This window comes from Aeromicrobium panaciterrae, from assembly GCF_031457275.1.
GTDB lineage: Bacteria > Actinomycetota > Actinomycetes > Propionibacteriales > Nocardioidaceae > Aeromicrobium > Aeromicrobium panaciterrae_A.
This window is the reverse complement of record NZ_JAVDWH010000001.1, coordinates 448413-902190: the sequence shown is the minus strand read 5'-3', so window position 1 is coordinate 902190 and position 453778 is coordinate 448413. Positions and strand designations below refer to the sequence as shown.

Annotated in this window: 450 protein-coding genes, 32 tRNA genes, 1 other RNA gene, 1 pseudogene and 1 riboswitch (2 of these 485 only partly in view); of the genes and pseudogenes, 180 read left to right on the top strand and 304 right to left on the bottom strand. The window is 64.2% G+C overall.

The window, feature by feature from the left end; all coding sequences use genetic code 11:
- A protein-coding gene (locus tag J2X11_RS04685; protein WP_309967226.1) for a DUF4349 domain-containing protein crosses the window boundary here: on the top strand, positions 1–368 show its 3' end. It extends 616 nt beyond the left edge of the window; 368 of the gene's 984 nt are visible here — the last part of the coding sequence; its start codon lies off the left edge, out of view; its stop codon occupies positions 366–368.
- Here J2X11_RS04685 and J2X11_RS04680 read toward each other — a convergent pair.
- The 9 genes from J2X11_RS04680 to J2X11_RS04640 all read right to left on the bottom strand — a co-directional run bounded on the left by J2X11_RS04680 (position 365) and on the right by J2X11_RS04640 (position 8804).
- Entirely contained in the window at positions 365–709 is a 345-nt protein-coding gene (locus J2X11_RS04680) for an MmcQ/YjbR family DNA-binding protein (RefSeq protein ID WP_309967224.1), read from the bottom strand. The two genes, J2X11_RS04685 and J2X11_RS04680, sit on opposite strands and share 4 nt — an antisense overlap.
- 31 nt (positions 710–740) lie before the next feature.
- Entirely contained in the window at positions 741–1154 is a 414-nt protein-coding gene (locus tag J2X11_RS04675) for a VOC family protein (RefSeq protein WP_309967222.1), read from the bottom strand.
- A gap of 19 nt (positions 1155–1173) precedes the next feature.
- Complete coding sequence (locus J2X11_RS04670; protein ID WP_309967220.1) at positions 1174–1620, bottom strand: hypothetical protein; 447 nt, start codon at positions 1618–1620, stop codon at positions 1174–1176.
- Between the two features lie 31 nt (positions 1621–1651).
- Positions 1652–3784, bottom strand: coding sequence for a DEAD/DEAH box helicase (locus tag J2X11_RS04665; protein WP_396127868.1), 2133 nt, complete (start codon positions 3782–3784; stop codon positions 1652–1654).
- Positions 3785–4029: 245 nt separating this feature from the next.
- Positions 4030–4105, bottom strand: a tRNA-Ala gene (locus J2X11_RS04660).
- A 42-nt stretch (positions 4106–4147) separates the two neighbouring features.
- Positions 4148–4930, bottom strand: coding sequence for a divisome protein SepX/GlpR (gene sepX, locus J2X11_RS04655; protein ID WP_309967216.1), 783 nt, complete (start codon positions 4928–4930; stop codon positions 4148–4150).
- Between the two features lie 249 nt (positions 4931–5179).
- Positions 5180–5734 carry a GNAT family N-acetyltransferase gene (locus J2X11_RS04650; protein ID WP_309967214.1) on the bottom strand — a complete coding sequence of 185 codons (555 nt, stop codon included), beginning with the start codon at positions 5732–5734 and terminating at the stop codon, positions 5180–5182.
- Between the two features lie 46 nt (positions 5735–5780).
- Positions 5781–7421: a molybdotransferase-like divisome protein Glp gene (gene glp / locus J2X11_RS04645; protein WP_309967212.1), complete on the bottom strand. Its 1641-nt coding sequence runs from the start codon at positions 7419–7421 to the stop codon at positions 5781–5783.
- A gap of 9 nt (positions 7422–7430) precedes the next feature.
- Positions 7431–8804 carry a UTP--glucose-1-phosphate uridylyltransferase gene (locus J2X11_RS04640; RefSeq protein WP_309967210.1) on the bottom strand — a complete coding sequence of 458 codons (1374 nt, stop codon included), beginning with the start codon at positions 8802–8804 and terminating at the stop codon, positions 7431–7433.
- 25 nt (positions 8805–8829) lie between these two features.
- Between J2X11_RS04640 and J2X11_RS04635 the strand changes: the two genes are divergently transcribed.
- Positions 8830–9393, top strand: a complete 564-nt coding sequence (locus tag J2X11_RS04635) for a 5-formyltetrahydrofolate cyclo-ligase (protein ID WP_309967208.1) — start codon at positions 8830–8832, stop codon at positions 9391–9393.
- A 9-nt stretch (positions 9394–9402) separates the two neighbouring features.
- On the opposite strand, the gene J2X11_RS04630 is transcribed toward J2X11_RS04635, so the two are convergent.
- From J2X11_RS04630 to J2X11_RS04620, 3 genes are read right to left on the bottom strand one after another with little or no spacing between them, the layout of a single operon-like run.
- The gene (locus tag J2X11_RS04630; RefSeq protein WP_309967206.1) at positions 9403–10593 is read right to left on the bottom strand and encodes a C40 family peptidase; all 1191 of its coding nucleotides are present in this window, start codon (positions 10591–10593) and stop codon (positions 9403–9405) included.
- Between the two features lie 44 nt (positions 10594–10637).
- The gene (locus tag J2X11_RS04625) at positions 10638–11675 is read right to left on the bottom strand and encodes a hemolysin family protein (protein WP_309967204.1); all 1038 of its coding nucleotides are present in this window, start codon (positions 11673–11675) and stop codon (positions 10638–10640) included.
- On the bottom strand, positions 11672–13024 hold the full coding sequence (locus J2X11_RS04620; RefSeq protein ID WP_309967202.1) for a hemolysin family protein: 1353 nt from the start codon (positions 13022–13024) through the stop codon (positions 11672–11674). Before J2X11_RS04620 ends, J2X11_RS04625 begins: the two co-directional genes overlap by 4 nt.
- 102 nt (positions 13025–13126) lie before the next feature.
- Between J2X11_RS04620 and J2X11_RS04615 the strand changes: the two genes are divergently transcribed.
- Genes J2X11_RS04615 through mscL form a run of 3 tightly spaced genes read left to right on the top strand, consistent with a single transcriptional unit; the run spans position 13127 to position 14496 of the window.
- Positions 13127–13432: an FmdB family zinc ribbon protein gene (locus J2X11_RS04615; protein WP_309967200.1), complete on the top strand. Its 306-nt coding sequence runs from the start codon at positions 13127–13129 to the stop codon at positions 13430–13432.
- Positions 13433–13484: 52 nt separating this feature from the next.
- The gene (locus tag J2X11_RS04610; protein ID WP_309967198.1) at positions 13485–14069 is read left to right on the top strand and encodes an SAF domain-containing protein; all 585 of its coding nucleotides are present in this window, start codon (positions 13485–13487) and stop codon (positions 14067–14069) included.
- 49 nt (positions 14070–14118) lie between these two features.
- Positions 14119–14496, top strand: a complete 378-nt coding sequence (mscL, locus tag J2X11_RS04605; RefSeq protein ID WP_309967196.1) for a large conductance mechanosensitive channel protein MscL — start codon at positions 14119–14121, stop codon at positions 14494–14496.
- Here mscL and J2X11_RS04600 read toward each other — a convergent pair.
- From J2X11_RS04600 to J2X11_RS04590, 3 genes are all read right to left on the bottom strand, one after another.
- The gene (locus tag J2X11_RS04600; RefSeq protein WP_309967194.1) at positions 14493–14681 is read right to left on the bottom strand and encodes a hypothetical protein; all 189 of its coding nucleotides are present in this window, start codon (positions 14679–14681) and stop codon (positions 14493–14495) included. The genes mscL and J2X11_RS04600 overlap by 4 nt on opposite strands.
- Positions 14662–15564 (bottom strand): NAD-dependent epimerase/dehydratase family protein, encoded by a 903-nt coding sequence (locus J2X11_RS04595; protein ID WP_309967193.1) that lies wholly within the window; start codon positions 15562–15564, stop codon positions 14662–14664. Before J2X11_RS04595 ends, J2X11_RS04600 begins: the two co-directional genes overlap by 20 nt.
- 108 nt (positions 15565–15672) lie before the next feature.
- A complete protein-coding gene (locus J2X11_RS04590) occupies positions 15673–16452 on the bottom strand; it encodes an HAD-IIA family hydrolase (RefSeq protein WP_309967192.1) in 780 nt (259 codons plus the stop codon).
- A gap of 65 nt (positions 16453–16517) precedes the next feature.
- On the opposite strand from J2X11_RS04590, the gene J2X11_RS04585 reads away from it, so the two are divergent.
- A tRNA-Arg gene (locus J2X11_RS04585) sits at positions 16518–16594 on the top strand.
- Positions 16595–16632: 38 nt separating this feature from the next.
- Here J2X11_RS04585 and J2X11_RS04580 read toward each other — a convergent pair.
- Positions 16633–17475: a universal stress protein gene (locus tag J2X11_RS04580; protein ID WP_309967190.1), complete on the bottom strand. Its 843-nt coding sequence runs from the start codon at positions 17473–17475 to the stop codon at positions 16633–16635.
- 235 nt (positions 17476–17710) lie between these two features.
- On the opposite strand from J2X11_RS04580, the gene J2X11_RS04575 reads away from it, so the two are divergent.
- The 3 genes from J2X11_RS04575 to cofC are packed head-to-tail and all read left to right on the top strand — an operon-like array spanning position 17711 to position 21889.
- The gene (locus J2X11_RS04575; RefSeq protein ID WP_309967188.1) at positions 17711–18697 is read left to right on the top strand and encodes a TIGR03557 family F420-dependent LLM class oxidoreductase; all 987 of its coding nucleotides are present in this window, start codon (positions 17711–17713) and stop codon (positions 18695–18697) included.
- Positions 18698–18726: 29 nt separating this feature from the next.
- A complete protein-coding gene (locus J2X11_RS04570; RefSeq protein WP_309967185.1) occupies positions 18727–21252 on the top strand; it encodes a bifunctional FO biosynthesis protein CofGH in 2526 nt (841 codons plus the stop codon).
- A 1-nt stretch (position 21253) separates the two neighbouring features.
- A complete protein-coding gene (gene cofC, locus J2X11_RS04565; protein WP_309967183.1) occupies positions 21254–21889 on the top strand; it encodes a 2-phospho-L-lactate guanylyltransferase in 636 nt (211 codons plus the stop codon).
- Here the strand turns inward: cofC and cofE are convergent.
- Genes cofE through J2X11_RS04540 form a run of 5 tightly spaced genes read right to left on the bottom strand, consistent with a single transcriptional unit; the run spans position 21886 to position 27461 of the window.
- Complete coding sequence (cofE, locus tag J2X11_RS04560; RefSeq protein ID WP_309967181.1) at positions 21886–22836, bottom strand: coenzyme F420-0:L-glutamate ligase; 951 nt, start codon at positions 22834–22836, stop codon at positions 21886–21888. The two genes, cofC and cofE, sit on opposite strands and share 4 nt — an antisense overlap.
- Entirely contained in the window at positions 22833–23801 is a 969-nt protein-coding gene (gene cofD, locus J2X11_RS04555; RefSeq protein ID WP_309967179.1) for a 2-phospho-L-lactate transferase, read from the bottom strand. Before cofD ends, cofE begins: the two co-directional genes overlap by 4 nt.
- Before the next feature lie 21 nt (positions 23802–23822).
- Positions 23823–25178 carry a dihydrolipoyl dehydrogenase family protein gene (locus J2X11_RS04550; protein ID WP_309967176.1) on the bottom strand — a complete coding sequence of 452 codons (1356 nt, stop codon included), beginning with the start codon at positions 25176–25178 and terminating at the stop codon, positions 23823–23825.
- A 38-nt stretch (positions 25179–25216) separates the two neighbouring features.
- On the bottom strand, positions 25217–26437 hold the full coding sequence (locus J2X11_RS04545) for a S8 family serine peptidase (protein ID WP_309967175.1): 1221 nt from the start codon (positions 26435–26437) through the stop codon (positions 25217–25219).
- Between the two features lie 55 nt (positions 26438–26492).
- Entirely contained in the window at positions 26493–27461 is a 969-nt protein-coding gene (locus J2X11_RS04540; protein WP_309967174.1) for a 1-aminocyclopropane-1-carboxylate deaminase/D-cysteine desulfhydrase, read from the bottom strand.
- A gap of 41 nt (positions 27462–27502) precedes the next feature.
- Between J2X11_RS04540 and J2X11_RS04535 the strand changes: the two genes are divergently transcribed.
- Positions 27503–28312: a DUF1707 SHOCT-like domain-containing protein gene (locus tag J2X11_RS04535; RefSeq protein WP_309967172.1), complete on the top strand. Its 810-nt coding sequence runs from the start codon at positions 27503–27505 to the stop codon at positions 28310–28312.
- Here the strand turns inward: J2X11_RS04535 and J2X11_RS04530 are convergent.
- Positions 28305–28757, bottom strand: a complete 453-nt coding sequence (locus tag J2X11_RS04530; RefSeq protein ID WP_309967170.1) for a PGPGW domain-containing protein — start codon at positions 28755–28757, stop codon at positions 28305–28307. The two genes, J2X11_RS04535 and J2X11_RS04530, sit on opposite strands and share 8 nt — an antisense overlap.
- Positions 28758–28826: 69 nt before the next feature.
- On the opposite strand from J2X11_RS04530, the gene J2X11_RS04525 reads away from it, so the two are divergent.
- Complete coding sequence (locus J2X11_RS04525) at positions 28827–30134, top strand: cyclopropane-fatty-acyl-phospholipid synthase family protein (protein WP_309967167.1); 1308 nt, start codon at positions 28827–28829, stop codon at positions 30132–30134.
- Complete coding sequence (locus J2X11_RS04520; RefSeq protein WP_309967165.1) at positions 30131–30934, top strand: DUF1295 domain-containing protein; 804 nt, start codon at positions 30131–30133, stop codon at positions 30932–30934. The genes J2X11_RS04525 and J2X11_RS04520 overlap by 4 nt, the downstream gene beginning before the upstream one ends.
- 13 nt (positions 30935–30947) lie before the next feature.
- On the opposite strand, the gene J2X11_RS04515 is transcribed toward J2X11_RS04520, so the two are convergent.
- Complete coding sequence (locus J2X11_RS04515; RefSeq protein WP_309967163.1) at positions 30948–31637, bottom strand: metal-dependent transcriptional regulator; 690 nt, start codon at positions 31635–31637, stop codon at positions 30948–30950.
- A 54-nt stretch (positions 31638–31691) separates the two neighbouring features.
- Between J2X11_RS04515 and J2X11_RS04510 the strand changes: the two genes are divergently transcribed.
- Both J2X11_RS04510 and J2X11_RS04505 read left to right on the top strand, forming a co-directional pair.
- Positions 31692–33032 (top strand): cryptochrome/photolyase family protein, encoded by a 1341-nt coding sequence (locus J2X11_RS04510; RefSeq protein WP_309967160.1) that lies wholly within the window; start codon positions 31692–31694, stop codon positions 33030–33032.
- Between the two features lie 13 nt (positions 33033–33045).
- Positions 33046–33753 carry a hypothetical protein gene (locus J2X11_RS04505; RefSeq protein WP_309967158.1) on the top strand — a complete coding sequence of 236 codons (708 nt, stop codon included), beginning with the start codon at positions 33046–33048 and terminating at the stop codon, positions 33751–33753.
- Here J2X11_RS04505 and J2X11_RS04500 read toward each other — a convergent pair.
- Complete coding sequence (locus tag J2X11_RS04500; protein WP_309967156.1) at positions 33750–34418, bottom strand: DedA family protein; 669 nt, start codon at positions 34416–34418, stop codon at positions 33750–33752. The two genes, J2X11_RS04505 and J2X11_RS04500, sit on opposite strands and share 4 nt — an antisense overlap.
- Positions 34419–34540: 122 nt before the next feature.
- Positions 34541–35185, bottom strand: coding sequence for a pyridoxamine 5'-phosphate oxidase (pdxH, locus tag J2X11_RS04495; protein ID WP_309967155.1), 645 nt, complete (start codon positions 35183–35185; stop codon positions 34541–34543).
- Between the two features lie 36 nt (positions 35186–35221).
- On the opposite strand from pdxH, the gene J2X11_RS04490 reads away from it, so the two are divergent.
- Both J2X11_RS04490 and J2X11_RS04485 read left to right on the top strand, forming a co-directional pair.
- Complete coding sequence (locus J2X11_RS04490; protein ID WP_309967154.1) at positions 35222–36328, top strand: citrate synthase 2; 1107 nt, start codon at positions 35222–35224, stop codon at positions 36326–36328.
- Between the two features lie 61 nt (positions 36329–36389).
- Positions 36390–37295, top strand: coding sequence for a hypothetical protein (locus J2X11_RS04485; protein ID WP_309967152.1), 906 nt, complete (start codon positions 36390–36392; stop codon positions 37293–37295).
- A 160-nt stretch (positions 37296–37455) separates the two neighbouring features.
- On the opposite strand, the gene J2X11_RS04480 is transcribed toward J2X11_RS04485, so the two are convergent.
- The 5 genes from J2X11_RS04480 to J2X11_RS04460 form a co-directional block, all read right to left on the bottom strand.
- Positions 37456–38250, bottom strand: coding sequence for a transglutaminase-like domain-containing protein (locus tag J2X11_RS04480; RefSeq protein WP_309967150.1), 795 nt, complete (start codon positions 38248–38250; stop codon positions 37456–37458).
- Between the two features lie 12 nt (positions 38251–38262).
- Positions 38263–39378: a hypothetical protein gene (locus tag J2X11_RS04475; RefSeq protein ID WP_309967149.1), complete on the bottom strand. Its 1116-nt coding sequence runs from the start codon at positions 39376–39378 to the stop codon at positions 38263–38265.
- 32 nt (positions 39379–39410) lie between these two features.
- Complete coding sequence (gene meaB / locus J2X11_RS04470; protein WP_309967147.1) at positions 39411–40382, bottom strand: methylmalonyl Co-A mutase-associated GTPase MeaB; 972 nt, start codon at positions 40380–40382, stop codon at positions 39411–39413.
- A gap of 170 nt (positions 40383–40552) precedes the next feature.
- The gene (scpA, locus tag J2X11_RS04465; protein ID WP_309967144.1) at positions 40553–42742 is read right to left on the bottom strand and encodes a methylmalonyl-CoA mutase; all 2190 of its coding nucleotides are present in this window, start codon (positions 42740–42742) and stop codon (positions 40553–40555) included.
- A complete protein-coding gene (locus J2X11_RS04460; protein WP_309967143.1) occupies positions 42739–44553 on the bottom strand; it encodes a methylmalonyl-CoA mutase family protein in 1815 nt (604 codons plus the stop codon). Before J2X11_RS04460 ends, scpA begins: the two co-directional genes overlap by 4 nt.
- Positions 44554–44709: 156 nt before the next feature.
- On the opposite strand from J2X11_RS04460, the gene J2X11_RS04455 reads away from it, so the two are divergent.
- Positions 44710–44856 (top strand): hypothetical protein, encoded by a 147-nt coding sequence (locus J2X11_RS04455; RefSeq protein WP_309967141.1) that lies wholly within the window; start codon positions 44710–44712, stop codon positions 44854–44856.
- A 4-nt stretch (positions 44857–44860) separates the two neighbouring features.
- On the top strand, positions 44861–45967 hold the full coding sequence (serC, locus tag J2X11_RS04450) for a phosphoserine transaminase (protein ID WP_309967139.1): 1107 nt from the start codon (positions 44861–44863) through the stop codon (positions 45965–45967).
- Here serC and J2X11_RS04445 read toward each other — a convergent pair.
- The 3 genes from J2X11_RS04445 to J2X11_RS04435 form a co-directional block, all read right to left on the bottom strand.
- Positions 45964–46482 (bottom strand): gamma carbonic anhydrase family protein, encoded by a 519-nt coding sequence (locus tag J2X11_RS04445; protein ID WP_309967137.1) that lies wholly within the window; start codon positions 46480–46482, stop codon positions 45964–45966. The two genes, serC and J2X11_RS04445, sit on opposite strands and share 4 nt — an antisense overlap.
- Positions 46483–46501: 19 nt before the next feature.
- Positions 46502–47968, bottom strand: a complete 1467-nt coding sequence (locus tag J2X11_RS04440) for an NCS2 family permease (RefSeq protein ID WP_309967136.1) — start codon at positions 47966–47968, stop codon at positions 46502–46504.
- Between the two features lie 71 nt (positions 47969–48039).
- Positions 48040–49047, bottom strand: coding sequence for an NHL repeat-containing protein (locus tag J2X11_RS04435; protein WP_309967134.1), 1008 nt, complete (start codon positions 49045–49047; stop codon positions 48040–48042).
- A gap of 59 nt (positions 49048–49106) precedes the next feature.
- Here J2X11_RS04435 and J2X11_RS04430 point away from each other — a divergent pair, with 59 nt between their 5' ends.
- Positions 49107–49514, top strand: a complete 408-nt coding sequence (locus tag J2X11_RS04430; protein ID WP_309967132.1) for a DUF2530 domain-containing protein — start codon at positions 49107–49109, stop codon at positions 49512–49514.
- Positions 49515–49517: 3 nt separating this feature from the next.
- Here the strand turns inward: J2X11_RS04430 and J2X11_RS04425 are convergent, their stop codons facing one another.
- Positions 49518–50261 (bottom strand): DUF3027 domain-containing protein, encoded by a 744-nt coding sequence (locus J2X11_RS04425; protein ID WP_309967130.1) that lies wholly within the window; start codon positions 50259–50261, stop codon positions 49518–49520.
- A gap of 58 nt (positions 50262–50319) precedes the next feature.
- Between J2X11_RS04425 and J2X11_RS04420 the strand changes: the two genes are divergently transcribed.
- The gene (locus J2X11_RS04420; RefSeq protein WP_309967128.1) at positions 50320–51741 is read left to right on the top strand and encodes an MFS transporter; all 1422 of its coding nucleotides are present in this window, start codon (positions 50320–50322) and stop codon (positions 51739–51741) included.
- On the opposite strand, the gene J2X11_RS04415 is transcribed toward J2X11_RS04420, so the two are convergent.
- Genes J2X11_RS04415 through J2X11_RS04390 form a run of 6 tightly spaced genes read right to left on the bottom strand, consistent with a single transcriptional unit; the run spans position 51738 to position 59558 of the window.
- Entirely contained in the window at positions 51738–52133 is a 396-nt protein-coding gene (locus J2X11_RS04415; protein ID WP_309967126.1) for a cold-shock protein, read from the bottom strand. The two genes, J2X11_RS04420 and J2X11_RS04415, sit on opposite strands and share 4 nt — an antisense overlap.
- 36 nt (positions 52134–52169) lie before the next feature.
- On the bottom strand, positions 52170–53171 hold the full coding sequence (locus tag J2X11_RS04410; protein ID WP_309967124.1) for a YihY/virulence factor BrkB family protein: 1002 nt from the start codon (positions 53169–53171) through the stop codon (positions 52170–52172).
- The gene (locus J2X11_RS04405; protein WP_309967123.1) at positions 53168–53545 is read right to left on the bottom strand and encodes a type II toxin-antitoxin system PemK/MazF family toxin; all 378 of its coding nucleotides are present in this window, start codon (positions 53543–53545) and stop codon (positions 53168–53170) included. The genes J2X11_RS04410 and J2X11_RS04405 overlap by 4 nt, the downstream gene beginning before the upstream one ends.
- A 21-nt stretch (positions 53546–53566) precedes the next feature.
- Positions 53567–55162, bottom strand: a complete 1596-nt coding sequence (locus tag J2X11_RS04400) for an AMP-binding protein (RefSeq protein ID WP_309967122.1) — start codon at positions 55160–55162, stop codon at positions 53567–53569.
- A 47-nt stretch (positions 55163–55209) separates the two neighbouring features.
- Complete coding sequence (locus J2X11_RS04395; RefSeq protein ID WP_309967121.1) at positions 55210–56088, bottom strand: hypothetical protein; 879 nt, start codon at positions 56086–56088, stop codon at positions 55210–55212.
- A 2-nt stretch (positions 56089–56090) separates the two neighbouring features.
- Complete coding sequence (locus tag J2X11_RS04390) at positions 56091–59558, bottom strand: hypothetical protein (RefSeq protein WP_309967119.1); 3468 nt, start codon at positions 59556–59558, stop codon at positions 56091–56093.
- A gap of 115 nt (positions 59559–59673) precedes the next feature.
- Between J2X11_RS04390 and kynA the strand changes: the two genes are divergently transcribed.
- Complete coding sequence (gene kynA, locus J2X11_RS04385; RefSeq protein ID WP_309967117.1) at positions 59674–60519, top strand: tryptophan 2,3-dioxygenase; 846 nt, start codon at positions 59674–59676, stop codon at positions 60517–60519.
- On the opposite strand, the gene J2X11_RS04380 is transcribed toward kynA, so the two are convergent.
- From J2X11_RS04380 to J2X11_RS04320, 13 genes are all read right to left on the bottom strand, one after another.
- Positions 60516–61241 carry an acyltransferase gene (locus tag J2X11_RS04380; RefSeq protein WP_309967115.1) on the bottom strand — a complete coding sequence of 242 codons (726 nt, stop codon included), beginning with the start codon at positions 61239–61241 and terminating at the stop codon, positions 60516–60518. The two genes, kynA and J2X11_RS04380, sit on opposite strands and share 4 nt — an antisense overlap.
- Before the next feature lie 86 nt (positions 61242–61327).
- On the bottom strand, positions 61328–62956 hold the full coding sequence (gene groL, locus J2X11_RS04375; protein WP_309967113.1) for a chaperonin GroEL: 1629 nt from the start codon (positions 62954–62956) through the stop codon (positions 61328–61330).
- A gap of 174 nt (positions 62957–63130) precedes the next feature.
- On the bottom strand, positions 63131–64393 hold the full coding sequence (locus tag J2X11_RS04370) for a hypothetical protein (protein WP_309967111.1): 1263 nt from the start codon (positions 64391–64393) through the stop codon (positions 63131–63133).
- On the bottom strand, positions 64390–64785 hold the full coding sequence (locus J2X11_RS04365; RefSeq protein ID WP_309967109.1) for a hypothetical protein: 396 nt from the start codon (positions 64783–64785) through the stop codon (positions 64390–64392). The genes J2X11_RS04370 and J2X11_RS04365 overlap by 4 nt, the downstream gene beginning before the upstream one ends.
- Complete coding sequence (locus tag J2X11_RS04360; protein WP_309967107.1) at positions 64782–64967, bottom strand: hypothetical protein; 186 nt, start codon at positions 64965–64967, stop codon at positions 64782–64784. Before J2X11_RS04360 ends, J2X11_RS04365 begins: the two co-directional genes overlap by 4 nt.
- Positions 64964–66781, bottom strand: a complete 1818-nt coding sequence (locus J2X11_RS04355) for a hypothetical protein (protein ID WP_309967105.1) — start codon at positions 66779–66781, stop codon at positions 64964–64966. The genes J2X11_RS04360 and J2X11_RS04355 overlap by 4 nt, the downstream gene beginning before the upstream one ends.
- Positions 66782–66890: 109 nt before the next feature.
- On the bottom strand, positions 66891–67091 hold the full coding sequence (locus tag J2X11_RS04350; protein WP_309967103.1) for a cold-shock protein: 201 nt from the start codon (positions 67089–67091) through the stop codon (positions 66891–66893).
- Between the two features lie 70 nt (positions 67092–67161).
- The gene (locus J2X11_RS04345; protein WP_309967101.1) at positions 67162–67440 is read right to left on the bottom strand and encodes a ubiquitin-like small modifier protein 1; all 279 of its coding nucleotides are present in this window, start codon (positions 67438–67440) and stop codon (positions 67162–67164) included.
- A gap of 18 nt (positions 67441–67458) precedes the next feature.
- A complete protein-coding gene (gene thrC / locus J2X11_RS04340; RefSeq protein ID WP_309967099.1) occupies positions 67459–68721 on the bottom strand; it encodes a threonine synthase in 1263 nt (420 codons plus the stop codon).
- Between the two features lie 10 nt (positions 68722–68731).
- Positions 68732–68840, bottom strand: a riboswitch (SAM riboswitch).
- Positions 68841–68917: 77 nt separating this feature from the next.
- A complete protein-coding gene (locus J2X11_RS04335) occupies positions 68918–69364 on the bottom strand; it encodes a hypothetical protein (RefSeq protein ID WP_309967098.1) in 447 nt (148 codons plus the stop codon).
- Positions 69354–70142, bottom strand: a complete 789-nt coding sequence (gene otsB / locus J2X11_RS04330; protein WP_309967096.1) for a trehalose-phosphatase — start codon at positions 70140–70142, stop codon at positions 69354–69356. Before otsB ends, J2X11_RS04335 begins: the two co-directional genes overlap by 11 nt.
- 7 nt (positions 70143–70149) lie before the next feature.
- A complete protein-coding gene (locus J2X11_RS04325) occupies positions 70150–70668 on the bottom strand; it encodes a LytR C-terminal domain-containing protein (protein ID WP_309967094.1) in 519 nt (172 codons plus the stop codon).
- Positions 70669–70679: 11 nt separating this feature from the next.
- A complete protein-coding gene (locus J2X11_RS04320) occupies positions 70680–70976 on the bottom strand; it encodes a DUF3263 domain-containing protein (RefSeq protein ID WP_309967091.1) in 297 nt (98 codons plus the stop codon).
- A gap of 53 nt (positions 70977–71029) precedes the next feature.
- Between J2X11_RS04320 and J2X11_RS04315 the strand changes: the two genes are divergently transcribed.
- The 4 genes from J2X11_RS04315 to J2X11_RS04300 are packed head-to-tail and all read left to right on the top strand — an operon-like array spanning position 71030 to position 74702.
- Complete coding sequence (locus tag J2X11_RS04315) at positions 71030–72010, top strand: Gfo/Idh/MocA family protein (protein WP_309967089.1); 981 nt, start codon at positions 71030–71032, stop codon at positions 72008–72010.
- Between the two features lie 23 nt (positions 72011–72033).
- Positions 72034–73461, top strand: coding sequence for an alpha,alpha-trehalose-phosphate synthase (UDP-forming) (locus J2X11_RS04310; RefSeq protein WP_309967087.1), 1428 nt, complete (start codon positions 72034–72036; stop codon positions 73459–73461).
- 9 nt (positions 73462–73470) lie between these two features.
- On the top strand, positions 73471–74073 hold the full coding sequence (locus J2X11_RS04305) for a GNAT family N-acetyltransferase (protein WP_309967086.1): 603 nt from the start codon (positions 73471–73473) through the stop codon (positions 74071–74073).
- On the top strand, positions 74070–74702 hold the full coding sequence (locus J2X11_RS04300) for a hemerythrin domain-containing protein (RefSeq protein WP_309967084.1): 633 nt from the start codon (positions 74070–74072) through the stop codon (positions 74700–74702). The genes J2X11_RS04305 and J2X11_RS04300 overlap by 4 nt, the downstream gene beginning before the upstream one ends.
- A 2-nt stretch (positions 74703–74704) precedes the next feature.
- On the opposite strand, the gene J2X11_RS04295 is transcribed toward J2X11_RS04300, so the two are convergent.
- Entirely contained in the window at positions 74705–75172 is a 468-nt protein-coding gene (locus tag J2X11_RS04295) for an Lrp/AsnC family transcriptional regulator (protein WP_309967082.1), read from the bottom strand.
- Positions 75173–75306: 134 nt separating this feature from the next.
- On the opposite strand from J2X11_RS04295, the gene ald reads away from it, so the two are divergent.
- On the top strand, positions 75307–76416 hold the full coding sequence (ald, locus tag J2X11_RS04290; protein WP_309967080.1) for an alanine dehydrogenase: 1110 nt from the start codon (positions 75307–75309) through the stop codon (positions 76414–76416).
- Positions 76417–76427: 11 nt separating this feature from the next.
- On the opposite strand, the gene J2X11_RS04285 is transcribed toward ald, so the two are convergent.
- Positions 76428–77645 (bottom strand): MFS transporter, encoded by a 1218-nt coding sequence (locus J2X11_RS04285; protein WP_309967078.1) that lies wholly within the window; start codon positions 77643–77645, stop codon positions 76428–76430.
- Positions 77646–77682: 37 nt separating this feature from the next.
- On the opposite strand from J2X11_RS04285, the gene J2X11_RS04280 reads away from it, so the two are divergent.
- The 5 genes from J2X11_RS04280 to J2X11_RS04260 are packed head-to-tail and all read left to right on the top strand — an operon-like array spanning position 77683 to position 82235.
- The gene (locus J2X11_RS04280) at positions 77683–78825 is read left to right on the top strand and encodes an MFS transporter (protein ID WP_309967076.1); all 1143 of its coding nucleotides are present in this window, start codon (positions 77683–77685) and stop codon (positions 78823–78825) included.
- Positions 78822–79511 carry a uracil-DNA glycosylase gene (locus tag J2X11_RS04275; protein ID WP_309967074.1) on the top strand — a complete coding sequence of 230 codons (690 nt, stop codon included), beginning with the start codon at positions 78822–78824 and terminating at the stop codon, positions 79509–79511. Before J2X11_RS04280 ends, J2X11_RS04275 begins: the two co-directional genes overlap by 4 nt.
- A 59-nt stretch (positions 79512–79570) precedes the next feature.
- Complete coding sequence (locus tag J2X11_RS04270) at positions 79571–80479, top strand: zinc metalloprotease (protein WP_309967073.1); 909 nt, start codon at positions 79571–79573, stop codon at positions 80477–80479.
- Between the two features lie 35 nt (positions 80480–80514).
- Positions 80515–81645, top strand: a complete 1131-nt coding sequence (locus tag J2X11_RS04265) for an AI-2E family transporter (protein WP_309967071.1) — start codon at positions 80515–80517, stop codon at positions 81643–81645.
- Positions 81646–81647: 2 nt separating this feature from the next.
- On the top strand, positions 81648–82235 hold the full coding sequence (locus J2X11_RS04260) for a DUF2867 domain-containing protein (RefSeq protein ID WP_309967068.1): 588 nt from the start codon (positions 81648–81650) through the stop codon (positions 82233–82235).
- A gap of 1 nt (position 82236) precedes the next feature.
- On the opposite strand, the gene J2X11_RS04255 is transcribed toward J2X11_RS04260, so the two are convergent.
- A tRNA-Thr gene (locus J2X11_RS04255) sits at positions 82237–82312 on the bottom strand.
- A 67-nt stretch (positions 82313–82379) separates the two neighbouring features.
- Here J2X11_RS04255 and J2X11_RS04250 point away from each other — a divergent pair.
- Together J2X11_RS04250 and J2X11_RS04245 are read left to right on the top strand one after the other, a co-directional pair.
- On the top strand, positions 82380–83543 hold the full coding sequence (locus tag J2X11_RS04250; protein WP_309967066.1) for an amino acid deaminase/aldolase: 1164 nt from the start codon (positions 82380–82382) through the stop codon (positions 83541–83543).
- Positions 83536–84831, top strand: coding sequence for a D-arabinono-1,4-lactone oxidase (locus J2X11_RS04245; RefSeq protein WP_309967063.1), 1296 nt, complete (start codon positions 83536–83538; stop codon positions 84829–84831). Before J2X11_RS04250 ends, J2X11_RS04245 begins: the two co-directional genes overlap by 8 nt.
- Here J2X11_RS04245 and rlmB read toward each other — a convergent pair.
- Both rlmB and cysS read right to left on the bottom strand, forming a co-directional pair.
- Positions 84828–85772, bottom strand: coding sequence for a 23S rRNA (guanosine(2251)-2'-O)-methyltransferase RlmB (gene rlmB / locus J2X11_RS04240; protein WP_309967061.1), 945 nt, complete (start codon positions 85770–85772; stop codon positions 84828–84830). The two genes, J2X11_RS04245 and rlmB, sit on opposite strands and share 4 nt — an antisense overlap.
- A gap of 1 nt (position 85773) precedes the next feature.
- A complete protein-coding gene (gene cysS, locus J2X11_RS04235; protein ID WP_309967059.1) occupies positions 85774–87183 on the bottom strand; it encodes a cysteine--tRNA ligase in 1410 nt (469 codons plus the stop codon).
- Positions 87184–87286: 103 nt separating this feature from the next.
- Between cysS and J2X11_RS04230 the strand changes: the two genes are divergently transcribed.
- Entirely contained in the window at positions 87287–88528 is a 1242-nt protein-coding gene (locus tag J2X11_RS04230) for a peptidase C39 family protein (protein WP_309967057.1), read from the top strand.
- On the opposite strand, the gene J2X11_RS04225 is transcribed toward J2X11_RS04230, so the two are convergent.
- Positions 88529–90019, bottom strand: a complete 1491-nt coding sequence (locus tag J2X11_RS04225) for a molybdopterin-dependent oxidoreductase (protein ID WP_309967056.1) — start codon at positions 90017–90019, stop codon at positions 88529–88531.
- A 56-nt stretch (positions 90020–90075) separates the two neighbouring features.
- On the opposite strand from J2X11_RS04225, the gene ispF reads away from it, so the two are divergent.
- Positions 90076–90552 carry a 2-C-methyl-D-erythritol 2,4-cyclodiphosphate synthase gene (gene ispF, locus J2X11_RS04220; RefSeq protein WP_309967054.1) on the top strand — a complete coding sequence of 159 codons (477 nt, stop codon included), beginning with the start codon at positions 90076–90078 and terminating at the stop codon, positions 90550–90552.
- Positions 90553–90619: 67 nt separating this feature from the next.
- Here ispF and J2X11_RS04215 read toward each other — a convergent pair whose 3' ends face one another.
- Positions 90620–91105, bottom strand: a complete 486-nt coding sequence (locus J2X11_RS04215) for a CarD family transcriptional regulator (protein WP_309967052.1) — start codon at positions 91103–91105, stop codon at positions 90620–90622.
- A 186-nt stretch (positions 91106–91291) separates the two neighbouring features.
- Here J2X11_RS04215 and J2X11_RS04210 point away from each other — a divergent pair, with 186 nt between their 5' ends.
- Positions 91292–91822 carry a hypothetical protein gene (locus J2X11_RS04210; protein WP_309967050.1) on the top strand — a complete coding sequence of 177 codons (531 nt, stop codon included), beginning with the start codon at positions 91292–91294 and terminating at the stop codon, positions 91820–91822.
- A gap of 60 nt (positions 91823–91882) precedes the next feature.
- On the opposite strand, the gene phoU is transcribed toward J2X11_RS04210, so the two are convergent.
- Positions 91883–92530 (bottom strand): phosphate signaling complex protein PhoU, encoded by a 648-nt coding sequence (gene phoU, locus J2X11_RS04205; protein WP_309967048.1) that lies wholly within the window; start codon positions 92528–92530, stop codon positions 91883–91885.
- Positions 92531–92662: 132 nt separating this feature from the next.
- Here phoU and J2X11_RS04200 point away from each other — a divergent pair, with 132 nt between their 5' ends.
- Both J2X11_RS04200 and J2X11_RS04195 read left to right on the top strand, forming a co-directional pair.
- Positions 92663–93799 (top strand): sensor histidine kinase, encoded by a 1137-nt coding sequence (locus J2X11_RS04200; protein WP_309967046.1) that lies wholly within the window; start codon positions 92663–92665, stop codon positions 93797–93799.
- A complete protein-coding gene (locus J2X11_RS04195; RefSeq protein WP_309967044.1) occupies positions 93796–94476 on the top strand; it encodes a response regulator transcription factor in 681 nt (226 codons plus the stop codon). Before J2X11_RS04200 ends, J2X11_RS04195 begins: the two co-directional genes overlap by 4 nt.
- A 93-nt stretch (positions 94477–94569) precedes the next feature.
- Here the strand turns inward: J2X11_RS04195 and J2X11_RS04190 are convergent, their stop codons facing one another.
- The 4 genes from J2X11_RS04190 to mshA are packed head-to-tail and all read right to left on the bottom strand — an operon-like array spanning position 94570 to position 97723.
- Positions 94570–95313 carry a phosphoglyceromutase gene (locus J2X11_RS04190; RefSeq protein WP_309967042.1) on the bottom strand — a complete coding sequence of 248 codons (744 nt, stop codon included), beginning with the start codon at positions 95311–95313 and terminating at the stop codon, positions 94570–94572.
- Positions 95314–95331: 18 nt separating this feature from the next.
- A complete protein-coding gene (locus tag J2X11_RS04185) occupies positions 95332–95997 on the bottom strand; it encodes a DsbA family oxidoreductase (protein WP_309967040.1) in 666 nt (221 codons plus the stop codon).
- Positions 95994–96473 (bottom strand): type III secretion system chaperone family protein, encoded by a 480-nt coding sequence (locus J2X11_RS04180; protein ID WP_309967038.1) that lies wholly within the window; start codon positions 96471–96473, stop codon positions 95994–95996. The genes J2X11_RS04185 and J2X11_RS04180 overlap by 4 nt, the downstream gene beginning before the upstream one ends.
- A complete protein-coding gene (mshA, locus tag J2X11_RS04175) occupies positions 96470–97723 on the bottom strand; it encodes a D-inositol-3-phosphate glycosyltransferase (protein ID WP_309967035.1) in 1254 nt (417 codons plus the stop codon). The genes J2X11_RS04180 and mshA overlap by 4 nt, the downstream gene beginning before the upstream one ends.
- An 83-nt stretch (positions 97724–97806) precedes the next feature.
- Between mshA and J2X11_RS04170 the strand changes: the two genes are divergently transcribed.
- Complete coding sequence (locus tag J2X11_RS04170; RefSeq protein WP_309967033.1) at positions 97807–98550, top strand: SDR family NAD(P)-dependent oxidoreductase; 744 nt, start codon at positions 97807–97809, stop codon at positions 98548–98550.
- A gap of 52 nt (positions 98551–98602) precedes the next feature.
- Here J2X11_RS04170 and J2X11_RS04165 read toward each other — a convergent pair whose 3' ends face one another.
- Both J2X11_RS04165 and J2X11_RS04160 read right to left on the bottom strand, forming a co-directional pair.
- Entirely contained in the window at positions 98603–100222 is a 1620-nt protein-coding gene (locus tag J2X11_RS04165) for a DHA2 family efflux MFS transporter permease subunit (RefSeq protein ID WP_309967031.1), read from the bottom strand.
- Complete coding sequence (locus J2X11_RS04160; RefSeq protein WP_309967030.1) at positions 100219–100680, bottom strand: MarR family winged helix-turn-helix transcriptional regulator; 462 nt, start codon at positions 100678–100680, stop codon at positions 100219–100221. The genes J2X11_RS04165 and J2X11_RS04160 overlap by 4 nt, the downstream gene beginning before the upstream one ends.
- 161 nt (positions 100681–100841) lie before the next feature.
- On the opposite strand from J2X11_RS04160, the gene typA reads away from it, so the two are divergent.
- On the top strand, positions 100842–102710 hold the full coding sequence (typA, locus tag J2X11_RS04155) for a translational GTPase TypA (protein WP_309967028.1): 1869 nt from the start codon (positions 100842–100844) through the stop codon (positions 102708–102710).
- Between the two features lie 3 nt (positions 102711–102713).
- Here typA and J2X11_RS04150 read toward each other — a convergent pair whose 3' ends face one another.
- The 3 genes from J2X11_RS04150 to J2X11_RS04140 are packed head-to-tail and all read right to left on the bottom strand — an operon-like array spanning position 102714 to position 105862.
- A complete protein-coding gene (locus tag J2X11_RS04150) occupies positions 102714–103337 on the bottom strand; it encodes an alpha-ketoglutarate-dependent dioxygenase AlkB (RefSeq protein WP_309967026.1) in 624 nt (207 codons plus the stop codon).
- Between the two features lie 39 nt (positions 103338–103376).
- On the bottom strand, positions 103377–104951 hold the full coding sequence (locus J2X11_RS04145) for an ABC transporter permease (protein WP_309967023.1): 1575 nt from the start codon (positions 104949–104951) through the stop codon (positions 103377–103379).
- Positions 104948–105862: an ABC transporter ATP-binding protein gene (locus J2X11_RS04140; protein WP_309967021.1), complete on the bottom strand. Its 915-nt coding sequence runs from the start codon at positions 105860–105862 to the stop codon at positions 104948–104950. Before J2X11_RS04140 ends, J2X11_RS04145 begins: the two co-directional genes overlap by 4 nt.
- Positions 105863–105903: 41 nt before the next feature.
- Between J2X11_RS04140 and J2X11_RS04135 the strand changes: the two genes are divergently transcribed.
- Entirely contained in the window at positions 105904–106224 is a 321-nt protein-coding gene (locus J2X11_RS04135; protein ID WP_309967019.1) for a hypothetical protein, read from the top strand.
- Here J2X11_RS04135 and J2X11_RS04130 read toward each other — a convergent pair.
- From J2X11_RS04130 to J2X11_RS04120, 3 genes are all read right to left on the bottom strand, one after another.
- Positions 106197–106475 carry a DUF2516 family protein gene (locus J2X11_RS04130; protein WP_309967017.1) on the bottom strand — a complete coding sequence of 93 codons (279 nt, stop codon included), beginning with the start codon at positions 106473–106475 and terminating at the stop codon, positions 106197–106199. The two genes, J2X11_RS04135 and J2X11_RS04130, sit on opposite strands and share 28 nt — an antisense overlap.
- Before the next feature lie 82 nt (positions 106476–106557).
- On the bottom strand, positions 106558–106992 hold the full coding sequence (locus J2X11_RS04125) for a hypothetical protein (protein ID WP_309967015.1): 435 nt from the start codon (positions 106990–106992) through the stop codon (positions 106558–106560).
- A complete protein-coding gene (locus J2X11_RS04120; RefSeq protein WP_309967013.1) occupies positions 106989–107399 on the bottom strand; it encodes a helix-turn-helix domain-containing protein in 411 nt (136 codons plus the stop codon). The genes J2X11_RS04125 and J2X11_RS04120 overlap by 4 nt, the downstream gene beginning before the upstream one ends.
- A 206-nt stretch (positions 107400–107605) precedes the next feature.
- Between J2X11_RS04120 and J2X11_RS04115 the strand changes: the two genes are divergently transcribed.
- Entirely contained in the window at positions 107606–108115 is a 510-nt protein-coding gene (locus J2X11_RS04115) for a hypothetical protein (protein ID WP_309967011.1), read from the top strand.
- A gap of 49 nt (positions 108116–108164) precedes the next feature.
- On the opposite strand, the gene J2X11_RS04110 is transcribed toward J2X11_RS04115, so the two are convergent.
- Positions 108165–109094: an asparaginase gene (locus J2X11_RS04110; RefSeq protein WP_309967009.1), complete on the bottom strand. Its 930-nt coding sequence runs from the start codon at positions 109092–109094 to the stop codon at positions 108165–108167.
- Between the two features lie 69 nt (positions 109095–109163).
- On the opposite strand from J2X11_RS04110, the gene J2X11_RS04105 reads away from it, so the two are divergent.
- On the top strand, positions 109164–110252 hold the full coding sequence (locus tag J2X11_RS04105; RefSeq protein WP_309967007.1) for a mannose-1-phosphate guanylyltransferase: 1089 nt from the start codon (positions 109164–109166) through the stop codon (positions 110250–110252).
- On the opposite strand, the gene manA is transcribed toward J2X11_RS04105, so the two are convergent.
- The 4 genes from manA to J2X11_RS04085 are packed head-to-tail and all read right to left on the bottom strand — an operon-like array spanning position 110212 to position 115203.
- Entirely contained in the window at positions 110212–111447 is a 1236-nt protein-coding gene (manA, locus tag J2X11_RS04100) for a mannose-6-phosphate isomerase, class I (RefSeq protein WP_309967005.1), read from the bottom strand. The two genes, J2X11_RS04105 and manA, sit on opposite strands and share 41 nt — an antisense overlap.
- A 26-nt stretch (positions 111448–111473) precedes the next feature.
- Positions 111474–113423: a DEAD/DEAH box helicase gene (locus J2X11_RS04095; protein ID WP_309967003.1), complete on the bottom strand. Its 1950-nt coding sequence runs from the start codon at positions 113421–113423 to the stop codon at positions 111474–111476.
- A 44-nt stretch (positions 113424–113467) separates the two neighbouring features.
- The gene (locus tag J2X11_RS04090) at positions 113468–114901 is read right to left on the bottom strand and encodes a sugar transferase (protein WP_309967001.1); all 1434 of its coding nucleotides are present in this window, start codon (positions 114899–114901) and stop codon (positions 113468–113470) included.
- Between the two features lie 56 nt (positions 114902–114957).
- Entirely contained in the window at positions 114958–115203 is a 246-nt protein-coding gene (locus J2X11_RS04085; RefSeq protein WP_309966999.1) for a hypothetical protein, read from the bottom strand.
- Between the two features lie 175 nt (positions 115204–115378).
- Here J2X11_RS04085 and J2X11_RS04080 point away from each other — a divergent pair, with 175 nt between their 5' ends.
- On the top strand, positions 115379–116791 hold the full coding sequence (locus tag J2X11_RS04080; protein WP_309966997.1) for a tyrosine-protein kinase domain-containing protein: 1413 nt from the start codon (positions 115379–115381) through the stop codon (positions 116789–116791).
- On the opposite strand, the gene J2X11_RS04075 is transcribed toward J2X11_RS04080, so the two are convergent.
- Genes J2X11_RS04075 through J2X11_RS04065 form a run of 3 tightly spaced genes read right to left on the bottom strand, consistent with a single transcriptional unit; the run spans position 116792 to position 118756 of the window.
- Complete coding sequence (locus J2X11_RS04075) at positions 116792–117334, bottom strand: arsenate reductase/protein-tyrosine-phosphatase family protein (protein ID WP_309966995.1); 543 nt, start codon at positions 117332–117334, stop codon at positions 116792–116794.
- Positions 117331–118269 carry a CAF17-like 4Fe-4S cluster assembly/insertion protein YgfZ gene (gene ygfZ, locus J2X11_RS04070; protein ID WP_309966993.1) on the bottom strand — a complete coding sequence of 313 codons (939 nt, stop codon included), beginning with the start codon at positions 118267–118269 and terminating at the stop codon, positions 117331–117333. The genes J2X11_RS04075 and ygfZ overlap by 4 nt, the downstream gene beginning before the upstream one ends.
- On the bottom strand, positions 118262–118756 hold the full coding sequence (locus J2X11_RS04065; protein WP_309966992.1) for a heme-binding beta-barrel domain-containing protein: 495 nt from the start codon (positions 118754–118756) through the stop codon (positions 118262–118264). The genes ygfZ and J2X11_RS04065 overlap by 8 nt, the downstream gene beginning before the upstream one ends.
- A gap of 95 nt (positions 118757–118851) precedes the next feature.
- Between J2X11_RS04065 and J2X11_RS04060 the strand changes: the two genes are divergently transcribed.
- Positions 118852–119967: an LCP family protein gene (locus tag J2X11_RS04060; RefSeq protein WP_309966990.1), complete on the top strand. Its 1116-nt coding sequence runs from the start codon at positions 118852–118854 to the stop codon at positions 119965–119967.
- 64 nt (positions 119968–120031) lie between these two features.
- The gene (locus J2X11_RS04055; protein ID WP_309966988.1) at positions 120032–121099 is read left to right on the top strand and encodes an LCP family protein; all 1068 of its coding nucleotides are present in this window, start codon (positions 120032–120034) and stop codon (positions 121097–121099) included.
- Position 121100: 1 nt separating this feature from the next.
- Here the strand turns inward: J2X11_RS04055 and J2X11_RS04050 are convergent, their stop codons facing one another.
- The 3 genes from J2X11_RS04050 to J2X11_RS04040 form a co-directional block, all read right to left on the bottom strand.
- Positions 121101–122894, bottom strand: coding sequence for a DUF4012 domain-containing protein (locus tag J2X11_RS04050; RefSeq protein ID WP_309966986.1), 1794 nt, complete (start codon positions 122892–122894; stop codon positions 121101–121103).
- An 88-nt stretch (positions 122895–122982) separates the two neighbouring features.
- Positions 122983–123570, bottom strand: a complete 588-nt coding sequence (locus J2X11_RS04045) for an LPXTG cell wall anchor domain-containing protein (RefSeq protein ID WP_309966984.1) — start codon at positions 123568–123570, stop codon at positions 122983–122985.
- A gap of 190 nt (positions 123571–123760) precedes the next feature.
- A complete protein-coding gene (locus J2X11_RS04040; RefSeq protein WP_309966982.1) occupies positions 123761–124690 on the bottom strand; it encodes a beta propeller repeat protein in 930 nt (309 codons plus the stop codon).
- Between the two features lie 114 nt (positions 124691–124804).
- Between J2X11_RS04040 and J2X11_RS04035 the strand changes: the two genes are divergently transcribed.
- Genes J2X11_RS04035 through J2X11_RS04015 form a run of 5 tightly spaced genes read left to right on the top strand, consistent with a single transcriptional unit; the run spans position 124805 to position 129978 of the window.
- On the top strand, positions 124805–126670 hold the full coding sequence (locus J2X11_RS04035) for a nucleoside-diphosphate sugar epimerase/dehydratase (protein WP_309966980.1): 1866 nt from the start codon (positions 124805–124807) through the stop codon (positions 126668–126670).
- Entirely contained in the window at positions 126667–127797 is a 1131-nt protein-coding gene (locus J2X11_RS04030) for a DegT/DnrJ/EryC1/StrS family aminotransferase (RefSeq protein ID WP_309966978.1), read from the top strand. Before J2X11_RS04035 ends, J2X11_RS04030 begins: the two co-directional genes overlap by 4 nt.
- The gene (locus J2X11_RS04025) at positions 127797–128405 is read left to right on the top strand and encodes a sugar transferase (RefSeq protein ID WP_309966976.1); all 609 of its coding nucleotides are present in this window, start codon (positions 127797–127799) and stop codon (positions 128403–128405) included. The genes J2X11_RS04030 and J2X11_RS04025 overlap by 1 nt, the downstream gene beginning before the upstream one ends.
- The gene (locus tag J2X11_RS04020; protein WP_309966974.1) at positions 128402–129040 is read left to right on the top strand and encodes a NeuD/PglB/VioB family sugar acetyltransferase; all 639 of its coding nucleotides are present in this window, start codon (positions 128402–128404) and stop codon (positions 129038–129040) included. Before J2X11_RS04025 ends, J2X11_RS04020 begins: the two co-directional genes overlap by 4 nt.
- The gene (locus J2X11_RS04015; RefSeq protein ID WP_309966973.1) at positions 129037–129978 is read left to right on the top strand and encodes an NAD-dependent epimerase/dehydratase family protein; all 942 of its coding nucleotides are present in this window, start codon (positions 129037–129039) and stop codon (positions 129976–129978) included. Before J2X11_RS04020 ends, J2X11_RS04015 begins: the two co-directional genes overlap by 4 nt.
- A gap of 72 nt (positions 129979–130050) precedes the next feature.
- Here J2X11_RS04015 and J2X11_RS04010 read toward each other — a convergent pair whose 3' ends face one another.
- The 4 genes from J2X11_RS04010 to J2X11_RS03995 form a co-directional block, all read right to left on the bottom strand.
- On the bottom strand, positions 130051–130347 hold the full coding sequence (locus J2X11_RS04010) for a DUF1416 domain-containing protein (RefSeq protein WP_309966972.1): 297 nt from the start codon (positions 130345–130347) through the stop codon (positions 130051–130053).
- Positions 130347–131195: a sulfurtransferase gene (locus J2X11_RS04005; RefSeq protein WP_309966970.1), complete on the bottom strand. Its 849-nt coding sequence runs from the start codon at positions 131193–131195 to the stop codon at positions 130347–130349. The genes J2X11_RS04010 and J2X11_RS04005 overlap by 1 nt, the downstream gene beginning before the upstream one ends.
- 47 nt (positions 131196–131242) lie before the next feature.
- Entirely contained in the window at positions 131243–131710 is a 468-nt protein-coding gene (locus tag J2X11_RS04000) for a DUF4395 domain-containing protein (protein WP_309966968.1), read from the bottom strand.
- A 251-nt stretch (positions 131711–131961) separates the two neighbouring features.
- Positions 131962–132369, bottom strand: a complete 408-nt coding sequence (locus J2X11_RS03995) for a TlpA family protein disulfide reductase (protein ID WP_309966966.1) — start codon at positions 132367–132369, stop codon at positions 131962–131964.
- A 62-nt stretch (positions 132370–132431) separates the two neighbouring features.
- Between J2X11_RS03995 and J2X11_RS03990 the strand changes: the two genes are divergently transcribed.
- Complete coding sequence (locus J2X11_RS03990; protein WP_309966964.1) at positions 132432–133628, top strand: glycosyltransferase; 1197 nt, start codon at positions 132432–132434, stop codon at positions 133626–133628.
- On the opposite strand, the gene J2X11_RS03985 is transcribed toward J2X11_RS03990, so the two are convergent.
- Positions 133610–134362: an FkbM family methyltransferase gene (locus J2X11_RS03985; RefSeq protein WP_309972280.1), complete on the bottom strand. Its 753-nt coding sequence runs from the start codon at positions 134360–134362 to the stop codon at positions 133610–133612. The two genes, J2X11_RS03990 and J2X11_RS03985, sit on opposite strands and share 19 nt — an antisense overlap.
- A 140-nt stretch (positions 134363–134502) precedes the next feature.
- Between J2X11_RS03985 and J2X11_RS03980 the strand changes: the two genes are divergently transcribed.
- The 7 genes from J2X11_RS03980 (at position 134503) to J2X11_RS03950 (ending at position 143753) form a co-directional block, all read left to right on the top strand.
- Positions 134503–135669: a glycosyltransferase gene (locus J2X11_RS03980; protein WP_309966962.1), complete on the top strand. Its 1167-nt coding sequence runs from the start codon at positions 134503–134505 to the stop codon at positions 135667–135669.
- Positions 135666–136745, top strand: a complete 1080-nt coding sequence (locus tag J2X11_RS03975) for a glycosyltransferase (protein ID WP_309966960.1) — start codon at positions 135666–135668, stop codon at positions 136743–136745. The genes J2X11_RS03980 and J2X11_RS03975 overlap by 4 nt, the downstream gene beginning before the upstream one ends.
- Positions 136742–138085 (top strand): O-antigen polysaccharide polymerase Wzy, encoded by a 1344-nt coding sequence (gene wzy, locus J2X11_RS03970; protein ID WP_309966958.1) that lies wholly within the window; start codon positions 136742–136744, stop codon positions 138083–138085. Before J2X11_RS03975 ends, wzy begins: the two co-directional genes overlap by 4 nt.
- A complete protein-coding gene (locus J2X11_RS03965; protein ID WP_309966956.1) occupies positions 138082–139344 on the top strand; it encodes a lipopolysaccharide biosynthesis protein in 1263 nt (420 codons plus the stop codon). Before wzy ends, J2X11_RS03965 begins: the two co-directional genes overlap by 4 nt.
- On the top strand, positions 139341–139922 hold the full coding sequence (locus J2X11_RS03960) for an acyltransferase (RefSeq protein ID WP_309966954.1): 582 nt from the start codon (positions 139341–139343) through the stop codon (positions 139920–139922). The genes J2X11_RS03965 and J2X11_RS03960 overlap by 4 nt, the downstream gene beginning before the upstream one ends.
- A complete protein-coding gene (locus J2X11_RS03955; RefSeq protein WP_309966952.1) occupies positions 139919–142021 on the top strand; it encodes an acyltransferase family protein in 2103 nt (700 codons plus the stop codon). The genes J2X11_RS03960 and J2X11_RS03955 overlap by 4 nt, the downstream gene beginning before the upstream one ends.
- A 94-nt stretch (positions 142022–142115) precedes the next feature.
- Positions 142116–143753, top strand: a complete 1638-nt coding sequence (locus J2X11_RS03950) for a tyrosine-protein kinase domain-containing protein (protein WP_309966950.1) — start codon at positions 142116–142118, stop codon at positions 143751–143753.
- Here the strand turns inward: J2X11_RS03950 and J2X11_RS03945 are convergent.
- Both J2X11_RS03945 and J2X11_RS03940 read right to left on the bottom strand, forming a co-directional pair.
- Positions 143688–144482, bottom strand: coding sequence for a hypothetical protein (locus tag J2X11_RS03945; RefSeq protein ID WP_309966948.1), 795 nt, complete (start codon positions 144480–144482; stop codon positions 143688–143690). The two genes, J2X11_RS03950 and J2X11_RS03945, sit on opposite strands and share 66 nt — an antisense overlap.
- Before the next feature lie 37 nt (positions 144483–144519).
- A complete protein-coding gene (locus J2X11_RS03940) occupies positions 144520–144804 on the bottom strand; it encodes a MoaD/ThiS family protein (RefSeq protein WP_309966946.1) in 285 nt (94 codons plus the stop codon).
- 98 nt (positions 144805–144902) lie between these two features.
- On the opposite strand from J2X11_RS03940, the gene J2X11_RS03935 reads away from it, so the two are divergent.
- Genes J2X11_RS03935 through mshD form a run of 3 tightly spaced genes read left to right on the top strand, consistent with a single transcriptional unit; the run spans position 144903 to position 147914 of the window.
- Positions 144903–145625: a winged helix-turn-helix transcriptional regulator gene (locus J2X11_RS03935; RefSeq protein ID WP_309966944.1), complete on the top strand. Its 723-nt coding sequence runs from the start codon at positions 144903–144905 to the stop codon at positions 145623–145625.
- A gap of 13 nt (positions 145626–145638) precedes the next feature.
- Positions 145639–147063, top strand: coding sequence for a carboxyl transferase domain-containing protein (locus J2X11_RS03930; protein ID WP_309966943.1), 1425 nt, complete (start codon positions 145639–145641; stop codon positions 147061–147063).
- The gene (gene mshD / locus J2X11_RS03925; RefSeq protein ID WP_309966941.1) at positions 147060–147914 is read left to right on the top strand and encodes a mycothiol synthase; all 855 of its coding nucleotides are present in this window, start codon (positions 147060–147062) and stop codon (positions 147912–147914) included. The genes J2X11_RS03930 and mshD overlap by 4 nt, the downstream gene beginning before the upstream one ends.
- Here mshD and J2X11_RS03920 read toward each other — a convergent pair whose 3' ends face one another.
- On the bottom strand, positions 147915–148961 hold the full coding sequence (locus J2X11_RS03920; RefSeq protein ID WP_309966939.1) for an alpha/beta hydrolase: 1047 nt from the start codon (positions 148959–148961) through the stop codon (positions 147915–147917). It lies immediately after the preceding gene.
- 159 nt (positions 148962–149120) lie between these two features.
- Here J2X11_RS03920 and J2X11_RS03915 point away from each other — a divergent pair, with 159 nt between their 5' ends.
- The gene (locus J2X11_RS03915; RefSeq protein WP_396127867.1) at positions 149121–151160 is read left to right on the top strand and encodes an RNA degradosome polyphosphate kinase; all 2040 of its coding nucleotides are present in this window, start codon (positions 149121–149123) and stop codon (positions 151158–151160) included.
- Here J2X11_RS03915 and J2X11_RS03910 read toward each other — a convergent pair.
- Complete coding sequence (locus J2X11_RS03910; RefSeq protein ID WP_309966937.1) at positions 151157–152227, bottom strand: hypothetical protein; 1071 nt, start codon at positions 152225–152227, stop codon at positions 151157–151159. The genes J2X11_RS03915 and J2X11_RS03910 overlap by 4 nt on opposite strands.
- A 54-nt stretch (positions 152228–152281) precedes the next feature.
- Between J2X11_RS03910 and J2X11_RS03905 the strand changes: the two genes are divergently transcribed.
- The 5 genes from J2X11_RS03905 to pstB all read left to right on the top strand — a co-directional run bounded on the left by J2X11_RS03905 (position 152282) and on the right by pstB (position 157255).
- Positions 152282–153163 (top strand): NUDIX hydrolase, encoded by an 882-nt coding sequence (locus J2X11_RS03905; protein ID WP_309966935.1) that lies wholly within the window; start codon positions 152282–152284, stop codon positions 153161–153163.
- 122 nt (positions 153164–153285) lie between these two features.
- Positions 153286–154380 carry a phosphate ABC transporter substrate-binding protein PstS gene (gene pstS / locus J2X11_RS03900; protein WP_309966934.1) on the top strand — a complete coding sequence of 365 codons (1095 nt, stop codon included), beginning with the start codon at positions 153286–153288 and terminating at the stop codon, positions 154378–154380.
- Positions 154381–154451: 71 nt separating this feature from the next.
- Entirely contained in the window at positions 154452–155396 is a 945-nt protein-coding gene (gene pstC, locus J2X11_RS03895) for a phosphate ABC transporter permease subunit PstC (protein ID WP_309966932.1), read from the top strand.
- On the top strand, positions 155396–156454 hold the full coding sequence (gene pstA, locus J2X11_RS03890) for a phosphate ABC transporter permease PstA (protein ID WP_309966930.1): 1059 nt from the start codon (positions 155396–155398) through the stop codon (positions 156452–156454). Before pstC ends, pstA begins: the two co-directional genes overlap by 1 nt.
- 21 nt (positions 156455–156475) lie before the next feature.
- Positions 156476–157255, top strand: coding sequence for a phosphate ABC transporter ATP-binding protein PstB (gene pstB, locus J2X11_RS03885; RefSeq protein ID WP_309966928.1), 780 nt, complete (start codon positions 156476–156478; stop codon positions 157253–157255).
- A 164-nt stretch (positions 157256–157419) separates the two neighbouring features.
- On the opposite strand, the gene J2X11_RS03880 is transcribed toward pstB, so the two are convergent.
- From J2X11_RS03880 to J2X11_RS03870, 3 genes are all read right to left on the bottom strand, one after another.
- Positions 157420–158433 carry an inorganic phosphate transporter gene (locus J2X11_RS03880; protein WP_309966926.1) on the bottom strand — a complete coding sequence of 338 codons (1014 nt, stop codon included), beginning with the start codon at positions 158431–158433 and terminating at the stop codon, positions 157420–157422.
- A gap of 3 nt (positions 158434–158436) precedes the next feature.
- Entirely contained in the window at positions 158437–159054 is a 618-nt protein-coding gene (locus J2X11_RS03875) for a DUF47 domain-containing protein (protein ID WP_309966923.1), read from the bottom strand.
- 83 nt (positions 159055–159137) lie between these two features.
- Complete coding sequence (locus tag J2X11_RS03870) at positions 159138–159290, bottom strand: hypothetical protein (protein WP_309966921.1); 153 nt, start codon at positions 159288–159290, stop codon at positions 159138–159140.
- Positions 159291–159445: 155 nt separating this feature from the next.
- Here J2X11_RS03870 and J2X11_RS03865 point away from each other — a divergent pair.
- Positions 159446–159518: transfer RNA gene (locus J2X11_RS03865), tRNA-Lys, on the top strand.
- A 10-nt stretch (positions 159519–159528) separates the two neighbouring features.
- Positions 159529–160014, top strand: a complete 486-nt coding sequence (locus tag J2X11_RS03860; protein WP_309966919.1) for a GNAT family N-acetyltransferase — start codon at positions 159529–159531, stop codon at positions 160012–160014.
- Here the strand turns inward: J2X11_RS03860 and J2X11_RS03855 are convergent, their stop codons facing one another.
- Entirely contained in the window at positions 160015–160362 is a 348-nt protein-coding gene (locus J2X11_RS03855) for an ArsR/SmtB family transcription factor (protein ID WP_309966918.1), read from the bottom strand.
- A 95-nt stretch (positions 160363–160457) separates the two neighbouring features.
- On the opposite strand from J2X11_RS03855, the gene J2X11_RS03850 reads away from it, so the two are divergent.
- Together J2X11_RS03850 and pip are read left to right on the top strand one after the other, a co-directional pair.
- A complete protein-coding gene (locus J2X11_RS03850) occupies positions 160458–161804 on the top strand; it encodes an FAD-dependent oxidoreductase (RefSeq protein WP_309966915.1) in 1347 nt (448 codons plus the stop codon).
- A gap of 25 nt (positions 161805–161829) precedes the next feature.
- Positions 161830–162786, top strand: coding sequence for a prolyl aminopeptidase (gene pip, locus J2X11_RS03845; protein WP_309966912.1), 957 nt, complete (start codon positions 161830–161832; stop codon positions 162784–162786).
- On the opposite strand, the gene J2X11_RS03840 is transcribed toward pip, so the two are convergent.
- Genes J2X11_RS03840 through J2X11_RS03825 form a run of 4 tightly spaced genes read right to left on the bottom strand, consistent with a single transcriptional unit; the run spans position 162783 to position 166244 of the window.
- Positions 162783–163241: an SRPBCC domain-containing protein gene (locus J2X11_RS03840; protein WP_309966910.1), complete on the bottom strand. Its 459-nt coding sequence runs from the start codon at positions 163239–163241 to the stop codon at positions 162783–162785. The two genes, pip and J2X11_RS03840, sit on opposite strands and share 4 nt — an antisense overlap.
- On the bottom strand, positions 163238–164014 hold the full coding sequence (locus tag J2X11_RS03835; RefSeq protein ID WP_309966908.1) for an SDR family oxidoreductase: 777 nt from the start codon (positions 164012–164014) through the stop codon (positions 163238–163240). The genes J2X11_RS03840 and J2X11_RS03835 overlap by 4 nt, the downstream gene beginning before the upstream one ends.
- Entirely contained in the window at positions 164011–165168 is a 1158-nt protein-coding gene (locus J2X11_RS03830; RefSeq protein WP_309966906.1) for a sulfotransferase family protein, read from the bottom strand. Before J2X11_RS03830 ends, J2X11_RS03835 begins: the two co-directional genes overlap by 4 nt.
- Positions 165165–166244 (bottom strand): DUF1214 domain-containing protein, encoded by a 1080-nt coding sequence (locus J2X11_RS03825; protein ID WP_309966904.1) that lies wholly within the window; start codon positions 166242–166244, stop codon positions 165165–165167. Before J2X11_RS03825 ends, J2X11_RS03830 begins: the two co-directional genes overlap by 4 nt.
- Positions 166245–166325: 81 nt before the next feature.
- On the opposite strand from J2X11_RS03825, the gene J2X11_RS03820 reads away from it, so the two are divergent.
- Both J2X11_RS03820 and J2X11_RS03815 read left to right on the top strand, forming a co-directional pair.
- The gene (locus tag J2X11_RS03820; RefSeq protein WP_309966902.1) at positions 166326–167111 is read left to right on the top strand and encodes an SDR family NAD(P)-dependent oxidoreductase; all 786 of its coding nucleotides are present in this window, start codon (positions 166326–166328) and stop codon (positions 167109–167111) included.
- Between the two features lie 41 nt (positions 167112–167152).
- Positions 167153–168094 (top strand): sensor domain-containing diguanylate cyclase, encoded by a 942-nt coding sequence (locus J2X11_RS03815; protein ID WP_309966900.1) that lies wholly within the window; start codon positions 167153–167155, stop codon positions 168092–168094.
- Here J2X11_RS03815 and J2X11_RS03810 read toward each other — a convergent pair whose 3' ends face one another.
- On the bottom strand, positions 168095–168496 hold the full coding sequence (locus tag J2X11_RS03810) for a VOC family protein (protein WP_309966897.1): 402 nt from the start codon (positions 168494–168496) through the stop codon (positions 168095–168097).
- A gap of 65 nt (positions 168497–168561) precedes the next feature.
- Here J2X11_RS03810 and J2X11_RS03805 point away from each other — a divergent pair, with 65 nt between their 5' ends.
- Genes J2X11_RS03805 through J2X11_RS03790 form a run of 4 tightly spaced genes read left to right on the top strand, consistent with a single transcriptional unit; the run spans position 168562 to position 171470 of the window.
- A complete protein-coding gene (locus tag J2X11_RS03805; RefSeq protein ID WP_309966895.1) occupies positions 168562–169269 on the top strand; it encodes a lysoplasmalogenase in 708 nt (235 codons plus the stop codon).
- A complete protein-coding gene (locus tag J2X11_RS03800) occupies positions 169270–170016 on the top strand; it encodes a lysophospholipid acyltransferase family protein (RefSeq protein WP_309966893.1) in 747 nt (248 codons plus the stop codon). It abuts the gene before it with no gap.
- The gene (locus J2X11_RS03795; RefSeq protein ID WP_309966891.1) at positions 170016–170855 is read left to right on the top strand and encodes an alpha/beta fold hydrolase; all 840 of its coding nucleotides are present in this window, start codon (positions 170016–170018) and stop codon (positions 170853–170855) included. The genes J2X11_RS03800 and J2X11_RS03795 overlap by 1 nt, the downstream gene beginning before the upstream one ends.
- A gap of 18 nt (positions 170856–170873) precedes the next feature.
- Positions 170874–171470 (top strand): RDD family protein, encoded by a 597-nt coding sequence (locus J2X11_RS03790; RefSeq protein ID WP_309966888.1) that lies wholly within the window; start codon positions 170874–170876, stop codon positions 171468–171470.
- Here J2X11_RS03790 and J2X11_RS03785 read toward each other — a convergent pair whose 3' ends face one another.
- The 12 genes from J2X11_RS03785 to J2X11_RS03730 all read right to left on the bottom strand — a co-directional run bounded on the left by J2X11_RS03785 (position 171471) and on the right by J2X11_RS03730 (position 185232).
- Positions 171471–172295: an exonuclease domain-containing protein gene (locus J2X11_RS03785; protein WP_309966886.1), complete on the bottom strand. Its 825-nt coding sequence runs from the start codon at positions 172293–172295 to the stop codon at positions 171471–171473.
- Positions 172296–172335: 40 nt separating this feature from the next.
- Positions 172336–173028, bottom strand: a complete 693-nt coding sequence (locus tag J2X11_RS03780; RefSeq protein WP_309966884.1) for a gamma-glutamyl-gamma-aminobutyrate hydrolase family protein — start codon at positions 173026–173028, stop codon at positions 172336–172338.
- On the bottom strand, positions 173025–173792 hold the full coding sequence (locus J2X11_RS03775) for a 3-oxoacyl-ACP reductase (protein WP_309966882.1): 768 nt from the start codon (positions 173790–173792) through the stop codon (positions 173025–173027). Before J2X11_RS03775 ends, J2X11_RS03780 begins: the two co-directional genes overlap by 4 nt.
- Before the next feature lie 30 nt (positions 173793–173822).
- Positions 173823–175184 (bottom strand): aldehyde dehydrogenase family protein, encoded by a 1362-nt coding sequence (locus tag J2X11_RS03770; protein ID WP_309966879.1) that lies wholly within the window; start codon positions 175182–175184, stop codon positions 173823–173825.
- A gap of 120 nt (positions 175185–175304) precedes the next feature.
- Positions 175305–176666 (bottom strand): glutamine synthetase family protein, encoded by a 1362-nt coding sequence (locus tag J2X11_RS03765; protein WP_309966877.1) that lies wholly within the window; start codon positions 176664–176666, stop codon positions 175305–175307.
- A gap of 28 nt (positions 176667–176694) precedes the next feature.
- Positions 176695–177420 carry a FadR/GntR family transcriptional regulator gene (locus J2X11_RS03760; RefSeq protein WP_309966875.1) on the bottom strand — a complete coding sequence of 242 codons (726 nt, stop codon included), beginning with the start codon at positions 177418–177420 and terminating at the stop codon, positions 176695–176697.
- A 66-nt stretch (positions 177421–177486) separates the two neighbouring features.
- Entirely contained in the window at positions 177487–179940 is a 2454-nt protein-coding gene (locus J2X11_RS03755) for a GcvT family protein (protein ID WP_309966873.1), read from the bottom strand.
- Complete coding sequence (locus J2X11_RS03750) at positions 179937–180836, bottom strand: phosphotransferase (protein WP_309966871.1); 900 nt, start codon at positions 180834–180836, stop codon at positions 179937–179939. The genes J2X11_RS03755 and J2X11_RS03750 overlap by 4 nt, the downstream gene beginning before the upstream one ends.
- Positions 180837–180882: 46 nt before the next feature.
- The gene (locus J2X11_RS03745; protein ID WP_309966868.1) at positions 180883–181695 is read right to left on the bottom strand and encodes a GntR family transcriptional regulator; all 813 of its coding nucleotides are present in this window, start codon (positions 181693–181695) and stop codon (positions 180883–180885) included.
- A gap of 25 nt (positions 181696–181720) precedes the next feature.
- Positions 181721–183295, bottom strand: coding sequence for an amino acid permease (locus J2X11_RS03740; RefSeq protein ID WP_309966866.1), 1575 nt, complete (start codon positions 183293–183295; stop codon positions 181721–181723).
- A 131-nt stretch (positions 183296–183426) separates the two neighbouring features.
- Positions 183427–184059: a hypothetical protein gene (locus J2X11_RS03735; RefSeq protein ID WP_309966865.1), complete on the bottom strand. Its 633-nt coding sequence runs from the start codon at positions 184057–184059 to the stop codon at positions 183427–183429.
- 39 nt (positions 184060–184098) lie between these two features.
- A complete protein-coding gene (locus tag J2X11_RS03730) occupies positions 184099–185232 on the bottom strand; it encodes a peptidoglycan-binding domain-containing protein (RefSeq protein ID WP_309966863.1) in 1134 nt (377 codons plus the stop codon).
- Between the two features lie 107 nt (positions 185233–185339).
- Here J2X11_RS03730 and J2X11_RS03725 point away from each other — a divergent pair, with 107 nt between their 5' ends.
- Together J2X11_RS03725 and J2X11_RS03720 are read left to right on the top strand one after the other, a co-directional pair.
- Entirely contained in the window at positions 185340–186131 is a 792-nt protein-coding gene (locus J2X11_RS03725) for an exodeoxyribonuclease III (protein WP_309966861.1), read from the top strand.
- Between the two features lie 63 nt (positions 186132–186194).
- Complete coding sequence (locus J2X11_RS03720) at positions 186195–187442, top strand: nucleotide sugar dehydrogenase (protein ID WP_309966859.1); 1248 nt, start codon at positions 186195–186197, stop codon at positions 187440–187442.
- A 10-nt stretch (positions 187443–187452) separates the two neighbouring features.
- Here the strand turns inward: J2X11_RS03720 and J2X11_RS03715 are convergent, their stop codons facing one another.
- Genes J2X11_RS03715 through J2X11_RS03695 form a run of 5 tightly spaced genes read right to left on the bottom strand, consistent with a single transcriptional unit; the run spans position 187453 to position 191531 of the window.
- Positions 187453–188742 (bottom strand): cyclopropane-fatty-acyl-phospholipid synthase family protein, encoded by a 1290-nt coding sequence (locus J2X11_RS03715; RefSeq protein ID WP_309966857.1) that lies wholly within the window; start codon positions 188740–188742, stop codon positions 187453–187455.
- Positions 188739–190097: an FAD-binding oxidoreductase gene (locus J2X11_RS03710; protein ID WP_309966855.1), complete on the bottom strand. Its 1359-nt coding sequence runs from the start codon at positions 190095–190097 to the stop codon at positions 188739–188741. The genes J2X11_RS03715 and J2X11_RS03710 overlap by 4 nt, the downstream gene beginning before the upstream one ends.
- Before the next feature lie 9 nt (positions 190098–190106).
- Positions 190107–190532, bottom strand: a complete 426-nt coding sequence (aroQ, locus tag J2X11_RS03705) for a type II 3-dehydroquinate dehydratase (protein ID WP_309966853.1) — start codon at positions 190530–190532, stop codon at positions 190107–190109.
- Positions 190529–191200: a pirin family protein gene (locus J2X11_RS03700; protein WP_309966851.1), complete on the bottom strand. Its 672-nt coding sequence runs from the start codon at positions 191198–191200 to the stop codon at positions 190529–190531. Before J2X11_RS03700 ends, aroQ begins: the two co-directional genes overlap by 4 nt.
- Positions 191181–191531 (bottom strand): metallopeptidase family protein, encoded by a 351-nt coding sequence (locus tag J2X11_RS03695; protein WP_309966849.1) that lies wholly within the window; start codon positions 191529–191531, stop codon positions 191181–191183. The genes J2X11_RS03700 and J2X11_RS03695 overlap by 20 nt, the downstream gene beginning before the upstream one ends.
- A gap of 67 nt (positions 191532–191598) precedes the next feature.
- Here J2X11_RS03695 and J2X11_RS03690 point away from each other — a divergent pair.
- Positions 191599–191674 (top strand) — tRNA-Glu (locus J2X11_RS03690).
- A 20-nt stretch (positions 191675–191694) separates the two neighbouring features.
- Here J2X11_RS03690 and J2X11_RS03685 read toward each other — a convergent pair.
- The 30 genes from J2X11_RS03685 to J2X11_RS03540 all read right to left on the bottom strand — a co-directional run bounded on the left by J2X11_RS03685 (position 191695) and on the right by J2X11_RS03540 (position 202535).
- Positions 191695–191765, bottom strand: a tRNA-Cys gene (locus J2X11_RS03685).
- A gap of 19 nt (positions 191766–191784) precedes the next feature.
- Positions 191785–192231 (bottom strand): HNH endonuclease, encoded by a 447-nt coding sequence (locus tag J2X11_RS03680; RefSeq protein ID WP_309966847.1) that lies wholly within the window; start codon positions 192229–192231, stop codon positions 191785–191787.
- 30 nt (positions 192232–192261) lie between these two features.
- Complete coding sequence (locus J2X11_RS03675) at positions 192262–193455, bottom strand: RtcB family protein (RefSeq protein ID WP_309966845.1); 1194 nt, start codon at positions 193453–193455, stop codon at positions 192262–192264.
- Between the two features lie 118 nt (positions 193456–193573).
- Positions 193574–193644, bottom strand: a tRNA-Gly gene (locus tag J2X11_RS03670).
- Between the two features lie 4 nt (positions 193645–193648).
- Positions 193649–193721 (bottom strand) — tRNA-Thr (locus J2X11_RS03665).
- Positions 193722–193795 (bottom strand) — tRNA-His (locus J2X11_RS03660).
- A 2-nt stretch (positions 193796–193797) separates the two neighbouring features.
- A tRNA-Arg gene (locus J2X11_RS03655) sits at positions 193798–193869 on the bottom strand.
- A gap of 45 nt (positions 193870–193914) precedes the next feature.
- Positions 193915–194232, bottom strand: coding sequence for a WhiB family transcriptional regulator (locus J2X11_RS03650; protein ID WP_309966843.1), 318 nt, complete (start codon positions 194230–194232; stop codon positions 193915–193917).
- 35 nt (positions 194233–194267) lie between these two features.
- A tRNA-Lys gene (locus tag J2X11_RS03645) sits at positions 194268–194340 on the bottom strand.
- 95 nt (positions 194341–194435) lie between these two features.
- Positions 194436–194507: transfer RNA gene (locus J2X11_RS03640), tRNA-Gln, on the bottom strand.
- Between the two features lie 5 nt (positions 194508–194512).
- A tRNA-Asn gene (locus J2X11_RS03635) sits at positions 194513–194585 on the bottom strand.
- A 16-nt stretch (positions 194586–194601) separates the two neighbouring features.
- Positions 194602–194673: transfer RNA gene (locus J2X11_RS03630), tRNA-Phe, on the bottom strand.
- Position 194674: 1 nt separating this feature from the next.
- Positions 194675–194749 (bottom strand) — tRNA-Val (locus J2X11_RS03625).
- Positions 194750–194821, bottom strand: a tRNA-Ile gene (locus J2X11_RS03620). It abuts the tRNA gene before it with no gap.
- 1 nt (position 194822) lies between these two features.
- Positions 194823–194895 (bottom strand) — tRNA-Pro (locus tag J2X11_RS03615).
- Positions 194896–194899: 4 nt separating this feature from the next.
- Positions 194900–194973 (bottom strand) — tRNA-Leu (locus J2X11_RS03610).
- Position 194974: 1 nt separating this feature from the next.
- Positions 194975–195051, bottom strand: a tRNA-Gly gene (locus tag J2X11_RS03605).
- A gap of 78 nt (positions 195052–195129) precedes the next feature.
- Positions 195130–195201, bottom strand: a tRNA-Glu gene (locus J2X11_RS03600).
- A gap of 1 nt (position 195202) precedes the next feature.
- A tRNA-Glu gene (locus tag J2X11_RS03595) sits at positions 195203–195277 on the bottom strand.
- Between the two features lie 4 nt (positions 195278–195281).
- A tRNA-Asp gene (locus tag J2X11_RS03590) sits at positions 195282–195354 on the bottom strand.
- 1 nt (position 195355) lies between these two features.
- Positions 195356–195442: transfer RNA gene (locus J2X11_RS03585), tRNA-Ser, on the bottom strand.
- Between the two features lie 4 nt (positions 195443–195446).
- Positions 195447–195531 (bottom strand) — tRNA-Ser (locus tag J2X11_RS03580).
- 5 nt (positions 195532–195536) lie between these two features.
- Positions 195537–195607 (bottom strand) — tRNA-Lys (locus J2X11_RS03575).
- Between the two features lies 1 nt (position 195608).
- Positions 195609–195693: transfer RNA gene (locus J2X11_RS03570), tRNA-Tyr, on the bottom strand.
- A gap of 254 nt (positions 195694–195947) precedes the next feature.
- Positions 195948–196019: transfer RNA gene (locus tag J2X11_RS03565), tRNA-Trp, on the bottom strand.
- A gap of 86 nt (positions 196020–196105) precedes the next feature.
- A complete protein-coding gene (locus J2X11_RS03560) occupies positions 196106–196228 on the bottom strand; it encodes a hypothetical protein (RefSeq protein ID WP_309966841.1) in 123 nt (40 codons plus the stop codon).
- Positions 196229–196335: 107 nt separating this feature from the next.
- Positions 196336–198867, bottom strand: a complete 2532-nt coding sequence (locus J2X11_RS03555; RefSeq protein WP_309966838.1) for an AMP-binding protein — start codon at positions 198865–198867, stop codon at positions 196336–196338.
- Entirely contained in the window at positions 198864–199886 is a 1023-nt protein-coding gene (locus J2X11_RS03550) for an ABC transporter ATP-binding protein (RefSeq protein ID WP_309966835.1), read from the bottom strand. The genes J2X11_RS03555 and J2X11_RS03550 overlap by 4 nt, the downstream gene beginning before the upstream one ends.
- 79 nt (positions 199887–199965) lie before the next feature.
- On the bottom strand, positions 199966–201447 hold the full coding sequence (locus tag J2X11_RS03545; RefSeq protein ID WP_309966833.1) for an ABC transporter permease: 1482 nt from the start codon (positions 201445–201447) through the stop codon (positions 199966–199968).
- 74 nt (positions 201448–201521) lie between these two features.
- On the bottom strand, positions 201522–202535 hold the full coding sequence (locus tag J2X11_RS03540) for an iron ABC transporter substrate-binding protein (RefSeq protein ID WP_309966831.1): 1014 nt from the start codon (positions 202533–202535) through the stop codon (positions 201522–201524).
- Positions 202536–202702: 167 nt separating this feature from the next.
- Between J2X11_RS03540 and J2X11_RS03535 the strand changes: the two genes are divergently transcribed.
- Positions 202703–203290 carry a hypothetical protein gene (locus J2X11_RS03535; RefSeq protein ID WP_309966829.1) on the top strand — a complete coding sequence of 196 codons (588 nt, stop codon included), beginning with the start codon at positions 202703–202705 and terminating at the stop codon, positions 203288–203290.
- On the opposite strand, the gene J2X11_RS03530 is transcribed toward J2X11_RS03535, so the two are convergent.
- The gene (locus J2X11_RS03530) at positions 203287–203871 is read right to left on the bottom strand and encodes a hypothetical protein (RefSeq protein WP_309966827.1); all 585 of its coding nucleotides are present in this window, start codon (positions 203869–203871) and stop codon (positions 203287–203289) included. The two genes, J2X11_RS03535 and J2X11_RS03530, sit on opposite strands and share 4 nt — an antisense overlap.
- Positions 203872–203992: 121 nt before the next feature.
- Here J2X11_RS03530 and J2X11_RS03525 point away from each other — a divergent pair, with 121 nt between their 5' ends.
- Together J2X11_RS03525 and J2X11_RS03520 are read left to right on the top strand one after the other, a co-directional pair.
- Complete coding sequence (locus J2X11_RS03525; protein WP_309966825.1) at positions 203993–204532, top strand: TetR/AcrR family transcriptional regulator; 540 nt, start codon at positions 203993–203995, stop codon at positions 204530–204532.
- Positions 204532–206661 carry an MMPL family transporter gene (locus J2X11_RS03520; RefSeq protein ID WP_309966823.1) on the top strand — a complete coding sequence of 710 codons (2130 nt, stop codon included), beginning with the start codon at positions 204532–204534 and terminating at the stop codon, positions 206659–206661. Before J2X11_RS03525 ends, J2X11_RS03520 begins: the two co-directional genes overlap by 1 nt.
- Positions 206662–206731: 70 nt before the next feature.
- On the opposite strand, the gene J2X11_RS03515 is transcribed toward J2X11_RS03520, so the two are convergent.
- The 6 genes from J2X11_RS03515 to J2X11_RS03490 all read right to left on the bottom strand — a co-directional run bounded on the left by J2X11_RS03515 (position 206732) and on the right by J2X11_RS03490 (position 210888).
- Positions 206732–207637, bottom strand: coding sequence for an ABC transporter substrate-binding protein (locus J2X11_RS03515; RefSeq protein WP_309966820.1), 906 nt, complete (start codon positions 207635–207637; stop codon positions 206732–206734).
- 23 nt (positions 207638–207660) lie between these two features.
- Entirely contained in the window at positions 207661–208341 is a 681-nt protein-coding gene (locus J2X11_RS03510; protein ID WP_309966818.1) for an ABC transporter permease, read from the bottom strand.
- Entirely contained in the window at positions 208338–209024 is a 687-nt protein-coding gene (locus J2X11_RS03505; RefSeq protein WP_309966816.1) for an ABC transporter permease, read from the bottom strand. Before J2X11_RS03505 ends, J2X11_RS03510 begins: the two co-directional genes overlap by 4 nt.
- A complete protein-coding gene (locus J2X11_RS03500; RefSeq protein ID WP_309966814.1) occupies positions 209021–209833 on the bottom strand; it encodes an ABC transporter ATP-binding protein in 813 nt (270 codons plus the stop codon). The genes J2X11_RS03505 and J2X11_RS03500 overlap by 4 nt, the downstream gene beginning before the upstream one ends.
- 111 nt (positions 209834–209944) lie before the next feature.
- Positions 209945–210367 carry a rhodanese-like domain-containing protein gene (locus J2X11_RS03495; RefSeq protein ID WP_309966812.1) on the bottom strand — a complete coding sequence of 141 codons (423 nt, stop codon included), beginning with the start codon at positions 210365–210367 and terminating at the stop codon, positions 209945–209947.
- Between the two features lie 11 nt (positions 210368–210378).
- Entirely contained in the window at positions 210379–210888 is a 510-nt protein-coding gene (locus tag J2X11_RS03490) for a cysteine dioxygenase (protein WP_309966811.1), read from the bottom strand.
- 176 nt (positions 210889–211064) lie between these two features.
- Here J2X11_RS03490 and J2X11_RS03485 point away from each other — a divergent pair.
- The 4 genes from J2X11_RS03485 to J2X11_RS03470 all read left to right on the top strand — a co-directional run bounded on the left by J2X11_RS03485 (position 211065) and on the right by J2X11_RS03470 (position 212902).
- Positions 211065–211141 (top strand) — tRNA-Asp (locus J2X11_RS03485).
- Positions 211142–211264: 123 nt separating this feature from the next.
- Positions 211265–211338: transfer RNA gene (locus J2X11_RS03480), tRNA-Phe, on the top strand.
- A 161-nt stretch (positions 211339–211499) separates the two neighbouring features.
- Positions 211500–212357 (top strand): SDR family oxidoreductase, encoded by an 858-nt coding sequence (locus J2X11_RS03475; protein WP_309966809.1) that lies wholly within the window; start codon positions 211500–211502, stop codon positions 212355–212357.
- Positions 212354–212902: a carboxymuconolactone decarboxylase family protein gene (locus J2X11_RS03470; protein WP_309966807.1), complete on the top strand. Its 549-nt coding sequence runs from the start codon at positions 212354–212356 to the stop codon at positions 212900–212902. Before J2X11_RS03475 ends, J2X11_RS03470 begins: the two co-directional genes overlap by 4 nt.
- Here the strand turns inward: J2X11_RS03470 and J2X11_RS03465 are convergent.
- Entirely contained in the window at positions 212899–213288 is a 390-nt protein-coding gene (locus J2X11_RS03465) for an arsenate reductase ArsC (protein WP_309966806.1), read from the bottom strand. The genes J2X11_RS03470 and J2X11_RS03465 overlap by 4 nt on opposite strands.
- Positions 213285–213941 carry an MIP/aquaporin family protein gene (locus tag J2X11_RS03460; RefSeq protein WP_309966805.1) on the bottom strand — a complete coding sequence of 219 codons (657 nt, stop codon included), beginning with the start codon at positions 213939–213941 and terminating at the stop codon, positions 213285–213287. The genes J2X11_RS03465 and J2X11_RS03460 overlap by 4 nt, the downstream gene beginning before the upstream one ends.
- Before the next feature lie 90 nt (positions 213942–214031).
- Here J2X11_RS03460 and J2X11_RS03455 point away from each other — a divergent pair, with 90 nt between their 5' ends.
- Both J2X11_RS03455 and J2X11_RS03450 read left to right on the top strand, forming a co-directional pair.
- Positions 214032–214373 carry an ArsR/SmtB family transcription factor gene (locus tag J2X11_RS03455; protein ID WP_309966804.1) on the top strand — a complete coding sequence of 114 codons (342 nt, stop codon included), beginning with the start codon at positions 214032–214034 and terminating at the stop codon, positions 214371–214373.
- 9 nt (positions 214374–214382) lie between these two features.
- The gene (locus J2X11_RS03450; protein WP_309966803.1) at positions 214383–215138 is read left to right on the top strand and encodes an SDR family oxidoreductase; all 756 of its coding nucleotides are present in this window, start codon (positions 214383–214385) and stop codon (positions 215136–215138) included.
- Here J2X11_RS03450 and J2X11_RS03445 read toward each other — a convergent pair.
- The 3 genes from J2X11_RS03445 to J2X11_RS03435 are packed head-to-tail and all read right to left on the bottom strand — an operon-like array spanning position 215135 to position 217114.
- Positions 215135–215677 (bottom strand): dihydrofolate reductase family protein, encoded by a 543-nt coding sequence (locus J2X11_RS03445; protein WP_309966802.1) that lies wholly within the window; start codon positions 215675–215677, stop codon positions 215135–215137. The genes J2X11_RS03450 and J2X11_RS03445 overlap by 4 nt on opposite strands.
- Complete coding sequence (locus tag J2X11_RS03440; RefSeq protein ID WP_309966800.1) at positions 215640–216218, bottom strand: hypothetical protein; 579 nt, start codon at positions 216216–216218, stop codon at positions 215640–215642. Before J2X11_RS03440 ends, J2X11_RS03445 begins: the two co-directional genes overlap by 38 nt.
- Positions 216215–217114, bottom strand: a complete 900-nt coding sequence (locus tag J2X11_RS03435) for a sterol desaturase family protein (protein ID WP_309966799.1) — start codon at positions 217112–217114, stop codon at positions 216215–216217. Before J2X11_RS03435 ends, J2X11_RS03440 begins: the two co-directional genes overlap by 4 nt.
- A gap of 74 nt (positions 217115–217188) precedes the next feature.
- Here J2X11_RS03435 and J2X11_RS03430 point away from each other — a divergent pair, with 74 nt between their 5' ends.
- A complete protein-coding gene (locus J2X11_RS03430; protein WP_309966798.1) occupies positions 217189–217800 on the top strand; it encodes a TetR/AcrR family transcriptional regulator in 612 nt (203 codons plus the stop codon).
- Positions 217797–218597: an SDR family NAD(P)-dependent oxidoreductase gene (locus J2X11_RS03425; protein WP_309966797.1), complete on the top strand. Its 801-nt coding sequence runs from the start codon at positions 217797–217799 to the stop codon at positions 218595–218597. Before J2X11_RS03430 ends, J2X11_RS03425 begins: the two co-directional genes overlap by 4 nt.
- Here the strand turns inward: J2X11_RS03425 and J2X11_RS03420 are convergent.
- On the bottom strand, positions 218594–218914 hold the full coding sequence (locus J2X11_RS03420; protein ID WP_309966796.1) for a DUF2834 domain-containing protein: 321 nt from the start codon (positions 218912–218914) through the stop codon (positions 218594–218596). The two genes, J2X11_RS03425 and J2X11_RS03420, sit on opposite strands and share 4 nt — an antisense overlap.
- A 119-nt stretch (positions 218915–219033) precedes the next feature.
- Here J2X11_RS03420 and J2X11_RS03415 point away from each other — a divergent pair, with 119 nt between their 5' ends.
- Positions 219034–220122 carry a Glu/Leu/Phe/Val dehydrogenase dimerization domain-containing protein gene (locus tag J2X11_RS03415; RefSeq protein WP_309966795.1) on the top strand — a complete coding sequence of 363 codons (1089 nt, stop codon included), beginning with the start codon at positions 219034–219036 and terminating at the stop codon, positions 220120–220122.
- A gap of 50 nt (positions 220123–220172) precedes the next feature.
- On the opposite strand, the gene J2X11_RS03410 is transcribed toward J2X11_RS03415, so the two are convergent.
- The 3 genes from J2X11_RS03410 to purF all read right to left on the bottom strand — a co-directional run bounded on the left by J2X11_RS03410 (position 220173) and on the right by purF (position 222980).
- On the bottom strand, positions 220173–220346 hold the full coding sequence (locus tag J2X11_RS03410; RefSeq protein WP_309966794.1) for a DUF3073 domain-containing protein: 174 nt from the start codon (positions 220344–220346) through the stop codon (positions 220173–220175).
- Between the two features lie 103 nt (positions 220347–220449).
- Positions 220450–221493, bottom strand: coding sequence for a phosphoribosylformylglycinamidine cyclo-ligase (purM, locus tag J2X11_RS03405; RefSeq protein ID WP_309966793.1), 1044 nt, complete (start codon positions 221491–221493; stop codon positions 220450–220452).
- Positions 221493–222980, bottom strand: coding sequence for an amidophosphoribosyltransferase (purF, locus tag J2X11_RS03400; RefSeq protein ID WP_309966790.1), 1488 nt, complete (start codon positions 222978–222980; stop codon positions 221493–221495). Before purF ends, purM begins: the two co-directional genes overlap by 1 nt.
- Before the next feature lie 85 nt (positions 222981–223065).
- Between purF and J2X11_RS03395 the strand changes: the two genes are divergently transcribed.
- The 4 genes from J2X11_RS03395 to J2X11_RS03380 are packed head-to-tail and all read left to right on the top strand — an operon-like array spanning position 223066 to position 227215.
- Positions 223066–223755, top strand: a complete 690-nt coding sequence (locus tag J2X11_RS03395; RefSeq protein WP_309966788.1) for a ZIP family metal transporter — start codon at positions 223066–223068, stop codon at positions 223753–223755.
- A gap of 37 nt (positions 223756–223792) precedes the next feature.
- Entirely contained in the window at positions 223793–224242 is a 450-nt protein-coding gene (locus J2X11_RS03390) for an SRPBCC family protein (RefSeq protein WP_309966786.1), read from the top strand.
- A gap of 48 nt (positions 224243–224290) precedes the next feature.
- A complete protein-coding gene (locus J2X11_RS03385) occupies positions 224291–225856 on the top strand; it encodes a long-chain-fatty-acid--CoA ligase (RefSeq protein WP_309966784.1) in 1566 nt (521 codons plus the stop codon).
- A 39-nt stretch (positions 225857–225895) separates the two neighbouring features.
- A complete protein-coding gene (locus tag J2X11_RS03380; protein ID WP_309966782.1) occupies positions 225896–227215 on the top strand; it encodes a glycoside hydrolase domain-containing protein in 1320 nt (439 codons plus the stop codon).
- Here J2X11_RS03380 and J2X11_RS03375 read toward each other — a convergent pair.
- The 4 genes from J2X11_RS03375 to J2X11_RS03360 all read right to left on the bottom strand — a co-directional run bounded on the left by J2X11_RS03375 (position 227212) and on the right by J2X11_RS03360 (position 231199).
- Entirely contained in the window at positions 227212–227754 is a 543-nt protein-coding gene (locus J2X11_RS03375; protein ID WP_309966779.1) for a hypothetical protein, read from the bottom strand. The two genes, J2X11_RS03380 and J2X11_RS03375, sit on opposite strands and share 4 nt — an antisense overlap.
- An 88-nt stretch (positions 227755–227842) precedes the next feature.
- Positions 227843–228229, bottom strand: a complete 387-nt coding sequence (locus J2X11_RS03370) for a sterol carrier family protein (RefSeq protein ID WP_309966776.1) — start codon at positions 228227–228229, stop codon at positions 227843–227845.
- Positions 228196–230454, bottom strand: a complete 2259-nt coding sequence (purL, locus tag J2X11_RS03365) for a phosphoribosylformylglycinamidine synthase subunit PurL (protein ID WP_309966774.1) — start codon at positions 230452–230454, stop codon at positions 228196–228198. Before purL ends, J2X11_RS03370 begins: the two co-directional genes overlap by 34 nt.
- A gap of 34 nt (positions 230455–230488) precedes the next feature.
- Positions 230489–231199 (bottom strand): hypothetical protein, encoded by a 711-nt coding sequence (locus J2X11_RS03360; protein ID WP_309966773.1) that lies wholly within the window; start codon positions 231197–231199, stop codon positions 230489–230491.
- Between the two features lie 84 nt (positions 231200–231283).
- Here J2X11_RS03360 and J2X11_RS03355 point away from each other — a divergent pair, with 84 nt between their 5' ends.
- The 3 genes from J2X11_RS03355 to J2X11_RS03345 are packed head-to-tail and all read left to right on the top strand — an operon-like array spanning position 231284 to position 233306.
- Positions 231284–232000, top strand: a complete 717-nt coding sequence (locus J2X11_RS03355) for an ABC transporter ATP-binding protein (protein ID WP_309966771.1) — start codon at positions 231284–231286, stop codon at positions 231998–232000.
- Positions 231997–232725, top strand: a complete 729-nt coding sequence (locus J2X11_RS03350; protein ID WP_309966769.1) for an ABC transporter permease — start codon at positions 231997–231999, stop codon at positions 232723–232725. The genes J2X11_RS03355 and J2X11_RS03350 overlap by 4 nt, the downstream gene beginning before the upstream one ends.
- Positions 232722–233306 (top strand): TetR/AcrR family transcriptional regulator, encoded by a 585-nt coding sequence (locus J2X11_RS03345; protein ID WP_309966766.1) that lies wholly within the window; start codon positions 232722–232724, stop codon positions 233304–233306. The genes J2X11_RS03350 and J2X11_RS03345 overlap by 4 nt, the downstream gene beginning before the upstream one ends.
- On the opposite strand, the gene J2X11_RS03340 is transcribed toward J2X11_RS03345, so the two are convergent.
- The gene (locus J2X11_RS03340; RefSeq protein WP_309966764.1) at positions 233303–233935 is read right to left on the bottom strand and encodes a hypothetical protein; all 633 of its coding nucleotides are present in this window, start codon (positions 233933–233935) and stop codon (positions 233303–233305) included. The genes J2X11_RS03345 and J2X11_RS03340 overlap by 4 nt on opposite strands.
- 39 nt (positions 233936–233974) lie before the next feature.
- Here J2X11_RS03340 and J2X11_RS03335 point away from each other — a divergent pair, with 39 nt between their 5' ends.
- Positions 233975–234430, top strand: coding sequence for a hypothetical protein (locus J2X11_RS03335; protein WP_309966762.1), 456 nt, complete (start codon positions 233975–233977; stop codon positions 234428–234430).
- Positions 234431–234449: 19 nt separating this feature from the next.
- Entirely contained in the window at positions 234450–235277 is an 828-nt protein-coding gene (locus tag J2X11_RS03330; protein WP_309966760.1) for a DMT family transporter, read from the top strand.
- A gap of 1 nt (position 235278) precedes the next feature.
- On the opposite strand, the gene J2X11_RS03325 is transcribed toward J2X11_RS03330, so the two are convergent.
- Genes J2X11_RS03325 through J2X11_RS03315 form a run of 3 tightly spaced genes read right to left on the bottom strand, consistent with a single transcriptional unit; the run spans position 235279 to position 237907 of the window.
- On the bottom strand, positions 235279–236139 hold the full coding sequence (locus J2X11_RS03325; protein WP_309966758.1) for an Fpg/Nei family DNA glycosylase: 861 nt from the start codon (positions 236137–236139) through the stop codon (positions 235279–235281).
- 39 nt (positions 236140–236178) lie between these two features.
- Positions 236179–236634, bottom strand: a complete 456-nt coding sequence (locus tag J2X11_RS03320; RefSeq protein ID WP_309966757.1) for a hypothetical protein — start codon at positions 236632–236634, stop codon at positions 236179–236181.
- Between the two features lie 52 nt (positions 236635–236686).
- Positions 236687–237907 carry an Nramp family divalent metal transporter gene (locus tag J2X11_RS03315; RefSeq protein WP_309966755.1) on the bottom strand — a complete coding sequence of 407 codons (1221 nt, stop codon included), beginning with the start codon at positions 237905–237907 and terminating at the stop codon, positions 236687–236689.
- A gap of 73 nt (positions 237908–237980) precedes the next feature.
- Here J2X11_RS03315 and J2X11_RS03310 point away from each other — a divergent pair, with 73 nt between their 5' ends.
- Both J2X11_RS03310 and J2X11_RS03305 read left to right on the top strand, forming a co-directional pair.
- Positions 237981–238301, top strand: coding sequence for an ArsR/SmtB family transcription factor (locus J2X11_RS03310; protein ID WP_309966753.1), 321 nt, complete (start codon positions 237981–237983; stop codon positions 238299–238301).
- The gene (locus J2X11_RS03305; protein WP_309966751.1) at positions 238298–239035 is read left to right on the top strand and encodes an SRPBCC domain-containing protein; all 738 of its coding nucleotides are present in this window, start codon (positions 238298–238300) and stop codon (positions 239033–239035) included. Before J2X11_RS03310 ends, J2X11_RS03305 begins: the two co-directional genes overlap by 4 nt.
- A 92-nt stretch (positions 239036–239127) precedes the next feature.
- Here J2X11_RS03305 and J2X11_RS03300 read toward each other — a convergent pair whose 3' ends face one another.
- The 3 genes from J2X11_RS03300 to J2X11_RS03290 all read right to left on the bottom strand — a co-directional run bounded on the left by J2X11_RS03300 (position 239128) and on the right by J2X11_RS03290 (position 241197).
- Positions 239128–240516 carry a DEAD/DEAH box helicase gene (locus J2X11_RS03300; protein WP_309966748.1) on the bottom strand — a complete coding sequence of 463 codons (1389 nt, stop codon included), beginning with the start codon at positions 240514–240516 and terminating at the stop codon, positions 239128–239130.
- Positions 240517–240685: 169 nt separating this feature from the next.
- Positions 240686–240964 (bottom strand): GNAT family N-acetyltransferase, encoded by a 279-nt coding sequence (locus J2X11_RS03295; protein ID WP_309966746.1) that lies wholly within the window; start codon positions 240962–240964, stop codon positions 240686–240688.
- 14 nt (positions 240965–240978) lie between these two features.
- Positions 240979–241197, bottom strand: coding sequence for an SCO4848 family membrane protein (locus tag J2X11_RS03290; protein WP_309966743.1), 219 nt, complete (start codon positions 241195–241197; stop codon positions 240979–240981).
- Positions 241198–241253: 56 nt separating this feature from the next.
- Between J2X11_RS03290 and J2X11_RS03285 the strand changes: the two genes are divergently transcribed.
- Genes J2X11_RS03285 through J2X11_RS03275 form a run of 3 tightly spaced genes read left to right on the top strand, consistent with a single transcriptional unit; the run spans position 241254 to position 243876 of the window.
- On the top strand, positions 241254–242534 hold the full coding sequence (locus tag J2X11_RS03285; RefSeq protein ID WP_309966741.1) for an MFS transporter: 1281 nt from the start codon (positions 241254–241256) through the stop codon (positions 242532–242534).
- An 11-nt stretch (positions 242535–242545) separates the two neighbouring features.
- Entirely contained in the window at positions 242546–243316 is a 771-nt protein-coding gene (locus J2X11_RS03280; RefSeq protein ID WP_309966739.1) for an HD domain-containing protein, read from the top strand.
- A 14-nt stretch (positions 243317–243330) separates the two neighbouring features.
- On the top strand, positions 243331–243876 hold the full coding sequence (locus J2X11_RS03275) for a YdeI/OmpD-associated family protein (protein WP_309966736.1): 546 nt from the start codon (positions 243331–243333) through the stop codon (positions 243874–243876).
- A gap of 9 nt (positions 243877–243885) precedes the next feature.
- Here the strand turns inward: J2X11_RS03275 and J2X11_RS03270 are convergent, their stop codons facing one another.
- From J2X11_RS03270 to J2X11_RS03240, 7 genes are all read right to left on the bottom strand, one after another.
- Positions 243886–244422, bottom strand: coding sequence for a hypothetical protein (locus tag J2X11_RS03270; protein WP_309966734.1), 537 nt, complete (start codon positions 244420–244422; stop codon positions 243886–243888).
- Positions 244423–244447: 25 nt separating this feature from the next.
- Positions 244448–245119 carry a phosphoribosylformylglycinamidine synthase subunit PurQ gene (purQ, locus tag J2X11_RS03265; protein WP_309966732.1) on the bottom strand — a complete coding sequence of 224 codons (672 nt, stop codon included), beginning with the start codon at positions 245117–245119 and terminating at the stop codon, positions 244448–244450.
- Positions 245116–245358: a phosphoribosylformylglycinamidine synthase subunit PurS gene (gene purS, locus J2X11_RS03260; RefSeq protein ID WP_309966730.1), complete on the bottom strand. Its 243-nt coding sequence runs from the start codon at positions 245356–245358 to the stop codon at positions 245116–245118. Before purS ends, purQ begins: the two co-directional genes overlap by 4 nt.
- A gap of 182 nt (positions 245359–245540) precedes the next feature.
- A complete protein-coding gene (locus J2X11_RS03255) occupies positions 245541–246056 on the bottom strand; it encodes a hypothetical protein (protein WP_309966728.1) in 516 nt (171 codons plus the stop codon).
- Between the two features lie 10 nt (positions 246057–246066).
- Positions 246067–247623, bottom strand: coding sequence for a long-chain-fatty-acid--CoA ligase (locus J2X11_RS03250; RefSeq protein WP_309966726.1), 1557 nt, complete (start codon positions 247621–247623; stop codon positions 246067–246069).
- A 71-nt stretch (positions 247624–247694) separates the two neighbouring features.
- Positions 247695–248366: a hypothetical protein gene (locus tag J2X11_RS03245; RefSeq protein ID WP_309966725.1), complete on the bottom strand. Its 672-nt coding sequence runs from the start codon at positions 248364–248366 to the stop codon at positions 247695–247697.
- A 66-nt stretch (positions 248367–248432) separates the two neighbouring features.
- Complete coding sequence (locus J2X11_RS03240) at positions 248433–248981, bottom strand: RNA polymerase sigma factor (RefSeq protein WP_309966723.1); 549 nt, start codon at positions 248979–248981, stop codon at positions 248433–248435.
- A gap of 22 nt (positions 248982–249003) precedes the next feature.
- On the opposite strand from J2X11_RS03240, the gene J2X11_RS03235 reads away from it, so the two are divergent.
- Positions 249004–249906, top strand: a complete 903-nt coding sequence (locus J2X11_RS03235; RefSeq protein ID WP_309966721.1) for a serine/threonine-protein kinase — start codon at positions 249004–249006, stop codon at positions 249904–249906.
- Here J2X11_RS03235 and J2X11_RS03230 read toward each other — a convergent pair.
- The 5 genes from J2X11_RS03230 to J2X11_RS03210 form a co-directional block, all read right to left on the bottom strand.
- Positions 249903–250766 (bottom strand): phosphoribosylaminoimidazolesuccinocarboxamide synthase, encoded by an 864-nt coding sequence (locus tag J2X11_RS03230; protein ID WP_309966719.1) that lies wholly within the window; start codon positions 250764–250766, stop codon positions 249903–249905. The two genes, J2X11_RS03235 and J2X11_RS03230, sit on opposite strands and share 4 nt — an antisense overlap.
- 148 nt (positions 250767–250914) lie before the next feature.
- On the bottom strand, positions 250915–252336 hold the full coding sequence (gene purB / locus J2X11_RS03225; RefSeq protein ID WP_309966717.1) for an adenylosuccinate lyase: 1422 nt from the start codon (positions 252334–252336) through the stop codon (positions 250915–250917).
- Positions 252333–253589, bottom strand: a complete 1257-nt coding sequence (gene purD, locus J2X11_RS03220; RefSeq protein ID WP_309966715.1) for a phosphoribosylamine--glycine ligase — start codon at positions 253587–253589, stop codon at positions 252333–252335. The genes purB and purD overlap by 4 nt, the downstream gene beginning before the upstream one ends.
- Positions 253590–253611: 22 nt before the next feature.
- A complete protein-coding gene (locus J2X11_RS03215) occupies positions 253612–254895 on the bottom strand; it encodes an adenylosuccinate synthase (RefSeq protein WP_309966712.1) in 1284 nt (427 codons plus the stop codon).
- Between the two features lie 79 nt (positions 254896–254974).
- Complete coding sequence (locus tag J2X11_RS03210) at positions 254975–255508, bottom strand: CGNR zinc finger domain-containing protein (protein ID WP_309966710.1); 534 nt, start codon at positions 255506–255508, stop codon at positions 254975–254977.
- Positions 255509–255547: 39 nt separating this feature from the next.
- Here J2X11_RS03210 and J2X11_RS03205 point away from each other — a divergent pair, with 39 nt between their 5' ends.
- Together J2X11_RS03205 and J2X11_RS03200 are read left to right on the top strand one after the other, a co-directional pair.
- The gene (locus J2X11_RS03205) at positions 255548–256504 is read left to right on the top strand and encodes an EamA family transporter (protein WP_309966708.1); all 957 of its coding nucleotides are present in this window, start codon (positions 255548–255550) and stop codon (positions 256502–256504) included.
- A gap of 12 nt (positions 256505–256516) precedes the next feature.
- Positions 256517–257404, top strand: coding sequence for a diacylglycerol/lipid kinase family protein (locus J2X11_RS03200; RefSeq protein ID WP_309966706.1), 888 nt, complete (start codon positions 256517–256519; stop codon positions 257402–257404).
- On the opposite strand, the gene J2X11_RS03195 is transcribed toward J2X11_RS03200, so the two are convergent.
- The 8 genes and pseudogenes from J2X11_RS03195 to J2X11_RS03160 form a co-directional block, all read right to left on the bottom strand.
- The gene (locus J2X11_RS03195) at positions 257401–257814 is read right to left on the bottom strand and encodes a DUF3151 domain-containing protein (RefSeq protein WP_309966704.1); all 414 of its coding nucleotides are present in this window, start codon (positions 257812–257814) and stop codon (positions 257401–257403) included. The two genes, J2X11_RS03200 and J2X11_RS03195, sit on opposite strands and share 4 nt — an antisense overlap.
- 33 nt (positions 257815–257847) lie before the next feature.
- Entirely contained in the window at positions 257848–258492 is a 645-nt protein-coding gene (bluB, locus tag J2X11_RS03190; RefSeq protein WP_309972277.1) for a 5,6-dimethylbenzimidazole synthase, read from the bottom strand.
- Positions 258489–259511 (bottom strand): annotated as a pseudogene (gene fbaA / locus J2X11_RS03185) (class II fructose-bisphosphate aldolase); the annotation flags it as partial. The pseudogene fbaA and the gene bluB, both read right to left, overlap by 4 nt.
- A gap of 61 nt (positions 259512–259572) precedes the next feature.
- The gene (locus J2X11_RS03180) at positions 259573–260043 is read right to left on the bottom strand and encodes a GNAT family N-acetyltransferase (protein ID WP_309966702.1); all 471 of its coding nucleotides are present in this window, start codon (positions 260041–260043) and stop codon (positions 259573–259575) included.
- The gene (locus J2X11_RS03175) at positions 260036–260641 is read right to left on the bottom strand and encodes a TrmH family RNA methyltransferase (protein WP_309966699.1); all 606 of its coding nucleotides are present in this window, start codon (positions 260639–260641) and stop codon (positions 260036–260038) included. Before J2X11_RS03175 ends, J2X11_RS03180 begins: the two co-directional genes overlap by 8 nt.
- Entirely contained in the window at positions 260638–261282 is a 645-nt protein-coding gene (pyrE, locus tag J2X11_RS03170) for an orotate phosphoribosyltransferase (protein WP_309966696.1), read from the bottom strand. The genes J2X11_RS03175 and pyrE overlap by 4 nt, the downstream gene beginning before the upstream one ends.
- Positions 261283–261286: 4 nt before the next feature.
- Positions 261287–261967 (bottom strand): class E sortase, encoded by a 681-nt coding sequence (locus J2X11_RS03165; RefSeq protein ID WP_309966694.1) that lies wholly within the window; start codon positions 261965–261967, stop codon positions 261287–261289.
- Between the two features lie 195 nt (positions 261968–262162).
- Positions 262163–263329: an MFS transporter gene (locus tag J2X11_RS03160; protein WP_309966692.1), complete on the bottom strand. Its 1167-nt coding sequence runs from the start codon at positions 263327–263329 to the stop codon at positions 262163–262165.
- 40 nt (positions 263330–263369) lie between these two features.
- Here J2X11_RS03160 and J2X11_RS03155 point away from each other — a divergent pair, with 40 nt between their 5' ends.
- Positions 263370–264521 carry a pyridoxal phosphate-dependent aminotransferase gene (locus J2X11_RS03155; RefSeq protein ID WP_309966690.1) on the top strand — a complete coding sequence of 384 codons (1152 nt, stop codon included), beginning with the start codon at positions 263370–263372 and terminating at the stop codon, positions 264519–264521.
- A gap of 103 nt (positions 264522–264624) precedes the next feature.
- Positions 264625–265062 (top strand): MarR family winged helix-turn-helix transcriptional regulator, encoded by a 438-nt coding sequence (locus tag J2X11_RS03150; RefSeq protein WP_309966688.1) that lies wholly within the window; start codon positions 264625–264627, stop codon positions 265060–265062.
- Here J2X11_RS03150 and J2X11_RS03145 read toward each other — a convergent pair.
- Positions 265040–265549, bottom strand: a complete 510-nt coding sequence (locus J2X11_RS03145) for an Lrp/AsnC family transcriptional regulator (RefSeq protein WP_309966686.1) — start codon at positions 265547–265549, stop codon at positions 265040–265042. The genes J2X11_RS03150 and J2X11_RS03145 overlap by 23 nt on opposite strands.
- Before the next feature lie 121 nt (positions 265550–265670).
- On the opposite strand from J2X11_RS03145, the gene hppD reads away from it, so the two are divergent.
- The 6 genes from hppD to J2X11_RS03115 all read left to right on the top strand — a co-directional run bounded on the left by hppD (position 265671) and on the right by J2X11_RS03115 (position 272272).
- Positions 265671–266870 (top strand): 4-hydroxyphenylpyruvate dioxygenase, encoded by a 1200-nt coding sequence (hppD, locus tag J2X11_RS03140; RefSeq protein WP_309966684.1) that lies wholly within the window; start codon positions 265671–265673, stop codon positions 266868–266870.
- 9 nt (positions 266871–266879) lie between these two features.
- Positions 266880–268058 (top strand): homogentisate 1,2-dioxygenase, encoded by a 1179-nt coding sequence (locus J2X11_RS03135; RefSeq protein WP_309966682.1) that lies wholly within the window; start codon positions 266880–266882, stop codon positions 268056–268058.
- Positions 268058–268771, top strand: a complete 714-nt coding sequence (locus J2X11_RS03130; RefSeq protein WP_309966679.1) for a hypothetical protein — start codon at positions 268058–268060, stop codon at positions 268769–268771. Before J2X11_RS03135 ends, J2X11_RS03130 begins: the two co-directional genes overlap by 1 nt.
- Complete coding sequence (gene fahA / locus J2X11_RS03125) at positions 268768–269919, top strand: fumarylacetoacetase (RefSeq protein ID WP_309966677.1); 1152 nt, start codon at positions 268768–268770, stop codon at positions 269917–269919. The genes J2X11_RS03130 and fahA overlap by 4 nt, the downstream gene beginning before the upstream one ends.
- A gap of 211 nt (positions 269920–270130) precedes the next feature.
- Positions 270131–271246: a GGDEF domain-containing protein gene (locus J2X11_RS03120; RefSeq protein WP_309966674.1), complete on the top strand. Its 1116-nt coding sequence runs from the start codon at positions 270131–270133 to the stop codon at positions 271244–271246.
- A gap of 21 nt (positions 271247–271267) precedes the next feature.
- Positions 271268–272272: a crotonase/enoyl-CoA hydratase family protein gene (locus J2X11_RS03115; protein ID WP_309966672.1), complete on the top strand. Its 1005-nt coding sequence runs from the start codon at positions 271268–271270 to the stop codon at positions 272270–272272.
- Here the strand turns inward: J2X11_RS03115 and J2X11_RS03110 are convergent.
- Complete coding sequence (locus J2X11_RS03110) at positions 272269–273135, bottom strand: class I SAM-dependent methyltransferase (protein ID WP_309966670.1); 867 nt, start codon at positions 273133–273135, stop codon at positions 272269–272271. The two genes, J2X11_RS03115 and J2X11_RS03110, sit on opposite strands and share 4 nt — an antisense overlap.
- A gap of 119 nt (positions 273136–273254) precedes the next feature.
- On the opposite strand from J2X11_RS03110, the gene J2X11_RS03105 reads away from it, so the two are divergent.
- Entirely contained in the window at positions 273255–273941 is a 687-nt protein-coding gene (locus tag J2X11_RS03105) for a winged helix-turn-helix transcriptional regulator (RefSeq protein WP_309966668.1), read from the top strand.
- 10 nt (positions 273942–273951) lie between these two features.
- Here the strand turns inward: J2X11_RS03105 and J2X11_RS03100 are convergent, their stop codons facing one another.
- Complete coding sequence (locus tag J2X11_RS03100) at positions 273952–279762, bottom strand: EAL domain-containing protein (RefSeq protein WP_309966665.1); 5811 nt, start codon at positions 279760–279762, stop codon at positions 273952–273954.
- Positions 279763–279986: 224 nt separating this feature from the next.
- Here J2X11_RS03100 and J2X11_RS03095 point away from each other — a divergent pair, with 224 nt between their 5' ends.
- Entirely contained in the window at positions 279987–281720 is a 1734-nt protein-coding gene (locus tag J2X11_RS03095) for an AfsR/SARP family transcriptional regulator (protein ID WP_309966663.1), read from the top strand.
- 10 nt (positions 281721–281730) lie between these two features.
- Positions 281731–282687 (top strand): lysylphosphatidylglycerol synthase transmembrane domain-containing protein, encoded by a 957-nt coding sequence (locus J2X11_RS03090; RefSeq protein WP_309966661.1) that lies wholly within the window; start codon positions 281731–281733, stop codon positions 282685–282687.
- 19 nt (positions 282688–282706) lie between these two features.
- Here J2X11_RS03090 and J2X11_RS03085 read toward each other — a convergent pair whose 3' ends face one another.
- The 5 genes from J2X11_RS03085 to J2X11_RS03065 all read right to left on the bottom strand — a co-directional run bounded on the left by J2X11_RS03085 (position 282707) and on the right by J2X11_RS03065 (position 287208).
- A complete protein-coding gene (locus J2X11_RS03085) occupies positions 282707–283306 on the bottom strand; it encodes a VOC family protein (protein WP_309966658.1) in 600 nt (199 codons plus the stop codon).
- Positions 283307–283359: 53 nt separating this feature from the next.
- Positions 283360–283740, bottom strand: a complete 381-nt coding sequence (locus tag J2X11_RS03080) for a DUF779 domain-containing protein (protein WP_309966656.1) — start codon at positions 283738–283740, stop codon at positions 283360–283362.
- Positions 283741–285264: an acetaldehyde dehydrogenase ExaC gene (exaC, locus tag J2X11_RS03075; RefSeq protein ID WP_309966654.1), complete on the bottom strand. Its 1524-nt coding sequence runs from the start codon at positions 285262–285264 to the stop codon at positions 283741–283743.
- Positions 285265–285327: 63 nt separating this feature from the next.
- Positions 285328–286611: a GAF domain-containing protein gene (locus J2X11_RS03070; protein WP_309966652.1), complete on the bottom strand. Its 1284-nt coding sequence runs from the start codon at positions 286609–286611 to the stop codon at positions 285328–285330.
- Positions 286612–286668: 57 nt separating this feature from the next.
- Positions 286669–287208 (bottom strand): DUF1697 domain-containing protein, encoded by a 540-nt coding sequence (locus J2X11_RS03065; RefSeq protein ID WP_309966650.1) that lies wholly within the window; start codon positions 287206–287208, stop codon positions 286669–286671.
- A gap of 136 nt (positions 287209–287344) precedes the next feature.
- On the opposite strand from J2X11_RS03065, the gene kdpF reads away from it, so the two are divergent.
- The 7 genes from kdpF to J2X11_RS03030 are packed head-to-tail and all read left to right on the top strand — an operon-like array spanning position 287345 to position 295847.
- Complete coding sequence (gene kdpF / locus J2X11_RS03060) at positions 287345–287434, top strand: K(+)-transporting ATPase subunit F (protein ID WP_309966648.1); 90 nt, start codon at positions 287345–287347, stop codon at positions 287432–287434.
- Positions 287435–287443: 9 nt separating this feature from the next.
- The gene (gene kdpA, locus J2X11_RS03055) at positions 287444–289102 is read left to right on the top strand and encodes a potassium-transporting ATPase subunit KdpA (protein WP_309966646.1); all 1659 of its coding nucleotides are present in this window, start codon (positions 287444–287446) and stop codon (positions 289100–289102) included.
- Entirely contained in the window at positions 289099–291096 is a 1998-nt protein-coding gene (gene kdpB, locus J2X11_RS03050) for a potassium-transporting ATPase subunit KdpB (RefSeq protein ID WP_309966644.1), read from the top strand. Before kdpA ends, kdpB begins: the two co-directional genes overlap by 4 nt.
- A gap of 3 nt (positions 291097–291099) precedes the next feature.
- Positions 291100–291675, top strand: a complete 576-nt coding sequence (gene kdpC / locus J2X11_RS03045; RefSeq protein WP_309966642.1) for a potassium-transporting ATPase subunit KdpC — start codon at positions 291100–291102, stop codon at positions 291673–291675.
- A 26-nt stretch (positions 291676–291701) separates the two neighbouring features.
- Entirely contained in the window at positions 291702–294209 is a 2508-nt protein-coding gene (locus J2X11_RS03040; protein WP_309966639.1) for a sensor histidine kinase KdpD, read from the top strand.
- Entirely contained in the window at positions 294206–294895 is a 690-nt protein-coding gene (locus J2X11_RS03035; protein WP_309966637.1) for a response regulator transcription factor, read from the top strand. Before J2X11_RS03040 ends, J2X11_RS03035 begins: the two co-directional genes overlap by 4 nt.
- A 4-nt stretch (positions 294896–294899) precedes the next feature.
- Positions 294900–295847, top strand: coding sequence for a DUF389 domain-containing protein (locus tag J2X11_RS03030; protein ID WP_309966635.1), 948 nt, complete (start codon positions 294900–294902; stop codon positions 295845–295847).
- A 12-nt stretch (positions 295848–295859) separates the two neighbouring features.
- Here J2X11_RS03030 and J2X11_RS03025 read toward each other — a convergent pair whose 3' ends face one another.
- From J2X11_RS03025 to J2X11_RS03010, 4 genes are all read right to left on the bottom strand, one after another.
- Entirely contained in the window at positions 295860–297863 is a 2004-nt protein-coding gene (locus J2X11_RS03025) for a fatty acid desaturase (RefSeq protein ID WP_309966634.1), read from the bottom strand.
- A gap of 79 nt (positions 297864–297942) precedes the next feature.
- The gene (locus J2X11_RS03020; protein ID WP_309966632.1) at positions 297943–299214 is read right to left on the bottom strand and encodes a helix-turn-helix domain-containing protein; all 1272 of its coding nucleotides are present in this window, start codon (positions 299212–299214) and stop codon (positions 297943–297945) included.
- 586 nt (positions 299215–299800) lie between these two features.
- On the bottom strand, positions 299801–300313 hold the full coding sequence (locus J2X11_RS03015; protein ID WP_309966630.1) for a PaaI family thioesterase: 513 nt from the start codon (positions 300311–300313) through the stop codon (positions 299801–299803).
- Positions 300310–300912: a TetR/AcrR family transcriptional regulator gene (locus tag J2X11_RS03010; protein ID WP_309966628.1), complete on the bottom strand. Its 603-nt coding sequence runs from the start codon at positions 300910–300912 to the stop codon at positions 300310–300312. The genes J2X11_RS03015 and J2X11_RS03010 overlap by 4 nt, the downstream gene beginning before the upstream one ends.
- A gap of 36 nt (positions 300913–300948) precedes the next feature.
- Between J2X11_RS03010 and J2X11_RS03005 the strand changes: the two genes are divergently transcribed.
- The 4 genes from J2X11_RS03005 (at position 300949) to J2X11_RS02990 (ending at position 306803) form a co-directional block, all read left to right on the top strand.
- Positions 300949–304029 (top strand): MMPL family transporter, encoded by a 3081-nt coding sequence (locus J2X11_RS03005; RefSeq protein WP_309966626.1) that lies wholly within the window; start codon positions 300949–300951, stop codon positions 304027–304029.
- 9 nt (positions 304030–304038) lie between these two features.
- The gene (locus J2X11_RS03000; protein WP_309966625.1) at positions 304039–304398 is read left to right on the top strand and encodes a hypothetical protein; all 360 of its coding nucleotides are present in this window, start codon (positions 304039–304041) and stop codon (positions 304396–304398) included.
- A 58-nt stretch (positions 304399–304456) separates the two neighbouring features.
- Complete coding sequence (locus tag J2X11_RS02995; protein ID WP_309966624.1) at positions 304457–305518, top strand: hypothetical protein; 1062 nt, start codon at positions 304457–304459, stop codon at positions 305516–305518.
- Positions 305519–305666: 148 nt separating this feature from the next.
- The gene (locus J2X11_RS02990; protein ID WP_309966621.1) at positions 305667–306803 is read left to right on the top strand and encodes a tyrosine-type recombinase/integrase; all 1137 of its coding nucleotides are present in this window, start codon (positions 305667–305669) and stop codon (positions 306801–306803) included.
- Positions 306804–306817: 14 nt separating this feature from the next.
- On the opposite strand, the gene J2X11_RS02985 is transcribed toward J2X11_RS02990, so the two are convergent.
- Positions 306818–306893, bottom strand: a tRNA-Thr gene (locus J2X11_RS02985).
- 96 nt (positions 306894–306989) lie between these two features.
- Between J2X11_RS02985 and J2X11_RS02980 the strand changes: the two genes are divergently transcribed.
- On the top strand, positions 306990–307277 hold the full coding sequence (locus J2X11_RS02980; protein ID WP_309966618.1) for a chorismate mutase: 288 nt from the start codon (positions 306990–306992) through the stop codon (positions 307275–307277).
- Positions 307278–307322: 45 nt separating this feature from the next.
- Positions 307323–307844, top strand: coding sequence for a DUF937 domain-containing protein (locus J2X11_RS02975; protein WP_309966616.1), 522 nt, complete (start codon positions 307323–307325; stop codon positions 307842–307844).
- A gap of 6 nt (positions 307845–307850) precedes the next feature.
- Here J2X11_RS02975 and J2X11_RS02970 read toward each other — a convergent pair whose 3' ends face one another.
- From J2X11_RS02970 to topA, 6 genes are read right to left on the bottom strand one after another with little or no spacing between them, the layout of a single operon-like run.
- Positions 307851–309383, bottom strand: a complete 1533-nt coding sequence (locus J2X11_RS02970) for an alpha/beta hydrolase (RefSeq protein ID WP_309966614.1) — start codon at positions 309381–309383, stop codon at positions 307851–307853.
- Complete coding sequence (locus J2X11_RS02965; RefSeq protein ID WP_309966612.1) at positions 309380–310525, bottom strand: DNA polymerase III subunit delta'; 1146 nt, start codon at positions 310523–310525, stop codon at positions 309380–309382. The genes J2X11_RS02970 and J2X11_RS02965 overlap by 4 nt, the downstream gene beginning before the upstream one ends.
- The gene (tmk, locus tag J2X11_RS02960) at positions 310522–311163 is read right to left on the bottom strand and encodes a dTMP kinase (RefSeq protein ID WP_309966610.1); all 642 of its coding nucleotides are present in this window, start codon (positions 311161–311163) and stop codon (positions 310522–310524) included. Before tmk ends, J2X11_RS02965 begins: the two co-directional genes overlap by 4 nt.
- Before the next feature lie 10 nt (positions 311164–311173).
- Positions 311174–311590 carry an MmcQ/YjbR family DNA-binding protein gene (locus J2X11_RS02955; protein ID WP_309966607.1) on the bottom strand — a complete coding sequence of 139 codons (417 nt, stop codon included), beginning with the start codon at positions 311588–311590 and terminating at the stop codon, positions 311174–311176.
- 9 nt (positions 311591–311599) lie between these two features.
- Positions 311600–312754: a low temperature requirement protein A gene (locus J2X11_RS02950; protein WP_309966605.1), complete on the bottom strand. Its 1155-nt coding sequence runs from the start codon at positions 312752–312754 to the stop codon at positions 311600–311602.
- Positions 312755–312759: 5 nt separating this feature from the next.
- Positions 312760–315435: a type I DNA topoisomerase gene (topA, locus tag J2X11_RS02945; protein ID WP_309966603.1), complete on the bottom strand. Its 2676-nt coding sequence runs from the start codon at positions 315433–315435 to the stop codon at positions 312760–312762.
- A gap of 111 nt (positions 315436–315546) precedes the next feature.
- Here topA and J2X11_RS02940 point away from each other — a divergent pair, with 111 nt between their 5' ends.
- On the top strand, positions 315547–316758 hold the full coding sequence (locus tag J2X11_RS02940; protein ID WP_309966601.1) for an MFS transporter: 1212 nt from the start codon (positions 315547–315549) through the stop codon (positions 316756–316758).
- Here the strand turns inward: J2X11_RS02940 and J2X11_RS02935 are convergent.
- The 3 genes from J2X11_RS02935 to J2X11_RS02925 form a co-directional block, all read right to left on the bottom strand.
- A complete protein-coding gene (locus J2X11_RS02935; protein WP_309966599.1) occupies positions 316755–318254 on the bottom strand; it encodes a DUF7059 domain-containing protein in 1500 nt (499 codons plus the stop codon). The two genes, J2X11_RS02940 and J2X11_RS02935, sit on opposite strands and share 4 nt — an antisense overlap.
- Before the next feature lie 65 nt (positions 318255–318319).
- The gene (locus J2X11_RS02930) at positions 318320–320725 is read right to left on the bottom strand and encodes a sodium-translocating pyrophosphatase (protein WP_309966597.1); all 2406 of its coding nucleotides are present in this window, start codon (positions 320723–320725) and stop codon (positions 318320–318322) included.
- Between the two features lie 91 nt (positions 320726–320816).
- Positions 320817–321179, bottom strand: coding sequence for an anti-sigma factor antagonist (locus tag J2X11_RS02925; protein WP_463675071.1), 363 nt, complete (start codon positions 321177–321179; stop codon positions 320817–320819).
- Positions 321180–321246: 67 nt separating this feature from the next.
- Here J2X11_RS02925 and J2X11_RS02920 point away from each other — a divergent pair, with 67 nt between their 5' ends.
- Complete coding sequence (locus J2X11_RS02920; protein WP_309966595.1) at positions 321247–323538, top strand: DEAD/DEAH box helicase; 2292 nt, start codon at positions 321247–321249, stop codon at positions 323536–323538.
- Here the strand turns inward: J2X11_RS02920 and J2X11_RS02915 are convergent.
- The 8 genes from J2X11_RS02915 to ssd form a co-directional block, all read right to left on the bottom strand.
- Entirely contained in the window at positions 323535–323885 is a 351-nt protein-coding gene (locus J2X11_RS02915; protein WP_309966593.1) for an Rv3654c family TadE-like protein, read from the bottom strand. The two genes, J2X11_RS02920 and J2X11_RS02915, sit on opposite strands and share 4 nt — an antisense overlap.
- Complete coding sequence (locus J2X11_RS02910) at positions 323882–324235, bottom strand: TadE family type IV pilus minor pilin (protein WP_309966591.1); 354 nt, start codon at positions 324233–324235, stop codon at positions 323882–323884. Before J2X11_RS02910 ends, J2X11_RS02915 begins: the two co-directional genes overlap by 4 nt.
- On the bottom strand, positions 324232–324549 hold the full coding sequence (locus J2X11_RS02905) for a DUF4244 domain-containing protein (RefSeq protein ID WP_309966589.1): 318 nt from the start codon (positions 324547–324549) through the stop codon (positions 324232–324234). The genes J2X11_RS02910 and J2X11_RS02905 overlap by 4 nt, the downstream gene beginning before the upstream one ends.
- On the bottom strand, positions 324489–324680 hold the full coding sequence (locus tag J2X11_RS02900; RefSeq protein ID WP_309966587.1) for a DUF4244 domain-containing protein: 192 nt from the start codon (positions 324678–324680) through the stop codon (positions 324489–324491). Before J2X11_RS02900 ends, J2X11_RS02905 begins: the two co-directional genes overlap by 61 nt.
- A gap of 119 nt (positions 324681–324799) precedes the next feature.
- The gene (locus J2X11_RS02895) at positions 324800–325414 is read right to left on the bottom strand and encodes a type II secretion system F family protein (protein ID WP_309966586.1); all 615 of its coding nucleotides are present in this window, start codon (positions 325412–325414) and stop codon (positions 324800–324802) included.
- A gap of 80 nt (positions 325415–325494) precedes the next feature.
- Positions 325495–326283 carry a type II secretion system F family protein gene (locus tag J2X11_RS02890; RefSeq protein ID WP_309966584.1) on the bottom strand — a complete coding sequence of 263 codons (789 nt, stop codon included), beginning with the start codon at positions 326281–326283 and terminating at the stop codon, positions 325495–325497.
- 5 nt (positions 326284–326288) lie between these two features.
- The gene (locus J2X11_RS02885) at positions 326289–327431 is read right to left on the bottom strand and encodes a TadA family conjugal transfer-associated ATPase (protein ID WP_309966583.1); all 1143 of its coding nucleotides are present in this window, start codon (positions 327429–327431) and stop codon (positions 326289–326291) included.
- A gap of 94 nt (positions 327432–327525) precedes the next feature.
- Complete coding sequence (gene ssd, locus J2X11_RS02880) at positions 327526–328563, bottom strand: septum site-determining protein Ssd (RefSeq protein WP_309966581.1); 1038 nt, start codon at positions 328561–328563, stop codon at positions 327526–327528.
- Positions 328564–328667: 104 nt separating this feature from the next.
- Here ssd and J2X11_RS02875 point away from each other — a divergent pair, with 104 nt between their 5' ends.
- Positions 328668–329465 (top strand): HAD family hydrolase, encoded by a 798-nt coding sequence (locus J2X11_RS02875; protein ID WP_309966580.1) that lies wholly within the window; start codon positions 328668–328670, stop codon positions 329463–329465.
- Positions 329466–329759: 294 nt separating this feature from the next.
- Here the strand turns inward: J2X11_RS02875 and J2X11_RS02870 are convergent, their stop codons facing one another.
- Positions 329760–330476, bottom strand: coding sequence for a Fic family protein (locus J2X11_RS02870; RefSeq protein WP_309966578.1), 717 nt, complete (start codon positions 330474–330476; stop codon positions 329760–329762).
- Positions 330477–330525: 49 nt separating this feature from the next.
- Between J2X11_RS02870 and J2X11_RS02865 the strand changes: the two genes are divergently transcribed.
- A complete protein-coding gene (locus J2X11_RS02865) occupies positions 330526–331206 on the top strand; it encodes a class I SAM-dependent methyltransferase (RefSeq protein WP_309966576.1) in 681 nt (226 codons plus the stop codon).
- Between the two features lie 29 nt (positions 331207–331235).
- On the opposite strand, the gene J2X11_RS02860 is transcribed toward J2X11_RS02865, so the two are convergent.
- From J2X11_RS02860 to aepX, 4 genes are all read right to left on the bottom strand, one after another.
- Entirely contained in the window at positions 331236–332681 is a 1446-nt protein-coding gene (locus tag J2X11_RS02860) for a tyrosine-protein kinase domain-containing protein (protein ID WP_309966574.1), read from the bottom strand.
- Between the two features lie 167 nt (positions 332682–332848).
- Positions 332849–333982: a phosphonoacetaldehyde reductase gene (locus J2X11_RS02855; RefSeq protein ID WP_309966571.1), complete on the bottom strand. Its 1134-nt coding sequence runs from the start codon at positions 333980–333982 to the stop codon at positions 332849–332851.
- Positions 333979–335118 (bottom strand): phosphonopyruvate decarboxylase, encoded by a 1140-nt coding sequence (gene aepY / locus J2X11_RS02850; protein WP_309966569.1) that lies wholly within the window; start codon positions 335116–335118, stop codon positions 333979–333981. Before aepY ends, J2X11_RS02855 begins: the two co-directional genes overlap by 4 nt.
- The gene (gene aepX / locus J2X11_RS02845; RefSeq protein ID WP_309966567.1) at positions 335115–336425 is read right to left on the bottom strand and encodes a phosphoenolpyruvate mutase; all 1311 of its coding nucleotides are present in this window, start codon (positions 336423–336425) and stop codon (positions 335115–335117) included. The genes aepY and aepX overlap by 4 nt, the downstream gene beginning before the upstream one ends.
- Before the next feature lie 138 nt (positions 336426–336563).
- Here aepX and J2X11_RS02840 point away from each other — a divergent pair, with 138 nt between their 5' ends.
- Positions 336564–337937: an O-antigen ligase family protein gene (locus J2X11_RS02840; protein WP_309966565.1), complete on the top strand. Its 1374-nt coding sequence runs from the start codon at positions 336564–336566 to the stop codon at positions 337935–337937.
- Here J2X11_RS02840 and J2X11_RS02835 read toward each other — a convergent pair.
- Complete coding sequence (locus J2X11_RS02835; RefSeq protein ID WP_309966563.1) at positions 337934–338815, bottom strand: LicD family protein; 882 nt, start codon at positions 338813–338815, stop codon at positions 337934–337936. The genes J2X11_RS02840 and J2X11_RS02835 overlap by 4 nt on opposite strands.
- 108 nt (positions 338816–338923) lie before the next feature.
- On the opposite strand from J2X11_RS02835, the gene J2X11_RS02830 reads away from it, so the two are divergent.
- Together J2X11_RS02830 and J2X11_RS02825 are read left to right on the top strand one after the other, a co-directional pair.
- A complete protein-coding gene (locus J2X11_RS02830; RefSeq protein WP_309966560.1) occupies positions 338924–339697 on the top strand; it encodes a TylF/MycF/NovP-related O-methyltransferase in 774 nt (257 codons plus the stop codon).
- Positions 339694–340416 carry a class I SAM-dependent methyltransferase gene (locus tag J2X11_RS02825; RefSeq protein ID WP_309966558.1) on the top strand — a complete coding sequence of 241 codons (723 nt, stop codon included), beginning with the start codon at positions 339694–339696 and terminating at the stop codon, positions 340414–340416. Before J2X11_RS02830 ends, J2X11_RS02825 begins: the two co-directional genes overlap by 4 nt.
- Here the strand turns inward: J2X11_RS02825 and J2X11_RS02820 are convergent.
- The 8 genes from J2X11_RS02820 to J2X11_RS02785 are packed head-to-tail and all read right to left on the bottom strand — an operon-like array spanning position 340390 to position 347515.
- A complete protein-coding gene (locus J2X11_RS02820) occupies positions 340390–341658 on the bottom strand; it encodes an MATE family efflux transporter (protein WP_309966556.1) in 1269 nt (422 codons plus the stop codon). The two genes, J2X11_RS02825 and J2X11_RS02820, sit on opposite strands and share 27 nt — an antisense overlap.
- Positions 341655–342833 carry a glycosyltransferase family 4 protein gene (locus J2X11_RS02815; protein ID WP_309966554.1) on the bottom strand — a complete coding sequence of 393 codons (1179 nt, stop codon included), beginning with the start codon at positions 342831–342833 and terminating at the stop codon, positions 341655–341657. Before J2X11_RS02815 ends, J2X11_RS02820 begins: the two co-directional genes overlap by 4 nt.
- A complete protein-coding gene (locus tag J2X11_RS02810; protein ID WP_309966552.1) occupies positions 342797–343600 on the bottom strand; it encodes an SGNH/GDSL hydrolase family protein in 804 nt (267 codons plus the stop codon). The genes J2X11_RS02815 and J2X11_RS02810 overlap by 37 nt, the downstream gene beginning before the upstream one ends.
- A complete protein-coding gene (locus tag J2X11_RS02805; RefSeq protein WP_309966550.1) occupies positions 343600–344343 on the bottom strand; it encodes an SDR family NAD(P)-dependent oxidoreductase in 744 nt (247 codons plus the stop codon). Before J2X11_RS02805 ends, J2X11_RS02810 begins: the two co-directional genes overlap by 1 nt.
- Positions 344340–345698 (bottom strand): class I adenylate-forming enzyme family protein, encoded by a 1359-nt coding sequence (locus tag J2X11_RS02800; protein ID WP_309966548.1) that lies wholly within the window; start codon positions 345696–345698, stop codon positions 344340–344342. Before J2X11_RS02800 ends, J2X11_RS02805 begins: the two co-directional genes overlap by 4 nt.
- Entirely contained in the window at positions 345695–345928 is a 234-nt protein-coding gene (locus tag J2X11_RS02795; protein ID WP_309966546.1) for a phosphopantetheine-binding protein, read from the bottom strand. The genes J2X11_RS02800 and J2X11_RS02795 overlap by 4 nt, the downstream gene beginning before the upstream one ends.
- A gap of 53 nt (positions 345929–345981) precedes the next feature.
- Positions 345982–346827 carry an SAM-dependent methyltransferase gene (locus J2X11_RS02790; protein ID WP_309966545.1) on the bottom strand — a complete coding sequence of 282 codons (846 nt, stop codon included), beginning with the start codon at positions 346825–346827 and terminating at the stop codon, positions 345982–345984.
- A 19-nt stretch (positions 346828–346846) separates the two neighbouring features.
- The gene (locus J2X11_RS02785) at positions 346847–347515 is read right to left on the bottom strand and encodes an acyltransferase (protein WP_309966543.1); all 669 of its coding nucleotides are present in this window, start codon (positions 347513–347515) and stop codon (positions 346847–346849) included.
- Between the two features lie 136 nt (positions 347516–347651).
- Here J2X11_RS02785 and J2X11_RS02780 point away from each other — a divergent pair, with 136 nt between their 5' ends.
- On the top strand, positions 347652–348620 hold the full coding sequence (locus tag J2X11_RS02780) for an NAD-dependent epimerase/dehydratase family protein (RefSeq protein WP_309966541.1): 969 nt from the start codon (positions 347652–347654) through the stop codon (positions 348618–348620).
- A gap of 4 nt (positions 348621–348624) precedes the next feature.
- The gene (locus J2X11_RS02775) at positions 348625–349851 is read left to right on the top strand and encodes a glycosyltransferase family 4 protein (RefSeq protein WP_309966539.1); all 1227 of its coding nucleotides are present in this window, start codon (positions 348625–348627) and stop codon (positions 349849–349851) included.
- On the opposite strand, the gene J2X11_RS02770 is transcribed toward J2X11_RS02775, so the two are convergent.
- From J2X11_RS02770 to J2X11_RS02760, 3 genes are all read right to left on the bottom strand, one after another.
- Entirely contained in the window at positions 349840–350823 is a 984-nt protein-coding gene (locus J2X11_RS02770) for a GDP-mannose 4,6-dehydratase (protein ID WP_309966536.1), read from the bottom strand. The genes J2X11_RS02775 and J2X11_RS02770 overlap by 12 nt on opposite strands.
- Positions 350820–351806: a GDP-mannose 4,6-dehydratase gene (gmd, locus tag J2X11_RS02765; RefSeq protein ID WP_309966533.1), complete on the bottom strand. Its 987-nt coding sequence runs from the start codon at positions 351804–351806 to the stop codon at positions 350820–350822. The genes J2X11_RS02770 and gmd overlap by 4 nt, the downstream gene beginning before the upstream one ends.
- Positions 351807–351868: 62 nt before the next feature.
- On the bottom strand, positions 351869–353884 hold the full coding sequence (locus tag J2X11_RS02760; RefSeq protein ID WP_309966530.1) for an acyltransferase family protein: 2016 nt from the start codon (positions 353882–353884) through the stop codon (positions 351869–351871).
- Positions 353885–353984: 100 nt separating this feature from the next.
- Here J2X11_RS02760 and J2X11_RS02755 point away from each other — a divergent pair, with 100 nt between their 5' ends.
- Complete coding sequence (locus tag J2X11_RS02755) at positions 353985–355445, top strand: GuaB1 family IMP dehydrogenase-related protein (RefSeq protein WP_309966526.1); 1461 nt, start codon at positions 353985–353987, stop codon at positions 355443–355445.
- Here the strand turns inward: J2X11_RS02755 and J2X11_RS02750 are convergent, their stop codons facing one another.
- The 4 genes from J2X11_RS02750 to J2X11_RS02735 form a co-directional block, all read right to left on the bottom strand.
- Entirely contained in the window at positions 355446–356204 is a 759-nt protein-coding gene (locus J2X11_RS02750; RefSeq protein WP_309966524.1) for a class I SAM-dependent methyltransferase, read from the bottom strand.
- A 61-nt stretch (positions 356205–356265) separates the two neighbouring features.
- Positions 356266–356781, bottom strand: a complete 516-nt coding sequence (locus J2X11_RS02745) for a TetR family transcriptional regulator (RefSeq protein ID WP_309966521.1) — start codon at positions 356779–356781, stop codon at positions 356266–356268.
- A 37-nt stretch (positions 356782–356818) separates the two neighbouring features.
- Entirely contained in the window at positions 356819–357115 is a 297-nt protein-coding gene (locus J2X11_RS02740; RefSeq protein WP_309966518.1) for a hypothetical protein, read from the bottom strand.
- Positions 357112–357456: an ArsR/SmtB family transcription factor gene (locus tag J2X11_RS02735; protein ID WP_309966516.1), complete on the bottom strand. Its 345-nt coding sequence runs from the start codon at positions 357454–357456 to the stop codon at positions 357112–357114. Before J2X11_RS02735 ends, J2X11_RS02740 begins: the two co-directional genes overlap by 4 nt.
- Positions 357457–357602: 146 nt before the next feature.
- On the opposite strand from J2X11_RS02735, the gene J2X11_RS02730 reads away from it, so the two are divergent.
- On the top strand, positions 357603–359441 hold the full coding sequence (locus J2X11_RS02730; RefSeq protein WP_309966514.1) for a phosphoenolpyruvate carboxykinase (GTP): 1839 nt from the start codon (positions 357603–357605) through the stop codon (positions 359439–359441).
- Between the two features lie 4 nt (positions 359442–359445).
- Here the strand turns inward: J2X11_RS02730 and bsaP are convergent, their stop codons facing one another.
- Both bsaP and bioB read right to left on the bottom strand, forming a co-directional pair.
- Entirely contained in the window at positions 359446–359625 is a 180-nt protein-coding gene (gene bsaP, locus J2X11_RS02725; protein WP_309966511.1) for a biotin synthase auxiliary protein BsaP, read from the bottom strand.
- On the bottom strand, positions 359622–360617 hold the full coding sequence (gene bioB, locus J2X11_RS02720; protein ID WP_309966508.1) for a biotin synthase BioB: 996 nt from the start codon (positions 360615–360617) through the stop codon (positions 359622–359624). Before bioB ends, bsaP begins: the two co-directional genes overlap by 4 nt.
- 76 nt (positions 360618–360693) lie before the next feature.
- On the opposite strand from bioB, the gene J2X11_RS02715 reads away from it, so the two are divergent.
- From J2X11_RS02715 to J2X11_RS02680, 8 genes are all read left to right on the top strand, one after another.
- Positions 360694–361965 carry an adenosylmethionine--8-amino-7-oxononanoate transaminase gene (locus J2X11_RS02715; RefSeq protein ID WP_309966505.1) on the top strand — a complete coding sequence of 424 codons (1272 nt, stop codon included), beginning with the start codon at positions 360694–360696 and terminating at the stop codon, positions 361963–361965.
- Positions 361962–363077, top strand: coding sequence for an 8-amino-7-oxononanoate synthase (locus J2X11_RS02710; protein ID WP_309966501.1), 1116 nt, complete (start codon positions 361962–361964; stop codon positions 363075–363077). The genes J2X11_RS02715 and J2X11_RS02710 overlap by 4 nt, the downstream gene beginning before the upstream one ends.
- The gene (gene bioD / locus J2X11_RS02705; protein WP_309966498.1) at positions 363074–363748 is read left to right on the top strand and encodes a dethiobiotin synthase; all 675 of its coding nucleotides are present in this window, start codon (positions 363074–363076) and stop codon (positions 363746–363748) included. The genes J2X11_RS02710 and bioD overlap by 4 nt, the downstream gene beginning before the upstream one ends.
- Positions 363749–363854: 106 nt before the next feature.
- Positions 363855–365453 carry a M4 family metallopeptidase gene (locus J2X11_RS02700; protein WP_309966495.1) on the top strand — a complete coding sequence of 533 codons (1599 nt, stop codon included), beginning with the start codon at positions 363855–363857 and terminating at the stop codon, positions 365451–365453.
- A 185-nt stretch (positions 365454–365638) separates the two neighbouring features.
- Positions 365639–365977: a DUF485 domain-containing protein gene (locus tag J2X11_RS02695; protein ID WP_309966492.1), complete on the top strand. Its 339-nt coding sequence runs from the start codon at positions 365639–365641 to the stop codon at positions 365975–365977.
- Positions 365974–367605, top strand: coding sequence for a solute symporter family protein (locus tag J2X11_RS02690; protein ID WP_309966490.1), 1632 nt, complete (start codon positions 365974–365976; stop codon positions 367603–367605). The genes J2X11_RS02695 and J2X11_RS02690 overlap by 4 nt, the downstream gene beginning before the upstream one ends.
- A 119-nt stretch (positions 367606–367724) precedes the next feature.
- A complete protein-coding gene (gene acs / locus J2X11_RS02685) occupies positions 367725–369701 on the top strand; it encodes an acetate--CoA ligase (RefSeq protein ID WP_309966488.1) in 1977 nt (658 codons plus the stop codon).
- 36 nt (positions 369702–369737) lie between these two features.
- Positions 369738–370130: a phage holin family protein gene (locus J2X11_RS02680; RefSeq protein WP_309966486.1), complete on the top strand. Its 393-nt coding sequence runs from the start codon at positions 369738–369740 to the stop codon at positions 370128–370130.
- Here the strand turns inward: J2X11_RS02680 and J2X11_RS02675 are convergent.
- From J2X11_RS02675 to nth, 5 genes are read right to left on the bottom strand one after another with little or no spacing between them, the layout of a single operon-like run.
- Positions 370127–370948: a hypothetical protein gene (locus tag J2X11_RS02675; RefSeq protein WP_309966483.1), complete on the bottom strand. Its 822-nt coding sequence runs from the start codon at positions 370946–370948 to the stop codon at positions 370127–370129. The two genes, J2X11_RS02680 and J2X11_RS02675, sit on opposite strands and share 4 nt — an antisense overlap.
- A 16-nt stretch (positions 370949–370964) precedes the next feature.
- Positions 370965–372137, bottom strand: coding sequence for a MarP family serine protease (locus J2X11_RS02670; RefSeq protein WP_309966480.1), 1173 nt, complete (start codon positions 372135–372137; stop codon positions 370965–370967).
- Positions 372134–372793, bottom strand: coding sequence for an NUDIX hydrolase (locus tag J2X11_RS02665; protein ID WP_309966476.1), 660 nt, complete (start codon positions 372791–372793; stop codon positions 372134–372136). The genes J2X11_RS02670 and J2X11_RS02665 overlap by 4 nt, the downstream gene beginning before the upstream one ends.
- The gene (locus tag J2X11_RS02660) at positions 372790–373398 is read right to left on the bottom strand and encodes a TlpA family protein disulfide reductase (RefSeq protein ID WP_309966473.1); all 609 of its coding nucleotides are present in this window, start codon (positions 373396–373398) and stop codon (positions 372790–372792) included. Before J2X11_RS02660 ends, J2X11_RS02665 begins: the two co-directional genes overlap by 4 nt.
- Positions 373395–374099, bottom strand: coding sequence for an endonuclease III (gene nth, locus J2X11_RS02655; RefSeq protein ID WP_309972274.1), 705 nt, complete (start codon positions 374097–374099; stop codon positions 373395–373397). The genes J2X11_RS02660 and nth overlap by 4 nt, the downstream gene beginning before the upstream one ends.
- A 124-nt stretch (positions 374100–374223) precedes the next feature.
- Here nth and J2X11_RS02650 point away from each other — a divergent pair, with 124 nt between their 5' ends.
- Positions 374224–374901, top strand: a complete 678-nt coding sequence (locus J2X11_RS02650) for a Crp/Fnr family transcriptional regulator (RefSeq protein WP_309966470.1) — start codon at positions 374224–374226, stop codon at positions 374899–374901.
- Positions 374902–375062: 161 nt separating this feature from the next.
- On the opposite strand, the gene J2X11_RS02645 is transcribed toward J2X11_RS02650, so the two are convergent.
- Genes J2X11_RS02645 through J2X11_RS02625 form a run of 5 tightly spaced genes read right to left on the bottom strand, consistent with a single transcriptional unit; the run spans position 375063 to position 377867 of the window.
- Entirely contained in the window at positions 375063–375830 is a 768-nt protein-coding gene (locus tag J2X11_RS02645; RefSeq protein ID WP_309966467.1) for an MBL fold metallo-hydrolase, read from the bottom strand.
- The gene (locus J2X11_RS02640; RefSeq protein WP_309966463.1) at positions 375827–376645 is read right to left on the bottom strand and encodes an NUDIX hydrolase; all 819 of its coding nucleotides are present in this window, start codon (positions 376643–376645) and stop codon (positions 375827–375829) included. Before J2X11_RS02640 ends, J2X11_RS02645 begins: the two co-directional genes overlap by 4 nt.
- A gap of 2 nt (positions 376646–376647) precedes the next feature.
- Positions 376648–377109: a RidA family protein gene (locus tag J2X11_RS02635; protein WP_309966460.1), complete on the bottom strand. Its 462-nt coding sequence runs from the start codon at positions 377107–377109 to the stop codon at positions 376648–376650.
- On the bottom strand, positions 377106–377261 hold the full coding sequence (locus J2X11_RS02630; protein WP_309966457.1) for a DUF4177 domain-containing protein: 156 nt from the start codon (positions 377259–377261) through the stop codon (positions 377106–377108). The genes J2X11_RS02635 and J2X11_RS02630 overlap by 4 nt, the downstream gene beginning before the upstream one ends.
- Positions 377262–377306: 45 nt before the next feature.
- Positions 377307–377867, bottom strand: a complete 561-nt coding sequence (locus J2X11_RS02625; protein ID WP_309966454.1) for a hypothetical protein — start codon at positions 377865–377867, stop codon at positions 377307–377309.
- Between the two features lie 108 nt (positions 377868–377975).
- Here J2X11_RS02625 and J2X11_RS02620 point away from each other — a divergent pair, with 108 nt between their 5' ends.
- Together J2X11_RS02620 and J2X11_RS02615 are read left to right on the top strand one after the other, a co-directional pair.
- Positions 377976–378941: an ArsA-related P-loop ATPase gene (locus J2X11_RS02620; RefSeq protein ID WP_309966450.1), complete on the top strand. Its 966-nt coding sequence runs from the start codon at positions 377976–377978 to the stop codon at positions 378939–378941.
- A 50-nt stretch (positions 378942–378991) separates the two neighbouring features.
- A complete protein-coding gene (locus J2X11_RS02615) occupies positions 378992–380137 on the top strand; it encodes an ArsA family ATPase (protein ID WP_309972272.1) in 1146 nt (381 codons plus the stop codon).
- Here J2X11_RS02615 and J2X11_RS02610 read toward each other — a convergent pair.
- Positions 380134–380394 carry a WhiB family transcriptional regulator gene (locus tag J2X11_RS02610; protein WP_309966446.1) on the bottom strand — a complete coding sequence of 87 codons (261 nt, stop codon included), beginning with the start codon at positions 380392–380394 and terminating at the stop codon, positions 380134–380136. The two genes, J2X11_RS02615 and J2X11_RS02610, sit on opposite strands and share 4 nt — an antisense overlap.
- Positions 380395–380566: 172 nt before the next feature.
- Between J2X11_RS02610 and J2X11_RS02605 the strand changes: the two genes are divergently transcribed.
- Positions 380567–382765 carry a transglycosylase domain-containing protein gene (locus tag J2X11_RS02605; protein WP_309966443.1) on the top strand — a complete coding sequence of 733 codons (2199 nt, stop codon included), beginning with the start codon at positions 380567–380569 and terminating at the stop codon, positions 382763–382765.
- A gap of 4 nt (positions 382766–382769) precedes the next feature.
- Here the strand turns inward: J2X11_RS02605 and J2X11_RS02600 are convergent, their stop codons facing one another.
- Positions 382770–383231 carry a GatB/YqeY domain-containing protein gene (locus J2X11_RS02600; RefSeq protein ID WP_309966441.1) on the bottom strand — a complete coding sequence of 154 codons (462 nt, stop codon included), beginning with the start codon at positions 383229–383231 and terminating at the stop codon, positions 382770–382772.
- Between the two features lie 39 nt (positions 383232–383270).
- Here J2X11_RS02600 and J2X11_RS02595 point away from each other — a divergent pair, with 39 nt between their 5' ends.
- The 3 genes from J2X11_RS02595 (at position 383271) to J2X11_RS02585 (ending at position 385272) form a co-directional block, all read left to right on the top strand.
- Positions 383271–384185, top strand: coding sequence for a metallophosphoesterase (locus J2X11_RS02595; RefSeq protein ID WP_309966438.1), 915 nt, complete (start codon positions 383271–383273; stop codon positions 384183–384185).
- Between the two features lie 16 nt (positions 384186–384201).
- Positions 384202–384275, top strand: a tRNA-Pro gene (locus tag J2X11_RS02590).
- A gap of 259 nt (positions 384276–384534) precedes the next feature.
- The gene (locus J2X11_RS02585) at positions 384535–385272 is read left to right on the top strand and encodes an MFS transporter (RefSeq protein WP_309966434.1); all 738 of its coding nucleotides are present in this window, start codon (positions 384535–384537) and stop codon (positions 385270–385272) included.
- Positions 385273–385275: 3 nt separating this feature from the next.
- Here the strand turns inward: J2X11_RS02585 and J2X11_RS02580 are convergent, their stop codons facing one another.
- Positions 385276–387234, bottom strand: coding sequence for a hypothetical protein (locus J2X11_RS02580; RefSeq protein ID WP_309966431.1), 1959 nt, complete (start codon positions 387232–387234; stop codon positions 385276–385278).
- A gap of 113 nt (positions 387235–387347) precedes the next feature.
- Between J2X11_RS02580 and J2X11_RS02575 the strand changes: the two genes are divergently transcribed.
- Positions 387348–388340 (top strand): hypothetical protein, encoded by a 993-nt coding sequence (locus J2X11_RS02575; protein WP_309966428.1) that lies wholly within the window; start codon positions 387348–387350, stop codon positions 388338–388340.
- On the opposite strand, the gene J2X11_RS02570 is transcribed toward J2X11_RS02575, so the two are convergent.
- From J2X11_RS02570 to J2X11_RS02530, 9 genes are all read right to left on the bottom strand, one after another.
- A complete protein-coding gene (locus J2X11_RS02570; protein WP_309966424.1) occupies positions 388337–389371 on the bottom strand; it encodes an aspartate-semialdehyde dehydrogenase in 1035 nt (344 codons plus the stop codon). The genes J2X11_RS02575 and J2X11_RS02570 overlap by 4 nt on opposite strands.
- Entirely contained in the window at positions 389368–390648 is a 1281-nt protein-coding gene (locus tag J2X11_RS02565; protein WP_309966421.1) for an aspartate kinase, read from the bottom strand. Before J2X11_RS02565 ends, J2X11_RS02570 begins: the two co-directional genes overlap by 4 nt.
- A 124-nt stretch (positions 390649–390772) precedes the next feature.
- Entirely contained in the window at positions 390773–391501 is a 729-nt protein-coding gene (locus J2X11_RS02560; protein ID WP_309966418.1) for a flavodoxin family protein, read from the bottom strand.
- Positions 391502–391553: 52 nt separating this feature from the next.
- Positions 391554–392165 carry a recombination mediator RecR gene (gene recR / locus J2X11_RS02555; RefSeq protein WP_309966415.1) on the bottom strand — a complete coding sequence of 204 codons (612 nt, stop codon included), beginning with the start codon at positions 392163–392165 and terminating at the stop codon, positions 391554–391556.
- Positions 392166–392191: 26 nt separating this feature from the next.
- A complete protein-coding gene (locus tag J2X11_RS02550) occupies positions 392192–392815 on the bottom strand; it encodes a TetR/AcrR family transcriptional regulator (RefSeq protein ID WP_309966412.1) in 624 nt (207 codons plus the stop codon).
- 5 nt (positions 392816–392820) lie between these two features.
- Entirely contained in the window at positions 392821–394620 is a 1800-nt protein-coding gene (locus J2X11_RS02545; RefSeq protein WP_309966409.1) for an N-acyl-D-amino-acid deacylase family protein, read from the bottom strand.
- 20 nt (positions 394621–394640) lie between these two features.
- The gene (locus J2X11_RS14480) at positions 394641–397316 is read right to left on the bottom strand and encodes a chorismate-binding protein (protein ID WP_309966406.1); all 2676 of its coding nucleotides are present in this window, start codon (positions 397314–397316) and stop codon (positions 394641–394643) included.
- Positions 397273–399153 carry a DNA polymerase III subunit gamma and tau gene (locus J2X11_RS02535; RefSeq protein ID WP_309966402.1) on the bottom strand — a complete coding sequence of 627 codons (1881 nt, stop codon included), beginning with the start codon at positions 399151–399153 and terminating at the stop codon, positions 397273–397275. Before J2X11_RS02535 ends, J2X11_RS14480 begins: the two co-directional genes overlap by 44 nt.
- 42 nt (positions 399154–399195) lie before the next feature.
- Positions 399196–400188, bottom strand: coding sequence for an alpha/beta hydrolase (locus J2X11_RS02530; RefSeq protein WP_309966399.1), 993 nt, complete (start codon positions 400186–400188; stop codon positions 399196–399198).
- 118 nt (positions 400189–400306) lie between these two features.
- Between J2X11_RS02530 and J2X11_RS02525 the strand changes: the two genes are divergently transcribed.
- Together J2X11_RS02525 and J2X11_RS02520 are read left to right on the top strand one after the other, a co-directional pair.
- The gene (locus J2X11_RS02525; RefSeq protein WP_309966396.1) at positions 400307–401485 is read left to right on the top strand and encodes an acyl-CoA dehydrogenase family protein; all 1179 of its coding nucleotides are present in this window, start codon (positions 400307–400309) and stop codon (positions 401483–401485) included.
- Between the two features lies 1 nt (position 401486).
- A complete protein-coding gene (locus J2X11_RS02520; RefSeq protein ID WP_309966393.1) occupies positions 401487–402620 on the top strand; it encodes an acyl-CoA dehydrogenase family protein in 1134 nt (377 codons plus the stop codon).
- Between the two features lie 4 nt (positions 402621–402624).
- Here J2X11_RS02520 and ffs read toward each other — a convergent pair.
- Together ffs and J2X11_RS02510 are read right to left on the bottom strand one after the other, a co-directional pair.
- Positions 402625–402721: signal recognition particle sRNA small type (gene ffs / locus J2X11_RS02515), an RNA gene on the bottom strand.
- Between the two features lie 56 nt (positions 402722–402777).
- On the bottom strand, positions 402778–403263 hold the full coding sequence (locus J2X11_RS02510) for a peptidoglycan-binding domain-containing protein (protein WP_309966390.1): 486 nt from the start codon (positions 403261–403263) through the stop codon (positions 402778–402780).
- A gap of 123 nt (positions 403264–403386) precedes the next feature.
- Between J2X11_RS02510 and J2X11_RS02505 the strand changes: the two genes are divergently transcribed.
- Positions 403387–403471 (top strand) — tRNA-Ser (locus J2X11_RS02505).
- A gap of 80 nt (positions 403472–403551) precedes the next feature.
- Here J2X11_RS02505 and J2X11_RS02500 read toward each other — a convergent pair.
- Positions 403552–404040, bottom strand: a complete 489-nt coding sequence (locus J2X11_RS02500; protein WP_309966388.1) for a VOC family protein — start codon at positions 404038–404040, stop codon at positions 403552–403554.
- Between the two features lie 33 nt (positions 404041–404073).
- A complete protein-coding gene (locus J2X11_RS02495) occupies positions 404074–405372 on the bottom strand; it encodes an MFS transporter (protein WP_309966384.1) in 1299 nt (432 codons plus the stop codon).
- Positions 405373–405410: 38 nt separating this feature from the next.
- Between J2X11_RS02495 and J2X11_RS02490 the strand changes: the two genes are divergently transcribed.
- Entirely contained in the window at positions 405411–405884 is a 474-nt protein-coding gene (locus J2X11_RS02490) for a PaaI family thioesterase (RefSeq protein ID WP_309966381.1), read from the top strand.
- A 49-nt stretch (positions 405885–405933) separates the two neighbouring features.
- On the opposite strand, the gene J2X11_RS02485 is transcribed toward J2X11_RS02490, so the two are convergent.
- The 6 genes from J2X11_RS02485 to hisC form a co-directional block, all read right to left on the bottom strand.
- Positions 405934–407175: an HNH endonuclease signature motif containing protein gene (locus tag J2X11_RS02485; protein WP_309966378.1), complete on the bottom strand. Its 1242-nt coding sequence runs from the start codon at positions 407173–407175 to the stop codon at positions 405934–405936.
- A gap of 77 nt (positions 407176–407252) precedes the next feature.
- Entirely contained in the window at positions 407253–408617 is a 1365-nt protein-coding gene (locus tag J2X11_RS02480; RefSeq protein ID WP_309966375.1) for a dihydrolipoamide acetyltransferase family protein, read from the bottom strand.
- A complete protein-coding gene (locus J2X11_RS02475; protein ID WP_309966371.1) occupies positions 408617–409591 on the bottom strand; it encodes an alpha-ketoacid dehydrogenase subunit beta in 975 nt (324 codons plus the stop codon). The genes J2X11_RS02480 and J2X11_RS02475 overlap by 1 nt, the downstream gene beginning before the upstream one ends.
- Entirely contained in the window at positions 409588–410733 is a 1146-nt protein-coding gene (gene pdhA / locus J2X11_RS02470; RefSeq protein ID WP_309966367.1) for a pyruvate dehydrogenase (acetyl-transferring) E1 component subunit alpha, read from the bottom strand. The genes J2X11_RS02475 and pdhA overlap by 4 nt, the downstream gene beginning before the upstream one ends.
- 354 nt (positions 410734–411087) lie before the next feature.
- On the bottom strand, positions 411088–412410 hold the full coding sequence (locus J2X11_RS02465) for an alpha/beta hydrolase (protein WP_309966365.1): 1323 nt from the start codon (positions 412408–412410) through the stop codon (positions 411088–411090).
- Between the two features lie 60 nt (positions 412411–412470).
- A complete protein-coding gene (gene hisC, locus J2X11_RS02460; protein ID WP_309966362.1) occupies positions 412471–413529 on the bottom strand; it encodes a histidinol-phosphate transaminase in 1059 nt (352 codons plus the stop codon).
- A gap of 42 nt (positions 413530–413571) precedes the next feature.
- On the opposite strand from hisC, the gene J2X11_RS02455 reads away from it, so the two are divergent.
- From J2X11_RS02455 to J2X11_RS02420, 8 genes are all read left to right on the top strand, one after another.
- Positions 413572–414513, top strand: coding sequence for an EamA family transporter (locus tag J2X11_RS02455; protein ID WP_309966359.1), 942 nt, complete (start codon positions 413572–413574; stop codon positions 414511–414513).
- Between the two features lie 35 nt (positions 414514–414548).
- The gene (locus tag J2X11_RS02450; RefSeq protein ID WP_309966355.1) at positions 414549–414932 is read left to right on the top strand and encodes a phage holin family protein; all 384 of its coding nucleotides are present in this window, start codon (positions 414549–414551) and stop codon (positions 414930–414932) included.
- Complete coding sequence (locus tag J2X11_RS02445; protein ID WP_309966351.1) at positions 414929–415417, top strand: low molecular weight protein-tyrosine-phosphatase; 489 nt, start codon at positions 414929–414931, stop codon at positions 415415–415417. The genes J2X11_RS02450 and J2X11_RS02445 overlap by 4 nt, the downstream gene beginning before the upstream one ends.
- Before the next feature lie 50 nt (positions 415418–415467).
- Positions 415468–416346: a fructosamine kinase family protein gene (locus J2X11_RS02440; RefSeq protein ID WP_309966348.1), complete on the top strand. Its 879-nt coding sequence runs from the start codon at positions 415468–415470 to the stop codon at positions 416344–416346.
- 38 nt (positions 416347–416384) lie between these two features.
- Complete coding sequence (locus J2X11_RS02435; protein ID WP_309966345.1) at positions 416385–417077, top strand: response regulator transcription factor; 693 nt, start codon at positions 416385–416387, stop codon at positions 417075–417077.
- Positions 417074–418450 (top strand): sensor histidine kinase, encoded by a 1377-nt coding sequence (locus J2X11_RS02430; RefSeq protein ID WP_309966342.1) that lies wholly within the window; start codon positions 417074–417076, stop codon positions 418448–418450. The genes J2X11_RS02435 and J2X11_RS02430 overlap by 4 nt, the downstream gene beginning before the upstream one ends.
- Before the next feature lie 71 nt (positions 418451–418521).
- The gene (locus J2X11_RS02425; protein ID WP_309966340.1) at positions 418522–420102 is read left to right on the top strand and encodes a trypsin-like peptidase domain-containing protein; all 1581 of its coding nucleotides are present in this window, start codon (positions 418522–418524) and stop codon (positions 420100–420102) included.
- A 99-nt stretch (positions 420103–420201) separates the two neighbouring features.
- Complete coding sequence (locus J2X11_RS02420; RefSeq protein WP_309966337.1) at positions 420202–421116, top strand: DMT family transporter; 915 nt, start codon at positions 420202–420204, stop codon at positions 421114–421116.
- On the opposite strand, the gene J2X11_RS02415 is transcribed toward J2X11_RS02420, so the two are convergent.
- Positions 421097–421786, bottom strand: a complete 690-nt coding sequence (locus J2X11_RS02415) for an aspartate/glutamate racemase family protein (protein ID WP_309966333.1) — start codon at positions 421784–421786, stop codon at positions 421097–421099. The two genes, J2X11_RS02420 and J2X11_RS02415, sit on opposite strands and share 20 nt — an antisense overlap.
- A complete protein-coding gene (locus J2X11_RS02410) occupies positions 421783–423648 on the bottom strand; it encodes an anthranilate synthase family protein (RefSeq protein ID WP_309966330.1) in 1866 nt (621 codons plus the stop codon). Before J2X11_RS02410 ends, J2X11_RS02415 begins: the two co-directional genes overlap by 4 nt.
- A 51-nt stretch (positions 423649–423699) precedes the next feature.
- On the opposite strand from J2X11_RS02410, the gene J2X11_RS02405 reads away from it, so the two are divergent.
- On the top strand, positions 423700–424905 hold the full coding sequence (locus J2X11_RS02405) for an ArgE/DapE family deacylase (RefSeq protein ID WP_309966328.1): 1206 nt from the start codon (positions 423700–423702) through the stop codon (positions 424903–424905).
- A gap of 135 nt (positions 424906–425040) precedes the next feature.
- Here J2X11_RS02405 and J2X11_RS02400 read toward each other — a convergent pair whose 3' ends face one another.
- The 16 genes from J2X11_RS02400 to J2X11_RS02325 all read right to left on the bottom strand — a co-directional run bounded on the left by J2X11_RS02400 (position 425041) and on the right by J2X11_RS02325 (position 444221).
- Positions 425041–426660: a metallophosphoesterase family protein gene (locus J2X11_RS02400; protein WP_309966325.1), complete on the bottom strand. Its 1620-nt coding sequence runs from the start codon at positions 426658–426660 to the stop codon at positions 425041–425043.
- Positions 426570–428690, bottom strand: coding sequence for a HelD family protein (locus tag J2X11_RS02395; RefSeq protein ID WP_309966322.1), 2121 nt, complete (start codon positions 428688–428690; stop codon positions 426570–426572). Before J2X11_RS02395 ends, J2X11_RS02400 begins: the two co-directional genes overlap by 91 nt.
- 97 nt (positions 428691–428787) lie before the next feature.
- Entirely contained in the window at positions 428788–429531 is a 744-nt protein-coding gene (locus J2X11_RS02390; protein WP_309966319.1) for an enoyl-CoA hydratase-related protein, read from the bottom strand.
- 7 nt (positions 429532–429538) lie between these two features.
- Positions 429539–430702, bottom strand: coding sequence for an acyl-CoA dehydrogenase family protein (locus J2X11_RS02385; RefSeq protein ID WP_309966316.1), 1164 nt, complete (start codon positions 430700–430702; stop codon positions 429539–429541).
- Positions 430699–432663 carry an acetyl/propionyl/methylcrotonyl-CoA carboxylase subunit alpha gene (locus J2X11_RS02380; protein WP_309966313.1) on the bottom strand — a complete coding sequence of 655 codons (1965 nt, stop codon included), beginning with the start codon at positions 432661–432663 and terminating at the stop codon, positions 430699–430701. The genes J2X11_RS02385 and J2X11_RS02380 overlap by 4 nt, the downstream gene beginning before the upstream one ends.
- Positions 432660–434252: an acyl-CoA carboxylase subunit beta gene (locus tag J2X11_RS02375; protein ID WP_309966310.1), complete on the bottom strand. Its 1593-nt coding sequence runs from the start codon at positions 434250–434252 to the stop codon at positions 432660–432662. Before J2X11_RS02375 ends, J2X11_RS02380 begins: the two co-directional genes overlap by 4 nt.
- Positions 434252–435424 (bottom strand): acyl-CoA dehydrogenase family protein, encoded by a 1173-nt coding sequence (locus J2X11_RS02370; RefSeq protein ID WP_309966307.1) that lies wholly within the window; start codon positions 435422–435424, stop codon positions 434252–434254. Before J2X11_RS02370 ends, J2X11_RS02375 begins: the two co-directional genes overlap by 1 nt.
- Positions 435421–437172, bottom strand: coding sequence for an acyclic terpene utilization AtuA family protein (locus tag J2X11_RS02365; protein ID WP_309966303.1), 1752 nt, complete (start codon positions 437170–437172; stop codon positions 435421–435423). Before J2X11_RS02365 ends, J2X11_RS02370 begins: the two co-directional genes overlap by 4 nt.
- The gene (locus J2X11_RS02360) at positions 437169–437960 is read right to left on the bottom strand and encodes a TIGR03084 family metal-binding protein (protein ID WP_309966300.1); all 792 of its coding nucleotides are present in this window, start codon (positions 437958–437960) and stop codon (positions 437169–437171) included. Before J2X11_RS02360 ends, J2X11_RS02365 begins: the two co-directional genes overlap by 4 nt.
- Positions 437957–438514, bottom strand: coding sequence for a TetR/AcrR family transcriptional regulator (locus J2X11_RS02355; protein WP_309966296.1), 558 nt, complete (start codon positions 438512–438514; stop codon positions 437957–437959). Before J2X11_RS02355 ends, J2X11_RS02360 begins: the two co-directional genes overlap by 4 nt.
- 121 nt (positions 438515–438635) lie before the next feature.
- Positions 438636–439451, bottom strand: a complete 816-nt coding sequence (locus J2X11_RS02350; protein WP_309966293.1) for a hypothetical protein — start codon at positions 439449–439451, stop codon at positions 438636–438638.
- Between the two features lie 156 nt (positions 439452–439607).
- The gene (locus tag J2X11_RS02345) at positions 439608–440423 is read right to left on the bottom strand and encodes a hypothetical protein (protein ID WP_309966290.1); all 816 of its coding nucleotides are present in this window, start codon (positions 440421–440423) and stop codon (positions 439608–439610) included.
- 121 nt (positions 440424–440544) lie between these two features.
- On the bottom strand, positions 440545–441357 hold the full coding sequence (locus J2X11_RS02340) for a hypothetical protein (RefSeq protein ID WP_309966287.1): 813 nt from the start codon (positions 441355–441357) through the stop codon (positions 440545–440547).
- A 129-nt stretch (positions 441358–441486) separates the two neighbouring features.
- Complete coding sequence (locus tag J2X11_RS02335; RefSeq protein ID WP_309966283.1) at positions 441487–442308, bottom strand: hypothetical protein; 822 nt, start codon at positions 442306–442308, stop codon at positions 441487–441489.
- A 160-nt stretch (positions 442309–442468) separates the two neighbouring features.
- Positions 442469–443266 carry a hypothetical protein gene (locus J2X11_RS02330; RefSeq protein ID WP_309966281.1) on the bottom strand — a complete coding sequence of 266 codons (798 nt, stop codon included), beginning with the start codon at positions 443264–443266 and terminating at the stop codon, positions 442469–442471.
- Positions 443267–443435: 169 nt separating this feature from the next.
- Positions 443436–444221, bottom strand: a complete 786-nt coding sequence (locus tag J2X11_RS02325; RefSeq protein ID WP_309966278.1) for a hypothetical protein — start codon at positions 444219–444221, stop codon at positions 443436–443438.
- A 181-nt stretch (positions 444222–444402) separates the two neighbouring features.
- Here J2X11_RS02325 and J2X11_RS02320 point away from each other — a divergent pair, with 181 nt between their 5' ends.
- Complete coding sequence (locus J2X11_RS02320) at positions 444403–445905, top strand: hypothetical protein (protein ID WP_309966275.1); 1503 nt, start codon at positions 444403–444405, stop codon at positions 445903–445905.
- 9 nt (positions 445906–445914) lie between these two features.
- Here the strand turns inward: J2X11_RS02320 and J2X11_RS02315 are convergent, their stop codons facing one another.
- On the bottom strand, positions 445915–447042 hold the full coding sequence (locus J2X11_RS02315) for an alpha/beta hydrolase (RefSeq protein WP_309966272.1): 1128 nt from the start codon (positions 447040–447042) through the stop codon (positions 445915–445917).
- A 107-nt stretch (positions 447043–447149) separates the two neighbouring features.
- Here J2X11_RS02315 and J2X11_RS02310 point away from each other — a divergent pair, with 107 nt between their 5' ends.
- Positions 447150–447917, top strand: coding sequence for a sulfite exporter TauE/SafE family protein (locus tag J2X11_RS02310; RefSeq protein ID WP_309966269.1), 768 nt, complete (start codon positions 447150–447152; stop codon positions 447915–447917).
- Positions 447918–447926: 9 nt separating this feature from the next.
- Here J2X11_RS02310 and J2X11_RS02305 read toward each other — a convergent pair whose 3' ends face one another.
- On the bottom strand, positions 447927–448583 hold the full coding sequence (locus tag J2X11_RS02305; RefSeq protein ID WP_309966266.1) for an SIMPL domain-containing protein: 657 nt from the start codon (positions 448581–448583) through the stop codon (positions 447927–447929).
- Positions 448584–448713: 130 nt separating this feature from the next.
- Between J2X11_RS02305 and J2X11_RS02300 the strand changes: the two genes are divergently transcribed.
- Positions 448714–450201 carry a flavin-containing monooxygenase gene (locus J2X11_RS02300; RefSeq protein WP_309966263.1) on the top strand — a complete coding sequence of 496 codons (1488 nt, stop codon included), beginning with the start codon at positions 448714–448716 and terminating at the stop codon, positions 450199–450201.
- On the opposite strand, the gene J2X11_RS02295 is transcribed toward J2X11_RS02300, so the two are convergent.
- Entirely contained in the window at positions 450192–450665 is a 474-nt protein-coding gene (locus tag J2X11_RS02295) for a winged helix-turn-helix transcriptional regulator (RefSeq protein ID WP_309966260.1), read from the bottom strand. The genes J2X11_RS02300 and J2X11_RS02295 overlap by 10 nt on opposite strands.
- Before the next feature lie 88 nt (positions 450666–450753).
- On the opposite strand from J2X11_RS02295, the gene J2X11_RS02290 reads away from it, so the two are divergent.
- The 3 genes from J2X11_RS02290 to J2X11_RS02280 are packed head-to-tail and all read left to right on the top strand — an operon-like array spanning position 450754 to position 452819.
- Complete coding sequence (locus J2X11_RS02290; protein WP_309966256.1) at positions 450754–451251, top strand: PaaI family thioesterase; 498 nt, start codon at positions 450754–450756, stop codon at positions 451249–451251.
- Positions 451252–451294: 43 nt separating this feature from the next.
- Positions 451295–452614, top strand: coding sequence for an ATP-dependent 6-phosphofructokinase (locus J2X11_RS02285; RefSeq protein WP_309966253.1), 1320 nt, complete (start codon positions 451295–451297; stop codon positions 452612–452614).
- Positions 452615–452657: 43 nt separating this feature from the next.
- A complete protein-coding gene (locus tag J2X11_RS02280; RefSeq protein ID WP_309966251.1) occupies positions 452658–452819 on the top strand; it encodes a hypothetical protein in 162 nt (53 codons plus the stop codon).
- Here the strand turns inward: J2X11_RS02280 and J2X11_RS02275 are convergent.
- On the bottom strand, positions 452793–453551 hold the full coding sequence (locus tag J2X11_RS02275) for an SDR family oxidoreductase (RefSeq protein WP_309966249.1): 759 nt from the start codon (positions 453549–453551) through the stop codon (positions 452793–452795). The genes J2X11_RS02280 and J2X11_RS02275 overlap by 27 nt on opposite strands.
- Position 453552: 1 nt before the next feature.
- A protein-coding gene (locus J2X11_RS02270) for an SDR family NAD(P)-dependent oxidoreductase (RefSeq protein ID WP_309966246.1) crosses the window boundary here: on the bottom strand, positions 453553–453778 show its end. 575 nt of this gene lie beyond the right edge of the window; 226 of the gene's 801 nt are visible here — the last part of the coding sequence; its start codon lies off the right edge, out of view; it ends in the stop codon at positions 453553–453555.

The following is a 453778-nucleotide window of genomic DNA, read 5'->3' as shown; positions in this document are numbered from 1 at the left end:
CACTCAAGGTGTCGATCAAGCGTCTCCAGAAGATCATGGCCGACGCGACGACGAGCGGCGAGCTGATCAAGGCCGAAGGCGCACTCACCCAGCGTCAGGAGCAGCTCGAGAGCCTGGCGGCGCAGCGGACGTCCATCGCCGACCAGGTGCAGCTGTCGACGCTCTCTATTGAGCTGTCAGAGAAGGCCAAGGCCGACAGCGTCTCCCCCGGCGGTTTCAAGGGTGGGGTGATCGACGGCTGGAACGCATTGGTCTCGACGCTCAACAACATCGTCGAGTTCGTCGGGATCATGCTCCCTTGGGCCGCAATCGCTGTGGTGCTCTACGGCGCCTACCGGCTCATCGCTCGTCGCCGCGAGTGGAACTAGCGACCTTCTAGGTATTCACGCGCCAGGAACTTGGGCACGCACATGCGCCAGGCATCGATGACCAACTCTTCCATCTCGTCGACCTCGAGCATGGCCATCCGGGCGGCCACCCACTGATAGCGCATGTCGCTGGGGTGCGGCATCAGGAAGGTGTCCGGTCGGTTGGCCACGAGGTCGGCCCGTTCCTCCTTGGGGAAGCCGAACCCCATGAACTCCTCGTCGCGTGAGAACGCTACAAACACCAAGCTGCCCACGCGGAACTTGATCCGGTCACGCACCAACACTTCGTACGCGCGTGGCAGCGTTTCGGCGAGCTGACGCACATCCTCCACTGTCACCATGTCGGCGAGCGTACGACGCCGAGGCGACAATTCAGGAACCGAGGATGTTGACCATCCAGGCGATGCCGAACTTGTCGGTGAACATCCCGAAGGTGTCGCCCCAAGGCACCTTCTCCAGCGGCACACCCGGTGTGCCACCGGCAGACAGGCCATCGAAGTAGCCGCGCAGCTCTGCCTCGTCGTCACCGCTGAGCGAGATCTGGATGTTGCCGCCGCCGGGGCTCTGCTCCACGTGCTCCGGGGTGTCGGCGAGGAACAGCGTGAGTCCACCCGGCGTGACGATCGAGGCGTGCATGACGAGCTCGGCTTCGCTCGTGTCGGCCATGCCGGGGGTATCGCCGAACGTGTTGATCTCCAACTCGCCACCGAAGACCGAATGGTAGAACTCGGCGGCTTCCTTCGCGTTGTCGCGGAAACTGATGTAGGGGTTGAGCTTGGTGGCCATGTCGTCTCCTCGAGTCAGTTCAGCCAGTCTCGTCGATGACCGGCTCGGGCACCAGCGTCCAGACGCTCATAAGCCCCGTACGGATCTCGCTCCACCACGTCGGTGGTTTCGGCTTCCTGACCTTGTCCGGGCGAAGCTCGTCGGCACCATCGCGGTCAGGGGTGGCGGTGCAGGTGTTGGCGCGCAACGACTCATCCGCGTAGATCACCCACGCTTCGCCGACCGCTGGCACTGGTTCGTACCAAAGCTCGTCGAAGGCAATCCACGTACGCGCGTCGAGGTCTGGACCGCTCCACACCTCGCGGACAACGAACAGGTAGGCGTCACCACGCTGCTGGACGATCGTCCCAGCGAAACTGGAATAGGGCTTCTGCTCGGAGAACGGCACGCAGCTGAGCGCTGACGCAGGCGCCGGCACAAGCAACGGCGCAAGGAAGATCAGCGGAACGAGCCAGCGAGCTCTCATGCTTGAGTATGTCGCCGGCATCGCGATCGTCTCAGGCTGACAGTGCTTCGGTCAGCAGGGCAACGAGTGCCTCAAGCTGCAGGTCGGTCGAGTCCGAGAGCTCCTCGTCCGAACCATCGAGCGCGCGAGCCGCGAGTCCGGCCTTGCTGTCGATGAGCTCGGCGATCTTGGGATCGAGCGTCTGCGAGGCAATGATGCGCCACGCCGTGACGGGCTCGGCCTGGCCGATGCGGTGTACGCGGTCGATCGCCTGGGTCTGCTCGGCATCTGTCCACGAAAGCTCGGCGAGCACGACGTTGGAGGCGGCCTGAAGGTTGAGGCCGACACCCGCAGCAGTCAGCGAGCAGACGGCGATCGCGACGTCTGGATCGTTGGTGAATGCGTCGATGGCCTTCTGACGTGCCGTAGTGCCCTGGTTGCCACGGATCGAGATGTACTTGATGCCGCGCTTGTCGAAGGTCGCCTCGGCGGTGTCCATGACATCGATGTGCTTGGCGAAGAAGACGACCTTGCCAACGCTGTGCGCGAGCTGCGCCGTGTAGTCGGCAGCCAGCCCTGCCTTGGCCTGACCGATGCGTCGCATCATGCTGAACACGTTCTCGTCGGTCTTGCTCGACGAATCCTCGCGCTCCCAGGTGGCAACACGGCGTACGAGCTCGTGATCGATGCCCTCGACCGTGATGCCTTCCTTGCGAGTGGCCAGCGCGCTTTCGTAGCGAGCAACCATGCGCTTGGCGAGCTGGCGCTCGGCTTCCTTGATCGAGCGCCCGGCCTCGTCGTCCAGCTCAACCGGTATGTCGGCGATGCGGCGGGCGGGAATGTCGGCGGCGACGTCGATCTTGCGACGGCGAACGATGCCGAGGTCGATCACGGCGTTGCGGGCGGCTGGGTAGAACCCAGGATCGACCGGAGTCAGACCGGTCTCCTCCAGAGCATGCATCAACTCGGCACGCGGCTTCTTGCTGTCGATCCAGCCGAGGTACTCCCAGATGGCCAGGAAGTCGTCGATGTCGTTGATCAGCGGTGTACCGGTCAGCGCCATCAGCAGCGGGCGGGCTGTGCGGGAGCGGATGCGGTCGGAAAGCTCGAGCACGTGCTGGGAACGCTGCGAGGACTTGTTCTTGATGAAGTGCGCTTCGTCAAGCACCATCCCGCGGAACCCGAGGTCGCCCAGCCAGCCCACGTGACGGTCGAGCACCTCGTAGTTGACGATGACGATGTCAGCGAAGCCGTCGATGTTGTCGCCGTCGCCGTGGATCACGGTCGCCTTGTGGCGAGGCGTCCAGGTCTCGGCCTCGCGGGCCCAGTTGGTCTTGACGACGTTGGGCACAACGACGAGCAGTGGGTAGGCCTTGGCAGCCTGGGCTGCGAGCAGCGCCTGAGCAGTCTTGCCGAGGCCGGGCTCGTCGGCGAGCAGGAACGTACGGTGACCGTCGGATGCGGCATCGACCAGCTGCGACTGGTGGCGCATGAGCTCGAGACCCGCGGGGACGTAGTTGGAGTCCACGTAGGGATCCGGAAGGTCCATGCAGGCCGACGCTCCGCCTGCGGCGCGCTCGAAAGCGTTGAGCAGCGGCTGGAGCAGCTCCCACGTACCGAGTCGGCGGGCTTGGACCTTCTGTGACTCGGCGGCCGAGAAGTCAGGCACCACGAACGGGTTGGCAAGCTGTCGGGTGATCACTGACTTCGGGACAACTTGGCGTTCGGCAGCGCGGGACGTCGGCGTGGGTTCAGCGACAACCTCCGGCTCCTCCTCGAGCTCGGCGCCGGTGGCGCTCATCATCTTGCGCTTGAGCTCCTTGGCACCGTCGGAGATGACAGCGTTCTCGCCGAGGAGCGACATCAACGAGGTGTCGCTGGCCGCGGTCCTGGCCAGGATCGTGCCGATCCCGTCGAGGCGCTTCAGCAGCTCTGCGCGCTGGGACTCACTGATCGTGGCGTCGCCGCGTACGCGGGAACGCTCTTCGCGCGCCAAGAGCGCTACGGCTTGGAACTTGGTGCGAAGGGTCGGCGAAACGCGACCGGTCTGCGCACCGGCTTCGACCTCACGTACGGCGCGGGCGAGGACGGACATGATGTCCTGCGGTCCGCGGGCTCGCCGCTGACCTTGACCTGCATTGCGCTGGCGTGGTGTTGCCACGTTCCTCCTTGTGCCCGGCTCCATGCCGGGCGCACTGCTGAGCTCTGTCACGATCCGAAATGGATCACGACGTTTGCGCTCGAGGCGCCGAAGTGCCTGACGAGCATCGATCAGCTTGACCTTGATCGAGTCATGACTCTGACCTGCGGTGGATCACCCGATGTTCGACATCGTGACCTCGTAGACACGAGGTGCAGGCGGCTCAGCCGCTGGTAAGTCACACAATACCGCTCCACGCCGACGGATACGACACAGCGGGGCCTTTTGATTGGTGGAGCATAGGAGATTCGAACTCCTGACCTCTTCGATGCGAACGAAGCGCGCTACCAACTGCGCCAATGCCCCTACGGCGGGCAACTTTAGCACCGGCGCCGGACGAAGCAGCGGTCAGTGACCGACGGCGCGACGTTCTTCGTCAGCACCTTCGCGGCCGGGCATCTCAACGTCCTCGCCCTCGATGTGACCTGACGTCCAGGCGCCTGCTGCGCCGAAGTCGATCGTGCGAACCGTGCGTCCGGCGCGAGGCTTCGTGACGTACGTCGGAAGGGTGACAGGGAGCGGATCCCATAGCGCTTCGCCGGTCGTCGACACGCTTGGAACGGCGATCACAATCTGATCGTCCAACGCATCGGTCTCGAGCGGGACATCTTCCATCACGTGCTTGCGACCCGGGTTGATGTCCTCGAACTGGCCCGAGACGGTGATCGTGTCCTCGGACTCCATCACGGCCTGACGAGCTGAGCGGCTGATGCCCAGCTCGGTACGAACCTGTAGACGGCACGCCACGAGCCACGCAACGATCAGCGCAGCGGGGGCAGCGATCGAATAGATCGGGATGACACCAACACCTGCGACAGCACCGACGATGGCGGCAAGCGCGAGCAAAGTCAGCAGCGTGCGACGACGGCGAGCAGCCGCGACACGAGCGGCTTTGCTCGAGATCTTGGGGGCGGTAGGCGCCTCCACGGCGGCCTTGATGACCGGCTCGCTCACTTTGAGCTCAGGCTCTGCGGCTTCTTTGGGGCGATTGATGACGCGGCTCAGGAATCCAGAGGACTCAACCGAGGCGTTCTTGGTGGCTTCGTCGTAACGGCGCAGCGCGAGCGGCACGAAGTACGCCGCCCACACGGCGACGACGAACGCGATGATCAGCCCACTGCTTGAACCCACGTGCAAAACGGTATGCCGTGAGCGCTCCCGAACGGGGCAGCCGTGGCCGTGTGTCGGCTGAGAACTTGTGTGACTGGTGTGACAGACGGGTGATTCCGGGGGGTGCCGGTTAAGCGAGCGGCGTATCCGCGCCCGATCAGGCAAGGCAGAGGAGGGAGGCGCACCGGGGTTGTGCGACGACCGACGATAACGCCGCCGGGCGGGATGCGGGGCGGCGCGAGTCAGGCAACTTCCCCCGGAATCACTCGTCTAGTCGGGCGGAGTGGGTCCAAGGCGAGAAAGTACGCCGTCTTGGGCGTCCTCGGCCAGCACCTGGAAGACCCGATGATCGCGCCAGGCTCCGGAAATGTGCAGAAATCTCGGGGCCAGCCCGATCTCGGTGAAGCCGAGTTTTTCGACGATCCGCAGGCTGGCAGCGTTCTCCGGACGGATCGCGATCTCCACTCGATGCAAACCCGTTGTGGTCAGCAGATGGTCCGTCACCAGCGCGACGGCGGTCGGCGTAATCGATCTGCCCGCATGTGACTTGGCAACCCAGTAACCCATGCTGGCCCAGCGAGCGGACCCCCAGGTGATGCCGTTGACGGTCAGCAGGCCGACCATTTCGTCGTTCCAGGTGACGGCGAACGGCATCGCGTAACCCTGGCGTGCCCGGCGGCGCAAAGTGCCAATCATTCCGGCGTACGAGGTCGCGGCCGGCCCAGCTTCGCGCGGGAGCGTCGCCTCCCACGGTCCGAGCCAATCAACGTTTTCGGCACGCAACTTTGCCCAGGTACGAGCGTCCCGGCGACGAAGCGGCCGCACCCCGACAGCACCGTGCCGCAGAACAACCGGCCAACCCGGACTCAAGCTAGTAGGGCCGATCCAGAACGAGAGTGCGGACCGTGTCGCCAAGGTTGAGGGCGGTCTGGTCCTCCCCGACGATGATCAGCGCATTGGACTGAGCCAACGATCCTGCCAAATGCGAGCCGTCACCCGCGATCGGTGTGACCTTCGCACCGCGGTGAGTGACCTCGAAAACGCCACGTACGTACTGGCGCACGCCCGGAGGTGATTGCAGATCAGACGCCAGAACTGCGTGCACCATCGGGCGCCGGTAGGGCGTGCGGCCCATCATCCGGCGGATTGCCGGGAGGACGAACACCTCGAACGAGACGTACGCCGAGACCGAGTTGCCAGGCAGCGTGATGATCGGGGTCTGCTCGTCGAAGACGCGACCGAAGCCTTGCGGCATGCCCGGCTGCATTGCGACATCAACGAAGTCGACCGTGCCGAGAGCGGACAAGGTCTCCCGTACGACGTCGTGCTCGCCCTTGCCGATGCCGCCGCTGGTCACGACGAGGTCAGCGCGTACGAGTTGCTCAGACAAAACCCGGCGGAACGCCTTGGGGTTGTCGTCAACCGCGCCGACTCGGTAGCAAATCGCGCCAGCCGCGCGCACGGCCGCGGCGAGCATGTAGCTGTTGCCATCGTTGATCGAGTCGTAGTCGAGATGAGTGCCAGGTTCGCGAAGCTCGCTGCCAGTCGAGATGACGACGACACGAGGACGAGGACGGGCCTTGACCCGCGGTGAGCCGAGCGCGGCCAGCAGGCCGATCTCGCGCGGTCCGAGGACGGCACCCTCTTCGAGTACCCGATCGCCAGTCTTGACGTCACTGCCTTGGCGACGGATGAACGCACCCGGAGTGGTCGACGCAAGGATCTCGACCCGGGCGTTGCCGTGGTCGGTCTGCTCGTACGGGATGACTGCATCGGCACCGCGAGGGATAGGCGCACCGGTCATGATCTTGACCGCGGTTCCAGCGCTGATGGCGAAGGGCTTGGCCGATCCTGCAGCGATCTCACCGACGACCGGAAGCACGATGGGGTTCTCGCGACTCGCGCCGATGACGTCCTCAGCTCGTACGGCGTAACCGTCTGTCGCGGAGTTGTCGAAGCGCGGCAGGTCAGATGGACTGACGAAGCCTTCGAGCAGCGGAAGACCCAGCGACTCAACGAGCGGCTGGTCGTACGCGCCCAACGGACCGATGCCACGCAGGACCTTCTCGAGATGCTCCTCGACGGTCAGCAATCCCTCTTTGATACTGGCTGGTCGGGCTCGTCCGGTGTCGACACGATTTGACGGTGCAGCCGGCTCCGGGTCCTCGGGCTCTGGCTCGACTGGCGCCCCACCACTGCGAGCGAGGTCGGCAGCCGTCGGAGGCGGGCCACCCAACGTCGGGGTCGGTTCGGGTTCGGGCTCTGGTTCTGGCTCTGGTTCCGGCCCTACCTCTTCAACAACAGCCTCGGCGGTTTCCTCGGGCGGAGGTTCCTCATCGGGCGGCGGCTCATCGGGGATGGGCACGTCTGCCGGAGGTACGTATGTGGACACCTGCTCGGTGCGCTCGATGTCGTTCGGCTCGTCCTCTTCCGGCTCTACCTCATGAGGGGGAAGAGGGTCCAACGGAAGCATGTTCTGCTCCGACCCACCTTCGGTCTCCTCTGGGGACATGCGGTCAGCCTAACCGTCACCGAGGCGTGTGGACGGAGCAACAGTCTCGGGCACGCCGGTGTCCTCAAGGGCCACATCGCCGCTCACGGCGACTCCGGGTCCGAATGTCCAGTCGCCGCGGACCGTCAACGAGCGCGCGTCAAGCAACGATGGCGGCACCGGCAGACGGCGATCAAAGTCGGTGATCGTTGAGTAGAAGCGCCGATCGAGATCGACCAACGGCGCTTCGCCAGACGTCCGCAGCCGGAAGTCATCGCCGAGCTCGTACACATCCGATTGCAGCAGAAGCAGGTCGTTGGTCGTCTTGACCGGCAAGAACCGAGACCGATCCACCTCAATCGCCGTGGCTCCGTCGAACACCTCGACCGCGGCACCCATCGCGCACTCGATCTGAATCACCTTCGGCGACGATTCATCGGTCGGGTCGACCGTCTTTTCGTTGCGGATCAGCGGTAGCCCGAGGATGCCGTGGCGCTCTTGGAGAGTCGCACGTACGACTTCGAGGTCGAGCCACAGGTTGTTGGTGTGGAAGTACGTATGGCGCTTCGGGTCATCGGCGAGCGCGACGTCCTCTGCAGCGATCTGCGCTGTGTCCCGCAGTACGAGTCGCCCGTCGCTCTTGCGTACGACGATGTGTCCACCCTTGACGTCCGCAGGAGTACGTCGGCACACCTCAGCGGCATACGGCGCACCCGACGCGGCGAACCACGCCATCATCGCGGGATCGGGCGCCGCTCCAAGGTTGTCGGCATTCGAGACCGTCGCGTACCGGAAGCCGCGATCGATCAGGGCGTCGAGGATGCCTGACACCTCGAGCGCGGTGTAGAGGTCGCCGTGACCTGGAGGACACCACTCAAGACTTGGATCGGCAGGCCAGTCGACCGGCGTGAGGTCGTCGGCGCGGAGCTTGGGCTCGCGGTTCTGCAGGAAGTCGATCGGCAGACCGTCGACCGCGAGGTCGTCGTACGGCGCCAACGCCCCAAGAGTGTCCTCGCGGGTGCGGAAGCTGTTCATGAACAGCAGCGGTACGGGCACGCCCAGCGACGCTCGCAGCGATCGAACTTGTCCCACGATCACGTCCAGGAAGGTCAAGTCGCCGTGTGCGCGAAGCAGCGTCTTGGCTCGGTCGAGTCCCATGCCGGTGCCGAGCCCGCCATTCAGCTTGATGACTGCGGTCACTGAAGCGGCCGCGCGGCTGGCATCTTCATCGTGCGAGATCTTGCTCGCGTGGGAGATGTCGACCAGCGGCTCGACATCCGCCTCACGGATCAGACCGGTCGCTCCATCCGCGAGCTGGGCGTAGAAGTCTGAGAACACATCGATCGCATGTTGTGGCACGTCGGCTTCTGCCATCCGTCGCTGTGCCTGCTCCAGTCCGTTCATCGGGTCAAAGGGTAGCGTCAGCCGCGTGACGAAGGACGAGTTGCGCACGGACCTCCTGCGGCGTCGCCGGGAGATGAGTGATGACGTACGCGCCGAGGCCGCCGAAGCCATCGCGCTGCACGTTCTCGCTGCGCCGATCATCTCGTCCGCGCGGCGGGTCGCTTGCTATCTCTCCATGGCGACCGAGCCCGGCACCGCTCCGCTGATCGAACGGCTGCTCGCACGCGGCATCGAAGTGATCGTGCCGCTCAGCCTGGCCGATGGAACGCTCGATTGGGCTGTGTACGACCCCGCCGCCACAACCACGGTCACCACACTCGGCATCGCCGAGCCAGAAGGCTCATCGCTTGGTTCGGCAGCAATCGAGGACTGTGCGCTGATCTTCGTTCCGGCCCTCGCAGTCGACCACGCTGGCATGCGACTGGGTCGAGGCGCCGGCTATTACGACCGCGCGCTCGCAGGCACCACCCGGCCAACCTGCGCCGTGGTGTTCGCGCACGAACTGATCGAGTCCGTGCCGCACGAGCCGCATGACGTACCGGTCAACATGGCCGTCACCCCGAACGGGATTTTCCACGTTCCCGAATAAGAGATGTCTCTAAGAAGCCGGGCGTGACGCGAGGTCTGGCTTGATCCAGTAGTTGATCGAGACGATCTCGACATCGCGGCCAGGTCGCGGCGCATGAATCATCTGCCCACCGCCGAGATACATCGCGACGTGATAGATCGACTTCGGGCCGCCGTCGCTCCAATAGAGCAGGTCACCGCGCACGATCTTGCTGACCGGCACAGCTTTGGTGCTCGTGTACTGGGCACCCGCGTAATGCGAGAGCGATACCCCTGCGGCACCCCAGGCGCGCATCGTCAGCCCTGAGCAGTCCCACGATCCAGGCCCGGCTGCACCCCATTTGTAGGGCTCGCCGAGTTGCGCCTTGGCGAATGCGATGGCCCTCTCGACCTTGCTGCCCGATGGCGGCGGTGGGTTTGGCGGAGGTGGTGGAGGCGGAGTCGTATGCGTGGGCGTCGGAGTTGGCTTCGGATCAGGTCCGGGCCGCGGCGGGGTGCTGGGGCCCGACTCGTCGAGCTGCTCGTCGATCTCGTCCTGAGCCTCAGTGACGTCATCGACCGTGGTGCCGCTGGCCTCGGCAAGTTGGACCAGCAGGCTCTGACGTTCGCGCTTCGCAGTCGATGCCGCGCGCTCTGCCGTGGCGATGGCCTGCTCGATGTTCGCCTTCGCGTCCTTGAGGTCAGACGTCGCCTTGTTCTGCGCGTCGAGCGCTTCCTGAGCCTCGCGGGCGGATGCGTCGAGTACGACCTTGCGCGCGGTGAGCGTCGCAACCTTGGCCACAGTTGCTTCGTTGGTGCTGGCGTAGGCCGATGCTCGTTCCAACAGTTGCTGGGGACCAGCACTGCTGAACATTGCCGACAGCCTCGACACCGAGGATCCCGATTGCAGCTGCTCAACTGTCATAGCTGCGACGACGAGTTCCTGCGCCTGAAGCTTCTTACGCGCGATCGCGACCTCGGCACGATGCCGCGATACGGCCTTCTTGGCTGCCTCAAGCTCGTACTTCGCACCGTTGAGTCGTTCGGACGCCGCAGCCGACCGGGCATACAGATCGTTGAGCTGCTGGCGGGACTCGACCAGCTGAACCTGGAGCTCACTCACCGTCGGCTTGTCCGCACGCGCGCTCACAGTGCCCACGCAAATCGTACTCGCGAGTGCGAGGACGAAAGCGATGGAGAAGCCGACAACTCGGCTGCGCCATGCGAGGGGGAAGACACGCATGGGTTCAACGGTAAACCCGATATACAGATAGCGGAACCGAAACGTCAGCCTTGCGCGCTGCTGCGGATCTCGCCGACGAGCTCTTCGAGCACGTCCTCAAGCATGATCACGCCGAGCACATTGCCGGTTTCATCTGCGACGCGAGCCATGTGGGAACCACGTGACTGCATCGTTCGGAGCGCCTCGTACAGGCCGGATCCAGCGATGACGGTGGCCAGCGGACGTACCCACTTGTCGGCGATCGGTTCGAGGCGTGATGCCTCATCCGTCTCGAGGACGTCCTTGATGTGGAGGTAGCCCGTGACGTCGCCCTCGGCGTCTGACACTGGGAACCGGGAGAAGCCGGTTTCGGCGCATGCCTTCTCGATGTCGACCGGGGTGGCGCTCGGTTTGATCGTGACGAGACCGTCTCGCGGGAGCAGCACTTGGTCGATCGTGCCCTGCGAGAACTCGAGCGCACCCGACACCAACCCGTACTCGTGGGCGTCCAGCAGTCCTTCACGACGCGACTCCTCGACCAGCCCGGCCACCTCATCATGCGAGAAGGTCGAGGCAACTTCGCTCTTGGACTCGACCCGCAGCGCCCGGATGATCAGATCGGCGGCGCCGTTGAGAACCACAACGAACGGCCGAAGGATCGCGACAACGGCAAGCATGAACGGTCCGAGTACGAGCGCCGCCCTCTCGGGCCCGACGAGAGCAAGGTTCTTGGGCACCATCTCGCCGAGGACGACGTGCAGGAAGACGACGATCGTCATGGCGATGACAAACGAGATCGGGTGGACCAGACCGTCTGGGACGTCGAGACCCTCGAATGCTGGCTCAAGCAGGTGGGCAATCGCGGGTTCACCAACGGCACCGAGTCCCAGTGAGCAGATCGTGATGCCAAGCTGGGCTGCCGCGATCACCAGAGTCAGGCTTTCGATGGCTCGCAGAGCCATCCGCGCCGAAGCCGATCCGGCCTGGACACGTGGTTCAAGCTGCGTACGTCGGGCCGAGATCAGGGCGAATTCAGCGCCGACGAACAAGGCATTGAGTGCAAGGAGCACCACAGTGAGGGCGATCGCGAGTCCGGGGTTCATGACTGCTCCCCCTCGGACTCAGCGGTCAGCGACACCCGGTCGATGCGACGACCTTCCATACGGTCGACCCGAAGGGTGACCTTGAGCTGTTCGGGCTCGTCGTCGTCCTCGCCGCGGCGTTCGAGATGAAGTACGACCTCATCGCCACGTTCGGCGATACGTCCGAGCTCAACGTGGATGAGACCAGCGATGGTCTCGTAGTCCTCGCCCTCGGGAAGAGCGATGTCGGTCTGCTCTTCGACCTCGTCGGGACGCAGCAGTCCGGACAGCGACCAGGTGCCGTCCCGTCGGTGGCGACTGCGAGCTGACAAACGGTCATGCTCGTCGGCGATGTCACCGACGATCTCCTCAACCAGATCCTCGAGGGTGACAACACCGTCGGTGCCGCCGTACTCGTCGACGACGACCGCCATCTGCATGCCCTGCTCGCGCAGCAGCGTCAGCAATGGGTCGAGCTCAATGCTGTCGGGGACAGTTGCCGCGGGGTCGGCGAGATCCGAAACGCGTACGTTGCGGCGGCGATCAGGTTCAACGCTGACGGCTTGCTTGACGTGCACGATGCCGAGAATGTCGTCAGGGCTGCGACCGATCACTGGGAACCGTGAGTGGCCGGTCTGCCGGGCCGCATCGATGACGTCGAGCGCCGAGTCCTTGCCCTCAAGGAAGTGCACGCGCACTCGCGGCGTACGAACATCTGCGGCGGTCCGGTCGCCGAACGCGATGCTGCGGGCAACCAGGTCAGCGGTCTCGTCGTCGATGGCACCCTGCTGGGCCGACCGGAGCACGAGAGATCTCAGCTCCAGTGGCGATCGTGCCGAGCGGAGCTCCTCTTGCGGCTCGACACCCACCGATCGCAGGATCCCGTTGGCAACCTTGTTGAGCCCACGGATCGGCCAGAGCATTGCTCGGGTGAAGGCTCGCTGGAACCACTGCGTACGGGCAGCAACCTGTTGCGGAATGGCGATGGCCAACTTCTTGGGCACCAGCTCGCCCAACAGCATCGTGACGATGGTGCTGAGCGTCAGAGCCACGGCGTATGAGATGCCGCGCAATGCGCCGCCCGTCAGACCCAGCTCCTCGAGCGGATCGTGCAGGATCTTGCCCAGCGCTGGCTCAGCCAGGAAGCCGATCGCGAGGTTGGTGATCGTGATGCCGAGCTGCGCACCGCTGAGCTGGGTCGAAAGCGTGCGCAGCGCAGCGAGCGTGCCCTTGGATCTCTTGTCGCCGGCCTCGGCAGCACGTTCGATGGTTGCCCGGTCGACTGTGACGAGCGAATACTCGGCGGCACCGAACACGCCGCAGCTCAGGACGAGCAACAAGGACAGGGCCAGTAGGAGCCACTCAGTCAACGCGGCGCTCCAAGACAGTGCTCCAAAACTGTGCCGTCCGAAGAAGTGGTCACGATGCGGCAACTGTACCCTTGGTATGCAGTCCAAACTCAGGAGCAGGCCGTGCCCAGGTACCAATATCAGTGCACCGATTGCGGTGAGCCGCTGGAAATCCAGCAGAGCTTCACCGACGATGCGCTGACCGAATGCCCCGCGTGCGGCGGTCGCCTGCGCAAGGTCTTCAACGCCGTCGGTGTTGTGTTCAAGGGCTCGGGCTTCTACGTCAACGACAGCAAGTCGAAGTCAAGCACCACTTCGACCGCATCGACGTCCTCTGACAAGCCCGCCGCGAAGTCCTCCAGCGACTCGTCGACGACCACCACAAAGGCCGCTCCCGCCAAGAAGTCTGGCTCCGACTCAGCCGCCTGATCCCTGTGGATCGCTGGCTGCAAGACGGCCTCGATCTTCCTAGAGTCCGGCGATGGACTCCATCCGTCGCTTCGTCTTCCTGCACCACCGTCTGCTCGCTGCGATCTGCACCGGCCTCGCCGTACTCGCCGGGCTGAGCGCCGTACGACAGTCACCTGGAGGCGTCAGTGTCGTCGTTGCGCGTTATGACCTCGCCAGCGGTCACATTGTCGAGAAGTCAGACGTACGCGTTGCCACGCTCACGAACGCACCCGACCACGCGCTGACCAGCTCACGGGCTATCGGTCGACGCGTCGCTGGGCCCATGCGTGCGGGTGAGCCGTTCACGGACTACCGCGTGCTCAGGCCAGACGCACTCGATGGATACGGCGAGGGCGCCGTGCTCACCAGCATTTCGATCCCGGACGCCGATGGATTGACCGGGCTCCAAGTCGGCGACCGCATCGACGTCGTCGCCGTCGATCCGAATGGTGAGTCCAAGGCCGAAGTGGTGGCCCGAGACGTCGAGGTAGTGACGATTCCGTCGGGTGAGGAGAGCGATGCCCTGGCGCTCGGAATTGTCACGACCGAGAAGGTTGCACTCGACCTGGCGTCGGCGGGACTCGAGTCACGGTTCACGGTGATGCAGTCCTCATGACCGCTCGTTAGGGTCGAACTCACAACTCAACTCCCATCGGAGGGCAACCATGATTCAAGGCTTCAAGGATTTCGTGTTCCGCGGCAACATCGTCGACCTCGCGATCGCCGTCGTCATAGGCACGGCGTTCGCTGCACTGGTGAAGGCATTCACCGAGTCGTTCGTCAGCCCCCTGATCGCGCTCATCGGCGGCGGCGGTCCCGTCGGCATGTCGCTTGAGGTGGACGGACAGTACTTCACGTTCGGTGCGTTCATCACCGCGATCATCACGTTCGTGCTGACTGCCGCGGTCGTCTACTTCGCCATCATGGTGCCGCTCAAGGCCCTGCAGGAGCGTCGCGCTTCGGGCGAAGAGCCCGAGCCGGAGGTCGTACCCGAAGACATCGCACTGCTGCGCGAGATCCGGGATGCGCTCAAGTCTCGCTAGCCGTGGTGGGGCGGGACGTCCCTGAGGTATTCCTCGTCGGAGGTTGGGGCGGAACGTTCGCCCCAACCTTCGTCTGTGTCGTCGACAGAGGTGTCCGGAAGGACATCGCCGAGCAGTTCGGCGGCGCGACGACGGCGCGCAACTTCTTCTTCGGTCAGTTCAGGCTCAGACTCGGGCGAGGGCATCGAACCAGTCCGGAGTCAGCTTGGGGTAGGTCGGATGCCAGCCCGTACGGTCGCTGAACAGCTGCGAGCTGATGCGCTGGGACCGGGTGAGGATCTCGAGCTTGTCGGAGCCGAGACGCTCGACCCACTTCGGCAGGAAGTGACCCTGCTTCTGGCCTGCGGCCTGGGCAATGGTGTCGACATAGTCGCCACGCTGAACAGGCTCAGCGCCGACGTTGTAGATGCCACCAGGCGCGGACAGCGCGTGCACGACGGCTGAGCCAACGTCAGCCGGATGGATGACGTGCATCCACGAAGTCTTGGCGCCCATGCCGATCGCCTTGCCAGCACGAGCTCGGCGGAACATCCAGGCGGTGTTGCGGTCATCGCCGGTGACGAGTCCGAAGCGCAGGCTGACGGACGTACCGCCCTTCTCGGCGAAACGGGCCATGCGGTGCTCGGCGACCACAACAGGTTCGGTGGCACCGGTGAGGTCGATCGGGCTGTGCTCGTCGATCCACTCATCGCCGTTGTCGGCGTAGATGAAGCTGAGGCTTTGCTGGACGATGCGCTCCACGCCAGCCTCGCGTGCTGCGATGGCGACGACCTTGGAGCCGACGACGCGAATGCGTTCGACTTCCTTGAGCGAGCCCGGCCGCAGCGCGGCGGTGCCGACCGGCACCTTCGTGGCGAGATTGGCCACGGCATCGCAGCCACGCATCCCGGCGACGAGAGCATCGCCGTCGTAGACGTCGCCGCGACAGGGCTCGGCGCCTGCAGCAGAGATCTGGGCAGCCGATTCTGCCGTGCGGGCAAGACCAATGACAGTGTGTCCCGCTTGGTGCAACGCGTCGATGGACGATCGGCCCATCACTCCGCTTGCACCCGTGAGGAAGACCTTCACGTCACTCCTTTGAGTGGTTGGTGCCTCCGGACCGGCGGTGGTGCCACCTGCCCGAATGGTTACGGAATGATAACAATGCCTGCAATAGGCGTCATCTTGTAGCGCGTCTCAGCCTTCGATGAGCGGCGTGACATCGGCAATCGAGTCGAAGACATGAGTCGGCCTGAACGGGAAGCGGTCGACCGCTCCAGCTGCCGTCGAGCCAGTGAGTACGAGGATCGTTCGCAGTCCAGCCTCGAGTCCGGAGAGCACGTCAGTGTCCATCCGGTCGCCGATCATCACGGTGGTCTCGGAGTGCGCTTCGATCTGGTTGAGTGCGCTGCGCATCATCAAGGGGTTGGGCTTGCCGACGAAGTACGGATCGACGCCGGTCGCCTTCGTGATGAGAGCTGCGACGGATCCGGTCGCTGGCAGCGATCCCTGCGGTGAGGGGCCCGTCGCGTCGGGGTTGGTCGCGATGAAGCGCGCACCGTTCTCGATGAGCTGGATCGCGCGAGTGATCGCCTCGAACGAGTACGTGCGCGTTTCGCCGAGCACGACGTACTCGGGATCCTGGCTCGTCATGACGTAGCCAACGTTGTGAAGGGCGGTCGTCATTCCGGCCTCACCGATCACGTATGCGGTGCCTTCGGGACGCTGCTCGCTGAGGAACTTTGCGGTCGCCAGCGCTGAGGTCCAGATTGCCGATTCGGGTACGTCGATGCCAGCCAGTCGCAGCCGGGCGCACAGGTCGCGCGGGGTGAAGATCGAGTTGTTGGTCAGTACGAGGAACTTGCGTCCGCTCTTCTTCAGCCGCTCGATGAACTCGGGCGCGCCGGGGATCGCCTTCTCCTCATGGACGAGCACACCGTCCATGTCTGTGAGCCAAGACTCGATGGGCTTCGTCATACCTCCATTGTCCACCCGTATGCGGGGTTCGATGAAATCGCGCGTACTCGATAACCTGACCCAGCGCCCTCGTAGCTCAGTTGGATAGAGCGACCGCCTCCTAAGCGGTAGGTCACAGGTTCGATTCCTGTCGAGGGCACCAAGAGCCGGCCATTGAGCAGCGCTCCTGCAAAGCGCGAGTCACGCCCCCTGGTACGACTCGGCCACGACAGCAACGGGGCAGTGGGTCCGCTTGAGGATGTCCGAGGCGAACGGCCGCGAAAGCGACAACGGTGTCGGATGGTGGGGCCGTCCCACGATGACGAGGGAAGCACTTTCGGTTGCCCGCAGGACGGCGTCCTCCGGAGTCTCGCGTCCGTACACCTCGAAGATCGTGACGTCCGGGAACTTCACTCGCCAGGCAGCGAGAATCTCCGTGATCTTGGCCCGCTCCCGATCCGCCTCGTCAGGTGCCGTTCCCGGTTCGATCGCATGCAGAACGTGCAACGACGCGTGGTGTGCGCTCGCCTGCTCAAGAGCGAACAGCATCGGGCCATCGGCTGCGGTGTCACCCGCGAGGGTGACGACTATATCGCCCGAGTAGGTGTCCGATCCTGCGTGCTCGGGAACCACGATGACGGGGCAACGAGCATGCAACGCGAGGTGGCCGGAGACCTTCGTCCGCATCAGTCGCTCGTACCACGGGACGTCGTCGGAGCCGAGGACGATGAGCCGTGCTTCAGTCGACGAATGGTCGATCGCACGTACGGGTTCGTCCGTCGACAAAATGTAGTCGACAGTCAGCCCGGGCGCTTCGCGCACGATGTAGTCGCGCGCTTCGTCCAGCACGACCTGCCCGGACCGGCGTAGGTCCTCAATCACTTCGTAGCCAGCGTAGAACTCGGCCGACTGTGCCGGCACACCCACGGAGTGGACAACCCACAGCGGGCTTTCGGTCGCGCTCGCTTGACGGATCGCGACCGCCAGGGCGCTGGGCTGCTTGTCGACGATGCCGACGACAACCGGCTTGATTTCGGTGTTCATGACGACCTCCAACGTTCGAATGAGTACCTCCACGATCTGAGGTCAAGCCATCCGATGACACGGCCACACGACCACCGTTCATGGGACCAACGTCCCCTGCGTGACAATTGAGCGGAAACCGAGGCGCGCGGTGCTACCGACACATGAAATCGGCCTAAGGGGCCGCATTGCGCTGCCGTAGGCGATGATGGAAACTGAAACACGTTCTACTTGGCGATGATCAGGGAGATTTTCCATGGCACCGGTGCACGTCGGCTACGCAGCGATGAGCGAGCAGTTCCACCCCACCGAGCTCGTTGACCTGTGCGCCTACGCCGAAAACGGCGGCTTCAACGGCGTCATGGCTGCCGACCACTTCCAGCCGTGGGTCCCGGCTCAGGGCCATGCTCCCTACATCTGGAACGTGCTGACTGCGGCAGGCGAACGTACACGCGGCGATATCGGCCCCGGTGTCATCTGCCCCTCGTTCAAGACGCATCCCGCGATGGTCGCCCAGGCCTCGGCAACGCTGGCCGCGATGTACCCCGGCCGCCACTGGCTCGGGCTCGGTTCGGGCGAAGCGCTCAACGAACACATCGTGGGCGGCTACTGGCCCGAGGCGCCCGAACGGCTCAGCCGCATGTGGGAAGCCATCACGATCATCAAGAAGCTTTTCACCGGCAAGGACGTCAAGCACAAGGGCGAGTACTTCACGCTGGAGAAGACCCGCCTCTGGACCCTCGACGACCCGCCGCCGATCTACGTCGCAACCGCGGGTCCGATCACGGCCAAGCGAGCCGGCAAGGAAGTCGACGGCATCATCACCCCGGGCGCCACGACCGAGAAGGTCGCCGGACTCCTCGGCAAGTTCGCCGATGGTGCCCGCGAAGCCGACAAGGACCCGGACACCATGCCCAAGGTTCTTCAGCTGCACCTGTCGTGGGCGCCGACGTACGAAGAGGCGCTCGAGAACGCGATGACCGAGTGGCCCAACGGTGGAATGAAGTTCCCCAAGGGCGACATCCGTTCGCCGTACGACCTCCAGGAGATGGCCAAGATGGTCCGCCCCGAGGACTTCGAGGGCCGGATGCTGATCTCCGAAGACCCCGATGCGCACCGCGCCGAGATCCAGAGGTTCCTCGACGAAGGCATCGACACGGTCTACCTCCACAATGTCGGACGCAACCAGCGCGAATGGATCGACGTGTTCGGCAAGGACGTCTTGCCGAACCTGCACCGCTGAGATTTCACGCCACCAGTGATGATTGAGCCATGACCGCGCAGCCCACTGATCGCGAGATCACCCGCGCCGTACGGCGTGCTGTCGCGGGCAAGTCGATCGACGCGAACGAGGCGGCTGGGCTGCTCAGCGCTCGCGGAGAGTTGCTGGCCGAGCTGATGGCCGCCGCCGTACGCGTACGCGATGCCGGTCTCGAAGCCGATGGTCGACCTGGCGTCGTCACGTACAGCAAGAAGGTCTTCATCCCGCTGACGCGTCTGTGCCGCGATCGGTGCCACTACTGCACGTTCGCGACGACCCCCAACCGTCTGCCTGCGCCGTTCCTGTCGCCCGATGAGGTGCTCGACATCGCCCGCAAGGGCGCGGCAATGGGCTGCAAGGAAGCGTTGTTCACGCTCGGCGACCGTCCCGAGGATCGCTGGGATGATGCCAAGGAATGGCTCGAGGCAGCGGGATACGACAGCACGCTCGAATACGTACGCGCCATGTCGATCCGGGTGCTCGAGGAGACGGGATTGCTCCCCCACCTCAACCCCGGCGTCATGAGCTGGAAGGAGATGTCCCGGCTCAAGCCAGTCGCTCCTTCCATGGGCATGATGCTCGAGACGACGAGCCGCCGACTGTTCGAGGAAAAGGGCCAGGCGCACTACGCCAGCCCCGACAAGGACCCGGCCATTCGCATCCGCGTACTTGAAGACGCCGGCCGCCTCAACATCCCGTTCACGACCGGACTGCTGATCGGCATCGGCGAGACACTCGAGGATCGCGTCGAGAGCATCTTCGAGTTGCGCCGCATCGCCCGGACGTACGGCTCGGTCCAGGAAGTCATCATCCAGAACTTCGTCTCCAAGGACGACACGGCGATGCGCGGTACGCCGGACCTGCAGGTCGAGGAATACCTCGCTGCCATCGCGACGACCCGCATCCTGATGGGTCCGTCGATGCGCGTGCAGGCGCCGCCCAACCTGGTCGACCTCGAAGACTGCCGTTCGCTGCTGGACGCTGGAGTCGACGACTTCGGCGGCATCAGTCCGCTGACGCCGGATCACGTCAATCCGGAACGTCCCTGGCCCGAGCTGACTGCCCTGACCGAACTGTGTGCCGAGCAGGGCTTCACGCTGACTGAGCGGCTCACGGCTCACCCGCAGTTCCTGTCCGAGCCGTGGCTCGACCCTCGCCTCCTCCCGCACGTCGATGCGCTGGTCGGCGAGAACGGCCTGGCCAATCCGGCCGCGCTGGCCGAAGGGCTGCCGTGGCAGGAGCCCGATGGCGGCTGGTCCCCAACCGGCTGGCTGTCGCAGGGACGTACCGAGCTCCACACCGAGGTCGACACCATCGGCCGTACGACTGACCGACGCAGCGACTTCGAGGACGTCTACGGCGACTGGTCAGTACTTCGCGACGGACAAGCGAGCCGTGAAGGTGCCGCCTTGGTCGGCATCGGTGACGGCGGATTCAGCAACGCGATGCGTGCGGCCGAACGCGACCCCGCCGGGCTGTCGGATGCCGACGCTCTGGTGCTAATGACGGCCGAGGGGCCGCGGCTCGATGAGTTGGCCAGATATGCCGATGACCTGCGCAAACAGGCGGTGGGCGATGAGATCACCTACATCGTCAACCGCAACATCAACTTCACCAACGTTTGCTACACCGGCTGCCGCTTCTGCGCCTTCGCCCAACGCCGTACCGACGCCGACGCGTACACGCTCTCGCTCGACGAGATCGGCAATCGCGCGACAGAAGCCGTCGCGCTCGGGGCGACCGAGGTCTGCATGCAGGGCGGCATCCACCCCGACCTGCCGGGCACCGCGTACTTCGACATCGCTGCCGAAGTGAAGCGCCGCGAACCGAGCCTGCATGTCCACGCATTCAGCCCGATGGAGGTCATGAACGGTGTCAGCCGTACCGGCCTTTCCGTTCGCGACTTCCTGATCAAGGCCAAGGAGTCCGGCGTCGACTCGCTCCCCGGCACTGCTGCCGAGATCCTCGACGACGACGTCCGCTGGATTCTGACCAAGGGCAAGCTGCCGACGTCAGAGTGGATCGACGTGATCCGTACGGCTCACGAAGTAGGCCTGCCGACGACCTCGACGATGATGTACGGCCACGTCGACCATCCGGGTCATTGGGTCAACCACCTGCGCACTCTGGCCAACCTGCAGCGCGAGACGGGTGGTTTCACCGAGTTCGTGCCGCTGCCGTTCGTGCACCAGTCCTCGCCGATCTACCTCGCCGGCGTCGCCCGCCCGGGACCGTCAGTCCGGGACAACCGCGCAGTGCACGCGATGTCGCGCATCATGCTGCACGGACTGATCGACAACATCCAGTGCTCGTGGGTCAAGCTCGGCCCCGAGACGTGCACCCAGGTGCTGCAGGGCGGCGTCAACGACCTCGGCGGAACGCTGATGGAAGAGACCATCAGCCGGATGGCCGGCAGTACCAACGGATCGCGCAAGTCGATCGAAGAGCTCGAGCAGATGGCTGCGCTGGCTGGTCGCCCCGCAGTACAACGCACCACGACGTACGGCCGAGTCGCCGTGGTCCCGGTCGGAGCCTGACATGTTCACGGTGATCATGCCGATCAAGCCGTGGGACGGAGCCAAGTCTCGGCTGCACGCGGAGGCTGACGCGCGCCGAGCGCTGGCTCGAGCGTTCGCGCAGGACGCCCTAGACGCCGTGCTTCGTACGCCCGAGGTGAGTCGCGTCGTCGTGGTGAGTGGCAGCGAAGAGGTCCGCGAGTATGCCCTCAGAATCGGCGCAACCCCGATCGCGGAGCCAGAAAGCGCCGGGAGCGATCCGCTTGGCACCGCCGTGAACCTTGGCGCTGCCTGGGCAATCAAGAATCATCCTGACGATGCCCTGGCCATCATCCCGTCAGACCTGCCAGCTTTGACCTCCAGCGAGCTCAGCTCCCTTCTTTGCGAGGCAGTCACGCATCCAAGGGCGTTCGTCCCAGATACCAGCGGAGAGGGCACAACGGTCCTCACGAGTCAGCGGCCTGATCTTCTGCGCCCCAGCTACGGACTTGGTTCGGCCGAGCGCCACCGCTCGTACGGTGCGGTCGAACTGTTGGCTCCCGCGGCACTGCGCCGGGACGTCGACGAGTTCCACGAACTGCTCGAGGCTCAGACGCTCGGCGTCGGCGCCCACACGACTGCCGCACTGACGAAGGTCAGCACCCGCGCCTCGGCCTAGACGACTGTGATCGTCACGTCCTGGCCGATCGCACGGGCCAGGATCCGTAGCCGCTCGGCCAGCACGCCGGCTTCGATGAAAGCCGCCGGCGACGCGTTCAGTGGACGCACTTCGATCGAGCGATCGGTGAGTTCAGCGTCCGCCAGCGTCAGGTCGACGCCTTCGCGGGCCATCGCAAGCAGGTCGTCGTCTGCTTCAGCTGACGGGAAGCCGCGAGTATCACCGCGCCCTGCAGCGACCAACACGGCATCGCGAGCTCCGAGGCCGAACATGTCGTCGCCTTCGTCGCGGATCAGTGCCGCCGCACCTGGGGCTTCATTGCGGATCCACTCACCGGGCAGCCCGCGTACGACCACGACCGGTTGACCCCCGAGCTTGCCGGCGACCAGGTCGGCCGCGCCAGCGATCTCGTCGGCCACTGCCGGAGCCGTGACAGCAAGAACGTTGCCGTACGAATCCTCAACGCCCTCGAACGACAGAACGGGGGCGATGCCAGCGGCGCCGATCGCGATGTCGGTCTGACCGATGCGCCAGGCCCGACCAACCGTGTCGGTGATGATGACGCCGACCTGGACTCCCGTGAGGCTGACAAGTCCAGCGCGCAGCTCCCTCGCAGACTGGTCCGGGTCGTCAGGCAGCGGGATGACCAGACCCTGCTCGAGGTTGGAGGCGTCGATTCCGGCAGCGGCCAGAGTCAGTCCGGAATAAGTGCGCACGATGCGAGTCGGTCCGCGCCGGGCAACGACCCGATCGGTCTTCGCTTCTAGTAACGACTCGCGATCACCGCTAGTAGCCAGCCCAGCCGCCTTGCTGACCACTTTGCTGGTCACAACGACGACATCGCCATCGGCGAGGGGCTCCGTGAGGTGATCGACGATGATCGCGGCCAGGTCGTCACCGGGCACGATCTCGCCGATGCCCTCGACCGGCCAGGCGCGAAGCGTCACGCGAACGCCAGAGTGTCTCGGGCCAACTGAGCCGTCGTCGCGTCGTCGTTCATGTAGAGCGGCACGGCCTTGGCGCGTATGCCGGCTTCCTCGATCGAGACAACGGCCGCTTCGTCGGAAGTGTCGACCAGCCACGCGTCGAGCACTCCCCCAGTGCTGCGCGCACCGAGGTGCCGGGCAACGGCTCCGGCGCTGATCTCGATGCCGAGTCCTTCGAGCAGCTGATCGGCCATTCCGCGTACGGCCGCGGTGCCGATGATGGGCGAGACTCCGACGACGGGCGCCTTGGTCGTACGTACGGCTTCGGCGACCTCATCGACCGAGAGGATCGCGCCGATCGAGACGATCGGATTGGACGGCGGAAGGATCACCAGGTCTGCGCCGTGAATCGCGTCGATGACGCCAGGACCAGCCTTCGCAGCTTCGGCTCCGCGGAACTCCAGCTCACGTACGGGAACCTTGGCGCCGAGCCTGATCCAGTACTCCTGGAAATGGATTGTGTCGATGCCATCGGCGCCGTCAACGCCAATGTGAGTCTCGACCTCTTGCTCCGTCATGGGCAGCAACCTGACGCCCGGCTGCCAGCGCTCGCAAAGTCGCGCGGTGATCTCGGCGAGGCCAACGCCTTCATGCAGCAACTTGGTACGGATCAGATGTGTCGCGAGATCGCGATCGCCGAGGCCGAACCAAGTCTCTTCGCCGTACGCGCCGAGCTCTTCCTTCGCATTCCAGGTCTCGTCGGTACGTCCCCAGCGTCGCTCGGGGTCAATGCCGTTGCCCAGCGTGTACATGACGGTGTCGAGATCGGGGCACACGCGCATACCGAACAACCAGATGTCGTCGGCCGTGTTGCCGATGACCGTGATCTCATCGTCGGGAGCCTTGGCGGCCAGCAGGCCTGAGAGGAATCTGGCGCCGCCGACTCCGCCCGACAGCACGACGATTTTCATGGGCGGAGTTCGCATGGGGCCATTCTGCCCCGGCGCCTACAGCGCTGACTCGATGGCTCTGTAGAACGTCGGGTACGCGTAGATCGTGTTCTTGAGCGTCTCCACCGGGATCTCTGCCCGAACCGCGAACGCCAGCGCTGACAGCGTCTCTCCACCCGTCGGACCGGCGCTTGTTGCACCGACAATGACTCCGCGGTCGTCGTCAATGATGAGCTTCAGGAGTCCCTCATTGCCGACGGAGTGGAGCCAGCCGCGACTGCTCGCCGCGATGTCGCCGGACCCGACTCGTACGTGGATGCCCTGGTCGCGAGCCTGCTTCTCAGTCAAGCCGACTCCACCCACTTCTGGATCGGTGAACGTCACGCGCGGGAAGCTCGTGTCGTACGAGCCGAGCTCTTCGCCGAGGATCGCCTTGACCACCCGCTCTGCGTGATACATCGAGACGTGGGTGAACGCTCCGCGGCCGACGATGTCGCCAATGGCCCACAGACCACCAGAACCCGTGTAGCTAGTGACCTGCATCGAGTCGTCCACCGTGAGGAAGCGCTCAACCTCGACGCCGACGGTGTCGAGCCCGACGTCATCGAGTCGCGACTTGCGGCCGGCGGCGACCAGGAGCTGATCAGCCTCGTACGTTTTCTCGCCACACGTCACGGTGAACCGCGTGCCGTCGTGGTCGACACGATCGATCGTGATGCCGGCGTGCACGGCGATGCCCTCGGCCTCGAATACCTTGGCCAGCAGCTCCGACGACTCGGGCTCCTCGGGCGCCAGGATGCGTGGCGCACCCTCGAGGACCGTGACTTGCGAGTCGAATCGCGAGAACGCCTGGGCGAGTTCAAGGCCGATCGCGCCGCCACCGATCACGATCAGCGATGCCGGCAACGACTCGGCGCTCACGGCTTCGCGGTTTGTCCAAAACGGCGTATCGGCCAGGCCAGCGATCGGAGGCACGGCAGCTGTGGTGCCGGTGTTGAGAACAACACCCTTCGAGGCCACGTACGTCTCGCCGTCGACCTCGACCGTGCGATCAGCCACGAGACGACCATGACCACGTACGAGCGTCGCCCCAGCATCGGTGACCCGCTTGGCGGCCACCGTGTCGTCCCAGTTGTCGGTCGCCTCGTCCCTAATTCGTTTCGCGACCATCGCGAAGTCCGGAGTGACGGACACTCCGCCTGCCAGCTTCTCGACCCGTCGCGCCTCAGCGAGGGTGTTCGCGGCGCGGATGAACATCTTCGAGGGGATGCAACCCCAGTAGGGGCACTCGCCGCCGACGAGCTCAGCCTCGACAGCGACGACCTTCAGGCCGGCACCGGCGAGCCGCGCGACCACGGCCTCGCCTCCTGGTCCAAGACCAACGACAACGACGTCACACTCATGAGAGGCCATGGCCTCATCCTCCGGCATGTACGCCAGAGGCGCCACGGCTAGTTTGCGCCGGCCAGCATCCTGCTGGGGCTTATCAGTCCGTAGCCATAGTCGTTGTCTCGACCAGACCTGCCGAGATCAGTCGCAGTGCTCTGCAGTCGCGAAATGATCGAGGCCTGACTGAAATGACCACCGAGACGGGCGATCTCCAGAGCAGCAGTCGCCGCGACGAACGGTGTGGCCATTGAGGTGCCAGACAGCGTGCAGTACCGCTTGCCGGGAGTGCACCCGAGATCAGAGTTTGCCGACGAGATCATGGTTGAGACGATCGCGCTGCCGGGTGCGACGACATCGACCCAGCTGCCACAACTCGAGTAGCTCGCAACGGTGCGATCCTTCGAGATTGCGCCGACGCCAAGGACTCCAGGGTAGGCCGCTGGATAGGACGTCGGTGTGCCGAGCAGTCCACAACCCTCGTTGCCCGCCGCAGCGATCACGACGACATTGAGCGACTGTGCGTACGAGACGGCTTCCTTGATCGCAGTGTCATTCTGCGTCGAGCCAAGAGAGAGGTTGATGACCTTGGCGCCCTTCTTGGCTGCCCAGATGATTCCGCTGGCGACTCCGGCGTTGTCGCCTTCGCCGGTCGCGTCGAGCACACGCACGGGCAGGATCTTCACCCGAGGGGCCAGCCCGGCTCCGCCTACGTCGTTGTTGGCGTTGGCAGCGATGATTCCGGCGACGTGGGTGCCATGACCATTTGCGTCGTTGGCGCTCGTACCGGGCGCAATGAAATCGCGGCCGGAGAGCACCCTGCCCTTGAAGTCGGGGTGCGAAGCGGACACACCGGTGTCAACAACCGCGACAACGACGCCAGTGCCCTTCGAAGTCTTCCAGCGGCTCTCGGCGTTGAACAGGTCAAGACCCCACTGGTACTTCCGGTAGGGGTCGTTGCTGGCGGCCATCTTCACGGGGTGCGCCATGTCGACGCCAATGGTCGACGGCTTCTTGAGGGCCGCGACGATGAGCTCGAGCGCATTCGCACCTGAGGTTGCCCGGACCGAGCTGATCGACGGAGCGCCGCCGGTATCGGTTGTGATGACAACCTTCAGCGGGTCGGCGCTAGTTGCCGTGGCCAAGATTGAGCGAGCCTGCGCGAGGAGATCGCTGACGGGGTCAGCCTGCGCGGAAGCGCCCGTCGCGGCGACCAGGGTCGACACGACAACGCCCGCCACTGCAACGCGACGACATACGGTTTTGAACGTGCGAGTCAGATGCACTGACAGTCCCCTCGGTTTCCTGTGTGGGGGTTTAACGACCCGTCGTCGGGCTGGGTTACGCGACGGGTCGCGGCCCGTGGGTGTTGAGGTAGAGAATCGGGCCGGGAATATTGCCCTCGAGGATCGCTGCCAGCGCCTTTGCGGTGTAGACCGGTTCGAGTTCCAAGCCCGCGACGCGCTCGGCCAGTGCGAGCGCATTCGCGCCCTCTGGCGTCGTGGCGCCGTACGTCTCGCCCATCCACTTCGACGTTGCCGTCAGGTCGTCCGGTCCGATGACCACCTTGCCGATATCGGCTCCCCGTGACCGCATCAGATCGGCCGTTTTGGTCGCCAGTCGACTGGTGGTGACCGCATCGAGCCTGAATGAGTCGTTGACGACGGCCCCAAAGACCCGCGTCGAGAGTCCGGCGAGGCGGAAACCGAGAGCCAGTCCCGCAACCGTGCCTCCCGATCCGACAGCAGAAACGACGGTGGCGGGCTCGGGCAGTTCACCAGCAGCAACCTGTTCGGCGATCTCGAGCGCCACCTCGACGTACCCCAAGCTTCCTACCGGGGATGAACCACCGGCCGGCAGGTAATACGGCATCCGGTGGCGCGCAAGGATCATCGGCGCCGCGAGCTTGAGGCGGGCCACCGATGGATAGCGATAGATCGTGGCGCCGGATGCATCGAGACGGGCCGTCTGCTCTCGTACGTGGTCATCGATCGGCTGGTCGACGAGTCCGAGGACGGTGTGGAGTCCATGCTCGCGTCCGTACAACGCTGCCGCGAGACCCCAATGCGTCCCAATGCCGCCGACCGTGAACATCGTCTTCTTATTGCGACGGTGTGCCTCCGGAATGATCCACTCCAGCTTGCGGACCTTGTTGCCGCCCCAGCCCCCGTCGCCGAACGCGGCTTCGTCCTTCAGCCACACCTCCTGGGAGACACCGAGACCGTCGAGGCGGCGTACGGGCGTCGGGCTGGTGCCGAGGCTGACATACGGCAGATCAGCCGCGGGATAGAGGGCGCCGAGTCGAGACATCTGCTCACCTTATGGCCGAAATTGGCGATATCGTGCCTGCCATGGCGGGAACCCGAGCGAGTGACGCCGACCGCGATCTGTGTCTCAACGAGATCGAGTCGGCCTTCGCGGATGGTCGCATTGACGATGCAGAGCGCGAAGCCCGTACGCAGGCCGCGCTGCAGGCCAAGACACTCGACGAACTTGCTCACCTCACGTCAGATCTCCGACCGCTGGGCGCAACGCGGATCAACAATCCTCTGTCGACGGCGTCGGTTCCCAAAGGTCTGCTGACCAAGATTCTGATTGGCGCACTCATCCCCGCCATAGCGTCGATCATCATCTGGATCGCGTCGTCGTCTGGCAATGACTCTCAGACTGCGGGCCCATCAACCGACACCAGCGAACCCAATCTCAACAACCAGCCGAACGGCCTGCTCAAGCTCCACACCGCCGCCGGCTTCAAGAAGTTTGTCGCGGCCACTCGCTCGGCGTTCGGCACGACCACAGTCGAGTCAGCAGCGATCTACCCCGACTACGCGAGCGTCAATATCGTCGTTCCCGACAACCCGCGACGCACCGAGCGCTGGTCGTTCAGGGAGGGCTACGACGGCGACCCGAGCAAGTCGACGCGTCAGGGCGAGGACACCGTCGTCGACATGGCGGCGATCAACATTCCGGCGCTCATGGACGCGGTCAAGCGCGCACCCGACGAACTGAACGTCAAAGAGGTCCAGTCGATCTACATCGTCCTGGACGAACGCGACGAACTCCCGGCGATGACGGTGTACGTCTCCAACGAGTACAGCGAGTCTGGCTACTACGTGTTCACCCTCGAGGGCAAAGAGACGTTCCGCTACCCGTTCAAGTGAGATGCAAGCGCCAGCGGTTGACGCTGAATGCGATCAACGCCCAGGTCGCCAGTGCTGAGGCCCACAGACCGAACGCTGCTGCCCGCCCACCAGGCAGCTCGGGTCCGAATCCGATGTTGACGAGCTCGAACTCGGGAATGTTGACGCCGTGCCACCACACGAATCCAAGCGCGGCCAACCACACACCGCCGAGCGTGCTCATGACGATGCGCGGAACGGTCGCGACCCCGTACTTAGCCGCGTCAATGGCTCGCTTCTCGACGAACCCACGCGCATTCTGCGCCCAGACGTGGCGGCGCGACAGCAGCGCAACCCCTCCGGCGACGATCAACATCCCGGGGCCTGGCAGCGGCATCAGGATGATGCCGAGAGGTATGAGAATCCACCCGAGGATCTCGAGCCCCATGCCGCGCAACCACGTGGTCACGGCGCTCCCGAGGCTCATGCCGTAAAGCATGCCAGCCCATGACAATTTGAGATGGCGCAACCCCGAGGCCCGCGAAACACTTGTCTCGTGAACAAAGCTGCCGCGCTCCTGAACCTCGCCGAAGAGACGCTCGGTCTCACGTTGCCGATCCGCCTTCGAGCGTGGGACGGCAGCGAGGCCGGAGCACCAGGCGCACCCGTTGTCGTCATCCGCAACAAGCGGGCTCTCCGTCACGTGATCTGGAAGCCAGGCGAGTTGGGCGTTGCACGCGCGTACGTCCAAGGCGATCTCGACATCGAGGGCGACCTCGGCGAAGGACTGCGCACGATGTGGGCCGCTGTACGCGATGCGCGCGCCGCCGACGGCTCGGCCGGGAGACCCAAGATCGGACCCAAGCAGGTGGCCAAGGCTGCGGCACTGGCCGTGCGACTTGGCGCGATCGGACGTCGACCACCCGCGCCTGCTGCCGAGTCCAACCTGACCGGCGAGCTGCACAGCAAAGAGCGCGACCAAGCAGCGATCTCGCACCACTACGACCTGTCGAACGATTTCTACGAGCTGATCCTCGACCCCAACATGGCCTACTCCAGCGGCTTCCACGTCACTCCGGAGATGTCACTGGAGGAGGCGCAGACCGCCAAGCTCCACCTGATCTGCCGCAAGCTCGGGCTCGAGCCCGGTATGCGGATGGTCGACATCGGGTCGGGCTGGGGATCGCTGACCCTGTTCGCGGCCGAGCACTACGGCGTGCACGTCACCGGCGTGACCCTCTCGTCGGAGCAGCGCGACTACGTCATGAAGAAGGCCGCCGAGCGCGGGCTCGAGGATCGGGTCGAGGTCAGCCTCCGACACTTCCGCGACCTCCGCGAGTCGGGCGTCAACGACAACGGCATCGATGCGATTGCGTCGATCGAGATGGGCGAGCACGTCGGCGACAAGGAGTACGTCGTCTTCACCGAGTCGATCCACCGCTACCTGCGTCCAGGCGGCCGCGTGCTGATCCAGCAGATGTCGCGCAGCAACGATGCGGTCGGCGACCGTCCGGGCGGCGGGCCGTTCATCGAGACGTACATCGCGCCAGACATGCACATGAAGCCCCTCGCCAAGACGATCGGACTGATCGCTGACGCCGGCCTCGAGATCCGCGATGTGCAGGCCATGCGTGAGCACTACCCGCAGACCGTCGCAGGCTGGGCCGACAATCTCAAGAACAACTGGTCAACGGCCGTCGCCCTGATCGGTGAGGAGAACGCGCGGGTCTGGCGTCTCTATCTTGTCGGCGGAGCGCTCGCCTTCGAGGAGAACCGCATGGGCGTCGACCAGATCCTTGCGGTCAAACCGAGTGCGAACGGCGTCGCTGGCATGCCGACGTCACCACTAGCGTGGCTGGCATGATCCCCAACGACCTGTCCCAATCCTTCACCAGCCTCGCTGCCGGTCTGGGCGTTGTCGTCGCGTTCATGGGGGTCGGCCTGGCGATCGCGCAGCGCAAGAAGAAGCTGACCGTCGTCGACACCATGTGGGGCATCGGCTTCGTTCTCGTGGCCGCCGAGACCGTTTTGGTGGCCTCAGGTGGGGACGGCGACCCATACCTTCGCTGGATTCTGCTCGCGATGACTGCTGTGTGGGGATTGCGTCTCTCGTGGCACCTGCACCGCCGCAATGCCAACGCGCCCGAGGATCCCCGGTACGCCGAGCTGGCCGCAGCCGACGGCCGATCCTTTGCCCAGGTCGCCCTCCTGCGGGTGTTCCTGCCACAGGGCATCGCAATGTGGCTCGTCGCGACGCCGATCATGGTCGGGGCCAACAACGAGGACATCGTCTGGTGGGTTGTCGCCCTCGGGCTTGCCATCTTCACGCTTGGAAACGTCTTCGAAGGCGTTGGTGACGCCCAGCTTGCCGCGTTCAAGAGCGATCCCGCCAACAAGGGCAAGCTGATGGACCAAGGCCTGTGGCGCTACACCCGCCACCCCAACTACTTCGGCGACGCCTGCGTCTGGGTCGGCATCTGGATCGTCGCTGCCAGCTCCTGGGCAGGTCTCGCGACCGTCATCAGCCCCATCGCCATGACGATCTTCCTGACCAAGGTCACCGGAGCAGCCCTCAATGAAAAGGGCATGAAGAAGAGCAAACCCGGCTACGACGAGTACGTACGTCGAACCAGCGGTTTTGTCCCATGGAAGCCGAAGGCTTAGCTCGAAACGAAACTCAGCTGGAGACGAAGATGTGCGATGCCGACTCTTCGTCGATCTCGGCAGTCTCACCCTGACGCGCGACGATCACGCCGTCGTGACCCTGTGAGACGAGAACGTCGTTGCCGGGTAGCGCGCCAACGCGACGCAGCACTGACATGACCTCAGTGTCCTTCTGAAGCTCTTCGACGATGCGGCGGACGACAAGGCGTACGGGTTCGGTGGAGCCGATGATTGCCTTGGTCATGGGCACGACACCATCAAGGAATTCGGTGTCCTCGCCAGTCTCGCCAAGCTCGGCCAGTCCGGGAATCGGGTTGCCGTACGGCGACTCGTTCGGGTGATCGAGCAGTTCGACGAGACGGCGCTCGACCTGCTCGGACATCACGTGTTCCCAGCGGCAGGCTTCTTCGTGCACGAACTCGATCTCGAGACCGATGATGTCGGTGAGCAGGCGCTCCGCGAGACGGTGCTTGCGCATCACCCGAGTGGCGAGCTGACGTCCCTTGGGAGACAGCTCGAGGTGACGGTCGCCCTCGACGGTGAGCAGCCCGTCACGCTCCATACGGGCGACGGTCTGACTGACCGTCGGTCCGCTCTGATGCAGGCGCTCGGCAATACGTGCACGAAGAGGGACGATGCCCTCCTCCTCAAGCTCGTAAACCGTACGGAGGTACATCTCTGTGGTGTCGATGAGGTCGCTCACGGATTCATTGTTTCACGTCGTGCGCGACGAGCATGCAGCCATGAGGATAGGAGCGTGCCGACTTCCGTGATGTGGTTCCGCAGCGACCTGCGTCTGCAAGACAATCCAGCACTCACAATGGCCAGTCTTGCCGGGCGGCAGGACGGAGTCGTCCCACTATTCGTTGTTGATGAGACGCTCTGGATCCAGAACGCCCGAGCCGCCTACCTCGCACGTTTGCTCGGCGACTTCTCGCAACGCATCGACGGGCTGCATGTCGTGCGAGGCGACCCCCGCACCGAGGTCAGCCGGGTCGCGCAGGAGGTTGGAGCCGACAGCGTGCATGTTGCAGCGGCGTTCACCCCGTACGGAGCTCGTCGCGATGACGCCGTCGAGCGCTCCCTGGCCACGCACGGTGTTCGGCTGGAGCGAACGGGCTCGCCCTACGCGGTCGCACCTGGACGGGTGACCAAAGACGACGGGACTGGGTATCGCGTATTCACGCCGTTCTTCCGCGCCTGGCAGAAGCACGGGTGGCGCGCTCCGGACACTGCCCTGGATGAAGTGAGCTGGATCCATCCCGACGGTGGCGTGAGCATCCCCGAAACCCCCGTTCAGGACGGAATGCGTCTTCCGCCGTACGGCGAAGACGCGGCGCTCGCGCGTTGGCGGCAGTTCCTGGACGAGGATGTCGCCGAGTACGACTCGGCACGAGACCTGCCCGGCAGAGACCGCACTTCGCGCATGTCGGTGCACCTCAAATGGGGCACGATCCACCCACGCACGATGCTCGCCGACCTCGCTCAGCTCAGGTCGAAGGGTGCAGAGGCGTACGCACGCGAATTGGCCTTCCGCGAGTTCTACGCCGACGTGCTGCACCATCGCCCCGACTCCGCGTTCGGCTACTACAACCGCGCGTTCGAGCAGATGGAGTACGACGAACCCGGCGAGGCTCTCGCAGCGTGGAAGCAAGGCCGCACTGGATTCCCGATCGTCGATGCCGGAATGCGCCAGCTGCTCTCGGAAGGATGGATGCATAACCGAGTCCGCATGATCGTCGCCAGCTTCCTCGTCAAAGACCTGCACCTCGAGTGGCAGCACGGCGCTCGACACTTCATGGACCAGCTCGTCGATGGCGACCTCGCATCCAATCAACACGGCTGGCAGTGGGTCGCAGGCTCGGGCACGGACGCATCGCCGTACTTCCGCGTCTTCAACCCGACGACACAGGGGAAGAAGTTCGATCCGGACGGTGAGTACGTACGTCGCTGGGTGCCGGAGCTTGCCGATGTACCCGCCAAGAACGTGCACACCCCGTGGGAGCTTGATCCACCGCCGGCCGGCTATCCCGCTCCGATCGTCGACCACTCGGAGGAGCGGATCGAGTCGCTCCGACGCTACGAGGTCATTCGCTGAGTAGGTTGACTGCATGGTCACGATCTCGACCCAGTTCAACGGACCCGATCGCACGGGCAATGGCGGGTATGTCGCCGGGCTGATCGCCAACGAGCTGGGCGGCGATGGCCCGACAACGTCCAAACTGCGCATTCCACCCCCGCTGGCAACTCCCCTCTCCTGGGAAAGCAGCGACGCGGAGACTCGCCTGCTGACGGCCGGCGGAGCAGTTGTCGGCGAGGCGAGCAGCGGCGAGTTCCGACGCGATCCCCCGCCCTGCCCGACACACAAGCAGGCGAAGGCCGGACTCGCGGCATACCCGGGCTTCCACAACCATCCGTTCGATCGGTGCTTCACCTGTGGCACCAAACGCGATGAGGGTGACGGGCTGCGACTGTTCACCGGCCCGTACGCCGATGGCAGGACATCAGCACCATGGACGCCGCATGCGGCCTTCGGTGGAGACGACGGCGCCATCGACGTCCCAGTGATGTGGGCCGCGCTGGACTGCCCCGGCGGCTGGGCGGCGGACTTCACTAGCAACTCGATGGTTCTCGGATTGATGACCGCCGAGGTCACTCGCCTGCCGGTTGCGGGAGAGCCCTGCATTTCGGTGGGCAGCCTGTATGAACGGGACGGCCGCAAGTTCTTCACCGACACTGCGCTCTACACGGCAGAGGGCGAACTACTGGGTCACGCCGAGCAGGTGTGGGTCCTGATCGACCTGGCCAACTTCTCCTAGTAGCCGTGCACGTCACCGATCAGCGGCGCGAACGTCGACCGGTACGGTCGCGCACCGGTCGAAAGCTCGAGGGACGCTACGTCCGGAGCGGCAGCCACCGGACGTACGCCCACGACGGCGCGAATGATCAGCACCGGGACCACAGCCAGTGCAAGGAGCACCAGCAACAACCATGAGGCGCGACCGAAGGTGTCGGTCGTCACCGAGGTGACCGTCGCGACAACCGATCCACCGCCGACATACGCGGCCGCCCAGGTCGCCGAGCCGGCCAGCGACGCGGGTGCGAAGCGGCGGTACTCGAGCCCGGCTGCGCCTGCCGCGGCCGGCGTCAGTGTGCGAACGATCGGCACGAGGCGGGTGAGGAACACCGCTGATGCGCCACGACGTCGCAGCATCGAGGTCGCGCGATCAAAGTGGCGAACGCCGAGGCGACGAACGGGCTTGGTGTCGCGGAGCTTGTCGCCGTACCGACGGCCGAGCAGATAGCCGACGTGATCGCCCATGCTCGCGCCGATCATCACTGCCAAACCCAGCAACAGCATGTCTGTGGTGGAGCGCATCGAGGCCGCGAGTACGACAACGGCCGTCTCGCCGGGCAGCACGATGCCGAGACCCAAGCCTGACTCTGCGAACGCTAGAGCAAACCCGATGGCAAGCGTGATCATGACTCCTGACATGCCTCCACGATGATCGGGCGACGCGTCCAGTCTCCGACTCGCATGCGGCCGGAAGGTGAACACGCATTGACGAATTCGACGGCTCTGTGCGCACCAGAGTCAGACCTGAGTCAGGGAGCAAGCCGGGTGCGACTCCAGCTCGTACCAGCCCGCAGGTACAGCAACCGGTCATGCAGTCGGTCCTCGCGACCCTGCCAGAACTCGATCGACTCAATCTCGATGCGATAGCCGCCCCAGTGGTCTGGCCGGGTGACTTCACCGGCGCCGTATGTCTCGGCGACGTCCGCGTAGAGAGCTTCAAGTGCGGCTCGATCCTCGACAACAGATGACTGCGGTGAGGCCGCGGCGCTCAACTGTGAGCCACGCGGCCGGGAATGGAAGTACCTTTCCGAATCCGCCGCAGCGATCCGAGACACCGTTCCCTCCACCCGCACCTGTCGCTGAAGCGGGTGCCAGAGCATCGCTGCAGCGGCGCGCGGGTTGGACTCCAGCTCACGGCCCTTGCGCGACTCGTAGTTGGTGAAGAACGTCAGTCCCGATTCGTCGACGCCCTTGAGCAGCACGATGCGTACGGACGGGTGGCCGTCGGATGTCGAGGTAGCGAGTGCCATCGCATTGGGCTCATGGATCTGCGCGGCCAAAGCATCGTCGAACCATCGGCCGAACAGGTTCAGCGGATCGTCGCCGGCAGCAGTCTCAGCGAGACCGTCGCGGGCATAGGACTCACGCATTCGAGCCAAATCAGGGGACTCCATGTGCCCACCGTAGTTGCGCAGGGCAGAATGCAGAGCATGACTGAAGTGCACCATGGACTAGAAGGCGTCGTCGCATTCGAGAGCGAGATCGCCGAGCCGGACAAGGAAGGGTCAGCGCTGCGCTATCGCGGCGTCGACATCGACGACCTGGTCGGCCGCGTACCGTTCGAGAAGATCTGGGGCCTGCTGGTCGATGGGTCGTACGAGCCGGGCCTGCCGCCCGCCGAGCCGTTCCCCATTCCGGTGCACTCCGGCGACATCCGCGCAGACGTACAGAGCGCAATCGCGCTGACGGCTCCCGCCTGGGGCCTCAAGCAGCTGTATGACATCGACGACGTTCAGGCACGTGAGGACCTTGCCCGCACCGCGGTCATGGTCCTTTCGTATGTCGCGCAGGCCGCTCGCGGAGTTGGCAAGCCGATGGTTCCGCAGTCCGAGATCGACAAGAACGACACGATCATCGGCCGCATGCTCACCCGCTGGCGCGGCGAGGTCAACCCCGATCACGCGAAGGCCATCGACGCGTACCTCGTGTCGGCTGCCGAGCACGGCATGAACGCCTCGACCTTCACGGCACGCGTCATCGCCTCGACAGGTGCCGACGTCGCAGCCGCGCTGTCCGGTGCTGTTGGTGCCATGTCCGGACCGCTGCACGGTGGTGCGCCTGCCCGCGTACTGACCATGATCGAAGAGGTTGAGAAGTCCGGCGACGCCACCGCCTACGTCAAGAAGCTCCTCGACGACGGCGAACGCCTCATGGGCTTCGGCCACCGCGTCTACCGCGCCGAGGACCCGCGTGCTCGCACGCTCCGTCGTACAGCCAAGGAGCTCAAGGCTCCTCGCGCCGAGGTTGCCATCGCACTCGAGGAGGCTGCGCTCAAGGAACTCCGCGAGCGTCGTCCCGACCGCGTGCTCGAGACGAACGTCGAGTTCTGGGCCGCGATCGTCCTCGATTACGCAGAGGTCCCGCCGCCCATGTTCACCGCGATGTTCACGTCAGCCCGTACGGCTGGTTGGAGCGCGCACATCCTCGAGCAGAAGCGCACCGGCCGCCTCATCCGTCCGTCGGCGATCTACACGGGTCCGCCGACCCGCAAGGCTGACGAGGTTGAGGGCTGGAACCCAGCCTGGGCGAACGCCTGATCGCACTGATCTCGATCAATAGGGATCAGTCGCCGCCACCTACTGCCCTTATGCTGGGGCCGTGAAGACGAAGTGGCTGACGGTGTTTGCCGGCGCAGTCACGGCGGTCGTCCTGGTGAGCCTGGCAATGGGCTTCGCCGCACCGGACGGTTCTGTGGGCGACAAGCCGACAGCGAGCAGCACTCCATCGGCCAGCGAAACAGCAACGTCCAAGCCCAAACCCACGGCCGATCCCGCGCCAGATCCTGCCCGAGCAGCACTGGCTCCTGAGTCCGTACGCGGTGTGTGGCCAGGCCGTCCGGGCAAGGCGTCCGTCAAGGGCAAGAAGGTCAACTGGTGCCCTGCCGTACGTATCACCGGCGAAGCAGATGCCGTTCGCGTGTTTGGCGCCAAGGCCGTCGACGCAGCGGCGTGCGAGGCAGTCCGGTTCGTGTTCGAGAAGCGCTACTCACGACTGTCCCTCCCCCGCCAGTCGTACAAGCCCTCCAACTTCGACTTCGTCCTACCGTCACTCAGCTCGACCACCGCGACCCAGATCTACCAACCGCGCATCAATGCCTTCGTCGCCAACCCCGGAAGCACGGCGGCTCGCGACGAGCTGGGACTGGTGCTGCTGCGCGGTGAAGGCAAGCGCGGCAAGTACGCGTCCGCCGGACTGGGCCGCGTCTACTACGGCAAGGCCTACACAACGCGGGGCTATCGTGGCCGCGCGGCGTGGATCAACCCGAAGTGGTCGACCGTGTCGATCAGCGTCGACTACAGCAAGGCGCAACCCCGCATTGCGGCCAAGTTCACGGCCCAGGCATCAGTCCCCGTCTTCAACACTGCGAAGAAGCGCGACGAGATGCTGACGGTTGCGACGTCGGCGACGTACTTCTTGCGACACGGCGGTGGCACCGCCTGGTCGATCGGCGGTTGGACCGTCACGACCAACACGCTCGGGTTCTTCCCGCTCCGTGTGAACTAGTTGTGAACTCTGCCGTCTCGGCTTGACTTAACCCGCGCAAGTTAGTTACGAAGGACTAGAGGGTCCTAGTTCCTACGAGTTACTTCCTCAAGAGGTAGGTCCCAAGGCGGCGCGGGGGCGCTCCCAGTTCCCGCGTCGCCACTACCAAGTTCGTTAGCGCTCAGCGCAACTCGACCAGCCGTGACACATCGTCGCGAGGCAGCTCGTCGACAACGGCAATCACCTGCATCGACAACAGGTCGACGCGCGCCCAGTGCTGGGACAGGAATGCCGTCTCAGATGCATCCTGACCGGTGGCGATACGAAGCAGGCTCTGTCGAGGCGCCAATCCCGTGGCGTCGACGACATGCCAGGCATCCTCGACATATGCCTCCGCAACCGCATGGAAGTCCATGGGGGTGAGCCCAGGCGCGTAGACCGAGGCCAGTCGAGCTGGCACGTCCAGGCCGCGAAGGAGAGCCACTACGAGGTGCGCGTAGTCGCGACACACGCCCTCACGCGCCAACATCGTCGCAACCGCGCCGTCGGTGTGAAGGCTGACGCCGGGCACGTACGAGAGGTGCGAGCCGACCCAGCTGGTGACAGCGTCGAGGAGCGCCTTGCCACTGACGCCAGCGAACTCGGCCCGAGCGGTGGAGAACAGCGTGTCCGACTCGCAGTAGCGGCTGGGGCGGCGGTACTCGATCAGGTCGAGCTCGTCGACGGGCGCGGAATCGGCCTGGCCAATGGCGACAGCCGAGTAGTCGATCGTCATCTTGCCGGCGGGACCGGTCAGGCGATGCAGCCTGGTGCCGTGGCGACCGATGAGCTCACGCACCTCCAGCTCACCGCCGCCAGAGTTGATCGAGAACGTCTCGGACTCGAGGTTGGCGCCTTGGGCGACGGCAATCGAGAAGATCAGGTCAGCGGAGTCGTGGAGCTCGAGCTCGAGATGGGCTGAGACGGATCGCTTCACGACCTCAGCCTTTCACATTCCTGAGGGTGCCTTCGACAGCGCGGAGCTGACGCGCACGACGCCGGCGCCGTACTTGTCGTCGAATGCCTTCTGCAGTCGCCCACCCTCGTCGAGGATCACGTCCACGTCGACGTGGTCATCGCCAGAAGATGTCGAGAGCACCAATCCCTTCGCCATGTCCCGCGTCTCCTGCTGGATGCGTTGGAGCTCTGCTTCGGTGTGCGTGGCCTTGCTGACGCACAGTGCGCCCTTCCAAACCGTACGCATTGCCTTCTCGGCACCCTTGACGTCCTTGGTCACCCTGACGTTGAGGATGATCTTGTTCGGATCGTTCTCGGTTCCCTCGTTGAACTGCTGATCAATCCACACCTCTGAGTAGCCCGGGAGCTTCTCGGCGAACGGTGCAGCGCGTTCCACGGCGTACTCATCGAGTTTGGGCCGGTCCTTGGGGAACCAACCTCCGTCCGGTTCCAGGCATGGAGTCTTGAAGTCGCGCTCTAACGCGTCCGCTGGGACCTCGCCCTCGAACTGCTGAGGTTCCAGCGGAGGACGGGTCAATGTGAAGTCACCGTCGACATAGATGCCATGGACGACGTACACCCCGTAGGTCGTCTGCGAACGTCTGCTCTCACCTGTGACTTTGTCCCAGCTCCAGTTCGGTATGTCCGGGCCGTCGCACTGTGGAGGCATCGACAGCCTGATCCCTCCCATGCATAGCTGCGGACCATGACCTTGGCCGAAGGTGCCGCCGTCTTCGAGGACGGATGCTCGCGCGAGGTACTCCTGCGTGCCACATGTGCCGACCGGTCGAGGCAGCGTCGTGAGTTCGAAGGTGTCACCAACGTCCTTGCCTTCGAAGCAGAAGTCACCGAACTGCGCCCCGACCTCACCGGCCGCGCCCCAGACCTTGGCCCAGTCCCAGTTCGTGATGACGGGACCCTCGCATTGCGGTGGCGCTGACTCGCGTACCGGGCCGGTGCAGAGAATCGGCCCGTCGCCGGCTGGCACATCAGTCACGGTGGCGCGGTCGATCGTCCGCACCGCGCCGTCCTTGGCAGGAGGGTCTGACGACTCCGACCCACACGCAGCCAGCAGCGCGAGCATCAACACGACCGACAGAGTCCGCATACCTGAGTATGTCTGCCGTACGCGAATCGTCTCTAGGAGTCGTACGCCTCGAGGATCTTGTCGGCGGCAGTTGCGGCGGGCATCTCGCCGGACAGGACGGCTTCGCGAACTTCCTCGCGGACCTTGGCCACGGCTTCGTCGTTGCGGAGGCGCTGGTCGAGCTCATCGCGTACGAGCGCCCAGGTGAAGTCGAGTTGTTGAGCGGCACGCTTGGCCGCGAGTCCGTCATCGCCGAGGGACTCGCGGTGCTCGAGCACGCGGGACCAGACCTTGTCGATGTCGATGCCCTCAAGCGCCGAACAGGTGAGGACCGGGGGGACCCATTCCTTGGAACCGCTGAAGACGAGGCGCATGGCTCCGGCGAGATCCTTGGCTGCGGCGTTGGCCTCCTGCTTGCGATCGCCGTCGGCCTTGTTGACCGCGACAACGTCGACGATCTCGAGGATGCCCTTCTTGATGCCCTGGAGCTGGTCGCCGGAACGGGCGAGGGTCAGGAACGTGAAGGTGTCGACCATTCCAGCTACCGTGATCTCGGACTGCCCGACACCGACTGTCTCGATCAGGACGACATCAAAGCCAGCTGCCTCGAGGACCGTCATGGCCTGCCCTGTCGCTCGCGCGACACCGCCGAGGGTGCCGGCACTGGGCGAGGGACGGATGAACGCATCTGGGTTGACCGCGAGCTTGGCCATGCGGGTCTTGTCACCGAGCACCGAGCCGCCGGTACGCACGCTCGACGGATCGACAGCGAGTACGCCGACGCGGTGACCCTGCTCGACGAGGTAGGTGCCGAGCGCTTCGATGAACGTGGACTTGCCGACACCGGGCACGCCGGAGATGCCAACACGTACGGCTCCCCCGGCGTCAGGGTTCAGCAGACCAAGCAACTCACGCGCCTGAGCGCGATGGTCAGTGCGACTCGACTCGACGAGCGTGATGGCCCGCGAGATCGCCGCCCGCTTGCGCGCGCGTACGTCCTCGGCGAGCTGGGCGACATCGACCACTAGGACGTGCCTCTCAATTGGTGGCCGATCAGGGAGCGTGGCATCCGCGCCCGGCTGGCAAGGCAGAGGAGGGAGGCGGACCGGGGTTGTCCGTCGACCGACGATAACGCCGCCAGGCGGGATGCGGTGCCGCGCGAGCCGGCCATCGAATTGGGAGGCATGTCCTAGGTCTAAGCGCCGCTCTTGAGGTTCTGTCGGAGTCGTTCGAGCAGGTCGAGCGCCGAGTCGGCGATCACCGTGCCGGGCAGGAACACCGCGGCCGCACCCATCTCCTTGAGCGTCTCGACGTCATCGGGCGGGATGACGCCACCGATCGACACCATGATGTCTCCGCGACCGAGGTCCTCGAGCGCCTGCTTCAACGCGGGCAACAGCGTGAGGTGACCCGCGGCAAGCGATGAGACACCGACGATGTGGACATCGGCGTCGACTGCCTGCTGGGCTACCTCTTCAGGTGTCGAGAACAGTGGGCCTACGTCAACGTCGAAGCCCATGTCGGCGAAGGCTGTGACGACAACCTTCTGACCGCGATCGTGTCCGTCCTGGCCCATCTTGGCGACGAGGATGCGGGGGCGACGGCCCTCGGCCTTCTCGAAGTCCTCGGTGGCCTTGACCACCGCGGCGACATTGCCGGCCTGGCCGGCTTCAGCACGGTACACACCTGAGATCGTACGGATGACTGCTTGGTGACGCCCGTAGACCTTCTCGAGTGCGTCGGAGATTTCGCCGACCGTCGCCTTGGCACGCGCAGCGTTGACCGCGAGTGTGAGCAGGTTGTCGTCGAGCGAGCCGTCGCTGGTCGAACCGCGTTCGGCACTCTTGGTCAATGCGGCGAGGGCAGCATCGACGTCATCCTGGTTGCGCTCGGCACGCAGACGCTCGAGCTTGGCGATCTGCGACGCGTACACGGCCTTGTTGTCGACCTTGAGTACGTCGAGCGGGTCCTCGTCGGCGAGGCGGTACGTGTTGACGCCGATGACGGCCTGCTGGCCGGAGTCAATGCGGGCCTGCGTACGAGCCGCGGCTTCTTCGATCCGCATCTTGGGGATGCCGGCCTCGATCGCCTTCGACATACCGCCGGCCTTCTCGACTTCCTGGATGTGAGCCCAGGCGCGGTTGGCGAGGTCGTGGGTCAGCTTCTCTACGTAGTAGGAGCCGCCCCATGGGTCGATGATGTCGGTCGTGCCCGACTCCTGCTGCAGGAGCAGCTGAGTGTTGCGGGCGATGCGGGCGCTGAAGTCGGTCGGCAGAGCGATCGCTTCGTCGAGTGCGTTGGTGTGCAGCGACTGCGTGTGTCCCTGAGTCGCCGCCATTGCTTCGATCGCGGTACGGCCGACGTTGTTGAACACGTCCTGCGCAGTGAGCGACCAACCGGAGGTCTGGCTGTGGGTGCGCAGGCTCAGCGACTTGGCGTTCTTGGGATTGAAGTCCGAGACCAGGCGGGCCCAGAGCGCGCGAGCCGCACGCATCTTGGCGATCTCCATGTAGAAGTTCATGCCGATGGCCCAGAAGAAGCTCAGGCGAGGAGCGAAGGCGTCGATGTCGAGGCCGACATCGAGACCTGCGCGGATGTACTCGACACCGTCTGCCAGCGTGTACGCGAGCTCAAGATCGTTCGTCGCTCCGGCTTCCTGGATGTGATAGCCGGAGATCGAGATCGAGTTGAAGCGCGGCATCTTCTGCGCCGTGTACGCGAAGATGTCGGAGATGATCCGCATCGACGGTGCCGGCGGGTAGATGTAGGTGTTGCGCACCATGAACTCTTTGAGGATGTCGTTCTGGATCGTGCCCGACAGCTTCTCGGGCGGAACGCCCTGCTCCTCAGCAGCCACGATGTAGAGCGCCAGGATCGGCAGCACGGCACCGTTCATCGTCATCGAGACACTCATCTCGTCGAGGGGGATGCCCTCGAACAGCTTGCGAGTGTCATAGATCGAGTCGATCGCGACACCGGCCATGCCGACGTCGCCGACGACGCGCGGGTTGTCGGAGTCGTAGCCGCGGTGGGTCGCGAGGTCGAAGGCGACCGAGAGGCCCTTCTGACCGGCCGCGAGGTTGCGGCGATAGAACGCGTTGGACTCCTCCGCCGTGGAGAAGCCGGCGTACTGGCGAATCGTCCACGGCTGAGTTGTGTACATCGCCGGGTAGGGACCGCGAAGGAACGGCGTCAGGCCGGGCAACGTGTCGAGAGCATCAAGGCCCTCGAGGTCGTCGGCGGTGTAGAGCCCGTCGACATCGATGCCTTCCGGCGCGGCCCACGGCTCTGAGCCATCGGTGGCGTTCGCGTACGCCTTGGCGTCAGCCTCGTACGGCTGCTCGGGATCGAGGGGAAGGCCCTGGAAGCTCTTGGGAATGCTCATGCGCCCAGCTCCTGTCGGATCGAGCGGAGGAACGCGAGCGCGTCATCTCCGACGGCGGCGGTGGCATCGACGTCGAGGCTGCTCTTGCCAGCCACCACGACGTGCTTGGCGCCAGCTCCGCGAAGTGCGGTGACGAGGTCGGCGCCCCACGCGTCATACGCGGTGGCGTTGCCTGTCAGGCAGACGACCGGAACGTTGCCTGCCGAGTTGTAGGCCGCGATGATCTCGTCGACACCTTCGGTGGGTCCAGCGGTGACCGTGTCGACACCACCGGCGGCGAAGAGGTTGGCGGCAAACGTTGCGCGTGCCGTGTAGGCCGCAACAGTGCCCATCGTCGCCAGGAAGACAGGAGTCGCTGCACGGTCATCGCGCATCGCTTCGAACTCGCCGCCGTAGCGGTGTACGTCCAACACTGCGTCATTCAAACCGGGGGCGTACGGACGACGCTCGGGCAGCGTCTCGTGAAGGTTCGGGAACTCCGAGACACCTGTGATCGGCTGCTTGCGCTTGGCGATGGCCAGCGCCCGCTGCGACACGGTCGCCTCAACGTGCGTGCGTACGACTACGAGGGCGGCATCGAGGCTGTCGGTCGCATCGATCTCGCCGAACAGTGCCCAGGCGGCACGGGCTGTGTCGTCCGTGAGCTTCTCTACGGCGTACGAGCCGCCAGCTGGATCGGCGACCTCAGCGACGTGCGACTCGCTGATCAGCAGGCTCGAGGTGTTGCGAGCGATGCGGCGGCTGAACGCGTCGGGCAGTCCGAGACGCTCGTCGAACGGCAGGACCGTGACGGATGCGGCGCCACCGACGCCAGCAGCGAAAGCGGCCACGGTTGTGCGGAGCATGTTCACGTACGGGTCGTACTTCGCCATCATCGGACGCGAGGTCACGGCGTGCTGGAGCTGACCGGTCGCGGCACCACCGCTGAGCTCGACCACTCGGTTCCAAAGGCGACGCGCGGCGCGGAACTTCGCGATCGTCGGGAACTGTTCACCAGTCGCGGCGTAACGGAAGTCGATCAGGCCAGCGGCCTCATCAACTGAGAAGCCGGCCTCGACCAGGAGGCGGAGGTACTGCGCGCCAGCGGCCAGTGAGTACGCGAGTTCCTGGACGTCCGATGCACCGGCGTCGTGCACAGCAGTCGCATCGACCGTCAGCGCGCGGGCGCCAAGCGGCCCAGCAATGCGAGCGACCTCAACTGCCGACTCGAGGTTTGTGTCGCCGCGTCCACGGAAGGCCGCACCGATCGGATCGGCACCAAAGCTCGTGCCGGGGGCCGGGGTGATGGACCGTTCGGAGATGACCGTCGCGAATGCCTTCGCGGCTTCGACGGGCTCATGAGGTGCATCAAGCGCGATAGGAGCGAGGTCGAGGAACACCGCTTCGAGGACGGTCGCCAACGACTCGATCGGTACGCCGCCACTGCCGACCCTGATCCACAGCGAGTTGACGCCGTTCTCGAGGTCGGTGATGACGTCCTGCCGGGTCCGCTCAACATCCGGATCGGCGAACCAGGCGCGTACGTCCCAGCCTTCAAGCTCGCGGGTTGCGGTGCTGCCGCGCGTAAACGGGGCCTGTCCAGGGAGTCCGGGATCGGCAAGATCAGCCGTGAGCGATGCGGTGCCAAGAGGCGTCACCGTGATCCCATCGAGCGTGGAGGTTGCAAGAACCTGCCACACGTCAGAATCAGGCGCGTCCTCGCCGAGGCGACGTGACTTGCGCAGAACTGCGGCGGTCTCTTTCTCCCACTCAGATGGCTCGTGTGAGATGCCGTCCGCGAGGTCGACTTCAATTGCTGGTGCGTCCGACATAAGGGGCATCGTATGAGTTGGCACACGTGCGCGGCCACCAGATGTGACCAATGTGACGGACATGTTTCTCGCATTCGCGTCATATCTCGCGACCTGGTTCGTCCTAGGTGTAACTCGGGGTGACACTTTCGCTCCGGCACGCCCGAAAGGACACGCATGCCTTACGCCGCCGTACTGGCCGCGCTCATTGCCCTGATCGCCGTCGCGGTCGTCTATCGCCAGCGCACTCCGGCGCGCTCCGCGCGACACCGCGCCGATGTCGAGGTACCCAACCTGTGGCAGGCGTGGCGCCTGAGAGACTGATCCCGTGAAGATCCCCGCAGAGCTGCTGCCGAAGGACGGACGATTCGGGTCCGGCCCTTCCAAGGTGCGCACCGAGGCGCTCAACGCCCTCGCTGCGACCGGCGTGACGCTCATGGGGACTTCGCACCGCCAGGCACCTGTCAAGAACCTCGTGGGAAGTATCCGCGAGGGCATTGCCGACCTGTTCACACTCCCTGACGGCTATGAAGTCGTGCTGGGAGTCGGCGGATCGCATGCGTTCTTCGATGCAGCGACGTTCGGGCTGATCCGCGAACGCAGCCAACACCTGGTCCATGGTGAGTTCACCAGCAAGTTCGCCAAGGCTGTTGCTGCGGCACCATTCCTTGCCGATCCGGATGTACGCGAGAGCGACTTCACGACACACCCCGAGCCGGTCGCCGTCGCGGGCGTCGACACGTACGCCTGGGCACACAACGAGACCTCGACGGGCGTCATGGTGCCGGTCCAACGCGTCGCTGGTGCTGATGACGGAGCACTCATCGTCATCGATGCCACCTCAGGTGCCGGCGGGCTGCCCGTCGACATCGCGGAGACCGACACCTACTACTTCGCGCCCCAGAAGACGTTCGGTTCGGACGGCGGCCTGTGGCTCGCGCTGATGTCCCCCGCTGCGATCGAGCGTGCGGAGGCGATCAAGGCAAGCGGCCGACACATACCTGGCTTCATCGACCTGCCGATCGCGATCGACAACTCGCGCAAGAACCAGACCTACAACACGCCTGCGCTCGCGACCCTGCACCTGCTGGATCAACAGATCCAGTGGATGCTCGGCGAGGGCGGGCTCGATTGGGCCGTCAAGCGCACAACCGACTCGTCGACCCGCCTGTACGAGTGGGCGGAAGCCTCGACGTACGCGACGCCATTCGTCACCGATCCGGCAGACCGCTCGCTGGTGGTCGGCACAATCGACCTGGATGGCGTTGACGCCTCCGCGATCACCGACGCATTGCGAGAGAACGGCATCGTCGACATCGACGGCTACCGCGGTCTCAACCGCAACCAGCTGCGGATCGCGATGTTCCCTGCGATCGAGCCCGAGGACATCAGCGCGCTGACGGCCTGCATCGACTACGTGGTGGACAACCTCTAGCCGACGACGTTGCCATTGCGGTGCAGCTCGCGGTGCTCTTCGTAGATCTCGGAGTTGTGGTGCAGCGCGGCGACTTCGTCGTCGCTCAGCTCGCGACGAACCTTTCCCGGCACGCCTGCGACAAGGGAGCGCGGCGGTATGACCGCGCCTTCCGACACCAGCGCACCAGCCGCAATCAGCGACTCCGCGCCGATGACGGCGCCGTTCATGATGATCGCGCCCATGCCGACCAGTACGTGGTCCTCGACTGTTGCTCCGTGGATCACGGCGCCGTGACCGACGGAGACGCCTTCGCCGAGCAGTACGGGCTTGCCCTTGTCGACGTGGAAAACGCAGTTGTCCTGCACGTTCGACCTCGCACCGATCGTGATCGGCTCGTTGTCGGCGCGCAGGACAGCTCCGTACCAAACACTTGCCCCATCGCCGATCACGACTGATCCGGCGAGGGTTGCGTTGGGTGCCACCCACGCGCTGTCGGCAACCTGCGGAACCTGGTCTCCAAGAGCGATGTGCATGGCACCCAACATAGAACCTCTAGGTCAACCAGCGGGTGATCGGATCGATCGCGAAGTAGACGACGAACAGAATCGAGATCAGCCACATCAGTGGGTGAATCTCAGTGATCTTGTTCTTGACCAGTTTGATCACGACGTACGCGACGAAGCCTGCGCCGATACCGGCCGTGATCGAGTAGGTGAACGGCATCAGCGCGATCGTCAGGAACGCCGGGATCGCGATGTCCGAGTCATCCCAGCTGATGTTCTTGACCTGGCTCATCATCAGGAAGCCGACGAGGACCAGGGCAGGAACTGCCGCTTCGTTGGGGATGTGCTCGACCAGCGGGACTGCCAGTGTCGACAGCAGGAACAGCACACCGGTGACGACCGAAGCGAGGCCCGTACGAGCGCCGTCGCCAACTCCCGAAGCCGACTCGATGTATGACGTGTTGCTCGAGATGCCCGCAGCGCCACCAGCCGCAGCGGCGATGGAGTCGACGATCAGGATCTTCTGCGCACCCTCGGGCGTGCCGTCCTTGTCGTTGAGATCCGCTTCCGCACCAATGGCGGTCATCGTGCCCATCGTGTCGAAGAAGTCAGCCAGCAACAGCGTGAACACCAACAGCGCAGCCGTCACAGCACCAGCGCGATCGAAGCCGTCGAACAGGTTGAAGTCACCCAGCAGGCCGAAGTCAGGCTTCGCGAAGACCTTGTCGGGCCATTCAGGAACGTTCAGGTTCCAGCCCTTTGAGGTGGGATCGCCAAAGCTAGGCGCCGTGTCAGTGATCTTCTGGATGATGCCGGCGATGATCGTCGTGGCGATGATGCCGATCAGGATGGCACCCGGGATGCCACGCGAGTAGAGCGAGATCATCAGCAACAGGCCGATGATGAACACCAGCACGGGCCAACCGGAGAGGTCGCCACCGATACCCAGGTTCACCGGAGGCGCGGCGAGACCACTCGTGCGTACGAAGCCTGCGTCAACCAGACCGATGAACGTGATGAACAGACCGATACCGACGGCGATCGCGGTCTTGAGCTGTCGCGGAACGGCGTCGAACACTGCTTTTCTGAAGCCAGTCAGCACCAGGACCAAGATGATCAGGCCCTCAAGGACGACGAGACCCATCGCGTCCGCCCACGTCATCTGCGACGCGACCGAGAACGCGACGAATGCGTTGAGTCCAAGTCCGGTCGCGAGTGCGAGCGGGAAGTTGGCCACGACGCCCATGAGGATCGTGAGCACACCTGCGACCAGCGCTGTCACGGCCGCGATGGTCGCGAATCCTGAGCCCGGCTCGGAGCCGCCACCGAGGAAGTTCCCGTCCACGTCAGCGACGTTGGACAAGATGATCGGGTTGAGCACGATGATGTACGCCATCGTCAAGAAGGTCACGGCACCGCCGCGTACCTCTCGCCCGATGCTCGACCCGCGCTCGCTGATCTTGAAGTAGTTCTCCAGCGCGCTACCGCCGCTGGGCTTTTTGGTCGTACTTGTCATCGCCGCCCTCTGCTCTCAATGGGAGTGTGTGCCCGAGGCCTATCGACAACGGAGCATGCCAGAGGAAGGCCTTAGTCCGATACGACTCGACGAGAACGTTTTGCACGAATCGCCACACCAACACCCAGGATCACAGCAGCCCCCACAGCACCGAACACGAACAGCATCGGCTCAACGGGCAGATCATCACCCTGCTCTGGAGTCGGCTTGGAAGCGTCCGTCGGCGTCGGCGTCGGCTCGGGAGTGGCCGAGGGGATGGGCACACGAATGAGCTCCGAATCGGAGCCCTCGCTGCCGACAAGCAATGAGCGGGCCTCGGCCGCAATCGTCTCACCCTGCTTCTGGTCCGGCGTCCGGACACCGTTGAGCAGCGTCCCCTTCGCCGCATCAAACAGATACATCGAGGCGTACGTACGCATGACCGCGTACTTGCCGTCTGACGTGTAGGTCGCGTCAGTGACAGCCGACGGTCCGGTGCCCTTCTGAGCGACCGCGAGATTGGTGCGATCGGTCGACAACGTAGTCGGCAGTTTGTAGATCGTGCCGCTGAGCAGTGCCTTGCTCACCAGGAGCTTGGCCCCGGTCACTGGATGGACCAGCAGCGCCTCAACGTTGTGCGAGTCGGCGTCATACGAGATCGGGTAGCGCGATGCCACGACCGTGTGATTGCCGGGCCCCTGTTCAGGCAATGCGTACAGGGCAGCGTCCTTGCGGCGTTCGAGGTTGTCGCCGGTGTCAGCCACCCACAACGTGCCTTCGCTGTCGATCGCCAGCGCCTCGGTGTCACTCAGCGTGCCGCCCTCGACTCGGGTCACACCGACTGTACGACCGGTCTTCAGCTCGATGGCGAAGATCAGCGGATCGTTGCCCGAGTCGTTGATCGTGTAGACGATGCCGTCGTACGAGCGACTCACCGCAAGCCCGCTCGACTCGGTGATCCGCGGATCGTTCATACGACTGACGACCTGCGGTTCGGCCTCGGCTCCGTCGGCACGACGAGCCAGGGAGCTGACGATCACGACTACGAGCAACAGGACGAGCAGTCCCGGGATCAGGAGTCGGCGGTAGCGTGGATTCATTGCCGCCAAGCATGACAGGACGCACCGGTGGCGCCGATCCCGGCGGGTAGTGTGGAGACGTGACAGACAAAGACGACTGGGTGATCCGTCAGGGCGACGGTCCCGAGACCATCGAGCGCAAGATGGGGCATCGCGAGATCGCCCGCCTCGATCGTGCCGCTCGTCGCCACGAGTTCGGTCGCCCCGAGATCACCGAACTCGAGATCGGCAGCAAGACCCACCGGGTCGCCGAAGTCGAGCCGATGGATGTTGACGGCGTACGCACCATGACCGTCGGCACGATCGTCTGGGGCGTTGTCGCCGTCGCACTGCTGCCGTTCCTCGGCACGCTCGACAAGGACAACCACACCTGGTGGTTGTGGACCGCGGTCGCCGGATTTGGCCTCGGCCTGATCGGCATCGAGTACTGCCGTCGCCGCCGCAACGCCCTGCGTATGCAGCCGGGGCGTCGCCGCCGCGTTGACTGAGTCTTAGAACTCGTCGATATCTGCGCCGACAGTGTCGAACACTGTCGGGGGAAGCTCCTGAGGAGCTGCCGAACGGCTCAGCCGGGCGCCTGAGTGCGCACCGCAGCCGTGATCGAACGACACGGCGCGACCATCGTCATTGGCCATACCGTTGGCGCATACGCCGAAGCGTTCGGCGAGCGGTCCAGCCAGGCTGACCATGAAGCCGCACGAGATGCACGAACCGGCGGCTTGCTGAGCGATCGGAGCATCGGGGCCCTGGTCGCCTTCGTGCCAGCGGTCAGCCGCCATTTCGCGGCCCTCGAACGACAGAGTCCATTCGCGGCCGAGGCCAACCTCGCGGGCGAAGAAGCGATCCGCGGTCTGCTCTTCGCCGTCACCTGCAGTCCAGGTCGGAACCAGTCGTACGTCGTCCTCGTCCGGCGGGAGCACGTCGCCGGGGCTGAGGTCGCCCGGACGAATGCGCTCACGGTAGGGAGTCCATACCGGCGCGACGATCGCGTCATCGCCGGGAAGCAGCACCACATCGTTGATCGTGATGGCGTCTGAGTCAGGTGAGCGCGACAGGCTGACTGACCAGTACCAGCCGACGTAGCCGGGCTTGGTGCATCCGAAGTGGTGCGAAACCATGCCGTTCTCGTCCTCGACGGCACGCTGGTGCTCGCCTACGACGCCGGCGTCCGCGACCTCGTCGACGGCAGCGCGCGCGACATCGATCGCGGCAATGAGCTTCTCGTCGACGGACATGCGTCCATTGTTCCATGGCCCACCGTGCGCGCTACCCGCGGTGAGGCAGGATGAAGATATGGACGAGCAGGACGAGCCGCAGTCACCCGTCCACCCTCCTGCGCCCATAGAACCGCCCGAGTCGCGTCTCTCCCGATCCGCACGTATCGCTGGCAAGGTCTCCACCCGTACGGCCCGAGCTGTTGCTCAGGGCAGCACCACGGCATTCACCGGCGCCCGACGATTCACCCACGCCGGTGGCGCAGGTGAGAGCGGTCTTTCGCGACTGCTCGAGCTGCATGCCTTCAACACGGCAGGTGATGCGGCGATCGCCGTATCGCTGGCTGGCACGCTCTTCTTCACGGTCCCGACCGACGACGCAGCTGGACAGGTCGCGCTGTTCCTCGTGCTGACGATGCTCCCGTTCGCGATCGTCGCACCGCTGATTGGCCCGTTCCTCGACCGGTTCCGCCGCGGTCGCCGTTGGGCGATCGGTGCCACCCTCGCCGTACGCGCGTTCTGCTGCTGGGTGCTCGCCGGAGCGGTCGTCGACGAATCCCCCGCGTTCTACTTCGCCGCGCTCGGCTGCCTGGTGGCATCCAAGGCGTACGGCGTCACCCGTGCCTCCGCAGTGCCACGCATCCTGCCGCCAGATTTCACGCTGGTGAAGGCCAACTCACGTATCTCGCTGACCGGTACGGCTGCCGGAGCGATCTCAGCGCCCATCGCGATCGGCGCCGCGGCCATCGGAGCCCCCTGGGCGCTGCGCTACGCGGCACTCCTGTTCGTGATCGGCACCATCCTGGCGATCTTGCTGCCGCCGCGAGTCGACTCGAGCGAAGGCGAAGAGCCGGTCGATCTCGCCCACATCGCCGCGTCGGCCAAGAAGAAGGGCATCAGCATCACTCGCGGCGTCGTCAATGGGCTTCGCAGCAACGCTGGCCTGCGACTGCTGTCCGGGTTCCTGACAATCTTCATGGCGTTCACTCTGCGCGAGCCACCCGAGTCGATGGGATGGAGCGGCAGCGCGACCATCCTGCTTGGGCTCGTCATTGGTGGTGCCGGATTCGGAAACGTTCTTGGTGTCCTCATCGGTTCATCCGCCCGCTCCCGCAAGCCGCAGAACGTCGTCATCGCCGTACTGATCCTCGACGTTGCCGTCGTCAGTGTCGTTGCCGTCCTGTTCACGTGGTGGACCGTCGTGATCTTGGGCGTGACGATCGGCCTGTGCCAGTCACTCGGCAAGCTGAGCCTTGATGCGTTGATCCAGAACGACGTACGCGAAGAGGTCCGCACGAGCATGTTCGCCCGGTCCGAGACGCTGCTTCAGCTCTCGTGGGTCATCGGTGGTCTGATCGGCATCGGCCTGTTCACGATCGATGCCACACCACGGGTTGGCCTGCTCGCTATCGCCGCGATTCTGCTCGGCTGGCTCGCATTCGTGCTCACGCGAGCGCGCAACGAACCAGCGCCACGCGCGAGCGAGCCCGCTGAGCTCTAGAGCTCGAGCTCGGTGGCGACTGCGCGGAGAACCTGAGCCGCCGGCTTCGAGACCTTGTTGTCGGGGTGGCGACCGTGACGGTAGCCCTCACCGATCTTGTCGAGCATCTTGATGAGGTCCTCGACGATGACCGCCATGGCCTCGGGATCCTTGCGACGGGCCTGCGACTGTGACTTCGACACCGACGTGACGGGATCGAGAAGACGTACCTGGAGAGCCTGGTCTCCACGGCTGCCCTGCACGATGCCGAACTCAACGCGGCTGCCAGCTTTGAGCGTGTCAACGCCGGCGGGCAGGGCGTCAGAGCGGACGTAGACGTCTTCGCCCTCGTCCTGGCTCAGGAACCCAAAGCCCTTTTCAGCGTCGTACCACTTCACTTTGCCCGTAGGCATGGCATTTCCTCACGGTTGTCGGTGTGTGCCCTAAGCCTAGTCGGACAGCGGCGGCTTCGGCTTGCGGTCCTCGAACGTGACCTCCACCGACTGGAATCCCTTGTGTCGCTGCGACTTCGCGTATGCCGCGTACGCCTTCTGATCTGCGTCCGTGAGCACGACGTTGTCAGTGAACGGAGTGAGCAACGCGCGCGGGTAGAGCTTGCGAGCCGTGACGACGTTGACCTCGAGTCCGAGGACAGCCATGACGGCCGCCAAGAAGATGAACGCCATGAGACCGAGCACCAGCGCGAACGTCGAGTTCATCGAGCTGGCCTTGTTGATCACGTTCTCCACGAAGGATTGGCCACCGACCTGCAACAGCTGCCATAGAAGAGCCGTCGTGGCCGCCCCAGGAAGAACTGACCGCCACGAGCCTCGTCCACCGCTGACCAGCCGGAACAGGGCACCGAAAATCAAGACGCTCAGCAAGAAGCCCACGATCTTGATTGCAAACGTGATCTCTCTCGAGACCCCAACGCCGATCTGGTCGGGGTTGCTGAACAACGTCGTGATGACAGCGATCAAAAGGATGCCCAGTCCGCTGGCGGCGAGGAAGAAGATGCTCCGCAGGCGCAGCAGGAATGGGTTGGCGCGACTGTTGCGCGGAACCGACCACGCGATGTTGGCAGCATTCTGGGTGGCCTGACCCAGGCCCATCGAGCCATATAGCGCCGCCAGCGAACCGATCACAATCGCCCCCGTGCTGCCGTTCAGGCCGTTGGGGCGTCCGAGCGCATCACCGACGATCGGGAACTGACTCAGCGCGGAGTCGAGCAGGCGGTCACGCAGATCTGGATCGTCCTGCAGGACGAAGCCGAGAATCGAGGTCGAGATCAGCAGCAACGGGAAGATTGCGATGAAGGCGTAGTAAGAAATGATCGCCGCGAGGTAAGGCCCCTGGTCATCGAAATATTTGTAGATGACGGCAATCGGAAATCCGAGGATTGCGTGCTTGCGCTGGAATGCGTCGATGCGGCCAATACGGGGCTCAGTCACGGCAGGTGTGGTCCCAGCGCTGAGACGAGTGCAGTGAATCGCGGTTCGTCGAGGACGGCGCCCTCGCGTCGTACATCGGCAGGATCCACGACAAGGAAACGATCCAGACGGACCTCGCTCGGTCGACCCTTGGAGTCCCAAGGTCCTGACCCGAGGTTGTACCAATAGCGGCCAGCAACTGCCTCGTCCGCCATGTCGCGATCGTGATCCACCGAGGTCATCATCAACCCGATGAGCTGGTCACCCTCGCGTGAGATCAGCACGACCGGCCGATCCTTGCCCTGAGTGGGATCGTCCTCGTACGCAACCCAGGTCCACACGACCTCGCCAGGATCGGGCTGCCCATCCGGATGCGGGTCGTACGTGATGTTCACGCAGTCAGCCTAGTGGCGTCGTCATTCGAACTCGGGCAGCTCGCGTTTCATGACCTTGCCGGTGGGGTTGCGCGGAAGCTCGTCCAGGAACATCGTCTTGCCCGGTACGGCGAAGCGAGCAACATGCTCTTTCGCGTACGTTTTGATGTCGTCCTCGGTGAGTGACTTGCCGTCCTTGACCACGACATACGCAGCCAGCACCTGGCCGAATTTGTCGTCGTCGATGCCGGTGACGACCACGTCAGCGACGTCGGGATGATCGATCAGCGCGTCTTCGAGCTCGCGCGGGAAGACGTTCTCACCGCCGGAGATGATCATGTCGTCGTCACGGCCCGACACGAACAGTCGTCCGTTCTCGTCGAAGTGACCGAGGTCGCCGGTGCTCATCAGCCCATCGCTGAAGGCCTTGGTATTGCCGTCGGTGTAGCCGCCGAACGGCATGTCGTTGCCGACGTGGATGACGCCAGTCTCTCCACGCGGCACTTCCTTGCCCTCAGCGTCGAGGATGCGGACGGTCGTACGGAATGGCGGGACGCCTGCCGTACCCGGCGCTTCGCGCAGATCGGTCGGGCTGGCGATCGTGACCCATCCGGTCTCGGTTGCGCCGTAGAAGTTGTAGACCGAGTCGGTGAACGTGTCCATGTAGTGGTTCGCCAACTCACCAGCGAGCGCTGATCCGCTGCTCGCAGTGATCTTGAGCGACGAAACGTCAGCCTTCTTGATCACCTCGGGATCGGCGTCGACCATGCGCTGCATCATCAGCGGGACGACGACAAGCGCATCGGCCTTCTGCTCCTCGATGTCCTTGATGACACGGGTCGGCTCGAATCGGCGGCGTAAGACGTATGTGGGCGCCAACGAGAGACCGAAGCCGAAGTTGATGAGGCCCCACGAGTGGAACAGCGGCGCCGCGAGAACGATCGTGGCGTTGCCGCGGTAAGGGATCGCGCCGAAGAATGAGACGAGCGGCTTGAGATCTGCTGGCTCCTCGCGGCGCGCTCCCTTGGGGAGACCTGTGGTGCCCGACGTGAAGATGACGACCTGACCGTTGCGTGCCGGCTTCGAGTGACCCTTGGTGGGCTGGTCGGCGCTGATCGCCGCGACAGAGGGCAGGCCAGCCGGCGCATCGTCGTCAGCCCAGGCGAGGATCACCTTGTCCTGATCGACGTCGCCGGCGACCTCGAGGAACTCCTGATCCACGATCACCAGCGAGGCGTTCTCCCGCTTGGCAAGTTCGCCGAGCTGCGAGCGGCTGGCCATGGTGTTGAGCAGGAGCACACGTCCGCCGGCCTGCATGATCGCGATCATCGCGATCAGCATGTAGCGGTGGTTGCGGCACAGCAGTGCGACTGAGTCGCCCGCCTCGATCCCGCGGTCCTTCAGCGCCTGCGTGAGCTGATTGATCTGCGCAGCGAACTCCGACCAGGTCAGTTCGCCTGCATCGTCGATGATGGCGAGTTGGCGGGGGAAGCGCTTGGCAGCGGCGTTCACACCAGACGGGAAGCCCGGCCCCCACTTGACTAGCTGAAGACCTGCGCCCAGCATCTTGTGCGGCAAGATCGGCTTCATCATGCCGATCTGACGGAAAACCTTGAGCGTAAATCCCAGTTCAGTCATGCGTTCCAACGTATATGACGCCGTACCTCGGGTACGGACGGATGCAGCTAGTCCTTGCTGGTGCCGGCGATGAATGAGCCAATCGGGGTGGTGAACGCCTGCCCGTTGGCTTCGATGTAGAAGAAGTACGAGACCTTCACCGTGCGCGACGTTGTCCCGGCCGACAGCCAGTCGAGGTGGCATTGACTCCGGCTGGGGTCGTCATCGTCCTGGCTCAGCGGCTCGCACGGGTAGGGCGAGTAGTCGGACTCGTCTCCTTGCATGATGTTCACCGTCACCGTTGCGTCGGCGGGTTCAATCGCCGTCGCCTGGAACCGATACACATACCCTGCTCCAGCGATGCGGGCGACTTCGCCCACGGCGTCTGGCGGCGAGAGCACCGGTTCTGTCGTCTCAATCGGCGTCGGTGTTGATTCCGTCGGCGAGGGAGTCGGGGTCGGCTTTGTCGGCAGACTGGGCCCCTTGGGTTCGCCGTCAACCGTCACGATGATGGTGTGGCCCTTGATCCAGCTGCCACCGGTGGCGAAGGAAGGTGTCAACTTGTATGCCCCCGGCGCCCGTGGGATCCACACAACGGTCGCTGTCTGCAGCCCCTGAGGCTCATAGGGCCCTTCAGTCTCGCTCGCCAACCCGGATCGAGTGATCTTGTCAGTCGTCAGAGTGGGACCTGCACCGCCGCCAACCTTCGCCACTTCCACTCTCACTGAGGTGGCGAATTCCCCCCGACCGACGTGCAGGAGCAGATTGAAAGGTCCCTTGGGGACGTGCTGCTTGGTGATCGGCTGATCGAACCAGATCGCCACGTCCTCCGACGGCGGCGGCACGAACTTCGCGACAGCACCTCCCACCCCTGCCACGACGACCGCACCGATGGCGATCTTCGAGACGAGTGCGTTCGACACACCTGACAGGAAACCCAGAGCCACGGCTACTTCACCACCATGTAGTAGAAGTCGCTCGGACGGTCGTCATCGACGAACGCCGGAAAACTGCCGCCCTTCTTGTCAAACTCGAACACCAGGTTCGTGTCCTTGAAGCACGGGGAATTGACCTGCACGTTGAGGTACTTCGGGTCGTCCTTCGGATAGCTGGGTTCCAACGTCTGTGCGCTTGGCGGGAATGCTCGACTGTCGGGCAGCACGGGGATTCGGATGGACGCTCGCTGCTTCTTGGCACCCGGCACGGTCTTCAGCGTCGACCGAATGGGGCGCAGTGTGTACAGAACCTTGTCACCGTCGACACCACCATCAAGAAGGACGCGAACGTTTGCGGTGATGGGGCAGGTCTGTAGGGACGTGAAGAGGCTTGTTGGAGTCTCGATGATGATCTCCGGCGTGGTGTCGGTGACCGGCTCGCTCGCTGTCCCCGGCGGCAGCCCGTACGGGAGTTCCATCGCAGCACCGACTTGGCCCGAGTAGAAGGTGTTCATCTTGTCCGAGAGTGCGCGCGCGACGGCTTTTGCGACCAGGTTGCAGGCCGAGATGCCACCTCCCGCCTCCTTGGAGCGGCGCGAGTCATCTACGAGCTTCTGGATGCCGTTGGCACCCAGGCCGTCAGCCAGCCCACCGGCAGTCGACATGCCTTCGACAGTCTCTTCGTCCAGCGTCAACGTGTCGCAGGCGGCGCCGACGCCGGGGATCTGCCGCATTGCCACCTCAATGCCAGTAGCGAGCCAGGCTTCGGCCTCACCGTTGGCGATTGCGCGAGCAGCCTGCGAGGTCGGAACGGTCGGCGGCAGGCCGGTGTAGTACGTGATCACGGCCTGAACGACCACCGTCACGACCGTCGAGCAAGCTTTGTACGCATCCGCGCCGCCCGACTTGATCGCCACGCATACCGGGTTGAACTTGGCGATGGCCTCGACGAAATCCGTGCGCATTTGGTTGTAGAACATCGAGATGAGGTCGTAGTAGGTGATCAGCAGCTCGTTGAGGGCCTTGGTCGCGCCCTTCAGGTCGTCTGCGAAGTAGTAGCCAGCGGCCGCGCCGATGACAGCGCCAGCCGGGCCACCGACGGCAAAGCCGACCGCGAACCCGAACAGCACGGCCGTCGCCTGGCAGGCCAGCCCGCATTCGGCTTCCTTTTTGGCCTTGGCAGCGTCCGACGAGGCCTTGAAGATCGCGTCAGCCTCCGGGTCCAGACAGTGCACGACGTTGGTCTCTTCGCCCCAATCCCTGATCGCGATCGCCCGGTCGCTGACGTTGGCATTGATCCTGTACGACTCGTTCTTGACGATCTTGGTCGCGACCTTAGGCTCGCCGAAGATCTGTTCCGCCACGGGCTTCTCCACATACGGCGCGGAGCCCGGGAACATCCGATATGAAGACGTGTCCGGGTAGTCGAGAATCGAGAAGCACTTTCCACGCGTGGCTTCCTTGGGAAAACTCGTGTCGATGCCCGGTTTGACGCTCGCCGTTGGCTTGACCTGAATCCATTTCTTCTCGTCGGCCATGTCGATCTTGATGCTGTTGGATGCGATGCCAATCGAGTATTGGTTCCCCGTTTGCCCGTTGTCGAGGCACTTGTCGAGGCACTGATTGTCAGTTGCCACCGCCCGTACATAGAGCGTGGTCAGGAGATTGTGGTCAGAAGCCATGTTCGCTTTCGCGAGCTCCAGCGACAGCGCATCGTCGAAGGACAAGCCCTGATCGTCGCCGTCCGTTCCCGGAAGTTTGGCGTCGCGCCATTTGTAGGGGTTGACCTTGGTCTTCGTGCCCTTGTTCTCGGCGACAAAGAACACACCTGGTGGGTGCAGGGAGGTCGTATTCTGGCTGATCGGGAACAGGCTGAACTGATAACTGATTCGCTTGACTTGTTCAGACGCAGCAGCCTCCAGCGTCACCGGAAGGTCGCTGCGGAGCTGAATGGTTTGCGTCACGCTCGGGTCGTCCGAGACGGGCTCAGGGGTGTACCCGGTCACCTCGTCGAACCCCGGAACACTGCTCCCACCGGATGAGATCGCGTCACCCACGGCGCCGATATCGCCCAGGCTCGCCTTGATGCTGAGCGACCCCTTGGTGGCGTTGACGGTGCCATCTTGCGGCAGCGGCCCGGGCGACCGGCAGCCCTCATTCGAGTCGGTACCGTTCCACTGATCAGGGTTTGGCATGTTCTTACGGCAGAACGTTCCGCTTGCGGCTTGTGCGGCCTGCGAACCGTCGAACGACCACACCCGTACGTCGAGTTGATTCCATTTGGTAGTCGACATATAGGCCGTCACAGAGTTGATCGAACCGCTCTGGAGATAGTTGCCTTGTCCGGCTGGGTATCGCTGCCATTCGCCCCGGTCGACCGACACATAGGCGTACGGCCTGTCGACGGACTTCTCGGTCATGAGTAGGCCGTTGACGATCTTGGCATCGCCGGTCCATCCGAGCGATGAGCAGTCGTCGGGGATCGTGATCGAAACCGGGATCGCCGCAGTCAGACCCAGTTCAGAGCTGTACGCCATCAGCGACGTCTTGCCGATCGGCAAGCCGGACGTCTTGAACGGCTTGCCCTTCTCGAGCGATCCAATCTGCAGGTAGCCGGGCTTGAGCGGAGTTGTCGCGAACAATGCGACCTTCCCGTCACCGACCGAATCCTTGAGCGTCACCGTCGCGGCACAGTCCTTGACCGTCGCCGTGATCCCCGCCTTGTCAGCAAGGGAGCCGGGCTTCTTTGCATTGAGCTTCTTGGTTGCATCGGCAGCTGACGGGAACTTGTAGTCGATGACCGTGCCGGGCGCGTAGGGCAGCGAGAGGGACTTGCTGGTCGGCACCGGGTTCAAGTTCTTGACGCCAACGCCGAGTCGGGATGCGAGCTGCTTCGGGGTCTCGCCGGGCGATGGCGACAGCGAGGCTCGCTTCATGCGCTCGGAGTTTGGCTTCTCAACGCCGTCGACAACGACAGTGGGCGGCTTCTCGTACAGATCCTCGGCGCGATCAAGAGCCGGGACGACGAACGGTGCCGCGACCGAGATCTTGCCGTCGGCGGCGATCAGGCGTGCCGTGAGGACGTGCTGACCAGCCGTCGTGGGCACGTAGTCGAACTCAGTCGACGTCACGTCGAAGACGGGCGCACCTTTCGGCTTGTCGCCCTTTTCGGGCGACCAGCTCAAGTATGGGCGACCGTCATCCCAGACCTCGAACGTCTTCACGTCGAGTCCGGTCGGTGCCTGGATCTGGAAGGTGACCTTCTCCGCACGCTTCACGAGCGGCGAATCGACCGGCGTCAGGCTCGACGGGAAGTCGACTGGGAGCGCCTTCGACGTGTCAGTGACCGAGTCGTTCGGAAGGAACTTGTTCTTGGCGGTGATGCCAACCGTCACGATCAGCGCGAGGGCAACGATGACGGACACGATGGCGACGATCGGGCTCGACAAGAACCCGGCTCGCTTCGACGCGACGCCAGCCATCCCCACTCCTGTCGTCGGTCCCCTGAGCCACAGGCTATGGATGCAGTATGGCGCTCAGTAGTAGGGAATTCCCCCGATTCGTCGTGTTGAACGCAGCACGGCATACCGTGGGGAAATGAGTGAGTCCTTCAGGCCGATCGAGGATGGGGTCGCGACCGACCTGCGCGGCGAGATGACGTACGCGAGTTACCTGCAACTTCCGACCCTGCTTTCGGCGCAGCAGCCGGTGTCCGACCATCACGACGAGATGCTGTTCGTGATTCAGCACCAGGTCACTGAGCTGTGGCTCAAGCAACTGATCCATGAGCTGCGATCCGCCATTGCACTGATTGCGGCTGACGACCTGCCGCCGGCCCTCAAGCGTCTCGCTCGAGTGAAGGCGATCCAGCGACAGATGTTCGAGCAGTGGGCAGTGCTCGAGACGCTGACGCCGATTGAGTACGCGCAGTTCCGCGACAAGCTCGGCAAGGCGTCTGGCTTCCAGTCACCGCAGTACCGCACGGTCGAGTTCCTGCTCGGCAACAAGAACCCGCAGATGATCAAAGTCTTCGAACACGATGAGTCGCTGCGCTCAGCGCTGCAGGCGGACCTCGACGCACCCAGCCTGTACGACGAGTTCCTGCGATTCCTCGCGCGACGCGGCCATGCCGTACCGAAGCACGTGCTCGAGCGGGACGTGACGCAGCCGTACACCGCCGACCCTGGCGTGATCGAAGTCCTTCGAAAGATCTATGACTCCCCCGACACCTACTGGGATGCCTACGAGATGAGCGAGGAGCTCGTCGACGTCGAGGGCAGCTTCCAACTGTGGCGATTCCGCCACCTCAAGACCGTCGAGCGGATCATCGGCTTCAAGCGCGGAACGGGCGGCTCATCCGGAGTGAACTTCCTCCAGAAGGCACTCGAGCTCACGTTCTTCCCCGAGCTCCTCGACGTTCGAACGCACATCGGCGCCCCTTAGGGCGTGTCTGCCTCGGTCCAGCCCACGTTTTCTCGCACGACCCGGGCAGGAATACCGGCCACCGCTGCATAGTCGGCGATTTTCTGCCCGCGGACCATGCTGAGTTGACCAACCACGACGCCATCGCCAATGTCGGAGTGACCGGTGACCACCGCGTCCCGACCCAGCCATACGTGACTCCCGATGCGAATGTGCGCCCCAAATGGATTGATGCGCTCTCCCGTTGTGCGGTCCTCGAGGCGATGCATGTCGTCAGTGGCGACATAGACATTGGCCGCCCACAACTGGTCTGGGCCGGCGACGATGCTGCCACCGTTGCGCGCGTCAATGACGGCACAACGAGTCGCCGTGACGGGTCCGTGAAGCACCACGGTTGATTCGGCGCCGCAATACATCTCTCCCGCCGTCAGCTTCACGTTCTGATCGATGAAGACGATGGCATCGTCTCCTCCGATCAAGAGGGATCTGAACAGGTGCATTTCTGAGCCAATGGCGATCAAGACGTTGCGCACAGGGATCATCGTGAGTGTCTCGATGATCTCGTCGGCGAGGTTGGCTCCCTCCGCGAAGTAGAGCGCGTTGCCGTCCTCGTGCCACCAGTCGGGGAAAGGGTCCATAACCCGTCGCCACGTCGCAGCACTGAGCGCGTCCGCGTCGACACCCGCGACGTGCAGGCGTTTGCGGTGTTCGGCGGTCATCTCCTCGCCGCGGGTCAATTCCACCGCCGCATCATCGCAGACGGCGGGGTCCGCGAACGACGAAAGCCCCGAACCTTTCGGTCCGGGGCCCTCGTTGTGTTGCTGAGTTCTTAGAACCCCATACCGCCCATGTCGCCCATGTCGGGGGCGCCACCGGCCGCAGCGGGCTCCGGCTTGTCGGCGACAACTGCCTCCGTCGTGAGGAACAGTGCGGCGATCGAGGCTGCGTTCTGCAGCGCCGAGCGCGTGACCTTGGCGGGATCGATGATGCCGGCCTTGATCATGTCGACGTACTCGCCCGTGGCCGCGTTGAGTCCGTGGCCCTGCTTGAGTCCGGCAACCTTCTCTGCGACAACTCCACCTTCGAGACCGGCGTTGATCGCGATCTGCTTGAGCGGAGCCGAAGCAGCGACACGCACAATGTTGGCGCCAGTCGCTTCGTCACCTTCGAGGCTGAGCTTCTCGAACACTGCGGCAGTTGCCTGCACGAGTGCAACGCCACCACCGGCGACGATGCCCTCTTCGACAGCAGCCTTCGCGTTGCGGACAGCGTCCTCAATGCGGTGCTTGCGCTCCTTGAGCTCGACCTCAGTTGCCGCGCCGACCTTGATGACAGCAACGCCGCCGGCCAGCTTGGCGAGACGCTCCTGGAGCTTCTCCTTGTCGTAGTCGGAGTCGCTGTTCTCGATCTCGGACTTGATCTGAGCAACGCGGCCCTGGATCTGCTCCTCGGAACCGGCGCCTTCGACGATCGTCGTCTCGTCCTTGGTCGTGACGACCTTGCGAGCCGTGCCGAGCAGCGTCAGGTCGGCGGTCTCAAGCTTGAGTCCAACTTCCTCGCTGATGACCTCTCCACCCGTGAGGATGGCGATGTCGGCCAGCATGGCCTTGCGGCGGTCACCGAAGCCGGGAGCCTTGATGGCAACCGACTTGAACGTGCCACGCATCTTGTTGACGATCAGGGTCGCGAGAGCCTCGCCCTCGACGTCCTCGGCGATGATGACGAGGGGCTTGCCCGACGCCATGACCTTCTCGAGGATCGGGACCATGTCCTTGACCGTGCTGATCTTGCCGTTGTAGATGAGGACGTAGGGGTCCTCGAGCACAGTCTCCATACGCTCGGGGTCCGTCACGAAGTAGCCCGACAGGTGACCCTTGTCGAAGCGCATGCCCTCGGTCAGCTCCAGGTCGATGCCAAACGTGTTGGACTCTTCGACTGTGATGACGCCTTCCTTGCCGACCTTGTCCATGGCTTCGGCGATGATCTCGCCGACCGTGGTGTCAGCAGCGGAGATCGAGGCAGTAGCAGCGATCTGCTCCTTGGTCTCGACGTCCTTGGCCATGCCGAGCAGCTGGGCGCTGATGGCTTCAACAGCGGCCTCGATGCCCTTCTTGAGGCCCATCGGGTTGGCGCCGGCTGCGACGTTGCGCAGACCTTCGCGAACGAGTGCCTGGGCGAGAACGGTGGCCGTGGTGGTGCCGTCGCCTGCGACGTCGTCAGTCTTCTTGGCGACTTCCTTGACGAGCTCGGCGCCGATCTTCTCGAACGGGTCCTCCAGCTCGATCTCCTTGGCGATGCTGACACCGTCGTTGGTGATCGTGGGGGCTCCCCACTTCTTCTCCAGGACGACGTTGCGTCCCTTGGGGCCGAGGGTGACCTTGACGGCGTCAGCGAGCTGGTTCATACCGCGCTCGAGGCCGCGACGGGCTTCCTCGTTGAAAGCAATGGTTTTTGCCATGTGTACGTTTCTCCGAATGGTTGTCCACGTGGGGGTCAGGCGATGCCCGCGACGGACGGCAGCGACGTTTGGCGAACCCTTCTCGCCTTGGTGCACAGCCTCATCGGTCTGACCCGTTGATCTAGCACTCTCATCATACGAGTGCTAATCAACGTCGCGCAATCAGGTGTGGCTTCAAGCAGAGAACAGCAGGAACAGACCGGTGAACGTGTACGCGACCATGAGCACGAGCAACGCGAGCTGTCCGGACAGGCGATGCGCTTTGGGAAGCAGCGCGAGCGCGCGATCGTGCGCCGCGATCACTGCGATCACATGGCCCGTCACCACCGCCGCCACCTTGAGGAACGCCAACGTGTCGACGTGCTCTGACAGGAAGTACGCCGTCGCGGGGTCGCCGAGAGGCTGCCAACCGCGGCCAAGGGGATCCAGCATCGCGATGAACGCGGACTGTCCCTTCTCGAGAAGGTACGTCGCGTAGTGGGCGACGATGTAACCGACGACGATCGGCACCAGCGTGTGGGCGAGCAGCCCTGGCAGTGCGCGTCGACGCTCGGGGGTCAGACCGCCGCTCGCGCGAGTCGCAAGAGTGAAGAGGATGCCGACCAAGGCACAGAAGCCGATGAGCGTTGCGGATTGCTCCAGAACACTTGGCGCCTTCTTCTGCCAGAACGTCGACGAAGAGAAGCTGTCGTACGCGGTCGATCCCAGCAGCGTTCCGAGAACTGCGACCAGCCCAGGTGCGACGGGAACCGTCGGGAGCGTGCGCAGTGGATTGTGCAGTGCGAAGCGACCATGACGTACGAACGGCGACAGCTTGGAAACGACCGCGCTGTAGACATCGAACGGATCGGCGCGATCGAACCACGTTGGGCCGAACAGCCATCCGCCGATCAACATCGCCCCGATGTAGATCGCGACCCACAGCCGTACCGAGGTGACATCGGCCGGATCTGGCGAAGCGAGCTCGAGCCACGCGAAAGCCATCAGTCCAGCGGCTGCCGGCCAATAGCCGAGCTTCGCCGGGTAGGTACGACGCCCATCGCCAAGCCACGACTGGATCGTGCGCCACGGCGAGAGGTCTCGCCAGACATGGCCAAACAGCAGCGCCAACGGCACCAGGCCCACCCAGGTCAGGATGTACAGCCAGCCCAGAGAAGCGTTGGTCTCGTTCGACGGCCCGCCGAACAAGGCGAGCAGGAACCACGCGGTCAGCACGAGTCCAACGACGGCTAGCCATGGACGGCGCACGGGAGGCTCCGCAGCCTCCGGATCGACGTCAGGCTTGGTGAACCGCGGCTGCTTCCACTCGACGACCAGCAACGCGAACGACAGTACGAGCGCCCACGAGGCGCCGACCATTGCGAACATCAGCGGGATCGGAAGATCGGTGGCACCGCCACCAATGCCGTGCTGCGCCAGCTCGGAACCGAGAGTCACGGGCGTGCGACGAGCTCCACGACGGTCACGTCGAGATGGTGCGCCTCGACAGCGACCTGGCCCGGCGTCTCGATCGTGAAGGTGAACGTCTTGTCGTCACCAGCCGCAACCTCGTACTCGTGCTCAGGATCGGAATGAACGTGAATCTCTTCCACGGCATCGCTGACGACGTGCAGGGTGATCGGCTCGCCAACCTTCACGTCAACCTTTTCGTCGAGAGGTAAAACCTCACCATTGGCGATCTCGATCTCAACCGTGACACCCTTCGGCGCCTCAGTGGTCGCGCTTGGCGTGGGCTCCGTTGTCGCAGTGGCTTCACTCGAGGGCTCACTCGTACTTCCGCAACCGGCAAGGGTCAGGGCCAGTAACAAGGCAGCAGCAGCTGGCTTCATTCATTTCCTTCAGGTTCAGGCTCGAAGGCACGCTCGATGAGCTCTCGCTCCTCACGCTCGTCCACTCGGTCCTTGCGGGCTATGTAGAGCACGACTCCCACCACCACGACGGCTGGGATGATCGCGGGGATCGCCAGCAGCGCGACGTGGTGGGCCAGCAGAACCTCGCCGGCAGGAGTCATGACGTCAGCGTAGGCGCACGGTCGTTCACTGCCTCGTGCTCCTCGATCTTTCGAGCGACGCGCGAGACCGCGATGCTGATGCCGAGGATGATGGCGAGGCTGCAGAACAGCACGACTCCATTGGCGATACCCCACACGAGTGGCGAGGTGTCGCCCTTCCGCTCGCGCTGGAGGATGTCGATCTCGGGTACGAAGTCGCGGGTGAACGAGGCTTCAGCCGGAAGTTCCTTCGCCTTCAACGGCGCATCGGCAGGCAGGAAGATCGGTACGGCTGCGAGCGTCCTGCCGTCCTGCAAGCGCAACAGCGTCTTCCAGTTGCCACCCACTGGCACAGGCTTGGTCGATTCCCAGGTGTTGTCACCCGTGCGACGGAGCTGATCTGTGACGATGCCGCCGCCCTGCCATGCCGTGATCTGGACCCACGTCGGATCCTTGTCAACCAGCGTGGACGGGTCGATCGTGACCTGGGCAGTCACCTCACGGTTTTCAGGCGTCCCCACCTCGGTGAGGGTGAAGTCAGCAGATGCGTTCTTGGGCACGGTGGCATTCAGGCCGTTCGCTACAGCGAGACCCGTGACCAGCACGGAGCCGACGATGATCGTTCGAGCGACCTTCTTGGTGGGCAGCTTGCCCTGGAGACCGAGCGCGAACAGCGCGCCACAGAGTCCCGAAGCAATGGCAACCGGTATCGCCATGGCCAGTCCCTCGGCCCACATGTCCTGGGTCCACGGGAAGGCGAAGACGCGATCGTTCCAGAGCTTCTCGATCACGAGACCGACGGTGCCGATCAACAGTCCGCCGACAGCACCGAACCACAAGGGCTTTTCCTTGAGCTTGGTGAAGGCGAGTAGCTCGATCAGGACCGCGCTGCCGAGGTAGAGCGGGAACACGTGGTGCGCCTCGCCCATCACGTCAGTCACGACGAACGACACGATGCCGCGCATCAGCAGGAAGAACACAGCTGCCGCGATTGCAGCGCCGGGGCCGACGTACAGGCGAGCGGCGACCAGCGGGATGCCGGCAGCGGCAACGATCATCAGCGGTGCGAACACCATGCGGAACTGGGCGATGCCGAAGTCGAACTCGCCCTGGAACACCGACAGACCGATCAGCAGCGAGCCGAACGCGACAGAGACCAGGATCGTGGACAGCCATGTGGGAAGAGCATTGCCCTTCTGCGCCATGGCAACTTCTGCCTCACGGTGCAGCAGGATGATGCCGGCGGTCGACAGACCTGCGCCACCGATCAGCATCAGGTGCGTCGGACCCCAGAGGGTCACGTCCTGGCCGAAGAGGCGGTGCCACACGTCATCGAGCGGGAAGCCGATGAGCGCGTACAGACCGCACGCGGCGATGAAGATGCCGCTGACCGGGGCGTACCAGGTGCGGGTGATCTTGACTGCGGCGACGCCGGGCTTCTCACCGTCACGCGGGAACACGACGGCGGACATGCCAGCGATGAAGAGTGCGAAAAGTCCGTACAGGATCAGGTAGTGCGCCGGGTTGGCGAGGGGTCCAGCGTCGCGGCCGCGTCCTGCGTGGAGGCTGACATCCCACATGAAGCCGAGCAGGGCGACGATCAGCGAGCTGCCGACGAACACCGTCGGGATGGTCGACCAGCCGGGCTCGCCGTTGCGAACCCCGAGGCGGTCACCGATCTTCTGGAACCAGTCAATGCGGTGGGTGCGGTGCGCCCAGGCGATGGCCAGCAGGACCAGCGTGACGAGGCCGGCAGCGATGGACAGGCCGATGACCTGACCCAGCTCGGCGCCGCCTACAGGAGCGGTGATGGGCTCGGAAGCATGAGGAAACATACCGAGAGTATGCGCATAGGTTATGTGACATTGCAAGTGTCACATACGTCACGTCAGCGTGTCTGAGCGCGAAAAAGCCCGGCCCGCAGGCCGAGCTTTTGCGCGGACGTTACTGTCCGAGAACTTCGTGGGCCTCTCGACCCTTGGGCCCATCGACAATCTCGAACTCGACCTTCTGGCCGTCTTCGAGAGTCTTGTAGCCGTCGGATGCGATCTTGGACCAGTGGACGAACACGTCGTCCTGGCCCTCGACCTCGATGAAGCCGTAACCCTTGTCAGCGTTGAACCATTTGACGGTGCCCTGCACCATGCCGCCACTCCCACCTGATGCTTCGGAGGCCCATCTGCCGAGGCCTCGTCATGCGCAGAGCCTATACGGCTCAGGCGCCTCCGGCCACGGCGGGGATTATGGAAACTTGCGCGCCGTCGGGCGTCTTCGTGGCGAGTCCGTCAGCGAAGCGCACGTCTTCCTCGGCTACGTAGATGTTGACGAAGCGGCGAAGCTTGCCGTCCTCGTCGACCACACGCGCCTTGATCCCGGGGAAGCTGGTCTCCAGCGAGTCGATGACCTCGGTCAGCGTTGCGCCCTCAGCGGTGACCTGTGACTGGTCGCCGGTGTAGCTGCGGAGGATCGTCGGGATTCGTACGTTGATGCTCACTGGTGCTCCTTGATGGTCTTAAGCGATGCCCGCGGCGACGAAGGCGTCGTACGTAGGCGCGATGGTGGCTGCAGGTCGGACAAGGTCGGCGACGGCGTCGAGCGTCTTGAGTCCGTGACCGGTGTTGATGACGACGGTCTCAAGCTCGGTGTCGAGCACCCCTGTCTCAACGAGCTTCTTGAGCACGCCGATCGTGGTGCCTCCGGCCGTCTCGGTGAAGATGCCCTCAGTGCGTGCCAGCAGGACGATCGCGTCGCGTACTTCGTCATCCGTGATGTCAGCGACAGCTCCACCAGTTTCGCGGCAGATGTCGAGTACGTAGATGCCGTCAGCGGGGTTGCCAATCGCGAGTGACTTGGCGATCGTGTCGGGCTTCTGCGGACGCACGACGTCCCAGCCCTCGCGGAACGCCTCGGACACCGGCGAGCATCCGGTCGCCTGGGCGCCAAACACCTTGTAGGGCTTGTCCTCGACGAGTCCGAGCTTGATCAGCTCTTGGAACGCCTTGTGCACCTTGGTCAGCTGCGAGCCTGAGGCGACGGGGATGACGATCTGGTCCGGCAGGCGCCAGCCGAGCTGCTCGGCGATCTCGTAGCCGAGGGTCTTGGAGCCTTCGGCGTAGAACGGGCGGACGTTGACGTTGACGAACGCCCAACCGTCCTCTTCGCCGGCGATCTCGCTGGCGAGCTTGTTGACGTCGTCGTAGTTGCCGTCAACCGCGACGAGGTTCTCGGTGTAGACGGCCGAGTTGATGACCTTGGGCGTCTCGAGGTTGCTGGGAATGAACACGACCGTCCGGATGCCAGCGCGGGCTCCGGCCGCGGCGACGGCGTTGGCGAGGTTGCCGGTCGACGGGCACGCGAACACCTTGCTGTGGAACTCGCGGGCGGCGCTCAACGCGCACGCAACGACACGGTCCTTGAAAGAGTTGGTCGGGTTGGTGCTGTCGTCCTTGACCCAAAGGTTCTTGAGGCCGAGCTCAGCGGCGAGGTTGTTGGCCTTGAGGAGCCGCGTGTAGCCGGGCTCCAGGTTGGGGCTCAACTCGATGTCGTCGGGGACGGGGAGGAGAGCTTTGTAGCGCCAGATGTTGGCGGGGCCGGCTTCGATCTGCTCGCGTGTGATGGCCGGGAAGTCGTACTTGATCTCCAGCGGGCCAAAACACTCGTGACACGCGTAGTGCGGTCCGAGCTCGCGGGTGGTGCCACACTCTCGGCACACCAACTCGACGGCATTGCCGAAGGCTCCGTCGCGGATGGTCTTCGCTTCTGCGGTGATGCTCATTCTCGTCCTCCAGTCATCTTTCCCGGATCCGAGTCCGGGACGGATTGAGCACCTGGTTCATCTTGAACTGGTTGCTGGGGTGTCGTCGGGCCGTGTCCCTGTACCCCTCTTGATGAGTGGCTTCAGCGTACGTGGGCGTCTCACGATGTGTCCACTTGGTCCGGATCATGAGACGTGCCGTCTCAGTGAGCGGCTATTACTTGGGGCGGGAGAAGCGAGTCGTCGGCGGCGGGTAGTTGCCGTCCGCCAGATTCGCGAGACGCTCAAAAGGGTTGTACGACGAGTGATCGCCGGCAATCGCGTACGAGATGCCGACGAACAAGAAGTAGAACGGCAGCATGACGACGCCGAACACGAACGCGTACTGCGTGCAGTGTCGATCCTCGTGCTTGAGCAGGACCGGCCGGTCTGTGAAGTACTCCAGATCGTTCTTGCTCGCGATGACGCTGCCGACCGTGAACGCGCTGGCGACCGGGAAGTTGAAGCGGTAGCCCGTCGCCAGGTACGTACCGCGACCCCGCTTGGTGATCGTGGCACCGCCGATCTTGGCGACGACGAAACCGAGCAGAGTGCTCAGGTTGATCCAGTTGAGAACCGTGCGCACCCGAGTCCAGAACGTGTGGGGCAACAACTCAGAACTCATCTGCCAACTCCTCCAGCCAGGCGGCGATCTCGTCGGGTCCGTTCAGCACGACGTCCGCGCGCGACACAAGGGCATCCTGCTCCGACGACGCCGAACAGATCAACAGCCCGTCCAGACCGGACCGACGGAGCTCATCCACCGCATCAAATGCCGGAACGTCGCCGAGGTCATCACCGGCGAAGATCACGTGCTGCGCGTTCATCTCGTCGACCAAGGCCTTGAGCGCGCTCCCCTTGTCGACTCCTGCGACACGCAGCTCGATGACCTGGCGTCCGGGTTCGACGGCGAGATCCAGCTCGGCAGCCAGTTCGGACAGCGGCCCCGCGAGCTTGGCGAGCAAGTCGGGATCAAGTCCACGGGTATGAATCGCCACCGCTAGACCTTTGTCCTCCAGTCGTACGTTGTCGCCACCGCGCTCTGCCAACCAACCCGGCAGGCGCTCAAGAAGCCGCGCAATCGCCACGGGTCGCTCGATCGGAGCTGGCGCACCGTCTCCCGCATTCCAACGCTCGGCGCCGTACTGACCCAGGATGATCAGCCGGTCCAGCCCGGCGAATCCGACGAAGCCGCCCAGCTCGAGAGCCTGCTCGACCGGCCGCCCGGTGATGATCGCGACCTGACCCAGCACGGGGCCGAGTCGTCCAAGAGCGGCAACAGAGCGCTCGTGCGCGTACGCCTGCGTCGGGTCATCGACGATGTGCGCCAACGTCCCGTCAAAGTCGAGAGCAAGAAGCGTCCCTGCGGGATCGTTGACCACGGCCTCGCGAAAGGTGGTCACACCACCATCATTGCGGGCCGGACAAGATGATCGTCAGGCGGTCGGTACGCATGGGATCGACGCGAGGCATGACTCGATCGATGCCAACGTCCTTCGCCAGCTGCTCGGCCTGGTCCTGAAGACCTTCGGGGTAATAGACGGTGTTCTGGCCAATTGATCCTTGCCAGTTGCCAATTCCACCGACGGTCCATCCGGCGTCCTCAACCTTGGTCTTGAACGCGCCTGCAGCGCCGGGAGTGCCGGTGTTGTTGAGCACCGAGACGGGAGTGTCACGCGCGACAGTCGGCTCAGTCTCGGTCGGAGTGGGCGTCGGAGTGGGTGTCGGCTCCGTTGTCTCAGTCGGCTCAGGTGCTGGCGTGGTGGCCGATGCGCTCGGCGGCGTGGCCGTGTCCTTCGAACCGTCATCGGCGTCGATGAGCAGCCAACCGAGTCCAGCGACCGCGGCAAGCAATGCGGCGACCGTGAAGACGATGAACCAACTGGATGGGACGTAGGCGTTGCGGCTCGGTGTTCTGCGATGGTCCATGGGACGCACCGTCAGAGATCGATGCCCAGGCGCCGGGCAGATCGACTGCGCTGCCGTCCGGCCCGGAGCCGACGCAGGCGCTTGACCAGCAGCGGATCAAAGGCGAGAGCGTCCTCGCGGTCGATCAGCGCGTTGAGCACCTGGTAGTAGCGGGTCGCCGACATATCGAACTTCTCGCGGATCGCCTGTTCCTTGGCACCGGCGTACTGCCACCAGAGACGCTCGAGCGCCAGGATCTCGCGGTCGCGGTCGGACAACGACTCGGCAGCGGCTGTGCTGGCCGGGCTGGTCTTTTCCACTGCGCTCATGCTGTGCATCTTAGTGCACAAATCACACTGATGTCATTTGACATAGTGAAGTCATGTCGACCAATCCGCGCACCATCCGCTGGGGCATTCTTGCCACCGGACGCATAGCCGAGCACTTCGCGAAGGACCTCGCGCTCGTAGAGGGCAGTGAGCTGGTCGCCGTCGGGTCCAGGCGCCTCGAAGCAGCCACCGAGTTCGCCGAGCGATTCGGCGGCGTACGCGCCCATGGTTCGTACGAGGCACTCGCCGCTGATCCCGAGGTCGACGTCATCTATGTCGCTACTCCACACAGCCGTCACCTCGAAGACGTGATGGTGTGCCTCGAGGGCGGCAAGCACGTGCTCTGCGAGAAGTCGCTGGCCATGAATGCCGTCGATGCCGAAACGATGATCAGCGAAGCACGATCGCGCGGGCTGTTCTTTGCCGAGGCAATGTGGACGCGCACCAACCCCAACACCCGCAAGATGCTCCAGCTGATCAAGGACGGTGCGATCGGCACACCGCTACAGGTACGAGCGGAGCTCGGTTTTGCGGCCGAGGCCGAGAAGGTCCGCATGTGGGATCCGGCCCTGGGCGCCAGCGCGTTGCTCGACGTCGGCATCTACCCGGTGACGTTTGCGTACCTCGTGCTCGGCGAGCCGACCAGCATCGTCGCAAACGGGGTTCTGTCCGACCAGGGCTTCGACCTCAATGCCGGCGCAACGCTGACGTACGCCAGCGGCGCAGTCGCCAATCTCGCGTGGAACCAGGTCTCGCACTCCGACAACCGCGCATCGATCGCCGGCGATCTGGGTCTGATCGAGGTACACCCGGCCTTTCACGAGACGACTGGCTTCACGTATTCGAAGGGCGAGCTGCTCGAGACGTACGAGGAACCCGTCACGGGTCGCGGCTACTCGCACGAAATCGCCGAGGTCGCGGACTGTCTGCGCGAAGGGCATACCGAATCGGCACTACTGCCTCAGGACGAGTCGCTCGCGATCATGAAGCACATGGACGAGATCTTGCGCCAGCTCGGCGTAACGCCACGGTGACTTAACACCGATAGGGTTCCCGTATGGCGTCTGGCCTCGCAGAATTCGTGGTTATCGCCAATCGCCTGCCCGTGGACCGGATCACTGGTCCGGATGGGGAGACGACATGGCGCAAGTCGCCCGGCGGACTGGTCACTGCCCTTGAGCCGGTCATCCGTCGCAAAGGTGGCGCCTGGATCGGCTGGCACGGCGCAGCTGGCGAGAAGCTGAGGCCCTTCGAACACGAAGGCATGAACCTCGTACCCGTTCCGTTGTCAGAAGAAGAGGTCGAGGAGTACTACGAAGGCTTCTCGAACGCGACCCTCTGGCCGCTCTATCACGATGTCGTCGCGCCTCCGGAGTTCCACCGCGAGTGGTGGGACGCGTACGTACGCGTCAATCAGCGCTTCGCTCAGAAGGCCGCAAAGATCGCCAAGAAGAACGCCGTCGTCTGGGTGCAGGACTACCAGCTCCAGCTGGTGCCGACGATGCTCCGCGAACTGCGGCCCGATCTGCGGATCGGCTTCTTCCTGCACATTCCGTTCCCTCCGACTGAGCTGTTCCAGCAGCTCCCCTGGCGTCGCCAGATCCTCGAGGGCCTGCTCGGCGCCGACCTTGTCGGTTTCCAGATGCCCGGTGCTGCACAGAACTTCATCCGTCTCGTACGCCAGCGCGTCGGCCACAAGACGCACCGCGACACCGTCTATCTGCCGGACGGTCGCACTGTGCTTGCACAGGCGTACCCGATCTCGATCGATGCGGCCGGTTTCGAAGAGCTCGCCCGTACGCCGGAGGTCATCGCTCGGGCTGCCGAGATCCGCGAGAGCCTGGGCAACCCCAAGGTCGTCCTGCTCGGCATCGATCGACTCGACTACACCAAGGGCCTGCGCCAGCGCCTGCGCGCGTTCGGCGAGCTCATCACCGAAGGTGCGTTGGACGTCGACGACGCCGTCTTCATTCAGGTGGCGACACCATCTCGCGAACGGGTCGGCCAGTACATCCTGCTGCGCGACGACATCAACCGACTCGTCGGTCGCATCAATGGCGACGTCGGCCGCATCGGGCAGCAACCGGTCACCTATCTCCACGCTTCCTATCCGCGCGAGGAGATGGCCGCGCTCTACCGCGCCGCCGACGTCATGGTCGTGACGCCGTTGCGTGATGGCATGAACCTCGTCGCCAAGGAGTACGTCGCCTGCCGGTACGACGAGAAGGGCGCCCTGGTGCTGAGCGAGTTCGCGGGCGCGGCCTCCGAGCTCAAGTCGGCCTATCAAGTCAATCCGCACGACATCAATGGCATGAAGCAGATGCTGTTGGCGGCGATCAACGCCGATCCACGCGAAAACGCCCGCCGTATGAAGGCGATGCGTCGCCAGGTGATGGAGAACGACATCGACCTGTGGGCTGCCAACTTCCTGCGCGAGCTCAATGCCGTACGTGATCCGCACGCCAAGAACCCCCGCCCGGTTTAGGTTGAACCCATGAGTCAGTGGGACGAGACGCCCAACCTCGTCGGTGACCATGTGCGGCTCGAGCAGCTGCAGCCGCACCACGCCGAAGGGCTGCTCGCGGCGTCAGATGATGACGAGGTCTTCACCTGGCAACTGTTCGCTCGGCCGACCAACCTGGACGAGGCCAAGGCACTCATCGAGCTCTACCTCGGGCGGCCCAACACCCGCTCGTGGGCCCAGGTCGATCAGCGCACCAACGAAGTCGCCGGGCTAACGACGTACTACGACATCGATCCGGCGCGGCGCACGGTGGCCATCGGCTCAACTTGGTTGGGGCGGCGCTTCTGGCGTACGGGGATCAACACCGAGTCCAAGCTGCTGCTCCTGCGCCATGCCTTCGACGCGCTCGACTGCGCCCGGGTCGTGTGGCACGTGGACATCAGGAACGAACGTTCGCAGGCGGCTGTCACCCGCATCGGTGGCGTACGCGAAGGCGTGATGCGCAAGCACATCATTCGCCGCGACGGATCGTGGCGCGACACCGTCCTGTTCTCCATGACCGACGACGAGTGGCCCGCGGCCCGTGACGCGCTCGTGTTCAAACTGTCCGCAAACGGGAAGGTTCAGACATGACCGAACACCTGACCATGAACACGATCATCCATGCAGCCTTCCGGCGAGACATGAAGCGTTTCGGTGACGCGCTCGCAGCCTTCGCGCCAGGCGATCAGAAACGTGCCAGCGACCTCGGTCGGGCCTGGGACAACTTCGCGTACCAGCTTCATCACCACCACGACGACGAGGAGACGATCTTCTGGCCGGCGTTCGAGAAGGTTGGCGTCGACCCCAAGCTCGTCGAGGAGCTAGAGGGCGAACACGACCGTATGAGCGCGGCGCTGGTGGGGGCCGAGGGCGCCATGAAGGTGTTCACCACCGACCCCTCACAGACCAGCCTCGATTCCGCGCGGGGAGCTATCGCCGAGCTGCAGGTCGTCCTCGATGAGCACTTGAAGCACGAGGAGCGCGACCTGGAGCCGTGGTCCGCGACGCAGATGAAGAAGCCCGAGCTCAAGGCCGCACAGGCAGCTGTGCGCAAAGCGCACAAGGGTGGCGCCGGCACGTTCGCATCCTGGCTTCTCGACGGAGCCGACGCAGATGCCACGGCAGCACTGAAGCGCGAGTTCCCAGCGCCGGTCCTCGTCGTGCTGACCCGGGGCCCGGGTCGCCGCTATCGCAAGGAGATTGCGCCGATCTGGAAGTAGCGTCAGTCGGCGAGCTGGCCGCGCTTGTGCTGGAAGATCAGATTGGTTTCTGTCAGGGCGACTTCGGGTGCCGCGCTGAGCTTGTCGACGACGAACGCGCGCAGATCCTCGGAGTCGCGCGCCGCTACGTGAACGTGGAAGTCGTCGGCGCCGGCGAGGAAGTAGACGTTGAGCACTTCAGGCATCGCCGCGAGACGGTCGGAGAACTCGTTGATCGATCCTCTGGCGTCGGCCCGCAAGCGTACGGCGATCATCGCCTGTATGGGTCGACCGAACCAGGCCGGATCGACTTCAGCATGGAAGCCGGCGATGACTCCGCGATCAATCAGACTCCGGAGACGGACGAGACAGGTCGAGGCTGCAACGCCAACCTTTTCGGCGAGAGCGTTGTTGGCCAAGCGGCCCTCGGCACGCAGCGCTTCGACGATGCGGTGATCGAGGTCATCCAGCTCTCGAACATCCTTCGGCATGCGTACCCCTTGATCGGCTCATTGCGTATGAATCACGTGTCAACACCCATCCTAGCGAATGTTCTTCGGGCAGTTGCACGACAAACCGCAGTTCCTTCACGATAGGACTACCGAATCGTTCTGAGGAGCAACCCATGTTGGTCGGCGTTCCCCGCGAGATCAAGAACAACGAGTTCCGCGTCGCCATCACCCCGGCCGGCGTTCACGAGTTCACCCGCCGTGGCCACGACGTGGTCATCGAGAAGGACGCCGGCATCGGATCGTCGATCACCGATGACGAGTTCGTCGCTGCCGGCGCCAAGATCCTCGCCACCGCCGACGAGGTCTGGGAGACCGCCGAGCTGGTGCTGAAGGTCAAGGAGCCCATCGCCGCGGAGTACAGCCGGATGCGCAAGGGCCAGACGCTCTTCACCTACCTTCACCTCGCCGCTAGCCGCGAGTGCACCGACGCTCTTCTGGCGTCGGGCACGACGTCCATTGCCTACGAGACGGTGCAGCTTGCCGATGGTTCGCTGCCGTTGCTCGCCCCCATGTCGGAGGTTGCAGGCAAGCTCGCTCCGCAGGTTGGCTTCTATCACCTGATGCGTCGTGGCGGCGGCCGCGGCGTGCTGCCCGGCGGAGTCCCCGGAGTGCACCCGGCCAATGTCGTCGTCATCGGCGCTGGCGTCTCTGGCGTCAACGCCGCACACGTCGCCCAGGGCATGGGAGCTCGCGTCGAGATCCTCGACCTGAACGTTGCTCGCCTTCGTCAGGTCGATGCCATGTTCGGTGGCACCGTCACCACAGTGGCGTCCAACTCCTACGCGATCGAGAAGGCCGTACGCGAGGCCGATCTCGTGATCGGCGCCGTGCTCGTACCTGGCGCCAAGGCCCCAACTCTCATCAGCGATGACCTCGTAGCGACGATGCGTCCCGGCTCCGTGCTGGTCGACATCGCGATCGACCAGGGCGGCTGCTTCGAAAGCTCGCGCGCGACAACGCACGATGACCCGACGTTCAAGGTCCACGACTCGGTCTTCTACTGCGTCGCCAACATGCCGGGCGCAGTTCCGCACACGTCGACGTACGCGCTGACGAACGTGACGCTCCCCTACGCGGTCGCTCTCGCCGACAAGGGTTGGAAGCAGGCAGTCACGGACGACGCCGCACTTGCCGGTGGCCTCAGCACGCACGAGGGCAAGCTCGTCAACGGTCCCGTCGGCGAAGCGCTCAACATCGAGGTCACTCCTCTCGCCCAGCTCTAGAACACAGTGCTCTAGACGTTGACCGGGATGGCGTTGCGCAGTGCGCGGTTCGCCGTCACGGCCAGCAGCACGGCGAGCCCGGCGGCACTGATCGTCACGGCAAAAGCTGCGGTGTGACCGTGGTCGTCAGCCAATCGGCCGGCGATCGAGGCGCCCGCGGCATAGCCGATGCCGGTCGCTCCCGCGAGCAGGGTCATCGCGGTGCCGACCCGGTGCAATGGCACGAGGATGCCAGCCAGCGCGAAGTTACTGATCATGTACGGCGCTACCGCAAAGCCGAGCAACGCGATCACGCCGACCAGCGAGGCGATCGAGTCGACCAGCAGCAGCGGAGCCGACAGAACCAGCAGGGCAAGGGCAGCGACGAGCATGCGCGTGGCGTACAGGATGCGTTCGGGCAGCGCGGTGATCGCGAGCCCAGCAATCACGCTGCCGATGCCCAACGTTGCGTGGATCAGGCCGACGAGTCCCGCCTGGCCTTCTGACTCGGCAAGCACCGTGCTGCCGGTTTGCAGGCTGCCGAAAATGACGCCAATGCTGAACTGGGCGATGACCAGCACGAAGAACGCGATCGTCCACATCGCGCCCGCCCCTCCACCGCCATGGGTGGTCTGTCGCGCCACGAGGTCGGACGTCGGATGCAGGGCAAACCACGTACCAAATACGCCGAGCAGAACGGCGGCGACGAGCATTGCGCCCGCTGGCTCAGCGAGGATCGCAAGGACACCGATGAGTGCCGGACCGAGGACGAACGAAGCCTCGTCAGCTGACCCCTCGTACGAGAACGCCGCGTCGACGAGTCGGCGCTGGTCTTCCTCCTCCGACGTGATCGGCCGCCACCGTACGCGCGCCAACGGCCCGACCTGCGGGATCGCGAACCCGGTGATCGCCGCCATGGTCAGGATCGCCGGCATCGAACCGAACCGATCACTGGTCACGATGACGATCCCGGCGAGACCGAGGGCTCCCGCAATCGACTGGACGAGCACGACCGGACGCTGGCCGATCCGATCCGCCAGCGCTCCGGCGAGCGGCGATCCGATGGCGTTCGCGACTGCCAGCACTCCGGCAGCGCCTCCGCCGAGGCCGTAGCTGTCGGTCGCAGTGCTGACCAGGATCAGGGTGCCGATCTGGCTCATGGCAAGCGGGATCCGCCCGAGGAAGGCTACGACGATGTAGGCGGGCCCGACGATGCGCAACAGTGCGCGGTAGGAGGCGATGGCTGACACAGCCCGGGCAGTCTATCCGCGTGGATAGGGTCGAGGCATGCCACTGACTCGAGCGCGAAGGTCAACGTTCGCGTTCTTCGCGCTCAATGGGTTTTCGCTCGGCATGTGGGTCGTTCACATCCCAGAGATCCTCGACCGTACGGGCGCCGACAAGGCGACTCTTGGCTATCTCTTGCTGCTCATGGGTGGCACCGCTCTGGTCGGTATGCAGGTGGGCGGGCGACTCATCGACAAGGTCGGAAGCCGCCCGGTGACTGTCGCCGCCGGGCTCGCCCTCAGTGCTGCACTGATTGGACCAGCGGTGGCGACCAGCGTCACCGCCCTGGCTGTGGCGCTAGGTGTCTTCGGCGCTGCCAACGGGATCATCGACGTCGCCCAGAACGCGCAAGCGGTCGAGGTTGAGCGCGCGTACGGACGACCGATCATCAGCGCCTTCCACGCGTTCTTCTCTCTGGGCGGACTGGCCGCATCGCTGGTCGGTGGCGTACTGATCGCTGCCGACGCCGACATTCGGCTGACCCTTGGCGTTGCGGCGATCGCAGGAATTGTTGTCACGTTGGTGGCTCGACTGGGACTGCTCCGTTCTGCACCGGTGGCACCAGCACAGGCCGACGTGAAGCGCGCGCCATGGACCGGCCGCGTGATCCTGTTGTCACTGCTCGCCTTCGTGCTGCTGCTGTCCGAAGGCGTGGCGTACGACTGGAGCACGGTGCACCTGCACGACTCGCTCGACGCCAGCAAGACCGTGGCGGCGTGGGCGTTCGGCGCATTCTCAGTGACGATGACGGCCGTACGACTGCTCGCAGATCGGATCGTTGGTCGAATTGGCGCCGCCGCGTACGTTCAGCGCGCCGCGCTGGTCGGTGCCGTCGGACTGCTGGGTGCGGCGCTGGCGCCGACGCCATGGGTCGCGATCGTCGCCTGGGCTGTCTTCGGCATCGGGCTCGCCGGCTGCGTGCCGCAGTTCTTCAGTGCCGCAGGCAATATCGATCCGGCCGCTTCGGGTACGTACTTGGCTCGGGTCACCGGCACTGGTTACCTCGGACTGCTCGCCGGTCCTGCCGTTATCGGCATCCTCACGAACTGGGTATCTCTGACGACCGCGTTCGCCGTACCGGTCATCGGTTGCCTGCTCGCTGGGCTGCTGGCCCCACGAGCTCTGCGGAAGGTGGCGGGATGAAGCCGCTGTCTGAGCTCATGGACCCGGAATGGGCGGAGGCCCTCGAACCTGTCGCGGCCAACATCGAGGCGATGGGTCAGTTCCTCCGGGAGGAGATTGCGGCTGGCCGCTCCTACCTTCCTGCTGGTGACAACATCCTGCGCGCTTTCGCTGAGCCGATGGCCAACGTCAAGGTGCTGATCACCGGTCAGGACCCTTATCCGACTCCTGGACACCCGGTTGGGTTGTCGTTCTCGGTGGCTCCGGACGTACGGCCACTGCCACGAAGTCTGACCAACATCTTCAACGAGCTCCACGCAGACCTCGGCATACAGCCGTCACAGTCTGGCGATCTCAGCCCGTGGGCCAAGCAGGGCGTGCTGCTGCTCAATCGCGTGCTGACCGTACGACCCGGCACTCCGGCGAGTCATCGCGGCAAGGGCTGGGAGGCCGTCACGGAGCAGGCAATTCGTGCACTGGTGGCGCGTGACCAACCGCTCGTCGCCATCCTGTGGGGCCGGGACGCCCAGGGACTCAAGCCGATGCTCGGCACCATCCCGACGATCGAGTCGGTCCACCCAAGCCCGCTGTCAGCATCGCGCGGGTTCTTCGGCTCCAAACCCTTCAGCCGCGCCAACGAGCTGCTCGACGCACAGGGCGCAGAACCCGTTGAATGGGCACTCGCACCTGATCCAACCTCGGCGTAGATTGATCCAAAACCACGTCCTGGGGGGACCACATGCGCAATCGTTCGATGATTCGTTGGATGTCAGCAACAGCCTTGGCCGCCGGCTTCTTGGCCGCCACCACAGGCCCGCAGGTTGTCTCGGCCGCACCATCTCCAGGCGCAGCTGAATGCCTCCCGAGCGGCGCGCGGGTCGCTGAGGGCAGCACCGCAAAGGAGCCCGAGCTCTACCCGAAGAACGAGGCCAATGCGTACGGCGTTCTCAAGGACGCCCCGCGTCTCCCCAATGGAAGCGTCGAGATTCCAACGGTTTTCCACGTCGTCTCTGATCACACACTTTCCAGCACTGAAAAGGCGCGCTGGACGACGATGATCAGTGACCAGATGCAGGTCTTGAACGACGCCTACTCAGGCGCGACCGCCGCGGACGCCGCGGACTCGCCTTTCAGGTTTGACCTCTCAAAGATCACGTGGACCACAGACGCCTCCTGGTACACCGTCGTTCCCGGCAAAAACGAGCGCGACATGAAGAAGGCGCTGTACGAAGGCGACTCCAAGACGCTCAACGTCTACTCCGCCAACATCGGCGGAGGCCTGCTCGGCTGGGCGTACTTCCCCAAGGGCTACAACAACGGCCGCGACTTCATCGACGGCGTCGTGATGCTCGATGAGTCGATGCCTGGCGGCACAGCAGGCAAGTACTCGCTCGGAGACACGCTGACTCACGAGGTCGGTCACTGGCTGATGCTGGAGCACACGTTCAAGAGCGGCTGCGCAGCCTCGGGCGACTACGTCGCTGACACGCCGCGCGAGGCAACTCCGCAATTCAACTGCCCAATAGGCGCAGACACGTGCACAGCGCCTGGCGTCGACCCCATCCACAACTTCATGGACTACAGCCAAGACTCCTGCATGGACATGTTCACGCCGGGACAGGTCGAGCGCATGAACGACGCGTGGATCAACTTCCGTGCGGGCGGCGCAGGCTAGGTCCCGGGTTCGCCTCATACCCCTAGTCTGGGAACGTGAGCGAGAAGCAGATACGTGACCGCGGTGTCGTCATCGACGAAGGCCTCGGAGTCATGCAGAAGTGGGGCTGGCGCATCGTCGTGCTCGCTGCCGCTGGCTTGGTGCTGGGCTGGATCATCGGTCACACCTGGGTCGTGATCTTCCCGGTCGCCCTGGCTTTGATCGTCACGACGATTCTGGGACCACCTGCCGCTTGGCTGCGCTCGAAAGGGTGGCCAGCCGGGCTAGCCGCCATGGCGATCGTCCTCGGCTTCATTGGCGCCATCGTCGGCGTCATCGCGATCCTCACCCCACAGGTCGCCGGCCAGGCCAGCGAAGTCGCCGCCAGTGCGTCGGACGGTTTGCAGAAGGTACGCGACTGGTTGACTGGCGAACCGCTCAACCTGTCCGAGGGACAGATCACCCGGGCGATCGAAGCCCTGCAGGACAAGGTGCAGTCGAGCGCGACGTCCATCGGCTCCGGCATCTTCTCGACAATCGGCGCAGCGACCTCCGCAATCGTCAACTTGATCCTCGTGCTCATGCTGACCTTCTTCTTCGTCAAGGACGGCCACAAGTTCCTGCCGTGGGTCAAGGTTGTCGCCGGTCAGCGCGCAGGCGGACACATCGTCGAGGTTGCGAACCGCGCATGGGCCACGCTCGGCGGCTTCATCCGGGTCCAGTCACTCGTTGCGTTGATTGATGCAGCGATCATCGGCGCGGGCCTCGCCATCATCGGCTCGCCGCTGGCCATCCCACTGGCCGTCGTCACGTTCTTCGGCGCGTACATCCCGATCATCGGTGCGTTCGTCAGCGGTGCACTCGCGGTCTTGGTCACCCTCGTCACCAACGAGCCCAAGGATGCGCTGATCGTGCTGATCATCGTCGTCGCCGTACAACAGCTCGAAGGCAATGTCCTGTCGCCCATGCTGCAGGGCAAGACCATGAACCTGCACCCCGCAGTCGTACTCCTCGGCGTCGCCGCGGGTGGCACGCTCTTCGGTATCACCGGCGCCTTCCTCGCTGTTCCGGTTGTCGCAACGACCACGGAGATCCTGCGCTACCTCAACGAACGCATCGACGACTCCGTCGCGTGGAACGCACCGGAGAACGATGACGACGCCGCCGAGATCCTCGAAGAGTCCTGAGTGTGAGGCTGCCTCGCTCCGCCCATGACGAGCAGGGCTGGCGTGTTGCCGAGATCGCTCCAGACTTCGAGGTTGAGGACGTTTGGGCGCTCCCTGTCCACGGTGGCCCCGATGACTTCGCGCAACTGCTCGAGGTCATGACTCACCTGAGCTCCGACGACAGCCCGTCTCGAATCAGCCGAGTTCTGTTCGGCGTCCGCTACAAGCTCGGCGAGTGGTTCGGCTGGGACGAGGACGACAAGCTGCCGATACCCGGCGACAACGAGTCCTCCCTGATGAGCCGATTGCCTGCGGATCTGCGCGGTACGACCGACGGCTTCGACTCCGGTTCGCTCCCGTTCGACCCGCTCTACCGAACAGATCGCGAGTCCGCCGCCGAGATCTCCAACAAGACAGTGCACGCGATGATGCACCTCGGTTGGGTCGACAAGGGGCACGGCGACCACCAGGGCCAGATGGCGGTCCTGGTGAAGCCTCGTGGCCGCTTCGGCAAGGTCTACATGGACCTCATCAAGCCGTTCCGCTACTTGATCGTCTATCCAGCGCTGATGCGCCAGATCGAACGCGCCTGGGACACGCGCGACAGGTAGTTGGAGCCCCCGACAGGAGTCGAACCCGCGACATTCTCATTACAAGTGAGACGCTCTACCAACTGAGCTACAGGGGCATGGACCCTAAGGTCCGACGACCATCGTAGTGGAGGCCCCGAACCACCCGCGCGGCATACTGTCTAGGTGCCAGAACCGTTCGACCGACTCCTCAAAGCCACCGCCGATCTCGACACTCCATTCGCAGTTGTGGACGAGCCCGCGGTGTGGGCGAACGCCGACGATCTCGTACGCCGAGCAGCTGGTGTGCCGATCCGAGTCGCAAGCAAGTCCGTACGCGTTCGATCAATCATCGATCGCACTCTGGCTCGCAAAGGCTTTGCCGGTGTCATGTCCTACTCGCTCGCCGAGTCCAACTGGTTGGTCGACAACGGCATCGACGACATCCTGCTGGCCTACCCGACGACCAGCGCGTCGGCACTCAAAGAGCTCGTCGCCGACGATCGCAAGCGTGCGGCGATCACCGTCATGGTCGACAGCACAGAGTCCCTCGACCACATCGACAGCCTGCTCGGCGCGGACCATCCCGCGATCCGGGTCGCGATCGACGTCGACTCATCGCTCAAGATCGGACCAGCGCACCTCGGCGTTCGTCGCTCCCCTGTTCACCATGCCGGCGAAGCTGGCGTGCTGGCCAAGGCAATCGCAGGTCGCAAGGGCTTCGACCTGGTCGGCGTGATGTTCTACGACGCGCAGATCGCCGGACTGCCTGACACCTCGCCCGCCGTACGGCTCGTCAAGAAGCGTTCCAACTCTGACCTGCTCGAGCGCCGCAGCAAGGTGATCGCCGCCGTCAGCGAGCACGCCAAGCTCGAGATCATCAACGCTGGCGGCACCGGCAGCCTTGAGGTCACCGGCGCAGATCCTGCGATCACCGAGCTGACCGCGGGCTCCGGGCTGTTCGTACCGACGCTGTTCGACGGCTACGACGCCTTCGAGGCACGGCCCGCGGCGTACTTCGTGCTTTCTGTCGTACGCAAGCCAGCGCCTGACATCGCGACGTTGTTCGCCGGTGGTTACATCGCCTCCGGTCCGACCAACAAGAACCGCCAGCCGGAGCCGACCTGGCCCGAGGGCCTCAAGGCCATCAGCACCGAAGGTGCCGGCGAAGTTCAGAGCCCAGTGAAGGGCAAGGCCGCGCGCGATCTGAGCATCGGCGATCGAGTAGTGATGCGCTACGCCAAGGCTGGCGAGATGTGCGAACGATTCAACGAGATCGCCATCGTCGCGGCTGACGGCCGCATCGAACGCGTACCGACCTATCGCGGAGAGGGCAAGAACTTTGGCTGAGCACTGGCAGAACTGGGGCCGCAGCGTCGAGACGCATCCGGAGCGCATTGCGCACCCCACGTCGACGGCCGAAGTGTCTTCGCTCGTACGTGAGGCCGTCGCGGCTGGGATCAAGATCAAGGCAGTCGGCGCAAGCCACTCGTTCACCGCGATTGCGGCAACCGACGGAATCCTGCTCCGCCTGGATCGCATGAACAAGATCATCAGCCACGATCCGGCGACGGCTCGCGTTCGGGTGCAGGCCGGTGTCTCGCTGCACGAGCTCAACCCTCAGCTCAATGCGCTCGGACTCGCGCTGCCCAACCTCGGCGATGTCGACCCTCAGTCCGTGGCTGGTGCGGTGTCGACTGGCACTCACGGCACTGGCGACAAGTTGTTCGGCATCTCCAAGACAGTGGTCGGCGTGCAGCTTGTGACTGGCGACGGCGAGGTGCTTGAGATCGACGAGTCGCATGCCTGGTTTGGCGCATCGCGCGTCACTCTCGGCGCGCTCGGCATCCTGACCGAAGTCACCCTGCAGTGCGTACCGGCCTTCCTCCTGCACGCTCGAGAGGAGCCGATGGCCCTGCCCGAGGTGCTTGAGGGCATCGACGACCTGGTCGGCAACAACGACCACTTCGAGTTCTACTGGTTCCCGCACACCGAGAAGACCATGATCAAGCGCAACAATCGCGTGCCCGAGGGCACCGCGCGCAAGCCGATCGGCAAGTTCAAGCACTGGCTCGACGACGAGTTCCTCAGCAACACCGCCTTCGAAGGCATCAACCGCATCGTCGCCCGCAAGCGGAGCTGGATCCCGAAGGTCAACAGCATCGCCGCTTCGACGCTCAGCGCTCGCGAGTACGTCGACGACTCCTACAACGTGTTCGTCTCGCCGCGCACCGTACGGTTCCGCGAGTCCGAGTTCGCCATGCCGCGAGAGGCACTCGGTGATGTCCTCGCCGAACTGAAGAAGTGGTTCGGCGCCGGTCACGAGAACATCTCGTTCCCGATCGAGGTTCGCTTCACCGCCGCCGATGACGTCTGGATGTCGACCGGTCACGAACGCGACAACGTCTATGTTGCCGTGCACCAATACGTACGAAGCGACTACACGGACTACTTCGCTGCAGCGCAAGACATTTTCAGGTCATATGAGGGCCGCCCGCACTGGGGCAAGATCCACACGCTCGACTCGTCGTATTTCGCGCAGCGCTACGCGAAGTTCAACGACTTCGTTGCGATCCGCGACCAGCTCGACCCGCAACGGACGTTCAGCAACGAGTACCTCGACCGCGTTCTGGGTTAAGCCCGTGCTTGGGCGATCGCGTAGAGCGCGATACCCGCAGCGACACCAGCGTTGAGCGACTCCAGGCCTGTCGACATCGGGATCGAGACCAGCTCATCGCAGGTCTCGGAGACGAGCCGTGACAGCCCCTTGCCCTCGCTGCCGATCACTACGACGACGGGTCCGTCGATCATCTGTGAGTCGGGCAGGTTGACATCGCCGTCGGCAGCCAAGCCGATGACCATCATGCCCTCGTCCTGAAACGCCTTGAGCTGACGCGTCAGGTTGGTGACGCGAGCAACGGGCACGCGGGCAGCGGCACCGGCTGACGTCTTCCACGCCGAGGCCGTGATGTGCGCAGCCCGACGCTCGGGGATGACAACGCCATGGGCGCCGAAGCCGGCGGCGGAGCGAATAACGGCTCCGAGGTTGCGGGGATCGGTGACTCCATCGAGCATCACAATCAGTGCCGGCTCGCCCAGCTCTGCGGCGTTGCGCGCAAAGATGGCCGGGTCGGCGTATTCGTACGCGTTGAGCTTGGCTGCGATGCCCTGGTGAACGGCTCCACCGGTCAGCTTGTCGAGCTCGATGCGACCAATCTCCAGCAAGCTGATGTGCTGTTCGGCGGCGAGCTTGAAGATCTCGCGGATGCGATCGTCGCGCTCGGTGCCCTCAGCGACATACAGGGCGTGGATCGGCACAGTCGCGCGCAGCAGCTCGACGACCGGGTTGCGTCCAGCCACCCACTCGGCGGCATCGCCGGTCTTGCGCTTGGGACGCGCGGCTTCACGCTTCTGCGTCGCGTTCTTCATCTTGTAGATCTTGTGGTTGGGGCGATCCTCGGCGCGCGGCGTCGGTCCCTTGCCCTCGAGGCCCTGGCGGCGACGGCCACCTGATCCGGCCGTGGGGTTGCCCTTGCCGGTCTTCTTGATCGCGCCCTTGCGCTTGCTGTTGCCCGGCATGTCAGTCACCCTTCACGGACCAGCGCGCACCCTGCGGCGTGTCCTCGATGTCGATGCCGGCAGCGCTGAGCTGGTCGCGAACTCGGTCCGCGGCAGCGAAGTCCTTGTTGGCCCGCGCCTCCTGGCGCTGCTCAAGCAGCCCGCCCACGAGGGAGTCGATCACCTGCGCGTACGCAGCATCGTCACCCCCACGATCCCACGTGGAGGCCAAGGGATCCAAACCGAGAACGTCGAGCATGCCTCGTACGGCAGCAAGAATGCCCACCAGCGATGAAGTGTCACCGCTGCCGATCACCTTGTTGCCGTCGGCGATCACGGCCTGAAGAGCGGCCAGAGCGGCTGGCACAGAGAGGTCATCGTCCATTGCAGCTGCGAACTCGGGGCTTGGGGAACCGAGCTCGCCGGGACCGACCAGCTCAGCAGCACGACGCACGAAGCCCTCAATGCGGGCGAAGGCCGTGGCCGCTTCGGACAGCGACTCCTCGGAGAACTCGACGATTGAACGGTAGTGCGACGCGGCGAGGTAGTAGCGCAGGTCGATCGGACGTACGCGCTTGACGACTTCGCTGACCAGCAACGTGTTGCCGACGGACTTGCTCATCTTGGAACCCGACAGGTTGAGCATCGCGTTGTGCATCCAGTTGCGCGCGAACTTCTGACCCGCCGCTGACGACTGGGCCAGCTCGTTCTCGTGGTGCGGGAAGCGCAGGTCGAGACCGCCGCCGTGGATGTCGAACTCGTGGCCGAGGTACTTCGCCGCCATCGCCGAGCACTCAAGGTGCCAGCCGGGTCGGCCGCGTCCCCACGGCGTCGGCCAGGACGCGGACTCGGGGTCGCCTTCCTTGTGGCCCTTCCACAACGCAAAGTCGCGGGCGTCGCGCTTGCCCTCCGGCGGTGCGTCCTCGGCGGCCTGCATGTCGTCGATCTTCTGGTTGGACAGCTCGCCGTACGAGGGCCACGACCGTACGTCGAAGTAGACGTCACCGGATCCGTCCTCAGCCGCGTAGGCGTGACCGCGCTCGATGAGCGTCTGCATCATCTCGATCATCTCGGGCACGACGCCGGTGGCGCGGGGCTCGTACGTCGGCGGTACGCAACCAAGCACCTCGTACGCCGCGTGCAGCGCGCGCTCGTTCTCATAAGCCACGGCGAACCACGGCCGCTCCTGCTCGACGCCCTTGGCGAGGATCTTGTCGTCGATGTCGGTGACATTGGCGACGATCGTGACCTCGAGCCCGGAGTGCTCAAGCCAGCGACGCAGTACGTCGAACACGACCTCTTTGCGAATGTGGCCGATGTGCGGCGGGCCCTGCACGGTGAGTCCGCAGTGATAGACCGAAACCCTGCCGGGATGCACGAGATCCAGCTCGCGGACCTGTCGCGTTGCGGTGTCGAAGAGCTGGAATGGCACGGGTCAACCTTATCGGCTCCGGCCTCGTGATCCCGCCGCTGTTTCGCGGGGCGACCGAGTCACTTCTATCCCATTGGCCACATCCGTCACCTACGATGGATCGATGGCCCACTTCCCCAGGCTCGTACTTGCGGCTGCCCTGTGCCTCTCGGCGCTGGCGGCTGCTCCCGCATCGGCTGCAGAGTCCGACCAGGCGTCGTTCGCCCGATGGACCAGCTCGACCGACTTCGCCGCCGGCACCTCGGTCGCCCTCTCCGCCGGCTCAGGCTCGATGACCCTGGGCGAAGAGACCTCCACGATCACGTACGACGATCCGCGAGTGACCGGCGGCGCCAGGAGCTATCGCACCGGCGCGTGGACGTCACCCTGGCAGGACGCCGGCTTCGACGCCCGCACCCTCATCCCTTCGTGGAGCATCAAGACCCCGGGTCGCACCTGGGCCAGGATCGAGGTCCGCGTACGCAGCGCGGCAACGGTCGGCAGCTGGGACACGGTCGCGCGCTACGCCACCGGCACGGACGACATCAAGCGCACGTCCTACACCTCGCAGACCGATGATCTCGCCAAGCTGTCGACCGACACGATCATCGCCAACAGCGGCAAGACGTTCACCGGCTGGCAGGTTCGAGTCCATCTGATGCAGAGCGTCACCACCACGGCGAAGCCCACGCTTTTCGCCGTCAATGGCGTAGCCGCCACCTATGCAACGCGCTCGACCAGCACGAGTGCAACCACCATGACATCAACGAAGGACTTGTCGGTGCCGATGTCGTCGCAGATGACCCACAGCGGACAGCACCCGCAGTGGGGCGGGGGCGGGGAGGCCTGGTGCTCGCCGACTTCCACCTCGATGATCATGCGCTACTTCGGTGCCGGCCCGACCCCGGCCGACTACGACTGGACTCGCTTCGCGGAGGGCTACGTCAACCACGCCGCCCGCTACACGTACGACTATCGCTATGAAGGCACCGGCAACTGGCCGTTCAACACGGCCTACTCCGCGGGCTACTCCCTCGACAGCTTCGTCACGCGGCTCACCAACCTGCGCGATGCCGAGGCCTTCATCAAGGCAGGCATCCCGCTCGTGGCGTCAATTGCGTTCAAATCGGGCGAGCTCACCGGTTCCCCCATCTCGTCGACGCCGGGTCACCTGCTGGTGATTCGCGGCTTCGCCGCAGACGGCAGGGTCATCACCAACGACCCGGCGGCGTCCAAGAACTCCACCGTGCGAAGGGTCTATTCGCGCTCGCAGTTCGAGAAGGCGTGGCTCGGAGGCAGCGGCGGCGTCGTCTACGTCATCCGCCCGACGAGTCGCGCGCTCCCCAGCGACACAGCGCGCTGGTAGCTAGACGACCTTGACGCCGATTCCCGGGTAGCCGGTGGCTCCGTCGGGCAGGACGCCGGCGAATTCGCCCGTCTGCGGCTCGCCGTTGTTGTTGATCGCGCGCGCTTCGATCGTGTGATCGCCCTTGTCCGCATCCCACTGAAAAGCCCACTGCACCCAGGTGTCGACGTTGGGCACCTTGGCAAGCGTTGCCTTCTGCCAATCCCCGCCATCAATGCGGACCTCGACTCCGCTGATGCCGACATTGGGCTCCCAGGCGACTCCGGCGACATTGACCTTGCCGGCCGAGGCCTGCCCGCGTGGCAGGTCGATGCGCGCCTGAGTCTTGATCGGAGCCTGGTCGGCCCAGCCCCTCTGACTCCAATAGGCCTCGAAGTCGGCAAAGCGGGTGATCTCCCAATCTGTGACCCACTTGGTGGCAGACACGTATCCGTACAGACCGGGTACGACCTGGCGGACCGGGAAGCCGTGCGGGATCGGCAGCGGCTCACCGTTCATCGTCAGCGCAAGCAACGCGTTTCGGCCATCAGTCAGCGCCTCAAGAGGGGTGCCGCAGGTCCAGCCGTCCTCCGACGTCGAGAGCAACGCATCTGCACCCGGCTTGATCCCCACCTCGTCGAGCAGGTCCTTGATCGGGACACCGCCCCACGTGGTGTTGCCGATCAGGTCGCCGCCGACGCGGTTGGAGACGCAGCAGATCGTGATCCAGGCGTCCGCGAGGCCCCGATCGAGCAGGTCTTGGTAGGTCAGGGTGATCTCGCGGTCGACCATCCCGTGAATGCGCAATCTCCACTCGTTCGGGTCGATCAGCGGTGGCGTGAGCGAGGTGTCGATGCGATAGAACTCGTCGTTCGGAGTGAGCCAGCGGGGTTGATCCTTGGCACCGAAGTCGACACCTGAAGGCACCGCGACATTGCGAGACGGGACTCGCAGAGCTGTACGCGCACGCTCGATCTGTTGCCGGCGACGTCGCCGCGAGCCGAGCAGCTCACCAGCTCCACCGGCAATGACAGTCGCCACCCCGATGATGGCAGCCGTACGCAGGAAGTCGCGGCGGCCTGAAGCTGGCTCGACCTCAGCTCGATGCAGCACCGCCAGGACGCTGAGCACCACGGCCCCAGCGATGACGCAGACAACCACGCCGACACCGTACGCATACGGTCGACCGACCATCGCTGCGGAAGCCGCGACCACCAGCACGCCGATCAAGGCGAGGGACCACGCGCGACGAGCGCTCCACCACAACCCGGCCAGCCCACCCAGCAGGAGGATCGCAACGAGCACAGATGCGACGGCCAGTGGTTTGTCGTTCTTGCCGACGACGCTGATGATCCCCTCGGCGATCCCACCAGGAGTCAGCTTGATGACGGTCTGCCCCAGCGCCAACACGGGCGACTCACGCAAGTTGAACACCGCAGCGAGCGCCTCGCTCACTCCCACCGCGGCCGCAGCCGCGAGCATTCCGCTGGCTAAACCTCGTCGTGGAGTCACCTGTCCATTGTCGCCGCCACAGCCACACCCCGCTTGGTGTACGGCATGATCAACGTGTGAGCTCTCCTCGAATCGGCGTTGGCACCGACGTACACAAGCTCGTGCCAGGTCGTACGTTGTGGCTCGCCGGACTCGAATGGCCCGACGAGGATCAGGGGCTTGAGGGGCACTCCGACGGAGACTGCGTTGCTCACGCGATCGTCGATGCCGTCCTCGGCGCCGCGGGCCTGGGAGACATTGGCAGCCACTTCGGCAGTGCCGAGCCCGAGTGGGCAGACGCTGCCGGGACCGACTTCCTTCGCGAGACAGCCCGACGCGTACGAGCCGCAGGTTGGAGCATCGGCAACGTCTCAGTGCAAGCGATCGGCAACCGGCCCAAGATCTCGACCAAGCGCGAGCAGGCCGAGCGCGTACTCAGCGATGCGATCGGTGCACCCGTGTCACTCTCGGCGACCACGACTGACGGTCTCGGGCTGACTGGTCGAGGCGAAGGCATCGCCGCGATCGCGACCGCAATCTTGTTCCAGGCCTGACACCAGGTCCCCGGAAACGACGAAACCCCCGACTCGAAAGTCGGGGGCCTCGTACGGGTGCTTTGGGTCAGGAAGCGAGAACTTCGTCGAGACGAATCTCGGCCTTGTCCTCGTTGGTCTTCTCCGCGAGCGCAAGCTCGGAGACCAGGATCTGACGGGCCTTGGCCAACATGCGCTTCTCACCGGCAGACAGTCCGCGCTCGTGATCGCGGCGCCACAGATCGCGTACGACCTCGGCAACCTTGAGGACGTCACCGGAGTGAAGCTTCTCGAGGTTGGCCTTGTAGCGGCGCGACCAGTTGGTCGGCTCTTCGACATGCTCGGCGCGCAGCACGTCGAAGACGCGCTCCAGACCAGCCAGGTCGACAACATCGCGAACGCCGACCAGGTCAACGTTGCGGGCCGGGACGCGGACGATCAGGTCAGTCTGGGAAACGATCCGGAGAACCAGGTAATCGTGGTCCTCGCCCTTGATCTGTCGGGTTTCGATGTCTTCGATGACTGCAGCACCGTGGTTTGGGTAAACAACGGTTTCGCCGACAGTAAAAGTCATAGAGAAAGTACCTTTCCTAGGTGACAAGGATAACATGCGCAGCCGACAGCGCTCGGGCCCGTTTCTTGGTATGAGACCCGTAGCAGACGCTCTTGCCAGAGGTCAAAGTCACCATTTGGAAGACGCTCCGATACGATCGGCGCGACGACTTTGGATCGATGTCCGACCAACGAAAGCAGGCAACCAGTGAGCTCCGTACGACGTCGCCTCGCGGCCACATTCGCCGCTACGACTCTCCTGGCCCTCAGCGCCTGCGGCTTTGAAGCGCAGACCAACCAGCAGTACCAGGCCGGCGTCGGCGCCAACGAGCATGGCGATGTCGACATCCTGAACGCGCTTCTCGTTGCGAACGAGGATGGCTCGGCGACAGTGTCGGCCGGCTTCGTCAACAACACGGGCGACGAGCAGGGTCTCTCCAACGTCACGGTCACAACTTTGGATGGCAAGGAGTTGCCCGTTCGCGGTCTGCGTTCGCTGCTGCCTCTGGCCGACAAACAGCTCGCCACTCTCGGAGGAGCCTCCGACGCTGGTGGCTTCACGGTCACCGATGGCGCCGAGGCTGGCTACTACGTCAAGGCGACGTTCACCTTCACCGACTCAGCCCCGGTCACAATCGAAATCCCTGTCGTCGCGCGTACAGCCGACTACGACAAGGTCACCGGCGGCACGCCCGGCGGAGAGCCCGAAGCCGAAGAGACCGAAGAAGCCGCTCACTAACCACAACGGGCCCCGACCACGGCGTACGTGGTGAGGCCCGAGGGTGCTGCAGAGGTTGGTCTAGGTGAGCTGGCCCTGGCCAGTCACGAGGTAGACGACGCGACGCGCCATCGACACCGCGTGATCGCCGATGCGCTCGTAGTAACGACCCAGCAGTGCCAGGTCGATGGCCGGCTCGACACCGTGCTGCCACTCGACGTTGAGGACCGAACGAAGGAGCTCGCGGCGGAGCTTGTCCATCTCGTCGTCCTCGGCCTCGAGCTCGGCGGCAGCCTTGACGTCACGGTTGGCGACGATGCGCGACGCTGAGTCGATCATCGAGTCGGCAACCGAAGCCATGGCCGCGATCGTCGGATGAAGCTTGACCGGCACCGCCGAGTCGGGCATGCGACGGCGTGCGACCTTGGCAACGTGGACGGACAGATCGCCCATGCGCTGCAGATCGGTCAGCATGCGCAACGTCGCGACGAGCTGGCGGAGGTCGGTGGCGACTGGTTGCTGAGTTGCCAGCAAGAGGAGCGCACGCTCCTCGATCATTTCGGTCGCCTCGTCGATGTCCTTGTCTCCGGCGATGACTGCTTCGGCGACGTTGCCGTCGGCCTCAAGCAGCGCGCGCGTTGATTCGGCGACGGCCTTACGTACGGAACCCGTCAGGCTCACCAAGTCGTCGACGATGGCATCAAGCTGTTCGTAATACTGATCTCGCATGCCCCTACTTTAGGCAAACGGGATGAACGGACGGCGACCTACGGTGAACGCGCCGTGAACAGGGTCTGAAGGTCGCTTCGGTATTGGCCTGCGGAGACAAGAAGTTCGAGCTCTTCACCCTACGATCGATATGTGGATACGAGCGCAGGGTTTCTGATCGCGGGAGTGATCGGTGCTGTCATCGGTTCTGCAATCACATTCATGTGGCGATTCAGCGAAAGACGTCAGAACACGATGGTCGAAACAGTGCCCGTCATCCCCGCCGGTGTCGAAGCAGTCCTTGCCGTGCTGCCTTCCTCATCGGTTCTGATCGACACCTCCGACACCGTGGTGCAGGCCTCGGCGCCGGCCCACGCAATGGGCATCGTTCACGAGGATCGCCTCCAGCCCGAAGAGCTGATGACCCTTGTACGCCAGGTGCGTCGTGACGGTCAGGTGCGCCAGGCCGACATCTCCCTCCAGCCCAAGCGGGGCACGACTTCATACATTCACGCGCGAGTTGCTCCGCTCGGTTCCCGACTGATCCTTGTGCTCGCGGACGACCGCACCCGCGAGCAGCGTGTCGAGACCGTACGCCGGGACTTCGTCGCCAATGTCAGCCACGAGCTCAAGACACCGATCGGCGCTCTCAACCTGCTGGCTGAGGCCGTCGCCGAGGCCAAGGACGATCCCGAGGCCGTCGTACGTTTCTCCGACCGCATGCACACCGAGAGCGAGCGACTGACCCGCCTGGTGCAACAGATCATCGATCTGTCACGACTCCAGAACGACCTGCTGAGCGATGACGCCACCATCATCAAGGTCGGCGAGCTCATCTCCGAGGCCTGCGAGCATTCCGCGACGGACTCGGAGAAGAAGGACATCGAGATCGTCACGAACGTCGAGTCCGAGCTCTACATCCACGGCGATCGCGCCCAGCTACATGCAGCGGTCAGCAACCTCGTGGAGAACGCCGTGACCTATAGCCCAGAGGGCTCACGGGTCACCGTTTCCGCGACACACGAAGGCGAAAACATACGGATAACGGTTGCTGACAACGGCATCGGCATCCCCAATGACGAGCTCGACCGCATCTTCGAGCGCTTTTACCGCGTCGACCCGGCAAGGGCACGCGCCACCGGCGGCACAGGACTCGGCTTGTCGATCGTCAAGCACGTCGCCGCCAGCAACGGCGGCACCGTGGAAGTGTGGAGCGAGCCCGGTCTGGGTTCGTCCTTCACGCTCGTGATGCCGGCATACACCCAGGAACTTGATGAGGAGCAGCAGTGACGAAGGTATTGGTCGTCGAGGATGAGACGAGCTACAGCGAAGCGTTGTCGTACGTACTCCGCAAGGAGGGCTTCGAGGTGGCCATCGCCGAGACCGGCCCTGATGCGCTGACGGAATTTGACCGCAATGGCGCGGACATCGTGCTGCTCGACCTCATGCTGCCGGGCCTCTCCGGCACGGAGGTATGCCGCGCGATCCGTCAGACGTCATCGGTACCGATCATCATGGTCAGCGCCAAGGACACCGAGGTCGACAAGGTCGTGGGCCTCGAGCTGGGCGCCGATGACTACGTCACCAAGCCCTACTCACCTCGCGAACTCGTCGCCCGCATCCGCGCAGTTCTCCGCCGCGGCACCACCGACGACGTCGACGAGAACGCGTCACTCGAGCTGGGTCGCGTACGTATGGATGTCGATCGCCACCTCGTCACGATCGACGGCGAAGTGACCCGATTCCCGCTCAAGGAGTTCGAGCTCCTCGAGTACTTCCTGCGCAATCCCGGGCGCGTGCTCACCCGTGGTCAGCTGATCGACCGCGTGTGGGGTGCCGACTACGTGGGCGACACCAAAACTCTCGACGTACACGTCAAGCGGCTGCGCGCCAAGATCGAGCCCGACCCCACGAACCCGGCAACGCTGACGACAGTCCGCGGCCTGGGCTACAAGTACGATTCCTGATCCCGAGCCCTGCGAGGGATGTCAGGAATCGGGTTGAGCATCGCGGCGTAGCCGCCAGGTCCGAAACACTGGCGAGACGACGACGCGACTCGCCTAGCGGCCCTGGTTGGCTACGGCTGCGATCGCGGCTTCGGCGGCCTTCGGGTCGAGGTACTTGCCGCCCTTGACGGTCGGCTTGAGATTTTCGTCGAGCTCGTAGACGAGCGGGATGCCGGTCGGGATGTTGAGGCCAACGACAGCTTCTTCGCTGAGCCCGTCAAGGTGCTTGACGAGCGCACGCAGCGAGTTGCCATGAGCTGTGACGAGAACGACCTTGCCGCCGAGCAGGTCGGGGACGATCGAGTCGTACCAGTACGGCAGCATCCGGTCGAGCACCTGAGCCAGCGCTTCGGTACGCGGCAGCAGCTCATCGGGCAGGTCGGCATAGCGCGCATCTGACGCCTGGCTGAACTCGTTGTCATCGGGCATCGGCGGTGGCGGGGTGTCGTACGAGCGACGCCATTCCATGAACTGGTCTTCGCCGTACTCCTCGAGCGTGGCCTTCTTGTCTTTGCCCTGCAGCGCACCGTAGTGGCGCTCGTTGAGACGCCACGAACGACGTACGGGGATCCAGTGACGGTCGATGCCGTTGAGCACGATCTCGGATGTGCGGATCGCGCGACGCAGCAGCGAGGTGTGCGAGACGTCAGGGTTGAGTCCCGCCTCGGCGAGGAGCTCAGAGCCGCGCGCAGCCTCCGCGAGTCCTTGCTCGTTGAGGTCGACATCGACCCAGCCGGTGAAGAGGTTCTTGGCGTTCCACTCACTGTGGCCGTGACGCAGCAGGATCAGGGTGCTCATGCGATTGAGCCTAGCGATTCAGCCGACGTCGGATTCATCGGCCTTCCACTCTTCGTAGATCCGGCTCAACGCTTGTACGTAGTCGTTCTGCGAGTGCACGCCCTCGAGCTTCCAGGTGTTCTCGACCACGACGTACGGGAGCTGTTTGATGCCGAGCCCCTTGCCGGTCTCCACCTGCATGCGTACCTCGTCGGAGTATTCGGTGCTCGCCAACAGCGCCTCGGCCGTTTCGAGCTCGAGGCCCACGAGCGCAGCTCGGGTGGCCAGCACGAACGGGTCGCCGATGTCGGCGCCCTCGAGGAAGTGCGCTCGCCACAACTGGTGCGCCAGATCGCGCTGGACGCCGGGTCCGTCCTCATCAGCCCAGGTCAGCAGCCGCCAGGCATCAAAGGAGTTGGCTTGAATCGCCTCGTCGAAGTTGAGATCGATACCGGTGATGCGCGCACCGGCTGTGACCTGCACATTGATGAACTCAGCCTTGTCGAGGCCACCGAGTCGCTCGGCCATGGCATCCATCAGTGGTCGGCCAGAGCTGGGCTCATCCGGCTCGAGCTGGAAGGCGCGCAGAGTCAGCTCGATGGGCTCGCCGGTGAGGATCGACACCATCGCTGCGGCGCGCTCGAAACGCGTCGATCCGACGTACGACCACGGATCGGTGATGTCCGCGAAGATCTGTACTTTCATGGGCGCAGGTGCTTGAACGCGTCGAGGTTGCGAGTGGACTCCCCGCGCGACTCGCGCCACTCCCATTCCTTGCGGATCGAGGAGGCGAAGCCGAGCTCGAGGATCGTGTTGAACGACTCGTCGGCGTACGTCAGCACGGCACCGAGCACGCGGTCGAGCTCTTCGACGGTGATCGCCGAGAGCGGTAGGCGTCCGTCGAGGTAGATGTCGCCGGCAGAGTCAACGGCGAACGCGACGGCGTACATCTTGAGGTTGCGCTCGAGAAGCCAGCGATAGACGGCCTGATGGTTCTCGTCGGGCTTGCGGCAGACGAAAGCGTGTATGCCGAGCGCGTGGCCGCCGATCTCGAGTCGGCACGTGGTCTGCAGCTTGCGCTCGCCCGGCAGCGTGATCTCGAAGACTCCGGGGCTGTGCTCCGTGAACACGAGATCCGACGCCGTGAGCGTCTCGATGATCGTTGCCCGTGCGTCAGTCATACGGGCGACTTCGCGTAGGCGGCGATTGCGTCTGCGTAGACCTCGAGGGTGCGTTCGGCGGTGACATCCCACCCGAACGACTCAGCGTGATGTACGGCCTTGTGGCTCATTCCTTCGCGCAGCTCTGCATCCACGAGCAAGGGGTGCAGCGCCGAGGCGTAGTCGGCGGGATCGTGCCCGTCAACAAGTACGCCTGAGACTCCATCGGAGACAGCGGTGGGCAGTCCGCCGACCCGAGCAGCGACGACTGGAGTGCCGCAGGCCTGGGCCTCGATTGCGACGAGTCCGAACGACTCGTTGTAGGACGGCACACAGACGACGCTCGCGGCGGCGTACCAGTCAGCGAGCTCGGACTGGCTGACGGTCGGGATGAACCGGACGACATCGTCGAGGCCGAGCGAGGTGCTCAAGTCGGACAGCGCGGTGGGATGCTCCAGGCCGCTGCCGGAAGCGCCGCCGACGATCGCGACGACGAGCCGGTCGCGCAGGCCGGGATCCCGCTCCAACATCACCGCCGCGGCGTTGAGTACGACGTCGGGTGCCTTGAGTGGCTGAATGCGCCCAGCGAACAGGAGCAGTGCAGCATCCGAAGGGATGCCGAGCATCTTGCGGGCGACGTCCTGACGGCCGGCTTTGAACACCTCAAGGTCGACCCCGGGGTGCACGACGGCGACCCGATCAGGATCGGCGTCATACAGCTCGATCAGCTCACGGCGCTCTTCCGACGTATTGGCGACCAGCTGGTCGGCGAGACGAACGATCTCCTCCTCGCCGTAGACGCGGCCAATCGGCTCAGGCGAATCGCCCTCAGCAAGCTGAGCGTTCTTGACCTTCGCCATGGTGTGCATCGTGTGTACGAGAGGTACGCCCCAACGTTCGCGGGCGACAGTGCCTACCTGCCCCGACAGCCAGTAATGGGAGTGGACGAGATCGAAGTGCCCCGGCTCGCGCTCGACCTCGGCACGCAGGACATCGCGTACGAAGGAGCACAGCTGTGACGGGAGGTCGTTCTTCTCCAGCCCCTCGAATGGACCGGCTGCAACGTGATGGACGCGGATGCCCGGCTCGGGATCGGCGACGGGTTCCTGATGGCGGGAAGTGGCGCGGGTGAAGATCTCAACCTCGACGCCTCGGGATGCCAGCTGTCGCGAGAGTTCGAGCACGTACACGTTCATTCCGCCCGCATCACCGTCACCCGGCTGATCGAGCGGGGATGTGTGTGCCGACAGCATCGCAATGCGCTTGAGCATGAACACCCGCCTTCCGCCTCCATTCTGACAGTTCGGGCCAACGCCGTCCTCAGGCGTCCGTCTGCAACGCAGTGTCTGTAAAGATGGGGGATATGAAATCTGCCGTCGTGACCGGAGCCAGCAGCGGTATCGGAGCGGCCTCCGCGCGGGCCCTTGCCGCCGCGGGATATCACGTCATCTGTGCCGCCCGTAGGCTCGACCGGCTCAACGACCTCGCAAGCGAGATCAAGGGCACGGCCATTGAGTGCGACATCACCGATGCGTCTCAGGTTGCCAACCTGGCAGCCCAGGTCGGCCCGACCCTCAATGTGCTGGTCAACAACGCCGGAGGCGCCCTCGGCGCCGACCCGGTCATCGAAGGCGACCCCGAGCAGTGGCGTCGCATGTACGACATCAACGTCATCGGCACGATGCAGGTCACGAAGGCGCTGGCTCCGGCACTGATCGCCAGCGGCGCCGGCACGATCATCAACATCGGCTCGACCGCCGGTCGCTGGGCGTACGAAGGCGGCGGCGGCTACACAGCGGTCAAGCACGCTCTTGCCGTGGTGACCGAGACGCTACGTCTTGAGCTCAACGGCCAACCCGTACGCGTCTCCGAGATCGCGCCCGGCATGGTGCACACCGAGGAGTTCTCCCTCGTACGTCTTGGCGACCAGTCCAAGGCCGATGCCGTTTACGCCGGTGTCGCCGAACCGCTCCTCGCCGAGGACATCGCCGACGCCGTGCAGTGGGTGGCAACTCGCCCCCAGCACGTCAACGTCGACCTGATGATCGTGAAGCCGATCGCCCAAGCTGCGGCGCACAAGGTGCATCGCGAGAGCTGACATACGAAAGGCCCCGCCGGCTGACCGGCGAGGCCTCTCGAGGTGCTGATCGTCAGTGCATGACGACGGGCACGACATCAGTTGAGCCGTCCTCGTCATCGAGCAGGTGCGCGACTTCACGCTTGCGCGGCAGGAAGAACACCGGGATCAACGTGATCACCAGGGCAGCGAAGGCAACCAGGTACGACGTCTGGAAGGCGTCGGCGAGGTCCTGGAATCCCTTTTGCAGGGTCGCGCCGGACACGTTGAGTGCCTCAACGAGCCCCTGACCCTTGTCGGTGTGCGAGCTGGCTGCGAGCTGAGCAGCCGTCAGGCCACCGTCGACTCCGGGGAGCTTCTCGGATCCCGCGAGCACGTCGTGGCTCTTCATGGCGTTGGTGAGGACGACGGAGATCGTCGCGATACCGGTTGCACTCGCGACCTGCTGCGTCACGTTGAGCAGCGTCGAACCGCGAGCCACATCGGCTTCCTTGAGCGTCTTGAGCGCCGAGGTGAACAGCGGCATCATCGTCGAGCCCATACCCAGGCCGGTCACGAACAACCACGCCATGATCTGCACGTTCGAGGTTCCCGGATCGGTGCTCTGCGACAGACCGGCCAGACCGATCAGGATGCCGAGGAATCCGAACGGAACGATGCGACCAACCGGGATCTTGTCGGTGAGCGCACCAGCGATCGGCATGGTCAGCATGGCGCCGATGCCTTGAGGCGCGATGAGCAGTCCGGCCTGCTTGACCGAGTCGCCGTTGACCTGCTGGAAGTAGGTCGGCACCAAGAGCAGCGCACCGAAGAACGCCGAGGCGAACAGGAACATCGTGATGATCGAGATCGTCAGATTGCGGTTCTTGAACAGACGCAGATCGAGCAGCGGGTGCTTCGGACGGAATGACCACACGACGAAGGCGATGATCAAGGCAGCGCCGATGATCATGGGGATCAGCACCTTGTTGGCTGCGACCGTGCCCTCACCCGGGATGGACGAGACACCGTAGAGGAACGTGGCGAGGCCCGGCGACAGCAGGAACATACCGACGAAGTCGAGCGATTCGCTCGGCTCGGGAGCGTCCTTCGGGAGGACGTTGAACGCGTAGATCAGGCCGATGATGCCGATCGGCAGGTTGATCAGGAAGACCCAGTGCCACGACGCCGCGTCGATCAGGACGCCACCGAGGATCGGGCCCATGATCGGACCGAGCAGCATCGGAATGCCGAGGATTGCCATCAGGCGACCCATGCGGTGCGGACCGGCTGCCTTGGTCATGATCGTCATGCCCAGCGGCATGAGCATGCCGCCACCGAGGCCCTGCAGAACGCGGAAGCCGATGAGGGCTTCGATGTTCCAGGCCGTCGCGCACAGCAGCGAGCCAATCGTGAACAGCGCGATCGCCGTCAGGTAAAGGCGCTTGGTGCCAAAGCGGTCAGCGGCCCAACCGGTCAGCGGGATCACTGCTGCGAGCGCCAGCATGTACGCCGTCGCAGTCCACGCAACGGTGGAATAGGCGAGCGGCTCACCATTGCCAGACAGCTCGGTCTGGAAGGTGGGAAGGGCGACGTTGACGACTGTCACGTCAAGGATCGACATGATGGCGCCGATGACGACGACACCTGCGATCTTGAGAAGCTCGGGGGTGATCTTGTCGTCGTCGGAAACTGTGTCGACTGGGGAAGTCATGAGTTCTCCTGAGAGGTCGGTCGCAGGGCCTCGCCCGCGAGAATCGGTTGAAGTGCGTCGTGAAGCTGATCGGCTTCAGCTGAACTGAGGCGAGACACCATCGCGCGGAGTGCGGTCCTGCGTGCCTCGAGGTGCTGGTCGGCGACATCGTGGCCAGCCTTGGTGATCGTGACGAGCTTGACCCGACGGTCGTTCTCGTCTTCCTTGCGCTCGACGAGCCCCATCTTCACGAGCTGGTCGATATTGCGGCCGGTCGCCGCGACCGACAGCCGAATCTGCTCGGCTATCTGGTGGATGGGGAGCGGGCCGACTGCCTGCGCCAGGACAAACACAGTCTTGGCTTGGCTGATCGAGAGCTCGAGCTCGACGAGTCGGTCGATGCCCTGCGCTTCCGCACTGCTCATGCAGCGCATGAGGAACTGCTGGAGCGCCTCTTCGAGTTGAATGTTCGTGGTCACCGAAAAATACTAACAGAGACGCAACTATTGCAGACCCAGCACTATTGTTAACACGCAATGAACAACGGATGACGCGATTCGTCGCCAAGGGTGCTGCACCCGTAGAATGGGCAGGCTCCATCTTGTTTCGAGCATCCCCCACGCATAGGACTATTTTTCGCATGCCCATTCGCTCTGACCTGCGCAACGTCGCAATCGTCGCCCACGTCGACCACGGCAAGACGACGCTCGTCGACGCCATGCTCCAGCAGCAGGGTCACTTCGACGAGCACCACCAGCTCGCCGAGCGCGCCATGGACTCGGGAGACCTGGAACGCGAAAAGGGCATCACGATCCTCGCCAAGAACACCGCGGTCCGCTACAACGGTCCCGGTGCGCCCGACGGCGGCGTGACGATCAACATCATCGACACCCCTGGACACGCTGACTTCGGTGGCGAGGTCGAGCGCGGCCTGTCGATGGTCGACGCGGTCATTCTGCTGGTCGACGCTTCCGAAGGCCCGCTCCCCCAGACACGCTTCGTGCTTCGCAAGGCACTTGCCGCCAAGATGCCCGTCGTCCTGGTCGTCAACAAGGTCGACCGCCCTGACTCGCGCATCGCCGAAGTCGTCGACGAAACGTACGAACTGTTCCTCGACCTGCTCGAGGATGGCGCCAACCAGGACGCCCTCGACTTCCCCGTCGTGTACGCCTCGGCACGTGCCGGTCGCGCTTCGCTGACGCAGCCTGAAGACGGCGGCATGCCCGACAGCGACAACCTCATCCCGCTGTTCCAGACCATCATGGAAGCCGTCCCTGCCCCGGAATACACCGAGGGCGCGCCGCTCCAGGCTCATGTCACCAACCTCGACGCTTCGCCGTTCCTCGGCCGCCTCGCACTCGTGCGCGTCTTCGAGGGCACCCTCAAGAAGGGCAGCCAGGTTGCGTGGATGAAGCAGGACGGTACGACCGAGAAGGTCAAGATCACCGAGTTGCTGGTCACTCAGGAGCTTGAGCGCGTACCCGGTGAGAGCGCCGGACCCGGTGACATTGTCGCCATCGCCGGTATCCCGGACATCACGATCGGCGAGACCCTGGCAGATCCGGACAACCCGGTTGCGCTGCCGCTCATCACGGTCGACCAGCCCGCCATCTCGATGACGATTGGCACGAACACATCGCCGCTCGCCGGTCGCGAGAAGAACACCAAGGTCACCGCTCGTCTCGTCAAGGACCGCCTTGACCGCGAGCTCATCGGCAACGTGTCGCTCAAGGTCCTCGAGACCGCGCGTCCCGACGCCTGGGAAGTTCAGGGTCGTGGCGAGCTCGCGCTGGCCATCCTGGTCGAGCAGATGCGCCGCGAGGGCTACGAGCTCACGGTCGGCAAGCCGCAGGTCGTCACGCAGGAGATCGACGGCAAGGTGCACGAGCCGATGGAGCGCCTGACGATCGACGCACCTGAGGAGTACCTCGGCACGATCACCCAACTGCTCGCCGTACGTCGCGGTCGCATGGAACAGATGATCAACCACGGCACCGGTTGGGTCCGTATGGAGTTCATCGTTCCGGCACGTGGCCTGATCGGCTTCCGTACCGAGTTCCTCACCGATACCCGCGGTACCGGTATCGCGCACCAGACCTTCGAGAAGTACGAGCCGTGGGCCGGCGAGATCTCGACCCGCCCGTCGGGCTCGCTCGTGTCTGACCGCGCAGGTGCTGCGACGTCGTACGCGATGACCAACATCCAGGAGCGCGGCACGCTGTTCATCGAGCCGGCGACCGAGGTTTACGAAGGCATGATCGTCGGCGAGAACTCACGCGCAGACGACATGGACATCAACATCGTCCGCGAGAAGAAGCAGACCAACGTCCGCTCCAACGCAGATGAGTTCGAGAAGCTCGTTCCGCCGCGCAAGCTGTCGCTTGAGCAGTCGCTGGAGTTCTGCCGCGAGGACGAGTGCGTCGAAGTCACCCCCGGCAACGTTCGCATCCGCAAGATCATCCTCGACGCGACTGAGCGCGACCGGGCCAACCGCCGCGCCAAGAAGTAGCGCTCAGAGCACTCCGCGGGGGCGGAACTGAACGCTGATGCGTGGCCCCACGGGGCGCGCGGTCTTGAGGATCGCGTGTTCCCAGGTGCGCTGGCACGAGCCACCCATCACGACGAGATCTCCGTGGCCCAGCGCGAAGCCGATTGCCTCGCCGCCTCCTCGCGGACGTAGCGACAGGCGACGAGCAGCGCCGAGCGAAACGATCGCGACCATGGTGTCTTCTGTACGACCGCGACCGATGCGGTCGCCGTGCCAGGCGACGCTGTCCTGCCCGTCGCGGTAGTAGCAAAGCCCCGCTGTCGCGAAACGCTCGCCGAGCTCGTCCTCGTAGTGGTCGCTGAGCAACTCGCGGGCCTCGGTCAGCAGCGGGTCGGGCAAGGCGTCATCGCGACCGTAGGAACACACGAGGCGCGGAACGTCGACGACGGAGTCGTACATCTCTCGTTGCTCAGCTCGCCACGGCACCTCGGACTGCAGCCGGAGGAACAGGTCGTCGGATCCGGCAATCCAGCCCGGCAGGACGTCGACCCAGGCTCCGCGCGTCAGGACCGTGCGACGAGGAGCGAGCGCGCGAATTTCAGGCGTGACACCCGCGTCGAGCAGCGAACCCTGGAAGTACGCGTCCATGCTGAAAGCGTACGCCTATTCGAACGTATGTTCTAGCCCTCAGTGAACGTCGCGATGTCGGAACAACCACTGGCCAGCGGCACTCGCCAGCACAGCAAGTGCGCCGATCACGAGGACCGGGGCCCATCTGACGTCCTCGGCAGGAGTAAGAGCCAAGTGGTCAAAGGGCGAAAGCGCGGCCAACCAGTCCGGCAGTTGAAGCACCGCGCCGAACATCAGCACAACGAAGCAGAAGCCGAGCGAAACCCAGGCGAACGGCGCCAATCGCGAGGAGACTCCGTACAGGAGGCGCGCTATCCCACCCAGGAGCAGAACTGGCGCGACGTACGGGATTGTGGCTACGAAATACGTGCTGATCGCTCCCCCATCACCGGTGACCAGGGCGTACCCAAGGCCAAGGCCGAGCCCTCCAAGCAGAACGCCGCCCACCGCACCAAGCACGGTCATGGCGACATGGCTCCACAACCAGCGACTCCGAGGCAACGCGGTAGCCAACAGCCCCTCGACACGACCGGCATCCTCCTCGCCGCGCGGGCGCAGGGCCGATGAGATGACAAGACCACAGGCGAGGAGCGCAATCATCCCAATCGCGGTGGCGTAGAACGACTCCGTGAGGCTCGGTCCAGACCCGGCGCCGAAGACATCCTGTGAGAACTCGGAGTCTCCAAGCAGGTCCTCGACATCGTCACCGATCGATCCATAGCTGAGTCCCATCAGCAAGAGCCCCAGACCCCACCCGATAATCGACCCGCGCTGCAACCGCCAGGCCAGACCGGTCGACGACCTGAGCCCGCGCCCCGCACGCGCCGGCCCGGGTCGCGCAGCCCAGACTCCCGAGCCGACGTCTCGACGCGAGAAGATCCAGATCGCCGCGGCAATGGGTACGCCCGCGCCGAGGACAAACAGGGCGATCGGCCACCACACCTCGCCGGCGAAAGCGCGCATCGCCTGCGCCCATCCGATCGGGGAGAGCCAGGAGAGCGCGCCATTGCCAACGTCGCCAACGGCTCTCACCACGTATGACACACCGATCGCGGCGCCAGTGATCCCGTACATGGATCGCGCACCCTCGGTGAGCTGGGCCGCCAACAACGCGACACCCGCGAAGACGATGCCGCCGAGAGCGAGAGACACACCCAGCGAGACACATCCGGCAACGTCCAGTCCAACCGTCAGCAGGCTGACCGTGGTGAGGATGCCAAGCAGAACATTGGCCCCGATCGCCACAATTGCCGCGGCAATCATCGGAGCAGTGCGGTCCACAACAGCCGAACGAATGAGTTCGTCCCGGCCCGATTCCTCCTCGGCCCGGGTGTGGCGTCCGACGATGAACATGCTCATGAGGCCCGCCACGATGATGCCAAAGGCGACCGACTGCCACGCGACTTGACCACCCAACGTGTTGAGCGCGCGGTCCGGGCCAAGCATGGCGATGAAGGCGGCGTTGCCCCCGATGCTCTCCGCGGCCTTGTCCAGGTCGGCCTGGGTCGCGTACAGACCCTCCGTACTGACCGCCTGCGAGTAGTACAGCAATACTCCACCGACGATCCATGCTGGCAACATGACTCGGTCACGCCGGAGGTAGAGCCGCAAAAGCGTACGTACGCCGGTCATGACGACTCGACTTCTTCCACGGCTTCGATCTCGTCGCCGTAGTGGCGCAAGAAGAGTTCCTCGAGCGTCGGCGGCTGGCTCGTCAGCGACTGGATGTCGAACTGACCCAACTGCGCCAACGCGGCGCCGAGCTTCGGGGTATCCACTTCAAAGTTGGCTCGGTTTCCTTCAACCGTTACGCCGTGAACGCCCTCAAGCGCATCAAGCCCAATCGGAGGGCGGCTCATCTCAGCAGTCACGGAGGTACGCGTGAGGTGTCGCAGCTCGGACAGCGTTCCCGACTCAACAGTCTTGCCGGAGCGAATGATGCTGACGCGATCGCACAGGCGTTCCACCTCAGCGAGGATGTGGCTCGAGAGCAGGACAGAGTGGCCCTCGTCCTTGAACTCGTCGACGCAGTCAGTGAACACAGACTCCATGAGTGGGTCGAGGCCGGAGGTCGGCTCGTCGAGGATCAACAGCTCGACGTCAGCGGCGAGCGCGGCGACGAGGGCGACCTTCTGCCGGTTGCCCTTGGAGTAGGTGCGCGCCTTCTTGGTCGGGTCGAGCTCAAATCGCTCGATCAGCGCATCGCGGCGCGTCGTGTCCAGGCCGCCACGAAGTCGCCCCATGAGGTCGATGACCTCTCCGCCAGACAGGTTGGGCCACAGGTTGACGTCACCGGGCACGTAGGCGAGGCGTCGATGCAGTGCGGCGGCGTCACTCCAGGGATCCTGGCCGAAGAGCGTGACTCGACCTTCGTTCGCGCGAAGCATTCCGAGCAGCACCCTGATCGTGGTCGACTTGCCGGAGCCGTTTGGCCCGAGGAAGCCGTGGACCTCGCCTTGGGCGACCTTGAGGTCGAGCCCATCGAGCGCCGCGAACTGTCCGAACCGTTTGACGAGTCCGGAGATGTCAATGACAGAGTCCATGAGCCCGACTGTACGCACGGCGTCGCCACTAGAGTCGTCCCATGTCAGCGGAAGCGTGGGACGAAGTTCTTGACACAATCGACCATCTAGCCGTTGACCCCGAGGCGGTACTGGACGGATCCGTCGAGCAGGCGTTCGCCACTCTCATTCTCAAAGGCATTGAGAACGGGACGGTCGACGGCGAACTGCATGTCGACGACACCGCCCGTTGGCTCTGCGCGATACTCGTGGCGCACCGCGCCGCCCGGGATGCTCATCCCGATGTCGCGGCTGACGACGATCTCGCCGTCCTCCGGCTCATCGTGACACGGTGGCTACACCCGCACCGACTCGCTCAGCGCGAGTCCGAGCCTCGCACCTGAGCCAGGTAGACAAACGCCGCGACAGTACCGATCAGGCTGAGGAGTCCCAGCGGCCTGAAGCCGTCGACCACGTGTCCGGCAACCGCCAAGCACAGGATGATGAGCCAACTCCGCTTGGGCAACGTCTCGATGTAGGTGAACTGCGCCGACGGCCGACCCACACAGTCGACCAGTGCGAACGCCTTGGCTGCGAACAGCGCAACACCAATGATCAGGGACAGTCCGTTCTGGACTGCGAACAAGTCAGGCACGGAAGCAGGCTACCGGGCGCACCCTTGGGGAAAAGCAGAACGGACTCCCCCGAAGGGGAGCCCGTTCTTGTGGTGGCGTGAATCAGGCCTTGGGAGCCGTCTTCTTCGCCGGAGCCTTCTTGGCAGCCGGAGCCTTCTTGGCCGGAGCCTTCTTGGCGGGAGCCTTCTTGGCGGTCACCTTGGTGACGGTCGCCTTGGCGTCCTCGACGAGACCCTCAACACGCTTCTGAGCGTCATCCGCGAAGCCCTTGGCCTGCTTGGTGACGTCTTCGACGGTGCCGTCGACGGTCTTCTTGATGTCGTCAACCTTGAGGCCCTTGGCCTTGTTGACGAGCTCTTCGCCCTTCTTGGCGAGGTCGGCGTACGCGCTGGTGGCAGTACCAACAGCGGTCTGCGCGAAGCCCTGGGCCTGCTTCTGCAGGTCGGCAACGTCAAGCTTCTTGAGCGTCTCGGGCAGAGCCTTCACGTCTTCGACGATGGACTTGACCTGAGCGTTGATCGTGTCAGTGATAGTCATATTTTCTCCTGGTTTGCTTCGGTCACGGTTGCGACCAATTGGGTGTCAGTGGCTTCATCGGTTCCGACAAAGGATCGGTAGATGTCGAGCAATGCCGTCTTCTGACGCTCGGTGAGACGGGAGTCGAGGGCTATGGCGTCCTCCACCATCCGCGCTCCGCTCTCATCGGCATCGAGGATGCCGGCTCGAACGTAGAGCGACTCAGCCGAAATACGCAGCGCCTTGGCAATTTGCTGCAGAACCTCTGCCGACGGTCGACGCAGACCTCGTTCGATCTGGCTGAGGTACGGATTGGAAACATCCGTGAGTTCAGCCAGCTGTCGAAGCGACATCTGTGCCTGACCCCGCTGCTCACGCAGGTAGTCGCCGAGTCCTTCGACGGTCTTCTGCATGCTCAACTTGGCCATACCTCCATAGTGCTTGCAATAGTTAGCAAATGCAAGCAGATCGGCTTGCGACATGGGTCACATTGAGGTCATCACTGCAGGTCAACGCCGTGGCGAAAAGAATTCCGAGAAAAGTTGTAAGGACCTGTGGGGTCTGTGGCTCCTACCTACAAGCAACACCACAGACCAACTGAAACAGCAGCTCACACTCACCCACAGGAGAAGTCATGAACCGCACCATCCGCAACCTCGTCATCGCAGTCCCGCTCGCCACTGTTGGCTTCACAATGGTCGGCGCCACGGCTGCCACCGCTGGCCCCAACGGCCCGGTCATCATCATTCAGCCCAACGGTGGAGACCCCGAGCCGCCCAAGCCGAAGCCGCAGGACAAGGCTCCCGTTCCTCAGCCCAAGGGTCCGCAGGACAAGGCACCCGTTCCTCAGCCCAAGGGTCCGCAAGACAAGGCGCCGGCGCCTCAGCCCCAGGCTCCGCAGGCTCCTGACACCGACACGGCCGAGAAGAAGGAAGCCAAGGTTGTCGCGGTCGACAGCGCCAAGGGCTCGCCTGACTCGATCGACCGCAGCGAAGACCTGTTCGCAGGTGAAGCATTCGAGACTGAGCTGGTCGCCGACGACACCGACAACGGTGGACTCGACATCACCTGGCTGCTCGTCGGTGGCGGAATCGTGACCGCCTCGGGCATCGCGTTCGCAGCCAGCAAGCGCGCCAACGCCTGAATCTCGGGGAAGGGTCCCACTCCGCAAGGAGTGGGGCCCTTTGTCGTACTCAGAACGTCGTACGAACTTCTCCGACGGGGTGTCCGCCGCCGAGTACCTGAGGCCGCTCCGCCAACACTGGGGCGCTCAGCCCCGCGAGTTCGAGGGCGCGCGCCATCACGGCGTACAGCGGACGCTCACCGCCATCCTCGATCTTGAGGGCGAATGCCTCGCCATCTGGCTGGGCCACGACGAACACGCTCTCCGCGCCGGACTTCGCGATCAGCTGCGGGAACGCCCGTACTAGGGCGAGTTCCGCACGGTTAGTGCCACTCACGAATTCAGGGTGAGCCTTCATCGCGGCTGCCAGCGTCGCCTCAGGAGTGCCCGGAGCACCCGCAGCGATCCGGCCGACAGCTCTGGCGAGTTGTACGAGCGGGGTCGCGAGCAGCGGGGCTCCGCACCCGTCAACACCGATCACCGACGGCGGGCCCTCTGTCAGCTCGGTGAAGGTCTCAGTGATCACGACTTGCAACGGGTGCTCAGGGGCAAGGTACGTGTCGGTCGGCCAGCCGTTGGTCACACAGGTGAGGAGCATTGCGGCGTGCTTGCCGGAGCAGTCCATGCAGATGGGCGCCCGTACGCCACCCGCGCGGATGTAGTCCGCGTGCACCTTCGGATCCAATGGATAGGACGGAGGCGTCTGGAGCGCCGACTCGTCGAGTCCAGCCAGGGCGAGGATCTCGCGTACGCCATCGAGGTGGAACGATTCGCCCGAATGGCTCGCCGCCGCGAGTGCCAGCAGCTTCCCGTCGAGTGGCAGGCCAGCCCGGAGCATCCCAAGAGCCTGAATCGGCTTGTTGGCTGAACGCGGAAACACCACCGTGCTGGGATCGTCGATCGACCACACAACTTCGCCTGCAGCATCGACGCGTACGGCGACCCCACGATGACGGCTCTCGACCAAACCGGACCTGACGACTTCTGCGAGGACTTCCACCCCGTCACCCTATGAGATCCGCGGCAATCACGATCATGAGCGGGCTGAGCCAGTCGCTACAGTGACGACGTGCCGGCAACCGAGAACTCTGCGCTGACCTCCTTCCACGCGGTGATCCCCGCGGGTGGAGCCGGCACCCGACTGTGGCCACTCTCCCGAGCGTCTCGGCCCAAGTTCCTGCTCGACCTCAACGGATCAGGACGATCGCTGCTTCAGCAGACGTGGGATCGGTTGGTCGACCTCATCCCCGCCGAGCGCATCCACGTCGTGACAGGCGCGGCCCATGCAGGTGCCATCGGCGAGCAGCTCCCTGACCTCACCTCACTGATTGTCGAACCCTCACCGCGTGACTCGATGCCAGCGATCGGGCTAGCAGCCGCCATCATCGGCGCGAAAGACCCCGACGCTGTCATCGGATCGTTCGCCGCCGATCACGTCATCGATGACCAAATTGCCTTTGCTGAAGCAATCCGGCAGGCGGTCGCAGTCGCCGGACAGGGCCTCATCAGCACGATCGGCATCACTCCGACGGGACCGTCGACGGCTTTCGGCTATATCGAGGCAGGTGCTCTGCTCGACGTCGAAGGAGCCACCTCCGCTCGGGCGATCACCCGTTTTGTTGAGAAGCCCGATGAGGCGACTGCTGCCGCGTACGTTGCAGATGGCGACCACAGTTGGAATGGCGGCATGTTCGTCACCCGCACCAGCGTTCTCCTCGACCATCTGGCCCGCCTCCAGCCTGGGCTCCATGACGGACTCACCCGCATTGCGGCCGCTTGGCAGCAGCCCGACCGCCAGGAAGTGCTCGAGAACGTCTGGCCAGCGCTGACCAAGATCGCGATCGACCACGCCATCGCCGAGCCGGTGTCACTCGAGGGCGGTATGGCGATGGTGCCCGGCTCGTTCAGCTGGGACGACCTCGGGGACTACGCGGCGCTTCAGGACATCGGAGTCACCCCGGCGCCCGGCACAGTCTGGGTCGACGCCGACGGTCTCACGATCGCCGAGGACGGCACGACCATCGCCGTGGTCGGCCTGCATGACGTCATCGTCGTACGCACAGTCGATGCGACTCTGGTGACAACCCGCGAACACGCTCAGCGGGTCAAGGACGTTGTCAGTGCCTTGAAGGACCGCGGCCGCGACGATCTCGTTTGAGCTCACGCTCGACGAACGGCGGTACGAGGTCGATCAGCTCGCCAACCACGGTTTCCGACGTCGGCTGATAGGCCTGCGCGACCTCGCCGGTGCCCACGATCGTCAAAGCGCCATCCTCAGGTCCGGCGTACACCGAGTCGCCGCGCGACATCGAGAGCCGCTCTCCTGCGGCGTTGACCAGCTCGACCTCACCACCGGTGCAGACCAGGATCCGCCTGTCAGCGGGAGGCAGGGGCGTGTCATCGCTGTATCCCTCCGAGCACTGGCTCACCGCCAGGGCGAACTCTTCGACATCCGGGCTGAACACATCAGTTGAGAAGCCGAACGGCTCAGGCGTGACACGCGCCAGCCGGGACATACCGGTGCCGAGGCAACGTACGAGTCCGACAGGGTCGAGAGATTTGTTGGTCAATCCGGCTCGCAGCACGTTGTCCGACGACGCCATGACTTCCAGGCACATGCCCTTGAGGTGCGAGTGGATGATGCCGGTGCCGAGGAAGGCTGCCTCACCAGGCTGGAGCGTGAGCCGGTTGAGCATCATCGAGATGATCACGCCGACGTCCTCTGGAAAATGCTCGGCAATCTCCAGAGCCGTGACGTAGGCGCGCTTGATGTCGATGCCTTGATCCGTCAGCGACTGGCAGGCCGCGCGGACCTCCGCCAACTCTGCCGCCGACGGCGGGTCGACGAGCAGCTGCTCCACCAGCTTGACGATGCCAGGGAAGCCAGGCGATGCGTTGAGGCTCTCGGTGAGCCGCTGCGTGACAGGGGTGTTGATGCCACTCAAGACGCGCAGGATCTCGGCGGTGGGCCGGAATCCGACGAGTGTGTCGAACGTCGTCAGCGCGTACGCCATCTCGGGCTTGTGGTGAGGGTCCTTGTAGGTCCGCTCCGGAGCATCGAGAGGGACGCCCGCGGCCTCTTCGGCCTCGAATCCCTCACGAGCCATCTCGCGATTGGGGTGCACCTGCAACGACAGCGGTCGGTCCGCCGCCAGAAGCTTCACGAGGAATGGCAGGTCCCCCGCTCCATCGGCAAGGGACGCGCCCTTGTCATCGGTCGACGGCGCAAGCGGGTGGGTGCCGATCCACACCTCAGCGACAGGTCCACCGTTCGGCTCGTCACCAAGAAAGCGCGGAATGTCTGCCGTTGATCCCCAGTCGTAGCCGCGGGACGCGTTGACGAGGCGGAACATCAGACCATCCTAGGGAGAAGCGTTTGCTACTTGTGCCGCGGCTTGCGGGACTTCTCGGCGACCTTCTGTTCGTACGGGTTCTTCTCGCCGTCCTTACTTGTTCTTCTGGGGGCACCTCCCGCGGACGAAGTCCGTGGGGGATTGTCGTCGGCCTTCTTGGCATACGGCTTCTTTGAGCTTGTGGGGGCCCCTCCCGCGGACGAAGTCCGTGGGGGATTCTTGGCCGGCTGACGGCTGCCGCCCTGCTTCTTCTCGTACGGGCGCTTGCTGCCGTGCGACTCGCTGGTGCGGGCCCGCGGCGGAGCACCGTCGTCGAGCTGCAGCTCAATGAGCTTGCCGGAGATACGGGTGTTGGCCAGCGCTTCGAACACGGCGCTGGGGAGATCGGCGGGCAACTCGACCAGCGAGTGGTCCGTCAGCAGCGTGATCTTGCCGAAGTCCGAACGCTTGAGGCTGCCCTCGTTGGCCAGTGCGCCGACGATCGCCGACGGGCCGATCTTGTGACGCTTGCCGACCGACACGCGATAGACCGCGGATCCCTCTGCGGGCAGTCGGTCACTGCGGTCGAACCCTGCAGGCTTGCGACGCGCGTCGCCGTCTCGGCCCCAGGAGCTGTCTCGCTCGCGAGGAGCCGACTTGGGCGGATCGGGACGCAGGAAGAACTCCTTGTCCGACTGGCTCATGATCGCCAGGGCCGCCGCTGCATCGGTCATGGACACATCGTTCTCGGCGACGTACTCCTCGACCAAGGTGCGGAACGCGTGGAACTGGGGCGAACCCATGCTCGACGTGATCGCCTGAGCGAAACGTCCGGCCCGGCTCTCGTTGACTTCCTCGGCCGAGGGGACGGACATCTCCTCGACGGGACGGCCTGAGACCTTCTCGATCGCCGAGAGCATGCGACGCTCGCGTGGAGTCACGAACAGGATCGCCTCGCCGGTACGGCCGGCGCGGCCCGTACGGCCGATGCGGTGAACGTAAGCCTCGGTGTCGTGCGGGATGTCGTAGTTGATGACGTGCGTGATGCGCTCGACGTCGAGTCCGCGAGCTGCGACGTCAGTCGCGACGATGATGTCGATCGCACCGGACTTGAGCTGCGACACCGTGCGCTCGCGCTGAGCCTGCACCAGGTCGCCGTTGAGCGCAGCGGCCGAGTATCCGCGGCCACGCAGCTTGTCGGCGATCTCCTCGGTGGCGGACTTCGTACGGACGAACACGAGCATGCCGTCGCCCGTCTCGACTTCGAGAAGACGCGTCATGGCGTCGAACTTGTGGTGATGCGAGACCTGGATCCAGCGCTGGCGGACCGTCGTGGTCGACGTCGTTGCCTTGGGCGTTGCGATGTCGACGGGATCGTGGAGGTACTTCTTGGCCAGCGATCGAATCTGCTTGGGCATGGTCGCCGAGAACAGCGCGACCTGTTTGTACTCCGGAGTGTCAGCGAGAATCCGCTCGACGTCCTCCGCGAAGCCCATGTTGAGCATCTCGTCGGCCTCATCGAGAACGAGGTACTCAAGAGACGTCAGATCGAGGCTGCCGCGCTCGAGGTGATCGATAACGCGCCCAGGGGTGCCGACAACGATGTGCGCACCCTTCTGCAGTCCCTGCAGCTGGAAGCCGTAGCCCTGGCCGCCGTAGACCGGAAGCACTCGGATGCCCGGGAGGTTGGCGGCGTACGCCGCGATGGCCTCGCAGACCTGGAGCGCGAGCTCACGAGTCGGGGCCAGGACGATCGCTTGGGTCTTCTTGTTCGTGGGGTCGATGCGCTGCAGGATCGGCAGCGCGAACGCTGCGGTCTTGCCTGTGCCGGTCTGCGCCAGACCCACAACATCCTTGCCCTCGAGCAAGGACGGGATGGCACGTTCCTGGATGGGTGTCGGCGTCTCGTAGCCCAGGGAAGACAACACGCGTACGAGCGGTTCGATCAATCCGAGGTCTGCGAACGTCGGGGATTCGCGAACCTCGTCGTCAGTCATGGAGACAAGGTTATCGGTGCAATGCCCTAAGCAACGAATTCAGACTAGTAGGCACCGTGGGCACGAACGACAGCTCGGAACGTCTTCCAGAGGATCAAGATGTCGCCGACAATCGACCAGTTCTCCACGTAGTAGAGATCGAGACGCATTGTCTCTTCCCAGTTGAGGTCAGACCGCCCCGAAATCTGCCACGGGCCGGTGATGCCAGGGCGAACGAGCAGACGACGTCGAGCATCAGCGGCGTAGCCCGACACCTCTGAAACCAGCGGAGGGCGCGGACCGACCAGGCTCATGTCCCCCTTGATGACGTTGACCAGCTGCGGGAGCTCATCAAGCGAGAACCGACGCAGCACCTTGCCGACGCGCGTCACGCGCGGATCGTCGCGCATCTTGAACATCACGGCGTTGCCGGTGTCGGGTGTGAGCTCATCAAGCATCTCGTCGGCACCGTCGACCATCGTGCGGAACTTGATCATTCCGAAGGTCTTGCCATCACGGCCGACGCGCTCTTGGACGAAGAACACACCTCCGGGGCTCGACACCTTGACGGCAATGGCGACGGCCACAAAGATCGGCGAACACATGAGCAGCAACGTCCAGCCGCCGACGCGGTCCAGCGTGCCTTTGGCCCATCGAGCGCCGCCTCGGTAGGCCGGCTTCTCAACGTGCAGCAACGGAAGTCCGGCGACAGGGCGGATATGGACTCGCGGCCCCGCGATGTTGGCCAATGATGGCGCCACGATGATCTCGATGTCGTGCCCCTCGAGATCCCAGCCGAGCCGGCGCACCATATCGGGGTGGGTCGCGTCCGAGGAGGTGACAATCACCGCGTCCGCGTCCACGGATGCTGCCGCTGCCCTCAGCGCGTCAACGTTGCCAACCGCGGGCAGGCCTCCGACGCCACCGTTTGAATCTGGTCCCGTCAGGCACACGCCGACGAGCTGATAGCCGAACCCCTCGTTGCGACCGAGCACGGCTGCAAGGTGTTCGACGGACTCCCTGTTGCCGACGACGATCGCGCGGTGGGTCATCTGACCCGACTGGCGCTGGACCTGGAGCCACTGGCGCCACGCCCACCGACTGAGAGCGAGCATCAGCAAACCGAACGGCAGTGCGACAACGACGTACGTACGTGGGGGCGAGATTGCGGCTACGTAGCCGAAGAAGGCGAGGAACGAGAACATCACCAGAGTGGAATTGAGGACCCGTTTGTACTCTTCGGCGCCTCCGCCGAGGACGCGCGGGTCGCGGGTGCCAGCGAGCGTCAACACGATGTGCCACAGCCCAAGGGTGACGATTGACGTCGCGAGCCATTTGGTCTCGTACGCACCACTGGGATCGTTCCAATGTGGCTTTGAGGCCCACACGATGTGCGCAGTGATGAAAACCCACGTCAGGATGACGAAGTCCGAGAGCACCAAGATCTGGCCATAGCGGCGCTGCCAACCGGTACCGGTCTCGCGACTTGCGGAACTCACCGCCACCTCCCGCTCCTGCCTATCAAGGACCGAAGCGGTCGATCCCACTTGCGGATTCACGCCTGGGAAGGCCGCCCGACGCTACGTCGCTTGGTGGCGACTGCAAGCCGAGAGAGACCAAAGAGAGCGGCCGCCATGGCGACGCTGCCCAACCCGAGCACCCACCCACCGTAGCCGTCGGGCCCGCTAATTGTCGCGGGGGAGTGGCTGATCAGCACTGCCGCCACGGGCAGCACAGCAACAACGATGGTGAGGGCAAAGGCGGCAAGAACGCGACCGACTCCGATTGGTGTGTAGTCCATGCACCATCTCTCCAAAGTTGACTGCAAAAGTTCACGCAGAGTTTGCTGGTGTAAAGGTGAAACGAGCGTGTGGGACCAGAGTTACGCGATGTCTCTCCGTGAACCGGCAATTTGAGCGGCATTCATGTGGCATGCTCGTGCCGTTCCGAAGACGTCGAACCGCGAAGGAGACGCAGTGTCGCCCCATCAGCTCGGCCGACGCTGGCCCTCCATCGTCGTGCTCACTCTTCTCGGAATTGCCGTCGCTGTGGGATTGCTGTCGACGGCGACACAGCGCTATTCCGCGCACGCTGATGTGCTCATCGCGCCACCTCCAGCCGAGAGCACCCATGCTGTGGACTCACGGACGGTTGCGTCCTACGGACACGTCCTGGGCGGCCGTACGATCGCGGGCCGCGTCGTCAAGAGCCTCGGCCTCTCCGACAGCGTTGCTGCAACGGATCGTCGCCTCCACGCCAGAGTCCTGAAGAACACCTCTGTTCTGCGTGTGACGGCTGAGGACTCCAACTCACAGACCGCCGCCCGTATTGCTCAGGAGTCGGCTGAGCAGTTCGTCAGCTGGCTCGAAGACAACCAGGCTGCCAACGCCGCCAATGAAGGCGCCGGCGACGAGAACGGTGCCACCACCAGCACAGCGCTGACCGCCAGCGTTGTCGAAGACGCAGCGACGCCATCGTCCGCGTTCTATCCGTCGCGCCCGATGTGGCTCGCGATCGGCGCAGGCCTCGGCTTGCTGGCTGGCCTGCTGTTCGCCACCTGGCGTGAGCTCGCCGATCGAAGTGTCCGGACACCCACAGAGCTCGAGGAGCTCGCCGGAGCACCCGTACTCGGAGCAATGGCCTACGACAGGGCCGCAGCGAGCACGCCGCTGATCACATCCCTCGGCACGCACCACCCGCGGTTCGAGGCGGTACGCATCCTGCGCACCAACCTTCAGTTCCTCGACGTGGATCGCGACCACAAGGTCATCACCATCACGAGCTCCCTGGCTGGCGAGGGCAAGTCCACCACGGCCTGCAACCTTGCGATCGCACTCGCGCAGACCGGAACTCGAGTCGTGCTGGTCGAGGGCGACCTGCGTCGTCCACGTGTCAGCGAATACCTCGGCATCGAGAAGTCCGTCGGACTTACCACTGTTCTGGTCGGTCGCGTTGCGCTTGATGCCGCTCTGCAGCAGGCCGGAACGCCGGGCCTGGATGTCCTCACGAGCGGTGCGTTGCCTCCCAACCCTTCGGAGATCCTCCAGACCAAGGCCATGACGGCCCTCGTCGCCGAGCTGCGCCACCGCTACGAGGTCGTGCTGATCGATGCGCCGCCGCTGCTTCCCGTCACGGATGCATCGCTGCTGGCATCGATCTCCGATGGCGCGATCCTTGTCGTACGACACGGCTCCACCGGTCGCGAACAAGTGCGAACAGCCACCGAACGCCTGCAGGCCGTCGGCGCCAGACTTCTGGGCACTGTGCTCAGCATGAGCCCGGCGCGCGAGCTGAGCCGCTACGGCTATGGATACGGCTATGGCTATGGCCCGGAGTACTTCTCCAAGACGGCAACCGGCGGACAGCGCAGGGGCGCACGCCGAAGTTGATCAGATATGGGCGAGCGTGTTGAGGCGTGAGCCGACAGTATGCGCGGCCCCGGCAATCTGATCGGCCGTCTTGCGATGTACTTCAGGGCTCCGGCGATAGGGGTCACCGATGTCGATGTCGGCTGGCGCCAGGCTGCGCTGACGTGCCGCCTCGGCAACGAGTTCGGTCGGGTAGGCCCCTTCGACCTTTTCGCACAGCGCAGCGAACTCAACCAGCGTGAACGTACGCCGCAGGGCACGCGGGTTGAGTGCGAGCACCTCTGAGCGGTGCGCCTTGGTCGCAGTGAGGATCAGATCCGCAGAGTCGACAAGGTAGGAGTCGATCGCATGCGACCTGAACTTGCCCGGCGAGTGACCGAATCGCATGAGCTCCATTGCAGCCATCGCGTCCATTGGCTGGCGGTCCCAACCTTGAACGCCCGCACTCGCGACTTCGAACAGTTTGGGATCGAGCTCTGCGCGCAGCAGCACCTCGATCATGGGGGAACGGCAGATGTTGGCGGTGCAAATGGCAAGGATCGCGAAACGCCGATGGCCCGTCAACGTAGTACCGGTCGTACGTGCAACCCGGCCTCCGGGTCGACAATCAACTCTTGACCAGCGGCAACACCGTCGACGAGCAATTCGGCTGCGGGATCGACATTGCGTTTGACCAACGCCAGCGCGATCGGGCCGAGCTCATGGTGGCGCGCAGTTGAGCCGATGGAGCCCACGCGTACGCCGTCCAGCGTGACATCTGAGCCGACGGGCGGCAGATGGTTGACCGAGCCGTCGAGGTGCAGTCGCACCAGCCGCCGAGGCGGTCGCCCCAGCGTGTGCACTCGAGCGACGGTCTCCTGGCCGCGGTAGCAACCCTTGTCGAGGTGCACCGCGATGTTCAGCAGGCCGGCTTCGTTGGGGATCGTCAGCTCGTCGGTGTCCATGCCGACACGAGGCAGCCCTGCCTCGATGCGCAGCGCCTCCCAGGCCCAGAGTCCGACTGGGTCGCCCAGCTCGGAGGGAAGAGTGTTCAAGTCCGCTCGAGGCACGATCTTCCAATCGAGCTGCGGGAGGCCGATGACCGCCCACTCAGCCGTGGCCAGCGCCACCTCAACGCGCATCATGAAGCGCATCCGATCGAGGAAGGCCACGAGAGCAGCTCCCGCGCCCGGCTCGGTGTGCGCCCAGAACGTCTCGCCATCGTCGACGCCGGAGAAGCCGTGCTCGATACGCCCCTGCGGCGACAGCAGCAGCACTTCAGCGTGTACGCCGGGCTCCAGACCTTCGAGGTACTGCGTCGTCAGGGAGTGGAGCCAGGTCAGCCGGTCGGGGCCGGTGACCGTGACGACGTCACGGTGCGAGAGGTCGACGAACGTGCCGCCTTCGATCAGGCGACGCTGCTCCCCCGCAATGGACCCGTAGTGCGCGGCCACGAGGTTGTCAGGCGCGTTTCCGCCGACTGCACCGGGCAACGACAGGAGTGGGCTTGCGTCAGACACGCTGCAACCGTCCCCAAAGGTGGGACTGCATCTCTTGTCCCTCAGCAGCCATGTCGTAGGCGTACATCAAGTCACCCTCGACGAGCCCGTACATACGCTGGCCCGCGGTGTAATCCTTGGCGGTCGACGTACGCGCGACGACGTCGGTCGAAAGCGTGAGACGGGCGCCGTCGATCGTGCCGTACCAAATCTCAGCGAAGCCAGTGGCGTGCGCGAGGACGAACTCAACCTGACCCTCACCAACTGGGCGGAGGAAGCCAGTCTCGAGGGCTCCAGGGCGTACGCGCTCCCCAGCTTCGTCGGTGATCCAGGTGCGGCTGAAGTAGTGCAGAAAAGGCCTGGTGTCGTGGGCAAACACGACGTCCTGCTCGAACGAGAACGGCTTGATCGTGGGGTACTCGCCCTGCCCGTTGCCGTGCCACGGACCGAGCAACCACGCCATCGGCATGAGGTCGGGGTGGAGGTCAGACGGAATCTCGAACGGCATGAGTTCGATTCTATCGGCCATCTGGGTGGGCACGATTGGTCGGACTTGCGATGACCCGGCAGAATAGTCGGGATACCCCCTGGAACAGGAGCATGATGGCTAGCAGACGAGAGCGTCGCTACGGCGAGGCTGGCAAGCGTCGTGCTGGCGGCCAACCGTTCCGACGGCGTCATCGCAAGCTGTTGATCACGCTCTTCACGCTCCTGATCGTCGTCCCCATCGTGGGCGGCGCTTCTTACGCTTACATGCTCAACTCCAAGCTCAACAACGTCTCCAAGTTGCCGAGCTCCAAGGACACCAACCGTCCTGACCCAGACAAGGGCAAGTCGCTCAACATCCTGCTGCTGGGTTCAGACAAGGGCAAGAAGATCTCGGGACAGCCGTCGGGCACCTCGATCGGTGAGGACGCCAAGGCCGACGAATGGCCCATCGGCAAGTACCGCAGCGACACCCTGATGATCGTGCACATCTCGTCCAATCGAAAGCACGTCTACCTGACCTCGATCCCTCGTGACACGTTCACGACGATCTACGACGCCGACGGTCGCCCGCAGCACCAGGGCAAGATCAACGCGGCGTTCTCCGAGTTCGGACCCCTCGGTGCGATCTCGACGATCGAGCACCTGACCAACCTCCGTATGGAGCACCTGGCGATCATCGACTGGGCTGGCTTCCGCGAGCTCTCATCGGCAGTTGGCGGCGTCCCCGTCACGATCCCGAAGGCCTTCTACGATCCCAAGCAGAAGATCCAATGGGAAGCCGGACCGCAGGTCCTCGAAGGCAAGCTGGCTCTCGCCTACGTCCGTACGCGCTATGGCCTTCTCCGCGGCGACTTCGATCGCATCGCTCGCCAGCAGAACTTCCTGCGCGCACTGATGAAGAAGATCCTCGACAAGGGGACGATGACCAACCCGGTCAAGCTCATCAACACCGTCAGCGCACTCACCGAGAACCTCACGGTCGATGCCGAATGGTCGGCCGGCGACATGCGCGGCCTCGCGCTCTCCCTGCGCGGCACCGAGGCCAAGGACGTCAGGTTCCTCACCGCCCCCATCGCCGGTACCGAAACGATCGCGGTCTATGGCAGCATCGTGCGGCTCAATGAGCAGAAGGCGCTGCAGCTATGGGATGCCCTGCGGAAGGACTCGGTCTCGGCCTACATCAAGGCCAATCCTGACGATGTCCTGCCGGCCCCCGATGAAGTCAGGTGACTGCGGAGCCTCACCGTTCCGCAGTCGTTGAATCCAGACAACCCAGACACCAGGAGACCCGCTGATGGGCGAACACACCGCTGGAGCCGATGAGGCCGTCGACGGCGCCGAGGACAGTCGTGGGTTCTTCCGGCGTCACAGCTGGCTGACGGCATTCCTCGCCCTCATCACCGTGCTGGCCCTTGCGGTAGGCGTCTTCGCGTACATGCTCAACCACAGCCTCACCAACATCGAACGCGTCCCAGTGACGCTCAACGAGTCCGTACGGCCCGCGCCGGACGACAGCGAAGCACTCAATATCCTTCTGCTCGGCGCCGATGCGGGCTCGGAGCGCAATCCCGGTGGCAACTCGATCCTCGAGGACGCAGCCTCCGGCAAATGGCCGACTGGCAAGTACCGCAGCGATGCCACGATGCTCGTGCACATCAGTGCCGATCGGAAGACCACGTACATCGCGTCGATCCCTCGCGACAGCTACGTCCCCGTCTTCGATGACACCGGTCGCCAGCGTGAGAACACCAAGATCAACGCCGCACTCTCGCTCTATGGTCCCTCGGGCGCCATCTCGACCGTCGAGAACCTCACGGGCCTTCGCATCGACCACCTCGCGATGGTCGACTGGGACGGCTTCGAAGACATCACCAACGCACTTGGCGGAGTCAAGATCACCACCGCCTCGGAGGGCACCCGCGAGCTCAACGGCAAGGAGGCGTTGAACTACGTACGCGAGCGCTACAGCGTTCCCGGCGGCGACTTCGGTCGCGTCAAGCGTCAGCAGAACTTCCTGCGCTCGATGATGATCGCAATCCTGGATCGCGGCACCCTGACCAACCCGCTCAAGCTCCGCAGCACTCTCAGCGCGATCACCAACAACATCGCCGTAGACGAGGACTGGTCCAACTCCAGCATCCGATCACTGGCCATCTCGATGCGCAGCACGCGCGCCAATGACGTCACGTTCATGACGATCCCCACCAACGGCACGGGCACCGACCCAGTCGCCGGCAGCATCGTCAACGTCGACTACGAGCTCAGCGACCAGCTGTTCCAAGCGATGCGCGATGACACAGTCGGGGCATTCGTCGACAGCAACCCAGACCTGCTGCTGGGCTCACCGACCGAAGTCGACTGACCTACTTGCAAGCGGACGGCGTCACAACGTCGTTGCGAGCACTCACGATTCCCGGGGTGGTCGAGAAGATGACGTCGCCCGGTTGATTGGGCCCGGAGATCATTGCGGTGGTCACCGAGATGGTTTCGCCAGGCTTGACCTGAAGCGTTACGCGGGTGACGTTGCGACCCTTGAATGTGTCGCCGTAGACCGTCTGCTTCTTGTTGTTGACCCGAACCTCGGTAAACCCGCCGCCGAACGGTGAGTAGAAACGAAGGTTCAGGCTCATCGTGCCCTTGGGAGTCGCCGAACCGTTTCCGGTGACTGACTCAGGGAGATCCTTGGCATCGGACGGCGCGTTTGAGGTGACCTGGGTGGTCGACGTGAGTTCCTGAATATTGTCTTCGAGGCACTTGGTGGCCGTGACCCTCGTCGAGTAGTTGAGGTAGTACTCCATCTTCGTTGCAGCGGCGTCGCTGAAGTAGAGGCCAACGCGCGGCGTCTTGCCGTCATCGCCGAGGAACGCGCCTGACAGGTCAGATGGAGCGATCAAGCGCTGCTCATCCTTGTGCGACGACCACACCATGATCCGGTTCTCGCTCGCGCCCTTCACCATTCCGGAGATCACCAGCCGCGACTCACCGCGACCTGACTTCACGACATTGAAGACCTTGCGCGCGGCATATTCGAACGTGTCATTCTGCCGCGTGGAGTCTGGGTAGAAGCGATAGATCGCGTTGAGCAGCACCTCGACGGCATTCTCGGGCGTCAGGGCCGCGCCGTTCTTGAGCTTGACCGGGCCGGTGCCCGCAAGGATGAAGCTCATTGCGACCGGGTCGACAGAGATGACTCCGTCGACGTTCTTGTTGAGACCCTTCTTGACCATCGCGCGGGTGATCTGTGCCGTACGAGGAAAGTCAGGAGTGAGGTTGGCGTTGCGGAGGTCGGTCACCAGCGCAGACGAGAACACGTCCTTCTCGTCCTCGGTCATCGGGACAACAGGCTCCTCAAACGGGAGTAGATCCTGGATGGCTCCCTGGAATCCCATCGACAGCTTGCCCTGCTTGGCGGTGAGGATCGCGTACGAGCCAGCAATGCCGCCCGTCGCACGGATCTCCGCGTTGCTCTGGATCAGCAGGAGGTAGCGGCGGGTCTCATCCTTGCCGAGCATCGACGGAAGCAGGCGAGCCGCGAGGGTCGCCGACTTGGATGCGTTTCGGGCCTCGCCAACTTTGGCCTGGATGGACGAGACCGGTCCGCGCAGCGGGACAAGCAGGGAGCCGGCGTTGATGTCACGAATCTGCTTGTTGGCTTTGGCGATAGCGTCAGATGCGTCCGAGACCGACGGCCCGATCTCCTCGATGGCGTTGATGTCGACTTTGCCGTCATGCGGGCTGTAGGTGTTGAGGTTGATCTTTGAGGACAGATCGACGACGGGCGGGAGAGCCTCCCGGGCGATGGTGTCGATCGCGACAGACACGTCCTGCACCGCGGACACGTTCTTGCCGAAGAACGGGACCTTGGCACCCAGCCGCCAGAGAACTCCGTCGGTTGAGCTCTTGGCACGGTCAGCTGAGTCGGCGAGTGCGGCCATCGTCGTCTTGGCTGCCACGTCATCGCCCGCAATGATCTGGTTCTGCAGGACCTGCGCCTGGTTGGCAGCAAGCCTCAACGCCGAACTCGCGCGCGCAGCCTGCCATCCGAAGAGGATGAGCACCGCCGTCAGAAGACCGGCGAACGCCCAACCGAAGTGTGCGCGGGTGATCTTGCGGTACCACGGACGGTGCTTCCGCGATCGATAGGCCGACTGGCTCATTGAACTCCGAACGGGTTGTCGCGGGCGACCATAAAAAGAATCGTGCACGTCCCGATAGTCGGGACGTGCACGATTCTACGTACCAGTCTTAGTGGCTCGACTGACGACGGCGAGCCATGTAGGTGACGCCACCGCCAACAAGAACCAGTCCGCCGCCGAGCAGGATCAGCGACAGGTTGGATCCACCGGTGTCGGGCAGCGAACCGCTGTCATCGCCACCGAGGGGAAGCAGGGTGACCGTGGCAGATGCACTGGCTTCCTGAATCGCAGCCTGAAGGGTGCTGGCGCCGCTGCCGGTCGAGTAGAACGCAGGAGCGGTGGTCGCATCGTCGGTGGACGCGGTCTGTCCGTCGTCGTATTCGCACGTGGCGGTGATCGGCGACTTGAACTTCTTGGTCACGACCTTGGTCTTGTAGGAGCCAGAGAACGATGTTCCGCTGCCCTGCTGCACAGCGGGCTCGCCCGGTGCGCGACCGTCGTTGTATGTGATGGTCCAGTCGCACTCGACCGAGCCGGAGTCAGCCGTGTAGCTGAACGTGTTGCCGCCGACAAGAATGTTGTCGTCGAGCGTGAGCGTGATCGGGGGATCTGAGTAACCCGCGTTTGCCGAGCCGGCGGAGAGCAGGGTCGCTGCTCCCGCGATCACCGCGGCGGCAATCAGCCTGATCTTCATCATCCGCACTCCAAAAGGTCCGAGTTTTGTTGAGTCCAAGCGGTGGATAAACCGCCGTGACTCCCTACATAGATCACGTTATGTTCTGGCTAACGACCTGCTGTGCAGTTCGTTATGGGAAAACTCTAGCGTAGAAACGCGATCCTGCGGTCACCAAGGGGTGTTCCCGGTCACTATCTGATACGGACTGCGTTCAAGCGCGCTTCCAAGTCTTTCCGAGATCGACGCTGGTCAGCACGTTATCGCCGACCAAGGCATACAACTGAGCGGTTGAGCCGACGAGCGAAGTCACCACTTCGGCCTTGCTGACGCACTTGCCGGGGGTCCAGACACCTCCGGCATCAGTCGTGACGTAAAAACGCGAAGTGCACGCCCCACCAGGCGCAATGGCATATCCGTCATAGAGGCCACCGAACAGTCCGGCCGTCACGCCGTCCAGGCTGCCGAGCGTCACCCACCTCTGGCCGTTGTCGTCCGTGCCCAGCACCAAATCGTTGTCGCACAGCACCTTGGCGTTGCGATCGCTGAGCGGCGCCAGCGAGATCACGGCACATCCCGGCTCGGTAGCTCCGTCCGGGGACACCACTCCCGTTCCAGGGGCGTCAACAAACCATTCGTCGGCGATCTTCGACCTCTGCCACGACCGCCCTCCATCATCAGTCTTAAACCCCCGGGACGTGCACTCGTCGTCGCTGGCCACCACCGTGAATTCGGTGGGTGAGTCCGCTTGAAACGACAGGATCGTACGTACGGTTTGCGGGGCGTCCCCTGGATTCGAACCTTCCGAGGAGCCGAGGAGGGGAAGCGCTACTTCGCTGAACTTCTCTCCCCCGTCAAGCGACAAGTCAATGCGGGGCCTTCCGTCAGCGGTGCATTGACCGCGCGTCACCCGGGCGAGGTATCCACGCTGCGACTGTACGAGCGTGACGGCGCCATTCGCCTCAGTCGGTGGAGCTGAACTGCTCGATGACGGTGTCGGAAGATCTCCTCGCGCTACAGGGGCCGCCAGCAGGTTTCGCTGCAGCACGACGAACAACGCGATGTTCGCGATGACGAGAGCGCTGAGTCCTGCAATTGCCACACGGCGTTTGGCTTGCTGGCCCAGCCAGCCTCTTCTCGACATGCCTCATGTTAGCGAGGGCGGACCTGCCCAAGTGCGTCCAGCCGAGCCACCCAAGTCGGTAGAGTCCGTCAAGGTGGGCCGCACTGGCCCGCGAGGCAATTCGGAGGGGGTCGCGTGCGAGCCAGCTTTCTCGTAGCGCTTCGCGGTCACCGCCTGCCCGTCCTGATACTGGTCGACTCGATCGGGTGGATGGCAGCGATCTACTTTGCGACTGCGTTGCGCTTTGAAACGCTGACAACGGCTCCGCGCATCAACATGGAGGGGGTCGGGACACCGATTCCGCTCTTCGGCGTTCTGCTCGTCGGCAGCGTGGCCATCTCGACGCACATCCTGATCGCCTGGATGCTGCGCCTCCACCATGGTCGGCGAGCGTTCGGCAGCTTCGAAGAACTCTTCTTGTTGGCGAGTGTTCTCGTAGCGGCCAGCATCGCAGCGACGGCCTTCAATGTCCTCAGCGAGCCGCCGTACATCCCACGATCAACGACCATCATCGCCACCTTCATCGCCCTGGTGCTGTGCGCCTGGCCGCGAGCTCTCTGGCGGGTGCTCATGTCGCAGGGCAAGCCCGGCCCATCCGGCGCCGTGTCCACACCGGCGATCATCGTGGGCGCGGGAGACGCGGGGCGCCAGTTGGTGCAGTCCATGCAGCGAGACCGTGAACAGCGATGGAAGCCAGTCGGCTTCATCGACGACGACTCGAACAAGAAGCACCTCCGCTACCGAGGACTCGACGTGCTCGGGACCACCGACCAACTCGCGCGAGTCGCATCGCGTACCGGCGCAAACACCGTCATCGTCGCGATTCCCAGCGCCAGTTCGGGGACGATCAGCCGCATCAACGATGTCGCTGTTGTTGCGGGTCTCAGCGTCAAGGTTCTGCCGAGCGTGGGCGAGCTTCTTGCTGGCGTCCACCACACGGCCGTCAGGGACCTGGAGCCAGAGGATCTGCTGGGTCGACACCAGATCCAGACCGATCTAGCCTCGATCGCCGGCTACCTCAGCGGTATGCGCGTGCTCGTGACGGGAGCTGGCGGTTCCATCGGCTCCGAATTGTGCCGGCAAATCGTCCGGTTCGGCCCCGAGTCGCTGGTCATACTCGATCGCGACGAATCAGCACTCCACTCGCTACTGCTGTCGATGCACGGACGAGCCGACCTCGAGTCGCGCACTGTCGTACTTGCCGACATCCGCGACGGAGAACGTATGCGGCAAGTGTTTGCTGACCACCGACCCCAGGTCGTGTTCCACGCGGCCGCGCTCAAGCACGTCAACCTGCTCGAAGGTCAGGCCTCCGAGGCGGTCAAGACCAATGTGTTCGGCACCCTCAACGTGCTCGAGGCATCGACAGAGTTCGCGGTCGAACGTTTCGTCAACATCTCCACTGACAAGGCCGCCGACCCGATCAACGTGCTGGGCTACACCAAGCGCATCGCCGAGCGATTGACAGCTGGATTCGCCACGAAAACGTCCGGTATCTACATCAGCGTTCGGTTCGGCAACGTCCTCGGTACAAGCGGATCAGTGCTGCGCACGTTTGCCGCACAGATCCAGCTGGGCGGTCCAGTGACCGTGACGGATCCCGCTGTGACCCGCTATTTCATGACAGTGGATGAAGCAGTCCAGCTCGTGATCCAAGCGGCAGCGATCGGTCGCAACGGTGAGGCACTCGTGCTCGACATGGGTGACCCGGTCCGGATCGTCGAAGTCGCCGAGCGCTTGATCGAACAGTCCAACACCTCCGTCAACATCGTTTTCACCGGGCTGAAGCCAGGCGAGAAGCTGCACGAGAAGCTGTTCGGCTCCGGTGAGGTCGATGACCGACCTGTTCACCCTCTTGTCTCGCACGTCTCCGTCCCGCCAGTCACCGCGGCCGAAGCACTGGACCTTCGCCTCGACATGGACAACAGGGCAGCCGTTGACTCAATCGCGGCGATGTCGGCACAACTGGCGATGCCCGATCAGACCAAGGTCCGCCCGTGACTCGTATCCACCTCTCAAGCCCGGACGTCAGTCCACTTGAGGAGCGTCACGTCGTGGACGCCATCCGATCGGGTTGGGTTGCGCCGACAGGTCCAGACGTCGACTCCTTCGAACGCGAAATGGCCGACCGCCTTGGCATGGAGCACGCCGTTGCTCTCAGTTCCGGCACGGCGGCCCTCCACCTCGTGCTCGTCGCGTGGGGCGTCGGTCCCGGCGACTTCGTCCCGACGGCAGCGCTCACCTTCGCAGCGACCGCCAATGCGATCGCATACACGGGCGCTACCCCGGTGTTCGTCGACTGCGTCCCGTCGACCGGCAACATCGACCCCGAACTACTCGACCAGACGATCCAGCGACTGCGCGACGAAGGCAAGAACGTGCCAGCCATCGTGCCCGTGGACATCCTGGGCAAATGCGCCGACTACGACGCCATCGCCGCAATCGCCGCCAAACACGGACTCAAGATCCTGTCCGACTCCGCTGAATCGATGGGCGCGCGGTCAGGCGACACCCTCGCCGGATCGTTCGGAGACGCCGCAGTGCTGTCGTTCAACGGCAACAAGATCATGACGACATCCGGCGGCGGGATGGTTCTGACCCGCGACCCCGACCTCGCCGACCGACTGCGCTTCCTGTCAGCTCAGGCACGAGAGCCAGCAGTCCACTACGAGCACCGCGAGATCGGTTACAACTACCGACTCTCCAACCTGCTCGCCGGACTCGGTCGGGCTCAACTGGCACGACTCGACGAGATGCTCACTCGTCGACGAGCCGTCCGCGAGACGTACGTATCGCTCTTTGACACTGTCCCGGGCGTCGAGATCTTCCAGCGCGAGGGCGATGACGAGGACAACTGCTGGCTCACAGCAATCCTGGTCGACAGCAATGTGACGGGGTGGCCGACCGAGCAGCTGCGGAAGGCTCTCGAGGCAGAGGACATCGAGAGTCGGCCGTTGTGGAAGCCCTTGCACCTCCAGCCCGCTTTCGCCGGATCACCCCAAAACATCAACGGCGCAGCGGAGACCCTCTTCGAATCGGGACTCTCCTTGCCCAGCGGGTCATCGCTCAGCACCGATGACATCGCCCGAGTGACAACCGCGATCCTCGAATTCCTGGGCGAGGTCTGATGCGTCCCCATCTCACCAAGCGAGTCCTCGACCTGTCCCTTTCCACGGTCGCGCTCGTGCTCTCGTTGCCCATCCAGGCCATCATCGCGTTGCTGATCTGGGCTCGCATGGGGACGCCGGTGCTGTTCCGTCAAGAGCGCGCAGGGATCGGCGGCGCTCCATTCACCATGATCAAGTTCCGCACCATGCTGCCCGCACCGGTTGGCGCCAGCGCCGGTTTCGATGACGCCAATCGACTGACCCGGCTTGGCGCCCTGCTGCGCGGCTCGAGCCTGGATGAGCTCCCTACGCTTTTCAATGTGCTCAAGGGCGATATGTCGATTGTCGGGCCGCGGCCTCTGCCAACTGAGTACTCCGTCCAATACACGCCAGATCAACGGCGACGCGAGGAAGTACTTCCGGGCATCACGGGCCTGACGCAGGTCGGTGGGCGCAACACGTTGTCTTGGGCCGAGAGGTTCGACCTCGACGTCCGCTATGTCGACTCTCAGAGCCTGAAGCTCGACCTGTCGATTCTGTTGAAGACCATCGGAGTGTTGTTCCGGCGCGAGGGGCCTGCCTACGGCGGCGGCGTCACCAGCGCACCATTTGAAGGTGAGCGCCCATGACACTCGATCTGGTCATCGTGGGATCAGGTGGCTTTGGACGCGAGGCGGCCGATGTTGTCGACGCCATCAACGCGGTCAGTCCGACATGGAACGTGGTCGGCTTCGTCGACGACTCGCCCACCGAGGAAAACGTGGCGCGCGTGGGTCGGCGAGGAAGTCAGATTCTCGGCCCACTCAGCGGAATCGGTGACTACGCTCCCGGTGCCCACTGTGTGATTGGCGTAGGCAACCCCACCACACGTCAAAGACTCGCTGCCCTTGCTGGTGAAGCAGGGATGGTCCCAGCCACGCTGGTCCACCCGACGGCCGTGATCGGCGCCAACTCCATGATTGCCCCCGGCTCCGTGATCTGCGCTTTCGTCGCGGTGGGGTCCGACGTCACGCTGGGTTCTCACGTACATCTGGACCGCGGCTCCCACGTCGGCCACGACTCCGTCCTGGAGGACTTCGTGACAGTGCATCCGGCCGCCGTCATCTCAGGAAGCTGCCATATCGGCACCGGTGTCGAACTCGGCACCAACTCCACACTCATCCAGGAGATACGGGTGGGGGCGCACGCGACCGTCGGTGCCGCAGCGTGTGTCGTGCACGATGTACCCACCAACGTGACCGTCAAGGGGGTTCCGGCGCGATGAAGGTTCTCATCACCGGCGGGGCGGGCTTCATCGGATCCAACCTTGTCGAGACCCTGATCTCGCGGGATCCCTCCACCGAGATCGTCGTTCTCGACGACCTGACAACTGGCCGCAAAGACAATCTTCAGGGGCTTGACGTCACGTTCCTCGAAGGGTCAATCCTTTCGATGGACCAGCTTGCTGAGGCTGTCGATGGCGTCGACGCGGTCGTACATCTCGCGGCCATCGGCAGCGTCGCACTTTCCGTCGAGCATCCACGTCGCGCTCACGACGCCAATGCGACCGGCACTCTCAACGTCCTCGAAGCCGCGCGGCTCGCCAACGTCAACCAGGTGATCGTGGCGTCATCCAGCTCGGTCTACGGCAGCAATGAAGCCATGCCGAAGTCAGAGTTCGACTGGACGAGACCCATGAGTCCGTATGCGGCTAGCAAGCTCGCCACCGAGTCGTATGCGATCGCGTACGGCCACTCGTACGGCATCAAGACGTTGGCGCTGCGTTTCTTCAACGTCTACGGACCTCGCCAACAGCCCGACCACGACTATGCGGCGGTCATTCCTCGATTCCTCGACGCCGCTCTTCATGGAGAGCGACTCACGATTCACGGCGACGGACTCCAGTCTCGCGACTTCACGTATGTGGCATCCGTCTGCGACGCCATCGCGCTGTCGCTGGAGAAGTCGCTTCACTTCGACCAACCGATCAACCTCGCCTTCGGCACCAACACCACTCTTCTTGAGCTGGTCAGTGAGATCGAGTCGATTCTGGGTCGTCAGCTCACGGTCGAACACACACCACTTCGACCTGGGGACGTCCGAGCGTCACAGTCCGACGGGAAGCGCATCCGAGAGCTGTTCCCCGAGCTGCAGCCAGTGCCGCTGCCCGAAGGGCTCAAGGCGACGGCGGCGTGGCTGGCATCGAACCAGCCTCTCGACTGAAGCTGCGCAGGAACCAGCGAACGCCCTCCCCACACACGGTGGAAAGGGCGTCCCTGGACTAGCTACAAACGATCAGACGGCGACAAGCACCTCTGCGACGATGCCCTTGGCAGCGGTCACGGCGTTGTCGACCGAGACTGACTTCGGGGCAAGCGTGCGGAGCGTCCAGTCACCCGGGCCGGCAAAGAACCGGAACTGACCCGTGGCGGAGGTCGGAACCTCAGCGGTGAACTCGCCCGTACGGTCGAGCAGACGAACGTACGCGTTGCCGACGGGCTCGCCGTCACGCGTGACGACACCCTGGATGACGGCTTCGTTGGCGACGTCAACGCCTTCGAGGCTCGGTCCGCCTCGGATCGCGCCGCACATCAGGCGACACCCGGCTCGTCGCCGAGGGCGACAGGCACAGCGCGCAGAGCGCCGTATTCGGTCCACGATCCGTCGTAGTTCTTGACGTTCTCGTGACCCAGGATCTCCTTGAGTACGAACCACGTGTGCGAGCTGCGCTCGCCGATGCGGCAGTAGGCAATGGTGTCCTTGGCGTCGTCGAGACCGGCTTCGGCGTAGAGCTCCTTGAGCTCTTCGTCGCTGCGGAAGGTGCCGTCGTCGTTGGCAGCCTTGCTCCACGGCACGTTGCCGGCAGTCGGGATGTGACCGCCGATCTGAGCCTGCTCCTGCGGCAGGTGCGCCGGAGCGAGGAGGCGCCCGGCGTACTCGTCAGGGCTGCGTACGTCGATGAGGTTCTTGGTGCCGATGGCAGCGATGACCTCGTCGCGGAACGCACGAATGTCAGCGTTGGGCGCCTTGGCGACGTACGTCGTCGCGGGACGCTCGGCGACCTCGGTCGTCAACTCACGGCTGTCGAGCTCCCACTTCTTGCGACCGCCGTCGAGGAGACGAAGGTTCTCGTGGCCGTAGTACTTGAGGTACCAGTAAGCGTAGGCGGCGAACCAGTTGTTGTTGCCGCCGTAGAAGACGACGGTGTCGTCATTGCTGATGCCCTTGGACGACAGCAGCGCGCCGAGGCGATCGCCGTCGATGAAGTCGTGGCGGACGCCATCCTGCAGGTCCTTGCGCCAGTCGATCTTGACTGCTCCGGCGATGTGACCCTTGTCGTAGGCGTCAGCGTCTTCGTCGACCTCGATGAGAACGACGTTGGAGTCGGAGAGGTGCTCTTCGACCCAGTCAGCTGTGACGAGCGCGGATTCGCGGCTCATACGGTTCCTCCATTGGTGTGTGATGCGTGAGTGTTACGGGACGTTTGTCAGGCACTGACCGGCGTGAACCGGCGCAGCAGAAGGTAGAGCTCGCAGCCCAGGCAGAAGCCGAGGACCGAGTTGAGCAGTGCTGCGATGAGCGCGAATGCCGTGGCCACGAGCCCGACCGTGGTGGCACCGGCCAAGAAGGCGACCAGTGCTACTGCGGTGAACGCGAAACCGACGAGCTGCGCGAAGCGCGGCGGACGGGAGTCCTCGAGCTCGGCGGGAGCGCCGATCCGGGGACGGATGAACTTCTTGAAGAAGATCGAGTAGGGCGAGCGACCAAGTCCGACGAACGCCGCGGTGGCGAACACAGCAACCTGGACAGCCAGCAAGATCTCGCGCGCCGGCGAAGGCAGTACGAGAACCAGTGCGACAACGACGGCGGTGATGCCGGCGGCGACGCGCAGACCGCGCGGATCGACCTGAGTCGGTGCGGACTGCTGTCTTGCGACGGTGTCTTGGGAAGACATGTAACTGCTCCTGGGCATTCGGGGGTCACGGCCGGTGGTCCGGGCTGGTGACGGGCTGACGGGGATGAAGGGTCAGCGCATACGACACAGCGACGAGCACATGCAGCAGTTGTCCACTGCCCTGCGTCGCGTGAGATGTGTCGTCTGGAACATGTCATCCAGAGTAGGGAGGAAATGGCCGCAATCCTCGATTCGTCCCGACATATGGACACCCGTCCCATATCGCGAGATTCGTACGTGGGGAGTGTGGCTCAGACCACAGCGTGATTGAGCGCCGCGAGTACCTGTTCACGCCGCGGAAGGCCCGAAGCGCGACGGGTGACCCGACCCTTGGCATCGAGAACCAACACTGTCGGCGTACGCAGAATGTTGAGCTTTCGGGTCAGCTCAAGCTGCTCCTCGGCGTCGATTTCGATCGTGACAACGCCCGGGGTCTTGGCTGCGATGTCGGTCAGGAGTACGCGCGTTGCTCGGCAGGGTGCGCAGAATGCGCTCGAGAACTGAACGAGCGTTGCACGCTCACCGAGGGGGGCACCGAGTTCACCGACGCCGAGCCGCTCACCGTCGGGCTTCGAGGCAAACCGGCCATTCTTCAGCTGCAGTACGACAGCGATGACGACCGTCAGCGCAAGCGCCGCAATCAGGACGAGGGGACCCACACTCCAAGCGTACGTGGCAGTTCACAGGCGTCCCGATCTGTGAGATGACTAGGCTCACGACGGTGACGACCCAACCCGCGACTGCCTTGAGGATCGCTGTTGTCCTCAAGACAAACGAGGGTGGCTTGTGGATCCTCCCCCACCTCCATGAAATGAGCCGCCGCGGACATCACCCAGTCGTGGTGATCCCGTCAGGCGATGGTCGCCTGAGACGGGAGCTGGACGAGGCCGCGTTCACCGTCGTGGAGTCTCAGTTCAACTTTCGGCTGCGGCCAACCCCATCGACCCTGCTCGGACTGAGGCGCCTCCGAAAGCAGCTCCGGTCACTCAAGCCAGACGTCCTTCACTATCACCTGTACGCATCCGCACTCGCGACTCGACTGGCGACCGTGCGGATGGGCGTTCCCCGAGTTCACATGGTGGCCGGACCGCTCTACCTCGAGTCAGCCCTGATCCGATTCTTCGAACGGATTCTGATGCGTCTTGACACCGTCATCGTGGCTGGCAGCGAATACACCGCCCGCGTCTACCGAGGCCTCAGTCGCAAGGGTCCTTCGGTCCAGACCGTCGCGTACGCGATGCAGGCAGGCCAGTTCAGACCGGCCATTCCGTCCGATCGAGCGGCAGCGCGTGCCACTCTCGGCCTCGATGAGGACACCACTCTCTTCGTCATGGTCGCGTACGTCTATGCGGCAAAGCGGATGACCCACAAGGGACGCGGGATCAAGGGCCACGACATCCTTCTTGAAGCCTGGCAAGCAGTGTCGGCCAGCCGCCCATCTGCGCATTTGCTGCTGGTGGGTTCCGGATTCGACGCTGCGGGCGAAACGCTTCGCCAGGAACTCATCGAGCGATTCAACATTCAGGACGACCCGACTGTGACCTGGCTGAGCACGCTGTCCGACGTACGGCCGTACTACGCCGCGGCAGATGTCTCAGTGAGTCCGTCACTGTCGGAAAACCACGGTGCCGCGCGCCAAGCATCAGCGTCGGGAGTGGCGAGTCTCGTCAGCGATGCCGGAGGACTTCCCGAAACAGTCGACCCGGACTCCGGCTGGATCGTGCCCGCCGGCGACGTCGAAGCACTCGCACAGAAGATGTCGGAGGTGGCGTCGCTCGGCCCACAACACCTTCGTGCGTGGGGCCTACGAGCCGCAGCCCGGGAGGCTCGGAACTTCGATCCCGAAACACTCGCCAAGGCGTTGGTCGACCTGTTGGAGGAAACCGCTCAGCCCAACGGTCAGCTGCGGCGTCCGTAGAGGGTGTCGCGCACCCATGGCCGCGCATCATCAGCCCGGCGTTGGACATCGAAGCCCCAACTCTCCAAAGCTGCCTCGACCTCTGTTGAGGAGCGAAACTCCTCACCGTCTCCGCGGTCGGCCCTGAAGTCGTGACACCCGATGATCACGAGCGATGCGCGTCTCGCGGTCTGGTCCATACCGCGAACAGCGAGCTTCTCGGCACCCTCGATATTCATTCGCACCATGTCGACGCGTGCGAGACCTTCGGACAGCTCATCGAGAGTTACTGCCTTGACAGTGACCCCAGCGTCGGCGGACGTCACGACATTGTTGGACAAGATTCCGTCCACCCCGTCGTCAGAGATCGTCAACACGCCGGGAGCATCGGCGACCGCAGCGTTCACGAGCGAAACGTTGTCGAGTTTGTTCAGCTCGACGGCGCGGGCGAGGAACTCGAAAGTTCCCGGATGAGCTTCTATCGCAATCACCCGACCAGTCGGACCCACCATGCGGCTCAGGACGACTGTGTCGGTGCCACATTCAGCGCCGACCTCGATGACGGTGTCTCCAGGAGACGGCGAGCCGGCCCAAAACCAGACGTCACGAGAATCCCTGTTCCTGATGGACCACGGCGCCCCACGAGGGGTCGGCGAGACCACCGAAGTTCCTCGATAACGGTGGACCCAGCCTCCGGTTAGCCTGTCTCGATGAACGTACGCAAACTCACGACGTCGACCTGCGAGGTATAGCATCCTGACGACGCTGACGGCCACGTCTTTCATACGCGCGAGCATGGCGGCACAGTAGCCCGATTCGCGTGCCTCACGCGGCCTGGTGCCCCAGACTGAGGTTCCCCACCGTCCCGTCCACCACGAGCGGAAAGTCCAACCACGTGAGCGAACCGGATGCCCGGCCCGTCACCGTGTTTGTCGAGTCCCGATTCGTGCGTGGCGCGGAGGGCGCAGTCCTGACCAACGAGTCCATGCTCGCAGGCGACGGGTGGACTCGGACTCTTCCGCAGGGCACCAATTTGCGGCTGGCGGGACGCATCACCAAGAGCACGGGATCCGGCAAACATCAGCTGTCAGGCGAGTTCGTGGCACTGCCGTACTACGTGAACGCTCGCGCGATGGTTGTCGTGCTGCCTCGCCTCGCCTGGACGATTTTTCGCCTGACGTTCACGTCGTCCGCAATTGTCGTCAAGCAGCCCGGGATCATCGGCATCCTCGCGGTTCTGGCAGCCACAGTGCGTCGACTGCCCATCGTCCTGCAGGTTGTTGGTGATCCACGCGATGTACTCCATTCGGGCGTGATCGGTCGACCAGCGCGTTGGATGTCCATTCCCGCCGTCGCGGCCACGCGTTGGTGTGTCAGGCGCGGCGATGTCGTGCGCTACGTGACAGATGAGTATCTGCAGAAGAACTATCCGCCGAACAAGGACGCCGTCGCCGTCGCATGTTCCGACGTTGTGGTCCATCCGCAGCCCATCCGGGCGGAAGAACCCCGCAACGCACGCATCATTTCCGTCGGCACGCAGCAAGTCGCATACAAGGGCCACAACTACCTGATCGAAGCCGTGGCATCGCTGATCGGCGACTATCCGGACATCGAGCTTGTACTCGTCGGCGAGGGCATCTACCAACGAACCCTCCGGCGTCAGTGTCGCGACCTCGGCATCGAGAACCGGGTGAGGTTCACCGGTCAGATTGCTCACTCAGAAATACGGGCTGAGCTCGATGCCAGCACCATCTTTGCCATGCCGTCACTTGCGGAAGGGATGCCGCGCGCCTTGATCGAAGCGATGGCACGATCTCTTCCATGTGTCAGTACTCGAGTGGGCGGAATTCCCGAGCTCTTGCCGGAGCATTGGTGCATCCCACCCGAGAACGCCTCCGTACTCGCGGATCGCATCGGTGAACTCCTTGCGGACGAAGATCTGCGCGAGGTTGAGGGACGGCGAAACCTCGAGCGTTCGCATAGCTTCTCCGGTGAGCACCAGGCGACGCTACTGGATACGTGGACTGACGCTGTCGGAGCGGTTTTGAGGACTCAGGCATGACGCCCCCGGCACGGCAGGTTGTCCACATCCTCGGCGCGCTCGACGTTGGCGGAGCCGAAACCAGGGCGCTTGAGCTCTGCCAGGCGTTACCCGCGTCGGAGGTCTCGCAGACGTTCGTATGCCTCTCGGGAAGAAAGGGAGAACTCGCCCCGCAGTTCCTAGCGGCTGGTGCGAAGGTGATCCCGTTGCGGATCTCGTGGCGACCTTCGTTCGTGATTCAGCTCTTCTTGATCTTTCGGCGACATCGCCCGGCCGTGGTCATGTCCCACGTCTCCCTGACCAGCGGCGTCATTCTTGCGGTCGCGTGGGCAGCCAGGGCTGACCAGCGGATCGCCCGTATGCACAGCACCGGCGACAGCCACGACACTGGCATGTTGCGCCGGGCATACCGATACCTGGCCGCAACGCTGCTCGGTGTGACAGCGCAACAAATCTCGGGCGTGACCCAGTCCTCCCTGGATTGGGTGCAACAGCACGGTGCAACACGTCGGCGGATCGCCGCCCGCAGCGTGGTCATGCCGAATGCCATCGACCTCGACCGATATCGCCCCCCTTCCACACCGCCTCCACTCGGCCCAGGTGGCACAGTCCTGTACCTCGGTCGCGCCTCACCTGAGAAGAACCGAGCTCATCTCGTCCCGATCCAGCGGGAGCTGCTCACGCTGGGCCCGTGGAAGACACTCGTGGCAGGCGAAGGCGGATCGGACGACCTCAGCAAATCGTTACCTGAGGGTCTGCAGCTGCTGGGCGCCCGCTCCGATGCGCCAGACCTTCTGCGTCAGGCGAACGTGCTGGTACTGCCGTCATTCCGGGAGGGTCTTCCGGGCGTGATTCTGGAGGCACTGGCAACGGGAGTCCCTGTTGTGGCGAGTGACTTGCCGACGATCCGCGAGCTTGCGGAGACGATGCCCGGTATCTGGCTCGTGTCGCTCGACGAACCGGTGCACGTATGGGCCGAGGCGATTCAGATTGCCGCGAGGTCGGCCGATGCCGCGACGCTTCGCGGATCGATGGTGGACTCCCAATTCGACCTCAAGAAGAATGTCTCGGTGTGGCGGGACGCGTGGTCGGCATGACGACCGACGCAATTCAGGAAAGGGATCTCGGGGCCGGGCCTCGGGTGATTGCCGGGCTTGCCATCGCGCTCCTCGCATCGATCTTCATCGCGACCGGGCCAAGTCACGGCATGGGCACTCTCGCCATCGGTTTCTGCATCACGTGGATAGGGCTTCTGTTTACGGTCTGGTCACCCAAGCGTGGCCTCGTCGAGGGTCGCGGCGTCTACCTGATCGTCTTCGGCCTGTTCCACGGAGGCCTGGTCATTGCCACTGCGCTCATCGGGGAAGAGGCATTCCTCAACCGATTCGAGAGCGGTTGGATCACGGCACGCAACCTCGAGCCAGCCGTGACGATCGTGTGCTTCGCGATGATTGCCTTCACCGTCGGAGCGTTGTGCGCACCCCAGATCAAGCTGCCACTCCGCGCGGCGGACGGCGCGTCAATCGAGACGCGGCTCACCGTTGCGGGCGCCGCACTGCTGGTGGCAGCCATCCTCTTGCTGATGCCGGTCGTCATTGGCGACAACATCTTCACACTGTCGTACGACCAGATCTTTGCGCTGGGTACAGGACGAGGATTCGCGTACGGACTCGGATTCCTGACCGCTGGGTGCGGACTTCTCATCGCTGCAGACGGCAAAGCTCGCACGGCCGGCTGGGCCGCATTCGTCATCGTGGCGCTGATCCTCCTGCCGATCGGATTCCGCGGGCCCGTTCTGTTCGCGGCCGCGCCGCTGGTCGTCATCGAGGGCCGGAGGCGGCATTTCAACCTTCTCTTCGTTCTTCCGGCGGCGATCGCGACCCTCACGGTTGCCAGCATCATCAGACAGACTCGGCTCGGTGGAATTCAAGCGCTCCTGAACCCCACTGACGTCGGTGTCGCCCCAATGCAGGGTCTGGCTGAGCTGGGCTACAGCATCAAACCGGTCGTCGTCGTCCAGGAGTGGATGGCAGGCGGGGAGCCACCCCACCACGGCGTGACGCTCATCGCCCCCATGCTTCGATTCGTTGAACGCCTAGCGGGCGGCCATCCGCCGACTCCTGACTTTCGGCTGTTCAACGTCGAGATCCTCCAGCGTGCCGGACCGATCGGCGGTTCACCCGTTGCCGAGGGGCTCCGCAACGGCGGCCCGCTCTTCGTGCTGTGCTTCATGGCCGCCATCGGGTTGGTCATCGGAATACTCGACCGTCTTCCGGACACAACCCTCGGCTCGGCGATCATCGTGATGACGCTGACGCCGTTGATGGCGAGTGTCCGCAACGACTTCGCGCCCGTGCCAGCTCGGTGGATTGTTGGCGTCATCGTCATCGGCTTGATCCTGTTGTGGCCACCACCCCGGCAGGCGCAAGAACCATGACGACCAACAAACGGCGCCAAGCTGTCACGTCTCTGATGTCCGGCACCGTCGTCCAGGTTGCGGCCAATGCGTCCGCAGCCCTGTTGAGCACTGTCGTGCTGCCGGCGGCAGATCGTGGACTCATGGTCGTAGCCCTAGCCATCCCAACCCTGATCTCGCCGATCCTGACTCTCGGTACTGGCAACGCTCTACGGAGCATCCTTCCGCGCTCGCCCGACTCCGAAGCGATGGGAGTCGTCGCGGCCTACACCCGGCTCAGCGTTGCGTCATCCGTGTTCGGTGCGCTGATCGCGGCAGTTCTGTGCATCCCGCTCTCATACCTCACTGACGACGCGCTCCGGTCCGGTCCCTTTGTCCTGGCGATCTCGGTGTCCGTCTGCGTCCTCGTGGCCACGCAACAAATCACCGAGGCTTGGTACTCGCAGGGGAAGTTCCGTATAGGAGCCCGCTGGGCCGCCTCCGCTGCCGTCGTCGGCCTCGCTGGAGTCGTGCTCGGTTGCCTTGCACACGCGTCTGCCTCAACCCTGGTGCTGCTGCAGGCTCTCTTTTCGGGCGCATCCGTCGCCGCGAGCATCGTTTACGGTCGCCAACACGGCGTCCTGGCTGTGGGCTCACCCGCTCGACTCCCCTACTCGCAACTGGTCGCCACAGGAGCGCGTTCCCTGGGCCACCCGATCGGTATGGCCCTGCTGATGCGCTCGGATCGCATCATCCTGGCGTCAGTGGCCGGGCCTCAAGCCGTCGCGACGTATGCGCTCGCTGCGACAGTTGCGGAGACGGTACGCATCGGTCCCACGGCCGTGGCCCAACTACTGACGAATGACATCGCCACTCGGCGATCCGACCTTTCGATCGTCCGCGCACAACTAGGTGGTCTCGCGGCCGTCACGATCATGGGAATCCCACTCGTCGTGGCCGCGCACTTCCTCTTCACCCCAGTATTCGGCGATGAGTACGCGGCTTCAGTCGGTCTGCTGGCCATCTTGATGGCGGCGGAGTGGGGCTTCTCACTGTTCATCTTTGCGGTGCGCGGATTCATCGGCGGCGGATGGGTATCAGAGGTCTCGTTCGTCGGCCTGCTCGCCGGGCTCGGCTCGGTTCCCGCGTACCTGCTCGGTGCACGGCTGGGAGACGCGACTGGGTGCGCGTGGGCGTGCGTCGCGCTCTACACCGTCGTCGGAGCTTTCGCGACCCTACGGCTTGCCCGCAAGCATCCGACGAAGTTTGATGTCGTCGCCCCCACAGGAGGCCCTCAATGATCCGTCGCTTCACGCCGACCCTGGTACGCACAACTCGTCGCTTGACCCGCCCAACGGGGCTCTTCCTTCGCCGCACCAAGCTGCGACTGTCCCACGAAGGCGTCGAGCTGACGGGTCGAGTCCGGATCCAGCGCCGGACCAGGATCGAGCTTGCCCGAGACGCATACTTGCGGATCGGCAACGCCCACGTCGGCAGCGACGTCTACCTCGTGGCGAGCCGCGGCGCCCGGCTGGAACTTGATGGATTCTTCATCGGACACCATGCAGTGATATCTGCACAGGAACGCGTATCTATCGGCCGCGGAACAGGCGTCGGCGAGTACGCGATGATTCGAGATTCGAACCATGACCCGAAGCACCCGATCGAGGAGATGCGGTTCGTTGTCAGCCCAGTCACGATCGGCGAGAACGTGTGGATCGGATCTGGCGTGAGCATCATGCCGGGAGTCACGATCGGCGACAACGCCATCGTCGCGGGATCTGCCGTGGTGACCTCCGACGTACCACCCAACACGACCTACGCAGGCGTGCCTGCGCGCAAGATTCGTGACACCGGCATGACCCCGCGAACCGCATGACCTCAAGCGACCAGCCGACCGACCTGCCCGACCCGTCGAACAGCGGCGACCTGCCGCGGCTCGACTACGTGCAGGGAATTCGCGGCTTCTCCGCCTCCGTCGTCGTCGCCACCCATGCTGGAATCCCGTTCGCAGGCGGCTTCGTGACGATGGACGTGTTCTTCGTACTGTCCGGATTCGTGATCGCACGGCTCTTGCTGCACGAGCGACAACGGACCGGGCGAATCTCCCTTCGAACCTTCTACAAGCGACGAGTCGCGCGGCTTCTCCCGGCGCTGGTGGTGTGCGTGATCGTCACGCTCATCGCGAGTGCGGTGCTGCTGAGCCCGCTGGGACCCCAACGTGTCGCCGCCATCACCGGACTCGCCTCCATCTTCTCGGTCGCGAACCTTGTACTTCCCTTCATCTCTGGCGGGTACTTCCAGTTCGAGGCGGACCAGAACGTCTTCCTGCACATGTGGTCGCTCTCGGTCGAGGAACAGTTCTACGCCGTGTTTCCATGGCTGCTGACTCTCGGGTTGGCCGTAGGAGCAACCCATGGACGCCGGGTTCGCAACGCGAAGGTACTGATTGGCTGCCTGGGCCTCCTGTCGTTCATCGCCTGCCTGGCCATGGCGTACGTCGCGTCGCAGGGGACGTCGCTCGCGGCGTCCATGCACAACATCACGTACTACTCCTCCGTCTCGCGAGCCTGGGAATTCGCAGCCGGCGGCCTGCTGGCGCTGTGGTGGCACCGGATCGAACGAGTCAGCCCGCGGGTGCTGTTGAGCGTGGCCACGACGGCACTGCTGGCGTATGTCGTGCTGTTCTTCGCATACGACACCACGATGGTCTTCCCGAGCGCTCTCGCCCTCCTCCCTGTCGCGATCGGAGTGGCGCTCATCGCTGTAGGCGCGGCCGGAGACACCTGGGTCCGCAGACTGTTCGAACTCAGACCCTTTGTATGGGCGGGCGATCGCTCCTACTCCTGGTACTTGTGGCACTGGCCGATCATCGTGATCGCAACAGCACTCCTGCCGGGGCGATGGTGGATTCCCCCGCTGGCAGCTCTCGCCTCAATCTGGGTCGCCAAGATCTCGTACGACCACGTCGAGCGTCGGTATCGTGCGCGATCAATTGTTGATCCGCTTGGTCGACGCACGAGCGCCTGGACGTGGCGATCACTGGGAACGCTCGCGCTTGTCGGCGCCATCACGGCCGGCATCATCTTTGGCGGCACACGCTCTCAGTGGGGCGTGCCTGCCGCACAGGCGATGGACTCGCAGGTCACGCCACTGCATCTCGACAGCCGCATCGGCTGCAGCTCTGACGTGCCGCTCGCACAACGGGCACGTACGGACTGCATGCTCAGCCACGGGGGCCGAGCGAAGGTCTATCTTCTCGGTGACTCCACCGCCGGCCAGCTTTCTGACGTACTCGCGCAGACAACCAAGAGCGCAGGCGTCGACCTCCTGTTGGGTGCCAGGTCGGCCTGTCCGTTCATGGATGTCAACGTCGTCTCTGACGGCATGGAGATGACTGAGTGTCGTACGTACGTCAGATCTGCCTTGAGCTGGCTGAGCGAACAACCTCCCGGCACAGTCGTGCTCTCGCTCGGCGGGACCACCTTCCTCAACGGCGAGAAGTACGCGTTCGAAGGTCACGACGGCAAGACAGCGCAGTCTCAGAGCAAGCGGCTAGAAGCGTATGCCGCCGGGCTCGCCGATACGTTCGCCAACCTCCGTGCGGACGGCCACCGGGTGATATTCGTCCAACCCGCCCTGCGGTTCAACTATCCCCACGGCGATCCCTGGTTGGCACAGTCCTGTCCGCTCGCGAGAATCGCCATTGATGCGCCATCATGCGGCCTCACGATCGATCGCCGCGTAATGCTCGCGGAGCGACAGCCCGCGATCGACGCGTTCAACCTCGTGCCCGAGGCAGATCGACCCGAGTCAATCGACCTGGTTGATCAGCTCTGTCGTAAGTCAGAGTGTTCGACCTACCGAGACGGTCACTGGATCTATCGCGACGCCTCTCACCTCTCAGTGCCAGCCAGCATGACTCTGGCCCCGCTGTTCACGAGCCTGCTGACTTCCTCGACAAAGGATTCGCCATGAAGCCGCCCGAGACTCGTTCCTGTCTTGCACTGGAGTTCCGCTACTGTGACCGAGATGTTCGCATGACCGCTCGAACGTTCTCTGGGAGGGTTTCATGGGATTGATCCAGTACCTTCGGATCGCCCGACGCCGATGGATCACCATCGCGGTCGTGCTGCTCATATGTACGGGCGCCGCCGCGTTTCTCACGTCGCGCGCCACACCCATGTATGCCTCGTCAGCACGTCTTTTCGTGTCGACCCAGGAGTCGGACTCGAACAGCGCCTACTCGGGCAACCTCCTGTCGCAGTCCCGCGTCAAGTCGTATGCGGACCTCCTCACGGGTGAAGAGATCTCGCGCCGCGTGGTTCAGAAGCTCAACCTCAACGAGTCGCCCCGAGCACTTGCGAGCCAGATCACGGCGTTCGCCCGGCTCGACACCGTCGTACTCAGCATCAGCGTCACGGATGCTGATCCCGATCGCGCGCAGCTTCTGACACAGACCATCGCCGAAGTCTTTGTGGGCTACGTCAAGGAGCTCGAGACGCCAGACGGCAAGAGCGCAGCGCCGGTCAAGGCAACGATCGTCGACAGGGCAACGACGCCAGATCAACCCATCAGCCCGCAGCCGATTCGCAATCTGATCGTGGCGACGATGCTGGGCCTCCTTCTTGGTGTGGCCCTGGCCGCCATCCGCGATGTGCTGGATCAGTCCACGACAACGCCTGAGGAACTGGCCACGAGGACCGGCGGCGCGCCACTCCTCGGAAACGTGCACTACGACCGAGGGGCGGGGAAGCGGCCACTCATCAGCGCGCTCGACACCCATTCGCCGCGAGCTGAGTCCTATCGCGTACTCCGCACCAACCTTCAGTTCGTCAAGCTCGGCGGAGCCAGCAAGGTCTTCGTGGTCACGAGCGCTGTGCCCGGCGAAGGCAAGTCGACGACCACGATCAACCTCGCGCTCAGCCTGGCCGAGTCCGGCAAGCGCGTACTCCTTCTTGAGGCAGATCTGCGCCGGCCGCGGGTCATGACGTATCTCGGGATCGAGGGTGCCGTCGGTCTGACCACGGTTCTTGTCGGCGAAGTCGAATGGCAGGAAGCGGTTCAGCAATCGCACGGAGTGGATGTCATCACCTCAGGCACCATCCCGCCGAACCCGACCGATCTGCTGCAATCCCCAGAGCTACGAGAGCTTCTCGTTCAGCTGCGCCGGTCGTACGACATCGTGCTGATCGACGCACCACCTCTTCTTCCTGTCGCAGACGCGGCCGTACTCGCTCCCGTGACGGATGGCGCGATCCTCGTGGTCCGTCACGGTTCGACCACACGCGGTCAGGTCAGCGGTGCTGTTGAGCGCCTGCGTTCAGTCGGTGCACGCCTGGCCGGCACGGTGTTCAACATGACGCCCGTCTCCCGTCGCGGCCGCGAGGGCTATGGCTACGGATACGGCTACGCACCTGACCAGCTGACCCGGGCAACCACGGAGTCCTCGGAAGCGGATGCCGAGGCAAGCCTGTCGCGCAAGCAGCGCCGAGCAGCCCGCAAGGCAGACAAGGCCGCCGCCAAGGCTGAGGCCGAGCCAGGCTTGTCGCGCAAGGAGCGCCGCGCCTCACACAAGGCCAGTGCCAGCGACGAGACTGACGTACTCGAGTCTGAGCCCGTATCGGCTGAACTCGGCCATCACTCAAAAGCCGGGGGCGCCAATCAGCTGGCCGGCGATGTAGACGATCGGCGCAGCGAGCGCGACTGACAGCGCACCGGGAAGGCCCCACCCGGCAGCCGGGTGAGAATGTCCCTGCGCCCATTCACGACCGAGCACCTGACCAAGGATCGCGAACACCGCCGCGGTAGCTCCAAGAGTCAGCCCAAGCACCCAGGTCATGGTGGTGTCGACGTTGAGCACGACAGCCGCACCTGCGCCTGCGCCGGCCACGGTCGCGAGTGAGCCGCATACCCAGCGGTCGATCGGCAGGAGCCACACCAAGAGACCAGCACCCACTCCCGCGGCGCCAACGGCAACAACTTCTTCCTGGCCAAACGACTTGACTGCGCCGATCCATGCCACGGTCAAAGCCGCACAGACGCTGAGCGCCACGGAGTATGAGGCCGTCGAGACCAGCTTCGTACGGCCATCGGTGCGAAGCATCTGTGTGGCCAGCGTCAGGAAGACGCCCACGACGATCGCCGGCATGATCGACGCGATGATGCCGTTGTCGGCGTGGCCGAACACCTTGGCGGAGGTGCCGTCGGCGCCCTCGAGTGCGCCCGGCCACATCGTCAGGGCAGTGGCGACCAGACCAGCACCAGCAACAGGTACGAAACGTGGCACCTCGACGTCACTAACAGGTCCGGGTGCCAGCGCGATGAGCAACTGGACCACCACGACAACAGCTGCAACCAGCCACGGATCCGTGAAGGCTGCAAGCGTCAGCAGTCCCGCAAGAGATGAGGACAGCAGCGTTGAGGCGACGTTCGGCACCCCCGAATGATGGCAGGTCAGGGTCTCGCGGCGCCGGTCAACCTCCAGCAAAGGCCGGGAGAAGTTCGACCGTGTTGCCAGCAAACACTCGTACGTCTGAGTGCTCCCGTGATCCGACCGGAGTGCCGTCGATCAGGATCGAGCACGCGTCGATGACGTCCTCGAACCGGTCACTGTCTCGGTGTCTGCGAGTGATCTCCGCCAGGACGTCCGCGAGGGATCCGGCTGCAACGGTCTCCTCGGCAAGGCCTGCTGCCGAACGAGCCGACGCCCAGTAGCGCACTGTGACGTCGTTCTCATCTGGTGGAAATTGTTCTGACACATGTCGTATTGTTGAGCATGCAACGAGGCCACGGTGATTCACCATGGCCCTTTTTCATAGGCAAAAGCGGTAATTCCAGCGAACACTGGAGGTAGCGGATGGCGCACCTGCTCCTGCTGACACGCAGCAAGCAGTCCTCGGTAGAGGTCCTGCCTGCACTCGCCCTGCTCCCGCACCACGTCAAGATCCTTCCCGCTGAGGCCAGCGCGTTGCTCGATGCGCCTCCGTGCGACGCCGTGATTGTCGACGGCCGCCAGGACCTTGCGCAGGTTCGCAGCCTGACGCGCGTGATTCGTACGACCGGCATCGAATGCCCCCTAATCCTGATCCTGACCGAGGGCGGACTTGCCGTTGCGGCAGCCGACTGGGGCATGGACGACGTCATCCTCACCACAGCTGGACCCGCCGAGCTCGAGGCGCGTCTGCGACTCGGTATCGGCCGCGCCGCCGCCGGGCGTGACGGTGACACCGAGAACCACGTGATCTCCTCGAGCGGCCTGGTCGTCGATGACGCCAGCTACACCGCCAAGCTGGAGAACCGCAGCCTTGACCTCACGTTCAAGGAGTTCGAACTCCTCAAGTTCCTCGCTCAGCATCCGGGCCGGGTCTTCACCCGTCAGCAGCTGTTGCAGGAAGTGTGGGGCTACGACTACTTCGGTGGCACACGCACGGTCGACGTCCACGTACGTCGCCTGCGCGCCAAGCTTGGCGTCGAGCACGAGACGTTGATCGGCACAGTGCGCAACGTTGGTTACCGCTTCGTCGCAACCAAGGCCGAACCCGCGCGCGACAACGAGGACGCCGACTCCGCAACCGTCTAGTCTTGGAGGCCTGATGGCCCACCTGACTGCGCACGGCCTGCTCGAGCTCGTACTCGATGAAGGCTCCTTCGAATCGTGGGATTCCCCCATCGATCACAGTGGACTCGATCCGCAGTATCGCCAAGAACTGGTCGCGGCCGCCGAGCGATCCGGGACCGATGAGTCGGTACTGACCGGCCGAGGCTTGATGCGCGGTCGACCCGTCGCGGTGCTCGTCAACGAGTTCCGTTTCCTCGCCGGCTCGATTGGTCGCGAGGCCGCGCAGCGGATCGTGTCGGCCGTACGCCGGGCCACCGCTGAAGGCATCCCCGTACTCGCGACGACCGCCTCGGGCGGCACCCGTATGCAGGAGGGCACCCCCGCGTTCGTCCACATGATCGACATCTCGCGGGCGATCATGGACCACCGCGCAGCGGGCCTGCCGTACCTCATCTACCTGCGTCACCCCACGACCGGCGGAGTCTTCGCCTCCTGGGGATCGCTGGCACACATCACGATCGCCGAGCCCGGCGCCCTGATTGGATTCCTCGGCCCCAAGGTCTACGAGCTGCTCGAAGGCAAACCGTTCCCGCCCAACATCCAAACCGCCGAGAACCTCGCTGATCGAGGCATCATCGACGCCGTCGTACTGCCCGACGAGCTGCCGCTGCTGATCGATCGCGCCCTCGGCCTGCTGGTCGACGCACCAACTCCGCAGACGCGCGAGCGCCGTAGTGGCGAGGTGTACCGGATCCGAAGCGCGTGGGATGCCATTCAAATCACTCGAGCGCCCAAGCGCGCCGGCGTACGCGAGGTGCTGCGCTACGGAAGCGATGCGACCGTTCGGCTGCAGGGCACCGAGAAGGGCGAGCGCGACAGCGCGATGATCGTGGCCTTCGCTCGGCTCGACGGACAGCCCTGTGTCGTGATCGGTCAGGACCGAACGACCCAAACCCGTTTCAAGCCGATGGGGCCCGCAGCTCTGCGTGAAGCCCGGCGCGGCATGCGGTTGGCCAATGAGCTCAAGCTGCCGCTGGTGTCGTTCATCGACACCCCCGGGGCGGAGCTTTCGCCTGAGGCCGAGCAAGGCGCAATTGCCGGCGAGATCGCGCGATGCATCAGCTGGATGTCGACGATGCGAGTGCCGACGGTGTCGGTGCTGCTCGGACAGGGTTGCGGTGGCGGCGCGCTCGCGCTGCTGCCAGCCGATGTCGTCATCGCTGCCGAGAACGCTTGGCTGTCTCCGTTGCCTCCGGAGGGTGCGAGCGCAATCGTGCACGGCGACCTTGAGCACGCAGCCGAGATGGCAGAGGTTCAGCGCATCGGTGCAATCGACCTGCTTGAGGCTGGCACCGTGCACCACATCGTGCCCGAACCTCCCGGTGATACTCCCGAAGCGTTCGCCAAGGCAATTGCCGCCGAGTGCGCAGCACAGCTCCGCGACCTCCGGATTCGATGAGTACCTCTCGTTTGCCGGGATTTGGCGATCTCGCGGAGAGCGCAGCGGCCGTCGATGGTGTCGCACCCTTCAATGAGGCGACGCTGCTCGCGCTTCGAAACCGCGACTCAGCACGTGTGCTCGTGCTGCGAACAACCCCTGAAGGAGCGCTGATCGGCGCCGCCTACGCCTCTGGTGACGCGCCCGTTGAGGTCGTCGTCGATCCAGCTCACCGTCGTACTGGCATCGGTCGAAGCATCGTCGAAGAACTAGTCGCCGACGGCGAGTCAGAGTTCTGGGCACACGGCGATCTGCCTGCAGCGCAGGCGCTCGCAGCCTCCGCAGGCCTGGAAGTCGGGCGTACGTTGCTCGCTCTTCGGCTCGATCTGGTCGAAGCCCCGACGGAGATCGTGCCCGACGGGATCACTCTGCGTACGTACCGAGACGAGGATCTGGACGCGATCGTCGCGGTCAATGCTCGAGCCTTCGCCTCCCACCCCGAGCAGGGATCGATGGATCGTGCTGACTTCGAGCGACGCGCGAGCAGCGACTGGTTCGATCCGGCCGGGCTATTCGTGGCCGAACGTGCCGGGCAAGTCGTCGGCTTTCACTGGACCAAGGTCGAGCAGGGCATCGGAGAGGTCTACGTCGTCGGCATCGACCCAGATGCCCAAGGCGGCGGGCTCGGCAAGGCGCTGACCGCTCGCGGCCTACGCCACCTGTACGAGTCAGGGTTGCGCATCGTCGACCTATACGTCGAGGGCGACAACAGCCCGGCGCTCGCGGTCTATGAAGGTCTGGGCTTCACACCTCACGCGAAGGACGTCATGTATGTACGTCCGCACGTCGCGGACGCTCACTCGCACGAGTGACTAGCTGAGACCCCGCTGCAGGGCGGTCGCCATGCGGCGCACGGCTCGAGGGGCCGAAGAGCCCAGCCCAACCATGTTCACGAATCCGTGGATCAGGCCGTCCTCGCAGACATACTCAACCGGCACTCCTGCCGCCGCCATCTTGTCGGCATACGCCTTGCCCTCGTCCAGCAGCGGATCGAACCCCGCCGTCACGACGTACGCCGGCGCAGCTCCCGACGGATCATGGTGAAGTGGCGAGAGGCGCTTGTCCGTCTTGTCCTCGTCACCTACTAGGTAGTTGTCGTCACCGAGTTCGATGAACGCCTTCGTGAGGAAGTAGCCCTCAGAGTAAAGACGCCGACTCTCGCTATCAGTGCTGAGATCGGTGCGCGGGTAGATCAGCAGCTGAAAGGCAGGATCGGCCACACTCTGGTCCGTACTCGCGTATTGAGCGACGCTCGCTGCCATGTTGCCGCCCGCGCTGTCGCCGCCGACTGCAATACGAGTGGCGTCGATGCCCAACCCCTGGGCGTTCTCGGTGATCCATTTCCAGGCCGCCCAGCAGTCGTCCCATGCGGCAGGGAACGGCGCCTCAGGAGCGAGTCGATAGTCGACCGACACGACACGTACCTGTGCATCTTCAGCGAGGACTCGACACACTGCGTCGTGGCTGTCGAGGTCACCGTAGATCCAGGCCCCGCCGTGGAAGTAGACGAGCGCAGGCGCCGGTCCCTTGAGACCGCGAGGAGTGTAGAACCTCAGAGGCAACGGTCCGCCGGGGCCATCGATCGATCGGTCAGTGACAGCGCCAATCGGCTGGTTGCCACCCGTCAGCTTCGCGCTGGTCAGGACCTGGCGCCGACCTTTGCTGATCGAAAGGGTCTCCACCGCAGGACCTTCGAGCCGCTGCAGCTTCAAAAGGAACTGAATCTCTGGATCGAGGGTTCGTCCGTTGATGACGACAGGGGCGCCCGCGAGCCTTCGGAGGACTGGTCGAGGAAGCTTCAACACAGCGCGGGCAGTACTGCCCTTCGCGCCGTCGATCACCTGATGTGCGATGGACATGGCGCACAAGTTAGCGCATGGACGTGTTCAATTTGCGTTCACCTTGGTCTGTAACGATGAACTGTGGAATCACACGACATTGCGATCGCTGACGTCGAAGCTCCGGCGTCACCTGACGAGTTCGACGTCGACCCTCCGTACGAGGCGGCGGACGCTGACCTGCCCGACGAGCGGTTCCTCGATCGCGAGCTTTCCTGGATCGCGTTCAACGCACGCGTGCTTGAGCTCGCACGCGACGAGGCCATTCCGCTGCTCGAGCGCGCGCGCTTCCTGGCGATCTTCGCGAGCAACCTCGACGAGTTCTTCATGGTGCGCATCGCCGGGCTGAAGCGCCGCATCGCTGCCGGCGTCGCTGTGCCGTCGGCTAGCGGACTCAGCCCACGCGACGTCCTAGCCAGCAGCTTGGCCGCGAGCCAGGAGCTCATGGTCGAGCATGCGGAGGCCTTCCACGCCGAAGTCCTTCCGGCGCTCGCCGACGAAGGAATCCACCTGCTGCACTGGAGCGCGCTCAGCTCGTCGGAACGCGACGCGATCAGCCAGCAGTACCGCGAGCGCATCTTCCCGGTGCTCACACCGCTGGCGGTCGATCCAGCCCACCCGTTCCCGTACATCTCGGGCCTCTCACTCAACCTCGCGCTCCTGATGCGCAATCCCGACACGGGCAAGGATCACTTCGCGAGGGTCAAGGTCCCGCCGATCATCAACCGCTGGATGGAGGCTGAGCCGGGCCGGTTCGTCCCCATCGAAGAAGTGATCGCAGCTCACCTCGACTTGCTGTTTCCCGGTATGGAGGTCATCGCCAAGCACGTATTTCGGGTGACCCGCAACGAGGATCTCGAGGTCGAGGAGGATGACGCCGAGAACCTGCTCAAGGCCCTCGAGCAGGAGTTGTTGCGTCGCAAGTTTGGACCGCCCGTACGTCTTGAGGTCGAAGAGTCCATCGACCCCGGCGTACTTGAGTTGTTGGTCTCGGAGCTCGGCATCAAGGAGGCAGAGATCGTCCGCCTCCGCGGCCCGCTCGATCTGCGCAGCCTCAACGAGATTGCCGACCTCGATCGCCCCAAGCTGCAGTTCGACCCGTTCGTACCCGGTACCCACACCCACCTGGCCGAGGTCGAGACCTCCAGTCCCGCAGATCTGTTCAGCGCTTTGCGCAAGCGCGACGTGCTGGTGCACCACCCGTACGACTCGTTTGCGACCAGCGTCCAGCGCTTCATTGAGCAGGCCGCCGCAGATCCGCGCGTACTGGCGATCAAGCAGACGCTCTACCGAACCTCCGGAGACTCACCGATCATCGACGCGCTCGTCGATGCAGCCCGCGCAGGCAAGCAAGTCCTCGTGATCGTCGAGATCAAGGCGCGCTTCGACGAGCAGGCCAACATCCGTTGGGCCCGCAAGCTCGAACGGGCAGGCTGCCACGTGGTCTACGGACTCGTCGGCCTCAAGACCCACTGCAAACTGTCACTCGTCGTACGTGACGAGCCCGACGGCCTGCGCCGCTACGCCCACCTCGGCACCGGCAACTACAACCCCAAGACAGCACGGCTCTACGAAGACTTCGGCCTGCTGACCTCGGATCCCGACATCGCGAACGACCTGAGCGACCTGTTCAACAACCTCTCGGGGTTTGCGAAGCGGTTCTCCTACCGCAAGCTCATGGTGGCTCCGCAGGGTCTCCGCGACGGCCTCATCGAGCGGATCGACCGAGAAATCAGCAACCACCGGGCAGGGCTCCCATCTGGGATCCGGATCAAGTCCAACTCAATCGTGGACGAGACAGTCATCGACAAGCTCTATGAGGCGTCGCGAGCTGGCGTCAACGTCGACCTGGTGGTGCGAGGCATTTGCACGCTCCGGCCGGGTGTGGCCGGCTTGAGCGAGAACATCCGCGTGCGCAGCATCCTCGGACGATTCCTTGAGCACAGCCGCGTCTACTGGTTCGCCGGCGCTGGTCAACCCGAGGCATGGATTGGGTCAGCTGACCTGATGCACCGCAACCTGGACCGTCGTGTCGAGGTGCTCGTACGCATACCGTCGGCCGAACACATTGCCCAGCTGGGCGACCTGCTCGAGACCAGCGCGTCCGATGACACCAAGTCCTGGCACCTCAGCGCGGACGGCATCTGGAACCTGCACGACGGAATCGATCTGCAGACGACGCTGACCGATCAGGCTCGTTCCAGGCGCTCGCGCTCCTAGCTCGGACAGCTGGCGAACAGCACGGGCCCGAGTCCACCCATATAGCTGGCGGTCACCGGGTCGTGGTCGAACTGCAACGTCGCGGTCGAACCGTCGACTCGCGAACCCGTCAGCTGGAGCGAGTCCTCAACGCGGCCGCTGCCCCCAATGAACGCTCCTCTGGCCAGCGCCTTTCGGGTCGTGAGCTGAGCGGCGGCCTGTGATGGCGAGTCGAATCCCATGGCGAATTTCAGCTGCTGCTTGTTGGTCGACAGATCCGTGAGGCCTCGACCCGCGAAGGCGAAGTCAGCGAGCTGGCCGGCACGCGCAATCGCCGCCGATGCCTGGGCCTGTACGTCGGCTGACTGCTTCTCGAGCGACGCTCCGCTGCAAGCGAACGGGCCGCTCTGGATGAGCGCTGCATCGGAGCCCGCGAGCGCTTGTGCCACCTTGGCAGCCGGGCTGACACTCAGCAGCGACGGCTCGTCGCGGTCGATGGTCTGCAGGACCGTCATGACGTATGTCGGTCGATCTGCTGCGACGACAAGATGCTTGCCAGGAACGATCGCGATCGACGCGAGCGCCGAGGACAGATCGCCGGTGGTCGGTGTCGACTCCGACGCATTCCACACGCGGCCGTCCTGCTGGTAGCCAAGCTTGCGCAGCGCACCACGCACGTCGGACAGCGAGACCGACGAATCAAAACGTCCGACCATCGCAGCTCCGTCAGCTGCCTGCCCGAACACTTCCCATTCCAGATCGGCGACCGACCATCCGAACAACGAATGCATCTCTTCGACAAAACGCCCGATCACCGAGCGGGTCGAGAGGTCACGCAGTGCTGCGTCGTCATTGAGGGTCGCTCGTCCTGCGGCTGTGGATGCGTCACCGACATCAAGACGTTCACGAATATTGGCCCAGTCAGTGAAACCCGCGACCAGCGTGTCAGCCGGCAAAGAGTCCACCGCCGAGGTCAGGGACGAACGAGTATCGCCAACGCGACCCGAGACCCAGTAGCCTCCCGCCAAGGCCACACTGATCACCAGCAGAGGAGCAAGGACCCATGAGAGGACGAATCGCAGACGCATCGGGGCCACTCCTCCTTCACCAGTCAGTCACTTCCTCAGGGGACAATACGGCCCATGGCGAGTGAACAGGCGACGAAGGCCGCCGGTGGCGTGGTGTGGCGCAAGCGCCCACCCTCCGGCCGAGTCGAACCGCGCGTCGACCTTTTGCTCATTCACCGTCCGTCGTATGACGACTGGAGCTTCCCCAAAGGGAAGACCGACGACGGCGAATCCCTGCAAGCGACCGCGACGCGTGAGATCGCCGAGGAGACCGGTGCCCGCGTGCGTCTGGGTCATCCTCTGGGCGAGCTCAGCTATCCGGTGGCCGGCGGGCTGAAGTCCGTCACGTACTGGTCGGCTCGTGCCGTGGGCGAAACTGAGCCGTTCGTACCCAACAAAGAAGTCGATGAGATCCGCTGGGTCGGCGTGCGGGAAGCACGAAAACTGCTGACCTACGATCACGATCGCATTCTGCTCAAGTCATTTGTCGATCTGCTCGACAGCAAGGCCCACCGCTCCCGCACCCTGATCGTTCAGCGTCATGGCAAGGCTGCGGCGCGATCAGCGGACATCGACGATCTCGAGCGCCCGCTGACGTCAGTGGGCTCCGAGCAGGCCCAGACACTGGCGCCGATACTCGCCGCTTACGGTGTCGGCCGGGTCATCAGCAGCCCCGCGCTGCGGTGCGCGCAGACCGTGGAGCCGTACGCGCACTCGATCAGTACCTTCATCGAGATCGACGACCGTATCGGCGAGGACACGACGTTCGCCCAGGTGCAGCGATCGGTCGCTGCGACGCTGGATCGCAAACGCCCTGTTGTGCTTTGCACGCACCGGCCGACCTTGCCGTGGATCTTCGAGGCCATCGGCACGGAATCGTATGATCTGGCGCCCGGCGAGGGCGTCGTGATTCACCACCGCAAGGGCACCGTCTTCGCGGTCGAAAAACTCGCCTGAAATACGAGCGACGAGCGTTACGGCACCGTTCACCGTGCGTTCACCTCGGTTCCGACGTCGATACACCTGCGACTTCTAACGTCCGGAGGGTCAAGCAAGAATCCCAGAGAGGGAACCTCCCCGTGAACCGCACATTCCTCCGTAGCTCCGCAACAGCGGCCGCTGCACTCACGATCGCCCTGAGCCTCACGGCCTGTGGCGCCGCAAACGAAGATCCTTCCGAAGGTGGCAGCGACTCGAAGGTCTCTGGCACCCTGAACGCTGGCGGATCCAGCGCCCAGGAAGCCGCTGTGGCCGCCTGGAAGAAGGAATTCCAGACCACGAACCCTGACGTCACCGTCAACTACGACCCGGTTGGTTCGGGTGGTGGCCGCGAGCAGTTCCTCGCTGGTGGCCTCGCACTCGCTGGCTCGGACGCTTACCTCGATGACGAAGAGCTCGCCACTGCCAAGGAAACTTGCAAGGGCGACATCGTTGAGGTTCCTGTCTACGTGAGCCCCATCGCTGTCATCTACAACCTTGATGGCGTTGACAAGCTCAACCTGTCGGCCAAGACGATCGGCTCCATCTTCGAAGGCAAGATCACGAAGTGGAACGACCCGGCCATCACCGCTGACAACCCGGATGCAGATCTTCCGGACAGCGACATCACGGCCGTCCACCGCTCGGATGACTCGGGCACGACCAAGAACTTCACTGACTACCTCGACAAGGCTTCCGATGGCGGCTGGACCGGTGGAGTCGTGGAGACATGGCCCGTCAAGGGTGGCGAGGCAGCCGAAGGCACCTCGGGCGTTGTAGCAGCCGTCACCGGCGGTCAGGGCACGATCGGCTACGCCGACGAGAGCCAGGCCGGCGACCTCGGCAAGGCCAGCGTCAAGGTGGGCGACGAGTACACCGACCCGACGCCTGAGGCCGCTTCCAAGGTCCTCGACTCGGCAGCTCCGGTTGACGGTCGCGGCGACACCGACATTGCGATCGACATCGACCGCAAGACGGAAGAAGCTGGCGTCTACCCGATCGTCCTCGTGTCCTACCAGATCGCATGCCAGAAGTACGACGATGCAGCTCAGGCTGAACTCGTCAAGGCATGGCTGACCTACGTAGCCAGCGAAGACGGACAGGCAGCCGCTGCCAAGAGTGCCGGTTCGGCACCGCTGAGCAGCGACTTCAGCAGCAAGGTCCAGGCCGCGATCGATACGATCTCCGCAGCCTGATCTAGAGTGCGGCCGTCCGGTCCCGACCGGGCCGGGCGGCCGCACCCACTCTTTCTTGAAAGGCACAACCTGTGACCAGCACGCTGACTCCCAGCAAAGCCCCGGTAGTACGCCGTCTCGGTGACCGGGTCTTCTCTGGCTTGTCGACTGGAGCGGGAGTCTTCATCCTGCTTGTGCTCGCCGGCGTCGCGGTGTTCCTCACCGTCGAAGGCATCCCGGGCATTCTGGCCAATCCCGACGAGGTCAAGAGCGGCAAGGAGTTCCTGCCGTACGTTTGGCCCCTCGTCTTTGGAACCCTCCTCGCTGCGACCCTGGCACTTCTCATGGCAGTGCCGGTCGCAATTGGCGTCGCCTTGTTCATCTCGCACTACTCGCCCCGCCGTCTAGGCGCGACACTCGGCTACTTGATCGACCTGCTCGCCGCCGTGCCCAGCGTTGTCTACGGCTTGTGGGGTATTCAGTTCCTCGCCCCGCACATGGTGCCCCTCTACAAGTGGCTCGGCGACAACCTCAGCTTCATCCCGTTCTTTGAGGGCCCACCCTCTGCCACTGGTCGCACGATCATGACCGCCAGCGTCGTGCTGGCCGTGATGATCCTTCCGATCATGACGGCAATCTGCCGTGAGATCTTCCTGCAGACGCCGCGCCTCCACGAGGAAGCCGCTCTGGCCCTCGGCGCCACGCGCTGGGAGATGACTCGGATGGCGGTCTTCCCCTACGCCCGCTCCGGCATTGTGTCCGCAGCGATGCTCGGCCTGGGTCGCGCGCTAGGCGAGACACTCGCCGTCGCGATGGTCCTCTCGGTCACGGTTGGCACCGTCTCGGCCAACCTCATCAGCAGCACCAACCCAAGCACCATCGCCGCCAACATCGCGCTGAGCTTCAAGGAGGCGAGCGGACTGTCCGTCAACGCCCTGATTGCCAGTGGTCTGGTGTTGTTCGTGATCACCTTCCTCGTCAACTTCGCCGCTCGAGCGATCGTTGAACGCCGGTCCGAGTTCTCCGGAGCCAACTGATGACCACCACGATCAACCCTGTAGACGTCACCGCAGAGCTCCGCGCGGCGCAGTTGCCGACCTGGGCGCCAAAGGGTGTCCTCGCGCTGGCAGCAGTCGCGGGACTCGCCACACACTTCCTCGGTGACAGTGCGCTACTGACAGTCGCCGTCACCTGGTCCATCTGCTACCTCCTGCCCGTGTGGTCGCTGATTGTTGAGGGCACCCGCAAGGCCACCGACCGGTTTGTGACCGTCCTGGTCACATCGGCATTCGCTCTTGCGCTCTTCCCGCTTTTCAGCATCCTGTTCACAGTCGTGAGCAAAGGCACCAAGGTCCTGTCTGCTGAGTTCTTCACCTACTCGATGCGCAACGTGGTCGGCGAAGGCGGAGGCATCTACCAAGCCATGGTTGGCACCCTGCTGATCACCGGTGCAGCCACAGTGATCTCGGTCCCGATCGGCCTGTTCGCCGCGATCTACCTCGTCGAGTACGCAGACGGCAACAGGCTCTCCCGCTGGGTCCGCTTCCTGGTCGACGTCATGACCGGCATCCCCTCGATCGTTGCGGGACTGTTCGCATACGCCCTGTTCGTCCTATTCTTCGGCGAAGGCGTACGGATGGGCATCGGCGGTTCAGTTGCCCTTTCGGTGCTGATGATCCCGGTAGTCGTTCGGTCCTCCGAGGAGATGCTGAAGTTGGTCCCCAACGAACTGCGTGAGGCGTCCTATGCGCTCGGTGTGCCCAAGTGGCGCACCGTCGCGAAGGTCGTGCTCCCCACAGCGCTCGCGGGCATCGTCACCGGAATCACGCTCTCGATCGCGCGAGTTATCGGCGAGACGGCACCGCTGCTGATCATCGCCGGAATCACCGATTCGGTGAACTTCAACTTGTTCGAAGGACGTATGGCCACGTTGCCCGTGTTCACGTTCTCCTCAATCGCCAACCCCGGCATCCCGCCGCAGTTCAGCATCGATCGCGCCTGGGGAGCCGCCCTCGTGCTTCTGCTCATCGTGATGCTCCTCAACTTGATCGCCCGCCTCGTCTCCTACTTCTTCTCGCCCAAGGGCGAGCGCTAACCGCGCGAAAGGACCACTCACATGGCCAAAAGCATTGATGTCGCAGATCTCGACATCTACTACGGCGACTTCCTCGCCGTAGAAGGTGTCACCATCCCGATCCCCGCGCGCTCCGTAACCGCCTTCATCGGTCCGTCGGGCTGCGGCAAATCGACCTTCCTGCGTTCGCTCAACCGCATGCACGAGGTCATCCGTGGCGCACGTGTCGAGGGCAAGGTGCTGGTCGACGGCCAGGATCTCTACGCACCCGACATGGACCCGGTGAACGTACGCCGCATGATCGGCATGGTGTTCCAGCGCCCGAACCCGTTCCCGACGATGTCGATCTACGACAACGTCCTCGCCGGGCAGAAGCTCAACAGCAAGCGCATGAAGAAGGCCGAGTCCGACGACATCGTCGAGCGTTCGCTGCGCAGCGCCGGACTGTGGACTGAGGTCAAGGATCGTCTCGACCGTCCCGGTTCAAGCCTTTCGGGTGGTCAGCAGCAGCGTCTGTGCATCGCCCGCGCGATCTCGGTCGAGCCGGAGATCCTGCTCATGGACGAGCCGTGCTCCGCACTTGACCCGATCTCGACGAGCGTCATCGAGGACCTGATCCACGAGCTCAAGGAGAAGTACACGATCGTGATCGTCACGCACAACATGCAGCAGGCTGCACGAGTGTCGGACGAAACGGCGTTCTTCAACCTGTCAGGTGTCGGCAAGCCCGGACGTTTGATCGAGACAGGTCGTACCGAGGCAATCTTCAGCAACCCACAGGACCCGGCCACTGAGGCCTACATCCAGGGACGGTTTGGCTGAGCCAAGCGAGCTCTGCGAGCGCGCGCGAAGCCAGGTTTGGGGGTCCCCCCACGCATGCTTCGGGCGGGATGACTCCCGACGTAAGTGCGTAGGGGGCGCGTGCCGCGGCGAAGCCGCCAGGAAGGTCGAAACCAGGTGACCGGGTAGTCCCAGCGTGAGTCAGCTCAGTTGCCAGGAATGACGAAGTGCAGCACGAAGTAGCAGAGAGCGCCGACTGAGGCGGCCGCCGGGATCGTGATGATCCAGGCCGTGACGATACTTCTCGCCACTCCCCACCGGACCGCGCTGAAGCGCTTCGTCGCACCGGCACCCATGACGGCTGACGTCATCGTGTGAGTCGTCGAGACGGGCGCGTGCAGCCCGATCGCCATGCCGTACAGCACGACGGCTGCGGTGGTCTCAGCAGCGAATCCACGAGGCGGGTCGAGCGCGATGATGCGGCGGCCCATCGTGCGCATGATACGCATACCGCCGGACATCGTGCCCAGCGAGATCGCACCGGCCGCGGCGAGAATGACCCAGAGTGGGATGTCGTCGCCCGTGTGCTCGCCGCCAGCGATCAGCGCCAGCACGATGACACCCATCGTCTTCTGCGCATCCTGCAGACCGTGACCCAGCGAGAGCGCTGCAGCGGAGACCGTCTGCGACATACGGAATCCGCGGTTGACGGTGTGGGGGTTGGCCTTACGGAAGATCCACATGATCGCGAGCATGATCAGGAATGCTCCACAGAAGCCCATTGCGGGGCTCATCAGCATCGGGATCGCGACCTTGTCGATGACCTTGTCCCAGTCGACGGATACGCCCGCTGCGAGGCCGACGCCGATCAGGCCACCGATGAGCGCATGGGATGACGACGACGGGATGCCGAAATACCAGGTGATGAGGTTCCATACGATGGCGCCGACGAGTGCGCTGAGCACGACCGTCAAGGCGTGATTGGCCGTCAGGCCATCAAATCCGGTGAGAATGTCCTTGATGGTCTTGGCCACCCCGACACCAAGCAATGCTCCGACGAAGTTGAGGATCGCGGCCATCGTCAATGCGATGCGCGGTGTGAGCGCACGCGTCGACACCGAAGTCGCGATGGCGTTCGCGGCGTCGTGGAAGCCGTTCGTGTAGTCGAAGAAGAGCGCTATGGCGACAGTCGTGATCACCAACGCCAGGGTGAGGTCCACGACTCAGGACTCCTTGACGGCGATCTGCTCCACCGTGTTGGCGACGGACTCGAGCGCGTCGATGGCGTGTTCAAGGGAGTCGACGACGTCCTTGAGCTTCAGCACTTCGAGGGACTTGTAGCTGCCACTGAAGAGCTTCGCGACGGCGCGACGGTATGACCGGTCGCCCTGGTTCTCGAGACGGTTGATCTCGATCCAGTACTCGTCGAGGTCCTTCATGGTCCGCAGCTTCGGCATCGCCTCAGCGGTGAGCTGGGTCGCGCGCTGCAACACCTCGACCTGAGGTGCGAAGTCGGACGGCAGATCGCCAAGCTCGTACAAGCCGACCAGGTCGACCGTTTCTTCCATGAAGTCCATGACGTCATCGAGGCTGCTGGCGAGGCGGTAGATGTCCTCGCGGTCGAACGGCGTGATGAACGTGCTGTTGGCGCGCTTCACGATCTTGTGGGTTGTTTCGTCGGCCTGATGCTCAGCTTCACGCATCTGCTCGCCGAGCGCGACCTTGTCAGTGTCCGCATCAAGCATCTGTGCCAGGAGGTTTGCTCCGGTCACGAGATGGGCTGCCATCTCGGAGAACAGATCGTAGAACGATGTCTCAGTTGGTCGAATGCGAAAACGCACGACAAACTCCCGTCAGTGCTGGATAGGGCACGCCCATGCTAGATGCACAACGAACTGGAGTGTCAATCGCGGGTACCACTTTGTCAGCCAGCTTGGGCGATGCCGAGGAGTTCGTCGACTTCTCGCTGCGACAGATGACCTTCTTTGGCAGATGCCGCGATCATGAGTCGACTCGTCAGCTCGATCTCGTCGAGTGCCTGGTCGTCGCGAAGGCGACTGTCCAAGGGCTCTGGCATCCGTGCTCTCCCGGTGATGAGTTGCTCCGTCACGAAACGGCAATCCTATCCGCGATGTAGTTCACGACCGCCTCGTCATCCCCTGAATTCGAGGCTAGTCGTTACAACGTCCCCGCGCAGGACTTTCAAGATTGGACTGGCAGACTTGGGCCGCAGGGCCTTTAGCTCAATTGGCAGAGCAGCGGACTTTTAATCCGCGGGTTGTGGGTTCGAGTCCCACAGGGCCCACGTGAATGCGGTGGACGTCCGGCTGCGCGCCCTTCAGCAGGGCGACTGGCAAGCGGTGCGCCAGATCTACGCTGACGGAATCGCCACGGGCAACGCAACCTTCGAAACCGACGTGCCGCCGGCAGATGTCCTCGATTCGAAGTGGCTGCCCGGACAGCGTTGGGTCGCAGAGTTGAACGGGACGGTCATCGGCTGGGCGTCGATCTCACCCACCTCCGCCCGCGACTGCTACCGGGGAGTCGGCGAGACCTCTGTTTACGTCGACGTCGCCAGCGCCGGTATGGGAGTGGGCTCGGCGCTCGTTCGACATCAGGTGGCAGCTGCCGAGGTCGCCGGACTATGGACGCTCCAGACGTCAATCTTTCCTGAAAACATTGCCAGCCTCGCGATTCATCATGCGGCGGGCTTTCGAGACGTTGGGCGACGCGAGCGAATCGCTCACCTCGACGGGGTCTGGCGCGACACGATCCTTCTGGAACGCCGCGCTGGCTTCTGATCAGGCTTGAAGCGTGTCCGCCAGCGACGGCAAAGCGCCTGGAACGAGCGCGAAGTAGGCCCACCGACCACGCTTCGCACGGGTCAGCAACCCTGCCTCGACAAGAATCTTGAGGTGATGCGACACAGTCGGCTGCGACAGGTCGAGGGGCTCATTCAGGTCGCACACGCAGGCTTCGCCGTCCTGAGTGGCGGCGACCAACGAGAGCAGTTTGAGTCGAGTCGGGTCGCTCATTGCCTTGAACTTGATAGCCAAGGAGGTCGCCTCATCGTCACTCATGACCCCACTCGTGATGGGTGAGCAGCAGGTCGAATCCGTTGTCTCGATGACGGTCAGTGCTGTCGGCATACTCCAATGCTAGCCCATACATTGACATTCTTCGATGTTTGGGTAGAGTCGCATGCATCGACAAACGTGAATGTATGAACCCTCAAGGAACCCTGATGCCTCACCAGATCACCACCGAACTGCCCGTCGTCGTCATCGGCGCCGGACCATCCGGCCTCGCCGCCGCCGCTCATCTCCGCAGCCGGGACGTCGACGTCCTCGTACTCGAGTCCGGTCCAGCTGCAGGTGCCACAGTCAGCCAATGGGGGCACGTGCGCCTGTTCTCTGCCTGGTCCGAGCTCATCGATCCGGCCGCTGAAAAGTTGCTGATCGACGCTGGGTGGACCGCGCCAAGCGCCAAGCGCTACCCGACGGGAGCCGAATGGGTCGCCGACTACCTGCAGCCACTCGCCGAGGCGTTGGGTGACTCGGTGCGCTTTGGCACCAAAGTGACCTCAGTGGCCAAGCAGAGCCGTGATCGACTCGTCAGCTCCGGGCGGGACGAAGCACCGTTCACGATTCATACGAGGACAGTTGACGGCGCTGGCCACATCCAAGCCCGAGCAGTAGTCGACGCGTCGGGGACCTGGACCGGGCCGAACCCACTCGGAGGTGACGGTGTCACGGCAATCGGGGAGGCCGAGGCAGCAGATCGCATCAGCTACCGCATCCCTGACCTCCGGAATGAGTCCGATCGCGCCCGCTACGCCGGAAAGCACGTAGTGGTCGCCGGCACTGGCGCATCCGCCAAAGGTGCGCTGATCGGACTGACCGCCCTGGCCAAGGACGAGCCCGAAACGCGGGTGACCTGGCTCGTACGTCGCGCCACCGTCGGCGCGGCATTCTCCGGCGGCGGTCAGGACGAACTTCCCGAGCGCGGTGCGTTGGGTCAACTTGCACAGGCCGCGGTCACCGAGGGCCCGGTGACGACTCTCAACGGATTCCGCACGGCCGAGATCGGCCACGGCCCGGACGGCCGCCTGCGCATCGAGTCGTTCGACGGCCAGGTCGTCGACGGCATCGATGAGGTCATTGTGCTCACCGGATTCCGACCAGACCTCGACATCTTGTCCGAGATCAGACTGGATCTCGATCCCGTGCTTCAGGCTCCGCGGCAGCTCGCACCACTCATCGATCCGAACGAACACTCCTGTGGCACGGTCTATCCGCACGGCGCCAAGGAGCTCGCTCAGCCCGAGGCCGGCTTCTATCTCGTGGGCATGAAGTCGTACGGCCGCGCCACGTCATTCCTGGCACTCACTGGGTTTGAACAGACTCGGTCCGTAGCTGCGGCAATCGCCGGTGACCACGAGGCGGCCGCTCGGGTCGAACTGACCCTGCCAGAAACGGGCGTTTGCGGAGGCTCCGGCCTGTTCGACGATGACTCCGCAGACGCAGGTGGGTGCTGCGGTACCGCTTCCGAGCCAGAACTCCTCACACTCGGACGCCCAGGCGTTCAGTAGGGACCCCATCGTTAGGGTTTTGCGTATGCGCACCTTCTACCCCGACATCGAACCCTTCGACTCTGGATTGCTCGACGTCGGCGACGGTCAACAGATCTATTACGAGGTGTCGGGGAACCCTGACGGCAAGCCTGCGGTCTATCTCCATGGCGGGCCAGGTGGCGCATCGAGCCCAGATCAGCGGCGTTGCTTCGATCCGTCGAAGTACCGCATCGTTCTGTTCGACCAACGTGGCTGCGGCAACAGCCTGCCGCACACCAGCGCGCCAGATGCCGATCTCAGCGCCATCACGACCTGGCACCTCGTCCAGGATATTGAGACGCTGCGCGAGCACCTCGGCATCGACCGCTGGCTCGTATGCGGCGGATCCTGGGGCTCCGCCCTGGCTCTTGCTTACGCCCAGAAGCATCCGGCCGCTGTGAGCGAGCTCGTGCTGCGTGGCATCTTCACCCTCCGCAGGAGCGAACTCGACTGGTTCTACGAAGGCGGCGCGGCCAACGTCTACCCCGACCTCTGGGAGGGATACATCGCGCCGGTCCCTGAAGTCGAGCGTGGGCATCTCATTGAGGCCTACAGCCGCCTACTCAACAACCCCGACCCCGCGGTCCACGTACCTGCCGCCAAGGCCTGGTCGCGCTGGGAATCGTCGACCATCACGCTTCTCCAAGACACTGAGCTGATCGATCACTTCACCGAAGATGCCTTCGCCGTGGCGTTCGCTCGTATCGAGAACCACTTCTTCATGAACGACGGTTGGTTCACCGACAACCAACTGGTGACCGAATCGGCCAAGCTCAAGGACATTCCTGGCGTGATCATCCAGGGTCGCTACGACATGTGCACGCCAGCGACGACGGCCTGGGATCTACACCGAGCCTGGCCGGAAGCGGAGTTCCGCATGATCCCTGACGCCGGGCACGCGTTCACCGAGCCTGGGATTCTGGACGCGATCATCGAAGCAACAGACCGCTTCGCGAGCTAGCGCGCTGCGTACAACGCTTCGGCTCGAGCCTTCAACGAGGTGGCCACGGAGTCGAAGCCGGCCTTGACCCACTCACCGGTCGTCTCCATAACCAGGTCAGCGAGCTCTCCGACGAAGGTGTCGGTCGTGTAGTACTCGCACGTGTCCGGACCCGTCTCGGCGATGTACTGATCGCGCTGCGCGTGAATCCCCTGCATTTCCTCGCCCGTGTCATAACGCAGGTGATGTGGCGGGTCCACGACGCGAATGAACTCGCGGTTGATGAACGTGGAGTCAGAGCCGTCGACCTGAGGAAGCGTCAGGTCGATCCGATCACCGAGCTCCAGAGTGGTTTCCGCAGCAATTGTGTACGGATTCCACTCTGGATAGCTCGGATAGTCGACCAGCACGTCCCACACGAACGCCGCCGGCGCGTTGATCTGCACCGTCACGGACGTCACGAGATGGGTGGTCATGCCGGCATGTGCTCCCCACCGTTGACATCCAGGGTTGCGCCAGTGACTTCGGACGCGTACTTCGAAAGCAAGTAGAGGATGCCGCCGGCACAGGCTTCATCCGTCGGGATCCGGCCGAGCGGGTTGCGCGACGCGATGTCGTCGTACACCTCCTGCTCAGTGATGCCCTTCTCTTCCGCCGTCATCGTCAGGTAGAACCGGACGCCGGGTCCGTCGAGCCAGCCGAGGATCGCCTGGTTGACGCGGATGCCCTTGCCACCGAGCTCGAGTGCCATGTACTGCGTGGCACAGCCCATTGCCGCCTTCGAGATGGCGTAGCCGCCTTCGCCCTGAAGCGGTACGCGCGTCGACATCGTGCCGACGTTGACGATCGATCCACCATCGGTCATGTGCGGGACGGCAGCACGGGCCATGTTGAGCGATCCGAAAAGGATGATGTCCATCGCACGACGAAGGTTCTTCTCTTCGGTGTCGAGCAGATCCGTGAAGCCGGGGTGACCGTACGCGCTGTTGACCAGTCCGCTGATCTTGCCGTACTTCTCGACAGCCGCAGCCATGACAGCTTCGACCTGATCGGTCTTGCGAACATCGCACTGCACGGCGATCGCGTCGCCTCCCGCTGCCGTGATCTCCTTCAGCGTCGCGTCCATGACGTCGGCGGAGCGCGCCGACATGACGACCTTCGCGCCTTCCTTGGCTGCCCGGATGGCCAGCTTGGCGCCAAGCCCGGCTCCAACACCTGAAATAACGACGACCTCGTCTTTGAGGATCACGGTGCAATCTCCTTCTGATAGAACGCGAAATCTTGCTCCAGCCCGGCTTCGGTGAGTCCGAAGTCCTCGGCTGTGTATGTGTGGGAGCCGTGACGCTGCTCCTCGTTGCGGGCCATGTAGGCCTCCAACGCTTCGCGGTCGGCTGGGAGGCCGAGTTCGCCCATGACTCGTGTTGCTGTGTCGACGGGGTTTTTGACGACTTCGAGGAAGTCGACGTCGATGAACCGTTCGGGTCGCTTGGCACGTACGTCGGAGAACTGCGTCAGAGCCGAGACGAAGCGATCACGCCAGTAGGGGCCGACATCTTTCGGATCGACATCGTTGCTGTACTGGGCGGAGATCGCGCAGACCATCGAGGCGTACGACGGCACAGCCTTGGTCGGCGAACGGTGCGTCATGATGATTTTGCAGCCGGGGAACGTGTCGAGCACGGTGTCGACCGCAGTCAGGTGGTGCGGCGACTTGAGCATCCACGGCTGGCCGTGGCGCTCGGGGCTCTGCCACTGCAGGACCTGCAGCCACTGCTTCAGATCCTGGTAGGCCGGAGCCTGATCGAACTCGCGCAGCCAGAGCCCATAGGTCGGGATCCAGTAGAACGAGTCGAAGCTCATCGAGGTGAACGTGCGGTCCATCAGGATGACGTCCTCTTCAGGACCGTCCCACTCGATCGTGTGGATGTCGCCGAAGTCGGGCGCCATCTCGAGGAACATCTCGTAGCGATCGCGAGCACGCTTCGTACGGATCTCGGCAGCGGGGCTTTCGCCCGGGAACGGCAAGGGGTACGACGTCTCCCACGACAGCGTCGAGGTGACCTCCGGCGACGATGCAAGCAATCGATGCAAGAGCGTCGAACCCGTACGCGGTAGTCCGCAGATCTCCGCGGCGACCGTCACCTCTTCTTCAAGGATCTCGGGGTTCTCGACCTGCAACTGCTTGAGACGCAGTCGATCGGCCAGCGATGCGATGAAGCGACTCTTGGTCAGGGCCAGACCCATCTCGGAGAGCTTGGCCTCGTCGGCCAGTGCCTTGGTCAGCACGGTCAGCGGCTCGACGAACCACTCGTCGCCGTAGTCGCTGAGTCCGGTCTTGACGCGCGCGGCGTCGAGCAGCCCCTGAACATCCAGGGCGGTCGCAGTCTCGGCTGCGGTGGTCATGAAGCCTCCAGATCAATAACAGTGCAGGTGGGGAGCGGGTGCTCACTGGCACCGAGCCAGCGCAGCAGCGCCGTGCCGGTTTCGTGGCCGCACGTGTCGATCCAGTTGCCGTAGCCCGGATCGCGCTCGGCCACAACGATCGTCAGCGTGCCGTCATCGTTGAGCTTGGCGCTGTGCTTGTTGATGGTGATCTTGCGCTCCCAGTCGAGCGATTCCATCCACCAGTTGTCGAGCTGGAAGTTCCAGTAGGGGCACTCGGGGACCTCGGTCTCGATGACCCACGCCTGACCGGGCTTGAGCGTCCAGTAGCCGTGCGCGTAGAAGATCTCGGGGTCGCCGCCAGCCTTCTGAAAGAACTCCTGGCCGAAGTCAGGCATCTCGTTGGGCCGCTCCATGAACATCTCTGTCCAGCCGGCGAACATCGCGGCGGTTCCATGGAGTGAAAACGCAGCCGTCTGGAGCGCCTTGACGAAATGGTCCGGGTTGAGTTCCTTACGCTGGATCGGCTCGCCGACCCGCTCAATCGTCCACTGGCCGGGAACCTCAGTCGCCCGATCCATGTACGTCTGACGCACCACAAGACCGGTCGAGTCCGGCTCGAGCGGCAGCCAGTTCTTGTCGTGCGGTTCGGCGCTGACAATGATCTCCACCGTGCCGTCAGGCTCGATGACGAGGTCCTTGTCGCCAAGCTCACCAGTCGACGCCATGGTGCCGTCGATTGCGTAGCGGTTGGCCTTCGAACCGATACTGAAGTAGTAGATGCTGCCGCGAGTGCCAGTGATCTTGTACGTACGGTCTCCGCGGATGTTGGCCGACAAATAGACGTTGTCCGGGTTGTCGGCGCCGAGCTTGACCCGGTCGAGCTCATGCAGTCGCGGGAAGTCGGGATCGGCGTTCTCGATCGTCGTGTACATCATCTGGCGCAGAAGGCGCGTCAGATAGCGATAGCCCTCCGCCCGATCAAGCGGCGTGGACGGTGCTTTGTCTCGCAGGATGACCTCGCCAGCCTGCTCCAACGCACGGCAAAAATCGGTCCAAGCCTTGCCGGAGACCACCTCCGCGGCACCGTCGCCCATGACACCTCCAAGGTGAAATCTAGAACACGTTCTACCAGTTCCCCGTGTCAAGGACAACCACTCGGTAGAGTTCGGGACCTCATGACCAATGAACTTTCAACAGACTTTGCAGACGCAACTGGTGCCGCCCTCGTCGTCGGCGGCAGTGGTGGTCTGGGTGCTGCGATCGCTGAGATGCTCGCCGCGCGCGGCAGCGACGTAGCGGTGACCTATCGGAGCAACAAGGACGCCGGTGAATCCGTCGCCGCGGCAGCCGCCAAGCACGGCGTACGTACGTCCGCCCACGCTCTCGACGTAACCTCGGCCGAGGCCTGCAGTTCCGTTCTTGCGGAGGTTGCAACGGTTTACGGCGGCATCCACACCCTCGTCTATGCCTCCGGTCCGCACGTTCCGATGGTCCACCTGTCGAAGGTGTCCCCTGCCGACTTCGCCGAGCAACTCACCCAGGACGCGGTTGGCTTCTTCAACGTCGTTCACCCGTCGCTGGCGCGGCTGCGGGAGACCAAGGGGTCGATCGTCGCCGTCACGACGGCAGCAACGGCGCGGTTCCCCGTACGCGATGGGCTCTCGTCAGCGCCAAAGGGTGCCGTCGAACAACTCGTACGCGGGATTGCCGCAGAGGAAGGCCGATTCGGCATTCGCATCAACGCCGTGGGGCCCGGCATGCTGACGGACGGTATGGCCGCACGACTCATCGAATCAGGCGAGCTCGATGACAACGCGCTTGCGATCACCCGCAACAACATCCCGCTCCGGCGCTTCGGCAATGCCGCCGACATCGCCGAAGCCGTGTGCTTCCTGGCGTCGGATCGCGCAGGCTTCATTACCGGACAGAAGCTCGACATCGATGGCGGCTACACCGTCTGATTCCCCGAGCGGTGGCCCACCAGCTCAGCCACAATGAGTACGTGGAAACTTGGGCACAGGTCGACGGCGCTGATCACTTCAGCATGTCTGCACAGCGCATCGTCGATTACCTCAACGCGCACACACCCATGAGCGACTGGTCGGTGTCACGCGTCGCTGGCGGCGAACAGGTCCACGTCCACGTTCACGACGAAGGCCTACTCGAGGTCGGGCAGCGCGTGCCGTGGGACGAAACTTTCTGCATTCGCATGCTGCGCGGCGCATCCCGCTTTGTGATCGATTCCCATGACGACCCCGGCTACGCGGATCACCCTGACGCAGTCGGCATTCGCGCGTATGCCGGATTCCCGATCAAGGACGATGACGGCAGCACGTTCGGCACCTTGTGTGGAGTGGGTGCCGAGCCGATCGCCAGCATCGAATCGGTCGACACCGAGCTCATCGAGCTGATGGGCGAGCTGTTGTCATCTCAGCTCGCGATGTCACGCAGCGCAGACCGCGAACGCCGAGCGGCGGAGATCGCGGAGGCCCTCGCCCAACGGGATGCCCTCACCGGCCTCACCAACCGCCGCGGCTGGGACATGTTCGTCGCGGATGCTCAGCAGCGGGTCGACGCCTATGCCGATCCCATCGCTGTAGCCGTGATCGATCTCGACGGGCTCAAGGCGCTCAACGACAAGCGAGGGCACACGGCTGGTGACGAGCTCATCCGACGAGCGGCCAACGCATTGACGGCGGTCGCTGGTTCGGGCGATCGGATCGCTCGCTATGGCGGTGACGAGTTCGCAGTGCTGTCCAACAATGTCGCGGTCGATGAGCTGCCCGTCCATTTCGGGATCTTCATGGATGCGATGGCGGGTCACGATGTCCAGGCGTCCATGGGGTTCGCCTCGACCGGCCCCGGAGAAAGCGTCGTGGCCACGTTCGCGAAGGCAGATGCCGACATGTATGCCAACAAGCAAGCGCGGTCGGTCAGCCGCTAGTCACTGAGGCGCGTAGTCGTCCGACACCTCGAGGTCGCCACGCAGGATGCAGAACTCGTTGCCCTCAGGATCTTTGAGCGTCATCCAACCGCGCCCGTCAGGTAAACGGTGATCCTCAAATTCAGTTGCGCCAAGAGCCAGGACTCGCGCGATCTCCTCGTCTCGGGTGACATCGATTGGGCGGAGATCGAAGTGCAGACGGTTCTTGATCTCCTTCGTTTCGGGCACTTCGATGAACAGCACCCGTTGGCGGCCATCGGCCGAGAAGATCATGCATTCCTCGTGACCAGGCAGGTTGGGATCGGCCGGATCTTCGCTCATGTCGAGCACTTTGGCCCACCACGCGGACTGCTCGTACGCATTCCGCGAGTCGACGGTCGTATGAGAGATACGCGAGGTCATGGCTCCACGGTTGCACAGTCGCCCGTACCGCCTCAAGGAGCAATCTGAGCGGTAGCGTGATCCCCATGACCGCTTTGAAGAGTCCGTGGATCATCGCTTTCGGCGTGATGACCGTGGTCCACCTCGTACTCAACGGTGCCGAGGCTGACCCCTGGGACAGCATCTCCAAATGCGTGCTCGCTCCCCTGCTCGTCGCCTGGGTGATCGAGCAAAAGGGTCCGCGACTGCTGGCTGCCGCATTGGTGTTCTGCTTCTTCGGCGACCTCTTCCTTGAGTTCGAGGACCTGTTCATCGTCGGCATGGCGGCGTTCGCACTCGGCCACATCTGCTTCATCCGGTTCTTCATCTCCCGCGGCGCGATGGGACAGCTCAAGCGCAAACCGTGGATCCTCGCGATCTACACCGTCGCGGGCATCGCGATGATTGCATACGCCTGGAGCGGACTGGAGGACGGGCTCAAACCGGTCGTACCGATCTATGCCGCGCTTCTCGTCGGCACCGCCGCCACCTCGATGGCAACGGATGTTCGAGCAGGTATCGGCGGCCTGCTGTTCCTGCTGTCCGACGGGATCATCCTGCTCGGAGAGGCCGATCGCATCGACAAGGACGCGGTTGCAAGCGGGCTCGCGATCATGGCCCTCTACATTGCGTCAATCTTCTTCCTCACCTCCGGCGTCCTGAACCGCGAGAAGGCAACGATTGCGGCCGGACCCGGCTTCGATCCGACCATCCGCACAGACTGTTGGCCGGTCTTCCCCGACGCCAAGTCCTAGATGACCTACCGGGTCGTCAATCGCATCTTCGCGACGCTGTTCACGGTGATGGGTTACCGGTTCGACGTACGCGGTGCTGAACACATACCGGCGACTGGCGCCGGGGTCATCGCGGGAAACCACATCGGCTTCCTCGATTTCACGTTCATCGGGTACGCCGCCCGCGATCGCGATCGACTGGTCCGATTCATGGCCAAGCGGTCAGTGTTCGAGTCCCGCCTCGCGGGGTGGTTGATGCGCAAGATGCGCCACATCCCGGTGGATCGACGCGAAGGTTGGCGCGCCTACCGTCAAGGTCTGCGGCTGATCGACGAGGGCGAACTGGTGGGCGTGTTCCCGGAGGCGACGATCAGCCGGTCCTGGCTGCTCAAGCCGTTCAAACGAGGTGCCGCGGGACTGGCGGTGCACGGCCAAGTGCCCATCATTCCCGTCGTCGTATGGGGAGGTCACCGCATCCTCACCGTCGACGGTCACCGATCGCTGCGGAGGCGTATGCCGGTCACGGTCAGCGTCGGCGAGGCGCTCACACCCGGCGAGGGCGAGTCGATCGACGAGCTTTCGGCTCGGCTGCACATCGCTATGGAGGCGCTTCTCGACGAAGCCATAGACACCTATCCGGCCAAGCCACGCAACGATGCAGACCGTTGGTGGATGCCGTATGACCGTGGCGGGAGTGCGCCAGACCCCGAGACGGCGGCCATCCTCGATCGCGAAGCAGTTGCACGTATCGGCGATACGTTTGAGTAATGACCTTCGATGAGACCACGCCGGTGACGGTCGGCGAGATGACGTTCGACGTACGGTTCGACGGGCCCGAGGACGGCACGCCCGTCATGTTGCTGCATGGATTCCCAGAGACCTCGCTGTCGTGGTCGGCCATCACGCCGCTGCTCGTCGCATCCGGGCTGCGGGTCATTGCGCCCAATCAGCGCGGCTATTCGCCAGGCGCGCGGCCACTCGAGGTCGCCGACTACGCCACCGACGTGCTCGCTGACGACGTCGTCGCGATCGCTGACGCGCTGGGCCTCGGAACGTTCCATCTCGTCGGTCACGACTGGGGTGGCGCAGTGGCTTGGGTGGCCGCGGCCAACCACGGCGACCGGCTGGAGTCGCTGACGGCGGTATCCGTTCCACACCTTGCGGCGTATGGTGCAGCTCTCGTCGGCGATCCGGACCAGCAGCAGCGTGCGTCGTACATCGGCCTGCTCCGCCAGGAGGGCAAGGCCGAACATCTCCTCCTCGAGAACGACGGCGAGCGCCTGTTCGCGATGTACGGCGATGCCGTGCCTGCCGATCAAGCCTCCGGCTACGTCGCTCATCTCTCCGAGCCGGGAGCCCTGACCGCGGCACTCAATTGGTACCGGGCGATGGGTGCCGATCTCGCCTCGCTGCCGGCAGTGACCGTCCCGACGACGTACGTGTGGAGCGATCAGGACCTGGCGATCGGTCGCGTACCGGCCGAGCAGTGCGCTGAGTTCGTCGATGCGGACTACCGGTTCATCGAGCTCAACGGCATGACCCACTGGATCCCCGAACAATCGCCCGATGTGCTCGCTGCCGCAATCATCGCCCGCGTCCAGGGTTGACCCTCTAGGTTGTCTGACGTGACTCAGCCGCCAGAGAACCAGCAACCGGACCCCAGCTACCCGACGTACCCGAGCTATCCGGGGGCCCCGCCGGAGGGCGGATTCCCGCCACCGCCGCCCCAGTACGGCGCCTACCCACCGCCTCCCGGTCAGTACGGCTACCCGACCGGTCAGGTCCGCTTTGCCAGTTGGCTCGAACGATTCGGTGCGTTGATCCTCGACTCCCTTCCGGGAGTGGCGATTAGCTTCGCCGCAGCAGCGATCTTCGGCGAACCGTTCACCGTGACGGTGGACAGCGCAGATCAGCTGCACTTCGAGTCCGACAGCACCGCAATCCTCGCAAGCTATGGCCTCGGGTTTCTGTGGATCATCTTCAACTCGATCTACCTGCAGGGCACGACCGGTCAAACAATTGGCAAGAAGGTGCTCGGAATCGCCGTCTACCGTGCCGGCACGAATCAGCCAACCGGCTACGGCCTTGCCATTGGGCGCTACTTCGCCCGGTTCCTCGACCTGCTTCCCTGCTACCTCGGTGTGCTGTGGCCACTGTGGGACAACGAGAAGCGCACGTTCGCCGACATGATCTGCGGCACCCGGGTCTACAAGATCAACTGATCACTCGGCCGAGCGGTTGGTCAGGGCTGAAGCCAGTGGCCAACCGTTCGGGTCATCGAGAGTGCGGCCGACGGTGCGGGCGTACGAGTTCCAGTCCTCGACGCGATCGGCGTACCAAGAGCGCTGACGCTGCATGAGCTCGACGAGGCTGCTCGCGGCAACGTGCGGGTGCCGAAAGCCGATCTCGTAGGCAACACCCCTCGCTGCCTTGGCGTCAGCTGCAGCGTCATGCGCGTTGTCGAGGGACACCGAGTAGTAGGCCGCGACATCGGTGAGCTTGCGTGACCCGAGCGTCCCTCGCTGGATGCCCCAGTCGATGACGTACGGATCGACCACGAGGAGTCGGTCCCAGTCGGGCTGGGTGACGCCCCACCGCGTCGCTTCCGCGTGAAGCATCGACAGGTCGTAGGCGGCGTTGAAAACCACGAGGCCGATGCCCCTGTCGATCAGCGACTGAACCCACTCGGCGACGATCGCGATGCCAACTGCCGGAGCTGGAGCGTCAGCGAGGAGTACGTCGGTGATGCCGTGGACCTCAGCCGATGAAGCGGGGATCGGCATGCCGGGGTTGATCAGCCCGTTGATGTCTGGACCTCGGTCGGCGATCAGCGCATAGCTGAGGACCCGATCGTTGAGCGGGTCGATACCTGTCGTCTCGAAGTCGAGTGAAGCGAGTGCGACCTGGTGCCAGCCGTCATGGTCTCCGCGCGGAGGTGGCTTGGGTTTGCCGTCGGGCGTCAGGCGCTTGATGACGATCGCCGCCGCGACTCCTGCGGCAATGCCGACTGCTGCGACGCCCACTGCTGCAAACCTGTTGATGCGCACCTGACCTCCTGACCTCAACGGTACTGAGCCGGCCGGACATTCACTGGGAGGCTGCGTCGACCAGACTTCTGAAGAGCCCGGCGTCCTCCCGCGTTTCGGGGTGCCATTGCACCGCAAGCCAGAACGGCCGGTCCTGACGCTCAATCGCCTCGAGCGTGCCGTCGGCGGCATGGGCCGATGCGATGAATCCGGGGTGTTCGCGTACGCCTTGGTGGTGGTGGCAGGAGACCACGCCCAGCTCTCCGATTGCACCGGCCAGCTTCGTACCGGGCACGACATCGACCGCGATCTCGCCGTACTCGTCCCCGCCGGGCGAGTGTCGTTCGTCGCCGACTGCGTCGGGCACATGCTGGACGAGCGATCCGCCGCCGTGCACCGCCATCAGCTGCATGCCTCGGCAGATGCCGAGCACCGGCAGCCGGGCCTCCCAAGCGGCGTCGAGCAGCGCAAGCTCCCAGGTGTCCCTGTCGGGACGCCAACCTTCGGTGCGCTCGTGCGGCTCGGCTCCGTACTGCCACGGATCAACATCTGCACCACCAGCGATGACGAGGCCGTCTAGGCGTCCCACCAGGGCCAATGCCGCGTCGGCATCGGATGGCGGCAGGAGTACGGCGACTCCGCCCGCTGCCTCGATCGTCTGCGCGTAGACCGCGTGCAACACGTCAGCCTTCTCGTCCCACACTCCCCACCGGGACTGCTCCCGGTACGTCGTGACTCCAATCAGTGGCTTCACAGCGGCGTGACGTATGCCCCGGAGATGCCGCCATCGACGAGGAACGTCGAGGCGGTGATGAACGAGGACTCATCCGAAGCCAGGAACAGCACAGCGTTCGCCATCTCCTCAGGTTCGGCGAAGCGGCCAACCGGTACGTGGACCAGTCGACGTGCGGCTCGTTCAGGATCGCTGGCGAACAGTTCCTGGAGCAGCGGGGTGTTGACCGGGCCCGGGCACAGGGCGTTGACGCGTACGCCTTCACGGGCGAACTGCACGCCGAGCTCACGCGACATCGACAGCACGCCACCCTTGGATGCCGAGTAGGAGATCTGCGAGGTGGCCGCACCCATCACCGCGACGAAGGACGCCGTGTTGATGATCGAGCCCTTCTTCTGCTCAAGCATGTAGGGCAGCGCGGCCTTGCAGCAGAGATAGACGCTGGTCAGGTTGACGTCCTGTACGCGCTTCCACGCCTCGAGGTCGGTGTCGAGGATCGAGTCGTCCTCCGGAGGACTGATGCCCGCGTTGTTGAAAGCGATGTCGACCGAGCCGTACGTGTCCTTCGCGGTCTTGAAGAGCGCGTCGACCTGATCCTTGTCGGTGACGTCGACGTGTACGTACGTGCCACCAAGCTCTTCGGCAATGCCGGGTCCCTTGGCGTCGTCGAGGTCGCCAATCACCACGTTGGCGCCTTCCTCGGCGAAGCGTCGAGCGGTCGCCAGGCCGATGCCCGAGCAACCTCCCGTGACGACTGCTGTCTTGCCTTCGATGCGTCCTGCCATGTTCTGAGTCCTTCTAGTCGTTGGAGAGGTCTAGTCGTTTGAAAAGAAGACGTTCTTCACGTCGGTGAACGAATGTGGTGCGTCGGGTCCGAGCTCGCGGCCGAGGCCCGACTGCTTGAAACCACCAAACGGTGTCCAGTAGCGCACCGAGGAGTGCGAATTGACGCTGAGGTTGCCGGCCTCGACACCACGCGAGACCCTCAGCGCGCGACCGAGGTCGTGAGTGAAGATCGAACCCGAAAGGCCGAACTCTGTGTCGTTGGCAAGGCGGATCGCTTCTTCTTCGGAGTCGAACGGCATCACCGCGACGACGGGACCGAAGACCTCTTCACGCCAGATCCGCTGTTGCGTGTCACCCGCGAGTACGACCGTCGGCGCGAACCAGAAGCCGGGCCCGTCGGGAACGGAGCCGCTGAATGCAACCTCCACCTCGTCGACGAAGCCCTGAACGGTCGTCTTCTGCGCAGCCGAGATGAGCGGGCCCATCTCGCTCGTCCGGTCGGACGGGTCGAGCACCTTGACGCCCTTGACTGCCGGCTCCAGCAGCGAGACAAACTCGTCGTATGCGGACCGCTCGACCAAGATCCGCGATCGTGCGCAGCAGTCCTGCCCGGCATTGTCGAAGACCGCCGACGGTGCGGAGGCCGCCGCTTTGGCCAGGTCGGCGTCTGCGAAGACGATGTTGGCGCTTTTGCCCCCCAGCTCGAGCGTCACGCGCTTAACCTGGTCGGCAGCGCCGGCCATGATCTTCTTGCCGACTTCTGTCGATCCTGTGAAGCAGACCTTGCGTACGGCCGGGTGCGTCACGAACCGCTCACCGACGACTGAACCCTTGCCCGGAATCACGCTGAAGACACCCTCAGGCAGTCCTGCCTCGAGTCCCAGCTCGCCGAGGCGGATAGCGGTGAGCGGCGTTAGTTCAGCGGGCTTGAGCACGACGGTGTTGCCGGCAGCCAGCGCTGGACCGAATCCCCAGCCCGCGATCGGCATCGGGAAGTTCCAGGGAACGATGATCCCGACGACGCCGAGCGGCTCGTGGAATGTCACGTTGATACCGCCGGCGACTGGAATCTGGTGTCCGGTCAGCCGTTCGGGAGCAGCCGAGTAGTAGTTGAGGACATCGCGTACGTTCCGCGCCTCCCACGTGGCATTGCCCCACGTGTGGCCGGAGTTGCGCACCTCCAGCTCGGCAAGCTCGTCGACGTGTTCGTCGACCAAGCAGGCAAAGCGGCGCAGCAGCGTCGCCCGCTCGCCCGGCGGTAGATCGCGCCAGGCCGGGTAGGCATCCGCAGCCCGCTCGATCACGGCGTCGGTCTCTTCGAGCGTCGCGAGATGGATCTCCGTGACCTGTTCTTCCGTCGCCGGATTGACGACGGTGTACGTACTACTCACTGGCTTCCTTTCCTCTACAAGTTCAGTTTGCGCCCCGACCATGGGCCGAGCGAAGCGAGGCTAAGCGCCCACGCGAAGCGTGGCAGCGACGAAGTCGCTGGGCGGGCGGAGCCCGGCGCGCTACATTCTTTCGAAGCTGCGGCGCAGCTCCCAATCGGTCACAGCGGCGTCATAAGCGGCGAGCTCAACGTCGGCCATGTTGGTGTAGTGCCGGACGACATCGTCGCCAAGCAGCAGACTTGCGAGCTCGGATTGCGCAAACGCGTCGCGAGCTTCGCGCAGGGTCGTCGGAACCTTGGGCTTGTCGGACTCATACGCGTTGCCGGTTTGCTCCGGCTCGAGCTTGAGACCCTTCTCGATGCCATAGAGGCCACCGGCGAGCATGGCGGCGAGCGCGAGATACGGGTTGGTGTCCCCGCCGGGCACCCGGTTCTCGAGGCGTGCGCTCGGACCGTGGCCTACGAGGCGTACGGCGCAGGTGCGGTTGTCGAGTCCCCAGGCGACCGTCGTAGGCGCGAACGAGCCACCAGCGAAACGCTTGTACGAGTTGATGTTGGGCGCATAGAGCAAGGTGAAGTCGCGCATCGTCGCGAGGATGCCAGCGATGAACTGGTCGTACGTGGCGCTCCTCTTGTCCTTCTCCCAGAACACGAGCTCGCCGTCCTTGCCGCGCAGCGACAGGTGGACGTGGCAGGAATTGCCCTCACGCTCGTTGTACTTCGCCATGAACGTCAGTGCCTGTCCATGCTGCGCGGCGATCTCCTTGGCGGCCGTCTTGTAGACCGCATGGTTGTCGGCCGTCACCAGCACCTCGTCATAGAGGAAGCCGATCTCGTGCTGACCAAAGTTGCACTCGCCTTTGGCACCCTCGACGTTCATGCCGGCGTCGTACATCGTGTTGCGGATCTCCCGCAGCAGCGGCTCGACCCGGGTCGTGCCAACGATCGAGTAGTCAACGTTGTACTGGTTGGCGGCGGGCAAGTCCTGGTAGTTGGTACGCCAGGCCTCTTCGTACGTCGTGTTGAACAGGATGAACTCGAGCTCAGTGCCAGCCAGCGCGGTGAAACCGGCGGCGGCTGCCTTGGCGAGCTGGTCCTTGAGGATCGTGCGCGGCGACTGGACGACCGGTTTGTGGTCGAGCCACACCAGGTCGCACTGAACCATCGCAGTGCCCGGCAAATGGCCCAGCAGACGGATCGTGTCGAAGTCGAGAGCGAACTCCATGTCGCCATAGCCCTTGTCCCACGACGACATCTCGTAGCCGTCGACCGTGTTCATGTCGACGTCGACGCTCAGGAGGTAGTTGCAGCCCTCGGTGCCGTCCTCGATGACGTGGTCGACGAAGTAGTGGCCGTGAAGCCGCTTGCCTTGCAATCGACCCTGCATGTCGGTGAACGCGACGATGACGGTGTCGACCTCGCCCTCCGTGATCTTGACGCGGAGTTGCTCGAGCGAGAGGAGCTTCGGGTGTCGTGTCGTCATGCGCACTTCCCTTTCATAACTGGCGCCTTCACATCAGGCCTCGGAGCAGAGCAGCCGTGTCGTCGCAGTGGCTTTCCATGATCCGCCTGGCACGAGCACCGCTGCCGGCGAGAATCGCCTTGGCGATGGCGTCGTGCTGCTGACGCGAGTGATCGATGTTGCGGTCAAGCAGCGGGATCGCGTCGAGCATGTCGTGCAGGCAGATCTGGACGTTGGTGACCGCATCGATCAGCAGCGCGGAGTCCGACAACGATGCGATCGCGAGGTGGAACTGCGAGTCAGCCTGCCGGTGCAGCGCTTTGCTCGACGCGGTGTTGACCTTGTCGAGAGCGGCACGCAGCATCGCCTCCTGCTGGTCGGTGAGCGTCGTCGCTGCAGCAGCCTGCGCGGCACCGGGCTCGACGATGCGACGGAAGTCGAGCGCGTCGAGGAGCTCCTCGCGCGGACGGGCGAGCATGCGTGAACCTGGTTCGCCGGGACGGAAGTCGACGACGGTGCCGCCTCCCCTACCGCGGCGGGTCGTGACCAAGCCGGCCTCGCGAAGGGCAGCGATCGCCTCGCGCAGGGTGGCGCGCGAGACGCCAATACGTTCGGCAAGTTCTCGCTCGGGCGGCAGGGTTGAGCCATCTGCGTAGATTCCGAGACGGATCGACGTGGCGAGTTTTTCGACACAGGACTCGAACGCGTGGTGCCCACGGACCGGTCGGAGGACTGCGTCGGCGAGGGCGTCGTGCTCCAGCAACTGCTCCGTCATCTCGCCTCCTTGCGCTTTAAGGTCTGATTTCGAACCTTATAGTCCGGCCGAGCCCGGTGTCCAGACTCAGGCAGGTCGGATCTTGTCGCCCGCTGGGTCGAAGAGCGGCTTGAGCGACACCCGTACTGGGATTCGCCGACCGCCTACATCCAGTTCGTACGCCCCCTCACGAACGTACGCCGGATCGACAATCTGTCCTGACAGTCCATTGATCCAGGCCAGTCCGACTCCCGAGCCGATCGTCGCCCCCCACGAGCCAGACATCGCCTGACCAGCAGCGATGCCATCGCGTACGAGGAGCTCGCCGCCCCAGATCATGACGCTTGGGTCGTCGCAGGCGAAGGACACGATTCGGCGTGAGGCGCCGGTGGCTTTGGCCTTCTCGACAGCGGCGCGACCGATGAAATCGATGTCGGTGGCGAGCTTGCAGGTGAACGACAGTCCGGCCTCGACGGGGTTGATCTCGGGCGTCAACTCACGACCGAAGGCGCGATAGCCCTTCTCGAGTCGCATCGCCTCGATCGCGTAGTAGCCCGCATCGACGATCCCGAAGGCTGCACCCTCAACCTTGATCGCCTCATAGACCTGCAGCGCATCGTCGTTCTTGATGTAGAGCTCCCAGCCGAGCTCGCCGACGTACGTGATCCGGGTGGCCCGAATCGTTGCGCCAGCTAGCTGGATCTCCCGACTCATGCCGAACGCGAAACCGTCCTCGCTCAGGTCAGCATTCGTGAGCCGACTCAGGAGCGCTCGTGAATGCGGCCCCATCACGCCCAGAACCGATAGCCGGTCCGTGACATCGGCAACGTGTGCGTCCAGCCCGGCGGGGATGTTGCGGCGTATCCAGTCCTGGTCTCGCTCGGTGGTCGCCGAGCTGCTGACGAGGAAGTACTCGTCCGCGGCAACCCGGGTGACCGTCAGGTCCGACTCGTAGCCTCCCCGCGAGTTGAGCAGTGCGGTGTAGACCGTCTCGTCGTTCGCCACAGCAACGTCGTTGCTGCAGATCCACTGCAGGGCCGCTTCAGCATCAGCACCGTGCACGACGTATTTGGAGAACGAAGTCTGGTCGAACACCGCGACGGCCTCTCGGCATGCCTTCTGCTCGGCCGCCGACCATGGGAGCCAGTTCTGCTTGCCCCACGCGTATTGGATGACCGAATCCACGGCCGGCGGAGCAAAGAAGTTGGCGCGCTCCCAGCCCATCTTGCTGCCAAATCCCGCGTTGGCGTCGCGCAACCGCTCGTACAGGGGTGACGTACGTAGCGGTCGCGCCGTGTCGAACTCCCGATTAGGCCACGGCACGGCGTAGTGCAGACCGAGGACCTCCGCTACCCGAGCGCGGAGGTACTCCTTGTCGTTTTGGAACGGAGCAAACCGGCGGATGTCGACGGCCAGCAGATCGACACTCGGCTCGCCTTCGAGGATCCACTCGGCCAGGGCCCGACCAGCACCTCCTGCGGACGCGATGCCGACTGAGTTGAAGCCCGCGCCGACGAAGAATCCCCGGAGGCTCGGCGCTTCGCCGAGGATGAATTGGTTGTCGGGCGTGAAGCTCTCCGGCCCGTTGTAGAACTTGCGAATGCCTGTCTCGTGCAGCACCGGGATTCGCTCCAAGGCGCTGTCCATCAGGATCTGGAAGTGCTCCCAGTCCTCGCCGAGCAGCTGGAATTCGAACGGGTACGGGATCTCATCGGGAGCGACCCATGGTTTTGCGACAGGCTCGAAGCCGCCGACTACGAGTCCGCCGACTTCTTCCTTGAAGTACGTGTAGCCGTCGGGGTCACGCAGGATCGGCAGGTCGGGGCGCACACCCTCGATCTGGTCCGTGACGACATAGAAGTGCTCAGCGGAGTGCAGCGGAACGCTGACGCCGATCTTCGCGGCAAGATGGTGAGCCCACTGACCTGCACAGTTGACGACGATCTCGGCTTCGATGTCGCCTTGATCCGTACGCACGCCGGTCACTGCGCCGTCCTCGACGAGCACCTCAAGGACGCGCACGTGCTCGACCACGGTCGCGCCACGCCTACGGGCGCCGCGGGCAAGCGACTGAGTGACATCTGTGGGGTTGGCCGTGCCATCGCCGGGAAGCCAGAGACCGCCGACGAGATCCTCAGTGGCAATGAGCGGCCAGCGCTCACCTGCCTCCTCGGGCGTCAGCAGCTCGCACTCGAGGTTGTATGCCGTCGCGGTCGCGGCAGTACGGCGGAGCTGCTCCATCCGGTCCTCCGTACGGGCAACCGTGACGCCTCCACAGCGCTTGAACCCCGCGCTCAGTCCCGTCTCGGCCTCGAGCTGCTCGTACAGCGATGCGGAGTACTGCACCAGAGTCGTGCCCGACTGCGTCGCTCGAAGTTGGCCGACAAGTCCCGCGGCGTGCCAGGTCGTTCCGGACGACAGCTCTCCCTGCTCGAGCAGCACCACATCAGACTCACCGTTCAGAGTGAGGTGATAGGCCACGCTCGTGCCGACAATGCCGCCACCGATGATGACGATCCGGGCTCGACTGGGAATGCTCATGACGCCGCCGCCTCGAGCCAGGTTGCGAACTCGGGCGAGCGGAAGTCAGCGACCGCCTTGTCGAATCGCTCTTGCCCCCAGCCGTAGAAGTCGAAGTCGTCGTCCCGGGTCTCTGCCTGGATGAAGCCCCACAGCGACCATCCATAGCGGGACGTCACCGCCCTCAAGCGCGTGCGCGCGAGCAGCGCCGGCGATTCACGGCCGACGTACGCGGTCACCAACTCGGCGAGGTGGTCATCGTCGAGACCGCACTCCGTCCAGCAGTTGCCGAGCTCAAAGTACGGATCGTTGTTGCCGGAGTACTCGTAGTCGATCAGCCAGAGCTTGCTGCCGTCGTCGACGATGTTGCCGGCGAGCAGGTCGTTGTTGCAGGGCACCGACTCGACTGGATTGACCGAAAGCGCGCCCTGGATACGCGCGAAGTCTCTGCTGAAGTCCTCGTAGCCGTCCGGGATCTTGAACCCTCGATCGACACAGGTGCGAAGGTAGGTCGACTGCCGCACGAACATGTCGAAGTCGTTCTGAAAGCGCGGTCCGGAGTGCAGCGTGCGCAAGGCGATTGCCACGCGGTCCAAAGCGCCGGCTGTTCGCAGGTCGACATCGGTGAACGTGCGTCCCTCGATGAAGCCGATCACCAGCAACCCGAGGTCGGGCCGAAAGTCGACGTACGGCGCGCCCACCCCTGACGCCTCCGCGGCGCGGGTGTTGAAAGCCTCCGCCTCGCGATCGATGTCGAGCAGAGCCGAGTCGCTCAGGTTAAGCCTGGCTACGAACACACCATCAGGCGTGGTGACCTTGAGATTACGGTTGGTCAGCCCGCCCGACAGATCCTCAATTGTGCGTGGATTGCCTGCAAGCGCAGGGACCTGGTCGAGCAGTGCCTCCAGGTCCGTCATACGCGGAGCCTATCGATGCCGGCCGCTAAAGGTCTAGACGTAACGGTCACGTGAGCTCGACTCTGAGCTCGGTCGCGACCTGCGAACCGACACCGGTCTGAAGGCTGATGCGGGTGCGATCCGAGCGATAGCGATCGCGTGCGTATTCGACGACAACCCCGGCCGCAGTGGACGCCTTGCGCGTGACGAGCATCAGCGCCGTCCCAGGCTTCACCTCGAGCAGCGATGCGTGCTCGGGCGTCGAGATCTCGGGCTCGAGCGACTCCACCGCAGAGTCCGGGGCCAGGCTGTATGCACTGCGCATCAGCTCGTAGAGAGAGCCGGTCAACTTGTGGTCGAGCAGACCCGGGAACAGGTGCGCGGGGAGGTACGTCTCCTCCAGCGCAAGGGGCTCCCGTCGGGCCGAACGTACGCGTACGATCTCGATCGCCTGCTGACCCCGCGACACCTCGAGCCCGTCTGCGACATCAGCATCGGCCTCGACCAAGCGGGCGCGGATGACCCGCGCACCGGCCCGTACGTTGGCTCGCCTCATCTGCTCGGTGAACCCGGGCAATCCGGTGAGATCGACCTCAATGCGCGGCTCGCGGATGAAATTTCCGCCTGACCGGCCACGACGGCGTTCGATCCAACCCTGCTGTGCCAGCGAGCCGAGCGCTTGGCGAAGCGTCATTCGGCTCACCCCGAGGGCAGCAGCAAGACTTTCTTCTGGCGGGAGCTTGTCGTCCGGTCGCAGCTTGCCGGCCACAACGCGGGCCAGCAGCCACGAAGAGATGCGGGCATGTGAGGGTTCATCGGCTGTGGCGTCGAGGTCTGGCTTGTCACCCAGCGCCTCATCGTCGACAGCGAGAACCCTCACATGCCCGTCCTCGTCCTACCTCCCGCTACTGATCCTTGAAAGCCTCGATGACAGCCTCGTCAATCGTGTGCTTCGGACCGGTGAACCACTTCTTCGCCGACAGGTGCCACCACAGCGTCAGGAGGAGAAGCGCACCACCCGTCAGGATCGGCGCATAGTTGACGAACTTCCAGGAGAAGTTGTCATTCCACGGGGCCGCAGCCGGAGTGAACGGCAGGACGAAGTAGACCGAGATGACAGCGATCTCGGCGACCGCAACGAGGTTCATCCACTTGTACTTCTTGCCGTTGTTCCAGCTGCCGGGCTTGAACTCGTCACCCATCTTCCAACGGAGCCAGATCGGGATCAGGAACGCGAGATAGAGGCCGATCACCGCCACCGACACGACGGCGTAGAAGGCGATTGGGACGATGAGTGGAGCGTCCTTCGTGCCCAGGTTGACCTCGACCAAGGCGGGAAGGGTGATGAGCACACCAATGACCGCGACGAGGATAACGGCATTCGCCGGTACCTTCGCTGCAGTGACCTTCGACCAGATCTGCGATCCAGGAATCGCGCCGTCGCGACTGAACGCGAAGGTCATGCGCGATGCACTGGTGAGACAAGCGATCGTGCAGAAGAACTGCCCTGCCACCGAGATCGCCAACACCGTGACGTGCCACCCCTGACCAAGTGCCTGTCCGAAGATCAGGTCCACGCCGCCACCACCAGCAGTCACGGCGTCCTTGTCCTGAACCGCAAACAGGAATGCCAGAAGAAGGATCCAGCCACCCACGGCGGAGTAGAAGATCGAACGCCAGATTCCCTTGGCTGCTGCGTCAGAGGCATCGTGCGTCTCCTCAGACAGGTGAGCCGAAGCGTCGAAGCCAGTGATCGTGTACTGCGTGAGCAAGAACCCAAGCGGGAGGACGAGGAACCAATAGGTATGACCGCTCGTCGCCGCCTCGGCATAGCCTGAGTTGTTGACCTTCCCGCCAAACACCTCGCTGATTGCGAGGTGCGTCTTCGGGACAATCGCGAGAATCAACACGACAACCGCGACACCAGCCACGTGCCACCACACCGAGATGTTGTTGACGATCGCCAGCAGGTGCCCACTGAAGATGTTGAGTAGGGCAGCAATAGTCAAGATGATCACGAACAGTACGAACACGCGCTTGAGGCTGTAGTCGTCCGCCCATCCGCTGCTCAGAGTTCCGAGCGTGAGATCAAGGAATGTTGCGCACCCATATGCCACCGACGCGGTGACGGCAAGGAGGCCAATGAGGTTGAGCCAGCCGGTGAAGAAGCCTGCCGCTGGCCCGCCCATCTTGGAGGCCCACCAGTAGATTCCGCCCGAGGTCGGATAGGCCGAAACCAATTCCGACATGGTGAAGCCGATGATCAGGATAAAGATCGAGATGATTGGCCAGCCCCACGAGATGGCCACTGGGCCACCGTTGTTCCAAGCTTGGCCGAAGGTCGTGAAGCAACCCGCCAGGATCGAAATGATCGAAAAGGAGATCGCGAAGTTCGAGAAACTCGACCAGGAACGATTGAGCTCCTGCTTGTAGCCAAGCCTGGCGAGGTGTTGTTCATCCGCGCTGAGTTGATCCGCCATGTAAGTGCACCCAACTTTCAGTGAAGTTGCTGCATGCTAGCGCGGGCGTTGCCTTTGCATCTAGACCTTTGATGCACAAGTTACGAGCCGGACACACGACGGAATCAGTCGCGGCGCGCACCAAATACTCGCTATTCGTCAGCCGGCTTCGAAACAGCCTTCCGCAGCTGATCGCGTTCGTTCTTGAGACGCTTGACCTGGTTCTTGCGGCGCGCCAACCACAGGCTCATGGCCGTCAGGGCAAGCGCGGCCGCCGCTCCGATGATGACGCCAGCAAGCGTTCCAGCGCGGAAATTGGGTGCGTCGACGTCCATGATGCGTTCGCCGGCATGTGCCGCCTTGCTCGTGCCGAGCACGACCGAGAGGGTCAGCCAGTTGGGCGCCGCGAGCAGCAGCGCAATGAGGGTGACAATGATCCGCCAGGTCCAATTGAAGAACCGGCGACGGATCTGGAACAGGAGCAGCAACGGTACGAAGGTGAACACGAATCCGTAGAACAGACCCCACAACGTGCCATCCGTGAAATCACCCTTGACCTGGTCGGCGACCCGTTGCGCCCACCAGCGCGGGAAGAACGCGGCGGACACGCGGAACGCGATGAAAGCAGCGACGAGGGCGACCATGACCAGCACGATCCTCAGGACCCAGTTGGGCCCGTCACCCTCTGGGGCGTTGATCCGATCAGCAGGTTGGGCCCCAGCGGGAGCCTCCTTGTGAGGCTCGTCCTTGCTGGGCTCTGGCTTGGCGACCTCGTCCTGAGTCATGGCCACATCATGGCATCACCGCCTCGCGGTCGCCACGGCTCAGACTCCGGCGAGGACCTGCCATTCAGACTTTCCGACTTTGCCGGTCTGCTCCAGACCCGCATCAGCTTGAAGCTTCTTGACCGCATCGATCGTGACCGCCCCGAAGTAGCCGTTGCGATCTGCGGGTGCCAATCCGAGGGCGAGCTGCAAGAACGCCGTCGCCTTGCCGACTGACTTCTCGCGCAGCGTCGAGTCTCCGTAGTGCTCGAGCCCGTACGCAGCTGCTTCCTCCGCGGTGTAGCCAGCCGTGACGTCATCCGTCGCCTTGGACGGGAAGAGCGATGCCCATGTCGGGTCGTCCAACGTTCCGGTGATCGGCAGGTCGTGCGCCAGCTGATAGGCGCGGATTGCGACACGCGTGTCCGCGTCGAAAACCTTGGTCTGCTTGACCTTGAGAGCCGCCTGGGCTGACACCACGGTCGAGGCCTTCGACCCGAGTTGGATGAGCGTATTGGGGTGCTTGCGGACCGGAGTTGTGGTCGCGGGGCAAGGCTTGGTGTTTGGGGTCGACCGGATCACAGCGGTCGCCCCCGCGAAGACGATGCAGGGGCCGTAGTCCGTCGGCTGCAGCTCCCCGGTCCAGAACGAGGTGTTGCCGCGAGTGCCGTTCCAGCTGAACGAGATGTGGATGTGGTCGGTGTGGCCCGAGCTCTCGCGCCACCCGTCCGACTCGCGATAGACGGCCCAGATCTTCTTGTTGTAGATCACGTACATGATCCCGAGACGCTTGGCCTTGGCACCATGGTTCGCCGTGAGCCACGCAAGGAAGTCAGCCGCGGCCTTCTTCTCACTGGCGTCATTGACGTTGACCATCCAGTCCCACGCGCGGCCATCCGCATGCTCGGACGTGCCTTCGTTGCACTTGCGCGCGGTGTTGCCAGCGCCACCCTCCTGATAGGTCTCGAGAACGAGCGCGCGGAGTTTCCTGATGCCTGGCGGGGTGCTCGGCTGGCACGAGATCTGCGGTACGTACTTGGGAGTTGCGTCGAGCGCCGAGGGCAGCGTGACCGGGGCCTTGAGGCCCTTGGGGCTGGTTGGGAACGTGACCGGCGGGCTTCCGGCGGCCTCAGCGGAGACGAACATGCCAAGGCACAGGACCGTACTGAAGGCGATCAGAAGCAGTCGGCGCATGGGTTCCCTCCTCCGCATCGACCTTCGATGATACGCACCATTAGTCACTTCTGTAACAGGAACGATCGGGAGACGAAGAGGTCGGAAGGCTGGGATAGGTTCGAACCGTGCGAATCGCGACCTGGAACGTCAACTCCATCCGCAGCCGCATCGACCGTGTTGTCGCTTGGCTCGAGGCCAACGATGTCGATGTCTTGGCCATCCAGGAGACCAAGTGCCGCGAAGACCAGTTCCCCGGCCTTGAGTTGTCGGCCCTGGGCTACGAATACGTGCATTTCGGCCTCAATCAGTGGAACGGCGTCGCGCTGATCTCACGTGTCGGCCTCGAAGACGTCGCCATGTCATACGCCGACGACCAGCCGCACTTCGGTGATCCGGCACATCTCGAAGCTCGCTCGATCGGGGCGACCTGCGGAGGAGTTCGAGTCTGGAGCTTCTACGTGCCCAACGGCCGTACGCTCGACGACCCCCACTACACCTACAAACTCGCCTGGCTCGAGCGATTGCACGCAGCCTCCAGCCAGTGGCTCGCCGACGACCCGCAGGCGCAGATCGCGATGGTCGGTGACTGGAACGTTGCACCTACCGACGAAGACGTCTGGGACATGTCGGTCTTCGAGGGCCACACCCACGTCTCGGTTCCCGAGCGCGAGGCGTTCCAGGCGATCGTCGACGCGGGATACGCCGACGTCGTACGGCCCCACACGCCCGGCCCGGGTGTCTACACCTACTGGGACTATCAGCAGTTGGCGTTCCCCAAGAAGCGCGGACTGCGCATCGATTTCATCCTGGCGTCGCCAGCGCTGGCCGCTCGCGTCGATTCCGCGTTCATCGACCGCGAAGAACGCAAGGGCAAGGGCCCCAGCGACCACGCCCCCGTGGTCATCGACATCAGCTGACGCACCCCGTCCTGCGATAGCCTTCGGCAACGCAGCGACGAAGGAACTCCGTTGTCCCTAGACATGGCAATCATCGGCCTCGGGTACGTCGGACTTCCGCTTGCCCAACAGGCGTCCCGATCCGGACTTCGGGTCGCTGGCTTCGACATGGACAAGGCCATGGTCGACTCACTCAACAGCGGCGTGAGTCACGTCGACGACCTCTCGGATGACGACGTCGCCGAGATGATGAAACGTGGCTTCACTGCCTCTGCCGACGAGAGCGTGCTCGCCGAGGCGGATGCAATCGTCATCTGCGTCCCGACTCCGCTGTCGGTCGAAGGCGAGCCCGATCTCGCTGCCGTCACCGCGGCAACAGCCTCGATCTCCCGCCATTTGCGGTCCGGTCAGCTGGTCGTGCTGGAGTCGACGACGTATCCGGGTACGACGGACGAGGTGGTGCGCCCGATCCTGGAGCAGGGCGGTCTCGTCGCGGGCAAGGACTTCCACCTCGCCTTCAGCCCCGAGCGGGTCGACCCGGGCAACCCGACGTACGGCATCGCCAACACCCCAAAGGTCGTCGGTGGCCACACGCCCACCTGCACCGAAGTCGCGACCGCGTTCTACGGCCGCTTCATCGACACGGTTGTCCCGTCGAAGGGGACGCGTGAAGCCGAGATGACCAAGCTGCTCGAGAACACCTACCGCCACATCAACATTGCGCTGGTCAACGAGATGGCTCAGTTCTGCCACGACATGGACATCGATCTATGGGAGGTCATCCGCAATGCTGCGACCAAGCCGTTCGGGTTTCAGGCGTTCTATCCCGGGCCCGGCGTCGGTGGCCAGTGCATCCCAATCGACCCCAACTACCTGTCCTACAAGGTCCACGCGACCCTCGGTCGACCATTCCAGCTCATCGAGCTGGCGCAGACCATCAACCTGCAGATGCCGTCGTACATCGTCGATCGCATCACCAGCCTGCTCAACGACGAAGGCAAGCCTCTTCGCGGATCGACCATTCTGCTCCTGGGCGTGACGTACAAACCCAACATCGCCGACAAGCGGGAGTCGCCCGCGATCCCTCTGGCTCAGTTGCTGCTGGACAAGGGGGCGAACCTGGTCTTCCACGACCCGCACGTAGAGGAATGGGCACCCAACGGGACGAGCGTCCCGCGCGCGACCGATCTCGACGAGGTGCTGGCAACCGCGGATCTATCGGTCCTGCTGCAGAATCACCACGAGTACGACCTCGCCTCGATCGCAACAACGGCCAAACGCCTATTCGACACCAAGGGCGCCATCGACCATCCCTCGGTCGAGCGACTCTGAGGCCGTACGGTCAGCTCAGCCAGTCGGGCCTCAGCGGCCAGTCGGCGTTCCCCATCTCGTCGGCCTTGACCGCGAGCACGTGATGGAGCTCGATTTCGTTGCGCTCGAATGCCAGCCGCGAGCCAGCCATGTAGATGCCCCACACCTTCGCGCGACCGAGACTGACTTCCTCGAGCGCCTCATCCCAGTGTTCGACGAGGTTGTCGCACCAGCCATGGAGGGTCATCGCGTAGTGCTCGCGCAGATTCTCGACGTGACGCACTTCGAGGCCGACGTCCTGAGCTGCCGTCGTGATGCGGCCAACTCCGTTCAGCTCGCCGTCGGGGAACACGTACCGGTCGATGAACGCACCCGTCGACATCGTCTTGTTGTGGGGGCGAGTGATGCAGTGGTTGAGGATGCGGCCGCCGGTCTTGACGTGATCTCGCATGAACGTGAAGTACGACGCGTAGTTCTTGACGCCGATGTGCTCTGTCAGCCCGATCGAGCTGATGGCGTCGAAGCCCGTCTCTGTGACGTCGCGATAGTCCATGAATCGCACCTCGGCCAAGTCCTCGAGCCCCTGGCGCTTGATCTCCTCCTGAGCCCAGCTCGCCTGCTCCTGTGACAGCGTCACGCCGAGCACTTTGACGCCGTAATGCTTCGCAGCGTGGCGGACCATGCCGCCCCAGCCGCAGCCGATGTCGAGCAGTCGCTGCCCCGGCTGGAGGTTGAGCTTGCGGGCGACGAGGTCGTACTTCTCGTACTGCGCCTCCTCGAGCGTTGATTCGAGCGTCGGGAACACCGCGCAGGTGTAGGTCATCGACGGGCCGAGCACGAGCTCGTAGAAGCGGTTGGACACGTCGTAGTGGTGGTGGATCGCCTCGGCATCGCGCTTCTTGTTGTGCCGCAGCCCCTCGAGCGCACGCCGCCATTTGGGCAGGTGCTCTTCCTCTGGCGGTGGCGGCGGCTTGAGATTGCCGAAGCCGAGACTGCGAATGATCTGCAACATTTCGGGCGCCGACGGCATCTTGAAGCGGAGCTGGCTCATCATCAGCACCATCGCGTCATACGGATTGCCTGGGTGCACGCCCTCGAGCTCGAGGTCACCCGAGACGTACGCGCGAGCGAAGCCGAGATCGCCAGGCGACGTCATCAGGTACGCCAGGCCTCTCTCGTTCAACAGACGAATCGTGATGGGGGCGTCCTCCGGTCCACCGACACTGCCGTCGAATGCCTCGAAGCGGAACGGCAGCCCGTCCTTCATCAACCTGCCGAGTGCGTCGGCGATCGAGAGTCGTATGCCTACATCTGTTGTCATGAGTTCCTCACCGCTTTCTCGTACAGAGTGCTGAGTCGTCCCTCGGGGTCGTAGCGACGACGCGCAGCGGCGAGGGTCTCGCCGCCATACATCTGCTCGAAGGTGTCCTGGTCATAGAACGCCTCGGAGTACAGAGACTTGTGTCCGCCCAACTTCTGGACGGCTTCCTCGATCCGCCGGTTGACCGAGCCGGGCTCGGCGTCGGCCGGGACCTCGACGGTGCCCCAAAAGCCAGCATTGACATAGGTTGCCCCGGGATCGAGCGGGTAAACGGGCCAGGCGCGAGTTGTTCGCAGCGGGCACAGCCACACGGGCCGCATGCCGACCTCGGCATCGAACCACTCGAGGAACTCTGGAAGCCGGTCGACCGGCACCTCGATGTCCTGGATGACGCGCTCGCGGCCCGGCACCTTCTTGATGCGATCGATCAACCGGCTGAGGCCGACCTTCTCGTCGAGTGCCACGATCCGGTGATAGACGTCGCTACGTCGCCAGCGTCGTGGCCAGATGCGACGTAGCCAACGGTTCTGCGCACCGAACGCACCCGAACACCAGAACCAGTCGGTGTCCCAGCGCCAGATGTACTGCTCCATCGTCACGGCGTCGGTTTCGCGCCGCTGGATCGATTTGTAGTAGATCTGCTGGCCTGTGTAGTCGCTCGGCCTGCGCTGCACATCGTTCGTGAAGTTAGCGAGCGTCAGGTAGATCTCGTCCGGGCTGAACGCCGTGCCGTCGAGGCCGTCGACCCGCACGCCCTCCCACTCACCGGAGTCGGCGATCGCCTCAATCGTCTTGACCGCGGACGCGGCGTCGGCCATCCGTATGTGGCGCAATGCGGCACGAGCCGGCACCTTCTCGAGCTTGATCTTGAGCCGAGTCGTGTAGCCGAGGCTGCCGTACGAGTTGGGGAACGCGTCGAACAGATCCGCGTGATCGTTGTCCGGAGTTGCCGTGATGACCTCGCCGGAACCGGTGAGAATGTCCATCTCGAGCACTGACTCATGCGGCAGTCCGCTGCGAAATGACGTTGACTCGATGCCAAGGCCCGTGACCGCTCCACCGAGGGTGATCGTCTTGAGTTGAGGCACGACGTACGGCATCAGCCCTCGCGGCAGGGTTTCGGCAACCAGATGCTCGTACGTGCACATCCCCTGCACATCAGCCGTCAGCGCATTGATGTCGATCTCGATCACGCCGTCGAGTCCGCTGACATCCAGCCCACTGATCGAGGAATCGCGAGGGCGAAACAGGTTGGAGGTCTTCTTGGCGAGGCGTACGCGATCGCCGGCCGGGATGCGTCCGAATGATTCCCCGAGCCGGTCAACAGCGGTGTGATGCGCTTGCCAACCCCTCACACCTGAAGATTACGACTGTTTGAGAAATCTCAAAGCGGCGGCGTAGCCCTCAAGGCCCATGCCGACGACTACAGCGACCGCGATGTCGCTGAGGTAGGACTTGTGACGGAAGGTTTCGCGCGCGTAGACGTTGCTGAGGTGCACCTCGACCAGCGGACCGGCGAGCTGGCTCGCGGCATCGCGTACGGCCACTGAGGTGTGGGTCCAGGCGCCAGCGTTGAGGATCACGGATGCACCGGAGTCGGCCGCATCGTGGAGCCAGCCGATCATCTCGGATTCGGTGTCGGTCTGACGAACTTCGACGTCAAGTCCGGTCTCCTCGGCAACTTCCGCGCAGCGCGCGACCAGGTCGCCGTACGTCGCGGTGCCGTAGATGTCAGGCTCGCGTACGCCGAGACGACCGAGGTTGGGTCCGTTGAGGACGAGGACGTTCATGAGCTCCCCAGCTGCCAGATCAGTGCTTCGCCACCGTCTTCGGCAGCACTCAGATCGTACGCGCGTTCGTCCGTCAGACGCGCCTCATCGCCGCCGGTCAGAGTGGTGTCATCGAGCCGGATCGAGCCTTTCGTGACGTGGACAAGGCTCCTCGGGCTGGCTGGCACGGTGATCGAGTCGCCTGCTGCGAGTCGAACGACGAACAGTTCTGCCGCCGCATGGACGCCGATCACAGGTGTCAGCCCACGAGGCTCGACCACGGCGTCGACGTACTCCGGTTTGGCGTCATACGACGACCGCAGCATCATCTGTACGAAGACGAGCGGCTCATCTTGCGAGGCGTTCTGCTCCGTGTGCTGCACGCCGGTGCCTGCGCTGAGTCGTTGCGCCGTGCCAGGGCGGACCACTCCGCGATGACCGGTCGAGTCGGCATGCATCAGAACGCCCTCAAGAACCCAGGTCACGATCTCGACATCAGCGTGGTGGTGCTGGTCGTAGCCCTCCGCCGGGTCGATGGTCTCGGTGTTGATCGCGATCAGCGGTCCGAATCCGATGTTGTCGGGGTCGTAGTGCGCACCGTACGAGAAGCTGTGCCGGGTCATCACCCCGTCACCGTCGGTTTGGTAGCGCTCGTCGGCGCGGCGGATCTCACGCATAACCGAGCTCATGCAGTCGATCGTCTTCGATACCGAAATGGTGCGCGATCTCGTGCACCACCGTGATGCCTACTTCTTCGATCACGTCCGCCTCGGTGTCGCAGATCGCCAGCGTCGGGTTGCGGTAGACGAAGATGCGATCCGGCATGGCGCCGCCGTACGTACTGTCGCGCTCCGTGAGCGGGATCCCGTCGTACAAACCGAGCAGATCGGGCTCGTCGGCTGGCGCGTCATCCTCGATGAACAGCACGACATTGTCGAGCAGCGCAGCCAACTCAGCCGGTACCGCAGCGAATGCGGCCTCGACGAGCTCGGCGAACCGATCCTCGCTGATCTCGACCATGCCTCCATCCTGCCCGATCCGGTTTGGGAGCCACCTTGCTCACCCACTATGCTGGACTGGTTTTCTGGCCCCCATCGTCTAGCGGCCTAGGACGCCGCCCTTTCACGGCGGTAGCACGGGTTCGAATCCCGTTGGGGGTACCAAAGTTTCAACGCCAACTTCGAGTTCCTGACCGGATTCGAACCGGTGTCTACGGCTTTGCAGGCCGTCGCCTTGCCTCTCGGCCACAAGAACCAGCGCACCGACACGCGCCTCAGTCGAGTGCTGCCAACTGGGCGCGCGTCGGTACGTACGGACTGAACCGCAGCGGCATACCCGCTTCGGTCGGCGTGCGGTCACCCTTGCGGTTGTTGCACCGCTCGCATGCCGCGACGGTGTTGATCCATTCCCAAAGGCCACCGCGCGAGGCGGGCAGAACATGATCGACCGTCTCGGCGCGACCTCCGCAGTACGCGCATTTGTGCCGGTCGCGTTGAAGCAGGTTCTGACGAGACCAAGCTGCATCTCGATAGAGCCACTTCGCAGCGACGTACCGCACCAGCCGAATCACACTCGGCCATGGATGCGGGCCGATCATGCGATCGGCCCGTCCCTCCTCAACAATTGCGACCTCGCGGAAGAGCATCCGGACAGCGTGCTTGAACGGCACGCTGCCCAATCGCTCGTAGGAGGCGTTCAGGAGCGCTACTTGAGTACTCACCGTCAACCTCCTTTCACTAGTTGAAACGGTTCATCCCTTGACGCACATCAACGTCTGGAGACGAGCGACCACCTCTACGAGGTCGGTCTGCGCCTCCATCACTGCCTCGAGCGACTTGTAGGCGCCCGGGATCTCGTCGACGACGCCGACGTCCTTGCGGCACTCGACACCGGCTGTCTGTGCAACCAAATCTTCGACGGTGAATGTCTTGCGCGCCTTTGTCCGCGACATACGCCGTCCCGCGCCATGCGACGCCGAGCAGTAGCTCTGGGTGTTGCCCAGTCCCCGCACGACATAGGAGCCCGTTCCCATCGAACCGGGGATCAGGCCATACTCGCCCGACTTCGCCGAGATCGCCCCCTTGCGGGTGACGATCAGGTCCACGCCGTCGTACGTCTCCTCGCTGACGTAGTTGTGGTGCGCACTCACCTGCTCGCCAAATGAGACCTCGCGGCCCAAACGACCGAAGTACTCACGGACCACTCCCTGGAACAGAGCCATCATCACGGCACGATTGCGCGCTGCGTAGTCCTGCGCCCAGTACAAGTCGCGCAGGTAGGCATCCATCTGCGGAGTTCCAGCGAGGAACACAGCCAGATCACGATCTGGCAGATCGAGATTGTGCTCCAAACCCTTGGCTCCGTTGATGTGTCGCTCGGCGACCTCCTTGCCGATGTTGCGCGAACCCGAGTGCAGCATCAGCCACACTCGACCATCGCCATCGACGGTGAGCTCGATGAAGTGGTTGCCACCTCCGAGCGTTCCCATCTGCTTCATGGCCCGCGACTCACGGTCTTGCACACCAGGGTGAAGGTCGCGGAAGCCCGCCCAGAACGCATCCCAACCGACACCTACACCGGTGTCGGGTGCACTCTCGTGAGCCGAGAAGCCGACCGGAATCGTCGCCTCGACCGCAGCACGAAGAGCGCCCAGGTCATCGGGCAGGTCGGCAACAAACAAGTCCGTCAGAACTGCCTGCATGCCGCAGCCGATGTCGACGCCAACAGCTGCTGGCGACACGGCGTTCTTCATCGCAACCACCGAGCCAACCGTTGCGCCCTTGCCGAGGTGGACGTCCGGCATGACACGGAGCCCGTGGACCCATGGCAGCCGAGAGATGTTGCGCAGCTGGTCTAGAGCAGCGCTCTCCACCTCTTCGGGCGAGGCCCACATGAGCGTCTCGGCTCCTGCGCCCTCGAGCGCAACTGGAAATGTCGTGGCCATGGGCCACCTCCTTCTGTTGATTGATCGTTGATGTATCTCTTGAACGTGCCTCCACCTGGACTCGAACCAGGCAGTCCGGCTTCGGACGCCGGGCGGTAGATCCACTACTGGAGGCCGGAACGGATGACGAGAATCGAACTCGCTCCTCGGACATGGAACGCCCGCGTGCCGCCACAACACTTCATCCGCATCGAGCCGGTGGAGAGAGTCGAACTCTCGACTTCCTCTTTACGAGAGAGGCACTCTGGCCACTGAGTTACACCGGCTGGGGTGTCCGACCGGATTCGAACCGGCGCCGTCTCCGTCACAAGGAGATGTGCTGCCGCTACACCACGGACACAGCACGCTCGGGAGGAATCGAACCTCCGTCTCCGACTTCGTAGGCCGGCGTCGTGTCCTCTGGACCACGAGCGTAGGTGGCTGCTGGGACCGAGTCCCTTTCGCGCGCAGCCTGCACGGTCAGGCGACGGCCATCTTGGATGGCCGTCCCCGACGCTTCACACCGGACTGAGGAATGCCCTCCGCCAGGAGAACGCCACCCCAGACACCGGTCTCGGCCCGAGCCATGGCGATGGTGCGGCACAGGGTCCGCACGGCGCAGCCATCGCAAATCGCGGTAGCTGCTGCCAGGGCTTCATCATCGGCAGGGAAGAACATGTCCGGATCGATGCCGGCACATGCCCATGCAACGTTCGGCGTCGGGTGCTCGTAGGCGCCGTTCACCGCAGTCGTGTTGAGGATCAGCGCGAACTGCTCCTCCTTGCGTTCCTTCTTCATGTGCCGTCACCTCCTTCAAATGTTTGGTGGCACAGTGCCTCGCCCGGGATTCGAACCCGGAGCCCACGGAGTAAAAGTCCGCTGCACAGCCAGTCGTGCTCGCGAGGCGAAATGGTTGCGGGGCCACGAGTTGAACGTGGACCGACGGGCTTATGAGACCCATGGCGTCTCCCGACACCCGCATTGGTTTTTGACGTGCTGAGCTGCGGATCGAGGAGTTGAACCTCGGTCTCCCGATTCAGAGCCGGGCATCCGTGCCACTGGACCAATCCGCATTGAGCTGCTCGACCAGGACTCGAACCTGGGCGCATCCGGGTAACAACCGGCCGCTCTGCCATCTGAGCTATCGAGCATTCGCCCGAAGGCCAGTGGGTCCGCGAGGAATCGAACCTCGCCCTGCCGGGATTCAACCGGCCGCGCCGCCTACAACGCCTCAGACCCGTGGTCGGCTGAGAGGGACTCGAACCCCCGCTCCACTCCTTGTAAGAGAGCTGCTCTGCCACTGAGCTACCAGCCGTCTGCCCGGCCAGAATCGAACTGGCGTTTCCTCGATATCAGCGAGGTGACCTGACCATTGGTCGACAGGCAAGTCCGGGTGGAGGGACTCGAACCCCCGATCCCCTGCTCCCAAAGCAGGTGGCCTAGCCGCTGGCCTACACCCGGTAAGTACTCGCCCGGGGATTCGAACCCCGATCCTCCGGTTTCTGAGACCGGCGCCTCTGCCAGTTGGGCTAGGCGAGCGTGGAGCAGATACCGGGACTCGAACCCGGGGCCTCGACCATGGCAAGGTCGCGCTCTAACCAACTGAGCTACATCTGCGTGGAGCGACAGGGAGTCGAACCCTGCGGAGTCTTCTTGCAAGGAAGTCTTGGACCCCGGTCCCCGCCCCGTCGTACGTACCTCGTGCGGGGGTCGAACCCGCCATCTCCTGGTTGAGAACCAGGCGTCCTGCCGCTAGACCAACGAGGCGTGGCACCGTGGACGAGGATCGAACTCGCGCGGCCCGGATTGAAAGTCCGAATTGGCAACCAACAGCCACCACGGCACAGCGCTCCGTACGGGACTCGAACCCGTGATCTTCCGCTCGACAGGCGGGTGTCCACTCCACTGGACCGACAGAGCTTGGCGGAAGACGGTGGAGTCGAACCACACACCGTGAGGTGCCTCCCGGTTAGCAACCGGGCGCACCGCCACCGGTGCATCGTCATCCACAGCGGAGGCAGAGGGACTCGAACCCCCAAGCGATTCGCACCGCCAGCCGTTTTCAAAACGGTGTCCTCGTCCAGCCGGACTACCTCCATATGTGCCCCACCAAGGAATCGAACCTTGCTCTCCGGATTAAGAGTCCGGAGCATCACCGCAATGCTTGCGAGGCGTGGTGCGCCGGGCAGGGCTCGAACCTGCATACCCCGAAGGGACCTGGGTTACGGCCAAGCGGGCTACCAATTGCCCAACCGACGCATGTGCCGCGGCGCTGGCTTCCCATTTGTCTCCAAGCGGGCCACCGCGGCTGGCAGGTCGCCGCTCCCTCTCGGGTCCGGTGCCTGCCTGATGCTGTTCACTCTTGAGTTCGCTCCCACTCCCTGACGGGTCTGGGCTGGATGGTGTTCTTCACGGCCTTGTGACGGTGAGCCCGGTGCCACTTTGCTCGTCAGCCTCTCGGCTGGCTCGCGGGTCCGGTGCCCGTGAAGTCCTGTCTCAATGAAGTTGTCTTGCATGGGCGGAGAGAATCGAACTCCCTTCGGCGGTTTTGGAAACCGCTGCCTCGACCAGTCGGCTTCGCCCATTCGTACGCGTTTGGACATGCAAAAGGGCCGCCCCATGAGGTGGTCTCCTCGCTGGAACGGCCCGTATGTCGGGTGCGAATATGCACCTACATACGGAGCTCCTGAACGAGGGACAGCCGCTTGTGGCTGCCGTTCACCGGCGAGGGCTCAATCCCGACGCGCTGCGCAAAGGCAGCACGAAGCTCACGATCGGCTGTCAAGCCGATCATGCATTCTGTGCTGCGATACGTACTCACGGATGAGACCTCTCAGATGTGGGGCGGGCTTGCCCTCTGACATCAACGGTAGGTGCTGACCGGTGATTCCTCCAAGCGAATTAACTCACTGCCGCGAAAGTCCTCGCCTGGAACAGAGCTCGAAGGTTTCGCATCCGATCAACCAGGCCCTTCCATGCGAACTGGTACGCGAGGCCCATCGCGATCGAGGCCAGCACCGCGAGCGCCGGTACGCGGTCTTCGAGGTACGGGTAAATCTGCCAATGCGTCAGGTAGATGTAGAGCGACGCAGCCGCAATGATGCCGACCGCTCGAGAGGCCGACCGAGGCATGCGGACCGCAGGCACCCAGATCAGTAGCAGGATGCCCGCGACAATGACTCCTTCGCGAAGAAGGTCATCGAAGAAGCCGACCGTTGCGACAGCAGCGAGGACCGAGACGGCGGCCCGCTGCAGGTGGGTGCGGGCGACCGCAACGACCCATCCGAGCATGAAGCACCAGAGCACGATCAACGGCGTGTAGCGCTCAGTCGCTCCCGCCTCGACGCCGGTTACGGCGTAGCGGACAGCCAGCGAGCCCACCAAGACCGCCATCGCAAACATGAACGGTGAGCGACGCTCGGTCCTATGAAGCCACGGGATCGCCAATGCGGCGAGGGCTATGAGCTGGGTCCAGATGATCGCCTCGAGGAACCAGAACTGCCATTGGACAGTCCACTGGTCACTGCCGACCAAACCGTTGAGGAAGAAGACGGTGCCGGGCTCGTACGTGCCGATCACCAGCGCTACAGCGCCGATCCAGACCATGCACGGCAGAGCCAGCTGCACCAACGATCCGACCCCGGACCTGAGCGTCTCGACTCCGCCTCGGCCGAGCTGGAACCGCGCGAAGTTGTAGCCGACCACAGCGAGCAGCAAGTGCGCCCCGCCAGGAACCGTCCAGAGGTTGCCGTGGGTGCCGACGATCAGCAGAATCGCGACGGCACGCAGCAGGATCGACATCTCCACACGTGTGCCGCGACGACGGCGCGACGGCGCCTGGACCAGCTCGGCAATCGTTCGACGATGCCAGTCCGAGGGAAGATCGATACCTTCGCCGGCCAGTTTTGTGGAGAGCTCGACGTACGACAGGGAGTCGCCCCGCAGGCTCGTGAAGCTGTCACCCGGTGCCGCATCGGGCCGCGCCAGCAACTCGGCGTACATATCGCGCACGACGTCGAGGCGGCTTCTGCACTTGTCCGATGCGCGCGCCGGTGTTCCAGCCGAGTCAAGCAGTCGGGCCTGGCGTCCAAGCGCGGCGTAGTCAGTCTTGCCGTTCGAGGTGCGCGGCATGTCTCGCAGTCGCCCAACACTCACGACGTGCTCTGGCAGACCACAGCGTTGCGCCACAACTGTGCGCGCATGTGCGACGTCGGCGTGCCAGTCCACGAATGCGTGGACGCGGTCGCCCACCGACACACACCGAGCGGAAAGCTCTTCGCCGAGCAGTGCGCATTCGACTTCGTCGAGATCAATCCGCAGTCCGAACACCTTGGAGATGCGACTGCGTCGACCGACCCATTCGTAGGATCCGTCGGCGTGTTGCCGCGCGAGGTCGCCGGTACGCAGCTCACTCAGCTCCGGCCCGTTCGCGAGGTCGGCCTGGGAAGTCGCGTAGCCCATCATCACGTTGGGCCCGCTGTAGACGAGCTCACCGACGGCGTCGTCCGTGGACTCCGGAACGTGGGCCAATCGGAACGACCCGCCGGGCACTGGAACGCCCAGCGCCGCAGGACGCTCGAGAGCAAGATCCGACGGCAGATAGGCCATCCGTGCGGTCGCCTCGGTCTGCCCATACATCGCGTAGAAGTCCCAACCACGTTCGCGACCGAGCTCGGCGTACGCGGCGATGCGCTCAGGAGCGAGTCGTCCGCCCGCCTGCGTGACGTGGCGCAGGGACGGCAGGTCGCGATCGGCGAAGTCCGTCGAGTCGAGCAGGTCGAACGTGTATGGCACGCCGGCGAACGATGTGGCCTGCTCCTCTGCGGCGAGCGTCCAGAGACATTCATCGACAACGGACAGGTCGGTGATCACCAGGCCAGCCCCACTGAGAACGTGGCTGTTGACCACCGAAAGTCCGTAGCAGTAGTGCATCGGCAAGGTTGTGATCGCGCGATCACCCTCACGGATGTCGAGGTACTCCGCGATGCAGCGGGCGTTGCTGACGACGTTGTCGAGCGACAGCCGGACCAGCTTGGGCGAACCCGTCGTGCCCGATGTCGACATGAGCAGCGCGAGGTCAGGGTGCAGCTCATGGCGCGAGTCTTCGCGGCGCTCCACAAAGCTGCCGTGCGCCGGATCGAAAACGACGTCCGGGTCGTACGCGTCGACGATCGAGTCGAGATTGACCGGGCTGTCTCCTGGCACGAGGAGCACGGCGTGTCCATGCGACATCGCTGCGAGGTACGCGGTCAGCGCTTCTGGCGTATTGGCTCCGCCGACGACGACGAGGCGCTTTTCGCCCGCGAGGACATCGCCGACAGCATCGATGCGGTCACCGAGTTCGGCAAACGTGACCGTGTTGCCGGGGGTGATCAGCGCTGGACGGTCGCCATTCGCACGAAGCGTGCCGAATGCATTGCTGGTGGTGATCACTGCGGTGCCGCCCCCAGCACCGAGCCAGTGCCACGGATCGAAATGCCGACAGCATCGCCGACTGCCGGCACGTCGGTGCCGGGTACGCGCGCTTCTACAGTCAGGGCGCTGTCGACGAGGATCAGCCGGACCGTGGCGTCATGACCGAAGAAGCTGACGTCCTCGACGATTGCCCGTACACCCGCCGTGCCGAGTACGAGCTGCTCAGGTCGTACGAGGACCTGAGCGGTGCCGCTCGACGTACCGGCCGGGATGCTGATGTCTCCCAGCGGAGTGCTGGCGACCTGCCCGGAGATCGCTGCGGGCAGGATCACGACGCTGCCAACGAAACCGGCGACCGCGGCGTCTACTGGTGCGCGGTAGAGCTCCTCGGGGCTCGCCAACTGGGCAACCCGACCGTCGCGCATGACGGCTACCTGGTCCGCGAGCGCCAAGGCTTCGTCCTGATCGTGCGTCACCAGGATCGCCGTCGCGTCCGCCGCCCGGAGCGCGCGGATGACCGCCTTGCCGGTCTCGACTCGCAGACCAGCATCGAGGGACGAGAAGGGCTCGTCCATCAGCACCATCGACGGGCGAGGCGCGAGTGCACGAGCCAGAGCGACGCGCTGCTGCTGGCCACCCGAAAGCTCATGCGGAAAGCGGCGCTTCAGTGACGGATCGAGATCGACCAGCTCAAGCATCTCGTCAACGTCGAATCCGCGGCGCCGCACACCGAACGCGATGTTGGCTGCGACGTTGAGGTGCGGGAACAGCGCACCCTCCTGCGGCACGTAACCAATGCCGCGGTGTTGCGGCGGGATTCCCCGGCCGCCGGTGACCAGGGAGGTGCCACCGAGGCTGATCGATCCGGCATCGGCGTCGAGGAAGCCCGCGATGATGCGGAGCAGTGTTGTCTTGCCGCCACCCGACGGGCCAAGCGCGGCGACGATCGATCCGTTCGGGATCTCGAGGTCGACCTGATCGAGTACGAGCTGATCTCCGAACGACTTCGAAACACCTCTGATCTTCAAACCGCTCATGCCTCCGCCTCCGTAGGAAAGGGCACGGTACGGAGGATCCGGCATGATCCCTGCCTCATGATGAGCTCGCTCCGCTCGCTCATGCCCCCACCCCCAAGGCTGGGCGGCGAGCCAGCAGATACGTCGCGGGCAGGGAGATCAGCACCATGAGCAGTGCGTACGGCGCCGCAGCTCCGTAGGCGACCGAGGAGGAGCTGGTCCAGAACTCGGTGGCGAGGGTCGTCGTTCCAATCGGCGACAGCAGCAGCGTCGCCGTGAGCTCGGTCGTCACAGCGAGGAAGACGAGCGCACAACCGGCGCCGATGCCCGGTGCGATGAGCGGAAGGGTGACGCGACGAGCAGTCGCGATCCGACCCATGCCCAGCCCGTGCGCGACGTCTTCGTAGACGGGCGGAGACTGCTCGGCCGCCGACCGCACGCTGACCAACGCTCGCGGGAGGAACATGATCGCGTACGCGGCGACCAGCAGCAGGTAGGTCTGATAGATGCCCGGCACGTAGCGGATCGACACCGTGACAAGTGCGAGCGCGACGACGATGCCGGGAAGAGCATTGGCCGTGTACGCACTGCGTTCGATCGACGTGGAGATCCTCGTACGGTGGCGCACCGAGAGCCATGCGACTGGCAGGGCGATCAGCACCGTGATCACTGCAGCGGCCAAGCCGAGCCCGATCGATGTGCCTGCCGCAGTGAGGATTTCGCCGACCGGGAAAGCCGTTGACGAGCCGACGACGAGCCAATGGATCAGGCTGTAAATCGGGACGCCCAATGACGCAGCCGACAACGCGACCAGCATCAGGAGTACGGGGACCCGGCGAGCGCCCAGTCGCACCGGTACGACATCCCTCTTGGCACCACTGCCGACGCGCGCGAGCCGACGATTGGATCGCAGACGCAGGTCCGCCATCAGCAACACCAGGCAGCACAACACGAGGACGGCCGCGATGACATTGGCGCCCGCGCTGTTGAACGACGACTTGTATTGGTCGTAGATCGCGGTCGTGAACGTCGGGAAGCGGAGCATCTGAAGGGCACCGAACTCAGACAGCATGTGGAGCCCCACCAACAGAGCACCGCCGATCATGGCGGGTCGCAGCTGCGGGAGGACGACTCGAACGAAGGTCCAGCCGGGTCCGAAGCCGAGCGACCGGGCTACTTCCTCCATGGCCGGGTCGAGTCCGCGAAGCGTGGCAGCGGTCGGCAGGTAGACGAGCGGGAAGTACGAGAGGGTCACGATCACCAACGCACCGGTGTAGCCCTCAACATCGGGTGTCAGCGAGGACCAGCCATAGCTGTTGACGAAGGCCGGGATTGCGAGAGGCGCTGCCGCGAGCACGTGCCACAGGTTGCGGGCGGGTACGTCCGTACGTTCGACGACCCACGCACAGCCGACGCCGAGCACCAGGCTCAGCAGGCAGCCACCAACGACGAGCCGCGACGTGTTCCAGAGGAGTTCGCCCATACGTGGGCGTACGAGCAGGTCCCACATTTCCTGGCCACCGAGAGAGGCCGCGTAGACGATGACGTAGCCGAGCGGGATGAGGGCGAACGCTGCCACCACGGCGGAAATGACGACAAGGGAGGGAGGAGCGCTGCTCCGCCTTCCCTGCCGTCGAGTTGCCACGAGCGTGTCGATCAGAGGAACCCGGCGTCTTGGAGCATCGCGATGACGTCGGGACCGTTCAACGCGGAAAGGTCGACGACCGGCGGATCGAGCTCCGACAGCGGCTTGACGCCACGGCCCAGGTCAACCGCCGGGTTGAGCGGGTACTCGAGCGCATAGCTGGCCGCGAGGGCCTTCTGCCCTCCCTCGCTCGCGAGGAAGGCGACGAACTTCTGCGCGTTGGCCGAGTGCTTGCTCGCCTTGAGAACTCCTGCACCCGAGACGCTGAGGAAGGCGCCAGGGTCCTGGTTGCCGAAGAAGTGAAGGGCCGAGTCATTGCTGTTCTCGCCCGATTCCTCCTGGTCGCGGTACCAGTAGTAGTGGTAGATCACGCCGGCGTCGATCGTGCCGGCGTTGACTTCCTTGAGGACGACATTGTTGCCCTGGTAGACCGTGCCGTTCGCCTTGAGGCCTTCGATCCACGCCTTCGTGGCCTTCTCACCCTTGAGCTGAAGGACGGCACTGACGATCGCCTGGAAGTCGGCACCGGTCGGAGAGAACGAGACCTTGCCCTTCCACCTCGGGTCGGCGAGATCGAGGAGAGATTTGGGCAGGTCTGCTTCGTCGACCTTGGCCTTGTTGTAGACCAGCACGGTCGATCGTGCAGTGAATCCCATCCACTGGCCGCTCTTGGCTTCGTACTGCGCGGGAACCAGTTCCAATGTCGAAGCATCGAGCTTGGCGAACAGGCCCTTGCTCTCAACCAGCGACATGGCCGGGGAGTTCTCGGTGAGGAAGACGTCGGCGGGCGACGAGCTGCCCTCCTGCACCAGTTGGTTGGCGAGCTCGAAATCACTGCCATTGCGGAGCTTGACCTTGATGCCGGTCTTCTTGGTGAACGCTGGGGCGAGATCCTGGAGCAGTTCTTCGTGCTGAGCGTTGTAGACCGTAATCGACGGTGCGTCGTCACCACCACATGCGGTGAGCATGGGCACGGTCAATGCTGCGACCACTGCAATTGCAAGGGTTTTGAGCCTCACGTACATCTCTCCTAAGCGTCAGGTGTGCCTAACCTTAGTAGAACGCCGGGGGTGCCTCCAAGCCAACCCTGTGTGAGATGGATCTAGGCGCGAGAGCGCCGCGACCAAACCAGGCGATGTGCCGTGGCGAACCACCTGCAAGAGATTCACAAGATCACAAAGAGGTGTACGTCATGCATGACTCCTTGCCAGAAATCGTCCGGCATTCCCACCGCACATTTGCCGATGAGATCGATGCCTCCGCCCATTCGACCTACGGCAAGGCAAGGACTGGCGACCTTGTTCAGAAGGCCGACGCATTCCTCATCCACGCCTGCCGGCACGTATCGTCTGTGTGCGCAGTTGTCCTCCCGACCGCAAGAAGGCGCCTTCCGGATGGCAAGCAGCGGGTCAAGGAATATGTGCATCAGCTCCGTCGTCTGGAGCGAGCCATCGCCCAGGCCAAGGGGCGCCTCTACGGTCAGTCGCGCTCAGTCCATTTGCCGTGGGCTGGCGTGTGGGCTCAGCTCTGCAGCGAGTTCAGGGAGCTGATGGCCCTTGAGCATCGGTTGATTGGTGACCTTGCCGTCGCGGTGGGTCCTCGTCTCGGTGGCCGCATCGCCTCACGCCTCCTGTCTGCCGAGGCATCCGGCCTGACCAGGCCGCACCCAAATTCTCCCCACACTGGCCCACTCTCGGGCATCGTCCGACGCATATGGATGCGGGCCGACACCTTCTGGGACCTGGCCGAAAACCGAATCGTCCTGAAGGCCGTCAACTAGGCCGACGCACGCGTTCTCCTGATGACGGCCATGCCGGCTGTTGTCAGGACTGCGCAAAGCACCAGCCAGGCGAGCGTGAGTGGACTTCCGCCATCGGGAAGTGTCGATGTCGCCCCGAGCTCAGCGCCCTCGGCAGAGGGCGTACCCGCTGCCGGGACCGACGCCGAGAACGAGTTGAGCTGCAAGACGGACGTCAGCGGTCGAGATGCAACCACCTGTTCATTGCCTGAGGTCGAGGACTCGGAGAGCGAGTCGTCGCCGTCGGAGCCACCTTCAGACCCCGGATCCGTCGGGCTAACCGCGCCGCCGGTGAGGGCCTGGTCCACACCTGAGACCAACGGAAGATCGCTCAGCGAGGTATGCCCGCCAAAAGTCGAATCGACGACTGAACTCAGTTGTCCAACCGGGCCGGCGACCTTCGGCGCGACAGCGGGCGACTGAGCCGGTGACGCGACCGCATCCACCGTCTTCTCGACAGTGTTGAGCAAGCCTGGCGAGTCATCGGAGGCGTAGGCCGGGGCGGCGATGACCGAGACCAAGAACGCGAGCACGAGGACAAGCGACCGGTTGGCAGTACGCATGGTGTTCCTTGCATGTGGTGGGAGTGCCTGAATCGTAGGCGTGTGGATGCCTTCGACGCCGGTGAATTCCCACATATCGAACACTCTTGACATGTTTGTGAGTGGTCACTAACTTAATTCCATGGCAACCGGAAAGCGTATGAAGGCAGCGGATCGCCGCATCCTGATCCTCGAGGCAGCTCAAGAGGAGTACGGCCGCGCAGGTATGCACGCCACCTCCGTCGAGGTCATCGCAGATCGGGCCGGAGTCTCCCAGCCGTACATCTTCCGGCTGTTCGGAACCAAGAACGACCTGATGGCCGCCGTGATCGAGCACCACACCGCAAAGCTGCGCCAAGCCTTCCGTGACGCTGTCGACCAGCGCGACCCCGAAACCTCCCCACTCGAGGCAATGGCGCTGGCGTACCTCGGCTTCATGAACGAAGACGTCAACTCCCTGCGCTGCCAGCTTCACACCTGGGCAGCCGCATCCGACCCGGCCATCAAGGACGTCGCCCAACGCACGTACCGCGAGATCTGGGAAGACATCGCTGAGTTGAGCGGTGCCACTGCTGACGAAGTCCGCGACTTCATGGGTCACGGAATGTTGCTCACCGTTCTTGCCTCACTCGACCTGACAGACCTGTTCGGCGACCCCCTCGCCGTAGTAAAGGAGTACTGATGTTTGCTGCACTCGCTCGTCTCGCCAACACGTATCCACGACGGGTACTCGCCATCACCGTGCTCTTCTTCGCTGTTGCCGGAGCGCTGGGCGGCCCAGTCGCCTCGCTGCTCAACAGCGACAACGACTCGTTCTCCGACACCGGCGCCGAGAGCGCGAAGGCGCTCGAACGGATCGAGAAGGCCTCAGGCGAGATGGCATCACCGGACCTCATCGCCGTCATGCCCGCCAAGGACACCGCGGCACTCGACGAAACGCTCTCGATCCTGAAGTCCGAGAAGAACGTCGCCCAAGTCGCTGGCGGACCCGACTCCGGTCCCGCGTTCGTCTCCAAGGACGGCAGCAAGACGTATGTCGTCGCGATCTACAAGTCGCACGGCGACCCCGACAGCACGACCGAGCACCTTCGCGACGAACTCGGCGAGGTCGATGGCGTCACGATCGGCGGATTCGGTCCGGCCTACCAGCAGGTCAATGAGCAGGTCGAAAGCGATCTGGTCAAGGCCGAGCTGATCGCCTTCCCACTGCTGTTCCTGGTGTCACTGTGGGTGTTCCGATCCGCTGTCGCCGCACTCCTGCCCCTCCTTGTCGGCGGCATCACGATCGTTGGCTCACTGCTGGTGGTCCGCGGCATCAACGAGTTCGTCGACATCTCGATCTTCGCGCTCAACCTGATCACCGGTCTCGGACTCGGTCTCGCGATCGACTATTCGTTGTTCCTCGTCTCGCGCTATCGAGAAGAGCTCGTACGTACGGGGCCCGGACCTGAGGCGATCCGCCGTACGATCGCCACTGCAGGTCGTACCGTCGTGTTCTCGGCGGTCACCGTCGCCGGCGCCGGACTCGCACTGCTGGTGTTCCCTCTGCGCTTCCTCTACTCGATGGGCATCGGCGTATCGATCGTCGCGCTCATGGCCGCAGCTGTGTCAGTCATCGTGCTTCCCGCTCTGTTCGCCGTGCTGCAGCACCGCGTCAACGCCGGCTCTCCCAAGCGTTGGCAGCGTGCACAGGCTGCCGAGATCGCGGCCGAGAAGCACGGCTTCTGGTACCAGCTTTCGAAGTTCGTCATGCGCTTCCCGATCGCGATCGCACTGACCGGTACGGCAATCCTGCTCGCGCTCGGATCACCATTCCTCGGCGTGAAGTTCACCGGCGTCGACGCGACAGTGTTGCCGAAGGATGCGTCGGCCCACGTGGTCGACACGACCCTGCGGACCGAGTTCGTCGGCGCTGAGTCCCTACCGATCATCGTCGCCTTGCCCGCCGCCGAGTCAGACACTGCCGAAGTCACCGCGTACGCCAGCCAGCTGGGCGAACTGGACAGCGCAGCGGCCGTCAGTGAACCCCGCTACCGCGGTGGCGACACCTGGCAGATCGACGTCAGCTCGAAGTTCCCGACGATGGACGAGAAGTCGCTCGACCTTGTGACCGAGATCCGAGAGCTCAAGGCGCCTGAGCCCGTGTTGGTGGGTGGTGCAGCCGCAGAGCAGGTCGACCAGGTACACGCGATCAAGGCTGGCGTTCCGCTCGCGATGCTGATCCTCGTCATCGTCACGTTCATCACCCTGTTCCTGATGACTGGATCGGTCGTGCTCCCGATCAAGGCTCTGATCATGAACGTCCTGACCATCACCGCGACGTTCGGCATCTTGGTGCTGATCTTTCAGGAAGGCCGATTCCAGGGACCTCTCGACTACGTAAGTCAGGGCGCCCTCGAGTCGACGCAGCCGGTGTTCCTGTTCGCGGTCGTCTTCGGCCTCTCCACCGACTACGCGGTTTTCCTGCTGACGCGTATCAAGGAAGCCCGCGACGCCGGTGCCGGAGAGCGCGAGTCGGTGGCACTCGGCCTGCAACGTACGGGTCGCATCGTCACCGCGGCGGCGCTGCTGTTCGCCGTCGCTCTCGGCTCGTTCGCGACGTCGGAGATCATCTTCATCAAGCAGCTCGGTATCGGTACGGCTGCGGCAGTCCTGATCGACGCAACCATTGTCCGCGCGATGTTGGTTCCATCGCTGATGGCCCTGCTCGGCAAGCGCAACTGGTGGGCACCGAAACCGCTGCGCAAGCTGCACGACCGCATCGGCCTCTCCGAGGGCGAGCCGGATGAGCTCGAGCCCGTGAAGGTCTAGTTCTGGAACGCACGAACGGCCCGACACGAGCCAGATACATGCTGTGGTCGGGCCGTTCGTGATGTGAGCCTTAGATCAGGCCCTTTGCCGTCAGCCATTCCTTGGCGAGAACCGCGGGAGCCGTCTTGTCGGGGCCCTGGTTCTTGCTGTTGAGGTCGAGCAGATCAGCAGTGGTGAGCTGTGCCGAGATGGCGTCCAGGACGTCCTCGACCGTGTCCGTTGCCTTGTCATCGTTGATCAGCGGGATGACCTGCTGAGCGGCGATGAGGTTCTCGGGATCCTCGAGGGTCACGAGCTTGTTGGCGAGGATCGACGGAGTCGTCGAGTAGATGTCAGCCACATCGATGTCACCATCGAGCAGCGACTTCAGCGTCTTGGGACCGCCGCCGTCACCGATCGGGACGAACTTGATGCCCGTGATTCCGTAGACCTTTTCGAGTCCGGGGATGCCGTAAGCGCGCTCCTTGAACTCCGGATTGGCGCCGAGCGTCAGACCCTTCACATTCTTGAGGTCAGCGATCGTCTTCACGCTGTTCTCTGATGCGAACTCGGGCGTGACATTGAGCGAGTCCTTGTCTTCTGCCTTCGCAGCGTCAAGCACCTCGAGGTTGTCGGGGAGGGCATCGTCGAGAGCATCTTCGATGTCTTCTTCCGACGTCGCAGTCGCCTTGGGGTCAAGGTAGGACAGCAGGTTGCCGGAGTACTCAGGCAGCAAGTCGATCTCGCCATTCTTGAGCGCCGGAATGTACGCCTCGCGGGCGCCGATGTTGAGCTTCTTGGTGACCTTGATGCCCTTGGCCTCGAGACCCTGCGCATAGATCTCAGCGATGATCTCGTTCTCGGGGAACGCCGCCGATCCGATCGTGATCGAGTCGGACGCAGCCTTGTCGCCGTCGGTCGGATCGCTGCCACACGCGGCAAGCGAAAGACCCAGAGCAGCGACTGCAGCGCCAACGGTGAGTTTCTTGATGGACATTTTTCTCCTTGGTGGGGGTTGGGTTAAGCAGAGGTGGGACTGAGAGCTGGGCGGGAGCCGAGCACGGCACGCTGGATCAGGACGAAGATTCCGTCGAGTATCAGCGCGAGAACGATGACCACGACAGAGCCTGCGACAACGCGTGGGTAGTCGGAAAGGGCAAGGCCGTCGATCAAGTAGCGGCCGAGTCCGCCAGGACCGGGGACGAACGCGGCAACCGTCGCCGTGGCGACGACCTGGAGCGTGGCCGAGCGGAAGCCGCCGACGATCAAAGGGAGGGCCAATGGCGCCTCGACCTTGGTGAGCACTTGCCACTCGGTCATCCCGATCGCGCGGGCAGCGTCGATCGTCTGGCGATCCACCGACTCAAGTCCTGCATAAGCGCCAGCGAGCAAAGGTGGGATCGCGAGGAGCACGAGCGTGAAGATCGCCGCCTTGATGCCGATCCCGGTGAACAGCGACGCGTACGTCAGGACACCCAGCGTCGGCAAGGCCCTGAGCACACCCGAAGAGACGACGGCGAGACCGCGCAAGCGTCCGGTGTGACCGATCCACAGACCGATCGGAATTGCGATCGCCGCGGCGATGACGACGGTGAGTCCGGTGTAGCCGAGATGCTGAACCAGACGGTGCGGAACACCGTCTTCGCCCGACCAGTGCGCGGAGTCCGAGAACCAGTCGATCGTGTCGTTGACAACGCTCATGCGCGACCACTCCGCAAGCGCACCGAGATCGGGGCGCGGGTGGGAGTCCGAGCGGCTCGCACCCATGGCATCAACAGTCGTCCGGCCAACACGAGCAGCGCGTCGAACAAGAGTGCAACGGCGACGATCCCGACGACCCCGGTCAAGATCTCAGGGTTGTTGTCTGTGCGGTAGCCCTCGGTGAACAACGAGCCGAGATTGCTGACGCCGATCAAGGCCCCGACGCTCACAAGGCTCACGGTGCTCACCGCGACTACACGCAGACCCGCGAGCAGGACGGGACCGGCCAGCGGAAGCTCGACGCGGAAGGCCCTGCCCACAGCCGAGAATCCCGACGCCGTTGCGGCATCAAGCACCGCCGGTGCCACCGACTCGAACGCGTCTGCCGATGACCGCACCATGATCGCGACGGCATAGACCGTCAGTGCCACGACGACGTTGATCGGATCCAAAAAGCCGGTGCCAATGATGCTGGGCAAAATCAGGAAGAACGCCAGCGACGGGATGGTGTAGAGGATTCCGCTGACGCTGAGTATGAAGCCCCGGAGCCTGCGGTGCCGATTGGCGTACCAGCCGATCGGCAATGCGATGAGGAACCCGAGCAGGATCGGCAAGCCGCTCAACCACAGGTGGTCGAGTAGCAGGTCGATGACCTTGTCCCAGTTGGCGTTGAGCCACTTCATGGGTTGAGCACTCCGGTGACTTTGCCCGTCTCGTCCACGACGATGCTCGTGCCGTCGCGGTCCTCGACGTGCAGTTTGCGGTGCCCCTTGTCGAGACCCACGAAGCTCCGTACGAAATCGTTGGCTGGCTCGGCAAGGATTTCGGCGGGCGAACCAACCTGCGCGATGTGGCCGCCCGTCTTGAGGATGACGACCTGGTCGCCAAGCAAGAAGGCTTCATCGATGTCGTGCGTGACGAAGACGATCGTCTTGTCGAGCTCACGCTGAAGCCGAAGGAGCTCCTGCTGCAGCTCGTCGCGGACGATCGGATCGACGGCACCGAACGGCTCGTCCATCAGCAGGATGTTGGGATCGGTCACGAGACCGCGAGCAACACCTACGCGCTGCTGCTGACCTCCGGAGAGCTGCGTCGGGTACTTCGTCGCGACCGACGCATCGAGGCCAACTGTCTCGAGCACCGCGTACGAACGCTCTCGCGCTTCCTTCTTGTCGACGCCATTGAGACGCAGCACTGCGCCGACGTTGTCGATGACCTTGCGATGTGGGAGCAGGCCGGCGTGCTGCATCACGTATCCGATGCTGCGGCGCAGCTGGACGCGGTTGCGGGTCGCGATGTCGACGTCGTCGATCAGCACCTGACCTGCGGACGGCTCAACCATCCGGTTGACCATGCGAAGGAGTGTTGTCTTGCCACATCCGGACGAGCCAACGAACACGGTCGTGGTCTGCGAAGGGAGAACGAGGCTGAAGTCGCTCACCGCTTCCGTCCCGTCAGCGAACGTCTTGCTGATGGAGCGGTATTCGATCATGCGGTCCTCCGCGTTACGCACAGTGTGGGCAGGGGCGTTGGTAGGCAATCAACAGACTCGGGACAGTCTTGCCCGTGTCTGGTCAGTCGGCAATGCGAATGGGCAGTCATCTCAGGGCGAGGTTGGCGCCGCGACGACATGCTCGACAGCCGTCGGACCAGCCACAACGGGCAGCCCGGCGTCACGCCAGGCGTGGATGCCGCCTGCGATGTCACTCGCCGGAAGCCCCAGCGATGTGAGCGCTGATGCCGCCAACGATGAGGTGTAGCCCTCGGTGCAAACCACGATCCACTCCTGACCAGCCTGCGCGAACGGCAGGCTCGCGCCTGACTCGGGATGCAGACGCCATTCCAGATGATTGCGTTCAACTACGACAGAACCAGGAATCTCTCCATCTGATTCCCGTTGCCACTCAGGTCGTATGTCAACGATCAGCGCTCCAGAGGCAACGCGCTCGGACGCCTCGTGCGGTTCGAGGCGTTCGATTGAGGCACGCGATGCTTCGAGAAGTTCGTCGACGGACGCATACGTCATGGCACGCTCCGTCATTTCACAGCGTGCAGTGTCGGGGCGGGCTCTTCGGGATCGTCGGTCCAGACCGAGGCGAGCTTGATGAGCTGGCTGCCCTCAGTGTCGTAGTAGTTCATCAGCGAGAGGGGCGGCGAGTACGCGTGCACGCTCACGGCTGTTTCGGCAGCGATGTTCCGCACGTCGTGCACGTAGTGCTCACCGAAGACGACGGTGTCGCCCTCGGTTCGAGGCGTCTCGGCCAGCTTCTCGACGCCGGGAGTCCAGATCGTCTCGCTCAGTTCACCGCTGACGACCGTGAAGGCGCCCGAGGAGCCGCCGTGGTCGTGCAGTTGGGTGCCTTGGTCCGTCGTCCAGCTGATCAACCAGATGTCGATCTGGTCGTCGCGGTGCAGGCGTGCGTGCCACCGCTCGTCGGCGTCCGCCTCGACGGCATAGTGGCCGGCACGAACATCCTCAGCCACACAGCTCGTCCACTCCACCAGCTGCGCAAGTGAGAGTGGGGACGGAATGGCGTGTGCGGTCATGCCTTCATACAAGCCATTTCCGCCTGTGCTGTGGGAACGGTTCACCCTTCGGACGTCTGCGACAAAAGTGGTCGTGATGAGGTAACGGCAGGCCTTCAACGGGACACCAACCCGTTTTGTTTCGTCGACCGCCGGTGCGTTACAGTTGCGTCTGCTCCTTCGCGGAGTTGCCACGAGGCCCCGTGGCGCAGTTGGTTAGCGCGCCGCCCTGTCACGGCGGAGGTCGCCGGTTCGAGTCCGGTCGGGGTCGCCACCTTGAAGCTCCCCGCATCTGATGCCAGATGCGGGGTTTTTCTTGCCCCAATCCGATTTCTGACGGGTCAAGTCAGTGCGATAAGGTGATCGTCGCCCTCTCCGCCGTTACGGGGGAAGGCACGGCCAGGTAGCTCAGTTGGTACGAGCATCCGCCTGAAAAGCGGAGGGTCGCCGGTTCGACCCCGGCCCTGGCCACAAAACAGCGGGCCACAGGCTCCGAATGCGGGTCACGACACAACGTCGTGGCCCGCATGTTTTTGTAGCCAGGGCCGGGTCGAGCGGCCGTGTGCCTGGTGTCCCATAGCAAACTGGGACATACGTACGACTTCTGGGTGAATCTCCTTTAGGATCGAGCCATGACTGACATCTCCGGCAAGCTCGTGCTCGTCACCGGCGCAGCCAGCGGTATCGGCCGTGCGACCGCTGAGGTCGCCGCCGAGCGTGGCGCGCGAGTCGTGCTGACCGACATCAACCCCCTCGACGAGACCATCGCGACGATCAAGGCCGCTGGCGGAGACGTCGCGTATGCGAAGTCGCTCGACATCACCGACGTCGACGCCGTGATGGCATTCGCCCAGGAAGTCCATGACGCCCACGGTTCAGTCGATGTCGTCATGAATGTCGCCGGCATCTCGGCCTGGGGCACTGTCTCCGCGCTCGAGCACAAGCACTGGCGCAGCATGGTCGAGGTCAACCTGATGGGCCCGATCCACATCATCGAGGCCTTCGTGCCTGCAATGGTCGATGCCGGTCGAGGCGGCCACCTGGTCAACGTCTCGTCAGCTGCCGGACTCATTGGTATGCCGTGGCACGCGGCGTACTCGGCCAGCAAATTCGGCCTGCGCGGCGTCTCCGAGGTACTGCGCTTCGATCTACGACGTCATGGCATCCGGGTCAGCCTGGTCTGCCCAGGCGGCGTCGACACAGGACTGACCGAGACGATCGAGGTTGCCGGCGTCGACAAGGCCGGCAAGGCATTCAAGAAGGCACAGGCGCATTTCAAGAAACGTGCGGTGACGCCCAACCATGCTGCCCGGGCGATCCTGCGGGGCGTGAAGCGCAACCGCTACATGGTCTACACGTCGCCCGACATCTTCCTGGCCTTCACGCTGCAGCGCGCCTTCCCGCCGGGCTACTCCCTGGCGATGCGCATCTTCAACAAGGTTGCCAACAAGGTTCTGCCCGAAGCCGAGAAGGCGCGGGCGATCCGATGAGCGAACCTCGCATCACATCAGGCAACTGGCGCCAGACGAGCCCGTTCATCAAGGGGTTCAGCAAGCTGGCTGGCAGATCGATGGGTACTGAGCCACCGCAGGTGTTCCTGGTGCTCGGCCGCACCAAGCGGCTGTTCTGGGGATGGCTGATGTTTGCCGGCGGTCTAATGCCGGGCGGCAAGCTGCCTCGTCGCGAGACCGAGCTGATCATCCTCCGCGTCGCGACCCTGGCCGGTAGCGCGTACGAGCGCGCCCACCACGAGCGCATCGGCGCACGGGCCGGCGTGACGCCGGAGGATCTCGCCGCTGTCACCGTTGGCCCGACTGACAAGCACTGGAATGCTCGTGAGGTTGCGCTGCTGACCGCTGTCGACGAACTCCACGACAAGAAGGACCTCAGCGATGCCAGCTGGGCCGCGCTCCGTGAGCATCTCGACGAGCGACGCTCCGTCGAGTTCCTGCTCCTGACTGGCCACTACGAGATGCTCGCAACGGCGCTCAACACCCTGCGGATCGAGCCCGACCCGCCCCGCAAGAGGCGTTAAAGCGAGGCGATCAAAGCCTCGACTCGCCCCTTGATCTCGTCGCGAATCGGCCGTACGGCCTCGACACCCTGACCGGCCGGATCGTCGAGCACCCAGTCCTCGTAGCGCTTGCCGGGATAGAACGGGCACTCGTCGCCGCAGCCCATCGTGATCACCACGTCGGCCGTCTGGACAGCACTGTCCGTCAAGAGCTTCGGCTGCTCGGTCGCTATGTCGATGCCAACTTCAGCCATCGCTTCAACCGCCGCAGGGTTGACCGAATCCGCGGGCTGCGATCCTGCCGACAGTACCTCGATGCGCCCCTCACCCAGATGCTGCAAGAAGCCCGCAGCCATCTGTGAGCGGCCAGCGTTGTGGACGCATACGAACAAGACCGTTGGTTTCACGGCATCTCCTTGAGTGATCGTGCGAGAACGATAGCGATGGCGCCCCCCAGCAGTTGTGCGAGCACAAACCACGGGACGTCTTCCCAACGGATCCCCGAGAAGGAGTCCGTGAGTGCTCGAGCGATCGTCACGGCTGGGTTTGCGAAGGACGTGGACGAAGTGAAGAAGTAGGCCGCGCCGATCCAGGCCGGCACAGCCACGGCGACGACCTCGCGAGATGCCAGCAGGACGACCAGCACGAGACCCGCGGTGGCGATGATCTCGCCGAGCCACAGCCCCGCTTCGGACCGATCACCGTCGAAGGTCGAGACCAGCGATCGGTCGTACATCGCGTGGGAGATCAGAGTGCCGAGCGCGCCCCCGGCGACCTGAGCGACGACGTACGCGCCAGCGAGACCGACGGACAGGTCTCGGCGTACAAGCATCACGGCGCTCACGACCGGGTTGAAATGGGCGCCACTGATCGGCAGGAACAGCGCAATGAGGACACCGAGGGCCAGCACCGTCGCAACGGCGTTGATCAGGAGCTGGAGTCCGATGTCAGCCGTGAGTCGTTGGGCGGCAATGCCAGAACCAACGACGGCCATGATGAGGATGGCGGTCCCCACGAACTCGGCGAAGACCGCCCTCCTCGAGTTCAGCAACAACCGCATTCGCAGCCACCCATGACACTGTCCTTTCATCGACGTTGTTCGATGTAAGCGTGCCCTGCTATATTGATGTTTGTCAATACAGGAGGCGCGATGAAGACCGAGCTGTTGCCCGTGGTCGAGAACGTGAGCTGCTGCAGCGACCTGCCCTCAGCACTCTCGACAACGGATGCCGAAGCCAAGGCCGCCCGGTTCAAGGCGCTCGCCGATCCCACTCGCGTGCAGCTGCTCCACCTGGTCGCCGGCGCCGGTCGCGACGAAGCGTGCGTATGCGACCTCACTGACACCGTGAAACTGTCCCAGCCCACCGTCAGCCACCACCTGCGCATCCTCGTCGACGCTGGCCTGTTGACGCGCGAGCGCCGAGGCACGTGGGCTTGGTACCGCGTTGCCGACGAAGGGCTGCGCACGTTGAAGGCGGATCTCGAGCTCTAATGTGGGGGCATGGACCTCGGACTCGCTGACCGTACGTACATCCTCACCGGAGCGACCGGCGGGCTCGGCCTTGCCACCGCCAAGGTACTGGTCGCCGATGGCGCGAAGGTCGTCATCTCCTCGCGATCTCCGGAGTCCGTCGACCGTACCGTTGCCGAGCTCGGCGCCAATGCGACAGGCGTCGCGTCGGACAACTCGGATCCCGAGACCCCGGCACGACTGATTGCAGCTGCCCGCGACACGTTCGGCGGCCTCGACGGCGCGCTGATCAGCGTCGGCGGCCCGCCAGCGGGACTGCTGATGGAGCGCACCGAGGATGAATGGCGGGGCGCATTCGAGTCTGTGTTCCTCGGCTCCATCAGGCTGGCCACCGCAATCGCGACCGAGCTTGAGGACGGTGGCTCCATCGCGTTCGTTCTGTCGTCCTCAGCCAAGATGCCCGTCGCCAACCTCGCCATCTCCAACGGGCTCCGACCTGGCCTCGCGATGGCTGCCAAGACACTCGCAGACGAGCTCGGGCCGCGCGGCATACGCGTCAACGGCCTCTTGCCCGGGCGGGTCGACACCGATCGCGTACGTGAGCTCGACGCCCTCGCCGCTGATCCAGTTGCAGCACGCGCAGCCAACGAAGCCGCGATCCCACTTCGCCGGTACGGCAAGCCCGAGGAGTTCGGCCGAGCCGCTGCCTTCCTGCTCTCACCCGCGGCTGGCTTCATCACCGGCACGATGCTCCCTGTGGACGGCGGGCTGATCCGCGGCCTTTAGGCAGGTACGTAGCTCAGTGCCACCGCTCCCGACTCGTACTCCTTGCTTCCGATGAGCTTCAACTCAACGTGCTCAGCGAGCCCCTCAAAGAACCTTCGACCATGGCCCGCGAGCTCGGGCTGCACAAAGAACTCGTACTGATCGATCAGCCCGAGCTCCGCCAACGCCATCGGGAGAGTCACGCCGCCGGTGTATATCGCGTCGCCCGGCTGCTGCTTGAGGTCCTGCACAAATGCGGCGAGATCCCCGCGCACGAGCTCCGAGTTCCAGTCGACACTCTCCAGAGTGCTCGACACGACGTACTTCTTGGCCTCGTTGATGGTCTTGGCGAACGGCTCCATCCAGGCAGGTCTGCCTGGTGGTGTTGGCCCCCGCCAACCAGCCTCCATCAGCTCGTATGTCACGCGGCCGAACAGCAGCGCATCGGCGCGACCGATCATCTCGGTGGCGAACCGGTGCATGTCCTCGGTCGGCGAGAGTGCCGTGTGATCACAGCACCCGTCAAGGGAGAGGTTGATGGAGTACCGGAGAGGTCTCATGTCGTAAAACTACCGTCGAAGCGACGTCACGGGCGGCCAGTGCGCCGTGCAAGTAGAGCGGGAACAGCCACCACGGCACCCCAATCACGTCTGGCTGCAGATAGCTGAACTCGCCGACTGCTGACAGCGCCGCCTCGCCGAGCACGCCGCCGACCGCGATCAAGATTGCCGAGCCGAGGACGATCGCGGGCTCGCCGCGACGTACGACTCGGATCGCCCACGTTGCGAGCAATGCCAACGCGTACGCGACGGAGTACTTCTGATCGACAAACCCCGAGATGAGGTACACAGAGGTGACGATCGCGAGGCTCGCCATCACCCCGTTGCTGCTCGTCGAGCGTGGCGCTACGCCGTTGACACGCAGGCTCGTGTCGAGCATCGAGACCGTCGCCAGCAGGAAGGTCAACGGCACGATGATCGTCTGGCCAAGAACCTGCGGATCCCAGTGATAGACGAGCGTGTCCGTACGAACGTGAAACAGCTGATCGCACAGCGTCAGGAAGATCGCCGAGACACCGGCGACCAGAGCGAACCGCTTCACGCGTTGGACATCTCGCGAGGCTGCTCGGCCTCCGAACGCTTCTCGCCCGGGTGCCAGCCCGGCGGCATGAAAACGTAGCCGAGCTTGTCGCGCCAGCGGGTCGCGTTGTGCACGTCGCGGAACAGCTCAGCGAACGCGCCGTACTGCAGTCGCAGCACGTTGTAGGTGTCGACAGGCACCGTGAGTCCGTACGTCGGGCGGTGAAGCTCCTTCTGGAACGTGCCGAACATGCGGTCCCAGATGATGAAAATGCCGGCGTAGTTCTTGTCGAGGTACTCCGGATCGCTGCCGTGATGCACGCGGTGGTGCGACGGGGTGTTCATGACGAACTCGATCGGCGTCCACAGGAAGCCGATGCGCTCGGTGTGGGTGAAGAATTGATAGATCAAATTGAACGAGAACGCGATGTAGAGCGTCCACGGCTCGAAGCCCAACAGCGGGAACGGCAGCCAGAAGAGTGCATCGGCCCACGGGTTCCACTTCTGACGCAGCGCGGTGGAGAAGTTGAAGTACTCGCTCGAGTGATGTGCCTGGTGCGCCGCCCAGCCGATGCGTACGCGATGGACGAAGCGATGGTTGAGATAGAACGACAGGTCGAGGCCCAGGATCAAGGCGACCCAGTACCACCAGGTGTCGGTCGGGAGGTGCCACGGTGCGATGTAGACGCTCGCTGCGACGAACACGACCAGCGTGCCGGCTTTGAAGAGTGCACTCGACACCAGTGAACCAACGCCCATCAGGATGCTCGTGCGGGCGTCCTTGCCTTCGTAGCCGCGCAAGTCCTCGTCATCGGTCTCAAGGAACTTGAACGCGGCGAGCTCGATGAGCAGGGTCAGCACGAAGAACGGCGCTGCGACGATCGTCGGATTCTTGAGTGGGTCAAGCAGTTCGTTCATTGATTCACTCTCTCGCGGTATATGACTCGTGGGTAAGTTACCACAAGTTCATACAATGCCGCTAGACTCTTTTTGTGGCCAGACCGAATGCAGGCACCAAGGGTGTCCCCCGCCTCGACCGCGAGAGTCAGATCCTTGAGATCGCCTCCGCACAATTCGGTACGGACGGGTTCGCCGGCACGTCGGTTGCCACCATCGCCGAGAAGGCCGGCATCTCCAAGCCGCTGATCTACAACTACTTCGGCTCCAAAGAGGGCCTGTACGAAGCATGCCTCGACCGAGGCGGCGCGATCGTGGCCGAGGAGATCGAGCGGATCGCCCGCGGCGACGCCGTCGGTATCGAGCGCGGTATGCAGACTCTCGGCGGCATGTTCACACTTCTTGAGCCCCAGCCCTACTTGTGGCGCCTGTTCTTCGATCCGACGGCGCCTAGCACCGGCCCGATCGCAGACTCCGTCGCCTTGTACGCCGACCGCATCGGCAAACTCGCCGAGGAAGGCGTTGCCGAGCTCATGACACTCGCCGGCAATACCGATGAGCTCGATATCTCCGCGATGACCACCGTCTGGCTCGGCATCGTGGATTCGCTGATGGACTGGTGGCTCGACCATCCAACTGAAACAGCTGAGCAGATGATGCAGCGCTGTATGCGACTGCTCGCCGCACTCTTTGGGGACAGCGAATGAAGCTTGCAGGTCAGACCGTCGTCATCACCGGCTCGTCGAGCGGTATCGGCGCCGAAGCCGCGCGGAAGCTCGCCCGCCTTGGTGCGACCGTATGCCTGCTGGCCAGGCGGGAGGATCAGCTCGCCGAGGTTCGCGAGAGCATCGAGGCTGAGGGCGGCGTGGCTCATACGTACGCGGTCGACCTTTCGGATCCTGACGCTGCAGACACCGTCGCCAAGCAGCTGCTCGCCGAGCATCCGCGGATCGACGGACTGATCAACAACGCGGGCCGCTCGATTCGCCGACCGATTCTCGACTCGGTCGATCGCGCCCACGACTACGAGCGCACGATGGCGATCAATTACTTTGGCGCCGTCAGGCTGACACTCGCCTTGGTGCCCCGTTTCGTGGAGCAGGGCCACGGACACGTTGTCATCTCGTCGAGCATGTCGACACAGGTTCCGATCCCGTTGTTCTCCGCTTACCTCGCCAGCAAGGCGGCCCTCGAGTCGTTCACCCGGTCGCTGACCGCTGAGCTCGGCCACAAGGGCATCACGTCAACCGTCGTCTACTTCCCCATGGTCCGCACCGAGATGTCGACGGCCACGCACATCTATCAGGCCATGCCGATGTTGAGCGCCAACAAGGCGGCCAACTGGCTCGTCAAGGCAATTGTCGACAAACCGACACGAGTCACCAGCTTCGCCGGCACGATGGGCGAGCTCGGCATGGCCGCACTCCCGGGCGTTGTCACCAAGGCATCTCAGCCGCTCTTTCGGCGCATGGACAAGTCACTGGCCAAACGCGTCAAGGACTAGGACTCTTTGACCTGATTCATCCGGATGATCAGGTACGCCGGCAGCGCGACGGCCACGCCGACTGCGCCGAGCAGGAGGGCAATCCATCCGCGACGCACCTTCTTGGTCACCGCTTCGTAGACGACCCACAGGAAGAGCGCTGCGTACGTCAGCAGGATGTCGGTGGCGACGCCCGAGGCGACGGGAGTTCCGAACATGTCGTCGATCGCGTCACCGAAGGTGAGGTCCTTGACCTCAGGCGCCAGGATCACGACGAACAACACGATGAAAAGGGCTGCGATGCCGAGAAGTCCGGCCTTGAAGGTTCGCTCAGTCATGGGGTCAATGTAGGGCTTGGAACACGCGTAGAATGTGTTTCGAACCACACCACCCCGTGGTTCGAACGATGGATGTGCCCACCAACGCACATTCGCCACTTCTACAAGAGAGCACTACCGTGACCGACTCCAGCACCCCACCGTCAGCCTTTGGCACCGAGCACGAGCAAGTCGTGTTCTGCCACGACGAAGCATCCGGCCTCAAGGCCATCATCGCGATCTACTCCACCGCCCTGGGCCCAGCGCTCGGCGGAACGCGCTTCTATCCGTACGGCTCAGAGCAGGAAGCTCTCGCCGACGTCCTCAATCTTTCGCAGGGCATGGCCTACAAGGCGGCTCTCGCGGGTCTCGATCTCGGTGGCGGCAAGGCCGTCATCATTGGTGACCCGAACACCCTCAAGTCTGAGGCCCTGCTGCGCGCGTACGGACGCTTCGTGCAGTCGATCAACGGCCGCTATTACACGGCGTGCGACGTCGGCACGTTCAGCCCCGACATGGACATCATCGCCCGCGAGTGCGACTTCGTGACCGGTCGAACTGTCGAGCACGGCGGTGCCGGTGACTCGTCGGTCCTCACCGCCTTCGGTGTCTACCAGGGCATGCGCGCGAGCGCGTTCCACGTATGGGGCGACGCTTCGCTCGCCGGCAAGACCGTCGGCGTGGCCGGCGTCGGCAAGGTTGGCCGTCACCTCGTTGGGCTGCTTCTCGAGGAGAAGGCGAATGTCGTCGTCACCGACGTCTACGCACCCGCCGTCGAAGCGCTCAAGGAGAAGCACCCCGAGATCCGGGTCGTCGCCGACACGGCAGCGCTCGTCCGGGAGCCGCTCGACATCTACGCACCGTGCGCGCTGGGCGGCGCACTCGACGACGAAGTCGTGGGTGTCCTGTCGGCCAAGATCGTCTGCGGTGCTGCCAACAACCAGCTCGCCCACGAAGGCATCGACAAACTGCTCGAAGAGCACGGCATCACGTACGCGCCCGACTACTGCGTCAACGCAGGCGGTCTCGTACAGGTCGCCGACGAGCTCGAAGGCTTCAACTTCGACCGCGCCAAGGTGCGGGCAGCGAAGATCTACGACACGACGCTTAGCGTGCTTGAGCACGCCAAGAGCGAAGGCGTGACACCGGCGGTGGCTGCCGATCGCGTGGCGGAACAGCGCATGCGCGAAGTAGGCCGACTGCGTTCGGTGTGGCTGCCTAAGTCCTAGGCGCCGCGCTGCGAAGCTAGGCAAGATCGTTTGGGAACGACCCGGTGGCTTTAAGAAGCTGCCGGGTCTTCTCGTTCGACCATGTCGACATACTGCGCCGGAATCGGTTCGCCCGATTCGCCGTGGAGCTCGCGCTGCAGATTGTTGAAGTCCGTCTCTGGTGTGCGGTACTTCAAGTCGCGCGCAACTTTGGTCTGTTTGGCTTTAGCTCGGCCGCGCCCCATGGGTCCGACCCCCTCGCAGAAAAATAGTCAGTTTGTCGTGCTGACAAGCCTACCTAAGTCCTTAAACAATCCCGGCATCGGCCCCCACCCGCGTGCCTCAGTGTTAAACGAGGTTTACGGTGCCGCCGTCGCCATGGATGCCTGCCTCGGACACATCGCCTGCAATCCAAGCGTCAACGCCCCGGTCAGCGAGCAATTGAATGGATGCATCGGCTGCGTCAGGGGCGACGATCGCGACCATGCCGACGCCCATGTTGAGCGCGAGATCGAGATCAGCCTGCGCCACTCCGCCGACTTCGCCGACCAGGCCGAAGATCGGTTGGGGTGTCCAGGAGGAGCGGTCGAAGCGTACGGAGACCGTGTCGGGCAGCACGCGAGCGAGGTTGGCTGCGAGCCCGCCGCCGGTGATGTGCGACATCGCGTGCACCTCGAGCTCGGCGGCAAGCGCCAGGCACGGCAGTGTGTAGAGCTTGGTCGGCGTCAGCAGTTCTTCGCCGAGCGTGCCTCCGAGCTCGGGCACCTCGCGGTCGAGCTCCCAGCCAGCTTTGTCGAAGAAGACGTGGCGAACGAGCGAGTAGCCGTTGGAGTGGAGCCCGCTCGAAGCCATGCCGATGACGACGTCGCCGGGGCGTACGAGCTCAGCGCCGAGGAGCTTGTCGGCCTCGACCACACCAGTGGTGGAGCCGGCGATGTCGTACTCGTCGGGCGAGAGGAGTCCTGGGTGCTCAGCGGTCTCGCCGCCGAGCAATGCGGTGCCACTCTCGGCACATGCCTGAGCAATGCCCTTGACGATGTCGGCGATGCGCTCGGGCACGACCTTGCCGCAAGCGATGTAGTCAGTCATGAACAACGGTTCGGCGCCACATACGACAAGGTCGTCGACCAGCATGCCGACGAGGTCGAAACCGATCGTGTCGTGCTTGTCCATGCGCTGGGCGATCTGCACCTTGGTGCCGACACCGTCGGCCGAGGTCGCGAGCAACGGCTTGTCGTACGACTTCAGCGCCGACGCATCGAAGAGGCCAGCGAATCCGCCGATGCCGCCGACAACCTCGGGGCGGCGGGCCTTCTCGACCCACTCCTTCATCAGCTCGACGGCGCGGTCGCCTTCGGCGATGGAAACTCCGGCGCTGGCGTAAGACGTCATCAGATGACCTCGAGGGGCAGGGTTTCCTGCACCTCGAGCAGGTGCTTGCCGATCAGGTCGTCCTCCGGCAGCGCGACGGGGTAGATGCCGTCGAAGCAGGCGCGGCAGAGGTTGTCCTTTTTGACGTTGGTCGCTTCGACGAGCTGGTCGAGCGAGATGTACGCAAGCGAGTCGGCACCGATCGACTTGCGGATCTCGTCGACCGAGATGCCGTTGGCGATGAGCTCGGCACGAGACGCGAAGTCGATGCCGTAGAAGCACGGCCACTTCACCGGCGGCGACGAGATGCGTACGTGCACCTCGGCAGCTCCGAACTCGCGCAGCATGCGTACGAGTGCGCGCTGAGTGTTGCCGCGGACGATCGAGTCATCGACGACGACGAGTCGCTTGCCGGCGATCACATCGCGCAGCGGGTTGAGCTTGAGTCGAATGCCGAGCTGACGCAGCGTCTGCGACGGCTGAATGAACGTGCGGCCGACGTACGAGTTCTTGACCAGACCGTGACCGAACGGAATGCCCGACTCCTCGGCGTAGCCAATTGCGGCAGGCGTACCGGACTCAGGCACCGGGATGACCAAGTCCGCATCGACGGGGAACTCGCGAGCCAGCCGGCGGCCGATCTCGGCACGGACCGAGAAGACGCGCTGGTCAGAAATCGTGGTGTCAGGACGGGCGAGGTAGACGAACTCGAAGAGGCAGCCCTTGGGCTCGGCCTTGGCGAAGCGTTCGCTGCGCAGTCCGTTCTCGTCGATCGCGATGAACTCACCGGGCTCGATCTCACGGATGTAGGAGGCGCCGACGATGTCGAGAGCGGCGGTCTCGCTGGCAACGACCCAACCGCGCTCGAGACGACCGAGCACGAGGGGGCGGATGCCCTGGGCATCACGCGCTGCGTAGAGCGTGTTCTCGTCCATGAAGACGAGGGAGAAGGCACCGCGAAGTTTGGGCAGCACCTCGAGCGCTGCTTCTTCTACCGAGCGATCGGGGAAGGAGGAGAGGAGCGTGGCCATGACCGAGGTGTCGCTGGTCGCGGTCTCGCCCTTGCTGGCGCCGCCCGCAAGACCTTCGCGCTGGCGCACCATCTCGATCAGTTCGGCCGTGTTGGTGAGGTTGCCGTTGTGGCCGAGGGCGACCGAGCCCTGAGCGGTCGGACGGAACGTCGGCTGCGCGTTGTGCCACACGCTGGAGCCGGTCGTGGAGTAGCGAGCGTGGCCGATCGCGAGCTCGCCCTTGAGCGAATCGAGCGTCGACTCGTCGAACACCTGGGAGACGAGCCCCATGTCCTTGTAGACCAGGATCTGCTTTCCATTGCTCACCGCGATGCCGGCAGATTCCTGCCCTCGGTGCTGCAAGGCGTACAGGCCGAAATAGGTCAGCTTGGCGACCTCTTCACCGGGAGCCCAGACGCCGAAGACGCCACAGGCATCCTGGGGTCCGGCGTCCTGGGGATCGATGTCGTGGGTGAGGCGTCCATCTCCGCGGGGCACGTGCTCAAGTGTACGGGCAACCCCGCCTCAAGACCCACTTGCCGCGCATCCCGCGGACACTCCGCGAAGCATCTAGCGTGGTGCTGTGACGAAGGCCCTGTTGTACGGACTGGCGACCGCGCTGCCACTGGTCATCGGCGCGGCAATTGGTCTGCGCTGGAGGATCCCGCGACCTGCCCTTGCCGCCCTGATGGCCTTCGGCGCCGGCACGATGATTGCGGCCGCCTCGGCTGAGCTGTTCGAGCCTGCTTTTCATGCCGTCGCTGCGTGGCACGCCGGTCTTGCTCTGCTTGCTGGCGCCGGGACGTACGTCGTCGCCGACCATCTGATTGACAAGAAGTTGGGCACCGCCGCAGTCGGCTGGGGCCTGATGCTTGGCACTCTTCTCGACGGCATCCCCGAGAACACAGCTTTGGGCGTCTCTATCAGCGAGGCGGGTGGGGTCGTCCTGCTCGTCGCGATCGCGGTCGGCAACACCCCTGAGGCGATTGGCAGCGCCGCCAAGATGCGCGAAGCAAGCGGAGGTAGCTGGCAGCGAGTCATGACGTTGTGGGCCGCGACTGCCGTGATCCTCGTGATCGTGACGGTGGCTGCGAATGGTGCCGGTGACTCGATCGGTCCAGGCCATATCGCGACCGTCCAGGCGTTCGCCGGCGGCGCCACCATCGCCGTCCTCGCCGACACACTCATGCCCGAGGCCTACAAAGACGGCGGCTGGTGGGTCGGGCTCGCGACCGCGCTCGGCTTCTTCGTCGCCTTCGTCCTGGGAGGTTGAACCTGCCGAGATGCGTGCGTACCGGTTGAATGGACGCATGAGCTCAGACCAGATCACCGTCGAACGTACGATCAACGCTCCGGCAGACCGCATCTTCGCGCTGCTGTCGGATGCGGCGAAGCACTCCGAGATCGATGGGTCTGGCACGGTCCAGGGCACTCGCCAGGACTCACGCCCTCTCAAGCTCGGCACCAAGTTCGGCATGTCGATGCACATGGGCGTTGGCTACAAGACGTCGAACGAAGTCATCGAGTTTGAGCAGGATCGCCGTATCGCTTGGAAGACGACCGGCGCCAAGGGCCTGGTCGGTGGCCGCATCTGGCGCTACGAACTGGAACCCGTCGACGGCGGCACGCTGGTCAAGGAGACGTGGGACGTCTCGCAGGACAAGCAGAAGTTCTACCTCAAGCACAGCCGAATGGCTCCGGCCGCGAAGGTCGGCATGCGCAAGACCCTCGAACGCATCGCACATACCCTCGAGCCCTAAGTGTCCTCTAGGCTGTCGTGATCCAGGTCACACCGCCGAGGAGCACGCATGACGTTCACAGTTCCGCCAGCCACTTTCCTCCCCGACTTCCTCGCCTTCCGGGCGAGCGACAGCCCCGACAGGCCGTGCTGGATCTTCGGCGAACGCACGTGGTCGTGGTCTGAGGCTTGGGACTCCGTACGCCACGCTGCCGGCGCCCTCAAGGCGGACGGCGTGCAACGCGGCGACCGAGTCGCGATCCTCGACAAGAACAACCCCGTAGTCCTCCAGGTGCTCCTCGGCGGCTGCCACCTCGGCGCGGCAACCACCGTCGTCAACTGGCGTCTGGCCGGCGACGAGCTCGACTACGTCATCAACGACTGTGGCGCGGAAGTCGTCTTCGTGGGTCACACGCTGCTCGAGCAGTTCGACCTAGTGCGCGACAAGCTCGAGAACGTTAAGAAGGTCATCGTCGTCGGTGGTGAGAACGACGAGTACGAAGCCTGGCTCGCAGCTGGCTCGCCGACCGACCGCCAGCCTGACGTTGAGCCCGATGACATCTGCGTCGTGATGTACAGCTCCGGCACAACCGGCCGCCCCAAGGGCGTGATGCTCAGCCAGCACGCGATGGTCGAGCACAGCATCAACGGCATCGGCGACACCACGTACGAAGACGACGACATGGCGCTGGTCGCGATGCCGATGTTCCATGTGGGCGGTACCTCGTACGCACTCCTCGGACCAGTGGTCGGCATCCCCGGCTACATCATCAGCGAGGTCGACGCGATGCAGTTGGCCGGCGGCATCATGGCCGGCAGCACCCACGTGTTCCTGGTGCCAGCGGTCGTCGCGGCACTGATCGCAGCCGGACCCGATGCGATGGCACTGTTCAGCAAGCTCAAGGGATTCGGCTACGGCGCCGCTCCGATGCCGCTGCCGATCCTGCGTGAGGCCATGAAGGCTTGGCCCAACACGGAGTTCCAGCAGGTCTACGGCATGACCGAGTTCGGTGGCGTCATCACCGTCCTCAACGATGCCGCGCACCGCGACGAGTCCCACCCGGAGCGCCTCGTGTCGGCCGGCCTGCCGGTCGCCAAAGCCGAGCTGCGCATCGTCAACCCGTCGACCCTCAAGGACGAGCCGGTCGGCGAATCCGGTGAGGTCTGGTTCCGCACACCCCAGGCAACGGCTGGCTACCTCGGCAAACCTGAGGCGACGGCCGAGCTGATCACACCGGACGGCTGGGTGCGTACGGGCGACCTGGGCCGAGTCGACGAGGACGGCTATCTGTTCATCGAGGACCGGCTGAAGGACATGATCATCACAGGCGGCGAGAACGTCTACTCGCCCGAAGTTGAGCGCGTACTCGCGGAGCATCCCAGCGTCGCGGAAGTCGCGATCATCGGCGTTCCGCACGACAAGTGGGGCGAGACCGTCAAGGCCGTCGTCGCGTTCAAACCGGATCAGGCTGTCGAGCCGGAGGAGCTCATCGCGTTCGCCAAGGAACGCCTTGCGGGCTACAAGGCGCCTTCGTCGATTGACATCGTCGAGGCCCTGCCGCGCAACCCGTCGGGCAAGATCCTGAAGCGTGACCTGCGCAAGCCGTATTGGGCTGACAGCGACCGACAGGTCTGACATCCCAGCGAAATCCTTCGCGCGAGTTACCCTTTTTGGATGCGCCTGGTTACTTCCCCAACCGCGCGGAAGCTGCTGACCGTTATTTCGGTCGGCCTCGCCGCGACTCTCATGACGCCCACGGCCGCCGTTGCGGCTGACCCGCCTGCGCCCGGAAACTTCAAGGGATACGGCTTCGACGCGTGCGTCGCGCCGAACCAGAAGGTCATGGATGCGTGGAACCTCAAGTCTCCGTTCACGGCGATCGGCATCTACATCTCCGGCAACTCTCGCTATTGCGGCGACGCGTACCAGCCCAATTTGAGCAAGGCGTGGGTTGCCCAGAATGCCGACAACGGTTGGCGGTTCATCCCGATCCACGTCGGCTATCAGGCGCCCTGCTTCAAGAACAACCCCAAGTCCAGAGTCCAGAAGAAGAAGATGTCGACCACGGTGTCGACGGCGCGGTCACAGGGCGTCGCTGACGCCAACGAGACCATCGCTGCGCTCAAGAAGTACGGATTCGGCTCCGGAAGCGTCTCCTACCTCGATATCGAGTGGTACGCGCGTACGACGGCCTGCGACAACATCGTGCTTCAGTTCGCCGATGCATGGACCGAGCGCCTTCACGATGAGGGCTACAAGTCGGGCCTCTACTCCAGCGGCTCGGCTGCCATCAAGGCCTTCGATGAGGCTCGCATCGCCGGGAGGGGCTTCACCTTCCCCGACCACATGTGGATCGCCTGGACCAACAAGGTGGCCAACACCGACGGGGGCTCTTTCCTGAGCGATTCAGGTTGGAACAACCATCAGCGCATCCACCAGTTCGACAACGGTGTGGACGCCACCTATGGCGGCTACACCGTCAACATCGACTGGGACTTCCTCGATGTCGGCAAGGGATCTGTGGCCACCAAGAAGATCATGCCGTGCGACGTGAACATCACCTTCTCCTCGTACCCGAAGCTCGAGCTCGGCTCGAAGGGCACCGCTGTCTCCGCACTGCAGTGCCTGCTGACACGGCGAGGATTCCCAGCGACGGTCAGCGGGACCTTCACCACCAACACGCTCGACGCGCTTCTCGCGTTCCGCAAGAGTCGCGACTGGCCCAAGAAGACCTATACGACCCGACCCACCTGGACCGCTCTGCTTGCGTACGGCTACACGCCTCGCGTACTCAAGCAGGGGTCAATCGGTGAGTCCGTGTGGCGCCTCCAGCGAGCCCTGACCGCCGCCGGACTCAAGCCTTCGCTCAACGGCATTTATGACCCCAAGACGGTCACCGCCGTGAAGACGTACCGCGAAAACAATGACCTCCCGCGGTATTCGACGACCGAGTCGACCGTCTGGACCCTCCTGCAGCGCGGCAGGACTGCCTAGCCGTTGCTGATGCGGAGGAACTCTTCCATCGGGATCTGACCACTCATGTAAGCCTGCACGGCCTGCTGCCGACTGGTCTGAGCGGGATGCGTGACCGTGGTGCTCTCGTTCCGTTCCGGATGCCACCTCGACTGAATCCGTGACTCGCCAAAGTCCAGGAGTCCACCATCAGCCGGCACACTCGTCGGGGTCGGTGCGGACAGCTCGTCACGCCACGGGTCTTGAACCCGGGCCGGCGCGCGCCACGGATCCGCGTCACGAGCCGAGTGCCACGATTCGGGTGCGCGTACGGCAGACGCGGGTACGTAAGCGGCGGGGATGAACCCGAGCGTCTCAAGAATCTGGGCGACGTACTGGCGGGCGCTGATCTGACCCTGCGCGTACGCGACGAGCACCCGCACCCCGTCTGCGTTCGCGGGGTAACCGCTGTCGACGGAGTTGCGCAGAGCCTTGACTACTGCGTCGCGGCGGCGGCCAATCAGGCCGGAAAGCATGGCCGACCAGCGGTGGGCCGGATCGTCAGAATGGTCGCGCATCATGGCAGTTGCAAAGTCCCCTGTAGGCCTAGATCGTTACGACTGGCCCACCCGTCCCCCGAGCGTCCGTTGCCGCAAAGCCCACCCTAAGTCATCCCGGGTCAAGCGGAAACAGCTGAGAGAGATCGGATCTTTCGCCAGACGCGCGTTTGGTGGCAGAAGCCCAATCGAGTTGTCCTCGTCCCAGGGCGATCCACGTCTGAGCATCCATCTCAACAACGGCTGGCGGCGTCCCTCGGGTATGCCGCGCTCCTTCGATGCACTGCACGGCGGCGAATGGCGGGACCCGCACCTCAACGCTGTTACCGGGAGCCTTGGCCACCAGCACTGCGATCAGGTGCATTGTCGCCGCCTTGAGATCGGCGCGATCGGTAGAGCCACCGTCGAGACGTGCGCAGACCGCAGCGAACTCCTCACGACCGAGGGGTACGGGGCGGCGAGCCATCAGGCCAGAGCGGCCGGAATGGTTGCCTGCCACGCGGTGCGGAGCTCATTGACATCAATGCTGAGCTGTCCGACTACTTCGAGTGAAGTGCCGCCGGTACGGCCGACCGATGCCAGCTCGACACCGTGCTTCTCGGCGAGGCTGACGAGCTCTTCGTGCCGCTCTTCGCTGACGACGACCATTGCTCGCGCCGACGATTCGCTGAACAGCTCGACGAACGGGTCATCGAGCTCAACTCTTACGCCAACACCGTTGCGGAACGTTGCCTCGGCGAGTGCAACCGCGAGGCCGCCATCAGACAGGTCGTGGGCCGACTCGACGACGCCGGTCTTGGCGGCTTCGACCATCAGCGAGGCGAGCGCCTGCTCGGCGGCGAGGTCGACGACCGGCGGGTTGCCACCGAGGTGATCGTGGACGACTCCCGCCCATGCCGAGCCGGAAAGCTCTTCGCGGGTCTCGCCGAGGACGAGCACGTGCGAACCGTCACCGGTGAATCCCTGCTTGATGCGCTGACGTACGTCCTCGATCACGCCGAGAATGCCGACAACGGGCGTCGGCAGGATCGGGTTTTCGCCGGTCTGGTTGTAGAACGAGACGTTGCCACCGGTGACCGGGATGCCGAGTACTTCGCACGCATCCTTGAGTCCGTGGGTTGCCTGCTCGAACTGCCACATCACATCGGGATCCTCCGGCGAACCGAAGTTGAGGCAGTCCGTGACGGCCAGCGGCAGCGCGCCGGTCACCGCAACGTTGCGGTAGGACTCGGCGAGCGCGAGCTGAGCGCCAACGTACGGATCGAGCTTCGCGAAGCGACCGTTGCAGTCGGTTGACACGGCGACGCCAAGGTTGGTCTCGGCGTCGATACGAATGACGCCCGCGTCCTCCGGCTGGGCCAGCACAGTGTTGCCCTGTACGTAGCGGTCGTACTGATCGGTGATCCACGACTTGTCAGCCATGTTGGGTGACGTGACGATCGCGACGATCTGGTCACGCAGCTCATCGCCGGTGGACGGTCGGGGCAGCCTCTCGGCGCCATCAGCCTGAAGCGCGTCCTGCCAGTACGGGCGGGCGTACGGGCGGTTGTAGGTCGGACCATCGTGGGCCACTGATCGCGGCGGCACGTCGACGACGGTCTGGCCGTGCCAATCGATCACGAGGTGATCACCATCGGTGACCTCGCCGACGACGACAGCTTCGACATCCCACTTGGCGCAGATCGCCATGAACTCGTCGAGGTGCTTGGGCTCGACGACCGCCATCATGCGTTCCTGTGATTCGCTCATCAGGATCTCTTCGGGCGAGAGGGTCGAGTCGCGCAGGGGAACCGTGTCGAGCTCGACGTGCATTCCGCCGCTGCCCGCCGACGCGAGTTCGCTGGTAGCGCATGAGAGTCCGGCGCCGCCGAGGTCCTGGATGCCGTTGACGACCTCGGCCTTGAACAGCTCGAGGGTGCACTCGATCAGCAGCTTCTCCATGAACGGGTCGCCGACCTGGACGCTGGGACGCTTCGCCGGACCATCGGCGTCAAACGTCTCAGAGGCGAGTACGGAGACGCCGCCAATACCGTCGCCGCCCGTACGAGCGCCGTACAGGACGACCTTGTTGCCGACGCCGCTCGCGAACGCGAGGTGCAGGTCTTCGTGACGGAGTACGCCGACGCAGAGAGCGTTGACGAGTGGGTTGCCGAGGTAGGACTCGTCGAAGACAACCTCGCCACCGATGTTGGGCAGGCCGAGGCAGTTGCCGTAGCCACCGACGCCAGCGACGATGCCGGGCATGACGCGGCGGGTGTCCTCAGCGTCGAGCGGGCCGAAGCGCAGCGGATCCATGACGGCAATCGGTCGGGCACCCATCGCAAGGATGTCGCGGACGATGCCACCGACTCCGGTCGCCGCACCTTGGTAGGGCTCGACGTATGAAGGGTGGTTGTGCGACTCGACCTTGAACGTGACGGCATAGCCCTGGCCGATGTCGATGACGCCGGCGTTCTCACCGATGCCAGCAAGGGTCTTGCCGAGCGGAGTCTCCTGCGGCAGGTCGCCGAACTTCTTGAGGTGCACCTTGGACGACTTGTAGGAGCAGTGCTCGCTCCACATCACGGAGTACATCGCCAGCTCGGCGCCCGTGGGTCGGCGACCGAGGATCTCGCGGATGCTGTCGTACTCGTCCGACTTGAGACCAAGCTCAGCCCACGGCTGGGGCTTGTCGGGGGTGGCTGTTGCTACGTCGACGGTGTCCAGGCGGGGGGCTTCGGTCACACCCCGATCCTATCGGTGGCTCAGCGCACAGCCCTCACTCGGATCCTTCGAGTGCCGGCGTACGTCGGCGCCCGCCCGGGAGTCGGCCTGCCAGCGAGCTGAGCGGCTCGACTGCGCCACTCAGAATGTTGACCGCAGTGTTGAGGTTGGGGATGGCATTGCCCAGCGCTTCAAGCCTTGGAACGATCGCATCGAAGGTCGTACCAAGGTCGATCAGCTGGTCGAGAGTGCCGCCGGGAGCAAGCAACTTCTCGAGGATTCCGTCCTCGGCAAGCAGCTGCTCGAGCAGTCCGCCCTCTGCGAGTACGCGATCGATCGCGCCCTCTTCGGCCAGGAATCGGTCGAGCGGACCGCCGGGCGCCAGCAGTCGATAGAGCGGCCCGTCCTCGCCCAGAGCTCGGTCCAGCGGACCGCCGGTCTCGAGGAGTCGTACGAAGGGACCGTCCTCGTCAGCCATGCGATCCAGGAGTCCGTCGCGGGCAAGAGCCTTGCCGATCGGACGGTCTTCGGCGGTGAGGTCGGCCAGCGTACGGGCCAGACCGACGGGCCCACGCTCATCAGCCAGCAGCTTGCTGAGCTGGTCGAGCAGTCCGTTCTCGCCGAGGAGCGCGCCGAGTCGGTTGGCGTAGCCGCCTTCGCGCAGGATCGGTCCGTTCGGTGACGCGAGTTGGCCGAGAGCCAGAGTTGCCTGGGTGCCGGCAACCGCAACACGTACGGGAAGGAAGGCGAATTCGCGAAGGTCCATGCCCCACAGCGTATGACGATGACATCGCCGATGTCGCATAAGCCCTCAGTTGACGAGAACACCCGGCCGACTTATATTCAACGTATGTTGAATAATGCCATCGAGGTCTCGAACCTCACGGTCATCCGGGGTGGCAAGACAGTTCTCCCCGGTCTCGACCTGTCGGTCCCCACGGGATCGGTCACCGGACTCCTCGGTCCGAGCGGAAGCGGCAAGACGACGCTGATTCGCGCCATTGCCGGCATCCAGATCGTCGCCAGCGGCGGCGTCACCGTGCTCGGCGAGCCGGCCGGCACCGCCCGCAACCGCGCCCGAGTCGGCTACGTCACGCAGGCGAGCTCGGTCTATCCCGACCTCACGGTGCGCCAGAATCTCGCGTACTTCAGCTCCCTCGCCGGCAAGGACGGCGGAGCGATCACCTCGACCATCGCCGACGTCGGGCTCACGTCTCGAGCCGACACGTTGACCGGTGTCCTCTCCGGCGGCGAACGCATCCGCGTCTCGCTGGCTGCCGCATTGCTGGCGGATCCCGAGCTCTACCTTCTCGACGAGCCGACCGTGGGCCTCGATCCAGTTCTCCGCCGCGATCTGTGGGGAATGTTCCGGGGGCTCGCAGAAGACGGCAAGACTCTGCTCGTCTCAAGCCACGTGATGGACGAGGCTGGCCGTTGCGACCGGGTACTGCTGATGCGCGACGGAGTGCTCATCGCCGACGCCACACCCGACGAGCTTCGTGCGCAGGCTGGAACGAACGATCTCGAAGAAGCGTTCCTCGTACTCGCGGAAAGGGACGTGGCATGACGCGTACTTTGGCGACGGCGAGGCGCGTCCTCCATCAGCTCAGCCACGATCCCCGCAGCATCGCTTTGATGGTCCTGCTGCCATCGGTCCTGTTGACGTTGTTCAAGTACATCTACGACGGGCAACCGGGGATCTTCGACCGGGTCGGCCCACAGATGCTCGGCCTCTTCCCCTTCATCGTCATGTTCCTCGTGACCTCGGTGACGATGGTCCGCGAACGTACGTCGGGCACCCTCGAGCGGTTGCTGACCACTCCTCTCAAGCGGGGCGAGCTGATCGGCGGCTACGCCATCGCCTTCGGGATCGCCGCGCTCGCCCAGGCCTTGGTCAGCTCAGCGGTGGCGATCTGGCTCCTCGATCTCAACGTGCAGACACCGTGGGCGATCATCCTGTTCGCCGTGGTTGATGCCGTACTCGGTACCGCCCTGGGTCTGCTGATGTCAGCCTTCGCACGTACGGAGTTCCAGGCCGTCGAGTTCATGCCTCTCGTGGTCGTGCCGCAGATCCTGCTGTGCGGTCTCCTCGCACCTCGAGACTCATTGCCGAAGGTGCTCAACTGGATCTCCGACGTCCTGCCGTTGAGCTACGCCACCGACTCGTTCTCTGAGCTCGCCCACAGCGACGTCTGGTCCAGCACCCTCAGCCGCAATCTCGGCATCCTCGTGGGTTGCTGCGCCGTAGCGATCGCTCTCGCCTCCCTGACGCTGAGGCGTCGCACCCCGTGACGGCTCCACGCCGACGCGGTCGACCGAGCGCCGAATCTGCCGGCGACACCAAGCAAGCGATCCTCGACGCGGCACGTACGCAGTTCGCGGCCAAGGGTTTCGCCGGGGCATCGATGCGGTCGATCGCGGCCGACGCGGGCGTCGATGCGAGCCTGATCAGCCACTACTTCGGCGACAAGGCGCGGTTGCTCGTCGCGACAATGCAGCTGCCGGTCAACCCGGTGGAAAAGATCGCATCGGTGGTCGAGGGCGGACCGGACGGCATGGCCGAACGCCTGTTGCGTACGTTCCTCAGCGCCTGGGATCCGCACCGCGACGCGTTCAGCGCGATGATCCGTACGACGCTGGGATCCGGGGACGGGCAGGCGCCGATGATCCAGCTGGCCCGAAACGTACTCATCACCTCGTTGCTGGGCGTGCTCGAGGGTGACGACCGCGAGCTCCGGGCCAACCTGATCGCCGGACAGCTGATCGGCATGGCGACGATGCGTTATGTCGTGCGCATGGAACCGCTCGCAGACGCGCCGATCGACGACGTCGTACGCCTGTATGCCGCGCCGATGCAGCAGCTGATCGGTTAGATCGAGCCGGCGATCGAGCCGATCACCGAGAGCACGGCGACCACCACGGAGATCGGGATCAGCCAGAGCGCGGCGACTGCGACGGTGACCGTGGTGCCGATCTTGGGCGGGCCGAAGTAGCGCGCCCGGGGCAGGTCACCGATGCCCTCGATCCAACGACCGGTCATTGCCACACCGGACCAGACACTCTTCAGCCGCTCGAAGATGCGCCATCCGCCGGCTCCGGCGATGCTCGTGATCGCCCCGCGGGTCTCCTCGACCTTGTCGGTCAGGCTGATCATGATGCCGAGTTCAGTCGCCAACTTGTCCGGCTCCTCGACGGCTTGAAGGATCCGCCGGCGCCGCCCCCAGAAAGCGGACGTTACGACCAGCATCGCCAGACCCGCAGGCAGCAGCACCCACCGGATGCCGCCATCAGCCAGTAGTCCCAGCACGATCGTCGTGAGGATGAACGGGATCGGCAGGATCATCAGGAGCGCGGTTGGGATGCGGAGGAGGGTGACCGCCAGCACGATGACTCTGGCCGCCTTCTTTGCAGCCTCACCGGTCTGATCGTCAACCTTCGCCGCCAGGTCCCCCACGGCGGTGTTGGCTCGCCCGCCGAGTGATTTGACCTGCCGAAGCTTCATGTCGCCATTTTAGGGAGGCTCCCAAGTAGTCTGCGGCGCATGGAACTTCTTGCATCGAAGTGGAAGCTTATTTTCCTAGTTGGCGGCGTGGCCGGATTGGCGATCTTTGCCTTCTTCTTGGACTACAACACCTTGCAAATGTCGTCGGACGCCAAGGACTTCGCCAGCACGCTCGGCGATGACGAAAGCCTCGCTCTGACGGCCAACATCTGCGACATGATCTTCGCCCTCTCGTACGGAGTGCTGGGTGTCTTCGCATTCAACAAGCTCGCGTCAGGTGGGGTCGCCCTCCTCGGCACGTTGCTGGCCATCGGCGCATCTCTCGCTGACGAGATCGAGAACGTCCTGGTGTTCCTCAACATCAAGTCCGACTCGCTCACGAATGGCGACGTTGACCTGATGACCACAGTCGGCGCGATCAAGTGGACGCTGGCAGCTGCCGCCATTCTTCTGCTGATCGTGGTTGCCGTACGCGCGCGCTCACGCAAGGAGTAGTGCGTCGTAGTCTTCTGACGTGGCCATTGTCTTCTCGCTGATCTCGGCGTTGGCATATGGCATCTCGGACTTCCTCGGCGGCATCTTCGCCAAGAAGGCATCGCCCTGGCAGGTCGCGGTCGTCGGACAGACGTCGTCTGGCTTCTTCAGCCTGATCGCTGCTCTGTTCATCAGTGGGTCGCCCACCAGCCGTGACATCGCCTTCGGCGCATTGGCCGGGCTGGGCGGTGGGTTCGGTGTCGTGTTCCTCTACCGCGGTCTGGCAACGGCCCGTATGGGAGTCGTCGCTCCACTTTCGGCGATCGGCACGGCGTTGCTGCCCGTCGCCGTCGGGCTTGGCACCGGCGATCGGCCATCCCAGCTCGCGGTGTTCGGCATCATCTGCGCATTCCCCGCCATCGCACTGATCTCTCGAGTCGTCGACGACAACCCCGCACATCGCGGCGGAGTCGTCGACGGCATCCTGGCCGGTGTCGGGTTCGGTGCGCTCTTCGTCTTCCTCGGCCAGGTCGGCGACGACGCTGGTCTCTACCCGCTCGCGGCGTCGCAGGTGACGTCAGTGCTCGCCGTCATCGTGATGGCGACGATCCTTCGACAGGGATGGGTTCCGCGCGATCGCGGTTCCTGGAAGGCCGTGACTATGGGGCCACTCGGTGCCACCGCACAGGGGGCGTTCCTCTATGCCACGCACCACGGACTGCTCTCAGTCGTATCCGTGATCTCGTCGCTCTACCCGGCCAGCACGGTGCTGCTCGCCGCGGTACTGCTGCGCGAGAAGATCCACGGCTGGCAAGGAGTCGGCCTGGTCTTCGCGGTTCTGGCGGTCGCCCTGGTCGCGGCCGGCTAACTCACTTGAGGAACTTGCTCGTCGACCGATCTTTGAGCGGCTTGCCACCGGTCTGACACGTCGCGCAGTACTGCAGCGATGACGTTGCGTACGAGACCTCGCGCACCGCGTCACCGCACACGGGGCACGCCTCGCCGGTGCGTCCGTGCACGCGCATCCGTGTGCGCTTGTCGTCCTTGAGGTCGGACGCCGGCTTCCCGCGAGCCTCCTCCACCGCCTCCGAGAGCACGTCGTGAAGAGCGGCTTCAAGCCGTACGATCTCGTCCTCATCAAGGCTGTCCGCGATGGCGAACGGTGAGAGTTTCGCAGCGTGCAGGATCTCGTCGCTGTATGCGTTGCCGACACCGGCGATGATCTTCTGATCCCGCAGCAAGCGCTTCACCTGCATTTTGCGGCCGAGAAGCGGGCGGAGCTCGAACCCTGGCTCGAGCGGATCCGGACCGAGAGCCGCGATGCCTGGGACATCGGACGGCGACCGTACGACGTACATCGCGAGACCCTTGCGCGTGCCGGCCTCCGTCACGTCGAAGCCGACGGTCGGTCCATCGCCTTTGTCGAGCCGCACGCGGGCGGCGATGTTGCTGGCGCCGAGCTTGAGCTTGGTGTCCGGGAGCTTGTCTGACCAGCGCAGCCAGCCTGCCTTGGCGAGGTGCACCACGATGTGGATGCCGTCGACGTCGATATCGATGAACTTGCCGTGCCGAGTGACGTCGGTGATCGTCAGTCCCGGCAGTGAGGTCACCGGGGGATCAAAAGTCTTGAGCACCGAGAACGACGCCAGCTCGACACCGACTACGACCGAACCCACTGCCTCGGCACGCAGGAACTCGATCAGTCCATTGACCTCAGGCAACTCGGGCATGACCCAATCATCGTGCCAGTGGCCGAAGTTCTGAAGTCTTCAGTCGTTGCTGCATTCCCCGAGCACGTACCCGTAGTCGTCGTCGCCAGCTGCGGAGACCTTCTTGTAGATCGGGCCGCCCAACTTCGCGGCGTAGCGGGTCGCCCCATTCGCTGACCAGAAGGTCGCGTACTTGCCACCGGAGTAGCACTCTTCGACTTCCCACGAGCTTTCTCCAGCGGCTTCGGGGCATCCGTTGTACGTAACCGGCAGCACGGCTCCGGTCTTCCAGATCTTCAGACAGGCTGTGACGGCGGGCTTGGGCTTCGGAGCCGCCGACGTAGGCGGCGCGGGTGTCGGGGTTGGTGTCGGAGTCGGCGTCGGAGTCGGTGTCGACGTGGGAGTGACCGTGGTTGCCGTCGCGCTCGCGGTCTCCTCGGCCTTCGGAGTTTCGTCGCTGTCGCAGGCCGCGACAAAGCCGACTAGCAGGACCAAGGCAGAGAGCGTGCGGATCATCGTCGAACGCTACCGCGCAGGAGCCTCGCCGCGGGTAGGGATTTCAACCAAGTCAGCCAGTGAATGTCAGCCAGAGCAGCGCGACGTTCAGCGCAATCACAATCGCTGCAACGAGGCATGCGGCTGCAGTCGTGAGCCGGCGATTGACGTACTCGCCCATCACCTCGGTACGCGCAGTCAGCAGAACCAACGGGATCAGGGCGAATGGGATGCCGATCGACAGGATCACCTGCGAGATCACCAAAGCGCGACTGGGCTCGGCGCCAATGGCGAGTACGACGAGCGCCGGGATCAACGTGACCACACGACGTACGAGCAGTGGCAACTTGATGCCAAGGAGCCCGTTCATGACCTCTGCTCCGGCGGCACTGCCGACGGAGGTCGAGGCGAGACCCGAGCCGAGCAGCGCTACCGCGAACAGCAGGGCGACTCCGGCGCCGAGCTCTGAGGTCACCACGTTGTGAACGCCCTGAAGAGTGTCGGTTCCGGGCAGGCCGTTGAGGCTGGCCGCCGCGACAACGAGCAGCGAGAGGTTCAGCAGACCGGCGAGGATGAGGGCCAGCACCACGTCGGTACGTGTCGCCGACAGCAGCTGACGAACCGTGAGCCCCTCACCGCGGCGCCCAAGGCGGGTGATCGTGAGGCTGGAGTGCAGGTAGATGACGTGCGGCATGACCGTCGCGCCGATGATGCCCGAAGCAAGCAGGACGCTGTCCGCGCCGTCGAAGGTCGGAATGAGGCCCTTGGCGAGCGGTCCCGGCTCCGGTGCGTTGACGAACAAGCCTGCAAGGAAGCCGACCGCGATCAGCGCCAGGAAGCCGACGATGACTCGCTCGAGTGCGCTCTGACCGCGAAGGTCGCCGATCCGGAGGATGACCATGGCCACGGCTGCGGTGATGATCGCGCCGACCACGAGCGGCAAATCGAACAACAGGTTGAGGGCGATCGCGCCACCGACCACTTCAGCGAGATCAGTCGCGATCGCGATGGCTTCTGCCTGCAGCCAGTACGCCAGGCGTGGAGCTCGCGACAGCTGTTCACCGACGTGGGTTGCCAGCGACTTGCCGGTGACCATACCGAGCTTCGCCGACAGGTATTGCACCAGTACAGCCATGACATTTGCCATCACGACGACCCACACGAGGGTGTAGCCGAACTCCGAACCCGCAGTCACGTTCGTCGCGACATTGCCCGGGTCGACATACGCGACCGCCGCAATGAATGCCGGACCCAGCAGGGTGACGCGTCGCACCACCGGAGTCCTGGAAACCATGGTCACCGAGCCTAGTTGGCGGTGAAATCAGTGTGGACATCGGCTATTGGTTGCTCTAGAGTAACCGTTACTCATGAGCAACCAAGCCAGAAGCGAAGCCGCATTCGACGCGATGGGCGACCCCATGCGTCGACGCATCGCCGAGACCCTCGGCAACGGCGCGCTGCCCGTCGGCGAGCTCGCGGATCGCCTGCCGATCGGCCGTCCTGCGGTCAGCAAGCACCTCAAAGTGCTCGAGTCAGCAGGCATCGTCGAGCACACCAGCATCGGCACGCGCAATCTGTATGCCCTTGCACCCGGCGGCCTCGCACCGCTGCAAGTGTGGATCGCCAAGACCTGGGATGACGTCCTCTCGGAGTTCGTGAAGCACGTCGAGAACGGAGAACGCACATGACCATTGCGCCCGTCGTACGCAATGTCATCGTCTCGGCATCAGCAGACGTCGCCTATGCCGCGTGGACTGACCGCATCGGCGAGTGGTGGCCGCTCAGTCGTCACTCGGTGTACCAAAAGGACAATACGGTCGCCTGGATCGACGATCAGATCGTCGAGACCGCTTCCAGCGGCGAGAGCAATGTGTGGGGTCGAATCCTGGAGTCCAACCCTCCCGGCAACCTGAGCTTCACCTGGCACCCGGGCCGCGGGCCTGAGTCGGCCAGCACGGTTGCCGTCGACTTCGTGCCGATCGCAGACGGTCGCACCCTCGTACGACTCACGCACTCAGGCTGGGAGATCTTCGACGAGCCCGCAGATGCGCGCGACGAATACCGCAACGGGTGGCCGACCGTACTTGCCGGTTTCCGTGACTCGGTACCTGCCGGCGAAACGGACAACCAAGACGTATGGCTGGTGCTCGAGCACCGACCGGGCAACGTCGTCGCTGGGCCGGTGTTCGGCCATCCCCTGTTTGCCGAGCACCTTGCGTTCGTCGGGAGTATGAAGGACAAGGGCGTACTGATTGCCGCCGGTCCACTGCCCGACGATCCCGGTGTCGGCCAGACGATCATCAAAGTGCCTGCCGCCGACGCAGCGCGCTACGTCGAGGCGGCACACGACGACGGTGCCGTCAGGGGCGACCTTCTGGTGCTTCGCGTACGGCCGTGGAACGTGATGGTCCCAGGCGGGTAGCCGGCGGTGTCGGCGTAGAGCTTCATGAACCCACTCCGCCTCGCCCGAAGAACGCCACCTCCGAGGAGGTGGCGTCTTCATGTTGCTGAGGTCTAGCTGGCGTAGCTGCGGTTGCGTCCGCCGGAGGATCCACCGGATCCGCCGCGACGGCGCTGGCCGTTGCCGTTGCCACTGGGACGACCGCCACCGTTGCCGCGGAATCCGCCCTGCGGGCGACCGCCGCCGCGGTTCTGACCGCCACCGTTGTTGGTGGCAGTACGCGCACCGGCGCGGACCGACGACGGATGCGGAGCATCCGTACCGGCGCCCGACAGGTTGGCGACCGTCATGGGAGACGGGGCCGTACGAGCTTCGTGGTGACGAGCTGTGACGCCCGCCTTGTTCTGCAGAGCCATGACATCGCGCAGGGCTTCGGGTGTCGTCATCGTGACGACTGCTCCGGACTCACCCGCACGAGCCGTACGGCCCGAACGGTGCTGGTATGCCTTGTGCTCGGCAGGCGCGTCGTAGTGGACGACCAGGCCGATGCCATCGACGTGGATGCCGCGAGCGGCGACGTCGGTGGCGACGATGACGCTGGCCTTGCCGCTGCTGAAGGCGGCGAGGTTGCGCTCACGGTGACGCTGCGAAAGGTCACCGTGCATGTCGACGGCTTCGATGCCGTTCATCGTGAGCTGCTTCGCGAGGCGCATGGCACCGCGACGCGTACGGGTGAAGACGATGCTGCGCGGGTTGGCGCGGAGCAGGTCGAACGCCGTCTTGGACTTCTCAGTCGCAGCGCTGACGAGGACGTGGTGCTCCATCGTGTCGACGTGGCTGTCAGCCGAGTCAACCTCGTGGAGGACGTGCTGCGGCAGGTGGCGCTTGACGAGCTTGTTGACGTCACCGTCGAGCGTCGCCGACAGCAGCAGTCGCTGGCTGTTGGGAGGCGTCTTGGCGAGGATCGCGTCGATCGGCTTGAAGAAGCCGAGGTCGCACAGGTGATCGGCCTCATCGAGAACGGTCACCTCAATGTCGTCGAGCGAGATGCAGCGACGATCAAGCAGGTCGGTCAGGCGGCCCGGCGTGGCGATGACGACGTCGACGCCGTTGCGCAGGGTCGTGATCTGCTTGTTGATCGGGACACCGCCGTAGACGGTGGTGAGGCGAAGGCCCATCTTCTGGGCGAGAGGCTCCATGGCCGAGCGCACCTGGGTGGCCAGCTCACGCGTGGGCAGCAGGATCAGTGCGCGGGGAGCCTTGGAGCGGCTCGTACGACCAGCGAGGCGGACGAGGACGGGAAGGCCGAAGGCCAGCGTCTTGCCGGATCCCGTGCGGGCCCGGCCAAGCACGTTGCGACCCGCGAGCGCGTCGGGGATCACCGCGGACTGGACCGGGCTGGGGTTGACGATGTCCTGGCGAGCCAGCGTCGACACGATCGACGCGGGCAGGTTCAGGGAAGAGAAGGTAGTCAGCGCAGGGCTGACGGCGTTGTTGCTCACAGAGAAGTACTCACAGACGTTTCGGAAAGATTGCCCGAAAGTCCATTTCGCGCGGGATCGCGCTACTTCGCCGGGCAGAACAACGCTTTCAACAGCGTGTTCACGTATTCACATACTACCAGTGAGGCGCCTTCACCAACGAATTCTGAGGCCGTACGTGACGCGACTCTCAGGCGAGGAGATCGGCGTATTCGGCGTGCTTCTCGATGAATCGAGACACGTACGGGCACGTGGCGATGACCTTCTTGCCCTTCGCGCGTACGTCGTCGAGCGCGCCGGTGACGAGCTGGCTCGCCAGTCCCTGGCCTTCGAACTCATCGAGGATCTCGGTGTGCGGGAACGTCACGACGTCACCGCTGACGAATGCCTTGGTGAACCCCGCGAAGGTGCCATCGACATGGATCTCGTATTGATGCTCTTGGGCATTGAACTCGACGCTGTTGCTCATGGCTGGTTCAACGCTCAAACGAGCGTGAGGATTCCAAGCACGCCAACCGCAGCCGCGAGGCTCAGCGAGATGCTGATCAGAATCACGTGGACCCGCAGGAACGTCGTGGCCTTGCCGTCAGCGTCGCGAGAGCGCTCATCCTTGAGAACGCGGCGCAGGAACGGCGGCCAGATGATGATGCTCCAGACAGCGGAGGCAATCAGAAGCATCGACCAGGCGAGGGGGAGATCCATGGTGCCAATCCTTCCGCACTGGAACATATGCAGTCCCCGCAGGGTTGAATCACTTCATGACGCGTCAGCGGATCCACCCAGCCTGGTTCGTCGCGGCTGCGGCGTTCCTTGCGCTGATTGGTGCCGCCGGATTCCGCGCCGCACCCGGAGCGCTGTTCGTACCGCTGCACGACGAGTTCGGCTGGTCGACCAGCGTCATGTCGCTCGCGGTGAGCATCAACCTCCTGCTGTACGGCCTCACGGCTCCCTTCGCGGCAGCGCTCATGGACAAGTTCGGTATCCGCAAAGTCACCACCGTCGCGCTGATCATGGTGGCCCTGGGCAGCGGCCTGACCGTCTTCATGACCGAGTCCTTCCAGCTCCTCATCACCTGGGGTGTGCTGATCGGCCTCGGCACCGGATCGATGGCGATGGTCTTCGCCGCGACGATCGCCAACCGCTGGTTCGTCGAGCGTCGCGGCTTGGTCATGGGAGTGCTCACGGCTGGAGGTGCGACGGGACAGCTCGTCTTCCTGCCGATCGTCGCCGCTCTCGCCAACCACGTTGGCTGGCGTACGGCATCGCTCGTGATCGCTGGATCGGCGCTGGCCGTCGTACCCCTCGTCATTCGCTTCATCGGCGACTTCCCTGAAGACCGCAAGCTCGCTCCGTACGGTGCGCCAGCTGATTGGGTGCCACCCGTTCGCGAGACCGGCGGTTCGGCACAGCGCGCAATCGATGCCCTGCGCGAGGCATCACGTACGCGGGCGTTCTGGGCTCTCGCTCTGGCCTTCGCGATCTGCGGGGCCACGACGAACGGCCTCGTCGGCATCCACTTCATTCCCGGTGCCCACGACCACGGCATGTCCACGACGACCGCGGCTGGCCTGCTCGCCGTTGTCGGCATCTTCGACATCGTCGGCACGATCGCATCCGGTTGGTTCACCGACCGCTACGACCCGCGGCTGCTGCTCGCTGGCTATTACTTGTTCCGCGGCGTCGGCCTCCTCCTTCTCCCGGTGCTGTTGTCGCAGAGCGTGCGGCCGAGCATCGTCATGTTCGTGGTGATCTACGGACTCGACTGGGTCGCGACCGTACCTCCGACCGTTGCACTCTGCCGTGAGTACTTCGGCGAGCAGGGCACGATCGTGTTCGGCTGGGTGTTTGCCGCGCACCAGCTCGGAGCCGCAGCTGCTGCTCTGGGTGCAGGCGTCATCCGCGACCAGACGGGCAGCTACACGCTGGCCTGGATCAGCGGCGCTGGACTGTGCGTGATTGCCGCGGTGCTCTCGTGGATGCTCGGCTCGAGCAAGAAGCGCCAGTCCAACAGAGACGACCTCGTACCCGTCCCCATGTGAAACCATGACGCATGTCCCAACCTGATCCGGAACGCCTCGGCGGCCTCGCATGGACCATCCGCACGCAGGGCGCCATGACCAAGTCCGAACGTCGCGGGTTGCTTCGCGAAATCATCAAAGGCCAGGGCGAGTACGTTGCTGGGAGGCTCAAACTCCTCACGGGACGCACCTCGGCAGCAGCGAAAGCGCTCGAGGCCTCCGCGTTCACTCCGCCCGACAGCGTCTTCGCCCGACAGGCCGAAGAGGCAGCGCTCGAGCAGAGCAGCGCCGTGATCGGGCATGGCTACCGGACTTGGGTGTTTGGCAGTGGCCTGGCGGCCCTCGACAAGGTCGAGCTCGATCCCGAGCTGTTCTATGTCAGCAGCTTGCTCCACGACCATGGCGTCGACTCGGTCGTGAAGGGCCAAGACTTTGCGATCCGCAGCGCAGAGCGCGCCGCACGCTGCGCCAGCGAAGCAGGGGTCGATGCCGCCAGAAGCGACATGGTCGGCGACGCGATCACCGTTCACCCCACGGCCGGAGCCACCGTTGAGAAGGACGGCGCGCTCGGCGTGTACGTAGGGGCTGGCGCGGCCTATGACCTGATCGGCCTCCGCGCCCCTGACCTGTCGAAGAAGTTCCGCACCGACGTGATCGAGGCCTACCCGCGAGCCGGCGCCGCGAAAGCGTTCAAAGCCCTCGTCGCAGCCGAGTCCAAGGCCGTACCTCTGGGCCGGTTTGCGCAGCTCCATCGCTGCGGCTTCAATCAGCTGATCCAACTGGCACCCCACCGTCCCCTCTAGAAGTCAGGTCTCGCGTGGACGTCCTCGACTTTCCCGACGCTGACGCGTGGTCAGCCTGGCTCGAACAGAACCGGGAAGACCACACCGAGGCATGGCTGCGAATCGCCAAGAAGAACTCCGGCCTCCAGACGATCTCCATCTCGGATGCCCTCGACGTCGCGCTGACACACGGGTGGATTGACGGCCAGCGACGGTCGAACGACGAGGTGTCGTTCCTTCAGCGCTACTGCCCGCGCCGGCCCACCAGCTCGTGGTCCCAGGTCAACGTGCAGAAGGTCGAGGCTCTGACAGCGGACGGGCGGATGCGACCCGGCGGCATTGCTGAGGTCGAGAAGGCCAAAGCGGATGGTCGATGGGACGCTGCGTACGAGTCGCAAGCGAACGCCGAGCCACCACCCGATCTGGTGGCTGCGCTCGAAGGCAATCCGAAAGCGAAAGCAGCGTTCGAAGCGCTGGGAAGGACGGAGCGCTACGCGATCATCCTGCAACTGCTCAAAGCGCGAACCTCAGAAGGCCGAGCCAAGATCCTCGACCGCGAAGTCAGCAAGCTGTCGCCGTGACGGAGGGTCTCAACGCAAAGTTGTGACCACCTGGGACACGACAGTCACCTCTTGCGAGCTGCCTCGCGTAGTGATCCACGCCGGGGGTGGCTCGTCGCCGGTGGCAATCCCCTGGCCTTCCAACGCAATCCCCAACGAGTACCTGGGCGCGTAGCGAACTTTGATGGTCAACTTCGCCTCGCATGCGCCATTGACGGGTTCGGCAGTTGCTGGAATGTACGCCTCTTTGAGTGGCGTGTAATCGAACTTGGAGGTCGGACCGGAGACCACCAACTGAGTCGTGTGCGGCGGGTTGAGCGGTACACAACCCTTCGCGGTGGCTTCGTACGTCTCGACGCCTCCAACATCGCGGATGGTCACATGCAGGATGTGGGTCTTCGGGTCACCGTCGGCTGGAACGTAGGTGTCAGCAATCTCAGGTGCGGGGCTGGGCGTGGCTGCCGTCGCGGATGGGGACTCGCTGGGCTTGGCTGAGTCGCTGTCACCACCGCAGCCGCTGAGAACAACGAGGGCGAGTATCCCGGCGGCAATTCCAACGCGGCGCATGGCAGGACACTAACGCCTCGAACGATCAGGCAGAGGTCAGTGACTTCAGAGCTGAGGTGAAGAGGCCGAGCCCGTCGACGCCCGGACCGGTCAGTTCTTCAACTGCATGCTCAGGGTGCGGCATGAGACCGACGACGTTGCCGCGCTCATTCGTGATGCCGGCAATGTCGTTGACCGAGCCGTTGGGGTTCACGTCGACGTAGCGGAAGACCACACGACCCTCGCCTTCAAGGCGTGCGACAGTCTCAGCGTCGGCGACGAATCCGCCCTCCCCGTTTTTGAGCGGGATGACGATCTCCTGGCCGACGCTCAGGTCGGAGGTCCACGACGTATCGACGTTCTCGACCTTGAGTGTCTGATCGCGGCAGATGAAGTGGCGGTGATCGTTTCGGATCAGCGCGCCGGGGAGCAGGTGTGACTCGCACAGGATCTGGAAGCCGTTGCAGATGCCGAGCACCGGCATACCGCCGTTTGCTGCAGCGATGACCTCAGTCATCACCGGCGCGAAGCGTGCGATCGCTCCACAGCGGAGGTAGTCGCCGTACGAGAATCCGCCGGGCAGGATGACGGCGTCGACGCCTTTGAGGTCGTGGTCGCCGTGCCAGAGGGCTACGGCTTCGCCACCGGCAATCGTGACGGCCCGCTGCGCGTCAGTGTCGTCGAGCGATCCCGGGAAGGTGACGACGCCGATCTTCACTCGGCCACCCGCACTGCGTAGTCCTCGATCACCGGGTTGGAGAGCAGCGTCTCGGCGATCTTGTGGACCTCTGCGAGCGTGGCTTCATCAGCAGCGGCAACCTCGAGCTCAAAGCGCTTGCCCTGGCGTACGTCGGTCACCGCGGCAAAGCCGAGACGCGGCAGAGCGCCGTGCACCGCCTTGCCCTGCGGGTCGAGGATCTCGGGCTTGGGCATGACATCAACGATGACGCGGGGCATGGCCCCAGTCTAGGGCGTGTCTCTCCATTGGCCGCCGAGAGGGAGCGTGGCATCCGCGCTCGGCTGGCAAGGCAGACGACTGAGGCGCAACGGGGTTGTGCGGCGAAGGAGGATAACGCCGTCAGACGGGATGCGGGGCCGCGCGAGCCGGCGGTGAATGGGGAGACACGCCCTGTGACAGGTCAGCGCGTGACCTTGCGCGCCTGGCGCTTCTTCTTCACCACACGCACGGTCTTGCGACTGCCCTTGTAGATCCGGATACCGAACCAGATCGAGAACCCGACCAAGGTCACCGTCGCGATGATCGGAATCAACCGACGAGCCCAGTCGTCGGACAGCCAGCGACCCGAGACGACGATGTAGGAGACGACCAAACCGGTCAAGTTGACGAGGTACTTCGACAGGTTCTTCACCGCCAGCGAGCGGAGCACACCCCAGGACACCTTCTTGGCGCTGCCCTGGGCCTTTTTGCGGAGGGCAGCGAGCGTCTGCTCCTCTTCCTTCTGTTCCTGCTTCTGCATCACCGAGCGGTACGCGATGATCCCGCGCTCGAGCTGGCGCGCCTTCCACGCAACCTCGGCATCATGCTTGGAGGCGTAGTGGAAGTCGTCGCCGCCGAACTTGCAGTTCAACGGATCCGGGCACTCGTTTGGGCGCCCGGTGTCCGGGTTGATGTGGAAGGTGCCGCTGTCTGTCACTGGTACGGGATCAGCTGAGCTCGCGCTTGAGGATCTTGCCGGTCGACGTCATGGGCAGCTCGTCGATGAAGACGACCTCGCGGGGGTATTTGTACGCCGCGAACTGCTCCTTGCCCCATGCCACCAGGTCAGCCTCGGACACATCGTCGTGGTCCTTGTTCTTGACGACGTACGCCTTGATCTCTTCGCCGTGCGAGTCGTGCGGGACACCAATGACGGCCACCAACGACACGGCCGGGTGCTCCATCAGGATCTCTTCGAGCTCTCGCGGGTAGACGTTGAATCCGCCACGAATGATCATGTCCTTCGAACGGTCGACGATGTAGTAGAAACCGTCCTCATCCTTCTTGGCGAGGTCGCCCGAGCGGAACCAGCCGTCCTTGATCGCTTCATCGGTCGCGTCGGGTCGGGCGTAGTAGCCCTTCATGATGTTGTGACCCTTGATCGCGATCTCGCCGACGGCGTCGGGGCCGTCCTCGACATCGGTCCAGTCGTCGTTGATCAGCTTCATCTCGACACCCGGGATCGGCAGACCGATCGAACCGACGCGCGGCTCCTGACCGAAACGCGAGAACGACGCCACCGGCGACGTCTCCGAAAGGCCGTAGCCCTCGAGGATCGTGACGCCGAAACGCTCCTGGAACTGCTTGTGGATGTCTACCGGCAATGCCGCGCCACCGGCAACGGCAACGCGGAGGTTCTCAGCCAACTGCTTCACGTCGACGCTCTCGTCGAGAGCGGCGAGCAGTCCCCAGTACATCGTCGGCACGCCAGCGAAGAACGACACCTTCTCCTTCAGCATCAGGCCAAGCGCGGCCTGAGCATCGAAACGCGGGAGCATGACGACCGTGCCGCCGTACGCGAAGCCGCCGTTCTGGATCACGGTCTGGCCGAATGAGTGGAACAGCGGCAGCACGCAGAGATAGGTGTCGGGGCTCGACGCATTGGCACCGAAGAGTTCGGCTCCCATCAGCGCGTTGTCGCGCATGTTGCGGTGGCGGAGCTCGGCGCCCTTGGGCTGACCCGTCGTACCGGATGTGTAGAGGATGACGGCGGTGTCGTCGTCATCCGTCTCGACGGTGTCGAAGGTCGGAGGCTGCTCAGCGACTAGCGGCGAGAAGAACTCCGGCGGGCTCAGCGGTGCCGGCTGTGCGGAGTCGAGCTTGATCAGGAAGAACTCGGTGCACGAGTCAGTCGCCTGAAAGCCCTCCCATGCTGCGTCGCCGATCGGCAGGTCAGGCGTGCCCTCGAACGCGAAGTAGGCCTTCGCGTTGCTGTCGTTCAGGTGGTACGCGACCTCGCGACCCTTGAGCAGGATGTTGAGCGGCACCACGGTCGCACCGGCCTTGAGGATGCCGTAGTAGATCGTGCTGAAGTACGGGAGGTTGGCGCACGAGAGTGCGACCTTGTCGCCGGGCTTGATCCCACGCGACACCAACAGGTTGGCGACCTGATTGGCGGCGCCGTTGACCTGCGCGTACGTCAGCCGGGTGTCACCGAACACGATCGCCGTGCGGTCGGGATATTCGGTGGCGGACTTCTCCAGAAGGGTGGCCAGGTTGCCCACGATGCGCTCCTCAGGTGTGACGGGGACTTCACCATAGCCGCCCGAACGCACCCCTGAGGAGGGCTATCGGGTCAGCAGCCGTCGCGCATCAGGCCCGGCGGGTTGCCGCGAGTGACCTCGATGAACGACACCGGTGTCGCGTCCGTGACTGCATCGGGCGCCGCGTTGAACAGGAACCCGATCCAGCTGTCGCCCTGGTTGATGATCATGCCGGTCTGGCCGTAGCCCATTTCTTCCGGCGCATGCTCGGGACCGAGTACGTCCTTGACCGCCTTGAAGGTGCTTCCGACCTGGAGCCCCGACAGCGTCGACGGACCCGGATTGCTCACACCGATCGACGAGACCTCACCATCATCCAGTGTGTAGATGTCGAGAGTTGCCTTGTAGGCGTCCTTCCACGCGAGCTTGTCGACCGTTCCGCAGGCAGTCCGCGGGACGTCTTGGTTGAGGTATCCCGTCGCGAACGCCTGGGCCTTGGTCATGCCGACCTTCACCGGGCCGACCTGGCCGGCCAGGATCTTCAGCGAGGTGAGGGGCAGCAGCGCAGCTGGCAGCGGCGCCGCGGTCGTCTTGACCGGTGCGGGCTTGGTCTTGGCCGGCTTCGGCTTGGTGGCAGTGGTGGACGGAGTCGCAGTCGGCGACGCTTTGGGGTCGTCAGAGTTCAGCTGATGAGCCACAACACCTGTGCCGACGCCACCGACCATGCTGGCCGCCAGAATTGCGGCCGCGACTTGCTGCTTCATGACAATCTCCTGCTTCTTGGTGCTCCCCATGGAGCGTTCGTCATGAACAGAGATGCACGTCGCAACTCAAAAGTTGTCGACATCGACCCCCAACTTTCCACGTACGAATCCTCTCGCAGTGTGGATGCGCGCCTTCACCGTGCCCAATGGCGACTGGGTCAGCTCGGCGATCTCGTCGTACGACATCGATCCGACGTCACGCAGTACGAAGGCCTCGGCGGTCTCGGGATGCGCCAGCTCGAGCGCCTCGATCGCGTCGAGCAAGTCGATGCGGCTGCCGGCGATCACGCTGGTGGTACGCGGATCTGGCGCGTTGGGGAGCTCGCTCACCGCCCGTTCGGCGAACCTGCGCTTGAGCGCCCGGTAGGTCTGGCGAGCAGAGTTGGAGGCAATCACCGTTACCCAACCCTCGAACGAGCCGCTGCCGTTGTAGTCCTTGAGATGCGTCGCGATGGACAGCAACGCGTCCTGTGCGGCTTCCTCAGCATCGAGCGTGTGAGGAAGGAGTCGAGCGCATCGGCTGACGACCCTCGGCCGTATCTGGGTGAGCAATTCCTCCATCGCCCAGGCGTCGCCTGAGCGCGCCAGTTCGATCAGCTGCTCGTCCTCCCGCATGCATCGACCATACTGAAGCCCTATGAAACAAATAGGGCGCTACCGCCTTGATGGGGTGCAAGGTTTCGGTGCCTTTGCCATGGTCTGGCGCGGCTTCGACCCGGAGCTCGAAATCCCGGTCGCGGTCAAGATCCTCGCCGAAAACTGGGCGCACCACGCTGACGTACGCGAACGATTCCTCTCGGAGGCTCGCTTGCTGCGCAAGATCGACAGCCCGCGCGTCATTCGGGTCTACGACATCGGCACTCATGAGGAGCGTCCCTACTTCGTCATGGACTTCATCGACGGCGGCACTGTCGCCGATCGAGTCAAGACCCCTGTGCCGACCGAACAGGCACTGAAACTGGCTGTCGATTCTGCGCGAGCCGTTCAAGTCCTTCACGACGCCGGCGTTCTTCACCGCGACATCAAGCCCACCAACCTGCTCGTCGGCGAAGGCGAGCGCGTGCTCGTAGCTGACCTCGGAAGTGCGAAACGGCTTGCCGAGGCGAGCGGAGTCACCGTCACGACCGGTACCCCGGCGTACATGGCGCCCGAGCAAGCTCGTGGCGAAGCCGTCGACGCGCGCTCTGACGTCTACGCGCTCGGCGCGGTCACGTACGAGCTGCTGTCCGGCAAGCAGCCGTTCAACGTCAGCGATCCTGGATCGCTGCTCAAGCGTACGCCCGATACGCGGCCTCCTCGGCTCGATGGCGCAGGCTCGCGCGCACTCGATCGCGTTCTCGCATCGGCTCTCGCCACCCGCCCTGCGGATCGGCCCGTGTCCGCCGCTGCCTTTGCCGATGCGCTGGAGCAGGTTGCGGCTGGTACGAAGGCCAAGGACGTCAAACGCCTCAGGCGTCAGATTTCGCCCGCAGTCCTGACCACGCTGGCGATGGTGATCTTCGGAGCCTCAGCAGCAGCGACCTGGTTCCTGCTGCGTTAGAAGGCAAGCCCGGTGAGCTGTTCGTACGCCTGGACGTAGCGCTCGCGAGTCTTGGCGACGATGTCGGCTGGCAGGTCCGGGGGCTGGGTGTTGCTGGCCTTGTCCCAGCCGCTCTCGGGTGACAGCAGCCAGTTGCGTACGAACTGCTTGTCGTATGACGGCTGCGTCCGACCCGGCTGCCACTCGTCGGCAGGCCAGAAGCGTGACGAGTCGGGGGTGAGGACCTCATCGGCGAGCACGATCGTGCCATCGGCCCGTGCCCCGAACTCCAGCTTGGTGTCGGCAAGGATGATCCCGCGCTCACGCGCGACTCCCTCGGCGCGCGAGTAGACCTGCAGGGTCAGATCACGCAGGGCGTTGGCGGTCTCGAGACCGATCGTGTCCACGACAGCCTCGAACGAGACGTTCTCATCGTGCTCGCCCATCTCGGCCTTGGTCGCCGGCGTGAAGATCGGCTCGGGCAAACGGTCACCATCGACCAGACCAGCGGGAAGCGGGACGCCGCACACTTCACCGGTCGCGTTGTAGTCGATGAGTCCGGAGCCGGTGAGGTAGCCGCGGACGACACATTCGACCGGGAACATGTCGAGCTTCTCGCAGATCACGGCACGTCCGCGTACGTTCTCCGGGACCTCGGTCGAGATCATGTGATTCGGAACGATGTCCTCGAGCTGGTCGAACCACCACAGCGACATACGCGTGAGCAGCTCACCTTTGTCGGGGATGCCGGGCTCGAGAACGAAGTCGAATGCCGAGATCCGGTCCGACGCCACCATCAGCAGATTGCCGTCGCCGGTGTCGTACAGATCGCGCACCTTGCCCGAGTGGATGTGGCGGGTTCCGGGGATCTCAATGGGCACGGGCTCAGCCTATCGGCGGCACTCGCAACGTGCGGAGGTGCTCAGTTGTTGAATTCGTTCCAGAAGTCGACGTGATAGAGCACGGACGCGATCACGACGACGACCGCCACGACCAAGCCGATGTAGCGGTGCCTCGGGTCAGGTTCGCTCACAGAATGGAGCCGGGCGCGTACGCAGCTGCCTCGGGATGGGCCGCAACCAGTTCTTCGATGCGCTGGGTGACTGCAGCAGTCTGACTGACGGCTGCGCCCGTGAAGTCGATCGGCGAGGCGACCAGCGACGCGAGGTCGGACTCCGACAGGCCAAGACGCTCATCAGCAGCCAGGCGCGCGAACAGATCGTTCTCTGCAGCACCCTTCTCACGCATTTCGAGGGCTACGGCGACCGCGTGCTGCTTGACGGCGTCGTAGGCAGACTCGCGACCGCGACCATTGCGTACGGCGGCCATGAGGACCTTGGTCGACGCGAGGAACGGCAGGTAGCGGTCGAGCTCACGCTGGATGACCGCAGGGAAGGTGCCGAACTCGTCGAGCACAGTCAGGAACGTCTCGAACAATCCGTCGGCGGCATAGAACGCGTCAGGCAGTGCGACCCGGCGTACGACTGAGCACGAAACGTCGCCTTCGTTCCACTGGTCGCCGGCGAGCTCGCCCACCATCGACGCATAGCCACGAAGGATCACGGCGAGGCCGTTGACGCGCTCACACGAGCGGGTGTTCATCTTGTGCGGCATGGCGCTCGAGCCGACCTGGCCGGGCTTGAAGCCCTCGGTCACGATCTCGTTGCCGGCCATCAACCTGATGGTGGTGGCGAGGTTGGAGGGAGCGGCGACCAGCTGGACCAGCGCGGTGACGACGTCGTAGTCGAGCGAGCGTGGGTAGACCTGGCCGACGCTGGTGAGGACCTTGTCGAAGCCGAGGTGACGGGCAACGCGCTGCTCCAGCTCTGCGAGCTTGGCTTCGTCACCGCCCAGCAGATCGAGCTGGTCCTGAGCCGTGCCGACTGGGCCTTTGATGCCGCGAAGCGGGTAGCGAGCGATCAGGTCATCGAGTCGCTCCATCGCGACGAGCAGCTCATCGGCGATCGTTGCGAAGCGCTTGCCAAGCGTTGTCGCCTGGGCTGCCACGTTGTGACTGCGGCCAGCCATCACCAGCTCAGCGTGCTCGGTGGCGAGGCGTCCGAGACGAGCCAACGTGGCAACGCCACGATCGCGTACGAGCTCGAGCGAGGCTCGGATCTGCAGCTGCTCGACGTTCTCAGTGAGATCGCGCGAGGTCATGCCCTTGTGGATGTGCTCGGTGCCCGCCAGCGCGGCGAACTCCTCGATGCGAGCCTTGACGTCGTGGCGGGTGACTTTTTCGCGGTCGGCGATCGACGCGAGGTTGACCTGGTCGATGACCGATTCGTACGCCTCGATGACGCCATCCGGGGTCTCAACGCCAAGATCCTTCTGAGCCGTCAGGACGGCGATCCACAGGCGACGCTCAAGGACGATCTTGTGTTCGGGTGACCAGATGCGCGCAAGCTCCGGCGATGCGTATCGGCTGGCCAGAACGTTGGGTGTGGTCACGCCTCTATTGTCCCATCCGCTGCTGCAAGGGCGATATCCGTACGGGCGTGGGCGCCGTCGAAGCTGATCTCGGCCACGCCGGCGTACGCACGCTCGCGCGCTTCGTTGAGGGTGCTGCCAGTTGCGGTGACCGACAGAACACGGCCGCCAGAGGTCACCAGCTCGCCACCGATCAGCGCGGTTCCTGCGTGAATCACATCGACACCGTCGATCGCGTCTGCCGCCTCAATACCGGTGATCTCGTCGCCGCTGCGGGGCGACTCGGGGTAGCCCTCGGCGGCCATCACGATCGTGACGGCTGATTCCTTGTGCCACTGCGGCATACCGACCTCGCCGAGCGTGCCGGTCGCAGCGCCGTTGAGCAGGGCGGACAACGGAGTCTTGAGGACAGCGAGCAACGCCTGGGTCTCCGGATCGCCGAACCGGGCGTTGAACTCGATGACGCGGGTGCCGCGGCTGGTCAGCGCGAGGCCTGCGTAGAGGAGCCCCTGGAAAGGCGTGCCTCGACGAGCCATCTCTTGAACCGTGGGCACCAGAACACGACGCGACACCTCGGCGACCAGATCGTCTGGCGCCCAGTCGAGCGGGGTGTAGGCGCCCATGCCGCCGGTGTTGGGTCCTTCGTCACCGTCGAGCGCGCGTTTGAAGTCCTGCGCGGCCTGAAGTGGGAGGACGGTTTCACCATCGGTGATGGCGAACAGGGAGACCTCGGGTCCGTCGAGGTACTCCTCGATCACGACTCGACCACATGCTGCTGCATGGTCGAGCGCGGCCTGACGGTCGTCGGTGACAACAACACCCTTGCCGGCCGCCAGCGCGTCGTCCTTGACGACATACGGCGGACCGAAAGCGTCGAGTGCGGCTGCGGCCTGTTCGGGGGTGTCGCACACGTGCGCCATCGCGGTCGGCACCTCGGCGGCAGCCATGACCTGCTTGGCGAATGCCTTGGAGCCTTCGAGCTGGGCAGCTGCGGCGCTTGGTCCGAAGCACGCGATGCCGACTGAACGTACGGCGTCCGCGACACCCGCGACGAGTGGCGCCTCAGGTCCGACGATCACGAGGTCGATGTCGAGCGACTGCGCGAGCGCCGCAACTGCGGCACCGTCGAGCTGGTCGACATCGTGCAGCGTCGCGAACGCGGCAATACCCGGATTGCCGGGAGCCGCGTGAACCTCGGTGACCTGTGGATCACGTGAGAGCGAAAGAGCGAGTGCGTGCTCGCGGCCGCCTGTGCCGATGACGAGTGTCTTCACGTGTCGACCCTATCGGCGCTCGTCAGAGGAGGTCGTGTCGCACGATCGTCTGCTCACGATCGGGTCCGACACCGATCGTCGAGATACGCGATCCCGACATACCTTCGAGGGCGAGCACGTATTCCTGCGCCGTCTTCGGAAGGTCTTCGAACGTGCGAGCTTCAGAGATGTCCTCGGTCCAACCGGGGTAGTACTCGTAGATCGGCTTGGCGTGGTGGAAGCCGGTCTGCGTCATCGGCATCTCGTCGACCCGCTCGCCATCCACGTCGTACGCGACGCACACCGGGATCTGGTCCCAGCCGGTCAGCACGTCGAGCTTGGTCAGCACAAAGTCGGTCACGCCGTTGATCCGCGCCGCATAGCGAGCGATCGGAGCGTCGTACCAACCACAGCGTCGCGGGCGACCTGTCGTGGTGCCGAACTCGGCGCCGTTCTTGCGCAGCTGCTCACCGTCGTCGTCGAACAGCTCGGTCGGGAAGGGCCCTTCGCCAACGCGGGTTGCGTACGCCTTGATGATGCCGATGACGCGAGTGATCTCCGTCGGCGCGATACCGGAGCCGGTGCACGCACCACCGGTCGTCGCGGACGAGGAGGTCACGAACGGGTAGGTGCCGTGGTCGACGTCGAGCAGCGTCGCCTGACCTGCTTCGAGCAGCACGGTCTTGCCCTCGGCCAGTGCCTGGTGCAGAACGAGGGCTGTGTCGGCGACCATCGGGCGGAGCCTGTCGACGTATGACAGCAACTCCTCGACGATCTCTTCGGCTTCAACAGCGCGACGGTTGTAGACCTTGGTGAGGATCTGGTTCTTGAGCTCGAGTGCGGCCTCGACCTTCTCGCGCAGGATCTTCTCGTCGAAGAGGTCCTGGATGCGGATGCCGAGTCGGTTCATCTTGTCGGCGTACGTGGGACCGATGCCGCGACCCGTCGTACCAATCTTGCGGCTGCCGAGGAAGCGCTCGTTGACCTTGTCGAGCGTCCGGTTGTAGTCGGCGATGACGTGGGCGTTGGAGCTGATGACCAGGCGCGAGGTGTCAATGCCGCGCTCCTCCAGGCCGTCGATCTCGTGGAACAGCACTTCGAGGTCGACGACAACGCCGTTGCCGATGACCGGAACGCACCCGGGGCTCAGGATGCCGCTGGGCAGCAGGTGGAGGGCGTACTTCTGATCGCCGATCACGACCGTGTGTCCGGCGTTGTTGCCACCGTTGAACTTCACGACGTAGTCGACGCGGCTACCGAGCAGGTCTGTCGCCTTGCCCTTGCCTTCGTCGCCCCACTGGGCCCCGACGATCACCACTGCAGGCATGGAATTGCACCACCCTCGACATGCGACAAGCCCCGGTCTCACGGGGCTCTTACTGGTGCAGTCTAGCGGTTGGGCGCCTTCACTGCGACTGGCGAGCGCGGTATGCCGCGACCGCTTCGCGGTTGCCGCAGGTCGTGCTGCAAAACCGCCGGGAACGGTTGCGCGAGAGGTCGAGGACCAGCGCTTCGCAGTCATCGGCCGCGCAGATTCCGAAGCGGGACAGCTCATCGGCACGGATCGCGTCGATCATCGCCATCGCCGTCTCGACCACCATTCGGGTGTGCAGCGGGCGATCGTCCTCGGTCGCGTGCAGGTGCCAGTCGACGGCGCCGTGCCGTACGAGCTGGGGAACCGCTTCGGCGTCGGCCAAGATGCGATTCACGATAGGTACGGCGTCGTCACGCGAGCTCGTCAGGAGCGCTCGCAACCCAGGACGCAGGGCTCGTACGGCCTCGAGCTCGCCGTCGTTGCCGAGCAACGTTCCGGTGTAGCCGTGCCTCACGAAGAAGTCCGCGAGATCGTCCGTGGTCGTCATGGTCTCGGGCGACTCAGCGGAGTTGACCAGTTCGACTGCTGCCACCAGTGCCGCTTCGGTGTCATGGGTGAACGCCATATTGACACCTTACATCCCTGAACCGTAATGTCATGTGCCATGACGTCGTTGACCCATGACATTGCTTCGGTGCCGGCTTCGCGTCTTCGCGCCGGGCTGACGCTTGCCGTCTTGTCTGCGATGTCCTTCGCCCTCTCGGGCCCATTTGCCAAAGCGCTGATCGAAGCAGGATGGACCGCTGGTTCGGCGGTGACCGCTCGAGTCCTGATCGCCGCTGCTGTTTTGGTGATCCCTGCCGCGATCTCGTTGCGAGGTCGGTGGAGTTTGCTGCGTCAGAACGCCGGGCTTCTCGTCGCGTACGGAGTGATCGCCGTTGCGGGTTGCCAACTCGCGTACTTCAACGCGGTTGACCGGATGGAAGTCGGCGTCGCGATCCTCATCGAGTTCACGTCACCGGTCGCCGTGATCGTCTGGCTGTGGCTGCGGCATTCCCAGCGACCCACCCGACTCACCGTCGTCGGTGCGCTCACGGCCTTGGGCGGGCTCGTGCTCGTCCTCGATCTGTTGTCCGGCGCTGACGTCGATGCGCTCGGCGTGACGTGGGCGCTGCTGGCCATGGCCGGAGCCGCGTTCTACTGGATCATCTCCGCGGACGAAGACAACGGACTGCCCGGAATCGTGTTGGCTGCGGGCGGCCTCGTCGTCGGCGGCGTCGTTCTACTTCTGGCCGGTGGCATCGGGATCGTCCCGCTCGGCACGTCCGATGCCGACGTGGTTCTCGCCGACACTCAATTGCCCTGGTGGCTTCCGGTGATCGGGCTCGGCGTGATCACCGCTGCCATCGCGTACGTGCTCGGCATCGCCGCGACTCGACGCCTCGGTTCGCGGCTCGCCGCATTCGTTGGCCTCGGCGAAGCTGTCGCCAGCGTCGTGTTTGCGTGGCTGCTGCTCGACGAATCGCCCCGCGCGATCCAGCTGCTCGGCGGCGCACTGATCCTCGCCGGAGTTGTCTTCGTCAAGCTCGGTGAACCGAAAGAGCAACCACTACCGCTCTAGGCTCGGGGTCTGATGCAGACTCTCCTCGCGATTGCGAACGCCTCCGCCGGCAGCTCCGACGACGAATCTGTCGAGGTCGCAGTCGCAAGCCTTCGCAAGACGTACGAGGTCGAGCTCGTGACGACGTCGACGCCTGAGGAGCTGGACGACGCGCTTGCCGCGCATCCCGACCTCCACGGAGTCGTCGTGCTTGGCGGCGATGGCAGCCTGCACGCCGTCATCGCGGCACTTCGTACCGCTGGTCGCCTGAGCTCGGTGATCGTGGGCTTGATCCCGCTCGGCACAGGCAACGACTTCGCCGCGACCCTCGGGTTGCCTGATGAACCGGACCTCGCGGCAGAAGTCATCGTCGCCAACCACATCGAGACGATCGACCTGATCATCGACGGCAACGACGAGGTTGTCGTGAACGTCGCGCATATCGGAGTAGGTGCCGAAGCCGCGATCGTGGCCCGGCCGATCAAGAAGTTCCTCGGGCCAGTCGGTTATGCGGTCGGGGCCGCGATCGCGAGCGTCAAGGGCCTGGCGACTCCAGGTGCCGATCTCGCCATCACGATCGATGGCGACGCAGCCTTCCCGCGCGGCCGAGTCATCCAGCTTGCCGTCGGCAACGGCCGATTCGTCGGCGGCGGCGCCGCTCTGCTGCCCGAAGCCGATCCGTCCGATGGTCTGATCGACCTGATGGTCACGTACGCCGGGCGTCGCCATCGCCGCATCGCGTACGCGTGGAAGCTGCGTACTGGCGATCAGCACGAGCACGACGACGTCATCTATCGCCAGGGGACCTCGGTAACCGTCGTCGGCGATCCACTCCCCTGCACCAGCGACGGCGAACTCACCGAGCCAGCCGCCGAACACTCATGGCGCATCGAACCGGGCGCCATCCGGATGTGGCGCTAGGCCTTCGGAGCGACGAGCTCTTCGTACGCTTCTTTGCTCGACTCGTGAAGGAACTCGCGGCACCGCTGCGCCTCGCCGGCATCGCCGAAACGCTCAGACGCATCCGCCAGCGCGGCGAGCGAGCGCAGGAATGGACGGTTGGGAAGGTGTGCCCAGGGAAGCGGGCCGTGACCCTTCCAGCCATTGCGGCGGAGAAGGTCGAGCGAACGGTGGTAGCCGGTACGCGCAAAGGCGTAGCCCTCGAGGTCGAGGCCTTCGGCCAGCGCCAGCTCGGCCAGCGTGATCCACGCGTCTGCCGACTCAGGGTGCAGAGCAGCCACGTTCTTGGGGTTGTCGCCAGCAGCCAGAGAGGCAGCGCCGGGGTCTTCGGGCAACAAGGTCTCGGGCGGTTCACCGAAGAGGTTCGTCATGTCGGCAGACTAGCCAGTTCCCCCTGAGCCGGTTCAGCGTGGCCACGAGTTGTCAGCGAGCAGCTCGTCCAGCGGGCGTACGGATGTCCATTTCTCCTGCTCGAGCATCGGCCGGGGATAGAACTCCTCGACCGGGCCGAGGCACAGGATCGCGACGGGTTCGGCGCCCTCGGGTGCACCGATCAGCTCGGCCACGACCTCCGGGACGAACATCGACACCCACCCCATACCGATGCCTTCGGCGCGAGCCGCAAGCCAGAGGTTCTGGATCGCGCAGGACACCGACGCGAGATCCATGTGCGGCATCGTTCGCCGCCCGAAAATGTGCCGCTCGCGATCGTCGCCGAGAGCCACGACCAGCACCTCCGCGCAGTCGAGGATGCCCTGGACCTTGAGCCGCATGAACTCGTCCGCACGCTCCCCCATCGCGTCGGCGGTACGCCCACGCTCGACCTCGACGTGGTCGTGGAGGGCATGCCGCAGTGCGAGATCGGTGACGCGGACGATGCGCCACGGCTGCATCAGGCCTACGCTCGGCGCTTGGTGGGCAGCCGACAGCAGGCGGGCGAGCACGTCCTCGTCGACCGCACCGCCGGCAAAGTGCCTCATGTCGCGGCGCTCTGCGATGACTCGGTAGACCGCCTCCCGGTCCGCGTTGTCGTACGCGTGCTCGGTCAGAGCTTGGTGCCAGCCGAACGCAGGTTCTCGCAGGCTTCAGCAACACGCGCTGCCATGCCAGCCTCGGCAGCCTTGCCCCAGGCACGCGGGTCGTAGACCTTCTTGTTACCGATCTCACCGTCGACCTTGAGAACACCGTCATAGTTGGCGAACATGTGCGCGGCAACCGGGCGGGTGAAGGCGTACTGGGTGTCGGTGTCGACGTTCATCTTGATGACGCCGTAGTCAACGGAGGCCGAGATCTCCTCAGGCGTTGAACCCGAGCCGCCGTGGAACACGAGGTCGAAGGGCTTGTCGACGCCGTACTTCTTGCCGACGACCTCTTGGGCAGCCTTCAGAATCTCCGGACGCAGCTTGACGTTGCCCGGCTTGTAGGAGCCGTGCACGTTGCCGAACGTCAGGGCCGTCATGTAGCGGCCGTTCTCGCCAACACCCAGAGCCGCTGCAGTCGCGAGTGCGTCCTCGGGAGTTGTGTAGAGCGTCTCGTCGATCGCGCCTGTGACACCGTCTTCTTCGCCACCCACGGCGCCGATCTCTACCTCGAGGATGACGTTGGCCGCCTTCGCCTTCGCGAGAAGCTCAACCGCGATCTGCAGGTTCTCGTCCATCTCGATCGCCGAGCCGTCCCACATGTGCGACTGGAAGTAGGGCAGTCCGCCGGACTTCACGCGCTCGGTCGAGAGCTCGAGCAGCGGACGTACGAATCCGTCGAGCTTGTCCTTGGGGCAGTGGTCGGTGTGAAGAGCCACGTTGATGGGGTAGCTCGCGGCGACCTCTTCAGCGAACTTCGCGAAGGCGATCGAACCGGTGACCATGTTCTTGATCGTCGGGCCGGAGATGTACTCGGCGCCACCGGTCGAGACCTGGACGATGCCGTCGCTGCCAGCCTCGGCGAAGCCCTGGAGTGCTGCGTGCAGCGTCTGCGAGGAAGAGACGTTGATGGCGGGATACGCGAACGACTCGCGCTTGGCCTTGTCGAGCATCTCGGCGTAGATCTCGGGGGTCGCGACGGGCATTCGTACTCCTGTGGTGGCGTTGGAGACTTCAGTATCCCAGTTGCTTTTCCTACCAGCGAGTCACCTAGGAAGTCAGGCGCTTCTCGAACCAGAAGTCTGCGTAAGGGTTGTCGTTGTAGCGCTCAATGTCGGCGTAGCCAGCCGCCCGGTACATCTCGATCGCATTGGTCAGCGCCCGGTTGGTGTCGAGTCGTACGACGTCGTGCCCGAGCTCGACTGCGAGCTCTTCGAGACGCCGCCGTATCCGACCTGCCAGTCCACGACCGCGTGCGTCCTTGGCGACCCACATCCGTTTGATCTCAGCGACGCCTTCGCCGATGGTCGTCAATCCACCGCAGCCGACGACCTTGCCGTCGAGGATCGCAACGAGGAACACACCATGATCTCCGCCGAACTTTTCCTCATCGCCAGCGGCTTCGGACGGGTCGAAGCCCTCTTCGAACCGTTGGTCGAGCTCGAGAAGGTACGCAGCGACGGCTTCCCTGGCCTCAGCAGACCCCGGGTCGACAAGATCGAGCGACACAGCGTCAGACATGAGCCCGAATCCAGGCGTGCATCGCGATCGCGGCCGCTGCGCCAGCGTTGATCGAGCGGGTCGAACCGAACTGCGCGATCGACAACGTACGTTCGCAGGCCTTGCGAGCCTCGTCGCTGAGCCCCGGGCCCTCCTGTCCAAACACCAGGACGCATTCGCGCGGGAGGTTCGCGGTCTCGATCGGTTCTGAGTCGTCGACGTTGTCGATGCCGATCACGGCGAGACCGGCTTCGCTCGCCCAAGCGCTGAAGTCGTCGACGGTGTCGTGATAGCGCACGTGCTGGTAGCGGTCCGTCACCATCGCGCCGCGACGGTTCCAGCGCCGCTTGCCGATGATGTGCACTTCGGCGGCAGCGAACGCGTTGGCCGTACGCACAATCGATCCAATGTTGAAGTCGTGCTGCCAGTTCTCGATCGCGACGTGGAACGGATGGCGACGCAGGTCGAGGTCGGCGACGATCGACTCGAGCGACCAGTAGCGGTAGCGGTCGATGACGTTGCGGCGGTCACCGTCGCGCAGCAGCTCAGCATCGAAGTGATCGCCGACCGGCCACTCGCCCTCCCACGGTCCAACGCCAGGCAGGTCGGGCTCTGTCACGCGACGCCGTACTCGTCGCGGTAGGCGCGCACAGCGTCGAGGTGCTCGCTGTGTCGGCCGGTCTCCTCGACATACTCGATGATCTGGCCCAGCGTGACGATCGCGGTGACCGCAACGCCGAAGTCTCGCTCGACCTCTTGGATCGCCGACAGCTCGCCCTTGCCGCGCTCCTGTCGATCGACGGCGACGATGATGCCCGCGACCTGCGCGCCGGCGGTGTCGACCAGCTCCATGACTTCGCGGATCGCCGTACCGGCGGTGATGACGTCATCGACGACGAGCACCCGGCCCTCGAGCGGCGAACCGACGACGAGACCGCCCTCGCCGTGATCCTTGGCTTCCTTGCGGTTGAAGCACCACGGCACATCGCGGCCGTGCTGCACCGCGAGTTGTACGGCGGCGGCCGACGCGATGGGGATGCCTTTGTATGCCGGCCCGAGCAGCACGTCGAACTCGACGCCGCTGTCGACGATCGCTGCCGCATAGAAGCGGCCCAGCTCCGCAAGTCGCTCGCCGGTGTTGAACAGCCCGGCGTTGAAGAAGTACGGCGACGTACGCCCCGACTTCAGGGTGAACTCGCCGAACCTGAGTACCTCATGGTCGAGGGCGAACTCGATGAACTCGCGCTGGTAGTCGTGCATCCTCTTACTCGGTCGCCGGCGCCGGAGCCGCGTTGTCTTTGTGGACCGTCTTGATCAGGTCTCCGATGACCACATTGCGGTTGCGCGTGTGGAACAGCTCCGAGCAGGTCAGCATCGTGATGACGGCCTTGGTCGGCCTCTCACCTGCCGCACCCGGTGCAGGCACGCGCTGCAGCGGCCAACCCTCGGTGAAGTCGACCGTGATGCTCTTGCCGCCGTTGCGAAGTTTGTAGGTGAAGATGTCGGTGCGCGTCTCGACATACACGAGGTCACCCTTCTTGAGCTTGGGGAACTTCGAGAACACCTCGCCGTGCGTCACCCGGTGGCCGGCAATGGCGAAGTTGCCGATCTGGCCCGGCCGGGCGCTCTTGGTGTCCCAACCAACGCCGCGCGCCAGGTCGTCGTCGCCGAATCCCTTGACGATCGGCTTCTCGTACGTGTCGCCGAACCGTGGGACACGCAGCAGCCCGATGGCGTCGCTGTCGAGGCCCTTGCCCCAGTCTTCGGCAATCTGTTGTTTGACTTCCTCCTGCTTGTGCTTCGACACGATGTTGGTGCCGTAGTACTGCCACGCGATGTACGCCAGCATGCTCAGGCCGGCGAGAATCAGCAGAATTCCGACTGCCCGAGCAATCTTTTGCCCGGGGGTTCGTTCCGGGCTCTTCGGGGTCACAGTCGTTGTCATGGGTGCAATTCTCGCATCTTGATTCTGGGCTAGTTAATTTCCCCAAAACCTCAGACGCGTTCGCAGCGTTCGCGTAGCATTTGTTCAGCAGGGTCAATGCGCTTGTGGCCGTTGGCGCCTGTTGTCGCCCCACCGTTTCACCCCCCGAGAACGGTGGGGCGACTTTATGCGGTTTTACAGGCAATTTCGCCAGTCTTAGACCGCTTCGACGGAATCTGGATCGGCTGTCCGGAAACTCCTCGCGGTCAGCAGCACAATCGGGATGAGAACGAGCGGAATCACGAACGCCCAACGCAGGTGATCGGCCGTTGCGGCAGCACCGATCAGGCCCCCTCCAAGGATGGCTCCGAGGTAGTTGGCGATGTTCATTCGGGCGATCGCGACATCGAGTGCGGTGGCCGGTACGGCACCCGCAAGTGCGGCAAATGCCAGAGGCGCCAAGATCGCGAGACCGAGGCCCGCGATGAAGAATCCGGCGATCGCCATGGCCGGCGCAGCCGCCGACACAACGGTGACCAATCCAACGATTCCCACCGTCGTACCGATCGCCACAACCGACGGAGCGCCGATGCGACGTACGAGGAAGTCACCACCGAAACGTGAGAACAGTGCGCCCGCTTGATAGGCGCCGTACGCGAGCGGAGCCACAGTCTTCGACGCGTCGAGCGCGTCCTCGAGGTACACGCTGCTCCAGGTGAGGATGCCGGTGTCGGCCGCATAGAAGAGGAGTACGACGAGCCCGAAGATCAGGATCGGACGCCACGGCAGGTCGAGTCCCTTGGCCGAGAGTCCGGCCTCATGCTCCTGAGCTTCGATGAACGCAGGCGATGCCCAGACCACGACTAGCCAGACCACGACGGCCACGATCACCAGCGAGATCGCGAGCGGCACGTCAATCTCGGCGACGCCCGATGCGTACAGCGCACCCGTGATACCTCCGACCGACCACATGCCGTGGAAGTTGGCCATGATGCTGCGGCCGTACGCCTTCTGCACGCGTACGCCCTGCATGTTCATTCCAGCGTCGACTCCACCAACACCGAGTCCGTAGATCACGAAGGCGGCGAGCAACAGTCCGAGGTTCGGGGCCAGGCCGACCAGCAGCGCTCCGAGGCCGATGGTGGCGAGGGCCAGCTTGAAGGCGACAGCGCTCGTACGGCGCTCGGCGATCATGCCGGCGATGACCGAACCCACCCCTGACACGACCGCGACCAGCACGAGGATGCCGGTCAGCGCTCCGTCGTCGATGCCGAACTTGTCTTTGATGCGCGGGGTCTGGGTCACGATCGCGGCGAACACCAAGCCCTGCAAGAAGAAGCCCGCAGCGACGGCAACGCGCGTACGTGTCAGTGGTTGAGTCACCGCGTCATCGTAGGTGCTGGCGGGTCTAGTGTCGGGAGCCATGAAGACCTCGAGCGCCCGCATCGCCGGGCTCGGCACCACGATCTTTGCCGAGATGAGCGCGCTCGCCGTTCGCACCGGTTCGATCAACCTCGGCCAAGGATTCCCGGACACCGACGGTCCGGCGTCGATCATCGATGCTGCGGCCGATGCGATGCGATCTGGTCGCAATCAGTACGCGCCAGGCATCGGCGTGCCCGAGCTGCGTCTCGCCATTGCCGCTCATCAGCAGCGGTTCTATGGGCTGACGATCGATCCAGACACTGAGGTCGGTGTGACGACTGGCGCAACCGAAGCCATCGCCTCAGCGATCCTCGGACTCGTCGATCCAGGCGACGAGGTCATCGTCCTCGAGCCCTACTACGACTCGTACGTTGCGGTGATCCAGATGGCCGGTGGCGTACGGAAGCCCGTGACGCTGCGGGCACCTGACTTCCGCTTGCCGATCGATGAGCTGCGAGCGGCGGTGTCCACTCGTACGACGGCGATCCTGCTCAATACTCCGCACAATCCGACCGGCACTGTGCTGACACGCGAAGAACTCGAGGCCGTTGCTGCGGTCGCGCAAGAGCACGACCTCGTGGTGATCAGTGACGAGGTCTACGAGCACCTGACGTTTGGTGTCCCCCACATTCCGATCGCCACTCTGCCGGGCATGCGCGAACGAACTCTGACTATCTCGAGCGGCGGCAAGAGCTTCTCGCTCACCGGCTGGAAAATCGGCTGGGCTACCGGTCCGTCCTCGCTCGTCTCGGCGACGATCGGCGTGAAGCAGTTCCTGACATACACGTCCGGCTCTGCGTTGCAGCCCGCAATCGCCGAGGCACTCCGGTTCGATGACGCGTACTTCTCGTCGTTCGTCACGCAGATGCAGAAGCAGCGCGATCTGCTCTGCACTGGCCTCGCCGATCTCGGGTTCGAGGTCTTCGTTCCCGAGGGCACATACTTCGCGACGACCGACATCCGTCCACTCGGCTTCACCGACGGCATGGAGTTCTGTCGCGCCCTGCCCGAGGTCGCCGGCGTAGTCGCGATCCCTCACCAGGTGTTCTACGACGACGCCGAAGCGGGAGCACCGCTCGTACGGTGGGCCTTCTGCAAGAAGCCCGAGGTCATCGCCGAGGCGCTCGAGCGACTCAAGGGACTACTCTGACCTCGAGGGACGAACGGCTGAGCATGTTGTGCTCGCGACCTGTTCAGCGAGAGAGTGCTCGATGCGGCTGGAACCCCCTTGACCAGCTCGAGAGGGCTGGATCATGTTCAAGCAGGAATCGCTCGAGCGAATCGAGCGAGAAGTCCTCACGATCGTCGCTCGCGTTCGCCGTATGACTCTCGAAAGCGCGCATCGCATCGACCCGCAGCTCTCGGTCCCCGCCTATTCGGTGTTGTTCCTCATCTGGCAGTGCGGCAGCATGCGTGCGCAGGCCGTCTCCACCATCACGGGCGCCGACAAGGGGACCGTCAGTCGTCAGATTGCTCACCTGGAGAGCCTCGGCCTCGTCTCCCGAAGACCTGATGCTTCCGACGGTCGGGCGCAGATCCTGCGCCTCACAGCGGAGGGCAAGGCCCGAGTGGACGCCCTAGTGCAGGATCGCCGATCCGACTTCACCGAACGGCTTGCCGACTGGTCCCCCAAGGATCTCGAGGTATTCGTCGGCTACCTCAATCAATTCAACGCTTCGCTTGACGCGTGACCCGGTAGGCCGGGGCTCGGGATGGGCTTCCCGTCGCTCCCTTGCGGAGCATCGGCAGGACGCGTGGCTTCACCAATTCCGACAGGACGATGACGCTGGTCGATCGGACGACCGTCCCGGACTGGCTGATGTGCAGCAGGACTGCCTGGAGATCTTCATGCGAAGTGGCGGCGATCTTGCAGACGACATCGGCAGTGCCACTGGTGACGTACGCATCGAGGACGTTGGGCAACGACTCGAGCTCCTCGGTGACAGCATCGAGTGAGCCCTGCGCGATCTCAAGAGTCACGAACGCGACGACGGGATGGCCGGCGGCAATCAGATCGATGTCCGGGCCATAGCCGGTGATGATCCCGGCGGCCTCCATCTTGGAGAGCCGTGACTGGACGGTGGCTCGTGCGACCCGGGCGATCCGGGAGAGCTCGAGATCTCCAACACGAGGGTTCTCACGCATGGCTTCGACAAGCGCTACATCGAGTTGATCCACGTTGCTAACTCCTAGTCAGATTGCCTACTTACTGATCAGGCTACTCCGCTCAAGTGTCATACCTGACCACCTCTGACTGGCTCGCTTGCCCATCGTGTACCAAGTGGGGTGACCTAGGGGCATGACCATCGATCTGACCGACTCCGAACGCCTCGCCGAGCTCGACCTCGACCAGTTGAAGCAGCTCGTCGGATTGGTGGAGTACGACACCAAGTCCGACCCGTTCCCCGTCACCGGTTGGGATGCCGTCGTCTGGGCAGTTGGCAACGCAACGCAGTCCGCCCACTTCTTCATGTCCGCCTTCGGCATGGACCTCGTCGCCTACTCCGGCCCCGAGACGGGCAACCGCGACCACCACGCCTTCGTCCTGGAGAGCGGCGCAGTTCGCTTCGTCTTCAAGGGCGGCGTCGATCCCGACAGCTTCGTGCTCGACCACCACCGCATCCACGGCGACGGCATCACCGACATCGCCCTCGAGGTCCCCGACGTCGACGTCTGCATCGAGCATGCGCGCGCTGAGGGAGCAAAGATCCTCGAAGAACCGCACGACATGACCGATGAGCACGGCACCGTCCGCATCGGCGCCATCGCTGCGTACGGCGACACCCGCCATACGCTGGTGGACCGCAGCAAGTACGACGGTCCCTACCTGCCGGGCTATGTCGAGCGCCGCTCCACTCTGGTCCGCGCAGACGATGCACCGAAGCGGATCTTCCAGGCTCTCGACCACGTCGTCGGCAACGTCGAGATCGGCCACATGGACGAGTGGGTCGACTTCTACAACCGCATCATGGGCTTCACCAACATGGCCGAGTTCGTCGGCGATGACATCGCGACGGAGTACAGCGCCCTGATGAGCAAAGTCGTTGCCAGCGGCAACCATCGAGTGAAGTTCCCGCTCAACGAGCCGGCGATTGGCAAGAAGAAGTCACAGATCGACGAGTACCTCGAGTTCTATCGCGGGCCTGGCGCCCAGCACCTCGCACTCGCGACCAACAACATCCTCGAGACCGTCGATCGCCTGCGCGCCGCCGGTATCGAGTTCCTCGACACCCCCGATTCGTACTACACGGATCCAGCGCTGCGTGCCCGGATCGGCGAGGTGCGGGTGCCGATCGAAGAGCTGCAGAAGCGCGGCATCCTGGTCGACCGCGACGAGGACGGCTACCTGCTGCAGATCTTCACCAAGCCGATCGGTGACCGCCCGACGGTGTTCTTCGAGCTCATCGAGCGCCATGGGTCACTAGGCTTCGGCAAAGGCAACTTCCAGGCGCTGTTCGAAGCGATCGAACGCGAACAGGCCAAGCGCGGCAACTTCTAGGGAGGGTCGATGGCCCACTACCGAAGTGCGGGCAACATCCCGCCGAAGCGTCACACCCAGCACCGCGATCCGCAGGGCAACCTCTATCGCGAGGAGCTCATGGGCGAGGAAGGCTTCTCGTCCGACTCGTCGCTGCTGTATCACGTGGGGGTGCCCTCGGCGATCACGGAAGCGCGTACGTGGGAGCTCCCAGACCAGTCGACGAAGCCCAACGAGCCGCTGCTCGCCAGGCACCTCAAGCTGCACGATCTGTTCGACGGCGGCGCCGGCAACGACATCGTCACGAGCAGGCGGCTGGTACTCGGCAATGGCGACGTCCGTATCTCGTACGTGGTCGCGGCCGAGACGTCACCTCTCTATCGGAACGCCACCGGCGACGAGTGTGTGTTCATCGAGTCAGGCAGCGGAACCCTCGAGACGGTGTTCGGCCACCTCCCGTTCAGCGACGGCGACTACCTGATCATCCCTCGCGCCACGACACATCGCTGGGTGCCCAACGGCGACGTTCGCGCGTACGCGATCGAGGCCAACAGCCATATCGGCCCCGCCCGTCGCTACCTCTCGAAGTTCGGCCAGCTCCTCGAGCACGCTCCGTACTGCGAGCGCGACCTTCGCGGACCCAGCGAGCCTGAGGTGCGCGACGAGACCAACGTCGAGGTATACATCAAGCACCGCGGCTCCGGCCCTGGCGGACTCAGCGGCAGCATCCATGTTGTCCCGCTGCACCCGTTCGATGTCGTCGGATGGGATGGCTGCCTCTACCCGTACGCGTTCAACGTCGCCGACTTCGAGCCGATCACCGGGCGCGTCCACCAGCCGCCGCCGGTGCACCAGGTCTTTGAAGGCAACAACTTCGTGATCTGCAACTTCGTGCCTCGCAAGGTCGATTACCACCCGCTGGCGATCCCGGTGCCGTACTACCACTCGAACGTCGACTCGGACGAGGTCATGTTCTACGTCGCGGGCGACTACGAAGCACGCAAGGGCTCAGGCATTGCCAGGGGTTCGATCTCACTGCATCCCGGCGGCCACTCCCATGGTCCGCAGCCATCGGCGATCGAGGCCAGCCTCGGCGTCGAGTCCTTCGATGAGCTCGCCGTCATGGTCGACACGTTCCGCCCTCTTGAACTCGGCGAGGGCGGCAGCGCGTCCGACGACGGCGAATACGCACTCTCGTGGATCCGCTGATGTTCCATCAATTCTTCGACGACGCGGCGATCTTCCCGCCAGGAAACATGCCGATGAAGGAGGCCGTGCGCGCGCATCTTGCCCGTCGCGGCACTCCCGAGGGTGAGTACGTCGGACCGTTCATCTGCAGCGCCCCACGACTCGGCGAGCTCCGCGACGCACTCGGTCACGGCCACCTCGAGCTCTCGCTCGTCGCCACGGTCGACGAGTTCAACCACGCGGCGCACGACCTCGCCGCACAGCAGAACCTCACCTTGGTTGCGCTTGAGTTGAACGGCGAGGTCGATCGGCTCCCCGAGATCCCGAACGGCTTGCGCGTGTTCGTCGAGCGCACCTGGCATGAATCTCTCCGCGTGCCCGAGGGAGCGATGCTCAAGCTCCGCTGCGGGGGACCCGACACCCGCGATACCCCGTCAGCCTGCCAACTCGGCGGAGCCATCCAGCACTGCGTCGAGAACGACCTCGCGTTCAAGCTGACCGCCGGTCTTCACCACGCCGTACGCACTGAGCGCGACCACGGCTTCCTCAACATCCTCGCCGCGGTCAACGCAGCGATCGACGGAAGCGATCCCGTACCTGCACTGCTAGAGAGCGATGCCGCAGCGCTCAAGGTCTCGAACCCCGAGGCCGTACGACGTCTGTTCCGCTCGATCGGAACCTGCAGCATCGACGAGCCAGTGACCGATCTGCGTGAGCTCGAGCTGATCGCATGACCGATTTCGGCCGCACGACCCTGCCGTTCTGCTCGTTTGTTCTCGACGGCGAGCGGCACGTCGGCGTAGGCATCGGCACCCAGGTGCTCGACGCGAAAGCTGCTCTGCCCGACCATGCGGCGCTGTTTGCCGACGGCTCCCTCGATGCCTTCCTCGCGTCAGGGCCGGACACCTGGCAGGCCGTACGTGATGCGCTCCTCGCCCACGAACCGACCGAGCACCTGTACGACGCTCAGTACTTGCATGAAGTTGGCGAGCTCGTTCTGCCGTTCACGGTTGCCGACTACGTCGACTTTTATGCGTCCGAGCACCATGCGACCAACGTCGGCACGATGTTCCGTCCAGACGGCGATGCGCTGACGCCCAATTGGAAGCACCTGCCGATCGGCTATCACGGCCGCGCCGGCACGGTCGTCACCTCAGGCACCACGATCCTGCGCCCGAACGGCCAACGCCGTTCACCCGACGGCGAGATCACCTTCGGCCCCAGCATCAAGCTCGACATCGAGGCGGAGCTTGGCTTCGTCGTCGGCGTGCCATCGGCACTCGGGACTCCCGTTCCGATCAGCGAGTTCGACAAGCACGTGTTCGGTGTCTGTCTCGTCAATGACTGGTCGGCTCGGGACATCCAGGCATGGGAGTACGTCCCGCTGGGCCCGTTCCTCGGCAAGTCCTTCGCGACCTCAATCTCGCCATGGATCATCCCGCTCGCCGCGCTGACCCGTGCGCGCGTCGATCCGCCAGCCCAGACGCCGACGCCGCTGCCGTACCTCCAGACAGACGAGCCGTGGGGACTCAACCTCGAGTTCGTCATCACGCTCAACGGCATCGAGATCTCCCGGCCGCCGTTCGCATCGATGTATTGGACCGGCGCTCAGATGTTGGCGCACATGACCGTCAACGGCGCATCCCTTCGTACCGGCGATCTCTTCGCCTCGGGAACCATCAGCGGACCCGAGACAAACCAGCGTGGATCGCTGCTTGAGCTTTCGTGGAACGGCACTGAGCCGATCTCGCTGGCCGACGGCACAACCCGCTCTTTCCTTGAGAACGGCGACACCGTCGCGATCTCTGCAGTTGCACACTTGGACAACGGAGAGAGGCTGGAGCTGGGCGAGGTGCTCGGCACCATAGTCAGCCAGCCGTAACGAACTCTCGCCCGGCCTCGTTGAACCATCCACAACGAGACAGAAGGGCGACACATGACTCAGCTGATTTTGGCTTCGCTCGTCATGGTCCAGGCCATGTTCGTCGCGCAATTCTTGTACGACTTGATGTTCGAGCGCGACAACCCGCAACGCTGACCGCGCAGGTGACCTAAGCGCGTGAAATACTCTCGCCAAGAGCGAGGGACTCGGCATGGACCTGGACACCACGACACTGCGGGTTGCCTTCGCCACGGCCGCGCTCACGATGCTCGCGCTGTTCTACTTCGTCACCTATCGATCGACTCGGTCTGGATACAGCGGCTGGTGGAGCGTTGCTCTTGCCTGGTTCCTTGTCGGATCAGCCGCCTTCATTCTCAATGGAACCGAGCACCAACGGTGGGCCAATCCGTCGGGCAACACGTTCTTGGTACTCGGGGCTGCCTCTGCCTGGGCCGCGACCCGCTCACTGACTGGATCTAAGACTCCTGCGTGGCTTCTCCTGTTCGCGCCGACCGTCACCGCTATCGCGTCATTTGCTGATGATCCCGTCCACAACGTGTGGACTGGCGGTCCCGTCTTCCTCGCGATGATGAGCCTGATGTTCGGGCTCAGCGCCCGCGAGCTGTGGCGCATCGATCGTGAGCTCACCCATATTCGTACGTCCGTGGCAACCGCCGCGACCTGCATCTGCGCGTTCTATGCAGCTCGCTGGGTCGTATTCATGGTGGATGGCCAAGACGGCGACGTGTTCAAGTCGGTCTTTGGTTCGCAGGTCACGACGATCGTCAGTTTGATATTTCTGGTCGTGGTGTCGTTCAGCATGTCGATCCTGAGCAACGAGGAAGCGACCAAAGCGCTGCGTGCACAGGCGGGTCACGATGGCCTCACTGGTCTGCTCAACCGCTCTGAGTTCCTGCGGCTGGCTGCGGCAGAGCTCCACGAGACCTCTGCCGCTCTGATCCTGGCGGATCTCGACCATTTCAAGGCTGTCAACGACACGTACGGGCATCCCGCTGGCGACCGAGCGCTCAGAGCATTTGCTGACGCTTGCTCGGGCACAGTTCGCACCTCTGATCTGGTGGGTCGCTACGGAGGAGAAGAGTTCATCGTGCTGCTGCCGAATACCCATCTGGATCGCGCAGAGGCTATTACGGCTCAAATCAGTGAACAGCTGAGGCTCGCTGAGGCTGGCTTCCCAATGCCGACCGCCAGCTACGGCATCACCATCGCGCGTCCAGGCATCGACCTCGAGACATCGATCGCGACGGCAGACGCGGCTCTCTACCTCGCCAAACAGCAAGGCCGCAATCGGGCCGTTCGCGCCTGACCAACTCGGTAGCCTTCCTCCATGACTGACGACGAAGCACGCTGGCGACGCAGCGCCACCGAGGGTGACGGATCCCCGTATGCGCACGCCAAGGCGCCCAGCGACGACGGCCCGGCGTACAACACGCTGACGTACGAAGTCGACGGACGCGTCGCGCGCCTCACGTTCAACCGACCTGACCAGGGCAACTCGATCACCCCGGATACCCCGATCGAACTGGCCCATGCCGTCGAGCGCGCCGACCTCGACCCTCGCGTTCACGTGATCGTCCTGAGCGGCCGCGGCAAGGGCTTCTGTGGTGGCTACGACCTCGCCGCCTCGGCCGAGAACCTCATGGACGGCGGCGTCATCTCGAGTGGGTCCGAAGGCACAGTCCTCGACCCCGTCGTACAGATGACCAACCACGATCCCCAGGGCACGTGGGATCCGATGATCGACTTCGCCATGATGAGCCGCTTCACCAGAGGATTCGCCAGCCTGCTCCACGCCAACAAGCCGACTGTCGCCAAGATCCACGGGTTCTGCGTTGCCGGCGGCACCGACATCGCGCTGCACTGCGACCAGATCGTGATCGCCGCCGACGCCAAGATCGGCTACCCGCCCACGCGCGTGTGGGGCGTCCCCTCAGCGGGTATGTGGGCGCATCGCCTCGGTGATCAGCGAGCCAAGCGCCTGCTGCTCACCGGAGACTGCCTGAATGGACGCGAGGCAGCCGAGTGGGGGCTGGCCATCGAGGCTCCCGAGCCCGATCAACTCGACGAACGCACCGAGATCCTGGTCCAGCGAATCGCCGCGATGCCGCTCAACCAGCTGATGATGGTCAAACTCGCGCTCAACTCTGCGTTGCTCGCACAGGGAGTCCAGAACAGTCAGATGATCAGCACCGTCTTCGACGGCATCTCTCGCCACACCCGCGAGGGGTACGCGTTCCAGCAGCGCGCTGCGGAAGCAGGGTTCCGAGACGCCGTACGGGAGCGCGACTCCGCTCCGTACGGCGACTTCGGACCCTCGACCAACAAGGACTAGTGCCGAGCGGTACCGGCACCTACCAGCATCGTGCATGGCCCGACGAAGCCATCCGGGCCTTCGAACTCGGTCAGCGCCGCTTCGACCTGACGCCAGGTGTCGTCCCGCTCCTCCGGTGAAAGGCTCACCATCATCTGGTGCAGCGCACCGAATGACTCCTTCTGGAACTTCACACAGTCCCTGGCACTCGGCAGTCGTACGGGCGACGGGATCGCAACGACCTCGACGTCCGTGAAGCCAGCAGTGGTCAGTGCTTCCTCGAGGACGCCCGGAGCACCGAGCGAGAACGGACCGGGCTGGCCCGGAAGCGGAGGAGGCAGCTGCGCGCGACCGCGGATGATGCCGACCGGCACCGAGAAGAAGCGATTCTCGTCCGGGGTCGAGTAGACGACCGTCGAGAATCGTCCGCCGTCACGAAGTGCGGAGTGAATGCCGCGGAGCGCCTTCTGCTGATCGGGGAAGTAGATCAGGCCCACCCGGCTGACGGCTGCGTCGTAGTTGGCGCCCGCGAGCGTACCGACTTCCTCGCCATCGAGCTCAAGCGTTTCGACGTTGTCGAGACCCGCGGCCTTCGCCTCGTCGGCCGCGCGAGTCAACAGCTCGGGCGCGATGTCAGAGATGACGACCTTGCCGGAAGGACCTACCAGCTGGGCGATCGGCAGCGATTGCTCGCCAGCACCGGCAGCGACGTCGAGAACGCTGGCGCCCTCGCCGATATGGGCCAGCTCGATCATGGAATCAGTGGCCGCACCGAGCCAGTCACCGATGGTGGGACCCCAGCGGTGCCAAGCTTCTGCGGCATCTTGCCACTGCTGACGGGTGGTGGCCTTGAATGCGACGGGGTCGAACGTTTGCGTGGTCATGGTTTCGTCTCCTTGCCCGGGCTCCATACCCGACAACACCAGAGTCCGGCCCCGAGCGCCAGCAAACTAGTTCAATTTCTGAACTAGTCATCTGCCGCGGCGATGCCTAGCGTGAAGTCATGATCGACTACGGACAGTTCTGCACCGTCGCCCGCGGAGCGGAGGTGCTGTGCGACCGATGGACTCCGCTCGTCGTACGCGAGCTCCTCTGCGGGAGCACTCAGTTCAACGAGATCCGCCGCGGGGTCCCCCGGATGTCGCCGGCACTGTTGTCCACCCGACTCAAGACGCTGGAGGAGTTCGGCGTCATCATGCGTCACGTCGACGGGCGCAACACGTCGTACGAGCTCACTCCCGCGGGCGAGGAGCTCCGACCCATTGTTCTCGCGATGGGGCACTGGGGTGCGCGCTGGATCGGAAGCCGGCTGCGTCCCGATCAGCTCGATGCCGGATTCCTGATGTGGGACGTACGCCGATTCGTCCAGCTCAAGGAATTTCCTGACCGCCAGGTCGTCATTCACTTCCACTTCCCGGATGCCGCCACCCGCGAACGTCACTGGTGGCTCGTCGTCGAGGATGGTGTCGCCGACCTGTGCCGCGACGATCCGGGACATGAACTCACCCTCGAAGTCCGCTCAACGGTGCGAGCTCTGACTGACGTCTGGAGCGGTGATGCCAGCGCCACCGAGATGGTGCGTGGCGGTGACATCAGCGTCGTGGGTCCAGTACGCGACGCAGATCGTCTGTGGACCTGGCTGGGGACCAGCGCGTTTGCTCCCACCCGAGCACAGGTGCGGGCCGGCTGACGAGTCTGTCTCAGGCAGCCGAACTGGGCAGGAACACCTCGGGCAAGTTTTCGGGAAGCCCCGGTCGAGACCACAGGAACCCCTGACCGAAGTCGCAGCCCAACTCGGTGACGACACGCTGCTGCTCGATCTGCTCCACACCCTCAGCAATCGTCCGTAGGCCGAACGACTTGGCGAGCTCGATGATTCCGCGCACGATGGCTCGGTCGTCCTCGCTCTCGTGGATGTGCTGAACGAATTCCTGATCAATCTTGAGGATCTGAACCGGGAATCGCTTCAGATAGTCGAGAGACGCATATCCAGTGCCGAAGTCGTCCAGAGCGAGCTTCACACCCATCTCATCCAGTTGGCGCAACTGTTCAATTGCAGTCGCCGGATCGGTGATATCGGTCGTCTCGGTCAACTCGAGCACCAGACGATCAGGCCGAAGGCCGGACCTACTGAGGGCTCGCTCGACGCTCTGCGCGAGCTGCGGCTGCTGAAGCTGCTGCGGCGAGACATTGATGCTCATGGACAAGTCCTCGGCCAGGTCCACGGCCGCGGCACACGCAGTTTCGATGACCCAGGCGCCGATCGCGGGCATGTGCCCGCTGACCTCCGCGAGATCGATGAACTCCGCCGCGGGCAGGAGTCCGCGCTCTGGGTGCTGCCACCGGATCAGGGCTTCCACACCCAGACACTCTTCGGTCTGCAGATTGACTATCGGCTGGTAATGAAGCAAGAACTCACCCTGTGAGAGCGCCCGGTCAATCGCACCTCGTGCCACAGATCGCGACTCGGCAAGATCTCGCATCGGCGGCTCATACACCCGGCACAAATGGGTTCCGCTCGACTTGGCGGCGTACATCGCAACATCGGCTTCAGCGAGAAGCTGGTCCGTTGTCGCCTTCCGACCAGATGAGGGAGCCACGCCGATACTGAAATGACAGACAAGTTCGGTGCCTGCGACGCGAACCGGTCGACCCGTTGCCGCCTGGATACGTTCGATGGCGCTCAGCGCCTCCTTGAGCGTTGTGTCTTCAAAGAGGAGGGCGAACTCGTCGCCACCGAATCGGGCAACCACATCTTCCGGCCGCAGGCACTCAAGCAACCGTTCACTCATTTCACACAGCAACTCGTCGCCTGCACCATGCCCGTATGTGTCGTTGACTGACTTGAAATCATCCAGGTCGAGGAAACAGGCAACCAACGGACGCGGATCCCTCCGGTTGATCGCTTGCTGGGCGCGCTCGAGGAAATGCGCCCGGTTGGGCAAGCCCGTCAAGCTGTCGTGCAGGGCGCGCTCGCGCAGTTCGTCCTCCAGCAGGCGGCGATCGGTGATGTCGCGGCTGTTGAGCACCAGCGCCGACACAGCTGGATCGTCCAGCAGGTCGGTCACCACTGTCTCGGCGTAGACATACGAGCCAGTGGCGTGCAGGAATCGACATTCAACTCGCGTGTCGCTGTGGAGGCTGGCGCGCTGAAGTGCGTCCGTGAGCAAGTCACGATCCTCTGGATGCACCCATTCGTCGATCGGGCGACCCACCATCCCATTGGCGGGCAAGGCAAACACCCGCGAGGCCGACGAGCTTTGATAACTGACGATTCCGTCGCGCCCCACGAGGGTGAGAACGTCGCTTGAGTTGCGGGCGAGCGAACGATAGCGAGTCTCCGTACCCTCCAAATGTTCGAACGCGGCTCCCGCAAGAGTCGCGACGAACGCTGCGAGCTGAATCTCCTCCTCGCCGAACAGAGCACTGATCTGCCGGTGAGTCACGTAGAAGCAGTAGCGGGTCTCTCCATGCACGATGATCGGTGCCGCCAGAACTGACCGGATGTCAGACATGACCAGGCTCTCGCTGACACCGACGGCGGAATCGCCGGACACCACTGGCACGCCACCACTGATCGCACGCTCGAGGAGCGTACGACTCGCCAGGTCGACCGATTCGCCGGACTCTGTGGTCGGGTTGGCCGTCTCGGTCGCATCGGCACTGATGATGTGGCACGTGTCTCCGCGCAACAGGGTCAATGCCGCCTCGCGGATCGCCACGTCCACGGCCTCCATGCTGGCGGCGGCCGTGATCGTGCGGCCGACACTGAGCAACGTGTTGAACCGATCAAACAGCGAGACGCTTGGCGCCTCGGGGGTTTCGTCTTCGATCACGCTTCCCTGGAACTCGTACACAGCGAGCCTGGCATCTACCACCTCACCATGGTCGTCGCCTCTGCGCATACGGATCTCGGCGGCGGCCAGTCGGGTGAGCGCCGCCTCGTACAGAGCCCCCTGCTTTTCGGCGACGGCCAGGCTGCGTGCCAGATACCTCTCACGACGCCTCGGCCGATTCCTGAGCGATGCGATCAGCGCAGCTTCTCTGAGAGCGTGAGGTGCATTGTTGCGATAGCTGAACGCCCAGAACCTGGCGCTATGGACAGCCTTGGACGCTTTGCGAACAGCCTCCTTGTATCCAGATGGATCATGCGGCGAAGCCTGCTCTGCAAGGGTGCGAGCAGCAGTCGCCCTCCAGCACGCGACCGGGGCTGCATACTCCTGCCGCAGTCCGGATGTACGAATCGTTTCCGCCGCCAGGTCCAGGTGCTCGATCGCCGCGGCGAGGTCTCCAGCGCGATGAGCTGCGATGCCCGCAGCGAGTCGCAACTCTGCTGTCGTGCTCGCGTCCATGCTTTCGCGCGCCAGTTCTGCATCGATCAGCCGTGGATCGACGTCACCGCAGGCTGCTCGCGTCCACACCGAAAGCCCGACACCAGCCGACGTCTGGTCGCCGATCGCAATCGCGGACTCGTAGACACCCTTGGCAGTGGCCGCGGCCTCTCGCAGCTGACCCTTGCGATGCAGGCACATCGCAAGATTCCACCCCGCTGTATTCATCTCCCACTGGTCGCCCGTCGACTCCAGCAGGCGAATCGCCTCACGGGACGCCTCCTCCGCCTCGTCGAACTTGGACGCTGCATAGAGTGCGACGCCGGCAAAGCTCTGGCTCTGCCCCTGTCCCCAAATATCGCCCCGGTCGCGTCTGATCTCCTGGGAGCGTTTGGCGTACTTCAACGAACGGTTGAACAGCGGCACCATCGTCGCAACTGGGGCGTGCTCGGAGTAGGCCTGACCCAGCTCGGCACTGGGCGGGTAACGCTCAGCCAGGTTGAGCCCCCGCAGATGTGTCCAAGCGCAGGTGACCTTGCCGCTGTAGAACCAGTAGAGATAGGCAAGGCGGCTGTGAAGGCGCATCGCAAGAAAGTCCTCCTCGCGGCCCTCCGGCTTGCGTCGCACAGTCAGGCGAGGCGCAGCGGTGTGCACAACTTGAACGCACAGCTCCCACACCAAGCACACGAGGAGCCAGGCGAAGACCTGCGGGACGGGCCGGTCTAGCCGCGCCATAGCTCCCTCGAGATGGCGGCGGGCGGTTGGAATATCGCCTCGTTTGAAGGCGAGAGCTCCGAGCTTGCCTTCAACCTCTGCCTGGTGGACGCGATCCGTCACCATCTGCTCAGCCACGGTGAGTTGTTCCTCGGCCTCGTCGTACGCCCCCTGTAGTGCCAGCACGTCTCCCAGGCCCTCGGCAATGACGACGCGGGTCTCGAGATCCTCGGGCTCGACGCCACGCTCGGCCATTCGATAGTGCGACAGCGCCGAATCGAGAGCGTGCTGCGTACGCGCAGTTTCGGCCGACCTCAGTGCGTACGGCAGCGCCGCTTGATGTCTGCCGGCTGCGTCCAGGTGATAGGCGACGTCGAAGACCGAGGCCCCGCTCTCCTCCATGCCGAGCATGGCGTCGGCTGCGCGACTGTGAAGCTCCCGCCGTTCGGAGTAGTCCAGTCGGCTGAGCAACGCCTCACGGATCTTGTCGTGCGCAAAGCTGCAGCGGCCGGTGACATCGTCAATCCACACGAGTCGTCTGCGGGTGGCATCCTGCAGGATCGTGGCAGCAACATCGCTGTGTTGCACGAGCTCCGCCGCAAGCATGAAGTCGAATTCCTTGCCGAGCGAAGCTCCGGCCGAAAGTACGTGGATCGAGTCCTCGGTGAGCAGCTCAAGCCGTCGAACCAAGAAGCTGGCGGAGCGTCGAGCCGTCTGGACGTCGATCAGCGCTGCTTCGTCGACCTGCCAACCCCGGTCCGTACTGAGCAGTGCGCCGGACTCGAAGAGTCCACGAAGCACCGCCGCGCCCATGAACGGATTGCCGTCGGCGAGCCGGACGACGGTGTTGATCGCTTCATCCGGCAGCTGTCCCGCCATCGACTCACACAACTGCCGCATTGCCCGCGCTGGCAGGCGACCGAGCTGCACAGACTGGGCGAACGGCATGGCGCGGAGCTGATGCTCGTCCGACACCTCCTCAGACCTGAAGGCTGCGATCACTCCGACGTACGGCGGACATTGCGCTCTGTCAGAAAAGACGTCCGCGAGTAACTGAATCGTCAGCCGATCCGCCCACTGGCAGTCGTCAAAGATGATCAACACGGGATGATCGGCATCACCGATTGAGTTCATGAGCTGATGCAGGACCGTCAAACTTCGCTGCTCGCCCAGGTGCTCGGGGCCAGCGTCGAGCTCCTCGGTCACACCCAGCAGCGGTCCCAACAGAGGCAGCACTTGGGCGATTGCTGGCGCACCATCGCCGACACCTTCGCGAATCGAGTCCCACAGGTCGTCGTTCGCGGCATGCGAGAGCAGGTCCTCAGCGAATCCATGGAGCACCTCGAACGGACGGGCGCCAGTCTCAGCAACACCCTGACCCTGTAGCTGCAGAACTCCGGCCGAGGACGCCTGCGACGCGACCTCAGACAAAAGGCGGGTCTTGCCGCCACCAGAGTCGGCCTCCAGAAGGACGAGCCCTGATCCGCCCATCCTGACCTCATCGACCAAGGACATGAGGCTCGCGAGCTCTGCCTCACGTCCGACGAATGCAGGATCCGTAAGCGTCCGCCGGTGATCGATCCGACCGATCACCAAGCGTGGGTCCGAAGAGCCGGCCCGCACGGCCTCCAAGAGAGCACTCAAGTCATACGTCACGGCGGACGCTGATTGATATCGGTCGTTCGGGTCCTTGCTCAGCAGCCGAGCCAGGATCGCGTCGATCGCACGGGGCATGCCCGGTCGGCGGCGTCCGACCTCGGGGACTGGCATCGACAGGTGCTCTCGGAGCACCTCGCCAACAGTTTCGCCAGGAAATGGCGGCTCGCCCGCAAGGCACTCGAACAGCAGCACGCCCAACGCATAAAGATCCGCACGCTCGTCAGCAGGAACTGCGAGCATCCCCGCCGCTTCCGGTGCGAGATAACGCACTGTGCCGACAAGCTGCTCGTTCAGGGACTCATCCAGCAACGGGCTACGCGCAAAACCGAAATCGATGAGAGTGACCGGGCTGGCGGGATCGGTCCCGCCAACAATGACGTTGGCCGGTTTGACGTCGCGGTGGAAGATGCCCGCCCCATGGGCGATGTCCAACGCGCTGGCAACGTCGATCGCGATCCGAAGGGCCATCTCCAACGAAAGCGGACCGGACTTGAGGATTTCCTCAAGAGTTGATCCCGGCATGAACGGCTGCACGAGGTACCAGTGACCGTCGGTGACGCCGGCGTCATACAAAGTGGCCAGACCTGTACCCGAGAGCCTTCTGAGCACCTGGGTCTCGTGCTCGAAGCGCAACCGCGCAGCATCGTGAATGAGGTGCGGGACGATCGACTTCAGCACCACCTGGGTGGAGGTGGTCTCGTCCACACCGAGGTACGTCTCAACCCCGTGCCCCGACTTGAGGCACTTGCCCAGCCGATAGCGGCCAGCGAACAACTCTGGGCGCGCCGCGTCGCCTCGAACGTTCATCGGTCTCCCAACCCTTAGCGCCCCCGCTCCCATACCTCGGACGCCACCTCCCAGCGTCCCGGCATCCGCAAGACCGTGCAATGGTCCTTTCGGACTGGTCCTCCCTAGTCACGTGGTCGCAATAATTGCCTGAAATTTCAGGCAGTCGATTTGGCCACGAAGTGACCCCGACAACCCGTACGGTGAGTTCTGGGAGCAGAACGATCACACGTTTGGGAGTACTTGTGAACGATCAAACCGAGATACGCCTATTGGGCCGACTCTGGATTCGGCTGGGCAACGGCACCGTGGTGCCGTCATCACAATGGACCACCGGCAAGACCAGCGACCTACTGCGTCTCCTTGCCATGAGTTCCGATCAGATTGTCAGCTCGAAGAGCATCATCGCCAAGCTGTGGCCTGATGTGCCTGATGCCAAGGCAGCCGCGAGCCTGCACACCGCGACTGCCCAGATTCGCAAAGTCCTGGGCAAGGACAGCATCATGCGACACCTCAGCGGCCTTCAACTTCGAGGATGCTGGGTCGATGTCGCCGCCCATCAGCAGCTCGGCAACGACATCGCCGCGGCGATGCGATCGCGCGACTTCGCCGGTGTCGTCACCGCGGCCAAACAGGCCGAGGCACTGTACGTCGACGACTTCCACGCCCATGAGGACGACAGCGATTGGGCGGCGGACATCCGCGACGACTTGCTGACCCAGCGCAAGCTGATGCTGGCCGACGCGGCTGAGAGCGCGATTGAGCTCGGCTGGATGCGCGATGCGATCGAGATGTCCGCACTCGCCATCAGCCTCGACGCATGCTTTGAACGAGCGCACCGGTCGCTGATGCGCGCCTATGCAGGTATCGGCGAGACCGACTCGGCCATGCGGTCCTACGAACGATGCCGCCGCAACTTGAAGACCAACCTCAATGCATTGCCGTCGTCACAGACCGAGGCTCTGCAGCGACAGCTGACCAAGGTCGACGACGAGAACTCCAGATTCTCGATCTACGTTGGCCGCGAGCGGAGCGTTGCCCAGTTGAGCGAAGCTATACGAGACAGCGCGAGAGGCGACGGGACTTCCGTTGTCTGTGTTGCTGGCCTTCCAGGATCGGGGCGTGAGTCGCTTCTCGAAGTCGCGGTGGGTCGCGTCAGCGGAGCCCATCTGCGACGCGTCCGTCCGCCAAAGATTGCGCGGCAAGCACCTGCAACCCGGATGTCCCCCGCCACCGGACTGATCGATGTCGCGGTGACAGGCCCAATAGATCTTCCTCCGGCCCGTGCGCATGCCGCCATCGCTGAGGTGCTCGGGACCGTCCCGTCGCAACCGGGTCGAGTGCTCGTCATCGTCACCACCCCCGAGGCCGCCGAACTTCTGGTCGAAGCGAACGAGTCGGTCTACATTCCAACCGTCGTCGAGTCGCCGCCCGTGACTGCGAACGAGCTGTCCCAAATGGCTCAGGCGATTCTTGCAGGTTCACCGTCACCAGACCTCGTCGAGATCCTCGAAACCAGGAGCGAAGGGCTGGCCGGGATCGCCGTCGAGATTCTGCGGGCCTGGGTATCGACCGGGCAAGTCGTGTCGACGATCAGAGGCCTTGGGCTGGTCAGTGACTCGTTGACCTCGACCGTACTTCCAGCAGCGTCGACGACGTTCCGAGTTCTGGCCGAACGACTCGAACCGTTGGATCTGGAGATCTGCCAGGTCATGGCCGTGCTCGACAAACCCACCACGGCATCAGGAGTGATGGAGATTCTCGGCAGCGAGCGCCGTACCGAGAGTCGTCGCATCGAAATCGAAGCCCACATGGACCACCTCGCGACCCGCGGCATCTTCGTTGTGGCCAACGACAGCTTCGCATTCAGGGATCGCACGACCCAGGATCTGTTCGAGCTGTGGTTGCGGCCGTCCCTCCAGGCAAGGATCACCGAGCGCATCGAAGAACAAGAGGTCGCACTCACGCAGAGTGGCTAGTCTGTCGGTCGTGGAGGCCGAGACGGACGAGCCGCGCGCCAAACCGCGCTGGCGGTGGACCGACATCGTGATGGTGGTCCTCGTTGTGGTCGGCCTGTTCATCCTCGTACGTCTGCTCGGCGATGTCGGGTTCGAAACGATCTGGAAGCAGCTTCGCTCGGCCGACCCGGCGTGGTTGATCCTCGGCCTGCTCGCGGCTCAACTGATGTTCCTGACCCAGGCGATCGTCCTGCGTGGAGCCTCGGCGGTCCACATTCCGTGGAAGCCAGCGATCGCGCTCCAAGCGGCTCTCAAGGTCTTCGGGCTCACGCTGCCTGGCTCGGCAAGTCGGGTGGCAACCGACGTCCAGTTCCTCGAGAACTTCGACGTCAAACCGCCCGAGGCGATCCTGACAGCGTCAATCGAGGAAGCTGCCCGAGGCCTCTCGCGGATCCTCCTGCTCCTCCTCGTCCTGCCGTTCGTCGACATCAAGCTCGATGGAGTGAGCGCACCCTCGTTGCGTACGGTCATGCTCGCGATCGGCAGTGTGGTGATCGCCGCAGCAGTTGTCTCATTCATCCCGCGCGCCCGCGCCAAGGTCAGCAATCTCGCGGCGCGGATCTGGTCGAGCCTCGTCGTCCTTGGCAGTCAGCAGAAGCGCCAGATCGGCATCTTCGGTGGAGCACTCGCGACCGAGCTCGTGTACGCGCTGGCTCTCGGCTGCTTCGCTCAGGCGTACGACATCGGCCTCTCCCCGATCGAGCTCATCGCGGTCAACACGGCCGGGTCGATGCTGGCCAGCGTCGTACCGTCGCCGGGCGGCATTGGCAGTGCCGAGGCGGCGCTCACGGGTGCGCTCGTCGCGCTCGGCGTACCGGCAGAAACTGCGTTCCCGATTGCGCTGACTCAGCGCCTGGGAACGCAGTACCTGCCTCCGTTGTGGGGTTTGATCTGCCTGCAGTGGTTGCGCCGCAAGTCGTACCTTTAGCGCGGGCCCAACCTCTAGCTCATTCCCAGCTGAAACCGTCGAGGTCAGCGAACGTGCCGGCGTCGCTGTTGATTGCGATCCGGTGCGAGCCCGTGCCGTCGGCCGGTACGCCGGCGTCCTTCGCGAGCGCCTTGCGGCCATAGAGCGCGAGCTTCACGTTCGTGGTCTCGAACTCGACGTACTTGCTGCCGAAGCTCTTGCCGACCTTCAGTCCCTGATCGGCGTAGAACTGCTTGGTCGCCTTCACGTCGTCGACTCCGAGCAGGAGAACGACACCGTCGATCTGGCGGGTAGCCGGTCCCGTCTCCTTCTTGGACGACGAGGCGATCTTCCAGATGGTGCCGTCGGGCGCCTGGAGTGATCCGCCATGGCCCCAGAAGCTATTGGTCACCGGCTTGATCTCGGTGGCTCCGGCTTCGAGAGCTGAGGCGAAGAGGCTGTCGACGGTCGATGGCTGGGCAACGACCAACGACAACGTGTAGCCGCGGAATCCGTCGCTGGGCTGGTCCGATGCCTGTCGCAGTTCGATCTGCTTGTCGACGTCGAAGGCTTCGGCATAGAAGGCCTTGGCGGCCGTGGTGTCAGTTACTTCGAGGGTGATGTGGTTGATGTTCGTCATGACAACGACGCTATGCGCGCGGTGCCCTCAGCTGCTTCTCCAAAACTGATCGTTCAGGCAACAGGCTCGAGCTCGGCGGTCTCGTCCTCGGTGAAGACGCGGGATCGGATGATGAAGCGAAAGCCAGTCGGGCCCTCGATTGAGAACCCGGCCCCTCGACCCGGCACGACGTCGATCGTGATGTGGGTGTGCGACCAGTAGTTGAACTGTTCGCGGGAGATCCATACCGGAGCAACCTCGCTGGCGCCGTACTCGAGGTTGCCAAGGTGTACGTCCTGGTGACCCGTGAGGAACGTTCCCTGCGTGAAGCACATCGGCGCCGAGCCGTCACAGCATCCGCCCGACTGGTGGAACATCAGCGGCTTGTCGTGCGAGACCCGAAGGCTGCGAAGCAGTTCCGCAGCCTCCGGGGTGATCGCGACGCGGTCAACCATTTAGAAGAAGCCGAGCTTGTTCTGGTCGTAGGACACCAACAGGTTCTTGGTCTGCTGATAGTGATCGAGCATCATCTTGTGGTTCTCGCGTCCGATGCCCGAGGACTTGTAGCCACCGAACGCGGCGTGCGCCGGGTACTGGTGGTAGCAGTTGGTCCACACGCGGCCGGCCTGGATGTCGCGCCCGGCGCGGTATGCCGTGTTGGTGTCACGAGACCACACACCGGCGCCGAGTCCGTACAACGTGTCGTTCGCGATGTTGATGGCATCGTCGTAGTCCTCGAAGCCAGTGACGGATACGACCGGTCCGAAGATCTCCTCTTGGAAAATCCGCATCTTGTTGTGGCCCTGGAAGATGGTCGGCGCCACGTAGTAGCCGCCCGACAAATCACCGCCGAGGTCGACCCGCTCACCACCGGTGATGATGCGCGCACCTTCCTTCACGCCGATATCGAAGTACGACAGGATCTTCTCGAGCTGATCGTTGCTCGCCTGAGCGCCAATCATCGTGTCGGTGTCGAGCGGGTTGCCCTGCACGATCTGCTTGACCCGGTCGGTCGCTGCGGGCAGGAACTGCTCGAGGATCGAGTTCTGGATCAGCCCGCGACTCGGGCAAGTACAGACCTCGCCCTGATTGAGTGCGAACATCGCGAATCCCTCGAGCGCCTTGTCGTAGAACGCGTCGTCCTTGGCTGCGACATCCTCGAAGAAGATGTTGGCGCTCTTGCCACCGAGCTCAAGCGTTGCCGGGATGAGGTTCTGGCTCGCGTACTGCGCGATCAGGCGGCCCGTGGTGGTTTCACCGGTGAAGGCGATCTTGCGAATGCGCGTGCTTGAGGCAAGCGGCGCTCCGGCCTCGACGCCGAACCCGTTGACGACGTTAATGACGCCGGCGGGCAGCAGGTCTGCGAGGAGCTCCATGAGCAGCATGATCGACGCCGGAGTCTGCTCAGCCGGCTTGAGGACGACGCAGTTGCCGGCCGCAAGTGCAGGAGCAAGCTTCCAGGTCGCCATCAGCAACGGGAAGTTCCACGGGATGATCTGGCCGACGACGCCCAGTGGCTCCTGGAAGTGATAGGCCACCGTGTTTTCGTCGAGCTGGGAGAGCGATCCCTCCTGAGCGCGGATCGCACCCGCGAAATAGCGGAAGTGATCAACCACCAGTGGCAGGTCGGCCGCCATGCACTCGCGCACGGGCTTGCCGTTGTCCCAGGTCTCGCCGACGGCGAGCATCTCGAGGTTCTGCTCGATACGGTCGGCCACCTGGTTCAGGATGTTCGCGCGCTCTGTCACCGAGGTCTTGCCCCAGGCAGGTGCAGCGGCGTGGGCCGCGTCGAGCGCGGCTTCGATGTCCTCGGCGGTGCCGCGGGCGATCTCGGTGAACACCTTGCCGTTGATCGGCGAGACGTTCTCGAAGTACTGGCCCTTGATCGGTGCGACGTACTCGCCACCGATCCAGTGGTCATAGCGGGGCTTGTAGGAAACGATGCTTCCCTCGGTACCCGGCTGGGCGTAGACAGTCATGGGGGGTGCTCCTTTGTGTCAGTTACCGTGACCGTAGTCACACCGACGTTGCACAAAGGTTGCTCAGCCGAGCTCCTCATCCAGGTGCGCAACGTGCGCAGCCACCTGGGTATAACGGGGCGATGTGAGCGGCAGAACCTCGAGGGTTCGCTGCCAGATCTCGAAGTCGTCACGCCCGTGCGCGGTGTCGGCGAAGGACAGCAGCGCGTCGGCGTTGTCGCTGGTCAGCAGGCTGGATCGCACGAGCATGTGCAGCTCGTCGCGTAGACGCTCGATCGCCGGTGCGGTCGACTTCGGCAGGATCGGCCCCCGGTAGGTCGCGACAGCGCGGCGCAGCTGACCTCGAGCCAAGTCGTCGCGCACCCGTGCGATGTCGGTGTCGATCGCATTCTTGAGCCGATAGGGGCGAGAGGACAGCTCGATCGGTCCAAGCACCGACCGGAGGCGGGACATCTCCGCCCGAATGGTCACGGTTGCCTGCTCGTCCTCGCTCAGTGCAACACCCAGATCCGCTGTCGTGAGCCCATCGGGTGACTCGGCAATCAGGAGCAGCAGCTCACTGTGCCTGAGGCTGAGACGACTGGTGGTCGATCCGTGACGCAGCGTTGCACCATGGCCGCCCAGCACGTCGAGTGCGGGCAACGACCAGCCGCTCGAGACCACTGCAGGCTTCGACGGGCTCAATCGCTCGATGCGCAGCTCTGCTTCGACGGCAGCGACGGTCGCGCGAACGAGCGTCAAGCTCTGGGGCGTTGCCACCTCCGCGCCTCCGGTGAGGTCGAGCACGCCTAGGACTGCGCCGGTGTCGGGGTCATGGATCGGTGCCGCCGAACAGCTCCACGGGGTTACATGCCTGGCGAGATGCTCGGGCCCAAATATCTGCACCGGCCGATCGAGGGCGAGAGCTGTGCCGGGCGCATTCGTACCGGCGCTGTTCTCGCTCCAGTCGGCACCCGGGACGAAGTGCATGGATTCGGCACGCGAGCGTAAGGACGCAGATCCCTCAACCCACAGCAGTTGTCCGGCCGCATCGCTCACCGCGACGAGCAGGCCCGCATCCGCGGCGCTCTCGACCAGCAGTCGCCGGATCACCGGCATCCCTGCGGCCAACGGATGGGTGTCTCGGATCTCGGCAAGGGCAGCGTCATCGAGCCGGATGGCGGCCATAGCCTGCTCCGGGTCGAGTCCGCCCTCGACACTGCGCTGCCAGGATTCCAGCACCAGCTGACGCAGGGCAGGGTCTGCCTGACCCGTGCTCACGAACTCGTCGTGCGCTTCGTTCAGGTATCGCGAAAGCGACGCCGGGTCAGCGCCCGGCGGCATCGCGAGATCGTTTTTTCCCACCATTGCTGGAGTGTACGTCGGTGTACGGCCAGTCGTACTGGGCCAAAAGTCCCTGGCTGCCTACTCGTCGAGAAGCGCGGCCACCTTGGTGGTGGTGTTCCAGTTGCGGATCGTGATGCCTGGGTAGACGGGTGAGCTGACGATCTTGTTGACCCTGCTGCTCGAAGCCCTGGCGGCGATCCGCCGGTGATAGGTCGCCCGCTTGCCGACCACCACGTCATCGACCTCGGGGTGCGTCACGATGTGAGGCTTCACCTCATCGGCGGTGATGCCCATGTAGAAGAACACGTCGTAGCGATAGGTGTCGGGATCGCTTCCGAACCCTTTGGGCGCATCCGCGATGACCTCGCCGTATCTCTTGGGATCGAGGACGAGGACGCGTACGAGATCCGAGTCGATCGTGAAGGCTGATCGCAGGTTGGCGTCGATGTGGGCTGCCACCTTGTCGGCCGGCAGATCGCTCTCGAGCAGCACATTGCCCGACTGGATGTAGGTGCGCACATTGTCGAAGTTGGCAGACAGGTGCTCACGGAGCTCAGCCATCGGGATCTTGTTGCGCCCGCCGACATTGATGCCGCGGAACAGCACGACGTACTTCATCCCTCGATTCTCGCGCAGTGGGAAGACAGTTCTCCCCCGGTCCGCGCCCGCACTGGCGCGTCAAGATCGCGTCAAGAGCCGCTAGCGCTCCGTCAACGCCCGTGAATTCGGGCGTTTGCGGGTGTGCCATGGAGGCATGACCTTCGATACAGCCGTCCCGCTGGTGATCGTGATTGGCCTGTTGGCGTACCTCGTCGCAGCCCTGATCTTCCCCAACCGGTTCTGAGAGGCACCCATGTCTGACACCACCGCCGGGCTGCTCACGATCGCAGCCCTCATTGCCTTGCTCGCCGCGGTCTACGTACCGCTCGGCGACTACATGGCGCGCGTCTTCACCAGCCCCAGGCACTGGGGCTTTGAAAAGCGCGTCTACCGCCTGCTCGGGGTCAATCCCGACTCGGAGCAGACTGCCCGCTCCTACACGTACAGCGTGTTGGGCTTCTCCGCCGTCAGCATTGTTGCGCTGTTCGCGATCCTGATCGGCCAACAGGCGCTGCCGTTCGACCGAGGCTTGGCTGGCATGCCGTGGGACATGGGGCTGAACACTGCGATCTCGTTCGTGACCAATACCAACTGGCAGTCGTACGCCGGTGAGTCGACGCTCGGGTTCAGTGCCCAAGCTGGCGGCCTCGCCGTGCAGAACTTCCTGTCTGCCGCTGTTGGTCTCGCGGTCGCGGTGGCCCTGATCCGTGGCTTCGTCCGCTCACGCAGTGGCGAGCTCGGCAACTTCTGGGTTGACCTCGTACGCGGCACGTTGCGCATCCTGCTACCTGTCGCCTTCGTCGGCGCGATCCTGCTCATCTCCCAGGGCGCCATCCAGAACTTCGCCGATCACACGGTGAACACAATTACGGGCGGCACTCAGGTCATTCCCGGTGGTCCGGTCGCGAGCCAAGAGGCGATCAAGGAGCTCGGCACCAACGGTGGTGGCTTCTTCAACGCCAACTCGGCTCACCCGTTCGAGAACCCCAACCCGTTCTCCAACTTGATCGAGATGTTCCTCATCCTCGTCATCCCGATCTCCTTGACTCGCACTCTCGGCACGATGGTCGGCAACCGCAAGCAGGGTTTGTCGATCCTGGGTGCCATGGCCGTTCTCATCGGCGCGGCGACGGCGATCACGACTTGGGCAGAAGCTGGTGCGCACTCGCAGGCGGCCAAGCTCGCAGGGGCTGCGATGGAGGGCAAAGAGACTCAGTTCGGTGAATGGGCGTCATCGCTCTGGGCCGTTCTGACGACCGGTACGTCCACAGGTGCAGTCAACTCCGCGCACGACTCGTTCACACCCACAGGCGGCGGCACAGTGCTCGTCAACATCATGCTCGGCGAGGTCTCTCCGGGCGGAGTCGGCGCGGGCATCTACGGCATCCTCATCATGGCGATCCTGACGGTGTTCATCGCCGGGCTCATGGTCGGCAGAACACCGGAGATCCTCGGCAAGAAGATCAGTGCGCGGGAGATGACGTACGTCGCTCTCTACACGTTGAGCGTGCCGGCGATCATCCTGATCGGAATCGGCGTCGCCATCGCGCTGCCGAGTTCGGCAGACGCCATGGGCAACCCAGGCGGTCACGGATTCAGTGAAGTTGTGTACGCCTTCACGTCGGCGGCAAACAACAACGGCAGCGCTTTTGGTGGCATCACCGTGACGTCGACGTTCTTCCAGATCTCGCTGGCGCTGGCGATGCTACTTGGTCGGTTCATCCCGATCGTGCTGGTGCTCGCGCTGGCGGGGTCGCTCGCCAAACAGGGCAAGGTCCCGGTCACCTCCGGCACGTTGCCCACCAACACACCCCTGTTCGCCGGTCTGCTCGTCGGCGTGATCCTCCTGATCACCGGTCTGACGTTCTTCCCGGCGCTCGCGCTCGGACCCATCGCGGAGGCACTCTCATGACCCTGTCCACCCTTCTCTCGCAGCTGCCAGCGGCACTGCGGAAGCTGGATCCACGCCACCTTTGGCGCAGTCCGGTGATGTTCATCGTGTGGATCGGGTCGGTGATGACCACGGTCATCGCGATCTCTGATCCGTCGGTGTTCGCATGGGTCGTCACGGTCTGGTTGTGGCTCACGGTAATCTTCGGCAATCTCGCCGAGGCCGTCGCCGAGGGGCGCGGCAAATCCCAAGCAGCGTCGCTGCGGGCAGCGCGTACGGACGTCACTGCCCGACGGCTCAACTCCGCTGGTGTCGAGGAGACCGTCGCCGGCACGCAGCTCCGCAAGGGCGACCGCGTTGTCGTCGCGGCTGGAGAGACGATCCCGGGCGATGGTGACGTCGTCGAAGGCGTCGCTTCGGTCGACGAGTCGGCGATCACCGGCGAGTCTGCACCCGTCATTCGCGAGGCCGGCGGCGACCGATCGGCCGTCACAGGCGGCACGAAGGTGCTGTCGGACCAGATCGTCATTCAGATCACGTCAGCGCCAGGCGAGACGTTCATCGATCGAATGATTGCTCTCGTCGAGGGTGCGACGCGTCGCAAGACCCCAAACGAGATCGCACTGTCGATCCTTCTGGTGAGCCTGACAATCGTGTTCCTGCTTGCGGTGGCAACACTCAAGCCAATGGCGGACTACGCCGGCGCACCGCAGGAGACCCTGGTTCTCGTCGCGCTCCTGGTGTGCCTCATCCCGACGACAATCGGTGCGCTGCTCAGCGCGATCGGCATCGCCGGCATGGATCGACTCGTCCAGGTCAATGTGCTCGCCATGTCGGGACGTGCCGTCGAGGCTGCCGGCGACGTCAGCACTCTGCTGCTCGACAAGACGGGCACCATCACGTACGGCAACCGTCGTGCGTCGGAGTTCGTCCCCGCTGACGGGGTGACCCTGGTGCAGCTGCGTGATGCGGCTCGGCTGTCGAGCCTTGCCGACCAGACGCCGGAGGGACGCTCAATCGTTGAGCTTGCTCTGGCTGAAGGTGCGAATGACGCCGATCTGCCCGCAGGTGCGGAGTTCGTCGAGTTCACCGCCCAGACCCGCATGTCGGGCGTCGATCTCGCCGACGGTCGCACGGTGCGCAAGGGCGCCGGATCGTCGGTCGCCGCGTGGGTCGGTCGCGACATGGACCGCGGCGTCCGTATGTCGATCGACGCGATCGCCGGCAGCGGCGGTACACCACTCGTTGTCGCTGAGTCCGACGCGAATGGCTCAAAGGTGCTGGGCGTCGTACACCTCAAAGACGTCGTCAAAGAAGGCATGGTTGAGCGGTTTGCCGAGCTGCGTCGTATGGGTATCCGCACCGTCATGATCACGGGCGACAACCCGCTGACGGCCGCGGCCATCGCCAAGGAGGCGGGGGTCGACGACTTCCTCGCCGAGGCAACGCCTGAGGACAAGATGAAGCTGATCCACAAGGAGCAGGAGGGCGGACGACTCGTCGCGATGACCGGAGACGGTACGAACGACGCGCCTGCTCTGGCGGCTGCCGACGTGGGTGTCGCCATGAACTCGGGCACCTCTGCGGCCAAAGAAGCGGGCAACATGGTCGACCTCGACTCCGACCCGACCAAGCTCATCAACATCGTCGAGATCGGCAAGCAGCTCCTCATCACTCGGGGCGCACTCACGACGTTCTCGATCGCCAACGATGTCGCGAAGTACTTCGCGATCATCCCCGCGATGTTCCTGGTGGCTTATCCGTCACTGGACACGCTCAACGTCATGAACCTCGCAACGCCGAAGTCCGCGATTGTCTCTGCAGTGATCTTCAACGCCCTGGTCATCGTGGCGCTGATCCCACTCGCCCTGAGGGGAGTGAAGTTCCGTGCCGCATCGGCGGAGTCGGTGCTACGTCGCAACATCTTGGTCTACGGCGTCGGTGGCGTGATTGCACCATTCATCGGGATCAAGCTCATCGATCTCATCGTCTCGACCATCCCAGGAATTGGATAACTCATGGCAACCTTCTTTCGTCAGTGCTTTGTCGGCTTCAAGGTCCTCGTGGTCATGACCGTCGTGCTCGGTGTGGCCTACCCGGCTGCTGTGTGGGGTGTTGGCCAGGTCGCCTTCAACGACAACGCGAACGGTCAGATCGTCAGCCGCGACGGCAAGGACGTCGGCTCGTCGATCATCGGCCAGAACTTCAAGGTCGACGATCCCCAGTGGTTCCACGGCCGCCCGTCGGCCGCCGAGTACGACGGTCTCGCCTCGGCAGCCTCGAACCTCGGGCCCTCCAACCCCGACCTGCTCACGGCCATCAAGGAACGTCAGGAAGCGGTCGCTGGTGCCGAAGGCGTCGATGTCAGCGATGTGCCGGCCGATGCCGTGACCGCGTCAGGGTCGGGACTGGACCCGTACATCTCGCCGGAGTACGCCGCGCTGCAGGTAGAGCGCGTCGCGAAGGCACGCGGCCTCTTGGTGGATGCTGTGCGCAGGCTGGTCGAGGACCATACGTACGGGCGCCAGCTCGGTTTCCTCGGAGAACCCAAGGTCAATGTGTTGGAGCTCAACCTCGCACTCGAGCGACAGTGAGTTAGTCGCCGGTGCACACTGAGAACGTGGAGACCGAGGCGAGGCAGCGAGGCATCCTGAGGGTGTACCTCGGTGCCTCACCCGGCGTTGGCAAGACGTTCGCGATGCTCGATGAAGGCCAGCGTCGGGCATCGCGTGGCACCGATGTCGTGGTCGGGTTCGTCGAGACACACGGCAGACTCCACACCGCCGAGCAGGTGGCCGATCTAGAGGTCATTCCGCGCCGTCGCATTGACTATCGAGGCACCTCGTACGAAGAGATGGATCTGCCGGCAATCCTCGTTCGCAACCCCGAGGTGGCGCTGGTCGACGAGCTCGCACATACGAATGTGACAGGTACGGAGAACGAGAAGCGCTGGCAGGACATTGAGACGCTGCTCGACGCCGGGATCTGCGTCATCACCACGGTCAACATCCAGCACCTGGAGTCCCTCAACGACGTGGTCGAGTCGATCACCGGGATTCGCCAGCGCGAGACAGTGCCCGACAAGATCGTGCGACAGGCCGACGCGATCGAACTCGTCGACATGAGCCCGCAGTCGCTTCGACGCCGAATGGCGCACGGCAACATCTACTCCGCGGACAAGATCGATGCAGCAATGTCCCAGTTCTTCCGGGAGGGCAACCTCACGGCCCTGCGCGAGTTGGCGCTGCTGTGGTTGGCCGATCGGGTCGACGAAGGAATGGACCGCTATCGCGACCAGCACCAGATCGACTCGACGTGGGCTGCCCGCGAGCGTCTGGTTGTCGCGGTGACCGGCGGCCCAGAGTCCGAGGTATTGCTTCGGCGAGCCGCTCGCATCGCTTCGCGTACGGGCGGCGGGGCGTGGATGGCGCTGTACGTGACGCGCGGCGACGGGCTGGTTCAGATGGATCCAGCGCGCCTGCACAAGCTCCACGCGATGACCGAGGACATGGGCGGCAGCTTCCACACGGTCGTCGGAGACGACGCGGCGACGGCGATTCTCGACTTTGCGCGCGCTGAGAACGCCACCCAGATCATCATCGGCGCGAGTCGGCGAGGACGGCTTTCGACGCTGGTCAACCCGGGAATCGGCGAGATCGTGATCGCGGAGTCAGGAGACATCGACGTCCACATCGTCACGCACGACCAAGCGCGCCGAAAGAAAGGAAACGTACGCGCGACTCCCGAGCTGGGTCGACGACGTCGGCTACTCGGCTATGCGGTCGGCATCTTGGGACCGTTCGTACTTTCTGGACTCCTGCTGGTCACCCCTGACTTCCACGGATTGCCCACGGAGTCGCTGTTCTTCATGGGCTTGGTCGTTGCGACAGCTCTGATTGGCGGCCTCCGTCCTGCTGTCGTTCAGGCCCTGGTGAGCGGCTTTTGCCTCAACTTCTTCTTCACCCCGCCCACGGGAAAGATCACGATCGCGAGCGGCGAGAACGCCTTCGCACTGGTGCTCTTCGTCATCGTCGCCATCGCCGTGTCGTCCGTGGTTGACCTGGCAGCACGCCGTACCGCACAGGCGGAGAAGGCGAGCGCGGAAGCAGACGCGCTGACTGTGCTTTCGCACAACCTGCTCCACGCCCATGACTTCCCAGAGCTGCTTGCCAGTGCGTGCGAACTGTTCGGCATGCGCGGAGCGGCGATCATCGCCACGGGAGATCACGTTCGCAAGGCATACGGCGCTCCGATCGCTGCGCTCGCCGATGCAGATGTCAGCGTGAAGATCGACGATGAGTCGCGCCTCGCGCTGATCGGACGACCTCTTCCGGCAGCGGACCAGCGACTTCTGAAGGCATACGCCGCGCACGCTGCGGTCATAGGCGAGCGGCGCCGGGCGGCTGCCGAGAGCGGAGAGCGGCACGCACTTGAGGAAGCCGACCGCACGCGCACAGCACTGCTGGCCGCCGTCTCGCACGACCTTCGTTCGCCGCTGGCCGCAGTCAAGGCTGCGATCAGTAGTCTGCGGAACACCGACATCGACTGGTCGCCTGAGGACGAAGAGGCTCTGCTCGCGACAGTCGAGGAATCGGCGGATCGACTCGACGATCTCGTTGCCAATCTGCTCGACATGAGCCGCCTTCAGATGGGTGCTGTCAAGGCGCATGTCGACGAAGTTGAGGTCGAAGGGGTCATCCGCGACGCCGTGTCTTCTCTGGCCGGCAGCGAGCGGGTCGTCGTAGACATCGACCCTGCCGCGGCGCTGATCGCAGCCGACGCAGGTCTGCTCGAGCGCGTCGTGGCGAACCTCGTTGCAAATGCCCTCAGCTACGCACCAGAGAACACATCGGTGCGCGTCGACGCATCCGTGTTGGCCGGTCGCGCGCTCATACGAGTAGTCGACACAGGTCCCGGGGTTCCACCAGCCGAACGCGATCGACTGTTTGAGCCGTTCCAACGGCTGGGTGACGTTCCTCGCGGTGAAGGAGTGGGTCTTGGTCTCGCCGTTGCACGCGGGCTGACCGAGGCGATGGGCGGTACGTTGTCCGCCGAGGACACACCTGGCGGTGGATTGACGTTCGTCGCCGACCTCCCGTTGCGGACCGCGGATGGAGACGCTCAATGACCTTTGTGCTCGCTGTCGATGATGATCCCGCCATCCTGCGCACTCTCTCGATCAACTTGCGCGCTCGTGGCTATGACGTCGAGACGGCGGGAGATGGCCGCTCTGCTTTGCAGATCGTCGACGAGCGGATGCCGGACGTGGTGATCCTCGACCTCGGTCTCCCTGATCTGGACGGCGTCACGGTGCTGAAGCGCCTGAGGGCCTACGGGCAGGTACCGGTCGTAGTTCTGTCAGCGCGGCACGAATCCGATGACAAGGTCGAGGCTCTCGACGAGGGTGCCGACGACTACATCACCAAGCCGTTCGACATCGAGGAACTACTTGCACGCGTACGGGCGGCAATTCGGCGCAGCGGAGGTGACGGATCACCCCTGGTCGTCGAAGTCGGAGACGTCTTGCTCGACATCACCGAGCGCAAGGCATCGCGCGGCGGAGCGGACGTGCGCCTCACGCCGACTGAATGGCACATCGTCGAGGTGCTGGCGCGCAGTGGCGGACGCCTCGTACGTCAGGCTGACCTGCTGCATGAGGTGTGGGGGCCGGGCTACGACCGGGAGACCAACTACCTGCGCGTCTACATGGCTCAGCTGCGGCGAAAGCTTGAACAGGATCCATCGCGCCCGACGATCTTCCTGACGGATCCCGGAATTGGTTACCGGCTCGTGTCCGATCGTCAGTCAGACTGATCGCATGCTGCATTTGAGGATCACCTCGCCTGCGGATCTGACCGATGATGTTTTGTCGATCATGGCTGACGACCCGGCAGTCAGTAGCCTCTCGATCCTGAGGGGTGCTGCGGTGCGTCCCAAGGGTGATGTCGTCCTCGTCGATGTTGCTCGCGAAGGTGCCAACGCGTTGATCGACCAGCTCCGCGACATCGGCCTGCACGAGTCGGGAAGCATCCACGCTGAGCCGGTCCAAGCGTGGCTGTCCGAGGAGGGTCTGATCGCAGAGCGGCGAACGCCGGGGAGCAGCGCGGACGCTGTGGTCTGGGTTGATGTCACCAACCGTGCGTACGAGGACTCTGAGCTGAACTGGACCTATCTCAGCTTCATGGTCTTGGCGACGCTGATCGCCAGCATCGCCATCATCCTCGATTCTCAAATCTTGGTGATCGGGGCCATGGTCCTCGGACCAGAGTTCGGCGCGGTGGCCGCTGTTGGTGTGGCCCTGGTTCGTCGGCGCTACTCCCTGTTGGCGTTGTCCGCCCGAACTCTGCTCATTGGATTCGTTGTCGCGATCTTGGCGACCACAGTCGCGGCGCTGATCGGACGCGGACTGGGCTGGATCACGGTGGACGACGTGACTGGTCCCCGACCACAGACCGCATTCATCTACTCGCCCGACAGGTGGTCGTTCATCGTTGCGGTCATCGCCGCCGCAGCTGGGGTCCTGTCGCTGATCTCCGCGAAAGCGGGAGGTCTGTCCGGGGTCTTCATATCGGTGACGACCATCCCGGCAGCCGGCAATGTGGCGCTAGGTCTCGCGTTCGGGGTGGGCCACGAGATCTGGGGAAGCACCTTGCAGCTGTTGATCAACATCACCGGTATGGCCCTCGCTGGCTGGGCGACGCTGGCAATCCATCAAGCGCTGTGGGCTCGGTTCTCCAAGCCGCGCACCGGTACAACGAGTAGTTGAAGGCAGCCCGGTTCACCCGTCGTAGTCAACGTTGACCTCGTCGGTGGTGGGGTGAGCCTGGCAGGTGAGCACGTAGCCAGCCTCAACGACGGCGGTCGAGAGTGCGAAATTCTGATCCATCGACACCGACCCCAGCAGAACCTTCGCCTTGCAGGTTCCACATGCTCCGCCGAGGCAGGCGTAGGGCGCGTCCAACCCCGCCTTGAGCGCTGATTCAAGAACCGTGTCGCCCGCAGCGAGCGGGACCTCGTGCCGACGGCCGCGCAGGTTCACCCCGACAGTTGATGGGGCGAAGCCATCGGCAGCCTTCGGTTTCTGGAAGCCGTGAAAGAGCTCTACGTGGATGCTGTCCGGCTCGGCTCCGGTTTCGATGAGATGTCCGCGCAGATCGGTCACCATCTCGACCGGCCCACACAGGAACCAGTCGTCCACCGAGTCCTCAGCCAGCTCGGAGCTGAGCCATTGATCGAGCTTCGGCCGATCGACGCGACCACGGAGGTGCTCTGGGTGTCGCGGGTCGCGAGAACGCACGTGAATGACCCATAGTCGGTCGGCGTAACGCGACTCGAGATCATCCAACTCCTCCCGAAACATCGTGCTGTCCGCGTCTCGGTTGCCGTAAATCAGGGTGAAGCGACTTTCGGTTTCGACTTCGAGCGTCGTTTGCAGGATCGAGAGGACAGGGGTGATACCGCTACCGGCGGCGATCGCCACATAGTTCTTGGTCGCAAGCGGGTTAAGCGGAGTGCCGAACGAGCCGGTCGGTGTCATCAGTTCGAGTGTGTCGCCGGCTCGTAGCTGTTCCATGACGAAAGTAGAGAAGGCGCCCCCGGGAATGTGCTTGACCGCGATCTCCAGCGCGTCCGAGGTCGAGGCGGAGCAGATCGAATAGTTGCGCCGTACGCCTTCGCCTCCGAGGTTCGTACGGACGGTGACGTGCTGACCGGGCTCGAAGGAGAACTGATCGAGTAGGTCGTCAGGAACGTCGAAGCGGACCAGTGCACTGTCGTTGGTCAAACGGTCGACGCCAGCGACCCTGAGTGAGTGGAACACCGCGGCGCCGGCGGACGAGCGCTTCGGCATACGTACGGGCAGAAGACGGGCGAGCGTGCCATTCAGACGCTTCCACTCCCGGTACTCGTCTGCGTCGAGCTGCTGGCCGAAGACGGTTCCGATCGCAGCGTCCCGCTCGAGGTATGCCTCCTCGTTTCGCCGCCACGTCGCGACGTAGCGGTAGAAGGGGATCGAGGGGTGCAGGTGATGGACGAGGTGATAGTTCTGCGAGAGAAGCAGCGGTGTGAGGACCCACTCCGAGCCGACTCGGTTGCGGGTGGCCCGGTAGCGGTTCTCTTGTTGAGTGTCCTCAAGGTCGTGGTGTGGCAACCAGTCGAACCACCACGCCAGTACGAACATGGCGATTCGTTCGGGGATCAGATAGATCAGTGCCAGGGTCCACAGCTGACCGGTGAATGCGCAAATGACAATCACTGTGATGGTCGCAACCATCAGGAACACGGTCTCCAAGACCTCGGCCCTGGGCCGGCGCTTTACATTGCGAATCAGAAAGGCCAGGTACGGCACGTCCATCAGGGGGAACCGGACGGGAAGCTGCCACATTGGCGCGCCGCTGACGAAATGGTCAGGGTCGTTCTCGTCGTCGTTGGTGTTGCGGTGGTGCTCAATGTGAATGAAGGCGAACGACTTGAACGAGATCAGTGGCGAGACGAACAGCATCGCGACCCGGCCGAACGCCACATTGACCCAGCGGTGAGTGCTGATTGAGTAGTGCGCGGCATCGTGCAGCACCGTGAACAGCACGAAGATCGCACCCGCGCTGAGCGAGACCGTCGCCGGGGCGGGAAGCCTGTCGGCCACCGCCGCCCATGTGGAGAACGCGAACACCGCAACGGCACCGCAGAAGATGCCGACAATAGGCCACGAGATCACTGGGACACCTTCACCCGGGTCAGGGAGTGCGTGGCGCGAGGCTGTGGCTTGCTCTGCGGTTGCTGACATGCCTGCACCATACGAACCGCGAGCTGCTTGGCACTAGGGGTTTCGAGCCCAGCACAATGTGCTGGCAGCACACCGTCGGTTAGGTTTTGCCAGGCTCCGGGGCAAGTATCACTGGTCCGAGCACATGGACGAGCTGCAGTGCGGCGTGCAGCTCGGCAACTCGTGTCGTGGCAGGACGCCCTCTGAGTTCCTCTGCCCGGTGCATACGCTGAAGCACGGTGTTGCGATGCACACCGAGTGCCTTCGCTGCGGCTGCCAGTCCTCCCTGTGCGTCGAGGACTGCCAACAGAGTCCGCCGATCCTCTTCCTCTCGACGTCCCACGACAGCAAGGGCACCAAGCTCAGAAGAGACGAATGCGCGGGCAAGCTCCAGGTCGCCGCTCATCATGTCGACGAGAGCGATCTCAGCGTATGGAGTCAGCGGCACCGCCCGACCTGAAAGGTGAACTATCCGCCGGGCGCGCTGAGCCTGGGCATGGGAGTCGCGGAAGCCGCCGGGGCCCTCTGCTGGCGTACCGAGGGAGATCCGGACCGACGACGGGATCTGGTCGGCCAGTGCCGTGAGGCCCCCAGGTGTCACGTCGGGTGCGTGAGTGGTGGAAACCCACCCCCACAGCGCCTGAGCTCCGTCCGCGACGAGCAGAGGATGAACGGAACCGAAGTGCGCACCCGCCACCGCTCCGATGCCTCCGAGATCAGCATCATCGCGCTCGGTCCAGCAAATGAAGGCGGTCTGCCATCCTGTGAGCCGGTGTGACAACGCTCTTTCGGCTCGCCCGAGGTCGATCTTGTCGCCGGCTATCAGACCACGGACGGCATCGGTCCGGGCCGCTCGGGCTCGGTTTTGTATGCGATCGAGTTCGGCACCATACTCGGCGGCAACCTCGCTGGAGATGCGGTCGGCGTAAGGGAACGCGTACCGCTGAAGGCTGGCCACCACCCCGAGTGCGAGCGTTGGGTCTTCGACCACGTCCGTGACCTTGGAGAGCATGCGCTCACTGAAGTAGGCGTGGCCCAGGCGATAGAAGCGCAGCATCACGTCGACGCTGTAGCCGCGAGCCGCCATGGCGCGCGCATGCTCCAAGGCCGTGACAGGTGCAGTCGCCGCGCTCACGTCTATTCCGTGTCGAATCATCGAAAGCGCCGCTTCTAGGTTCGACGAGCACGATCCGAGAGTCAGTCCGCGGATCTCGTCATCGGCGCCAGCTTCCGGGATGCGCTCGAGGAGGTACGCAAACATGTCGTCCGCGTACGACGACACATCCCGCAGCAGTTCAGCGGCCGTGCGACGCAACTCGAGCACCAGCGCGTCGGGAGGAACATTCGCCGGATCGCCGGCACTCGTGCTCATGACCGGGACACTACCGAGATTCACACTTTGATTTCCGTGGAGCCGCTTATCGGAATCGAACCGATGACCTTTTCATTACGAGGGCGCTGGATCGAGCTTGCACCGATTGCACACGTTGCAGCGAATGATTCCGTTGCGATTCAAACTCAACGTGTTCGCCATCGGGGCAAATCCGGGGCAAATCCCCGACCCGACCACCGAGCGGCTTTCTGGCGGGCGCTGATGCGTAGCTCGTGGGGTGGCGCAGAGGCTTCGCATGGATGCGCTCATCTTCCGCGACGTTCGGTGCATGGCCCAGTTGCGCATCCGTGTGGAGGGGCGCCGATCAGTGACCGTCGGAAAGCCGCGTTCTCACCCGCGCGTGAAACGAATGCTCAGCCACTCGCTGCCCGGTCTTCGGTCCGGATGGGCAGCGCCGCGCGCAAGGGCGGAGCCCGCGCACGGCCTGCACAGTCGGCCCGATGGCCGGACTCGATGGATCGGCACGTTCAGAGCTGAGCTGGCTCGCTTGGTCGGCTTGGGTGCGCCCTTTGTAACACAGCACCCACAAAATACATTCTCAGCATCCGTCCACCCGCGGGACTTGCTAAGAAGCCGTGTCAGGCATTCCGTGGCTAGTGAAGTGCTCAATCTCAACGATGAGAAAAAGCGCGACGGATCGAGCAATAACTTGTCCAGCGACGTCTTCGAGGGTGGCCGACATACGGATCTTGCGACCGTCCGGCTTTGTGCTGACCGCTCGCAGTGAGTACTCGACATCCAGGAGCACAGGTCGGAGGTACTCGACCTCAAGCTTGCGGGTGACCGCGAGGTTTCCGATGGCGTACAGGAGGAACCCATAGAGGTCGTCCAGCACTGTCGCCACAGCCCCACCGTGAGCAATGCCTGGGGCACCGACGTGGCGGGCATCGAACTTGTGCGTCGCAACGACTGCGTTAGCCCCTTCGCGGCGAGCCTCCAGATGGTGACCGTGCGGATTCTGAACGCCACATCCCAGACACTGCGGATGGTGCGACGGCAGGGTGTCGCCATCAGACTGCGGGGCTTGTTGATCCTGTTCCCAGCATGCAAACAGGGCATCGAATCCATTTCCGCTCATGAGGACGCTTTTCCTGGGTTCCGAGGAGCGAGGCCGTCGAGCAGAAGACGTGAAACTCCGCGAGCGATGTTTTCCGGATCGTTCTGTGGGCCGAATATGGCTTCCATTAGGCCAACTACCGTCACGGTCCCGAAGATCATGACGGCTTCCGACATGGGGTCCTCAGTGGCTCGTAGGGAGCCATCCTTTGCACCTTCTCGCAACAATTCCTCCACGGGCTCGTAGAAGGCTGCACTAAGCGCCGCCGCAAGCTCCGGTAGTCGCGTCGCTCGGCCGAGGTCGCCGACCAAAGCTCGGCACAATGCGGGGTGGCGAACCATCACATCCAATTGCGCGCGAACCACGCCGACCAAGCGCTCGCTGGCTTGCCCATCCGCGGCCACCGCCACAGCCACATCCCCGGCAATCGCGGTAAGGAGGTCTTTGAGCAAGAACGCAAGTATCTCCTCCTTGCCTGCGAAGTAGTAATACAAGGTCGCCTTCGGCACGCCACTCGCTTCGGCAATGTCGTCGATCTTGGTGTTGTCCAGCCCTTGATCGGCCATCAACTCGGCCGCTCCGTACAGCTTGGTGGCGAGCTGAACTGGCAGTGCCCTCATCGCATCCTCCTGTTGTCGAGGTGAGTCTAGCGTTGCATGACCGCAGTTTGTACTCTAAGTTCAACATCTGTGACTAGGATGTGGACAATGAAGCCAAGCCGACAGAGCGGTCGCCGCGGCGTTCTGCGCCTCCCTCGCCTCGCCCTGAAGTTCCCGGCCTTCACAGTTGCTGCTTGGATCGCGCTCAGCGTGGGGCTGGTTTTGATCCCGCCCAGCTTGGAAGAGGTCGTCGAGCGGGGCACGACGGCATTCTTGCCAGATGGGGCACCTAGCGTTCGCGGCCTGGAAGCCATGGACTCGGCCTTTGGCACCGGAAAGACACAGGCATACGCGTTCGTAGTCCTAGTCAACGATGATGGCCTGAACGACTCTGATGAGGCGACGTACCGTCGCATCGTGAGTGGCTTGAATGCTCACCCGAAACAGATCGTCGAGGTTCAGGATTACCTAGATCAAAGCCAGCTACGGACCTCGCTGACGAGCAAGGACGGACGTGCCACCTATATACCAGTCGGGCTGAAGGCACCGATTGGGTCACCTCGGTCGAACGAGGATGTGGCGCTCCTGAGGAGCATTGTTGACAAGGCGGACCCTGATCCCGGCACGAAGGTTCACATCACCGGCGATCCAGCAACAGTGGCCGACCTGACCACTGCTGTCGATGAGGCGTCGAAGACGATCCACGCCGTCAGCATCGGACTGTTGGTACTCATCCTGGTGTTGATCTACCGGCGACTTGTCACTGTACTGATTCCGCTGGCCACCATCGGAGTGGCCTTGGTGTGCACGCGAGGCGTGCTTTCCATACTTGGGGAGTCCGGGCTCGCACTGTCGTCCTACACGTCGGCCTTCGTGATGGCGATTGTGCTCGGCGCCGGTACTGACTACTCCGTCTTCCTGCTGAGCAGATTCCGTGATGAGTACCGCGACAGCGGCAACGTGACAACCGCGATTGATACCGCAACGACTCGCATCGGCTCGGCTCTGGTGGCTTCAGCGGCCACGGTCATCTTGGGCGCTTGCACTTTGATCGCAGCCAACCTCGGCATCTTCTCCACCACCGGTCCAGGGATGGCAATCGCGGTCGCCGTGTCGTTGGCCGCCAACCTGACCCTGACCCCCGTACTCATCTCGTGGGCCGGACACCGCATCGGTCCTGCACCTGCGATCCACCCTGAATCCACCTGGAGCCGAGTCGGCACCTTGGTCGCAACACGACCCGGCAGAGTCCTCGCTGGAAGCGTCCTCTTCCTCGCCGCTCTGGCTGCGTTTCTTCCTACGATGACCTTGTCGTTCGATACCCGCGCAGCCCAGCCGTCCACCACTCCCAGCAACGTCGGCAATGCCGCTCTGTCTAAGCACTTCGCGCCGAACGAGACCCTGCCCGACTACATCTTGGTGACCTCCAAACGAGACATGCGCAATCCAAAAGACCTGGCCAGTATCAACACATTGAGCAATGCGGTTGCCAAAGTCCCCGGGGTCTCCTCAGTACGGAGCATCACCCAACCTGCGGGCAAGCCGCTGCGTGAAGCCCAGATCAGCCACCAGCTAGGAACGCTGGCGAAGGAGCTGAACGAGGCCGATCGCAAGCTCACGAAAGCGCAACCGGGGCTGGACCAATTGAGCGACGGGGCCACGGAGCTTGATCGCGGAACGAAACAACTCGCTGACGGAAGCGCCCAGGCTGTGAGCGGCGCCGACCAATTCGTCACTGGCCTGACCGAACTCAAGGCCGGCCTTGGAACCGCTGCCGACAAGACCGATACCGCCGCATCAGGCGCCGCACAGCTCGCCGACGGCGCAAATCAGCTCGCCACTGGCCTCCAGGGCGCTCACGACAAAGCGGCGCAAGGTGTTCAGGGACTTAGATCGATTCAGCAGGCACTCGCCGCCGATCCCCTGTGCGGCATCGACCCCATCTGCAACAAGGCTCGAAAGGGACTCAAGCAAATCGTCGACGCCCAAGAGGATCAGCTCCTCGGCGGCCTTCAAGACGCCGCGACCGCCGCCAAGCGCATTGGATCCGGCCAGAGCGACCTCGCCGACGGACTGCGCAAGTTGCATGAGGGCCTGGTCCGCGCAGAAAAGGGCAGCGGGGAGCTTGCAGACGGACAGAAAGTCTTCCGAGACAAACTCGCCCAGCTCGCCGCAGGAAGCGAGCAGCTCGCTGACGGCACTAGTGCAATCAGCCCAGGCATCACCCAACTTGCGACCGAGACATCCCAACTCACCGACGGACTTGATGAAGCAGGCACCTACCTGACCGATGTCCGAGACGAAGCCAACACGGTAGACGCGGGTGGCTTCTACCTCCCCGTTAGTGCACTCAAGGACGAGGACCTCGCCCTGGCACGCAAGACGTTCCTCAGCTCCGATGGTCGAGTGGCACGCATCCAGATCAGCGGCAAGACCGATCCTCTCAGTGTCGACGGTGTCAACAGGTACGCCGCCACTCACGACGCGGCCAAACAAGCCATCCGCGGCACGACATTGGAGGACACTGACATCCTCGCGACAGGCGCTGGGGGTCTAGGAGCGGACCTACAAGAATATCTTGATCACGACACCCGATACGTGGTCGGCCTGGTCCTCGCCATCGTGCTGCTGATCCTGATCATCACGCTCAGGTCACTCGTCGCGCCCATCTACCTCTTGGCCTCGGTCATCCTCTCGTGCGCCGCAGCCCTCGGCCTGACCACTCTCTTCTGGCAGCACCTCATCGGTCAAAACATCGAGTTCAACGTGCCAGTCATTGCGTTCGTGCTCCTCGTCGCGGTCGGTGCCGACTACAACATTCTGCTAATGAGTCGCATGCGCGAGGGCGGGCTGAACCTGAGCCGTCGAGACGTGGCCGATGCCGTTACCGCTACCGGACCCGTCATCACCTCGGCCGGGATAATTTTCGCGAGTGCATTTGTCGCCCTCATCGGCTCCTCGGTCCACGGCCTAGCCCAAACGGGTTTCGCGGTCGCAGTCGGTTTGCTTCTTGACACCTTCGTTGTCCGCACCCTTGTCGTCCCTTCTTGCGCCGCACTACTCGGGGACCGCAACTGGTGGCCCAGCAAACCACCGGTAGACGAGCCCACTCCTCAGACTGTGGACGGTAGTTCCTAATATGGAACTATGACTGACTTCCGATCCGACCCAATGCCGTCCCCTGAGGGCAGGGGCAAAGCCCGCAAAGCGTGGGATCGCTATCTGGCCTGGACCGAAAAGAACGTTGCACCAATCACGGATCCTGTCCTTCGACCCCTTGCACGCAGGTACTCGGCCAACAAAGTCACCGATCTAGTGGGCTTCTGGGTTATGTGGCATGCCTACGGCGGATATCAAGGACTTATCGACCTGGGAATGGCGCCCACCACTGTGTATCGCAAGGTCAAGTGGTTCCGCACGGTCTTTGGAACTCATCCAGACGAATACGACATGCGCGGCGTCTCCGTCGATCTGAAGAAATGGTTCTCCGCCTCCGAGGAAGAATAGACTATTTCCATATCTGGAAGTATTGACGACCGTGCTTGGTCTGACTACATTCTCATATATGGATATAGAACGGAACAATTCACTGAAAGAGCTGGCGTCTGGCGTTGATGCTCTGTACCTGACAGGCCGTGGAGTTCTGACCTCCGCACTGGTGGAAGACCTCGAACGAGCTCGCACGCTCGCCAGCGTCAACCGCGACCCCGTTCCACTCACTCTCGGCAACGAGCAATTCCTGGTGGGCTGGGGGCCGCTCAACAAGCATCGGTTCCGACTTGAGCACAGGCACGCGATGGTTGGGATGACCTACAGCGACAACTTGCCGACGGTTTTCGTCCAGCCTCATGCCGAGTTCATTCACGCCGTAGGTATCGAAGCCGTCGTGAAATGGTGCCGCGAAACTTTCGCCGCGATCCTCGGCCACATCGACTGGCAAGTGAGCCGAATGGACCTCTTCGTCGACGTACAAGGTTGGAGCCTCGTCGCCGAAGACCGTCGCGATTTCGTTTCACGAGCCAAAGCTCGCCGGACCTGGGAAGACGACGAAGACCTCACTGGACTCGGGTGGGGCGCCGGTAACGCAATTCTTGCCCGAATCTACGACAAGACCCTTGAGTCGCTGCAAAAAGGAACCGACTGGTGGCCCAGCGTGTGGGGCGATGCCTACAAGCCAGGCGACCGAGTTGTACGAGTGGAGTTTCAGCTCCGCCGGGACGCACTCCGCGACTTCGGTCTAAGTGACCCTGATGATGTCCTCCGAAATCGCCGGACGCTGTGGAAGTACCTCACTGGCGAATGGCTCAGTTTGCGCGAACCCAGCGGCGATTCAAACCGATCGCGCCGACCAGTCTCGGACGACTGGCGGCGGATACAGGATGCACAATTGGCCGGTGCACCCATCGGCGATGAACTCGTACGGATTGGCTCGCGAGAAGGTTCACTCCGAATCCTCCTCCCTGCTCTCATCGGCTATGCAACAGCGGCAGGCGCGCACTTTGACGCGCGCACCATCGAGGAACTTCTCGTAGTCCTCAAGAGCGTGATGACCAAGGACGAGCATGTGCGCGGAGTGAGCATCGAGCACCGTCTGGCCATACAGCGGCGTCGCCTTGGGTTGGCCTGATGGAGGCTCTGCTGAACTCGCGGACTGTCGCCGGACTACTCGGCGTTCATCCGTCGACGCTTTGTCGGATGCGGCTTGCCGGTGACGGCCCCCCCGTCATCTGGGTAACTCCAAAGTCCCCGCGCTATCTGTCTACCGATGTTCTCGCGTGGATTCGATCGCACCGTGGCGGCGCGTGATGGCCGCGATTCGCAAAGAGGCCAACGGTCGATGGACCGCAGTCGTCAAGGACGGTCGTCGGTATGTCGGCGCGAAGACATTCGACACAAAACGTGAAGCGCAGACTTGGGCCGCGTCGGAACAATCCAAACTGTCTGCCGGTGTCGACCTGAAAGCTGGTCGTGTTCGGGTTGAGACTCGCCTAGCGACTTGGGTCCGCGACAGAGAGGGCGCCGTCGCGCCCGGAACCCTGACTGTCGATGCCGACCTGGCGCGGGTTTTGCCACGCTGGTTCATGGGTTTGTCTGTGAATGCCGTCACCGAGGCACACGTCGCTCAGTTGCTGGTCGGGTGGTCGCGCGATGACCGAGCGCACAGCTCCGTCGTCAGATACCGCGCATCCCTTTCCGCCTTCTTCGCGGACTGCGTACGTGCACGACTGACGACAGCTTCCCCGGTTGCCGGAGTCCGTGCGCCCAGACGGATAGATCCTGCCGTCGAAATGCAGCCATTCACGGAGGCTGAGATCGACCTCCTTGCCGATGAGATTGCCAAGCTGAATGAACGTCTCGCCGATGTGGTCGTAGTCGCCGCCTGGACTGGTCTGCGATGGGGGGAACTTCGCGCACTGCGTGTAGGTGATCTGATCGAAGTACCTGATGCGATGCTGCGCGTGCAGAGAAGTCGAAGCGAAGGCCGAGACACCAAATCCACCAAGTCCGGGCACTCCCGACTTGTGCCTGTCGCTGACCGCGTTAAGCCCCTGCTACTGGCAATGGCGCAGGCTAAAGCTCCAACCGACCTGCTCATCACGACCGATCGAGGCGCGGCCATTCATCGCACCGCATTCATGCGAAGCACCGATTGGCGAAACTTGGGAAAAGGGCGACGAATCCACGACCTCAGACACACCGCCGCTTGCCTCTGGCTGGCACGCGGAGTACCAGTCGTGACGGTCAAGACGTGGATGGGTCACGCAGATATCAGCACGACAGACCGATACGTCCATCACCTCGGCACGACGGCAGATCGAGCTGGATTAGCTCTCCTAAATGGCCCCGGGGCAAATCTGGGGCAAACCTCATCAGATGGGGTGAATCGTCCAGATGCCCACAAACTGCCGTGACCTGCTGGGACGTGTGGAGCCGCTTATCGGAATCGAACCGATGACCTTTTCATTACGAGTGAAACGCTCTACCGACTGAGCTAAAGCGGCCAAGGTTCAGCGAGGATCGCCCGCCGAACCGAAGCAAGAGTCTACCGGTTGGCCGTACCGGGAACGAACTGACCTCAGCACCGTAGAATCGCATCCGTGACTGACGCGACGCAGGCAGAGCTCGAGGAGATCCGAGCGAGCATCGACAACATCGATGCTGCGCTGATCCATGTCTTGGCGGAGCGATTCAAGTACACGAAGCGCGTCGGCAAGCTCAAGGCTGAGCACAGCATGCCGCCTGCCGACCCTGAGCGTGAGTCACGGCAGATCACCCGACTGCGCGCCCTCGCCGCAGAGGCCGATCTCGACCCGGCATTCGCCGAGAAGTTCATCAACTTCATCATCGAAGAGGTCATCCGCCACCACGAGGCCATCCGCAACTAACTCGTTGGTCTGGTCGAGTTCACACGGCAGGTCTACGCTGCCTGCATGGCTCTCGCAGACGACATCCTTTCCGGCATCGACACGGACACCCTCGACAACATCGCCCAGCAGCTCGGCATCGAGCCCGGCAAGGTGCAGGAAGTCCTCAAGGACAGCCTCCCCGCTCTGCTCGGCGGCCTCGACAAGAACGTCCAGAGCGGTGACGGTGCAGCTTCGCTGGCCAGCGCGCTCGGCGATCACGCCGAAGCCCAACCGCTCGGGGACCTCGGTGCCCTGATCAGCGGTGTGGCCGGCAGCGGCATCCTCGAGAAGGTGCTCGGCGGCTCCACGCCCGATGTCTCGCAGGCCATTGGCGACAAGTCCGGAGTGTCCGGAATCGACGTCGAAAAGATCCTCAAGATCGCCGCGCCGATCGTGATGGCCTTCCTCGCGAGCAGAGTCGCCGGTAGCGGAAAGGCCGATGCGGGTGCCGTGAAGGCCGAAGTCGAAAAGGCCAACTCGACCGCAAAGTCGGACGCTCCCGATCTCGGCTCGATCCTCGGCAGCCTGCTCGGCGGCGCGAAGTAGCGCTTGCTACTCAGCCTTGCAGAACAGCCCATCCTTGGGCACCTTGCCGGAGACGAGGTACTCGTCGACGGCCTTGCTGATGCACTGGTTGCCGGACGAATAGGCCGTGTGGCCGTCACCATCGCGGGAGATCAGAACACCTGACGCCAACTGCTTCGCCAGGGACTGGGCCCCTTCGTACGGTGTGGCTGGGTCTCGCGTCGTTCCAACCACGATGATCGGCGGAGCCCCCTCGCCGTCGATCTTGACCTGTGGATGCGTCGCCTTGATCGGCCAGTCGCTGGGCGACAGCGTGCCCCAACCGAGTGCGCGTCCGAACACCGGAGAGATCTTCTCGAAGCGAGGCAACGCAGCCTCCACCTCCGCCAGAGTCGGCGGATCGGCGACATCGAGGCTGCTGACGGCGTAGATGACCTCACCGATGTTGTCGCCGTACTTGCCGTTGGGATCGCGGTCGAAGTAGGCGTCGGAGAGCACGAGCAATGTCGTGCCATCGCCCCCGAAGGCTTCCTTGAGTCCACGCTCGAGGTAGTGCCACGTGCCCTTGTCGTAGAGCGTGACGGCGACCCCGTAGAACGCCAGGCCCTCGGTCAACTCGCGGGAAGGATCTCCGGTCTCCATAGGAGTCTCGTCGAGCCGACGCATGAGGTCGGAAATCTTGGCCATGCCAGCATCGAGGTCGTTGCCGAGCGGGCACGAGTCCTTCTTGATGCAGTCCTTGGCGAATGCCACGAGAGCGCGCTGGAACCCGGTCGCCTGACCAATCGCGGACTCAATCACGCTGAGTGCCGGGTCAACCGCACCGTCGAGGACCATGCGTCCGACGGTCTTGGGGAACAGCGTCGCGTACGTCGCGCCGAGCTGGGTGCCGTAGGAGGCGCCAAACCAGTCCATCTTCTTGCGGCCGAGCAGAGCACGTACGACGTCCATGTCGCGTGCAGCCTCCTCGGTGGAGACATGGGCCGCGAGCTCGCCACCCTCACGCTCACAGGCCGTGCCGAGATCAGTCACGCTCTTGCGAAGCGCAGCGATCTCCTCAGGAGTGTTGGGGTCGGGATCGACGTTGGTGAAGTCGGAGAAGTTGTCGTCTGACATGCACTGGAGCGGTTCGCTGTCGCCGACGCCTCGGGGATCGACGCCAACGATGTCGTACGTCTCGAGCACCTCGTTGCCGAACTCCGACGACATCGTGTCGGCGAAGTCTGTGGCGTCGCCGCCAGGTCCGCCGGGGTTCACGAAGATGCTGCGCTTGGCGGCACCACCGAGCGACGGGATCACCTTGACCGCGAGCTTGGTCGTCGCGCCGGTGGGGTCGTCGTAGTCGATGGGAACGGCCACGTCGGCGCACTTGGCATCGTCACAGCTGCTCCACGAGACATCTTGCGTGTAGAACTTCGAAAGGTCGCTGGGTACGTCCGACGCGACCGGCTCAGGCTTGGTCCAGGTCTCGCGATCGGTGATCACGTAAGCCGCGCCCACGATGACCGCGGTGATGATGAGCACGAGTGCGAGGCCGAGAGCCCAGGCGCGTCTGTTCATGTCTGGCGAAGTCCCATCATCATTCGTTCGAGAGCAAGCAGCGGAGCAGCATTTGCCGTGAGCGACTCACGGCACTCGACGATGGCATCGATCATCCCGATGGTCGATTCGGGCGTCCACATCCGCGCCACCGTATTGATGTCGTCGACGACATCGGCATTGATCAGATCGGTCCCGGTTGCGCACTGGACGGCGAGCACATCGCGGCAGAACGACAGCAGATCGAGGAGAACCCCATCGATCGAGTCGCGGGCAAGTCGCGTACGACGGCGCTTCTGGTCCTTCTCGAGCGTCGACAGCGCCCCCGAGTAGCCCGCCGGGCGTCGGCCTCGTTCCTCGACTCCCCAGCCCTGGCGCAGGTCAGCGAGCTCTCGCTCATCAGCCGCGTCGCCGACCTCTGCAGCTCGGGCCGCAGCTGCATCGTTGATCGTCTGGGCCGCCGCGAGGCAGTCGCCCAGGTCGCGTAGCGACACAGGCAGGGCGAGGATCGCCCGGCGACGCTCGCGTGCGGCCGGATCCTTGGCAAGTCCGCGGGCTCGGCCGATATGTCCCTGCGAGGCCGCAGCAGCGGCAGAAGCCAGCGCCGGCTCAATGCCGTCGCGTTCGACCAGAAGACCCGCAATCGCCGTGGCGGATGGCGTACGAAGCAGTACCGGGCGGCAACGCGAACGGATCGTGATGATGACGTCCTCAACCGCGGGCGCACAGAGCATCCAGATCGTGTGTTTGGACGGCTCTTCGATCGCCTTGAGCAACGCATTGGCAGCCTGGTCGGTGAGTCGATCGGCATCCTCGACGATCAGCACCTGCCAGCGACCGAGCGCAGGCCGCAGGGCCGACTTGCGTACGTACTCGCGGGCCACGTCGGTGCCAATCGACAGTCCGTCGGTACGGATGATCGTGATGTCGGGATGGCTGCCAGCGTGCGCTGTGGTGCAGGAATGGCACTCGCCGCAGCCGCCCTGCTCACATTGCAGTGCAGCTGCGAAGGCACCCGCCGCGTTGGAGCGGCCAGACCCGGGAGGACCGGTGAACAGCCAGGCGTGGGTCATCGAGCGGCCTTCGCCGCCTGCGGACGCAACCGCGTCCTTGAGGATCTCGACTACCGGCTCCTGGCCGACCAGGTCAGACCAGACGCTCATGGGTGAGCCTGACCGAGCCATGGCTCAACTGCGGTCCTGATGTCGGCGTGGATCTCTTCGGGAGTGCCACCACCACCGACGACGAGATAGTGCGCCGGATCGGCAGCGGCCAGCTCCAGGAAGTGTGCGCGTACGCGTTGGTGGAACTCCAACGGTTCAGACTCGATGCGGTCGGCGCCCTCGAACCGCGCATGTCCGATTGCCGGGTCGATGTCGAGGACGATCGTCAGATGCGGACGAAGCGACGAGGTGGCCCAGCGCGCAATGTGCTCGACCTCGGCGATGTCGAGATTGCGGCCGGCGCCTTGGTAGGCGAGCGTCGAATCGACGTAGCGATCGGTGAGCACGACGGCTCCGTCAGCGAGTGCAGGCAGCACGACCATGTCGACGTGCTCAGCCTTGTCGGCGGCGTACAGAAGGACCTCAGTACGCGGGGACAGCTCACCCGTGTCGTTGTCGAGGACGATATGGCGCAAGATTTTGCCGACCTCGGTGCCACCGGGCTCACGGGTCAGCAGGACGCGGTGGCCCAGCGACTCAAGCCACTCGACGAGCAGGGCCGCCTGCGTGGATTTGCCGGACCCCTCCCCACCCTCGAGGGCGAGGAACACCCCGGTGTCGGTGAAGAGCGGATCCATGGTGTGGAGCCTAACCGGGTGGGCCCACGTCGCGGACGAGTACTGCCAGCTTGCGAGGCGCCATCATGCAGAAGCTGTCGGTGAGTAGCTCCTCGACTTCAGCCCAGTCGGTGTCGTCGTCGAGCAGCATGCCCATCGCGTGCCGTCCCCAGTCGGCACTGTAGAACGGTTTGCCCTGGTTCGTCAGCGCCTCACGCTCCTCGTGGACTGCGCGGAACGTCACGACTGTCGTCTCGCCGTCGACATCGAATGCCTTCCGGAACGACGCCGGTCCGTCCTCCTCGATCGTCACGACGTGCGCGAAGGTGCGCTTGCGGACGCGCCATCGCACACCGATCCACGCGCGCTCTTCGTACGCATCGGGCAGCGCCATGCAGATCGCACGCACGCGATCGAGGAACTCCGGCGGGACGGGGACGTCAGCCATACGTCCAACCTAGGCGGAGGCGCTGACAGGAGTCCTTCGCAATACGGCGACCAACAGGATCACGAAGATCACGCCGGCCCACAGCTCGGAGTAGGGCACGAAGGTGACCGCAACGAGCGCGATGACAGCCGCCACGAACGGGATCGCCGTACGCAGTGACGGGTCATGCAGCCGCACACAGATGACCCACAGCATGAGCAGGAACGCAGCCACCGGTCCCGTCACGAAAGCGCTGCTGACCAGGTCGCTGACCTCGGCGTGGTCTCCGTAGTACGCAATCCGCACCGCCAACCCAGCGCCGATTGCCGCAGCCGACCCGAAGATCACATAGTGACCGAAGCCCCACACGTACCCGACGTCGTTGCCAGTCAGGATGCTGGAGTTGTCGCGGGAGAAGTAGAGCCACCACGCGCAGAACGTCACGAGCACGCCACCGGCCACGACGAACCACAACTCCATCGGCGGGTCCTTCTCGTCGAAGGCAACTCGCAGCGCGAGGGTGACCGACAAGATCATCTCGCCCAGCACGATGATGAACATCAGGCCATAGCGCTCGGCGATATGGTGCGGATGCCACGGCGTCGTCCCGGCAAGCTCGGCATAGAACGGCACTCCGAAGTCGAGCGCGACGCCGACGATGAACAGCCACAGCGGAAGGTGTCCGCCGGTCACGAGCAACGCAGCGACCCAACCTGCCTGCACGGCAATCAGCCCGTATGCGTACCGAAGCGCTGTACGACGACGTTCCGGATGACCCGCCGAAGCGCGCAACCACATCAGCACCAGGCCGATCCGCATGATGACGTAGCCGATGATCCCGAGCGTGAAGTCTTCCTCGAAGATCTTCGGCACACCCGCCGCAAGGACAAGTGATCCGAAGATCTGCAGCAAGGTGAGCAACCGGCTGATCGTGTCGTCGGAGTCGTACGCCGAGTTGAACCACACGAAGTTGAGCCAGGCCCAGAAGATCGCGAAGAACGACACCGAGAACCAGATGAGGCCGTGGGCTGGGTGGCCCGCCGCAATCTCGTGCTCGAGGGTCAGCGCTCCCTGTGCGATCGCGACGACGTAGCAAAGATCGGTGAACAGCTCGAGCGGTGAAGCGGTGCGATGCTCCTCGTGAGGATCGCGCGGAGCGAGCGGACGGATCAGCGGTCGGATCATGCCAGTCAGGCCTTCTTGGCTGCAGCTTTCTTGGCCGTCGTCTTCTTGGCGGTCTTCTTCGCGGCCTTCTTGGCCGGGCGCTTGGCCGCCTTCTTAGCTGGACCCTTGGCGCGCCGTTCGGCGAGCAGTTCGTACGCTCGCTCCGGCGTCAGGTCCTCAAGCGAGTCGTCCTTGCGAAGAGTCGCGTTGTACTCGCCGTCGGTGACGTACATGCCGAAGCGACCGTCCTTGGCCACAACCGGTCGCTCGCTGACGGGGTCTGTCCCGAGCTCCTTGAGCGGTGCGGCTGCCGCGCGGCGGCCGTACGTCTTGGGCTGCAGGTAGATCGCCCGCACCTCTTCCTCAGTGATCGTGAGGAGCTGATCTTCGCGCTCGAGCGAGCGAGAGTCAGTGCCCTTCTTGAGGTAGGGACCGTAACGACCGTTCTGCGCTGTGACCTCGGTGCCGTCTTCCTCGGTGTAGATGACGCGAGGGAGCCTGAGCAGCTGCACAGCTTCGTCGAGCGTGATGGTGTCGAGGGTCATCGACGCGAAGAGGCTCGCCGTACGTGGCTTGTCGGCCTTCTTGGCATCCTCAGGCAGCGCCTCGGTGACGTAGGCGCCGAAGCGACCGTTCTTGGCGACAATCGCGAGACCCGTATCGGGGTGGTCGCCGAGCTCCTTCTCAAGGCCGGCCGGCGTTGCCAGCAGCTCCTTGGCCTTGTCGAGCGTCAGCTCGTCAGGCGGGAGATCCTCGGGAACGTTGGCGCGCGTCGGAACGCGCTTGCCTTCGTCGTCTTCGGTGAACGGCGGGCCCTCGACGTACGGTCCGTAGCGGCCGACGCGAAGGTCGATCTCGTCCCCGAGCGGGAACGTCGCGAGTCCGCGGGCGTCGATGTCAGGCAGGTTCTCGACGAGGCGCTTGAGGCCGGTGTTGCCCTCGCCCTCCCCGACCCAGAAGCTGGTGAGTACAGCGACGCGATCTTCCCGGCCGCCGGCGACATCGTCGAGAACGCCTTCGAGTTCAGCGGTGAAGGTGTATTCGATGAGCCTGCCGAAGTGCTGCTCCATCAGGCGAATGACCGAGAACGCGATCCAGGCCGGCACCAGAGCCGTGCCCTTCTTATAGACGTAGCCGCGGTTCTGGATCGTGCCGACGATCGACGCATACGTCGACGGGCGGCCGATCTCGCGGGTCTCCAGCTCGCTGATGAGGCTGGCTTCGGTGAATCGCGCGGGCGGCTTGGTCTCGTGGCCGGCCTTGCCGAGCTCGGCAGCCGTGACCGTCTGACCTTCGATGACGTTGGGCAGCTTGGTCTGCTGGTCGTCACCCTCGGCTTCGGTGTCATCGCTGGACTCGACGTACGCCTTGAGGAATCCGTAGAACGTGATGGTGCGACCCGAAGCGGAGAACAGAGCGTCCTCACCGGTGGTCGCGGTGGCGCCAATGCGGATCGACACCGAGTTGCCCTTGGCGTCCATCATCTGCGAGGCGATGGTGCGCTTCCAGATGAGCTCGTACAGCCGGAGCTCGTCACCACGCAGGCCGGTCTGGTCAGGAGTCTTGAAGCGTTCGCCCGCCGGGCGGATCGCTTCGTGCGCCTCCTGCGCGTTCTTGACCTTGCTGGCGTAGACGCGCGGCTCGGCGGGCAGGTAGTCGCCGCCATAGAGCTCGGTGACCTGGGCGCGGGCCGCGGTGAGTGCGGTCTGCGACAGCGTCGTCGAGTCGGTACGCATATAAGTAATGTGTCCGCCCTCGTACAGGCGCTGGGCGACCTGCATCGTACGAGCGGCCCCGAAGCCGAACTTGCGAGACGCTTCCTGCTGCATCGTCGTCGTACGGAACGGCGCGTATGGCTTGCGCGTGTAGGGCTTGGACTCAACCGATCGGATCGTGAACGGCTGGTCGCGCAGACCATCGGCCAGCGCACCTGCCTTCGCCTCGTCGAGATGGACAACCTTGTCGGACGTCAGTGCGCCGGAGTTGTCGAAGTGTGTGCCGGAAGCAACGCGCAGGCCATCGACGCTGCTGAGCTTGGCCGGGAACTGGCGCGGGTCGAAGCCCTCGCCAGCATCGAACGTTGCCTCGAGGTCCCAGTAGGAGGCGACCTTGAACGCCATACGCTCGCGTTCGCGCTCGACAACAAGGCGGGTGGCGACGGACTGCACGCGGCCGGCGGACAGGCCGCTCATGACCTTCTTCCACAGAACCGGGCTGACCTCGTAGCCGTAGAGGCGGTCGAGGATGCGGCGCGTCTCCTGTGCGTCGACCAAGTCCATGTCGACATCGCGCGGGTTGGCGATCGCGTACTGGATGGCGTCACGAGTGATCTCGTTGAAGACGATGCGCTTGACCGGCACGGTCGGCTTGAGCTCATCAAGCAGGTGCCACGCGATGGCCTCGCCCTCGCGGTCCTCATCGGTTGCGAGTACGAGTTCGTCAGCATCCTTGAGAAGCTTCTTGAGCTTCGCCATCTGCTGCTTCTTCTCGGGCGACACGACGTAGATCGGCTCGAAGTCGTGATCAACATCGACACCCAGGCGCGCCCACGGCTCGCCCTTGAATTTGGCTGGCACCTGGTCGGCGCCCTTGGGTAGATCGCGGATGTGACCGACCGAGGAGTCCACGACATAGCCGTCGCCGAGGTAGCCAGCAATGCTGGCGACCTTGTTGGGTGACTCGACAATGACGAGGGTGGTCAAGAATTCTCTCCGCGGTTCGAATGTTTCTTAGATCAGACGAGGCACACCGTAGCGCGTACGGTCAACGATCTGTGAAACGGTCCTGTCCCCGCGTGGTGCGAGGATGGGTCGGTGGGATTCCGGGGATACGCAGAGTTGTGGGCTGACAGACCCGTACGAACGCTGTTTGTTGCAGCGTTCTTTGCCCGCATACCGGCCATGGCGGCTCCCCTGGTTTTCACCCTTTTCGTCGTCGGTCCACTGGATGGCACCTACGCTCAGGCCGGCATCGTGGCGGCCGCCTCCACCATCGGCGCCGGAGTCGGATCGCCATGGCGCGGACGCCTGATCGACAAGCTCGGCATGCGCCGGGCGATCATTCCGTCGATCGTCGCGGTCGGCGTGCTCTATCCGATCGCCGCTCTCTCCACTTCTTATGCGTTGCTGGTCCCGCTCTCGTTCGTGATGGGTCTGTTCCTCATCCCGATCTTCTCGATCGTGCGTCTGTCGCTCAGCGTCATGGTCGAAGAACGGCTGAGACGCACGGCCTTCTCGGCCGACAGCGTCGTTGCCGAAGCCAGCTTCATCATTGGTCCCGCCGTCGGCGTCGTCCTGGTGACGCAGGCGAGTGCCGCCTGGGCGTTGTTCGCGATCGGCATGACTGAGGTCGTGGCAGGACTGATGTTCCTGCGCCTCAACCCGCCCACCCGCTCGGCCGTTGACCCGGACGAGCCGGTCGTCGAATCCTCGGGACCCAAGGGCCCGTGGATGTCGGTTCCCCTCGCGTTCCTCTTTCTCATCTCCGGCGGCACGCTGGCAGCGCTGATAGGCACCGACCTCGGCATCGTCGCTCAGCTGCGCGAGATCGACCACGTGGGATCGATCGGGTTCACGTACGGCCTGTGGGGCTTGTCGTCGTTGATTGGCGGCGTGATCTACGGATCGCTCAACAAGTCGATCCGACCCACCTATCTATTGCTCGCGCTCGGACTGACGACAATCCCTGTCGGACTCGGCAGCGAGGTCTGGTCGCTGTCGCTGTGGGTCATCCCGACCGGTTTCCTGTGCGCGCCGACCATGACAGCGGCGACCGAGTGGATCGCGAAGCTCACGCCCGAGGATCGTCGCGGTGAAGCCATGGGCTGGCAGGGCACGTCGTTCATGATCGGCGGAGCGGCAAGCTCTCCGATCATCGGCGTTGCGATCGATGAGGTCGGCGCTTGGGGCGGCTTTGTGGTTGGCGGCCTCATCGCCACGGCCATCGCACTACTGGCCTGGGGCGGTCAGTTGCTCCCGGCCTTCAAACCCGACAGCCACTCCATCGAGGAGACGCCCGCCGGCTAGGCGCGCATCTTTGCGGGCTGGTGGGGCAACAGGAAGCCGTCCTCGACGAGCTGTCGTACCGACAACGCGTACGTCGAGCGCAGCTCACCGGCATCGCGCTCGAGCAACATCGCTAGAGCGTCGAGGATCTGCCCGGCCGTGAGGTCGCCATCACTGGCGCTGACGAGTCCGGCTTCGACCGTGTCGACCTGCCGTGCACGGCGTACGCCCTGTTGCAGGCGGAGCACGATGGATTCGGGGTGCTCTGCGCCCACTGGACCTCGGGTCTCCTCGACCAGGTCGGGAGCATGCTTCCAGGCACGGTCGAGCAGGTCTGTGTCTTCGAGATGTCGCATCACATCGACGCGGTGACCCCATGCCGCGACGGTTGGTCCGATCGGCGGTGCGATCTCGCCCGTCCACTCCTCGAAGAGTCGCGTCGGGGCTTCATCCGTACGCCGCATGCTCAGCCAGCCGAAGCCGACCGCATCGATGCGTTCGCTGGCGAACCAGTCGAGCCAGGCGTCGTAGCGCTGGATGTAGTCAGGCGCGGTGTTCAGTCCAGCGTCGGCCAGCCACATCTCGACGTACTCGGACGGATCGACGAGTTCACGTTGCAGGACCCACGAATCGAGCGGGCTCCCCGCGAACCACTCGTCGAGATCCGCCTGCCAGTCGCGGCCGTCGTGGTGCGCCCAGTTGGCGAGGATCTGGCACCACCCACCGTCGTTGAGGTACGTTGCGGCGTTCTCGACGAGATGGCGTACGACGCTGTCGCCGGGCATCCCCGAGTCGCGGTAGACGAGCACGTCGGCGCCAGGAGGTGAGATCACGAAGGGTGGGTTCGTGGCGATCAGGTCGAACTTCTCACCCGCCACCGGGTCGAACAGGCTGCCGTCACGTACGTCGATGTCGAGCTCGTTGAGTGATGCCGTCAGTCGCGCCATCTGCAACGCGCGGGGATTGACGTCTGTCGCGACGACGATGCCCGAGTGCTGGGCGAGGTGCAGCGCCTGCACACCACAGCCGGTGCCGAGGTCGAGTGCTCGGCCGACCGGTTCACGTACGGTCAGCTGCGCCAGCGATGACGATGCCTCGCTGATCCCCAGCACGTGCTCGGGGTTCATCACGCCCTGCGGGCCATTGAGCCCCGGCGTCGAGTCGCAGACGATCCACCAGTCGTGCGACTCATCTCCGTACGGTCTGATGTCGACCAACGCGCGGACCTCGTCGCCCGACAGTTGCAGCATGTTGGCGGCGGCAAGTGGTTCAACGAGATCCGGGAGCGCGGCATCGACGCGGCGTCGGTCGACCGGGACCTGGAGCGCAAACTGCCGTACCAACGTGGCGAGGTCTCCACGGCCGGTCGTAGCGCGCAAGGCTGGAGCGACCTGGTTGCGCGCGAGAGCGTGATGCGCTTCCTCGCCGATCAGCGCAAAGACGTTGTCGACAGTGAAGCCAGCGCGGGTCAGCGCGGCGCGCAGATGCGGGACGTACGCCTCATCGATCACCTGCACACCTTCTCAGACATGAAGAACGGCGCAGACCCGGTTGGGGTCTGCGCCGTTCGACGTAGTGCTGATCAGACCTTTGCCGGCACCGAGTCGGCGTCGCTCGTATCGAGCGCAATCGGACGCGAGCGTGCAATGCCCACAGCGATGACGATGATCAGAACCGCAACACCAGCGATGGTGTAACGGATCGGATCGCTGGCGTCCTCGCCGTACGCGTACTTGATGATCAACGGAGTCGCGAGCAGCGCGACGAGGTTCATCACCTTGAGCAGCGGGTTGATCGCCGGACCGGCGGTGTCCTTGAACGGGTCACCGACCGTGTCACCAATGATCGTCGCCTCATGTGCAGGCGAGCCCTTGCCACCGTGGTTGCCGTCTTCGACGAGCTTCTTGGCGTTGTCCCACGCACCACCGGAGTTGGCGAGGAACACGGCCATCAGCACGCCTGTGCCGATCGCGCCGGCCAGGTAGGCACCGAGCGGACCGATGCCGAGGCCGAAGCCGACAGCAATCGGAGCGAAGATCGCCAAGATGCCCGGCGTCGCCAGCTCACGCAGTGAATCGCGTGTGCAGATGTCGACAACCTTGCCGTACTCGGGACGACCCGTGCCTTCCATGATTCCCGGGATCTCCCGGAACTGGCGACGCACTTCGTAAACCACGGCGCCGGCCGCACGGCCAACAGCGTTGATCGCGAGTCCTGAGAACAGGAACACCACAGCTGCACCGAGGATCAGACCGAAGAGGTTGCTCGGGTCAGCCACGTTGAACACACCGTTGAGGGCGTATGTCTCGATGACCTTGATGCCGCGAGCTTCTTCACCGATGTTGGCGCCTTCAACAGCCGCCGTGATCGAGCTTGTCAGCGAGCCGAACAACGCCGTCGCTGCGAGAACAGCCGTCGCGATTGCGATGCCCTTGGTGATGGCCTTCGTCGTGTTACCGACAGCGTCGAGCTCGGTGAGGATCTTTGCACCCTCTTCATCGACGTCACCCGACATCTCAGCGATGCCCTGGGCGTTGTCGCTGACCGGACCGAACGTGTCCATTGCCACGATGACGCCGACGGTGGTCAGCAGACCACAACCAGCGAGAGACACCGCGAACAGTGCGACAACGAGCGAGCCGCTGCCGAGAAGGAACGCGCCGAAGACAGCCGCACCGATGACGATGGCCGTGTAGACCGCCGACTCGAAGCCGACCGACAGACCCGACAGGATGACAGTTGCGGCACCCGTGAGTGACGTCTTGCCGACGTCCTTGACCGGACGTGTCTCCGTGCCGGTGAAGTAACCCGTGAGGGCCAGGATCACAGCGGCGAGGACGATACCGATCAGCACCGCGATGATCGCGATGAGACGCGGGTTCGCGTCCAGACCCGGAGCGTCAGCACCGGCCTGCTGGCCGAGCGTGACGATCAGTGAGTCAGTGTCGATGCCCGGGAGCTTCGCGTTGCTGAACTTGTCCGGCAGGAGCAGGAATGCTGCGCCGACCGAAGCCGCACCCGACACGAGAGCCGAGATGTAGAACGAGCGGTTGATCGTCGTCAGTCCGCCTTCACCCGCGCGCGGGCGCGTAAGGAAGACACCGAGGATGGCGGTCAGTGCACCGATCGCGGGGATCACGAGCGGGAAGACGAGGCCAACTTCGCCGAAGGCAACCGAGCCGAGGATCAGCGCGGCAACCAGGGTGACGGCGTACGACTCGAAGAGGTCAGCAGCCATACCGGCGCAGTCACCGACGTTGTCACCGACGTTGTCGGCAATCGTCGCAGCGTTGCGCGGGTCATCTTCGGGGATGTTCTGCTCGACCTTGCCGACGAGGTCGGCTCCGACGTCAGCAGCCTTGGTGAAGATACCGCCGCCGACTCGCATGAACATGGCGAGCAGAGCTGCACCGAAGCCGAAGCCTTCAAGCACAACAGGCGCGTCGCCCGTGTAGATCAGGACGATCGCACCGGCACCCAGCAGGCCGAGGCCCACCGTGAGCATGCCGACCGTGCCGCCGGTGCGGAACGCAATACGCATCGCCACCTCGCGGCCCTCGTTCTGGGCAGCTGCCGCTACGCGGATGTTGGCGCGCGTTGCGAGCCACATACCGAGGTAGCCGATCAGTGCCGAGAAGCCTGCGCCAGCCAGCAGCGCAACATAGCGACCGATCTTGATCTTCCATTCGTTGTCCCACCCGAGGACAGCCGCGTCGAGCGCGACCAGCATTCCGAGTGCCACGAGCGCGAAGACCGCGAGAGTACGGAACTGGCGGCTGAGGTACGCGGCTGCGCCCTCCTGGACTGCCTGTCCGATCTCCTGCATCTTCTCGGTTCCCTCAGATGCCTTCAGCACCTGAGAACGGAACACAAACGCCATGATGAGCGCGAGAACACCGACGCCGACAACCGCGTACAAGTAGTACGAGTTCTTGTCAGAAAAGTCGAGATCTCCGCCTACTGCCGCAACAAAAGTCGCGTTCGCCATGAAAATCCTCCATGAGATAAGCAGAAAGAAGCGTTGGCCCAGACATCCAGACCAACGTGACGGAGGTTACATGCCAATTATGAGAACGGCATCAAGGGGTCTCATGATGTGTCGCCGCACGAGCCTCGTCGATCGAGGCGTGCAGGCCAAAGACCTTGTCCAATCCGGTGATCCCGAAGATCTTCAGGATGCGCTCGTGGGTGCACACAATGTCGAGTGAGCCGCCGTCTGCTCGGACGCGTTTGAGGGCGCCGACCAGCACACCGAGACCAGTGGAGTCGAGGAAGTCGACCCTCTCGACATCGATGATCAATCGTGTGTGTCCCGCTTCGATCGCCGTGACAATCGCCTCGCGAAGCTTGGGGGCTGTGTATACGTCGACTTCGCCGCCGACCTCGATGATCTCGAAATCGTCGACAGTGCGCGATGACAGTGCCAGCTCCATGTCAAGCATCTAACCACGATCTGTGGGCCGTCGCCGCTCGACAGATTGCATGCGCAGGGTCTGGAAGACTTCCCACGTGGAACCCGCCGACATCGTCCTTCGCCACAGCGAACGGGTCACGCATGTCGAGCACATCCCAGCTCGCGAAGCCGTCATCGAGCCGTGGCCCGACTGGGTCGACCCTGAAGTCCGGTCGATGTACGAGGCCGAGGGCATCCCCCACCTTTGGGGCCACCAGGCCGAGGCCCTGCACCACATACGTTCTGGCCTCCACACGGTTGTGTCGACCGGTACGGCGTCAGGCAAGTCCTTGGCCTTCCAGGCTCCGGCGCTGACTGCTCTCGCGGAGGGTCGCTCGGGCAGCGGACTGCAAGGCAATCGACTGCCGAGCGTCCTCTATCTCGCACCGACCAAGGCACTCGCTGCGGACCAGCTGCGTCGTCTGGCGGCTGCTCCGGCATTCACCCGGCCGGCGACGGTCGACGGGGACAACTCGCGCGAAGAGCGGGCTTGGGCGCGAGACCACGCCAACTACCTGCTGACCAACCCAGACACGCTGCACCACACGATCCTTCCCGGGCACGCTCGATGGAGTCGTGTGCTTGGCGGCGTCAGCCATGTCGTGATCGATGAGTGTCACCACTATCGAGGCGTCTTCGGCGCTCACGTGGCTCACGTCCTGCGCCGGCTGCGACGCATCTGTCAGCACTACGGGGCCGATCCGGTGTTCGTCCTGTCGTCGGCGACAGTCGCAGACCCCGATGTCTTCGCAGCACGCCTCACCGGACTCGACGTCGTTGCGGTGAGGGACGACGCTTCGCCGCACGCGGCGCAGACCATCGCCTTGTGGGAGCCACCGCTGCTCCCCGGGCAGGACGAGAGCCAGACGCCCGTGCGCCGCGCAGCCAACACTGAAGCCGGCGAACTCCTCACCGATCTGGTCATCGGGAAGGTACGCACGCTGGCGTTCGTTCGATCGCGACGCGGAGCCGAGACAGTCGCGGCAACAGCCCAACGGAGTCTGTCCGAGGTCGATCCCGAGCTGGCGGCTCGGGTCGCGACCTACCGAGGCGGCTACCTGCCCGAAGAACGACGTGAACTCGAGCGACGACTTCGGGATGGCGATCTGCTCGGATTGGCCAGCACCAACGCGTTGGAGCTTGGCATCGACATCGCAGGGCTCGACGCGATCATCAGCGTCGGCTTTCCAGGTACTCGGGCAGCACTCCGCCAGCAGTTCGGCCGCGCGGGTCGAGCGGGACGCGACTCGATCGGCATCCTGGTCGCCCGCGACGAGCCGCTCGACACATACCTCGTGCACCACCCCGAGGCACTACTTGGCGCACCGGTCGAGTCGTCGGTCTTCGATCCTGACAATCCTTATGTGCTCGGCCCCCACCTGGCGGCTGCAGCCCACGAGCTGCCATTGACCGAGGCTGACTTCGAGCTTTTCGGCCCGCGTACGGCTGAGGGCATCAAGGCGCTCGAGGCTGCCGGGCTGCTGCGCAAACGTCCCGCTGGCTGGTTCTGGACCAAGCGCGAACGGGCCAGCAACCTTGCCGACATCCGGTCGAGCGGTGGGTCGCCGGTGCAGATCGTTGATGCCGGTACGGGCCGACTGATCGGCACGGTGGATGCGGGATCGGCAGATGCCGCGGTCCACGACGGCGCGGTCTATGTGCACCAGGGCGAGGTGCATGTCGTCAATGAGTACGACGTTGAGGACGGAGTCGCGATCGTGCATCGCGAGGATCCGGAATATTCGACGATGGCGCGATCGGTCACCGAGATCACGATCACCGAGACAGAGCGGACGACGAAGTGGGGCGAGGCCGCGATGTCGTTCGGTTCGGTAGATGTGGTCAGGCAGGTCATCTCTTATACAAAGCGGAGCACGACGGGCGGAGGGATGCTGGGCGAGGAGCTGCTGGATCTGCCGGAGCGAACCCTGCCGACGAAGGCTGTCTGGTGGACGCTCAGTGAGGAGGCTGTTGCTGAGTCGCTGAAGACTGCCGACATTCCTGGTGCCGCACACGCAGCGGAGCATGCGGCGATCGGGTTGCTCCCGCTGCTGGCCACGTGCGATCGCTGGGACATCGGCGGCGTCTCGACCGCGCTTCATTCGGACACTGGAACGCTGACTGTCTTCGTCTACGACGGCTATCCGGGAGGCGCCGGCTTTGCCGAGCGTGGGTACGAGGTCGCGCAGCGCTGGTTGACGATCACCCGCGACGCGATCATGGCCTGCGAATGCCCGACCGGCTGCCCGTCGTGTGTCTATTCACCCAAATGCGGGAACGGCAACGAGCCCCTCAACAAGGCCGGAGCGGTCACACTCCTCAACGCGCTTCTCGCCGACTCCTACTAGTCCATGTAGAAGTCTGGTGCGGCGCGAGCCTTCTGTTCGAACGACCACCTCTGACCCCACCACGACTTGCTGGTGCCACCCGCCACGATCGTTGCCACGTCGTAGTCCATCCGACATGAGACCAGTCGGGCACGGTTGCGACGGACCAGCTCATCGGCCGCGTCGCAGCCGTCGTTGCCCTCGACACTCGCGCGGCTTGCCGCCAACGCCGCCAAGTCTGCAGCGGCCGCAACCGAATGCTTCAGTCGTATGAGGCCCGCGACCTGGGCCAACACCAACGCGACGAGCGTCAACAACACCGCAGCCGATGCGGCGTAAACCGTTACCGCACCACGATCGCGACTCACGGCGACTCCTCAGCAGCCACCGATGACGACTCCATCTCGCGAGCGCCGATCCCCGAGAAGAACGGGATCGGCATTGCCGACTTCGCGTTCACGGTCACCGTCACGAGGCCGTCCTCTGTGGTGATGGTGATCTTCGCGTCGTCGGGCGAGAGCTTCTTGGCAGCGAGCCTGGCCGCTCCGACGGACTCGCCTCGTGCGACCAGACGCGCGCCCTCGCGAGATGCATCGATGAGGCGCACCTGGGTGAGGCCGAGCGACACGATCCACAGCAACAGGAATGCGAAGGCCACGCCGAGCGGAGCGATCGTGGCGAGCTCGGCCGTGACCATCCCGCGTTGATGCCTGATCACATTCTCAGACCCATTCCGGGTATGAAGTCGCGAAGCGGCCGCCAGGACAGCGCACCCTCCAATATCTCTGTGAAGGTCTTGAGCCACGGGTTGTCGTGGTCGAGCGCGCCAAGTCTGTAGAGAACCAGTCCGATGCAGACCGCGCCAAGCGTGCCGACGGTGTATTCGGCTGTGGCCATCCCTCGTTCGTCTCTCCTCACGGCGGAACTCCTTTCGAGCAACCGGGGCGAGAAAGGCTCGCCCCGGCGCTGGGTCAGAACGGCAGGATCTCGGGGATCTTGTTGATGAGGTCCTTGACGAGATCGCCGAACCATTCGGACTGGCCGATCTTGACCAGCACGCCGCCGATCGTGCAGGCGCCCAGCGTGCCGACGGTGTATTCGGCGGTGGTCATGCCGCGCTCGGCCCGTAGTCGCTGTGCCCTTTTCAAAAGCGAGGTCTTCATGAGGTGTCCCTTCGGTGGGTGAATCTGTCACCGGGAATATGTGTTTCGCGGTGGCCCATCTGTGCCCCCACTTCGCGGATTGGGGACACCTGACCCGACTCCAAACCATGTGGACACGTTCAGAAGGAGAAGGAGCGAAAGGCGCTCATGATCGTCGGCACTATTCCGATGAGGAAGAAGGCCGGGAGAAAACAGACACCGAGAGGCGCAGCCGTACGGACCGCTACCTTGCGACTGGCTTCGCGCCGAGCTGCGTTGCGCTCGCGACGCAGCTCGTCGGCAACCCCGGCGATCACCTGCGCGACGGGCATCCCCGAGGTCTCAGCGCGACGAAATGCTCGACCGACGGGTGCCAGCGCTGGATCGTCGAGCACCGAGGTCCAGACAGCGATCGAATCTCCGGCGATCGCCAGGCGACTCGCAAGCTGGCCGAGTTCGGGGCCGAGGGGGTCGTACGTTGCGTCGGCCGCAAGTTCCAGCGCCACATTGGGCGGTCGTCCGACTTCGAGTGCCGCCACCATGAGGTCGAGGGCTCCCGGAAGCTGCGCCGAGATCTTGGCGTTGCGTTCGCGCGTTGCCGCCGACTCGAGGCGACTCACGAACGTGTGAGCGACCGGACTCAGCCCCAGGCCAAGGACCGCACCGACCGGCCAACCCAAGACCATCAACGCCAAGAGCGGTGTTGCCGCTGCCGCCAGCACTGCAGGCTTCGGTCTGTGTGACGGTCGGGGCACCGCAAAGAGTGCACGTTGCCTGCCGAGAGGTGACGCTGGAATGGCGCACCACACGGCCAAGGAGACAAGCAACGCCGTGATCATCCGGTCCGCTCGGCAGTCGTCGCAATGCGGTTGACCCAGGCCACTCCGGCGCAGGCGCACGCCGAGCCCGCTGCCAGACACAGTGCGCCGGGAACAGTGCCGGTGAGCAGTGTGATCGGATCCGCGCCCATCCCCGCGCCCATGGTCAGGCCGATGACGGGGAGGACTGCCATGAGACGACCCGTCGCTCGGGCGGGCGAGACACCTGACTGCACCTCGCGCTCGACTTCCCGGTCGTCTCGCGTCGACGCTTCGAGTCGATCCAGGGTGCGCGCTAAGGGTGCCCCGGCCCGCTCGGCAACAGACCAGGCGCTGGCGACCGCAGCCAGCAGCTCGCAGCCCGGTGCGGCCGATTGCAGTTGCAAGGCTGACGCCACGTCTCCGCCCAACTCCGCTGCGCGCGAAGCAGTGACGAGAATCGGGAAGTCTGGCGCGAGCCCGGCCAGGGCGCGCTGCGGCAGAATGCCAGCCCGTAGCTCGGCTGCCATCAGGCCCAAGGCCTCAGCCACCGCGTCGCGCTGGGTACGGGCACGACGACGTACGCGTTCGGCGCGCAGTTGGCACACAGCGAACCAGGCGACACCGCCGACCGTGAGCGAAGCAATCAACCGCGCCGGCGGGAGGCCGACCGTGATGACCACGGCGCAGGTCACCACCGAGAGCGGTGCGATCAGCGAGGCGGGTCTGACCACCTTGTAACGGGACGTTCCGAGACGTTCATGGGCGAGCCAGGACCCGGGCAGTCTGACCAGTAGGCACGCGAAGACCGTGAGCGACGCAGCCATGAGAGTCACTCGAGGAGCGCGGTGAGGCGGTCGTGACCCGGACCCCACACCGCTTCCTTGCCGTCGAAAGCCAACGCGGGCTCGCACCTCACCAGTCCGCTTTCGTCCGCGTCGAGGACGGCGATCTGCTCGACGGTACGGGTGCCGTCGGCCGCCCTCGCAAGGTGCAGCACGAGGTCGAGGCTTGAGCGCAGCTGACTGTGCACCGCTTCGCGTGGCATACCGGCGGCAACCCCGAGTGCCTCGAACCGCGCGGGCACATCCGCCGCCGAGTTGGCATGGATCGTGCCACAACCACCTTCGTGCCCGGTGTTGAGCGCGGCCAACAGGTCGACCACTTCGCCGCCGCGCACTTCTCCGACAATCAGCCGGTCAGGGCGCATCCTCAACGCCTGACGCACGAGGTCGCGTACGGTCACGAGTCCAGCGCCCTCAATATTGGCTGGACGAGCCTCGAGGCCGACAACGTGAGGATGGTCAGGTCGCAGCTCGGTGGCGTCTTCGACGATCACGATGCGCTCGTCCGGGTCGACCAGACCGAGCATCGCGGCAAGCAGCGTGGTCTTGCCCGAGCCAGTGCCACCGCTGACGATGAATGCGCACCGCTTGGCGACAATTGCCTGGATGTGCTCGACGGCGACCGCGCTCAACGACCCAGCGGCTGCCAGCTCGTCGAGCGAGAACGATCGTCGAGCGGGCACGCGCAACGAGATCAACGAGCCCGGTCTGGCCAGTGGAGCGAGCACGGCATGCAGTCGAGTTCCGTCACCCAGCCGCGCATCGACCCACGGACTCGCGTCGTCGAGGCGTCGTCCGGCCTGAGCTGCAAGGCGTTGGGCAAGGCGGCGTACGGATTCCTCATCGCCGAACTGAATCGAAGACTTCTCCAAGCCGCGACCCCGATCGAAGTAGACCTCCTCCGGGCCATTGACCAGCACGTCAGTGACACCGGGCAACGCGAGTAGCGGTTCGAGTGATCCGACCCCGCGTGTCTCCCGCCTCAGCTCATCAACCAGAGCCAGAACAGTGGCGCTGCCGGCGAGCTGGTGTTCTGCGCGAAGCGCCGCCGCGACGCTGTGCGCCGTCGGTTCGGACGGATCGGACGCCAGCCGCTGCCGAATTCGCTCGACGAGCTCTCGCTGTGTCATTCGGTCGCCTCTAGTGGCAAGCCAAGCGCGCTATGCCCTGGGGTGTCGGCGCCCGCATGACGACTGTGCACTTTGATGCCCTCGCTGCGCTCGGTCATGTGGCCAGCCCAAGAACGTCGAGCAAGGCGGCGGACGTTCGGCGTGCCGAACGCGACATGCCTGGTCCATGGCCTCGGTCGACCGAGCCACGGATGCGGCGATCGAATCGGTGTCTCGTGTGCACTGGATGACCCAGCGCGTCCGCAACCGCCGTCGTGCCAATGCCCCTTGAGCGGCTGACGCTGACCACTGCGATGGAGGCAGTACAAGCTTCGAGGCGCGAGAGCACGTGTCGCGCCGCACCGAGGGCGCAGATCTCCTCAGCCACCACCAGCACCGTGAGCACGGAGCGTCCAAGGATGTCGACACCGTGGGCATCCAAGTGGCGTGGAACATCGGCAACAACGAGGTCGAACCCTCGCACTGCGGCCGTGAGTACTGACGGGACGGAGTCGGGCAGCGATGCCTCCGATGTGCGATCCCACGAGAGCGTCGCGACGCCCGAGTGAACCGGGAGAACGTCAGACAACGATCCGGCGCTGAGTCGTCCACGAGTCGAGTCGAGGTCGCGCCAGCGCACGCCCTCGGCGCGCTCCGAACCGAGGACGAGGTCGAGTCCACCGCCGAGAGGATCGGCATCGAACAGCAGCGATCGAAGCCTGCGACGACCAGCAGTCAGCGCCGTGGATGCCGCCAACGTCGAGGCGCCCACCCCGCCTGACCCACCAACCACGCTGACCAAACACGCCTCACCTCGCCCGTCGAGCGCCGAGGCCAGCGCCTCGAGGATGCGCTCCTCCTCCGCGCGGACGAACACACCCCCGGCGCCGAGCCGGACCGCAGTCGACCACCATTTCGAGGCATCGTCCGTCACGAGAAGGACGTGATCACGCCGCGGCATCTCCGCCTGAGCCATCCGTTCGGCCAGATCCTCGCCGACGATCACCAACGGCGCACGGCGCCAGGACCGGCGGGCCGATGTGAGGTCTGCGGCAACCTCCGGGATGACTCCGACTGCCGCGCACCAGCGCAGCGCATCGTCGAGAAGATGCTCATCGGCGGTGGCAATCAGGGGTAGCTCGGCGTCGGACATACATCAACCGTCACGCCCAGCGACGACCGAACGATGCGTAAACGACCCGGCTGTGGACGCTCCTCCTGACCCATCGCGGGTGTGGACGTGCCTATCCTGAAGTCGTGAGCACCCGATCTGCGGCGTTCTTTGACCTGGACAAGACCATCATTGCCAAGTCGAGCACGCTCGCTTTCAGCAAGCCGTTCTTCGAGGGCGGCTTGCTCAGTCGACGAGCCGTGCTGCGCAGTGCATACGCGCAGTTCATGTTCTCGATCAACGGTGCTGACCACGATCAGCTCGAGAAGATGCGCGCCTACCTCACGCAGATGGTGGCGGGCTGGGACGTCGAGGTCGTGCGCCAGTCCGTCGGCGAGACCCTGCACTCGATCATCGATCCCATCGTGTTCGACGAGGCCGTCGAGCTCATCGAGATGCATCAGGCGGCAGGCCGCGACGTGGTGATCGTCTCGGCTTCCGGCACTGAGGTCGTTGAGCCGATCGGCGAGATGCTCGGCGTTGACCACGTCATCGCCACGACCTTGGTGGTCAAGGACGGCCGCTACACCGGAGACGTCGACTTCTACGCGTACGGGCCCAACAAGGCCAAGGCGATGGAACAGCTCGCCGCTGAGCGGGGCTACGACCTCACCGAGAGCTACGCCTACTCAGACTCCGAGACCGATGCGCCCATGCTGGCGGCCGTCGGTCACCCCTTCGCGGTCAACCCGGACAAGACACTGCGCCGCATGGCCGATGAGAACGGCTGGCCGATCCTGATCTTCGCTCGACCCGTTGCCCTCCGTCGACGCCTCGGACTCGACACACGCGTCGGAAAAGTCGCGGCCGTTGCTGTTGTGGCTGGTGCGGTCAGTGCGATCACTGTTGCGCTGGTTACGCGGCGCAAGCGTCTCGTCGCCTGACACCTGCACCCCTTGTGAACCAAAGCGCAGAACGTTACGCGCGAGTAGGGCTGTTGCCTTCCGGGCCACCGGCGTACAAAAGGAACAAGAACTCAGACAACTCCACAGACGGCACAGCAGCCCAGTACCCACGCGGCGATCACCCGTCTCAATGGGACAGTTGCTCGCAGATCTTCGTTCCACTCAGGGATTCAAGCGAAGACACGACGACTCAGATCCAGCACGCCTGGTAGCTGAGCATTGCTGGCCAGGCGGCGTCCATTCCTCTGGAATTGGCGCCGCCGCTCTGTGTCGTCATCCTGCAAGCGGCGAGACTTCGGCTGCGCGAGTGAACGCGGCAGACGAGTACATCAGCCATTGGTGAACGCCCGTGGGCTTCTTGCTCGCGTATGCCGCGAGTGCCGAGCGATAGCCGTCCGGCACGGCCGCATGGCCAAGCTCGGGCACCGTCACGGACGCCGGGTCGACGCCCTTCGAGACCATCACCAGACGCTCGGCTGCGCGACCGACGACGCCGTTGTGCGTGCCGAACGCACCCGCCGCGATGATCTCGGCGTGCACGAGCGCTGCCACGACAAGTCCCGGCGCCTCTGTCGGCTGCCCGATCATCCACGCAAGCTCCGTCAACCGGGCAACGCCATCGGGATTGACCGGACGACCGAGGTCCTCGTCATCGACCGATCCACCAGCGGCCAAGGCATGCATCCGAGCCATGGCCTGGACGGGCGAACGCTTCCACACCGGGATCAGCCCCAGGAGCTCGGTCGAGAGCCGGACGGCGCCACGGGCGGTCGCATCGCCGCCACCTGCCGCCAGCACCTCCGGCTCGTACGAGCTGCCCTCGAGCGTGGCAGTCGCAGCCGCACCCAGAAGTAGGGACTTGGCGGTGTGATCGGGGGTGCTTTGGCGCAGCCCTCGGTCACGAAGAAGCGAGTCAATGCCATCGCGAGTTGCTGCGTACGCGGAAGGGATGCCCTCGAGCTGAGCTGCTGAGATGAACGGATCGGACACGCCCGAAGCGTACCGGCCAGCCGTACGGCGGCCCGGTAACCTCAATAGGGTGACCGACTCCCCGCAAGATCGCACCGCCAAGTGGTTGGTCGGGGACCGGCTTGCCTGCGTCTTGCACCTCGGTGACGGCGCCCTCGCGTACGAGCTCGTCGAGCAGGGTCATGAGGTCGTTGTCGCTGGCGACGATGTCACCGCAAGCCGCCACGAGGACATCCAGTACGTCCGCACCGCCGGCGAGCGACTGCCATTCCTCTCCGACGCGTTCGACGTCGTGATCGCTCCTGAGGCTCGCGAGGCACCGACAGCTCTGGCCGAGTACGCCCGCGTGCTCCGCCGTGACGGCCTTCTCTCGACCATCACGCAGCGCTATGACCACTCGATCCCGTGGATGCGCAAGCTGCGCGAGATCACCGGCGACCGCGATGCCCCACCGACTCCGGTCGACACCTTCACCGCCTCGGGACTGTTCCACGAGCCCGAGACGCACGAGTTCGGCACGTGGGAGAAGCTCGACCTCCCAGGACTGATGCGCTTCGCCGAGGCGACCAAGCATCCGTCAGTCGGCGAAGCCGCACTGTCGCAGGTACGCGACCTGTTCATGGAGTACGGAGCGCAGACTGGCTTCTTGCGGCTGCGTCACGAGACGACCTGCGTACGCGCACGCGTCGACAAGAGCAGCCTCACGGTCGAGGCGGAGCCGCCCGACACGATGCTGGTCGAATTCCGCTGACCAACGCTCGTTGAGCGAATGCGTTCAGCTCAGCGGAAGGCTTCGTGCGCTGCCGGATCGTCACCGACGCGACGACGGCCGCCACCCTGTGCTGGGCGCGGGCTAGCGATCTCAGGACGCTCGAAGGTTGCGCCGTAGCCATAGCCGTAGCCATAGCCGTAGCCACCGCCGCCGCGACGCGGAATGCCGTTGAGCACCACGCCGTACAGGCGACCGTTGAGACCAAGGATGCGCTCGGCCGCGAGGCGGAGAACGTCCTTGCGGGTGCGACCGTAGCGAGCCACAAGCAGGACGCCATCAACGTGGCGAATGAGGGTCGACGTGTCAGCAACGGGCAGGATCGGCGGCGCGTCAATCACGATCACGTCATATGCCTCGCGAACCACGTGCAAGAGTCCGCCAACGGCGTCGGTCTCGAGGACCTCAGACGGGTTGGGCGGACGAGGTCCGGTTGGGAGGACGTCCAGGCCGCTGGAGTGGGCCTGGACGGCGTCGCTCAGCGAGATGTGGCCGAGCAGGACCGACAGCATGCCGACTGCATTCTCGAGGCCGAGGTTGGCTGCGACGCTCGGGCTGCGGAGGTCGCAGTCGATGAGCAGAACGGACTGGCCTGTTGCGGCGAGCGACTGCGCGAGGTTGACCGCGGTGAGCGTCTTGCCCTCATTGGGAAGCGCGCTGGTCACCAGGATCATCTGACCGCTGGAGTCGAGGTCGGCGAATCGCAGGTTGGCGCGGAGGACTCGGAATCCCTCGGCGAGCGGGCTGCCAGGGGCGACCGCGCTGTGCGCGTCCTTGGCGACCGACGGGTCGTGCGGCAGGGCGGAGATGACGGGCAGGTCGACCGCGTTCTCGACGTCCTGGCGGGACTTGATGCTGATGTCGAGGAGATCCTTGATCAGCGCTCCCACAATGCCCGCGAGCAAGCTGAGGATGACGCCGATGGCGATGACGAAGCCCAGCGGCACGCCGACGGGAACCGAATCCAACAGCGGGGTTCCGGTCGACCGGGCGACGACGGCAGCAGGCTTGTCGCTGGTCGGCTTCTCGAATTCGTTGACGAGCGCGACGAGCTCAGTGATCTCGGCTTCAGCAAGATCTCGCGCTTCCACCGGGGTCGGCCCCGTGGCGCGGATCTCGACGATCTGGGTGCTGGTCACCACCTTGGTGGTGATGCGGCTGGCAAGGTCCGAGCGGCTGAGTTGCAGTCCTGTGCGGTCGATGACCTTCTGAAGCAGGACCGGGTCCTTGGCAAGCTCCGCGTACGAAGCGGTGCGCTGGGCCACGAGGTAAGTCGACAGGTAGTCGTTGACCTGGGCCGAGTTGTCCGGAACCACGATGAAAACGCGGCCGGTCGACGCATAGACGGCTGCCTTGCTCATCGACAGACCCACTGTGAGGAAGGATCCAATGAGCAGGGTCAGAACGATGAATTTCCAGCGTGCGCGAAGCACGCCTATGAACTGCTGGAAATTCATCAAGCCTCCGCTGTTGTGCTCTCAGGCGGGATAGTTCCGCCGGACCGCCCGAGTGTATGAGGTGACTCCCACCAACTCAGCGCGACGCCGAGCATACCCGTGAAATTCTAGCGTTACTGTCATGTCCGCGCTTGGCGTGGGCTCTCAGATCACGACTCGTCTGAAGATCACCAGCAGGTGTCGAGCAGCTCCATCAGTTCCGCTTCGCTCAGCGCCACTGGGTTGTTGGCGAGGCGTTCGCGATTTACTTCGCCCGCCATCACGGCAAGGTCTGACCGTGGCACGCCGAGCGCTTCCAGCCTGAGCTCGAGACCGAGCTGCCTGGCGACCTCGTCGATCCGGTCACCGACCTGATGCGCTCCATCGGCGCCGATCAGGCCTGCGATGCCGTCGAGATTGCGCTCAAGGTCGCCGCCTTCGCGGGCGGCCGCGGCTGCGTGGACGCGCGCGAAAGCGCCGAGGGTCGTGGCGACGGCGTGGCCGTGGCTCACCCCGTGGCGGCTCGTCAGCCCGTACGCCATCGCGTGCGCTCCGGTGGTCTTGGAGACGTCAATCGCCCGTCCCGCCAGGTAGCTGCCGCGGGCGGCCAGCACGGACGCCGGGCTGTCGCCCTCGACAAATGGCGCCGCGGAGGACGTCAGGTCAACCAGCGCCGCATCCGCGAACGACTGACTCGCAAGGGTGGCTCCACGAGCCCATCTGCTCTCGACAGCCTGCGCGAACGCGTCGATGACTGACGTTGCCTTTTGATAGGCGCTCGCGGACTCGGTGAGACTCGGATCGAGGATGACGAAGTCCGGAAGCAGCGACTGATGCGCGACCGAGTACTTCTCCTTGTCGATGTAGACGACCGCGAAGTGGGTTGCCTCGCTGCCAGATCCCGACGTGGTCGGTACGAGGATCAGCGCTGGAGTGCGGCCGGTGACGGTGTTCGTTCGGATGGCCTCGCGGATCTCGTCTGGATCCTTGTCGACGAACACCGAGAGCAGCTTGGCCATGTCGAGGGCACTGCCGCCGCCGATGGCAATGATCCCGTCGGGCTTGAACGACTGCGCCTGCGCAACACCACTGATGACGTCCTCGACGCTGGGATTGGGCGAAAAGTCCGACCATTGATGGATCGTCGCAACCTCACCAAGTGCCGGGAGAACATCCGCGGCACCCGAGGCCGTGAAGCTGCTCTTGCCGGTGACCAGGAGAAGACGGCTCAGACCAAGCTCGCGAACCACCCGAGGAATCTCAGCGAGGGACTTCGGCCCGAAGAGTCCAGGCCGTCCATCGTCCGCAGGCAGCGCGGTCATGACGTGCCAGACCTCAGGGCCGCGCTGAAGGCTTCCTTGCTCTGCTTCGGCGTACGCGTGGGTCGGCCAATGTCCTTGCGGTTGCCGGGACGCACCTGGATCTCGATCAGGTAGGGGCCGCCGGTCGTACGCGCGTCGGCGACGGCCATGGCAACGTCGTCGCAGCTGAGGATGCGAGCGCTGCCGCGGTAGCCGGATGCCTTGGCGAGCTCAGGCACGTCGACGTTGGCGATGGCCGTGGGCTGGCCGCCGACACTGTCGTGCACGCCGTTGTTGAACACGACATGGAAGAAGTTGGGGCTCGCTGCCTTGGCGTTGACCGCCAGGCTGCCCTGGTGCATCAGGAGGGCACCGTCACCGTCGAATGCCCATACGTCGGCCGCTGGATCTGCGAGCGCAATGCCTTGAGCGATCGACGATGCGTGACCCATTCCGCCGACGCAGAGGAACTCGCGAAGAGCTGGACGCGGATTGGCCTCGCGGTACTCAAACATCTCGCGGCCGAGCATTCCGGTCGTGCAGACGATTGCGGCTTCGTCGCCCACGGCCTCGGCGAACGCGACCAACGCCTCCTCGCGTGACGGCAGGTTGGGAGCGAGCTGCACGGCGGTGACCGTCGCCTCGGACGCCGCGAAGGTGTCGGCCTCGACCAGGATCGCGACTGGGCCGGATGCCGACACTGCGGTAGCGCGCGCCTCGGCCGCAACCGCGAGCGCTGCCTCCTCTTCATGCGGGAGCACGAAGTACGGGATCTCCATCGCGTCGAGCAGCTGCGTCATGACACGTCCCTGCTTGACGTGCTGCGGCTCGTCCTTGACGCCGGGCTGGCCCCGCCAGCCGATCAGGAGCACCATCGGCACCCCATAGACCTCGACATCAGCGAGCGACAGCAGCGGGTTGACGGTGTTGCCGACGCCGGAGTTCTGCAAGTAGACGACCGGGACGCTGCCCGTACGCAGGTGGTGGCCGATCGCGAGACCGACGGCTGCACCCTCGTTGGCAGCGATGACATGCTGCGACGCGGGCAGGGTCGCCTCGATGTGCGTGCCGAGCTGCTTGAGCAGGCTGTCAGGGACGCCCGTGAAGAACGGAGTGTCTCCGCCGATCGCGTCGACGAAGGTGCCCGGGTTGATCACGCGCGGTTTTCCGGAATGATCGCCAGAGCCTCGCTGATCGAAGCAAGGAACGGCTCGGCCTCGGTCGTACGACCGTGTTCGAGGATCGTCTTCGCCGTGAGCGCCATCTGGGGGTAGGCCGCCCGCAGCATGTGGTTGGCGTAGATGACGATGTTGAAGCCACGCTCGGCGAGCTCCGCCTCGGTGACGGTGTGATAGCTCGACGGCACGGCGACCAACGGGGCAGTGGTGTTGAACTTGGCGTATCCCGCCGCGAACTCGAACACCTCGTCCGGGGTCTTCTCGCGTGAATGGATCATGATGCCGTCGGCGCCGGCCGCGAGATAAGCCTCGGCGCGCGCGAGCGCGTCCTCGACACCCTTGCCGAGAATCAGGCTCTCGATGCGGGCGATGACCATGAAGTCATCGGTGATCTGCGCTGCCTTGCCCGCCTTGAGTCGCAGGGAGAAGTCCTCGATCGACGACTGGGTCTGCTCGACCTCGGTGCCGAACAGCGAGTTGCGCTTGAGGCCTTCCTTGTCCTCGATGATCACGGCAGAGACACCCGTGCGCTCAAGAGAGCGGACTGTGAACGCGAAGTGTTCGGGCTTTCCGCCGGTGTCGGCGTCGTAGATCATTGGCTTGGTCGTGACCTCGAAGATTTCGTTGACCGTCTGCAGACGGGTCGAGAGGTCAACGGCCTCAATGTCGGGCTTGCCGCGCGCAGTCGAGTCAGTCAGCGACGACGACCACATACCGTCGAACTCGACGTTGACGCCATCGCGAGCTGCCGTCGAGCTCTCCACGAGCAGTCCGGTCAGACCATCGTGCGCCTGCATGATGCGAACGATGTCCTTGCTGTCGAGCAGCCGGCGAAGTCTCGAGAGACGGACGTTCGGCGTGGTGCCGATCTGCTTGAGCGCCTCGTGCAGCTGCGTCGAGGAGATGCCCTCGGTGTAGGCGGGCTCGACGAGCTCTCCGCCCCACTCGGCCAGTGCGTCGATGACTCGCTGACGAGTCTTGCGCTGCACGCCGCTCTTCCAGTCGTCACCATGGACGACGAAGTCGGGCTTGTACTTGCGCAAGTTCTCGACGTAGTCCAACGTCTCCTGAGGTACGACGTCGTGCACCGTCTTGAGGCTGGCAACGACTGCCCGGCGCTGATCGAAGGTCAGGTGTGGGAGTCGCTTGTAGCTGGCAATGGCCGCGTCGGTGAGCAACCCGACCGTGACATTACCCAAGGTGGCCGCGTGTTCAAGGATGTTGAGGTGACCCGGGTGGATCAGGTCTGCACTCATACCTACGTAGACCGTCTTCTGTGCCGACATCCCGCTCCTTAGAAAAGATCCACTCGGAGACGCCAGTCTACGCATCCGACCGAGGGTCCCGAACGGGCCCGCAGCCCCTGAACCGCAGCGCGGACTCACCCCGACCAGCAGCCGCACAGCCGGTAAGGTGGCTGCGACATGAGCAGCAGAACACCTACGCGATCAGGCGGGTCGACCAGGCGCAGCAAACGGCCGCGCTCGCGTGCGCCGCTCGCTCCTGTGCTCGTCCCCATCTTGGTGGTTGCGTTCACGTGTTTGTTCCTGTTGCCGGCCGCCATCAGCTCGCCGTTGATCGCGGTCGCGGTGATCGCGATGCTGACCCTGCTCGGCTATGTCGCCGCAGTCGGGTTCGACAAGGCCAGCACCACGATGCTGATCATGGCTTTCGGGTTCGCCCCCCTGACCCTGTTCGAGATTGGCCCACGGCCGTTCGTGCTGGCGAGCTTCTTGTTCGCCATCGCGTTCTTCCTGGCCCTTCCACGACTGCTCCACGAACCTCTCCGTCTACCCGGCATGTTCATGCTGGGCGCGGTGCTCTTCACCGTCATGGGGCTGATCTCCGCCCCATTGGCCATCGACAGCGCGGTCAGCCTGGCCTACGTCTTCGTGGCTGTTACAGGCCTGGTCGTCATACCCGCGGCAGTGGCATGGATGGCACCGACCAACCGGCAGATGTGGGCGATGATGTTCGCGTTCTGCATCGGCACTGCGATCAGCACGATCTACGGACTTCCGCGCAACATCTACCGCAATGCCGGCTTCACCTATCACCCAGTCGCGCTCGCCTACACCGCGATGCTGGCGCTCAGCTTCGTCCCCTACCTTCTGACGCTGAAGGTACGAGGTCGATGGCTCTTCGTTCCGCCCCTCGCGGCCATCGCGGTCGTGGGCGTCTGGACCAGCGGCAGCCGCACGGGACTGGTGGTGCTCGCCGCACTGGTGGTGTTGATTCCGCTGCTCGAGCGATCGCTCAAGCTCGGCATCGCTGTGATCGCTGGAATCCTGCTCATCATGCCGACGATCCTCAAGGCGACCGGCGACAAGTCGAACACTTCGGCACTATCGCGACTTTTCGGCGGTGGCGGTGCGCAAGACTCCGACACAACGCGCCTGAGCACCCTTCGTGACGCGCTGGACCAAGTTCAACAGAACCCGCTCTTCGGCAACGGCTACAGCACCGAGCACACCTACGTGATCCACAACATCTACCTGCAGGTCTTGGCGGCCGAAGGTCTGATCGGCCTCATCGGTCTGATCCTGATCTTCAGTGCCATGGTCGCCCCCCTCCGCAAGGTGACGGCCCCACGCCGGGCGCTGGCCTACCCGGCACTCGCCGCGATCCTTGCCGGACCGTTCCAGCCCAACATGGGCGACCACTACCTCGGGTTGTCACTCGGCCTGTCGATGGTCGTGGCGGTGGGCCTACTCAAACAGCCACCGGACGACGGTTTCCCGAAGCCCGAGGCACCCAGGCCAAAGTTGTACATACGGCCTGGTCGACCAACCGGCTAGTTCTTCCCGCCAAAATCGAGCTCGACGATCTCGTGATGGCCGGTCTGCTGCTCGATGGGCGGCGGCTGCATGTAGTCGCCGTAGATCTGCGTCAGGTAAGCGTCGATATTGCCGAAAACCGGGATGGTGACGTCCTCAAACGGCACGGTCTTGAGCGGGTGGATCCACGCCGCATCGACGGTGTCGCGGTCATAGAAGTACGCGCCGAACAGGCTGACGTACTGGCCAGGCGAGTCGGTACGACCCAGGCGCGCGTGCCGCATCGTCAGAGCGATGAGGGCTCGACGCGGCAGGACCCGGACCAGGCCGCGGGTGACGATCTGGGCAATGCGAGCCACAACGGACTCGTTGCGCATCGGCAGGCGATAGCCGGCCTTGAGATACAGCAGACGGAACCCGACGTACCGCATGAAGCGCTGCTCGCGACTCGTCCACCGACCTGTCGCCCGAGCATCGAGGGGAAAGACGTCGATGAAGATGCCGCCATGCTGCTGCGAGCCAAAACTGATCTTGTCGACACAGCGGGTGCCGTCCTTGCGCAGCTTGCCGAACAGGCAGCCGTAGAACGGGTCCGAGTCGACGGTCTGGAAGAAGAAGTCTTCACCGAGATCGGCGTCGATGATCGTGGTCAGGCGGTCGTAGTCGGCCCGAATCATGCCTACGTCGAGGTCATCGTCCCAAGGTATGAAGCCACCGTGACGGATCGCGCCGAGCGCCGTGCCGTACAACGCAAAGAACTCGAGGTCGTGCGATGTGCAGACGCGTCCAAATTCGGCCAGCAGTTCGAGCTGAGCTTGGCGCAGCGACTCCTCGTCAGCGGCCGACAGCGCAACAGGTTCGGGCACATCGTCGCGGCGCTGCTGGATTTCCGAGGACACTGCGCGATCATAGACACTCAGGCCCGCGTTTCATACGTGGGCACTTCCGTGACACCCGCTCGGGTTGTGTACCGTGACGCCCGAGCATCGTAAGGAGATCTGTCGACTATGGGTATCAAGGCACGAGCAGCCAAGCGGGCGTCCACGACGTTGCGCAACCGCGGCTTGGTGGTGTCACGCGAGTTCGGCTCCGATCTGACTCCTGAGACCGTGGAGACGATCAAGTTCGTCCAGCCGTACACGATGACGACGGTGCAGCGCATCGAAGCTGTCATCTCGGCGACCCACCATGTCGTCGCCAACAACATCCCGGGTGCGTTCGTCGAATCGGGCGTATGGATGGGCGGAAGCATCATGGCGGCCGCGCACACCCTCGTAAAGCTCGGAGTCACCGATCGTGACCTCTACCTCTACGACACGTTCGAGGGCCTGCCCGAACCTGGCGAGCACGACGGAATCGCCGGTGCCGATCAGTCCATCGAAGAGATCTACGCGACCCTTCAGGCCGGCACAGGTGACAAGCCCTATTTGGAAGCGCCGACCGACACGGTCCGTGCGAACGTCGCTCTGACGGGTTACCCGCTCGAGCGCGTCCACACGATTCAGGGCATGGTCGAAGACACCATCCCCTCAACGGCTCCGGAGCAGGTCGCCTTCCTGCGGCTCGACACCGACTTCTACAGCTCGACGAAGGTCGAGATGGAGACCCTCTTCCCGCGGCTGTCTCCCGGCGGCATTCTCATCGTCGACGACTACGGCTACCTCGAGGGCTCGCGCAAGGCGGTCGATGACTACCTGGCGACCTATCCCTACCCCGTATTTCTCCACCGCATCGACGCGTCCGGGCGACTCGTCGTGAAGCCAAATGAGGGCACGTTGTGACAGTACTCAACCTTGGGTGTGGCTATCAGACGAGCGATCGCTGCACCAACATCGACTGGTCGCTTCCCGTTCGGATGAAGGGCTCAAGAGTCGGCCGCATGGTCGCCCCCATGATCCTGACCGGCGATCGCAGGACCGCGTACGACGCCATGGACGGCGACGTCATGCGCCACAACCTGAAGAAGGGAATCCCCTTCGCGGACCAGTCGGTCGATGGGGTCTACCACTCGCACCTGCTGGAGCACCTCGACTACGACGTCGTTCCGACCTTCCTCAAGGAGGTCAAGCGCGTGCTCAAGCCCGGTGGCGTCCACCGGATCGTCGTACCCGATCTGGAGTTCGAGGCGCGGCGCTACATCGAGAGCCTTGACGGCGCCCTTCGCGGCGACGTGACCAACGAGGACCACGAGTGGAACATCCTGCTCCTCATCCACCAGATGGTCCGCAAGGAATCCTGGGGAACATCGCAGCGCACAGGTCTCCGCCGGTGGACCGAGAACACCGTGCTCGGCGACGCCCGTAAGCGCGGCGAGACTCACCAGTGGATGTATGACCAGGTGAGTCTTCCGGCAGTGCTGAAGGAAGCTGGCTTTGTTGATCCCAAGGTGGTCTCGTTCAACACGAGCACGCTCGAGGACTGGCCCGAATATCTGCTGGATCAGGACGAGGCAGGGACCGAATACCGGCCCGGCTCACTCTACGTCGAGGCTCGCGCCTGACGCGATCTGCTCCTCGGTGGTCCGAGCGGCGTGATTGAGCAGTAGCCACCACACCAGGACCTGCACCGGGAAGAAGATGGCGAGGCCGAGGAAAAGGCCCCGCTCCTCACCCAGCGCGCCACCGATCGCCGCAGCGATCGAAGCGCCGATCGATACGGCCATCCGTCCAGCCAGGGTATGACGTCCAGCGCTCAGCGCTCGAAGACCTACGGACACTCCGGTGGCGAACAATCCGGACGCGCAGACGAAGCAGGCAAGGAACACCAGTGGCTCCGCTTCGAGCCATGACTCACCGAACAACGTCTTGCCGGCGGAGGTCGGGATGAGCAGAGAAAGCAAGCCCCAGATGAACGCCAACGGTGTCAGGACCGTCGAGATCAGCATTGCGCGCCGACGAACCTCGACGGGGTTGTCACGGATGCGAGCGAGCATCGAGACCGACACGGTGATCAAGCCGCGCGCGATCAGGGACAGCGGCGCGTACACCGTCATGGCCACCCGGAAGCCGGCCGTCGCCGCCAGACCGGCCGTGGCCGACACGAGGACGACGAGCAGCAGCGACGACACCTGGAACACCATGTTGTCGGCCAGGTAGTAGGGCCAGATGTCTCGCGTCTCCCGCAGCCACCCGCGTACGGCACGCGGCCGCGCGACGCCGCTCCGAAGCTGCACCAGTCCGATGAGCGCTGCAACGCATCCCGTTGAGGCCCACGCGGCGAAGATGGTCTGGGCGACGGGGTCGATCGCGATGGCGATGACCATGGCCAACACCTGGGTGACGGCCCAGAACGTGTCGTTGAGGAACGTCGATCGAACGCGGCCCTGAACGATCAACGCCGACCGTACGAAGTCCTGCAGTGTCAGCCCGGGCAGTGCCACGGCACCGATCAGGAGGATGTCGCGCAGAGGGTCGTCAGCGAACAATGACGCGATCGCGAGCAGCAGACCGAGACCGATTCCGATGACCAACGTTGTTGTCGTGGCGGCCCGTACTGCGCCCTTGAGTTTCGCCTCATCAGCACCTGAGAAGCGCGAGGTCAACGGATCGCCGGACACGCCGCGTGCCACAAAGACGCTGAGCAGATAGAGCTCGAAGACAAAGGCGACCGCGCCGAGCTCGAGAGCGCTGACGTTGGTGGCCACGATCACGATGAACAGGAACGTCGAACCACTGGCCACGATCTGGTCGAGGAGCCCCCAGCTCAGCGTGGTGCGGGCTCGCTCCGGACGAGTCGTACTCACCTGGACGTCACCACCGACCGGTAGACGTCAGTGATGGCCGAGACCCACGCCTGCTCGCTGTAGAGCCGGTCGTAGACCTCGCGGCAATGCTCACCGAGCGATGGGAACTCACGATCAGCCCGCTCGAGCTCGGCAGGAAGGTCCCCAGCCGTGACGATGCCAGTACGGTCGCGGGCCACCAACGTTCCGACGATCGACTGTGGCCAGGCAATCACCGGCAATCCGGCCGCAAGCGCCTCGAGGTAGACCGTGGGCAGTCCTTCGGGCCACAGACTGGGAAAGGCGAGTCCCCGTACCGATGCCATCAGGTGGCTCACCTCAGTGCCGGGCAGTTGGCCCAGGAACGTGACGTTGTCACCGGCGAGCGCCCTTGCCTCATCCTCCTGAGGGCCGGCACCGACGACCACCAGTTCGCGGTCTGCGGGCCAGTGAGTCAGCAGCTCGATGATGCCCTTGTCGTACGTGAGGCGGCCAACAAACAGCCACGTGTCCGTACGGTCTCCCGCACGCTCAGACCTGGGCGGCACGAAGTTCGGGACGGTGACAAGACGGTCCTCGGGGACTCCGTAGTGCGCATACGTGGCCAACATGTTGTCGTGCAGCGTGACGATTCGGTCAGCTCTACGAAGTAGCGGGTCCTCAGCGAACCGCGTACCTATCGCGACCGGCAGCGTCTGGGCACGGCTGCCCTTGAAGCAGGAGTGGGTGACGGCTGGCCGAGCACTCTTCGAGTCAGGGCAGAGCGTGCAGCTCGCGCCATCTCGGAACAACGTCCCTGCGGGACAGATCGGGCGATAGTTGTGCAGTGTCGTCACCAGCGGAGCCTTGAGCCGCTCCACCCACCGACGTCCCAGGTTGGGGAACAGATTGTGGATGTGAACGACGTCGGGACGATGGGCTTCGATCTCCGCAAGTGGTGAGTCGCCGCGGCCCGTGGCTGCCCGCAGCCCGGCCCTCAGCGGGTACGTCGCTGCCTGCTCGAGCTCATCCGTTGACCGGTCGACGAGAAGAACCTCGTGACCAGCTCGGCGGAGCGCCTCCACCTGAAGCTCCACAACGACGTTCTCACCGCTGGGCTGGCGGCTCGAGTAGAAGCTGTGGACCACCGCGATGCGCAAAGCACCGGTGGGCTCGTGGGTCACGGTGATGCCAAGTGCGGCTGGGTGCTCGCCCATTCGTCGGCGATGCTTGCAAACTTCTCACCAATCGCGGCGTGGAACGCCGGTGAGAAATGGATACCGTCAGCCCACTGCTGGGCGGGCTCGTCGCGATCGAACTGATCCATCAAGTCCGTGATCTCGACGAACCGAACGTCCGGTCGATCGACCTCTGCCACGAGAGCGCGGAGACCTTCGTTCAACGACGCAGTGCGTTCGATCCAACCGCCGTACCAGCTGTGCTTGCTGGCACTGGGTGGGTGGATCTCCATCAGCAGGATCACCGGACTGGCAACCTGCTGCGTCATCTTGATGTATGCCGCAGTGTCAGCGATGGCGCGACGCATACGACGCTTGTTGAGCTTGCGACCTGGCTTGTCGATTCGCTTCTGCAGCAGCAGCACACCACGGGCGAGGCCGCGGAGGAATCGGCGGTAGTAGAAGTGGCTGAATCGCCCCGGTCGGCGGTTGACCGTGTTGGCGCCACGCTCCAGCCAGCGCGGAAGGATCGTGTGCAGGATTTCGTAGTGGCCGACCGCAAGGATCACGATGTCCGGGGACCACGCGACGATGTCTTCGTCCCAGGTCTTGAACAGATCTTCGGTGGGCCACCCGAGAACTCCCGTGTTGCGAACCTCCGCAGGGCGTCCCTTGGCAAGCAGCTGCTTCTCGATCGCTCGCGGGAACGCAAGGTCCGTACGTGGACCGTTCATCCACGAGGTCCACAGGACGGTGCTGGGACCCTTCACGAGGATTCGGACGGGAAGTTGCAGCGGTGCTGACATCAGGCCGAGAGCCCGCCGTCAGCCACGATCACCTGTCCGGTGACGTAGCGGTTGTCCTCGCTCGTCAGGAACAGGACGATCCTGGCGACATCTTCCGGCTCGCCGAGTCGACCGGCCGGCGTACGACGAATGATCTGCTGCAACTGGTCCTCGTCGAGACCGTGGGACATCTCCGTGCGGAGGTAGCCCGGTGCAACCGAGTTGACCATGATGCCGCGCGATCCCAGCTCGCGAGCGAGGGCACGGGTCATACCGTCGAGAGCGGCCTTGGTTGCGCTGTAGACCGCAAGTCCGCGGTAGCCGTTGAGCCCGACAACAGACGAGATGTTGATGATGTAGCCGCTGCCCTGGGCAAGCATCCGACGGCTGACCAGTCGGGTGATCTCAAGGGTGCCCTTGAGGTTGAGGTCAATGACGATGTCGACGTCGTCGTCCTGAGCAGTCGCAAGGATGCTGTCGCGTGCCACACCAGCGTTGTTGACGAGGATGTCGATGCGTCCCCAACGATCGACGACAGCCTTGATGAATGCGCGATCAGCGATGCGGTCGCTGAGGTCGGTCTCCATGAAGAGGATGCGGTCGGCGGTGGCAGGGTCGTTGGCCCAGCGGTCGATCTCGTCGGTACGGGTGCGGGCACAGGTTGCGACCCGGTAGCCCTCATCGAGGTAGGCCTGGACGATGCCAGCACCCAGACCGCGGCTTCCGCCCGTGATGACGACAACGCGTCCTTCGGACTTGGTCATGATGCACCTCTCGCGATCTTGTTGCCGGTGATCCGGAGCTCGTCGACGACCTTGATGCTGCGCGGTCGTGCGGCCGGAGGTAGATCTTCGCAGGCGGTACGTATGGCGGCGACCACCGCATTGGGATCGAAGCCATCGGCGATGACGACTTCAGCGGCCACGATCGTGCCAACGACGGCATTGGCTCGGCCCTTGACCCGCGACACCACAACGCCGTCGACCGTTGAGATGCGCTCCTCGATCGGGATCGGGTGCACCTTCACGCCGCCGACGTTGATGACTTCTGACTTGCGTCCGCGGAACTGGACCCGGTCACCGACGATCTCCACGAGGTCGCCGGTCGGGCGCCACTCGGCGGTGTCGAGATCCTGCTCGGACTCACCTGACTCGGCGTCCCGATAGCCCAACATGGCCGTCGCTGCCTTGACCCACAGCTCACCGTCGCGCACCTCGAACTGAAGGCGATCGTGAGCCTTGAGGATCTCGAGCGGGAGGCCGGGGAGGCCGTCCTTGACGGTGATGTTGCTGCCGTACTCGGTCGCACCATAGATCTGCGAGATGTTGGCGTCCGGGAATCGGTCACGTAGACCCGCAAGGACCGGAGCCGGTACGGCTTCGCCACCGAGGGTGATCTGCGCCAATGGCGGCAGGTCGGACTTGCCGAGCTCAAGGAGAACGAAGCGCCAGAACGTGGGAGTGCCACTGGCGTGGGTGATCGACCACCGCGACAGCAGCTGAGCCGCATGTAGGGGCTGGAAGTTGTCCGGAACGTAGACCGTGGATCCGGAGGCGAACACGTGCAGGATGACCTGAAGACCGCCGAACTGGTTCAAGCCGTAGCAAAGCATCCAGCGCTGGTCGTTGGTCGGGCGCGCGCCTTGGATCGGCGCCGTCACGCGGCTCCACAGGTGGCGCGCGGCGCGCGAGTTGCCACTGCTGGTGCCCGTCGTCAGCACCAGGATCGTGCCGTCCTCGGCGGGCTCGCCGGCGGCGCTCGGGTCGATGTCGGCGAACATCTCGGACGTGGCAACCACGTTGGGCACGTCGAGCTCGCGGGACGTGACGATCGTGGATTCGCCGATTCGGTCCGCGAGCGAGAGCACCATTTCGTCGGTTGCCGCACGGGGCAGCACACACGCCTCGATGCCCGCGTAGGCACTGCCCACGAGCAGGAGGATGCAAGTGATCGGGTCATCCTCAGCGATGGCTACGCGTTCGACTCCGCGGGCGCGAAGGTGAGCCGCAACCGTCAGTGCGTCCGCGATCAGTTGCGCGTAGGTGACGGTGCGAAACTCACCGACGATCGCCGGTTGGTCAGGATGCCGCTCGACCGACCTCTGGACGAGACCGATCATGCAGAGGGTGCGTAGAAGTCCAGCACCTGGCCGACTGTCGTGACCTCCAGGCCGGCGCTGAACGGGTCGTTGCCGTAGGTGTCCTCAAGAAGGACGGACAGCTCGGCAACCTCGAGCGAGTCAAGACCGAGACCGTCTCCGTACAGCGATGTCGACGGTTCGAACTCCGCAGGCTTGCCAGTGCGTACGAGGAAGTCGCGAATCGTGTCTACGGCGGGGGAATCAGACATGGCGTCTCCAGTGACGTCGAGAGGGGAATGGGACTGACTATAGATCAAGCCTTTTATGCCGGAGCAGACGCTGAGAGCAATGCGTATCCGAGCGTGTTTTCACTCCACAGGCCCTCGAGAACGGCGAGGGACCGGTCGAACTCATCGACACCCTGCTCACCCAGAGCCGGGGTGACCGCTTCACGGTGCAGTTCGAGGTTTTCGCGCCAGCGCTGGAACGTCGGGTAGGTCGGCTCGGACAGGTCGATGACCTGGTCAACCACCAGCCCATTGGCACGCGCTTGATCGGCGTAGAACTCGATGGGTTCCATACGCGCAGAGCCATATGCCGCACGCAGGAGCGCGAACTCGTCGCGTCGTTCACGGAGCTCGGCGAAGGGGATGTCGCGCAGTCGTACGACGTCACACATGACGAACCGGCCACCCGGGCGGAGGACACGCGCCGCCTCGGCCACGAAGGCTTCCCGGTTGGGCATGAGGTGCGACGACTCGAGAGCCCATACGCGATCAAACGAGTTGTCCGGCAGTCCGTTGGCTGTGGCGTCGCGCAGCTCGAATGTCGCCCCGGTGATACCGCGGGACTTCGCCCGCGCGGTCGATTCGTCGATGCCGACCTGGCTCGTCGTGATGCCGAGCACTTCGATGTCGAAATCCTCGACAAGCTGGCAGGCCTGCGCACCCGATCCGCAGCCGACATCAAGCAGACGCAGCCCAGCCTCGAGCTGGGCCCCTTCAATCATCAGGTTGGTCAGCTGAGCCGTGGCGGGTACGAGCGGCTGATCCGGCGAGTCGAACACGCCGTAGTGCAGCTCGGCACCAAGCAACAGCGCCCACGCCTCCATGACGCGGTCGTAGTGGTCCGCAGGGTCGTAGCTGATGTCTGTGTTGTCAGAGGACACGTTCGAGGCTCCTGGTCGTTCAGTCGACGTGGGGTGTGGTGCGGTTGAAGTAGCCGAGGGTCTCCGGCAGATCGCGAACTGCGACGGCAGGGTTGCCGCGGTAGAACGTGTATTCCTTGGTCAACGGAGTGTTGACCACGGATCCGGCCGAGACGACCGAGCGAGGTGCAACCGACGTACCTGAAAGCAGGACGACGTTGGTCAGGATGGCCGCGCGATCACCGATCGTGACCGGAGTACAGCGCTGCTTGTTGCGGATCAGGTCGACACTGTGAGTGAAGACAACCGAGCGCCAGCCACCCATCGAGGCAAACTCGCCGAACGTCACAGTATCCGAGCAGTCGATGATGTGACGGCCGGCAATCGCCGCACCGCGACCCATGATGAGTGCGGGGTATCGGTTGGGTGAGTGGATGAACGCACCGCTCCCCAACGGCGGACCCGAGATCCAGTTGAAGAAGCTGATGGTGGACTCCTCGCCCATCGTCAACTCTTCGAGACCACGGATCATGTTGCCGGTGCCGATCGACGCACCCGCGCCGATGGTCACCTTGCGAACAGCAATGATGCTGTGGCCCAGACGTGCCGTCTTGTGAACGTCCCAGCCGAGCAGGAATTTGCCGCCGAGCCTGTGCAGTCGACTCGGAAGGAGGGCGAGCATGGCTGCGACGAGGAATCGGACCTTCACGAAACGGCATGCTACCGGTTGGCTCACCGGCAACTTCGGCAGTAACTCAAAAGCCGGTCACGCGTTAGACCCCTTTGTATGAGCGCGGTCGCAAATGTGACACTAGGCGCCTACAACGATCTCCAAGGGTGGACAAATGCCAGACGTACTTGTGACCGGTGCCGGTGGATTCATCGGAGGCCACTTGGTCGCCGACCTACTCAGCCAAGGCAAGTCAGTTCGCGCTACTGACGTCAAGCCCACGTCGGAGTGGTACCAGGTCCATGCCGACGCAGAATCCATCGTTGCGGACTGCGCCGACATGACCGACGCGCACAAGATCGCACAGGACACCACGCAGATCTACAACCTCGCCGCAGACATGGGCGGCATGGGATTCATCGAGAACAACAAGGCCGAGTGCATGCTCTCGGTGCTGACCAGCACCAACATGCTCGTCGCTGCCCGCGACGCCGGCACCCGCGACTTCTTCTACTCCAGCTCCGCGTGTGTCTACGCGGGTGACAAGCAGACCGACCCCAACGTGACCGCCCTCAAGGAGTCCGACGCCTACCCCGCCGACCCCGAGGACGGCTACGGCTGGGAGAAGCTCTTCAGCGAGCGCATGGCCCGCCACTTCCGCGAGGACTTCGGCCTCGAGACCCGCATCGCGCGCTATCACAACGTCTACGGCCCCGAGGGCACGTTCGAGGGCGGACGCGAGAAGGCGCCGGCAGCACTGTCGCGCAAGATCGCTCAGGCCAAGCTCAGCGGCGACCACACGATCGGTGTGTGGGGAGACGGCGAGCAGAGCCGCAGCTTCATGTACATCGACGACTGCGTCAAAGGCTCGCAGGCCATCCTGGCCGGCGACAACGTCGAGCCGGTCAACCTGGGTTCGGCCGAGCTCGTGACGATCAACCAGATGATCGGCATCCTCGAAGAGATCGCCGGCGTGAAGGTCACCAAGGAACACGACCTGTCCGCACCTCAGGGCGTACGCGGCCGCAACAGCGACAACACGATGTTCCGCGAGATCTACGGCTGGGAGCCTTCGATCTCCCTTCACGACGGTCTCGAGAAGACCTACGGCTGGATCTATGACCAGCTGAAGGCGCGCAGCTAACTCGATGCGGGTCATCGTCCACGACTTCTCCGGTCATCCCTTCCAGGCCGAGCTGTCGCGCAAGCTCGCGTCATCAGGCCTTGAGGTCGAGCACGCGTCCTCTGCCCAGTACGTCAGCGGCAAAGGTCACCTCGAACGACAGCCGGGCGACGCTTCCACGCTCTCGTTCAACGGCATCTCCCTGCCGATGGAGTTCGAGAAGTACTCGCCCCTGGCACGCCTGAAGTTCGAGCGACGCTACGGACGCAAATGGATCAAGCAGCTGAAGGCCAAGCCGGCCGATGCTGTGATCGCCTGCAACCTGCCGCTGATCACGATGTACCTGTTCTCGCGTTTCGCGAAGCGGACCAAGCTCCCGTACGTGATGTGGCACCAGGACATCTACAGCGCTGGACTGTCCGACGAGCTGCGGCGCAAGCTGCCGCGCCCCTTCGCGGCTCTGGGAGGCAAGCTGTTCGAGCGCATGGAGGCCTACTGCACGCGCAACGCGAGCCACGTGGTGGCGATCGGCGATGCGTTCAAGGAGGTCTACCCGGGGTGGAAGGTCTCGCTCGACAAGGTCTCGGTGATCCCCAACTGGGCTCCACTGGACAAGGTCTTCCCGGTCGGTCGGGTCAACCGCCGTTCGTCGCACCTGTTCGACGAGGAGACCTCGTTGCGTCTGGTGTACGCCGGCACGATCGGTCGCAAGCACAACCCGTCGTTGCTCATCGAGCTCCTGCGCACTGCCATCGACGATGGCATTCCGGCCTCGCTGGTCGTCGTGTCGGAGGGTGAAGCCGCTGACGAGCTCGCGGCGATCGCCGCCGCCGAGCCGACACTGCCGCTGCGAGTCCTCCCCTTCCAGCCCGCTGACGTCCTCCCTGACGTGCTCGGCTCTGCCGACGTGCTGGTTGCCCTGCTGGAGCCCGAGGCGACGAAGTTCTCGATCCCCAGCAAGGTGTTGTCCTACATGGCAGCGGGCCGACCGATTCTCGGGCTCATGCCGGAGGACAACCCGGCAGCGGCCGACATCGTGGCAACCGGCGGACACGTCGCTCCACCCACCACCGAGGGTGCACGCGAGACGGTGTCCTGGTTGGCACCGCTGCACGCGGACCGCGCCCTGGTCACCAAGATCGGCAAGCAGTCTCGCGAGGTCGCCGAGGCGAAGTTCGATGTCGACAAGGTGTGCGCTGAGTTCAACGAGATCCTCGAAGCCATCACTCCGAAGGTCGTGTCACACGTCTGACAGGTAGTCGGCGGACTCGTCCACGCCGCTGGCCAGTCGGCGCTGATCGGCCGACACCATCAGGTGTACGAGCGCCTCGAACGAGGTCGACGCTTCCCAGCCGAGCGTTGCCCGAGCATGGCTCGGATCGCCGACGAGGCCGGGCTGGTCGACCGGGCGCAGCAGGGCTTCGTCCTGCTCGATGTGCGACCACGCGTCGTTGATCCCAGCCAGCTCGAAGACGAGCTCGACGAAGGACCGCAGGGAGTGAGACGTACCGGTGGCGATGATGAAGTCGCCCGGCTTGTCATGATCCGTCACGAGCTGCATGGCTTCGACGAAGTCCGACGCCGCTCCCCAATCGCGTGACACATCGAGGTTGCCCAAGGTGAGCACATCGCGCTTGCCCGCCGCGATCTCGACAGCTGCCTTGGTGATCTTGCGGGTCACGAACTGTTCGCCGCGCAGGGGGCTCTCGTGGCTGTAGAGGATGCCGGTCGAGGCAAACAGCCCCGCAGCGCGGGCAGCAGCAACCGCCTCATGGGCGCGAGCCTTGGACTCGCCATACGGGTTGCCCGGATTGAGTGGCGTTGACTCGGTCTGCGGATTGGCGGCGCCGGGTCCGAAAATCTCCGAGCTCGACGCGTGGAAGAACCGGCGCGAAGATCCGGCGAGCACGTCGAGCATTCGTACGACGGCATCACTGTTGACCGCGAACACCTCGTCCTGGTTGCTCCAACTCGCATGGACCGAGGTGAAGCTGGCGAGGTTGTAGATCGTCGCCGGATCGTGACGGTCGACCAGTCCAGCGAAGCCATCCGTATCGGTCAGGTCGTGCTCAACGATCTCGACGCCGTCCAGATAGGGCAGGAGGCCAACGGGAATGCCCGGCTGCACGGTGCCAACCACGCGCTGACCGGCAGCCAGCAACCGCCGCGCAAGATGAACGCCGTCCTGGCCGCCCACCCCGGTGATCAGGGCGGTTGCGGTCATCGTTCGGTCACAAGTGCCTCGACGTCGGCGTCGACCATCAGCCGTGCCAGGTCGGTCGCGTGGGTCTTGGCTTCCCACCCGAGGACGTCGCGAGACTTGCTCGGATCGGCGATGAGCGCGTCCACCTCGGTGGGGCGTTCGTAGCGGTCGTCGTGGGTGACGTACTTCTGCCAGTCGAGGCCGACGTGCTCGAACGACGTCTGACAGAACTCGCGCACCGAGGTACCCACTCCGGTGCCGAGGACGAACGTCTCAGGCGCGTCGTGCTGCAGCATGCGCCACATGCCCTCGACGTACTCCTTTGCGTAGCCCCAGTCGCGTACGGCGTCGAGGTTGCCGAGCACCAGCTCGTCCTGAAGTCCCGCTGCAATCCGTGCCACGGCCATGGTGATCTTGCGGGTCACAAACGTCTCGCCACGGCGAGGCGATTCGTGGTTGAAGAGGATGCCCGACACGGCGAACATGTCGTACGCCTCGCGGTAATTGACTGTCACCCAATGGGCATACAGCTTGGCTGCGCCGTACGGCGAGCGCGGATAGAACGCGGTCGACTCGCCCTGCGGCGGTGGGGTCGCGCCGAACATCTCCGACGTCGACGCTTGATAGAAGCGGCATTCGAGGTTTGCCGAACGGATGGCTTCGAGCAGGCGCACGGTGCCGATGGCATCGGCCGAGGCCGTGTACTCGGGCATCTCGAACGAGACTTTCACGTGGCTCTGCGCCGCGAGGTTGTAGACCTCGTGAGGCTCGATCGTGCGAACCAGGTTGACCAGGCTAACGCCGTCGGTCATGTCGCCGTAGTGAAGGTGCAGTCGCTTCCCGGCTTCGGGATCGGCCTCGGAGATGGGGTCGATACGTCCGCGGTTAAACGACGACGAGCGTCGGACCAGCCCGTGCACTTCGTACCCCTTGCTGAGCAGCAGCTCAGCGAGGTACGAGCCGTCCTGACCGGTGATCCCGGTTATCAGAGCTCGTTTGGTCACGACCGACCTTCCGTTACAGCGATTCGAACTCCGACATCATGTCAGCACGAGTGCCCAACGCATCATCGCGGCGGATGAGACATGAGCTCGACGAACCTCGACATCACCAGATCCGCTCCGGCCGGTGTCAGGTGGGCGCTGTCGCTGTAGAGCCCGACACCGTCCTTCGATGTCCCACATTCTTCTCCGGCGCAGAGGAGGTCGCGAACTTCGATCGACGTCGCGCCCACAGCCGCGGCGGCTTCACTCATGGCCGCGAGGGTGTGGCGCTGCTCCTTGTCCATGGTGGTTCGTGATCGATGGCTCTCGCAGTCCGTACGGTCGCGCAGCACGTCGATCAACTGGCAGTCCTTCGGACTCCAGGAGGTTCCGTCCGGGTCGCTCCACTGCGGAATCAGCTCGACCGGAACAACCGTGTGTCCCTCCGCCTCAATCGCCTTGTAGGACCGCTCCAGGCTCGATGCCCAGGCGCGTTCCTTGTCGGCACCGTCTTCATACACGCGGCTCTTCTCGTCGACCAGGATGTAGTCGTCCAGATCCGGGATCGACGAGCCTGAAGCGACGATCACCGTCGACTTTGGCTGGGTGCTGAGCCACTTCAGCGTGTCCTTGTAGCGACTGTGACAGTCGACGGCGAACGTCAGACGAACCTTGGGCCGGGCAATGGCCAGGTCAGCAACCTGGCACGACGGAATTGTCGCAATGGTGATCTGGCGGCCGACCTTCTTGGCGGCTCGCGCCGCCATATCGGCGTACATTCCACCGTTTGAGTCTCCGATGAGGATCATCGGCTCGCCATCGTCAGCCGGACCGAACGTGCACTCCGACATCTTCCGCTCAGTGAGCGGTGTCGCAGACTGGCACAGCGTCTGTATGGGGTGCACGCCGCGCGACACGCTCTTGGCGTACGTCTCGACCGACTGGTTCCACCAGTGATTCGAGCTCGCCACCATCAGCAGCACGCTCGCCCCGACCACCGGAACGCTGGTGAGGAGCCACAACTTCGGAGCGGAGAGCTTCGACCAGCGCCGGCGATGGCGAATCGGGTCCTCCACGTAGCGCAAGCTCAGATGGGCAATCCCAAGCGCGATCAGCGCCGCCCCCGCGGCGGTCAGGAAATCTGACGCGAGCACGATGAGCGGCCAGTGGAAGAGGTACCAGCCGTACGACCGGTCACCGAGCCAGACCATGGGCTCAGACGAGAGCACCCTCTCCCCCGAGGAGTTTGCCGCGTAACAGATCAGCGCTGAGCCAATCACGGGGAAGAACGCGATGTAGCCCGGGAAGATCGTCGGATCGTCAATCACCACCAAGCTGACAACGAGGAGAGCAGCACCGACCGCAGCGAGCCACTGCGCACGGCGCGCCGCTACCAGAGCTGGCAACATCGCCACGAGGGCGCCGGCTCCGAATTCCCATGCGCGGGTCACCGGCGAGTAGAACGCCAGGGTCGGTCCGACACCCAGCGGCAGGTTTGAGTACGTCAGTGCGACTGACGCCAGGAATGAAAGTGCGGTGACGATGGCCACGACGATTGCGAACGGGCGGATCCGGTTCGCCTTGCCACGTCGGCGGACCCACCACAGGACAGCGACAACGATCAGGGGGAAAGCAATGTAGAACTGCTCCTCGACCGCAAGTGACCACATGTGGAGGAGCGGGTTCTGGACCGCGCTGTCTGCGAAGTAGCCCAGCGTCAACGTCGCCAGGACGATATTGGCCAGCCAAGCGACGCTGGCAATGCCGGTGACGCCAGTGTCGCCCTGGACACCCACCGGGCTGGCGAACGGAACACTGAGCAGCAAGGTGAGCAGGATTGCGACACCCAACGCTGGAGCCAGTCGCCGTACGCGCCCCGCCCAGAAATCGCGCAGGCTGAGACGCATCGTGCTGGCCGACCTGGAGAGCACCAGCCGGGTGATGACGAAACCGGAGATCACGAAGAAGACGTCGACGCCGATGAACCCGGCTCCGATCGGCGCGCCCACGTGGTAGAGCACGACGAGGAGAACCGCCACGCCTCGTAGACCCTGGATGGACCGGAGTCTCCGGGCCCCTCCATTGGATGTCGTGGTCATGTAAAGCCTTCCGACGTCGAGATCCGGCAGCCCGTCCCGTTTCCGCCCCGAAGTCTTGCATGACGCGACCGCGTATCTAGGACAGACCTAGACTTGGCAGGTGAAGTTCCTCAACGATCTGCAGCCCACGCACGACCTGACGTACAACGACGTCTTCATGGTTCCGCGTCGGTCCGACGTGACGAGCCGGCTCGACGTTGATCTCACGACCGCTGATGGCACGGGCACGACGCTCCCCATTGTCGTGTCGAACATGACGGCGATCTCCGGCCGACGTATGGCCGAGACCATCGCCCGCCGCGGCGGAATCGCGATCATCCCCCAGGACATTCCCCTCGACGTCGTGGCGACCACGGTCTCCCGAGTCAAGGCGGCCCACGTCGTCTACGACACCCCCGTCACGGTCGGCCCGACCACCACCGTTGGCGAGGCGATGAGCCTGCTGCCGAAGCGCGCGCACGGGGCAGTGGTCGTCGTTGACGACGGCAAGGTCGTCGGCATCGTCACCGAGCGCGACGGCGCCGACATCGACCGGTTCGCGCAGGTCAGCGAAGTCATGACGGGCGATGTCACGACCTTCGACGCGGGCATCGATCCACGTACGTGCTTCAACGAGATGTCCGCGCGCCACATGGCTGTCGCTCCCGTGCTCGACGGCGGCGAGCTCGTTGGTGTGCTCACCCGCAAGGGAGCACTTCGCTCGACGATCTACGAGCCCGCAGTCGACGCCGACGGCAAGCTCGTCGTGGGCGCGGCCGTTGGCATCAACGGCGATGTTGCAGCCAAGGCCGGTGCGCTGCTCGAGCTCGGTATCGACGTGCTCGTCGTCGACACTGCTCACGGCCATCAGTCGAAGATGATCGAGACACTGCCCGTGGTCGTGGCTGCTCGCGATGCCTACACGGCAAAGACAGGTCGGCGCGTCTCGATCGCCGCCGGCAACGTCGTGTCTGCCGACGGCGTCCGCGACCTCGTCGCTGCCGGAGCCGACGTCGTCAAAGTTGGCGTGGGCCCGGGCGCCATGTGTACGACCCGCATGATGACCGGCGTTGGTCGACCCCAGTTCTCAGCAGTGCTCGAATGCGCCGAAGCCGCTCGCGAAGTCGGCGCGCACGTATGGGCGGACGGTGGTGTCCGCTACCCCCGCGACGTCGCGCTTGCCCTGGCGGCCGGTGCAGCGAGCGTCATGATCGGCTCGTGGTTCGCTGGCACGCTCGAGAGCCCCGGTGACCTCAAGTTCGGCCCCGACGGTCGCGCCTACAAGGAGTCGTTCGGCATGGCGTCCGCCCGAGCGGTGTCCAACCGTACGCGCGACGCTGCCGGATTCGAGCGAGCACGGATGGCCCTCTTTGAGGAAGGCATCAGCTCGTCGCGGATGTTCCTTGACCCGGATCGCCCTGGTGTCGAGGACTTGCTCGACCAGATCATTGCCGGCATTCGGTCGAGCTTCACGTATGCCGGAGCCCGAACGATCGCAGAGTTCAACGACCGCGTGGTGGTTGGCGTGCAGAGCTCGGCCGGCTACGAGGAAGGTCGCCCGCTGCACGCCAGCTGGTCGTAATCAGAGCGGCTTGCGGACGAACACGTGGATCGTCGGCGAGAGCCGGCGCGGGATGAACCTGACGAGAACATCGACGAATCGCCATACGAACATGTTGCGGCCGAAGTAGGCGGGTTCGCCGGTGTGGCCGTAGACGATGACCTCTTGGCCCGGGAACGCGCGGCGAAGCTGCTTGCGGGTGTTCATCGCGTAGCGAGTCGGGAAGACGTCTTCGACCTTGCGCTTGGGCTGGACGACCTTGAGCACCTTGGTGTGCAGGCTGTTGGGCACCGCTCGGGCAGCGATGCCGATGAAGCCCCACTTGTTGGGCGTACGAGCCGCGAACCAACCACCGGGGCGCAGGACGCGCATAATCTCCGCGGAGACCTGCGCGACATCTGCGTGATCGACGTGCTCGAGAACGTAGTCAGCAACCACCACGTCGAACGTTTCGTCCTTGAACGGAATCGGCTCGCCGATGCCGACGACCTTGGCTTCGTCGAGCGACGGGTTGGTGAGCACCGCGTCATCGACGTCGATGCCTGCCACGAACGACACGCGACCCTGGAACCAGCGCAGACGGCGCGCCATTGGTGCGACAGGTTCGACCGTCCACCAACCGCGGCCCGCGCCGAAGTCGAGCACGCTGCTCGTCTCGTCGAGGAGCGCGTTGATGCGCGTGTAGAACTCGACCTGTCCGTCAATGTGCGAATAGCCGCCGACAGTCGCCTCGGGGTAGAGCCGTGCGATGTTGCTGTCGGGAGTGAAGTCATCCGACATTGCTCGGCGCCACCTCTCAGTCAGGCCGGATCAGTCCGGCGCGGCGTACGTTACCCGACTTTCAGTCGGCAAGTCCGCGCATCACGATCGCGAGACCGCGGTCGAATGAAGCGTCGAGGTCGGGATCAGCCTCAAGCACCCCGACTGCACTGGCCAACCGGTGATCCTGAGTGGCTTGAGTGTGACCAAAGACGTACAGCAGCAGGGTGCGTGCGCCGTCTCGATCGCCGAGCACCTCGGCTAGGTCAGACTCGATGCCTGACGCGCCTAGCCGGAACGCAGATGCGGTGGCCACGACGTCTGCGCCGTCTCGGATCGACAACATCGCGTCGCGCAGTCCATGGCACACCGCGAGAGCGCGCTGTTCCCGAGAACCGTCGACGGGCGCGTGCACGTCGGCAACGATTCGGTCTGCCATGAGCGCCAGGAGGGTCTGCTTGTCCGGAACGTGGTGGTAGAGCGCACTCGGCTGGACGCCAAGAGCTGATGCCACCCGCCGCATCGAGCAGAATTCGAGCCCGTGGGTGTCGAGCACGCCCAGGGCGCCGGAGACCACGTCGTCCAGGCTGTTGCTCATGTACGCAGCCTAGCCGCGTACCTGAACAGTGTTCACCTCAGACCGCGAAGGTCCAGATCGCCGAGCAGCTGGCCGGGATCAGACCAACGAACAGGAAGAACGACAGAGGCGAGCGCTTGTGCATCAGCAAGATCGCGATGACGGCGATGACCCCGAGCACAGCAGTCATCATGCACAAGGCCACAGCAGTTGCCGGGTCGTCGTCGTAGATCAGATGGGTGGCGATGATGAGTGCACCCGTCGGGAATGTTGCGACTGCGGTGATGAGCGCCGAGATGACCCACCGCTGGGTTCGTTCAAGTGACGTCGGACGCTGGCCCGGGTCGGTGTTCACACCGTGTCGGCCGACTCGCGGAGTTCGGCGAGCATGCCTTCCTGGTCAGTCCACATCGACGCGAGGATCCTGCGGCCAAACAGCAACAGCTGAGCAACGTCCGGAGTAGCGAGCGTGTAGAGCACGGTCGCGCCGTCACGGGATGAGCTCACCAGCCCAGCGCGACGAAGCACCGCGAGCTGCTGGGAGAGATTGGATGACTCGACGTCAATGTTGGCGAGCAGCTCATGGACGGCATGAGGCCCACCTTGGAGCAATTCCAGGACTCTGATCCGGACAGGATGACCCAACGTACGGAACAGCTCGGCCTTCGCTTGGTAAAGCGGAACACTCGTCGCCATGTGCTTCCTCCGTCCACTGTTGGGTATCTCACTTGTAGAATACAACACTTGAAGAAGTCTTCATTTGGTGTAGCGTTCTCGGTGGCGTGCGCCCGTCCATAGGGGCCGATGATGCGTTCTCGCTCTCCGAAAGGCATGATCATCCGATGGTTGACATTGATGCAGCACTCGACGCAGCGGGTCTCAAGAACCCCCACGTACGTGAGTACGTCCACTACTGGGCCGATCTGACCGGCGCCGAACGAGTCGAGGTCGTCAGCGCCGCTGACGACACACGACTGATCGCCGAGGCACTTGAAGCTGGCGAGCTGGACCCAGCAGGCGACGGGCTCTACTACTCCCGCAGCTACGTCAAGGACACCGCCCGCTCGGAGGAGCGGACGATCGTGGCCACCAACGACGAGAAGGACAAGGGCGTCTACAACAACTGGCGCCCCGCGTCGGAGATGACGTCGCTCCTCGAAGAGCGCATGCGCGGTGCCTCTGCGGGCAAGACGATGTACGTCATCCCCTATCTGATGGCGCCTCCCGGCAACGCACTCGCGCCGTACGCCACTGGCGTTGAGCTCACCGACGCTCGCACCGTGGTGCTGCACATGATCCGTATGTCGCGCGTCGGCGCGGAGTTCCTCGAAGGCCTCGAAGACCCCAACCAGTTCGTGCGCGCCGTCCACGTGACCGGCGATCTCGAGAACCTCGGCCAGGGCACGCCCGACGACAAGCGCTACTTCGTGACCGTCGCCGACGAGCGCACGATCCTGCACTTCGGCTCGTCCTACGGCGGCAACGCACTGCTCGGCAAGATCGCACACGGTCTTCGCCAGGCGGCATACGACGGCTGGGCCTCGCGCAAGTTCCTCGCCGAGCAGTACATGCTCATCGGCATCAAGGACAAGCAGACCGGCAAGGATTACCACATCTGCGGAGGCTTCCCGAGCGCCTCGGGCAAGACCAACCTCGCCATGATGCTCGCCCCCGACGTGCTCGGCGATCGCTATCACGTCTCGTTCTACGGCGACGACATCGCGTGGCTGTGGGTCGACGAGGCCAGCGGCAAGCTCTACGGCATGAACCCCGAGTACGGAGTCTTCGGCGTCGCCAAGGACACCAACGAGGGCACCAACCCGACCGCTTTGGCGTCGATCGCCGAAGGCACCCAGTCGATCTTCACCAACATCGCCTACAACCCGGTGACGAAGGAAGTCTGGTGGGAAGGCCGTACGCCCGAGCCGCCCGCCGACACCGCTGGCTGGCTGGACTGGAAGGGTGCACCGATCGCGGACCGCACGGCCGAGCAGGCCGGTGAGCCGTGGGCGCACCCCAACAGCCGCTTCACCACGACCTTGGACAACGTGCCCAACATCGCGGCCGACTACAACGCGGCCGCTGGCGTGCCGATCGACGCGATCATCTTTGGTGGTCGCACCCGCGACCGCGAGCCGCTGATCCGCGCCATCACCGACCTTGCCGAAGGCGTCTATGACGGCCTGACGCTCGGTGCCGAGGCCACCTCAGCCGCCGAGGGCAAGGAAGGCGTCCTGCGCTACGACCCGATGTCGAACCGCCCGTTCATGGCGTACGGCGAGGGCGACTACGCGGCGCACTATCTCAAGATCGTCGGCGCCGCCAAGGAGCAGCCGATCTTCGCGCACGTCAACTGGTTCCAGCGCGGAGACGACGGCCGCTTCCTGTGGCCCGGCTACCGCGACAACCTGCGTCCGCTTCTGTGGCTCCTGCAGCTCAAGAACGGCGAGGTCTCCGGTCGACAGACTCCGGTCGGCATCATCCCGACCGTTGAAGAGCTCAACCTCGACGGAGTCGACATCACTCCCGAAGACCTCGAGACGATCCTCACGATCGACAACGCTCGCTGGCAGCAGGAGATGGGCTACCGCGAGGAGCACCTCAAGCAGTTCGACAACCTGCCTGAGGAGATCTGGGAAGCACACCGACGCGTCACCGCCGCTCTCGAGCAGGAGGGCTAGACCTTCAGGAGGTCAGCACTCCGTGCTCGACGCAGCGGGCGGTCCAGCCATTGGGCACGACCTGCACAACCATGCGCCGGCGACAGCTGGTGCAGAAGCGCGGCGGCTCCATCAGTAGGAGCTCGTCGCACCGGTTGTGATCGCCGACGCTGACGTCTTCACCGCAGTGGCCGCAGTACGTCACAGCGTCTTCTGGAGTTCCTTGATCGGCATGCCGAGCTCGACCAGCAGGTCGATGTCCTCGTTGGCGTCGCGGCCAAGCGTCGTCAGGTAGTTGCCGACAATGACGGCGTTCACGCCACCCAGCAGTCCCTCGCGGGTACCGAGGTCACCGAGCGTGAGCTCGCGGCCACCGGCGTAGCGCAGGATCGTGTGCGGCATCGCGAGACGGAAGGCAGCGATCGTACGCAGCGCGTCCTGCGAGGTCATGAGCTCCTGGTCGCCGAACGGTGTGCCGGGACGCGGGTTGAGGAAGTTGAGCGGAACCTCGTGGGGCCGCAGCTCAGCCAACTGGACGGCGAGCTCAGCGCGCTGCTCCAGCGTCTCGCCCATGCCGACGAGACCGCCGCAGCACAGCTCCATGCCGGCTTCGCGGACCATCAGGCAGGTGTCCCAACGCTCTTCGTACGAGTGGGTGCTGACGACCTGCGGGAAGTAGGACTTCGCGGCCTCAAGGTTGTGGTTGTAGCGGTGCACGCCCATCTCGACGAACTCGTCGACCTGCGCCTGCGTCAGCATGCCCAGCGAGCAGGCGATGTTGATGTCGACCTCAGCCTGGATGGCCTTGATGCCTTCGCGCACCTGGTCCATGAGCTTCTGGTCGGGACCGCGTACGGCGGCCACGATGCAGAACTCGCTGGCGCCGGTCTTGGCGGTTTCCTTGGCAGCCTCGACGAGCTCGGGAATGTTGAGCCAGACGGAGCGGACTGGAGACTGGAACTGACCTGACTGGCTGCAGAAGTGACAGTCCTCGGGGCAACCGCCGGTCTTGAGCGACACGATGCCCTCGACCTCAACCTCGGGACCGCACCACTTCATACGCACAGCGTGCGCGAGCTCAAGCAGCTCGGGGATCTGCTCATCGGGGAGCTGGAGGATCTGGACGAGGTGCTCCTCGCTGAGGCCGAGGCCCTGCTCGAGGACGTGGTCGCGCGCGATCTGGAGTACGTCAGTCATGGGAGGAATCTATCCTGAACACTGTTCAGGTGCGGTGCCGCACCCCGAAATCTGGAGGGATAGCCTGAGCAACGCCATGGACGTACTGCTGGAGTTCGACCGCGATCACCTGTGGCACCCCTATGCGCCCATGAGCACCGACGCCAACCCGCTGCTCGTACGTTCGGCGCAGGGCGTACGTCTGACACTCGATGATGGCCGTCAGCCGATCGATGCGATGTCGTCCTGGTGGGCCGCAATTCACGGCTATCGCAACCCCGCGCTCGACGGCGCCATTCGCGATCAGCTCGGCTCCATGGCTCACGTCATGTTCGGTGGCCTGACCCATGAGCCCGCTGTTGAGCTCGGTCGACGGCTCATCGACCTCGCACCTGACGGGCTCGACAAGGTCTTCTTCGCGGACTCCGGTTCGGTGTCCGTCGAGGTCGCGATCAAGATGGCGTTGCAGAGCCAGCGAGGTCGAGGCCGGCCCGAGCGCACTCAGTTGGTCACGATCTCCGGTGGCTATCACGGCGACACCTTCGGCGCGATGAGCGTGTGCGATCCGGTCGGCGGAATGCATTCGATGTTCGCCGACGTCCTGCCGAAGCAACTGTTCCTGCCTAGGCCTCCCGCAGGGATCGACGCTGACATCACCGACTGGATCGCTGACGCATCCGCAATGCTCGACGGTCACTCAGACACCATCGCCGCAGTCATCGTTGAGCCCGTGCTGCAGGGCGCCGGCGGTATGTACGTCTACCCACCCACTGTTCTCACCTGGCTACGAGCCCAGGCCGACGAGCATGGGTGGCTGCTGATCCACGACGAGATCGCCACAGGCTTCGGCCGGACCGGAACGATGTTCGGCGGCGACCATGCCGGGGTCACACCCGACATCATGTGTGTCGGCAAGGCCCTGACCGGTGGCTACCTGACCCTCGCTGCGGTGTTGTGCACGAACGAGGTGGCCGCCAGCATCGATGCCTCGGAGTCCGGGACGCTCATGCACGGACCGACCTACATGGCCAACCCGCTCGCGTGCTCGGTCGCCTCCGCCAACCTCGATCTGCTCACCGGATCTGAATGGCAAGCCAACATCGCCCGGATCAACGCTGAGCTGACCCGAGGGCTCGCTCCTGCATCTGAGCTCGAGCACGTGATCGACGTACGTACTCTCGGCGCCGTTGGTGTGATCCAGCTCGACCATCCGGTCGACATGACGGCGGCAACGTCGATCGCCCTCGAACACGGCGTATGGGTCAGGCCGTTCCGCGATCTGATCTACACGATGCCGCCCTACATCTGCACGGATGCAGAGCTCGCCGACATCACCGCGGCGCTGGTAGCTGCGGCAGGTGCAGCATGAGCCTCAACGACTGGCTGACAGCCGCCGCGCAGCAGCGCGAGCGGCACGGACTCGTACGTTCGCTCAAGCCACGCGACATCGACAGCGATCTGCTTGACCTCGCTGGCAACGACTATCTCGGGTTGGTGCGGGATGCACGCGTCACCGCTGCAGCCTCGTCCGCAGCAGTCGCATGGGGTGCCGGGGCCGGGGCATCGCGGCTGGTCACGGGCACACTTGCGGTGCACAGCGAGCTCGAAGCGGCTCTGAGCGCCTTGACGGGCCAGCCCGCAGCACTCGTACATTCGACCGGCTATCACGCGAATCTCAGCGCCGTCACCGCTCTTGCCGACGCCGACACCCTGTTGATCTCGGACGCACACATCCACGCATCTCTGGTCGATGCCTGCCGGTTGTCGCGCGGCACCGTGCAGGTCGTGGCTCACAACGACATCGATGCGGTTGAGCAGGCTCTGAGTCAGCGCACCCAGTCGCGCGCCATGGTGCTGGTCGAGTCGATCTACTCGGTACTCGGCGACCGCGCACCGCTACCCGAGCTTGCAGCCCTGTGCGAACGCTTCGACGCGATCCTTTTGGTCGACGAAGCCCACGGCATCGGCGTGGCAGGTGGCGGACGTGGCCTCGTGCACGAGTTGGACTTGGCCGAACGCGACGACATCGTCGTCACCATGACGTTGTCGAAGGCTCTCGGCAGTCAGGGTGGTGCGGTGCTCGGAAGTCCCGCCGTCATCGACCACTTGGTCAACCGAGCACGGCCGTTCATCTACGACACCGGGTTGGCCCCGGCCGCGACAGCCGCGGCGACCGAAGCGATCCGGATCGTGCAGACCGAACCTGCCCGGGTCGAGCGAGTCAACACCGTCGCTGCCGAGCTTGCAGAGGCCGCCGGCGTCGAACCCGTCGCCGGCGCAGTCCTGTCGGTGCCGATGGCTGGTCCGCACGAAGCGCTTGCCGCCCAGGCCGAGGCAGCGCGATTGGGCGTACGGGTTGGCTGCTTCCGGCCTCCGTCAGTGCCCGACGGCATCAGCCGACTGCGCATCACGGCAACGGCGGGACTCGACGACGAGCAGCTGGCGACAGCCTGCAAGGTCATCCAGTCGGTGACTCAATGACGTTTCCGAACTCGAAGTTTGTGGTGGTCACCGGCACCGATACGGGAGTCGGCAAGACCGTTGCGACTGCGGCGCTGTTAGTGGCGCTTGGGGAGCGCGGGTTGAGCGTCGCGGTGGCGAAGCCCGTACAGACCGGCATCGCGACAGGCGAGCCCACCGACCTCGAAGAGGTCGCGCGGCTCACTGGATCAACCGCGATCCACGAGTTCACGCGCCTGACGCCGCCCCTAGCTCCGGTCGCCGCGGCTCGAATCGACAAGGTCGATCTGCCACCTCTCGACACGTACGTCGACGGGATCCGCGAGATCGAAGCGGACGTCGTCCTGATCGAGGGTGCCGGTGGATTGCTCGTCCACCTCGACGGGGGTGAACGGACCATCCTCGATCTCGCCACCGATCTGGAGGCCGACGTCGTCGTGGTCGGCAGTGAAGGTCTCGGCTCGCTCAATCACTTTGCGCTGACCGTCAAGGTGTTGGGCCAGGCAGGCATCGAGCCTGTGCTGGTGATCGGTTCGTGCGCCGCCGAACCCGATCTGGCCTCCATCTCCAATCTCACCGACCTGCCTCAGGTCACTGGCCTGCCGACGACCGGACGCATACCCGCTGCCGCTGGAGTCTTGCCGATCGGCGACTTCCGGGCGCAAGCTCCGTCCTGGTTCACCTTCACGTAGGACTCAGCCCGTTTACACGCGATCACCTGTCCCCTAGGCTCCCGACAACGCGGATGCCATGGGGGATGTCCTCGCGGTGACGCACGTGTGTATCGGGGGATATGCCATGCGAAAGACCCATGTACTGGCGACAACGGCCGCACTCGCGGCCCTCGCCATTACGGCGGCTGGGATGCCAGCCAATGCGGCACCGAAGGACCGCGTCATTTCGACGCAACCCATCTCGAGGTCCGGAAGCGACGCGACGGACGCCGTTCGTGATGCACGTGCCGCCCTGGCTGAGACGTTGGTCGGCGCGGACCAAGGACTGGTGGTCATCGACGCACTTGAGGACTCGACAGGGGCGACGCACGTACGTCTCCGTCGGACGTACGACGGGTTGCGCGTCATCGGCGGCGACCTGGTGGTGCACCGCAACGCCAGTGGCGATTTCACCGGCAGCTCGCAGACGCTCGCGCGCGATCTCACGCTGTCGACCACCCCGACCATCTCGAAGTCGAAAGCACTCTCCCTGCTGAAGGTGACCTCGAGCAAAGCCGCCAAGCTGGTCGTCGACGCGACAGCGGCATCACCCCGCCTCGCCTGGATCGTCACCCGGACCGGGACCCAAAAGGACGGCACGCCGAGTCGCCTGGACACGTACGTCGACGCACAGACCGGCAAGACGATCCGCTCCGAGCAGCGCATCCAGACTGTCGACGGCGACGGTCAGTCCCTGTATGGCGGCACCGTCCCGCTCAAGCTGACCCAGTCGGGAGCCAGCTTCCAGCTCAAGGACCCGACCCGCGGCAACACGTACACGATTGACGTCAACAACAAGACCGACTCAGCCCTCTGCGGCTTGTTGGGTATCGGTTGCGCCACTGGCACGGTCTTCACCAGCACTGACACTCACTTCGGCAACGGCACCACGTCGAGCCGTGAGTCGGCGGCCGTCGATGCGCAGTACGGCACCGACACGACGTGGGACTACTACAAGACGACGTTCGGGCGTAACGGCATCTTCGGCACAGGAGCCGGCTCGTACAACCGCGTTCACTACGGCAAGAACTACGTCAACGCGTTCTGGGACGGCACGAAGATGACGTACGGCGATGGCAACGGCACTGCGTACGGACCGCTGACCTCGCTCGACGTGGCCGGCCATGAAATGTCGCACGGCGTAACGGAGAACACCGCAGGGCTCACGTATTCCGGTGAGTCCGGAGGTCTCAACGAGGCCACCAGCGACATCTTCGGCACCATGGTGGAGTTCTTCGCAGCCAGCGCCAGCGATCCGGGCGACTACCTGATCGGTGAAGAGTTCGACCTCGCCAACCACGCGGGACTGCGTCGTATGGACAACCCCGGGTCGGACGGCTCGTCACTGAACTGCTGGACGTCGAGCGCCAAGAACCTCGACGTTCACTACTCGTCGGGCATAGGCAATCACTTCTTCTACCTGCTCGCGGAGGGTTCGGGAGCGAAGTCGATTGGCGGCGTCGGTCACAACTCACCGACCTGTAACGGCTCGTCGATCGGTGGAATCGGGCGCACTGCCGCTGCAGCGATCTGGTACCGGGCGTTGACGGTCTACATGACGTCGGGCACGACCTACTCCGGCGCCAGGGCTGCGACTCTGAGCGCGGCCAATGACCTATACGGCACTGGCAGCGCCCAGTCGTCGGCTGTTGCTGCCGCCTGGAACGCGGTCAGCGTCAGCTGATCGCAGCCGCACAAGCAGGGCCGGTCGGAGCCTCGGGTTCCGGCCGGCCCGCTGCGTGCGCAAAGTATCGGCGGCGAGAGCGAGTAAGACTCTGAGATACGGGTACGAGTGACGTGGCTCACACTCCACCGGGGGGTATCGGCGTGCGTCTGCGCTGTGGGCCTTCACGAAAGAGGTGACCCACGGTGGCTGAAAAAGTGTCAACCGAGGCCCACGCGGCCTATCAACGGATACACGCCACAGAAGAGTTTGCCGAGCTCAAGCGTTCGTACTTCGGCTTCGTCGTACCGCTGACCGTTGCGTTCATGGCTTGGTACCTGCTGTACGTCCTCATGTCCAACTACGCGCACGACTTCATGGCGCACAAGCTGTTCGGCAACATCAACGTGGCCCTCGTCTTCGGACTGCTTCAGTTCGCGACGACCTTCGGCATTGCCATTTGGTACGCCCGCTTCGCGGCCCGTCGCATGGATCCGATCGCCGACCGCCTCCGCCATGAGTACGAACAGGAGATCGAGCGATGAGCAGCTTGAGCACTGCCCTTATGGCAGCAGACGAAGGCGGCAACCAGGCACTAACCGCATCGCTGTTCATCGTGATCGTGCTGATCACCGTTGGCATCACGTTCTGGGCCAGCCGAAACAACCGAACCGCGTCGGACTACTACGCCGGAGGCCGCTCGTTCACGGGCGCCCAGAACGGCTTTGCCGTCGCCGGTGACTACATGTCGGCCGCATCGTTCCTCGGTATCTCAGGTGCGATCGCGCTCTTTGGATACGACGGATTCCTCTACTCGATCGGCTTCCTTGTCGCCTGGCTCGTGGCCTTGCTGCTGGTTGCTGAGCTGCTGAGAAACTCCGGTCGATTCACGATGGCCGACCAGTTGGCATTCCGTATGAGCCAGCGACCGGTCCGAACAGCGGCAGCGACATCGACGGTCGTCGTGTCGATCTTCTACCTGCTCGCCCAGATGGTCGGTGCAGGTGCACTCGTGGCGCTGCTCCTCGGAGTCAGCTCCGAAACGGCCAAGAACCTCACCATCGCCGGAGTCGGCGCCCTGATGATCTTCTACGTGGTCGTCGGCGGCATGCGTGGCACCACCTGGGTCCAGATCGTGAAGGCCGTCCTACTGATGGGCGGAACGATCCTGATCACGGTCCTCGTATTGGCGAAGTTCAACTTCAACATCTCCGACATGCTCGGCACGGCTGCAAAGGAGAGCGGCCACGGTGCTGCCTTCCTCGAACCGGGCCTCAAGTACGGCGTGTCCACCGAGAGCAAGATCGACTTCATCTCACTCGGCCTTGCACTGGTTCTTGGTACGGCTGGACTGCCGCACATCTTGATCCGCTTCTACACCGTCCCGACAGCCCGTCAGGCCCGCAAGTCGGTCCTCTGGGCGATCGGCCTCATCGGTTCGTTCTATCTGATGACGCTGGTCCTCGGCTTCGGTGCGGCGGCTCTCGTCAAGGGAGACGCGAAGGAACAGATAGCGGCGTCGGGCGGCAACCTCGCCTCGCCGTTGCTGGCAGAGGCTGTCGGCGGCGGCACCGGATCAACTGGCGGCGCAGTGCTGCTGGCACTGATCTCGGCCGTGGCGTTCGCAACGATCCTCGCGGTCGTGGCTGGCCTCACGCTGACCTCGGCGTCGTCCGTGGCGCACGACCTGTACGCCAACGTATGGAAGCGCGGCAAGGTCACCGAGAAGCAGGAAGTCAAGGTTGCTCGCTTTGCCGCATTCATCATCGGTGGTGTCGCAATCGCACTCTCGATCCCGGCGCAGAAGCTCAACATTGCCTTCCTGGTGGCGTTGGCCTTCGCAGTCGCGGCCTCGGCCAACCTGCCGGCGCTGCTCTACAACCTGTTCTGGAAGCGGTTCAACACCCGCGGAGCGGTCTGGAGCATCTACGGCGGACTGATCTCGTGCGTCGGACTGGTGATCTTCTCGCCAGTCGTGTCCGGCTCGGAGACGGCCATGATCACGGGATCTGACTTCAGCTGGTTCCCGCTGGCCAACCCAGGAATCATCTCGATTCCGATCGGATTCTTCTTCGGCTGGCTGGGCACCGTGACGTCCAGTGATCCTGGAGCGGAAGAGCGATATGTCGAGCTCGACGTACGCGCCATGACCGGCGCCGGCGCCGAGAAGTAATCGGGGAACGCGGCCCGGAGACATCCGTCTCCGGGCCGCAACCTCGTTGCAACCACCTGTCAGGCACCTTGTGGCCTGCGACACAATGCAAGTACGTACGTCGATAGAGGAGTACTGCGGTGAGCGAGCAAGGCATCAGCAACCTGTCCACTGAAGACCGTCATTTCGATCCGCCTGCGGATCTGGCGGCCCATGCCAACCTCAAGGCCGAGGCGTACGAACGCGCGGCCAACGACCGTCTGGGCTTCTGGGCCGAGCAGGCCGAGCGCATCAGCTGGGGCACTCCGTACGACGAGGTGCTCGACTGGTCCAATCCCCCGTTCGCCAAGTGGTTTGTCGGCGGAACACTCAACGCGTCCTACAACTGCGTCGACCGCCACGTCGAGGCCGGCAAGGGCGACAAGGTCGCGCTGCACTGGGTCGGCGAGCCCGCTGACGACACCCGCGACATCACGTACGCGGAGCTCAAGGACGAGGTCTCGCGCGCAGCCAACGCTCTCGAGGAGCTCGGCATCGTCGCGGGTGATCGAGTCGCGATCTACCTTCCGATGATCCCTGAGGCCGTCATCGCGATGCTCGCCTGTGCCCGCCTCGGCGCACCCCATACAGTCATCTTCGGCGGCTTCTCCGCTGACGCACTCGCAAGCCGAATCATCGACTGCGAGGCCAAACTGGTCATCACTTCCGACGGCGGCTACCGCCGTGGGGCTGCCGCCGCACTCAAGCCGGCCGTCGACGAGGCGCTGATCAAGATCGACAACAGCAACACCGGTTTGGTCGAGAACGTCCTTGTAGTTCGCCGGACAGGACAGGACGTTGCTTTCAACAGCGACATCGACGTGTGGTGGCACGAGCTGGTCGACGAATCCTCCGAAGACCACACTCCGGAGATGTTCGACTCCGAGCACCCGCTCTACGTCATGTACACGTCCGGCACGACCGGCAAGCCCAAGGGCATCCTGCACACGACCGGCGGCTACATGGTCGGCTGCACCTACACCTACTGGGCCGTCTTCGACACCAAGCCCGAGACCGACATCTACTGGTGCACCGCCGACGTCGGCTGGGTGACCGGCCACTCCTACATCGTCTACGGACCGCTCGCGAACGGCGTCACGCAGGTCATGTACGAAGGCACTCCCGACACCCCGCACAAGGGCCGCTGGTGGGAGATCATCCAGGACCTCAAGGTGACGCAGTTCTACACCGCGCCGACCGCGATCCGTACGTTCATGAAGTGGGGCGAGCAGATCCCCGCCGACTTCGATCTGAGCTCGCTGCGGCTGCTCGGCTCGGTGGGTGAGTCGATCAACCCCGAGGCCTACATGTGGTACCGCGAGCACATTGGCGGCGACAAGGCGCCGATCGTCGACACGTGGTGGCAGACCGAGACTGGTTCCATCATGATCAGCCCGCTGCCCGGTGTGACATCTGGCAAGCCCGGATCTGCCATGACACCGCTGCCCGGCATCGCCGCCGACGTCGTCGATGACTCCGGCAAGCCCGTCGGCAATGGCGAGGGCGGCTACCTCGTCGTGACCGAGCCGTGGCCGTCGATGCTTCGTACGATCTGGGGCGACGACGAGCGGTTCAAGGAGACCTACTGGTCGCGCTTCAAGAACATGTACTTTGCCGGCGATGGTGCCAAGAAGGACGACGATGGCGACATCTGGCTTATGGGTCGGGTCGACGATGTCATGAACGTCTCCGGGCACCGCCTCTCGACGACCGAGATCGAGTCCGCGCTGGTGTCGCACCCCAAGGTCGCTGAAGCGGCTGTGGTTGGCGCGACCGACGACATGACCGGCCAGGCGCCGGTCGCGTTCGTGATCCTGCGTGAATCCGCGGGTGACGGTGGCGCGGACGTAGTCCAGGAGCTTCGGGATCACGTCGCCAAGGAGATTGGTGCCATCGCCAAGCCCAAGCGGATCCTGGTCGTGGCCGAGCTGCCCAAGACGCGCTCGGGCAAGATCATGCGCCGACTGCTTCGCGATGTTGCCGAGAACCGTACGGTCGGCGACGCCACGACACTGGCCGACTCGTCAGTCATGGACCTGATCTCATCCGGCATGAAGACCGGCAAGGATGAGGACTGACCTGCGCGGGCAAACGGGCACTTGTAGGGTCATGGCATGAGCTCTGCGCAGGACGACCCCACGATCGGACGTCTGGTTGCCGACGCGAGCCGCGACATGTCCGCGCTCGTGCAGTCGGAGATCGCGCTGGCCAAGTCCGAGCTCAAGAGCAGCGCCATCTCGGGCGGACTCGCTGCAGGTTTGTTCGCCGTTGCAGGATTCATCCTGCTGCTGATGGTCATCCTGCTGTCGATCACGGCGGCGTACTTCCTGACGATGACCGGTATGCACCCCGCATGGGCGTTCCTGATCGTCACCGGCGCGTACTTCTTGCTCGCTGTGGTGCTGGTTGCCGTGGGCATCTACTCGATCAAGAAGATCAAGGCACCCACCAAGACCATCGCCTCGGCCAAGGCGATCCCCGCAGCACTCCGCGGTCGTCGTCCCTAGCTCTTGCCGGATGACACCCGCAGGAGCACTCCCGCGACAATTGCCGCAATGCCGGCAATCGTGAGCCACACCAACCACTGACTCAATGAGTCCGCGGCCCGGTCGGCCAGGAGTTTCTGCAATGTTCGTGCGAATCCCGACGGCGAGGGCGTCTTGTCGAGGATGTTGGGTACGCCGTAGCTCGTCGCCGCCTTCAGCAGAGCCGCGACACCGAGTGCACCAGCACCCAGCCAGGCGAGCCCTGTCGACCGTCGCTTGGCGAACAGCAGCGACAGCGCTGCGGCCGCCGCGACAACGATCCAGCCAACCTGGCTGCGGTGATTCGTCGCCTGGATCTGGTCGATCGCTTCGCGCTGCGACTCATTGTTGACCTGCAGAACGATCTTGCCGGGCTTCGGCAATGCGACTGGGAGGCCAGAGGCCGCGTGGTCGACCACGAAGTCGGCCAAGGGTCCGAGGTCGACGGCGAGCCGGTCCTGGTTGGCCTTCGGGCCGAACATCAACCGGTGCGAGCTCCGCTGCGACTGTTCCCACGCCTTCGTGAATCCCGGTGCGTTGGCGGTATTCGCCGCTGCTCCGGCAAGCACCTTGGCGGCAGTCGGCTGCACGGCGCTCGGAAGCCCCTGCTCACGTACGAAGTAGTCGGTCAGGTACTCGGCGAACGCCTTCTGCAGCTCCGGGTCTGAACCCATCGGAGACGTGAAGGCGACGTAGCCGTCCTCGTCGGCGATATTGGACGCGACCCAGGCCAGCGGCAGCGTCACGATCGCGGCGAGCATCGCAATCACGACACAACCAGTCGCGATGAGACGCCGCATCAGGCGCCCCCTCTTCTCATGCGCATTTTCCGGTCGAGACTTCGCTGGTGGACGAGCGTCCCTTGCTGGCATTCGCAGAAACCTGATCAGCCGTGAGGGCATAGCCCGTTGATGAGTCAGTCACCGAGGCCGCGAAGATCACGCCGTACACGTCGCCATCCTCAGACACCAGCGGCCCGCCGGAGTTGCCGGAGCGTACGAGCCCGCGGATCGAGTACGTCTCACGGACCGTCTCGCCACGGTCATAGATGTCCGGGCTGCGCAGGTCCATCACGCTTCGGATACGAGCCGCGCGAGCATCGAAGGGACCGTTCTCGGGGAACCCGAGGATTGCCGCGGGGTCACCCTGATCGCCGGTCGAGTCGAAGGCGAGCGGGGTCAGGTTGAGCCCGTCCACCCGGAGTACGGCGATGTCGAGCTTGGGATCGAACACGACAACGGTGGCCGGGAGGCGACGGCCACTGATGACCACGACCGGGTCGCTGACACCGGCGACCACGTGCGCGTTCGTCATGATGCGCTCTGGTGCGTAGGCAAATCCCGAACCTTCGATCCCGCGCTGACAGGACGCCTCACCGAGGATCTTGACGACACTGCCTGCGGCCTCGCGAACACCAAGACTGGCCAGCGTCGCAGTGTCGGGAGGCGCCACCGCCTTGATGTCCTCGTTCTCGAACGGATCGATGTAACGCGGGAACAGGTTGGAGTCGAGCACCTCGTTGAACGCCCGAAGGACGTCGCTCGCCTGAGTGGGCATGACGCCGTCGACCTTCTCGAGGATCGTCGAGTCGCGGGAGGCCGTGGAGATGTAAGGGATCGATGCGCCACTCACCGAGTAGCCGAGTGCCCATGCAGCGCACAGGACGGCGACCATGCTGAGCACGCTGCCGGCAACAGCGTCGACCCATCGCAGCGGTCGCCACCTCAACCCGTCGCGCAGATTGCTGCCGACATACGTGCCGATGCCTTGGCCGATCGCGGCCGCACCAATCACGGCTCCGAGCGCAATGAGCGAGGTCGTCAGCGTCGGCGTACGGCCCGACATCAGCTTGGGGACCACCGCGATGGCAAGCAGACCACCCAGCAGCAGACCGACGGTCGCGATGAGGTTGACCACGAATCCCTGGAAGTAGCCAGAGATCGCGTATGCCACCAGCACGAGGACGATCAGTAGGTCGAGGGAATTCACATGATCTCCGGGAGTGGTCGGGTGACAGTGTCGTCCCAAGGCTGTTCCCAGCCGAGACGTTCGAACAGGCGAGAGATGATTCCGCCGGTGAAGCCCCAGAGCGGAACCTCGCTGCCGACGTCGAAGCCCGGCCCCTTCCATCCCGAGGGATGGGTGACGCTGAACCGGTTGGCCGGATCCATCAGCTGACGAATCGGGTGATGGATGATCGCGCCGACTTCAGCAGCGTCTACGGGATGCAGCTGCTGTGGTTCGCGCCAGTAGGCGAGGATCGGCGTGACGGCGAAGTTGCTCGGCGGCACCCACAGTGGCGGGAGCTGCCCGAACACCTCGACCGTCGCGGGGTCGAGACCGACTTCCTCTTGGGCCTCGCGCAACGCGGTGGCAGCCGCATCGGCATCGCCCGGATCTGACGCTCCGCCCGGGAACGAGATCTGACCGGCGTGATTGCGAAGGGTGCTCGCTCGTTCGGTGAGCAACAGCTCGGGTCCGTCGTCTCCGTCCGCGAACAACATGAGTACGGCTGCGGGTCGAGCATTGTCCGGAGGATGCGGGAACGTGGGTGCCAACTGCTCAGCCTCAACCGAGCTGGCGAGTTCAGCCAGGGGGCGAAGCCACTCCGGCAGATTCTCGCCAGGCACAGTCTCGCCCGTCATGGAGTCACTCCGAGGTGTTGTTTGATCGCAGCAGTGAGTTCGGCGTACGAGCGGAACGGTGTGCGCTCCGTGGCGACCATTCTCCCCTGTGCGTCCACAAATACTGTCTGCGGCAGACCGACGACGGCCAACGATGTCCTGATTGCTGAGTCGCGATCGACCAATTGCGGGTACGTCACGCCGGAAACCTTGAGCAGTTCAATCGCATCGTCTGGCGCAGGATCGTCAAAATCGACGCCCAGGACGCGAAGTGCCGATCCGTACTGCTTGTCCGCTTTTGCCAGCAGCGGAAGCTCCTTGCGACACGGCTCGCACCAGGACGCCCAGAGGTTGATGACGGTCGGCGTTCCAGCGACTCCGGAGAGATTGACGCGCTTCCCACCGCCGAGGCAGTCGAGGGTGGTGTCGGGCAATGCCTTCTTGTCCGGGACAGGGGCATTGCTCGCCGGGCACTCCTCAATGCCGGCCGCGGCTTTGGCGGTTGCCAGCGCGGACTCGTCAACTGCCGGTGCAGAGCCACCACCGAACGTCGGCTTCTCTCCGCTGGGCGCACTCGTGCACCCGGCCAGCGCCAAGAGCAGCGCCACCACGATCACTCGCTTCATGCAGGACCTTGCGTGGTGACGAGCTTGGCTGCCTCGACCGGATCGGTCGGTCCCGTTCCGAAAGCCGGGCACCAGTGGGCCACCGAGCAGGCACCGCACGCGGGCTTCTTGGCGTGGCAGCACCGGCGACCGTGCCAAATCAGGTGGTGGCTCAACATCGTCCAGTCCTTGCGCGGGAAGATCGCGGCGACCGCGTGTTCGGCCTTCACTGGATCAGCCGCGATCTCGGGCGTCACGAACGCGAGGCGTCGGATCAACCGGGCGAAGTGCGTGTCGACCGTCAGTCCGGGCACGTCGAATGCATTGCCGAGTACGACGAACGCCGTCTTGCGGCCCACACCCGGCAGCTTGATCAGATCTTCGAGTCGACCTGGCACGACTCCTTCATGGTGCTCGACCAGAGCAGCCGACAGACCGAGCACGCTCTTGGTCTTGGCTCGGAAGAAGCCCGTGGGCTTGATGATCGTCTCGACTGCCTCAGGATCGGCGGCTGCCAGCGCGAAGGCGTCTGGATAAGCACGAAACAGGGTCGGCGTGATCGCATTGACCCGGCGATCGGTCGTTTGCGCCGACAGGACTGTGGCGATGAGCAGCTCGAATGGGTTGGTGAAATCGAGCTCACAGCGCGCATCTGGGTAGGTCTCGGCGAGCACTCGATTGACTCGACGGGCTCGGCGCACGAGTGCCGTGTCCGGTCTCATCGGGTCGGTCGGCACGCGCTCCAGCGTACGTGGATAGCGAGTGTCTCCGCATGACCCGCCCTGATGTGGGAAACTTCCTGCGGGTGCACACACTGTGACCCATGCAACAGGGACAGAAGGAATCATGACCGACGACGTTCTCCGCCAGGCACCGCTGTTCTCAGGTCTCGACGACGAGGCAGCTGGGGCACTCGAGGCTTCCATGTCCCCGGCGAGCCTTCGCCGTGGCGAGATTCTTTTCAACGAGGGCGATGACGGCGATCAGCTGTACGTCGTCACCGACGGCAAGGTCAAGCTCGGCCGCACCTCTCCTGACGGTCGCGAGAACCTGTTGGCGATCCTCGGCCCCGGCCAGATGTTCGGTGAGCTGTCCTTCTTCGATCCCGGACCGCGCTCGGCCACGGCCACTGCCGTCACCGACGTCGAGCTCAAGAGCCTCGGCCACGCAGCGCTCAGCCCGGTGCTCAGCGCCCATCCTGATGTCGCCCATGCACTCCTCAACCAGCTCGCAGGACGTCTGCGTCGCACCAACGAGGTCGTCGGTGACCTGGTCTTCTCCGACGTGCCCGGTCGCGTCGCGAAGGCCCTGCTCGATCTGGCTTCCCGCTTCGGTCGCCGCGCTGACGACGGCGTACACGTCAACCACGACCTCACGCAGGAAGAGCTGGCTCAGCTCGTCGGTGCTTCGCGCGAGACGGTCAACAAGGCCCTCGCTGACTTCGCGTCACGCGGCTGGCTTCGCCTGGAGCCCCGCAGCGTCGTAATCCTCGATCTCGAGCGACTGCAGCGCCGCGCGCGCTAGGGCGCACCTCCCGGTTGGCGGTCGATCAGGGAGCGTGGCATCCGCGCCCGATCCGGCAAGGCAGAGGAGGGAGGCGGACCGGGGTTGTCCGTCGACCGACGATAACGCCGCCGGGCGGGATGCGGGGCCGCGCGAGCCGAGCGCCAGCCGGGAGGTGTGCCCTAGTTCTGCTGCTGCAGGTACGTGAGCTGTGCCGCGACCGACAGGTCAGCGGCGGGCCACAGGATTTCGTCGACGTCTGAGTAGACCCGCTCGACAACCTCACGGGGGGTGACCGCTCCGGCCGCGACAGCAGCGCGTACCTGGTCGAGCCGTTCAGCGCGGTGCTCCAGATAGAAGTCGACCACCGAAGCCGGATCGTCGATGACCGGTCCATGTCCGGGCAGGATGCGGGTCACCAGTCCCTCCTCGACGAGCTCACGGATGTGCGCCAACGAGTCGAGGTACGGGCCGAGCACGCCGTCAGGGTGCGCCACGATCGTGGTGCCGCGGCCGAGGATCGTGTCGCCGGTGAACAGCGTCGCCTCGGCACCGAGAATGAAGCAGGTCGAGTCATTCGTGTGCCCTGGGGTCGCGAGCACTTCGATCTGCAGACCATCGATGTCGATGACCTCGCCATCAACAAGGGGCTCAGCGTTGCGGCAGAACTCGGGATCTGTGGCACGCGTCGGAGCGCCAGTGAGATCCACCATGCGCGAGAGCGCATCCGTGTGATCGAAGTGCCGATGCGTGAAAAGCACCAGGCCGACTTCTCCCGCAGCCTCGACGACGGCAGCGATGTGAGCCTCGTCGTCTGGTCCCGGATCGATGACAACAGCCCGACCCGAGCCTTCGCGAAGGATCCAGGTGTTGGTGCCCTCGAGCGTCATCATCCCGGGGTTGTCACAGCGCAGGACTGACGCCCGCTCAGTCACCTTCGTCGCGCTCATGCCAGACCTCCCGTGTCGCTCTCCAGGAACAGTTCGCCATCAACCTCGACCAGCGTCGGCTGGATGGCACGGATCGTGCGCTTCTCGGCGGCGCCGAGCACCTCAGATGCGGCGAGACCGGCGATCTCCTTGCAGGTGAAGAACGTCGGCGGCAGCATGCCCGAGGCTCCGCTCTCAACAGCCTCCAGGACCTTGCTCAGCGGGGCCCAGAGCGCGCGATCCGACTCACGGGCGAGCTCACCGACGGACTGGCCCTCGGGCAGCACAGCTACGAAGAACCGAGTGTCGAAGCGGCGCGGCTCGAAGATCGGCGTGATCCAGTGCGACCAGGCACCCAGCAGGTCCGCGCGCAGTACGAGACCCGAGTCAGCCAGGTAGGCACCGAACGTCAACTCCCGCGCCTCAAGTGCGAGTCGTGCCTGCTGGAACTCGGGCCCGCTCGTGTCGGCGACGACCGAGTTGGCATCCGGGCCAGCCAGCAGCACACCCGACTCCTCGAACGTTTCCCGCACTGCAGCACACACGAGTCCCTTGGCGATGTCCTCCGAGCAGCCGAAGCGCTCGGCCCACACGGACGGCGGCGGGCCGGCCCACGGCACCTCGGCGTTGCGATCGGCATCGTCGACACCGCCGCCAGGGAACACGTACATACCGGGGGCGAACTCCATGGTCGGCTGGCGACGCAGGAGGTAGGCCTCGATGCCGTCCGCACCATCACGTACGACAACGACGGTCGCAGCGTCACGCGGCGCTACCGGGTTGTCGGCGGCAATCGCGGCCCGCTCCTTGAGCATCTCCGGAACCGGGATGCGCATTGTCAGCCGATCTCGACGATGAGCTCGACCTCGACGGGAGCATCAAGCGGGAGAACGGGTACGCCAACGGCGCTGCGCGCGTGCTGACCAGCATCACCGAAGGCAGCGGCGAACAGTTCGCTCGCACCGTTGGCCACTCCGGGCTGGCCAGTGAAGTCAGGAGTGCTCGCGACGAACACGGTCGCCTTCACGACGCGCACCACCTCGTCGAGGTCATCGACCTGCGACTTGACGGCGGCGATCGCATTGAGGGCGCACTGCTTGGCGCAGTCGTAGGCCTCTTCGGCGGATACTTCGCCGCCGACCTTGCCGGTCAGCAACAACTGGCCGTCGCGCAGGGGCAGCTGGCCGGACGTGAAAACGTACGAGCCGGTGCGCACCGCGGGGATGTAGGCCGCGACGGGCGCCGGCACGGTGGGGACGACCAGGTCGAGCCCGGCGAGACGATCCTCGACCGCGCTCATGCCAACGGACGCTTGAAGTAGGCGACGAGGTTCTCGGGGTTCATACCCGGCACGATCTGGACCAGCTCCCAGCCGTCAGACCCGAAGTTGTCGAGAATCTGCTTGGTCGCGTGCACCAGCACAGGTGCGGTCATGTATTCCCATTTGCTCATGACGCGACTCTAGTGTGTCGAGCGCTGAGTCTCCCCGGGACGGACTCAGAGCTTGGAACCGACGAGCTTCAGACCTGCGTCGGCCTGAGCCTTCACCGCGTCCGCGGTCACTGCTGCTCCGCCCAGCTGAGTGATGCCAACCGTGATCAGCTGAGTGCCCGACAGAATCGAGCCCTGAGCCTGGATCGACTCGCCTCCGCCGCCCTTCAGCGGGCCGATAACCAGGAATGCGCCGTCGCCCAGACCTGGGACGTCCTCCGCCTCACCGTCGAGCACGGCCGTCGTTCCAGCCTTGGCGGCCTCCAGACCACCGTTCACGTCCGCCTCTCCAGCAGCGCTGACCGAGAGCGACGCAAGTCGCGGATCTTCTTCGCTGCCCCACGAGCAGCCGCCGCCGGGAGTTTCCTCGACGGTGACGGGGTACCCGAGCACCGCTTCGGCCTCAGCGGGAGTGATCGACTTGCAGGCATCGAACACTGCGGTCGTCTCGCCGCTGGTGTCCGGCTTGTCGCCGGTGGAGGCATCAGAGCCACCGCCGTCCGAGCCACCGCACGCGCTCAGCGCACACATCAACAGGACAGCGCCGGCGGCAAGGGTTTTGCGCATGATGACTCCTCGGGAGGGTTGACCCAACGCTGACGTACGCAGGCCTTCCGAGGTAGTAGGGAAAACACTGAACGCGCCGTACGAACACAGGGTCGGTACGCTCGGCAGGTGGCTCTCTCGACCCAGCTCCATGTCGTCACCGGCAAGGGCGGCACCGGCAAGACGACGGTCGCCGCGGCTCTGGCGATGGCCCTGGCCGGCGAGGGCAAGAAGGTTCTGCTGTGCGAGGTCGAGGGACGCCAAGGCATTGCGCAGCTTTTCGACGTACCGCCGCTGCCGTACGAAGAGCGCAAGATCGCCGTCGGCCTTGGAGGTGGATCGGTCTATGCGCTGGCGATCGACCCGGAGTCCGCGCTGCTCGAATACCTCGCGATGTACTACCGACTCGGTCGCGCCGGCAAGGCGCTCGACCGCTTCGGCATCATCGACTTCGCAACGACGATTGCACCCGGCGTACGAGACGTGCTGCTGACCGGCAAGGTCTACGAAGCCGCCCGGAGACGCGAGGGCAGGGACTTCACCTACGACGCCGTCGTCATGGACGCACCGCCCACCGGCCGCATCACCCGGTTCCTGAACGTCAACTCCGAAGTCGCAGGACTGGCGAAGGTCGGGCCGATCCGTCGTCAGGCTGACTCGATCATGGAGATGATGCGGTCGAAGGACACCCGCGTGCACCTCGTGTCCGTGCTCGAAGAGATGCCGGTCCAGGAGACGATCGACGGAATCGCCGAACTCCGGAGTGAGCGGCTCCCGGTCGGTCACGTGATCCTCAACCTCGTACGCCCGCCCATGGTCAGCGCGAGCACCAAGGCCGCACTCCTCACCCGCAACGTGACGGTTGACGCCGTCGGCGACTCGCTGGAGTCGGTCGGTCTCGACCCCAAGGCCGCGTTCGACCTGATGGCTGGTGGTGTCGCGAGCCTCAAGCGCCAGGATCTCCAGGAGAGCCAACGCGAGCTCCTGGTCGACTGCGGCCAGCCGTTGATCGAGCTTCCATCGCTCCCGGACGGCATCGATCTTGGCGCCCTCTTCGAACTCGCCGAAACCCTCAAGAGCGAGGGAGTGGCATGAGCCCCAAGAAGGCACCCCCTCCCCGCAAGGTGAAGGCCACGCCGCGCGGAATGTCTGGAGCAGCCACCGGCACCCTCGACATCGACGCCCTGCTCGCGGACCGCAAGACAGAGATCATCGTCTGTTGCGGCTCGGGTGGGGTAGGCAAGACCACGACCGCAGCAGCGCTGGGACTCCGAGCAGCAGAGCAGGGTCGCAAGGTATGCGTACTCACGATTGACCCGGCCCGACGGCTGGCGCAGTCCATGGGGCTGACCGAGCTCGACAACACCCCGCGACCCGTCAAGGGCGTCAGCGGCGGACCCGGCTCGCTCGACGCCATGATGCTCGACATGAAGCGCACGTTCGACGAGGTCGTCGAGCAGCAGGCATCGCCGGAGAAGGCCGCGCAGATCCTCAACAACCCGTTCTACCTGGCGCTGTCGAGCTCGTTCGCGGGCACGCAGGAGTACATGGCCATGGAGAAGCTCGGCCAGCTACACGCCGAGGCTGTCGGCGAGGACCACCGCTGGGACCTGATCATCGTCGACACTCCCCCGTCGCGATCGGCGCTCGACTTCCTCGATGCGCCCGAACGACTCTCGTCGATGCTCGACGGCAGGTTTATCAAGCTGCTGCTCGCGCCTGCCAAGGGACCGGCCAAGCTGCTGACGGCTGGGTTCGGCATCGTCACCGGTGCGCTCAACAAGGTGCTCGGTGCCCAGGTGCTCACGGACATGCAGACGTTCATCGCCGCCTTCGACACGCTCTTCGGAGGGTTCAGGCAGCGGGCCGAGGGAACGTACGCGCTTCTGCAGGCTGACGAGACGGCTTTCGTCGTCGTTGCCTCACCGGAGCCCGCCGCCATGCGCGAGGCCTCGTACTTCGTCGAGCGACTCGCAGGCGAAAACATGCCGCTGGCTGGGTTGGTCATCAACCGCGTGCATGACAAGGGAGCTCAGGGGATCACAGCCGCTGACGCGGAATCTGCTGGACGTCGACTTACCTCGGGAAGCACGACGGATCAGGTGGCAGCCGATCTGTTGGCGATCCACGCTGCACGACTCAAGGTGTCGGCGCGCGAGTCACGACTCAAGTCAGGATTCGCAGCGGCACACGGTGGCGTGCCAACGGTGTCAGTCGCAGCGCTCGCCGGAGATGTTCATGACCTCGACGGGCTGCGCGAGATCGGCGAACTTCTCGCCAAGAAGGACTAGCTGGCGGTCTGGAGGATGTTGCGCCACGCCGTGACGTTGGGCCGGCGCCGCAACAGCGCGCGACGCTCGCGCTCGGTCATACCGCCCCAGACACCCCACTCGATGCGGTTGTCCAGTGCTTCAGCGAGGCACTCGGCGCGTACGTGACACGTCGAGCACAGCTGCTTAGCGCGATTCTGCTCAGCGCCCTTGACGTACAGCGCGTCAGACTTTCCACGACATGCGGCCTGTGCCGCCCAGTTTTCGTTCCACTGCATCATGTGAACCTCCCCGAGACCGGCCGCGGTGGCCGAAGTGAGTCCGTGGGTTCAATCTAGGAACGTGCCATCGGGGATGTCAGACCGTTCGTGATCATCTTGTCTAGTCCTAAATGGCTAGACATTTCCCCGTGGAACAGCCGGTTCGCACGCATCACGTACCCTGACTGGCATGGCTCGGGAGGACTTCAGCGCTTCGTTGCGCAGACTCGCTCAGTCCGGCAAACGTCCCCAGACCACTGCAGGTGCCGTGGGGTCGATGGCCCGGCTGTCCGCGCTCGCGGGTGTCGCCGTGGCCGCCATCCTGATTCCGGCCACCGCATTCGTCGCCGTGACGGGCAACAACGTCACCAACGATCTGGTCAACCTGCCCTTGACCCTGGAAGACCGCCCCAACCCGCAGACGACGCGGCTACTCGCGTCCAATGGCGAGCTGATGGCGTACTTCTACAAGGAGAATCGCCAGGACGTTCCCCTCAAGGAAATCGCTCCGGTCATGCAAGAGGCCATGCTGGCGATCGAAGATGCGCGGTTCTTCAAACACGGTGCGCTTGACCTCAAGGGCACCATTCGCGCCGCCGTCAACAATGCGTCCGAGGGACAGACCCAGGGTGGCTCGACCATCACCCAGCAGCTCGTCAAGCTGACCCTGCTGTCGCAAGCCACGACCAAGGCAGAGCGCATCGCCGCCACCGAGAGCTCCCTGGCGCGCAAAGCGCGAGAGCTCAAGCTGGCCATCACGTACGAGCGCGAGCACACCAAGAAGGAAATCCTCGAGCGCTACCTCAACATCGCCTACTTCGGCGATGGTGCGTACGGCATCCAGGCTGCAGCGTTCCACTACTTTTCGCAGAGCCCCGACAAGCTGACCGCGACCCAGTCGGCCACGCTGGCGGGCCTGGTCAAGAACCCCGTTGAGTTCGACCCTCGCGTCTATCCCGAACGCGCCCTGCAGCGTCGCAACACCGTCCTCGCGGTCATGCAACGGCTCGGAGTGCTGACGGCCAGCGAGGTCGGCAAAGAGTCGGCGAAGCCGCTCGGCCTCAAGATCACGAAGTACCCCAACGGCTGCGTCACCTCCGTCGCGGCATTCTCGTGCGACTACGTACGCCGCTACCTGCTGCAGGAGCCCGCGCTCGGCGCGACCGTTGCCGAGCGTCAGACCACGCTCGAACGCGGCGGTCTGACGATCAAGACCAACATCGATCTGCGTATGCAGAAGGCCGCCAACAACGCGGTCAAGTCGACCGTGAACCCGCGGGACAAGGCGATTGCGGGCATGGCAATGGTCGAGCCCGGAACCGGCAAGGTGCGCGCGGTCGCCCAGTCGCGACCCATGGGACGCGACAGGAAGAAGGGCCAGTCCTTCATCAACTACACGGTGCCGCGTGCGTACGGCGACTCCGGCGGATTCCCGGCCGGCTCGACGTTCAAGATGTTCACCGTCGCGGCAGCGCTCAAGGGCGGTATCGACGTCGGCAAGACGTACAAGTCGCCGCGCACGATTCACATGCCGGCCGGCACGTACTTCGACTGCGAGGGTGGCGGAACCAGCGTCTGGGACCCGAGCAACTCGACGGCCAGCGGCAAGATGAACATGTACACCGGCACGCGCCTTTCGGTGAACACCTACTTTGCCCAGCTCGAGCGCGACGCCGGCCTGTGCAACACGGTCAAGGCCGCGGAGTCGATGGGCATCGTCGTGCCATTCGATCCCGACCACAAGGACTCGAAGGGCCGTAGAGACCCGATCACCAACCAGGTCCCGTCCTTCACCCTCGGCGTCACCAACGTCAGCCCCCTCGACATGGCCGCCGCCTACGCAGTGCCGGCCTCCGGCGGCAAGTACTGCAAGCCCATGCCAGTCAACTCGATCGTCGACCTCAAGGACCGGGTCGTGAAGGAGTACAAGCCGGAATGCGAGCGCGTCCTCACGAAGGACGAAGCCGCCCAGATCAACGACATCCTTCGCGGCGTCCAGCAGCCAGGTGGCTTCGGCTACGCCAACGGAACGGCCCTGCGCGTCCCTTCAGCTGCCAAGACCGGAACCACTCAGGAGAACAAGGCTGTTTGGTACAACGGCTACACACCTGAGTTGTCGACAGCCGCGATGATCGCCGGTGTCACCAGCAAGGGACTGCCGAAGTCGCTGGCCGGCGTCACGATCAACGGTCGCTTCCTCAACTTCGCCTCGGTCGGCGGTAGTTCGTTGGCCGGACCGATGTGGAAGAAGGCGATGGGCATCGTCCAGGACTACCTCGAGCCGTCCAACTTCGACGTCCCGCCCAAGCGTCAGCCCGCGCCGCCCAAGGAGAAGGACGACAAGAAGAAGGGCGATGACCCTCAGGATCCGGAAGACCCGGACACCTGAGTCGTCAGGCTCCTAGTTGAGCCTTGACCTCTGCCGCGACCGCTCCACCGTCGGCTTTGCCCTTGACCTGCGGTGACACGATGCCCATGACCTTGCCCATGGCCTTCATGCCCTCGCCCGCGGCACCCGCCGACTCAACGGCGGCCGTGACAATCGCCTTGATCTCGTCGGCGCCGAGCTGCTCCGGAAGGTAGGTCGCGAGGATCTCGGCTTCGGCCTTCTCCTTGTCGGCGAGCTCCTGGCGGTCGCCGGCAGCAAATGCCTCGGCGGCTTCGCGGCGCTTCTTCGCCTCAGACCCGAGCACGGTGATGACGTCCTCATCGGACAGCTCTTTGGCTTCCTTGCCCGCTACTTCGGCATTGGTGATGGCAGCGAGTGCCATGCGCAGGGTGGACGTACGCAAGGTGTCGCGGGCCTTCATCGCAGTGACGAGGTCGGTGTGGAGCTGGTCCTTGAGAGCTGACATGGGTCAAGTCTCCCACCACGCTGTGAAAGGCTGGGCGTCATGCTCTCCGTTGTCGTGCCGCTGGCTGCTGCTGCAGCCGGGCTGACGTACGCCACCGCGTACGAGTCTCGCGCGTTCACGCTGCGGGAGGTCACCGTCCCGGTACTCCCCCCGGGGTCGGCACCGCTGCGGGTACTGCACCTGTCCGACACCCACATGACGCCTGGGCAGCACAAGAAGCAGAAGTGGCTTCGCGGTCTCGCCGACCTCCAGCCCGATCTCGTGATCAACACCGGCGACAACCTGGCGCACATGGATGCCGTGCCGTCGGTGCTCGAGGCCTATGGCGACCTGCTCGATATCCCCGGTGCCTACGTCTTTGGCTCGAACGACTACTTCGAGCCGCATCTGAAGAATCCGGTTCGCTACCTGCGCGGTGGCACGGGTACGAATGGCGCCCGCCTCAGGACGACCCCCGACCTGCCCTTCGGCGAGTTGCGCTCCGCATTCGCCGAGCGCGGATGGACCGACCTCACCAACCGCCATGCCGCGCTTGAAGTTGCCGGGCACTCGCTGGCCTTTGTCGGGGTTGACGATCCTCACCTGGGCTACGACGTACTCGATGACGTACCGGCGGACACCACGGCTGACCTCGCGATCGGCGTCACTCACGCGCCATACCTGCGGGTGCTCGACCGCTGGAACTCGCTGGGCTATCCGCTGATCATGGCCGGCCACACCCATGGCGGACAGCTCTGCCTGCCGTTCTTCGGCGCGCTCGTCACCAACTGCGATCTTGATCGCAAGCGCGCCAAGGGACTGCACAAACACCAGGTCGACGGGCACGATCCGTCGTGGCTCCACGTGTCCGCCGGGCTCGGCACATCGCCGTTCACGCCCGTGCGTTTTGCCTGCCGCCCCGAGGCAACTCTGCTCACTCTGACTGAGATAGACTCACCCGGGTCCTCCCAGTAGTCATACGGGGGACGGCCGGGGTGTGGCGCAGCTTGGTAGCGCGCGTCGTTCGGGACGACGAGGCCGCAGGTTCAAATCCTGTCACCCCGACGCACGAATAGAGGATGGCTCATTTCGATGAGCCATCCTCTTCGCGCTTTGCTGGCCATCCTCTATTCGTGCGTCATGATGGCGCGCAGGATTTGGGAGGAGGCCGTCCACGGCCGACGGGTCCTGTCACCCCGACGCACGAGAAGCGGGCGGCTCATTTCGATGAGTCGCCCGCTTCCTGCATGTCACCCACCCGATTGCAATCGGATCGCAACTCATCTCGGAATGACTTCGCCCACCCCTGTGGAAGACTCGGAACATGGTCGACGAACAACAACCCGCGAAGAAGGTCGTCAAGCGGGTAGTCAAGAAGGGCGTCGCCAAGCCTGCCCCCAAGGACTCAGCGCCACAGGTGCGATACGGCCGTACGGTCACCACCGCTCCGCGCCCCAACGCGAAGGTGGGCCCAGCGCCCACCAAGCCGAAGCCCAAGGCCCCGCGCCCCAAGATTGAAGTCGCGTCGAAGGTCAAGGGTGCCCAGAAGGCCGTGACCTCAAAGGGCTCGAGCGCAGCAACTGGAGCCGCGGGCGCAATCAAATCTGGAGCTGGCCGCGTACGCGATGCTGTCGACGACAGCTTCTTCCGCGTACGGACCTGGCGTATGCCGCACTGGAGCCCGATCCCCGCATCGGTCTTCACTGGAGCCGTCGTCGGCATGATCGCTGTGGCCCTCGGCCTAGCATCCAAGAGTCTGTTCAACGAGCTGCGTGGTGTGTCCGCCGGCGGCGGCCGTTGGGGTTCTCTGACCTTCGTCGTCGTCGCCTTCATCGCATTCGTCCTCGGCGAGCTGCTCCTGTCGGGCTTCGGAATCACGCAGGCGCGTCTGAAGAGCTTCCTCGGAGTCGTCCTCACGATCGTTGCGATGCTGGGGCTGTTCCTCGGCCTCGCTGACACCGTGTGGGGACTGCTCATCGTGCCGCTGGTCGCACTCGCCTCGTACGTACTGGCGCAGTGGCTGCTCGACCTTGCCGAGACCTCAGCCGACGACGTCGACTGACTCTCAGAACCCGGTGAACACCAGGTAGAGGATCCCGCCGAGGATGCCGACGCCGAGGAACTGCTTGGGCCACGTCCATTTCGGGTCTGGTCCGTCGTGACCGAACAGTCCGAGCAGTGACAGGACCAGTCCCGGGATCGTGAGCAGGATGAAGGCGTTGCGCATGATCGAGTCCGGATCATCGAGCATCGAGAACACGAGCTTGGCGAACAGTGTGCCGACCACCATCATCAGCAACACCTTGAACAGACCAGCGGGCAACAGACCGTGGAGTCGTTCGGAGTTGGGGAACTTCCGCTCGTAGATCGCCAGGATCTGCGGTACGGCGAACAGCGCCGCGCCCACCCACAGCTGCCAGCAGTTGCCGATGAACGCGATCGACAAGAACACGAACAAGCCCGTACGAAGTGCCGTCGCCCAAAGGCGTTGACCGGGCCCGGCGAACGGGAGCTTGCCCTTCTCGACCGCGGTGAGCCGCTGGGGATAGCGCCTGGCGGCGAGCTCTTCGACCAGCACGCGCGCCACGCAGGCCAGGATCGCCGCGAGGGCGATCTTGTCGGCGTGATCGGCGATCGGCAGGTCGAGGCCCGACAATCCGGGCAGGCCACCAATCGTCTTTTGCACGGCCCAGCCAGCAGTCAGGGTGCCGATCACTGCGTCGGCGATCCGGTCCCACGCGTACGGCCTGCCTTCACCGAGGGATCGTCTGAATGGTCTCGTCGCAGCTGCGATCAGCGGGATCGCGAACCACAGCGCGGCGAGGCCGAGGAACGAGCGGATCGTTGAGGCCGTTCCCAACTGGTTCGAGCCCCAGATCATCATGCCGCCGAGGAATCCGATGACTCCGGCGAATCCGGCTGTCGCGTCGAAGATCGCGATGACCAGCAGCGTCGTCGTCAGAGCCACCGATGGCGCGATCGGAATACCGTCGGTCTGGTGCGCCGCGACGAGTCCGAGCGCTCCACCGGCGATGACGATCAGCGTCCAGGCCGAGCTGAAGATGGCGCGCAGATACGAGCCGTCGGCCAGGACTCGGGCGGTCAGTGGCGATCGCGTCGCGAGCCAGGCCGGCGCGGCGAGGCTGAACGCATCAACCTGTCGCCAACCCGGGAGCTTCCACGTACCCGAGTTGTCGCCGCGTCCTGCTCCGTTGACGTCGAACTTGTTCATCTTGACCTTGGCGGCCTTGACGCTGCCAGCCTTGCGCGTGCCCTCGGCGGCTGCTGCACCTGCTGCGACGGCCACACTGACTGCGCCCAGCATCGAACTGGCTGCCAGCCCGGCAGGACCGACCAGGGTCAACATCGTGAACGCGGCAACACCGATCGTCACGACCTCCTTGGGATGGTCGGTCGGGTCCCACGGCGGCGGGAGATCAGATACGGGAGCAACGAGTGCTGGCACCGGTTCGGGCGCAGGCTCGGGAGTCGGCGTCGGCTCCGGCGTCGGAGTGGGTGTGGGTGTCGGCTCCGGCGTCGGTGTCGGAGTCGGTATGACGACCTCAGGCTCCGGCCTCGGCTTGGGCTTCGGTGCTGGAGGCGGCGGGTCCTCGGCATCCGGAACTACATGGACCATGATCGTGGTGGTCTCGGCCGGATCCGTATAACCCGGATCGTTGGAGAACCACTTCACGTGAAACTCGTAATCACCAATGACTTCTGGCGATGACGTATCGCAGGACCAGTTCGTGCTTGCAAGTATGAAGTCGCATCGCAGCGGAGGATCGCCAGGATTGATCGTGAAGTTGGAGATCTGCAGTCGATCAAACGGAAAGAGGGGACCTGCCACGGTGCCCTCGAAATGAATGGGCTGATCCGAGACTTCGACCTCAATGTCGCTGCCTGACGGTGTCGTGACAATTGGCGCCGGAGCGCCGATCGACCAAGCGGCCGAAGACAGCAGGGTCGCGCCGGTGAGGAGTCCCACGAGCGCGAGGAGGCCAACCGCAACGCGTTTGATCACAATCGAACAATCTATGTGCGCCCACCGATTCGAGTGATCGTTATGGGCACGAATGGCCCATTCGAACCACATGGCGGCGGTATCGTCAGCACCACTTTCGATCAGGGGATGCCATGTACCGGATGAGGCTCGTTGCTGCTGCTGCGCTGCTTGCGGTTCTCGCTGCCTGTGGCGGCAGCGACGACAACGCCAAGATCCCCAGCGGAACCAAGTCCGACGGCCCGGTAAAGGTCGCCGAACCGCAGTCAGGCCAGTGCGTCGCCAAGGAGGTCGCCGACGGTGACGACTTCGCACCCGATTTGAAGACCGTCGTGCCCTGCAGCGAGCTGCACGCGTACGAGATCGTCGCTGTCGTGGCCATCCCCGATGACATGCTCGCCGGCACCACGGATACAGAGAAGCTCGCCCGGCGCACAGAACTGACGCAGATCAGCGGCGAGGACACCGAGCTCCGCAAGCGGCTCCGTAGCGAGGTCTACTCGTTGTGCGACGAGCCGTTCCGTGAGGCCACCGGCCTCGGTCAGGTCACGGTGGTCGAGAAGTCAGCAAAGGAGGTCGACCTGCGACTGCCGCCCGGTGCCGCATCGCAGTGGTACAACCTCAGCTCGCCAGAACTCTGGGTCAAGGGCACCACCCAGGCGGTGTGCTCGTTCCGCTTCGCGCCGCCGTCCGAAGGCGACAAGGTCTTCCCCGTCACTCCCATCAGGTCCACCAACACCAACCCGGCGATGTCGTCGTACCTGACGCGCAAGTACCCCGCCGACCTGCGCTCGTGCTGGGACACCAAGACCGACAAGGCTGCCTCCTGCTCCGGGACCCACGACCAGGAGCTTTTGTGGATCATCGACATGAAGGCCGTCTACGGAAAGGCATTCCTCAAGGGCGCCAACCTCGCCAACGTGAACGACGCTGACTTCACCAAGCTGGCTGACGCCTGCATCGACCCGTACGAGGAGTCCGGCGGCGGACTCACCCAAAAGATCGGCATGAGCTTCCGGTTCTTCTCGGACGTGCCGACCACGGGCAAGACGCTGCCGATCATCTGCGTACTGGCGGCACGAGATGGTTCGCGGCTCGAGGACGTCACCGCGTACAGCAGGTTTTAGACGAGAAGCTCAGCGATCTGGACCGTGTTGAGTGCTGCGCCCTTGCGGAGGTTGTCTCCACTGACGAACAGCACGAGTCCACGGTTTCCGTCGATGCTCTGGTCCTGACGGATACGGCCGACCAGGCTCGGATCGGCACCAGCTGCCTGCAACGGCGTGGGCACATCGACCAGTTGTACGCCCGGCGCCGAGGCAAGAAGCTCGGTGGCGCGCGCGACTGTCAGGTCCGAGGCGAACTCGGCGTTGATCGACAGCGAGTGACCCGTGAACACCGGAACGCGTACGCAGGTGCCGGCAACCCGGAGGTCAGGGATGCCGAGGATCTTGCGGCTCTCGTTGCGGAGCTTCTGCTCCTCATCGGTCTCGAACGATCCGTCGTCGACGATCGATCCGGCCAGCGGCAGCACGTTGAACGCGATGGGCGCGACGTACTTGTTGGGCGCGGGGAACTGAACGGCTGACCCGTCGTACGCGAGCTCATTGGCCTTGTCGACGACCGCGAGTGCCTGACCGTGAAGCTCTTGGACGCCGGCAATGCCGGAGCCAGAGACAGCCTGGTAGCTGCTGACAATGAGGCGCACGAGAGTGGCTTCGTCGTGAAGCGGCTTGAGGACCGGCATCGCTGCCATGGTCGTGCAGTTGGGATTGGCGATGATGCCGCGGCCACCTTCGCGGGTCGCGAGCTCGATGTCCTGCGGGTTGACCTCGCTGACGACCAGCGGGATCTCGGGGTCCTTGCGGAACGCCGACGAGTTGTCGATGACGGTCACGCCAGCAGCAGCAAAGCGGGGAGCTTGTACGCGAGACAGCGTCGCGCCAGCCGAGAACAGCGCGATGTCGAGACCTGAAGGATCAGCGAGCTCGGCGTCTTCGATGACGATCTCGCCACCCTTCCAGGGCAGCGTCTTGCCGGCCGAACGCGAGGACGCGAAGAAGCGCACCTCGTCGGCGGGGAAGTTGCGCTCCTCGAGAATGGCGCGCATGGCGACGCCGACCTGGCCAGTTGCGCCAACGATTCCGATGCTGGTCATCGTCCGGTACCTCCGTAAACCACGGCCTCGACTTCATCGGTGCCGAGGTTGAAGGCCTCATGGGCGGCGTTGACGGCGGCGTCGACCTGGTTGTCGGACACGACGACCGAGATGCGGATCTCCGAGGTGGAGATCATCTCGATGTTGACGCCGGCATCGGCGAGAGCCTGGAAGAACGTCGCGGTGATGCCGGGTGACGAACGCATACCGGCACCGACGATCGACACCTTGCCGACGCTGTCGTCGTACTGCAGGCGCTCGAAGCCGACGTCATCCTTGAGCCGCGCGAGGGCGGTCATGGCGGTCTGGCCATCGGCGCGAGGCAGGGTGAACGAGATGTCTGTCAGCGCAGTGGCAGCCGCGGACACGTTCTGGACGATCATGTCGATGTTGATCTGGGCGTCCGCGAGCGCGCGAAGGATCGCGGCGGCCTCGCCGACCTTGTCGGGCACGCCGACCACGGTGATCTTGGATTCGCTTCGATCGTGCGCAACGCCAGAAATGATTGCTTGTTCCATGGTGGACCCCTCTTGGATGACGTCCTCGGTCTTGACGACCCAGGTGCCGGTCTTGTCGGAGAACGACGACCGTACGTGGATCGGGATGTCGTTGCGACGGGCGTACTCAACGCACCGAAGGTGCAGGATCTTGGCACCGCTAGCTGCCATCTCGAGCATCTCTTCGTACGAGATGCGCGGGATATGGCGGGCGTCGGGAACGATGCGCGGATCGGCAGTGAAGATGCCGTCGACGTCGGTGTAGATCTCGCAGACGTCGGCGTGCAGGGCCGCGGCGAGCGCGACTGCTGTGGTGTCAGAACCGCCACGGCCGAGCGTGGTGATGTCCTTGGTGGTCTGCGAAACGCCCTGGAAGCCAGCAACGATCGCGACAGCGCCTTCGGCGAGTGCGGCTTCGATACGTCCGGGAGTGACGTCGATGATCTTGGCCTTGCCGTGCTCTGCGTCGGTGATGACGCCGGCCTGTGAGCCAGTGAACGAGCGGGCTTCCTGGCCGAGCGTTCCGATGGCCATCGCGAGGACGGCCATACTGATGCGCTCGCCTGCGGTGAGCAGCATGTCGAGCTCGCGGCCCGGGGGCAGCGGGGCTACCTGGTTGGCGAGATCGATGAGGTCATCCGTGGTGTCGCCCATGGCTGAGACCACGACAACAACGTCGTGACCGGCTTTTTTGGTCGCGACGATGCGCTGGGCGACTCTCTTGATGCTGGTTGCGTCGGCAACCGAGGAGCCGCCGTACTTCTGGACGACAATGCCCACGAGCCCGTTCCTGACTGGGTGGTGATGTACGGATGCGCGACGCTGCGCCTGCTCAGTCTACCGGTAGACCGTGAGGGGTGGCAGCGGTGATCCTGCCGCGAGACCGCGAAAACCGGTCAGCTGACTAGCGGTACTCAGGGTTGGGTGAGCCGGAGTCCTTCACGTACGAGTGGACACCGGCGTCCCACACGGTGCGCTGGTTCCCGTACGCCGATATCCCGCCGGCATCCTTGAGCTGCTTCGCCGCGTGCATCAGGTTGTACGTCATGAACGTCGTGTTTCGGTTGGTGAAGTCATTCTCTGGTCCGCCGGAGCCCGGGTCCAAATAGGACGCCCCCGGCCCGGCCTCACCGATCCATCCGGCATCCGCCTGCGGCGGAATCGTGAAACCGACGTGCTGCAGGCTGTAGAGAACGTTCATGGCGCAGTGCTTGATGCCGTCCTCGTTGCCCGTGATGATGCAGCCGCCGACGCGGCCGTAGAACGCGTACTGGCCGGCATCGTTGAGAATGCTCGACGCCGAGTAGAGCCGTTCGATGACCTGCTTCATGATGCTGCTGTTGTCGCCAAGCCAGATCGGACCGGCAAGTACGAGGATCTCGGCCGCCATGACCTGGTCGAGGATGCCGGGCCACTCGTCGACCTCCCAGCCGTGCTCGGTCATGTCGGGATAAACGCCCGTAGCGATCTGGTGATCGATCGCGCGGATCTCGGTGACACCCACGCCGTGGCTGCGCATGATGTCCGCGCTCTTGACTATGAGCCCGTCGGTGTTGCTGGGCTCGGGCGACCTTTTGAGGGTCGCGTTTATGAAGACAGCCTTGAGGCTGCTGAAGTCAGGTGCAGAGGTCATGCGCTGAGTCTGATCCTGCTGGAACGTCAGGGCAATGGTTTCGCGGAGGACGTCAGACGTTCGTCACAGATGCGATTGTCGTTCGGCCTTCGAACGCGCGGCCCAGCGTGAGCTCGTCGGCGTACTCGAGGTCGCCGCCCACCGGGAGCCCGCTGGCGAGCTTGCTGACACGCAATCCGTACGGCGAAAGCATGCGGATGAGATAGGTCGCCGTGGCCTCGCCCTCGAGGTTGGGATCGGTGGCGATGATGACCTCGGTGACGGCGCCGTCCTGCAGGCGCTGGAGGAGCTCTTTGATGCGCAGCTGGTCTGGACCAATGCCCGCGATCGGCGAGATCGCACCGCCCAGCACGTGATAGCGGCCGCGGAACTCACGCGTACGTTCGATCGCGACGACGTCTTTGGACTCTTCGACAACGCACAGCACGCTGAGATCGCGGCGCGGGTCCGAGCAGATGCGACATTCGGTGTCGACCGTGACATTGCCGCAGATCGAGCAGAAGTGGACCTTGTCCTTGACCTCGGTCAGCGTCGACGCGAAGCGGTGTACGTCTTCGGGATCGCTGTCGAGCAGGAAGAAGGCGATGCGTTGCGCGCTCTTGGGACCGATGCCGGGAAGTCGCCCGAGCTCATCGATCAGATCCTGAATCACGCCGTCATACATAGGGGATCAGTCTAGGCGGCAGGGCCTCAAGACGAGTGGTCGGCGCGCTCTCCGAATACGGGCTCTCCGGCCAACATCCGCACGAGCTGCTCGACCCGGATGTCCTCTTGCTCTGGGTGCGGATGCACCGTGGCCGTCAGCGCCTCGCCGTCGAGCATGTGGACGATGCCGAGCACGATCGTGTCGAGCTCCGCGGGTGGGATCGAGGCCGCGATGGGAAGCGCGCGCCCGAGCTCGATGATCTCCTCGTGATAGCGCTGTGCGAGTGGTTCGAGCCGCTGGCGGAGCTCGGCATCCGTGCGCGCTGCGACCAGGAGTTCGTACCAAGCCGCGTTGATCGGTGCACGGGTCGCGCGGCGCAGGAGTCGCACGACCTCAGCCACGTCGAACGTCGTCATGGACTCAAGTCCGGTGCGGAAGTCGACGAACTGCCTGGCCCGGACTGCATCTGCGGCGGCGAGGATCACGTCGAGGCGCGACTCGAAATGACGGAACAAGCCGCCCTGCGAGACTCCTGCTCGACGCGCGATCTCGTTGGTCGTCGTACGGGCGTAACCGACCTCGCCGAGGGCCGCGACAGCCGCGTCGACGACAGCCGACATCGTCGCCTCGCGACGCTGAGTCTGCGTGCGTCGCGGGGCTGTGGTCACGGCGCCTACTGTGCCACCACCGGGTCGAGGCGACGGATTGGCGTGACACTGCCGCGCGTCTCACCTGCGCGCAGGAACCGGCCGGTTCCGAGCGTGCGGCCGTAGCCCTCCACGAACTCGCCCCGCTCGTAGACGACCGCGCCTGTCACGATCGTGGCGCTGACGGCAGCATCGTTGCGGTTGACCATGCGGCTCATGTCGCCGAACTCAGGCATGAGGGCCTCGTGATAGCTGTCGACCTCGTCACTGAGCCCCGCCGGGTCGACGACCACGATGTCGGCGCGATCGCCAACGCCGATGCGTCCCGCGTCGATGCCGTAGAAGTCGCCGAGCTCGGCCGTCAGCTTGAACACGGCCTTCTCGACTGACATGAACGGCTTGGCCTCGCCCTGCGCCTTGTTGACGCGGTTGAGGAGTCGGATCCCGAAGTTGTAGAAGGCCATGTTGCGCAGGTGAGCGCCCGCGTCGGAGAACCCGATCGTGATGCCACGGCGATTGATGAGGGAGTCCTGCACCTCGGGACGCGTGTTGGCGATGTTGGTCTTCCAGCGCAGCTTGGTGCCGTGCTCCACGACCAGATCGAGATAGCAGTCGACGGGGTGCAGCCCACGGTCGCGGGCGACCTGGCCGATCATCAAGCCGACGAGGTTCGCCTCGGGGCACTCGGTGATCTCGGCATCGTCGAAGTCGCGATGCCAGACCCGCGGCGAGAACCGCTTGTCGAAGTCGCGACGGAACCAGCGGCGGTAGGCCTCGTCGTTCAGGAGGTCGTTGCGCCCCATCTCCTCGCGGAGGTGAAGGGCCTCGCGTCCCGAGCCGAACTCCTCGAAGACCACGAGGTCGATGCCGTCGGCCCAGACGCGGAAGGTCGTCGGCAGGTGCTGCCAGACGAACTTCCCACGGCCCAACGTGTTGGCGATGAAGGCCAGCGGCGCAAAGATCCGCTGTACCCACGGCTCGGCCTTGGTGTCGGCGGCGGCGAGAAGCGAGACCTTCAGCGGCTTACGGAAGAGGCCCATCGCGGTGGTGAGGTAGAACGCAATGTCGTACTTCTTGTTGAGGTTGGGGACGCCCTGGAGCACGCGGCCGCGCCGTCGGAGTACGCGACTGAGGCCACGGAACTCTTTCCAGCTCGAGTACGTCGAGGGCAGCGAGCGGGAGCGATAGCGATCGCCGTCGAGCTTGTCCCACGGATTCGTCATCGTGGAGATGCCCAGGAATCCGGCATCGAGCGCGTCTTCGAGGCGGCGTTCGATCTCTGCCTTCTCATCCTTGGTCGCCTTGTGGTCCGGGTCGGTCGACCGACCCATGCCCATGACGCTGGCGCGTACGTCGGAGTGCCCGAGGAACGAGGCGACGTGCGGGCCGAGCGGCAGCTGCTCCAACGCGTCGACCCAGCCCTGAGGCGTCGACCACGTCTTGGCGTCCTCCAGGGAAGCCAGCACATGGGTACGAGGCAGCGCCTCAACTCGGCTGAACAGATCAGCGATGTCGAGCGGCGACGAATAGATCGTCGAAAGCGAACAGTTGCCGACCAGCACTGTTGTCACACCGTGGCGCACCGACTCGTTGAGACCTGGCGCAACCTGAACCTCGGCGTCGTAATGCGTATGGGCGTCGACGAATCCCGGCATGACCCATTGGCCCGCCGCGTTGACGACCTTCGTGTCAGGACCAATGGGCAGCGGCTCGGGACTGACGGCAGTGACTCGTCCATCCTTCACGCCGACATTGGTCACGACGCCCGGAGCGCCGGTCCCGTCGTAGTAGGTGCCGCCGTTGATGACCACATCAAAGTCGTTCATCGACTCAACATAGCGAGTGACTACTCGCTATGTCTAGAGTCCGCCAGGAACGACTGGAGCATCTCGTGCCCGCGCGCCGTCAGGATGGACTCGGGGTGCATCTGCACACCCTCGACCGGATGCGTGCGGTGCCGCACGCCCATCAAGATGCCGGACGCCGTATGAGCTGTGGCCTCGAGTTCGTCGGGCAACGTCGCTGGGTCGATGACAAGTGAGTGATAGCGCGCGCACACCAGCGGCGACGGCAATCCCGCGTAGACGCCAAGACCGTCGTGGTGCACCAGAGATGGCTTGCCGTGCACGATCTCGGGCGCACGTACGACAGTTGCGCCGTAGACCTCCCCGATCGCCTGGTGACCGAGACACACGCCCAGAGTCGGCGTCGTCGGTCCGAGACGCCGGATCGCCTCGATACTGATGCCGGCATCGGCTGGCGTGCCTGGTCCGGGCGAAACGATCAGGTGAGTGAAGTCGCCGCGTTCGCGTGCAGCCACGAGCTGATCGACCGTGATCGCGTCATTGCGGACCACCTCAGCGGTTGCGCCGAGCTCGCCGACGTACTGGACGAGGTTGTAGACGAACGAGTCGTAGTTGTCGATGAAGAGAACCTTGGCCCCTTCGGTCGCAGAGCTCCCTCCCGGCGCTTCGCGCCTAGGGACCGGGCTCCTCCAGAAAGCCCAAAGCTCATCGCGCAGCCACTCGGTCGTACGGCCGACACTCCATTCGCCGACGCCTTCGACGGATCGGACGGGTACGACTCCGCGCAGCGAGTTGGCGACGAACACCTCCGTCGCTCGACTGACGTCCTCGATCGTGAGCCGCCGCTGGAATACAGGTACGCCAGCGTCACGCAAGATCTCGATGATGCGGGCGCGAGCGGTGCCGGGGAGGATGCGGTCGTCAACTGGCGGAGTGTGGACACCGTCGTCGTGCACGACGAAAACACTGGCACGCGCTGTCTCCAGCACAGCACCGTCTTCAGACACCAGGAGGAGGTCGCGGTCCGGTGCGCTCTCATGCTCGAGAACTCGGCGATCACTCCACTTGTGCTGGCCGAATCCGCCGGCAATCGTTCGAGGCTCCAACGTCCACGAAGCTGCGTCGTCGTCGATGGCGCGGCTGGTCATCGTGACGCGCACTTCGCCGTCATGCGGCACGGCATCGATACGCAACCGCTGGCGACCACTCAGCCCTGAGGCGCGGCGCAGCACGGCTTCGTCGAGGCCAGCTCGGATCGTTGTCCCGTAGACCGATCGGACGCTGGCATCGAGTCGGGCGAGGTGCGCATCGATGTCGATCACGACACCGTCCTCGACGAGCAGCGTGTCGTAGATGCCCTGCGAGACATCGACGGTCGGATCAACCCGCTCTGCAATGTCGACGGCTGAGCCTTCATCCGACGGCATCTCGGCTGTCAGCTCGAGTCGTCCGCCGATCGCCTCGATCAGCGGCCGCGCCTTGACGAGGCACTCGGCGTACTCGCCCTCAGGCGTCGAGTCGGCAACGATGCCGCCGCCAACGCCGAGCCAAATGCGGCTGTCGGCGATCTCAAACGTACGGATGGCAACATTCATCTCGAGTCCTGCCGAGGCACTGACGTGGCCGATCGAGCCCGTGTAGGCCTCGCGGCCGGTCGCCTCGAGCTCGTTGATGATCTCCATGGCCCGCACCTTGGGCGCGCCCGTCACCGAGCCTGGCGGGAAGGTCGCGCGCAGAAGGTCAGAGTCGAGAACACCGCGGCTGACGTGACCGACGACGTCGGAGACCAGATGCCACACGGCATGCCGCTCGGCTCGGGTGATGGCCGGAACGCGTACGGAGCCCGGGACACTGACGCGACCGAGGTCGTTGCGCATCAAGTCGACGATCATGATGTTCTCGGCGCGGTTCTTGGCAGAGCTGACAAGCTCGGCCGGATCGGTGTCGAGCGACGCCGTGCCCTTGATGGGCGACGTCAGGACTTCGTCGCCCGTACGACGGAGGAACAGCTCGGGCGACATGCTCGCGAGTGCACCCTCGGGGCTGGAGACGTAGGCCGCGTAGGCCGGTTGCAGTGCATCGACGCCCGCGCAGAAGACGTCGAGCGGGTCGCCACTGAATGGCGACTCGAGTCGGGTGCAGAGGTTGGCCTGGAAGATGTCGCCGGCGGCGATGTGGTCGAGCACGGTACGCAGCGCGTCCTGATGCTGCTGCGGTGTCGGCGTCATCTCGAACGTGCCAACCTCGTACGGCTCTGACTCGCTCGGGGCGCCCGCGAGGATCACGTCGATCGCCGCATCACGGTCGACGTCCGCGCTGAGCGACTCATGCCACCAGACTCCGTCGGTGAGACGGAGCACGTGGTCGTAGAAGGCGATGCGGTGATCGGGCTGCTGGATACGGCGTGGCGGGACGTCAGGCAACTCTTCGATCAGGCGACCCAGTTGATAGCCCCAGGCCCCGATCCAGCCGCCAAAGAAGCCCTCGCCATCACTGGGAGGGAGGTCGATGCCATTGAACGGATCACCGGTGATGACGTCGGTCGGATCGAAGGCGATCAGCGCTTCACCGTGGTGCCAGGCACCGATCAGCGCGACCAGACGTTCGCGATCGCGGAACCGGCGGAGAACGTCGAGCGGTTCGAGCGTGATGTCGAGCCGTCGACGAATCGGCTCAGTCCCCGGTGGTTTCGCCAATGACTTCCGCCCCCAGCTCACGACTCAACAACAGCTCAGGGTCGATGTCCTCGTTGTCGATGACTGGATCGTCACGATCGGCGGATGCGTCGGGGTTGCTGTCCTCGGCCGACGGCTGCTCGTTCATTGCTTCACGCGCGGCAGCGGATGAGGCCCGGGGCGCGGCTGGCGCTTCGGCCTTGACCGGTTCAGGCGCCGGATCCGGTGTTGACGGTGAGGAAGCGGCAGGCCGCGCACTCGGATCGACGATCGCTTCGATCCTCCACGTCACGCCGAGCACGGAGTGCAGCGCCTGCTGCACGTATTCGTCTGAGCCACTGCTGAGGAACGACTCGCGTGCACCCGGGTTGACGAGAGCAATGGTCAACGTCGTTCCGTCCAGAGACATGACCTGAGCGTTCTGGCTCAACATCACCCAAGCGAAACGGCGCAGCTCGCGAATCTTGTCGAGCACGTCCGGCCACAGGCGGCGTACGTCCGCAATCGTCATCGACCCAGCGGGAGCAGGTGCGGCTGGAGTGGGTTCCGGCTCGGGCTCGAGCTCAGCAAGCGCTGCCTCGACCGCGACCTCGGGCTGCGGGGTCTGGACGGGCTCAACCGGCGCAACTTCTTCAACAACGGCGGCTGGCTCAATCGGCGGAGCCGGCGCGGCGGCAGCGGGTGCCGCTGGCGCGGGGGCTGCACCGCCGTCGATCGAGAGGCGGCGCTCGAGGCGGTCGAGGCGGGCCTGGAATCCCTGAGTCGAGTTGTCCGATCCGGGTACGAGGATGCGCGCGCACATCAGCTCGAGCAGAAGGCGCGGAGCCGTGGCACCGCGGAACTCCATGAGAGCCGCGTTGACGATGTCGGCTGCGCGAGTGAGCTCGGACGGGCCGAATCCACTCGCCTGGGACAACAGTCGCTCGGCGCGATCGCCAGGGACGTCGAGCAGACCGGTGGACAGCGCATCCGGAACCGCCGCGACGATGACGAGATCGCGCAGTCGCTGCAGGAAGTCCTCGGCGAACCGGCGAGGATCTTGACCCGACTCGATGATCTTGTCGACGACACCAAACACCGTCGCGCCATCACTGGCAGCGAACGCATCGATCGCCTCGTCGAGCAGCGCGTCGGGCGTGTAGCCGAGCAACTGGACGGCGATGTCGTAGGTGACGCCCTCCGGGCCGGCTCCGCCGAGCAGCTGGTCGAGCACGCTGAGGGTGTCTCGCACCGATCCCTGACCGGCACGTACGACGAGCGGCAGAGCGTTGGGCTCGAGCTTGACGTCCTCGGACTTGCAGAGTTCAAGCAGGTAGTCACCGAGGATCTTGGGCGGCACCAAACGGAACGGGTAGTGGTGCGTACGAGACTTGATCGTGCCGATGACCTTGTCGGGCTCGGTCGTCGCGAAGATGAACTTGAGGTGCGGAGGCGGCTCTTCGACGAGCTTGAGCAGCGCGTTGAATCCCTGCGGGGAGACCATGTGGGCCTCATCGATGATGTAGACCTTGTAGCGGCTGCTGACCGGGGCGAAGAAAGCGCGTTCGCGCAGGTCACGGGCATCATCGACACCGCCATGGCTGGCCGCGTCAATCTCTATGACATCGATGCTGCCGGGCCCTCCACGAGCCAGGTCGCGGCAGCTCTGGCACTCGCCACACGGTTCGGCGACGGGCGCCTTCTCGCAGTTGAGGGCACGGGCCAGGATGCGCGCACTGGTCGTCTTGCCGCAGCCACGCGGTCCGGAGAACAGGTAGGCGTGATTGACCTTGTTGGCGGCGAGCGCGTGACGCAGGGGCTCGGTGACATGGTCCTGCCCGATCACCTCGGCAAACGTCTCCGGCCGGTAGCGGCGATAGAGAGCAAGGGGGGCATCCACGTCCCGAACTCTATAGACCTCGTACGACGCTGACGACCCCGATCAGGAAGGGATCAGCGAGGTGGAGCGCAGCCAGGTGTCGACAGCCGCGAACGCAGCCTTGCGCGGCACGTCCTTGGAGATGAAAACGTCGTGTCTGGCGTTCTCAATCGGCAGCGAAGTGAGCGCATTCCCCAGGCAACCGGCCCATCGGGCGATCTGCTTCACGTCGAGCACCGCATCCGCTTCGTCGACAGCCTCAGACCACGTACGAGCGAACCGAGTCTTGGACGAGCGAAGCACCAGCGACGGCACTCCGACGTCGAGTCCCTTGTGCAGTTGAGCGTGGCCGCGGCGGATCGCCGTCAGCCAGCCGAAGGTGACCGGGAATCCGTTGAGTGGCTTGAACGAGGTGTTGAAGTCCCACTCGCCGTGGGCGCTCACGTGCAGGCTCGTGCCGTAGGCATCCGTCGCGGGCAAGTTGATCGGCGTCGTCGGCTTGACCTTCGCAACACCGGCGATCGCCTTGGTGCCTACCGAGCGCATCCACGCCTTGCCCTGGAGGTCGAACCACGGGCTGTTGAGGATGAGCCCCACGACGCCAGCTCCAGCCGATCCGCCCGGCTTCTTGTTGAGTCGATCAAGCCACAGAGAGAGAACAAGCCCACCCGTCGAATGGCCCGACAGGACGATCGGCTTGCCCCCGGTTTCTTCCCGGACGATCGCGAGCGCCTGATCAAGCTCCTTGTCATACAGGGACAGGTCGGAGACGAAATGGCCCGTCTGCCCTTCACGACGCGAACGTCCGCACTTGCGCAGGTCAAGCGCGTAGAACGCGAAGCCCCGGTCCGCGAAGAAGTCGGCGAGCTCGGTCTGGAAGAAGTAGTCGCTGAATCCGTGCACGTAGATCACGGCGGCTTCAGTCTTCGCTGGAGGCGTTCGCCGTACGAGGGTTGCTTCGATCGTCCCCTCACCATCAGGGTCGGTGCCCAGCGGAATCGTCAGCTGCTCGTACCCCGTGCCGAGGTCGTCAGCGACCCACGCGCTCGCGCTCATCAACATTCCTCCTGCTAGTGCTGCAAATTGAACATACGCTGGGGGCCAAGCCGACGCATACGATGCTGAGCCTACGATGAAGTTGCACTCACGGTGCAAAAAGTTACAGGAGCCGAGCATGAGACTTCAGCTGTCTGACGAGGACGTTGCATTCCGCGAGGAAATGCGCGAGTTCTTCACAACCAAGGTGTCCAAGGAAATCCGCGACACCGTCGCGGCTCGACATGAGCTCACCAAGGAGCAGATCGTCGAGGCGCAGCAGGCGCTGAACGCCGGTGGCATCGCCGTACCCAACTGGCCGGTCGAGTGGGGTGGCAAGGACTGGACTCCTCTGCAGCGACACATCTGGCACGAGGAGATGCAGCTCGCCAACGTGCCGATCCCCCTGGCGTTCAACGCCGGCATGGTCGGACCGGTCATCGCGGCCTTCGGCTCGCAGGAGCTCAAGGAACGCTTCCTTCCCAAGACGGCCAACCTCGACATCTGGTGGTCGCAGGGCTTCTCCGAGCCCGACTCCGGCTCCGACCTCGCCTCGCTCCGCACCACCGCGGTCAAGGAAGGCGACGAGTACGTCGTCAACGGCCAGAAGACCTGGACGACCCTCGGCCAGTACGGCGACTGGATCTTCAATCTGGTCCGCACGGATCCGGAGGCCAAGAAGCAGGCGGGCATTTCGTTCCTGCTGATCGACATGACCACCCCCGGCGTCACGGTCCGCCCGATCGAGCTGATCGACGGCGGCTTCGAGGTCAACGAAGTGTTCTTCGACAACGTCCGCGTGCCCGCCGAGAACCTGGTGGGCGAGGAGAACAAGGGCTGGGACTACGCAAAGTTCCTCCTCGGCAACGAACGAGTCGGGGTCGCGCCGGTAGGCGCAACCAAGCGTTCGCTCTCGGCTGCCAAGGACTACGCCAAGACGGCCGGACCCGGCGGGACCTCACTGCTCGACGATCCGCTGTACGCCTCGCAGATCGCCGACCTCGAGAACGAACTGCTCGCCCTCGAGCTCACCGCTCTGCGCGTGGTCGCCCATTCGACTGATGGCAAGCCACACCCTGCGTCGTCCGTACTCAAGCTTCGCGGCACTGAGCTGCAACAGGCAGTCACCGAGCTGTACGTCGACATGGGCGGTCCGGCGTCGCTGGCGTCCGGCGCAGGTCCGGAATCCGATCTGGCCGACTGGAACAAGGTGTCGACGCCGTACTACCTCAACTTCCGCAAAGCCTCCATCTACGGCGGCTCCAACGAGATTCAGCGCACGATCATCGCCGGAACGATCTTGGGACTGAGGGGCTGACATGGACTTCACACTCGATGCAGAACAGGTCGCGCTGCGCGATGCCGTACGTGGACTGCTCGGCAAGTCGTACGAGTCCTCGGAGACTCGTCGTGCCGTGACCAAGCAGGATCCGGGCTGGGACGAGAAGACCTGGGCACAGCTCGCTGAAATGGGCGCTCTGGGTCTCCCGTTCGCTGAGGCCGACGGCGGAATGGGCGCAGGTCCGGTTGAAGTCTCGATCGTCGCCGAAGAGATCGGACGGGTCATCGCGCCCGAGCCGTATGTCGAAGCGGTCGTACTCGCGGGCGGACTCATCGCTGCAGCAGGCACTGACGAGCAGCGAGCCGAGATCCTCGGTGCCTTGTCCGAGGGCACGCTCGTACCCGTGTTCGCTCACAACGAGCCGGGGCAGCGCTACAGCGAGGCCGGTGCTGGCGTGACCGCGACCAAGAGCGGCGACGCCTGGACGCTGACCGGCGTCAAGGAGCCCGTCATCGGTGGCGCACGCGCCGACCTGCTGATCGTCAGCGCGGCAGTCGACGGTGGCACCGGACTGTTCTTGGTGAAGCCTGACGCCGAAGGCCTGACTCGTGACGGTTACGCCACGTTCGAAGGTGGCCGTGCTGCACGCATCGGTCTCAACGCAACCCCGGCGACACCGCTCGGCGAAGCAGGAGACCAGTCGGGCGTCATCGCGAAGGTCATCGCCGAAGCGCAGATCGCGTACGGACACGAGTCGCTTGGTGCCATGCAGTCGGCGCTCGAGCAGACGACGGAGTACCTCAAGACCCGCAAGCAGTTCGGCGTACCGCTGAGCACCTTCCAGGCCCTCACGTTCCGGGCAGCCGACATGTACGTCGAGCTCGAGCTCGCCCGCAGCGTCGTCACCTGGGCGACGTTGGTGCTGCTCGATGGCGGCGATGCTCAGGAGGCCGCGTCACGCGCCAAGCTCCAGGTCAGCAAGGCCGGGCGACACATCGGCAAGGAAGCGATCCAGCTGCACGGTGGCATCGGTATGACGGCGGAGTACAGCGTTGGTCACTTCACCAGCCGCCTCACGGCGATCGACCACACACTCGGCGATGGTCGCCATCACCTGGCCCTGTTGGTCGAGCGGCTCGACGATCACGGAGTGATTGAACCGCTGCCCTGAGGGCATGAAGGACCCCTCGCGCACCCGACAGAGCTCACTGACCCTTGCTGCCTTCCGGCCCTGGGGGAGTTGGGTGATGTGTCGCCGCGCGAGGGGCTGACTCCATCATACGGAGGCGTTGGGGCAGCACCCAACTCGGGCGCAATGCCCGCGAACGCTAGTGAGACAGGACCAGATTGAGCTGGTTCCAGGTCTGCTCGCCGACGAGACCATCGACGACGAGGCCGTTCTTGGTCTGAAATGCCTTGACGGCCTTCGTGGTCACCGGTCCGAAGTCGCCATCCTCAGGAATGCACTTCGTACCGTCGCCCGCGCCATTGACCATCGACTGCAGTTCCCGTACCTCGTGCAGGTAATGGCCGCGGTTGGCGATCGAGAGGTTGTGGCCCGGGAAGAGTCGCAATGATTCCTCGAGAACTGTGCACTCGCGGCCAGCCGTCGACAGAGACTTCACTGCGGGCTTGGCGGCCTTCTTCGTCGGTGTGGCCGATGGCTTCGGGGTGGGTGTCGTGGTGGCCGACGGCGTAACGGTGACGGTCGCCGCCGACGGAGAAGGCTCAGCCTTGTCGCTGTTGCCGTCACTGCCATCGCAGGCAGAGACAGCGAGCACGGTCAGCATCACGGCAGCTACGGCGCGGAACATGTGGCTGATGCTACGGCTGTGAGCGCTATTCCGGGTGGGGGTTTTCACTATGCCCGCGGCAGCCCGGTTGCTCAGTCGGTCCCGATTCGTCTCGCAGCCTCCCCGACCGGTAACCTCGTCCGCGGAGGATTCGCATAGTGGCCTAGTGCGCTCGCTTGGAAAGCGGGTTGAGTGAAAGCTCTCAGGGGTTCGAATCCCCTATCCTCCGCCGTCAATGCAAAACACCTCATCACGCTCTTTGTGATGGGGTGTTTTGCATAGACCTCAGAGGACTCCGATTCGAACCCCTCACGCGCCGCCCTTGATCGTCGCGAAGAAGTCCGCAATCTCGGGGCTCATCTCGGCGAACTCGATGAATGGCGCCCCATCGTCCGCTCCAGGGACGTACGCGAACCGCATCATGCCCGCCATGGATCCCGCCTGGACGACCGGAGAACCCGCAAGAGTCAGGCGCTCGATGGTCTGATCGAAGTCGTCCGGAATGAAGCAGACGTGGTGAAATCCAGGACCTGAGCTGGCCAAGAACTCGGTGTAGATCGATTCACCTGAGACCGGCTGAATGATCTCCAGTTGCAAGTCAGCGACGTAGCCGATCGAGATGTGCGCGATGAAGTCAGCCGGCTTGCCATGAAGTGTGCAGTCCGCTGGCCCGAAGTGCAGATCCGGAATCCGAGTCCACGGACCTGCGCCCATGCTGGCGGTGAGGAACTCCTCGGTGCGCCCGATGTCGTCGGTCACCCACGCCAGTTGGGCAATCGGTCCGTGGTCGATCGGCATCTGATTCTCCTGAACGTATAGGTGGGTACGGTCCTAGCCGAGCTCGCGAGTGCGCCCGTACGCCTCGGGTTCATCACGCATGATCGTGGCACGCACCTGCACTCGGTAGCGCCAGATCTGGACCAGCCCGATCCCCCAGAGCACGTACTGGAACGACATCGCCCAGCGGAATGCCTCGGGTGTGTACGCCGTGCTGCTGCCGGGCGTTCGCCAGTCGAGGATGATGCCGATCGCAATGACCAGCACGAGGCTGGCGAAGAATCCGCCCTGGTTGATGATGCCGATGGCTGCTCCCATGCGATGCTCGGGATTGAACGACCGCCCGAAGTCGAAGCCGATCATCGAGGCAGGGCCACCGACGCCCACCGCGACCATCAGGAGGACCAGCAACCAGAACGGCGCATCCCCTCGCCACGCCAGCACGATGGTCCACATCACGACAATCGCCGAGACGATCGCGAGCACCAGTGTTGAGCGGTGCCACGGGTGTCGGGTGATGAACCACGCCAACGCCGGGCCGGCCGCCATGACCGCGACCACCAAGATCGTCAGCAACGCGCCGGCCTGCCCCGAGGACAGATTCTCGCCGCGTACGAAGAACGGATAGCCCCACAGGAGTCCGAGCGTCGTGGCGCTGAACTGCGTTGTGAAATGCGTCCACAAGCCCAGGCGCGTGCCGGGGTGCTCCCACGACTCGGCCAGGCTGCGTCGGATCGTGGTGAGCGACATCGCCGGGCCGCTCGCGGATCGCTCAACTGGCGAGTCGCGAATGAAGATCAGGAGTGCGATCAGAAGGACGATGCCGATCGCCGCGGCAAGGAGATACGCCTTGGTCCAGCCGAGCTCGCGCAGTGCCAACGTCATCGGCACCGCCGCGATGATTGCGCCGAGCTGACCGAGGACGCCGGTCATCTGCGTGAAGAACGGGATGCGACGAGGCACGAACCAGGTGTTCACCAAGCGGAGGAGACACACAAAGATCATGGCGTCGCCGATGCCGACGATGACTCGCGCGATGAGGGCGATCGCGTACGTGTCGGCGACCGCGAACAACGTCTGCGCCGCCGTGAGCGTCACCAGCCCGGTGAGCATGACGCGGCGTGAGCCGAAGCGATCGAGGATCAGCCCCACCGGGATCTGCATCGCGGTGTAGACCAGCAGCTGCAGCATCGTGAACGTCGACAGCTGCGCAGCCGTGATGTCGAACCGCTCGGTCGCAGCCAGACCAGCAACCGCCAGCGACGACCGGTGGAACACCGCGAGCAGGTAGATCAGCAGCCCGACGAACCACACCAGCAGCGCGCCTCGCTGTTGTGGGCTGGCCTCGGTCACCCCGCCAGACTAGAGCGCAGGAGGCGTAGGTTGGACAGATGTCGGACGAAGTTGAGTCATCGGTTCGCGAGCGTGCCGTTGCAGCCCTAAACGCTGGCGATCTCGAGACCGCCACGATCCTGAACCGTGAACTGGTTCGCCTTCATGACCGCATGGGAATCACGATTGTTTCGATCACCGAGGGTTCAGCCGAGACGACCATGGAACTCAACGCGGAGACGGCAGGATCGGCTCCTGGAACGGTGCACGGCGGCATGCTTGCGACTTTCGCCGACGTGACCGCCGCTATGGCACTCACCCGATCGCTGAACGACACGGAGCACATCCAGGTCACCACCGATATGCACATCCGCTACTTCCGGCAACCGAAGAGCGGCCCACTAACTGCGCGCGCCAGCGTTGTCCATCGCGGGCGTCTGATCCTGAGTGCCGAATGCGTGATCTGCGACGCCGAGGGCCGAGATCTCGCTCGCGCAACAGCGACCTACATGCTCGTTCAGCTCCCATCCTGATCCAACGCGTCTCGATGGGAAATGCGCTGGCAGGCCCGCTTATGTCTACCTATTGGCGGAGGTGGCCGGGTTGGCTGCGGGGCAGCACTGATGGCGGGTCGCTGCGGTAGGTGTGGCCAGTCGGTGTCTGCCAGATCGTGGTCTTGCCCTGAGACGTGACCTTCCAGCCCGGCAAAGACTTGATGGTGTGCGACCTCTTGCAGAGGCCTTGGCCGTTGTCGGCTGTCGTGAGTCCGCCGAGCGAGTGGTCATGAATGTGGTCGTCATCGCGGATCGTGGCATCGCACCCCGGCATGCGACAGATCCGGTCACGGGTCCGAATGTGCCTGCGCGTTGGTGAGTCGAAGCGCCGACGGCGGGGTTCGCGTACGAGGAGTGCGCCGTCGATCGGGTCCGTCAGCAGGCGGCGGATCGACGGATTGGGTGCGTGGGCGATGAGGTCGTCTGACACATCAGGGCTGATGGGGCCGTAGCCAACGAGGTCGACCGGTTCGCCATCCTGACCGAGCAGGGTGGGCGCATCCACGACGAGCTGGATCTCGACATCGATCGCATCGGCACTAGCGAGTCCGGTGACACGCTCAACCAGGGTCTGGGCCATGATCTGGCCGACGGTGCGCTCATCACCGGCCGAACGGAGACCGCGAGCCCACGAGTCGAGGGCGTTGTAGGAGGCGAGAATCTGTTCGGCCGGTCCGCGAACCTGCAGGATCGCGACGCCATCGGTGTCGGGAAACATCGACACGCGCTGGTCGGCGCGGTTGCGCTCGGCACGAGCGCGGGCAGCCTCTACGTCGATCCGCACGACTTCACGCCGCGCGGCCTTGGCCGCCTTCTTGGCCGTCAGGCCTGGTAGCCGCGGAGCGATCTCACCGTCGAACACGATCGAGTCATCAACGTCGAGACACACTGATTCGTTGACGACGGCCTGCGCGACTGGCTGAGGAATCACACCGTCGCTGAACAGCTCGGCAACCCGCGGCAATCGCTTGAGCCCGAGGGCCAGACCCACTTGGGTGCCTGCGGCTGACGGTCCGATGTTGCGAGCCATCGCCACCTCGCCGATGACAGACAGCGTTGGGTCGCCACGACCGATCCCCATGTCCTCAGCGCGCGACTCGTGCAGCGCGGCAATGTGCCTCGCCTGCTCGGAACTGACCACGCGAGACAGCCGCTCAAGCGCCACCAGCGCATCGATGCGGGCAGCACCAAAACTGAGTTCTGATTCATCCTCGAAATCGTGCGCGCGGACAGCCCTGAGCACGTCCTCGGTGGCGATTTCGGTGAACATACTTCCAACCTAGAACGCACCACCGACAGCCGTTTGAGTGAATGAAACCCCTGTGGAGACAGGGGAAATCCACAAAGCTAGTAGGTCAGCGCAACTGCCGGATCGCGCAGGATCGCGGCGACATCGGCGAGGAAATGCGAGCCCTGTTCGCCGTCGACCAGACGGTGATCGAAGCTCAGTGCCAACGTCGTGACCCAGCGGGCAACGATCTCATCGTTGTCACCGACCCACGGGCGCTTGTTGATCGCACCCACAGCGAGGATGCCGGCTTCACCCGGGTTGAGAATCGGTGTTCCCGCGTCGATACCGAAAACGCCGATGTTGGTGATCGTGAACGATCCACCAGCCATCTGGGCGGGCTGCGTCTTGCCGTCGCGGGCCGTGGTGATGAGCTCACCGAACGCCTGCCCCAGCTCGACCATCGTCATCGAGTCGGCACCAACAACGTTGGGTACGACCAGTCCGCGCGGGGTTGCGGCGGCGATGCCGAGGTTGACCGAGCCCTTGAGCACGATCTCCTGGGCGGCCTCGTCCCACGACGAGTTGATCTCGGGCGTGTGTTTCATCGCGAGCAGCACTGCCTTGGCGACGATCAGCAGAGGTGAGACCCGGACGTCCTTGAACGCGGGGTCCTTCTTGAGCTGTTTGACCAGATCCATCGTCCGGGTGACATCGACCGTGACCCATTCGGTGACGTGTGGCGCAGTGAAGGCCGACGACACCATGGCGGCGGCAGTCATCTTGCGAACACCCTTGATCGGCACGCGTACGTCGCCAACGGACGACGGTCGGGCCGCAGGAGCAGCCGGCGTCTCAGCGAGCCCGGCGAACGCCTCGACGTCAGCACGAGTAATGATCTCGCCGGCGCTCGGCACCGAGCCGAGGTCCACTCCGAGATCCTTGGCGAGCTTGCGTACGGGCGGCTTGGCCAGCGCACGCAGCGGCTTGCGCTGAGAAACCTTCTCGGTGTCGACCGACGCGACAGCGCCCTTGCGGGCGCGGCGCTTGAGCGACGATGCGCGCGGACCGTAGCCAACGAGCACCTTCTGGCGCTCTTCCGGAGGTGCGGACGGCTCGGCGGCCTGAGCCGAGCCAACGGCCGCGGGTGCGCCGATGAACTCTGGGGTCGAGAAGTCGCTGGCCGTTGGCGCACTCACCGCGGGGGCTGCGGCCGCAGGCGCTGCGGCTTCAGGTGTTGCCGCCTCGTCTGCCGACAGGATGCGGATGATCGGCGTACCGACCGCGACCGTCTCACCTTCGGCGACGAGCAGGGCGTCGATGGTGCCTTCGTACGGGCTGGGCAGTTCGACGATCGACTTGGCTGTCTCGATGTCGACGATGATGTCGTTGACCTTGATGACGTCGCCGACCTTGACCTTCCACAGAACGATCTCTGCCTCGGTCAGGCCTTCACCAACGTCGGGAAGCTTGAACTCACTCATCAGTACTCCAGCGAACGGTCGACGGCGTCGAGCACGCGGTCGAGTCCCGGCAGGAACTCTTCCTCGGTGCGGCTCGGCGGATACGGCATGTCGTAGCCAGTGACGCGGAGTACCGGCGCCTCAAGGCTGTAGAAGCAGGTCTCGGTGATGCGCGAGGAGATCTCGGCACCAAGGCCGAGGGTCTGGGCAGCCTCGTGCACGACGACGGCGTGACCCGTCTTGCGCACCGAGTCATAGACCGGGTCGAGGTCGAGCGGCGACAACGTACGCAGGTCGATGACCTCGAGGTTGACTCCGTCCTCAGCTGCCGCGTCAGCGGACTCCAGGCACGTCTTGACCATCGGCCCGTACGCGATCAGGGTCGCGTCGGTGCCTTCACGAACGATGCGCGACTTGTGCAGCGGGAACGGGTCGTGGTCGAGGTCGACCTCGCCCTGATCCCAGTAGCGACGCTTGGGCTCCATGAACACGATCGGGTCGTCACTCGCGATGGCCTGCTGAATCATCCAGTAGGCGTCGTTGGCGTTGGAGCACGCGACGACCTTGAGGCCGGCAGTCAGCGCGAACTGACCCTCGGGGCTCTCCGAGTGGTGCTCAACTGCGCCGATACCTCCACCGAATGGGATGCGGATGACCATCGGCATCTTGACCTTGCCGGCGCTGCGGAAGTGGAACTTCGCGACCTGGCTGACGATCTGGTCGTACGCGGGGTAGACGAAACCGTCGAACTGGATCTCAAGCACGGGGCGATAGCCGCGCATCGCCATACCGACCGCGGTGCCGAGGATGCCCTGCTCGGAGAGCGGGGAATCGATGACCCGGCTCTCGCCGAAGTCCTTCTGAAGTCCGTCCGTGATGCGGAAGACGCCACCGAGTCGGCCGACATCCTCGCCCATGATCAGGACCTTCTCGTCGGCCTCCATGGCCGCGCGCAGTCCGGCGTTCAAACCTTTGGAGAGGGGCATCTTCGTCATGCGGGTGTCCCTTCTGTCTCGAGGCCATCTCTGAACGCGACGTACGCCGCCTTCTGTTCAAGCAGCTCAGGCGTCTCGCCATCGACGTAAACCATGCTGAACAGCGCCTCAAGATCGGGCTCCGGCAGCGCCTTGCACGCCTCGCGCAGGTTCTTGCCCAGCACTTCGGCCTCAGCATCGAGGGCATCGAAGAACTCCTGCGGCGTGCCCTGCACCTGCAGGTAACGCTTCACGCGCTCGATCGGGTCCTTGAGCTTCCAGGTCTCGACTTCGGCAGTCTCGCGGTAGCGGGTCGGGTCGTCGGACGTCGTGTGCGCGCCCATGCGATAGGTGTATGCCTCGATCAGGGTCGGACCCTCACCATCGCGCGCCTTCTGCAAAGCCGCCTTGGTCACTGCATGGCATGCGAGGACATCGTTGCCGTCAACGCGCATTCCCCGGAAGCCGAAGCCGCCAGCGCGCTGGGCGATCGGACCACGAGTCTGTCGATCTGTGGACGCCGAGATCGCGTACTGGTTGTTCTGGCAGAAGAACACGACGGGAGCATTGAAGACCGCCGCCCAGTCGAATGCCTCGTTGACACTGCCCTGGCTGGTTGCACCATCGCCGAAGTAGGCGATGACCGCGGCGTCGCGGTCAGGATCGTTGTGGCCGACTGCTCCATCGAGGGTCAGGCCCATCGCGTAGCCCGTCGCGTGGAGGGTCTGCGCGCCGATCACGATGCTGTACAGCGCGATGCCGTGCTCGTTGGGGTCCCAGCCGCCGAGCTCAGTACCTCGGAAGAGTCCGACGAGCTTGCCCGGTTCGACTCCGCGGCACAGCGCAACTCCGTGCTCGCGATAGGTCGGAAAGGCAAAATCCTGCTTGCGAAGAGCGCGACCCGAACCGATCTGGGCGGCTTCCTGACCCTGCGCCGGAGGCCATAGTCCGATCTCGCCGTGACGCTGCAGCGCGTGTGCCTCAAAGTCGACGCGGCGCATGAGGACGAGGTCGCGGTAGAGCTCGCGGATGCTCTCGTCGTCGCCGTCATAAGCGAACTCAGGGTGGCTGACGCGCTCGCCTTCGGGCGTCAGGAGCTGAACGATCGGGAAGTCTCCCGCTGGATCGTCAGCCATGTAGGTGTCAGGCGTGGTCAAGCTCATGCGTCTCCCTCAATCACGCGGCCGCGGGGTCTCCGGGCCGAGATGTCGAAGCTGTGGAATCGTCGGGACCCAGGGGTGTTGGGACTGGTGAAGATCACACGGGCGTGACCGGCATCACGCTTGCGGCGATCGTATCCTGCGCTCGGTTGACCGACCAAACAGTGCAGGTGAGCGCGTCGCGTCGCGTCGCGATCAGGCCTGGCAAGGGCGTAGGGAAGGGCCCGACACGTCATGGTTTGCTCCTAGGTGTGCTCCCACCTGACCATGACTTTAGCCACAAATCCGCACTTACTGTCGAGTAGGTGCCTGATCATTTTGCGCCTCTGACCTGCAGGTTAGCGGTCGTTCACCACCTCAGTGGACGAAGACAGTGGACGCGCCGGGAACCTGAATGGTCAGTCGCCCGCTCGGGTCGACCACAACCTGCAGCGTCTGATTGGGGGCCTTGGATGCAATCTCGATGGTCTTCGTCGTGCCGGGTACGTACCAGGGCGGCGTGACGATGGTCGCTGGATCGCTGCCTCGGAAGCCGAAGTGCAGCTTCGACGCTGCCGTGAGCGCCGTGAGCTTCTCGGCGGTCGTCCGGTTCACCGCGACACTCCAGCCCCACTGGTTGTAAGCCTTGGCGGTCGATGAGTACGTAATCGTCGTCGGCGTCGGCACCGGGTGGGCGAACCGATCCATCAGCATCGGCAGGTACTCGCGGAAGTCCTGGGCCCAATACGGGAACGAATGGGTGCCGAACACGTAGTTGTCGAGGCGGTGCGGAATACCCGCGTTCTTGAGGCTCGACGAAAACGCCAGCGTCGAGATGTGCGTCGCACCTTCGATGACATTGCCCGCGCCACCGCCGTACTGGTTCTCGGGTGAGTCCAGTTCGCCCGGGATTCCCGTCGCCGTCCAGAGGCTGACGTCCATGCCGCGGAAGTTCTCCACCAGCGTGCCCGGATCGTGGCCCTGCCAGTGCACGGCATTGAGGAGCGGATCGCCCAGGATCGTGAAGGGCGGCAGACCGTTGAGCCCGACGGTAATGGCTTCGATGACGAAGCTCGCACCCGCGCGTACGACGGAGTTCCTGAAGATCTCGGGTGCTCCGGAGAACGTGGCGAGCGAGGTGAACTTGTCAGGGTGCAATGCGGCGCCGTGTGCAGCGCCGTATCCGCCCTGTGACAGGCCGGCGATGGCTCGGTGGTCGCGGTCGGCGATGGTCGGGAAGTTGTGGTCGATCCACGGGATCACCTGGTCGTACTCGAAGGTCTCCCACTTCGAGCCGCCGCGCTTTCCGCCATTCCACTCGTCATTGAAGAAGCCACCGCCGTCGCCGTCGTAGCCCGCTTCGGGCAGGACGAGAATGACGTTCTTGCCGGCCGTGGTGGCGAGGGCATCTCCGGCGCCGATCCAGTCCGAGGGGCGGCCTGACGTGCCGTGATAGAGGTACAGGACCGGGTAGCGGGTCGATGAGCTCGAGTCATACCCGGTCGGCATCACGACGCGGATGCGTACGGGCTTCTTCAGAGCCGCTGTCGAGACGGTGTACTCGGTCTGCCTCGCGTCGATCACCTGTGTACCCATGACCGTGAGGCCGTCACTGTTGTCAGGCGGTGAGGCCTGGGCGATCGATGTGGGCGCGACGAGTGCTGCAGTCAGCACGATCGCGGCAATGAAACGACGGGACATGGGAGCTCCTCAGCGATGTCGCCAACACCCTAGTTCCCAATTCGTACAGGTGTACAGGATTTAGTGAACTTCGCGCCACGCGGCGGCGAGGGCGACGAACTCCGCGTTGACCGCCGGATCGCCGACGCTGATGCGTACGCCGTCACCTGCGAACGGGCGCACCGACACGGGATCGCAGGCCGCCGCAAATTCCATTGCGTCATCGCCGAGCGGCAGCCACACGAAGTTGCCCTGCGCCTCGGGCACATCCCAACCCTGCCCTCGTAGGGCAGCCAGCATGACCTCGCGCTCCTTGACGATCGACTCGACTCGAGCGGTCAGCTCGGCCTCCGAATCGAGCGATGCAACGGCAGCCGCCTGGGCAAGATCGGTGACGCTGAACGGCGCGGTCGCCTTGCGGATCGACTCGGCGACCGCCGGCTGTGCGATGGCATAGCCAACCCGCAGACCTGCGAGCCCGTACGCCTTGGAGAACGTACGGAGGACGACAACGTTGTCGTGCGCGGCGAGCAGAGCGAGGCCATCGGCGGCGTCGGGATCGCGGACGAACTCCACGTATGCCTCGTCGACCACCACGATCACTCCGGCCGGAACCTTGGCGAGGAATGCCTCGAGATCGGCCTGCTTGACGATCGGACCGGTCGGGTTGTTGGGCGTGCACACCAGCACGACGCGAGTGCGATCGGTGATGGCCGCCGCCATGGCATCGAGATCATGGGTCGCATCGTCGCGAAGCGGCACCCGCGTGGTCGTCGCGCCGGTGAGGTCGGCAGCGATCGGATAGGCCTCGAAGGAGCGCCAGGCGTAGATGATCTCGTCGCCGGCCTCGCAATGCGCATTGAGCAGCGCGAACAGGACGGCAACCGAGCCGGTGCCAGCCGCGAAGTGATCAGGCGAGAGCTTGAACTTGGCGCCCAGCGCGTCATAGAGCACGGTCATGCCGGCGTCGGGATAGCGGTTGATCCGACCGAGCTGACCGGCCGCGCGCTCCATCACACCGGGCAGCGGACCGTACGGGTTCTCGTTGCTCGACAGTTTGTAGTTCTCGTCCGCAGCGGACTTCCCCGGCTTGTAGACAGGGATGCCATCAAGCGCTCTGCGTGCGGATGGACTCGTCATGCAGCCGACCATATCCCCGAGCAGGGCTGACACAATCGGCACGTGACAGCCCGCAACCCTCGACTCGGCATCGTGCTGGTCCTGATCGGGGCTGTGCTGTTCGGCTTGAACGGTGGCGTCTCGCGCGTCGCCATGGCGACCGAGCTGACACCCGAGATGTTCACAACGCTCCGCATCACCGGCGCGACCCTGGTGTTTGTTCTGTACGCCGCGCTCTTCCGCCGATCCGCCTTGAAGCGGCCAACCGGAACGTCATTCCTGCTGATCGTCGGGCTCGGACTGGTTGGCGTCGTCGCGCTGCAGCTGACCTACAACGTCGCGATCACCCGTCTGCCTCTCGGCATCGCCCTGCTGATCGAATACCTGGCGCCAGTGCTGGTCGTGTTGTGGGTGCGCTTTGTCCGACATGAAGAGGTGCGCCCCCGTATGTGGCTGGCCGTATCTCTCGCCCTCGTCGGACTCGCGGTCGTGAGTCGCGTGTGGAATGGACTCACCTTCGACGGTCTCGGCGTCGTGATGGCGTTGCTGGCTGCAGTGAGCTTCGCGGCCTACTTCCTGCTCGCCGAACACAACGTCGGTGTCGATGACCCGCTGCGCGTCATCCTCTGGGCCTTCGTCGTGGCAACCGTGGTGATGAACCTGATCCAGCCGATCTGGACGTCGCCCGGGCTGGGTGGGAGCACGAGCATGCTCGGCCGCCTCGAGGATCTGTCCGCCGCACCGTGGCTGGTGGTGGCCTGGGTCGTCGTGTTCGGCACCGTCGCACCGTTCTTCCTGCAGATGGTCGCGCTGCGCCACATACCCGCCACGATCGTCACCGTCATCGCCATGCTCGAACCGGTCATCGCGAACGTGCTCGGGTGGGCGTGGTTCCGTGAATCGCTCACCCCGGTGCAGGTGCTCGGCGCCCTCGCCGTACTCGGCGGCATCATCCTGGCGCAAACCTCACGTACGACGGCTCCCGCGGCGCTGCCGCCGCAATAAGCCGCCTGCGACACCCAGAGTGCAACAATCGGGCCATGCCCAAGTTTCTGACTACGTGGATTCTCAGCTCAGCATCCCTGGCGATCGCCGCCCAACTCCTCGGCACGCACATGAACATCGGCGAAGGTGACAGCACGACAGCTCGCGTCGTCTCGATCGCGATCGTCGGTGCCATCTTCGCGGTGATCAACACCTTCGTCGCGCCGGTCATCAAGACCCTGTCGCTGCCGTTCATCATCATCACGCTCGGATTCGCGCTGCTCGTCATCAACGCCCTCCTCCTGCTGCTTACGGAATGGCTCACCGACAAGCTCGACGTGTCGTACTTCTTCGTCGATGGCTTCTGGTGGGCCGTGCTCGGCGCTGTCGTGATCTCGCTGGTCAACACGGTGCTCGGGGCGTTCACCAACAAGAAGTGAGCTACCGCATCGCGCTGGTGTGCCTCGGCAACATCTGCCGATCGCCGATGGCGCACGTTGTTCTGGAGGACCGGCTCGCCAAGGCCGGGCTGGATGACCGCGTCGAGGTTGTCTCGGCAGGTACGGGCGGGTGGCACGAGGGCGAGTCCATGGACTCGCGCGCCGCTGACGTACTGCGATCGGCCGGCTACGACCCGAGCCGGCACGTCGCGCGTACGTTCAACACGGACTGGTTCGTCGAGAACGACCTCCTGCTGGCGATGGACCTCAGCAACCAGGCCGACATGAGCGACCAAGCGCCGACCGTCGCAGAGCAGGCCCGCGTTCGCATGTTTCGGGAGTTCGATCCCGAGGCCATCGAGGGCGACGTCGAGGTGCCCGACCCTTGGTATGGCGGCGCTTCGGGATTCGCCGCAGTCCTCGCAATGATCGAGCGGACCACCGACCAACTGGTCGAGCAATTGCCAGACCTATTGGAGTCCTGACCTCTCCAACTCACAAACGTGACGGCAGCGCAGGCGGTAACGTCAGCGACATGGCACGAATGACCGGAACCGCCGCACGGGCGGAATCTCTTCTCGGTCAAGGTGTCGTTTCCACCACCTCAGTCGCCGGCGGCGACATTTGTACGTCGACGCGTCTGCGTCTCACCGACGGCCACAACGCCATCATCAAGACCCGGCCCCAGGCCCCCGTCGACATGTTCGTCCGCGAAGCCGAGGGGCTGCGCTGGCTGGCCGAGGCCGGCGGCGCCCACGTACCTGAGGTCCTCGCCGTCGCCGAAGACTGCCTGATCCTCGCCTGGGTCGAGCAGGGCAAGCCCACAGCTGACGCAGCCGAACGGTTCGGTCGCGATCTCGCCGCAACGCATGCAGCCGGAGCCTCGACCTTCGGTGCCGAGAACGACGGGTTCATCGGCCTGGCACCGTTGCCCAACCGTCCGCTGCCGACGTGGCCGGAGTTCTTCGCCTCGCGACGGGTCATGCCGTACGTACGAGCTGCCGTCGATCGTCAAGCACTGACGTTGGAAGAAGCCGAGACGATCGAGTCCGTGATGCGTCGCATCCACGAGTTCGCCGGTGAGGCCGAGGCGCCATCCCGCATCCATGGCGACCTTTGGTCCGGCAACATCGTCTGGGGTGCCGACGGCAACATCTGGCTGATCGACGCCGCCGCCCATGGCGGTCATCGGGAGACCGATCTGGCCATGCTCGCCCTGTTCGGCGCTCCGCATCTCCAGCGGATGATCGACTCGTACGACGAAGCAGCACCGCTCGCCGACGGCTGGCGCGAACGCCTTCCTCTTCACCAGTTGCACCCGCTGCTCGTGCACGCCGTGATGTTCGGCGGAACCTATGGTGCCCGTGCCGCCTCCGCGGCGCAGTCCTTGCTCGATGGCACTTCTGGCGACTAACTCAGCAACTCCTCAGACTGCAGGGGCACACTGAATCCATGCGAATTCTTGTCGTCGACGATGACCGCGCTGTGCGCGACTCGTTGCGGCGATCCCTGGAGTTCAACGGCTACACGGTCGACCTCGCGTCTGACGGTGCCGAGGCTCTTGCGCGCGTGCCCCAGATCAACCCCGACGCGATCATCATGGACGTGATGATGCCGCGGCTCGACGGTCTCGAAGCGACTCGGGCGTTGCGTGGTGCTGGCAACGACGTACCGATCCTCGTCCTGACTGCCCGCGATGCGGTGTCCGATCGCGTCGACGGCTTGGACGCCGGCGCTGACGACTACCTCACCAAGCCGTTCGCTCTCGAGGAGCTGCTCGCTCGCGTACGTTCGCTGCTCCGCCGTTCGAGCCGGGCCGCCGCGGTGGAGCCGGACGAGGCGCCGCTGGTGTTCGCCGATCTGTCACTCGATCCGGTGACGCGCGATGTCACACGCGGTGAGCGCGCGCTGTCACTCACGCGTACCGAGTTCGCCTTGCTCGAGCTGTTCCTCCAACGCCCCAAGCGGGTGCTCGAACGGTCGTTCATCCTCGAGGAGGTGTGGGGCTTCGACTTCCCCACCACCGCCAACTCCCTCGAGGTCTATGTCGGCTACGTACGTCGCAAGCTCGAGGCCGAAGGTGAGCCGCGACTGCTCCACACCGTGCGTGGCGTCGGATACGTCCTGCGCGAGACCCCACCGTGATCGAGCCGTTCCGCCAACTGGTCCGCCCGCTCACGTCACGTATGTCGCTGGCGCTGCGCGTCGCGATCCTGACCACCCTCTCCGTCGCACTGACCCTCGGTGCACTCAGCGCCATCGTGTACGTGACGGTGGCATCCGAGTTCAAGAGCTCGCTCGATGACTCGATGTTCCGCCGCGCCAACGACGCCGTTGCCGCCAACTATGTGCCGTCGGAGAAGAACGACGCCGAGGACGCACTGACCGGAGTGAAGGCCTTCGTCGTACGAGGTGGCGAGCTGTTCGCACCCGCAACGGCGGATCGCGACTTCCCGTTCGACCACCACGAGGTCGCCGTTTCGATCGGCACCGAGAAGCGCTCGATGCGCACCCTCACGTACAACGGCGTTTCCTACCGAGTCGTGGCGGTCAGTGCGAGCCCAGGCGTGGCACTCGTACTGGCACAGCCGATGGAATCGATTGAGCGGGCACTCGACCGACTCAAGGTGATCCTGCTGCTGAGCAGTGCCGCCGGTGTCGCTCTTGCAGGCATCGCGGGATGGGCCGTCGCGGCCAACGGTCTGCGACCGGTCCGTCGCCTCACCGCCGCAACCGAACGCGTCGCCCGCACCCAAGAACTTCGCCCAATCGAGGTGAGTGGCAGCGATGAGCTGGCCCGTCTGACGACGTCGTTCAACTCCATGCTCCAAGCTCTCGACGCGTCGCAGCACCGCCAACGTCAGCTCGTCGCCGATGCCGGCCACGAGCTGCGTACACCGCTGACCAGCCTGCGTACCAACATCGAGCTGATCGGTCAGGCGGCGGACAACGACGAGCGGTCGCTGTCGACAGAGGAACGCCACGAGATCATGGGCGACGTACGGTCGCAGCTCGAGGAGATGACGACACTGGTCGGCGACCTGGTCGAGCTCGCCCGCGACGAACCTATGCGTCGCGACCCGGAGCCACTCGACTTCGCCGACGTCGTCACCCAGTCGGCTGATCGCGTACGCCTGCGAGCTCCGGCGGTGACCTTCGACGTCGAGCTCGAGCCATGGCTGGTGTTCGGCGAAGCTCAGTTGCTCGAGCGCGCTGTGACCAACCTTCTCGACAATGCAGCCAAGTGGAGTCCGGACGGCAGCACGGTCCGCGTCCGTCTCGACCAAGGCGTGCTGACCGTGGCCGACCAGGGACCTGGCATCGACGCCGCCGACCTACCGCACGTCTTCGACCGGTTCTACCGATCGAGCGAAGCGCGTACGTTGCCGGGCTCAGGACTCGGACTCTCGATCGTGCGACGTGCCGCCGATCGCCACGGCGGGACGGTCGAGGCGTCATCGGGCAACGGTGGCGGGACACTTTTCACGCTCACGCTGCCCGGTTCTGACGACGACTAGCGCACGATTTTCTTTCCGCGCTCACACACCGCCCTCAGCCGGGTTTCAGAAATAGGCGAGAATCTCTGTTTATGAGTGAAACGCAGGATCCCTTCGCCGACCGTCCGTACGTCCCGCCGACCGCGCGCGACGTGGACGAGCAGGCCTCCGCAGAGGCGCCCACCGAGACTCCCGTCGCAACCGACGAGCTTGAGGTACCCGCTGAAGCCGCACCGGTGAGCGACGAAGTAGTCGACGAGCCAGCTCTCGAGCCCGCCCTCGCGGCAGCCATCGAGGCGCCTGCCGACGTGGTTCCCGCCGCCGAGCCCGTCGCTGAAGCACCCGCCGCAGAGCCCGTTGCTGCCGAGCCCATCGCAGCTCCGCCCGTCGAAGAGCCGCCCGCGTACACGCACCGCTACTCCAGCGAGCCCGCGCTTACCGCCGCCGCGCAGGCACCGCTTGAGACGCCCTTCGAGACACATGCGCCAACCACCACGTTCCCGGCCGCACCTGCCTTTGACGGAGGCGACCCGTTCCCTCCAGCCCACACCACCGGTGACGAGCCGCCCAAGCGCCGCGGCCGCAAGGTTGTCAGCGCCCTGGCCATCGCGGCTCTCGCTGCGGGCTCAGGTTTCGGCGGCGCCTACGCGTACGACGAACTCGTCGACAACAACGACGGCACCACCACAGTGAGCTCACTCGACACGGGCAACACCACCAACACCAGTGGACCCGCCGGCGCTGTCGAGAAGGTCGCATCGAAGGTGCTGCCCTCGGTCGTACAGATCAACGTCAAGGGCAAGGACGACGCTGGATCTGGAACCGGCATCATCATCAGCTCCGATGGCGAGATCCTCACGAACAACCACGTTGTCGAAGTTGCCGGCGACGACGGCACGCTCACCGTCGCATTCAATGACGGCTCCAACGCCAAGGCGACGATCATCGGTACGGATCCGCTCACGGACCTCGCGGTCATCAAGGCGACCGGCAAGTCAGGCCTGACGCCAGCATCGCTCGGCAGCTCGGCTGACCTCCGGGTCGGTCAGGAAGTTGTCGCGATCGGCTCACCGTTCGGCCTCGAAAGCACCGTGACCAGCGGCATCATCTCGGCGCTGAACCGTCCGGTCACATCGAACTCGGCCACTGCGACGAGCCAGGGCACCACATTCCCCGCGGTACAGACCGACGCCGCGATCAACCCGGGCAACTCCGGTGGACCGCTGGTTGATCTCAACGGCAATGTCGTGGCGATCAACTCCGCGATCCGCTCCGGTGCCGCAGGCAGCGATGCCGGCTCCATCGGCCTCGGGTTCGCCATCCCGATCGACCTGGCCAAGAACGTCTCCAAGCAGTTGCTCGATGGCAAGAAGGTTGAGCACGCCCGCATCGGCGTCAAGGTCGGACAGGCAGTGTCGTCCGATGACATCACCGGCATCGGCGCCCTCGTCTCCGAGGTCACCAAGGGCGGCGCGGGCGACAAGGCCGGCCTCAAGAAGGACGACATCATCACCGCCGTCAACGGCCACGCGGTGGCGAGCAATGAAGCGCTCGTCGCATCCGTACGCGGCTACCAGCCCGGCGAGACCATCAAGGTCACCTATCAGCGCGGTGGCAAGACCCAAACGGTCAACGTCACGCTCGACTCTGACGGCGGCGACCTCAAAGAGTGATCACTCGCGGACGGCCGACCTGCAAAGGTCGGCCGTTTTGCACGCCAGGATGGCCGATTATCGCTCGTGCCTGTCGGTGCCGGTCACTACCGTGAATATGTGAAGAACCGCGATCTTTCCCTCCCGGCGCTGCTGGTCACTGTCCTCCTCTGGGCGTCCGCATTCGTTGGCATTCGCGCAATCGCTGACACGTTCTCGGCGGGATCGTTGTCTCTCGGACGACTCCTCGCCGCCTCGATCGCTCTCACGGCAATCGCCTGGCCGAAGCGTGAGCCCTTGCCGACGGGCAAGTCTCTGCAGCTGATCATCCTGTACGGCGTCGTCTGGTTCGGTGCCTACAACGTCGCCCTCAATGCCGCCGAGCAAGACCTCGACGCCGGCACCACCGCGCTGATCGTCAACATCGGGCCGATCCTGATTGCCCTGATCGCCGGAGTCATCTTCAAGGAGGGCTTCCCCAAGCCCCTCATCATCGGCATGGCCGTGGCGTTCGCCGGCATCGCACTGATCGCGATCAGCACACGCAACTCGTCGGTCGAGACTGCCAGCACGGTCGGTGTCGTGCTGTGCCTCGTCGCGGCAGTTTGCTACGCGATCGGCACACTCAGCCAGAAGGTCGCGCTCCGCGACACGTCACCTGTGATGTCGGTGTGGCTCGCGTGCCTGGTCGGCACCGTCGTGTGCCTCCCCTTTGCGCCTCAGTTGATCGACGAGCTCGGCGAGGCATCGGCCGGCGACATCGGTTGGTTGGTGTTCCTTGGCATCTTCCCGACCGCCATCGGCTTCAGCACCTGGGCCTACGCACTCAAGCGGCTCACGGCAGGACAGGTCGCGTCGACCACCTATCTGGTCCCAGCCGTGGCGACGCTGATCTCCTGGGCCTACCTCGGCGAGATCCCGACAGCCCTCGCGTTCATCGGCGGCGGCCTGTGCCTGCTGGGCGTGACCATCACTCGCCTCAAGCGTCGTACGGCAGTCGTTGTCGAGCCGGCGCCTACGCCAGGGCAAGTCTGACGGCTGCCTGCACGTGTAGCAGCGTCGTCGGGAACACCGGCGCCGTCACATGAGACTGATCGACGAGCAGCTCGATCTCGGTGCAGCCGAGAATCACGCCCTCTGCCCCGTCGGCCAACAATCGGCCGATGGCATCGAGATAGAACCCTCGCGACTCATCGCGTACGACTCCGAGGCACAGCTCGTCATAGATGATCGCGCTGACGCGCTGGCGATCCTCGCTACCGGGCAGCACAACTTCGAGCCCGTGCTGCTTGAGCCGGTCGACGTAGAAGTCCTGCTCCATCGTGAAGATGGTGCCGAGCAGGCCGACCTTGGTGATCCCGGCAGCCTTGACCGCCTCGGCCGTGGTGTCGCCGAGGTGGACGAACGGTACGGACACGGCTGCCTCGATCGGAGCCGCAACCTTGTGCATCGTGTTGGTGCACAGCACGATCAGATCCGCACCTGCACCCTGCAGACGCTCGGCAGCCTCGGCCAGCAATGCACCAGCATCGTCCCAGCGTCCTTCGACTTGCATCGCCTCGATCTCGGCGAAGTCGACAGAGTTCATCAGGATCTTCGCGGAGTGCAGACCGCCGAGCTGATCACGTACGAGCTCGTTGGCCAGTCGGTAGTACTCAGCCGTGCTCTCCCAGCTCATGCCGCCGAGCAGGCCGATCGTCTTCATCCGATGAGGTCGGTGACCAGGTCTCGCAAGATGCCGAAGCCGTTCTGAGTCAGAATCGACTCGGCGTGGAACTGCACGCCTCGAAAGTGCGGGCCGGCGAGCAGATGAATGTCGCCTGACTCGGGATCGGTCTCGACCGTGACGCCATCAGGCAGTCCGCCAGCAGGAACCCGGGAAACAAAGGTGTTGTAGAAGCCCACGACCTCCGGGCGCTCCAGCACCTGCAGCTTGCTCTGGGTGCCCTGGAAGACGATGTCCTTGAAAGCGAGGTCAAGGCCGAGCTGATAGCTCAGTGCCTGGTGGCCAAGACAGACGGCGAGGAACGGTCGCTTCGTCTCGAGCAGTCCAGCGACGACGCCGTGCATGACCGCCATCTTGGGATCGTCGATCTCTCGCGGATCGCCGGGACCAGGACCAACAACGACGAGGTCGTAGCCATCAAGATCACCATCCGCGTAGGCGTCGTGGCGAACGATGTCAGTTGTCATACCGAGTACGCCAAACACGTGCGACAGCATGTTGACGAAGTCGTCCTCGCCGTCGACGATCACGACTCGCTTGCCGACAAGAGAGGGGACTGGGGCGGCACCGGACTGGTCGGTGAGCCAGAACTGGCTGAGTCGCTGGTTGCGCGAACCGAGAGCGATGATGACGTCGTCCTCGCGGGTGAACGCGTCGAAGCCTTCGACCGGTTCGGGCGCAGCGTCGACGAGTCCAAACGCGCTGAGGATGCCCGAAGCCTTGGCCCAGGTCTCCTTGGTCTCGTACATCGGATCGGAGTCGCGTACGAGCGTCGCTCCCGCGGTGACCTTGAGGTTGCCGTCGAGATCGACGTCCGCCGTACGAATCAGGATCGGGGCATCGGCGCGCGGCATCCCATCGGCATCGCGGCCGATCAGGGCGGCGACGGCGGCGTAGTAGCCACGCCCCTCCGCTTCGTACTGCTTGATCAGCCGGCAGGCGTTCTCGACCGGGCTGCCGGTGACGGTGGCAGCGAACATCGAGTCACGCAGCACCTCGTTGACCGTGCGGTGGGTGCGTCCGGCGAGGAGGTACTCGGTGTGCACAAGGTGCGTCATCGGCTTGAGGTACGGACCCAGAACGAGTCCGCCCTCGTGGCAGATGTCGCACATCATCTTGAGCTCTTCGTCGACGACCATGAACAGCTCGTAGATCTCCTTCTCGTCCTTGAGGAAGGAGAGGAGCTCACGTTTCTTGTCGGCATGCGTCTCGAGACCGCGCATACGGAAGGTGCCGCTGATCGGGTTCATCCGGACCTGGCCAGCCTCGACGCTGACATGGCGCTCGGGGCTCGCACCGATCAGGTAGCGGTCGCCGGTGAAAATCAGGAATGTCCAGAACGCACCGCGCTCGCGCTCGAGCAGGCGGCGGAACACCGTAAGTGCGCGCTCGTGACCCCAGTCGGAGACCTGCGCGCGGAAGTGCCGGCCGATCACCAGGTTGGCACCTTCGCCCTGGCCGATCTCGTCATCGATGATCTGGCGCACGACCGCGGCGTAGTCGTCATCGCTGGTCTCGAACCCGCCACGATCTGCGAACTCGATCGGCAGATCGGGCAGCGACGGCAACAGGTCGGAGATCGGGACCTCGGCTGAGAAGTCGACCGCGATCGACGTCAGCGGCGTCCCGTCCTGGTGCGCTTCGAATCCTCGCTCACGTACCTGCGCGAATGGCACCAGCACCAAGTGGTCCCACCCCTCGCCGGAGCCCGGAACTGCAGGGATGTCTGCGAGCGAGTCGAGATCGGTTCGCGTACCGCCAACGAGCGTGACCGTGTCGGCGTCGCGCACCCTGATGAGTGCGAACGCCGGCTGCGCGAGGAGATCGTCGAGCTCGGTCATAGGGGTCGATCCTATCGGCGGCAGTTGTGAGGCTGGTGCCATGCTGGCGGCATGGACATCGACGTCGATCTGATCAGGCGCGATCTGGCCCAGCTCGTCAACATTCCGAGCGTCGGCGGCTCAGATGCAGAGATCACCGCACAGCGCTGGTGCGCTGCGACGTTGACCGGTCTTGGACTTGAGGTCGACCAGTGGAAGCTGGACCTCGACGCGTTGCGCGCTGACGCCGACTACCCCGGCGAAGAAGTTGAGCGCGAGGAAGCCTGGGGGGTCGTCGGGGTCTCGGGCTCGGGCACCCCCGCGCTCATTCTTAACGGCCACGTCGATGTCGTACCGCCAGGCGAAGCCGAGTCGTGGACCAGCGGCGATCCGTGGCTGATCCGTGAGGAAGCGGGTCGTTGGTACGGGCGCGGCGTGTGCGACATGAAGGGCGGGGTCATCGCGATCATCGCCGCCGCTCGAGCGGTCAGCGACCTGAAGCTCGCCAAGCCGTACGCGGTCCACACCGTCATCGGCGAAGAGGATGGCGGACTGGGGACGTTCGCCACACTTCGTCGCGGTCACATCGGTGAGGCCTGTGTCATCGCCGAGCCCACCGACAGACAGATCGTGTCCGCCAATGCCGGCTCCTTGACGTTCCGGATCGAGGTTCAGGGACGGTCGACCCACGGCTCGATGCGTGCGGCCGGGCGTAGTGCGATCGACTCATTCGAGGTTCTCAACCGCGCGCTCCGCGAGCTCGAGACCGTACGCAATGCGGCACCGCCGGCACCGTTCGGAGATCTGCCGTGGCCCATCAGCATCGGCATTCTGCACGCTGGCGACTGGGCCAGCACCGTGCCCGATCAATTGGTGGCGGAAGGTCGGTACGGCGTGATGCCCGGTGAGTCATTCGCGGACGCCAAACGAAGCTTCGAGCAGGCCATCGCAGCCGTTGAGAACGAATGGCTCACCGAAAACCCACCGACAGTCACCTGGCCGGGCGGACACTTCGCCGCAGGAACCCTCCCGCACGAGCATCCATTCGGTGCAGAGGTCGCAGCAGCCGTCACCGCAAGTGGTGCGCAAACTCCTCAGCTCGTCGGCGCACCGTACGGCTCGGATCTTCGTCAGTACGCGGCGGCCGGCATACCGACGCTGCAGTACGGACCCGGCCACATCATCGACGCCCACGCGATCGACGAGAACGTACTGATCGAGGAAGTCGTGGCGTGCGCTCGCGCATACGCCACACTGATCGTCGCTCGCTGCGGCTAGTGCGGCACCTTGCGGAATGCGCCGGTGGCCCACATGCTCCACACCACGAGGACTGCCGGGATTGCCAGCAACCCAAGAAGAGCGACCTCGAACGTGCCAAATCCGTTCATATTTTGAATGTAGCCCTACAGAGGGTCATTCCTGAGTAGCGCGAGGTGAAGCGTTGATCGGCGCGTAGTCCGCGACGGTGATGATGCCGCCAGGCTCGAACGTCACCGGCTGGAGGCCGACCGGGACTCCGTCGTCGAACGTGACAATCGTGACCTGCGCGCTGCGGCGGAGCTTGCTCCCCAACGCGAAGGCGTAAACCGCTCCACCCGTAGAACCGGTGGACAGCGTTGTCGTCGAGCGGCCGTTCGTACCGGCGACCACGGTCGGACCGACCTGCCGATGCAGGTGACCCGAGAGCACAAGATCGGCACAGCCGGAGGCAGCAGCCTGCTTGGCCGAGGACGGGCTGTGCACAGCGATGACGTTGACGCCACCGTCGTCACACGCCGAGGCCGTGAGCTCAGTGTCCTGCGACTTGATGGCGGCGATGTTGTCGGACTCGTTGCCGTTGTATCCGGCAGTCAGCCCCGAGCTTCGTGGGTCGCTGCTGCCGAGGAACCGTACGCCGTCGACCGTGATCGGCTTGCCATCAAGAACGGCGAAGTCCTTGTCCTTCATCTGCTTGCTGACGGTCGGTCCGGTGTCGTGATTGCCGGCAACCGACACAATCTCGAAGCCACGGAACTCTCGCGCAAGCGAGTTGAGGCTGAACGTCTCCCAAGCCTGACCGCTCGACGTGTCGTCGCCGAGATCGATCAGCATCGTGGCCTGGGCCCGGTCGGCAATCGCACGCGCAACGGGGTCCATGCCGATGTTGTCGTGGCGATCGGTCACGACCAGTGCCGTGGTCTCGCCCTTGAGCGGCGTACGTACGGTGACCGACTCGGCCTGCTCCGCGAGCTTGCCGTAGAACGACACCGAGTCCCGATATGTCGACAAAGCGCCTTCTACGATCGCCTTGCTGCCACTCGTGGAGGCGCCTTCGGCGATCTCGACATGATCGAGCACCGGGTCGGCTGGCAGGAGCGGGAAGATCGTGCCGATAGGCACCCAGGCGATGTCCTCGGACCTGGGTCGCTCAGGCGTGGCGACGAGCGCGAGCGCGACCATCGTCAGGACCGCGACGGACGCAGCTCCGATCTTCTGACCTCGATTGGGATGGCGTGCTGCTGCCCAGAGCGCACGGCGCCGTCTCCGACCAATCGCCTTCCAACCCAAGATTGCGATGAGCAACGCCAGCAGTGCGACACCCAGCCCACGAAGTGCCGCATCAATCGCCATCGAGACGACCTGCGACCGTACGGCCGCGATCTCACCCTGGGGTTGGGATGCGATGACCGCGTCGCGGGCCACGAGCTTGTTGAGGTCAGAGACCTCGCTGTCCCCGAGCCGTATGTCGACGCCGATCCCGAGAGGAGCCTCTGCCGGCAGTCGGACCTGCGGGAGCACCGCACCAAAATCGATGCGCGCGTAGTTGCTGAAGTCTGGATGCACCGTCGCTTCGTGCGCGCCGATGATGATCGAGCGCTCGCTGTGGATGAACGTCGTGTACGCAGTCGGTAGCGCGACGCTGATTGCAAGCAGCGCCAGAAGCAGGACCTTGAGAGTGCGGGTCAGACGATCCGCTCTCGCCAGCGGTCGGTCGTGCCGACCGTCGTGAGGAGTTGCGTGGCGCGAGTCAGCACGACGTACAGGGTGCGCCATCCGGCCGTCGACTCATCGGTGATCGCGTCGGGCTCGGCAACGACAACTCCGTCGAACTCAAGACCCTTGGTGTCGAGTCCGTCGAGGAGGCGCAAGCGTCCCGAGTTCTCCTCAATCAGGTCTGCGAGCTCGCCCTCGAGTCGCTCCAAGTCGGCGCGCGAAGCCACCACGGCAACCGTGCCTTCAACGCGCTCCAGGATGTCGCCGATGCTCGTACGCAGCTGTGCGGTGAGCTCAGACGCACTGACGACGTGGTGCTGGGGCAGATCTCCCGTACGGCGAACTGCATCGGCCAGGTCAGGGTCCTTGACGCCAATCACGGCGACCTTGGCGGCGAGATCGTAGATCTCCGCCGAGTTGCGGTAGTTGGTCGAGAGCCGGAATGCGTGCTCAGGCTTGCCCTCGAGCGCTGCCTTGCGAGCCGCTTCGGACTCACGCGGGTGCGGCCAGGACGACTGCGCCTGGTCGCCAACGATCGTCCAGCTCGCGTGACGGCCACGGCGGCCGAGCATGCGCCACTGCATCGGCGACAGGTCCTGCGCCTCGTCAACGAGCACGTGAGCGAAACCGTCGTCCTCGATGCTGCGGGTTGCGCGATAACGGTCATCGCGCGCTTCGCGCTCCTGGCGCTCAAAGCTCATCAGCTGCTTGGGGCCGTCATCGTCGTTGTCGTTGGTGTCAGGGATTTCGCCAATGACGTAGCGGAGCTCATCGATCAGCGGGATGTCCTCGATACTGGGCTCGCCAATCGCCCACGACGCCTTGAGTGCCTTCAGTTCTTCGGCCGAGAATGCGCCGCGGCCGAGCGAGTCGATGACGTCCGGCAGCGTGCGCCAGACCTCGATCGGGTCAACCGGCGGCCACCAGTCCTCGACGAACGAGACAAATCGGTCGTCGGTCGTCACGATCTCGACGAACTCGGCTTCACCCTTCTCCAGTGCTCGTTCACCCGCGACCTGGCGCCACAGCGCGTCAACGAGAGCCGCGGGAGCCTTGTCGTACGCGCGGTTGCGCTTGCCGCCAGACAGCAGGTGGCGGCGGATGCGGTCGAGATCGGAAGCCTCGAGGCGTAGGACGTCGTCCTTGTAGAAGAAGCGGAACTCGGTCGGCGCTCCCGGCAGCGGCGCAGCGGCGGCTCGACCGATGAACGCAGTCATACGAGAGGAACCCTTGGCGGCAGCAGCCACCGGCTCGTCGTGACGATCGGCGCGCAGACCGTCGACAACTTCACCGAGCGATCGCAGCGTCACGCTGGTCTCGCCGAGGCTCGGCAGGACGCGTTCGATGTAGTTCATGAAGACTGACGACGGGCCAACGACGAGCACGCCACCGGACTCGAATCGGCGGCGGTCGGTATAGAGCAGGTACGCAGCGCGGTGCAGCGCGACGACGGTCTTGCCCGTGCCCGGGCCGCCACCAATCGTCGTGGCGCCACGGCTCGGAGCGCGGATCGCTTCGTCCTGCTCCTTCTGGATCGTGGCGACGACCGAGTGCATCGAGCTGTCGCGAGCGCGGCTCAGGCTGGCAAGGAGTGCACCTTCGCCGACGATGACCAGATCGTCCGCAGCGTTCTCGGCATCCAGCAGATCATCTTCAACGCCGATGACCTTTTCGCCCGAGCAACGCAGCACGCGACGGCGAATGACGCCGGCCGGGTCCTGAGCGGTGGCTTGATAGAAAACGGCAGCGGCAGGTGCGCGCCAGTCGACGACGATGACGTCACGGTTCTCGTCGCGTACGCCGATGCGGCCGATGTAGCGCGACTCTCCATCGAGAAGGTTGAGGCGACCGAACACGAGTCCGTCATGGGCGGCATTGAGCGCAGCGATGCGCTTGGACGCCTGGAAGACCATGGCGTCGCGCTCGACGAGGCCACCTTCGTGCCCAATGTGGCCGCGTGCGTAGCCCTCGGCGACGAGCGCCTGAGCCATCTGGCCCGACGCTTCGAGCCGCTCGTAGACGTTGTCGACGTAGGCCTGCTCGGCAGCGACTTCTTGCTGAGCAATGTGCTCAGCGCTGTGTGTCGTCACCCCAGCCCCTTTTGCCGTTTGTCGAACTCATAAGTCTAGGCGGTGGGTGATCTATTCCGCAGGCGGCTCTCAGGTGGCGGACACCACGCTAAGGCGGCTACTTCTTGCTGAGAAACGCAGTCATTGCCTCGCGTGCCTCGTCACTGCCGAACAGAGCAGCCGACTGCGCTGCAACCTGATCGCCGAGTGCGTCGATGCGGGCGACCAGATCGTGATTGAGGAGCTTCTTGGACTCCCGCAGACCCTGCGGGTAGCCCTTGACCAGGTCGCCCAGTACGCGTGCGACATCACCCTGGAGTTCGGCGTCTGCCACCGCACGGGTGATGAGCCCGACCTGAGCGGCTTCTGCGGCATCGAACTTACGCGCCGTCAGGAACAGATCGGCAGCGGCCCGGTCAGTGAACCGAGGCAGCAGCGATAGCGAGATGACCGCAGCCGCGAGTCCGAGACGTACTTCGGTCAGCTGGAACGTGACCGACTCTCCAGCGATCACGATGTCGGCAGCGCCGACGATGCCGAGGCCACCAGCGCGTACGGGACCTCCAAGCTCAACGACCACTGGCTTGTCGAGCGTCGCGATCTGGCGCTGCATTGCGACCATGCCCTTCGCGCCCTCGACCATTCCGTCGGCAGAAGCCTCCGAAAGGTCAGCGCCAGAGCAGAACACCGTGCCGGCCGACCGGATGAGGACGGCCTTGACTGCAGCGTCACTCCCGGCCGTCGCCAGATGAGTCGTGAGCTCGGTGACGAGCTGCTTGCTCAGCGCATTGCGATTGTGGTCGCTGTCCAGCGTGATCGTGGCAACCTGGTCGGCAACTTCGAGGTGTACGAGCTCAGTCATGGTGCTCCTAGTAGGACTTCGGCAGGCCGAGCGAGAACTGGGCGATGAAGTTGAGCACCATCTCCTTGCTCACCGGCGCGATGCGCGACAGGCGCGAACCAGCCAGCATCTGCACCAGACCGTACTCGTTGGCCAGACCGTTGCCACCGTGCGTCTGGATGGCACGGTCGACGACATTGCAGACAGCCTCACCAGCTGCGTACTTCGCCATGTTGGCCGCTTCGCCAGCAGCCATGAAGTCACCCGCGACGTACAACGCCGCGGCCTTCTGCGTCATCAGGCGAGCCATTTCGATCTCGATGTACGACTCGGCGAGCGGGTGGGCGATTGCCTGGTGCGAGCCGATCGGCGCCTTCCAGACCTGGCGGTCCTTGGCGTACTCCGTGGCCTTGGCCAGCGCGAGGCGCGCGGTGCCGGTGGCGAACGAGGCTCCCATGATGCGCTCGGGGTTGAGGCCTGCGAAGAGCTGGTCGATACCGGCGTCCTCACTGCCGATCAACGTGTCAGCAGGCAGCAGCACGTCGTCGAAGAACAGCGTGAACTGCTTCTCGGGCGAGGTCAGGCCCATGTCGATCTCCTGGTGCGTGAACCCCTTCGAGTCGACAGGTACTAGGAACAACGCGGGCTTGAGGTTGCCGGTCTTGGCATCCTCCGTACGCGCGACGACCAGCACGTGGCTGGCCTCGTCGACGCCGGAGATGTACGTCTTGGTGCCGGTGAGGCGCCATCCGCCATCGTCGGTCCGGTAGGCCGTCGTGATGATCTTGTGTGAGTTGGATCCAGCGTCCGGTTCGGTGATGCCGAACGCGAACGTCGAGGTGCCGTCAGCGAGGCCGGGCAGCCAACGCTCCTTCTGCTCCTGGGTTCCGAACTGGGCGATGATCGTGCCGACGATTGCCGGCGAGACGACCATCAGCAACAGTGGGCTACCTGCGGCGGCAAGCTCCTCACACACGGCAGCCAGGTCGCCGATGTCTCCTCCACCGCCACCGAACTCCTCGGGTACGGCGACGCCGAGGTAGCCGAGCTTACCGGCTTCCTCCCACAGCTCCGTCGTCTTGCGACCGTGCTTGGCGGCCTGCTCGAAGTAGTCGCGCCCGAACTTCTTGCCCAGGTCAGAGACTGCCTTGCGAAGCGCGAGGCGCTCTTCGGTCTCGGTGAAGTTGTTCATTCTGCTTCTCCTTCAATGACTGCCAGTACGGCGCCAGATTCGACTTGCGCGCCGGCGGTGGCCGACAGCTCGGTGACGACGCCGTCGTACGGCGCCGTGATGGTGTGCTGCATCTTCATGGCTTCAAGGACGACGACAATGTCGCCCTTGGTGACGTGTTGTCCTTCGGTGACCGCGACGCTCATGACCGCGGCCGGCATCGGGGCGAGCAGGGAGCCTTCGGCGATGACATCCGCCGGATCCACGAACTCCGGGATCGGTGTGAAGTCGAACGATCCACCCGGACCGTCAACGTCGACCCATCCAACGCCGACTGCCACGTCGTATGTCTCGGTGAGCCCGTCGTCGTCGAGCACGACTCGCGTCGACGTGACCGCGCCGATCGTGACGCCCTCGAGCTCAGACTGCACGAGCCCGGTACGGATGCCGCGGTAGGAGACAGTGATCTCCTCGGTGCCAACCGTGTACGAGCGCGTGCGCTCCTGGCTCGGCACGTTGCGGTAGGCCGTCGGGATTCGGCCCAGCACCTTGGCATTCGCCGTGCTGCTTGCGGCTTCGGCAACGGCCGCCGCGAGAGCGGCCTTGCGTATAGCGCGTTCACCGTTGGCTGGCTTGGACCAGTCGGCGAGCCGCTCGTCGAGCAGTGCTGTGTGCACGCGCTCGGCCTGGAACTCGTCGTCGCCGAGGATCCCGAGGAGCAGGTCGATGTTGGTCGTCACGCCATGCAGGCGGGTGCGGCGAAGCGCGTCGCCCAGCAGCCGTACAGCGTGAGCGCGGTTGTCTCCGTACGCGACGACCTTGGCGATCATGGCGTCGTAGTGAATGCCAATGACCGATCCGCTCTCGATCCCGGAGTCAACGCGCAAGCCCGGACCGTCGGGCACGTCGAACGTACGAACCGTTCCGGTCTGCGGCTGCCAGTCGTCGGCCGGATCTTCGGCGTACAGGCGGACCTCGATCGCGTGACCCTTCGGGCCCTCGGGTTCAGCGGCAAGCTGCTTGCCCTCGGCGACGAGGATCTGCTGGGCGACCAGGTCGACACCGAACACTTCTTCGCTGACAGGGTGCTCGACCTGGAGACGGGTGTTCATCTCGAGGAAGTACGCCTTGCCAGTCGCCAGGTGAGCGTCGGCGACGAGGAACTCAACCGTGCCTGCGCCGACATAGCCAACAGCCTCGACGGCAGCACGCGAGGCATCGTGCAGAACCTTGCGGACTTCGTCGCTCACCGAAGGCGCCGGCGCCTCTTCGACGACCTTCTGGTGACGGCGCTGGATCGAGCAGTCACGATCGCCGACGATCCAGCAGGTGCCGTAAGTGTCGGCCATGACCTGGACTTCGATGTGACGAGCGGTCGGCAAGTAGGGCTCAACGAACACCGTGGCATCGCCGAACGCCGAGAGCGCCTCGGCGCCAGCAGCGGTGAGCTCGCCTTCGAGGTCCTTGGCGTTCGAGACGATGCGCATACCGCGACCGCCACCGCCCGCCGAGGCCTTGACCAGCAGCGGACCATTCCAATCCTTTTTGGCCGACTTCTTGACCGCTTCAATGTCGACGCTGAGGATCGGCACACCGGCCTTGTCCATCAGCTCCTTGGCGCGGATCTTGTCGCCCATCGAGTCGATCGTGTCCGGTGCAGGACCGATCCAGGTCAGACCTGCCTTGGCGACGTCGCGGGCAAAGGCCGCGTTCTCGGAGAGGAAGCCGTAGCCGGGGTGGATCGCATCGGCGCCAGCCTTGAGTGCGGCGGCGATGACGAGGTCACCACGGAGATAGGTGTCCGACGGCGCGTTGCCGGGCAGACGTACCGCGACGTCGGCGTCACCCACGAAGGGCGCACCGGCGTCAGCGTCGGAGTAGACCGCGACCGTACGGATGCCGAGGTCGCGGCAAGTGCTGAACACCCGGCGCGCGATCTCACCGCGATTGGCGACGAGAACAGATGAGATCGAGGCGCTCATACGCGGAACACTCCGTAGCCTTCGGCACCCTTGGTGGGCACGGTGTTGATGGCGCTGAGGCAGATGCCGAGGATCGAGCGGGTGTCCCGCGGATCGATCACCCCGTCGTCGTAGAGCATCCCGGACGTGAAGTACGCCAGTGACTGCTCCTCGATCTGCTGCTCGATGAAGGCGCGCATCTGCTTGTCGGCCTCTTCGTCGTACGCCTGGCCCTTCGACTCGGCAGCACCGCGAGCGACGATCGAGATGACGCCGGCGAGCTGAGTCGCTCCCATCACCGCCGACTTCGCGTTGACCCAGCTGAACATGAAGCGCGGGTCGTACGCACGACCGCTCATGCCGTAGTGACCAGCTCCGTACGAGGCGCCGATCACGACCGAGATGTGCGGGACCTTGGAGTTGGAGACGGCGTTGATCATCTGTGCGCCGTGCTTGATGATGCCGCCCTGCTCGTACTCCGCACCGACCATGTAGCCGGTTGTGTTGTGCAGGAACAACAGAGGAGTGTCCGTCTGGTTGGCGAGCTGGATGAACTGCGTCGCCTTCTGAGCTTCCTGGCTGAACAGCACGCCCTGCGCGTTGGCGAGGATGCCGATCGGGTAGCCGTGGAGCTGGGCGAAGCCGGTGACCAGCGACGATCCGTACAACGGCTTGAACTCGTCGAACTCGCTGCCGTCGACCAGACGGGCGATGACCTCGCGCGGATCGAACGGGATCTTCAGATCGGTCGGCACGATGCCCAGCAGCTCTTCGGGATCGAAGACCGGCTCGGCGTACGTCGGCTCGGGCACGAAGCCCTTCTTGGTCCAGTTGATGTGCTTGATGATCGAGCGGCCGATGCGGATCGCATCGCGCTCGTCGACGGCCAGATAGTCGGCAAGGCCGGACTGGCGCGCATGCATCTCGGCGCCACCGAGCTCTTCGTCCGTGGACTCTTCGCCAGTCGCCATCTTGACCAGAGGCGGCCCGGCGAGGAAGACCTTGGCGCCTTCCTTGACCATGACGACGTAGTCGCTCATGCCCGGGATGTACGCGCCACCGGCCGTCGAGTTGCCGAACACCAGCGCCACCGTCGGGCGACGAGCCGCGCTCGCGCGGGTGATGTCGCGGAATGAGCGGCCACCCGGGATGAAGATGTCCTTCTGCGTCGGGAGGTCGGCGCCACCGGACTCGACCAGGTTGATGCTGGGCAGGCCGCACTCCTGTGCGATCTGCGACGCGCGGTGACCCTTGCGCAGCGTGCTCGGGTTGGACGCGCCACCCTTCACCGTGGGGTCGTTGGCGATGATCATGCACTCGACGCCTTCGACGACGCCAATTCCGGTGACAATCGATGCGCCGACGGCGAAGTCGGTGCCCCAGGCCGCGAGGGTCGACAGCTCGAGGAATGGCGAGTCGGGATCGAGCAGCAACTCAATGCGCTCACGTGCGGTCAGCTTGCCGCGATCGCGGTGCCGCTGGATGTGGCGCTCTCCACCCGCCTCGAGGGCCTTGGCGTGCTGTACCTCGAGGTCGTCGATGCGCTCCAGCATCGACTCGCGGTTGCCCGCATACGTCTCGGTCGTGGTGTCGACTGTCGTTTTTGGCATCAGTACCCCAGGAGTTTCGCGGCCAGGTCGTTCAGGACTTCGGTGGCGCCGCCGCCGATGCCGAGGATGCGGGCATCGCGGTAGTGCCGGTCGATCTCGGACTCGCGCATGTAGCCCATGCCGCCGAAGATCTGTACGGCTTCGGAGACGACCCACTCGCACGCTTCGACCGACTGGTTCTTGGCCATCACGGCATCGAGGATGATCGCCGTCCCCCCGCCCCCTGAGCCTGTCGAAGGGTCACCGTCGACCGCGCGCTCGATGGCCTGACGAGTCAGTGCCCGAGCGGCCGACGTACGGCGATGCATCTCGACGAGCTTGTGGCGGATGACCTGTCGCGTGATGAGTGGCTTGCCGAACGTTTCGCGCTCGCGGGCGTACGCAACGGCGAGGTCGAGTGCACGCTGCGCGGTCGCATAGCCCTGCACGGCAAGGCCGAGGCGCTCGCTGACGAACTGCTGCATGACCAGCACGAAACCGCCATCGGCCTCACCGACAACCTGGCTCGCGGGCACGCGTACGTTGTCGAAGCTCAGCTCGGCGGTGTCCGAGCAGTGCCAGCCCATCTTGCGCAGCGGCCGGGCGACGGTGAAGCCGGGCAGCCCCTTGTCGATGACGAGCAGGCTGATGCCCGCATACCCTTCGCCGCCGGTGCGAACTGCCGTCGTCACGAAGTCGGCGCGCACGCCGGAGGTGATGAAGGTTTTGGCGCCGTTGACCACGTAGTCGTCACCGTCGCGTACTGCCTTCGTACGAATGTTGGCGACATCAGAACCGCCGCCGGGCTCGGTGATGCCGAGCGACCCGATCATCTCGCCGGCAAGCGTCGGACGTACGTAGCGATCGATCAGGTCGGCATTGCCCGACGCCACGATGTGCGGCAGTGAGATGCCGTGGGTGAACAGCGCAGCGATGAGTCCCGACGAACCACCGGCCTGAATCAGCGACTCGGTGACGGTCGAGCCGTCGATCAGGTCGCCGCCCTGGCCGCCCACCTCGGACGGGAAGGCAACGCCGAGCAGTCCGGCCGAAGCCGCCTTGGCATGCACGTCGCGCGGAACCTCGCCGGCGTCTTCCCATGCAGGGAGGTGCGGTACGAGCTCCTTCTCGGTGAAGGAGGTGACCATCTCACGCAGCGCTGTACGCTCCGCCGTATCCCAAAGCGTGCTCACAGGACACCTGCCACGAGTGCGTCGGGCACGAGCCTGGAGGGAATCGCACAGTCGCGGGCACGCAGCCACTCACCGAGCCCTTTGGCTTGAGGGTCAAGGCGGGTCGATGACGCGACACCCTCACCAAGCAGACCGTGGATCACGATGTTCACAGCTCGCAGGTTGGGTAGCGGGTGGATCTCGAGCTTGAGCGCCGCGGCCTCGGGCAAGAGCTCGCGCACTGTCGCCTCGTCGAGGAATCCGACCAGCCATTCGTACGCGCACTGTGCGTCTGGGTGATCCGCGGGAATCCAGACGCCGACGTTGGCGTCACCACCCTTGTCGCCGGAGCGGGCGTACGCGAGGCGGCCGAGCGGGGCACGGACCACCTCGCCGAGCCACTCTTCGGTGGGCTCAGGCGCTGCGGGCTCTCGTTGCGGCGATGCGTCGAGAATCGGAGCCACTCGCGACGGCGGGGCGATGTCCTCGCTCCTCCCGTCTGCGTGCTTGACGATGTGCGGCACACGATCCTGCGGGACGTACGCCGCGCGATAGATGCCGAACGGCGTTCCGGCTGCAGGTGGACGAGTGACGCTGAAGCCGGGGTACGACGCAAGTGCCAGTTGGATAGCTGCGTCGCTGAACGCGCGTCCGACCGGCTCGGCCTGAGCGCTCTTCACGTGACAACGCAGCAACGAGGTGGCCGCCGCTTCGGTCGCGGGATCTGGCACATCCGTACGGTCAAGCTGCCACTCGATTGAGTCGGGAGGCGAGACCGCCAACGCCTGGTTCATCTGCGTTTGGATCAGGGCGGCCTTCTGAGGGATGTCGAGACCGGTGAGCAGGAACTCGACGCTGTTGCGGAATCCGCCGATCGTGTTGAGGCAGACCTTCGTCATCTCGGGCGGTGCCTCGCCGGTGACGCCGGCGATCGCGACCCGGTCCGGACTTTGCTGGGTCAGCGTCATCGTGTCGAGCCGCGAGCTCACGTCGGGACCGAGGTACGCGGGCCCGCCGACCTCGTAGACGAGCTGGGCCGTGACAGTGTCGACAGTCACTGCCCCGCCAGTGCCCTCGTGCTTGGTGATGACGACCGATCCGTCGTCCGAGATCTCAGCGATCGGGAAGCCCAGCGGGCGGGAGGTGTCGATCGTGCCGAAGCCCGAGAAGTTGCCGCCTGTTGCCTGGGTGCCGCATTCGATGACATGCCCCGCGACGACCGCGCCGGCCAGTGCGTCGTAGTCCTCACGACCCCAGCCGAACGAGGCAATCGCTGGTCCGACCACGACGGAGGCATCCGTGACGCGGCCGGTCACCACAACGTCGGCGCCTCCCTCCAGCGCCGACGCAATGCCGAATGCACCGAGATACGCATTCGCCGTCATGACGCTACCGAAGTTGAGTTCTTCTGCACGGCCAACCAGATCGTCACCTTCAACATGAGCGATCGAGATGGTGAGTCCCTGCTCAGCGGCGATCGTGCGCAGCGCCTGGGCGAGACCTGCCGGGTTGAGACCGCCAGCGTTGGCGACGATCTTGACGCCGAGATCCTTGGCCAGAGCCATCGAGTCCGTCATCTGCTTGACGAAGGTCTTGGCGTATCCGAGCGACGCGTCCTTCATCCGGTCGCGGCCAAGGATCAGCATCGTCAGCTCGGCGAGGTAGTCACCCGTGAGGTAGTCCAGGTCACCGCCCTCGAGCATTTCGCGCATCGCCGAGAGGCGGTCGCCGTAATAGCCAGAACAATTGCCAACGCGGATCGTGCTCATCGGTCAGCCAATCGTTGGGGGTCGTTTCCGGGCAGGCCCGCGAACGCCTGCGCGATCGTCAGCCAGTGCTCAGCGTTCTCGCCGATTGCTCGTACATCGACGTCGTCACGGTGGCGCCGACGAGAGACCAGTAGCGCGAAGTCGTAGCCGTTGCCGGTGACCCTCTCCGGCGCATCCTCTGGACCCCAGGTCCAGAGATCGCCATCGGGACCGGTGAGCTCAACGCGTACTTCCCCTTCGGGGATCTCTTCGCCGCGCATCATGTACGCGAACCCGCGGGCTCGTACGCCGATGTGCGCCACGTGCTTGGCCCGCGAAGTCTTGGGCACTTCGATGCCGAGCGCCTCAGCGACGTCATGCGAGTGCGCCCACGTCTCCATCAGGCGTGCCGTGACCATCGAGACCGGGCTCATCGGCGGGCCGTACCAAGGGATCCGCTCACCATCGGGCACGCCGCGAAGCGCAGCCTGCAGCGCCGTACGACCTTCTCGCCAGAGCGTCAGAAGCTCGGCTGGCGGCGTCAGGGCCATCTCTTCGGCGCCCAGGTCGACGAAGCCTGTCGGGTTCTTGGCAGCTTCCTTGAGGTTCTCGGCGAAGGCCGCCTCGTCGGTGATCGCCATGTGCGATGCCAGGTCGGTCCAGTGAAGGTGACCGATCTGATGCGTGACGGTCCAGCCTTCAGGCGTGGTGATGGTCTCCCAGCCAGCCGCGTCGAGCACAGACACCCAGCTGTCGAGCTGGGCACTCTCGGCTTCGAGGTCAGTGAGCACCTGGTCGAGAATCGTCATGCGAGCTCCAGCTGTTGGTCGAGGATGATCGCCCATGAGTCGAGGACGACTGAGCGTCGTTTCGCGTCATCGGACAGGGACGCTGCGAGGCCAAGGCCACGCAGCAGGTCGAGGGTGGCCTGGATGACCTCGCGGTTGTGGCCGCGTGACTCGTCGACTCCGAGGAGCTCGAGAGCGTAGGCATGAGTCTCACGGCCGACGCGGCGTTCAAGCGGAGCCACAGATTCGCGCAGCTCGGCATCCGTACGCGCGGCAACCCACAGCTCGAGGGCGGCGAAGAACACCGGCGAGACGAACTGAGCAGACAAGATCTCCAACACGGCTCGGGTGCGTCCGGCCTCCGGCAGATCGGCCGCGGCTTGGCGCATGTCATCGCGGCGTCGCTCGGTGAGGTGGCCGACGGCGGCGACCACGAGATCCTGCTTGGTCGGGAAGTGATGCAGCTGGGCGCCGCGGCTGACTCCCGCGCGCTTGCTGACGACCGTGGTCGTCGTACCGGACCAGCCGAGTTCGACCAGACAGTCGACCGTCGCCTCCATGAGCCGAAGCCGCATCGTGCGAGTGCGCTCCCCTTGGGGAGTTCTCGATTGAGCCTGTGTCGTCACCGACCCAGCATGCGGCCAATCCCACAAACAGTCAAGCCTGATTGTTTGTGGGATTGACCCTAGTCAGTGCTCAGAAATTCTCGGGGAGCTTCTTCGAGCAAAGCACTTCGGGCTCGCCAACACCGATCGTGGTGGCGTTGCCGTTGTTCTTGTAGGCCTTGAGCGCCAAGTACTGCGTGTTGTAGAGAGGCTCCTCGAGGTGCCGGATGTCCCCCAGGACGTAGTTTTCACCCGTGTCGTGGGCAGTGCCGTCCATGCTGATGATGAATCGCCCCTCAGCTCCCGGAACGGAGTCAAAGTCGTCGATGCCCGCGAATCCTTGGAGCTTGATGCACTTCTTCTGCAGGTCCCACTTGGTGTAGCGGGTGCCGATCACGCCGACTTGTGGATCCTTGATCTGCCAGGAGTCGTCCGCCGTGGTCTCGTCGACGGTGAACTCATCATTCCCGTCGAAATAGCGTCGCGAGTCGCCGTAGATCGCATCCATATAGGCGAGCGACTGCCAGCCGTAGATCGTCTTCGTGATCGAACTACTGGCGCCTGAGGTGTACGACCCCGACCCAATGACTTTGGCGCGGAACTTCATCGAGCCCACCTTGAAGCCCAAGTCCTCCGACGACACAAGGCCCGCGAAATCACCATCGCTGTCGGTGCTCGTCGTCGCTTCGGTGTGCCAACCGCCGCTGTAGTAGCGCTGCAGGTAGACCGTCTTGCCAGGCGTGCCGGGCGAGATCGCCCCGGTGAAATAGGGACCGTCACCAGACTGCGCACTGACCGTGGAGATCGACGCGGTGACTTGGTAGGCCGCGGCTTGGGCCGGTGACATCGATACGACTGTGGCCAGCGCCATGATGGCAGCCGTCAGAATGACGGTGGATTTGCGCATGCTTTGCACCCCCGCTCGGGTGTCGCCGCCAGTCGGCGACACTCAAATGTAGGGCTCCCAAGCACAAACTTGTGGGCGTTCGAGCAAATTCTGAACGCACGTCCAACACTCGTGCAAAGGCCCGGCCAACGATGTTGGCCGGACCCTCGCAGGTGACTAGAAGTCCACCGGAAGTTTCTTCGAGCAGAGCACTTCGGGCTCTCCAACTCCGATCACGGTGGCATTGCCGTTGAGCTTGTACGCCTTGAGCGCCAAATAGTGCGTCTTGTAGATCGGCACGTCGAAGAAATCGGCCACGTTCGGCCCGTAGTTCTCTGCGGTGTCGTGCGAGGTGCCATCGATGCTGACGATGAATCGGCCCACGGCTCCCGGAACGGACTCGTCGTCGTCAATACCCGCAAAGCCTTGGAACCTGATGCACTTCTCCTGCAGGTTCCACTTGGTGTAGCGAGTGCCGACGGTACCGATGTTCGGACTCTTGATCTGCCACGAGTCGTCCGCGGTGTACTCGTCCGCGACGAACTCATCGTTGCCGTCGACGTAACGATATGAGGCGCCGGACATCGCATCCATGTAGGCAAGCGACTGCCAGCCGTAGATCGTCTTGGTGACTGACGGGCTGCCGTCTGCTGAGTACGGCCCACCATCGGCAAGGACCTTGGCGCGGAATTTCAACGAACCCACCTTGTAGCCGAGCTCCGAAGAAGTCACGTGCCTGATGTATTGACCGCTGCCGTTGGTAAAGGTCGTGGCAACGTTGTGCCACGCATCGCTGTAGTAGCGCTGCAGGTAGACCTTGTGGACCACTGCCGGCGTCAGTTGACCCGTGATGATGGGCCCGTCGCCGGACTGAGCACTGCTGGTCGAGATCGAAGCTGTCACTTGGAATGCCGCGGCTTGGGCCGGCGACATGGATATGGCTGTGGCCAGCGCCATGACGGCGGCCGACAGGATCACGGTGGATTTGCGCATTGACTGCACCCCCGATCGGGTGTCGCCGCCAGTCGGCGACACCCCAATGTAAATCTCCCGAGCACGAACTTGTGGGCGTTCGAACAAATTCTGAAAGAACGCCCACAGACCTACGAAGACCTCAGTAGTTGGTCGGAAGCTTCTTTGAGCAGTTCACTTCAGGAACGCCGACCCCGACCGTCGTGGCATATTCGTTGAGCTTGTACGCCTTGAAGGTCAAGTACTTCGTCTTGTGGAGGTTCTTGTCGAGTGGTTGATAGTCGTGCGGGCTGAACGAGTACACGTCGTCGTACGCGGTCCCGTCGATTCCGATCAGAACTCGCCCTTGGGCACTCGCGTTGGAGTCGTCGTCGATGCCGGCGAATCCGCGCAGTTGGAGGCACTTCTCCTGCAGGTTCCACTTGGTGTATCGTCTGCCGACCTCGTTGACGAGCGGATTCTTGACCTGCCATGAGCGGTCCGCGACCTGGAAGTTCACAACCAACTGATCTTCGCCATCGACGAAGCGCCGCGAGTCGCCGTACGTCGCATCGATGTGGGCGAGCGACTGCCAGCCGTAGATCGTCTTCGTAACGGTGGGGCTGGAGTCCGCGGTGTATCCGTCGTGACCAAGGACCCTGGCCCGGAACTTCATCGACCCGACCTTGTGCTTCAGCTCGTCGGGGGTCAGATGCTCGTGGTAATTCCCGCTGTCATCGGTCAAGGTCGTGTCAACGGTGTGCCAGGAGTCGCTGTAGTAGCGCTGCAGATAGACCGTCCTGCCTGAATAGACGGGCGTGAGCTGACCGTCCATGATCGGCCCGTCACCCCACTGGGCACTGGGCGTGGAAATGGACGCGGTCAGGTGGAAGGCGGCGGCGTGCGCCGGCGACATCGATATTGCCGTGGTCAGCGCCACGACGGCGGCCGACAGGATCGCGGTGGATCTGCGCATGAACTGCACCCTCTCCGGGAGTGTCACCGCCTGTCGGCGACACCCAAATCTAGGGCTTTCAAGCGGGCATCCGAGGCAAAACTGACGAAAGCCCGGTCGACCAGGTCGACCGGGCCTCGTCGGTGCAGATCAGTTGCTCATGGGAAGAGCCTTGCTGCACAGCACCTTGGGGTCGCCGACCCCAATTCGAGTCGCAGCACTGTTGAGCTTGTATCCCTTGAAGGTGAGGTACTTCGACTTGTAGAGGTTCTTGTCGAGGTACGCGAGCTCATTCTTGTCGAACGTTCGGTCGTAATCGTGCGAGGTGCCATCCAGGCCGATGAGGAGTCGGCCCTGAGCCCCAACGTCGGAGGCGTAGTCGTCGATCCCAGCGAATCCGATCAGCCTGATGCACTTCTCCTGCAGGTTCCACTTCGTGTAGCGAGTGCTGATCTGGTTGACGAGCGGATTCGTGATCTGCCACCCCTCCTGCGAAGCAGTCGAATGCCCGTTCACGGTCAAATCTCCTTCACCGTCAACGTAGCGTCGCGAGTTGCCATAGATAGCCGTGACGTACGCCAGTCGCTGCCAGCCGTAGATCGTCTTGGTGATGGTAGGGCTGGCGCCGGTCCCGATCCCGTCCGCGCCGACGACCTTGGCACGGAACTTCAAGGCGCCCACTGCGTAGCCCAGATCATCAGACGAGATGAGATCGGTGTAGGACCCGTCAGGGTTGGTAGACGTCGTTTCCACCGTGCGCCAGTCGCCGTTGTAGTAGTACTGCAGATGGACCACTTTGCCGGGCGTGGCAGGCGTCAACTGACCCGCGATGACCGGCCCTTCGCCGGACTGGGCGCTACTCGTGGAAACGGAAGCGGTCACGTGGTAGTTCGCGGCTTGGGCCGGCGACATGGATACGACTGTTGCCAGCGCCATGACGGCGGCTGACAGAATGACGGTGAACTTGCGCACGGTGTGCACCTCGCTCGAATGTCACCGCCCATCGGCGACATTTTCAACGTAGGTCTCTCGAGCACCGGTTGGGGCTTTCGCCCAGAACTCTAGGGAATTCCCTACCCTGCCCGCGCAAAGGCCCGGCCGACGTCGTCGACCGGGCCTTTGTCAGTTCAGATCAATCAGTCATGTCTTTGCTGCAGAGCACCCGCGGGTAGCCGACACCGACGACGGTGTTCTCGTCGAGGTTGAGTCGCTTCGACTTGAACGTCATGTAGTGAGTCTTGTAGAGGCTCTTGTTGAGCTCCGCATACTCGAACTTGTCAAACGTTCGGTCGTAGTCGTGCGAGGTGCCATCGAGGCCGATGTAGAGCTTGCCGATGGCGCCCGTGGAGGACCCATCGTCGTCGAGTCCGGCAAACCCTTGGAGCCTGATGCACTTCTCCTGCAGGTTCCACTTGGTGTAGCCAATGCCTTCGCCATCGAGGTGCCCCGCGTGCCAGCCCTCATCCGTGTACACACCGTCGACCGTGAGTTCACCGCCGCCATCCCAGAAGCGCAGCGAGTCACCCGAGGACGCGGTCATGTAGGCGAGGTGGCGCCAGCCGTAGATCGTCTTGGTGACGGTGCTGCTCTTGCCGGTATTGGGCGTATAGAGCCTGGCGCGGAATTTCATCGAGCCTAGGTTGTAATCCAGGTCGTCAGGCGACAAGCGCACGCCGTACCTTCCACTGCTGTTGGTCGACGTGTCGGCAAGCGTGTGCCAGGCGCCGCTGTAGTACCGCTCCAACAGCACCGTCTTGCCCGAGTGAGCAGGAGAGATCGAGCCCTTGATGAAGGGACCATCGCCGGACTGTGCGCTGCTCGTGGAAATGGACGCGCTCACGTCGTAGCTGGCGGCTTCAGCCGGTGACATGGTCACGGCTGTGGCCAGCGCCATGACGGCGGCCGAGAGAATGGCGGTGGATTTGCGCATGATCTGCACCTCGATCGGGTTGTCACCGACCATCGGCGACAGCCAAATGTAGGTCGCCAGTGCACCCGCTCGGGCCGTTCGTCGGGAAGTCTAGGGAAATCCCTACCACCGGCTTTTACACGTACGAAGGCCCGGCCAGCGGTGCCGGCCAGGCCCTCGTCGGTGCAGGTCAATCAGTGAGGTCCTTGCTGCAGAGCACCCTGGGGTAGCCAACTCCGAGGGGCGCATTCTCGTCGATCTCGATTCGCTTTGCCTTGAACGTCAGGTAGTGCGTCTTGTAGAGAGACTTGTCCAGCGTCGCGGTCTCATATTGGCTAAACGTTCGGTCGTAGTCGTGCGAAGTGCCATCTAGACCGATGTAGAGCTTGGCCAGGGACGCGGTGTCGGAAGTGTAGTCATCGAGGCCGGCGAACCCTGTGAGCTTGATGCACTTCTCCTGCAGGTTCCACTTGGTGTACGCCACACCGTCGATGGCCGAGATCCAGCCGTCATCTGCATCATGTCCGTCGACTGTGAGATGCACGCCATCGTCATAGAAACGGAACGAGTCACCCGACGACGCGGTCATGTCCGAGAGGTGGCGCCAGCCGTAAATCGTCTTGGTGACGGTGCCGCTCTTACCTGTATTGGGCGAGTCAAGAACTACGCGGAACTTCAGTGAGCCCAGGGCGCCATCCAAGTATTCGGGGCTCAGGCGCGTGCCGTACTTGCCGTCACCATTGGTCGTGGCCGACTTGATGTTTTGCCAGTTCCCACCGATGTAGCGCTGCACCTTGATCGCCTTTGAGCGGGCAGGCGAAATCGAACCCTTGATGTATGGCCCATCGCCGGACTGCGCGCTACTCGTGGAGATGGAGGCACTCACGTCGTAGGACGCGGCCTGCGCTGGTGACATGCTCACTGCTGTGGCCAGCGCCATGACGGCGGCCGAGAGAATGGCGGTGGATTTGCGCATGATCTGCACCTCGATCGAGTTGTCACCGACCATCGGCGACAGCCAAATGTAGGTCTCCTGTACACCCGATCGGGCCGTTCGTCGGGAAGTCTAGGGAAATCCCTACCACCGTCTTTTCAAACAACAAATGGCATCTCGTCAGGTTCGATACGCTCGGATTTCTCCCAGCTAAGGACGACCCATGACTGAAGAGACCCCCGCCGTCATCGAGCCCACGAAGCGCAGCCGCAAGCGGTTCCTCATCCTCGGCGTGGCAGCCGGAATGGTGCTCGGCCTGGTCGCTGTGGGCGCGTTCGCCTGGCAGAAGCTTTCGGGCGGCGGTGCCCAGCCGCACGACGTACTCCCCTCGACGGTCGTCGCGTACGCACGCATCGACGCCGACCCTTCGGCGAGCCAGAAGATCGCGATCCTGCGGTTGATCCGCAAGTTCCCCGAGCTCGCCAAGGAACTCGGCATCAAGGACGTCAACCAGGACGTCCGCAAGCCACTGCTGGAGGACCTCGTCGCCGAGTGCGACCTCGACTATGACAAGGACATCGAGCCCTGGATCGGCCATCGCATCGGCGTCGCGTACGACTCCGAACTCGAGACTCCGATCGTCGCCGTACAGATCAGCGATGAGGACAAGGCACGAATCGGCATCAATGCACTTGCCGACTGCGGAGGTCCTGACAGCAAGACCGGCATCGCCTTCCTTGACGGCTACGCACTCGTCACGCCACGCAAGGCCGATGCAGCTGCGGCGAGCAAGGCTGCCAGCAAGAAGTCGCTTGCCGACAACACCACGTTCTCCAAGGACACGGACGAACTCGGCGAGCAGGGTGTCTTCTCGGCATGGGCCGATCTCGAGGGCATCAGCAAGAGCGACGCAATCGAAGAAGCCTTCGGTGCAGAAGTGGAGGACGCCTTCGCCGGTGCCTCCACGGCCGCCGTCACCTTGCGAGCCAGCTCGTCATCGCTCGAGCTCGCATCGATCGCACACCTCGACGAGAAGCCAGACGTCGTCGAGTCGACGAACCTCGCAGATCTGCCTGAAGACACCGCCCTTGCATTCGCCATCTCCGGATTCGGCGATCAGGCGAAGGAGCAGTTCGACAAGGGGTTCATGAGCGGCTTCGCGGCCGATGGAGTGGATGCCGAAGAGGAGCTCAAGGCCATTGAGGAGGAGTTCGGTTTCAAGCTGCCCGAAGATCTCGAAACTCTGCTCGGCGACGGACTCATGCTCGCTGTCGGTGGCCGCAATCTCGAGACGTTGCCGATGCTGTCGGGTCCGGATGATGTCGCCCAACTCGACATCGGACTCAAGCTGACGACCGACCCGACCAAGGGTGCGGATCTGGCCAAGCGCCTGGTCGACCTGGCTGCCGACGTGGGCTTCTCGCTCGTCGCCTCACCGACGGACGACGGAGTGGTCATTGCGACCAACCCGGAAGCCGCCGAGGCGTTCTCCGGCAACGGCAAGCTCGGCGACTCCAAGAACTTCAAGGAAGCTGTCGCTCACCCGGGCGCGTTCCCAGCGATGTTCGTCAACATCGACACGATCCTCGAAGCACTGCTGGCGTCGAACCCGCCGCCAGACGTCGAGGACGTTCTCAACGAGCTGGAGCCGTTGTCGGCGTTCGCTGTGTCGAGCACCTTCGACGACAAACTCATCAAGGCGACACTGCGCCTCACGCTCGACTGAGCGAAGGGCTCAGGCAGCGTCGTCGGGGAGTAGCTCGCCGACGATGACTTCGTCGTGCGTATCCGGGTCGACGAACGGCGGTCGATCGAGCTCGCCGACGGCTCGGCTCGCGAAGTCGGCTGCGAGCTGCAGAGCCATCTCGCTCTCGGGCAGCACCTTTGCCAGCACCGGGAAGGCGTGCACCTGCTTGCGCCACAGATGCGTCTCGACCTCGACACCGCGTTCATGCAACAGCAGAGCCATGGCCTCGACCTCGGGGCGGAGCATCTCGTCCTCGACGGCGACCAAGAAGGTCGGCGAGGTGATGTAGGCAGCGGCGTGAAGCGGTGAGGCATATCCCTCGATCGCTGAACCCTCCTCGGGCAACCAGCGCTCGCGGATCTGGGCGATGCGCTGGACCGGGAGATAGGCGTCTCGCTGTCGGGTGATGCGCTGGACCGCCTTGTCCTCACGGTCCGGGTCAATGCTCAACAGCGGCGAGAAGCACAGCAGCGCTGCCGGCGCCTGGAGGCCACGCCGATTAGCGAGCTCGGCGACCTTCATCGTGAGGTAGCCCCCGGCCGAGTCGCCCGCGACGACGACCTTGTCCGGGTGCACGCTCTGCTCGAGCAGAGCTTCGTATGCGGTGATGACGTCCTGCACCGAATCCGCGATCGAACCTTCGGGAAGCTGTATGTAGTCGACCGAGATGACGGTGGCGCCCGTCTTGCGCGCGAGCCGCTCACAGATGCGGCGATGCGTCTCAATGCTTCCGGAGAAGAATCCGCCACCGTGGAGATAGAGGATCGTCATGTCGCTGGTCGAGCCGAAACGATGCACCATCGACTCAACTGGTACGCCGCCGAGCTCGAACTTGATCGACTCCACGTACGGCGAGCGGGGTCGACGGGCCGACAACTTGTCGACTGCGCGGATGGTCGCGAGCGATCGATCGTTGAGTGGGGTGAACCGAAGCAGTGGCTTAAAGACAAGCCTGGCTGCACGCTGGAGCACTCGCGCGCGGAAGCTGTAGCTCTCATGAACGACGGCCTTGTCGTAGACAACGCGCATCGGGCCACGGCCGGGCAGCAGCATGCGAACCGTGCTGCTGGGGCGTCGCCAGATCATGAGCCGCCTACGCAGCTGGGTCCAGAACATACGTCGAGCATACCTTCGGTATGAGTCTGAACCAAGCTGCCGTCAGGTATTTACGCAGGTCAGAGGCATAATCAGGCGTACGCGTACGAGGGCGCTACGCTCAGAGGGTGCTCGAGGGCCTCGTGATCTTTGCCGCTGGAATCTGGGCGGGCATGATCAACACGATCGTTGGCTCAGGCACCCTCATCACCTTTCCGACGCTGTTGCTGTTCGGCTATCCCGCGCTGACCGCCAACGTCTCCAACAACATCGGCCTGGTCGCCGGCGGCATCTCCGGTACGTACGGCTACCGCCGCGAGGCACGCGAACTCAAGACCACCCTCGTACGTCTTGCGCCGGCGTCAGTCCTCGGAGCAACGACCGGAGCCGCGCTACTGCTGACCCTGCCCGACAGCTCCTTCGATGCGATCGTTCCGGCGCTCATTGCTCTTGCTCTCTTCATGGTCATCGTCGGACCGTCGATCCAGCGACGCGTTGCCCGTCGCAAGCTCGAACGAGAGACCGACGTCGAACGGGTGTCGCCTGCGCTGTTCATCAGCATCTTCGGACTCGGCGTCTACGGCGGCTACTTCGGTGCGGCGCAAGGCATTCTGCTCATGGGCCTGATGGGCATCATGTTGAGTGCTGGCATCCAGGCCCTCAACGGACTCAAGAATGTCCTCGGCACTCTCGTCAACGCAGTCGCGGCAGTCGCGTTCATGATCTTCGCGTGGGACCGAATCGACTGGAAGATCGTGGCTCTCATCGGTGGAGGCAGCTTGATCGGCGGCCTGCTCGGCTCACGTATCGGCCGGCGTCTGCCACCGCTCGTACTGCGCGCGATCATTCTGCTGATCGGCACACTGGCGCTGATCAAGATCATCTGGTTCGACTAGAGCGCGGGGCTACTCAGCCGCGAAGCGCGCATCCACTTCGATGCGAATGAGGATCTGCTCCGGAGCAAGCGCCAGCGACGGTCCACCGCCCATGTCAGCCTGCGCCATCATCACCTTCGGCATCGCGCCCGGCATGTCGGGACTGGTGCTCAGCATGCCCGGATCGGACAGCTGCAGCGCGACGACCTTGCCGCGGCGTACCGAGTTGGCGTAGACCTGCGCCTTGGCGATCGCGTCCTCGACGGCAGCTTTGCGCGCCTCGGACTCGTACGAGCGCCGGTTCTTGACCGTCACATCCCAGGCGATGCCGGAGACCTCGATGCCCTCCTTGCCCGACCAGAAGTCGAGAAAGCCGCTCAACCGCTCAAAGTCCACGAATTCCGCGACCGCTTCGACCCGGGCCACGTGGACGAGATCCAACCGCTTGCCTTCGGGGTCCCACGGTCGATGGCTGAACACCCGCACCTGCGCACTCGACCATGACGCGACCGCGCCCAGGTCAACTAATTCCTTGAGCTGTTTGGTGAGCGGCTCCTGCAGCGCCACAGCGTCGGCGAACACCTTCGCTTTGTCTGACCCCTCAATCGCAGCGGCCAGGGAGACGGTCGCCCTTTCGGCGGGATAGCTGGTCTCGGCGGAACCGCGAACGGTGATTTCGAGCGTCATGAGGTCATGATGCCTCACAGATCCGCGACTGAATGCGACATCGGGGTTGTCACATGGCCGGTCTGCTGTTTTACTTGAGTTCAAATACTCTCGGTATGTCAATGTGCTTGTTTTTGGGTAGGAGAAGAGCATGACGAACACCAACGTGCACGACGCAGCGATCATCGGCGCCGGATTCGGCGGAATGGGCGCAGCGATCCAGCTCGGACGGCTCGGTTTCAAGGATCTGGTGATCCTCGAGCGCGAAGACGACCTCGGCGGCACCTGGCACGTCAACCGCTACCCGGGCCTCGCAGTCGACATCCCCTCATCGACCTACTCCTACTCCTTCGAGCCCAACCCGCACTGGTCGCGCCTATATGCACCCGGAGAAGAGCTCAAGAAGTACGCCTCGCATGTCGCTGACAAGTACGACCTCCGCAAGAACATGCGCTTCAACTCAGTCGTCGAAGGCGCAGTCTGGGACGCCGAGAACGAGCACTGGACCGTCAACATCGCCGGCGGCGAACGGCTCCACGCGCGCTACCTGCTGACCGCCACTGGATTCCTCTCCCAACCGAAGATGCCCGAGATCGACGGCATCGAGACCTTCGCGGGCAAGGTCATCCACACCACGAAGTGGGACGACTCGTACGACCTCGCGGGCAAGAAGGCCGCCGTCATCGGCACCGGCGCGACCGCCGTACAGCTCATCCCAGAGATCGCGCCGACCCTGGCCGAGCTGACCGTCTATCAGCGCACAGCGATCTGGGTGACTCCCAAGTCCGACGCCAAGATCCCCAAGCGTGTGCGCTCGATGTACGCGCGAGTGCCGCTCACTCAGCGCATCGTGCGCGGGTTCGGCTCCGGCGTCCTCGAAGTGCTGATGGTCGCCGCGGTACTGAAGTACCGCCGCTTCAAGATGTTCAACAAGATCGCTGAGCGGGTCGCCAAGCGACATATGGCTCGCCAGATCGACGATCCGGAGCTGCGCAAGAAGCTGACGCCTGACTACGACTTCGGCTGCAAGCGCCCGACGTTCTCCAACGACTACTTCAAGGCGTTCACCCGCGACAACGTTCACCTCGAGACCACGTCGATCGAGCGGATCGAACCGGACGGCATCGTCACGACTGACGGCAAGAAGACGACGATCGACACCCTGATCCTCGCGACCGGCTTCAATCTCTGGGACGTCAACTTCCCGGCGATCGAGATCATCGGTCGCGACGGCCGCAACCTGGGCAAGTGGTGGCGAGACAACCGCTTCCAGGCGTACGAAGGCGTTGCCGTGCCGCATTTCCCGAACTTCCTGACGCTCGCCAGCCCCTACTCATACAGCGGTCTGTCCTACTTCACGACAATCGAGTCGCAGATGAAGCACATGAAGCGGCTGTTCGGCGAGGTGAGCAAGCGTCGCGCCTCGACGTTCGAGGTGACACCCGAGGCCAACGCCGAGTTCCTCGACCGGATGACTGAGAAGCTCGAGGACTCCGTGTTCGCACTTGGTAGCTGCTCGACAGCGCGCAGCTACTACTTCAACCAGCACGGTGAAGCGGCGATCCTGCGTCCGACCTCGACGATCAACGCGTTCCGCGAGGCCGGCCGATTCCCGCTCGAGGCCTACCGCTACGCCTGAACCAGCAGCCTGGCGCCCGGCAGCGGAATGAGCTCGGCCCGCGTCGTGCTGTCGATCAGATGGCCCGCCTCGCAGGTGAGGTGGGCATGGATCGGCTCGCCACAATCGCGGTGATGAAGCGCGACGGGTGGACCGTCAACGCCGGCTCGGTGCTTGTCACCGAAGTCCATCAGCGCGACCAGAACCGTCCGTAGATCTCGTCCGGCCGGTGTCAGCACGTACTCCTGGCGAGCCCGCTCACCCTCGGCCTTGTAGTCGCGTCGCTCGACGAGGTCTTCGTCGACCAGCAGCTTCAGCCGCTTCGCGAGCACGTCGCGGGCGATGCCGAGGTGCAACTGGAGAGCATCAAAACGACGCACACCGTTGAACAGATCGCGTACGACCAGCACGGTCCAGCGATCGCCGAGAACCTCCGCGGTACGCGCGATCGAGCAGTTCGACGAGTCGTAGTCGGACCAGGCCATTCGTTCCTCCTGAGATCTGGCTCACGCTGAGTTTGGATTGCCAACTTAGATGCTACGCTCTTTTGGTCCGCACCGAAAGGGACCCGCCATGACCGAGCTCGAGCAGAAGTCCAAGACGATCACCTGGGTTGACCCGCACCCTCAGTTGGAAGCCGCCATGACGATGAGCGGACTCGACTATCTGCAGGCCATGATCGACGGCAAGCTCCCCGCGCCCCCGATCGCCAGCCACATCAACCTCGAGATCGCGAGCGTCGCTCCGGGCGAGGCCGTCATGGCCGCAACTCCTGATGAGTCGCACTACAACCCGATCGGCTCGGTGCACGGTGGCTTCTTCGCGACTCTGCTCGACTCGGTGTGTGGCTGCGCTGTGCAGACAACTTTGCCGGTCGGCACGGCGTACACGTCACTCGATCTGAACGTCAGCTTCCTGCGCGGCATCACCTCCGACACGGGACGGGTCGTCGCCCACGGCCGGGTCACCAAGCCGGGCTCGCGCGCAGCATTCGTGGAGGCCGACATACGCGATTCAGATGGCCGTCTGCTGGCCACGGCGACATCGACCTGCCTGATCTTCAAGCCCTGAAACCACTGACAAACATGAGGATTTCCTCATATAGGATTGACTCGTGGTCACCCTCGACGATCTCCAGGTCAGCTCACTAGGTCCGTGCACAGTCGATTCGCCATTGGCGCTGTACGTCGGTGGTCGCACGACCAACGAGTACTACGTCGGTGAACACGATCGGATCCTGTACGACGACACACTCGCGCTGATCGAGTCCCGCGGAGTCGGGCTGGAGAACCTGCCGACGTTCGAGTCGGGTGGGCCACGCGACAAGATCTTCTTCGACCCGGCCACCACCAAGGTCGGCGTCGTCACCTGCGGCGGACTGTGCCCCGGTCTCAACGACGTCATCCGCGCCATCGTCCTCGAGCTCCACACGCACTACGGCGTACGCAATGTCGTCGGCCTCCAGCACGGCTACGCCGGCTTTGTCCCTGAGCTCGGTCACGACATCGTTCCGCTGACACCTGAGTCGGTCGCACGCATCAACGAGCGCGGCGGCACGGTCCTCGGGACCTCGCGGGGAGCCCAGGATCCCGCCGTGATCGTCCACCGACTGGTCGAAGAGGGCATCAACGTCCTGATGGTGATCGGTGGCGACGGCTCGATGCGCGGCGCCCACAACATCGTGGTCGAGATCGAGCGTCGCGGACTCAAGATCGGCGTTGTCGGCGTACCCAAGACAATCGACAACGACATCCCGCACATCGGTCAGAGCTTCGGCTTCTCGACGGCCTTCGCGAAGGCAGCGGAGTCGATCAAGGCCGCACGCGTCGAGGTCGAGGCAGCCGTCGGCGGCATTGGCATCGTCAAGGTCATGGGTCGCCATGCTGGCTTCATCGCCTGCTACGCCGCACTCGCCAACCACGACGCCGACTTCGTCCTGATCCCCGAGGTCGACTTCTCGCTGGACGGTGACAACGGGCTGCTGGCCCTCCTCGAACGACGCGTCGCCGAGCGTGGCAGCGCCGTCATCGTGCTTGCCGAGGGAGCTGGGCAGCACCTGATTCCGGCAAGCGACCGTATGGATCCAAGTGGCAACACGGTGCTCGGCGACATCGCGCGCTACTTGCGCGAGCAGATCACCAAGCACTTCGCCAACGCCGACCAGCCGCTGACGATGCGCTACTTCAACCCCGGCTACGCGATCCGCTCTGTTCCAGCCGATGCGTCCGACTCGGTCTACTGCGCTCGCCTCGCCCAGACCGCCGTACACGCTGCGATGGCAGGCAGAACTGACCTCGTCGTCGGCCGGCGCCGCCATCGATTCGTCAACGTGCCGATCCCGTTCGTGACCCAGGGATCGCACAATGTCTCGCCCGAGGGCGATCTCTGGCTGAGCGTCCTCGAATCAACAGCGCAGCCGTTCTCGATTGCCTGACGGTTCCGCTGACCGAGACTGGGCCAGCCTTTAAAGTTGCTGCATGACCGAGTGGATCCTGATCATTGGCGGCGTCATCCTCGGGTTTGTGCTCGCCACCCATGCCGCCGGCGTCGGGTTCATCGCGAGCCGGGTGTTCATCTCCGGGCGCAAGAAGCTGAAGCAGTTCAGCCCTACTTCAGACCATCTTGCGCACGACGCCTAGTGGCGCGTGCTTCATGACCTTGCCGATCGGCGCCCACGGCCATGCCGGTACGGCGGCGTCGACGACCTCGGCCTCAATCTTCTTGACCAGCGCCTTGCAGCCCGTCTCAGTGTCGACCATCATCCGCGCTTCCTTCTGCACGGCCTCGTTCATCTCCGAGGCGATGTAGCCGGGGTAGAGCGTGGTGACCTTGATGTCGTGACCCTTGCGACCGATGAGGTCTGACCGAATGCCCTCGGCGAGCATCGCCACTGCGGCCTTCGTCGCCGCGTACGTGGTGAGGGCGGACGGCATTCCGCGCATTGCCGACATCGACGAGATGACCACCAGGTGGCCGGCCTTGCGCTCGTAGAAGTGCTCCATCGCTGCCTCGCACTGCGCCAGCGCTGCGATGAAGTTGGTCTCGGCCGTCTGCTTGTTGGCGTAGAACTTGCCGGTACCGACGCGTCCGCCCTTTCCGAGTCCCGCGTTGACGATGACTCGATCCAGGCCTCCCAGGTCGACGATGGCCTTCTTGAACACTGCGAAGACCTGGTCGTGGTCGTTGACGTCGAGCTCGTGCACCACGACTTCGATGCTCGGGTTGGCTTCAAGAAGCTCAGCCTTGAGGGCTTCGAGCCGATCCACTCGGCGTGCGGTCAGGGCGAGGTTGTGGCCCTTCGCGGCGAGAATGCGCGCCATGCCTTCGCCGAGGCCGGAGCTTGCACCCGTGATCAGAACGTTCTTGCGCATGTCAGTCCTTCTTCGCCATCTGGAATGAAGCCTTCTTCATCATCGAGTAGTACAGCGGACGCGCAAATCGTTTGGCCGCATAGGCCACCTTGCCGTCTCGGTCGGTGAGGATGATGTGGCGGTCCTTCTCGATACCTCGGATCACGCGCGCCGCGATCGTGTCGGCAGACAACTTGGCCTTGTCGATCAGCTTGGCTGCTGACTTGTTGGCCTGCTCATCCTTGCCA

Coding starts and splice junctions, on each gene's coding strand:
- J2X11_RS04680 (WP_309967224.1), bottom strand. CDS start 709: ATGGTGACAGTGGAGGATGTGCGTCAGCTCGCCGAAACGCTGCCACGC.
- J2X11_RS04675 (WP_309967222.1), bottom strand. CDS start 1,154: ATGGCCACCAAGCTCAACCCCTACATCAGTTTCCGCGACAACGCGAAG.
- J2X11_RS04670 (WP_309967220.1), bottom strand. CDS start 1,620: ATGAGAGCTCGCTGGCTCGTTCCGCTGATCTTCCTTGCGCCGTTGCTT.
- J2X11_RS04665 (WP_396127868.1), bottom strand. CDS start 3,784: ATGGAGCCGGGCACAAGGAGGAACGTGGCAACACCACGCCAGCGCAAT.
- glp (WP_309967212.1), bottom strand. CDS start 7,421: ATGTCCCCAGAGGAGACCGAAGGTGGGTCGGAGCAGAACATGCTTCCG.
- J2X11_RS04640 (WP_309967210.1), bottom strand. CDS start 8,804: ATGAACGGACTGGAGCAGGCACAGCGACGGATGGCAGAAGCCGACGTG.
- J2X11_RS04630 (WP_309967206.1), bottom strand. CDS start 10,593: ATGCGTGTCTTCCCCCTCGCATGGCGCAGCCGAGTTGTCGGCTTCTCC.
- J2X11_RS04625 (WP_309967204.1), bottom strand. CDS start 11,675: ATGAACCCCGGACTCGCGATCGCCCTCACTGTGGTGCTCCTTGCACTC.
- J2X11_RS04610 (WP_309967198.1), top strand. CDS start 13,485: ATGGACTCCATCCGTCGCTTCGTCTTCCTGCACCACCGTCTGCTCGCT.
- mscL (WP_309967196.1), top strand. CDS start 14,119: ATGATTCAAGGCTTCAAGGATTTCGTGTTCCGCGGCAACATCGTCGAC.
- J2X11_RS04600 (WP_309967194.1), bottom strand. CDS start 14,681: ATGCCCTCGCCCGAGTCTGAGCCTGAACTGACCGAAGAAGAAGTTGCG.
- J2X11_RS04590 (WP_309967192.1), bottom strand. CDS start 16,452: ATGACGAAGCCCATCGAGTCTTGGCTCACAGACATGGACGGTGTGCTC.
- J2X11_RS04580 (WP_309967190.1), bottom strand. CDS start 17,475: ATGAACACCGAAATCAAGCCGGTTGTCGTCGGCATCGTCGACAAGCAG.
- J2X11_RS04575 (WP_309967188.1), top strand. CDS start 17,711: ATGGCACCGGTGCACGTCGGCTACGCAGCGATGAGCGAGCAGTTCCAC.
- J2X11_RS04570 (WP_309967185.1), top strand. CDS start 18,727: ATGACCGCGCAGCCCACTGATCGCGAGATCACCCGCGCCGTACGGCGT.
- cofC (WP_309967183.1), top strand. CDS start 21,254: ATGTTCACGGTGATCATGCCGATCAAGCCGTGGGACGGAGCCAAGTCT.
- cofD (WP_309967179.1), bottom strand. CDS start 23,801: ATGCGAACTCCGCCCATGAAAATCGTCGTGCTGTCGGGCGGAGTCGGC.
- J2X11_RS04550 (WP_309967176.1), bottom strand. CDS start 25,178: ATGGCCTCTCATGAGTGTGACGTCGTTGTCGTTGGTCTTGGACCAGGA.
- J2X11_RS04540 (WP_309967174.1), bottom strand. CDS start 27,461: ATGTCTCGACTCGGCGCCCTCTATCCCGCGGCTGATCTGCCGTATGTC.
- J2X11_RS04535 (WP_309967172.1), top strand. CDS start 27,503: ATGGCGGGAACCCGAGCGAGTGACGCCGACCGCGATCTGTGTCTCAAC.
- J2X11_RS04530 (WP_309967170.1), bottom strand. CDS start 28,757: ATGAGCCTCGGGAGCGCCGTGACCACGTGGTTGCGCGGCATGGGGCTC.
- J2X11_RS04520 (WP_309967165.1), top strand. CDS start 30,131: ATGATCCCCAACGACCTGTCCCAATCCTTCACCAGCCTCGCTGCCGGT.
- J2X11_RS04505 (WP_309967158.1), top strand. CDS start 33,046: ATGGTCACGATCTCGACCCAGTTCAACGGACCCGATCGCACGGGCAAT.
- J2X11_RS04500 (WP_309967156.1), bottom strand. CDS start 34,418: ATGATCACGCTTGCCATCGGGTTTGCTCTAGCGTTCGCAGAGTCAGGC.
- pdxH (WP_309967155.1), bottom strand. CDS start 35,185: ATGGAGTCCCCTGATTTGGCTCGAATGCGTGAGTCCTATGCCCGCGAC.
- J2X11_RS04490 (WP_309967154.1), top strand. CDS start 35,222: ATGACTGAAGTGCACCATGGACTAGAAGGCGTCGTCGCATTCGAGAGC.
- J2X11_RS04475 (WP_309967149.1), bottom strand. CDS start 39,378: ATGCGGACTCTGTCGGTCGTGTTGATGCTCGCGCTGCTGGCTGCGTGT.
- scpA (WP_309967144.1), bottom strand. CDS start 42,742: ATGAGCATTCCCAAGAGCTTCCAGGGCCTTCCCCTCGATCCCGAGCAG.
- J2X11_RS04460 (WP_309967143.1), bottom strand. CDS start 44,553: ATGTCGGACGCACCAGCAATTGAAGTCGACCTCGCGGACGGCATCTCA.
- J2X11_RS04455 (WP_309967141.1), top strand. CDS start 44,710: ATGCCTTACGCCGCCGTACTGGCCGCGCTCATTGCCCTGATCGCCGTC.
- J2X11_RS04445 (WP_309967137.1), bottom strand. CDS start 46,482: ATGCACATCGCTCTTGGAGACCAGGTTCCGCAGGTTGCCGACAGCGCG.
- J2X11_RS04440 (WP_309967136.1), bottom strand. CDS start 47,968: ATGACAAGTACGACCAAAAAGCCCAGCGGCGGTAGCGCGCTGGAGAAC.
- J2X11_RS04435 (WP_309967134.1), bottom strand. CDS start 49,047: ATGAATCCACGCTACCGCCGACTCCTGATCCCGGGACTGCTCGTCCTG.
- J2X11_RS04425 (WP_309967130.1), bottom strand. CDS start 50,261: ATGTCCGTCGACGAGAAGCTCATTGCCGCGATCGATGTCGCGCGCGCT.
- J2X11_RS04420 (WP_309967128.1), top strand. CDS start 50,320: ATGGACGAGCAGGACGAGCCGCAGTCACCCGTCCACCCTCCTGCGCCC.
- J2X11_RS04415 (WP_309967126.1), bottom strand. CDS start 52,133: ATGCCTACGGGCAAAGTGAAGTGGTACGACGCTGAAAAGGGCTTTGGG.
- J2X11_RS04400 (WP_309967122.1), bottom strand. CDS start 55,162: ATGACTGAACTGGGATTTACGCTCAAGGTTTTCCGTCAGATCGGCATG.
- J2X11_RS04390 (WP_309967119.1), bottom strand. CDS start 59,558: ATGGCTGGCGTCGCGTCGAAGCGAGCCGGGTTCTTGTCGAGCCCGATC.
- kynA (WP_309967117.1), top strand. CDS start 59,674: ATGAGTGAGTCCTTCAGGCCGATCGAGGATGGGGTCGCGACCGACCTG.
- groL (WP_309967113.1), bottom strand. CDS start 62,956: ATGGCAAAAACCATTGCTTTCAACGAGGAAGCCCGTCGCGGCCTCGAG.
- J2X11_RS04365 (WP_309967109.1), bottom strand. CDS start 64,785: ATGAAGCCAGCTGCTGCTGCCTTGTTACTGGCCCTGACCCTTGCCGGT.
- J2X11_RS04360 (WP_309967107.1), bottom strand. CDS start 64,967: ATGACTCCTGCCGGCGAGGTTCTGCTGGCCCACCACGTCGCGCTGCTG.
- J2X11_RS04355 (WP_309967105.1), bottom strand. CDS start 66,781: ATGTTTCCTCATGCTTCCGAGCCCATCACCGCTCCTGTAGGCGGCGCC.
- J2X11_RS04350 (WP_309967103.1), bottom strand. CDS start 67,091: ATGGTGCAGGGCACCGTCAAATGGTTCAACGCTGACAAGGGTTACGGC.
- thrC (WP_309967099.1), bottom strand. CDS start 68,721: ATGAGCATCACCGCAGAAGCGAAGACCATCCGCGACGGAGCCTTCGGC.
- J2X11_RS04335 (WP_309967098.1), bottom strand. CDS start 69,364: ATGAGTTCTGAGTTGTTGCCCCACACGTTCTGGACTCGGGTGCGCACG.
- J2X11_RS04325 (WP_309967094.1), bottom strand. CDS start 70,668: ATGGACCATCGCAGAACACCGAGCCGCAACGCCTACGTCCCATCCAGT.
- J2X11_RS04320 (WP_309967091.1), bottom strand. CDS start 70,976: ATGAGCGCAGTGGAAAAGACCAGCCCGGCCAGCACAGCCGCTGCCGAG.
- J2X11_RS04315 (WP_309967089.1), top strand. CDS start 71,030: ATGTCGACCAATCCGCGCACCATCCGCTGGGGCATTCTTGCCACCGGA.
- J2X11_RS04310 (WP_309967087.1), top strand. CDS start 72,034: ATGGCGTCTGGCCTCGCAGAATTCGTGGTTATCGCCAATCGCCTGCCC.
- J2X11_RS04305 (WP_309967086.1), top strand. CDS start 73,471: ATGAGTCAGTGGGACGAGACGCCCAACCTCGTCGGTGACCATGTGCGG.
- J2X11_RS04300 (WP_309967084.1), top strand. CDS start 74,070: ATGACCGAACACCTGACCATGAACACGATCATCCATGCAGCCTTCCGG.
- J2X11_RS04295 (WP_309967082.1), bottom strand. CDS start 75,172: ATGCCGAAGGATGTTCGAGAGCTGGATGACCTCGATCACCGCATCGTC.
- ald (WP_309967080.1), top strand. CDS start 75,307: ATGTTGGTCGGCGTTCCCCGCGAGATCAAGAACAACGAGTTCCGCGTC.
- J2X11_RS04280 (WP_309967076.1), top strand. CDS start 77,683: ATGCCACTGACTCGAGCGCGAAGGTCAACGTTCGCGTTCTTCGCGCTC.
- J2X11_RS04275 (WP_309967074.1), top strand. CDS start 78,822: ATGAAGCCGCTGTCTGAGCTCATGGACCCGGAATGGGCGGAGGCCCTC.
- J2X11_RS04270 (WP_309967073.1), top strand. CDS start 79,571: ATGTCAGCAACAGCCTTGGCCGCCGGCTTCTTGGCCGCCACCACAGGC.
- rlmB (WP_309967061.1), bottom strand. CDS start 85,772: ATGCCGGGCAACAGCAAGCGCAAGGGCGCGATCAAGAAGACCGGCAAG.
- J2X11_RS04230 (WP_309967057.1), top strand. CDS start 87,287: ATGGCCCACTTCCCCAGGCTCGTACTTGCGGCTGCCCTGTGCCTCTCG.
- J2X11_RS04215 (WP_309967052.1), bottom strand. CDS start 91,105: ATGACTTTTACTGTCGGCGAAACCGTTGTTTACCCAAACCACGGTGCT.
- phoU (WP_309967048.1), bottom strand. CDS start 92,530: ATGCGAGATCAGTATTACGAACAGCTTGATGCCATCGTCGACGACTTG.
- J2X11_RS04190 (WP_309967042.1), bottom strand. CDS start 95,313: ATGAGCACCCTGATCCTGCTGCGTCACGGCCACAGTGAGTGGAACGCC.
- J2X11_RS04185 (WP_309967040.1), bottom strand. CDS start 95,997: ATGAAAGTACAGATCTTCGCGGACATCACCGATCCGTGGTCGTACGTC.
- J2X11_RS04180 (WP_309967038.1), bottom strand. CDS start 96,473: ATGACTGACGCACGGGCAACGATCATCGAGACGCTCACGGCGTCGGAT.
- mshA (WP_309967035.1), bottom strand. CDS start 97,723: ATGCTCAAGCGCATTGCGATGCTGTCGGCACACACATCCCCGCTCGAT.
- J2X11_RS04170 (WP_309967033.1), top strand. CDS start 97,807: ATGGGGGATATGAAATCTGCCGTCGTGACCGGAGCCAGCAGCGGTATC.
- J2X11_RS04165 (WP_309967031.1), bottom strand. CDS start 100,222: ATGACTTCCCCAGTCGACACAGTTTCCGACGACGACAAGATCACCCCC.
- typA (WP_309967028.1), top strand. CDS start 100,842: ATGCCCATTCGCTCTGACCTGCGCAACGTCGCAATCGTCGCCCACGTC.
- J2X11_RS04150 (WP_309967026.1), bottom strand. CDS start 103,337: ATGGACGCGTACTTCCAGGGTTCGCTGCTCGACGCGGGTGTCACGCCT.
- J2X11_RS04145 (WP_309967023.1), bottom strand. CDS start 104,951: ATGACCGGCGTACGTACGCTTTTGCGGCTCTACCTCCGGCGTGACCGA.
- J2X11_RS04140 (WP_309967021.1), bottom strand. CDS start 105,862: ATGGACTCTGTCATTGACATCTCCGGACTCGTCAAACGGTTCGGACAG.
- J2X11_RS04135 (WP_309967019.1), top strand. CDS start 105,904: ATGTCAGCGGAAGCGTGGGACGAAGTTCTTGACACAATCGACCATCTA.
- J2X11_RS04125 (WP_309967015.1), bottom strand. CDS start 106,992: ATGACTATCACTGACACGATCAACGCTCAGGTCAAGTCCATCGTCGAA.
- J2X11_RS04120 (WP_309967013.1), bottom strand. CDS start 107,399: ATGGCCAAGTTGAGCATGCAGAAGACCGTCGAAGGACTCGGCGACTAC.
- J2X11_RS04115 (WP_309967011.1), top strand. CDS start 107,606: ATGAACCGCACCATCCGCAACCTCGTCATCGCAGTCCCGCTCGCCACT.
- manA (WP_309967005.1), bottom strand. CDS start 111,447: ATGTTCCGCCTCGTCAACGCGTCCCGCGGCTACGACTGGGGATCAACG.
- J2X11_RS04095 (WP_309967003.1), bottom strand. CDS start 113,423: ATGACTGACGACGAGGTTCGCGAATCCCCGACGTTCGCAGACCTCGGA.
- J2X11_RS04085 (WP_309966999.1), bottom strand. CDS start 115,203: ATGGACTACACACCAATCGGAGTCGGTCGCGTTCTTGCCGCCTTTGCC.
- J2X11_RS04065 (WP_309966992.1), bottom strand. CDS start 118,756: ATGCCGTTCGAGATTCCGTCTGACCTCCACCCCGACCTCATGCCGATG.
- J2X11_RS04060 (WP_309966990.1), top strand. CDS start 118,852: ATGGCTAGCAGACGAGAGCGTCGCTACGGCGAGGCTGGCAAGCGTCGT.
- J2X11_RS04055 (WP_309966988.1), top strand. CDS start 120,032: ATGGGCGAACACACCGCTGGAGCCGATGAGGCCGTCGACGGCGCCGAG.
- J2X11_RS04050 (WP_309966986.1), bottom strand. CDS start 122,894: ATGAGCCAGTCGGCCTATCGATCGCGGAAGCACCGTCCGTGGTACCGC.
- J2X11_RS04045 (WP_309966984.1), bottom strand. CDS start 123,570: ATGATGAAGATCAGGCTGATTGCCGCCGCGGTGATCGCGGGAGCAGCG.
- J2X11_RS04040 (WP_309966982.1), bottom strand. CDS start 124,690: ATGTCGAGAAGAGGCTGGCTGGGCCAGCAAGCCAAACGCCGTGTGGCA.
- J2X11_RS04025 (WP_309966976.1), top strand. CDS start 127,797: ATGCGTCCCCATCTCACCAAGCGAGTCCTCGACCTGTCCCTTTCCACG.
- J2X11_RS04020 (WP_309966974.1), top strand. CDS start 128,402: ATGACACTCGATCTGGTCATCGTGGGATCAGGTGGCTTTGGACGCGAG.
- J2X11_RS04015 (WP_309966973.1), top strand. CDS start 129,037: ATGAAGGTTCTCATCACCGGCGGGGCGGGCTTCATCGGATCCAACCTT.
- J2X11_RS04010 (WP_309966972.1), bottom strand. CDS start 130,347: ATGTGCGGCGCGATCCGAGGCGGACCGAGCCTCGAAGGCGTTGACGTC.
- J2X11_RS04005 (WP_309966970.1), bottom strand. CDS start 131,195: ATGAGCCGCGAATCCGCGCTCGTCACAGCTGACTGGGTCGAAGAGCAC.
- J2X11_RS04000 (WP_309966968.1), bottom strand. CDS start 131,710: ATGTCTTCCCAAGACACCGTCGCAAGACAGCAGTCCGCACCGACTCAG.
- J2X11_RS03985 (WP_309972280.1), bottom strand. CDS start 134,362: ATGCTATACCTCGCAGGTCGACGTCGTGAGTTTGCGTACGTTCATCGA.
- J2X11_RS03975 (WP_309966960.1), top strand. CDS start 135,666: ATGACGCCCCCGGCACGGCAGGTTGTCCACATCCTCGGCGCGCTCGAC.
- wzy (WP_309966958.1), top strand. CDS start 136,742: ATGACGACCGACGCAATTCAGGAAAGGGATCTCGGGGCCGGGCCTCGG.
- J2X11_RS03965 (WP_309966956.1), top strand. CDS start 138,082: ATGACGACCAACAAACGGCGCCAAGCTGTCACGTCTCTGATGTCCGGC.
- J2X11_RS03960 (WP_309966954.1), top strand. CDS start 139,341: ATGATCCGTCGCTTCACGCCGACCCTGGTACGCACAACTCGTCGCTTG.
- J2X11_RS03955 (WP_309966952.1), top strand. CDS start 139,919: ATGACCTCAAGCGACCAGCCGACCGACCTGCCCGACCCGTCGAACAGC.
- J2X11_RS03950 (WP_309966950.1), top strand. CDS start 142,116: ATGGGATTGATCCAGTACCTTCGGATCGCCCGACGCCGATGGATCACC.
- J2X11_RS03935 (WP_309966944.1), top strand. CDS start 144,903: ATGGCGCACCTGCTCCTGCTGACACGCAGCAAGCAGTCCTCGGTAGAG.
- J2X11_RS03930 (WP_309966943.1), top strand. CDS start 145,639: ATGGCCCACCTGACTGCGCACGGCCTGCTCGAGCTCGTACTCGATGAA.
- mshD (WP_309966941.1), top strand. CDS start 147,060: ATGAGTACCTCTCGTTTGCCGGGATTTGGCGATCTCGCGGAGAGCGCA.
- J2X11_RS03920 (WP_309966939.1), bottom strand. CDS start 148,961: ATGTCCATCGCACATCAGGTGATCGACGGCGCGAAGGGCAGTACTGCC.
- J2X11_RS03910 (WP_309966937.1), bottom strand. CDS start 152,227: ATGCGTCTGCGATTCGTCCTCTCATGGGTCCTTGCTCCTCTGCTGGTG.
- J2X11_RS03905 (WP_309966935.1), top strand. CDS start 152,282: ATGGCGAGTGAACAGGCGACGAAGGCCGCCGGTGGCGTGGTGTGGCGC.
- pstA (WP_309966930.1), top strand. CDS start 155,396: ATGACCACCACGATCAACCCTGTAGACGTCACCGCAGAGCTCCGCGCG.
- pstB (WP_309966928.1), top strand. CDS start 156,476: ATGGCCAAAAGCATTGATGTCGCAGATCTCGACATCTACTACGGCGAC.
- J2X11_RS03870 (WP_309966921.1), bottom strand. CDS start 159,290: ATGCCAGAGCCCTTGGACAGTCGCCTTCGCGACGACCAGGCACTCGAC.
- J2X11_RS03855 (WP_309966918.1), bottom strand. CDS start 160,362: ATGCCGACAGCACTGACCGTCATCGAGACAACGGATTCGACCTGCTGC.
- J2X11_RS03850 (WP_309966915.1), top strand. CDS start 160,458: ATGCCTCACCAGATCACCACCGAACTGCCCGTCGTCGTCATCGGCGCC.
- pip (WP_309966912.1), top strand. CDS start 161,830: ATGCGCACCTTCTACCCCGACATCGAACCCTTCGACTCTGGATTGCTC.
- J2X11_RS03840 (WP_309966910.1), bottom strand. CDS start 163,241: ATGACCACCCATCTCGTGACGTCCGTGACGGTGCAGATCAACGCGCCG.
- J2X11_RS03830 (WP_309966906.1), bottom strand. CDS start 165,168: ATGACCACCGCAGCCGAGACTGCGACCGCCCTGGATGTTCAGGGGCTG.
- J2X11_RS03825 (WP_309966904.1), bottom strand. CDS start 166,244: ATGGGCGACGGTGCCGCGGAGGTGGTCTCCGGCAAGGCTTGGACCGAT.
- J2X11_RS03820 (WP_309966902.1), top strand. CDS start 166,326: ATGACCAATGAACTTTCAACAGACTTTGCAGACGCAACTGGTGCCGCC.
- J2X11_RS03810 (WP_309966897.1), bottom strand. CDS start 168,496: ATGACCTCGCGTATCTCTCATACGACCGTCGACTCGCGGAATGCGTAC.
- J2X11_RS03805 (WP_309966895.1), top strand. CDS start 168,562: ATGACCGCTTTGAAGAGTCCGTGGATCATCGCTTTCGGCGTGATGACC.
- J2X11_RS03800 (WP_309966893.1), top strand. CDS start 169,270: ATGACCTACCGGGTCGTCAATCGCATCTTCGCGACGCTGTTCACGGTG.
- J2X11_RS03795 (WP_309966891.1), top strand. CDS start 170,016: ATGACCTTCGATGAGACCACGCCGGTGACGGTCGGCGAGATGACGTTC.
- J2X11_RS03775 (WP_309966882.1), bottom strand. CDS start 173,792: ATGGCAGGACGCATCGAAGGCAAGACAGCAGTCGTCACGGGAGGTTGC.
- J2X11_RS03765 (WP_309966877.1), bottom strand. CDS start 176,666: ATGACGACACGACACCCGAAGCTCCTCTCGCTCGAGCAACTCCGCGTC.
- J2X11_RS03760 (WP_309966875.1), bottom strand. CDS start 177,420: ATGACGGAGCAGTTGCTGGAGCACGACGCCCTCGCCGACGCAGTCCTC.
- J2X11_RS03755 (WP_309966873.1), bottom strand. CDS start 179,940: ATGAGCATTCCCAGTCGAGCCCGGATCGTCATCATCGGTGGCGGCATT.
- J2X11_RS03750 (WP_309966871.1), bottom strand. CDS start 180,836: ATGACGGACCTGGAGGCACTGCTCGACCAGGTCCCTGCGCTTGCAGGC.
- J2X11_RS03740 (WP_309966866.1), bottom strand. CDS start 183,295: ATGGCGGATCAACTCAGCGCGGATGAACAACACCTCGCCAGGCTTGGC.
- J2X11_RS03735 (WP_309966865.1), bottom strand. CDS start 184,059: ATGACTCAGGACGAGGTCGCCAAGCCAGAGCCCAGCAAGGACGAGCCT.
- J2X11_RS03730 (WP_309966863.1), bottom strand. CDS start 185,232: ATGCGCCGACTGCTTCTGATCGCCTTCAGTACGGTCCTGTGCCTTGGC.
- J2X11_RS03720 (WP_309966859.1), top strand. CDS start 186,195: ATGGCAATCATCGGCCTCGGGTACGTCGGACTTCCGCTTGCCCAACAG.
- J2X11_RS03715 (WP_309966857.1), bottom strand. CDS start 188,742: ATGACAACAGATGTAGGCATACGACTCTCGATCGCCGACGCACTCGGC.
- aroQ (WP_309966853.1), bottom strand. CDS start 190,532: ATGAACGTCCTCGTCCTCAACGGACCCAACCTCGGTCGTCTCGGCGTA.
- J2X11_RS03700 (WP_309966851.1), bottom strand. CDS start 191,200: ATGAGCTCGGTTATGCGTGAGATCCGCCGCGCCGACGAGCGCTACCAA.
- J2X11_RS03695 (WP_309966849.1), bottom strand. CDS start 191,531: ATGGTCGAGATCAGCGAGGATCGGTTCGCCGAGCTCGTCGAGGCCGCA.
- J2X11_RS03675 (WP_309966845.1), bottom strand. CDS start 193,455: ATGGCCACGACATTTCCAGTTGCGCTCGAGGGCGCAGGAGCCGAGACG.
- J2X11_RS03650 (WP_309966843.1), bottom strand. CDS start 194,232: ATGAAGAAGGAACGCAAGGAGGAGCAGTTCGCGCTGATCCTCAACACG.
- J2X11_RS03560 (WP_309966841.1), bottom strand. CDS start 196,228: ATGATCGGCTTGACAGCCGATCGTGAGCTTCGTGCTGCCTTTGCGCAG.
- J2X11_RS03550 (WP_309966835.1), bottom strand. CDS start 199,886: ATGAGCGGTTTGAAGATCAGAGGTGTTTCGAAGTCGTTCGGAGATCAG.
- J2X11_RS03540 (WP_309966831.1), bottom strand. CDS start 202,535: ATGTACGTGAGGCTCAAAACCCTTGCAATTGCAGTGGTCGCAGCATTG.
- J2X11_RS03535 (WP_309966829.1), top strand. CDS start 202,703: ATGCATGACTCCTTGCCAGAAATCGTCCGGCATTCCCACCGCACATTT.
- J2X11_RS03530 (WP_309966827.1), bottom strand. CDS start 203,871: ATGCGTACTGCCAACCGGTCGCTTGTCCTCGTGCTCGCGTTCTTGGTC.
- J2X11_RS03525 (WP_309966825.1), top strand. CDS start 203,993: ATGGCAACCGGAAAGCGTATGAAGGCAGCGGATCGCCGCATCCTGATC.
- J2X11_RS03520 (WP_309966823.1), top strand. CDS start 204,532: ATGTTTGCTGCACTCGCTCGTCTCGCCAACACGTATCCACGACGGGTA.
- J2X11_RS03515 (WP_309966820.1), bottom strand. CDS start 207,637: ATGTCCATCAAGAAACTCACCGTTGGCGCTGCAGTCGCTGCTCTGGGT.
- J2X11_RS03510 (WP_309966818.1), bottom strand. CDS start 208,341: ATGAGCGTTGTCAACGACACGATCGACTGGTTCTCGGACTCCGCGCAC.
- J2X11_RS03505 (WP_309966816.1), bottom strand. CDS start 209,024: ATGAAGTGGCTCAACGCCAACTGGGACAAGGTCATCGACCTGCTACTC.
- J2X11_RS03500 (WP_309966814.1), bottom strand. CDS start 209,833: ATGATCGAATACCGCTCCATCAGCAAGACGTTCGCTGACGGGACGGAA.
- J2X11_RS03495 (WP_309966812.1), bottom strand. CDS start 210,367: ATGACGTATGCGTCCGTCGACGAACTTCTCGAAGCATCGCGTGCCTCA.
- J2X11_RS03490 (WP_309966811.1), bottom strand. CDS start 210,888: ATGACCGCACACGCCATTCCGTCCCCACTCTCACTTGCGCAGCTGGTG.
- J2X11_RS03475 (WP_309966809.1), top strand. CDS start 211,500: ATGACTGACATCTCCGGCAAGCTCGTGCTCGTCACCGGCGCAGCCAGC.
- J2X11_RS03470 (WP_309966807.1), top strand. CDS start 212,354: ATGAGCGAACCTCGCATCACATCAGGCAACTGGCGCCAGACGAGCCCG.
- J2X11_RS03460 (WP_309966805.1), bottom strand. CDS start 213,941: ATGCGGTTGTTGCTGAACTCGAGGAGGGCGGTCTTCGCCGAGTTCGTG.
- J2X11_RS03455 (WP_309966804.1), top strand. CDS start 214,032: ATGAAGACCGAGCTGTTGCCCGTGGTCGAGAACGTGAGCTGCTGCAGC.
- J2X11_RS03450 (WP_309966803.1), top strand. CDS start 214,383: ATGGACCTCGGACTCGCTGACCGTACGTACATCCTCACCGGAGCGACC.
- J2X11_RS03445 (WP_309966802.1), bottom strand. CDS start 215,677: ATGAGACCTCTCCGGTACTCCATCAACCTCTCCCTTGACGGGTGCTGT.
- J2X11_RS03435 (WP_309966799.1), bottom strand. CDS start 217,114: ATGAACGAACTGCTTGACCCACTCAAGAATCCGACGATCGTCGCAGCG.
- J2X11_RS03425 (WP_309966797.1), top strand. CDS start 217,797: ATGAAGCTTGCAGGTCAGACCGTCGTCATCACCGGCTCGTCGAGCGGT.
- J2X11_RS03420 (WP_309966796.1), bottom strand. CDS start 218,914: ATGACTGAGCGAACCTTCAAGGCCGGACTTCTCGGCATCGCAGCCCTT.
- J2X11_RS03410 (WP_309966794.1), bottom strand. CDS start 220,346: ATGGGGCGCGGCCGAGCTAAAGCCAAACAGACCAAAGTTGCGCGCGAC.
- purM (WP_309966793.1), bottom strand. CDS start 221,493: ATGACGTCTTACGCCAGCGCCGGAGTTTCCATCGCCGAAGGCGACCGC.
- J2X11_RS03390 (WP_309966786.1), top strand. CDS start 223,793: ATGAGCTCAGACCAGATCACCGTCGAACGTACGATCAACGCTCCGGCA.
- J2X11_RS03385 (WP_309966784.1), top strand. CDS start 224,291: ATGACGTTCACAGTTCCGCCAGCCACTTTCCTCCCCGACTTCCTCGCC.
- J2X11_RS03380 (WP_309966782.1), top strand. CDS start 225,896: ATGCGCCTGGTTACTTCCCCAACCGCGCGGAAGCTGCTGACCGTTATT.
- J2X11_RS03375 (WP_309966779.1), bottom strand. CDS start 227,754: ATGATGCGCGACCATTCTGACGATCCGGCCCACCGCTGGTCGGCCATG.
- J2X11_RS03360 (WP_309966773.1), bottom strand. CDS start 231,199: ATGGACCTTCGCGAATTCGCCTTCCTTCCCGTACGTGTTGCGGTTGCC.
- J2X11_RS03355 (WP_309966771.1), top strand. CDS start 231,284: ATGTTGAATAATGCCATCGAGGTCTCGAACCTCACGGTCATCCGGGGT.
- J2X11_RS03350 (WP_309966769.1), top strand. CDS start 231,997: ATGACGCGTACTTTGGCGACGGCGAGGCGCGTCCTCCATCAGCTCAGC.
- J2X11_RS03340 (WP_309966764.1), bottom strand. CDS start 233,935: ATGAAGCTTCGGCAGGTCAAATCACTCGGCGGGCGAGCCAACACCGCC.
- J2X11_RS03335 (WP_309966762.1), top strand. CDS start 233,975: ATGGAACTTCTTGCATCGAAGTGGAAGCTTATTTTCCTAGTTGGCGGC.
- J2X11_RS03325 (WP_309966758.1), bottom strand. CDS start 236,139: ATGCCCGAGTTGCCTGAGGTCAATGGACTGATCGAGTTCCTGCGTGCC.
- J2X11_RS03320 (WP_309966757.1), bottom strand. CDS start 236,634: ATGATCCGCACGCTCTCTGCCTTGGTCCTGCTAGTCGGCTTTGTCGCG.
- J2X11_RS03315 (WP_309966755.1), bottom strand. CDS start 237,907: ATGGTTTCCAGGACTCCGGTGGTGCGACGCGTCACCCTGCTGGGTCCG.
- J2X11_RS03310 (WP_309966753.1), top strand. CDS start 237,981: ATGAGCAACCAAGCCAGAAGCGAAGCCGCATTCGACGCGATGGGCGAC.
- J2X11_RS03305 (WP_309966751.1), top strand. CDS start 238,298: ATGACCATTGCGCCCGTCGTACGCAATGTCATCGTCTCGGCATCAGCA.
- J2X11_RS03295 (WP_309966746.1), bottom strand. CDS start 240,964: ATGAGCAACAGCGTCGAGTTCAATGCCCAAGAGCATCAATACGAGATC.
- J2X11_RS03290 (WP_309966743.1), bottom strand. CDS start 241,197: ATGGATCTCCCCCTCGCCTGGTCGATGCTTCTGATTGCCTCCGCTGTC.
- J2X11_RS03285 (WP_309966741.1), top strand. CDS start 241,254: ATGACGCGTCAGCGGATCCACCCAGCCTGGTTCGTCGCGGCTGCGGCG.
- J2X11_RS03280 (WP_309966739.1), top strand. CDS start 242,546: ATGTCCCAACCTGATCCGGAACGCCTCGGCGGCCTCGCATGGACCATC.
- J2X11_RS03270 (WP_309966734.1), bottom strand. CDS start 244,422: ATGCGCCGCGTTGGAATTGCCGCCGGGATACTCGCCCTCGTTGTTCTC.
- purS (WP_309966730.1), bottom strand. CDS start 245,358: ATGCCCCGCGTCATCGTTGATGTCATGCCCAAGCCCGAGATCCTCGAC.
- J2X11_RS03245 (WP_309966725.1), bottom strand. CDS start 248,366: ATGAAGCAGCAAGTCGCGGCCGCAATTCTGGCGGCCAGCATGGTCGGT.
- J2X11_RS03240 (WP_309966723.1), bottom strand. CDS start 248,981: ATGCGGGAGGACGAGCAGCTGATCGAACTGGCGCGCTCAGGCGACGCC.
- J2X11_RS03235 (WP_309966721.1), top strand. CDS start 249,004: ATGAAACAAATAGGGCGCTACCGCCTTGATGGGGTGCAAGGTTTCGGT.
- J2X11_RS03215 (WP_309966712.1), bottom strand. CDS start 254,895: ATGCCTGCAGTGGTGATCGTCGGGGCCCAGTGGGGCGACGAAGGCAAG.
- J2X11_RS03210 (WP_309966710.1), bottom strand. CDS start 255,508: ATGGCGTTCACCCATGACACCGAAGCGGCACTGGTGGCAGCAGTCGAA.
- J2X11_RS03205 (WP_309966708.1), top strand. CDS start 255,548: ATGACGTCGTTGACCCATGACATTGCTTCGGTGCCGGCTTCGCGTCTT.
- J2X11_RS03200 (WP_309966706.1), top strand. CDS start 256,517: ATGCAGACTCTCCTCGCGATTGCGAACGCCTCCGCCGGCAGCTCCGAC.
- J2X11_RS03195 (WP_309966704.1), bottom strand. CDS start 257,814: ATGACGAACCTCTTCGGTGAACCGCCCGAGACCTTGTTGCCCGAAGAC.
- J2X11_RS03180 (WP_309966702.1), bottom strand. CDS start 260,043: ATGTCTGACGCTGTGTCGCTCGATCTTGTCGACCCGGGGTCTGCTGAG.
- pyrE (WP_309966696.1), bottom strand. CDS start 261,282: ATGCACGACTACCAGCGCGAGTTCATCGAGTTCGCCCTCGACCATGAG.
- J2X11_RS03165 (WP_309966694.1), bottom strand. CDS start 261,967: ATGACAACGACTGTGACCCCGAAGAGCCCGGAACGAACCCCCGGGCAA.
- J2X11_RS03155 (WP_309966690.1), top strand. CDS start 263,370: ATGAAGACCTCGAGCGCCCGCATCGCCGGGCTCGGCACCACGATCTTT.
- J2X11_RS03150 (WP_309966688.1), top strand. CDS start 264,625: ATGTTCAAGCAGGAATCGCTCGAGCGAATCGAGCGAGAAGTCCTCACG.
- hppD (WP_309966684.1), top strand. CDS start 265,671: ATGACCATCGATCTGACCGACTCCGAACGCCTCGCCGAGCTCGACCTC.
- J2X11_RS03135 (WP_309966682.1), top strand. CDS start 266,880: ATGGCCCACTACCGAAGTGCGGGCAACATCCCGCCGAAGCGTCACACC.
- J2X11_RS03130 (WP_309966679.1), top strand. CDS start 268,058: ATGTTCCATCAATTCTTCGACGACGCGGCGATCTTCCCGCCAGGAAAC.
- fahA (WP_309966677.1), top strand. CDS start 268,768: ATGACCGATTTCGGCCGCACGACCCTGCCGTTCTGCTCGTTTGTTCTC.
- J2X11_RS03120 (WP_309966674.1), top strand. CDS start 270,131: ATGGACCTGGACACCACGACACTGCGGGTTGCCTTCGCCACGGCCGCG.
- J2X11_RS03115 (WP_309966672.1), top strand. CDS start 271,268: ATGACTGACGACGAAGCACGCTGGCGACGCAGCGCCACCGAGGGTGAC.
- J2X11_RS03110 (WP_309966670.1), bottom strand. CDS start 273,135: ATGACCACGCAAACGTTCGACCCCGTCGCATTCAAGGCCACCACCCGT.
- J2X11_RS03105 (WP_309966668.1), top strand. CDS start 273,255: ATGATCGACTACGGACAGTTCTGCACCGTCGCCCGCGGAGCGGAGGTG.
- J2X11_RS03100 (WP_309966665.1), bottom strand. CDS start 279,762: ATGAACGTTCGAGGCGACGCGGCGCGCCCAGAGTTGTTCGCTGGCCGC.
- J2X11_RS03085 (WP_309966658.1), bottom strand. CDS start 283,306: ATGACGAACATCAACCACATCACCCTCGAAGTAACTGACACCACGGCC.
- J2X11_RS03080 (WP_309966656.1), bottom strand. CDS start 283,740: ATGGTTGACCGCGTCGCGATCACCCCGGAGGCTGCGGAACTGCTTCGC.
- exaC (WP_309966654.1), bottom strand. CDS start 285,264: ATGACTGTCTACGCCCAGCCGGGTACCGAGGGAAGCATCGTTTCCTAC.
- J2X11_RS03070 (WP_309966652.1), bottom strand. CDS start 286,611: ATGGTGGGAAAAAACGATCTCGCGATGCCGCCGGGCGCTGACCCGGCG.
- J2X11_RS03065 (WP_309966650.1), bottom strand. CDS start 287,208: ATGAAGTACGTCGTGCTGTTCCGCGGCATCAATGTCGGCGGGCGCAAC.
- kdpF (WP_309966648.1), top strand. CDS start 287,345: ATGACCTTCGATACAGCCGTCCCGCTGGTGATCGTGATTGGCCTGTTG.
- kdpA (WP_309966646.1), top strand. CDS start 287,444: ATGTCTGACACCACCGCCGGGCTGCTCACGATCGCAGCCCTCATTGCC.
- kdpB (WP_309966644.1), top strand. CDS start 289,099: ATGACCCTGTCCACCCTTCTCTCGCAGCTGCCAGCGGCACTGCGGAAG.
- kdpC (WP_309966642.1), top strand. CDS start 291,100: ATGGCAACCTTCTTTCGTCAGTGCTTTGTCGGCTTCAAGGTCCTCGTG.
- J2X11_RS03035 (WP_309966637.1), top strand. CDS start 294,206: ATGACCTTTGTGCTCGCTGTCGATGATGATCCCGCCATCCTGCGCACT.
- J2X11_RS03030 (WP_309966635.1), top strand. CDS start 294,900: ATGCTGCATTTGAGGATCACCTCGCCTGCGGATCTGACCGATGATGTT.
- J2X11_RS03025 (WP_309966634.1), bottom strand. CDS start 297,863: ATGTCAGCAACCGCAGAGCAAGCCACAGCCTCGCGCCACGCACTCCCT.
- J2X11_RS03020 (WP_309966632.1), bottom strand. CDS start 299,214: ATGAGCACGAGTGCCGGCGATCCGGCGAATGTTCCTCCCGACGCGCTG.
- J2X11_RS03015 (WP_309966630.1), bottom strand. CDS start 300,313: ATGAGCGGAAATGGATTCGATGCCCTGTTTGCATGCTGGGAACAGGAT.
- J2X11_RS03010 (WP_309966628.1), bottom strand. CDS start 300,912: ATGAGGGCACTGCCAGTTCAGCTCGCCACCAAGCTGTACGGAGCGGCC.
- J2X11_RS03005 (WP_309966626.1), top strand. CDS start 300,949: ATGACCGCAGTTTGTACTCTAAGTTCAACATCTGTGACTAGGATGTGG.
- J2X11_RS03000 (WP_309966625.1), top strand. CDS start 304,039: ATGACTGACTTCCGATCCGACCCAATGCCGTCCCCTGAGGGCAGGGGC.
- J2X11_RS02995 (WP_309966624.1), top strand. CDS start 304,457: ATGGATATAGAACGGAACAATTCACTGAAAGAGCTGGCGTCTGGCGTT.
- J2X11_RS02975 (WP_309966616.1), top strand. CDS start 307,323: ATGGCTCTCGCAGACGACATCCTTTCCGGCATCGACACGGACACCCTC.
- J2X11_RS02970 (WP_309966614.1), bottom strand. CDS start 309,383: ATGAACAGACGCGCCTGGGCTCTCGGCCTCGCACTCGTGCTCATCATC.
- J2X11_RS02965 (WP_309966612.1), bottom strand. CDS start 310,525: ATGAGCGTCTGGTCTGACCTGGTCGGCCAGGAGCCGGTAGTCGAGATC.
- tmk (WP_309966610.1), bottom strand. CDS start 311,163: ATGGATCCGCTCTTCACCGACACCGGGGTGTTCCTCGCCCTCGAGGGT.
- J2X11_RS02955 (WP_309966607.1), bottom strand. CDS start 311,590: ATGGCTGACGTCCCCGTCCCGCCGGAGTTCCTCGATCGCGTGCGTGCG.
- J2X11_RS02950 (WP_309966605.1), bottom strand. CDS start 312,754: ATGATCCGACCGCTGATCCGTCCGCTCGCTCCGCGCGATCCTCACGAG.
- J2X11_RS02930 (WP_309966597.1), bottom strand. CDS start 320,725: ATGGCGAACGCGACTTTTGTTGCGGCAGTAGGCGGAGATCTCGACTTT.
- J2X11_RS02925 (WP_463675071.1), bottom strand. CDS start 321,179: ATGCTTGACATGGAGCTGGCACTGTCATCGCGCACTGTCGACGATTTC.
- J2X11_RS02905 (WP_309966589.1), bottom strand. CDS start 324,549: ATGGTTCGGCGATCTCGTCAAGGACCTCATCAACAAGATCCCCGAGAT.
- J2X11_RS02900 (WP_309966587.1), bottom strand. CDS start 324,680: ATGAAGACCTCGCTTTTGAAAAGGGCACAGCGACTACGGGCCGAGCGC.
- J2X11_RS02890 (WP_309966584.1), bottom strand. CDS start 326,283: ATGGCTGCGTCGCTCACGGTCTTCGCGTGCCTACTGGTCAGACTGCCC.
- J2X11_RS02885 (WP_309966583.1), bottom strand. CDS start 327,431: ATGACACAGCGAGAGCTCGTCGAGCGAATTCGGCAGCGGCTGGCGTCC.
- ssd (WP_309966581.1), bottom strand. CDS start 328,563: ATGTCCGACGCCGAGCTACCCCTGATTGCCACCGCCGATGAGCATCTT.
- J2X11_RS02860 (WP_309966574.1), bottom strand. CDS start 332,681: ATGAATTTCCAGCAGTTCATAGGCGTGCTTCGCGCACGCTGGAAATTC.
- J2X11_RS02855 (WP_309966571.1), bottom strand. CDS start 333,982: ATGACCGCGCTGCCTGCGGACGATGGACGGCCTGGACTCTTCGGGCCG.
- aepX (WP_309966567.1), bottom strand. CDS start 336,425: ATGTCGGCACAGAAGACGGTCTACGTAGGTATGAGTGCAGACCTGATC.
- J2X11_RS02840 (WP_309966565.1), top strand. CDS start 336,564: ATGAGCAGCAGAACACCTACGCGATCAGGCGGGTCGACCAGGCGCAGC.
- J2X11_RS02830 (WP_309966560.1), top strand. CDS start 338,924: ATGGGTATCAAGGCACGAGCAGCCAAGCGGGCGTCCACGACGTTGCGC.
- J2X11_RS02815 (WP_309966554.1), bottom strand. CDS start 342,833: ATGGGCGAGCACCCAGCCGCACTTGGCATCACCGTGACCCACGAGCCC.
- J2X11_RS02810 (WP_309966552.1), bottom strand. CDS start 343,600: ATGTCAGCACCGCTGCAACTTCCCGTCCGAATCCTCGTGAAGGGTCCC.
- J2X11_RS02805 (WP_309966550.1), bottom strand. CDS start 344,343: ATGACCAAGTCCGAAGGACGCGTTGTCGTCATCACGGGCGGAAGCCGC.
- J2X11_RS02800 (WP_309966548.1), bottom strand. CDS start 345,698: ATGATCGGTCTCGTCCAGAGGTCGGTCGAGCGGCATCCTGACCAACCG.
- J2X11_RS02795 (WP_309966546.1), bottom strand. CDS start 345,928: ATGTCTGATTCCCCCGCCGTAGACACGATTCGCGACTTCCTCGTACGC.
- J2X11_RS02780 (WP_309966541.1), top strand. CDS start 347,652: ATGCCAGACGTACTTGTGACCGGTGCCGGTGGATTCATCGGAGGCCAC.
- J2X11_RS02775 (WP_309966539.1), top strand. CDS start 348,625: ATGCGGGTCATCGTCCACGACTTCTCCGGTCATCCCTTCCAGGCCGAG.
- J2X11_RS02770 (WP_309966536.1), bottom strand. CDS start 350,823: ATGACCGCAACCGCCCTGATCACCGGGGTGGGCGGCCAGGACGGCGTT.
- J2X11_RS02760 (WP_309966530.1), bottom strand. CDS start 353,884: ATGACCACGACATCCAATGGAGGGGCCCGGAGACTCCGGTCCATCCAG.
- J2X11_RS02750 (WP_309966524.1), bottom strand. CDS start 356,204: ATGTCGGATGACTTCACTCCCGACAGCAACATCGCACGGCTCTACCCC.
- J2X11_RS02745 (WP_309966521.1), bottom strand. CDS start 356,781: ATGAGCAACAGCCTGGACGACGTGGTCTCCGGCGCCCTGGGCGTGCTC.
- J2X11_RS02735 (WP_309966516.1), bottom strand. CDS start 357,456: ATGGCGACGAGTGTTCCGCTTTACCAAGCGAAGGCCGAGCTGTTCCGT.
- J2X11_RS02730 (WP_309966514.1), top strand. CDS start 357,603: ATGGTTGACATTGATGCAGCACTCGACGCAGCGGGTCTCAAGAACCCC.
- bioB (WP_309966508.1), bottom strand. CDS start 360,617: ATGACTGACGTACTCCAGATCGCGCGCGACCACGTCCTCGAGCAGGGC.
- J2X11_RS02715 (WP_309966505.1), top strand. CDS start 360,694: ATGGACGTACTGCTGGAGTTCGACCGCGATCACCTGTGGCACCCCTAT.
- J2X11_RS02710 (WP_309966501.1), top strand. CDS start 361,962: ATGAGCCTCAACGACTGGCTGACAGCCGCCGCGCAGCAGCGCGAGCGG.
- bioD (WP_309966498.1), top strand. CDS start 363,074: ATGACGTTTCCGAACTCGAAGTTTGTGGTGGTCACCGGCACCGATACG.
- J2X11_RS02700 (WP_309966495.1), top strand. CDS start 363,855: ATGCGAAAGACCCATGTACTGGCGACAACGGCCGCACTCGCGGCCCTC.
- J2X11_RS02690 (WP_309966490.1), top strand. CDS start 365,974: ATGAGCAGCTTGAGCACTGCCCTTATGGCAGCAGACGAAGGCGGCAAC.
- J2X11_RS02680 (WP_309966486.1), top strand. CDS start 369,738: ATGAGCTCTGCGCAGGACGACCCCACGATCGGACGTCTGGTTGCCGAC.
- J2X11_RS02675 (WP_309966483.1), bottom strand. CDS start 370,948: ATGCGGCGTCTCATCGCGACTGGTTGTGTCGTGATTGCGATGCTCGCC.
- J2X11_RS02665 (WP_309966476.1), bottom strand. CDS start 372,793: ATGACGGGCGAGACTGTGCCTGGCGAGAATCTGCCGGAGTGGCTTCGC.
- J2X11_RS02660 (WP_309966473.1), bottom strand. CDS start 373,398: ATGAAGCGAGTGATCGTGGTGGCGCTGCTCTTGGCGCTGGCCGGGTGC.
- nth (WP_309972274.1), bottom strand. CDS start 374,099: ATGAGACCGGACACGGCACTCGTGCGCCGAGCCCGTCGAGTCAATCGA.
- J2X11_RS02650 (WP_309966470.1), top strand. CDS start 374,224: ATGACCGACGACGTTCTCCGCCAGGCACCGCTGTTCTCAGGTCTCGAC.
- J2X11_RS02645 (WP_309966467.1), bottom strand. CDS start 375,830: ATGAGCGCGACGAAGGTGACTGAGCGGGCGTCAGTCCTGCGCTGTGAC.
- J2X11_RS02640 (WP_309966463.1), bottom strand. CDS start 376,645: ATGCGCATCCCGGTTCCGGAGATGCTCAAGGAGCGGGCCGCGATTGCC.
- J2X11_RS02635 (WP_309966460.1), bottom strand. CDS start 377,109: ATGAGCGCGGTCGAGGATCGTCTCGCCGGGCTCGACCTGGTCGTCCCC.
- J2X11_RS02630 (WP_309966457.1), bottom strand. CDS start 377,261: ATGAGCAAATGGGAATACATGACCGCACCTGTGCTGGTGCACGCGACC.
- J2X11_RS02625 (WP_309966454.1), bottom strand. CDS start 377,867: ATGCGCAAAACCCTTGCCGCCGGCGCTGTCCTGTTGATGTGTGCGCTG.
- J2X11_RS02615 (WP_309972272.1), top strand. CDS start 378,992: ATGTCTGGAGCAGCCACCGGCACCCTCGACATCGACGCCCTGCTCGCG.
- J2X11_RS02610 (WP_309966446.1), bottom strand. CDS start 380,394: ATGCAGTGGAACGAAAACTGGGCGGCACAGGCCGCATGTCGTGGAAAG.
- J2X11_RS02605 (WP_309966443.1), top strand. CDS start 380,567: ATGGCTCGGGAGGACTTCAGCGCTTCGTTGCGCAGACTCGCTCAGTCC.
- J2X11_RS02600 (WP_309966441.1), bottom strand. CDS start 383,231: ATGTCAGCTCTCAAGGACCAGCTCCACACCGACCTCGTCACTGCGATG.
- J2X11_RS02595 (WP_309966438.1), top strand. CDS start 383,271: ATGCTCTCCGTTGTCGTGCCGCTGGCTGCTGCTGCAGCCGGGCTGACG.
- J2X11_RS02585 (WP_309966434.1), top strand. CDS start 384,535: ATGGTCGACGAACAACAACCCGCGAAGAAGGTCGTCAAGCGGGTAGTC.
- J2X11_RS02575 (WP_309966428.1), top strand. CDS start 387,348: ATGTACCGGATGAGGCTCGTTGCTGCTGCTGCGCTGCTTGCGGTTCTC.
- J2X11_RS02570 (WP_309966424.1), bottom strand. CDS start 389,371: ATGACCAGCATCGGAATCGTTGGCGCAACTGGCCAGGTCGGCGTCGCC.
- J2X11_RS02560 (WP_309966418.1), bottom strand. CDS start 391,501: ATGACCTCTGCACCTGACTTCAGCAGCCTCAAGGCTGTCTTCATAAAC.
- recR (WP_309966415.1), bottom strand. CDS start 392,165: ATGTATGACGGCGTGATTCAGGATCTGATCGATGAGCTCGGGCGACTT.
- J2X11_RS02545 (WP_309966409.1), bottom strand. CDS start 394,620: ATGAACGACTTTGATGTGGTCATCAACGGCGGCACCTACTACGACGGG.
- J2X11_RS02530 (WP_309966399.1), bottom strand. CDS start 400,188: ATGAGCGCGAGCGCGTGGGTCGCTGACGACCTCGGCACGGGGTACGAG.
- J2X11_RS02525 (WP_309966396.1), top strand. CDS start 400,307: ATGAGACTTCAGCTGTCTGACGAGGACGTTGCATTCCGCGAGGAAATG.
- J2X11_RS02520 (WP_309966393.1), top strand. CDS start 401,487: ATGGACTTCACACTCGATGCAGAACAGGTCGCGCTGCGCGATGCCGTA.
- J2X11_RS02510 (WP_309966390.1), bottom strand. CDS start 403,263: ATGTTCCGCGCCGTAGCTGCCGTGATGCTGACCGTGCTCGCTGTCTCT.
- J2X11_RS02500 (WP_309966388.1), bottom strand. CDS start 404,040: ATGCCGATCGACCACGGACCGATTGCCCAACTGGCGTGGGTGACCGAC.
- J2X11_RS02490 (WP_309966381.1), top strand. CDS start 405,411: ATGTCGGACGAAGTTGAGTCATCGGTTCGCGAGCGTGCCGTTGCAGCC.
- J2X11_RS02485 (WP_309966378.1), bottom strand. CDS start 407,175: ATGTTCACCGAAATCGCCACCGAGGACGTGCTCAGGGCTGTCCGCGCG.
- J2X11_RS02480 (WP_309966375.1), bottom strand. CDS start 408,617: ATGAGTGAGTTCAAGCTTCCCGACGTTGGTGAAGGCCTGACCGAGGCA.
- J2X11_RS02475 (WP_309966371.1), bottom strand. CDS start 409,591: ATGACGAAGATGCCCCTCTCCAAAGGTTTGAACGCCGGACTGCGCGCG.
- pdhA (WP_309966367.1), bottom strand. CDS start 410,733: ATGAGCTTGACCACGCCTGACACCTACATGGCTGACGATCCAGCGGGA.
- J2X11_RS02465 (WP_309966365.1), bottom strand. CDS start 412,410: ATGTCCCGTCGTTTCATTGCCGCGATCGTGCTGACTGCAGCACTCGTC.
- hisC (WP_309966362.1), bottom strand. CDS start 413,529: ATGACGAGTCCATCCGCACGCAGAGCGCTTGATGGCATCCCTGTCTAC.
- J2X11_RS02450 (WP_309966355.1), top strand. CDS start 414,549: ATGCCCAAGTTTCTGACTACGTGGATTCTCAGCTCAGCATCCCTGGCG.
- J2X11_RS02440 (WP_309966348.1), top strand. CDS start 415,468: ATGGCACGAATGACCGGAACCGCCGCACGGGCGGAATCTCTTCTCGGT.
- J2X11_RS02435 (WP_309966345.1), top strand. CDS start 416,385: ATGCGAATTCTTGTCGTCGACGATGACCGCGCTGTGCGCGACTCGTTG.
- J2X11_RS02425 (WP_309966340.1), top strand. CDS start 418,522: ATGAGTGAAACGCAGGATCCCTTCGCCGACCGTCCGTACGTCCCGCCG.
- J2X11_RS02415 (WP_309966333.1), bottom strand. CDS start 421,786: ATGAAGACGATCGGCCTGCTCGGCGGCATGAGCTGGGAGAGCACGGCT.
- J2X11_RS02410 (WP_309966330.1), bottom strand. CDS start 423,648: ATGACCGAGCTCGACGATCTCCTCGCGCAGCCGGCGTTCGCACTCATC.
- J2X11_RS02405 (WP_309966328.1), top strand. CDS start 423,700: ATGGACATCGACGTCGATCTGATCAGGCGCGATCTGGCCCAGCTCGTC.
- J2X11_RS02400 (WP_309966325.1), bottom strand. CDS start 426,660: ATGGCGCACCCTGTACGTCGTGCTGACTCGCGCCACGCAACTCCTCAC.
- J2X11_RS02390 (WP_309966319.1), bottom strand. CDS start 429,531: ATGACTGAGCTCGTACACCTCGAAGTTGCCGACCAGGTTGCCACGATC.
- J2X11_RS02385 (WP_309966316.1), bottom strand. CDS start 430,702: ATGAACAACTTCACCGAGACCGAAGAGCGCCTCGCGCTTCGCAAGGCA.
- J2X11_RS02380 (WP_309966313.1), bottom strand. CDS start 432,663: ATGAGCGCCTCGATCTCATCTGTTCTCGTCGCCAATCGCGGTGAGATC.
- J2X11_RS02375 (WP_309966310.1), bottom strand. CDS start 434,252: ATGCCAAAAACGACAGTCGACACCACGACCGAGACGTATGCGGGCAAC.
- J2X11_RS02365 (WP_309966303.1), bottom strand. CDS start 437,172: ATGAGCACGATCCGCGTTGGCAATTGTTCTGGCTATTACGGCGACCGC.
- J2X11_RS02360 (WP_309966300.1), bottom strand. CDS start 437,960: ATGACGATTCTCGACCAGGTGCTCACTGACCTCGAAGCCGAGAGTGCC.
- J2X11_RS02355 (WP_309966296.1), bottom strand. CDS start 438,514: ATGCGGCTTCGGCTCATGGAGGCGACGGTCGACTGTCTGGTCGAACTC.
- J2X11_RS02350 (WP_309966293.1), bottom strand. CDS start 439,451: ATGCGCAAATCCACCGTCATTCTGACGGCTGCCATCATGGCGCTGGCC.
- J2X11_RS02345 (WP_309966290.1), bottom strand. CDS start 440,423: ATGCGCAAATCCACCGTGATCCTGTCGGCCGCCGTCATGGCGCTGGCC.
- J2X11_RS02340 (WP_309966287.1), bottom strand. CDS start 441,357: ATGCGCAGATCCACCGCGATCCTGTCGGCCGCCGTCGTGGCGCTGACC.
- J2X11_RS02330 (WP_309966281.1), bottom strand. CDS start 443,266: ATGCGCAAATCCACCGCCATTCTCTCGGCCGCCGTCATGGCGCTGGCC.
- J2X11_RS02325 (WP_309966278.1), bottom strand. CDS start 444,221: ATGCGCAAATCCACCGCCATTCTCTCGGCCGCCGTCATGGCGCTGGCC.
- J2X11_RS02320 (WP_309966275.1), top strand. CDS start 444,403: ATGACTGAAGAGACCCCCGCCGTCATCGAGCCCACGAAGCGCAGCCGC.
- J2X11_RS02315 (WP_309966272.1), bottom strand. CDS start 447,042: ATGTTCTGGACCCAGCTGCGTAGGCGGCTCATGATCTGGCGACGCCCC.
- J2X11_RS02305 (WP_309966266.1), bottom strand. CDS start 448,583: ATGACGCTCGAAATCACCGTTCGCGGTTCCGCCGAGACCAGCTATCCC.
- J2X11_RS02300 (WP_309966263.1), top strand. CDS start 448,714: ATGACGAACACCAACGTGCACGACGCAGCGATCATCGGCGCCGGATTC.
- J2X11_RS02295 (WP_309966260.1), bottom strand. CDS start 450,665: ATGGCCTGGTCCGACTACGACTCGTCGAACTGCTCGATCGCGCGTACC.
- J2X11_RS02290 (WP_309966256.1), top strand. CDS start 450,754: ATGACCGAGCTCGAGCAGAAGTCCAAGACGATCACCTGGGTTGACCCG.
- J2X11_RS02280 (WP_309966251.1), top strand. CDS start 452,658: ATGACCGAGTGGATCCTGATCATTGGCGGCGTCATCCTCGGGTTTGTG.
- J2X11_RS02275 (WP_309966249.1), bottom strand. CDS start 453,551: ATGCGCAAGAACGTTCTGATCACGGGTGCAAGCTCCGGCCTCGGCGAA.